The following is a 450,025-nucleotide window of genomic DNA, read 5'->3' as shown; positions in this document are numbered from 1 at the left end:
CTGGGCCTGGGCGCGGTCTGGGCGCTGGGGCTGTCGTCGTCGGCGGCGCAGCTGCAGGCCAATCCGGCCAGCCTGCCGCCCTCGATCCTCGCCATCACCGGGGTGATTCCCTTCAGCCAGACGCTGTTCCTTTGGCAATCCGGCGCCCTGCTGCTGGTGCTGCTGGTGGTCTCGGCGGTGATCGCCTATGTCACCGCGCCCGGACCGGACAGTGCGCGCGATGCCCGTGCCTGTGGCGTCGACGTCACCCCGGCGCCCAAGCCGGCCGCTACGCCGACCCGTCCAGGCGAATGGCTGGAATACAGCCCGATCCTGATCATCCTGCTGGTGCTCCTGGCCGCGGGCTGGCTGGTGCAGGAATTCGCCAGCAAGCCGGCCATCGAGGCCATTTCCGGGCTGAACACCTACAACCTGCTGTTCATCTCCCTGGGCGCCCTGCTGCACTGGCGGCCGCGGCATTTCCTCGACGCCGTGGCCCGCGCCGTGCCGGCCACCACCGGGGTGCTGATCCAGTTTCCGCTGTACGGCTCCATCGCCGCCATCCTGACCAAGGTCAATGGCGGCGATGGCCAGACCCTGGCGCACCATATCGCAGCATTTTTCACCCAGATCGCCACCCACGACACCTTCGCCCTGCTGATGGGCGTCTACTCGGCGCTGCTGGGGTTCTTCATCCCCTCAGGCGGGGGCAAGTGGATCATCGAGGCGCCCTATGTGATGCAGGTGGCCAACGATCTGCAGTATCACCTGGGCTGGGCCGTGCAGATCTACAACGCCGCCGAGGCATTGCCGAATCTGATCAATCCCTTCTACATGCTGCCGCTGCTGGGCGTGCTGGGGCTGAAGGCGCGCGACCTGGTCGGCTTTTCCTTCGTGCAGCTGCTGGTCCATGCACCCCTGGTGCTGGTGCTGCTATGGCTGTTGGGGGGAACGTTGGCCTATCTGCCGCCGGTACACCCGTAGCTCGGGTGGGGCGCAGACGGTAAAGCGGGAGGGGTGGAGCGGGAGCCGGCTGAATCTCAGCCGGCGATGGCCAGGCGGGTGCTGTCGATGATGGCCTGCAGGCGGCTCGGGTTGCTGTATTCGTCGCGGTAGATCCGGCGGGTGTGCTTGGCCACGCCATGCTCGTTGACGACGATGAAGGAAAAACCACGCTTGCTGGGCGCGTCGATGACGCAGCTCATCGGCGCGAAAGCGGCGCTGAGGGCATGCATGGCGTTCTGGGCTTGGGCTTGTATGTTCATGACTTCAGTTGTAAACCTCACGTGTGACGCTGCTATGACAAAGGTCTTGACCGATAGTGCCTAGACTTGCCAGTTATTGTTAGCAATAGGCGTGCCGGAATGTAACAAGGCCTTTTCCGACACGCCCTGCCCTCACTTGCCGGCAGCCTGCTGGCGACGCTTGGCTCGCCGCGACAGCATGTTCAGGCCCTCGATCAGCGCCGAGAAGGCCATGGCCGCGTAGATGTAGCCCTTGGGCACATGGGCGCCGAAACCTTCGGCGATCAGGGTCATGCCGATCATGATCAGGAAGCCCAGCGCCAGCATCACGACGGTGGGGTTGTCGTTGATGAACCTGGCCAGGGGGTCGGCCGCCAGCAACATGACGGTCACCGCCACCACCACCGCGATCACCATCACCGGCAGGTGCTCGGTCATGCCGACGGCGGTGATGATGCTGTCCACCGAGAACACCAGGTCCAGCAGGAGGATCTGCACGATGGCCGAACCGAAGGCGAGGGTCGCCGTCTCGCCGCCCTTGCTCAGGGCGCTGTCGGGCTCGGGATCGACGTTGTGATGGATCTCCTTGGTCGCCTTCCACAGCAGGAACAGGCCACCGGCGATGAGGATCAGGTCCTTCCAGGAAAAGCTCTTGCCGAACACCTCGATGATGGGCTCGGTGAGCTGGACGATCCAGGCCACGGTACCGAGCAGACCCAGGCGCAGGATCAGCGCCAGGCTGATGCCGATGCGGCGGCCCTTCTGCTGTTGGTGCGCGGGCAGCTTGTTGGTCAGGATGGAGATGAAGATGAGGTTGTCGATGCCCAGCACCACTTCCATCACGATCAAGGTGGCGAGAGCAGCCCAGACGGTCGGGTCGGCGGCGAGTTGTAGCAGATAGTCCATTGCGGCGCGGTTCCAGTGGGAAGAGAAAGGCCTGACAGGGTCAGGCCGCAGGTCTCACCATCAGAGCTTCGCATCTGTGAAATGCTCGTGAAGGCCTCTGCCGCAATTGTTTCAAACTGTCGCAGCGGTACGCCGCTGAACGAAGCGCGCCACATAGTCGTCGGCCGGCTGGCCGAGGATGTCCGCCGGGGTGCCCACCTGCACCAGCCGACCGTCACGCAGGATGGCGATGCGATTGCCCAGGCGCAGGGCCTCGTCCAGGTCATGGGTGATGAAGACGATGGTCTTGTGCAGGCGCTGTTGCAGCTCCAGCAGTTGCTCCTGCATCTCGGCGCGGATCAGTGGATCGAGGGCGGAAAAGGCCTCGTCCATCAGGATGATCTCGGTATCGGCCGCCAGGGCACGGGCCAGGCCGACCCGCTGGCGCATACCGCCGGAGAGCTGGTGCGGCCACTTGCGCTCGTAGCCGGCCAGACCCACCACCTCGAGCCAGTGCAGCGCCCGTTCGCGACAGACCGCCTTGGGCTCGCCCCGCACCTTGAGTCCGTAGGCGACGTTGTCCAGCACCCGTCGATGGGGCAGTAGGCCGAAGCTCTGGAACACCATGCTGATGCGCTGGCGGCGCAATTCGCGCAGCGCCGGCAGCGGCAGCTGTAGAATGTCCTGGCCATCGATGAGGATGCGCCCGCTGCTTGGATCGATCAGCCGGTTGAAGTGACGCACCAAGGTCGACTTGCCGGAACCGGAGAGGCCCATGATGACGAAGATCTCGCCTTCGGCGATTTCCAGGGACAGATCGTCCACCCCCACCACGCAACCCGTACGGGCGAGGATGTCGGCCTTGTCGTGTCGCTCGCGAAGCAGGGCCAGGGCTGCCTGCTCGCGTTTGCCGAAGATCTTGGAGACCCGCTCGACGACGATCTTCATCGCTCCACCTCGTGGCGCTGGCGGCCATAGGCCTGGGTGATGCGGTCGATGACCACGGCGAGAATGACGATGGCCAGACCCGCCTGCAGCCCCTTGCCCACGTCCAGGGTCTGGATACCCACCAGCACCTCTTCACCAAGACCGCGGGCGCCGATCATGGAGGCGATCACCACCATGGACAGCGCCATCATGGTGGTCTGGTTGATGCCGGCCATGATGCTTGGCAGCGCCAGCGGCAGCTGCACGCCGAACAGCTGCTGCCAGCGACTGGCGCCAAAGGCGTTGACCGCTTCCATGACCTCGCGATCGACCTGGCGGATGCCCAGGTCGGTGAGGCGGATCAGCGGCGGCGCGGCATAGATCACGGTGGCGAAGATCGCCGGCACCTTGCCCAGGCCGAACAGCATCAGCACCGGGATCAGGTACACGAAGCTGGGCATGGTCTGCATGATGTCCAATAGCGGCATCAGCACCAGCCGCAGACGGGCACTACGAGCGCAGAGGATGCCCAGGGGGATGCCAATGATCACCGCGATGGCGGTGGCGACCAGCACCAGGGCTAGGGTCTGCATCAGCTTGTCCCACAGCCCCAGGGCGCCGACCAGGAACAGCAGTCCGGTGATCAGCAGGGTCGGCAACACCCGCCGGGTGGCATGGGCGGCCAGAGCCGCGACGATCAGCAGCAGCGCCCACCAGGGGGTGCCGCGCAGCAGGCCTTCGAGCCAGACGATGGCCTGCAGCAGGGTGTCGGAGATGGTCCGGAAGACGTCGCCGTAGCGAGTCACCAGCCAGTCGACACCGCGATTGACGGCGTCGGCGAAGGAAAAGGTCAGACCTTCGGGAAACATCCTAGAGCGCCGCCTGGATCTTGCTGCGCGCCGCGGCGTCGGTCACCCAGGCCTGCCACAGTTCGGGATGGGCCTTGAGCAGCGCCTTGGCGGCAGCGGGGGCGTCCTGCTTGGCTTCGGCCTGCTCGGCCAGGGTGCGGTTGAGCAGCTCGATGGGCACATTGACCCGACTCAGCACGGCCACCAGCTCGGGGGCCCCGTCGTGGAAAGGCTTGGAGAGGCCGGCCTGCACCTGGATGCGCTTGGCTTCGCCGTCACGCGGCGTGAGCTGCACCATGTCGACCCGACCCAGCAGCGGCGTTGGCGACCAGTAGTAGGTGAGGATCGGCTGCTTGCGCCGGGTGGCGGAGACGATGGCCGCATCCAGCGCCGGTCCGGTGCCGGGGCGGAAGTTGGTGTACTTGTCGCTCAGGCCGTAGCTCTGCAGCATCTGGGTGTTCTCCAGTTCACAGGTCCAGCCGGCGGGGCAATTGTAGAAGCGGCCCTTGCCCGGTTCTTCCGGATCGCGAAACAACTCGGCGTACTGAGCCAGGTCGGCGATGCTCTTCAGCTTGGGTGCCTTGGCGCCCTCGCCTTCCACCAGATAGCGCGGCACATACCAGCCTTCGGTGGCGCCTTCGATGGGCGCGCCCACACCGACCACCTTGCCGGCCGCAGCGGCCTTGTTCCAGGCCTCGCTGCGACCGATCCACTCCTCGGCGAACACCTGGATGTCGTTGTTGCCCAGCGCCTGCTCCAGGGTGATGGAGTTACCAGGAATGCTGTCCACCTTGCAGTCATAGCCGTGCTGCAGGACGAAGCCCATCAATTCGGAGAGCAGCATGCCGCTCTCCCAGTTCACCCCGGCGAACTTCACCGGCTTGCTGGCGCACCAGCTGTCGGCCTGGGCGGTGCCGGCGGCGAGCAGGCCAAGGGAGAGGCCGGCGGCCAGGAGGGAACGGCGGGGGAAGGCTGTGGGCATGGGTGACTCCGTCTGCACTGGGAGGGCCAGGGCGGCAGAGCCGTTCCGCTGGCGATCCTACCTTGGTCAGCGCCGCGGGCTCAGGGTTCAGCCAGGGGCCCTGGCGCCGCCTGCGTGGGGTTAGCGGGCGCTGAAAAGCGCGACCCGGCCTACCTGGCGCAGCTCGATCCGGGCGAAGTGCCTACGCAACTCTCGCTCGAGATCCGCCAGGGTGTCGTGGGCGTTGCCGAAGATCCCCTTGCGGTTGTACAGGGCCATCAGCCGTTGGCCGAAGCGATTATGGCCCGCGGTATCGCCCAGGATGGTGGCGCCGAACAGCACGCCGCCAGGCGCCAGCACTGGCGCCAGCTGAGCGAACACTCGCCCCTTCTGCGCCAGGCTGCCGGGCAGGCAGTGCAAGAGGTAGTACAGGGCGATGGAATCGAAGGGGCCGACCGTCGGCTCCAGCGGTTCCAGCACGTCGTGGCGCAGGGTCCGGGCGGGCCGCCCGAAGCGCCCTTGCGCGGCGGCCAGACTGACCGGATTGAGATCCAGCAGGGTGACCTCGGTATCGGCCGGCAGCTCCGCCTTGGCCAGGTAGTAGCCGGTACCCACGCCCACCTCGAGATGGCGCCGACCGACCTGCCGACGAAAGAACGGCAGCAGCACCTCGGCGGTCGGGCAGCCCCAGGCATAGCGATTGGAGAGGCCCAGAACCCAGGCGTCGTAGAGGCGCAGGGTCAGCGGCGAATAGACGGCGGCGCCCGCCTGGCAAGCCTCGAAGTCCGCGCGGACGACCGCTGCGCTCGAACTTTGCGTGCGCTCGCCTCTTCTACCGGAGGTCACCCTCGCGGAGCCGATCATGCGTATCCATCACCTCAACTGCGGCTGCATGTGCCCCCTGGGCGGGGCGCTGTACGACGGCTTCAGCCATGGCCTTGCCGCCCACCTCGCCTGTCATTGCCTGCTGGTGGAAACCGACCGGGACGGCCTGGTGCTGGTGGATACCGGCTTTGGCGAAGCCGATCTCAGGGAACGCGGCCGGCGGCTCAGTCCGTTCTTCCGGCTGATGAATCGCATCCAGTACGATCCCGAACTCAGCGCCCTGGCGCAGCTGCGCCGCCTGGGTTTTCGTCCGGGCGACGTCCGCCATATCGTGCTGACCCATCTGGATTTCGACCATGCCGGCGGCCTGGACGACTTTCCCCAGGCCCAGGTCCATGTCCTGCAGCGGGAGTGGGATGCGCAGCGGCAGCGCCATGGCTTCATCGGTCGACGTCGCTACAGTCCGGCGCAATGGCAAGGCATTCGCCACTGGCATTTCCACGAACCCCAGGGCGAGGCCTGGCACGGCTTCGCCAGCGTGCGTGACCTGCCCGGCCTACCGCCGGAGATCCTGATGATCCCGCTGCCCGGCCATACCGCGGGTCATGCCGGTATCGCCATCCAGCACGACGGAGGCTGGTTGCTGCACGCCGGCGACGCCTATTTCTATCGCGACGAGATGCGCCAGCCCGAACGTCACTGCACGCCGGGCCTGAGGTTCTACCAGCGCCTGATGGAAGCCGACCGCGCCAGTCGCCTGGACAACCAGGCGCGTCTGCGCGAGCTCTCCCTGCGCCAGGACCTGGGGCTGACGCTGTTCTGCAGCCATGACCTGGTGGAGTTGCGGCGCTTGCAGGAAGGTACGGGAGCCGAGATGTCGTAGGTTGGGTCGAGCGCAGCGAAGCCCAACGCCACCAGGCCGAACCCCTCGTGTTGGGCTTCGACGATAAAGCCATCTCAACCCAACCTACGCGTGGCCCGCTGACGCGATGCACCGTAGGTTGGGTTGAGCGTAGCGAAGCCCAACGCCACCAGGCTGAATCCCTCGTGTTGGGCTTCGACGGTAAAGCCGTCTCAACCCAATCTAGGCAATCACCGGGTAGCCCTGCTCCACCGCCTCCCGGCGCCAATCCAGCAGGGGTAGATAGGTCGCTTCATCCACGGCCGTGACACCGTCGAGGGCAAGGATGTCGGCCAACGCAGGATCGGCGGCCAGGCTGTCGTTCAGGGCCGTGCGCAAGGCTTCCACCTCCGCATCCGAACGACTGGCGGCGGTGATGAAGGGCAAGGCCGGACTGCTGCGAGTACGTTGCAGCAGGCGCAGACCGGTTACCCGTTCGGGCTGGGCGCGTTGCAGATAGCCATAGGTCACGGCATCCACCGCGGCCACATCGGCGTGCCCTTGCTGCAACAGTGCCAGGCTGTTGGCGTGGCTTTCGCTGACGATCATCTCGCCGAAGAAGCGGGCACGCTCGGCCAGGGGCGCCACGGCGTGGCGCAGCAGATTCATGCCGGTATTGGAATCCAGGCCGTTGAGGGCGACACGCTTGCCGCGCAGATCCGCCAGACTGGTCGCGTCCAGCGTCTCGGGCACCAGGATGAAGGCGCAGTGCTCGGCCGCGTGGCAACCCTCGAAGCGATAACGCGGCGCCGCGACCAGGCGCACCTGGCCGCGCAGGCGGGTCGCCCAAGGATAGCCGCAGGTCTGGGCCAGCAGCAGCGCGGGATGCGTCCAGAGCGCCGGCAGGTCCTCGGGCGCGGGGTCGAGTGTCTTGTTCAGGCGCAGCGCCACCGCCTCGGCCAGTTGGCGATAGGCGTCGCGCACCTCGGCAGGCTCGACGTACATGGTGAGGGCGGCGACGGTCATGGGCGGCTCCAGCACGGAAAACCGCCATTATCCCCTAATCACTGCGCCTAGAGCGCCGCCTTTACCCGCTCGGCATTTTCCGCCGGCAGCCAGGATGTCCAGACCTCCGGATGCTCCTTGAGGAAACGCCTGGCCACGACCTGGGCGTCTTCGCGTTTCTCGGCCATGCCGGCGAGGATGCCGTTGAACTGGTCGAGGGGGAATTCGACCTTCTCGAACAGCTCCACCAGGGCCGGCGCCTTGTCGTGCAGGTCGCGGGAGACGCCGATGGTAATCTTGGCCGGCAGCGAGCGCGACGGCAGCGGATCAGGATTCTTCGGATCCGACAGGGTATCCCAGGCCTTCTGGCTGAACGGCGGTTCTTCCAGCTGGACCAGCTTGTAACGGCCCATCAGCGGGGTCGGCGACCAATAGTAGAAGAGCACCGGTTCGCCACGACGCATGGCGGTAGCGATGGCCGCGTCCAGCGCGGGACCGGTACCGGTGCGGAAGTTGGTGTAGCTGTCGGTCAGCTTGTAGGCCTTGAGCTTCTGGCTGTTGACGATCTCGCAGGTCCAGCCGGTCGGGCAGTTGAGGAAGCGACCCTTGCCGGGCTCTTCCGGATCGCGGAACAGCTCCTTGTAGCGCGGCAGATCGGCGACGCTCTTCAGGTCCGGCGCCTTGGCCTGGATGCCTCGCGCGGGATCACCCTTGACCAGGTATTCCGGTACCCACCAGCCCTCGGTGGCGCCCTTGACCGTCTCGCCGACGGCAAAGACCTTGCCGGCCTTCTCCGCCGCGCGCCAGGCCGGACTGCGCCCGGCCCACTGCTCGCCGGTGACCTGGATGTCGTTTTGCGCCAGGGCGTTTTCCAGGGTCACGGTGTTGCCCGGCACGCTGTCGGTCTGGCAGCCATAACCCTTCTCCACCAGCAGGCGCAGCACCTCGGTGGTGAACATGCCGCTCTCCCAGTTGGGGCTGGCGAACTTCACAGTCTGCGGATAGGGACAGCCGCCGTCGGCGGCAAAGGCCAGCGGGGTGATGGCAAGGCTGGCAAGGGTCAGGGCGAGACGCAGGCGCATGGGCTAACTCTCCGACGAGGACGTGGGCCTTTCGACCCCCGGCACTGCCATTCGTCTCCGCGGGCCAGGGCTATTTCACAGCGGACCGCCCTCGGCGGTCTTGCGCAGGCCGGCGATCACCGTCTCGCCGGTTTCCCGGGCCAGCTCGGCGTACCAGGCCCGGGTGGCCAGGGGCTCGTGACCGTGAGTGATCTCGCAGCGCTTGCGCGCCCGCTCGACGATGCCGGCGACCCGCTCCAGTCGCGCCTTCTCGTAGGCTTGCAGGGCCGCGAACGGATCGGTCTCGGCGTCCAGACTGCGTGCCAGCACCCAGGCATCCTCCATGGCCTGGCAACCGCCCTGACCCAGGTCCGGGGCCATGGCATGGGCGGAATCGCCCAGGAGCGCCACCCGGCCCTGTACCAGGGTCGGCAATGGCCGGGTATCGTGGATCTCCACGCGGGCCACACCCTGGGGATCCAGCCGCTCGATGAGGCGCTGCACCGGCGGCGCCCAGCCGGCGAAGTGCTTGGCCAGCTCCGCGCGGTAGCGGCCGCGGTCGTTGGGGGTGCCCTTGGGCAGGGGTACGTCGAAGAAGAAATAGAATTCGTCACCGCCCATGGGCATCAGGGAAACACGTTGGTGCGCCCCGACGAATTGCGCCCAGTCGTGGGCCTCGGCCAGCTCCGGCGCGATCCTCACCCGCCCGTTCCAGTTCACGTAGCCGCAATACTCACGGGTGATGGCCTGGCCCACCACCCGCTCCCGCAGGCGCGAGTGGGTGCCATCGGCGGCGATCAGCAGATCGGCCCGTTCGCGACGACCGTCGCCAAGGAGCACGGTCACCCCGGTCGCATCCTGCTCGAAGCCGTCGCAACCGACCCCCAGGGTCACCCGCTCGACGCCCACGGCTTCCAGCAGCAGTCGCTGCAGGTGGGCTCGGGCGATGGGGCGCGCTGGCCGGCCCACGGCCGCATAGAGAGGCAGCAAGCTGAACTGGGTAAGCAACCGTCCCTCGTGATCCCGATAGCTCATGGTCTGCATGTCGCCGCTGACCGCGGCGATGGCGGACCCGAGCCCCAGCTGCTCAAGTACCTTGACGCCATTGGGCCAGATGGAGAGGGCCGCGCCGATGGGGGCCAGATCCTGTGCCCGCTCGAACAGGCGGACCCGGTGCCCGGCCTGCTGCAACGCCAGGGCGGCGGTGAGACCGCCCATGCCGGCGCCGGCGATGATGATGTCGAGAGATGGCATGACAGGCCTCGTTTGGCGGTAACAGATACCTTGAACAAGCAATTTCCTGTCCAAGTGGTCAGGTATTGCCTTCCGGGCGTTGGCCGGACAGCGGAGGCTCGGAAACGCACCAGCCTGGTGCTCTGTGACCATTGGTCGCTTCGTTTGCAGGCAGACGGCCCTTCGTCGGCTCACATGACGCATTCCAGACCTCTTCTATACTCCTAAGGTAGTCGCCAGTCGCGTTGTACCCAGCGTTCGCCATCCATAGAGGCCCGCTTGCGGCGACCAGAGCGGGTGAGGAGCAGAATCATGATCAATCATGTCTGGGGCCTGCTGGCCCATCCCGATCGCGAGTGGCAACAGATCCGTCGCGAAGGGGAAACGGTCGGGCACTTCTTCGCCCATCATGTCGCCTTGCTGGCAGCCATTCCCGTCGTCGCTTCCTTGGTGGGTACCACCACCTTCGGCTGGCGCTTCGGCGGCGGTGAAGCCCATGTGCTGGACCTGCCCACGGCGGTGGTCCTGGCGGTCATCAGCTATGCGCTGATCATGGCGGCCGTCGTGGCCATGGGGCATGTGATCCACTGGCTGGCGCGGCGCTATCCGGATCGACCCAGTGCCAACCGCTGCATCCTGTTCGCCGGCTACGTGGCCACGCCCATGCTGCTGAGCGGCCTGGTGGGCTTCTATCCGCTGGTGTGGCTATGCGCCATCGCCGGGATCGTCGGCCTGGCCTATTCGGCCTACCTGCTCTATACCGGCATTCCCTCCTTCCTCAATATCGATCAGCGGGAGGGCTTCATCATGTCCGGTTCCACCCTGTCCATCGGGGTGCTGGTGCTGGAGGTGCTGATGGCCACCACGGTTCTGATGTGGGGCTATGGTCCCAAGCTGTTCGGCTGATCGAACGGCGTTTTGCAGTTGGCGAAAAGCCCGGATTGGTTACCGATCCGGGCTTTTTCTTGGCAAGCGGCTAGTGGCGGGAAAAGCCGTAGAGATCCATGGCCAGGATGCGATGGGCGATGCCGTCATGATGGACGCTGAAGATGCCCTCGGGATCGGCCGCGCCCAGGGCGACGAACAGCGGCAACAGGTGCTCGTCGGTGGGATGGGCCTGACGGGCCTGCGGTGCCTGACGTCGGTAATCGAGCAAGGCGTCCAGGTCCCGCTCGCGCAGGCGGGTCTGCATCCATTGCTGGAAGTCCCGCACATAGCCTGGGGACTCGACGCCCCCACGGCGGAAGTCACCGAGATTGTGGGTCAGGCTGCCCGAGCCGATCAGCAGGGTGTCCGCCGGTAGCACCCTCGCCAGCGCCTGGCCCAGGGCATGGTGGTAGTCCGGTCCGCGGGCAGCGCTCATCGACAGCGGTACCACGGGGATCCGAGCGTCGGGATAGAGATAGCGCAGCGGCACCCAGGCGCCATGATCCAGCCCCTGCTCGCCGGTTTCGGCCTCCCAGCCCTGGTCACGTAGCCCCTGCGCCAGCTGCTCGGCCAGGGGCCGGAGCGCCAGGCGCGGGATAGTCCAGCCGGTAGAGGGCCTCGGGAAAGCCATAGAAGTCATGGACGGTAGCCGGCCGCTTGGCGCTGCCGAACAGCGGAACCCGGGTATCGAAGTGCGCCGAGACCACAACGATGGCGGCCGGCGTCGGCAGCGACCGTCCCAGGGCGCGCCAGGCCGTTCCCGCCGCGCCGGCGTCGAGCGCCTCCATGGGCGAACCGTGAGAAACGAACAAGGTGGGAAGCGACATGGTGGCGACCTCTCGAGCAGGGGTTCAGGAACGCTTGCGGGCATCCCAGGAGAGCTGGCCTGCGCCCAGCAGCGCCAGGGCGGCGGCGGTTACGGCAAGAAAGACCGGATATTCCCAGCCGCCATGGGGATTGGAGAAGGACCAGCCATTGCCGAAATGGACCGTCGCGGCCGCGAACAGTTGGACGGCGGCGACTGCCGCGACCGGACGCACCCAGGCGCCCAGGATCAGGAGCACGCCCGCGCCCAGTTCGAAGAAGGTGACCGGATAGGCCAGCCAGCCGGGAAAGCCTACCGAGGCGAAGAAACCCGCGGTACCCGGCAGGGTGAACACCAGCAGCTTGGTCAGGCCGTGGGCCAGGAACATGGCGCCCAGGGCCAGGCGCAGCAACAGCGGGGCATAGGATGAAGTACGGTCGGTCATGCTGATTCTCGAACGGAGGAAAGATGACGCTATTGTCCTGTTTCCAGCACGCGAATAAAGGCGCACCCTGGGAATGAACTGTGCACGCTATGGAAACAATCCTTGGACACCCTGAGAGCCCTGCAGGCCTTTATCAAGATCGTCGAACTGGGCAGCCTGACCGCCGCGGCGGAGCGGCTGGAACTGTCACGCTCGGCGCTCACCAAGCACCTGGCGGCCCTGGAGCGACACTACGGCACCCGGCTGCTGCAACGCACCACTCGCACCCTGAGCCTGACCGAGGCCGGGCGTACGCTGCATGAAGGGCTGGTCCCGCTGCTGGGTGATCTGGAGGCCCTCGAACAGCGCCTGCAGGAAGGCCACGAGCGGCCTCAGGGGCGGCTGAGGGTCAGTGCGCCCCTCACCTTTGGCGTACGTCATCTGGCACCGCTGGTGAGCAGCTTCCTGCATGAGTACCCCGCGGTCGCCATCGACCTGGAGCTGAGCGATCGCCAGGTGCGCCTGGTCGAGGAAGGCTTCGATCTGGCCGTGCGCATCGGCGACCTCAGCGACTCCAGTCTGGTGGCGCAGCCCCTGGGCGCGGTCGAGCTGTTCATCTGCGCCGCACCCGCCTATCTGCAGCGCCATGGTCGCCCCGAGCACCCCGCCGCCTTGCGTGAGCATCGCTGCCTGCTCTACAGCTACGCCAGCGATGGCGATCTCTGGGAATTCCAGCGAGAGGGGGAGCGCCTGCAGGTCAAGGTCAGCGGGCCCCTGCGCGCTAACAATGGCAGCGTCCTCCACCAGGCGGCGCTGGACGGCCACGGCATCATTCGCCAGCCGGATTTCCTGGTGGGCGATGACCTGGCGGCGGGTCGCCTGGAGCGACTGTTCGCCCCCTGGCACACCCAGGCCATCGCCATCCACGCCCTCTATCCCCATCGGCGCCTGGTGCCGGCCAAGGTGCGACTGTTCATTGCCTGGCTGCAGCGACATCTGGTCACACCCGAGCACCTGAAAAGACTGCCGTAGGTCGCCGCCGAACGGTCGTTGGAGGGGGCTTCGCAACCTCACGGGGCTTGCCTAGAATCCGTGCCTGTCCCACCGGCCCTGCCGGTTCCTGCGATGGCTGTCGTCCATGTCGACCGAGAATCCTTGCCTCAGCTGTGGCGCCTGCTGCGCCCATTTCCGCGTGTCTTTCTATTGGGGCGAATGCCAGTCGGCAGGCGGCCTGGTGCCCGACTACCTGACCGTCGCGATCAGCCCGCACCTGGTGGCCATGCAGGGCACCGAGCAGAAGCCGGTACGCTGTGCGGCCCTGCTCGGCGAGGTGGGCTGCGGTACGCGCTGCACCGTCTATGAAAACCGTTCCAGCACCTGCCGCGAGTTCACCGCCGCCTGGGAGAACGGCGAAGCCAATCCGCACTGCGATGCCGCCCGTGCGGCCTATGGCCTGCCGCCCCTGACGCCACCGTTGCAGCCGCAGCTATCACCCGACCGCGTAGCTTAGGCACTGTACGAAAACTGCCTGCGCTCGGTGATGCTTCGTTGAAAACCTCTGGGTCGCCAGCCCGGTCGGAATGCTCATTTACCCCTTGTAAACTCCGCTTCCTCAAGGTTTTTCGCCTCGCCTCACCATCGCTCGGCGACTTTTCGTTCAGCGCCTAGAGGAAACCAAACGGCCATCGCCGCTGCCCAAAAAGGCGACGGTTGGGCTGTGAAGCGTGGAAAATGCAGTGCGGATCAGGTTTTCACGCCCCTGCCAGATCGAATACCCTATCGTTCTTTCGCCCGCTATGCGTATCCTGTAGCGCCGAACAACAAGGCTGCTTCAACCGGCCACGTAGAGGCTCACAAAGGCTCTACGCAAGGCAAAGCTGCCGCTATACTGCCTGGCCAATACTCACACATGGAGTTTTTACATGAATAAAGCTGAGCTGATCGACGCCATTGCCGCGTCTGCCGACCTGCCCAAGGCCACCGCTGCCAAAGCCCTGGACGCCTTCACCACTGCGGTGACCGACGCCCTGAAGCAAGGCGACAGCGTTAGCCTGGTCGGTTTCGGAACTTTCGCAGTAAAAGAGCGCGCTGCTCGCGAAGGCCGCAACCCGCAGACCGGTGCCACCATCAAGATCGCCGCTGCCAAGCTGCCCGGCTTCAAGCCCGGCAAAGGCCTCAAAGACGCCGTCAGCTAAGACTGCGTTGGTCGATTCTTGTCTTCCGGGCGCTTCAGAGCGCTTCGGAAGACAGTCCCCCGCTCCACCCGCTCTTCCCCGCCTCACCTCCCCCTTGCGCCCTAGTGGAAATCCCGACTTGACACCATGAGTTCGTCGAGCAAAGGACTCAGGTCGGTCAAGCGACCGGCGATCAGGTGCTGCACCCCCGCTTCCCGTTCCAGATGCCCTTCGACCTGTAGCAGTCGTGCCTGCAACAACGGTCGTCGCTGCTGTTCGCCCACCGCGCGCCAGACCACCACATTGAGCATGCCGTGCTCGTCTTCCAGGGTCACGAAGATCACCCCGCTGGCCGTGCCCGGTCGCTGTCGTCCGCGTACCAGTCCGGCCACCCGCACCAGGGCACCCGACCTGATCTCGTCCAGCTGGCGGAAATCCCGGCAGCGTCGTGCCTGGAGTTCGCCGCGTAACAGGATCAGCGGATGCGGTCCCAGGGTGGTGCCCAGCATGCGGTAGTCGGCATGCACGTCCTCCGCGACGCTGGGCACGGGCAAGGCCGGGCGTTCCTCCAGGGCATAGTCCGCCGACGCGAACAGCGGTAGCTGGCGCTCCACGCCGGCCATGGCCCAGCGTGCCTGATGACGATCACCGGCCAGCTCCGCCAGGGCGCCGGCCTCGGCCAGCTGTCCGCGCGCCCGGGCGTCCAGCTCGGCCCGGCGACAGAGGTCCTCGACGTCGCGAAAGGGCCGCGTACCCCGTGCCGCTACCAGGCGCTGGCCAGCCGCTTCCGCCAGCCCCTGCACCAGGCGCAGGCCCAGGCGGATCGCCGGCTGATGGCCGGCACTCGCCTCCAGCCGGCAATCCCAGTCGCTGGCCTGCACGGTCACCGCGCGCACCTCGATGCCGTGGCGCCGGGCGTCCTGCAACACCTGATCCGGACTGTAGAAACCCATCGGCCAGCTGTTGACCAGGGCACAGGCGAAGGCGGCCGGCTCGTGGCACTTGAGCCAGGAGCTGGCATAGGTCAGCAGGGCGAAGCTGGCGGCATGGGATTCGGGAAAGCCGTAGCTGCCGAAACCCTTGATCTGCTCGAAGAGGCGCGCGGCGAATTCCGGGCGATAGCCGCGCTCGACCATCTTGTCGTGCAGTCGCGTGCGGTGAGGCTCCAACCCGCCATGGCGCTTCCAGGCGGCCATGGAGCGGCGCAACTGATCGGCCTCGCCCGGGGTGTATTTGGCAGCGGTTATGGCGATCTGCATCACCTGTTCCTGGAACAGCGGCACCCCCAGGGTACGCTCCAGGGCTGGACGCAATTCGTCATGGGGATAGTCGGCCTCCTCTTCTCCGTTTCGGCGGCGCAGGTAGGGATGCACCATGTCGCCCTGGATGGGACCGGGACGGACGATGGCCACCTCGATCACCAGGTCGTAGAGGGTTTGCGGCCTGAGGCGCGGCAGCATGGCCATCTGGGCGCGGGATTCGATCTGGAACACCCCCACCGTATCGGCGCGGGAGATCATGGCGTAGGTGGGCGGGTCTTCCTGGGGCAGGCTGGCCAGAGTCCAGCGCTGGCCGCGCCAGCCGGCGACCAGGTCGAAGCAGCGGCGCAGGGCGCTGAGCATGCCCAGGGCGAGGATGTCGACCTTGAGCAGGCCCACGGCATCGAGGTCGTCCTTGTCCCACTGGATCAGGGTGCGTTCGGGCATGGCGGCGTTTTCCACCGGTACCAGCGTCGCCAGGGGCGCTGCGGAAATGACGAAGCCACCGGGATGCTGGGAAAGATGCCGGGGAAAGCCGATCAGTTGGCCGGCGAGGATGAGCACTCGCTGCAGCAGCGGGCTGTCCGGGTCGAAACCCGCTTCGCGCAGGCGCTGCGGACCGGGGATCTCGTCGGTCCAGCGCCCGGCGCACCCGGACAGGGCGTCGAGCTGGTCGCCCGGCAGGCCCAGGGCCTTGCCGACATCGCGCAGGGCGCCGGCGGCGTGATAGGTGCTGACCACCGCGGTGAGCGCGGCGCGCTCACGCCCATAGCGGCGAAAGACGTACTGGATGACCTCTTCGCGTCGCTCGTGCTCGAAATCGACGTCGATATCGGGCGGCTCGTCGCGCTCACGGGAGATGAAGCGCTCGAACAGCAGATTGCCGGTGAGCGGATTCAGCTCGGTGATGCCCAGTACATAGCAGACCACCGAGTTCGCCGCCGAGCCGCGGCCCTGGCAGAGGATGTGCTGGCGGCGGGCGTAGTCGACGATGTCGTGCACGGTGAGAAAGTAGTTCTCGTAGCCCTTTTCGGCTATCAGCGTCAGCTCTCGGGCCACCTGGTCGGTGACCCGTTCCGGCGCGCCCTCCGGCCAGCGCCAGGCCAGGCCGCGGCGGGTCAGCTCGGCCAGCCAGGAGCCGGCCGTCGCGCCGGCGGGTATCACCTCCTGGGGATAGCGATAGCGCAACTCGCCCAGATCGAAGCGGCAGCGGGCGGCGATCCTCAGGGTCTCGGCGCGCAGCGCCGCGGGATAGAGCCCCTCGAGTACCGTCAGCGGGCGCAGATGGCGCTCGCCGTTGGGATGCAGGCGATAGCCGGCTTCGGCGACCGGCAGGTGATGGCGGATGCCGGTGAGCACATCCTGCAGGGCCCGGCGCCCGCGGGTGTGCATGTGCACGTCGCCACAGGCCACGGCCGGCACGCCCAGTTGGGTGCCCAGGGCCTGCAACTGCAGGAGTCGGGCGGTATCGTCGGCGCCGCGCAGCAATTCGACGCCGAGCCAGAGGCGCTCGGCGAAGACCTGCTTGAGCCAGGCGCCCTCCTCGGTCACAGGTTCTTCTCCCGGCAACCAGATCGCCAGCAGCCCGGGCAGTGGCGGCTGCAGATCCGCACGAGCAAGCTGGTAGCGGCCCTTGGGCGCACGACGGCGCGCCCGGGTGATCAGGGCGCAGAGGGTCTCGTAACCCGGCAGATCCTCCACCAGCAGCACCAGGCGCAGGCCGTCGTCGAGGGTCAGCTCGCTGCCGACGATCAGCGGCAGCCCGACCTGGCGCGCCGCCTGCCAGGCGCGGACGATACCGCTCAGGGTGCCTTCATCGGTGATGGCCAGCGCCGCATAGCCCAGCGCCCTGGCCCGCTCGAACAACTCCAGGGCGCTGGAGGCACCGCGCTGGAAACTGAAATTCGACAGGCAGTGCAACTCGGCATAGCCGCTCATGCGAACCAGCCCTGGATCCACCAGGGTGTCTCCTCGCCATAGCGGCGAAAGGCCCAGGCCTGGCGTCCGTCGGCCACCTCGATGCGGTAGTAGTCGCGGCGCTGGTCGCCCCCGTCCCACCAGCCACTTTCGATGCGTTCAGGGCCCGCGAGGACGCGGCGTGGCTGGCCGTCGAGGGGGCGCGGTTCGCTCAGCAGCCAACCCGGACGCAGACCGGGCAGCGCGGTCTCCAGGTGTCGTTCCTGGCGCCAGACCAGGGCGCGCTCGGGACGGTGATCCGCCTGGATGCCGAGACCCAGCACCGCCTCTTCGCCCAGCCGGGCACGCAGGCGCTCGCGCAGCGCCTCCCAGCCCACGGCCTGGGCCGGGCGTTCGTCGAACAGGCCATGGCGTTCCGGCACGAAGAGCGGCAACTCCTCGCTTTCCAGGCGCAGCGCCAGCACCGACGCCACCACCTGCAGCTGTTCGAGACGACCACGGGCGAATTCGAACAGCAGGGCGGCATCGCGCTCGGGCGCCAGCAGGCCGATGGTCAGGGCAGTGGCCGGACCCTGGCGATGCTCCAGCCAGAGCAGGAAGCGCTGCACGCCACGGTCGCGACTGGCCAGCCAGGCGGCCAGGTCAGCGGTGAGGCGGCGCAGCGGGAACAGCAGGGCCTGGTGGGATTCCACCTCGAAATTGAGCTCCACCCGCGTCACGAAACGATCGGGGGGTCGATAGAACTCCAGCGCCAGGCTGCGGCTGCCACCCAGCAGATCCAGCTGCTGCAGGAGCTCCGGGGCGAAGCGGCGGGCCAGGGCGGCCCTGGGCAGGGCCTTGAGCTGCTCCAGGCGGCGGATGCCCATGCGTGCCAGTGCCTGGGCCTGCTGGGGGGCGAAACCGGCCCGTTCCACCGGGAGTCGATCGAGCAGACCTGGCAGCTCATCGGCGGAGGCGACCAGGCCGTCGGCGACATTGGTCAGCACTCGCGCCGCCACCGGATTGGGCGCCAGGGCCAGCCGATGGCGAAAACCCAGGCCCTGGAGCTCCTGGCGCAGGCGCCGTTCCAGCCGCGGCCACGGCCCCAGCAGCGGCAGGCTGGACTGCACCTCCAGCAGCAGTGCCCGGGGGTAGTGGCGGCTGACCTGGGAACTGAAGCCATACCCCCAGGCCGCCAGCAGCGTCTCGGCCGTCTCGATGAGCGCCGGATCGTGCTCCTGCTGCTCGAAGTCGCGGGTCAGCGCCTGGGCGGCGGCCAGGGTCAGGCCCGGGCGCAGTCCCAGCGCCCGGGCGGCCGGATTGACCGCCTGCAGCAGACGCCGGTGTGGTGGTCCGGAGAGCAGCACCAGCGGCTGCTCCGGCTGCGGATGACGGCGCAGCACGGCATCCAGCGCCAGCTGCGGAAAGAGGATGCAGGCCCAGCGCATGGCAAGCTCAAGCGCCGCCGGCCAGATCGAGCACGCCGGGTTGCCCGCCCCGACATTTGCGGATGTGCAGCCGTTCCAGGGGGGCCCGGAGTTCCAGGCGCAAGGCCGCTGGCGAGGGATTGTCCAGGGCCGCGGCCGGACGCAGGGCGAAGGCCAGGGTACGACCGCTCTCGGCGGCGACCTGCAACCGGCGCAACTGGCGATCATCGGCGCGCTCGGGCCAGCAGAGCACCGCGCCAAAGCAACCCGAACGCAGGCATTGCTCGGCGGCCCAGAGCACCTCGGCGCCCTGGGCGCGGATCACCACCAGGGAGTCCAGCGCCACGCCGGCCGCCTGCCAGGCCAGGGGATAGGGCAACAGCGGCGGCGCGATCAGGGCGATGCGCTCGGCGGCCTGACTCAGGCGGGCCAGGGTCGGCCAGAGCAGCCGCAACTCGCCATGGCCGGGGCCGGCGAGCAGCAATTCGGTGAGGGCCGCCTCGGGCCAGCCGGCGCCAGGCAGATGGGCATCCAGGGCAGCGACCCCGGTGGGCTGACCACTGCGCCGGGCTTCGGGACTGGTCTGCCCCTTCCACAGGCGCCGCTCCTCGAACAGCCGGGCCAGGCTGGCGCCGCCGCTCATGCCGCCAGACCTGCAGGGGTGTTGTCCATGGCCATCGCCTCTATCTGTATATGCATACAGTATTAGAGGCGATTCGCATCGGGGTCAAGTCGAACCGCTGTCTGGGTCGATGAAGGGGGCCACCCGGATCCAGATCACGTCGCCGACCAACGCCGCAGGCAACCGCCATTGTTCAAGGGCATGGCGGAGGCGATAAGGCTGTCAACTGACCTGTAGCGCCGGGCATCCGGCAACGCACTCGAGGGTGGGCCAGGAGGCGCTGGATGCCCGCAGGATGAGGAACACGAAGACGCTTGGCAGCCATCGGCACGGTCGCAGGGTCCTTGCGCCGACGTCGGTCGTCCAGCCACCGGATCCATCCCGGGTGCGCGCCGCCACTGGGAGCCGCGGCAGGCATCTTGTATCCTGCTGATGACACTTCGAGTGCCCGGAGGGCCTCATCATGCGTTCGCTGCTCTATGGCCTGCTGCTCGCCAGTGGCGTCGTGGCCGCTCAGGATGTCTACAAGTGCGTGGACGACCAGGGCCGGACGACCTATACCCAAGGCGCCTGCCCGACGAATAGTCAGATCACCACCATTCCGCTGCAGAGCCTGCCCGACAGCAACGGCTTCACGCCGCCGCCCAGGCCCGCCACGCCTCCGCCGGTCAGTGCGCCGCGCGAGGTCACCGTGGTACCCGCCCCCGCTTCCAGCCGCCAGCGTCCGGTCGACGACGTCACCGTGGTCGGCGGCTCTTCGTCCTCTTCCAGTTCGCGGCAGGAAACCGAGGTGCGCGGCTCCGGCATCATCTACCAGCCGGTGCCGGTCTACATCGACCGCCGGCCACGCAACGAGACCTGGCACATGGTGCCCCATCCCCAGGCCCAGCAACCCCAGCCGCCGGCGCCTCCACCGCCGCCGAACCGGGGCATCCCCATCGATCGCTAGCGCCAGTGTGGTGTTTCAGACGTTAACTGCACAATTTTAGCGGCGCTTTTTCGGCTTGAGTGGCGTTGCCACTCCTCGCCATAGCCCTGCTATGACTCGTCGCGGCGACTAGCCCAAGTCGGAGCGCCGAACCGTCAAAAAATCACTCGCCAATTCTTGCGCGAACGTCTGAAACACCACACTAGAGCTTGTGCAGGAAGTTGACGACGAACTTGCGCCCCTCGGTGCGGTTCTCGGCGTCCTGCTCGAAGTAGCTGTTGACGGTGACCAGGTTCTCCCGGGAAAAGGCGTAGGTGAAACCCGGGCCCCAGGCCCAGACCTTTTCCCGCCGCCCGCTGACGTCATGGCCGTCCACCTGGGTGTCGGTGATCTGCCGGAGCCAGTAGCCGCTCAGGCCGACGCTGAGCCGGTCGTTCAGCGCGTACTGGGTGGCGAAGTTGGCGTGCAGCGCCTGGCCGGCCTGGGTGTCGGACACCTCGCCAAAGCTGCGTAGCGGCTGGTCGTTCTTGCCATTCCACAGGTACCAGAAGCGCCCGGTGACCGACCACTGCGGCGTCAGCCAGTAGGTGGTGGCGTAGTAGGGATTGAAGGACCAGAAGTTGCTGCCCGGATTGATCGCCCGGTCGCGGTCGTAGCGACCGATGGGGGCGACGATCTCGGCCTCGATGCGCTGTGCCCAGCGCGGTCCGCCATCGGGGCGGGTGGTGGTGGGCAATTGCAGGAAGGCGCCCAGGGTCAGGTCCCCGACCCCTTCGCGGGCGCTCAGCGCCTGGCCGCCGAGTCCGTCATCGACATCGGCGTGGGCCAGCCAGGGCAGGATGGCGGTGAAGCCGGGCATGGCGCCATTGGCCAGGGGCTGGCCGACATAGATGATCTGGCTGACCGGGGCGAAGGTGGTCAGCTCCTGCTTGGGCAAGGGCAGCTTGCGGCCGTCCTGGTCGTTGAAGCGGCTGGTCTTGCCATAGATCAGGTACTCCTCCCAGTACCAGCCGGGGCCATCCGGCGCCGGCGCGCCGTCATAGAAGCTGGTGGAGCCGAGATTGAGACCGGGCAGATCGTAGGCCTGGGCCAGGGTGGAGGCGAGACTGGCCGCGGCCAGCAGACAGAATCCGAAACGTGTGCGCATGACGTCGTCCTGGAGTTGTTCTTGTTGTGGGAAAACGCGATCACCGCACCCGGGCAGGCGCGGCGATCCGGGTCAGACGTAACTGGCGGCGAGACCGCCATCCACCGGCAGGTTGACGCCGTTTATCCAGCGCGAGGCATCGCTGCAGAGGAAAGCAATGGCCGCAGCCACCTCGTCGGCCAGCGCCGGGCGTGGCATGCGCTGGCTGTCGCGGGCGACGCGCTCTTCGCCGAGCATGCTGACGAAGTCGCCGAGGATGGGGGTGAATACCGGCCCGGGCGCCACGCAATTCAGCCGCACGCCGAATTCGCGAAACCAGGTCTGGGACTGCACGAAGCTCCAGACGATGAGCGCTTCCTTGAAGTACTGGTAGCAGGTGGCCTGGTCCACCGGATGAGCTTCCAGCCAGGCCTGGGCCTGGACGAAGTCAACGATCTGCGCCAGCGCGCGATGCTGCTCCAGGCGCTGTGGCCATTCGGCGCCGAGGATGGAGGCGACGTTGACGATGGCGCCTCCCTGCCCCAGCCGCGCGACCAGTTGCTGGCTGAGCAGGCGCAGGCCGAGATAGTTGACTTGCGCCACTGCCTCCCGGGGCGCCGTGCCCGGCACCCCGGCGATATTGCACAGACCGTGCAGGCGCTCCGGCAGGCGGCTGACCAGGGCGGCGATGCTGTCGGGATCGCCCAGGTCGGCCTGGTGGAAGTCGTCCAGGCTGAGCTGGGGCTGGTTGCGGTCGACGCCTATCACATAGGCGCCCTGAAAGCGCGCCAGACGCGCCAGTTCGGCGCCGATGCCAGAGGCCACGCCAGTGACGACCAGGGTCTTGCCATACAGGGTCATGGGATTTTCCTCTTGTTGTTATTGGGGGTGAAACAGGGGCTTGGAGCCTGTTCAAAGGCTCGCGAGCTAGAGCCAGACAAGGCGAACATGGCTGAGGAAGCGGATCGGACCCGCGCTCGGGTTTACGAGTGGTAAATGAGCATTCCGATCGGACTGGCGACCCAGGTCGTGTTCAACGCGGTTTGGCCGACGCGCAGCAGCCTTTGAGCAGGCTCTCAGAAGGGATAGCGTGGCGGCTCGCTATGCTCGGTCACCCACTGCCACTGGCTGTAGTCGTCCCAGTTGCACAGGCCGCCGACACTGCCGCCATTGCCGGACTGGCCACGCCCGCCGAAGGGATTGACCACCTCGTCGTTCACCGTCTGGTCGTTGAGGTGCAGCATTCCGCACTCCAGGCGTTCACCCAGGGCGCGGGCGCGGGCCAGGGAGCCGGAGAGCACGCCGGCCGCCAGGCCGTAGGGGGTGCGATTGGCCAGGTCGACGGCCTCGGCCTCGCTGGCGAAGGTCACCACGCTGGCCACCGGACCAAAGATCTCTTCGTCGAAGGCGCGCATGCCGGGACGGACACCGCTCAGTACGGTCGGGGCATAGAACAGCCCTTCGTGCCGGCCGCCCTGCTCCAGCCGGGCACCGGCGGCGAGGCTGTCGGTGACGATACCCCGTACCCGTTGCAGCTGCCGGGCGTTGATCAGCGGACCCAGCTGGGTCGTGGGTTCCAGCGGATCACCCAGGCGCAGGGCGGCGGCGCGGGCGACCAGACGTTCGGTGAAGGCGGCGGCGAGGCGCTGGTGCACCAGGATCAGGCCGGTGGCCATGCAGATCTGGCCCTGGTGCAGGAAGCTGCCCCAGGCGGCGCAACCGACGGCGCGGTCGAGATCGGCGTCGTCGAGCACAATCAGCGGATTCTTGCCGCCCAGCTCCAGGGCCACCTTCTTCAGGTGGCGCCCGGCGCTTTCCGCCACCTGGCGCCCGGCCTGGGTCGAGCCGGTAAAGGCGATCATCCGCACCTGGGGATGGGCGCAGAGCGCCGCCCCGGCCTCGGCGCGACCGGGCAGCACCTGCAGCACGCCCTTGGGCAGGCCGATGGCCTCGAACAGCCGGGCGATCAGGATACCGCCGCTCACCGGCGTCTGGTGATCCGGCTTGAGCACCACGGCATTGCCGCAGGCCAGCGCCGGCGCCACGGCGCGCAAGGAGAGGATCAGGGGAAAATTGAAGGGCGAGATCACCCCCACCACGCCATGGGGCAGGCGGCGGGCATAGGACAGCGCCCCGCGCTCGCTGGGCAGGACCACGCCATGGGGCTGCAGCAACTGACCGGCGACCTGCTGCAGGATGACCCCGGCTTCGCGCAATTCCAGCTCGGCCTTGGGCAGGATGCCGCCGGTCTCCCGGGCGATCAGGGGGGCCAGTTCGGCGCGATTCATTTCCAGGTGCGCGGCGGCGGCCAGGAACAGCCCGGCCTTCTGCCGGGCGGTCCAGCCGGCCCAGGCCGGTTGCGCCTGGGCCGCCTTGGCGCAGGCCTGGTCGATGTCGGCGACACTGGCCAGGCCGGTGCGGTGCAGGGGCTGGCCGGTGGCGGGCTCGGTGACCTCCAGGAGGCCGCCCTGGGCGGCGATCCAGTCGCCATCAAAAATCCGCTCGCGCCAGGGTGCGCCGTCCAGGAACGGCGTGGATGGTCTGCTCATAGCCTTCTCCTTGTTGTTATCGGGCCGCGGTGGGCACAGGCAAGACAGCAAGGGCTGTGCCCAGGTTGGGCCGACATCGAAAAGAGCAACACAATCAATGGCTTGCTATCGCGCGCGAGCCTGTGCACCAGGCTCATCCGGCAAACGTCTTGCTCAAAAGATAAAGTTATGAGGTATAACCATTCTCTCGATTGCGCATTTGCGCAGTTCTTCCGGGAGTCCGCTGATGGCATTGTCCGAACGCCTGTCCCTCAACGCCTTACAGCAGGTCGCGCCGGGCCTGCACCGGGGCGACAGTGCCGCCTGGGATGGCAGCGCCAGCCCGACCCAGGCGGAACTGGCCGAGTGCCTGTTCTTCTCGCCCGGCGATGGCCGCATCTGGCTCAATGACCAGCGCATGCTGCTGGTGCACGCCTCATCCTTTGGTGCCCTGCGGCGCGAGTTGATCGGCGCCCTGGGTCAGGAGCGCGCCCGCGGTCTGCTGACCCGGGTGGGCTATCTTTCCGGGGTAAGGGACGCCGAACTGGTGCGCAAGCGCTGGCCCCAGGCCGACGCTGCGGCCATCTTCGCCGCCGGCACCCGCCTGCATGGCCTGGAAGGTCTGGTGCGGGTCGAGCCGCTGCATTTCGAATTCGATGTCGACCAGGGGCGTTATGGCGGCGAATTTCTCTGGCATCACTCGGCTGAATGCGACGAGCACCAGATCGCCCACGGTCAGGGCAGCGATCCGGCCTGCTGGATGGAGATCGGCTATGCGATCGGCTACGTCAGCAGCCTGTTCGGCCGCCTGGTGATCTTTCGCGAGGTGGAATGCCGTGCCATGGGCCACCACGTCTGCCGGGTCGAAGGCCGCAATGCCGAACGCTGGCCCGACGTGGCAGAAGACCTGCGCTATCTCAATGCCGCTGGCGACGGCGCTCCCGAGACAGCCGCCACGGAGCGCCAGCCCGCGCCCCTGCCCAACGCCGCCGACGGCCAGCAACCGCTGGTGGGCGCCTCGGCGGCCTTCAACAGCGCCTTCCAGGCCCTGCAGCGGGTCGCCCCGACCCCGGCCACGGTGCTGCTCACCGGTGAATCCGGGGTGGGCAAGGAATTGTTCGCCAGCCACCTGCACCGCCTCAGTCGCCGCGCCGACGGCCCCTTCGTCGCCCTCAACTGCGCGGCCATTCCCGAGAATCTCATCGAAGCCGAATTGTTCGGCGTGGAGCGCGGTGCCTACACCGGCGCCAACCAGTCCCGCGCTGGGCGCTTCGAGCGCGCCCAGGGCGGCACCCTGTTCCTCGACGAGATCGCCTGCCTGAGTCTGCCCGGCCAGGGCAAGCTGCTGCGCGCGCTCCAGGAGCGCGAGATCGAACGGGTCGGCGGCAGTCGTACCCTCAGGGTGGACGTCAGGGTGATCGCCGCCACCAATCTGGACCTGCGCGACGCGGTACGCCGCGGCGATTTCCGCGAAGATCTCTTCTATCGGCTCAACGTCTATCCCATCGGCATCCCGCCGTTGCGGGACCGCCGCGACGACGTGCCCCTGCTGGTGGATCTGTTCCTACGGCGCTTTTGCGCCGCCTATGAACGCCCGCCGGTGGGCCTGACCATGCGCGCCCTCAAGGCGCTGCTGCGCTACGACTTTCCCGGCAACGTGCGGGAATTGCAGAATCTGGTGGAGCGCGGAGTGATTGCCAGCGATCCGGGCGAACTCATCGACCTGCCCCACCTGTTTCGTGGCGAGCCGTTGCCGGCCGACCTCCTGGAACCAGCGCCGCAGACAGCCAGCTGGCTGGAGCGCCTAGGCGTGGACGGCCAACGCCCGCTGCACCTGAGACAGCTGGAAGCCGAGCTGCTCGACGAAGCCCTGGCGCGCAGCGAGGGGAACATGGCCGCCGCGTCGCGACTGCTGGGCCTGAGTCGTGCCCAGTTCGCCTATCGCCATCGCCGCGCACGTCAGGATCTGGACTAGAATGCCCCCTCGATACCCTCCTCTCGCCATCTCCGACGGAAGCCCTTCCCGCCGATGAGTTCCCCCGACGACGCCACGCCCCTGGACCCTGCCGCCACCCCCTGGCTGGACACCGCCGTAGGCTATGCCCTGCGCCGCGCCCAGATGAAGATGTTCCAGCACCTGGTGGACAGCCTGGCCGCCTACGACCTGCGCCCCGCACAGTTCACTGCCCTGGTGATCCTCGAGCAGGAACCCGGCCTGATGCAGGCCGACCTGGCCCGGCGCCTGGCCATCGAGCCGCCGCAACTGGTGCTGCTGCTGAACAAGCTGGAACGCCAGGGCCTGGCCGAGCGGGTGCGCGGCACCCAGGATCGTCGCGCCTACGCCCTGCACCTCACCGAGCAGGGCCGTGCCCTGGTCGGTGAACTCAAGGAACGCGCCGCCGCCAGCGACCGCGCCGCCAGCGCGCCGCTGGAAGATGCCGAGCGGGCCGAGCTGCTGCGCCTGCTGCGCAAGCTCAATGGGGAGTTGGGCTGAAGGGCCGTGGGCGGATAGCGGTGCTCCCTGTTGGGCTTCGCTGCGCTCAACCGCAACCTACGAAATCCAACCTACACCCAACCGCCCCCTCTCCTTTGGGGAGAGGGCCGGGGTGAGGGACACCGGCAGCGCCCGAGGCACCGCCCCGTTGGGCTTCGCTGCGCTCAGCCGCAACCTACGGAAGCCCAACTACACCCAACCTCCCCCTCTCGCTCATGGCGAGGGCCGGAGTGAGGGTCAACCTGACCCTAGGCGCCTCCGGTCCGCTCGCGGATAATGCGGCTCCCCGTCCGCTCAGGAGACATCCAGGTTGAATACCCCTCGTCCACGCCCGGAAGTTGCCGGCGTCGCCTCCGCCGACCGCGTCCTGACCGTGCTCACCGCCTTTCGCATCGGCGATTCGGCCCTGAGTCTCGCCGAGCTGACCACCCGCACCGGGCTGATCAAGAGCACCATCATGCGCCTGCTGGTCTCGCTGGAGACCTTTGGCCTGGTCACCCGCCTCGCCGACGGTCGCTACATGCTGGCCAGCGAAGTGGTACGACTGAACGCCATCTACCAGGACGCCCACGATGTGGAGCGCCACATCATGCCGCGCCTGCATCAGCTGACCGAAGAGAGCGGCGAGACCGCCTCCTTCTATGTGCGCCACGGCGCCTATCGCCTCTGCCAGTACCGGGTGAATTCGCCCCATAGCCTGCGGCTGCACCTGCAACCCGGCGACATGCGCCCCATGGACGAGGCGGCCAGTGCCCAGGCCCTGCAGACGCCCTATCTGGTGGCCAGGGCCGGCCTGACGCCCTTCTACTCCCGTGGCGCCACCGATCCCCATGCCGCGTCCCTGGCCTTGCCGATCTATGGCGCCCAGGAAGAGCTGCTCGGCGCCCTGGTCATCTCCGGTCCGGCCAACCGCCTTACCCAGGAACGCGCCCGCGCCCTGCACGGCATACTGAGCGCCATCGCCGACGAGCTGACTCGCAGCCTGGGCGGCAAGCCGCTCTACGGCTCGACCGTCATAAGTCGTACAGACTGACCGGATTGTCGCGCAGGATGGCGGTACGCACCCTTGCGTCGGGTGCCCAGTCGGCCAGCAGGTCGAAGATATGTCCGTCGTCCGGCTTGTTGCCGGCCGCCACCGTGGGGTGTGGCCAGTCGCTGCCCCACAGCAGTCGTTCGGGATGGCGCCGTACCAGCTCCCGCGCCACGGCGCCGACGTCGGCATAGTCCGGCGGACCACTGCGCGACCTGATGTAGGGCCCCGACAGCTTGACCCAGGTACGGCCACCGTCCAGCAGCCGTCCCAACACGGCGAAGGCCAGCGACTGCACGCCTTCCGGCTGGGGCACATGGCCGAGGTGGTCGATCACCAGTCGCGCCGGCAGACGTTGCAGGCGACTCTCCAGCTCCAGCAGCTGATTACCCGGAGCGACCACCTGGACGTTCCAGCCCAGCTCGTCGACCCGTGCGGCCAGGGGCTCCAGATCGGCCAGGTCGGTGCCGCCGTAGCTGAGGTTGAAGCGGATGCCGCGCACCCCGGCCTTGTGCAGGTCCTGCAACTCGGCCTCGGTGATGCTTCGGTCGATCACCGCCACGCCCCGGGCCTGGCCACCGCTACGCGCCAGACCGTCGAGCAGGCAGCCATTGTCGGTGCCATAGGTGGACGGCGTTACGATCACCATTCGCTGCAGCCCCAGCAGGGCCTGCAGCTGGTGATAATCCTCCAGGGAGGCATTGGGCGGGAGCAGCTTGGCGCCCGGCGCCGCTGGGTAGCGGTCGTCGTAGAGGTGCATGTGGCAGTCGACGCTGCCGGCCGGTGGCTTGAGCCGGGGCGCCGTCTGGATACTGGAAAAGGGGGTAGCGGCCTGGACGCCCAGGGCGTCGAACAGGCACAGGGCGGCACCCGTCTGGGCGCTCGCTTGCAGGAAGCGCCGACGATTGAAGGTCATGGAGGATTCCTCGAAGGGACGGCCGACCGAGCGGGCCGGCCGTGACCGGTGCTAGCCGGCGTTGGTCGCTACGCTCTGGGCTTCGGCCTTGGCGCGCATGGCCTTGCGACCCATGATCAGCACCAGCAGACCGCTGATGGCGCACAGGGTGGCCAGCGGCAGCACGGCCAGGGCATGGCTGTGGGTGGCGCCGTGGATGGCACCGTAGACGTTGACCATTACCCCGCCACCGATGAGGTTGGCCAGGGCACCGATGGCGGCCAGACCGGCTGCGGCGGTGGACGACGACAGCCAGCCCGAGGCGAGTGCCCAGAACGGCCCCTTCATCGAATAGGCACCGATCAGCACCAAGCTCAGCAGGATCACCGTGGACGCCAGCGACGAGGTGAACATGCCCGCCAGCAGGCCCACGGCGATCAACAGCATGGTGAGCGAGGTATGCCAGCGACGCTCGCCGGTGCGATCCGAGCTGCGGCCCCAGAGGACCATCGCCACGGAGGCCAGGCCATAGGGAATGGCATTGGTGAGGCCGACTTCCAGGTTGGACAGGCCAAAGGACTTGAGCAGTTGCGGCGCCCAGACGCTCATGGTGCTGCCGGCCGCTGAGGCGCCCGAGTAGATCAGCGCCATCACCCAGATATCCTTGTGCTTGAGCAGTTGCCACAGGGAGATATGGCCGATGCTGGTCTTGCGACCGCGCTCCTCGGCCAGCCTGAGCGTCAGCCAGTTGCGCTGCTCGTCGCTCAGCCATTTGGCCTGCTCCGGGCGGTCAGTGAGCACGAACAGGCAGGCGATGCCCAGCAGCACCGCCGGGATGCCTTCCAGGATGAACAGCCAGTGCCAGCCACGGATGCCCAGCCAGCCGTCCAGGCTCAGCAGCAAACCGGAGAGCGGCGAACCGAGGAAATTCGCCCCCGGTATCGCCACCATGAAAAGGGCGACCATGCGCGCCCGGTAGTTGGACGGCAGCCAGTAGGTGAGATACAGCAGCACCCCGGGAAAGAAGCCGGCTTCCGCGGCGCCCAGCAGGAAGCGCATCACGTACAGCGAATTGGCACCCTGGACGAAGGCGGTACCGGCCGAGATCAGCCCCCAGGTGATCATGATCCGGGCGATCCAGATCCGCGCGCCGAAGCGCTGCAGCGCCAGGTTGCTCGGCACCTCGACCAGGAAATAGGAAAAGAAGAACAGGCTGCTGGCGAAGCCGAAGATCGCCGGCGTCAGGCCGAGATCCTTGTTCATCTGCAGCGAGGCCATGCCGATGTTGCCGCGATCGATGATGGCGATGAGGTAGCAAACCATCAGGAATGGGAGGATGCGCCAGGCAACGCGGCGCATGGTCGCGCGTTCCAGTTCGCTGACCGGGGGCGTCGGGGTAGTCATGAGAGCTCTCCGTCTTATTGTTGTGGAGATAGCGTGGCAGGCAGCCTGGTGGGGCCGCCCCGTCGCCGCCGCGCTTAGGCGGCCGTCAGGTGGCGATTGACCACCGCGCGCGACTCCACCGTCTTGCCGTGCCAGCAATCGAGCACCTGCTGCACCGCTACCAGGCCGACCCGGTCCCGAGCCTCGGTGGTGTTGGCGCCGACGTGCGGCGTGGCCACCAGGTTGGCGAGCCCCCAGAGGTCGCTGTCCGCCGGCGGCGGTTCGGGATGGAAGGTATCCAGACCGGCGCCGCCGATCTGGCCTTCACGCAGCGCCGTTACCAGCGCCTGGGTATCGATCAGCTCGCCACGGGCGGTGTTGATCAGCAGGCTGCCGGGGCGCATGCGGGCGAACTGGGCGGCGCCGAACAGGTGGCGATTGGCCTCGGTCAGGGGGCAATGCAGGCTGATGACATCGCACTCGGCCAGCAGATTGTCGAAGCTCTCTTCACGCTGCACATGATCGCGCACGGGCAGGTTCTTGAGATAGGGATCATAGACCCGCACCTGCATCCGCAGCGGCGCCACCAGGTCCATCAGCACGCTGCCGATGGCGCCCAGCCCGACCAGACCCAGGGTCTTGCCGAACAGCTCGGTGCCATTGGCCTGGGCCTTGTCCCAGTGGCCGGCGTGCATCCGCGCATTCAGCCAGGGGGTCTGCCGCGCGACGCTGAACATCAGGGCGAAGGCGTGCTCGGCCACCGACTGGGCGTTGGCGCCCAGGGCGATGGTGACCGGAATGTTTCGATCGGCGGCCGCCTGCAGGTCGATGGTGTCGTAGCCCACGCCGTGCTTGGCGATGATCGCCAGCCTGGCTGACGCCTCGATCATGGGCCGGGTCAGCTTGCCCTGGCGGACGATGATGGCGTCAGGCTGCTCCTGGCGGATCAGGGCGAGCAGGTCGTCATGGGGCATGTAGGGCTCGGTCGGGATGACCTGAACGTCATGGGCGGCGGCCAGGGCCATGGCTTCGGAAGCCAGTGCCGGACCGGTGAGCAAGATCTTGCGGGTCATCGAAGTACCCCTTGTTGTTATGAACGGGCGCAGCGCCTAAGGCGAGCGATCTGCCTCAGAACCTAGCATAATGAAATGGCATTGCAAATTTTATATTTATGCCCCTAAAAAGACCCGATCAAAGGACTTGAAACCTTAAAAACGAAATGCAATTCTGAAAATAGCCAACCAATACGTGGCGGCATCCCACAATTCCCACAAGAGAAATGCCCATGACCATCGGCTTCAGAGTGCTCACTGCCCAACGCAAGGTCGCGGCCGACTGGGTCGCGCGTTACCGCGACATCCCGGTCGCCAACGTCAGCGACTCCATGCACCGCATGACCGCTGGCGGCTCTCGCCTGCGCCCCATGCATCGCCAGGGCGTGCTCGCCGGCCCCGCCCTGACCGTCAAGGCGCGTCCGGGCGACAACCTCATGCTGCACTACGCCCTGAACATCGCCGAACCGGGTGACGTGATCGTGGTGGATGCCGGCGGCGACCTGAGCAATGCCCTGATCGGCGAGATGATGGTGGCCTATGCGGTCAAGCGTGGGGTCGCCGGCATCGTCATCAATGGCGCCATCCGCGATGCCGCCAACATCGGCGCGAGTGACTTCCCGCTGTTCGCCGCCGGCATCTCCCATCGCGGTCCGTACAAGGACGGCCCCGGCGAGATAAACGTACCCATCGCCCTTGATGGCATGGTCATCGAGCCGGGCGATCTGATCATCGGCGATGACGACGGCCTGCTCTGCGTGCCCTACGATCATGTTGCCGAGGTCTATGACCGCGCCGCCGCCAAGCACGCCGCCGAAGAAAAGCAGATGCGGCAGATCGCCGAAGGTACCAACGACCGCAGCTGGGTCCTGGAATCGCTCAGGAAGAAGGGCTGCGCCCTGCCCTAGCAACCTCTTGCCGGCATGAAAAAGGCAGCCCTTGGCTGCCTTTTTCATGGAGATACCCTCTGCCAGGCCTCCCGGCAAATCAATCCGGTAATGACTCCGTACTTTCCGACCGCTGCCGGTAGATGCATCCCGCTGCCTTTCTCCAGTCTTCGCGTCTGGCGCAGGTGCAACCAACGGGACCTGTAAAGGAAAGAGGCGGCCGAGGCCGCCTCTTTCCTCCAGAACCTTTCGCCTCAGGTACGACCTACCCCTTCCAGGCCCGTCGCGCCCAGCGGCTTCACCGGTACCCGCCGACTCGGATCACCCAGCCAGAGCATCAGCACGACCCCCAGCGCCAAGACCGAGGCCACCACATAGAAGGGCCCGGAGAAACTCTGGGTGGCATCCTTGACCAGGCCGATGGCGAAGGGCCCGACGAAGCCACCCAGGTTGCCGATGGAGACGATCAGCGCCAGTCCCCCTGCCGCGGCCCGACCGGTCAGGAAGGTGGAGGGAATGGCCCAGAAGGTCGCCTGGAAGGACAGGATGCTCGCCACCGCCACGCTCAGGCAGGTCATGCGCAGCAGCGGATCGGCCGAGAGCGCGGCGCCCACCAGGCCCAGCGCGGCAAGCGCCAGGGCACCGGCCACATAGGGCAGCCGCTGGGCACTCTGGTTGGCCTGGCGCGCCCAGAGCGTCATGGCCACCGCGCCGAGCACATAGGGAATGGTCGCCACCAGGCCCACGGTGGTGTTCTGCATGCCCAGGCTCTTGATGATCTGCGGCATCCAGATGCCGATCCCCACGGAGCCGACGATGCCGCAGAAGTTGATGGCGGCCAGCATGAACACCCTCGAGTTGGTGAAGGCGTGGCGCAGCGTGGAACCGTGGGTGGCACCGATCTCGCGCTGCTCGCGGGCCAGGCGTTCGATCAGCCAGGTGCGCTCGCGGGTCGACAGCCAGCGCGCCTTGGCCGGCGTATCCACCAGCACGAACAGACAGAGAATACCGAGCAGCACCGCCGGCAGGGCCTCCGCCACCAGCAGGAATTGCCAGTTCCTCAGCCCCATGAAATCGTGCACGTCCAGCAGCATCCCCGACAGCGGCGAGCCGATGATGTTGGCGGTGGGAATGCCCAGCAGGAAGGCCGCCGTGGCCTTGGCGCGCCATTTGCCGGGAAACCAGTAGGTGAAATAGAGGTAGACCCCCGGGGTGAAACCGGCCTCGGCCACTCCCAGCAGGAAGCGCAGGATGCTGAAGCTGACCGGCCCGGTGGCGAAGGCCGTGGCCATGGAGATCAGGCCCCAGCTGATCATGATCCGCGCGATCCAGACCCGCGCGCCGAAGCGCTGCAACAGCAGGTTGCTCGGCACTTCGAACAGGAAGTAGCCGAAGAAGAACAGGCCCGCCGCCCAGCCGAACATCGTCGCGGTGAGGCCAAGGTCCTGGTTCATGCTGATGGCGGCGAAGCCGACATTGGTGCGGTCCAGGTAGCTGACCACATAGCAGGCGAAGATGAACGGCAGGATGCGCCACAGGGCGCGCCGCAGGAGCTGTTCGCCTTCGGCATCGGTCAGGGGCGGCTGCTCGCCCGGACGGGTCTGGCTCATGGGTAACCTCTCTTGTAGTTGTTGTGGGGTAAAGCGCGAGACGCCGCAGCGCCGGTCAGAGATGGGAAAACAGCGGCAGGCCGCGTACCGGAGCCTCCGCGCGCAGGATGCTGCCGGTCTCGGATTCGGTGATGAACAGGCTGCGTCCTTCGGGACCGCCAAAGGCCAGGTTGGTGTTGCTGATGCCGGCGCAGGATTTCAACCGGGCCAGCGGCTCGGCCACCGGCGAGAGCTGCCAGACCGAACCGAAACCGGTATGGGCGATGTAGAGATTGCTCTGCTCGTCCAGCGCCAGGCCGTCCGGTCCGCCCAGGCCGCCATGCAGCTGGGCGAAGACGCCGACCTTGCCGACCAGCGGGCCGTTGCCCAGCGGGATACGCCAGATCTGCTGCGCCCGGGTCACCGCCACCAGCAGGTGGTTGAGTCGCGGATCGAAGACGATGCCGTTGGGGCTGGGCACCGTCGCCAGCAGGCAGCTGAGCTGGCCATCGGCACCCAGTCGATAGACCCGGCCGCTGGCATCCTGCAGACCGGTCTGCCCCTGGTCGGTGAAATAGAGATCACCGGCAGGCGAGAACACCAGGTCGTTGACGCCCTTGAAGCCCTCCGAGCCGGCGCTACCCAGCAGCGTTTCCACCTCGCCGCGCAGCGGATCGAGCAGCAGGATGCCGCGCTTGTAGTCGGCGATGAAGATGCGTCCGTCGCGGTGGATCTTCAAGCCGTTGGGCCAGCCGTCGTATTCGCAGACCAGCTCCCACTCGCCCTGGGGATCGATGCGGAAGATGCGCCCATTAGGAATGTCGGTGACGTAGAGATTGCCCTGGCGATCGAAGGACGGTCCTTCCAGGAAGGAATCGATGGCGCGGCCCTGGCGGTTGGCATCGGCCCAGGCGGTACGCCGTGGCTGGCGATAACGTTCGGGCAGACGGGTGAAGACAGCAGTTTCCAGCGTCGGAGGCGCAGTGAAGAAGCTCATGCACAGAGACCTTTGGCGGCGACGTAGGCCGGCTAGCGGAGGGGGATTGCCCTTGTATTTATGAAACGCTATTTCAAAATAAAGCATGAATAGCCAAATGCAAGCCCTGGCAGCCTGTATTCCTTGCGGAAATTACAGAGTCATAATCTGAAATCAGAACGAAACCCTGGAAAGACCCGGTTGACGGGCCAGCACGCGGCCAGCTACCTGGAAAGCCAGGTCCGGTCAGCGGCTACTGGGAAGCAAGACAGGGATGCAGCGAGCGACTGGCGCCTGGTTCAGCGACAGACGAACAGGAAAACGCCCGACGCCCTCCCGGGCGCCAGGCGTCTCTGCAGCCGGGAGTGCGAGGATGGCAACGGGGTGCCGAAGCGGGCCACCAGGACCGGGATGGCCGGCATTGCACCGGGCACCCTGATCCCGGCGCTGCGCCTCACGCCCTGATCAACAGCGGCGCCGTTCCCTGATAGCAGGCGTCCAGCCGCTCGGCGCGATGGGTCAGGACGCTGCGCTGGTTGAGTGAGCCCTTGTCGGTGATCTCGCCGCGGTCGGCGGATGGCGGCTCCTCCTGCAGGGCGATCCATTCCAGGCGGCTGGCGTTGCCCGAGGCCTCGCGATTGAGGCGCTTGAGCCAGGCGGCGAACCAGTCCTGCACCGGGGCGCTGGCCAGCACCGTGACGGCATCGACGCCGTCGTCGAGCCCGGCCAGTTGCCGGCAGTCCGCCAGGCGCGGAAAGACCAGCAGTCCGAGACACTCGCGATCCGGCGCCGCCACCACCACGTCCTGCACCAGTGGCGTGCCCTCCAGTACCGCGCGATTGCGCAGGGGACCGACGCTGACGAAGACCCCGGACGAGAGCTTGAAGTCCTCGGCGATACGGCCGTCGAACATCAGGCCCAGTTGCGGATTGGCCGAATCGACCAGCTTGAGCGCATCGCCCGAGCAGTAGAAGCCTTCCTCGTCGAAGCAGGCGGCGGTCTGGGCGGTATCGCGCCAGTAGCCGGGCATGATGTGCGGGCCGCGGAAACGCCCTTCCAGCTTGCCGTCCACCGGCACCAGCTTGAGTTCGCACCCCGGCGCCGGCACCCCGACGTAGCCGGCCACTGACAGCGGTCCGGTGGTGAAGGTGCAACTGGGCGAGGCCTCGGTCATGCCCAGGCCGGCCATCATGCGGATGCGTTCGCCGCAATGGGCCTCGGCGATGCGATCCAGGCGATCCCAGACGCTTTGCGACAGCCCCGCCGCGGCAAAGAAGAACAGCCGCATGCGGGCGAAGAAGCGCTCGCGCAACTCGGCGTCGCGCTCCAGGGCATTAGCCAGCTCTTCCCAGCCGCGCGGGACCGTCAGGTAGGCGGTGGGCGACACCTCACGCAGATTGCGCAGGGTCTCGCCGAGGCCCTGGGGTGTCGGCTTGCCTTCGTCGAGATAGAAGGTGCCGCCGTTGTAGAGCACGATCCCCAGGTTGTGACTGCCACCAAAGGTGTGGTTCCAGGGCAACCAGTCCACCAGCACCGGCGGCTCTTCGCCGAACACCGGAAAGGTCTGCAACAGCATCTGCTGGTTGGCGCAGAGCATGCGCTGGGTGGTGGTCACCGCCTTGGGCAGCTTGGTGGAGCCGGAGGTGAAGAGAAACTTGGCGATGCTGTCCGGCCCGGTCGCGGCAAAGGCGCGCTCGGCGGCGGCCAGTTCACCGCGGGCGAGCAGCGCCGCGAAGGCCAGGCTGCTGCGACCCTGTACCTGACCGCGGGTCGCGATCACCGGGACGTCGGCGGGCAGCACGGCGTCCAGCGCCTTCTGGAAGGCCGGGCCATCGCTGACGAACACCAGCCCCGGCTGTAGCAGGCCGCAGACATGGCGCAGCTTGGCGTGGTCCTGGGACAGCAGCGCATAGCCGGGCGACACCGGGCAGAAGGGAATGCCGGCATAGAGCGCCGCCATGGCCAGTTGCAGGTGCTCCGGGTCGTTGCCGGAGAGAATCGCCAGCGGGCGCTCGGCACAGAGGCCGAATTCCAGCAGCGCGGCGGCCAGTTGGCGAACCCGGTGCAGCATCTCGCCATAGGAAAATTCGCGCCAGGCGCCGCCGGCCTCTCGCGCGGCGAAGAAGGTGCGGTCCGGTGCCACCGCGGCCCAGTGCAACAGCCGGTCCAGCAGTCGCGGCGGCGGCGGGGTCAGGGCTTCCTGGGAGGCCATGTAGAGCAGTCCACCCCGCTCCTCCACGGTGACGCCGGGTTGTCCCAGGGTCACCGGGCGATAGCGCAGCGGCTGATCGGCGGGCGCGCGGGTTTGCGTGACGTGACTCACCTTGAATTCTCCTCTGGGCTGGCGCCCGGAGGCGCCTCTTATTGTTATCGCGACAGGAGCTAGGTACGGCGGACGCTAGATGGGGTAGTGGCGTGGCCCCGTCTGCAGCGTCACCCAGCGCAACTGGGTGAAATGCTCGATGGAAGCCCGCGAGCCGAAGCTGCCGTAGCCGCTCGACTTGACGCCGCCGAAAGGCATCTGCGCCTCGTCGTGCACCGTCGGGCCGTTGATGTGGCAGATACCGCTCTCCACCCGTTGCGCCAGCGCCAGGGCACGGGCGGTGTCGCGGCTGAAGATGGCGGACGAGAGGCCGAATTCGGAATCGTTGGCCAGGCGCAGCAGGGCTTCGTCGCCCTCGGCGCGAATCACCACGGCAACCGGTCCGAAGGACTCCTCGGCATAGAGCTTCATCTCGGCGGTGACGCCATCCAGCAAAGTCGGTTGCAGGATGCTGCCGTCGAGTTCGCCACCACAGACCAGGCGAGCGCCCTTGCCCACAGCGTCGTCGATCAGCGCCTTGATGCGGGTACCGGCGCTGGCGTCGATCAGCGAGCCCAGCACCGAATCGGCTGCACTCGGATCACCGGCCTTGAGGGTGCGCACCTTGGCCGCCAGGCGCTCGACGAAGGCGTCGGCGATGCGGCTGTCCACCAGCAGGCGCTCGGTGGACATGCAGATCTGCCCCTGGTTGAAGTAGGCACCAAAGGCTGCAGCCGCCACGGCGGCGTCCAGGTCGGCATCCTCCAGCACCAGCAGCGGCGCCTTGCCGCCCAGTTCCAGTACCGCCGGCTTGAGGTGGCGCGCCGCCAGCTCGCCGACGATGCGACCCACGCGGGTGGAGCCGGTGAAGTTGACCCGCCGCACCGCCGGGTTGGCGATCAGCCGTTCGACGATGGCCGGGGCATCCTCCGGAGCATTGGTGACGACGTTGACCACACCGTCGCCCAGCCCGGCGTCCTGCAGCACCTGGCCGATCAGCCGGTGCACGCCAGGACTTTGTTCGGATGCCTTGAGCACCACGGTGTTGCCACAGGCGAGGGGCATGGCCAGGGCGCGGGTGCCCAGGATCACCGGCGCGTTCCAGGGCGCGATGCCCAGCACCACGCCGCAGGGCTGGCGCAGCGCCATGGCGAAGCTGCCGGGCACATCGGAAGGTATGACCTCGCCCTGGATCTGGGTGGTCATGGCCGCCGCCTCGCGCAGCATGTTGGCGGCCAGGTGGACGTTGAAACCGTACCAGTTGGCCATGGCCCCGGTCTCCCCGGCGAGGGCGACGAATTCGCTACTGCGCGCGGCCAGACCATCGGCTGCAGCCAGCAGGCGCCGGCGGCGCTCGCCCGGCGGCAACGCAGACCAGGCGGGAAAGGCGGCCTGGGCCGCGGCCACCGCGGCGTCGGCATCGTCCAGGGTGGCGGCGGCCACGGTGGAGACCACCGCGCCGGTCACCGGGTGGCAACGCTGATAGCTGCGACCGTCGCCGGCCGGACGGCTGGCGCCGCCGATGAGCAGGGATACCTCGACCATGACGCTACCTCTTGTTGTTGTGCGTGGGGGCGGTGGCGATCTAGCGCTTGTAGGTCTGCAGCCCAGGCTTGATGCTCTTGTCGTCGAGGAACTGCTTCATGCCCTGCTCGCGACCGCCTTCCGGATCCTGCAGGCGCGACTGGTCGAGCTTGGCATAGAGGTAGTCCTCGTTCTGCTCCCAGGTGAGTTCGCGGCAGCGCTTGAAGCCGACCTTGGCGGCACGCAGCACCACCGGATTCTTGTCCAGCAGCTCGCGGGCCAGGGCGGTGGTCACCTCGCGCAACTGGTCGCGCGGCACGCTCTGGTTGACCAGGCCCATGACTGCGGCCTCGGGACCGGTGAAGGTCTTGCCGGTCATCACATAGTAGAGGGCGGTGCGATGGCCCACGGTATCGGCCAGGGCCTTGCTCACCAGGTTGCCCGGAGGAATGCCCCAGTTGATCTCGGACAGGCCGAAGGTGGCCTCGTCGGCGGTGATGGCCAGGTCGCAGGCCACCAGCGGGCTGAAGCCGCCGCCAAAGCACCAGCCGTTGACCATGGCGATGGTCGGCTTGGCGTACATGCGCAGGAGCTTCCACTGCCACTGGGAGGCTTCGCGGCGAATCTTTTCCTGCAGGATCTCGGGGCCGGCGTCGGTCTCGCGGAAGTACTCCTTGAGGTCCATGCCCGCGGTCCAGGCATCGCCGGCACCGGTCAGCACCAGCACGCCGGCACTGGCGTCCTGCTCCAGGGTCTCCAGCACCTCGACCATCTCGCGGTTGAGGGTGGGACTCATGGCATTGCGTTTTTCGGGACGATTGAGCGTCACCCAGGCGATACCGTCCTCGATGTCCACTTTGACCGTCTGCCAGCGTCCGTCGTAACTGCCCATGGCGTGTGCCTCTTGTTGTCGGGTGGGTATGGAGCTGAAGCTACGCCAGGAAATTAGTTACGTCAATTAACTAATTTCCTGGCTATGAACGAGGCGGGTGAACGACAGGGGCGCCCGGGCAGATAGGATCCAATCGAGCGGCATAGGGTGCAACATCGGTAACGCCATTCGTCCTGAGACAGGCCTCGTACGGCGAATGCCGTTGACAGGAATGGTTAACCGTCATAACCATTGGATCCAATAGACAACAACAAGAGGTTCCGCTCATGTACCCGAAGAACGCCTGGTACGTCGCCTGTACCCCCGACGAAGTGCAGGACAAGCCCCTGGGTCGCCAGATCTGTGGCGAACCCCTGGTCTTCTATCGTGATGCCAATGGCCAGGTGGTGGCCCTGGAAGACTTCTGCCCGCACCGCGGTGCGCCGCTGTCCCTGGGCTTCGTCCGCGACGGCACCCTGGTCTGCGGCTATCACGGCCTGGAGATGGGTTGCGGTGGCAAGACCCTGGGCATGCCGGGGCAGCGGGTCGGCGTCTTTCCCGCGGTACGCCCCTATGCCGCCGTCGAGCGCCACGGCTTCATCTGGGTCTGGCCGGGCGACCAGGCCAAGGCCGATGCGGCGCTGATCCCCCACCTGGAATGGGCCGAGAGCCCCGACTGGGCCTATGGCGGCGGCCTCTATCACATCCAGTGCGACTACCGGCTGATGATCGACAACCTCATGGATCTCACCCACGAGACCTATGTCCACGCCTCCAGCATCGGCCAGAAGGAGATCGACGAGGCGCCGCCGGCCACCCGCGTCGCCGGTGACGAGGTCATCACCAGCCGGCACATGGAAAACATCTCCGCCCCGCCCTTCTGGCGCATGGCCCTGCGCGGCAATGGCCTGGCCGACGACGTCCCGGTGGATCGCTGGCAGATCTGCCGGTTCACCCCACCCAGCCACGTGATGATCGAGGTGGGCGTGGCCCATGCCGGCCATGGCGGCTACGACGCGCCGGCGGCGGTCAAGGCCGCCAGCGTGGTGGTGGACTTCATCACCCCCGAGACCGAGACCTCCATCTGGTACTTCTGGGGCATGGCGCGCAACTTCAAGCCGGACGATGCCGAGCTCACCGCCAGCATCCGCGAAGGCCAGGGCAAGATCTTCGGCGAAGACCTGGAGATGCTCGAACGCCAGCAGCAGAACCTGCTGCGCTATCCCGAGCGCGGCCTGCTCAAGCTCAACATCGATGCCGGCGGCGTGCAGTCGCGGCAGATCATCGACCGCCTGCTGGCCGCCGAACAGGCCGCCACCGGCATCCCGGTCCGGCAGATCGCCTAGGAGATCTCTCATGCTCGATCTGATCGTCACCGCCGTGCAGCGCGAGGCCCCTACCATCCTGGCCTTCGACCTGGCCCGCGCCGACGGCGGCCCCCTCCCCGGCTTCAGCGCCGGCGCCCATCTGGAGATCACCCTGGGCGATGGCCTGGTGCGCCACTACTCGCTCTGTACCGCACCGAAACCGGTACCGATCCGCTATCGCATCGCCGTGCTGCTCGTCCCCGACTCCCGCGGCGGCTCCCAGGCCATGCATCGACTGCAGGTGGGCGATCGCCTGCAGGCCAGCGAACCCCGCAATCTGTTCGCCCTGGTGCCGAGCGCGCGCCGCACCCAGCTGCTGGCCGGCGGCATCGGCATCACCCCGCTCCTGGCCATGGCCGAACAGCTCTATCAGCAGGGGGCGCGCTTCACCCTGAGGTACCTGGTACGCGACCGCGAACACGCGGCCTTCATCCCCTGGCTCAAGGCGCGGCCCTACGCCGAGCAGGTCAGGGTGCACTTCGACCAGCACGATCCGGCGCTGCGACCCAACTTCCAACACCTGCTCGGCCCGGCGGCACCGGACGACCACCTCTATGTCTGCGGGCCGGCCGGTTTCATGGCCGCGGTGGTGGACGCCGCCGCGGCCCAGGGCTGGCAACCCGGCCAGATCCATCGGGAATACTTCGCCGCCGATCCCGCCGCCCAGGGCGAGCAACGCCCCTTCGAGGTGGAGCTGGCGCGCAGCGGTCGCCGCGTGCGGATACCGGCCGAACGCAGCGTGGTCGAGGTTCTGGCGGACCTGGGTGTCGTCCTGCCGGTATCCTGTGGCCAGGGTCTTTGCGGCACCTGCCTAACCCCGGTGCTGGCCGGCGAGCCCGAGCACCGCGACCTCTTTCTCTCCGCGGCCGAACACGCCGCCAACGACCGCTTCACCCCCTGCTGCTCCCGCGCCAAGGGCGAGCGGCTGGTGCTGGATCTCTGACGACTCCGAGCCCACCCTACTGCCCCCTCTCCCCTCGGGAGAGGGCCGGGGTGAGGGTCCTCCCTTACACCAGCACCCTCATCGCCCCCGCCTCACCCTCTTCCCCACCAAACCAGCGTGCATACCCCAGCGTCGCCTGGGCGTGCTCGCGCATGATGCCCTCGGCCCTGGCGCCCTGGCCGCGCACCAGGGCGTCGAACACCGCATGGTGCTGCAGGTGGGCGAAGTTGAAGCGGCGGTATTCGCGCTCGAGATTCCCGGCATCCACCGCCAGGGCGCTCACCGAGGCGAAGGGCAGATGCTCGTGGCGCCCCAGGGCCAGGGCGATGGCCGAATTGCCGCTGGCCGCGACGATGGCCTGGTGAAAGGCCCGGTTGAGATCGTGGTAGTCCTCCAGGTCCTCCAGCAGCACATGGCCCTTGGCGAACAGCAGATCGCCGCGGCGCAGGCAGTCTTCCAGCGTGGCGCGCGTCGTCGCGTCCAGGCCACGTTCGGCGGCCTGGCGCGCGGCCAGGCCTTCCAGCACCCCGCGCACTTCCACGGCGCCCTCCAGATCGGCACCGGTCAGGGCCCGCACCTGATAGCCGCGGGCGCCGCTGCGCTCCAGCAGACCTTCCTCGGCCAGGGTGCGCAGGGCCAGGCGCACCGGCATGCGCGACACGGAGAAGCGCTCGGCGGTGGGGATCTCCGCCAGGCGTTCGCCCGCGCCCAGCTCGCCGGACAGGATCATCTGCCGCAGCGCGGCCAGCACCCGCTGTCCCGGCTTGCTCATGGCTGTACCTCTCCCTCTCTGATCTCGGCGAGCAGCCACTGACGAAAGGCCTGCAGTGACGGCAACCCCTCGTTGCGCGGCGGATAGACCAGGTAATAGCTGCGGCGACTGACCAGGGCCGGTCCACAGGCCAGCAACTCGCCCTGGACCAATTCGTCTTCCACCAGCACCCGCGGCACCAGGCCGATGCCGATGCCGGCGCGCACCGCCTGGATCAGGTGCGAGGTCAGCTCGAAACTCGGCCCCGGTCGCATGGCCCGGTGCGGCAATTCGTGATGCCGGAACCACTCGCCCCAGGCCCTGGGGATTGTTGGCCACCCCGAGCAGCAACTGACCGGCCAGGGTCGCGGGGCGCGCGTCCGGCAACTCGGCCAGGGTCGCCGGGCTGGCAATGACGACGAGCTGCTCGGCTTGCAGCGGATGGGCACGCAGCCCCGGCCAGTCGCCGCTGCCGACGCTGATGGCGGCGTCGATCTCGCTGGCGGCGAAGTCCACCGCCTGGATGCGTGAATGCAGGTGCACCAGCATCCCGGGGTGGGCGGTATAGAAGCTGCCCAGGCGCGGCAGCAGCCACTTGGAACCAAAGGTCGGCAGCACCGCCAGGCGCAGGGTGCCCTGCCCGGAGGCGAAGGCCATGGCCTGCAGGGTGGCGCTGCGGATCTGCCCGAGGGCCAGGCCCAGCTCGCGACTGTAGGCGCGGCCCACGTCGGTGAGCACGATCTGCCGGCCCTCGCGGCGAAACAGCGTCAGCCCCAGCAACTGTTCCAAGGCCTGCACCTGGCGGCCGACGGCGCTCTGGGTCAGCGACAGCTCCTCAGCCGCCCGGGTATAGCTCTCGTGGCGCGCCGCCGCCTCGAAGGCCAGCAGCAGCGACATGGAGGGCGTCAGGCGACGATGATTCATTCAGGATCTTCCGGCATAGGCGGCGGAATCTTCGGTTGTGGCTCCGCCGCGCTGTGGTGAGAATGCCCACTATAGCCAGAAAAGGTCGACGCCATTCCTTCGCTCGCTGAAGGAGACGGCCGTCCGCTGCCAGAGAGCCCGCCTGATGAACATGATCGCCCGCCTGCCGGCCCCGGCGCCCCTCGCCGCCGCCTACACCGACTTCCTCAGCGCCCTCGCCGCCAGCGGCTTCCAGGGCGAGATAGCACCGGACCATGCCAGCCGCACGGTCATGGCCACCGACAACTCCATCTACCAGCGCCTGCCCCAGGCGGCGGTGTTTCCCAAGGACAGCGCCGACGTCCAGCGCCTGGCCCGGCTGATGGGCGAGGCGCGTTTCCAGGGCGTGGTCCTGACCCCGCGCGGCGGCGGCACCGGCACCAACGGCCAGTCCCTTACCGACGGCATCGTGGTCGATCTCTCCCGCCACCTGAACAAGATCCTCGAGATCAACGTCGCGGAGGGCTGGGTGCGGGTCCAGGCCGGGGTGGTCAAGGACCAGCTCAACGCCGCGCTCCGGCCCCACGGCCTGTTTTTCGCCCCGGAACTGTCCACCTCCAACCGCGCCACCATCGGCGGCATGATCAACACCGACGCCAGTGGCCAGGGCAGCGTGACCTACGGCAAGACCCGCAACCACGTGCTGGAGCTGGACGCCTACCTGATCGGTGGCGAGCGCCTGGAAAGTCGCCCGGTGGACAGCGCCGAACTGGACGCCCTCTGCGCCCGCGACGATCGCACCGGCGCCGTCTACCGCAGCGCACGCGACATCGCCGAGAACCAGGCCGAACTGATCGAGGCGCGCTTCCCCAAGCTCAATCGCTGCCTGACCGGCTATGACCTGGCACACCTGATCGAGGCGGATGGCCGATTCAACCTCAACAGCGTGCTCTGTGGCGCCGAAGGCTCCCTGGCCTTCATCGCCGAAGCCAAGCTCAACGTCCTGCCGATTCCCAAGTACTCGGTGCTGGTCAACGTCCGCTACGCCAGCTTCATGGACGCCCTGCGCGACGCCCGCGCCCTGATCGAGCTCAAGCCGCTGTCCATCGAGACGGTGGATTCCAAGGTGCTCCTGCTGGCCATGCAGGACATCGTCTGGCACAGCGTGGCGGAGTATTTCCCCGAGGACGTCGCGCGTCCCACCCTGGGCATCAACCTGGTGGAATTCAGCGGCGACGATCCCGAAGAGGTGGACGCCCGCGTCCAGGGCTTCCTCGACCACCTGCGCCAGGACGGTACCGTCGAGCGCCTCGGCCACACCCTGGCCATCGGCCGCAACGCCGTGACCCGCGTCTACACCATGCGCAAGCGCGCCGTGGGCCTGCTGGGCAACGTCCAGGGCGAGATCCGTCCGCAGCCCTTCGTCGAGGACACCGCGGTCCCGCCCGAGCGCCTGGCCGACTTCATCGCCGAATTCCGCGCCCTGCTCGATGGCCACAACCTGCAATACGGCATGTTCGGCCATGTCGACGCCGGAGTGCTGCACGTGCGTCCGGCGCTGGATCTCAAGGACCCACGCCAGGCGGCGCTGGTGCGGCCGATCTCCGACCAGGTGGCCGCCTTGACGCAGAAATACGGCGGCCTGCTCTGGGGCGAACACGGCAAGGGCGTGCGCTCGGAATACGCGCCGGCCTTCTTCGGCGACCTCTACCCCGCGCTACAGGCGCTCAAGGGCGCCTTCGATCCGCACAACCAGCTCAATCCGGGCAAGATCGCCACCCCGCTCGCCAGTGGCGCCGAGTTGCTCAAGGTCGATGGCGTGACCCTGAGAGGCGAACTGGATCGCACCCTCGACGAGCGCGTCTGGCAGAGCTACGGCACTGCCATGCACTGCAACGGCAACGGCGCCTGCTACAACTACGATCCCGACGACGCCATGTGCCCGTCCTGGAAGGCCACCCGCCAGCGCATCCATTCGCCCAAGGGGCGGGCCGCCCTGATCCGTGAATGGCTGCGCCTGCAGGGCCAGGCCGGCATCGATGTCCTGGCCCCCGCCCCGCGTGGTGCCCTGAACTGGCTCAAGGCCCTGCCGCAACGCTGGCGCAATGGTCGCGAGGCCGAGGCGGACTTCTCCCACGAGGTCTATGACGCCATGGCCGGCTGCCTGGCGTGCAAGTCCTGCGCGGGCCAGTGCCCGATCAAGGTCAATGTGCCGGAATTTCGCTCGCGCTTTCTCGAACTCTATCACCGTCGCTATCTGCGGCCGCTGCGCGACTACCTGATCGGTTCGCTGGAATTCAGCCTGCCGCTGTTCGCCCGCGCCCCGAGTCTCTACAACGCCGTCATGGGCGCCACGCCGATCCAGCGACTGTTCGCCGAGCGCATCGGCATGGTCGACAGCCCCCTGCTCAGCCGTTTCGACCTGGTACCGGTCATGCATCAATGGCAGGTACAGATCGCCACCCCCGAGCGGCTGCTGGCCTTGAGCGATGAAGAACGCACCAGGACCATCGTGGTGGTGCAGGACGCCTTCACCCGCTATTTCGAGACGCCGCTCACCGCCGCCTTTCTCGAACTGGCTGCCCGCCTCGGCCAGCGAGTGTTCCTCGCGCCCTATCGCGCCAACGGCAAGCCGCTGCAAGTACAGGGTTTCCTCGGCGCCTTCGAACGCACGGCGCGACGTAACGCGGCGGGGCTCGCCAGCCTGGCCGGTTTCGGCGTCAAACTGGTGGGCCTGGATCCGGCCATGACTCTGGTCTATCGCCAGGAATACCCCAAGGTTTCTGGCATCGCCCGGATGCCCGAGGTGCTCCTGCCCCAGGAGTGGCTGCTGCAGGTGTTGCCGGGAGACAAGAAGGTGGTCGGCGACAAGGTCTACCGCCTGCTCGGCCATTGCACCGAGAAGACCAACGCCCCGGCCAGCGTCAGCCAGTGGCAGCAGGTGTTCGAACGCCTGGGCCTGGGCCTCAAGCCGGAAAGCACCGGATGCTGCGGCATGTCCGGCACCTACGGCCACGAGGCACGCAACCTGGCGACCTCCAAGGTGATCTACGACCAGTCCTGGGCCCGCGCCCTGGCGGTACCGGCGGAACAGGGCGAAGCCCTGGCCACCGGCTATTCCTGTCGCAGCCAGGTCAAGCGCATCGACGACCGCCGCCTGCGCCATCCGCTGGAAGCGGTGTTGGATGCGGTGCGGGGCTGACCGCCTCGTTGGACTTCGCTGTGCTCAACCCAGCCTACAAGGACGCGCTCATGCCGTAGGTTGGGTTGAGACAGCGCCATCGTCGAAGCCCAACAACAGCCATGGGGTGGAAAACCGCGCAGCGCTTTCCACGTATCCACACGCACGCTCGACCCGCCTGCTGGCAGATCGCTCGACCGGAGCGCCAGGAAAGAAAGGAAGACACCAGAAGACACGACCAGAAAAATCGCGCCCAAACGAAAAAGCGGCCACTAGGGCCGCTCTTCGATGGCTGCTGGCGTTCAGGACCAGGCAACCTTTAAATGGCGCAGCGGACGGGACTCGAACCCGCGACCCCCGGCGTGACAGGCCGGTATTCTAACCGACTGAACTACCGCTGCGCATTACCTCGAGTGGTGGGTGATGACGGGATCGAACCGCCGACCCTCTGCTTGTAAGGCAGATGCTCTCCCAGCTGAGCTAATCACCCGTTTGCTCTCGAAGTGGGGCGCATTCTACGGAGGGGTTCCCGACCTGGCAACCCCTTTTTGAAAAAAAATTTCCCAGCACTTCCAAAGGCTTAGCGCCACCCACCCGCGCAACCGGAGAAAGCGCGCATTCCCGACGACCACCGCGATCCGGGGTTGGCCTCCGGGGCGGGCGACGCGGATAATGCGCGCTTCGTTTTTGGGAGTGACACCATGTGGTTCCGTAATCTGCTCGTCTACCGTCTCACCCAGGAAGTCGCCTTCGAGACCGAAGCCCTCGAAGCCGCCCTCGCCGCCAAGCCGGCGCGCCCCTGTGCCAGCCAGGAGTTGTCCACCTATGGATTCGTCGCGCCCTTCGGCAAGGGCCCGGACCTGCCGCTGGCCCACGAAAGCCAGGGCTTCTTCCTGATCGCCGCGCGCAAGGAAGAACGCATCCTGCCCAGCAGCGTGGTCAAGGAAGCCGTGCAGGAAAAGGTCGACGAGATCGAAAACCAGCAGATGCGCAAGGTCTACAAGAAGGAGAAGGAGCAGATCAAGGACGAGATCGTCCAGGCCTTCCTGCCGCGCGCCTTCATCCGTCGCCAGACCACCTATGCCGCCATCGATCCCAAGCAGGGCTGGATCCTGGTCGACGCCTCCAGCGCCAAGCGTGCCGAGGACCTGCTCTCCACCCTGCGCGATGCGCTGGGCTCGCTGCCGGTCCGGCCGCTGGGCGTCAAGCAGGCGCCGATGGCCACCTTCACCGACTGGGTCAAGGCCGGTGACGCCACCCATGGCCTCTATATCCTCGACGAGTGCGAATTGCGCGATGCCGGCGAAGACGGCGGCGTGGTGCGCTGCAAGGGTCAGGATCTCACCAGCGAAGAGATCCAGAACCACCTGGGCGCCGGCAAGCTGGTCACCAAGCTGGCCCTGGCCTGGCAGGACAAGCTCGCCCTGCTGCTGGACGACAAGGTCACCATCAAGCGCCTGAAGTTCGAGGACCTGCTGCAGGACCAGGCCGAGCAGGACGGCGGCGAAGACGCCCTCGGCCAGCAGGACGCCAGCTTCGTGCTGATGATGATGACCCTGGCGGAATTCCTGCCGCAGCTGATCGAAGCCCTGGGTGGCGAAGAGTTGCCCCAGGGGCTCTAAGCGCACCTCAAGGCCGGCGCAGACCGGCCTTTTTTCTGCCCTCTTGAAAAGGAGTTTGCCATGCGTGCCCTGGCCGCCTTCAGCCGTTTCGTCGGCAATACCTTCGCCTTCTGGGTGCTGCTCGCCGCCCTGCTGGCGTTCTTCGCCCCCGCGGTGTTCAAGCCGCTGAGCGTGGCCATCGTGCCGCTGCTGGGGGTGATCATGTTCGGCATGGGCCTGACGCTCAAGGTCGAGGATTTCGCCGCTGTCGGCCGCCACCCCTGGCGGGTGCTGCTGGGCGTGGTAGCCCACTTCGTCATCATGCCGGGCGTGGCCTGGGCGCTCTGCCAGCTGTTCCACCTGCCACCGGAAATCGCCGTCGGCGTCATCCTGGTCGGCTGCTGCCCCAGCGGCACGGCGTCCAACGTCATGACCTGGCTGGCCAAGGGCGACCTGGCGCTGTCGGTCGCCATCGCCGCGGTGACCACCCTGCTTGCCCCCCTGCTGACCCCGGCGCTGATCTGGCTGCTGGCCTCCACCTGGCTGCCGATCTCCTTTGGCGGACTGTTCTGGTCGATCCTGCAGGTGGTGCTGCTGCCCATCGCCCTGGGCCTGGTCGCCCAGCGCCTGCTCGGCCAGCGCGTCGCCGCCCTGGTCGAGGTGCTGCCGCTGGCCTCGGTGGTGAGCATCGTGGTGATCGTCGCCGCAGTGGTGGCCGCCAGCCAGGCGCGCATCGCCGAATCCGGACTGCTGATCATGGCGGTGGTGATCCTGCACAACGGCTTCGGCTTCCTGCTCGGCTATCTCACCGGCAAGTTCTGCAAGCTGCCGGTCGCCCAGCGCAAGTCCCTGGCACTGGAAGTCGGCATGCAGAATTCCGGACTCGGCGCCGCCCTGGCCACGGCGCATTTCTCGCCGCTGGCCGCGGTCCCCAGTGCCCTGTTCAGCGTCTGGCACAACATCTCCGGCGCGCTACTGGCGACCCTCTTCCGCCGTTTCAAGGACGACGACGCCCGTCCCTGAGGCCTCGCGCCACACCTGCCGGACCAGCGCCTGGCAGGTGTCTTCGGTGAAGGGTTGCGGCCGGGCGATGCCATAGCCCTGGGCATAGTCGACCCCCAGGGTGGCCAGCGCCGCCACCACCGCTGCATTTTCGGCGAATTCGGCGATGGTCTTCTTGCCGGTGAGATGGCCGAGCTGGTTGATCGCTTCGACCATGGCGCTGTCCACGGCGTCCTCCAGCAGATGGCGGACGAAGCTGCCGTCGATCTTCAGGTAGTCCACCGGCAGGTGCTTGAGATAGGTGAAGGACGACATCCCGGCGCCGAAGTCGTCCAGGGAGAATCTCACCCCCAGGCCGCGCAACTCGTCCATGAACAGCCGCGCCGCATCCAGATTGGCCACGGCGCTGGTCTCGGTGATTTCGAAGCAGATCCGCGCCGGCGCGATCTGCCAGCGCTGCAGTTGCTGCCTGACGAAATCCGCCAACCCCGCCTCGCCCAGGGAATGCCCGGACAGATTGATGGCCAGGGTATCGAGCAGCCCGTCGGGCAGCTCAGCGAAACGGGCCAGCGCCGCGGCGATCACCCAGCGATCCAGGTCCGGCATCAGCCCATAGCGCTCGGCGGCCGGAATGAAGGCGCCCGGCGCGATCAGCCGCTCGCCCTCTTCCAGCCGCATCAGCACCTCCACGTGGCGATCCGCGGCGGTCTCCTCGCCCAGCCCCAGGATCGGCTGGACGTACAGGCGGAAGCTATCCTCGGCCAGCGCCCGGTGCAGTCGCTGCACCCAGGCCATCTCGCCATGGCGCTGGTCCAGCTCCACATCGCCCGGAGCGAAGACCTGGATGCGATTGCGCCCCTTGTCCTTGGCCGCGTAGCAGGCCAGGTCCGCCAGGCGCAGCGCCTCCTCGGGCGCCAGGGCCTGACCGCCGAGGTGCACCACGCCGATACTCAGACCGACCCGAAAGCCCTGCCCGGCCGCTTCGAATTGCAGGGTACCCACGCAGCAGCGCAGCCGCTCGGCGACCGCCTCGGCCTGGGCGGGCGTACGGTTTTCCAGCAGCACGCCGAATTCGTCGCCGCCCAGGCGCGCCAGGCAGTCGTCCTCGCCCAGCTGCCGGCCGAGCAATTCGCACAGCTGGCGCAGCAGGCGATCGCCATGGAAATGGCCGGAGGTATCGTTGACAATCTTGAACTGATCCAGATCGATGAACAGCAGCGAGGCACGGGCCAGGTCGTCGCACGCCAGCAGGCGCTCCAGCCGGGTCTCGAATTCGCGGCGATTGACCAACCCCGTCAGGGCATCGTGACTGGCCTGCCAGGCCAGATCATGCAGGAAGGCGCGCTCGCGGGTCTGGTCGTGCATGACCAGCACCACCCCGGTGCCGGATTCGTCCCGCGGCAGCGTGGTCACCGTCAGGGCCACGGGCACCCGGGTGCCGTCGACGCGCACCAGCTGGTGCGCCAGGGGCTCGTCGCCCACCAGCCAGTCCTGGCTGCGCAAGCGCTCGGCCAGCGGCCGGGTCGACACGGGTTGATCCTCGGTCTGGATGTCGAACAGGTGGGTGACGGGCGTGCCCGCGGCCAGCCCCGGCCGCGCCAGCAGGCGCTCCGCCGCCGGGTTGTGATAGAGCAGCCGCCCCTGGGCATTCAGCGCCAGCACCGCATCGCCAAGGGACGCCAGGATGACCTGGATATGTTCCTTTTCGGCCTGCAGCGCCTGTTCGGAGCGCCAGCGCTGCTGCACCAGGCTGTGCATGCGCCAGAGCGCCAGGAGCACCAGCAGGGCGCCGACCAGGACGTTGGCGATGAACAGGGCCTCGACCAACTGGCGCGAGGCCGTCCCGAGGCGTTCGGAGAAGGCCACCGTTTCCGGCATCATCCGGTCATGCAGATCCAGCAGCTGGCGTTTCAGCGGGATCAGCGCCGGTCCCGGTCCCTGCAGCTTGATCAACTCGAAGCCGGTGCGCGCCAGGGCCTGGAATTCGTCCATGTAGGGATCGGTGACCTGCCAGCGGGCGATGACCCCTTCGAAGGGTTCTATATGCCGCGCCAGGCGAAACAGCGTGATGAGGCCCGCGATGTCGTCGACGTCGTTGCCCGCCAGGCGCAGCAGGCGCGCCGCCTCGGCAGGATTGCCGTCGGTATCCAGCTCCTGCCGCGCCGCCCGGTCGAGATCGTTGACGCTGATGGACGTAAGGTAATCCTGATAGGACTCCGAGCGCCCCTCATCCAGATAGGCGCCAAGCGACAGCATGGCGTTGCCGAGGCTCTTGCTCCACAGGCTTTCCGCGGAAACGTAGGCACGCACCGTCGACAGCAATTGCAGGCTGACGATGGCGACCAGCGCCTGGCAGGACAGGATGATGACGAAGGGCCAGACGACCCGCAGCGTACGCAGCGCAGAGGAAGGCGACAGTGAAGACATACAGCGATCCGCAAAAGGAGACAGGCGAATTCTTGCCATTGAGCAGGCATGTCGGCCGTTTCGCGGAAAACTGTTGCCATGGAAAACTGCTGCGCTGGATTACCGGCGCCAAACAAGCGACATAGACGGACTCTGGCCGTGCTGCGGCCGGAGGCTGCCGACGAACGGTAGGCCGGAAGCCACGGCTAGTTGAAGGACGCCTCCAGCCGCGCCTTCACCTCGGGCCATTCGCGATCGGTGATGCTGTACATCATGGTGTCGTCGAGCCGGCCATCCGCCAGCCGGCGATGATGACGCAGCAGCCCTTCGCGAACCGCGCCCAGCTTCTCGATGGCCGCCTGGGCTCTGAGATTGGTCGCGGCAGTCTTGAGCTGCACGCGCACCAGCTGCCAGTGCTCGAAGGCATGGCGCAGCATCAGGTACTTGATGTTGCCGTTGAGCCCGCTGCCATGCTGCTCGCTGTCGAGCCAGGTCCAGCCGATCTCGGCGGCGGGGAGCGCTGGCAGGAAGTCGGCGAACCGGGTGGTGCCCACCAGCCGGTCGGCGATGCGCACGGCGAAGGGCAAGGCGCGCCCCTCGCGCTGCTCGGCCAGTGCCTGGCGATACCAGTCCGGACGCAGAGGACCGCTCAGGTAGTGCAGCGCTTCGCGATTGCGCTCGGCCAGGCTGACCAGCTCCAGCACGTCACCTTCCGCCAGGGGGTCCAGGCGCAGCGCACCACGTTGCAGGGAAATGGGCTGCGCTTGGAACATGACGGTCTCTCTCGCTTGAATCAGCCCGCAAACCTAACAGGGCCAGCCGTCCGGCTCAACCCACGGCGTCCCTCCACGTGCCGGAACTGACGTCTGGCGGCCCAAGGTGCGACACTTTGTCCGGGCGCGATGGGCGCCTGGAATGTCTGGAGTCGCCATGTCCCTGCCCAGCGGGCTGATCATCACCGTTACCCTCGGCTATCTGGCCCTGCTGTTCGCCATCGCCTTCTATGGCGATCGCCGGCCACCGCTCAGGCCGCGCCTGCGGGCCTGGGTCTACAGCCTGTCGCTGGCCGTCTACTGCACCAGCTGGACCTTCTTCGGCGCGGTCGGCCAGGCCGCCGATCAGCTCTGGTCCTTCCTGCCCATCTACCTGGGGCCCATCCTGTTCCTGCTGCTGGCGCCGCAACTGGTCAAGAAGATGGTGCTGATCAGCAAGAAGGAAAACATCACCTCCATCGCCGACTTCATCGCCTCCCGCTACGGCAAGTCCCAGACCCTGGCCATCGTCGTCGCGCTGATCTGCCTGGTCGGCGTCCTGCCCTACCTGGCGCTGCAGCTCAAGGGCATCGTCATCGGCGTCAACCTGCTGACCGGCATCAATGCCGAGTCCCTGAGCACCCGCGCCCAGGACACCGCGCTGTTCGTCTCCCTGGTGCTGGCGGTCTTCGCCATTCTCTTCGGCACCCGCAACCTGGACGTCACCGAGCACCACCGCGGCATGATGCTGGCGATCGCCTTCGAATCCCTGGTCAAGCTCGCCGCCTTCATCGCCGTCGGCCTCTGGGTCACCTATGGCCTGCACGACGGCTTCGCCGACCTGCTCGCCCGTTCGCAGCAGGCGCCGCAATTGCAGGAATACTGGCGCGAGACGCTGGACTGGCCGGGCCTGCTGATCCAGACCGGCGTGGCCTTCATCGCCGTGATGTGCCTGCCGCGCCAGTTCCATGTCACGGTGGTGGAGAACACCGATACCCGGGACGTCAACCTGGCGCGCTGGGTGTTTCCGCTCTACCTGGCGCTGGCCGCCCTGTTCGTCATCCCCATCGCCCTGGCCGGCCAGCTGCACCTGCCCGGCGGCGTGCTGCCCGACTCCTTCGTCATCAGCCTGCCGCTGGCCCAGGAGCGTCCCTGGCTGGCCTTGCTGGCCTTCCTCGGCGGCGCCTCGGCCGCCACCGGCATGGTGATCGTCGCCTGCGTCGCGCTCTCCACCATGATCTCCAACGATATCGTCCTGCCCTGGCTGCTTAAGCGCCGTGGCCAGGTCGAGAGTCCCCATGCGGTGTTCAGCCACTGGATGCTCACGGTGCGCCGCGCCAGCATCGTGGTCATCCTGGTCCTGGCCTATTGCAGCTATCGCCTGCTGGGCTCCAATGCCAGCCTGGCCACCATTGGCCAGATCGCCTTCGCCGCCATCGCCCAGCTAGGACCGGCTATGGTCGGGGCGCTGTTCTGGAAAGCCGCCAATCGCCGGGGTGTCTTTGCCGGCCTTACCGCCGGGGCACTGCTCTGGGGCTATCTGATGGTGCTGCCGGTGGTGGCCACCAGTCTGCAGTGGCCGTTGCACGCCTTTCCCGGCCTCGCCTGGTTCGAGCAACCCGCGGGGGAGCGGACGCTGCAACCGACCACGGTCGGCGCCCTGGTCTCCCTGGCCGGCAACTTCCTGCTGTTCGCCCTGGTGTCGCTGCTCTCGCGCACGCGGGTATCGGAATACTGGCAAGCCGGACGCTTCATCGCCCAGTACGCCCTGCCCCGACCGCGCAATCGCGCCCTGCTGGCGGTCAAGCTGGAGGACCTGCGGCTGCTCGCCGCCCGCTTCGTCGGCGACGAGCGCGCCCGCCTGAGCTTCAGTCGCTTCGCCGAGCAGAGCGGCCTGACCTATCACCCCGCGATGAACGCCAACAGCGAATGGATCGCCCAGACTGAGCGGCTGCTGGCCGGGGTGATCGGCGCCTCCTCGGCACGCGCCGTGGTCAAGGCCGCCATCGAAGGCCGCGACATGCAGGTCGACGACGTGGTGCGCATCGCCGACGAGGCCTCGGAGGTGCTGGAATTCAACCGGGCGCTGCTGCAGGGCGCCATCGAGAACATCTCCCAGGGCCTCAGCGTGGTCGACCAGTCGCTGCGCCTGGTGGCCTGGAACCAGCGCTACCTGGAGCTGTTCGACTATCCCGACGGCATGATCCAGGTCGGCCGACCCATCGCCGAGATCATCCGCTACAACGCCCTGCGCGGTCTCTGCGGACCGGGCGATCCCGACGAGCACGTGGCCCGGCGGGTGGAGCGGATGCGCCAGGGCATTCCCCATACCTCGGAACGCACCTTTCCCAATGGCCGGGTGATCGAGTTGATCGGCAGCCCCATGCCCGGACGCGGCTTCGTCATGAGCTTTACCGACATCACCGCCTTCCGCGAGGCCGAGCGCGCCCTGCGCGAAGCCAACGAGGGCCTGGAGCAGCGCGTCGAGGAACGTACCCGCGAACTGTCCCAGCTCAACCAGGCACTGGAGGAGGCCAAGGCTCATGCGGAAGCGGCCAACCAGTCCAAGAGCCGCTTCCTCACCGCGGTCAGCCACGACCTCATGCAGCCGCTGAGCGCCGCCCGCCTGTTCACCGCCGCCCTCGCCCACCAGGACGGCCTGGCCCAGGAAGCCCAGGAACTGGTGGGCAACATGGACAGCGCCCTGAGATCCAGCGAAGACCTGATCGCCGACCTGCTGGACATCTCGCGACTGGAGAACGGCCGCATCCTGGCCACGCCGGCACCCTTTTCCCTGGCCACCCTGTTCGAGGCCCTGGGCGTGGAATTCAAGGCCCTGGCGCAGAACCAGGGCACCAGCCTGCGCATCCGCAGCAGTCGGCTGGTGGTCAACAGCGACAGCAAGTTGCTGCGGCGGGTGCTACAGAATTTCCTCACCAATGCCCTGAGATATGCCCATGGCCGGGTGCTGCTCGGGGTACGTCGTCAGGGCCAGAGCGTGAGCCTGGAGGTCTGGGACAGCGGCCCCGGCATCCCGGCGGACAAGCTGGAGCTGATCTTCGAGGAATTCAAGCGACTGGACAGCCACCAGACTCGCGCGGAAAAGGGCCTGGGGCTGGGCCTGGCGATCGCCGATCGCCTTTGCCGGGTGCTGGGTCACGAACTCTCGGTGCGCTCCTGGCCGGGTCATGGCAGCGTCTTCAGCGTCAAGGTGCCCCTGGCACCCGCCCTGGCCATCCAGGCCGCAGCCGCCAGCGAAGCGGCCCAGCCCCTGGCCGGCGATCCGGTACTGTGCATCGACAACGAAGACAGCATCCTGCTTGGCTTGCGCAGCCTGCTGGGACGCTGGGGCTGCCAGGTCTGGACCGCACGCAGTCGCGAGGAATGCGCTGCCCTGCTCGCGCAGGGCGTGGTGCCGCGACTGCTCATCGTCGATTATCACCTGAGCGATGCCGACACCGGTCCGGATGTCGCCGAATGGATTCGCCAGGCCCTGGGCCAGGACATCCCCGGCATCGTCATCAGTGCCGACGGCCGCCCGGAATGCCTGGACCGGGTGCGTCGGGCGCGCCTGGATTTCCTGCCCAAGCCGGTCAAGCCAGCTTCGCTACGCGCCTTGCTCAGTCGGCAACTGGCCCTCTCCGGTTGAGGGAACATACGGACGGCATGTCACGACGCCGAACGGCCGTTCGTTCAGCGGCGATTAAGGTTGCTGGAGGCCAAAGAGACGGAACAATCCACAGCTTCTGTTGATAACTTTGTTGAAAACATGGTGGAAAAGAACCCGGAGCCTTGCTCTGCGGGCCCCCCAAACAAGTTGGTCATTTTTTAATCACTTTAATAAGTTCAACATAATCAACAACTTAATTCAAAAGCAGGATTTTCGGCAGGGAAAACTCCGGTCCAGACAGGGCTTGACAAGCGCTAGCACAACTTGTGCACAACTCTAGGTAAAAATGACCAACGGATACCCCGCAGCCATCGCACAATTGTCAAGTACTCGTGAAACGAATTTTTTCGAGCCTTCCGGGAGGCCGTATCGGAAGGCGGGCCGCAGGCTAGAGCCAACAGCTGCGGCCATACGCAGGCCAAAGGCTAGCCTTGTCCTCTGCCGGTCATCGGGTAGACTGCCTGCTTTTGCTCAGGGCTGTCGTGGCGACGCCCAACCTGTCAATCAGGCATGGACGCGCCAGCCCTACTGGAATAGCTCAGTCACATGAACGTCTTCATCGCGGGTCAACACGGCCAACTTTCTCAGGCGCTGCAACAACTGCTGGCCGCCAAGGCCCGGGTAACCGTCATCGGCCGGGCCCAGGTGGATTTCACCCAGCTGGAGGCGCTCCATGAACGCGTCCTGGCCGCAAAGCCCGACGTCATCATCAATGCCGCCGCCTACACCGCCGTGGACGCCGCCGAGAGCGATCCCCAGACCGCCGCCCTGATCAACGAGCGGGTGCCCGAGGTCTTCGCCCGGGCCGCCCAGCAGCTCGGCATTCCGATGGTCCACTACTCCACCGACTACGTTTTCGATGGCAGCAAGGAAGGCCGTTATCAGGAAGAGGATCCGACCTGCCCGCTCAATGTCTATGGTCGGACCAAGCTGGCCGGCGAGAACGCCGTGCGTGAACACGCCGAGCGCCATCTCATCCTGCGCACCAGCTGGGTCTATTCCTGGCAGGGCAACAACTTCCTGCGCACCATGGTGCGGCTGCTCAGCGAGCGCGACGAACTGAACATCGTCGACGACCAGATCGGTGCCCCCACCTGGACCCGCACCATCGCCGCCGCCACCGACCGGCTGCTCGCCCACGGCGACAGGGACGCACTCTGGGGCACCTATCACCTGACCGCCAACGGCACCACCTCCTGGTTCGGATTCGCCGAGCAGATCGCCCGGCGCCTGCGCGAGACCGGTCAGCTGAAGGCCCGCCTCAACCCCATCCCCAGCAGCTCCTATCCCACCCCGGCCCATCGGCCCATCAATTCCCGGCTGTCCACCGAAAAGCTGGCAGCGGTGCTGGGCGAGCCGCTACCCGACTGGCAAGCGGCTTTTGGCCAGTGCTGGAGCGAGCGCGAACTTCAGGTGAGCGGCTGAAACGGGCCGTCGGTCATACTTCTGGGATCTGCTCCAGAACTACCCCAGCCTCTCGAAGTCAATGGCACTGACCCCGCTCACGCCAGTCAGGTACGTCATGGACAACCCTTTCCAACTCATCGCCGCGGCTTTCGAGCATGACTTCCGGGTCAATTTCCGCATCGAGCGCCTTGACGGCAGCGTCAGCCTGACGCTGTCCGACGACAGCGGCGTAAAGGTCAAGCGGTTGATCAGCAAGCAGCAATTGCATGACCACACCCGCCTCGCGCGATTGATCGACAGCATCCGGCTGGGTATCGCCATCGACGAAGGTCATGGCGTCACGGCCTTGCTGGCCGGCGGCAGCGGCACCGTGAATCGTCTGACCGTGGCGAACTGAGCAGGAAGCAACACTATGCACACCATGGAAGGCATCAGCGACGGCCTGCTACAGGGCCCGGGCCCAGTCACCTTGCTCGATGGCCTGGAGCCGGCGGATCCGCTGCATACCCCACGCGCCTCGCTGTACCAGCTCACCTGCGCCCGTCTCGACGAGCAACTGGCGCCGCTCAAGGTCTGGCCGACCCTACCGGATCGTACCGGGCGCTTTTCCTTTACCTTGCTGGACCGTTGCGGACGCATCCTCTACCGCTCGCCGACCTTGCGTCAGGCGCTGTATCGGGAAGAGGAACTGCTCAATGGTGTGATCGCCAGTGCGCGGCTGGCTGCCGTGCAAGCCGGACAGGGCTTTCCGTCCTGGGGTGTAGTGGACGTCGCCTGCCCCATGTATGAGCTGCCTGCCACCCAACTGCCCTGTGCGGGATGCCGGCTGCTGAAGTGCAAGAGCTGAAAGGGCGTTGCGGGTAAAACGCTAACTGCTTGTTTGTCTTATTTAAATCTTCAACGTTCGAGACCAACGAATGCCAGGGCATTCGTACTGCAAGTCTCGCGCTGAAGCTTGCTGAGCCGAGTCGTTACTCGGAATATCTCAGCATGTTGGCGCCCGTGGCCCGCAGCACCGCCATGGATTGCGGCGCCAGCGCGCCGGCCCGCAGCGATACGTCCTTGCGAACCTCGTCGATTACCGTCTTCAACAGCTGGCTCTCGCCCAGTTGCCGGGCGCTGACCACCCGGTTCACCCGCGCGTCGTCACACTGCTGATCCTGCACCGTCAGCACAATACTGCCATCAGGGCGAGGCGCCGTGACCGAGCATTTATAAGTACTGAAAGCGGCAGTCAGTCTATCTATGGCGTTTTCCATTCTTCCCCCTCTTATTTGTCTAGAAGTGCATGGACGATCAAATACGACGCAACTGACAGTGATAGAAACAGCAAAGTTCTAGCGTTCTACTTGAATAAGACCAGCAATGGCGCTAGTGCCCGATTTTGTGAGCCAGCTCTTCTAATTGGCTTTTGCTGCGGAACTTTCAGAGGGGCAAAGTCGATAAGGTATGACCATTCGTCCCCCTTGCCGGTCGTTTGGGCTCCTGCCTCCCAGCCCTGCGAAGGCGCCTGGAGAGCGCCATCGACGCCCCGATCAGTGGAACCTTTGCTTCCGGCGCTCACTCGAAAGGGCTGAAACGGATACCCATCGCCTATCAGGAGCGCGCCATGAACGACAAAGCCCCACCCGTGATCAAAGACGAGCTTGCCGCTGACATCGATGAGCAGGCACACAAGCAGAACGCTGACCGGGTCCGTCGTCATCTGGGCGAAGCCGAGCAGGCACTGACCGACGAATTCCACACCCTGCTGGCAGATGCCGAGCAGCTGCTCAAGCACACCGCCAGCATGGCCGGTGAACAGGCGGATGAACTGCGTGCCAAGTTGAGTTCCAGCCTGGAACGCTCCCGCGATGTGCTCAAGATTAAGCAGGACGATCTCTATCGTCAGGGCGTCGCGGCCAAGGAAACCACCGAGGAATACGTGGTCGACAATCCCTTCAAGGCCCTCGGCATCGCTGCTGGTGTCGGCTTCCTGATTGGCCTGCTGGCCTCGCGCCGCTAAGCCTGGGGGACTGCCATGGACACCTCCTCTCCTCCACGGGAGCTGCCTGACGAGGCGCCCAAGCCATCGGTCAAGCGCCTCGCCGGCGCGGTGGTAGGACTGCTGCAGAGTCACCTGGAACTGCTGGGCATCGAGGTTCAGGAAGAGAAGGTCCGTACCTTCCAGCTGTTTCTGTTCACCGGCCTGAGCCTGATCTTCGGCTTGCTGGTACTGGTCGGCGTCTCGGCAGCCGTCATCATCGCCTTCTGGGATACCTACCGCATGGCCGCAACGCTGGGCCTGTGCGCCTTCTATGCCGTGGCGCTGGTGATCTGCATCCTGCGGGCCCTGAGCCTGGTCAAGGGTGCGGCGCCCTTCCATGCCACCCTGGAAGAACTCAACCGCAACCGGGAGCGCCTACTGCCATGAACCAGCCGCTTACCTCTGCCACCAGCCAGGCGAAGCGCAAGGAACTGGTCCGGCTGCGCATGGAGATGTATCGCCAGCAGCTGATCTACAACGCCCAGCCCCTGCACAATCCCATCAGTCTCATCGGTGACCTGGTGCGACCGAACCGGGACAAGGTGGCCAGTTCAGCGAAGAAGCCATTGATGCTGGGTGCCACGGTGTTCCTGTCGCTGTTCGGCAAACGCCTGGGCGCGGTGGGTCGACTGGCCCGCATCGGCCTGGCGCTTTACCCGATCGTCAACCGGTTGCAGAGTCGCCATCGCGAGCAGGCTGACCAGCCGCTGCCGCCGCCCCGCTAGCGGCGTTGTGAAGAATGGCTCCCGCGGGAGCCATTCCTTTATCTGGCACCCTTATCGCATGGCTAAGCTGAACGCTCCGCCTACGATAAGGATAGCCCTGTGTTTTCTGGCCAGCCCACTGCCTTCTTCCAACCCTTCATCGACACCGCGACCGGGCGCATCGCCGGCGTCGAAGCCCTGGGCCGTCTGCGTCAGGCCGATGGCCGCCACGCCTCCGTCGGCCCCCTGTTCGCCAATCCGGATACCCCGACCGCGGAACTGCTGCAACTTGACCGCACCCTCAGGGACGATGCGCTGCGGCGCTTCGCCGGCGCGCCGGATGACTGGTTTCTCAGCCTCAACCTCTCGCCCCGCTGGATCAGCCAGCTGGACGATGGCGTCGAGTTACCCAGTCTGGCGCAACTGCAGCGCTCCGGTATCGACCCGACCCGGATCGTCTACGAGATCACCGAGGCGGCCGGGGATCTGCCGAGCCTGACCCAGGCCGTCGTCCGCTACCGCGAACTCGGCATCCGCATCGCCATCGACGATTTCGGTTCCGGCTATTCGCAACTGGATCGGGTGCTGGATCTGCAGCCGGATATCCTCAAGCTGGACATGCGGCTATTCCAGGCCGCCGCGCGGGGTGGCCCGCGCGGCGACGCGGTCAAGGCGCTGGCGCAGATGGCCGAAAAGACCGGTTGCTGGCTGATCGCCGAGGGCGTCGAGACCGAGACCGAACTCGACTTCGCCCTGGAGTGCGGCGCCCGCTACGTCCAGGGCTTCCTCTTCGCCGAGGCCACCGCCGAACTGGGCGCTAGCGACAGCCATCAGCAACGCTTCGCCGCCCTGCGCAGCCGCTTCGTCGATGGCAAGCTGGCCCAGCAGACGCGGTTGCTGGAGCTGCGCCAGCAATTGACCGAGTTCGTCACCCGGCTCAGGCCCTGGGCTGAGCACGGCGGCCCCCTGAGCGCGCTGCCCGATCCCCAGGCCTTTCCCGGGCTGCTGCGCATTTACCAGTGCGACCGCACCGGCACCCAGATCACCCCGAATCTGGAGTGGAACGGCATGTTCTGGCGCGAGAATCGCCGCTACCTCAATCACAACTGGTCCTGGCGACCCTACTTCTATGCCCTGCTGGCCGAAGGCTGGAACGAGCGCCGCCTGGCGCTCTCGACGGTCTATCGCGATGCCACCACCAACCAGTACTGCCTGACCGCCAGCCAGTTCTTGGAAAGCGGTCAGCGCCTGCTGCTGATCGACCTGGATGCCAGTCAATTACCGGGCTTTGCCAAGTGAGCGGTGATGATCGTATGTTGCCGGGGTCAGAACGCAGAAGCGCCGCACGGCAACCGTCGGCGCTCCCCTTATCGGTGATAGCTCGAGGACGGCCTTGGACTGGCAGACACTTCTTATCCGCGAACGGCTGGGCAAACCCCTGCACAGCCCGGATGAACTGGGGCGCAGCCCCTTTCACAAGGACCACGACCGCATCATCTTTTCCGGCGCCTTCCGCCGGCTGGGGCGCAAGACCCAGGTTCACCCGGTCACCAGCAACGATCACATCCACACCCGCCTGACCCACAGCCTGGAAGTCAGCTGCGTCGGGCGCTCCCTGGGCATGCGCGTGGGCGAGAGCCTGAGAGGCGCCCTGCCCGACTGGTGCGACCCGAGCGATCTCGGCATGGTGGTGCAGTCGGCCTGCCTCGCCCATGACATCGGCAATCCGCCCTTCGGCCACTCCGGCGAAGACGCCATCCGCTACTGGTTCACCCAGGCCGCCGGCCGTGGCTGGCTGGACGACATGAGCGAGTCGGAGCGCCAAGACTTCCTGCACTTCGAGGGCAACGCCCAGGGTTTCCGGGTGCTGACCCAGCTCGAATACCACCAGTTCGACGGCGGCACCCGCCTGACCTACGCTACCCTCGGCACCTATCTCAAGTATCCCTGGACCTCGCGCTATGCCGCAGCGCCTGGGTACAAGAAGCACAAGTTCGGCTGCTACCAGAGCGAGCTGCCGCTGCTGGAACAGATCGCTGAGAAACTCGAACTGCCGCTGCTGGGCCCGGAGCGCTGGGCACGGCATCCGCTGGTCTACCTGATGGAGGCCGCGGACGACATCTGCTACGGGCTGATCGATCTGGAAGACGGCCTGGAGATGGAGCTGCTGGACTATGCCGAGGTCGAGGCGCTGCTGCTGGGCCTGGTCGGTGACGACCTGCCGGAAACCTATCGGCAACTCGGCCCCAAGGATTCGCGGCGGCGCAAGCTGGCCATCCTGCGCGGCAAGGCCATCGAACACCTGACCAACGCCACCGCCCGCGCCTTCGTCGAGCAGCAGGACGCCCTGCTCGCCGGCACCCTGGGCGACGATCTGGTCGAACACATGGCCGGCCCGGCCAAGCTCTGCGTGCAGCGCGCCAAGGCGCTGGCCCGGGAAAAGATCTTCCACGACAAGCGCAAGACGCTGCACGAGATCGGCGCCTACACCACCCTGGAAATCCTGCTCAACGCCTTCTGTGGCGCCGCCCTGGAGCAGCATCGCGGGCGCGAGCCGTCGTTCAAGAGCCGCCGCATCCTCGACCTGCTGGGCAACAGCGCGCCCGATCCTTCCTGGACCCTGCACCAGGCCTTCATGCGGGTGATCGATTTCATCGCCGGCATGACCGACAGCTACGCCACCGCCATGGCGGCCGAGATGACCGGGCGTTCGAACCCAGTCTAAGGAGCGCCACGATGGCCACCGCACCCCGCACGCGCAAGGGCCCTGGCAGTCGCTGGCTGGCCACCCAGGGCTGGAAGGCCTTCCCCTTCCAGCGCGAGGTGGCCAAGGCCATCGCCGCCGGGGAGTCCGGCCTGCTGCACGCCACCACCGGCTCGGGCAAGACCTACGCGGTCTGGCTAGCCGCCCTGGATGCCTTCGTCGCACCCAGGCCGATCACCGCCAAGGGCCTGCCCAGCAAGCGCAAACAGGCGCCACCGCCGCTCACCGTGCTCTGGCTGACGCCCATGCGCGCCCTGGCGGCAGACACCCTGCGCGCCCTGGAGCGGCCGGTGCTCGACGAAGAACTGGAGTGGACCATGGGCCTGCGCACCGGAGATACCGGCAGCAGCGAGCGCGCCCGGCAGAATCGCCGCCTGCCGACGGCCCTGGTGACCACGCCGGAGAGCCTGTCGCTGTTGCTGTCCCGGGAGGACGCCCGGGAAGCCCTGGGCCAGATTCGCCTGGTGGTCATCGATGAATGGCACGAATTGCTCGGCAACAAGCGCGGCACCCAGACGCAACTCGCCCTGGCCCGCCTGCGGCGCTGGAATCCCGGGCTGCAGACCTGGGGCCTGTCGGCCACCCTCGGCAATCAGGCCCATGCGCTGGACGTACTGCTGGCCGGTGCCCCAGGCCAGCTTGTCCAGGGTCGTCAGGACAAGCGCCTGCAGGTGGACACCCTGCTGCCCGAAGGCGGCGTCGAACGCTTCGCCTGGGCCGGGCACCTGGGCATGCGGCTGCTGCAGCAGGTGATCCGCGAACTGGAAGACAGCCCCACCACCCTGGTCTTCACCAACACCCGCGCCCAGACCGAACTCTGGTACCAGGCCCTGTTGCAGGCGCGCCCCGACTGGGCCGGCCTGATCGCCCTGCACCATGGCTCCATCGAGAAGCAGGCGCGCGAGTGGGTGGAGGCCGGTCTCAAGAATGGCCAGCTCAAGGCGGTGATCTGCACCTCCAGCCTCGACCTCGGGGTGGATTTCCTGCCGGTGGAGCGGGTGCTGCAGATCGGCTCGCCCAAGAGCATCGCCCGCCTGCTGCAACGCGCCGGCCGCAGTGGTCACGCCCCGGGCCGGGCCTCGCGGGCGACCCTGGTGCCCACCTACAGCCTCGACCTGCTGGATGCGGCGGCCACTCGCCGCGCGATCACCGCGGGCGAGATCGAGGCGCGCACCTCCCCGGTCAAGCCCCTGGACGTCCTGGTGCAGCATCTGGTGACCGTCGCCCTGGGCGGCGGCTTCGAACCGGACGACCTGCTACCGGAGATCCGCAGCGCCTGGGCCTATCGCCACCTCAGCGAAGGCGAATGGATCTGGGCGCTGGCCTTCGTTCGCAACGGGGGCGCCTCGCTGTCGGCCTATCCGGACTATCGCCGTGCCGAGCCCGATGCCGAGGGCATCTGGCGGGTGCCCGACAAGCAACTGGCCAAGCGGCATCGGCTGGGCATCGGCACCATCGTCAGCGAGACCAGCCTCAATGTGCAGTTCTGGTCCAAGGGCGGCGGTGGCAATCGCCTGGGCAACATCGAGGAAGGCTTCATCGCCCGGCTGCGACCCGGCGACCACTTTCTCTTCGCCGGTCGTACCCTGGAACTGGTACGGGTGGAAAATATGACGGTGTACGTGCGCCGTGCCAGCGGGCGCAAGGCCGCCATCCCGCGCTGGAGCGGCAGTCGCATGCCCCTCTCGGACACCCTCGCCCAGCACGTGCTGGCCCTGCTCGAAGAGGCGGAGGCCCAACGTTACGAAAGCCCGGAAATGCGCCTGCTGCAACCGTTGCTGGATGTACAGCGGCAGTGGTCGGCACTGCCCAGCGCCCATTACCTGCTCGCGGAAACCCTGGAATCCCGCGAAGGCTCCCACCTGTTCCTCTATCCCTTCGCCGGCCGCCATGCCCATCTGGGGCTGGCCAGCCTGCTGGCCTGGCGCCTGGCGCAGAGGCGACCCTGCACCTTTTCCATCGCCGTCAACGACTACGGCCTGGAACTGGTCTCGCCGGTCAGCCTGGACTGGCAGGAACTGCTTGATGCCAGCCTCTTCACCACCGACAACCTGGTCAACGATACCCTCGCCAGTCTCAACGCCGCCGAACTCGCCCAGCGTCGGTTTCGCGAGATCGCCCGCATCTCGGGGCTGATCTTTTCCGGCTATCCGGGGGCGCACAAGAGCAACCGCCAGCTGCAGGCCAGTAGTAGCCTCTTCTATCAGGTCTTTCGCCAATACGACCCGGACAACCTGCTGCTCGGCCAGGCCCAGGCCGAAGTCCTGCGCCAGGAACTCGATGCCGATCGCCTGCAGCAGACCCTGACGCGGACCGGTGCCCTGCCCCTGCGCCTGGTGAACCTGGACCACCCCTCGCCCTTCGCGCTGCCACTCATGGTCGAGCGGTTGCGCGAGAGTCTGAGTTCGGAAAAGCTGGCCGACCGCATCACCCGCCTGGTCGGCGATCTGGAACGCGAAGCCGGGCCGGACGAGCGAGCACGCGCCTTCGACCCCGAATCCCTGGTCCAACCCAGCCATGACAGCGATCTGACGCCCCGCCGTGGCGCTACTGCGCGGCGTCCTCGCGTACAGAAATCCGGTCGTCCTCGATAACGATCCGGCCCTGGCGGTAAAGATGGCCGATGGCCTTCTTGAAGTTGCCCTTGCTGACACCGAACAGCTGGTGGATCAGGGCTGGCGGACTGCTGTCGCTGAGCTCCAGCACCCCGCCGCGCGCCTTGGCCAGGGCGATGATCTGCTCGGCGAGATCGACGCCCGCCGCGGCTCCCTGGGCCTGCAGGGTCAGGCTGATCTTGCCGTCCGCTCGGATCTCGCGAATGAAGCCGCGCTCACGTTGTCCCAGGCGCAGCGGCTTGAAGGCCTCGTTGCGATGCACCAGGCCCCAGTGCTTGTTGTCGACGATCACCTTGTAGCCAAGGTCGGTCTGCTCGACGACCAGCAGCGGCACCGGCTGGCCGACCTTGTAGCGCGGCGGATCGCGATCCAGGTAGCGATCCAGGCGTGCGGTGGCGACGATCCGCCGGGTGCGGGCGTCCAGGTGCACGTGTACCACGCAATGGTCGCCCACCTGCAGCGGACGCTTCTCTTCCGAGTGCGGCAGCAGCAGATCCTTGGGCAGGCCCCAGTCGAGGAAGATCCCCACCCGGCCGACTTCCACCACACGCAGGCTGGCGAAGCCGCCGACCTGCACCTTCGGCTTCTCGGTGGTGGCGATCAGGCGGTCTTCGCTGTCCAGATAGAGGAAGACGTTGAGCCAGTCGCCTTCGGCGCAGGGTTCGTCCCGCGGCGCATAGCGACGCGGCAGCAGCACCTCGCCGTCGTTGCCGGCATCCAGGAACAGACCAATGGGGGTGTTGCGCAAAATCTGCAAGCTGTTGAAGCGACCCAGCAAGGCCATGAACGGAGACTCCTGTAGAAAGCGGTCCATTTTACCGCGATCATCAAGCCTGCTGCTTGATCGCTGGCCTGCCTCGTCGAAAAGGTCGCTCGGCGTCACGTGCAGCGTGAGATGGAGGCACGGCGGGGCTCGTGCGACGAACCTCGACCTGAGCCGACTCGAGCCCTGCATGGCTCGGTGCCATGAGTTGCCGAAGACGCATCCGTAGGGCCGGAGCATCATGTCATTAGTGGCTGCTTGCGGCTTGCAACCGTTGGCTGAAGGGCAGCCGCCCGCGCGCGCGAGGCACGCACCCACTGCTTCGGATCGAATCCAGTGACCGCCTGACTCAGGCGGTCAGGCAGTCAGCTGCGAGTGGAATCTCTATGAAGAGGCCAACCGTATCAGCCTCGACGCGCATCGCCGCCACGACCGTATTCAACAGGAACGGATTGGTAGCCTGCTCGTTGGTCACTATGCGCTGGGTCAGCTTGATCGCCTGGTGGGCGTGGTAAACCGCTATCAGTATCTCATCGAGGTTCAGGCGACGAAGCTCGACGCGGTATCCGGCGAGGCCATGGCCCAGTGCGCGTCCTGCGCTTTCCAGTCCGTTCTTCACAGTAGATCCTTGGACCCTTGCGGTCCGGGGTAATGATTCGAGCGAAATAATAGCACCTAGCCACCATTCAAATTGAGCAGGTCATCACCGTTTCGACACCACTGGCCTATGAGATCCGCCACGCCAGGCCAAACCCTCGCCCACAACGGCTTGGCATCGCTCAGGCCGCCCAGGTGCTGCCCTCCCGGTCACGGAATAGCTCTGCCTGGACGCCAACGGGTGACGTGTCGACGCTCAGGACCAGGGTACCGATCGGCAACGAGGCTCAAAGGAGCATGCAGGGGGTGCACAGGCTCCTGAAAAACCTGCAGAACCATGAGGTGCGCACGACCGCTTGCCAAACTCGACGTACTGCCCAGCGTCGCGCTCCCTGGCACCCTCCGGTCGGGAAACGATTCAGCACGGATCGCTGCCAGCAGTCGACTGGGCCAGGCCGAGTACAGCGCTCGGCGCTCCCTCCTCCAACAGTCGTTTACCTGCTCCAGCTACCGCTTCGACCATGGTCGCTAAAGTCAACATCGAGCTGCTCAAAGGTCTTGTTTTGCGCAAGCCAGTCTGAGACCATCCATCGCTGTCAGGTGAGGCTGTCTCTACAAAGCGGCTCACCTGTCGAGAACCTGGAGTACATCAGGGCCAGCTTTCGCGGCATGGGTTTCTCCTCGTTTCAAAACTGTCGTCCTTCGGACAACAACGTCATCTTATTCAAGGAGAAATCCATGTCTACTCGCCAAACTGGCACCGTCAAGTGGTTCAACGACGAGAAAGGCTTCGGCTTCATCACCCCCCAGAGCGGCCCGGACGTGTTCGTTCACTACCGTTCCATTCAGGGTAACGGCTTCAAGAGCCTGCAAGAAGGCCAGGCTGTTTCCTTCCTGGTCGTGCAAGGCCAGAAAGGCCTGCAGGCCGATGAGGTGCAGGTGATCTAATCACCCGCCTTCTCGAAAAAGCCCAACCCCCGGTTGGGCTTTTTTTTGCGCGGACGTTGGCACCTGCCAGCTTTCGCTATCGCCACTTAGGGATGAGGTGCGTTTCATGAAGACTCTCGCTGCCCTGCTCTGCCTGCTTCTGCTCGCCGGTTGCGCCGCCTTTCCCGGTGACGAACTCTCTTCCCAGCCATTCCGCGCGCCCCTGAACGCGCCACCACAGCGCCCCAATGTGCTGGTGGAATTCAATTTCTATCGTGGCACCGTCGAGGACGCCAAGGACGCGACGTCGATCGCCGTCGCCCGCGAAGGCCTGAAGCCCCGGCTGCGCGAGATCCTGGCAGGCTCCAGGCTGTTCGACCGCATCACCCTGGTGCCGGAACCCGGCAGACCCGATGACGCCCTGCTGCGCCTCAAGCTCTACAACAGCACCTCCTACGCCGCAGCCATCGCCAGTGGCCTGATCACCGGTGCCACCTTCTTTCTCGTCCCGGGTACCGCCAAGGACGACTATGTGCTGACCGCCGAATGGATCGCGCCGGGAAGCGGACCGTCCACCCGCGTGCGCAACGCCAGCTCGGTGCGCACCTGGATGGGGGTATGGTTTTTGCCCCTGGCCCCCAGCCATCAGGCCGGGGCCTCCATCGAGGAAACCTTCGCCCGCCAGGTCAACGATGCCCTGCGCCAGCTGCAGAACGCCGGCGTGTTCGCTGACCACTCCTCGCCCCAGGGGAACGGCGAAACGCCTGCACCGGTCACACCTTGACCGGCAATCACGTAGACGAGGATCCCATGGCCGAAGAAAAGCGCAAAGCCGACGAACGCGAACTGCCCAAGGACGAAAAGCCCCTGCGCACCGAGCACGCCAAGACCGACGACGGGCGCGATCCGCCTTCGCCAAATAGTCCGGACCGTACCAAGGACGCCACCGGCTACAACTGATCCCGCCCTTTCCAGCAACGACCGCCTCGGCGGTCGTTTCTTTATCCGCGCCCTGCCCCTTGGGTTGGCTCGTTCCTCCCTCCTTACTGCATAATGCCCACACTCCGACGTCTATCGGCCCCTTTTCTCTTCAACTAGGCCGATACCCTGCCAAGGTGTGTGTCCCGATGCGAAAGACCTTCCGATCTCTGGGCCTGCTGCTGAGCTGCTGCGCCCTGGGCTTTTCCCTGCCCGTCAGTGCCGATACCTCCTACCTGCCGCCGCGAATCGAAAAGGCGATGCAGACCAACAAGATTCCCGGCAGCGACCTGTCGCTGGTGATGCTGCCCCTCGATGGCCCGGGCGAGAACGACTACTACAATGCCGACGTCTCGGTGAATCCGGCTTCGACCATGAAGCTGATCACCACCTTTGCCGCCCTGGAACTGCTGGGCCCCACCTATCAGTGGAAGACCGAGTTCTATACCGACGGCACGCTCAAGGACGGCATCCTCAACGGCAACCTCTACCTCAAGGGTGGCGGCGATCCCAAGCTGAACATGGAGCGGCTATGGCTGCTCATGCGTGATCTGCGCGCCAATGGCGTGCTGGAAGTCACCGGTGACCTGGTGCTGGATCGCGGTCGCTTCGTGAAGCCCAATCTGCCGGCCTTCAACGACGATGGCGAAGACGAGAACAAGACCTTCCTGGTCGGTCCGGACTCGCTGCTGGTCAATCTCAAGTCGGTGCGCATGGTGGTCCGCTCGGCCGATGGCCGGGTCAGCGTCTCCATGGATCCGCCGCTGACCAACGTCAACATCGACAACCAGATGCGCGCCACCGGCAAGAGCGGTTGCCCGGCCTGGCCCGAGGTGCGCTTCAATCCGGTGCCCCAGGCCGATGGCAGTACCAGCCTCATCGTCAGCGGCCAGTTGCCGGACGGTTGCAACGCCCAGAGCTATCTGTCGCTGCTCGACCACCCGGCCTATACCGCCGGCGCGGTGCGGGCCATCTGGCAGGAACTGGGCGGCAGCATCAAGGGCCGTACCCGCGAGGGCAGCGTGCCGCGCAATGCCGAGCTGCTCGCCCGAGCCTTCTCGCCCGATGTGGTGGAGATCATTCGCGACATCAACAAGTACAGCAACAACACCATGGCCCAGCAGCTGTTCCTCTCCATAGGGGCGCAATTCCGCACCTCGGCGGATGCCGACGACAGCAAGGCGGCGCTGCGGGTCATCCGCTCGTGGCTGGCGCGCAAGGGCATCAATGCCAGTCACCTGATCATGGAGAACGGCTCCGGGCTGTCCCGGACCGAGCGAGTCAGTGCCCGGGAGATGGCGGAGATCCTGCGCGCCGCCTGGCAGAGTCCCTATGGCCCGGAGTTCATCTCTTCGCTACCGCTGGCCGGCATGGACGGCACCCTGCGCAAGCGCATGAAGAATTCGCCGCTGACCGGCCAGGCCCACATGAAGACCGGCACCCTGAACAACGTACGGGCCCTGGCGGGCTTCGTCCGGGACGCCAACGCGCGCAACTGGGTGGTGGTCGCCATCCTCAACAGCAGCCGCCCCTGGGGGGCTTCGTCGATCCTGGACGAGGTGGTGCTGGACCTCTATCAGCGCAGCCGCCAGGACGGCGCGGTCGCCAACTGACGCGCAAAACAAAACCGGCGTCTGCTCGCGCAGACGCCGGTTTTGTTTACCACACTCGGCAAGGCAGGCCGGAAAGCCGACGTTACCGCGCTGCACCGCATTGGGCAAGAACTTTGTCCTACGCACCCTTGTGGGGCATTTTCAGGCCTTGGCCAGGCTAGATCATGCCGAGCAAGAGCAGTACCAGCAGGACGACCAGGATGGCGCCCACGATACCGGACGGGCCATAGCCCCAGCTGCGCGAATGCGGGAATACCGGAAGTCCGCCGATGAGCAGGACCAGCAGCACCAGAACCAGGATGGTCGAGAGAGTCATCTGCCATTCTCCATGAAGGCCAGGGGTCGACCGTCGCCGTAACAGCTTGATACGAAGCAACGGGCCTATTCCATGGACCCGCGCCAGCGACGGAGAAATCCCCACGTCGTCAGGTAACCCTGCCTTCCACGCCGAGTCGGCGTTTTCACGCCCAAAAGAAAGCCCGGATCAGGGATCCGGGCTTGGTCTTGTCGCAGGTATCTGTCAGTGCGAGACGGCGCCGCTGGCACCCAGACCGGTCTGGGACCTCACGAACTGCGGGTAGAAGCGCGCACGCTCTTCTTCGGCAGCCGCCGACTTGTCGGTGATGGAGAAGAACCAGATACCGATGAAGGCCACCGCGATGGAGAACAGCGCCGGGTATTCATAGGGGTAGATCGGCTTGGCATGACCGAGGATGGTCACCCAGATGGTCGGGCCGAGTACCATCAGGGCTACTGCGGTGATCAAGCCGAGCCAGCCACCGATCATGGCGCCGCGAGTGGTCAGCCGCTTCCAGTACATCGAAAGCAGCAGGATGGGGAAGTTGCAGCTGGCGGCGATGGAGAACGCCAGGCCCACCATGAAGGCGATGTTCTGCTTCTCGAAGAGGATGCCGAGGGCGATGGCGACGACGCCCAGCGCCACGGTGGTCATCTTGGAGACGCGGATCTCGTCCTTCTCGTTGGCCTTGCCCTTCTTGATCACGCTGGCGTAGAGGTCATGGGAGACCGCCGAAGCACCGGCCAGGGTCAGACCGGCGACCACCGCCAGGATGGTGGCGAAGGCCACCGCCGAGATGAAGCCCAGGAAGATGCTGCCACCCACGGCGTTGGCCAGGTGCACCGCGGCCATGTTGTTGCCACCCAGCAGGGCGCCGGCGGCGTCCTTGAAGGCCGGGTTGGTGCTGACCAGCAGGATGGCGCCAAAGCCGATGATGAAGGTCAGGATGTAGAAGTAGCCGATGAAGCCGGTGGCGTAGAACACGCTCTTGCGCGCTTCCTTGGCGTCACTGACGGTGAAGAAGCGCATCAGGATGTGCGGCAGGCCGGCGGTGCCGAACATCAGCGCCAGACCCAGGGAGAAGGCCGAGATCGGATCCTTCACCAAGCCACCGGGGCTCATGATGGCTTCACCCTTGGGATGCACGGCGATGGCTTCGGCGAACAGGCGGTTAAAGTCGAAGCCGACGTGCTTCATCACCATGAAGGCCATGAAGCTGGCACCGGACAGCAGCAGCACGGCCTTGATGATCTGTACCCAGGTGGTGGCCAGCATGCCGCCGAAGAGGACGTAGAGCACCATGAGGATACCCACCAGCACCACGGCCAGGGTGTAGTCCAGGCCGAACAGCAGCTGGATCAGCTTGCCGGCACCGACCATCTGGGCGATCAGATAGAGGGCGACCACCACCAGCGAGCCGCAGGCGGACAGGGTCCGGATGTCCTTTTGCTTGAGGCGATAGGAGGCCACGTCGGCGAAGGTGTACTTGCCGAGGTTGCGCAGGCGCTCGGCGATCAGGAACAGGATGATCGGCCAGCCCACCAGGAAGCCGATGGAGTAGATCAGGCCGTCGTAGCCCGAGGTGAACACCAGCGCGGAAATACCCAGGAAGGAGGCGGCCGACATGTAGTCGCCGGCGATGGCCAGGCCGTTCTGGAACCCGGTGATGCGGCCACCGGCGGCGTAGTAGTCGGCGGCGGAGCGGTTACGCTTGGAAGCCCAGTAGGTGATGCCCAGGGTGGCGCCGACGAAGGCGACGAACATCAGGATGGCGGAGATGTTCAGCGGCTGGCGCTGGACCGCGCCGCTGATGGCATCGGCGGCCCAGAGCGAAGGCGACAGGGCCAGCAGCGCGGCGGCCAGGGAAAGACGTCTCATGGCTGCACCTCCCGGAGGATTTCCGCGTTGAGCCGATCGAATTCGCCATTGGCCCGGCGTACATAGATACCGGTCAGGACGAAGGCCGAAAGGATCAGACCGACGCCCAGGGGAATGCCCCAGGTCATGGCGGTCTCCGCATGGATACGGGTGCCGAGGACCTTGGGGGCGAAGGCGATCAGGAGGATGAAGGCGGAATAGAGTCCGAGCATGATGGCCGAAAGCGTCCAGGCGAATCGCCCGCGTTTCGCCACCAGTTCCTGGAAACGCGGACTGGCTTCAATCCGCCGGTAGGTGCTGTCATTCATTATTGTTGTTCCTTACAGCATGACGGGAGCGTCGAGCTCTACTCTAGGCCCGCCCGGTAAGGCTTCCAGACGACTTTAGTCGTACCCCTCCAGACCTCAGTAATCCCAGAGCCGACGCCAGCCCTGCAGCGGGTGGTGGCCCTCGCCATCGAGCACCGAAACGCTCGCCGTCATCCCGGCGCTGAGGTGGATATCCGCCGGTACGTCGAGCAGTTCTATGCGCACCGGAATGCGCTGTGCCAGGCGTACCCAGTTGAAGGTCGCCTCGACGTTGGCCAGCAACTGGGCATCGTTGGCCGCATTGCGATCGGTGATGCCGCTGCTGATGCTCGCCACCCGTCCCTGCAGCGGCGCTGCCTGGTTCATCAGGCGCACCCGTACCGCGGCGCCGGGATGGATATGGGGGATCTTGGTTTCCTCGAAATAGGCCATGACGTAGAAGGAACGGGTATCCACCAGCGCCATCACCGCCTGGCCGGTCTGCACAAAGTTGCCCTCGGCGAACCTGAGGTTGGTGATCCGCCCCTCCCGCGGCGCCAGCACCCGGCTGCGATCCAGGTTGATCTGGGCCAGGTTCACGTCGCTCAGGGCTTCCTGGTACTGGCTGCGGGCGACCGCCACGTTGACCTGGGCGGTCTCGCGATCCTCGGCGCTGATGGCACTGGAACCCAGCCGCTGGCGCCGCGCCGACTCGCTTTCGCGCAGGCGCAACTGCTGCTGGCGCGTCTCGGCCACCGCCTTGGCGTGGTCGAGATTGGCCTGATAGCGCTGCTGGTCGATCTGCAGGAGCAGGTCGCCGCGCTTCACCAGTTGGTTGTCCACCACCGCCAGGCGCGTCACCCAGCCCGACACGTCGGGCGCCACCACCACCACATCCGCCCGTACCCGCGCATCGCGGGTCCAGGGGGTGTAGAGATAGAAATGCCACAGCCAGGTACCGGCCAGGATGGCGAGCAGTACCACGCTCAGGGTAATCGCCACACGCAGGGTCTTGTGCATCGCCTTGGGGATCCTCTTGTCAGGGGGCTCAGGTGGCCAGGACAGCGACAAGGCCGGCCAGCCAGAGTACGAACAGCGCACAGCCGAACAGGGCGCTGTGCCACAGGTGGCGGCCGAGGCCGCTGCGCTGCAGCAGCCACAGCGACAGCGCCGTCAGCAGCAGCGCCAGCACGCCATAGACGAACAGCGGCCCCAGATAGACCCCGCCGATGGCCCATTCATGCAGATTCATCCGCGCCCTCCTCCACTACTGCCTCTAGACAACAGCTGCGCCAGGTCTGCTGGAGCTGGCCGATGGCGCCGCGCGCCAGGCGATGCGGTTCATCGTCGGGGGCCTGGCCCAGCGCCAGGCGCAGGCGCTCCGCCGCCGTATCCAGCGCGCCCGGCTGCAGGTCACCGAAGCCCACCGCCAGTTGCTCGGCGAAGCGCCCGAGAAAGGCATCCCGCGCCCGTGCCACTTCGCCCTGCGCACCTGCCAGGCAGGCACGCAGGTGCAGCAGCTCGTTGCCCAGGTCAAGCGCCAGCAGGCCCTGCTCCCAGCGGCCGCGCTCGCTGGCCGACAACTGCTCGATATGCCGCGCCAGCAGCAGCAGGCGATCCGCCATCCGCCCGCCGAACCAGGTCTCGGCATTGGCCAAGGGGACCGTGGTCAGCCGCTGCAGGTCGTAGGTGGTGGCCTCCAGGATCCGGCGACTGGTGCGCCGTGGCGTGCGCAGACTGATCAGGCGGAACATGAGCACGGCCGAACCGACGCCGATCAGCAGACTCTGCAGCTGGTTGAGCAAGGCGCCCATCTCCACCTGGCCGTGGTTGCTGGGCGAGACCAGCACCAGCAGATGGATGGCGAAGGCCGTCGCTGTCCCCACCACGCTCGGAGGCCCGGCCATCCCCAGGGCGGCAAAGAACAGCGGCACCCCCAGCACCAGGCACAGCAGCGGATAGCCGCTGATCTGCGGCAGCAGCACCTGGCTGATCAGGATGGCGACCGGCGCCGCATAGAGAATGCCCCGCAGGAAACCGAGGCCGATGGCGGCGGCGTTGTCGCGATTGGCGAACAGGCTGCAGATGACGCCGGCCATCAGCATAGCACCCGGTGCCGAGGGCCAAGCACTGGCCAGCCAGAACACCCCCACGGCCAGCAGCGCACAGGCGCTGCGCAGGCCATAGAGCAGCGCGGTCTGGACATCGCGATGGCGGGCCAGCGCCGAGGGCGCCACGGCGCTGAGCCGGGCCGTATGGACGCTGTCCAGGGCGCGACCGGCGAGCAGGATCTTGTCCAGCAGGATGGCGAAACGGGCCAGTAGGTAGCGCTGGTCGTTGTCGAGCTGCGGCGAGGTGCCGGCAGCCTCTCGCAGACGCTGCAGGAGGGCTTCCAAGGCCGGGGTCTGGGGGTCGGCCAGGGTCACCAGCAGTTCGTCGCGCCAGGGCTGCAGGACGGCCCTACGCGGCTCGTCCAGGCCACGCCACTGGCGCATGGCGCCTCGAGCGGTCCGCAACAGGCTGAGCAGGTCCCGCGACAGCAACCGCAACGCCCTGGCGCGCTGCCGGCCGCGCTGGCCTTCGAACCAGGCGTGATCGCGCTGGGCATCCACCGCCACCACCTGACCGAGCATGGCCAGCAGCCCCTGGGTGGCATCCTGAGCCTCGGCCAGTTCCGCCCGGGCGGCAGCCACGCCCTGCTCCCAGGTGCGGCGTGCCTGGACGGCCAGATTCTGCTCCACCCGTTGCGGCCAGAACAGCGCACTCACCGCCGAGGCCACGACGATACCCAGGCAGATCTCGGTACAGCGGGCCACCGCCTGGTCGAACACCGTCAGCGGATGGGCGATGGCGGGCAGGCCGATGATGGCGACCGTATAGCCGGCCAGCACGAAGCCATAGGCGACGTGATTGCGCAGCAGGGTCGAGGCCGCCGTGCACAGCGCCATCCAGCCGGCCAGCGCGAGAAGGAACAGCCAGGGCGTCTGGGCGAAGAAGCCCATCAGCACCACCGCCATGCAGGTGCCGACGAGGGTACCGAGCAGGCGGAACAATCCCTTGGCCAGCACCATGCCGGACAGCGGCTGGGAGACGATCATCACCGTCATGCAGGCCCAGACCGGTTGTTCGAGACTGAAGCGAAAGGCCAGCCAGAGCGCCAGTCCGGCGGCGAACAGGGTCTTGCCGGCAAAGAGGAGCGCCGTCGGCGTGGGAGCGAGAAAGACCGTCCAGGGTAGACGCACGTCGGCTCTTGGATTGCGGGAGATCCAGCATAGGCCGCGCGGCCCAGGCGAAGTTCCAGCGGTTATCCCGGACAAAAAAAAGGCGACCCGGGGTCGCCTGAAGTGCCTTGCGTGCTCGAGCGACGACGCTCCGTCGTCACCACTCCCTGCAGACTAGACGAGTTGCAGCCGCCGCTCTTGATCGAGATCAAGGTTTGCCGGGTTTTGTCCGGTCATGCCGAGCAAGCGGTCGATCAGGGCGCAATCGGATTCGCGCCGCACCTGGGCGAACAGGGCCGCTGCCTCGGGATAGCTGCGCGTCAGCATGCCGAGCCACTGCTTGAGGCGGCCCGGGGCATAGCGCGGCGCCAGCTTGCGTTGCGCCATGCTCCAGAAGCGCTGTACCCGCGGCAGGATCTCGACCCAGCTCTGCGGGACGGTTTCTTCTCCGCGTACGGCAGCGGCGATCTGCAGCGCCAGGTCCGGCCGCGAAACCAGACCACGCCCCAGCATGACCGAGGCCTGACCGCTGACGCTGCGACAGCGCCAGTAGTCGTCCAGGGTCCAGATCTCGCCATTGGCCAGCACTGGCACGGACACCCGGTCAGCCACCCGCGCCACCCACTCCCAGTGCGCCGGCGGACGATAGCCCTCGACCTTGGTCCGCGCATGGACCACCAGCTGCGCCGCGCCCCCCTCCGCCAGCGCCTCGGCGCAGGCCAGGGCGCTGTTCGGACTGTCGTAGCCCAGGCGCATCTTGGCGGTGACCGGAATGTGCGCCGGAACGGCCTGGCGCACGCTCTCGACGATCCGGTTGAGCAGCTCCGGCTCCTTGAGCAGCACCGCCCCGCCGCGGGACTTGTTGACGGTCTTGGCGGGGCAGCCGAAGTTCAGATCGATCACCGGGGCGCCCAGGGTGCAGGCGAAGGCCGCGTTATCGGCCAGGCAGGCCGGATCGGAGCCCAGCAGCTGCACCCGCATGGGCGTACCGGATGGCGTGCGCGCGCCCTCCTCCAGTTCCGGTGCCAGCTTGGCGAAGGCCGCCGCCGGCAGCAGGCGATCGCAGACGCGGATGAATTCGCTCACGCACCAGTCGAGTCCACCCACCTCGGTCAGCAGCTCGCGCAGGATGTCGTCGACGAGACCCTCCATGGGCGCCAGGGCGATCTCCATGGTCAGAGGTCCTCGCCGGGGAGCGCCCGGCCGTAACCGGCCAGGAATTCGGGTGGCATGCGCCTGGGCTTGCCGGAGGACAGCTCGATGCAGACGAAGGTCGTCCGGGCGCGCAGCAGGGTCACGCCATCGGCGGGGCGCTGCAGCTGGAATTGCCGGGTCATGCGCAGACGGCGGTCCCAATCCACTAGCCAGGTGCCCAGCACCAGCTCATCGTCTCGATAGCCGCTGCTGAGATAGTCGATCTCGTGGCGCACCACGGCCATGGCGCGATCCAGGCGCTGGAAGGTGGCCAGATCCAGGCCCAGGGCCGCCGAGTGCTGCCAGGCGCACTGTTCGAGCCAGCTGACGTAGACGGCGTTGTTGGCATGGCCCAGGCCGTCGATGTGCTCGGCGCCGATGCGCAGCGGCAGGAGATGGGGAGTCGGTCTGTCCCACTGCATGAAGAGACCCTCTCGCGGGCAAGGTCGAAAGACGGGAAGCCGGACCGGATACGAAACTGGTCAGGTCATCGGTCGCGGATACTGGCACGAATCCACGGACAATAAAAAAGGGCCTGCATCGCTGCAGGCCCTTCTTCATGTTTGGCGCACTCGGGAGGATTCGAACCTCCGACCGCTCGGTTCGTAGCCGAGTACTCTATCCAGCTGAGCTACGAGTGCGTTTCGGTGCGTTTAGCCAGAACACCGCTGGTACTGCTGAAGCCAGAGGCTTCGTCGATTTGGCGCACTCGGGAGGATTCGAACCTCCGACCGCTCGGTTCGTAGCCGAGTACTCTATCCAGCTGAGCTACGAGTGCGTTGAAGCTGCGTATTCTAGCTTCCGTTTCTGACGTGTCAAGCAAATTTGCTTGTTTATCAGGTACTTACCAATTGGTCAGTACAGCGGAGCCAGTTTGAAGCAAATGGCGGTGAGGGAGGGATTCGAACCCTCGACACCCTTTTGAGGTGTACTCCCTTAGCAGGGGAGCGCCTTCGGCCACTCGGCCACCTCACCGCAACGGGGCGAAACTATATCGAAGGTTTGCCCGTTTGCAAAGAGAAAAATTCAAAAAAAATCAGTGGTTTGGTTCTTGGTCCTTTTCCTTCTGGATGCGCTGGTAGATTTCCTCGCGATGAACCGCGACTTCCTTGGGCGCATTGACGCCGATGCGGACCTGGTTGCCCTTGACTCCCAGTACCGTCACGGTGACTTCATCACCCACCATCAGGGTCTCACCAACCCGACGAGTCAAAATAAGCATTCCATTCTCCTTAAGCTTTAACTCAGTCTGCACGTATGAACCGAAACGATCCCTGAATGGACCCTCTAGTCGCTATTGACCTCTGTCCATGCAAGTAAAGTTCCGTAGAACCCGCGTCGGATGAGGTCCCTGTGGCAGGGACCTCATCCGACCGGTCACTCGGCGCCGCGTGCGGGGGCGTCGAGCTCGAAGGCGGTATGCAGGGCACGGACGGCCAGTTCGAGGTATTTCTCCTCGATGACCACCGATACCTTGATCTCGGAGGTGGAGATCATCTGGATGTTGATGCTCTCCTTGGCGAGGGCTTCGAACATCTGGCTGGCCACGCCGGCATGGGATCTCATGCCCACGCCGACGATGGAGACCTTGGCGATCTTGATGTCGCCGACGGACTCCCGGGCACCGATCTCGACGCCGGTGCGCTTGAGGATCTCCAGGGCCGCCTGGTAGTCGTTGCGGTGCACGGTGAAGGTGAAGTCGGTGGTGTTATCGTGCGCGACGTTCTGCACGATCATGTCGACTTCGATGTTGGCCGCACTGATCGGGCCGAGGATCTTGAAGGCCACGCCGGGGGTATCCGGCACACCGCGAATGGTCAGCTTGGCTTCGTCACGGTTGAAGGCGATGCCGGAGATGATCGGCTGTTCCATGGATTCCTCTTCATCAAGGGTAATGAGGGTGCCCGGACCCTCCTGAAAGCTGTGCAGCACGCGCAGCGGCACGTTGTACTTGCCGGCGAACTCCACCGAACGGATCTGCAGCACCTTGGAGCCGAGGCTGGCCATTTCCAGCATTTCCTCGAAGGTGATCTTGTCCAGGCGCTGGGCCTGGGGCACCACGCGCGGATCGGTGGTGTAGACGCCGTCGACGTCGGTGTAGATCTGGCATTCGTCGGCCTTCAGCGCGGCCGCCAGGGCCACGCCGGTGGTGTCGGAGCCACCACGGCCCAGGGTGGTGATGTTGCCCTGCTCGTCGACGCCCTGGAAGCCGGCCACGACCACGACCTTGCGCGCCTTGAGGTCCGCGCGGATGCGGGCATCGTCGATCTGCTGGATGCGTGCCTTGGTGTGGGCGCTGTCGGTGAGGATGCGCACCTGGCTGCCCGTGTAGGACACCGCCTGGACGCCGCGCTTGAGCAGCGCCATGGCCAGCAGGCCGATGGTGACCTGCTCGCCGGTGGAGACCATGACATCCAGTTCGCGCGGATCGGGTTGCTCCATGATCTGCTTGGCGAGGCCGATCAGGCGATTGGTCTCGCCACTCATGGCCGACACCACCACCACGATCTGGTCGCCCGCCTCATGGAAGCGTTTCACCTTATCGGCGACCTGCTCGATACGCTCCACCGTACCCACCGAGGTACCGCCGAATTTCTGTACGATCAATGCCATTGCTTGCTGCCCGTCCGCAGAAAAATCTGATTCAAGTTGTTGAGGGAGGAAGCGGGCCGCCCTCCCCGGCGACCCGCAGCGCTCTTAGAGGCTTTCCTCGGCGTACTGGCCGGCACAGGCCAGGGCCGCTGCGAGCTGGCTGGCATCGGTGCCGCCGCCCTGGGCCATGTCCGGACGCCCGCCGCCCTTGCCACCGACCACGGCCGCGGCGCGCTTCATCAGCTCGCCGGCCTTGAGCCTGGCGGTCAGGTCGGCGGTGACGCCGGCCACCAGCACCACCTTGCCATCGGCTTCGCCACCCAGCAGGATCATGCCGCTGCCGAGCTTGTTCTTGAGCTGGTCGACCAGCGCCAGCAGCGCCTTGCCGTCGAGACCGTCGAGGCGGGCGGTGAGCACCTTGGCGCCCTTGACGTCCTGCGCCTGGTCCACCAAGTCACCGGCCGAGGCACTGGCGGCCTTGGCCTTGAGCTGCTCGATTTCCTTTTCCAGCTGACGATTGCGCTCGACCAGCGCGGCCAGCTTGTCCAGCACGTTGTCGCGACTGCCCTTGAGCAGGCTGGCGGCTTCGCGCAGCTGCTCCTCGGCGCCGTTGAGGTAGGCCAGGGCCGCGGTGCCGGTGATGGCCTCCACGCGGCGCACGCCGGAGGCCACGCCGCCTTCGCTGACCAGCTTGAGCAGGCCGATGTCGCCGGTCTGGGCGACGTGGGTGCCGCCGCACAGCTCGACGGAGAATTCACCGCCCATGCCGACCACGCGCACCACGTCGCCGTACTTCTCGCCGAACAGCGCCATGGCGCCGCGGGCCTTGGCTTCGTCGATGGCCATGACCTCGGTGGTCACCGCGCTGTTCTTGCGGATCTCTTCGTTGACGATGGTCTCGATGCGCTTGAGCTCCTCGGGCTTGATGGCCTCGAAGTGGCTGAAGTCGAATCTCAGCCGCTGGTCGTTGACCAGGGAGCCCTTCTGGTGGACGTGGTCGCCCAGCACCTGGCGCAGCGCGGCGTGCAGCAGGTGGGTACCGGAGTGGTTCAGGGCGATGCCCTGGCGGCGGCTGGCGTCGACCTGGGCCATGAGCGCGGTGCCGACGTTGAGGCTGCCCTTGGTCACCACGCCATGGTGCAGGAAGGCACCCTGGGTCTTGGTGGTGTCGCGCACGGCAAAGCCGACGCCGGCGCTTTCCAGGGTACCGGTATCACCGACCTGGCCACCGGATTCACCGTAGAACGGCGTCTGGTCGAGGATGACCACGCCCTCCTCGCCTTCGGCCAGGCTGTCCACCGGCTGACCGGCACGGTACAGGGCGACGATGGTGCCCGAGGCGCTGGTGGTGTCGTAGCCGAGGAAGCGGGTTTCGCCCTCGACCTTGACCAGGCTGTTGTAATCCACGCCAAAGGCGCTGGCGGAGCGGGCGCGCTCGCGCTGGGCCTCCATCTCGCGCTCGAAACCGGCCTCGTCGAGGTTGAGGTTGCGCTCGCGGGCGATGTCGTTGGTCAGGTCGACCGGGAAGCCGTAGGTGTCATAGAGCTTGAACACCAGGTCACCGGGGATGGTGTCGCCCTGCAGTTGCGCCAGATCCTGCTCGAGGATCTTCAGGCCCTGCTCCAGGGTCTTGGCGAACTGCTCTTCCTCGGTACGCAGCACGCGCTCGATGTGCGCCTGCTGCTGGACCAGCTCGGGATAGGCCTGGCCCATCTCGGCCACCAGGGCGGCGACGATCTTGTGGAAGAAGGTGCCCTTGGCGCCCAGCTTGTTGCCATGACGGCAAGCGCGGCGAATGATGCGACGCAGCACGTAGCCGCGGCCTTCATTGGACGGCAGCACGCCGTCGGCGATCAGGAAGCTGCAGGAGCGGATGTGGTCGGCCACCACCTTGAGCGACGGGGCGTCGTCATTGGCGCAGCCGATGGCTTCAGCCGAGGCCGCCAGCAATTGCTGGAACAGGTCGATCTCGTAGTTCGAATGCACGTGCTGCAGCACCGCGCTGACCCGCTCCAGGCCCATGCCGGTGTCGACGCTGGGCGCCGGCAGCGGATGCAGGACGCCATCGGCGGTGCGGTTGAACTGCATGAAGACGTTGTTCCAGATCTCGATGTAGCGATCGCCGTCTTCTTCCGGCGAGCCGGGCGGGCCGCCCCAGATCTCGGCACCGTGGTCGAAGAAGATCTCGGTGCAGGGACCGCAAGGACCGGTGTCGCCCATGGTCCAGAAGTTGTCGGAGGCATAGGGCGCGCCCTTGTTGTCGCCGATGCGCACCATCTGCGCCTCGGGCACTCCGACGTCCTTGGTCCAGATGTCGTAGGCCTCGTCATCGGTGGCATAGACGGTGACCCAGAGCTTTTCCCGGGGCAGACCCAGCCACTGGGGCGAGGTGAGGAACTCCCAGGCGAAGGTGATGGCGTCGCGCTTGAAGTAGTCGCCGAAGCTGAAGTTGCCCAGCATCTCGAAGAAGGTGTGGTGACGCGCCGTGTAGCCGACGTTCTCCAGGTCGTTGTGCTTGCCGCCCGCGCGCACGCACTTCTGGCTGGTGGCGGCGCGGGTGTAGCTGCGCTTTTCCATGCCGAGGAAGCAGTCCTTGAACTGGTTCATCCCGGCGTTGGTGAACAGCAGGGTCGGATCGTTCGCGGGGATCAGCGAACTGGAGGCGACCCGGGTGTGCCCCTTCTCTTCGAAGAAGCGGAGGAAGGCTTCACGGATTTCGGCGCTTTTCATATTCATTCCAGACAATGGGCTTTTCGACGCGCGTGACGGGCATCCGACTGGATCGCAGACGAGACGAACGGAGCGGGCGCCGCAGACGCGGCACGTGCGGAAAACGGACACGCATGTCTGGGAGTATATCGACGCCCGCGCCCCGGTGTCGCCCCGGTTGCGCAGGAAAAACGTCGTCGGAAGACTTAGCGGCGGCGGTAGGCGGAGAAAGCGGCGATGACCGCCTCGATATCGGCGGCGCTGACGTCCAGGTGGGTGACCAGCCGCAGGCGCGCCGCCGGACTGATGCGGATGCCGCGCTCGGCCAGGAAGGCATGCAGGGCGGGCGCCTCGTCGCCCATGGCGAGATAGACCATGTTGGTCTGCACCGGCTCCACCTGATAGCCGAGTTCGGCCAGGGCGGTGCCGAGTTGCGCCGCGTGGGCGTGATCCTCGGCCAGGCGCTCGACCTGGTGATCGAGGACATGCAGACCGGCGGCCGCGAGGATGCCGGCTTGGCGCATGCCACCGCCCACCACCTTGCGCCAGCGCCGCGCCTTGGCGATGAGCGCGGCATCGCCGCAGAGTACCGAACCCACCGGCGCGCCGAGGCCCTTGGACAGGCAGACCGACACCGAGTCGAAATGCTGGCTGATCTCGCGCACCGGTACGCCAAGTTTGACCGCGGCGTTGTAAAGCCGCGCGCCATCCAGGTGCAGGGCCAGGCCGTGCTCCCGGGTGAAGGCGCGTGCCGCCGCCAGATAGGCCAGCGGCAGGACCTTGCCGTGCATGGTGTTTTCCAGCGCCAGCAGCCGGGTGCGGGCGAAATGGAAGTCATCGGCCTTGATGTAGCTGCGCACCAGATCGAGGTCGAGACTGCCGTCGGCGGCCATCTCGATGGGCTGCGGCTGGATGGAGCCGAGCACCGCGGCGCCGCCGCCCTCGTACTTGTAGGTGTGGGCCTGCTGGCCGACCAGGTATTCGTCGCCCCGCTCGCAGTGCGCCAGCAGGCCGAGCAGGTTGCTCATGGTGCCGCTGGGCACGAAGAGTCCGGCTTCCAGACCGAGATCGCCTGCCAGACGTTGCTCCAGGCGGGTGACCGTGGGGTCTTCGCCGTAGACGTCATCGCCGAGTTCGGCGGCCAGCATGGCCTGGCGCATGGCCGGCGTGGGCTGGGTGACGGTATCGCTGCGCAGATCGATCAAGCGTTCGCTCCTTATGCCGGGACCACGATGAGTCCGGCCCGCAGGCCGACGGCGACCTTGGGATTGGGGAAGATGATGCGCGCCTCGGCCTCGTCGACGATCCAGCGCTCGCTGCCGTCTTCGGCCAGCAGCGAACCCTGGCGCAGCGGCGAGAAGTTGGCCACGTCGTCGGCCAGGTGCAACTGGAAGCGCGGACTGGACTTGTACACCTGGCGCGCCACGCGAAATCTCAGCAACGAGGAATCCGGTGGCGGCAGCTCGGCTTCGCGACCTTCGACCAGGGCTTCCAGCAGCAGGCGCAGGCGACTCAGGTCGAGTTCGCTGTTCTCGCCGAAGGGCCGTGCCTGGCCCAGCTCGAGGGTCAGGGCCTCGGCCTGGCATTCGGCGTAGGTGTAGGCGCTGAAGGTGATCCCCGGCTTGTCGTAGAGCAGCACGGCCTCGATGCCGGCCGCTTCGAGGCGCTGCAGCTCGGCTTCCGAATGCTCGCGCCCGGCGCTCCAGGGATAGAGGGCGAAGCGCGGCAGCGCCGAGGCGCGCAGCGCGGTGTGCAGGTCGTAGTGCAGGCGCGCCCGATCGGGCTTGCTGAAGAACTGCGCGGACAGGCGTTCCAGGTCGTTGGCGCGTTGCGCCTCGGAGCCTTCGGCCTGGGCATGGCGGCCGTTGAAGAGGCGATTCAGGTCCTGCTCGACATAGCGGGTGCCGCGGCGCATGGCGTCGGGATTGCCATACATGAACAGCAGGCGGCAGGCGGGGCGCAGGGCGCCGCTGGCGATGCCGCTGAGCAACGCGTCGAGCAGCTCCATGGGCGCCGTCTCGTTGCCATGGATGCCCGCGGAGAGCAGCAGGTCCATGCGGTTGTCGCGCGCCACCGGCGGGGTCACTTCCAGCACGCCTTCGGTCAGCCAGTGGAGACGGGTGCCGTCGGCAGTCAGTTGAATCTTCTCGGTCGGCTCGCGGCCGGCCAGGGTCAGGTCCAGCAGGCGGCCAAGCGCCAACCGATAACGTTCAGATGCAGCCATGCTCTACTCCGCTGAGCGACGTGTCGTCGGGCTAGATACTCAATGATCGTGGCCGCAATCGCAATCGGCGTCATGCACATGATTCTCATCGCCTTCGTCGGCGAAGGTCTCCAGGGCGATGGACAGGCCCAGGGCATTGAGGGCCTGGGGGCGCAGCACCAGGACCGGGGTCTGCTCCTCATCATCCTGGGAGTCGGCGAAGATGTTGAGACCGCCGGTGCCATCGGCTTCCAGCCAGAGGTCGCGACCGGCCAGGCGGATGGCCAGGCGCTGGACCTGCAGCGTCTGCTGCTCGTCGGCGGTGGGTTCGAGGATGAGATCGAGAAGGTTGCTCATGGGTGCTCCGGAGGTCAGGGCAATTGAAAGGGATAGACCGAGCCGAGGCCCAGCAACTGGGTCAACTCGTCCAGGGCGGTGCGGACTTCGCCCAGCAACTGGGGATCGGCGAGATCCCCAGGTGTCAGGCGGTCGCGGTAGTGGCGATCCACCCAGTCGAGCAGTTGGGCATGCAGCGCCGGGGTGAAGCGCACCCCCGGATTCACCGCGACCAGCTCGTCCGCGGTGAGCGCCACTCGCAGGCGCAAGCAGGCGGGACCGCCGCCGTTCTGCATGCTCTGCTTGAGATCGAAGACCTTGACCTCAGCCAGCGGGCCCGCGCTGCCGACCTGGGCCTGCAGATAGTCCCAGACCAGCGGATTCTGTCGGCACTCGTCGGGCACCACCAGCAATGCGCCCTGCCCCGGCCGATCCAGCAGCTGGCTGTTGAACAGATAGGAGCGCACGGCGTCACCGACGCTGATCTCGCTGCGACGCACGCAGAGGCGTTGCAACGTGGCACCGCGTCGGGCGAGCTTGGCTTGCAATTCGTCGAGCACGCGATCGCTGTCGAGGAAGGCATCCTCATGGTGGAACAGCACCTGGGCGTTGCCCACTGAGATGACGTCGTTGTGGAAGACGCCCTGGTCCACCACCGCCGGATTCTGCTGGGCGAACACCATGCCCTCCTCGCTCAGGCCATGCAGGCGGGCGATGGCCTGGGAGGCTTCGAGCGTCTGCCGGGCCGGATAGCGATGGGGCTCGGGATAACGCGGATCGAAGGCGCTGCGACCGAAGACGAAGAATTCCACGCCCGGGGCGCCGTGGTCGCGACTGAAGCGGGTGTGGTTGGCCGCGCCCTCGTCGCCGAACTGGGCCACCGAGGGCAGCGGCGCATGGTGCTGGAAATGCGCGGGATCGCGAAACATCGCCTGAAGGATGCGCGCCGTGGTGCTGGGTTCGAGGCTGCGGTGGAACTTGCAGGCCAGGTTGGCCGGGGTGAAATGCACCCGGCCGTCGCAGGTATCGGCGCTGGGGCTGACGGTGGCGGCGTTGGCCGTCCACATGGCCGAGGCGGAACTGGCGGACAGCAGCAGCGGCAAGGCTTCGCGCGCCGCGCCCTCCAGCACCTGGGCATCGCTGCCGGCGAACCCCAGGCGGCGCAGCGAGGCGATGTCGGGTCTTTCGTGGGGGGCCAGCACACCCTGCTCGAAACCCAGCTCCATCAGCGCCTGCATCTTGGCCAGGCCCTGGCGCGCGGCCTCGCGCGGATTCGAGCACTGCTGCTTGCTGGCCTGGGAGGCCACGTTGCCATAGGACAGGCCGGCATAGTTGTGGGTCGGACCGACCAGGCCGTCGAAATTGACCTCCCGAGCAGCAGGGGCGTGGTGACTCATAGCTGTAGTCCTGGAGGCAGTTGGCTAGGCAGGGTCAGGGCGTCGCTTTCCAGCGAGGCGACCGGGAAGGCGCAGTAGTCCGCGGCGTAGTAGGCGCTGGGTCGATGATTGCCCGAGGCGCCGACGCCGCCGAAGGGCGCCGCACTGGCCGCCCCGGTCAGGGGCCGATTCCAGTTGACGATGCCGGCGCGCACCCCCTGCCAGAAGCGGTCGTAGAGAGACGGATCGTCGGCCAGCAGGCCGGCCGCCAGGCCAAAGCGAGTGGCGTTGGCGAGCGTCAGAGCCTCGTCGAAGTCGCCATAGCGCTGGACCTGCAACAGCGGCCCGAAGACCTCTTCATCGGGCAGGTCGGCGATCCCCGATACCTCGATGATTCCCGGCGTGAGCAGCGCTCGATGGGGCTCCGGCTGCCGCAACTCCAGCAGTGCCCGGCCACCCTGGGCCAGGCGCTGGGCCTGGGTCTGCAGCAGGGCCTGGGCCGCGGCAAGAGAGATTACGGTGCCCATGAAGGGCGCCGGATCGGCGTCGAAACGACCGGTGCTGAGCCCGGCGCTGACGCTCACCAGACGCTCCAGCAGGGCATCGCCCCAGGCCCCCTGGGGTACGAGCAGGCGGCGGGCGCAGGTGCAGCGCTGCCCGGCGGAGAGGAAGGCGGACTGGACGATGGTCACCACGGCGGCGTCCAGATCGGCCACCGCCGCCACCACCAGCGGATTGTTGCCGCCCATCTCCAGGGCCAGCAGGCGCTGCGGGCGGTCCGCGTTGAGACGATGCAGCGCCGCACCGGTGGCGCTGGAACCGGTGAAGAGGATGCCGTCCAGGCCCGGATGCGCGGCCAGGGCCTCGCCGGTGGTCCGACCGCCCTGCACCAGATTGAGCACCCCAGCCGGCAGCCCGGCAGCGATCCAGCATTCCAGGGTCAGGGCGGCGAAACGCGGCGTCAGCTCGCTGGGCTTGAACACCACCGTGTTGCCAGCCAGCAGCGCCGGGACGATATGGCCATTGGGCAGATGGCCGGGAAAATTGTAGGGACCGAAGACCGCCAGGACGCCGTGCGGTCGATGGCGCGTGACGCTACGGGCGTCCGCCACGCTGGCCGAGCGCTCGCCACTACGGGCCGCTTCGGCCTGGGCCGAGATGGCCACCTTGGCGATCATGCTGCCGAGCTCGGTATCGGCCTCCCACAGCGGCTTGCCGGTTTCCTCGGCCAGGGCCCGGGTCAGCTCGGAGCGGCGTTGCTGCAGCGCCTGGGCGAAGACCTGCAGGATCTCCAGGCGCGCGGCCTGGCCGCGTCTCTCCCAGGCGGGAAAAGCCTGGCGCGCCGCGGCGATCGCCTGGTCGACGTCCGCTGCGTCCGCGGCGGCGCCCTGCCAGAGCGCGGTACCGGCGTAGGGGTCGAGCGAAGTGAAGGTCTCGCCGCGCCCGGGGCGCCACTGACCAGCGATGTAGAGGCTATCCATGAGCTCTCCTCAAGGCATCAGGCGCACGGCGCGCACCTGGGCGCCGGCCATCAGCCGCAGTTCGCGGGCGGTGGCCAGATCGACCACCAGGGTGCCGGAAGCCAGGCGCGCGCGGGCACTGGTGATGCGGCAGTCCTGGCATTTGCGGTTGTGGATCAGATAGACCTCGGCATCGTCGCCCGGTGTGCCGACCGCCAGTACCAGGCGCTGGCTGTCGCGGATGGCGCGCACCTTGGCGGTCTCGGCCTCGACGGTCGGACCCGCGTCGAAGATGTCGACATAGCCCTGGTAGTTGAAGCCCTCGGCCTCCAGCAGCCGGCGCGCGGCCTCGGTGTCCGGGTGTACCCGGCCGATCACCTGGCGCGCTTCGGGCGACAGGAAGCAGGTGTACAGCGGAAAGCGCGGCATCAGCTCGGCGATGAAGCCGCGATTGCCGATGCCGGTGAGATAGTCCGCCTGGGAGAATTCCATCTTGAAGAAGTGGCGGCCCAGGGCTTCCCAGAAGGGTGACCGACCCTGGTCGTCGGACATGCCGCGCAATTCGGCGATGATGCGCTCGGCGAACAGCTCGCGGAATTCGGCGATGAACAGGAAACGCGACTTGGACAGCAGGCGCCCGGCCGCGCCGCCGCGCCGATCCGCGCGCAAGAACAGCGAGCAGAGTTCGGAGCTGCCGGTCATGTCGTTGGCCAGGAACAGCGTGGGGATCTGCCGGTGGATGTCCAGCTCGCGCGAGGCGCTCACCGTCAGGCCGACCCGGTAGTTGTACCAGGGCTCACGCAGGCCCAGGGCGGCGGCGATCCCGGCGATGCCGATGACTTCGCCATCCTCTTCCAGGACGAACAGATAATCCGCATCGGCGGATTCGACCTGACGCAGAAAGCTGCGCTCGGCATTTTCCACCCGCTGCGCCAGGCGTTCTTCGCTGGCCGGCAGGGTGGTGAGACCGGCGCCGGCCGCCTGCGCCAGCTGCAGCAGCGCGGGCACATCGGCACGGGTGACGGGACGGACGATCATCGGACCTCCAAAGACGCTAGGGTCGGCTACAGCGCTACCAGACGAACCCGGTCGCCTTCGGCGATCTCCAGGGTGGCGATCTGCTCGGGGGAAAGGACGACGGACTCGCCAGGCGTCCAGCGCAGCGGCGTGGCCAGCGCCCGGAAGTTTTCAAGCCCGTCGTTGGCGACCAGGAACCAGGGCGCCTCGTCGCCGGCCGGGAGACCTTCGCTCACCGGCGCCAGGCGGCTCTCGGCGATGGAGCGGATGGCCGTGGTGCGGGCGTGCAGGGTCGGACCGCCATCGAAGATGTCGATGTAGTTGTCGGTCTCGAAGCCTTCACGACTGAGGATGTCGAAGGTGATCTGGGCACGGGGATGCACCTGGCCCATGGCCTCCTGCGCGCTGTCGGGCAGCAGGGGCACATAGAGCGGATAGGTCGGCATCAGTTCGGCCAGAAAGGTACGACTCTTCTGCCCGGACAGGCGCTCGGCGGCGGCGTAGTCCATGTCGAAGAAGTTACGCCCTACCCCGTTCCAGAACGGCGATTCGCCGTCGTCGTCCGCCAGCCCGACGATTTCCACCACCACCGTCTCGGCGAAGCGCGCCGGGTGGGCGGCCATGAACAGCAGGCGGGCGCGGGAATTGAGTTCGGCGTGGGGCGTGTCGAGCAGCGGACGCTGGACGTAGAAGCTGCTCAGCACGCTGTTGCCGGTCAGGTCGTGACAGAGCGACAGCACATGGACCTTGTTGTGGATCTTCAGCTCGCGCGAGGCATGGATGAAGGTCTCGTTGCGAAAGCTGTAGAAGGGCTCGGAGAATCCGGCCGAGGCGACGATGGCCGAACAGCCCAGCAACTCGCCGCTGCGGGTGTCTTCGAGCACGAAGAAATAGCTCTCCTCGCCATGAAAGCCCACCTCGGCCGCCAGCGATGACTCCGAGGTGCGGATCTTGTCGCGCAACCGCTCTGGGTTGTCGGGCAGCGAGGTGACGCCAACCGGGCTATCCGCGGCGAGCCGCTGGACCAGGGGCAGATCCGCCGCGCGCGCAGGGCGCATTACCAGCATGAGAACTCCTTGTGTACGGATCCATCCCTGGATGCCGGCGGTACGCGTCCCGCGTCCGGAGATTAGCCCTGGGTGAGTCGCGCCAGGGCGCGATCCAGGCGGGCCAGGCCTTCGTCGATATCGGTGTCGGAGATGATCAGGCTTGGCGCCATGCGCAGCACGTCCGGGCCGGCCTGCAGGATCATCAGGCCTTCCTCGTTGGCGGCGGTGACGATGTCCTTGGCACGCCCTTTCCAGCGGTCGTTGAGCACCGCGCCGATCAGCAGCCCCAGGCCGCGGATCTGTTCGAACAGGCCATAGCGGGCATTGAGCTGCTCCAGACCGGCGACAAAGCGCTGATGGCGCGCGGCGACCCCGGCCAGGGTTTCCGGGGTGGCGACGATCTCCAGCAGCGCGGCGCCCACGGCGCAGCCCAGCGGATTGCCGCCATAGGTGCTGCCGTGCACGCCGGCGCTGAAGTGCTGGGCGACCTTCTCGGTGGTCAGCATGGCTGCCAGCGGGAAGCCGCCACCGATGCTCTTGGCGGTGGTGAGGATGTCCGGCACCACGCCATAGTGCTGGTAGGCGTAGAGATGACCGCTGCGACCGACCCCGCTCTGCACCTCGTCGAAGATCAGCAGGGCGCCCTGGGCGTCGCACAGGCGACGCGCGCCTTCCAGGTAGGCCTGGTCGGCCGGCAGCACGCCGCCCTCGCCCTGGATGGGTTCGAGGATGACCGCGCAGGTCTTGTCCGAAACCACGGCTTCGAGGGCGGCCAGGTCGTTGTAGGGCACGTGGCGGATGCCCTCGATCTTGGGACCGAAGCCATCGGAATACTTGGGCTGCCCCCCGACGCTGACGGTGAACAGGGTCCGGCCATGGAAGCTGTTGGTGGCGGCGACGATCTCGTAGCGACTGCCGCCGCTGACGTCGTGACCATAGCGACGGGCCAGCTTGCAGGCCGCCTCGTTGGCTTCGGCGCCGGAGTTGGCGAAGAACACCCGGTCGGCGAAGGTATGGTCCACCAATTTGCGTGCCAGGCGCAGCGCAGGCTCGTTGGTGTAGATGTTGGATACATGCCAGAGCTTGCCGGCCTGCTCGGTCAGGGCCTTGATCAGCGCGGGATGGCCATGGCCCAGGGCACTGACGGCGATGCCGCCGGCGAAGTCGACGTATTCGCGATCGGCCTGATCCCAGACGCGGGAACCCTCTCCTCGCACCGGAATGAACGCGGCAGGGGCGTAGGTCGGGACCATCACCTCATCGAAGGCGGCGCGTTGCACATTGGGTTGAGAAGCGGACATCGGGATTTCTCCTGCCGATCACGGCGGTGACTGAGGGGGATTGTAGGACGACCTCCAGGCGCGGCATTGCGCCCAGGCGACAACTATTTACGGGCGAAAACGCAAACGGGCGTCCGACTCGCAGTCTAGCGATTCGGACACCCGCTCTGGAAGGGCGAGGACGTACCTTCGGGTACGCCCGGAAGATCAGTTGGGCGCGACGCGGCTGGTGCCGTTGACGGTCATGATGCGCACCCGCTCGCCGACGCGAAACATCTCGCCCTTGTTGACCGCCTGCACATAGGCGCGGGAGCCGCCGTCGTCTTCCTTCACGGTGATCTCGACACCGCTGGCCTTGGTGAAGCCTTCTTCGGTGGCCGCACCCAGCAGGCCGCCGGCTACCGCGCCGATGATGGCGGTGACGAAGCTGCCGCGCCCGCCGCCAATGGCGCTACCGCCAATGCCACCGACCACGGCACCGGCACCAGCGCCAACGGGCGACTTGGTGCCTTCGATGGTGACCGGACGCAGGGCGGTGATGGTACCGGTACGGACCGTCTGCACCTGCCGGGCCTCATCGCGCGAATAGACGTCGCCGGACTGATCGGAGGCGCAGCCGGCCAGCAGGGCGACGGCGGTCAGGGAAGCGGCGAGCTGAAGGACTCTGTTCATGGGGCAACTCCAGGGGCAGTTGAAAGACACTGGTCGTACCGGGCAGCGGTACGGGCGCAGATCGCTATTATCCTTGACCCAGGGCATCCGGGGAGGTTTCCGGCGACTGTAACCTCGGCACCTTGCGAACGCCTTAAGGTGCCAGGCGCTGGCGCTGCCATCCACCCTCTACGCGCTGGTAATCCAGCCGATCGTGGAGGCGGCTGGAGCGCCCCTGCCAGAATTCGATGCGCTGTGGCTTGAGGCGATAGCCACCCCAGAACGGCGGCCGGCTGGGATCACCGTCGGCGAAGCGCCGCTGCACCTCGGCCAGGCGCTGTTCCAGCTCGTGACGATCGGCAATCGCCTGGCTCTGCGGCGAGGCCCAGGCACCCAGGCGACTGCCCAGTGGACGGACCCGGTAGTAGGCATCGGATTCCTCGGCGGACACCTGCTCCACCCGGCCCTCGATCCGCACCTGGCGCTCCAGCGCCGGCCAGAAAAAGGTCATGGCCGCACGCGGCTGCGCGGCCATCTGCTGCCCCTTGGCGCTGTCGTAATTGGTATAGAAGACGAAGCCCTGGGCATCGACACCCTTGAGCAGCAGCACGCGGCAATGGGGCTGGCCTTCGTCATCGACGGTGGCCAGCCAGCAGGCATTGGCTTCGACAGGAGGCTGCTCGGTGCGCACCGCCTCTTCGAACCACTGCCCGAACAGGGCATAGGGATCGGCGGGCGCCTGGGCTTCGGTCAGGCCGTCGCGGGTGTAGTCGCGACGCATATCGGCGAGGGACGGTGACATGGAAGTCTCCTGCTAGGTCGGTATCGACCTAGCTTAACCAAGTCCCGCCCGGCTCGCCTGCTTCAGGACAAGCTTTGTCGCTAGCGCGCCGCCAGCGACTGCAGGCTGGCCAGCACGGTGGCGCGCGGCTGGATCAGTACTTCGACGCGGCGGTTGACGGCACGACCGGCGGCGGTGGTGTTGTCGGCGCGCGGATGAGCGGCGGCCAGACCGCGCACGATCAGGCGATTGCCGCTGTAGCCGCTGAGACGGAAGATCGCCGCCACGGCCTGGGCGCGTTGCAGGCTGATCTTGTCGTTGAGCGCGGCGGCGCCGGTGCTGTCGCTGAAGCCCAGCACGATGACGGCGCTGTCTTCATCCACGCTCACCGACTTGGCCGAGCGGGACAGTGGGCCGAGCATCACCGGCAGCAGCATCTCGGCGCGATCCGGGTTGAAAGAGCTGTCCACCGGCGTGATCAGTACCAGGGCGTCGTCGCGACGCTCGACCTTGACATTGCTGCCGGCCACGGCGACGCGCAGCTTCTGCTCGTGTTCATCCAGCCAGGCCTTGCTGACCTTGACCGGTACCGGCTTGAGCACTTCCGCCTTGGCCAGGGGCTTCACGTCTTCGCTGCCGAAGGGCCACCACCAGCGGCTGCTCTTCTCGCCTGCCGCAGCGACCTGTTCGGACTTGGCGGCGGGCGCCTTCGCCGCGACCTTGGCTTCGGCCTTGGGCTCGGCCGCCTTGGCTACCGGCTTGGCCGGCTCGGCCGCCTGGTCGCCACCACCGAACGGCCACCACCAGTGGCTGCCGCTGGCGGCGGTGCTGGCCTGGGCATTGCCCGGCTTGGCAGGCGCGGCGGCCTGGTCGCCAGTGCCCTGGAAGGAGCTGCAGGCGGATACGCCCATGCAGAGAATGAGGGTGGTGGATTTGATCAGCTTCATGCAAAGTTTCCCATCGGCGAGCCGGAGGACAGAGTGAATCAATGCCCCGGCCAGAGCCGGCGGCATGAGTGAACTTAAAGTAGTTTCGAGATTGTGGCCGCAAACCTACGCCGGGCAAAGCGGTGGAGTCACGAAATTTGCGTCCGTGCCGACCAGTGGCAGTGCCACGGGCAGCGAGCGAAGGAAAATCCAGGCGAACCGCCGCCAGGGCGCTGCTGAAGGGTTGGCGGCGAGCGGGGATTCTGTTCAAGGCATGGCTACCCGCAGGAGGCTAGCGCATGGAAGGACTCATCGATGTCGCGACCCTGGAGCGTCTGGCCGCCAGCGCCGCAGCCATTACCCGGGATTGTCGCTGTCTGCAGCGGGATCTGTCGGGATGGACGGCCTGGCCGGTGGGCTACCGGGAAACGGAGTTCGCGCAGATCGGCACCCTGGCGCGTCACGCACCCGAGGACGCCATCATCGCGGAGTACCACCCGGCGGGTACTCACTATTGGTCAGCTGACGCCCCCATCGCGCCGCGCTTCTATCCCTACAACCAGAGCACGGTATGGCGGTGTCTGGGCTGCGAGCGCCTCTACCTGCGGCATGACGACGATGGCGCCTACCACGTGGCGCCGCGCATTCGCCTGCTGCAGAGCGCGCTGATCATCGATGCGCCCCACGCCAATGACGGCCGCGAAGCCACGGCGACCTGACCTCTTTCGCCGTCCAGGGCCATTTTTCCACCCTGGCGGACGCTCTAGATCGCAGCGTTTGGAATCCCCTCGCGTTACCTGAGGCGCAAACCGGGAATTAAGCCCACAATAGGCGCCGCGTATCCCGCGTGCGGGTGTGCGCCCATCAACGGTAAAAAAACCTGGTCCCAGCAATACGATGGCAACTACAACTCGAACGGGCGTCGCTTGGTTTGTCGACGGTGCCTATGCACTGAGCGCCTGGAATGGTTCGGTCTATGGCGCGAAATTCGACTATCTCAAGCTACGGCTTTTCATTGAAGAGGATGCGGGCGAACCCATAGGCGACGCCTACTACTTCAACTGCGATAGCGACCCGCCCACCATCGCCCAGACCGGCTTCAACAAGTTTCTGAGCTCCGCGCCACCCAAGGGCGCCGGTCTCAGGGTCAAGCTCTACTGGCTGCAGAGCAAGGCTCATGAGTGGCCTGCCTCTGTGGGTGGCGGGCCGATACTGCATCCGGTAACCGGCGAGCAGTACACCACCAAGAGCCAGAAAGGCGTGGATGTCGGCCTGGCCTTCAACCTGATGCGCTCCCATGCCAAGCGCGGCTGGAAGAAGCTCTACCTAGTGGCGGGCGACGGCGATTTCCACGAGGTGGTGCAGTACCTGGTGGAAAACGAAGGGGTCGAGGTCACGGTGATCGGCGCGCACTTCTCCATCAGCGGCGAGATCGCGCCCTATGTCCGGGTGATCGAATTCAAGGACATCGAGGCGGCCATCGCCCGTTAGCCAACTGGGCTAGGGCTTGTCTGAAAAGTCGCCGAGCGAAGGTTAGGCAAGGCAAAAATCCGTGAAGAAGTGGACCGGGCTCGCGCTCGCGTTCACGAGGGGTAAATGAGCATTCCGGCCGGGTTGGCGATCCAGCGGATTTTTAACGCAGCATGGCTGAGCGCAGGCACTTTCCAGACAAAGCCTAGAGGCACTCCCCTACCGCGCGCGCCAGGGCCTGGGCGCGCGGATCCATCAGCACATAGGGGCCGAGGGTATTGGTGACGAAGCCAAAGGCCACCTCGCGCTCCGGATCGGCAAAGCCGGTCGAGCCACCCGCCCCCGGATGGCCGAAGGCCTGGGGACCGAGGCCGTAGGTGGCATTGGCCTGGTCAGGCTGATCGAGCATGAAGCCCAGGCCGAAGCGGGTCGGCGTGAGCAGGGTCCGGTCCTCGCCCTGGCTGTGCTCCACCAGGGCCTCGCTCAGGGTCTCCCATTCCAGCAGATCGCCGGCCAGCAGACCGGCATAGAAGCCCGCCAGGCTGCGCGCATGGCCGTGACCGTTGGCGGCCGGCTGCTGGAAGCGGCGCCACTCGGCCTTGTTGGTGCTGGTGAGCACTCCGGACGGATTGCCAAAGGCCAGGGTCGGCAGAGCCGCGGGGTCGCTCATGGTGGTCTTGAGCAGGCGCTGCGCGGCGGCATCGCCCAGCACGCCCTTGCCGCGCACGATATGGGCGACGCGCTCGTCTTCGCTGGCCGGCAGGCCGATGTGGAAATCCAGGTCCAGGCGCTCGGCGGTCCGGGCCACGATGGCCTCGCCCGGGCCACGGCCGTCGGCGCGACGGATCAGTTCGCCGAGCAGCCAGCCAAAGGTGATGGGGGCATAGCCATGGGCAGTGCCGGGCGTCCACCAGGGTGCCTCGGCGGCAACCGCAGCGGTCATGGTGTCCCAGTCGTACAGGGCGTCACCCGCCAGGCGTTCGCGCAAGGCGGAGACGCCGGAGCGGTGGCTGAGCAACTGTCGCAGGGTGATGTCGCCCTTGCCGCCGGCGGCGAATGCCGGCCAGCGTTCGGCGACAGGGGCATCGAGGGCCAGCTTGCCCTCCTCCACCAGCTGCAGCGCCGCCACCGCGGTGAAGGCCTTGGTGCAGGAGAACAGATTGAGCAGGGTATCGGTGTGCCAGGGGGTCTGACCGTCCCTGTCGGCCATGCCGCCCCAGAGATCCAGCACCGTTTCACCGCCGACCTGGACGCACAGCGCCGCTCCGCGGGTCTGGCTGGCCGCGAGCAACTCGGCGAAGGCTTCGCGGACGGATTCGAATCTCAGATCGTGATAGCCGTGGACGGTCATGGGTTTTCCTTACAGATGGTTCTTCGGTATCGCGGCCATGGCGGCGATAGATCGTAGGTTGGGTTGAGACGGTTCTATCGTCGCAGCCCAACATTGCCAGCCCCGAGCCAATGTTGGGCTGCGCTGCGCTCAACCCAACCTACAGCGGCCCGTAGGAGCGGCCGCATCGGCGTACCGCCATGGCCGCGAATTACTGGATCTCCCGCCGGAACGGCGGCAGCGCATTGAGGATGGCCTTGCCGTAACGCTGGGTCACCAGGCGGCGATCCAGTAGCGAGATGGTGCCGCTGTCCTGCTCGGTGCGCAGCAGCCGACCGCAGGCCTGGATCAGTCGCAGCGAGGCGTCGGGCACGGCGATCTCCATGAAGGGATTGCCGCCGCGCGCCTCGATCCACTCGGCCAGGGCGGCTTCCACCGGATCGTCCGGCACGGCGAAGGGAATCTTGGCGATGACCACGTGCTCGCAATAGGCGCCCGGCAGGTCGACCCCCTCGGCGAAGCTGGCCAGGCCGAACAGCACGCTGGCCTCGCCATCGTCGACGCGTTTCTTGTGCTTGTTCAGGGTCTCCTGCTTGGACAGGTTGCCCTGGATCAGCACCCGCTTGCGCCAGTCGCGCTCCAGGCCATCGAAGACGTCCTGCATCTGCCGCCGCGAGGAAAACAGCACCAGGGCACCACGCGCGCCTTCGAGCATGGCCGGCAACTCTCGAACGATGGCCGCGGTGTGCTCGGCCGCGTTGCGCGGATCGGCCTTGAGATCCGGCACCCGCAGCACCCCGGCCTCGGCATGGCGGAACGGACTGGGCACCACGGCGGTGGCCGCCGAGCGCGGCAGGCCGGATCTCATGCGAAAGCGGTCGAAGGTGCCCAGGGCGGTCAGGGTCGCCGAGGTCACCAGGGCGCCGTAGGCGACATTCCACAGGTGGCGGCGCAGCATTTCGGCGGCGAGGATGGGGCTGGCGTTGACCTCGATGTCGTACAGCGACCCCGCTTCGGCAAGGGTCATCCAGCGCGCCATGGGCGGGCTGTCTTCCGGGTCTTCGCAGGTAAAGGCCGTCCACAACTCCCAGTTGCCCTGGGATCGCGCCAGCAGACTGCCGAACAGCGGATACCACTCTTCGGCCTGGTAGCTGGCGAGGCCAATGCTGGATTCGCCATCCATGGCCTGCTTGAGCATCTCGGTCAGGCGGGTGAACAGGTCGGTGAGCTTGGCGAAGCCTTTCTTCAGCTCGATGCCCATTTCCCGCAGGTCTTCGGGGATCACCCCGCCGACGAATCTGTGCCGCGGTCGCTCGCGGCCTTCCATGTCCTCGCCCGCGCGAAAATCCGCCAGCGCCTCGCAGGCGGTGAACATGAATTGCTGCTGGGTGCGGATCTCCCGCGCCAGCTCCGGCACCTGCTCCACCAGCCGCCCGAGATCGCCGGGCAAGGGGTGCTGGGCAAGGAGCTTGGTGAGGTTCTTGGCGATCTGCTCGAGCCACTCGGCGGTGGATCTCAGCCGGGTGAAATGGGCGAAGTGGCCGATGGCCTTGTCCGGCAGGTGGTGGCCTTCGTCGAACACATAGAGGGTGTCGCGAGGGTCGGGCAGGATGGCGCCGCCGCCCAGGGCCAGGTCGGCCAGCACCAGGTCATGGTTGGTGACGATGACATCGACCTTGGTCATGCCTTCGCGCGCCCGGTAGAAGGCGCACTGCTGGAAATTCGGACAATGGCGATTGGTGCACTGGCTATGGTCGGTGGTGATGCGCGACCACTGGACGTCCTCGATGGCTTCCGGCCAGCTGTCGCGATCGCCGTCCCAGCGATTGCCGGCCAGGCGCTCGATCATCTTGCCGAACAGTTCGTTGGACGCCTCGTCCACATCGATCTTGAAGCCATCCTCGGCGAACAGCTGGGCGGTGGCATTTTGCGCCTGGCCCTCCTGCAGCAGCATGTCCAGCTTGGACAGGCACAGGTAGCGACCCCGCCCCTTGGCCAGGGCGAAGCTGAAGGACAGCCCGCTGTTGCGCAGGATGTCCGGCAGGTCCTTGTGCACGATCTGCTCCTGCAGCGCCACCGTCGCCGTGGCGATCACCAGGCGCTTGCCGGCCGCCTTGGCCACGGGAATGGCGGCCAGGGCATAGGCCACGGTCTTGCCGGTACCGGTACCTGCCTCCACCGCCACCACGGCGGGCTCGCCTTCGCGATGGCCCTCCTCGTCCTGGGCGATGCCACCCAGGCCCTTGGCGGTCTCTGCGATCATCAGCCGCTGGCCATAGCGTGGCTTGAGCGACTTGGCTTCGAGGAAACGCGTGTAGGCGCCCTGGATCTGGGTCTTGAGTTCGGTGCTGAGCATGCCTGGTTCCGGGCGATGGCAAAGCAGCGCCACGTCCGGCGGACGAGCGCTGTATGCATCTACAGTAATGGATCTTGGGCGCTATGATAACGCGCCTGTCGCCAGGATGCGCCCGACGTTGAGGTCGCCGGCCGTTCAGGCACCCGGCAGCTGCGGGGGCAGCCGATGAAAGGCGCCGAAGATCAGCAGGCTCAGACGATCAAGCCAGGGATGGCGGCGCAGGCGCAGGGCACGACGGCTGGCGAAGACTTCACCCAGGTGCAGGAGCAGCAGGGCCAGAGCGACCAGGGCGAGCAATTGGGGAAAGGGACGAGCGAGAGGCAGAGCGATAGCGGCGGCTGCGGCGAGCCAGAACAGCAGGAGGAGAACTTTGCCGGTAAGGGACAGGGTTTTCATGGATTCCAGCAGGAGGACGAGATGGATCGGACCATAACGCCTGGAGCCGGAGAAAGTAAAGGCGGCGGACCAGGGTCCGCCGCCGGTGCATCACTCGCGGTCGATCTGGATTTCGACGCGGCGGTTGGTGGCACGGCCTTCAGCGGTCTCGTTGGTGGCGATCGGCTGACGCTCGCCCATGCCCTTCACGGAGACGACGCTGGCTGCCGGCACACCGGCCTGGATCAGGTAGTTGCTGACCGACTTGGCGCGACGCTCGGACAGACGCTGGTTGTAGGCGTCGGTACCCTTGCTGTCGGTGTGGCCGGTGATCGACAGGCGGGTGCTGGCGGCTTCGCCACGCAGACGACCGGCGATACCGTCGAGCTGAGCACGATCCTGCGGACTGACTTCGGCGGAATCGAAGGCGAAGTGCAGATCACGGGCGGTGATCACTTCCTGCTTGGGCAGCGGTGCCGGTGCGGGAGCCGGTGCGGGCGCCGGAGCCGGGGCCGGAGCGGGCTCCATGCGGGCGACCTGCTCGTTGCCCTTGCCATGCACCCAGCAGTAGGCGCCGGCGGTGGTACCTATGCCCAGGGCCGCCATGCCGGCTACGTTACCGCTCTGGGTAGCGCCCGCCGCGCCGCCGACCAGGGCGCCTACGGCTGCGCAGACCGGCCAATCGGATTTCTGTACGCCGCCCGCACAACCAGCCAGCACGGTGCTTGCCAGGATGAGGGGTAAAGCTGTCCTTGCGATGCTCTTGCTCATGAAGGGTCTCCTATAGACCGGGTGCCGCGAGTTAGGCTCGTCTTTCGTTTTATGGCGCTGTCAGACTAATGGTGGCGTACACATCTTGACAACGCTGGTTGCTTAGTCAATCGCGATTTGATTAGGGTTCCCTTAATGGCAAACATATTCTCGTCCCGTACCCCGCAACAGGCTCTGGCAGGCCTGCTCGAACATCATCAGCCGGCTCGTCTGCTCTGCGTGGCGCGTGAGCCGCTACCGGCGCTCAAGGCCTATGCCGAGGCCCATCCCCACTGCCAGCTGGTGCAGGCCGCGGTCCCCCTGGGCGATCCGAGCCTACTGGCCGAACGCTACGATCTGGTGATCCTTGCCGATTGCCTGGAGCATCTGCCGCTGCGCCAGGGCCGCGAATTGCTCGGCGGCCTGCGCAACCTCAATACCTCGCGCCTGGCGGTGCTGGTGGACCTGACGGCCAGCGAATGGCAGCTGACGGATTTCTACGCCCTGGCCCTACAGGCCAGCGAGCGCTTCGCCCGCGACGGTCAGGTGGTCACCCTGTTCAGCTATGATCTGCACGACTACAAGCAGGTCCCGGACTGGCTCAACGCCCGGTTCTGGGCCAATCCGCAGAATTTCGGCAAGTACTGGTGGTGACATGCACTCCATGGCCCCCTGCCCCTGTGGCTCGGACCTCTCGCTCGGCGACTGTTGCGGAGCCTTTCATGCCGGCACGCCGGCGCCCGATGCCGAGCGCCTGATGCGCTCGCGCTACAGCGCCTATGTGCTGGGGCTGATCGACTATCTGGTGGCCACCACGGCGCCTGCGCAGCAGGGACAGCTGGACAGGGAAGCCCTGACGGCCTGGAGTCTGGGCAGTCGCTGGCAGGGTCTGCAGGTGCTGGAGCATCGCCCCGAGCCGGGCGATCCCGCCCATGCGCGGGTCAGCTTCGTGGCGCGCTGGGAGGATGGGCGCGGCGCCCATCGTCATGAAGAGCGCTCGGGTTTCGTCCAGCGTGAAGGACGCTGGTACTTTCTCGATCCAACCGCCAGGCCGCTGCCGGGTCGCAACGACGCCTGCCTGTGCGGCAGCGGCGCAAAGTTCAAGAAGTGCTGCGCCGGCTTCCTGTAACGCCGGCCGCGCTCACTCCCTGACCAGCGTCAGGTGATCGGTATCCGGCACCGCCACCGGTAGCGCCTCGGACGCCGGCCCCAGATCGCTGCCCACCGGCGCCAGGCTCAGGTGCGACAGATCGACCCGCGGCGGCGCCACCGGCGCGGCCTCATCCTGCAGATCGGCGCCTACCGGTGCCAGGCCGAAATCTGGTGCCTGGACATCGGCGAAGGCCGCCATCACGGCATCCCGGGGAGCGACCGACAGCGATCCGCGCTCGGTGGAAGACGCGGCGGTGGGCGCTTTGGCAGCTGGCTCCCGGGTCTCGACGGGCGCCGCAGCCGCCTCGATCGTCTCGGCCATGGGCGCCACCTCGACCAGCGCCCCGGCCTGGGCCAGGGTGGCGCGATAGCGCTCGGCGGTGGCGGCGTCGAGGCGATTCTTGATAATCATGCGGCGACCGGAGAAGAGCACGGCGATGCGCTGTTCATCCGCCTGAAACAGCCGCATCAGATTCTGTCGGGTCTGCTGCGCATCGGCGCCAGCGACCAGTTCGCCCTGGAAGGCGATTTCATAGAGCACGGCGGACATGACGACCTCCTCGGTCACGGCAAGAGCTGCAGGATGCAACGTCGCGCCGGAGGGGTCCAGTCCGCACGGTCGCCTGGCCCAGGCGTTTTTTTGTTAGCCTGTGCCGAAGCGGCCCCGACTTGTGCAGCAATCGGTGCTTGTTAAACTGCGCAGAAAACGGGAGTGCCGCATGCTTCGCCAGGCCTTGTTCATCACCCTGCTCGGCGTCCTGCTGAGCAGCCTTGGCGGTTGTACCTACATCGGGCGCAACTATGAGGAGCCCCAGGTCGAACTGACCGGCGTGGAGCTGATCCGCGCACGGCTGTGGAGCCAGGACTTCGTGCTGCACTTCCGCGTCCAGAATCCCAACGACAGCACCCTGCCCGTGCGCAACCTGGCCTACACGGTCTACCTGAACGATCTGCTGCTGTCCCAGGGGACCGCCAACCTGCATTCGTCGGTGCCGGCCAATGGTCAGCGCAGCTTTTCGGTACCGGTGCAGACCAACCTGTGGCGCTATGTGAAGGACGTCGGTCGCATGCTGGAAGACCCCAACCAGCCGATCAACTATCGCCTGCGCGGTCGCGTGAAGACCGGCTGGCTGTTCGGGCGCAGTGTCCATTTTTCTCGCCAGGGGCAGTTCGTGCCTGGCGCCTACATCCCGGAGTTATGAGATGAACCAACACGTCCACGGTCCCGATTGCAATCATGACCATGACCATCAGCATGATCACGGTCATGCGCATCATGTGCATGGCCCGCACTGCAACCATGGCCATGCCCAGGAACCGGTGCGCAATCCGCTGAAGGAAGTGGGTCGCAACGATCCCTGCCCCTGCGGCAGCGAGAAGAAATTCAAGAAGTGCCACGGCGCCTGAGCACTTCCCGGCGGGTCGGGCTGAGCGCAGCGAAGCCCAACACCCTGGGTTGACCCTGCCATGTTGGGCTTCGACGATAGCGCCGTCTCAGCCCAACCTACCCCTCCGCGACCCTGGCGCGTTACCAGGGCTGTCCGCCGCGTTGCGACTCCAGCCGCCGGATGAATTCCTCCAGCACCAGGGCGTAGAGATCGTCCTTGAGCACCAGGTCCTCGACCCCGCAATCGATGTTGGGATTGTCGTTGACCTCGATCACCGCCAGCTTGTCGCCCGCCTGCTTGAGATCCACGCCATAGAGACCGTCGCCGATCAGGTTGGCGGTGCGTACCGCCAGTTCGACCACGGCATGGGGCGCATCCTGCACCGCCAGGGTCCGGAAATCGCCGCTGACCTCGGTCGCGCTGGCGCTGTGGTCGTAGATCTGCCAGTGCCCCTTGGACATGAAGTACTGGCAGGCGAAGATCGGTTCCTGGTTGAGCACGCCGATACGCCAGTCGTATTCGGTGTAGAAGAATTCCTGGGCCAGGAGCAGCACCGAGCGCTCGAACAGCTCGGCGCTGGCCTTGCGCAGCTGCGCCGCGTCCTCGACCTTGATGACGCCACGGGAAAAGGAGCCATCGGGGATCTTCAGCACCAGCGGGAAGCCCAGGCGCTCGCCGAGGCCTTCGAGCTGGCCGGGGTTGTCCTTGTAGAGGATCTCGGTGGCGGGCATGTCCAGCTTGTGGGCGCGCAGGAGGTCGGCCAGGTAGACCTTGTTGGTGCATCTGAGGATCGAGCGTGGATCGTCCATCACCACCAGACCCTCGCTTTCGGCCTTCTTGGCGAAGCGATAGGTGTGGTGGTCGATGGCGGTGGTCTCGCGGATGAACAGGGCGTCGAATTCACCCAGCCGCGCGTAATCCTTCTTTTCGATCAGCTCCACGTCCAGCCCCAGGTGCTTGCCGACGCGCACGAAATTCTTCAGCGCCTTGGCATCTGACGGCGGAAAGGCTTCCTTGGGGTCATGCAGGATGGCCAGGTCGAAACGATATTTTTCGCGCCGCCCCGGCTTGAGCCAGACGCGGCGACTGAAACCGTCGAGGGCGTTGGCGAATTGATCTTCCTGCTGTTCGTGCAGCTTGTGGATGCTGCCCAGCTTGAGGCCGCCGATGTGCCAGCCAGCGCGATCGCGGCGGAATTCCACCAGCAGCAGCGGACAGGGAAAGGCCTCGAATACCTGGCGCGCCAGATCCTGCAGAGGCGCGATGTCGGTGTTGCCGAAATAGAGCGTGAGGGTGAAGCCGTCGGCGCTACCGTAGGGATGACCGGCCAGCGCCTTGGTCAGCAGCTTGTCCAGGTCCTCCAGCGCCAGGCCATAGAGCGACTTGCGCGCCAGTTCGCTGATGGTACGCACCGAGGGGATGACCTTGTGCCCCCGGGCTTCGGCGAGCAGCGAGCAGTAGTAGCCGTGGCCGAGGTACTTCTGGCTGCGGCAGAGGTTGATCACCTGCACGCGCTTGCCATTGTCCTGTTCGTTGGATTGCTCCAGGTATTCCTGGGCGGTGATGACGTCTTCGCTGGGATAGTAGGACGACCAGTCTTCCTTGCGTTCCACGACGATATACAGCTTGCTCACTGGACCTCCTGGTTGCGGGGCGTGGTCCCGGTGGAAACCCGGATGCCGCCGGACCACTCCAACTGTTGTAACGCGGGTGCTATTAACCGTTGCTTAACCATGCCAGGCTGCCCGCTCTGCTCCAGGAGAATCCTTCGCGATGAGTTTCATGCTCAGGCCCGCCGGGCTGGACGATCTGGCGGCACTGGTCGATCTGGAAGCCCGCTGCTTCAGCTATGACCGCCTTTCCCGGCGCAATTTCCACTACATGCTCACCCGTGCGAACGCGGTCCTGATCCTGGCGGAAAACGACCGCCAGGTGGCCGGTTACGCCCTGGTGCTGTTCCACCAGAACACTTCGCTCGCCCGGCTCTATTCCATCGCCGTCGATCCGGACGCGCGCGGTCATCGCCTGGGCCAGCGCCTGCTGGAGGCTGCCGAAGCCGAGGCGGTGGAGCGCGACTGCGCCTACCTGCGCCTGGAGGTCCGACCGGACAACGCCGCCGCCATCGCCCTCTATGAGCGCAACGGCTATCTGCCCTTCGCCACGGTGGAGGACTACTACGAAGACCACAGCCAGGCGCTGCGCTTCGAGAAGCGCATCCGCCAGCCGCGCGAGGGCCAGGCCCGACCGGTGCCCTTCTATCGTCAAACCACCGACTTCACCTGCGGCCCGGCCAGCCTGCTGATGGCCATGGGCGCGCTGCAGCCGGGCCGCCCGCTGGAGCGGCGCGAGGAGCTGCGACTGTGGCGCGAAGCCACCACCATCTACATGACCGCCGGTCATGGCGGCTGCGGACCTCATGGCCTGGCGCTGGCGGCGCTGCGCCGCGGCTTCAAGGTGACCCTGCAGGTCAATACGCGCGGCCCGCTGTTCCTCGACGGCGTGCGCAGCGAGGAGAAGAAGGAGGTCATGCGTCTGGTGCACGAGGACTTCAGCGCCGAGGTCAAGCAATCGCCCATCGAGCGGCTCTACCGTACCCGCCTGGACGTGGCCGCCTGGGTCGCCGAGGGTGCTTTTCCACTGGTGTTGATCAGCTCCTTCCGGCTGACCAAAGCCAAGGGACCTCATTGGGTGCTGGTCACCGACTGCGACGAGGACTTCGTCTACCTGCACGATCCCGATGTCGACCACAGCCAGCACCGTCGCGAACTGGACTGCCAGCACATTCCCGTGTCCCACGCCGAATTCGACAAGATGAGTCGCTTTGGTCGCGGCAAGCTGCGTGCGGCGGTAGTCCTGCGGGCAGGGTGAGGCGGGGTTGCACGGTGGCGCGAACAGGGCCAGGATCAGGGCCAAGAACAATGACGGGGCGGTCCATGAGTCAGGCCTTGCGCAAGAACAACCCTTCCTACGAGTTGATGGAGGACCTGAGCGGTCACTCGGTCATCTACCGGGAGCATGGCTTTCCCTGCCCGCTGGTGCGCTGGCATTTCCACAAGGAATACGAGCTGCACCTGATCGTGGCCAGTTCGGGGACCGCCTTCATTGGCGACTATATCGGCAACTTCTATCCGGGCAGCCTGTTCCTGACCGGTCCGCATCTGCCACACAACTGGATCAGCCGCGTCGCCGAGGGCGAGGTGGTGGCCAAGCGCGACATGCTGGTCAACTTCACCAACGAGACGGTGGATAACGCCACGGCGGTGTTTCCCGAACTCAGCGGCCTGGCACCGCTGCTGGAACGTGCCCGCTATGGCATCGAATTCCAGGATCCGCAATTGATCGCCCGCGCCGAGGTGTTGCTGCAGCAGATCTCCGAGAGCGGCGGTGCCACCCGCCTCGGCCATTTTCTGGTGTTGATGGAGGCGCTGGCCACGTCGGAGCGCTATCAGCTGCTGTCCGGCAGCGTCGAACCGGCCACGGCCAGCGAACAGGCGGTGGATCGCACCAACCGGGCGCTGAATTTCATCTTCGATCACTACCAGCGTGACTTCACCCAAGAAGAAGTGGCCGAGCACCTGGGCATGACGCCCACCTATTTTTCCCGCTTCTTCCGTCAGGCTACCGGTCGCACCTTCGTCGAATTCGTCAACAGCCTGCGCATCAGCAAGGCCTGCGAGATGCTCTCCCACAGCAGCATGCCGGTTACCGATATCTGCTTCGAGGCCGGCTTCAACAACATCTCCAACTTCAATCGACGCTTCCACCAGCTCAAAGGCATGACCCCGCGGCAATACCGTAGCCTGACGGTGCAGCGCCTGACTGAACAGAATGCCTGAGCGGCTTTCCTGGATCCGGTTTGTTGCCAGCTTGAGAGCCATTGAACAGACCTGGCGCAAAGTTCGGTTATGATCGAACTACCCATCCGTGCCGACCGAGGACAAAGCCATCATGAGCGAACCCTACACGCCCCCACGCGTCTGGACCCCCACCACCTCCGGCGGCAACTTCGCCAGCATCAACCGCCCCATCGCCGGGTCGACCCACGACAAGGCGCTGCCGGTCGGCGAGCATCCCTTCCAGCTGTATTCGCTGGGCACGCCCAACGGCATGAAGGTGACCATCCTGCTGGAAGAGTTGCTGGCGGCCGGACATGGCGACGCCGAATACGACGCCTGGCTGATCCGCATCAGCGAGGGCGAGCAATTTTCCAGCGGCTTCGTCGAGATCAATCCGAATTCCAAGATCCCGGCCCTGGTGGATCGCCGCGGCGCCGAGCCGCTGCGCGTCTTCGAGTCCGGTGCCATCCTGCTCTATCTCGCCGACAGCTTTGGCGCCTTCATCCCGCAGGATCACGCCGGACGCACCGAGACGCTGAACTGGCTGTTCTGGCAGATGGGCTCGGCGCCCTTCCTGGGCGGCGGCTTCGGGCATTTCTATGCCTATGCGCCGGAAAAGCTCGAATACCCCATCAACCGCTACGCCATGGAAGCCAAGCGCCAACTCGATGTACTCGACCGCCTGCTGGCCGAGCGCAGCTATGTCGCCGGCGAGGAATACGGCATCGCCGACATCGCCATCTGGAGCTGGTACGGCAGCCTGGTGCTGGGCCAACTGTACAACGCCGAGGAATTCCTCTCGGTGCAGGACTACACCCATGTGCAGCGCTGGGCCAAGGCCATCGCCGCGCGGCCGGCGGTGCAGCGCGGGCGGCGGGTCAATCGCACCTGGGGCGAGCCGGGCGAGCAACTGGCCGAACGGCATTCGGCCAGTGATCTGGACTGATCCAGAAAACGGGCGGCGGAAGCCTTCCGCCGCCATTCTCTCTAACGGCTCCAGTCCGCGGTGGCGGAGCCGAGGCGTGTCGCGGGGCGACGCCACTGCAGCTCGACCTCGCCCAGTCGGAGCGGTGCCCGCAAGCGCAATGCCGGGCCCCAGGCGGTAGGCTCCTGAGCGTCACCGTAGTCCCCCTCCGCGGGTCCTCGATACGCCGATCCGCCGTTCGCGCCTGGCCGCTCGGTCAGCAGCCAGGCGGTACGGGCCAGGGACAGCCGCGCCGTCAATGCCTGCCCCTCACCTTGACGCCGTGCCAGCCCGCGAAGGGCGGCGGCTGCCATGAGATAGCCGGTGGCCTGGTCGAGCGCCTGCACCGGCAAGGGTACCGGCTGCTCACCGCCCTGCCACTCACAGCCGGCTGCGGCGATACCACAAGACATCTGCACCAGGCTGTCGTAGCCCCGGCGTAACGCCCAGGGGCCGCTCCAGCCATAGGCGCAGAGCGAGACATCGATCAGCCCGGGATTCAGCGCACGTCGCCGTGCACCTCCATAACCCAGCCCTTCCAGCGCATCGGCGCGATAGCCGTGCACCAGGATGTCCGCCTCCGCCAGCAAGGCTTCGAACACCCGACGGTCGGCCGGCCGACGCAGGTCCAGTCGCGCGCAGCGCTTGCCCAGCGTCACCTCGGGTGCCTGGGCCGGTTCGTCCCAGCCGGGCGGATCGATCCGCAGCACCTCGGCGCCCAGCCCGGCCAGCAGACGGGTGGCGATCGGCCCGGCGAGGATGCGGGTCAGGTCGAGGACGCGGATGCCCTGCAATGGACGTCGTGGATCGGGGCGCCAGTCGCGCGCCGTGGCAACGGCTGTCCATTCCTGGGCGATCAGGGGTTCGGTGCGAACGGCCTGCCCCTGGGGATGCGCCTGCCACTCCGCCTGGGTACGCAGCCTTGCCGCGCAGCCGCCCGCCGCGACGATGGCCGCCTCCAGGGCTTCGCCAGACCCGTCGGCCATGACCTCGGCGACGGCGGCCTGGTTGTTGGCACAGCCCAGCACGGCGAGGGCGCGGTCCCGGTGATGAGGCGCATTGGCGTGCAGTCGCAGCCAGCCGTCGCGGGTGCGGTAGTCACCCGTGACGGGATCCCAGACGGCGGGCAATTCCCAGCCCAGGGGACGCAGGGACGTCTTGAACCAGGCCGCGGCCAGGTGCCGGTCCACCTGCACCGGCAAGGCGGGTGCGCCCTCGGCGAGCAGATCGGCGGCGGCCAGGCCGGCGACCCCGATCGCCGCCGTGGCCAGCTCGCTGACCGGAAAGCACGAGACCAGGCTGTCGTTGCCCTGGACCTGCAGATTTGCCGCCTGGGCAGCAGGTAGACCCAGGGCGGTGAGGAGTTCGCTCAGCAAGCACGGCAAGGCGTCAGGCGTACGGGATGGATGGTTCAAGGGCAGGTCCTCCGCGGCAGCAGGCAGTGCTCTCACAGTAGCCCTGCTGGTGCGCGCAGGACACCGGCGTTTGTCCACCTACCGTCCAGCCCGACACGGGGACAAATAGCCCTCTGCCTGGGTCTCCCCTTCATCAGCCTACCCACGCTATCGGGAGACCCCATGACCGAACGTCAGCTGCTCATCGCCGGTGCCAGCGGCATCATTGGCCAGGCCGTGCTGGAAGCCTTCGCCCAGGCCGGCTGGTCCATCACCACCATCGGCCGCTCGCAACAGGCGCCCAGTCGCTTTCCGCACCTGACCGCCGACCTGCTGGACCGGGACAGCCTGGCCGCGGCCAAGGCCGACCTCGCCGGCGTGACCCATCTCTTCTACAGCGCCCTCAAGCCCAACCCCGACCCGGGCGTCGAGGCGGACGAAAACGCCGCCATGCTGGAGAATCTGGTCGCCGCGGTACGGGATGCCGGCGCCCCCCTGGCCCGCATCACCTTCGTCCAGGGCGGCAAGATCTATGGCGCCCATCTGGGGGTGTACAAGACCCCAGCCCGCGAGGACGACAGCCGCCACTTCCCGCCCAACCTCTATTTCCGCCATGAAGACTTCGTACGCAGCCTCGAAGCCGACGGCATTCGCTGGACCGCCCTGCGCCCCGACATCGTCATCGGCCATTCGCTGGGCTCGGCCATGAACCTGGGCAACCTGATCGGCCTCTACGGCGCCCTGTGCAAGGCGACCGGCACCGCCATGCAATTCCCCGGAACGGAGCAGGCCTATCGCGGCGCCCTGGTCAACGTCACGGCCGCGCCGCTGCTGGGCGAAGCCGCGGTCTGGGCCGCCGAAGAGCAGCGCGATGGCGCCTTCAATCTCACCAACGGCGATGTCTTTCGCTGGAGTCACGTCTGGCCACAGCTGGCCGACTGGTTCGGGCTGGACGTGGGCGAGCCGCAACCCATCTCCCTGGCCCAGCGCCTGACCGCGCTGAAGCCGGTCTGGCAGGCGCTGGCGCAACGCGAAGGACTGGCCGAGGCCGATCCCGAGCGGATCGCGCCCGGGGCCTTCGGCGACTTCATCTTCCATGTCGAAAAGGACGCCATCTTCGATGTGACCAAGGCACGGCAGGCCGGCTTCGGGCAGATGATGCTGAGATCGGACGAGGTCCTGCTCGCGCACCTGGAGGACATGCGTCGGCGGCGACTGATTCCCTGAGACATCCCGCTTCGTCCCGGGTGCGGGAAAACGCCCGGGAATGCGTGCGGTCTCAACCCCATCATCTCGCCATTGGAGTCCTACCTTGTACGCCGACACCCTCACCTGGGGCCATGGCCCCCGCACCTTCGAAGTCTTTCTCGAGCCCACCTGTCCCTTTTCGGTCAAGGCCTTCAACAAGCTCGACGACCTGCTGGCCCAGGCCGGCCCCGAGCGGATCACCCTGAAGATCCGCCTGCAATCCCAGCCCTGGCACCTGTTCTCCGGCGTCGTGGTGCGCTGCGTGCTGGCCGCCGCCACCGTCGACGGCGGCAAGGAAAGCGCCAAGGTGGTGCTGGCAGCGGTGGCGGCCCATCGCGAGGAATTCGAGTTCAAGGATCACGCCACCGGACCCAATCGCGACGCCACACCCCAATGACATCATCGCGCGCCTGGAAGGCTACAGCGGCCTGGCCCTGGCCGACGCCTTCGCCAATCCGGACCTGCAGCACGCCATCAAGTGGCACTGCAAGTACGCCCGGCAGAACGGCATCCACGTCTCGCCGACCTTCATGATCGATGGCCTGGTGCAGCCCGACATCAGCAGCGGGGACTCGGTCGCGGACTGGCTCGCTCGGCTGGGTTGAGCAGGAGGGCTAAGGGCCGGGAGGCAGCGTAGCCCGGCTACTCGCGCTATGCTCGGCGGCTTCGTCCCGACCCAAGACAGACCCCTCATGGCTTTCCCTGCTGGAGCTGCATCCTGGAAGCCCTGAGCGTCTACCTGGGCCTGGCCGCCCTCGCCTTTGGCGCGGCCACCCTGCTGCCCCTGCAATCGGAAGCGGCCCTGGCCGGACTGCTGCTCACCGAGCGCTATGCGACGGCCCTTCTGCTGCTGGCCGCGACGCTGGGCAATGTCGCCGGCTCGACGCTGAACTGGTGGCTGGGCACCCATCTCGAACGCTTTCGCCAACGCCGCTGGTTTCCGCTGTCGCCGCAACGCCTTGCCCGTATCCAGGCGGCCTACCAGCGCTGGGGCTGGTGGTCGCTGCTGCTCAGCTGGACGCCCGTGATCGGCGATCCCCTGACCCTGGTGGCCGGGGTCATGCGCGAACCGCTGTGGCGCTTTCTAGTGGTGGTGACCCTGGCCAAGGCCACGCGCTACGCCGTGGTCTGGGGCCTTACCCAGGGCTGGCGCTGAGCCGGCTCGCCGGCCGGTCGCTAACCCGGCAGACGCCGGCGTCGCCACAACCAGCGCGTTTCCACGGCGGCGAGATCGGCAAGCGGAATCAGGTCGGCGGGAATACGACTGCAGTTCGACAGATTGAACACCTGGCGACCCGCGGCGCGCATCGCGGTCTGCATGACCTGCAGGCCGGGCAGGATGCGACTGTGCAGGTGCTCGTCGAGGCCGCAGGGCGACGCCGGCGAGCGGCCATCCTCGTAGAACCGCGGACGGTCGCTGTCGAGATCGACGCCGGCAAGATAGATCTCGGTGAATCCCAGGTGATAGGCCAGTTGCAGGGCGATAAAGGCCACGGTGCGGACATCGAAGATGCCGTAATCCAGGTTGCAGCTGAAGCCGATATCCCGGGCGCGACGACTGAACCAGGCGGGCAGCCGTTGCGCCTGTTCCTGCTCGGCGCCCAGGTGGTGCTCCAGGCGCGTGGCTGGCGCACGGTGCAGCGGATGTGCCTTGGCGGCCAGTTCCGCCGGCAGGGCCTGGATGGCTTCCGGCCAGAGCGCCAGCCGGGTAGCCCGCTCGAGTCCCTGCCGATAGAGCTCGGGTTGCTGCTGCGCGAAGCTGAGGTCGCTGCAGACGTAGAACAGAGGACTCAGGGGACTGCCCAGCAACTTGGCGATGGCGCCATTCATGGTGATGACCGGAATGTCCCGCCAGACCGGCAGGTTGAGCCTGCCCGCCGAAGGCCCCGACGCCATCAGCAGCACGGGGCCGCGGTAGGCATTGCGGCAGGCAGCGAAGGCGCCAGAAGCCGAACTGACCGGTTCGGCCGACCGAAACGAGAGGGGCGACAGGTACAAGGTGCGACTCCCTGGAGTGACGATGACCTGGTACGCCGACCCTAGCGGTCGGACGGACCGCGGGACGGCATCCAGCACTCCGTAACGCTGCAGCCCTGGATCCCATTGTGCGTGAACCTACCTCAGCTGGGTTTCTACCCCAGGTAAAAGTCCGTCGCCACCTTGTATCCGGATCCTTACAAAGTCTGACTTCCAGCCATTGCGCCGCTGTCCAGACAACTCCCAGGCTCTACTGCCAAGCCCTAGCCTGGGAGACCTCGCCGCTAGGAACCGCGGTAGGTGCTGAAGCCGTAGGGGCTGAGCAACAGCGGGATATGGTAGTGCTGCTCCGGCTGGGTGACGTCGAACACCACCGGGATTTCCGGGAAGAAGGCGCTGCGGCCCTGCTGGCGATAGTAGTCCCCGGTCTTGAAGACCACCCGGTATTCACCCTTCTCGAAGGTCTTTTCCTTGGGAAACAGCGCCGGCACCCGGCCCTGCTCGTTGGTGACCTCCTCCGCCAGCGGCTGCCAGCCCTGCCCTACCTGGCGCTCCAGGGTCACATGCACCCCCGCCGACGGCTTGCCGTCTTCCAGGTTGAGCACATGGACACTCAGGGGATTGGGCGCGGCGACCGCGAAGCCGGACAGGGCCAGGCCAGACAACAGCACGAACGTCTTCATGGAGATCTCCTTCAAGGATGAGAGGTGAGGTTGAGGTGTTCAGCGGCCGCCAGCGCACAGCGCTCGTCCGCCCCGCCACCGCCGGCACCGGCAATGCCCAGGGCGCCGACCAGCTGGTCGCCTTCATAGAGCGGGATGCCACCGCCCAGCAGCAGCAATTCGGGCAGGGTGACCAGATTGGCGGCGTCCGGGTTCTGCCGGGCACGCTCGGCCAGCGCCTGCGACGGGGTACGGGTGGACAGGGCGGTAAAGGCCTTGCGCCGCGCCGCCTCGGCGTTGTGCGGTCCGACGCGGGTATCGCGTTGCAGGAGGATCAGTTGACCGCTGCGGTCGAGCACCGCGAGCGCGGCGCTGCAGGGTGCAGCCTGCGCCAGGCGCTGCGCGGCAGCGAGGTCGAGATCGGGGTGCTGCGGCAGCGCCGCCTGCGCCTGGCCGAGCAAGGCAGCGCCCAGCAACGTGAAGGTGAGGGAGGAAAGGAAGCGCGACATGATTCGAGGTCCAGGAGATGACCCCGCCAACTTATCCTAATCGTTCGGTCAGGAACGGGTACTGCCGCGTGACAATTTTGTCAGGTTGATCAGCGCACCGCTGTTTGGGTGTCCGAGCGAAAACCCGTGCGCCTCCAGGCAGCCGCATCACCCCGACGGCCTGCGACCGGCGTTGCTGTACTGCTGGGGGCAGACCCAGCAGGCTGCCGGGTCGGGTGGCCAACGGCATGCTGTCCTGTCCCGCCGCGGCCCTGGATCAGTCACCGCACAAAACTGTCCGGCCACTATTGATCGATTAGATCATTCCATGATTTATTGTGATCAGAACAATCACAAAGCAGGCATGACCATGAAATTTCGCGGCATCGTTCCCGCCCTCGTCACCCCCTTCGACGCGCAACAGCGCGTCGATGAAACCGCTTTGCGCGGTCTGATCGAAAATCTGATCGGCGCCGGCATCCACGGCCTGTTCGTCCTGGGCACCAATGGCGAGTTCTTCGCCCTGTCCGAAGCCGAGAAGCTGCGTATCGCCGAGCTCACAGTAGACGCCGCGGGCGGCCGGGTCCCGGTCGTAGCCGGTACCGGTGCCTTCGCCACGCACGAAGTGATCGAACTGAACAAAAAGATGACGGATCGTGGCGTCGACGCCCTCTCGGTCATCACCCCCTACTTCAACGCCGTGAGCCAGAAGGAGCTGATCGCCCACTACGAGGCTATCGGCGATGCGTCCAGCCTGCCGCTGATGCTCTACAACATTCCGGCCAAGACCGGCATGTCCATCGGCATCGGCGCCGTCGCCACCCTGAGCCAGCATCCGCAGATCAAGGGCATCAAGGACAGCGCCGGCAACTTCGACGCCCTGGTGCAGATGATGAAGTATCGCAGCGATGACTTCGCCGTCTTCGCCGGTACCGATTCCCTCATCTACTGGAACCTGCTGGCCGGCGGCGATGGCGCGGTGGCAGCCACGGCCAACGCGGTACCTCAGGTCGTCATGACCATCTGGAACGCCTTCCAGGCCGGCGACCACGCCACCGCCCGTGCCGCCCAGGAAAAGCTGCGCCCGCTGCGCGATGCCTTCGCCCTGGGCACCATGCCGTCGGTACTGAAGAAGGCTGCCGACCTGCTCAACGTCCCGGTCGGCCCCTGCCGGGCCCCGGTCGCGCCGCTGGACGAAGCCACGGTGCACAAGCTCAAAGGCCTGCTGGCCATCTACCGCGACTGATCCGGAGCGCCCATGTCCCTCTATCATTTCCAGACCGTCAAACACCTGATCCATGGCGCCGGCGCCCTGGATCAGCTCGGCGACAAGCTCGCCCTCCTCGACGTCCCGCTGCGCCGCGTGGTGCTGGTCACCCAGAACGCCATGCATGGCCTGGGCGTGACCGAGCGCGTCAAGGCGCAACTGGCTGCCCGCGACATCGACGTGGCGGTGATCGACAACGTCGAGATCGAGCCGACCCTTGAGAACATCGAGCAGGTCTTTCGCGAGCAGGTCGCACCGCGCCAACCGGACGCCCTGCTGGCCATCGGCGGCGGCTCGGTGCTGGACGCCGCCAAGCTGTTCGCGGTCATGCTCACCAACGAGCAGTCGCTCAAATCCATGCTCGGCATCGACCAGGTGGCCCGCGCCGGGCTGCCCACCGTGCTGGTCCCGACTACTGCCGGCACCGGCTCGGAAGTGACGCCCAATGCCATCGTCACCCTGCCCGACGAAGAGCTGAAAGTGGGCGTGGTCAGCCGCCACCTGCTGCCCGCCCTGGTGCTACTCGATCCGCTGCTGACCCTGAGCCTGCCCAAGGCCATCACCGCGGCTACCGGGATGGACGCCTTCACCCACTCCCTGGAGTCCTTCATCTCCAACAAGGCTAATCCGGTCAGCGATACCTTCGCCCTGGAGTCCATGCGCCTGATCGCCGGCAGCATCGTCGAGGCCTATCAGCAGCCGGATTCGGTACGCGCCCGCAGCGACATGCTGCTCGGCTCCACCTATGGCGGCGTGGCCCTGACCGCCGCCGGCACGGCCGCTGTCCATGCGCTAGCCTATCCCTTGGGCGGCAAGTTCCACGTCACCCACGGCGTGGCCAATGCCATGCTGCTGCCCCATGTCATGGCCTTCAACCTGGACAGTTGCGCGCCGCGCCTGAAGCGCGCCGCCGTGGTCTGCGGCCTGGCCCGCGAGGAGGACAGCGACGAAGCCGCCGCGCACAAGCTGATCGAGCAGATCGCCGCCTGGACCGCCACCCTGGAAATTCCCCAGGACCTGGCCGCCTTTGGCGTGCGCGAGGCGCACCTGCCGGACATGGCCGTGGCGGCCTCCAAGGTCACCCGGCTGATGGTCAACAATCCCAAGCCGCTGAGCCTGGACGACATCCAGGCACTGTACCGGCGCCTGCTGCCATGACCCGCCTGCTGATCCTGGCCGACGACCTCAGCGGCGCCGCGGACTGCGCCCTGGGCTTTGCCAAGGCCCAGGCGACCCGGGTGCTGCTCGACGCCGAGGCCCTGGATGCCCAGGCGCCGGTGACAGCACTGGATCTGGACAGCCGTCGACTGGACACGCGTGCGGCCGCCGCGCGCCATGCCGCATTGCTCGGGCACCCGGCGTTGGCGGGCGCCGCGCTCTATAAGAAGATCGACTCCACCCTGCGTGGCAATGTCGCCGCCGAGGTGGCGGCCCTGGCCCCGCGCGGCCTGGCCCTGGTTGCGCCCGCCTACCCGGCACTGGGCCGCACGACCCAGGGTGGACTCCAGTACCTGGACGGCGTACCGGTCGACCAAACCGATGTCTGGCGCAACGAGGGCCTGACCGGCAGTGCCGATCTGGTCGCTCAACTGACCGATCACGGCATCAGCTGTGCCCGGCTCGACCTCGCCACCCTGCGTCAGCCGGTGGCCCTGGCCGTCGCCCTGCGCCGCGCGCTGGACAGTGGTCTGCCCGCGCTGGTCTGCGACGCCGAGCGCCAAACGGACCTTGAGGCGCTGGCCCGGGCTTCCGCGCCCCTGGCGCAGCAGCTGTTCTGGGTCGGCTCCGCGGGCCTGGCCGAGGCGCTGCCTGCAGCGCTGGGCCTGACCGGCCATACCGCGCTCCGCCCTCTGAGCGACGGCCCGATCCTCACGGTGGTGGGCAGCATGTCGCGGCACTCCCAGGCGCAGGCCGAGCGTCTGGTGGCGGGGAGCGGCCAACACTGGCAGCGGCTGGCCCCTGCCTGGCTGCTGGAGCCGCAGCGCGCCGCCGAGCGTACCGCGCTGGCCATGGCCCTCGCTCGGCAGCTCGCCCGCGGCGAAGACGTCCTGGTCAGTCTTGACCAACAGGCCCGGGATCCGCGCCAGGCCGTGGCCCTAAGCCAGGCCCTGGCCGAACTGCTGCAGCCCGCCCTGCAGGAGGCCGCCGCCCTCATGGCCACTGGCGGCGAAACCGCTCGCGCCCTGCTCGCCCAGGCCGGCATCACGGCGCTGGACCTGCACGGCGCCCTCGCACCGGGCGTGGCCCTGGCTAGCACCCGCTGGCGTGGTCGCGCCCTGCGGGTAGTGACCAAGGCCGGCGGCTTCGGCCAACCCGACACCCTCCTCGACGCCTGGCGCCACCTGCGCGCCAGCCTACCCGCACAGGCCGCCACGGCCTGCCTGCAGAAGGAAGCCCACCATGTCTGAACGTCCCGTCATCGGCATCACCATGGGTGACGCCACCGGCGTCGGTCCCGAGATCATCATGAAGTCCCTGGCCCACGCCTCGGTGTACGACAGTTGCCAGCCGCTGGTCATTGGCGACGCGGGTCGCCTGGAGGATGCCAATCGCATCGTCGGCGGTCGCCTGCAGATCAACGCCATCGAGCGCCCCGATCAGGCGCGCTTCCAACCCGGCGTGGTGGATTGCATCGACCTCGGGCTGATTCCCGCCGACCTGCCCTACGGCAAGCTGTCCGCGCTGGCCGGCGACGCCGCCTATCGCTACATCGAACGCACCGTGCAGCTCACCTCCGCCGGTGAACTCGATGCCATCTGCACCGCCCCGCTGAACAAGGAAGCCCTGCACGCGGGCGGCCATATCTTCCCGGGCCACACCGAGCTGCTGGCGCACCTCACCGGCACCGAGGAGGTGTCGATGATGCTGATGACGCCGATCCTCAAGGTCATCCACGTCACCACGCACATCGGCATCATCGATGCCATCGCGCGCATCGAACCGGGCTTGGTCAAGCGCACCATCGAGCGCGCCCACGCGACTCTGCAGCGGGCCGGCATCCAGGATCCCCTGATCGCCGTCTGCGGTATCAACCCGCATGCCGGCGAGAACGGCCTGTTCGGCTACGGGGAAGAAGAAACCAAGATCCAGCCGGCCATCGACGAACTGCGCACCCGCGGCTGGCGCGTGGAAGGCCCGCTGCCTGCGGACACCCTGTTCTTCCGCGCCGGTCGTGGCGATTTCGATTGCGTCGTGGCCATGTACCACGACCAGGGCCATGGCCCGGTCAAGGTCATGGGCCTGGAAGCCGGCGTCAACGTCACCGTCGGCCTGCCGGTGATCCGCACCTCGGTGGACCACGGCACCGCTTTCGACATCGCCGGCAAGGGCATCGCCGACGAGCGCAGCCTCATCGAGGCGCTGCGCCAGGCCACCGAACTCGCCAGCCGACACCGCGCCAGCCGGGCTGCGTGAGGAGCATGACCATGAAAGTTGTCTGCACCTCGCCGTCCTTCGCCAAGTACTCCCGGGAACCGCTAGAGTTGCTGGCCCGCCACGGCATCGATGTGGTGACCTTGCCCGCCGACATCGATACCGAGGGTTTCATCGCCGCGGCCGCCGACTGCCAGGCGGCCATCACCGCGTTCAATGTCTTCGACGCCGCCACCTTCGCGGCCCTGCCGCAGCTGCGCCTGGTGTGCAAGCACGGCGTCGGGGTCGACAACATCGACCTGGACGCGGCCCGCGCCAGCGGCGTGACCGTGTGCAACGTGCCCAACTCCAACCGCCACGCGGTGGCCGACTACACCTTCGCCCTGCTGCTGGCCTCGGCCCGCCAGGTCGCCCGCGCCGACCGTGAAACCCGCGCCGGCGAATGGCCACGGCTGTTCGGCGCGGATGTCCACGGCAAGACCCTGGGCATCGTCGGCCTGGGCAGCATCGGCAAGGAAGTCGCACGGCGCGCCAGTGGCTTCGCCATGCGCGTCATCGCCCATGACCCCTATCCCGATCAGGCCTTCGCCGACCGCGAACGCATCGAGTTTCACGACCTCGACGAACTCCTTGCCGAAGCCGATTTCGTCACCCTGCACATCGGCCTGTCCGACGCCACTCGCCACCTGCTGGACGCACGGCGACTCGGCCTGATGAAGCCGGGCGCCCATCTGATCAACGCCGCACGCGGCGGCATCGTCGATGAAGAGGCGCTCTACCAGGCGTTGCGCAACGGCCTCCTGGGCGGTGCGGCCCTGGACGTGTTCGAGGACGAGCCGGCCAGCCAGCACCCGCTGTACGAGCTGCCGACCGTGGTGGTGTCCCCGCACATCGCCGGCTACACCCCGGGTGCGCTGGACATCCTCAGCCTCACCTGCGCCCGCAACGTGGTCGCCGCCCTCACCGGCAACAGCGCTCTGGAGTCCGTCGTCGTCGCCCCCTGACCCCCTACCCCTTTCGGAACCTGATCATGGATAACAACAACAAGGCCACCAGGATTCGCTGGATCATCGCCGGACTGATGTGGACAGCGATCGCCATCAACTACATCGACCGGGTGGTGCTCTCCGCCGCCGCGCCCTTCATCAGCAAGGAATTCGCCCTCAACGCGACCGAGATGGGGCTGATCATGTCGGCCTTCTTCTGGTCGTACGCCCTGCTGCAGTTGCCCGCGGGCTGGCTGGCCGACCGCTTCGGTCAGAAGGCCACCCTGGGCGGCGCGGTGCTCTGGTGGTCGCTGGCGACTGCCCTGACCGGCCTTGCCACGGGCTTCAAGTCGCTGTTCGCCTTGCGCATCGGCCTGGGCATCGGCGAGGCGGCGGCCTACCCGAGCAACGCCGGCATCACCTCGCGCTGGTTTCCCGACAAGGAGCGCGCCACTGTCTCGGGCATCTTCGACAGCGGTTCCAAATTTGGCGGCGCGGTGGCCATGCCGCTGATCGTCGGCCTGATCGCGGTGTTCGGCTGGAAGTTGACGTTCGTCATCAGCGGCGCCCTCGGCATCCTCTGGGCCCTGGCCTGGTTCGCCTTCTACCGCAACGATCCAGAAGACCATCCGCGCATCAACGAGGCCGAGCTGCGCTACATCCGCGAAGGCCAGCGGCGCCGCGAAGGCAATGGCGAGAAGCCGGCCATGCGCTGGTACGAGCTCTTGCGCTACCGCAACGTCTGGGCCATGTGCCTGGGCTTCTTCTTCATCAACTACAACTCCTACTTCTTCATCACCTGGCTGCCCACCTACCTGGTCAAGGAAAAGGGCATGGACCTCATCTCCATGGGCTTCATGGCGGCGCTGCCGCTGCTGATCGCCATGGTGGTGGAAGTCTTCGCCGGCTGGCTGTCGGACCGCATCTACCGCAGTGGCCGCTATTCGCTGACCACGATCCGCAAGACCTTTCTGATCGTCGGTCTGCTGATGGCCTCCTGCATCGGCCTGGCCGCCTTCGCCGAATCGGCCTGGATCGCGATCGTGCTGCTGTGCATCGCCAAGTCCGGCACCACCGTGGCCGCCACCCAGGTGTGGGCCATGCCCGGAGACATCGCCCCGCGCGGCATGACCTCCATGCTGGCCGGCCTGCAGAACTCGGTTTCCAACATGGGCGGCGTGGTCGGCCCCATCGTCACCGGCTTCATCGTGGCCAGCACCGGTTCCTTCAACATCGCCCTGCTGTTCTCGGCGGCGCTGATCGTGGCAGCCATCCTCAACTACCTGTTCCTGCTCGGCCGGGTGGAACCCATCGTCACCGAGGATGACCCGGAGGCGGACCTGCTGGGCGCCGGCCAACCCAGCCACTGACGTTCCTCGCCCAGGGCGTCGGCGGCCTGCCGGCGCCCTGTGAAAAAGCTCGTACAACAACAACACGGAGCGATTTCCATGCAGACGTTCGACGTGCAAAGCACTGCCATCATCATCGGGATGGTAGTGGTCTACATCCTCTTCACCACCTGGCTCAGCATCCGCCTGCGCAGCCGCACCAGCGGCGAATTCATGGTGGCCGCGCGCAGCATGCCCGCCTTCGTGGTGGGTATCCTGATGATGTCGGAATTCATCGGGGCCAAGTCGACGGTGGGCACTGCCCAGGCGGCCTTCGAGAGCGGTTTCGCGGCCTCCTGGTCGGTGATCGCCGCGGCGATCGGCTTTCCGCTGTTCGGCCTGCTGATGGCGCGCAAGCTCTATGCGTCCGGTGAATTCACCATCTCCGGCTTCATCGCCCAGAAGTACGGCCTGTCCACCAAGCTGATGGTGTCGATCATCATGATCTACGCCCTCTTGCTGGTGAACGTGGGCAACTACGTCAGCGGCGCCGCGGCCATCGCCACCGTGCTCAAGATCAACCTGCCCACTGCGGCCTTCATCACCGCCATCGTCAGTACCCTGTACTACGCGTTCGGCGGGCTGAAGAGCGTGGCCTACGTCAGTGTCCTGCACACCGCGGTCAAGTACGTGGGCGTGTTCATCGTCTTGGGCGTGGCCCTGCACCTGACCGGCGGCTTCACCCCGGTCATGCAGAACATGCCGGAGCACTACTTCACCTGGGACGGCGCCATCGGCGGCAGCAAGATCTTCGCCTGGATCATCGGTACCGTCGGCGCAATCTTCTCCACCCAGTTCATCATCCAGGCGATTTCCTCGACCAAGGATGCCCGCGCCGCCCAACGCTCGACCTTCCACGCCTCGCTGCTGTGCATTCCCATCTCCCTGGCGCTGGGCTTCATCGGGGTCGCGTCCAAGTACCTGCATCCGGAGATGAGCAGCCTCTACGCCCTGCCCGTCTTCCTGCAGTCGATGCATCCGGTGCTGGCCGGCGTAGTGACCATTTCGCTGGTCGCCTCCATCTTCGTCAGTGTCAGCACCGTGGCCCTGGCCATCGCCTCGCTGGTGGTCCGCGACTTCTATGTGCCGCTGCGCAAGCCGACGCCCGAGCGTGAATTCAAGGCCACCCGGGTGATCTCCCTGATCATCGGCTTCGTGCCGCTGTTCTTCGTGTTCTTCGTGCCCGAGATCCTCAACCTGTCGTTCTTTACCCGGGCGCTGCGCCTGTCCATCGCGGTGATCGCCATGATCGCCATCTACCTGCCGCTGTTCGCCACCAACCGGGGCGCGACCCTCGGCCTGCTGGCCTCGACCATCACCACCAGCGTCTGGTATCTGCTGGGCAACCCCTATGGCATCGACAACATGTACGTTGCCCTGGCGACGCCCGCCATCGTCGTGGTCATCGAACGTCTCTTCCCCCAGTCCGCCGCCAAAGCCGCCCCTGCCGAGGTCCCCCATGTCCACCACTGAAATCGCCATCGCCGGCCGCCAGGACGCCTTCCTGCCGACGCCTTACCCGCAAAATCACGCCGCCAACCTGCTGGCCCAGCCTGACGGCACCCTGCTGTGCACCTGGTTCGCCGGCACCCAGGAGGGCAAGGCCGATATCTCGGTGCTGCTGAGCCGCCGCGATCCGGTCACAGGTACCTGGAGCGATCCCGTACAGCTGTCGGACGACCCGGCTCGCTCCGAGCAGAATCCCATCCTGTTCCAGGCGCCAAACGGCCCGCTGTGGCTGCTGTGGACGGCCCAGGTGGCCGGCAACCAGGACACCGCCATCGTCCGGCGCCGGCTATCCATGGACGGTGGTCACAGCTGGGGCGCCATCGAGACGCTGATCGACACCCCCGGGACCTTCGTGCGCCAGCCGCCGGTGGTGCTCGCCAACGGTGACTGGCTGCTGCCGATCTTCCACTGCATCGCCCGCCCCGGCGAGAAGTGGGTGGGCAGCCATGACACCAGCGCAGTGCTGGTGTCGAGCGATCAGGGCCGCAGCTGGAACGAGCACCCGGTACCCGAGAGCACCGGCTGCGTGCACATGAATATCCAGCGGCTGGGTGACGGCAGCCTGCTGGCGCTGTTCCGCAGTCGCTGGGCCGACTTCATCCACACCAGCCGCTCCCAGGATGGCGGTCGTAGCTGGAGCGCACCCACGCCGACGGCCCTGCCCAACAACAACTCCTCGATCCAGTTCGTTCGCCTCGCCAGCGGCGAATTGGTCGTGGCCTACAACCCCACCAGCGCCGCCGACTACAGCGAGCGCCGCGCCTCGCTCTACGACGAGATCGACGATGGTGACAGCCGTGTCGATCCGGTGGCGAAGGACGGCGAGCGCGCCGCTGTCTGGGGCGTGCCGCGCGGCCCGATGAGTCTGGCCGTGTCTACGGATGAGGGTCACAGCTGGCGGCGCCTGGACGTCGAGGCCGGCGATGGCTATTGCCTGACCAACAATTCCACCGAGAAGCTCAATCGCGAGTACTCCTACCCGAGCCTGGTGCAGGCGGCCGACGGGGATGTGCACCTGGCCTTCACCTACTTCCGCCAACGCATCAAGCACGTCCGGCTGCCGCTGGCCGCGCTGCGTTAGAGGAGACGGCGATGACGACTCAGCCTCATGCCCTGGTGACCGGCGTCAGCTCCGGCATCGGCGCGGCCATCGCCCAGCGCCTGCTCGCCGAAGGCTGGCGGGTGACCGGCCTCAGCCGCCGCCCGCCGGAACAGCCGCATCCGGCGCTGACCTGGATCGGCGTCGATCTGGCCGATGACCAGGCACTGGACGCCGTGCTGGCCGACAGCGGTCCGCTGGATGCCATCGTTCACGCGGCCGGCTTCATGCGTACCGCGCCCCTGGGCACCCTTGATCCGGCCGATGGCGCCGCCATGTGGCACCTGCACGTCGCCGTGGCCAGCCGGCTGGTGGATCGCCTGATCGAGCGCCTCGCCGCAGGCGGTCGTATCGTGCTGATCGGCAGCCGCACCATGCAGGGCGCCGCTGGACGCAGCCAGTACGCCGCCACCAAGGCGGCCCTGGTGGGTCTGGTGCGCTCCTGGGCGCTGGAGTTGGCCTCGCGTGGCATCACCGTGAACCTGGTGGCGCCTGGGGCAACCGAGACGCCCATGCTGCGTGATCCGGGTCGTGCCGGCACCCCGCCGCGGCTGCCCCCGCTGGGCCGCTACGTGCAGCCTGAAGAGATCGCGGGCCTGACCGCCTTCCTGCTCGGTCCGGATGCCGGCGCCCTCACCGGCCAGACGCTGACGGTCTGTGGTGGCGCGTCGCTGTGATGTGGGGGAAGCGTGACTGCGCTAGAGTAGCGCGGTCTCTCCCGATGGATTCCCCATGAAGGTCGCCAAACGTCGCCAGGCCATCCTCGAACTGGTCCTGGCTGGTCACACCAACGTCGAAACCCTCTGCCGGCATCTGGGGGTGTCGGAAGCCACGGTCCGCCGCGACCTCACCGCCCTCGCGGAAGAAGGCCAGATCCTGCGGACCTATGGCGGCGCGACCCACATCGGCACCCGTGAGCCCGAGCCATCCCTGGAGCAACGCAGCAACCAGTCCGGCCCGGAAAAGGCCCTGCTTGCCCGCGCCGCCCTCGCCCACATCAAGGATAACGACACCCTGGTGCTGGACGGCGGCACCACCACTGCCGCCCTGGCCAAGCTGCTCAATGAAAGACGCGGCCTGCACGTCATCACCAACAACCTGCTGGCGGTGCCGCTGCTGCGTGATCTGCCTGAAGGCCACGTCACCCTGCTCGGCGGCGACCTGCGCCCCGGCAGCATGTCCACCTTCGGCCCGGCGGCCTTCACCATGCTGGAGCGGCTGTCGGCCGACAAGGTCTTCCTCAGCGCGGACGGCGTGGTGGCCGGCCGCGGCCTGTGCGAGGCCAGTACCGAGCAGGCCTACCTCAAGGAGCTGATGATCCAGCAGGCCGCCGAGGTCTTCGTGCTCGCCGACTCGACCAAGCTGGGGCGTGATCGCCAGCAATACTGGACGCCGCTCAAGACGGATTGGACCCTGATCACCGATGCCACGGCGAGCGACGTCCTCACCCCCTTCAGGCAGCAGGGCCTGGTTCGCGTCGAAGTGGTGTCCTGAGCGACCTATCCCGGCGTCGCTAGCCGCTGGTGATTACCGATAGGCGCACCGCCTCATGCGAGCCGATGCGCCTTCTATCACTCCGCTGCCGCGACGATGGCGATCTCGACCAGCAATTCCGGCGCCGCCAGCCTGGATTCCACCGTGGCCCGCGCGGGTGCCTGCCCTTCCGGGGCCCAGGCGTCCCACACTTCGTTCATGCCGGCGAAATTGGCCTGGATGTCCGACAGCCACACCTGGGCGCTGAGGATGCGCGTCTTGTCCAGGCCGACCTTGGCCAGGTAGTCGTCGATCTTCTGCAGGACCTGCGCGGTCTGCCCCTTGATGTCCTGGGTGCGGTCGTTGGCGGTCTGGCCGCCGACGAAGGTGATGCCACCCTTGTACTGGACGACCCGGCTCATGCGCTGGTTGGTTTCGATACGGGTAATGGGTTGCATATAGGCTCCTTGGGTGGCCTGGGGGTTGAGGAATTTTTGTGAAAGCGATCGATGGCAAAGGCCGCAAAATCGATGGATGACGACTCGCCCAGCACCAGCTGCGCGACCCGCTGACCGGTGCCGAGGCTCATCTGGAAACCGCTGCCGCAGTAACCGAACGAGTAGGTCAGGCCACTGGCGCGACTGCTGTTCGAGATGACGGGTAGATCATCTTCGGTGAAGGCTTCGATACCGGACCAGGCGCGGTTGATGCCGAGGTGCCTGAGGTGCGGAAAGAGATCCGTCACGGTCTGGGCACTGGTCACCAGACGAGCGATATCGACTTCGCCATGGCGAGCGTCGAAGTCCAGAGCACCGATCAACTTGCCGCCAATGACCACTGTGCCGTTGTCGAATTGCTTGAAGGATAGGGCGCGGCCAGTGGCCCCGAGCACCTGACTGCAGAAGGGCGCCACCCGATGGGTCACCATCAGCATCAGCCCTTGTGGATAGGTAGGGACCGGTTCGCCCACCTCGGCAGCCAGCCGTCCCGCCCAGGCACCGGCCGTCACCACCAGCTGGTCCGCCTCGAACCGCCCTTGGCGCGTCTCGACCTGCCAACGCGTGCCTCGCTGGCTGATGGACAGCGCCGGCGTCTGCTCATGCAGCACCACACCCAGGCGCTCCGCTGCCTGCCGAACCGCAGTCACTACGCGGTAAGGCGTCGCGTAGCCATCGTCCGCCACCCATATACCCCCCACCACATGGGGCGCGACCGTTGGCAGGAGTTCGAAAACCTCCTGCCGATCGATGAGCACCTCATGAGTGAAGCCATGGGCCTGCAGTTCGGCGACTCGATCCCGACAGTCCTGCAGCTCTGCGTCGGTTTCGGCCAACTTGAGCTGGCCGCTGGCAACGAAACTGGCATCGGTTCCTAGCAGCTCCGGCAGGTTGTGCCAGAGCGCGCGCGACGCCAGCGCCAGTGGGATTTCCGCGAGATGCCGACCGAGCGTCCGCACCCCGCCGGCGTTCACCCCAGAGGCATGCCGTCCGGCGTAGTCGGCTTCGAGCACGATTACCCCCACGCCGCGCTGCGCGAGCTGCCAGGCCGTGCTCAACCCATGCAGCCCGGCGCCAATGACGATCACGCCTGCCGTCCTGTCAGCCACTGGCGAGTTCTCCCAGGGTGATGGGCTTGATCGGTGGCCGAATACGGTAATAGCCCACCTCGTCGGGCGTGAGCCCGCGTGACTTGGCGATGATCTCGGTGACGGTCAGTCCGCACATGCGCCCCTGACAGGGGCCCATGCCGCAGCGCCCGAAGGATTTCGCCTGGTTCGGACCACTGCAGCCCAGCTCGACGAAGCGGCGGACATCGCCTGCCGTGACCTCTTCGCATCGGCAGATGGTGACGTCGTCACGCGGGGGAATGCGGTTCTCCTCGCGGGGGCGATACAGGGCATCAAGGAAGGGACGGATACGCAGGTTGCGTTCCAGCTCCGCACGCAAGGGTGCGGCCTGGGCATCGCGCTGAGCCGGGGTGAGCTGGCCGAGGCTGCGCGCCAGCCCGAGCGCCGCGAGCTGCCCCTGCAAGGCCGCGGCCTGGGCGCCACCGATACCCGCGCCATCGCCGGCCACCGAGATGAAGGGCACATCGAGCGCGCCCCATTGGTCGGTTTCAGGTACGAAGCACAACTGCGCATCATCCCAGCGATGCTGGGCCCGGAGGGCCTGGGTGAACTGGATGTTCGGCACCACGCCCTGGTGCAGCAACACGGTGTTGGCTCGAACGCGCTGTGCCTGCCCATCGACGACGAAGCTGAGCGCCTGCGCCTGCCCTTCCCCTTCGACCTGCAGTTGCTCGGCACCGGTGTAGTGCGGGACCTCGCCTTTGCGTAAGGCGCGCAGCAGCGAGACGCCCTTGCGCAGGTAGGGCCAGGCCCTAAGGGCCGCCAGCAAATGGCCCCGGGCGCGCCAGTAGTCCTCACGGCGACTAGTGTCCACCAGGGCCGCGATGGGGATGCCCGCCCGCAGGTATTGCCAGCCGAGCAGGTAGAGCAGCGGCCCGCACCCGGCCAGCACCACCGGTCCCTGCGGACCGATGCCGGCGGTCTTGAGCAGGATCTGCGCGGCCCCAGCGGTCATCACTCCGGGCAGGGTCCAGCCGGGAATGGGAAAGGGCCGCTCCATAGCGCCGGTCGCCAGCAGTACAGCCCTGGCGGCGAATGAACGTACCCGTCCGTCCTTGAGATAATGCACCTGACGCTCGCGGGTGATCTGCCAGACGGACGCCCCCGTCTCGTGGCGCACGGTAGTGTTCTTCAATGCATCCGCCAAGCTGGCGCCGGCCGCATAGTCCGGCCCGAGCAGGGTGCGACGCGCGGGTGAGGCGCTGGCGATGCCGCGATAGATCTGCCCGCCCACCGCGGCCTGTTCATCCAGCAGCACGACGGAGAGCCCCAGATCCGCCAGGGTTCGCGCCCCGGCCATGCCGGCAGGACCCGCACCGATGACGACGACGTCTATAGGTTCGAGATTCATGGCTGCACCTCCATCACCACGGGCTCGACGGCGATGAAAGGCAGCTCCCGGGCGCCCTGCTGCGAACGGATGCGCATGCCGTCGGCCGCCTCGATCAGGCAACTCTGGCGACTCGGCACCCCATCGATCTCGACCAGGCATTCGAAGCACACGCCCATCATGCAATAGGGTGCACGGGCTTCACCGCCTACCGGTGAGGTGCGGAACCGACGTACGCCCGCCAGCAGCAAGGCGGCGGCAACCGTAAGACCGTTCGGCACCTGGAAGGCCTGGTCGTCGAAGGTCAGGGTGATGAGACGGCCGCCTTCGGCGTCCACGCGGCGAAACAAGGAATCAGTGGGCATGGGAAAACACCTCCCCCGTGAGAAAACGTTCGCCGGCGAATACCGCCAGCTCTTCCGGCTGTTCACCGCCGCGGACCCAGGGCGCGATTCGGGTCGCATGCGCTGCGGCCAGGGTCACGCCGCTGTGGCAGGTGACGACGAAGGCGCCGGGATGCGAGGCGGACTCTTGATAGATCGGATAGCCATCCGGGCTCATGACGCGCAGGGCGCCCCAGGCGCGCACCAGGCGCACGTCAGCCAGCAGCGGGAAGGTGTTGACGCCACGCTGGGCGATCCTGGCGAGCACGTCGGTGGTGGTGAGGTCGTTGAAGCCGACCTCCTCCATCGAGTCGCCGAGCTGCACGCTGCCCTCGTCGGTCTGGCGCACATTGATCGTCGGGTAGTCCAGGAAGGGGCGAACCCGCTCACTGACCAATACCTGCCCACGATTTGGCGCGACCGGGGCATGCAGTCCGACCTGCTCCCCCAGCGGCCGATTGCCCAGGCCCGCCGCCAGCACCAGGCGCGGCGCGGTGAAGCGCTGACCGGGGGTGACCACGGTGAATTCGCCAGGCGCGGAGTCGATCCGCTCGACCGGCATCCGCCCCAGTACCGTCGCCCCGTGGTGCTGCGCTCCCGCATGCAAAGCCCGCAGGAGCTTGAGCGGATTCACATGGCCATCCATGGGCGTGTAGCTCGCCCCGACGACCTTCGGACCGATACCGGGCAAGCGTGCCCGCAGATCCGCCTGATCCAGCATCTCGAAGGGGTAATCGCCCAGGCCCGCCTGCATACCTGCCAGCCGCGCCTGCCGCTCCGCCAGCTCCTGATCGGAAAAGCACATGTGAAAGCCGCCGGGCTGCTTCAGGCGGACATCGACGTCCGTCTCTGCCAGCAGATCCTCGGCCAGCCCAGCCCAAGCCAATGCCGAGGAACGCGTCCAGCGAGAATATTCGAGGCGATCAAAGCCCTTGCCCTGCACCCAGACCAGACCGAAGTTGCCCCGGGAAGCGCGGAAGGCGTCATCGCCCTGGTCGAGCACGAGCGTCCTGGTACCGGCCTTCGCCAGGCCATAGGCCACCGCCATGCCGACCAGTCCACCGCCAACCACGATGACCTCCGCCGAAGTGGGTACGCTGCTGTCGTTCATTGCTTCTCTCCGATCAGCACCCGATCCAGACCGACGAGCCGATCCAGCAGCAGCATCACCGCCAGGGTGCCCAGGATCAGCACCGTGGAGGCCGCCGTGATCAGGGGATCGATGGTCTGGGAAATCTGGTTGTACATGGCGACCGGTAGGGTCGTGGTGCCAGGCGTGGCGACGAAGACCGTCATGGTCAACTCGTCGAAACTCTGGATGAAGGCGAGCAGCCAACCACCGACCACGCCGGTGCGGATCCGCGGCAGGATCACCCGCCAGAAGGTCTGCAGCCGATTGGCGCCCAGGGATAGCGCCGCGTGTTCCGCGTCGCGTTCCAGGCCAATGGTGGACGCCAGCGTCAGGCGCAAGGCATAGGGCAGCACGACGATGACGTGGGTGATGCTTAGCGCCCACAGCGAGCCGCCTACCTGGGTGAGGGAAAAGAAGCGCAGGAAGGCGATCCCCAGCACCACCGAGGGAATCATCAGCGGCGACATCAGAAAGCCGGTGATCGCCCCGTGTCCGGGAAAGTCGTAGCGACTGATGGCCAGCGCCGCGGGGACCGCCAGCAGGGTGGCGACCGTCGCCGACACCAGGCCCAGCTTGAGCGACAGCCAGAAGGCGTCGACCATTTCCTGGTTGGCCCACAGCGCCTCAAACCAGCGCAGCGACAGGCCACCAGAGGGCAGCGAGATGAAGCCTTCGCCGGTAAAGGACACCGCCATCACCACCACCAGCGGCGCGACGATGAAGGCGATGAAGAGCGTATGAAAGGCAAGAGAGAAGAAACCGTTTCGGTACATGGCGATCACTCGAAGACGTGTTTGAAACGGCGCTCGGCCAACCGACTGCAGCCCACCACGATCACCAGGTTGGCGATCAGCAGCAGCACGGCGATGGCAGCGCCCAGCGGCCAGTTCAGCGAACCGAGGAACTCGTCGTAGGCGGCCGTGGCGACCACCTTGAGGCGACGTCCGCCGATGATCGCGGGGGTGGCGAAGGCCGAGGCCGCCAGAGCGAAGACGATGATCGAGCCCGAGAGGATTCCCGGCACGATCTGCGGCAGCACCACCCGCCTGAAGGTCGTCATCCGCGAGGCGCCCAGCGACAGGCCGGCCTGCTCCACCTGCAGATCGAGCTTTTGCAGGCTGGCCCAGACGGCGATCACCATGAAGGGCACCAGCACATGGGTCAGCGCCAGCACGACCCCGAACTGGGTGAACATCATGCGGATCGGAAAATCGATGATGCCCAGCGCCTGCAACGCCTGGTTGATCAGCCCGTTGTTGCCCAGCAGGATGGCCCACCCCAGGGTGCGCACGACGACCGAGATGAGCAGCGGACCGAGCACCACCAGCAGGAACAGCGACCGCCAGGGTGCGCGCATGCGGGCGATAATGAGGGTCTCCGGCACGCCGATCAGGACCGAGCAGACGGTGACGGCGAGCGCCATGCCGCCGGTGCGCAGGAAGATCTCGTGGAAATAATCGTCGCCGAACACCTCCAGGTAGTTGGCGAGCGAGTACACCGGGATCACGCCCTTCGTATCGCTGAACAGGTTCAACGACAGCATGGCCGTGAGCACCAGTGGGGCCGCCAGCAGGGTCAGGAACACGAGGAGCGCAGGCCCGGTCAGCAGCCAGGGGGCGCTGCCGACGCGCTCGGCATCATAGGTGGCCATGGGACACCTCCCGGCCGAGCAGCCGCAGGTCGTCGTCCAGCCAGGTCAGGCCCACCTGCTCCCCTTCCAGCGGCGGTGGCGCACCGAGGTTCGGTTGCGTCAGATTCACCGGCCCCAGGGGGCTCTCGACACCGATCAGCCAGAGGTTGCCCAGGAACACCCGCATGCGCACCGTGCCGCGCAAGCGCGCTTCGGCAGGATCGGTCAGGCGGATCTTTTCCGGACGCAGGTAGACGTTTACATCGCCGTCGAACTGATGCCCCTCATGAGGGACATGCAGCATCAGGCCATCGACCTTGACTTCGTAGCAGCGTGGCTTGCGGTTGTGGACGGCACCGGGGAAGGCATTGGTCTTGCCCAGGAAGCTCGAGGCGAAGGGCGACTGGGGTCGCTCGTAGGTCTCGAACGGCGAACCTATCTGCACGATGCGCCCGCCGTGCATCACCGCGATGCGATCGCTCATGGTCATCGCCTCCACCTGGTCGTGGGTGACCAGGATGGTGGTGATACCCAGGTCGCGCTGGATGGCGCGCAACTCGATGTGCATGTCCTCGCGCAACTTGGCGTCGAGGTTCGACATCGGCTCGTCCAGCAGCAACAGGTCCGGGCGGATCGCCAGCGCGCGGGCGATGGCCACCCGCTGACGCTGCCCGCCGGACAGGGCCTTGGGATAGCGCTCGCCCAGGCCCTGCAGCCGAACCATATCGAGCGCCGACTTCACTCGCTCCCCTCTGTCGCTACGCGACACGCCGCGCATCTCCAGGCCGAAGCTGACGTTCTCGGCCACGGTCATGTGGGGGAACAGGGCATAGCTCTGGAACACCATTCCCAGTCCGCGCTTCTCCGGGCGGACATGGGTGATGTCACGCCCGTCCAGCACGATGCGCCCGGCTGTGGGCTGCACGAAGCCGGCAACGCTCTGCAGCGTCGTGGTCTTGCCGCACCCCGAAGGGCCGAGCAAGGACAGAAATTCGCCTTTCTCTACCGCGAGGTCGAGCCCGGCGATGGCGGTGAAGTCACCATAGGTTTTGACGAGGCCGTCGAGGATCAGGAAAGCCATGGGCATGCCTCCGGCGCTCACGAGGGCGTGATCGCTGTTCGTCCAAGGGAGGTGGGAGCGACCGGTTTCTAGGGAAAAACCAGCCACTCGATCATTGAGCGAGTCGGAACCGGACGATGGCGAAATGGACTCACGGCTTGTTGCTGCAGCAGGTAGAGAAGTAACCCGAAGGCGCCCTCCTCTCCAGTTGCAATCCCGCTGTCACTTCATCGCCGTCTGGCCGATACGCCTTTTACCGCTCGATGGTCCTGTTCCAGCGCGTCGTCCACTCGGAACGCTTCTGGTTGATGGTGTCCCAATCGACCTTGAGCAGGCTGTCGACCTTTTCCTGTCCGTAGGGCATACGGTCAGCCAGTTCTGACGGCAGCTTCACCGTGCGATTCACCGGCGCGAAGCCGTTGCTTTCGGACTGAATCTTCTGGATTTCCGGCGACAGCACGTACTGAATGAATTGCTGGGAGAGTTCGGACTGCGCATTGGGCGTGACGGCGCAGGCGGCGACCTGGAGGGCTACGGCGCCCTCCTTCGGATAGATGAACTTGAGCGGAAAGCTGGTGTTCTGCAGCGCTACCGCACGGCCACTGCCGTACACCGCCATGAGCACATCACCGTTCTGCATCATCCCGTCCATCTCGCCCGGCGCACTCACCCAGGCCAGCACGTTTGGCGCGATCTTCTTCTCGAACACCGCGAAGCCCGGATCGATGTCTTTCTCGCCGCCGCCATTCAGCCGCGCCATCTCGATCAGCGAATGCAGGCCGTAGGTATTGGTGATCGGCGGCATGCCCAGCAGCTGCCGGTACTTCGGATCTTCAAGATCGGTCCAGGACGTCGGAGCCGCCCAACCGCGCTTCTTGAAGGCTTCTTCGTTGTAGCCGATCCCCGTGGCGACCATACCCACTGCCGTGGCCTCGGGACTCAGACGCGCCAGGGGATACAGGTCCTGATAGACAGGCGCATCCGTGAGCTTTTCGCAGAACCCTAGTTGCAGTGCCTGGTACATGGGGCCATCGTCCATCATGGCGACGTTGATCTGCTGCCGCCCTTTCTGCGCCTGCAACTTGGCCAGCGTTTCAGTCGAGTTGCCCGATACATACACGACCTTCACCCCATGCGCCTTTTCGAAGGCGGGAATGACGCGGGTCTTGTACATCTGCTCGGTTGAACCGCCGACGCCCGCGACATACAGCGTCGTTTCGGCGTGAGCGGGAAGCGTCATGCCGGTGCCGGCTGCGGCCAACAGCAGCGCGGACAGACCCTGACGCAAGGAGATGGATGAGGTACGGGCGAGATACGGACTGGTCACGGGCAATGCTCCCTTTTTTGCGTTGCGGCAGATCGAGAACGTCGTGAGGACACGACCGGAAGATCTAGGCATCCGCCTCCGAGGACATCGCGGTAACCGCCATTCGGAAACGCTTTCTTTTTATGGGGCCATTTGGCTTGTGACCGAGTATTGTCAGCCTAAACCCATAGGGTCAAATACGAAGGTACGGGTTAAGTATTCATATTTGATATGGAGAGCTCGGTTGAATCTCAGACAGATCGAGGCCTTTCGCAGCGTGATGCGTCTAGGCTCCATGACCGCGGCCGCCGAAGCCCTGCACACCTCGCAGCCCAACGTCAGCCGTCTGATCGCGCAGCTGGAGCTGAGTACCGGACTCAAATTGTTCGAGCGCGCCGGGGTAAGGCTAATACCCACAAAAGAAGGCAGCGCCTTCTTCCAGGAAGTGGAGCGGGCCTATGTGGGGCTGGATAGCCTGCGCCAATCGGCCAAGAACATCCGCAACCTTGGTACCGGCCGACTGCGTATCGCCGCTGTGCCGTCCACCGGACTCACGCTCATCCCACACGTTATCAAGGACTTCGTCGCGACCCGCCCAGAGTTGACCGTTTCCCTGCACATGAACGCCTCGCCCACCGTGGTGCAGTGGGTGCAGTCTCAATTTTGCGATCTAGGCGTAGTAGTCCAGCCCAGCGACGCCGGTCCTCTGGAAACGCTGCTCATCACCCGGCTCCGCGCCGTCTGCGTCCTGCCGCCAGGCCATCGCCTAGCGTCACGAGAGGTCATCAACGCTCAGGATCTCCACGGCGAGAACTTCGTCTCCCTCTGCCATGGCGACGGCACTCGCGAGCAGATGGACAGGGTCTTCGAACAGGCCGGTGTCGAACGCAAGCTCGCCGTGGAAGGCCAGTACAGCTCCATCACCTGCGAGATGGTCGCCGCCGGCATGGGCGCCGCCCTCATGAGCCCGAACGTCGCCCAAGACTTCTTGCACAAGGGCATCACCATCCACCGTTTCGAGCCTGAGCTGCTGTTTCCGGTCTACGTGGTTGCTCCCGCGGGGACAGGTCAAACGCCGCTGGCGACAGACTTTATTCAGGCATTACAAAAGCACTATGCAACGCACTATCCACACTGAGGGCTGATTTCAATACACCTCTACTCACCAGTGGGAGCATCTTGGTCGCCATCGTGAGTATCGCCAAGCGCACCAAGCTGCTTAACAAAACTCGTGTTGGTTTGCCATAAATAGTCAGCAGGATATGAGGCCATTCATTCGACTAGCTGCTGCTAATGACCTATTGCAGAGTTGGACGTCATAGACAGACCGAGGGAGGGACAGCTTTAAACCCCTTTCCCAACAGCTAGACGCTTGGTTCTGCGGCTGCACGCTCTTGCATGGGACAAAGGCCGATGGCCGCGGCACAAAAATAGTAGGCACAAAATCAAGTGTCCTTGAGTGGCTGACCCATACTGCAGTTGAGCTAGAGCGACCTAACGCTCGTGCTTCGAACATCGAAGTACGGCAAAGGCCCGCAATCCGCGCATAAGGATGCTCCAAAAGATGTTTGGCACCTGCCTCGCAGGCACTGGCCATCTCAATGACGGTCATAACCTTTGCACACACACGAGGAGACCACATGGCTATCAATGCAGAACTCAAAGCTGAAATCTTGCGCCGCCTGTATCACTCGCATCCGGAAGGCCTGGGTAACGAAATTCTCGACAACCATCACGGCGAAGAGGCCGTCATGGATGTCCTTCAGGACCTGCAAGAACATGGACTTATCCAGAAAGGCCATCTGTCGGTAGACACTCAAGGACAGCGTGCTCTAACGCCGCCCATAAAGCTGACGTCTGCGGGGGCGGATGTAGCAAAGGACATTGAGTGATCAGAAGGGCCCAACCCTATCGTGGGCCCTTCTCCATCAAGCGTGCTCATTCAGCAAGAACGTCTGATCGAAAATGACTGGCCGCCTGATCGCTGCACGGGCTCTGGGATACTTCCTAACCTGGCATCGACGGCAGTTAGGCTTCAGCAGAGAAAAGAAGGTATCAGCAGACGCAGCGACACCGCGCCTCGGAGGCTTTTCTGCACTTTACGGACCTTCAAGATTTAGCAGGACTCATGCGCCTGGTCGACTTAGCTACCAGCCGGCAGCCTCATCTCAGACCCGGATTCTGGTTGGCCCCATGCGTGACCGCCTGGATATGAACACAACCACTGATAGATCTTATCTCAGCGCAGAAACGAAAAAGGCCCAAGCCACTAAGTGCTTGAGCCTTCTCGTTAATTTGGTCGGGACGGAGTGATTCGAACACTCGACCCCTTGCACCCCATGCAAGTGCGCTACCAGGCTGCGCTACGCCCCGACTGTGTTCCTCTAGGGAACGGCGTGCATCTTACTGCAACGCTTTGATTAGTGGAAGCTTTTTTTCACTTCTTCAGTACGACGAGGACTTCTTCGAGTTCGCTGATCATCTGGCGGATGAGCTGGTGGTACTGCGAACCCTCGTCGCGGGTCTCGTCGCCCTGGGTGAGACGCTGCCGCGCCCCGCCAATGGTGAAGCCTTCGTTGTACAGCAGCGAGCGGATCTGGCGGATCATCAGCACGTCGTGGCGCTGGTAGTAGCGCCGGTTGCCGCGGCGCTTCACCGGGTTCAGCTGGGGAAATTCCTGTTCCCAGTAGCGCAGCACGTGCGGCTTGACCAGGCAGAGATCGCTCACCTCACCGATGGTGAAGTAGCGCTTGCCCGGTATAACCGGCAGTTCGTCGTTATGACTTGGTTCCAGCATAGGCCTCGACCCTGGCTTTGAGTTTCTGCCCGGGGCGGAAAGTCACCACACGGCGCGCCGTGATGGGTATCTCCTCCCCTGTCTTGGGATTGCGTCCGGGGCGCTGGCGCTTGTCGCGCAGGTCGAAGTTGCCGAAACCGGACAACTTGACCTGCTCGTTGCTTTCGAGCGCATGACGAATTTCTTCGAAGAACAGTTCGACCAATTCCTTGGCTTCACGTTTGTTCAGACCGAGCTCCTCAAACAGACGTTCGGCCATCTCAGCTTTCGTCAGGGCCCCCATGCGCTATTTCCTTAAGGTGGCGTTGAACCTTCTTTCCAGAGAAACGAGGATTTTCTGCGTCGTTTCGTTGACTTCTTCATCGGTTAATGTGCGCGATGGATGTTGCAAGGTCAAGCCGATGGCGACGCTTTTTCTATGTGGATCAATGCCTTTGCCTTGGTAGACGTCGAACAGACGCAGCTCCTTGAGGCCTTCTCCCGCGTTTTCGCGGATGTCAGCCAGGAGGTCGCCTGCGGCTACGGTTTCGTCCACCACCAACGCCAGGTCACGACGCACTTCCGGGAAGCGCGACAGCTCGCCAAAGCGCGGCAGGCTGCCGGTGGTCAGGGCATCCAGCGCAAGCTCGAAGAGGAACACCGGACGATTCACGTCCAGTTCGCGCGCCACTTCTGGATGCAGAGCGCCCAGGTAGCCGACTGGCTGCCCTGCCCGCTCGATCAGCGCGGTCTGGCCCGGGTGCAAGGCCGGATGCTCGCCTGCTACGAAGCGGAAGTCAGTGCCTGCGCCAGATTGAGCGAGCAGCGCCTCGACATCCGCCTTGACGTCGAAGAAGTCCACCGCCTCACGACCGGACGACCAGCTCTCCGGCAGACGCGAACCACAGACCGCGCCAGCCAGGACATTTTCCTGCACCAGGTTATCCAGCTGACCGACGAATCTCAGTCCCGACTCGAACAGCCGGACGCGGTCCTGCTGACGGTTGAGGTTGTACTGCACGGCCTTGACCAGACCCGGCCACAGCGACGAGCGCATGGCAGCCATGTCGGTGGAGATGGGATTGGCCAGCATTACCGGCTGGGCCTCAGGGGCGAACAGACGGAAGGTCTTTTCGTCGATGAAGCTGTAGGTGATGGCTTCCTGGTAACCGCGGGCCACCAGCAGACGACGCAGCTGGCTCAGCTCACCCTTGCTCTCGGGCAGGGGCTGCGGCGCCAGGCGCGCCTGGGGGAAACGGATCGGCAGCTGGTTGTAGCCGTACAGGCGCGCCAGTTCTTCGATCAGGTCCACTTCGATGCTGATATCGAACCGGTGGCTGGGCACGCCCACTTGCCACCGACCGGCTTCCAGCCGGGCCACGGCCAAGCCCAAGCCGCTGAGCAGACGCTCAACCTGAGCATCGTCCAGGGTCAGACCCAGGACGCGCTCGATGCGCTCGGCGCGCAGCAGGATCGGCTCGACCTGTGGCAGGTGCTCGGCACTGACCGCCTCGATGACCGGACCCGGTTCGCCGCCAACGATGTCGAGCAGCAGACGGGTCGCTCGCTCCATGGCCTTGCGCGCTAGCTCGAAGTCTACGCCCCGCTCGAAGCGGTGGGAGGAATCGGTGTGCAGGCCATAGGAACGGGCCTTGCCGGCCACGGCGATGGTGTCGAAGAAGGCGCTTTCCAGGAACAGGTCACGGGTCCCGGCGGCCACACCGCTGTGCTCGCCACCCATGACGCCGGCGATGGCCAGGGCGCGTTCGTGGTCGGCGATCACCAGGGTGTCGTTGCGCAGTTCGATGTCCTGGCCATCCAGTAGCACCAGGCGCTCGCCGACATCGGCCAGGCGCACGCGGATGCCGCCCTTGATCTGGTCCAGATCGAAGGCATGCATGGGCTGACCCAGTTCGAGCATCACGTAGTTGGTGACGTCGACGGCGGCGTCGATGCTGCGCACGCCGCTGCGGCGCAGGCGCTCGACCATCCAGTCCGGGGTCGGGCGGGACAGGTCGACGTTCTTGACCACGCGACCCAGGTAGCGCGGGCAAGCCTGGGGAGCCAGCACCTCGACCTCACGGGTCTCCTGGTGCGTAGGCGCTACGGCCTCGACCTGCAGCGGCTCCACTTGAGCGTTGTACAGGGCGCCCACTTCCCGCGCCAGACCGGCGATGGACAGGCAATCGCCACGGTTCGGGGTTAGGTCAACGTCGATGATGGCGTCGTCCAACTGCAGGTAGCTGCGGATGCTCTCGCCCACCGGCGCCGCGGCCGGCAGCTCCAGTAGACCGCTGTTGTCGTCGCTGATGTGCAGTTCGCTGGCCGAGCAGAGCATGCCGTGGGATTCCACGCCGCGCAGCTTGGCCTTCTTGATGGTGAAGTCGCCCGGCAGCGTGGCGCCGACGGTGGCGAAAGGCACCTTCAGGCCCGCGCGCGCATTGGGCGCACCGCAGACCACCTGGAAGGACTCCTGACCGTTGCTGACCTGGCAGACGTTGAGCTTGTCAGCATCGGGATGGCGCTCGACGGAGACCACCTCGCCGACGATGACACCCTGGAAGCGCCCGGCCGCCGCTTCGACGCCGTCCACTTCCAGGCCGGCCATGGACAGCCGGGCAACCAGATCCTCGTGCGTAGCCGCAGGGTTCACCCAGCTACGCAGCCATTGTTCACTGAATTTCATAGGACTCCCGTCTGGCAGCTAGCGGAATTGCGCCAGGAAGCGCAGATCGTTGTCGAAGAAGAGGCGCAGGTCGTTGACCCCGTAGCGCAGCATGGCCAGGCGCTCGGCGCCCATGCCGAAGGCGAAGCCCTGGTACTTCTCCGGATCGATACCGGCCATGCGCAGGACATTGGGGTGGACCATGCCGCAGCCCAGCACCTCGAGCCAGCGCGAGGCCGGTTCGCCATCGCGGCTCGGGCGGCGGATATCCACCTCGGCAGACGGTTCGGTGAAGGGGAAGTAGGAGGGACGGAAGCGGACTTCCAGCTCTTCTTCGAAGAACTCGCGCAGGAAGGTCACCAGGGTGCTCTTGAGATCGGCGAAGCTGACTTCCTCGTCGATCACCAGGCCTTCGACCTGATGGAACATCGGCGAGTGGGTCTGATCACTGTCGCAACGGTAAACCCGACCCGGGCAGATGATGCGGATCGGCGGCTGCTGGCTCTCCATGGTGCGGATCTGCACCGGCGAGGTGTGGGTGCGCAGCAGCATGTTGGCGTTGAAGTAGAAAGTGTCGTGCATCGCCCGCGCCGGGTGGTGGCCGGGGATGTTGAGCGCTTCGAAGTTATGGTAGTCGTCTTCGATCTCGGGACCGGTGGCGACGCCATAGCCGATGTTGGCAAACAGGCGTTCGATGCGCTCCAGGGTACGGGTGACCGGATGCAGGCCACCGGAGGCCTGACCACGTCCGGGCAGGGTCACGTCGATGCGTTCCGCAGCGAGGCGAGCGGCCAGGGCGGCCTGCTCTAGCGTCGCCTTGCGGCTGTTGATTGCGTCCTGGACACGTTCCTTGGCGGCGTTGATCAGCACGCCAGCCTGGGGACGCTCTTCCGCCGTGAGGTGGCCCAGGGTCTTCATGATCTGGGTCAGTTCACCCTTCTTGCCCAGGTAGTTGACCCGGAGCTGTTCCAGGGCATTGGTGTCTTCGGTGAGCCGCACGGCCTCCAGGGCTTGGGAGACCAGCGCATCCAGGTTTTCCATCTAGGGACTCCAGATACAAAATAGGGGAAGAGCTATGAGGCTCTTCCCCTATTGATAACGTTGCTTCGCGCCAGAGGCGCGAGATTGCCGGGGGGCTTAAGCCAGCGAAGCTTTAGCTTTCTCGACAATCGCAGCAAACGCCGCTTTTTCGTTCACGGCCAGATCGGCCAGTACCTTACGGTCGATCTCGATGGCCGCTTTCTTCAGGCCGGCGATCAGACGGCTGTAGGACAGACCGTTGATACGAGCACCAGCGTTGATACGAGCGATCCACAGAGCGCGGAACTGACGCTTCTTCTGACGGCGGTCACGGTAGGCGTATTGGCCTGCCTTGATTACCGCTTGCTTAGCGACGCGGAAGACGCGCGAACGGGCACCGTAGTAGCCTTTTGCGAGCTTCAGGATTTTCTTGTGACGGCGACGAGCGATAACGCCACGCTTAACACGAGCCATGAGTAAATTCCTTTAAATTCTTAACCAGGATTAACGAAGGCGCAGCATGCGCTCGACCTTTTGGACGTCGGATGCATGCATCAGCGACGTACCGCGCAGCTGACGCTTACGCTTGGTGGTCATCTTGGTCAGAATGTGGCTCTTGAAAGCGTGCTTGTGCTTGATGCCACCAGCAGTTTTCACGAAGCGCTTTGCAGCGCCGCTTTTGGTTTTCATCTTTGGCATGTTCGGATACTCCGCATTGAGTGATTACGCATAACAGCAAGGCCTGCCAGTGCCCTGGTAGTTACTTTTTCTTCTTGGGGGCGATGACCATGATGAGTTGGCGTCCTTCCATCTTAGGATGCTGCTCAACGGCGCCGTGTTCGACGAGGTCAGCTTCGACCCGCTTCAACAGCTCCATGCCCAGCTCCTGGTGGGCCATCTCCCGGCCGCGGAATCTCAACGAGACCTTGGCTTTGTCCCCCTCGGTTAGGAAACGTACCAGGTTGCGTAGTTTTACCTGGTAATCCCCTTCTTCCGTCCCTGGACGAAACTTGATTTCTTTGACCTGAGCCTGCTTCTGGTTCTTCTTCGCCGCCGCGACTTGCTTCTTCTTCTCGAAGACGTGCTTGCCGTAGTCCATGATCCGGCAGACCGGAGGTAGGGCGTCGGCGGTGATTTCCACCAGATCCAGCTTGGCGTCTTCAGCAGCCTGCAGGGCCTCCTGGATGGAGACGATGCCTACTTGCTGACCATCGGCGCCAATAAGGCGAACTTCCCGGGCGGTGATATTTTCGTTGATCGGTGCCCGGGGGGCGGCTCGCTTGTCTTGTCTCATGTCACGCTGCTTGATAGTGATTACTCCGAATCTTGCCGGCCACGCCGGGAAACCGCTTGCGTGAGCAGCTCGCGGAAACGTTCGACGGGCATGGAGCCCAGGTCAACGCCCTCACGGGTACGCACGGCAACGGATCGTGTCTCAACCTCCCGGTCTCCAATAACCAGGAGATAGGGAACCTTGAGCAAAGTATGCTCGCGGATTTTAAAGCCGATCTTCTCGTTTCTCAAGTCGGCTTTGGCTCGGAAGCCCTCAGCGTTCAATTCGCCGACGACCTGCTGGGCAAAATCGGCCTGTTTGTCGGTGATATTGAGCACCACCGCCTGGGTCGGGGCGAGCCACGCCGGGAACAGACCGGCATAGTGCTCGATGAGCATGCCGATGAAGCGCTCGAAGGAACCGAGGATGGCACGGTGCAGCATCACCGGACGCTGACGGCTGTTGTCCTCGGAGATGTAGCTGGCGTCGAGTCGCTCCGGCAGGTTCGGATCATACTGCAGGGTACCGCACTGCCAGTTACGGCCCAGGCAATCCTTGAGGGTGAATTCGATCTTCGGTCCGTAGAAGGCGCCCTCGCCCGGCTGGTATTCCCACTCCAGACCCGAGGCATCCAGCGCATCCGCCAGGGCCTTCTCGGCGCGATCCCACAGCTCTTCGGAACCGACGCGCTTGGCCGGGCGCGTGGAGAGCTTCATGATCACGTCAGTGAAGCCGAAGTCGGCATAGACCTGCAGGGTCAGCTTGATGAAATCGGCCGCCTCCTTCTCCACCTGTTCTTCGGTGCAGAAGATATGGGCATCGTCCTGGGTGAAGCCGCGCACGCGCATGATGCCGTGCAGGGCGCCGGACGGCTCGTTGCGGTGGCAGGCACCGAACTCGGCCAGGCGCAGCGGCAGGTCGCGGTAGGACTTCAGACCCTGGTTGAACACCTGCACGTGGCAGGGGCAATTCATGGGCTTCACCGCGAAGTCGCGGTTTTCCGACGCCGTGGTGAACATGTTCTCGGCGTAGTTGGACCAGTGACCCGAGCGCTCCCACAGGATGCGATCGACCACCTGGGGCGTCTTGATCTCCTGGTAGCCGTGCTCGCGCTGGACCTTGCGCATGTACTGCTCGAGCACCTGGTAGACGGTCCAGCCGTTGGCGTGCCAGAACACCATGCCGGGCGCTTCTTCCTGCAGGTGGAAGAGATCGAGTTGCTTGCCGATGCGGCGATGGTCGCGCTTCTCGGCTTCCTCGATGCGCTGGATGTAGGCCGCCAGCTGCTTCTTGTCCGCCCAGGCGGTGCCATAGATGCGCTGCAGCTGCTCGTTCTTGGCGTCGCCACGCCAGTAGGCGCCGGACAGCTTGGTCAGCTTGAACGCCTTGAGGAAGCGAGTGTTGGGGACGTGCGGGCCCCGGCACATGTCGACGTATTCTTCGTGGTAGTACAGGCCCATGGCCTGCTCCTCGGGCATGTCATCGATCAGGCGCAGCTTGTACTCCTCACCCCGGGCCTTGAACACCTCGATGACCTCGGCGCGCGGCGTCATCTTCTTGATGACGTCGTAATCCTTGTCGATCAGCTCGCGCATCCGCGTCTCGATGGCCGAGAGGTCATCCAGGGTAAAGGGACGCTCGAAGGAGATGTCGTAGTAGAAGCCTTCGTCGATCACCGGGCCAATGACCATCTTGGCGGTCGGGAACAGCTGCTTGACCGCATGACCCACCAGGTGGGCGCAGGAGTGGCGGATGATCTCCAGACCGTCCTCGTCCTTGGCGGTGATGATCTGCAGGTTCGCATCCTGCCCGATGAGATCGCTGGCATCGCGCAGTTGGCCGTCGACACGACCGGCGATGGTGGCCTTGGCAAGACCGGCACCGATGGACTGGGCGACTTCGGCTACGGTGACGGGCTTGTCGAATGGACGTTGGCTACCGTCGGGGAGAGTAATGACAGGCATGGCGCCTCCTCAACTCAGTGGTGACCCATACCAAGGGCCACATGGTGGGATTGGCCAGTAAGCAGCCGCACCGCTGGAAATCCCGCCGCACAGTGGCAGGGCCGCAAGGCATTCCGGGCGACGCGAAAGGATCACTGGAAAGTTTGGGACGGAAATCCTTTCAGAAACTGAGACCTAGCGCAACCTCGCAAGGGACTGCCGTCTCTCTAGCGGGCTGCGTCGGGATACTTCTTGAGGAACTGCTTTTGCATTTCCTGACAGTTTTCCATCAGCGCCTGGCGATCCGCCGGCGAGGTGTCCGCGGCGTTGGCCCGCGCCAGGCACTGGTCGATGGCCTGCTGCTCGTTGGCGCGGCTGACCGGCGTCGCATTGTGGCGATAGACGTAGATGATGGAGCCGAAGATCACGACCGCGAACAGGATCGACAGCAGGATCAATCCCAGGCAACCACCCTTGCCGATCTGCCGGCCTTCACCACCCTGCGTCATCACTCGCTCCTCGCGGTAACGGGGCCTGCTCGCGCCTGGCGAAGCAGCGAAGCCCCAAGAAAAATCGTTCGCCAGTCTACGTGAAAACCCAGGGCCTCACGACCGAGGCAAGCGGTCACACCCCTACTCGGGAGCCCTGCAGAAGACCGACGCGGACTTCCGGAAAGTTCTACCGTGCCAAACAAACTCAAGCCGGACTCGATCAAATATTTATCTTGATCAGGCATGGCAAGATCACCCGAATTCATCCACGCAAACTTGTTCAGCGGCTATTCAAGAAAAGCCCCGACCTTATTAATCCGGTGTTAAGCGATACGGCGGAGTATCGATTCCAGGCACTGCAGAACCTGGTTCTGGTACCTGAGCGATAGCCTTACTTCAATTGCATATCCGCTGGAGGCAGCAAATGAACGTCAAGAACACACTGGCAAAGAGCATGCTGGTCGTTGCCATCGTAGCCGCCTGCTCGTCTGTGGCCATCGCCGCGAACCAAGCCCCCTCGGCAAACGAGCTGGGCAGCTTCCAGGCCCTGTCCACCCAGGGGCAACGGGCCTTCACCGACATTTCCGCCGCACGCCTGGAACTCTTCCAGGGGCAAACCAAGCAAGCGGTGTCCCACGTCAAGGACGCCCAGCAGGCACTCAAACTTGCGCAGTCGGATAATACCGCATTGAAAAAAGCCGCAAGTGAATTGCAGGTCAAGGACAATCAGGGCAAGGCCGATACCAGTACTGCCGTAACGGCCTGGCTACCGATCTGGGGCGATACCGTGGTGCAGGACAGTTATATGGCCAGTCCGCAGAAAGTTAAGGCAGTGGCCGATGCCAATAACAAACTTAAACAGGGCGACGCCAAGGGTGCTGCAGAGACCTTGCGCCTGGCCGATGTTGATATCGATACGGCCATTGCCCTGGCACCGCTCAAGCAGACCATGACGGACGTCGACCAGGCGGCCAAGCAACTGGCCAGCGACAAGTTCTATGAGGCCAACCTGACGCTCAAGCAGGTTCAGGATGGCGTGCGCTATGCCTCGACGGCCTTGGACTTCACGGCGAACAAGCACGGCCTGCAGCCGGCAGGCTCCTTTACCGAGACCGTTACCCCAAGCAGCTGATGGCTTGAGACGCAAACAGGGCGATCGCAAGGTCGCCCGGTTAAACGACCCTATGCCCGGCAAGTCCGCTTCGATCACAGCGTGCAGAACGGGCAAACACGAAAAGGGCGACCGCTCGGATCGCCCTTTTCCATGACCTGTCACCGATGCAGATTTCGTTTGCCAGGCCCGACGGGACCCAAGCCCATACCCCTCAGGCAAAAGACCCTGGTGAGACCTGCTCACAGCCGCTGGCGCCCAAGCCCTCAAGATGCCCAGACAGAGGCTGTCGCTGCAGGAGAGGCCATCGGTTTGTGGCTGCACCCAAATCTGTCGGCGCGCTGAAGCTCCGCTCCACCCACGGATTCGCCCAGGTCTTCACCCACCCTCCCCGCAGGCAGAGCTACCAGGTACTGCGATACCTCGACGCCAGGCAGCTGCCACCCCGCTCTGATCAGGCATGGCCGTCCAGCTCTGCGCATACAACCTTGAATGCACGGTTTTGCGCACTCTTGCTTAATCATGCATGATCAGCTAAGACTGGTAGGAGGTGCGATCACCTCTACAGCCGCCTTATCTTGGAGCGCCGCCAATGCAACATGTGCAACTCGCCACCAGACAGCCTTCGGGAGCGATCGAGCAATGGGCAACTCGCGCAGGCTTTTTGATTGCGGGTTCTGCCATGGCCGCGTGGGCACCCCTGGTGCCCGTCGCCAAGGCCAGGATCGGCGCCGATGATTCGACGCTTGGCCTTCTGCTGCTTTGCCTGGGTCTGGGATCCATCGTCGCGATGCCCATCGTCGGCATCCTTGCCAGCCGCCTAGGATGCCGCGCGGTGATCGCGGCCAGCTCGGTGGCTCTGGCCCTGGTGCTGCCGCTGCTTGCCGTCGCCGATTCGATTTTCGGCATGGCCATAGCCCTGGCCCTGTTCGGAGCAAGCGTCGGCGCCCTGGACGTCGCGATCAACATCCAGGCCGTGATGGTCGAGAAGGACAGTGGTCGCAACATGATGTCCGGCTTCCACGGCCTGTTCAGTGTCGGCGGGATCGTCGGCGCCGGCGGCATGAGCGTCCTGCTGGGGGCTGGAATCCAACCGCTGACTGCGACCCTGGTGTTCAGCGCGCTGCTGATCGCTCTACTCGCGGCTTCAATCAAGGGTCTGCTGCCCTACGGCAATCATGACGCCGGGCATACCCCGCTGTTCACGCTGCCGCGCGGGATCGTCGCCTTCATCGGCCTGCTCTGTTTTCTGATCTTTCTCGGCGAAGGCGCGATCCTGGACTGGAGCGCCTTGTTCCTGATCGATGCGCATGACGTCGATCCGGCGCAGGCCGGCTTCGGCTACACGGTATTCGCGTTGGCGATGACCATTGGCCGCCTCACCGGCGACCGGATCGTGAAGGCACTGGGCAGCCTGAAGGTCGTCGTAGGCGGCGGTCTAGTCGCCGCGGCAGGCTTCCTGATGGCGGTTCTGGCACCTAGCCAGCCCCTTGCCTTCGCAGGCTTTCTGCTCGTGGGCCTTGGCGCTTCCAACATCGTCCCCGTGCTCTTCAGTGCCGCCGGAAGGCAGACCCGGATGCCTGCAAGCCACGCCATCGCAGCGATTACCACCATCGGCTACGCCGGCATTCTCATCGGTCCGGCCGCGATCGGCTTCGTCGCGCAGCATTGGAGCCTGAGTGCAGCGCTGCTGCTGGTGGGTGGCGGAATGGCGTTCGTCGCGCTCACGTGGCCGATGACCGCCCGCCAGCAAGCCGCCTAGCGCTTCGCCTTCCTGGGGGCGAAGACCCTGGCCCAGCGGCCTGCCGCTGGAATGACTCAGTTCATGAAGAATGCCGAGCAGCAGCGCCAGCGGCCTGCCATGAAGGCTTGGCGGCCATTCAAGGACGGCGGGCGACGGCGGAATGGCTGCGCCGCGCCATTGGTCATCGAATCCGGAATCGCCAGGACGGATCTGAAGCCCTGACCACTGGGCACTTTCCCAATCCATCCCCAAACGAAAAAAGGCGACCCTTTCGGATCGCCTTTTTTCTTACCCGCCAGCAGTGCGGGTTTTGTTTGGTAGGCACGATTGGATTCGAACCAACGACCCCCACCATGTCAAGGTGGTGCTCTAACCAACTGAGCTACGTGCCTGCTGTGGGTGCGCATTCTACAGCGCGGGACTTTAGCGTCAAGCCCTTTTTTCAGCTAAACGCCTGAAAACGTGAAATTTTTTTGAAAGCTAGGACACCCGCCGGGCCGGACGCCGCGGATAGAGCAGGATTGAAAGCCAGAGCGCGAGGGTTTCCACCGTTACCGCCAAGGCCAATCCCAGCCCTATCCCCCAGCCGATGGCTTCGGGGGTAAGCACTACCTGATAGCGATACTGCCGCAGGGTCTCGTCGCGCAGTTCGCTGTTGGGCGACACCAGGATGTGCCAGGCCCGCTGGTACCAGGGCCCCTGCAGCGCCTGCCATTCCTCGTTGAACAGCGCATTACGACGTATCAGGATGCCAAGGCTGTCGGCATCGCTGCGAAAGACCGGATCGTCACTGGCCTGATAGTGCGCCAGCAGACCCTCGAGACTGCCCTCGAAGTACTGCTGCGCGGTCTGCCTGAAGCCGCTCAGGGCCTGATCGGACTCCAGGCGATGGGCATCCACGCGCTGCTCGTAGTCGAGCATGAAGCCGGGAATCTGCACCCCTACCAGCAAGGCCAGGGTGAACAACAGCAGACGAATATAACTGCGCAGCATCGTGAAGTGGTTTCCTGTCTAGACGCGGCCCTGGGAGACGATCTCGCCATCCCACCAGAGATGCCATTCCCCCGGCTGGTGCAGGGTCCAGACCTCGTCGGAAGTCAGTGGCTCGGTGGCGATGATGGTGACGACGTCGTTGGGCGTGGTCTCGGCCTTGAAATCGATGTGGACTTCCGCATCGCGCAACTGGGCCGGACCGAAGGGGGCGCGGCGGGTGATATGGGCGAGCTTTGTTGTGCAGAAGCTGAACAGCCAGTCGCCGTCGCTGAGCAGGCAATTGAAGACGCCCTTCTTGCGAAAGCCATCGCAGGCGTTCACCAGCTGCGGCAACAGCATCTCGACCGGGACGGGTTCGGGAAAGCGCTCGCGGACCTGATCGAGCAGACTGCAAAAGGCCGTCTCGCTGTCGGTATCGCCCACCGGACGATAGAAACGCGGCTCGGGGTGGAAATCCTGCAGCTGGCCGTTATGGGCGAAGCTCCAGTAGCGACCGCCCAGTTCCCGCACGAAGGGGTGGGTATTGGCCAGATTGACCGACCCGACGTTGGCGTGGCGGATATGGCCGATCACCGTATGGCTCTTGATCGGGTAGCCCTGGACCAGCTTGGCCACCTCGGAATCGGCGCCTGGCAGGGCATCCTTGAACAGGTGCAGGCCCCTGCCCTCGTAGAAGGCCACGCCCCAGCCGTCCCGATGCGGACCGGTACGCCCACCGCGCTGCATGAGGCCCTGGAGACTGAAGACCAGATCCGTGGGCACGTTGGCACTCATGCCCAGCAATTCGCACATGTCCGTCCCTCCGGGGTGGCTGCCTGGTTCAACGGCGGCTGCAGCCGCTGCCCTTCGCCAGCATGCTGAAGGGGTCACGTCCTGGGCGCAAGCCTGGATTACAGACGGGGTTCGACGCGCTCGCTACGGCCCCGGGGTTCGCGGCGCTCGACCGGGGCTGCCGGGGCCCGTGGGGCCACCGGCGATTCCGGTTGCGGATCATCCGTCGGCGCTGCTGCAGCGACCGGTTCCGGACGCGGATGGGAGCGACGGTACAGCCAGCGACAGAGGACGAAAATCAGGTAGAGCACTATGCCGATGGTGCCGGCAGCCGCCAGGTTGGCCACGGCCGACCAGGCGCTGTTGCCCACCTTGAACACCAGATCCAGCACCGTCACGGCGATCGCCGGGGCATAGAGGCCATGCTCGGCATCCACCAGGGCCGGCGTCACCAGCAGCACGGCCACCACCAGCCGGATGGGTTCGCGCAGCCAGCGCCAGAGCCAGCCGGTGGCCTTGAAAGACACCACCAACAACAGCAGCGCGGCGATGGCGTAGACGGCCCAGGCGATCAGGTACTCTTGCTCGGTCATTGCGATCCATGGCGATAGCGGAAAGGAGAAGCCTATGATAGCGGTTTTGCCCCGCCCGCGTGCTCTTGCGCGGCGCCCAAGGAGCCCGCATGACCCAAGCCCCCACTGCCCGCCGCGCCCCCGGTGACGATCCCTACGTCTGGCTGGAGAGCCGCGACGCCCCCGAGGTGCTGGCGCACCTGGAAGCCGAGAACGCCTACCTGGAAGCCGAGCTGGCGCCCGAAGCCCCCCTGCGCGAACAGCTGTTCGAAGAGATCCGCGCGCGCATTCGCGAGACGGACCTGTCGCTGTCCGTCCCCCGCGGCGACTATCTCTATTATCAGCGCACCCAGGCCGGCGACGAATACGGCCGCAACTATCGCTGCCGTCGCCCGGCCAATGGCGACCTGACGCCGGATCCGGCGACCGAAGAGTTGCTGTTCGACGGCAACGCCATCGCCGACGGCGGCTTTCTCTCGGTCGGCCGCTTCACCATCAGCCCGGACCAGACTCGGCTCGCCTACAGCCTCGACCAGGTCGGCGACGAGACCTACCGGCTCTATGTGAAGGAACTGGCCACCGGCGAGGTGACCGAACTGCCCTTCGAGGAGTGCGACGGCAGCCTGACCTGGGCCAATGACAGCCGCACCCTGTTCTTTGGCGAGCGCGACGAATCCCATCGTCCGCACAAGCTCTATCGCTACCACCTGGGCGATGCCGAGCCGCAACTGGTCTTCCACGAGACCGACGGACGCTTCTTCCTCGGCTGCTATCGTTCGAGCTCCGAGCGCAAGCTGCTGCTGCTGTCGCACAGCAAGACCACCAGCGAAGCCTGGGTGCTGGACGCGGATCGGCCGGACGAGGCCTTTGTCTGCCTGGCGCCCCGCAAGGAAGGCCACGAGTATTTCCCCGACCATGGCGTCGATGGCTGGTACATCCGCAGCAACCAGGACGGCATCAACTTCGCGCTCTACCAGGCCGCCGAGGACAGCCCCACCCGTGCGCACTGGCAGCTGGTGGTGCCCCATGACCCGGACGTGATGCTGGAGGATGCCAGCCTCGGCGCCCAGGCGCTGGTGCTGAGCCTGCGTACCGCCGGCCTGCCGATCCTCGAGGTGCGACCCTACGGCCAGGCACCCTATCGCGTCGACCTGCCGGACGAGGTCTACAGCCTGGATGCCATGGACGTGCTGGAATTCGACAGTCCGGTCATGCGCCTGCGCTACGAGGCGCTCAATCGCCCCGCCGAAATCCGCGAACTGGACCTGGCCAGCGGTACCCAGCGAGTGCTCAAGCAGGTCCCGGTGGAAGGCCCGTTCGACGCCGATGCCTATGAAAGCCGCCGCCTGTGGGCCACCGCCGCCGATGGCACCCGTATCCCCATCAGCCTGGTCGGTCGTCGCGACCTGCCGCAGAGCGCCCCGCTGTACCTCTATGGCTACGGCGCCTACGGCCATAGCCTCGATCCCTGGTTCTCCCATGCCCGCCTGAGCCTTTTGGATCGCGGCGTGCGCTTCGCCATCGCCCATGTGCGCGGCGGCGGCGAGCTGGGTGAGGCCTGGTATCGCAGCGGCAAGCTGGAACACAAGCAGAACACCTTCGATGACTTCATCGCCTGCACCGAGCATCTGCTGGAACAGGGCCTGACGACCCCGCAACAGGTGGTCATCAGTGGGGGCAGCGCCGGCGGTCTGCTGATCGGCGCCGTGCTCAACCAGCGTCCGGACCTCTATGCCGCCGCCATCGCCGAGGTGCCCTTCGTCGACGTGCTCAACACCATGCTCAAGCCGGACCTGCCGCTGACCGTGACCGAGTACGACGAGTGGGGCGATCCGAGCGAGCCCGAGGTGCGCGCGCGCATCGCCAGCTACGCGCCCTACGAAAACGTGAAGGCCCAGGCCTATCCGGCCATCCTGGCGGTGGCCGGCTATCACGACACCCGGGTGCAGTACTGGGAAGCCGCCAAATGGGTGGCGCGGCTGCGCGAGCGGCGGACCGATCAGGCGCCCCTGCTCCTGCTCAAGACCGAATTCGACGCCGGCCATGGCGGCATGAGCGGGCGTTACCAGGCCTTGCGCGACGTGGCCCTGGAATACGCCTTCATCTTCCGGGTACTGGGCCTCACCGGCTAGGGAACGGCAGGGGCTCTGGGCAGGTCTTTTCCACAGCCAAAGGAGAATCTGCCATGCACCTAGATGCCCCCACTCCCACTCTCGCTCCTCCGCCTCGCGACGCCGCTGCCATCAAGGGCGTCGAACGCCTGGCCTCCGTGGCCGGCGGTGGCCTGCTGATCAGCCGCGGCCTGGCGCGTGGCGGTCTGCTCGGCCTGCTGACCGGCGCCACCGGTGCCTGGCTACTGAACCGCGGCCTGCGCGGTCACTGCTCGATCAAGCGCACCCTGACCAAGGTGCGTTTCGAGCGCGACGTCCGCCGTTCGCTGGCCTGGCATTCGGCGGCCTCCCAGACCCGCCGGGTCGTCATCGCCCGCCCCCGCGATGAGCTCTATCGCTTCTGGCGCGACTTCTCCAATCTGCCAATCTTCATGCGCCATATCGAACGCGTGGACGTGCTCAACGACCGCTATTCCCACTGGGTGGTCAAGGCGCCCATGGGGCGTTTCGAATGGGACGCCGAAGTCACCGACGACGAACCGGGCCGGCTGATCGGCTGGCGCTCGTGCGGTTACGCCGGCCTGAACAACCTGGGCTGGGTCAGCTTCGCCGATGTGCCCGGTGGCACCGAGGTGACCGCGGTCATGGCCTACGAGCCGCCAGCCGGGCGCCTCGGCCACCTGTTCGCCCGCCTGCTGCGCCGCGACCCCGGCACTCGCATCGCCCAGGACCTGGCCGAGCTGAAGGTGCTGCTGGAACGCGCCCATGCGGTTAGCGATCGCTATGGCGCCGTCGAGCGCACCTCGCACATGGAGTCGCCGCTGGGCTGACCTCCGGCTGTATCGCGGCGTCTCGTCCGGGACGCCGCTACCATCCTCCTGGCCATTCAGCCTCTAGCGACTTATCTCCCAACGACCCCTGAATCCGCTTTGCGACACCTCGGTGACAACCGGCGTGCGACCTCTTGCGACGCCTGGAAAACCAATGTTAGCTTTCGAACAACGGAGCTTTTAATGACAGCTCGATAACATTGCGGATCTGCACCTTGACCAAGCCGCTGTTCTTCCAAGCCCTCGAAGGCGCCTTCGCCGACCTTACGCCCACCGGCAAACGCGTCGCGGGCTACCTGTTGGCCAATCCGGAAAAGCTGCCCTTCGAGACCGCCGACAGCATCGCCCAGCGCACCAACACCACCGGCATTTCCGTAGGCCGGCTGCTGCGCTCGCTGGGCTATCGCAACCTCGACGACGTCAAGCAGAGCCTGAGAGACGAAGGCCTGGAAGCCTGGCGCATCACCGACCGCTTCAGTGCCTTTCGCCAGCAGAGTGGACGCAGCGACGCCCTGGACCGTTCTTTGGCCGCCGAGCTCGCCGCCATCGAGGACGTCTACCAGCAGGCCCGAGGCCCGGTGTTCGAACAGGTGGTGCAGCAGCTGACCGGCGCGGACGCCGTGTTCATCGCCGGTATCCAGACCACCCGCGGGGTGCTCGGCAGTTTTCACAGCCTGCTGGAATACATCCGGCCCAAGGCCTTCTACGTCGACGGCCTGTCGGGCACCTACGCCGATATCTTCAACAGCGGCTTCGCCCGGCCCTACCTGGTGGTGGCCGACTTTCGCGCCTACTCCAGCGTGACCCGCAAGCTCTGCGAGAGCGCTCGCGATGCCGGGCTGCCCATGGCGCTGATCACCGACTACCACTGCCCCTGGGCGCGGGACTATCCCGCCGACCTGCTGCAACTGCGCCTGGAAGTCGACCAGTTCTGGGACTCCCTGGCGCCGCTGGCCTGCCTGCTGAACCTGCTGGTGTCAGCGGTGGCGGATCGTTCGGGCGATGCCCTGGAACAGCGTCTGGCCAGCAACCGCGCCCTGCAGCAGCGCTTCGGGCAATTCGAATGAGCCCTGGCCCTCTTCTTCATCCCAAGGAAGCACCCCGTACCGTGAACCATCCAGAACTCGTCGAGATCGACGCCGACCACTACGGCGTCGCCATCCACCTGGTCTATGCGACCGCCGACAACCTGGCCGGCAAGGTGCTCTACCAGGACGCCCACTGCCTGCTGCACCGGGATGCCGCCGTCCGCCTGCAACGCGCCAGCGCGCTGGCGCAGCAAGCCGGTCTGCGCCTGCAGGTGCTGGATGCCTACCGCCCGCCCTATGCCCAGCAACTGCTATGGCGGGTGCTGCCGGACGCCCAGTACGTGAGCGATCCGGCGCAGGGGTCGCACCACAGCCGCGGCGTGGCCGTGGACGTGACCCTGCTCGACGAGGCCGGTGAACCGCTGGACATGGGTACCGGCTTCGACGACATGCGCGAGCTGTCGCACCTGTTCAATCCGGCGCTGCCCGCCGCCGCCCAGCGCAACCGCCTGCTGCTGCTGGGCATCATGCAGAGCGCCGGCTTCACCTTCATTCCCAGCGAGTGGTGGCACTTCGAACTGCCCGACGCCCGCCGCTATGCACTGATCGACTACCACCATCTCAGCCAGGAGGAGCTCGCCGCCCTGCTGAACTGATCCTGCCGGCGACCGGGTCATTCGAATCCGGCGCCGCGAGCCCTTCGCTCGACCGCCTTGCCCACTGCCGAAACACCCATAAACCCAAACAATCCGAGGTACCGGCATGTTCTCGTCTTCGCGCACCCACGTTTCATCGGCGTCCCGCGTGCTCGCCCTGGTTTCCCTGCTGGGCCTCGGCGCCTGGCAACCGGCCAGCGCCGCCACCGCGACCGACACCCTGGTCATCGGCAAGCCTGCGGATCTGCAGACCGTCGATCCGGGCGTGACCTTCGACAACAACGACTGGACCGTGACCTATCCGGCCTACCAGCGCCTGATGCGCTACAAGGTGGAAGACGGCAAGGGCAGCACCGACGTCGAGGGCGACCTGGCCATCGGCTGGACCGTCTCTCCGGACAACCTGGTGTGGACCTTCACCCTGAAGCCCGGCAACAGGTTCGACGATGGCAGCGAGGTCACGGCCGAGGCGGTCAAGTTCTCCGTCGAGCGCCTGATGAAGCTCAAGCAGGGCCCGTCCAGCATCTTCCCGGCGGACATGGCTGTGACCGTGGTGGATCCGCAGACGATCAGATTCATCCTGCAGAAGCCCTTCGCGCCCTTCCTCTTCGCCCTGGCCCACGACGGCGCCAGCGTGATCAACCCCAAGGTGGCCGGCACCCACGGCAAGGACGTGGACGCCTGGCTGGCCGGCCACACAGCCGGCTCCGGCGCCTATCGCCTGGCCGCCTGGCAGAAGGGCCAGTCGCTGACCCTGGAGCCCAACCCGCACTACGCCGGCCAGGCGCCCACGCTCAAGCAGGTGGTGATCCGCATCATCGCCGAGCCATCGGTACGGCGCCTGCAACTGGAACAGGGTGACCTGGACATCATCGAGGACCTGCCCGAAGACCAGGTCAAGGCCCTGGCGCAGAAGTCCGGCTTCGTCACCACCGCCTACCCCTCGCTGCGGGTGACCTACCTCTACCTCAACAACAGGCGCGCGCCCCTGAACGACGTCAACGCGCGCAAGGCCGTGGTCGACTCCCTCGACTACCAGGGCATTGTCGAAGGCATCGCCATGGGCAAGGCCAAGCTCATGAACGGTCCGATCCCGGACGGCATGTGGGGGCATGATCCGAGCCTGCCAATGCCCAGGCAGGATTTGGAAGCCGCCCAGACCGCCCTGGGCAAGGCGCCCAAGGTGCGGGAGCTGCAATTCCTCTACTCGGACAAGGATCCGGCCTGGGAGCCCATCGGCCTGACCCTGCAGGCAGGCCTGGGCACCCTTGGCGTCAACCTGAAGATGGAGAAGCTGGCCAACGCCACCTTCCGCGAACGCCTGGGCAAGGGCGACTTCGACGTCGCCATCGGCAACTGGAGTCCGGACTTCGCCGACCCCTACATGTTCATGAACTTCTGGTTCGACAGCACCAATGCGGGGCTGGCGGGCAACCGCGCCTTCTACAGCAATCCCAAGGTGGACCAGCTGCTGCGCGACGCCGCCAGCGTCAGTGACGTGGCCCAGCGCAAGGCGCTGTACCAGGAGGCCCAGAAGATCGTGGTGGGCGACGCCGCCTACGCCTACCTCTACCAGAAGGCCTACACAGTGCCGATGCGCGCCGCGGTCAAGGGGTACGTGTTCAACCCCATGCTCGAGCAGGTCTTCGATTTCGCTGCGATGTCCAAGTAAGGGCGACGGGTGCCGGCGCGCTCCGGCACCCGCCTCGCGAGGTATGCCATGGCCTTCTTCCACCTGCTGCGCAAGCAGCTGACCGATATCCTCATCGTGGTGATCGGGGTGTCCCTGATCACCTTCGTCATCTCCCACCTGATCCCGGGCGATCCGGCGCGGCTGATCGCCGGCGAGCGTGCCAGTGACGAGATCGTCGCCGGCATCCGTCAGCAGCTGGGCCTGGACCTGCCGCTCTACCAGCAATACTTCCGCTACATGGGGGACCTGCTACAGGGCGATCTGGGGCAGTCGATCCGCACCCATCGCCCGGTGCTGGAAGACCTCCGGCTGTTCTTCCCGGCCACCCTGGAGCTGGCCCTGGCGGCGCTGCTGCTGTCGATCCTCATCGGCGTGCCGCTGGGCGTGCTCTCGGCGGTCTACAACAACCGCTGGATCGACCACATCAGCCGTACCCTGGCGGTGGCCGGCATCTCCACCCCGGCCTTCTGGCTTGGCCTGGGGCTGATCGTGCTGTTCTACGGGCACCTCGGCTGGCTGCCGGGCGGCGGGCGCCTGGACCAGGGGCTGACGCCACCGCCCGCGGTGACCGGCTTCTATCTGATCGATACCCTGCTGGCGGGGGATCTCACCGGCTTCGTCAGCGCGGCCAGGCACCTGTTGCTGCCGGCGGTGACCCTGGCCTTCGTCAACCTGGGCGTCATCACCCGGCAGATCCGCGGCGCCATGCTCGAACAGCTGGGCGAGGACTATATCCGCACCGCCCGCGCCTACGGTCTGTCGCAGACCACCGTGGTGCTGCGCCACGCGCTGCCCAACGCACTGATTCCCTCCATCACGGTGATCGGCCTGGCCCTGGGCGACCTGCTCTATGGCGCGGTGCTCACCGAGACCGTGTTCGCCTGGCCAGGCATGGGCGCGTACGTGGTCAAGTCGATCCAGGCGCTGGATTTCCCGGCGGTCATGGGCTTCGCCATCGTGGTGTCCTTCATCTACGTCCTGCTCAACCGCTTCATCGACCTGCTCTACCGGCTGGTCGATCCCCGCATCGGCAAGGTGAACTAGCATGACGACCCTGACCGCCTCGCGCCCCAGCTGGCGCGAGCAGACCGCCTGGCTGGCCTGGCGCATCCGCCGCAATCCGCTGATGCTCACGGGGCTGGTGATCACCCTGCTGGTGCTGCTGTGCATGGCCGCCGCGCCCTGGCTGGCGCCCTATCAGCCCAACGCGCTGAAACTCACCGCCCGCCTGCAGGCACCCAGCGCCCTGCACTGGTTCGGCACCGACGAGGTGGGTCGCGACCTGCTCAGCCGGGTGATCTACGGCAGCCGCCAGTCGGTGGGCGTCGGCCTGTTCGTGGCCTTTGCCGCCTGCGCCATCGGCGGCCTGCTCGGCTGCCTGTCGGGCATCGTCGGCGGCGCCTTCGATCGCCTGATGATGCGCCTGATGGACATCATCCTCTCGGTGCCTTCGCTGGTGCTGATCATGGCCCTGGCCGCCGCCCTCGGGCCGAGCCTATTCAACGCCATGCTGGCCATCACCCTGGTGCGCATCCCCTTCTATGTGCGCCTGGCGCGCGGCCAGACCCTGAGCATCCGCCAGCTAGCCTACGTCCAGGCAGCCCGCACCTTCGGCGCCGGCAAATGGCACCTGGTGCACTGGCACGTGGCACGCAACGCCATGCCGCCGCTGCTGGTGCAATTCAGCCTGGACATCGGCAATGCAATCCTCATGGCATCGGCACTGGGCTTCATCGGCCTCGGCGCCCAGCCGCCCACCGCGGAATGGGGCGTGATGGTCGCCAGCGGCCGCAATTTCATCCTCGACCAGTGGTGGTACTCGACCTTCCCGGGCCTGGCGATCCTGGTGACCGCCATCGGTTTCAACCTGCTGGGCGATGGCATCCGCGATCTGCTCGATCCTCGTCAAAAGGGCAAATGACATGGGCCAGCCCGTTCTGCACATCGACCAGCTGAATCTGGAATTCCCCGGCTTTCGCAGCAGCGCCAAGGCGCTCAACGGCGTCAGCCTGAGCGTGGCCCCCGGCGAGATTGTCGGCGTGGTGGGCGAGTCCGGCTCGGGCAAGTCGGTGACCGCCATGCTCACCCTCGGCCTCCTGCCACCCGGCAGCTACCGGGTCACCGGCGGCAGCGTCAATCTGGTGGGCCACGACATGCTCGCCTTGAGCGAACGCCAGCTGATGGAAGTGCGCGGCCGCGAGGCAGCGATGATCTTCCAGGAGCCGATGACCGCGCTCAATCCGACGCGGCGCATCGGTCGCCAATTGCTGGACGTGATTCGCCGCCATACCGCGCTGGATGCCGCCCAGGCCCGCGCCAAGGCCATCGAGCTGCTCAAGGACATGCACATCGCCGATCCCGAGCAGATCCTCGAACGCTATCCCTTCGAGCTGTCTGGCGGCATGCGCCAGCGCATCATGATCGCGCTGGCCTTCTCCTGCGATCCGCAGCTACTGATCGCCGATGAGCCGACGACTGCGCTGGACGTCACGGTGCAGCGTCAGGTGCTGCTTCTGCTGCGCGAAAAGGCACGGGCTCGGGGCACCGCCATCCTGTTGATCACCCATGACATGGCCCTGGTCGCACAATTCTGCGATCGCGTCTATGTGATGTACGCCGGCGGCATCGTCGAACAAGGCGCTACCGCGGCGGTCATGCAGGCACCCCGGCATCCCTACACCCAGGGCCTGATGGCCTGCCTGCCGGAAAAGGCGGTGCCGGGCAGCGACCTGGCCAGCATCCCCGGACAGGTGCCCAACCTGGCCCAGCTGCCTGACGGCTGCAGCTTCAAGGATCGTTGCAGTCGGCGCCATGAGCGCTGCGAGACGCGCCCCGCGCTGCTGCCGACGGACACCCCCGATCACCTGAACGCCTGCTGGCTGCAGGCGGAGGACGCTCCGGCATGAACACCCTTTCTCCGCCTGCCGTACCGCTGATCGAGCTCAGCGGCGTCGAGGTTCGCTATCCAGTGGGCCGCGACTGGCTCGGGCGCACGAAGGGCCAGGCCCATGCCCTCAACGGCATCGACCTGCGGCTCTTTTCCGGCGAGACCCTGGGCGTGCTCGGCGAATCCGGCTGCGGCAAGAGCACCCTGGCCCAGGTCCTGATGGGGCTGGTGGACCCGGTAAGCGGCTCCCTTCAGGGCACGGCCCGTGGCGAGCGCAACATCCAGATCGTCTTCCAGGACCCGCAGTCCTCGCTGGATCCGCGCCTGCCGGTGTGGAAGCTGATCACCGAGCCGCTGGTGGTGCGGGGTCGCAGCTCCTCTGTCGAATTGCGTGCCCTGGCCGAGCGCCTGGCGGTGCAGGTCGGTATCCGTCCCGAATACCTGGATCGCTACCCGCACCAGTTCTCCGGCGGCCAGCGCCAGCGCATCGCCATCGCCCGGGCGCTGTCGTCGGATCCGGACGTCATCATTCTCGACGAGCCCACCTCGGCCCTGGACATCTCGGTGCAGGCCCAGATCCTCAACCTGCTGGCCCAGCTGCAACGCGAACGCGGCCTGACCTTCGTGCTGATCTCCCACAACGTCTCGGTGGTGCGCCACCTGGCCGACCGGGTGGCGGTAATGTACCTGGGGCAGATCGTCGAGCTGGGGGCGGCGGCGGAGGTGCTGGAGCAGCCCAGCCATCCCTATACCCGACTCCTGCTGGAAGCGGTGCCGCGGCTGGATCAGCCGCTCACGGGCAATGCCGCAGCGCAGCGCACCGAGTTGCCGGGCAACCAGGTGCTGCCGAGTGGCTGTTTCTTTCGGGATCGCTGTCCGCAGGCGGGCGCCGGTTGCGAGCGACCCCAGGCGCTACTGCCAGGTGAGTTGGCGGAGGTACGCTGCCATCGCGCAACGGGCCTGACCGCACTGCGGCGGACCAGCCCCGCGGCGGTCTGAAGCCGGGATCAGCCCGCGCGGAAGATCAGGTAGTCTTCCCAGTCGTCTTCGGCGACCTGGGTCTCGCTGAGCATGCGGCCGGACTGGGAGATGCCGGCCTTGTGCACCGCCTCGCGGTCGTCGCAGATCAGCGGGTGCCACTCCGGCAGATCCTTGCCTTCGGCCACCAGGCGATAGCCGCAGGTGGGCGGCAGCCAGGCGAACTGGTCGGCCTGGGCCGGGGTGAGCTGGATGCAGTCGGGGACGAAGCGGGTACGTTCGGCGTAGCGGCTGCACTGGCAGGTCTTGAGATCCAGCAGCTTGCAGGCGATGCGCGTGTAGTAGACGGCGCCGTCGTCCTCGTCTTCGAGTTTCTGCAGGCAGCACAGGCCACAGCCGTCGCACAGCGACTCCCATTCCTGGGCATCGAGCTGATCGAGGGTCTTGCGCTTCCAGAACGGCTGGGTGATGGCGGCCATGGCAGAGATCGTGGCAAGGAAAGGGGGCGCGCAGTCTAGTGCCGCACGCCGCGAGCGCCAAGCACCGTTCGCGCCCTTGTCGACTCCGCCCGACCGGATTACCGTGCCGGACTCCCCTTTCCTCCCGTGGTGAAGCCATGACCAGCAGCAGCCGTACGCCCCAGTATCCCGTCGATCCCCAGTTCGTCCAGCGCTGGTCGCCCCGCGCCTTCGACCCGGTCGCCATCGAGGAAGAAACCCTGCTCGGTTTCATCGAGGCCGCGCGCTGGGCGCCGTCGGCGTTCAACGCCCAGCCCTGGCGCTTCCTCTATGCACGACGCGACGACGCCCATTGGGCGCTGTTCCTGTCGCTGATCAGTGAATTCAACCGCGGCTGGGCGCAGCACGCCTCGGCGCTGGTGATCATCCTGTCGAAGACCACCCTGCTGCGCGCCAGCAGTGGCGAGGAAGTCCCTTTCCCCAGCCACAGCTTCGATGCCGGTGCGGCCTGGGCCTACCTGGCGCTGCAGGCGACCAATGCCGGCTGGCACGCCCACGGCATGGCGGGCATCGATCGCGAAGGCATCCAGCGTGAGCTGAAGGTGCCGGCGGCGTTCAAGGTCGAGTTGGCGGTGGCCATCGGCAAGCTGGGCGACAAGGCCAGCCTGCCGGAATCCCTGCAGGGGCGCGAGTTGCCCAGTCCGCGCCTGACCGTCGAGGAGCTGGCGGTGGCCGGCCCCTATACCTTCGACTGAGCAACCAGGTCGACGGCGCCGCGCAGGGCCTGCCCCTGTTGCAGGCGCTGGAGATTGTCGAGAAACAGCCGGACCGCCGCCGCCGGCGGCGTGGGCCCGGCGACATGGGCGGTGAGGTGCAGGTTGGGCGTCTGCCAGAAGGGATGCTCGGCCGGCAACGGCTCCTGACGGAACACGTCCAGCACCGCCCCGGCCAGTTGCCCGCTCTCCAACGCGGCGATCAGATCGGCGTCCACCACGCTGGTGCCGCGTCCGGCATTGATGAACAAGGCACCTGCCGGCAAGGCGGCGAAGAAGTCCGCATCGTAGAGATCCCGGGTGCTGCCGCTGTCCGGCAACAGATTGACCACGAAGTCCGCCTCCCGCGCCGCCTGGCGCAGTTCCGCGAGTGGTACCACCCGGGCAAAGCCAGGCAGGGTTCGCGTACTGCGGGCGACGCCGGTTAGGATCATGCCGAAGGGCGCGAACAGGCGGGCGATGTCCTGGCCGATGTCCCCTGCCCCAACCAGCAACAGGCGCCGCCCGGCCAGGGTGCCTGGCACCTGGGTATCCCAGCGTCCTTCCTGCTGATTGAGCTGCCGCGCAGCCACCTGACGCTCAAACTGCAGCAGATAGGTCAGGACGTATTCGCCAATGCTCTGGCCGAACAATCCTACCGCCCTGCTGAAGCGATAGTCGCAGGGCAGATCCGCCGCCAGCAGCGGTGCGTAGCCGGCCCAGGTCGATTGCAGCCAGAGCGGCCTGCCGCCCGCGCGCAACAGGGCCGCGGCGCGATCGGGCTGGCCGAGCCAGTAGCACGGCTGCTGCGCCAGGCGCACGGCCGCGGCCGGGTCCGCCGGTACCTGCAGGTCCAGCTCCGGCGCCCACTGGCGCCAGGCATCGACGTAACCGGCCGGCGCGTCTTCCAGCAGCAGGACGGCGGTCATAGCGGATCGTTGAGCCGCAGCAGCTCCTCGGGCAGGTGCTCGAGGTAGTCATCGCGCTCCAGCTCCGGCGGCGGCATCTGCAGGTGATAGCCCTGCTTGGCGATGTTCTCGAGGACCTTGGCGACGTCTTCCCGTGCCAGCTTGCGTTCCGGGGTCAGCACGAACTCGAAGGCCAACGCCGGGGGGCCAAAAGCCGTGAGCAGCCCCTCGGGGACAGGTTTCAGGCCCTTGAGCTTGTCGACATAGAGGTACATTTCCGGCTTGCGCGGGCTTCGGTAGATGGAGCAGAGCAGTTTCATGGGGTGTCTTCCAGGGGCGCCGGCGGGGTGCGTTGCGCCTGCAGGTGATCGAGAAGGGCCTGGCCGAAGCGCTCGCGACGCCAACCGCGCAGATTCGCCGGCAACTGGTAGTCGCCATCGGGCCAGCCGGTGAGCAGCAGGGCTTCGAGCACCTTCTTGCGCAGCATCAGTTCCGGCGCCATGCCCAGGGTCTCGGCATCCCGTTCGCCGATGGCGCGCAAGGCCTTGAGCAGCGGCGACGCCTCGTGGGGCAAGGGTTCGGCCTGCAGCGCCGGCCATTGGTCAGCCGGGGTGGCCGCGCCTTCGGCGATCAGCGCCAACAGGGTATCGCCGTCCTGGCGCACGGTGCGCGGGTGCATGTCGTCGATGCGCGCCAGGGCCTGCTTGTCGGTCGGCTGGGAACGCGCCAGCGGCCACAGCGAGCGTTCGCGCAGGACATGGTTGCGCGGCTGGTCGCGCTCGCGGGCCTTGACCTCGCGCCAGTGGCAGAGCACCCGCAGCACCGCCAATTGCTGGCGCGACAGGCGCCAGGCCAGCTTGACGTCGCGATAGGCTTCCCAGGGATCGCTGATGCGGCGCAGATTGGCCACCAGCTCGGCGCCATCCTCCAGCAGCCACGCACGCCGCTGGTCATCCAGGCGCGCGTCGAGATAGAGATAGACGTCGACCAGATAGGTCACGTCGGCCGCCGCGTAGCGCTCCTGCAGCGGCGTCAGGGGGCGTTGCAGCCAGTCGGAGCGGGTCTCGTCCTTGGGGATGTCGATCTTGAGCACTTCGGCGACCAGCCGCGAATAACCCATGGAATGGGCCAGCCCCAGATAGGCCGCCGCCAGCTGGGTGTCGTACAGCGGTTGCGGCAGGCTGCCGGTCAGGCGCAACAACACTTCCAGGTCTTCGCTGCAGGCGTGCAGCACCTTGACCACCGCCGGGTCCTCCAGCAGCGCGGCGAAGGCTGTCCAGTCGCCGATGCACAGGGGATCGACCAGGTAGGCCTGTTCGCCGTCGCCGATCTGGATCAGGCCGGCCTTGGGATAGAAGGTGTCGACCCGCATGAATTCGGTGTCGAGGGCGATGAAGGGCAGGGTCTGGCAGCGCGCGCAGAGGGCGGCCAGCGCCGCGTCGTCGCGGATCCAGTGAGGGGCAGAAGTCAAGGGCGCACTCCGAACAGATGAGCCGACAGTATAAGCCACCCGGGCCGGTTCTTCGGTGCCGCTTGACGCCCCTGTCACACACGGGGAACCGTGGCATTCAGCGGCTTTCCAGGCGGGTTCGTCGGATGAACGCCTGATGACCGACCCGAACCAAACGTGACCGAATAGTTTTTTTTGTATTCGCAAGCAGGGCCTGCTAAAAGCTGAGTGTGCGCAGGTACTCACTCGGACTTGGGAATCCGCGGAGGTAAGCGCTTCTCGCCTTTCAATGGAGCTGCAAGAGCATGAAAACAATAAAACTGACCCTACTTGCATTGGCCGTTTCGAGCGCTTCCGGCTATGCCCTGGCGAACGGTCTGGCTATCAACGAACAGAGTGTCAGCGGGATGGGTACCTCCTTCGCCGGACGATCTTCCTCCGCGCAGGACGCCTCCACCATCTATGGCAACCCCGCCGGCATGTCGCGCCTGGGTCGCGAGGTGTCCCTGGGTGGCGCCTACATCCACGCCAAGATCGACATCAAGGACGCCAGTGGTCGCTACGCCAACGGCCAGGCCGTGCAGGGCAGCAACGACGGCGACATGGTGCCCAACTCGGTGGTGCCCTTCGGCTACTTCGTGACGCCGGTGGATGACCGCCTGCACTTCGGCCTGGGTGTATATGTCCCCTATGCGCTGATCAGCAACTACGAGCACGCCTTCCAGGGTCGCTACCAGGGTCAGGCGAGCAAGGTGGAAGTCATCACCATCCAGCCCACCGTCAGCTACAAGATCACCGACAAGGTTTCCATCGGCTTCGGTCCGACCATCAACCGCATCGAAGGCAAGCTCAACAGCAACGTCAACTTCGGCAGCACCCAGGATGGCCAGGTCAAGATCGATGGCGACGACACCGCCTATGGCTTCAACGTCGGCCTGCTCGCGGACCTGACCGATGACCTGACCTTCGGCCTGACCTACCACTCCAAGGTCACCTACAAGCTCAAGGGCAACACCGAGGTCACGGGTGCCAACAGCCAGGCCAGTCCGATCACGAACGCCCTGGTCAGCCGGCTCAACGGCAAGTATGACGCCAGCCTCAACATCACCCTGCCGGAAAGCAGCGATGCCTCCTTCACCTACCGTCTGAACAACGACTGGACGATGTACGCCGGTGCCACCTGGACCCGCTGGAGTCGCCTTAAGTCGATCGACGTGGAGAACGAGGGCACCCCCACCCTGCCGGTGCTGGGTTCGCCCCTGGCGACCGTATCGGAAGAACTCAACTGGAAGGACACCTGGTCCTACGCCATCGGCGCGGCCTATCAGCTGAATCCCCAGTGGGTGCTGCGTGCCGGCATGGCCATCGATCCTTCCCCGGCCGACAACGGCGACCGCAACGTGCGCATCCCGGTGGGCGACCGCAAGACCTTCTCGGTGGGCGCAGGCTGGTCGCCGACCAAGGACATGACCATCGATGTGGCCTATGCCTACCTCTGGGAAGACGATGTGTCGATCAATCGTCCCGCCACCTCCACCAAGGCCGGCTACAGCGCCAAGTACGACAACAGCGCCCACGGTCTGGGTGCCCAGCTGACCTACCGCTTCTAAGCGTCAGGGTCCGCTACCGAAGCCGCCGCCAGGCGGCTTCGTGCTTTCCGGGACCAGGATCGCGCATCAGCTATCCGCGGCGGCGGACAGCCGCGATCCTGGTCTACGCCCTGAGCCCCCAGTAACCCTGCTCCTGCTCCGCGTACCAGCGCTGGAAGTCGTCCAGCGACAGGGCGCCGGCCACCAGTTGGCCCTGGATCTGGTCGCAGCCCAGATCGGTGAGGACCTGCAGGGCCTGGCGGGTCTCCACGCCTTCGGCCACCACCCGCAGCCCGCGCAACTGGCCGAGCTGGACCAGCAGCCTGATCACCTCCTGATCGCCGGGCAGCTGGCAGTGCTCGATGAATTGCCGATCGATCTTCAGCTCGTCGATGGGAAAGCTGCTCAGGCAGGCGAGCGAGGAATGCCCGGCGCCGAAATCGTCCAGCGACAATTCGAAGCCCATGGCCTTGAGCTGGCGCAGGCAGTCGAGCACCTGCACCGGATTGCTCATGGCCCGGGATTCGGTGATCTCCAGGCAGAAGCCGGCGGCCACGGCACCGGTCTCGTCCAGCAGCCGGCCGATGCGGGCGATGAAGGCCGGGTGCTCGAGGTCCAGCAGCGACAGATTGACGTTGAGCTTGAGGGCGCCCAGCTGCCGCTCGCGCTGCAGGCGCATGCAGCGATCCAGCACCCACAGGGTGATGTCGCAGATCTTGCGACTCTGCTCCGCGATGCCGACGAAGGCATCCGGCTTGAGCAGGCCCAGTTCCGGATGCTGCCAGCGGATCAGGACCTCGGCGCCTTCCACGCGGCCGTCGGGTAGCGCGATCTTGGGTTGCAGATAGAGGCGCAGCTGATCGTGGTCCACGGCCAGGTCCAGGGCGTCGAGCATGGCGATGCCCTGCTGCCGCTGACGTTCCTGGTCCGGATCGTGGAAGGCGAAGGGCAGCTGGCGCCGACGCGCATCCTGCAGCGCGGTCTCGGCGTTGGCCAGCAGGGCCTCGGCGCTGGCGCCATGTTCGGGGTAGCAGGCGATACCGAAGGTGATGCGCAGCGACACCCGCTGGTTGCCGCTGACGAAGGGTTTTTCCACCAGGTTGCGCAGCGACAGCAGCGCCGCCTCCGCCGAGGCGTCGTCGAACCAGGGCAGCAGCAGGACGAAGGTGTCGGCACCGATTCGCGCCACGCCATTCTCTTCCGGCGCCGCGACCCTCAACCGACGCGCCAGGTGGCGCAGGATCTTGTCGCCACCTTCCTGGCCGAGCAGTTCGTTGATGTTGCGGAAGTTGGCCACGTCCAGTAGCAGCACGGCGAAACGCCCGGCCGCGGCATGCTCGATGCGCTGGCGAATCTCCAGGACCAGCCGCACCTGGTTGGGCAGGCGGGTAAGCATGTCGCGAAACGCCAGTTGGCTGATGCGCCGCTCGCGCGCGGCCAGGGCGGCGCCCATCTGATTCATGGCACGGCCCAGCCGACCGACCGGATCGCGGCCTTCCTTGAGGCCCAGCTGATAGTCGCCATCGGCGATGCGTTCGGTGGCCTGACCCAGGCGGACCAGATAGCGATTGAGTGCGCCCGCCAAGATCCGGCTGACCAGAGCGCCCATCGCGAAGATGATCGCCCCTATGAGCAGCGAATCCAGCAGAGCCGACTGCTCCGCCGCTGCTATTCCTTCCATGAACATGTCCGCCCCTATGACGACTGCTTGCCCGTCCTGTCCTGGAATGGCCAGGAACAGGGAACGGAAACTGCCAAAGTTATCCTGGTATTCCGCGAAACGCGGTTGATGATCGGCAAACACCGCTGCGAGTTCCGGGGGTGCCTGATCGTAGAGCTGGCGATAGTCGCCGAAGTAGCCAACGCGGATTTCCTCCTCGTTGGCCGAATCCATGATGAAGCGAAAGCTCGCGCCTTCCTTGACGAAGGCATAGAGCGAGGCCAGTCCGGCCTTGCGGGCATAGCGATCCAGGGTGATCAGGGTTCGCTGGTAGCGATCGGGATCGGCCTTGGCCGGATCCTGCAATTGGGCGAGATAGTCCTCGCCGAGAATTTCCGGCAGCGCCAGGGCCGCGCTCATCAAGCGATAGTCGATGCTCTGGCTGCTGGCTTCGCGCGCCTGGTGGTAGCTGTGCAGCGTGAACAGCAGGGTGCCCAGGGCATCCACCAGGATGAACGCCAGAAAGAACTTGGCGAACAGGCTGCGTGGCTTGAGGCGGAGCCGCGACGCGGGGACGACTTCCCGGGGCGAGGCGGCGCTGTGAGGCGCATCGAGCATTGGGGCTCCTTGTCCAACTGACGACGACTCCCCCTGGACCCGCTCGTGCCGAGGCGGTTTCGCTGGGCGCTCAACCAGGCGCCTTCTTAACGGTTTAACCGACGTCGTTCAAGGACCGCGGTCGCAAAACCCCGGGTGTCTCACGCTTGGGCCGATTTTTCAGCCCAACGTCAGGGCCAGCGCGACCAGCACCCCGGTCTCGGTGAATTCCAGCAGGGCTCCGGCGGTATCGCCGGTGGTACCGCCGAGACGCTGGCGCAAGGCGCGGCGCACGAGCAGCGCGACCACTGCGGTCACCAGCAGTGCGGTCCAGCCCTGGGGCAGCAGGAGGATGGCTAGCGCACCCAGCAGCAGCACCCGGGTCAATGTCGTCCGCGGCAGGTGGCGACTGAGCACATCGCCCAGACCGCCAGGGCGTACATAGGGGGTGGTCAGCAACAGCCAGGGCAGCGCCAGGCGACCGGCCAAGGGCGCCAGCCACAGACAGCCCGGCGCGTGCGGCAGGAGCACCACCAGGGCGCTCCACTTGAGCAGCAGGGTCAGCAGCAGCGCCAGCACGCCCATGGGTCCGCAGGCTGGATCCTTCATGATGGCCAGGGTCCGCTCGCAGTCGCCATAGCCGCCGATCCAGGCATCCACGGTGTCGGCCAGGCCATCCAGATGCAGGCCGCCGGTGAGGATCACCCAGCCGGCCAGCACCAGGGCCGCCTGCAGGAAGACGCCGCCCGCGGCGCCCAGCCAGGCGATCAGACTGAGGAGCGCGCCCAGCAGCAGGCCGACCGCCGGATACCAGAGCACCGAGCGGCCGACGGCCTCGGCTGGCGGCATGCCGGGCAGCCGGACCGGCAGGCGGGTCAGAAACTGCACCGCGATCAGCAGGGGTAGCGGCATCAGCCTTCCTCCAGCGCCAGTGGCTGCAGGGTCGCGTAGGGCGCCTCGACCTGCAGCAGGTCCCTGGGTGGCAGGCCCCGCTGGCGGGCCAGCAGCAGGCGGATGACGCCGCCATGGGTGACGATCAGACTGCGCCGGCCCTGCAGCCGGGGCCGCCAGCGCGTCACCGCCCCCAGGACCCGTTCGGCGAAGGCCGCCACGGGCTCGCCCTCGGGCAGGGTATAGGCATAGGGATCGGCCCAGAACCGGCCCAGCGCTTCCGCCTGGTCCTGCATGAGCTCCGCGGCGCTACGACCTTCCCAGGCGCCGAAATCCAGTTCGCGCAGATCCGCTTCCAGCACCAGCTCGGCGCCCTGCTCCGCCGCCAGCCACTCGGCGAAGCGCGCGCAGCGCTGTTGCGGCGACGTCAGGATCAGCTCGAAAGGCGGCTGCGCGGCGACGGCGGCGCGCAACTGCGCCCAGCCCTGCTCCGCCAGCGGCGGATCGAGGCGTCCGCGAAAGCCTTCGGGGCCTTCGGTGACGCCATGGCGCAGCAGCCAGCAGTCAGTCATGGGCGCGGCTGGAGACACTGGCTTCGGCAAAGGTCGCCATCTCGCTGTGCAGGCGGCAAGATAGTTGCAGCAGCGGCACGGCCAGCGCCGCACCGCTGCCTTCGCCCAGGCGCAGGCCAAGATCGAGCAGCGGCTCGCCGCCCAGCGCCAGCAGCACAGCGGCATGGCCGGGCTCGGCGCCACAGTGGGCGAACAGCAGCCAGTCGCGGGTATCGGGTTGCAGGCGCTGGGCGCAGAGCGCCGCCACCGAGCAGATGAAGCCGTCGATCAGGGTCGGCAGGCCCTGCTGGGCACAGGCCAGATAGGCACCGGTCAGGGCGGCCAGCTCGAAACCCCCCAGGCGGCGCAGCAGCTCGTAGGGATCTTCCAGGGCGTCGCCATGACGCAGCAGAGCGCGCTGGATGACCGCCACCTTGCGCGCCACCCCGTCGGCGTCCAGGCCGGTACCGGGCCCGGCCAGGGCCAGCGGCGAGGTATCCAGCAGCACGCTGGCAATGGCGCTGGCGGCGGTGGTGTTGCCGATGCCCATCTCGCCGCCAATGAACAGATCGGCGCCACCGGCGCAGGCGCGCAGGACGGCGTCGCGTCCGGCCTGCAGCGCGGCCTGGCACTGGTCATGGGTCATGGCCGGGGTCAGGGTGAAGTTGGCGGTACCGCGCCCCAGGGGCAGGTCGATGATCCCGGGCAGGGCTTCCAGCGGCGTGACGGTACCCAGGTTGATGACTTCCAGGGCGGCGTCCAGTTGCCGGGCGAGCACGCTGATGGCCGCCCCGCCACGCACGAAGTTGCGCACCATCTCGGCGGTCACGGACTGCGGATAGGCCGAGACGCCCTCTTCCACCACCCCATGATCACCGGCGAAGACGGCGATGGCGGTACGCTGCAGCAGTGGCCGCGGCGTGCCCTGCAGGGCCGCCAGCTGGATGGCCAGCACTTCCAGATCGCCGAGCGAACCGCTCGGCTTAGTCAATACCGCCTGCCGCTGGCGCGCGGCTTCGGCGGCGGCGGTATCGGGTTGGCGGCAGGGTCCTTGCCACCAGGGCATGCTCATAGCGGGGTTCCTTTGAGGGTCAGGGGGAGACCGGCGACGGTCAGCACCACGCGCTCGCAGCGCGCGGCCAGGGCCTGGTGCAACTCGCCGGCGGCATCGACATAGCGGCGCGTCAACTCGCCCAGCGGGACGACGCCCAGACCGGTTTCGTTGCTGACGAAGATGAGGTGGCCGGGCAACTGCGGCACGACCTCGAGCAGCTCCGCGCAAGCCCTGTCGAGGCGCCGGGGATCGTCGAGCAAGAGCAGATTGGTCAGCCAGAGGGTCAGGCAGTCCACCAGCAGGCAGGCATCCGCCGCCGCCAGGGCCGCCAGGCGTTCGGCCAGCGCCAGGGGTTCTTCCACCAGCGCCCAGTGCGCCGGCCGGCGGGCGGCATGGCGTTCGATGCGCCGGGCCAGTTCGGCGTCGCTGCCGCCGGCGGTAGCGATATAGGTGACGGCAAGGCCGGACTCGGCGGCCAGGCGCTCGGCCAGGGCGCTCTTGCCGGAGCGAGCGCCACCGAGGATGAATTCGCGCATCTAGAGCTCGCAGAGGGCGCGCAGGCGCCCGGTGTCCAGGTGGTGTTCGACCAAATCGGCCAGGCGCTCCAGATCGCGCTCGCGCAGGGCGTGGTAGTCCAGCTGCTGTGGTTCGGCGAGACCCGCCCAACGCAGCAGGGCGACGCTGGCGGCGGGCGATTCGAACAGGCCGTGCAGGTAGGTGCCCAGCACCTGGCCGTCGGCGCTGAGGCTGCCATCCACGCGGCCATCGGCGAAGCGCAGCACCGGCCGCTCCAGGGCCGGGCCCTGGCTGACGCCGGCATGGATCTCGTAGCCGGCCACCTCGACGTCGCCGTCGCTCAGCCAGCCCCGTACGTTACGCAGCTGCTTTTCCGCCGCCAATTCGGTGGTCATGGCCAGGAGGCCCAGACCGGCGCTGTCGCCCGGCGCGCCTTCCAGCCCGAGGGGATCGGCGATCCGCTCGCCGAGCATCTGGAAGCCACCACAGATGCCCAGCACCCGCCCGCCGTATCTCAGGTGGCGGGTGATGGCCGCGTCCCAGCCCTGGGCGCGCAGGAAGGCCAGGTCGCTGCGCACGCTCTTGGAGCCGCCGAGGATGATCAGGTCGGCGGCGGGCAGCGCCTCGCCCTGGCGGACGAACAGCAGTTCCACCTGGGGATGCAGGCGCAGGGGATCGAAATCGGTGTGGTTGCTCAACCGCGGCATCACTGGCACCGCCACCCGCAGGCGCGGTCCCTGCTTGGCGATCTGGCCGGTGGCCAGGCGATCCTCGGCTTCCAGATGCAGGTCGTGCAGATAGGGCAGCACGCCGAGCACCGGTTTGCCGGTGCGGGCTTCGAGCCAGTCCAGCCCGGGTTGCAGCAGCGCCAGGTCACCGCGGAAGCGGTTGATGATGAAGCCGGCGACGCGCGCCTGTTCGCTGGGCTCGAGCAGGTCGAGGGTGCCGACCAGATGGGCGAAGACGCCACCCCGGTCGATGTCCGCCACCAGCAGCACTGGGCAATCCACCGCCTCGGCGAAGCCCATGTTGGCGATGTCGCCCTGGCGCAGGTTGATCTCGGCCGGCGAACCGGCGCCTTCCACCAGCACCACCCGATAGCCCGCCGCGAGGCGGGCATGGGAAGCCAGCACCGCCTCCCGGGCGATCGGCTTGTAGGCGTGATAGGCCTTGGCATCCATGCTGGTGACGGCGCGACCGTGGATGATCACCTGGGCCCCGACATCGGTATTGGGCTTGAGCAGCACCGGATTCATGTCGGTATGGGGTACCAGGCCACAGGCCTGGGCCTGGACCGCCTGGGCCCGGCCGATCTCGCCGCCATCGGCGGTCACGGCGCTGTTGAGCGCCATGTTCTGCGGCTTGAAGGGCACCACGGCCACGCCCTGGCGATAGAGCCAGCGGCACAGGGCGGCCACCAGGGTGCTCTTGCCGGCGTCGGAGGTGGTGCCCTGCACCATCAGCGTACTCATAGGGGACTCCGATAGCTGGCGAGGCCCTGGTCCAGGCGCTGCCAGCCGGACTCGTCACCGGGCAGGCCGAGTCTCAGGGCGCCAAGCGCGGGAAACAGACGGGTCAGGATGCCCTGCAGGGCCAGGTGTTCGTGCAGATCCGCGACATCCGCGCGCTGCAGCAATTGAAAGAGGGCGCAGCCACCGCTGGGCGTCAGGGCGTGCCGGACGAGCACCGCGGCCAGGCGTTCACCGGCCCCAAGCAGGGCCTCGCGCTGACGCTGCTGGGCCGGCTGATCGGCCAGCAGTTGCCGGGCGAGATGACGACCGGGGCCGTTCACCGTCCAGGGACCCAGTTGCTCGTCCAGTTGCGCCAGCAGGCTCGGCGCCGCCAGCACGAAGCCCAGGCGCATCCCGGCCAGCCCGAAGAACTTGCCAAAGGAGCGCAGCACGATCAGCCCGGGCAGATCGCTGAAGGGCGCAAGACTCGCCGCCGGGGTGGGATCCATGAAGGCCTCGTCCACCACCAGCCAGCCACCCCGACGTTCGAGTCGGGCGTGCCAGTCCAGCAGCCGGGCCGGCGACAGGCGCTCGCCCGTGGGATTGTTGGGATTGACCACCACCACGACGTCCAGCTGGTCGAGGTGGGTCGCGATCCGGCCTTCGTCCCACTCCAGCACCTCGTGCCCGGCGCGACGCCAGGCCAGGGCGTGTTCGGCATAACAGGGCGCCAGCACCGCGACCCGCGCGGGTACGCGCAGGGTCGGCAGCGCCTGGATGGCGGCCTGAGAGCCGGCCACCGGCAGCACCGCGCTGGCCCGGTAACAGGCACAGGCGGCCTCCACCAGGCCGTCATCGGGCTCCGGCAGCCGTGCCCAGGCGCTGGCCGGAATCTCCGGCAGCGGCCAGGGCCAGGGGGCCAGACCGGTGGACAGGTCCAGCCAGTCGCCCAGGGGAATGTCATAGGTGCGCGCCGCGCGCCGCAGTCGACCGCCGTGCTCAAGCAAGCAGCAGTCCTCCCAGGGCGATCAGCGCGGTCCACAACCAGGCGCCACGGCGCACCAGTTTCAGGGCGCGGGTGATGGCCAGGAAGGTCGGCGCCGGACCGCGGCCCAGCACCGGGCGCTCGTGCCATTCGCCGTGGTAGCGAGCCGGGCCGCCCAGGCTCACGCCTAGGGCGCCGGCACCGGCCGCCATCACCGTACCGGCGTTGGGGCTGTCCCACAGCGGTGCCTGGGTGCGCCAGCTTTCGATGGCGCTCCAGAAGCGACCGAGACCGACATAGGTCAGGGCCACCAGCCGCGCGGGAATGTAGTTGAGGACATCGTCCAGGCGCGCCGCGGCCCAGCCGAAGCGCTCCAGGCGCGGCGTGCGATAGCCCCACATGGCGTCCAGGGTATTGGCCAGGCGATAGAGCACCACGCCCGGGGCACCCAGCAGGGCGAACCAGAACAGCGCAGCGAAAACGGCATCGCTGCCATTCTCCAGCACCGATTCGGTGGCGGCGCGGGCCACGGCAATCTCGTCCAGTTCGCTGGTCTCGCGACTGACCAGGTAGCCGACCCGACGCCGTGCCTCGGGCAGATTGTTGCGTTGCAGGGCCCGCGCCACCGGCTCGGCGTGCTCGCCGAGGCTGCGCAGCCCCACGGCCAGATACAGCGCCAGGGGCTGGATGATCCAGGCCAGCCAGCCGAGCTGGCAGAGCAAGGCGGTGAGCAGCACCCAGGGCAGTACGGCGAGGCTCCAGGCCACCACGCCATGGCTGCGCCAGCCACGGCCACCGGGATTGAAGCGGGCTTCGAGGCTGTCGGCCAGGCGCCCGAACAGCACCAGGGGATGGGCGCGGCGGGGTTCGCCAAGCAGCAGGTCGAGCAGCATGCCGCCGACGACCGCGAAGGCCAGCATCATGGTTTCTGGCCCCAGCGATTCTCGAAGACCAGTTCCTCCAGTGGCCGCCCCTGGCGCCAGCCCTCCTCTTCCAGCATGGGGCGCGGATAGAAGGCTTCCACCGGTCCCAGGCAGAGAATGGCCGCCGGCTGGGAGCCTTCCGGCATCTCCAGCAGGCTGCGCACCGCTTCCGGCTCGAACAGCGACACCCAGCCCATGCCCAGGCCTTCGCAACGCGCCGCCAGCCAGAGATTCTGGATGGCGCAGGACAGCGAGGCCAGGTCCATCTCCGGCAGGGTACGGCGGCCGAAGACGTGGGCCTCGCGGCCGTCCATGAGCGCGGCCACCAGCACCTCGGCGCAATCGAGGATGCCCTGCACCTTGAGCTTCATGAAGTCGTCGCTGCGCTCGCCGAGGGCGTCGGCGGTGGCGCAGCGCTCTTCTTCCACCAACTCGTGCAGGCGCTGGCGCAAGGCCGGATCGCTGATGCGCAGGAAGCGCCAGGGCTGCATCAACCCGACGCTGGGCGCCTGGTGGGCGGCACCGAGCAGGCGGGCCAGTTGCTCGGGGGGCACCTCGCCACCGCAGAAGTGGCGCATGTCGCGGCGCTCGGCGATGGCTCGGTAGACGGCGGCTTGTTCGGCGGGGGTATAGGAGGTCGTGGTCACGGCTTGAGCATCGCGGCGGCCGCGGCGGGTGCCGACGGCATGTAGAAGTGAATATAGCTGGCGGTGAGGCGACCGTCGCGGTAGACCGCCTCGGCCACCGCCTTGCCGTTGGGGCACAGTCCGCGCGCCCAGGGCACCTCGGGTGACTCCAGGGCCGAGTGATGATAGGTGTGGCCACGCAGGGTGCCCTGCTCGAACGCCACCGACTGCAAGGCCAGGGCGGTGAGTCGCGCCTGCATCCGCGCGCTGCCCGGCAGCAGTCCGAGCAGGCTGGCGGATTCGCCGGCCTTGTCGGTCAGTTCGTCGAGCAGATAGAGCATGCCGCCGCACTCGGCGAGGATCGGCTTGCCGGCCGCGTGGTGGGCGCGGATGGCCGCGCGCATGCCCAGGTTGTTGGACAGCGTCTGCAGGTGCAGCTCGGGATAGCCGCCGGGCAGATAGAGGCTGTCCACCGCCGGCAGCGCCGTGTCGGTGAGCACGGAAAAGAACTGCAGCTCGGCGCCCAAGGCGCGCAGCAGATCGAGATTGGCCTGGTAGATGAAGGCCAGGGCTGCATCCCGGGCCACGCCGATCCGCACCCCGGCCAGCAGCGGCTCGACCACGCTCGGCTCGGGCGCGGCGAAGGCCACCGGCGGTGGCAATTCGAGGGTGGAACTGGCGCCCAGGGCATCGGCCGCCAGGTCGAGACGACGATCCAGGTCGGTGACCTCGTCGGCCTGGATCAGCCCCCCAGGTGACGACTGGGCAACTCGATGCCGGCATCGCGCGGCAGGCTGCCAAAGAAGGTCATGCCCGCCGGCAGGCTGCCGCGGATCAGCTGCGTCTGCCGCGGACTGCCACTGCGATTGGCCAGGACCCCGGCGAAGGGCAGGCCCGGCCGGTAGTGAGCCAGGCCATAGGCCAGGGCGCCAAAGGTCTGCGCCAGGCCGGCGGCGTCGATCACCCCCAGCACCGGTACGCCAAAGCGCTCGGCCAGGTCGGCCGCCGAGGGCTGGCCGTCGAACAGGCCCATGACGCCTTCGATAAGGATGAGATCGGCCTCCCCCGCCGCTTCCCACAGCAGGCGCCGGCTCTCGGCCTCGCCGATCATCCACAGATCGAGCTGGTAGACGGGGGCGCCGCTGGCGCGCGCGAGGATCATCGGATCGAGAAAGTCCGGACCGCACTTGAACACCCGCACCCGCCGCCCCTGGCGCGCGTGCAGCCGGGCCAGGGCGGCGGTGACGCTGGTCTTGCCCTGACCGGAGGCCGGAGCGGCGATCAGCAGCGCCGGGCAATGCCGCGTCTCGCCTACCATTCGATGCCCTGCTGGGCGCGGACGCCGGCCTGGAAGGCATGCTTGACCAGACTCATGTCGGTCACGGTATCGGCGGCCTCGACCAGCGCCGGCGGCGCACCGCGCCCGGTCACCACCACGTGCTGATGCGCCGGGCGCCCGGCCAGATCGACCAGCACCTGGTCGACGTCCAGATAGCCGTGCTTGAAAGCGATGTTGAGTTCGTCCAGCAGCACCAGGCCGATGGCCGGATCGCGCAGCAGCTCCACCGCCACCGCCCAGGCCGCCGCCGCCGACTGCAGGTCACGGGCACGGTCCTGGGTATCCCAGGTGAAGCCCTCGCCCATGACGTGGTAACGCACCTCGTCCGGGAAGCGCCTGAAGAAAAGTTGCTCGCCGGTGTCACGGCGGCCCTTGATGAATTGCACCACGCCCACCTTCATGCCGTGGCCGAGGGCGCGCGCCGCCATGCCGAAGGCCGAGCTACTCTTGCCCTTGCCGATGCCGGTGTGGACCAGCAGCAGACCGCGCTCGTCCTGGGCTTCGGCGATGCGGGCGTCGATCACCGCCTTCTTGCGCACCATGCGCGCGCGGTGGCGCTCGTCGCGCTCGGGGCTGGTCGAATCGGGGGTATCGGTCATGGGCGGTTCTCCGGGTGCGGGCGTGGCGGAGAAACGGGCAGAGACGCCGCCCGCGCAAGGCAGGTGGCGACGCCGCGCGACGCCCTCCGCATCGCCGAGATGAACGCAAGCGTGGCCGGTCTCCGGGCTGGTGAGCCGATGCCCTGGAGGCATCCGCTGCGCCCCTTCCCGGCCAGGGCCAGTGGGTATCGCGCAGCTACTGCTCAACTACCGTTGCGGGGGCAGCGCCGGCTCGACCGGCTTCCCTGTTTCACCCCGGCCAGGCGGGGCACCACGTGCAAGGGCGCAGGGTACGGACTACCCGGGAGAGCGTCAATCGATCGCACCGGCCGAACTCGGCGCCAGCCGACCGGGTCCACCCTAGATACCCCTCACCAGGAGCTACCGAATGAACGATGACACCCTCGCGGCCTGCATCAGGGCCTGTCTCGATTGCGCCGCCGCCTGTGAAACCTGTGCCAGCGCCTGCCTGGGCGAAGCCAATCTGGACATGATGCGCGACTGCGTCCGCCTGGACCGCGACTGCGCCGACGCCTGCCGCCTGGCCGCCACCTTCATGCAGCGCGATAGCGACCGCATCGCCGAAGCATGCGCCCTGTGCCTGGCCACCTGCCGCGCCTGCGCCGCCGAATGCGGCAAGCACAAGGCCGATCACTGCCAGGCCTGCGCCCGGGCCTGCGAAGCCTGCGCCGACGCTTGCGCGGCCATGGCGGCCTGAGCAGGTCCTTCCGCCACTGCGCGCTCCGGTCGCAGGCAAAACGGCCCGGCCGACCCACCGCTGGAGCGGTCGGCATTGGCATTACCCGTCGACGCCAGGGATAATGCCCGCCCTTTAATCGATATCCAGGCCTTCGCCATGACCGATACCAACCAAGATCCCCGTTTGAGCCGCATGAAGCGTCGCCTGCGCAAGAAGCAGTACCTGGGCGAATTCCAGGAGCTGGCCTTTGAAATCAAGGTGAGCTTCAAGAACGAACTCAGCGAAGACGACCTGGACACCTTCCTGGGCGACTTCATCGACTACGTCGAAGAGCGCAAGCTGGACTACATCGGCGGCTTCGACAATGCCTGGGTCGAAGGCACCATCATGGCCAACAAGCGCTACACCTCGCCCACCGCGGAAGACCGTACTGCCCTGCTGGACTGGCTCAAGGCCCGCGCCGAAGTCGGTGAAGCCAACGCCTCCGAGCTGCACGACGCCTGGCACCACGACGGCGAAGTCTAAGAGACTGTTCGAAGGCTGCTGCGCGTCGGCCAAACTGCGTTGAAAATGGCTTCGGAATGCTCATTTACCACTCGTAAACTCCGCTTCCTCAGCCATTTTCGCCTTGTTTGGCTCTAGCTCGCGAGCCTTGGAACAGCCTCTGACTAGCCTTCGCCGGATAGCTTGGCGCCCGTTGCGGTCGTAAAGGGGAATCCGTTGGAAACCAGGTCCTCATGACGACCCTCCTGCAAATCTCCGATACCCACTTCGGCACCGAGCAACCCGCCGTGGTCGCGGCTCTGGAAGCCCATGTCCGCGAACACGGCGCCGATGTCCTCATCCTCTCCGGGGACATCACCCAGCGCGCCCGGCGCGAACAATTCGCCGCCGCCAAGACCTTTGTCGAACGCCTGGAAAGCCATGGCATTCCACAAACCCTGGTCATCCCGGGCAATCACGACCTGCCACTGTACAATATCTTCGCGCGTTTCCTGACGCCCTATGGCAACTATCGCCGCCATTTCGGCCAGGATCTGGAGCCCAGTTTCGAAAACGACGAGCTGTTGCTGGTCGGGCTCAACACCACCGCCCCGCAACGCCACAAGGATGGCGCGGTCAGCAGCGAGCAGATCGAGCGCGTGGCCGAGCGTCTGCGCCGCGCCGGTCCTGGCAAGCTGCGCATTGTCATCGCCCACCAGCCCTTCGGCGCCCTCGAACTCAGTGACCTGAGCAATCTGCAACACAACGCCGATCACGCCCTGGCCACCTGGGCCGCCGCCGGACTGGATCTGGTGATGGGGGGGCATATCCACCTGCCCTATGTGCTGCCGCTGAGTCGCCAGTACCCCACCCTGCCCCGCGAGGTCTGGATCGTCCAGGCCGGCACTGCCCTCTCGTCTCGCGTGCGCGGCACCTCGCCCAACTCCTTCAATCGCCTGCTGGTCGGCGAAGGGGCGGAAAAGACCGTGGACGTGGAACGCTGGGACTTCCAGGGCGATCGTTTCGTCGTCGGCGAGCGCCACGAACTGCGCTGGCAGGCTGCTCAGGACGCCCTGGCGAAACGCTGAGGCGTCCGGCCGGGGGCGCCGATGCGCGCTCCTGCGCACTTCCAGCAATGGAAATTGATTCAAGCTGTTGAAACGGCTGGCAGGCCACAGGCGCCACGTAGTCTTAGGACTTTCGGCAAGAGTGGCCTCCCATGGAATCCCTGACGCAATCGCTGCTTGGCTTTATCGAAACCCACCAGGCCTGGGCGCCGCTGCTGGTCGGCCTGCTCGCCTTTGGCGAATCCCTGGTGCTGCTGGGCGTCTTCATTCCGGCCACGGCCCTGCTGCTGGTGGTCGGCGGCCTGGCCGGCTCCGGGGTGCTCGCGCCGGTGCCGCTGGTGCTGGCCGCCATCGTCGGCGCCATCCTCGGCGACATCTGCTCCTACATCATCGGCCGCTGGCTCGGTCCCAGTATCGTCCACCGCCCGCCCTTTCGGCGCTATCGCAAGCAGGTGGCCAGGACCCGGCTGTTCTTTCGCCGCTATGGCTTCTTCGCGGTATTCGGCGGACGCTTCCTGACCATGATCCGCAACACCGTGCCCCTGGTGGCCGGGATGATGGCGATGAACCAGCTGCGCTTCCAGTCGGCCAATGTGCTCTCGGCCATCGTCTGGGCGCCGCTGATGATGGGCCCGGGTTATCTGGCGGCCAAGGGCGCCAACCACTTCAGCTTCGCCGGCAACGAGTCGCTGTGGATCGGCGCGGCGATCGTCGCCGTGCTGGGCGCCGGCGCCGCGCTGTTCTTCAAGCAGCGGCTGAAACGCGCCTAGCGACGGGCGGCCAGCGCCTCGCGCAGACGCTGGCGATTCAGCGGTACCTCGCGCAGGCGCAAACCGGTCGCCGCCGCCACGGCATTGGCGATGGCCGGGGGGATGGCGGCGGTAGTGGCCTCCCCCGCCCCTACCGCCGGTTCTTCCGGGCGATCGATCAATTCCAGTTCCAGCTCGGGCAACTCGTTGAAGGTCAGCGGCGGATAGGCACCCCACTCCAGGCTGGTCACTCCCTGGTGATCGAAACGCACCGCCTGCTTGAGGGTCCGGGCGATGCCCTGGACCACGCAGCCTTCCAGCTGATTGCGCAGGCCGTCCGGATTGACGATCAGACCGCAGTCATGGGCCACCACCACCCGGGTGACCCGGATCCCCGTCGCCTCGCTCACCGCCACCTCGACCACAGCGGCCACATAGGCGTTTTCGTTTTCGTAGTGCAGGAAGGCCAGACCCTGCCCTTTCGCCAGGGCACCGTCCCAGACCTTTTCCTGCCTGGCGGGTAGCTGCCAACCGGCCTTGGCGGTGGCGACCTGCAGCACCGCCCGCGCGCGAGGGTCCTGCAGATAGCGCAGGCGGAATTCCAGCGGATCGACCCCGGCCGCCAGGGCCAGCTCGTCCATGAAGGACTCGTTGGCGAAGGTATTGCCGACCGCTCCCAGGGCGCGCAGGGCAGAGGGTCGCAGTGGCGAATCCCCGGCTTCCAGCCAGTGGGTCGCCACCTGGACGTTGAGCAGGTCGTAGTCCAGCGGCGCATTGCGATTGCCACCACCCCGCCCACCCTTGAGCGGCAGGTTGTAGGCCAGCTGCCCGGCGAGCAGGGCAGCCTTGCCGGTCTGGCCATTGGGTCGGGTCAGGTGGGTGGGCGTCCAGTTGGCGAAGCGCCAGGCCAGCAGATCGCCGGCCGCGCCCAGGCCACCGGCCAGGCGCAGCAGCATGGCCGGGCCCTTGGGATTCCAGCCGTGCTCGTCGGCGCGACTCCACTGCACCCGCACCGGACGGCCGCACAGCCTGGACAGCAGCGCCGCATCGGCCGCCGCGTCATCGGCGCCGTTATGGCCATAGCAACCCGAAGCCTGCTGATAGATGACATGGATACTGTCTTCCGGCAGCGCCAGCAGATCCGCCAGTGCCGCCCGGAGCGGGTAGACGCCCTGGGTACCGCTCCAGACCGTGGCGCCGTCGGCACGCACGTCCGCCACCGCGCAGGAGGGACCGATGGAGTCATGGTTTTGATAAGGCCAGCGATACTCGGCGTCCAGCCGCTGCGCGGCATTCTCCAATTCGCCTTCAACGTCACCGGCCTCCTGCTGGATGTCGGCCGGTCCGGCCTTGGCTTCCAGCCGGGCATAGAGTTCGCCCGGCAGCGGCAGGTCCGGCACCAGGCTCCAGTCCACCCGCAGCGCCGCCGCGCCCTGTCGCGCCAGCCAGGGCTGCTCGGCCACCACCGCGACGAAGGCGCCTTCGTACACCAGCTGCGCGCCAGCCGGCAGCGCGCTGGCATCGATACCACGAAGGCTCACCCCCGCCAACCGCGCCGAACCGGTGCAGGGTGGCCGTACCATGCAGCCGTGCAGCATGCCGGGCAGGCGCAGGTCATGGACATAGTCGAAGCTGCCGAACAGCTTGGCGGGGATGTCCTCGCGCGGCACCGAGGTGCCGACCAGGCGGTAATCCTTGACGGCGCGGGTACGCACGGCCTGATTGACCAGCCGCCCCAGGGGCCGTCCGCCCACCAGCTCGCCATAGCTGACAGAGCGCCCGGTGGGATCGCCGCGATAGACCACGCGACCCTCCACCGTGTCCACCACCGCCAGATCCAACCCCAGGCGCCGCGATCCCTCCAGAAACAGGAATTGCCGCGCACTGGCGGCGGCCTTGCGCAACTGGGCGCCACCCACCTGCAGACTCTTGCTGCCGGCGGTGATGCCCTGGTCCGGGGTCAGCCGGGTATCGCCCTGGATCAGCCGGGTAGCGGCAAAGGCCACGCAAAGCTCCTCGGCCACGATCTGCCGCAGCGCCGTGCCGACCCCGGTACCCAGTTCCACCTTGCCGCTGTAGACGGTGACCTGGCCCTGGGCATCCACCGCCAGCCAGGCATCCAGCTGGCGCTGATCGAGGGTCTTGGCCAGGTCCACCGGGTCAGCCGGTGCAGGCAGCACCTGGGCGGCGACCGGCCGCTGCAGGCTGAAGCCCAGCAGCAGCACTGCGCTGCCGCCGAGAAAGGCACGGCGTGACAGCGTCATGCCGGAGCCTGCCCGTCGCGCAGGAGCACCGCCGCCCGCTTGACCGCACGCAGGATGCGATAGTGAGTACCGCAGCCACAGAAGTTGGCCGCCAGCGCCTGGCGGATCTGCGCGTCGCTGGGATCGGGCACGCGTTCGAGCAGCGCACGGGCGGTCATCACCATGCCGGGGATGCAATAGCCGCACTGCGCCGCCTGTTCCTCGATAAAGGCCTGCTGCAACGCGTGCGGCGCCTCAGGCGTACCCAGGCCTTCCAGGGTCAGCAACTCGCGACCGGCAAAGGAGACTGCCGGCAGCAGGCAGGCACGCACCGGCTTGCCATCCGCCAGCACCGTACAGGCGCCACACTCGCCCAGGCCGCAGCCGAACTTCGGACCCTTGAAACCCAGTTCGTCACGCAAGGCCTCCAGCAAGGGCATGCGCGGATCGACGTCGAGTTGTCGCTGCTCGCCATTGACCTTCAATTTGATGGCCGCCACCGCTATTTCTCTCCTTCGCGCGCGGCCGCCACGTCCGCAGGACGGATGTCGGCGGCGTGGCCGCCAAAGCGGCGGCCGATGTAGGTGGCCAGATCGGCCAGTTGCTGATCGCTGAGCACGTCCCGATAGGCTGGCATGAAGGCATGCTCGGTCCGCCCCTGGCGATCGAGGCCGTCGAGCAGGACGCGTACGAGATTGGTCCCGGCCGGATCGCGCACCGCCGAATAGTTGCTAAAGGAGCGCGGATAGGGACCGGCCGGCCCCCTGTCGTCCGGGGCATGACAGCTGGCGCAGGCGGATTGCAGCAAGGCCGCGCTTTCCGCCTCGGCAGCGGTGAGCGGCCCGGTTTCCCCGGGCGGCTGCACCTCGGCCCGCGCCGGCACCGCTCCGGGCTGCGCCGGCAGGGTCCGCAGATAGGCGATCAGGGCGCCGAGGTCCGCGTCGTTCAGATGGCGGGTACCGCCGCTCACCACCTCGGCCATGGGCCCCGCCGCCACGGCTTCGCCGCGCTGATGCCCTTCGCGCAGATAGCTGGCCAGCTTGGCATCACTCCAGCCGCCAAGGCCGCGGGGATCCGCGGTGAGATTCCAGGCAGTCCAGCCTTGCTGGGTCGCGCCGGCATAGGCCCGGCCGCTGTCGAGACCCTGGCTCCAGGTCCGCGGCGTATGGCACTCCTGACAGTGTCCCACCGCCTCCGCCAGGTAGGCGCCCCGCCCCACCTGAGCGTCCGTCACGGCGGGCAGTGGGCCCTGACGGAAGTTCAGCCATTTCCAGCCACGGATCAGCGCGCGCTGATCGAAGGGAAAACGCAGCGCGTTGGCCGGCGGTGCATAGGGTACGGGGCGCTGGACCTGCAGATAGGCGAAGATGGCCGCGATGTCCTCGTCGCTCAAGCGGGTAAAGGCCGTATAGGGAAAGGCGGGATAGAGCTGCTCACCCTCGCGCCCGATGCCTTCATGCAAGGCCCGGCGAAAGTCCTCTGCCGTCCAGTCACCCAGCCCGTGCTCGCGATCCGGGGTGATGTTGCTCGAATAGAGACGCCCGAAAGGCGTTTCGAAGGCGGCGCCCCCGGCGAAAGGCGCGCCATCGGGACGGGTATGGCAGCCCTGGCAATTGCCCAGGCGGGTCAGATATTCGCCACGCGCCAGGTTCGCCTCGTCGGCGCGGGCTAGCGCGCTGGTGGACAGGAGCAGCATCCCCGCCAGCAGGGGCAGGGCCAGGGATCTCATCAGCTCTCCTCGTGAAGTCGAACCGGACTGGCCGATTCCGCCGTGGCTTTGCCGTCATCCTAATCGTAGCGGCAAGCCGCCGTGGCGCTCGGCCCCGGAGGTGAGATATAGGCGACAGTTTCGGCCCGCACCTTGACGGCGGCCTTTACATTCCCACTCCGATCCGGCTGCGTCCTGATGCGAGCCTGGAGCGCTGCCTGCCTCGGACCCTGATTACCGACACTCCGAACAGGAAGGAAACCACCCAAGATGCAAATTCCATAGGGGTGGTATTACTCAGCGCTTGGGCACGAAGCCATCGGGCTTGGCCGCCAGCCAGTCGACGAACTGGCGAATGCGCGCATCGCTGAGCAGCAATTCGCGGCTGTTGTATTCCAGCGCCAGGGTCTTTTCGTCGAAGGTCTGGTGGATATGGTTGTGGCAGGGTCGGCAGACCCAGAGGGTGGCGGTGATCCGGCTGATGCGGTCGAATCTCTTGCGCACGTAGGCCTTGTCGTGCAGCGAGCGAGGAATCAGATGATGGCGGGTGAGCGGCGCCGCCCGACCGCACAGCTCGCAGCGAGCCGGCTGGGGCGGCAGACGTATCGCCTGGGGCATGATGGGCTCCACACGGGCTGGATGCCCATTCGAGCCGCCCGGGCGGAACGGGGTTCAATAGCCGCCGGCGAGACTCGGCGTGACCAGCACCCGCTTGGCCTGCAGGTAGCTGTTCTGCCAGTAGGGCTTGGCCAGGCTGTCCAGGCGCACGGTACCGCCGGTACGTGGCGCATGGACGAAACGCCCTTCCCCGACATAGATGCCGGCATGGCTGACCTGACGACCACCGGCCGTGGCGAAGAAGATCAGATCACCGGGCTGCAGGGCGTTGCGCGCCACATTGGGCGAGCCGAGGGTGATCATCTCGCGCGTCGAGCGCGGCAGGGCCACGCCAGCCGCATCGCGATAGACGTAGCCGATCAGACCGCTGCAGTCGAATCCACCCGCCGGGGTGTTGCCGCCGTACCGATAGGGCGTGCCGACCAGGCCGATGGCCCGAAAGAGTACATCGTTGGCCGCCTGGGCCTGGCTTTCCAGCACGGGACGGGAGACGACCGGGGAGACCGGTGCGGGGGCCTGGGGCGGCCTGCCGGCACAGGCGGCCAGCAGTACAAGGGCGCAATACAATCCGAGGCGAGCCGCATGCGGCATTGGAGACATCCTTAGTTATCCATCGATCACCATCGGCCTGCCACGCAGCCTCGACGGGTCCTCGAAGCGCACCGGCGAAGATCGCGGCGATACGCCTCAGCGCAATACGCGCTTGCCTTCCAGGAAACTCACCTTCCAGTACTGGTCGTTCAGGCTGTCCACCCGCACCCCGCCGCTACGACGACTGGAGGAATGGATGAACTTGCCTTCGCCCATGTAGATACCGGTGTGACTGACCCGGCCACGGCCGTTGCTATTGAACAGCAACAGGTCGCCAGGTTCCAGGTCATTCTTGCTGACTACCGGTACTTCGAGATCGATGATCTCGCGGGTGGAACGCGGCAGGGTCATACCGGCGCGCTCACGAAAGACGTAATTGACGAAACCGCTGCAATCGAAACCGGCCAGGGTGCTGCCGCCGCGGCGATAGGGTGTCCCCACCAGCTGAGTGGCACGATTGAGGATCTGGTCCGCCAGACTCGGCAGCGCCTGGCGCGGGCCGACCTCGCGCTCCCAGTCGAGCTGATGCGGCGACTGGGTATGAGGGAAGACCGGACGTTGCTGAGCACCCTCGGCCTCCACGGGCGCGGAGCCATTGCCAGCGCCACCCAGGCCATGCAGCGAAGCGGTCTGGAACGTCCGGGAGGGAGTGGACGAATCCTGGGTAGCGATGGTGTCGGGACTTTGCGGCGCACTCGCACAGGCGGCGAGCAGACAGACAAAAGACAGGGGCACGAGGGGTGCGAGGCGTTTCCTTGGCATGGGCACGACCGTGTCGTTTTTTCAAAGTTTCGACACCTTGCCGACGTGGATCACAGATGGCAAGTTTTTTTAGCCTTCGATGTGACTCAAAAGCCGGGGAAGGACGTCTACGGCCCTTTTTTTGAGCTGAACGGTCGCCAGGCCGCTCAGCGACGAGCGGTCCGGGTTGATCTCGATGAGGTCGCCACCCTGCGCCAGGGTCTGTCCGATCGGCGCCTGGATATAGCCGAAGGCAGCCGTGGTGCCGACCGCGATCACCAGGTCGAATCCCTCCTCCACCGCCTCCTGCAGACGCTGCAACTCGGTGCCCGGCAAGGCTTCCTCGAACAGCACCACGGGTGGCCGCAGAATGCCGCCGCAAGAGGGACAACGCGGCGGCAACGGACCGGCCAGGTAATCCTGAGCCGCCTCGACGGCCTGCGCGCAACTCATGCAGGCGAGCGGCTCCAGTTGTCCGTGGATCTCGATCAGCCGCTCCGCTGGAAAACCCGACTGCCGATGAAAGCCGTCGATGTTCTGTGTCAGCACCCAACTGCCGGGATGTCGAACGCCGAAATCGGTGATCGCCTGGTGCGCCGCATTGGGCACGGCCGCGGCGCAGGCCCGGCCAAGTTGCGCCAGGTAGCGCCAGCAGAGCTCCGGACGCTGCCGGAGCATGCTGCCCGACAGCGCCGCCTCGATGGGGATGCCTTCCTCGGTGAGGCCGTTGTACAGCCCGCCCAGGCCGCGATAGGTTGGCAGTCCGGAGTCGGCGGAAAGCCCGGCCCCGGTGATGAACAGCACCCGCCCGGCCCGCGCGAGCAGACCCCGGGCGCGTGCCAGGGCGTCGGTCAATGATTCACCGTCAGGGCCAGCATCACCGACAGCTGGCAGAGCGGACGCCCGCTCTGTTCCTGCCAGAGGTTGAAGGCCTCCTGCATCTTCTGCCGGTCGCGCTTGGCGGTGGGCGCCTTGTCGAGGATGTTCTGCGCCTTGAGCGCCGTCACCACATCGTCGGTCGCCAGGAAGGTGTCCTTGCCGGCCATGCGCAGGAATCGCTGCGCCGACAGGCCACCCAGCTGGTTGCCACGCTTGGTCAGCAGCTCCCACAGGCCGACGATGTCCTCTGTCGGCCATTCGGCCAGCAACTGGCCGAAGCTGCCGTGGCTGTGCTGGAAGTCGAGCACCATCTGGGCGTTGATCGGCACGCTACGCAATTTGCCCAGGTGGCGGATCAGCCGCGCATCCTGCATCAGCCGCTCCAGGCGTTCGCCGCCCATGAGCACCACCTTCTCCGGATCGAAGCCGAAGAAGACCTCCTCGAAGGCCGGCCACTTGGCATCCACCAGGCTGTGCTTGAGTCCGGCGCGAAAGATGCGGCGGGTCAGCAGCGACAGATAGCGGTCATCGCCCACCGACCTCAGGGTCGCGGCGTCCACCGGTTGTGGCAGTCGCGCTTCCAGGGCCGCGCGCGAGCCACAGCGGTTGAGGGCGTATTCGAGCAGCCAGGCGTAGTCCCGCATCAGAGATTCATCACCTGGACGAAGCGCGGCGTCGCACTGTCATCGATCTTGAGACTGGCGAAGTCGAACAGCTCGCGATCGGCCAGCTGCGAGGGCACCACGTTCTGCAGGGCGCGGAACATGATCTCGGTGCGCCCCGGCGTCTTGCGCTCCCACTCCAGCAGCATCTCCTTGACCACCTTGCGCTGCAGGTTTTCCTGGGAGCCGCAGAGGTTGCAGGGAATGATGGGGAATTCGCGCAGGACGGCGTAGGCCTCGATGTCCTTCTCGTTGCAGTAGGCGAGCGGTCGGATCACCACATTGCGGCCGTCATCGGCGCGCAACTTGGGCGGCATGGCCTTGAGGGTGCCGCCATGGAACAAATTGAGGAAGAAGGTTTCTACCATGTCGTCGCGATGATGGCCGAGCGCCATCTTCGTCGCACCGATCTCGTCGGCGAAGGTATAGAGGATGCCCCGGCGCAGGCGCGAGCACAGCGAACAGGTGGTCTTGCCCTCGGGGATCTTTTCCTTCACCACGGAATAGGTATCACGTTCCAGAATGTGGTACTCGACCCCCAGTTCCTTCAGATACTGGGGTAAAACGTGTTCAGGAAAGCCCGGCTGCTTCTGGTCGAGGTTGACCGCCACGATCTCGAAGCGAATCGGCGCGACCTTCTGCAGATGGAGCAGCATGTCGAGCAGGGTGTAGCTGTCCTTGCCACCGGACAGGCAGACCATGACCTTGTCGCCGTCCTCGATCATGTTGTAGTCGGCGATGGCTTCGCCGGTAAGACGGCGCAGGCGTTTTTGCAGCTTGTTCTGGTTGACCGAAAGGGTGCCCATGGATGAATCCGCGAAAGGAAAAAACGAAAGGCCGGCATTTTACGCGCAAAGCTTCCGCCGCCCTACCCCGAACGTCAATCCGCGGCGACCGGCAGCCATGAGCGAAACCCAGGCGCTCATGACGGCGCTCCATCAGGAACTGCTCGGGGCCCAGACCAGCCTGTCGGAGTACGAGTTGCTGCAGGCCCTGCGCCGGGCGGGTTCTCCCCTCGTGCCCCCGCGCCCGGTGACCGACAACTACGAACTCTTCCGCCTGCATTTTCGCGTCTTCAACGCCCTCTACCAGCTGCGCGACCAGTTGCGTGCCGAGCAACGCGCCGAACTGGTCATCAGCGCCCTGCGTATCGAACTGCGGCCCTATCTGCGCGCCCGGCCCGGGCTGATCGTGGCCGATCCGCTGCGCGCCTATTACCTGGACCTCACCCAGCTGGAGACCACCACGCCGGAAGACGTGGCCAATCTGCTCAATCACTTCTGGGCGCTGGTCAACGGCGAGTCCGAACTGCTGGAAGCCCTGCGCCTGCTGGGCCTGGACCGTTCGGCGGACTACGGCCAGATCCGCCGCCGCTATCGCCAGCTCGCCAGTCGTCACCATCCGGATCGTGGCGGCAGCACCGGTCGGCTGCAGACCATCAACGCGGCCATGGATACGCTGAGGCGGCACTATGGCCACCAGCCGACCGCGGACGCTAGGGCGCAGGCACGAGCTTCGGCATAATCATCCGCCTCGCCAGAGGTTGCCCATGCCTGAACAACTCCACGCCCGGGTCGAAGACTGCTATCGGCAGTCCGAGGCCTTCTTCAAACGTCGCTTCCCACGCCCGGACGTCAGCCTGGCCCTGCGCGGCCAGCGCGCCGGCGTCGCCCATCTCACCGAGAACCGATTGAGATTCAACGGGCAGCTCTATCAGGAAAATCGCGCTCACTTTCTCGAACAAACCGTGGCCCACGAGGTGGCGCATCTGGTGGCGCACCAGCTGTTTGGCGGCAGCATCAGGCCGCATGGCGAGGAGTGGCAGCTGATCATGCGTGGCGTCTATGGCTTGCCACCGGATCGCTGCCACACCTACGAATTGCCGCAACGGGCCCGCACCCTGTACCTGTATCGCTGCAACTGTCCGGACGGTCGCTTCGAATTCACCGCCCAGCGTCATGCTCTGGTGCGCAAGGGACGACGCTATCTGTGCCGACGCTGCCGCGGCCCCCTGGATTTCACCCGGGAAGTCATCCGCGGCTGACCCTGCCCTGCCGGGCCCGACCCGGGTTCCGGCAGACAGCGAAGATCATCAGCCCTGGGCGAAGACTTCGTCGAACAGGTTGTGCATCGCCAGGAAGGCACGCTTGGCCACCACCGGGTGATATTGCTGCTTGCCCGGATTGTTGGCTTCGGGATCGGTGAAGGAATGCACCGCGCCGCCATAGCTCAGCAGTTGCCAATCCACCTGGGCGGCATCCATCTCCTGGCGGAAGCCGGTGAGTTGCTCGTCCGGCACCATCGGGTCGGCGGCGCCGTGCAGCACCAGCACCGGACCGGTGATACGGGCCGCATCGGCCGGGTTGGGCGTATCCAGATTGGCGTGGAAGGTCACCACGGCGCTCAGCCGGGCCCCGTCGCGCGCCAGTTCCAGCGCCGCGCAGCCGCCAAAACAGAAGCCGATGGCCGCGATCTGGTGGACGTCCACCGCCGCTGTCTCGGCCTGGGCAAGCAGCGCCGCATGAGCCGCCTGCATGCGCTGGCGCAACAGCGCGCGATCGCCGCGGATCGGCGTCATGGCCGCCAGGGCCTCGTCGGCGTTCTGCGGACGCACGTTGCGACCGTAGAAATCCACTACCAGGTAAGCCAGGCCGTCGGCCTCGGCCAGCGCCTTGGCCTGCTCGACGGCGCCATGGGACACCCCCATCCAGTTGGGCGCGAAGAGCACGCCTGGACGGGTCGGATTACTGCTGGTGGCGTACACCAGCTGGCTCTCGAACGGCTGACCATCGATTTCGTAGGCAACGGGTTTTACAGTGACATCGACCATGGGGTCCTCCAGAGGGTGGATAAGAAGAAGCCCGCCGAGGCGGGCTTCTATCTTCAAGCGGACAATTCCACCAGCAGTTTGTTTAACCGGCGGACATAGGCGGCGGGGTCCTTGAGGCTGTCGCCTGCAGCCAGCGCAGCCTGATCGAACAGGATGTGCGACAGGTCGGCGAAGCGGTCCTCGTCGGGCTCGCCATCGAGCTTCTCGATCAGCGGGTGCTGCGGATTGATCTCGAAGATCGGCTTGGAATCCGGCGCCTTCTGACCGCTGGCTTCCAGGATGCGGCGCATCTGCAAGCCAAGGTCCTGCTCGCCGATCGCCAGGATCGCCGGCGAATCGGTCAAGCGATGGGAAACGCGGACTTCGCTGACCTGGGCATCCAGGGCCTGCTTGAGGCGCTCCACCAGGCCTTCCTTGGTCTTGGCGACCTCTTCCTGGGCCTGCTTGTCTTCTTCGCTGTCCAGCTTGCCGAGATCCAGATCGCCGCGGGCGACATCGACGAAGTGCTTGCCGTCGAATTCGGTGAGATAGCTCATCAGCCACTCGTCGATGCGATCGGTCAGCAGCAGCACCTCGACACCCTTCTTGCGGAAGACTTCCAGGTGCGGGCTGTTCTTGATCTGGGCATGGCTCTCGCCAGTCAGGTAGTAGATCTTGTCCTGACCTTCCTTCATCCGGCCGATGTAGTCGGCCAGGGACACGTTCTGCGCATCGTCGCCATTGTGGGTCGAGGCGAAACGCAGCAGGCCGGCGATCTTCTCGCGGTTGGCGAAGTCTTCCGCCGGACCTTCCTTGAGCACCTGGCCGAAGTGGCCCCAGAACGACGGGTACTTCTCCGGCTCGCTCTTGGCCAGCTTCTCGAGCATGTCCAGCACGCGCTTGGTCAGTGCCGACTTCATGGAGTCGATCACCGGATCCTTCTGCAGGATCTCGCGGGACACGTTCAGCGACAGGTCGTTGGAGTCCACCACACCCTTGATGAATCTCAGGTACAGCGGCAGGAACTGGTCGGCCTGGTCCATGATGAAGACGCGCTGCACATAGAGCTTCAGGCCCTTGGGCGCTTCACGCTGGTAGAGATCGAAGGGCGCACGGGCCGGCACGTACAGCAGCGAGGTGTATTCGAGCTTGCCTTCGACCTTGTTGTGGCTCCAGGTCAGCGGATTCTCGAAGTCATGGCCGACGTGCTTGTAGAACTCCTGGTAGTCCTCGTCCTTGAGTTCGGTACGCGGACGGGTCCAGAGCGCGCTGGCACGGTTGACGGTTTCCCACTCGGCTGCGGTCGGCTGCTCGTCCTCGCCCCCCTGCTGCTCCTTGGGCAGCTCGATGGGCAGGCCGATGTGGTCGGAGTACTTCTTGACCACGTTGCGCAGGCGCCAGCCATCGGCGAATTCGGTTTCCTCGGGCTTAAGGTGTAGCACGATGCGGGTACCGCGCTCGGGCTTGTCGACGTTCGCGACCTCGAACTCCCCTTCCCCCTTCGACGACCAGTGCACGCCTTCGGCGGCGGGCTGGCCGGCACGGCGGGTGTAGACGTCGACCTGATCGGCGACGATGAAGGCCGAGTAGAAGCCCACGCCAAACTGACCGATGAGGTTGGAATCCTTCTTCTGGTCACCGCTGAGATTCTTCAGGAAATCGGCGGTACCGGACTTGGCGATGGTGCCGAGGTGGGCGATCACCTCTTCGCGGCTCATGCCGATGCCGTTGTCTTCGAGGGTGACCGTGCCGGCCTCCTTATCGAAGCTCAGGCGAATCTTCAGCGTATCCCCGCCTTCGAGCAGTTCGGGCTTGGACAAGGCCTCGAATCTGAGCTTGTCGGCCGCGTCGGAGGCGTTGGAAATCAATTCGCGCAGGAAGATTTCCTTGTTGGAATACAGCGAGTGAATCATCAGGTGAAGCAGCTGCTTCACTTCGGTCTGGAAGCCTAGGGTTTCCTTTTGAGTCTCCACACTCATGCTACGAACTCCGCTATCGATAGGTACGCACCAGATGCCTGGCGATGTCGCGGAGATGGGGGCGCCCGGTGACATTTCAACCTTGGCGCGCTCGGTTCGCGATGCAGGTAGGAATTTGCGCGATGCTTGGGCTAGACGCGGAACTTAACTTTTAACGGTGCGCTCGAACGGCTGTCGTGTAGTTCATAAGGAGAAAACACATGAAAAAGCCCTTCGCCATCGCCCTGCTCTTCACTGCCGCCTTCGGCCTCGCCGCCTGTGACAAGCCTTCCGAAAACAAGGCTCAGGATGCTGCCAAGACCGAACAGAAAGCCCAGGAAAACCTGAACAAAGCCGCTGAGCAGAGCAACAAGGCTGCTGAGCAGCGCAACGAAGCCGCCAACGAGGCTGCCAAGGAGCAATCCAAAGGCGAAGCCACCTCGGTCAGCCCGGCCACCGGTACCGCCAACGGCAATGCGCCGGCTACCCAGCCCAAGCCGTAAGCTGTCTGGATACGAAAAAAGCCCGCTTATGCGGGCTTTTTTGTGGACGGCTGATTCAGGAGCGCGAGGGATCCGGTTCGGCCTCGTCCTCTTGGACGCGTTCGCCAGGCCGCAGGCTTTCCAGCGCCAGGGCGGCAAGGCCCACCACCACGGCCGGCAACAGCCAGCCCAGACCCGAGTCGGCCAGCGGCAGCCACTGCACGGCTCCGCTCAGATAGGGCACCGTCAGGTGCGCAGCCTGCAGGCCATCGAGGATGCCAAAGGCCAGGGCCACCAGCAGCACCGGCCCGAGGATGCGCCCGGGCGCCGCCCAGCGGGCGGTGAAGAAGCTCATCACCACCAGCGCGATGCAGGGCGGATAGATGGCGGTCAGGATCGGTACCGAGATCTGGATCAGCTGGGTCAGGCCCAGGTTGGACACCAGCAGCGAGAACGCCGCCAGCAGGACCACCAGGCTGCGATAGCTGAACGGCAGGAATTCGCTGAAGAACTCCGCGCAGGCGCAGGTCAGGCCCACCGCCGTGACCAGGCAGGCCAGGGTGATCAGCACCGCAAGGAAGTCGCTGCCGACGCTGCCGAAGGTGTGCTGCACATAGGCATGCAGGACCTCGGCGCCATTGCTGGCATGGGGCACCAGCACCCCGCTGCCGGCGCCGAGCTGGAACAGACTCAGGTAGACCAGCACCAGCCCTGCCCCGGCAATCAGCCCGGCGATGATGGTGTAGCGCGTCAGCAGCTGCGGCGCTGTCACGCCACGGGCACGAATGGCGTTGACGATGACGATGCCGAATACCAGGGCGCCCAGGGTATCCATGGTCAGGTAGCCGTTGACGAAGCCCTGGGACAGCGCCCGCGAGGCGTAGTCCGGTGCCGCCGTGGCAGGACCGCCAGCCGGCCAGAACAGCGCTGCGCCGCCCAGCACCGCCAGCGCCAGGATCTTCAGCGGACCGAGAAAGCGCCCCACGGTATCGAGCAGGCGTCCCGGATAGAGCGAGACCACCAGCACCACCAGGAAATAGGCCAGGCTGTAGAGGAACAGCGGTATGGGTCCGTTGCCCAGCAGCGGCGCGACGCCGACCTCGAAGGACACCGTGGCGGTGCGCGGCGTGGCGAACAGCGGGCCCACCGACAGGTAGCAGACGATGGCCAGGGTGCGGGCGGCGGTCTGGCCGAGCGGTTTGCTCAGGGCGTCCATGCCGCCCCCGACGCGCGCCAGGGCGATCAGCGTCAGCACCGGCAGGCCGACGGCGGTCAGCAGAAAGCCCAGGGCGGCGCTCCAGACGTGCTCGCCCGCCTGCAGACCGACGATCGGGGGAAAGATGATGTTGCCCGCGCCGACGAACAACGCGAACGTCATGAATCCAAGGGCCAGGACATCCCGGCTTTGCAAAGCTTTCATGGAAGGCAGTACCAGCAATGAGGAAAACAAGGCAGCCCGCCCTCATGGGAGCAGGTCTTGGCAGGGCCACGGCGTGGCCGTTGGAGCGGAAGGTTGCCATCCTAACGAATTACCGGCGAAAAGGCAGCCGGCAGCTGATGAGGCGTCGCGGTCGCGCCCATGAAAAAGGCCGCCCGAAGGCGGCCTTTTCTGCCGTCAGTCAGGCTCAGGCCTTCTTGACTTCCCAACCGGTCAGTTCGGCCAGGGCCTTGCCGATGTCGGCCAGGGAACGCACGGTCTTCACACCGGCGTCCTGCAGGGCAGCGAACTTCTCGTCCGCAGTACCCTTGCCGCCGGAGATGATGGCGCCGGCGTGGCCCATGCGCTTGCCGGGCGGTGCGGTGACACCGGCGATGTAGGACACCACCGGCTTGGTCACGTTGGCCTTGATGTAGGCCGCGGCTTCTTCTTCAGCGCTGCCGCCGATCTCGCCGATCATCACGATGGCTTCGGTCTGCGGATCTTCCTGGAACAGCTTCAGGATATCGATGAAGTTCGAACCCGGGATGGGGTCGCCGCCGATGCCCACGCAGGTGGACTGGCCGAAGCCGGCGTCGGTGGTCTGCTTCACGGCTTCATAGGTCAGGGTGCCGGAACGCGACACGATACCGACCTTGCCCGGCAGGTGGATGTGACCGGGCATGATGCCGATCTTGCACTCGCCGGGGGTGATGACGCCGGGGCAGTTCGGGCCGATCAGGCGTACGCCCAGTTCGTCGCACTTCACCTTGGCATCCAGCATGTCGAGGGTAGGGATACCCTCGGTGATGCAGACGATCAGCTTGATGCCGCCCAGCGCCGCTTCCATGATGGAGTCTTTGCAGAAGGGAGCCGGCACATAGATCACCGAAGCGTCGGCGCCAGTGGCTTCGACGGCTTCACGCACGGTGTTGAACACCGGCAGACCCAGGTGGGTGGAGCCGCCCTTGCCGGGGGTCACGCCGCCGACCATCTGGGTGCCGTAGGCGATGGCCTGTTCGGAGTGGAAGGTACCCTGGCTACCGGTGAAGCCCTGGCAGATGACCTTGGTGTCTTTGTTGATCAGGACGCTCATTACTTACCCTCCGCGGCCTTGACGACCTGCTGGGCAGCGTCGGTCAGGCTGGTTGCCGCGATGATGTTCAGGCCGCTTTCGGCCAGGACCTTGGCACCGAGTTCGGCGTTGTTGCCTTCCAGGCGAACCACGACCGGCACCTTCACGCCAACTTCTTTCACCGCACCGATGATGCCTTCGGCGATCATGTCGCAGCGCACGATGCCGCCGAAGATGTTGACCAGAACGGCCTTCACGTTGCTGTCGGACAGGATGATCTTGAACGCCTCAGTCACGCGCTCTTTGGTCGCGCCACCGCCGACGTCCAGGAAGTTGGCCGGCTTGCCGCCGTGCAGGTTGACGATGTCCATGGTACCCATGGCCAGACCGGCACCGTTGACCATGCAGCCGATGCTGCCTTCCAGGGCCACGTAGTTCAGTTCCCACTTCTGCGCATGGGCTTCACGGGCGTCGTCCTGCGACGGGTCGTGGAAGGCGCGCAGCTTGGGCTGACGGTAGATGGCGTTGCTGTCGATGTTGATCTTGGCATCCAGGCAGTGCAGGTTGCCGTCCTTCTTGATCACCAGCGGGTTCACTTCCAGCAGCGCCAGGTCGTAGTCCTGGAACAGCTTGGCCAGACCGACGAAGATCTGGGTGAACTGCTTGATCTGGTCACCTTTCAGGCCCAGCTGGAAAGCCAGGTCGCGACCCTGGTAGGGCTGAGCGCCCACCAGCGGATCGATGGTGGCCTTCAGAATCTTTTCCGGAGTGTCGTGAGCGACCTTCTCGATGTCCACGCCACCTTCGGTGGACGCCATGAACACGATACGGCGGCTGGAACGATCGACCACGGCGCCCAGATAGAGCTCCTGATCGATGTCGGTGCAGGATTCGACCAGGATCTTGGTGACCGGCTGACCGTTGGCGTCGGTCTGGTAGGTCACCAGACGCTGGCCCAGCCACTTGGCGGCGAATTCCTTGGCTTCTTCCTTGCTCTTGACCAGCTTCACACCACCGGCCTTGCCACGGCCACCGGCATGTACCTGGGCCTTGACGACCCACTCGTCGCCGCCGATACGGCCGCAAGCCTCGTAGGCCTCCTGGGGGGTGTCGACAGCGTAGCCTTTGGAAACGGGCAGGCCGTATTCAGCGAACAGCTGCTTACCCTGATACTCGTGGAGATTCATGCTTGTCTACCGTCTTCGTTGGGTATTGCGCATTCGACGCTGTGCGTTCTCCGAGCCGTCCTCCGGACGGTCGCGGGCACCGCGCCACCTGTGACCCCTGCCCTAGTGGGGTGTCTAACACCCCACTAACAAGAGTCCGAGGTGCCTTCCTGCGGTGGAGCCCTGCGGCTCCACGGCGGTCGGCAACCCCGTGGTTCCGTAAATCCCTTACCGCTTCTTGCGATTCACTGCGTGGATCGCATGACCGTTCACCGCCAGGGCCGCTTCGTGCAGCGCCTCGGACAGCGTCGGGTGCGAGAACACCATCATGCCCAGGTCTTCGGCGCTGGAGCCGAATTCCATGGCGATGGCGCCTTGCTGCACCAGCTCCGCCGCGCTCGGGCCGACCACATGGACGCCCAGGACGCGATCGGTCTTGGCATCCGCCACGACCTTGACGAAGCCGGCGGTGTCGTTGGCCGCCAGGGCACGACCGCTGACCGCGAAGGGGAAGGTGCCGACATTGACTTCGACGCCTTCGGCCTTCAGGGCCTGCTCGGTCTTGCCGACCCACGCGATTTCCGGGTGGGTGTAGATCACCGAGGGGACCAGATCATAGTTCATCTGGGCCTTGTGACCGGCGATGCGCTCGGCAACCATCACGCCCTCTTCCGAGGCCTTGTGGGCCAGCATCAGACCGCGCACGCAGTCACCGATGGCAAACACGCCCGGCACGCTGGTAGCGCAATGGTCGTCGACGTAGATGTAGCCACGCTCGTCGCTTTCCACGCCGCTGTCGGATGCCAGCAGGTCGGTGGTGACCGGACGACGGCCCACGGCGACGATCAGACGATCGAAGGTGATCTGCTTTTCTTCACCGGCTTCGGTGTAGTTGACGGTGACTTCTTCGCCGTTGACCTGGGAGCCGGTCACGCGAGCACCCATGCGAATGTTCAGACCCTGCTTGGAGAGGATCTTGTAGGCTTCCTTGGATACCTGCTCATCGGCGGCGACCAGGAACTTGTCCAGGGCTTCCAGCACGGTGACTTCGGCACCCAGGCGGGCCCAGACCGAACCCAGTTCCAGGCCGATGACGCCGGCACCGATCACGCCCAGACGCTTGGGCACGCTCTGGAATTCCAGGGCGCCGGTGGAATCGACGATGACCTTCTGGTCCACCGGAGCCGGCGGGATGTCAATGGGACGCGAGCCGGACGCCAGGATGACGTTCTCGGCCTCGACCACCTGGACGTTGCCGTCCAGACCGGTGACTTCGACCTTCTTGCCGGACAGCAGCTTGCCGTTGCCTTCCAGCAGGGTCACGCCGTTCGCCTTGAACAGGGTGGCCACGCCGCCGGTGAGGTTCTTCACGATCTGGTCCTTGCGGCCGATCATGGTGGGCACGTCGATGGTGACGTTCGGCGCGTCGATGCCGTGGACCTTAAAGCCCTCGTGGGCCTCGTGGTACTTGTAGGAGCTGTCCAGCAGCGCCTTGGAGGGAATGCAACCCACGTTCAGGCAGGTGCCGCCCAGGGCGACCTTGCCTTCCTTGCCCTTGTAGCGCTCGACACAGGCCGTCTTCAGACCGAGCTGCGCGGCGCGGATGGCGGCCACGTAGCCACCAGGGCCTGCGCCGATCACCACTACGTCGAATTTGTCGCTCATACACTAATCCCCTTGGAGCAGCTTCAGGCAGGAAAACTTGAAGCGGTGCGTGGCCCCTGCCCCGCACCGCGAGAGCCGGATCAGATGTCCAGCAGCAGACGAGCCGGGTCTTCCAGCAGGTCCTTCATGGTGACCAGGAAGGTCACGGCTTCCTTGCCATCGATCAGGCGATGGTCGTAGGACAGCGCAAGATACATCATCGGCAGGATCACGACCTGGCCGTTCACCGCCATGGGGCGCTCCTGGATCTTGTGCATGCCCAGGATCGCGGTCTGCGGCGGGTTGACGATGGGGGTGGACAGCAGCGAACCGAAGACACCACCGTTGGAGATGGTGAAAGTACCGCCCTGCATGTCTTCCATGGTCAGCTTGCCGGCCTTGGCCTTCTTGCCGAAGTCGGCGATGGTGCCTTCCACTTCCGCCAGGCTCATGAACTCGGCGTTGCGCAGCACCGGAACCACCAGGCCGCGGTCGCTGGACACGGCCACGCCGATGTCCTGATAACCGTGGTAGACGATGTCGTTGCCGTCGATGGAGGCATTGACGCCCGGCTGGCGCTTGAGCGCCTCGGTGGCGGCTTTGACGAAGAAGGACATGAAGCCCAGGCGCACGCCATTGTGCTTCTTCTCGAACATGTCCTTGTACTTGGAGCGCAGGTCCATGATCGGCTTCATGTTGACCTCGTTGAAGGTCGTCAGCATGGCCATGCTGGACTGGGCTTCCACAAGGCGCTCGGCGACCTTGGCCCGCAGGCGGGTCATGGGGACGCGCTTCTCGGTGCGGTCGCCAGCGGCGGTCACCACCGGAGCGGCGGCGGCAGCGGGCTTGGCAGCCGGAGCGGCGGCGCCGGACTTCTTGGCCTCGACGGCGGCGACGGCGTCTTCCTTGGTGATGCGACCGCCCTTGCCGGTACCGACCAGGGTAGCCGGGTCGATGCCGTTCTCTTCGGCGATCTTGCGTGCGGCAGGAGCCAGGATCGGGTCCTCTTCACCACCGCCGGCCGGCGCGGCAGCCGGCGCGCTGGCAGCGGTCGGCTGGGCAGCCGGCGCGGCGGCAGCAGTGGCACCCTCTTCCACGCGAGCGATGACTTCTTCGCTCAGCACGGTGTCGCCTTCGTTCTTCAGGACTTCGGCCAGGACGCCATCGACAGGCGCCACGACTTCCAGCACGACCTTGTCGGTCTCGATGTCAACCAGCAGTTCGTCACGCTTGACCGCTTCGCCCGGCTTCTTGTGCCAAGTGGCGACGGTGCCGTCAGCGACCGATTCCGGGAAGGTAGGGGCTTTGATCTCGATAGCCATTCTATGAATTTCCTTAGTGATCTCTAGTAGTCGCGTGGCGAATCAAACGGAGAAAGCATCGTGCAGCAGTTTTTCCTGCTGCTCGGCGTGCATGGAGGCATAGCCGCAGGCCGGCGCGGCGGACGCATCGCGACCGGCGTATTCCAGACCCAGGCCTTGCTTGTAGGCGGACACGGCGCGACGCATGTGATGCTGGCTGCAGTACCAGGCACCCTGGTTCATCGGCTCTTCCTGGCACCAGACCACGCGCTCGAGGTTCGGGTAGCCCGCCAGTACCTCGGCCAGGTCGTCTTCCGGGAACGGATAGAGCTGTTCCAGACGCACGATGGCGATGTCCTGACGATTCTCGCTGCGGCGCTTCTCTAGCAGATCGTAGTAGACCTTGCCGCTGCACAGGACCAGGCGCTTCACCTGCTGGGCGTCGAGGGTATCCAGTTCGTTGATCACGGTCTGGAAGGAGCCATGGGCCAGGTCTTCCAGGGTCGAGATGGCCAGCTTGTGGCGCAGCAGCGACTTGGGCGTGAGCACCACCAGCGGCTTGCGCAGCGGGCGGATCACCTGGCGACGCAGCAGATGATAGATCTGCGCCGGGGTGGTCGGGACGCAGACCTGGATGTTCTGCTCGGCGCACAGTTGCAGGTAGCGCTCCAGGCGGGCCGACGAGTGCTCCGGACCCTGGCCTTCATAGCCATGGGGCAGCAGCATGGTCAGGCCGCAGAGACGACCCCACTTGATCTCGCCGCTGGTGATGAACTGGTCGATGACGACCTGGGCACCGTTGGCGAAGTCACCGAACTGGGCTTCCCAGACCACCAGCGCATTGGGCGTGGTGGTGGCGTAGCCGTATTCGAAGCCCAGCACCGCTTCCTCGGAGAGGAAGGAGTCGTAGATCTCGAACGACGGCTGGTCTTCGGCCAGGTGCTGCAGGGGCACGTAGGGGACAGCGTCCTTCTGGTTGTGCAGCACCGCGTGACGGTGCGAGAAGGTGCCACGCCCGACGTCCTGACCGGTGATGCGGATCGGATGGCCCTCGTGCAACAGGGTGGCGTAGGCCATGGTCTCGGCGAAGCCCCAGTTCAGGGGCAGGCCGCCAGCAGTCATCTTCTGGCGGTCTTCGAGGATCTTGCCGACCTGACGCTGGACCACGACGCCTTCCGGAACCTGCAGCAGCTTGTTGGCCAGGTCCTGCAGGGTCTTGAGGTCGAAGCCGGTGTCGTGCCGGGCGGTCCAGGCATGACCGAGGTAGGGTTTCCAGTCGACGAACAGGTCGCGATTGGGCTCCTTGACCAGGCTGGCCACGACGTGACGGCCCTCGTCGAGGGCGCCGCGATAGGCTTCGAACTGTGCCTGTACCTGCTCGGCAGTGACGACGCCGGCCTGGGTCAGGGCATCCGCATAGAGATCGCGGGTGGTACGCTGCTTGGCGATCTGCTGGTACATCAGTGGCTGGGTGCCGCTCGGCTCGTCGGCCTCGTTGTGGCCGCGACGGCGGTAGCACACCAGGTCGATGACGATGTCACGCTTGAACTGCATGCGGTAATCGACCGCCAGCTGGGTGACGAACAGCACCGCTTCGGGATCGTCGCCGTTCACATGGAAGATCGGCGCCTGGATCATCTTGGCGACGTCGGTGGCGTACTCGGTGGAACGCGCGTCTTCCTGGCGGTTGGTGGTGAAGCCGACCTGGTTGTTGATGACGAGGTGCAGGGTGCCGCCGGTCTTGTAGGCCCGGGTCTGCGACATCTGGAAGGTTTCCATGACCACGCCCTGGCCCGCGAAGGCCGCGTCGCCGTGGATGGCGACGGGTACGACCTTGTCGCCGGAGCGATCGCCGCGGCGATCCTGGCGGGCACGCACCGAACCTTCCACCACCGGAGAGACGATCTCCAGGTGCGAGGGGTTGAACGCCAGCGCCAGGTGGACTTCGCCGCCCTGGGTCATGACGTTGGAGGAGAAGCCCTGGTGGTACTTGACGTCACCGGAGCCCAGCTCGACCAGCTTCTTGCCTTCGAACTCGTCGAACAGGTCGCGCGGGTTCTTGCCCAGGGTGTTGACCAGCACGTTCAGGCGGCCACGGTGGGCCATGCCGATCACCAGCTCCTTGACGCCATAGGAACCGGAACGCTGGATGATCTCGTCGATCAGCGGAATCAGGCTCTCGCCACCTTCCAGGCCGAAACGCTTGGTGCCCGGGTACTTGGTGCCCAGGTACTTTTCCAGGCCCTCGGCGGCGGTCAGGCGCTCCAGCAGATGGGTGCGGACTTCAGGGGAATACTGCGGGCGGCCACGGACGCTTTCCAGGCGCTGCAGGAACCAGCGGCGCTCTTCGGAATCGACGATGTGCATGAACTCCGCACCGACCGTGCGGCAATATGTCTCTTGCAGCGCATCCCTGATTTCGCGGAGAGTTGCTTCCTCTTTGCCGATGAACAATTCACCGGTGCGGAAGGTGGTATCCAGATCGGCGTCGGTCAACCCATAGTGGTTGAGCAGCAGATCGGCAGGCGGCTGACGCTTCCACAGACCCAGGGGGTCGAGTTGGGCAGCCTGATGACCCTGCAGACGATACGCCTGGATCAGACGCAGGACTTCGACCTGCTTCTTCTCGTGTTCGGAACTGACGGTACCGGCCGAGACCGGTTGAGCTCGCCGCTGGTTCTTGCCCAACAGCACGAAATGGTCACGGATCGCGGAATGCGCGACGTCCGGCGAATTGCCAGTGACCGCGGGCAACTTCTGGAAGTAGGTGCGCCACTCTTCCGGCACAGCGTTGGCATCGTGCAGAAACAGCTCATAGAGCTCTTCCACATAGGCAGCGTTACTGCCGGACAGGTGAGCGCTGTCCCACAGTTGCTGCATCTGACTTTCGTGCATCTAGTTCACCCCTTCGGCAGAGATAGCATCAGCCGATGACCAGTCTCGACGCGAGACCTGGCCTCCCTACGGCTGCGCCAATGCCCGGATGCTGTTCCGGGTATCCCTGAATGGACATTGGTTGAATCAAGCTATCGAGGTCGCTAACGAACCCGCCCGGCACAACTGGCCGGGCGGGACGTGGATCAGGTACCGCTCTGCAGCAGCATCGCCCGCACATGGCCAATGGCCTTGGTCGGGTTCAGCCCCTTGGGACAGACCGCCACGCAGTTCATGATCGACCGGCAGCGGAACACGCTGAACGGATCGTCCATGGCCGCCAGACGCTCCTGGGTCTTGGTGTCACGGCTGTCGGCCAGGAAGCGATAGGCCTGCAGCAGCGCGGCGGGGCCGAGGAACTTGTCGGGGTTCCACCAGAAGGACGGGCAGGACGTCGAGCAGCAGGCACACAGGATGCACTCGTACAGACCATCGATCTTCTCGCGGTCTTCCGGGCTCTGCAGGCGCTCGATGGCCGGGGCCGGAGTCTCGTTCTGCAGGAACGGCTTCACCTTCTCGTACTGCTTGTAGAAGATGCTCATGTCGACGACCAGGTCACGGATGACCGGCAGGCCGGGCAGCGGGCGCACGACCAGCTTGTCGTTCTTGACCACGGCCGACAGCGGCGTGATGCACGCCAGGCCGTTCTTGCCGTTGATGTTCATGCCGTCGGAGCCGCACACGCCTTCGCGGCAGGAACGACGGTAGGAGAAGCCTTCATCCTGCTCTTTGATCAGAGCCAGGACGTCCAGCACCATGAGGTCCTTCCCACCGGTATCGACCTGGAACTCCTGCATGGACGGCAGGCCGTCCTGATCCGGGTTGTAACGATAAACGCTGACTTTCAACATGGTGGTCACCTTTAGTAAGTCCGAACCTTGGGTTCGAACATCGGTACGGTCTTGGGCGCGAAGTTGACTCCACGCTTACTGACCCGCTTTTCACCGGGGAAATAGAGGGTGTGGCACAGCCAGTTCTCGTCGTCACGCTCTTCGAAGTCTTCACGGGCGTGAGCACCACGGGACTCCTTGCGGTTCTCGGCGGCGATGGCGGTCGCTTCGGCCACTTCCAGCAGGTTCTGCAACTCGAGCGCCTCGATACGGGCGGTGTTGAAGCCCTGGCTCTTGTCGTTGATCTTGACCTTGGCGATACGCTCGCGCAGATCGGCCAGCTCGGCGATGCCCTTCTGCATGTACTCGCCGGTGCGGAACACCCCGAAGTAGTTCTGCATGCAGGTCTGCAGCTGCTTGCGCAGCGTGGCGACGTCGTCGCCAGTGGTCCGCTCGTTGACGCCGGACAGACGCTGCAGCGAGGCTTCCAGGTCGCTTTCCGAGGCACCGCGGTGCTCGATGCCGTCCTTGAGCGCCTTCTCCAGGTGCAGACCGGCCGCACGACCGAAGACCACCAGGTCCAGCAGCGAGTTGCCACCCAGACGGTTGGCGCCGTGCACGGACACGCAAGCCACTTCGCCCACGGCGAACAGGCCTTCGATGATCCTGTCGTTGCCATTGGCATCCTGAGTGATGGCCTGACCATGAATGTTGGTGGCGATGCCGCCCATCATATAGTGGCAGGTGGGGATCACGGGCACTGGTGCGACGACCGGGTCGACGTGGGCAAAGGTCTTGGATAGTTCGCAGATACCGGGCAGACGGCTGTGCAGCACGTCTTCACCCAGGTGGTCCAGCTTCAGCAGCACGTGGTCGCCATCCGGACCGCAACCGTTGCCGGCCAGCACTTCCTTGACCATGGAACGGGCGACCACGTCACGGCCGGCCAGGTCCTTGGCGTTGGGCGCATAGCGCTCCATGAAGCGCTCGCCGTGCTTGTTGATCAGATAGCCACCCTCACCGCGGCAACCCTCGGTGACCAGCACCCCGGCGCCGGCGATGCCGGTGGGGTGGAACTGCCACATCTCGATGTCCTGCACCGGCACACCGGCGCGCAGCGCCATGCCGACACCGTCACCGGTGTTGATCAGGGCGTTGGTGGTGGAGGCATAGATACGGCCCGCGCCGCCGGTGGCCAGCACGGTGGCCTTGGCCTTGACGTAGACGGTCTCGCCGGTCTCGATGCAGATGGCGATGACCCCGACGATGACGCCGTCCTGGTTCTTCACCAGATCCACGGCGTACCACTCGTTGAGGAACACCGTGTTGTTCTTCAGGTTGCCCTGATAGAGGGTGTGCAGCAGGGCGTGACCGGTACGGTCGGCCGCGGCGCAGGTCCGCGCGGCCTGGCCGCCCTTGCCGTAGTCCTTGGACTGGCCGCCGAAGGGACGCTGATAGATGCGGCCCTGCTCGGTGCGGGAGAACGGCAGACCCATGTGCTCGAGCTCGAAGACCGCTTCCGGGCCTACGGAGCACATGTACTCGATGGCGTCCTGGTCACCGATGTAGTCCGACCCCTTGACGGTGTCGTACATGTGCCAGCGCCAGTCATCGTTCGGGTCGGCCGAGGCGATGGCGCAGGTGATGCCGCCCTGGGCGGACACGGTGTGGGAACGGGTCGGAAAGACCTTGGTGATCACCGCGGTCTTGTGACCGGACTGGGCCAGCTGCAGCGCTGCGCGCATACCGGCGCCGCCGCCACCTACGATGATGGCATCAAACGAGATATGACGAATTGTGGACATAGATCAAACACCCCAGAAGATCTGCACGCCCCAGACGAAGAACGCGAACATCGCGAACCCGCATACCGCCTGGAAGAGGAAACGCACGGCGGTAGCGCCCTTGCCGATAGCCATGGTGGTCAGGTAGTCGGTGGAGATGGTCCACATACCAACCCAGGCATGAACGCAGACGGACACCAGCGCCAGCAGGCTGAAGATGCGCATCAGGGTGTGGGAGAACAGGCCGTGCCATTGCTCGAAGGTGAGCCCTGGATGAAGGATCAGGTAGCCGATGATAAAGAGGAAGTAGACCGCGAGGACGACTGCCGAGACCCGTTGAGCCATCCAGTCATAGAGACCGGAACGCGAAAGATTGGTGACGTTGGTTACCATACCCAAACCCCTGCCAGAATGATCAGAACTGCGGAAATGACCAGCACAAGCTGCGCACCCAGCTTGCCGCCCTGCAGGGTTTCGCCGGCGCCACCATCCATGATCAGGTGCCGAATGCCGGCGACCAGGTGGTAGAGCAATGCAGACAGCAGACCCCAGATCACGAGCTTGACCAGCGGATAGGCCAGAAAAGCTTTCACTTGGCCGAAGCCTTCCGGACTGCCCAGGGACAGGTGCAGGCCATAGAGCATGACTGCAATGCCGAGGAACAGGATGACGCCGGATATACGGTGAAGAATCGAGGTATAAGCTGTGATAGGTAGTTTGATGGTCCTGAGATCTAGGTTTACAGGTCGTTTGCTATTCACGGCTTCTTTCACACTGAGGGCCCAATTGCGGTCGGGCTAGTTATAGGAGATTCCACATCTGCTACACGCTTCCTGTTGGAAGCGTCTCGACCGCTCGGCATCAGCTCGCCGACCCGGTACGGTCGGGCGAGAATTATAGACAGTTAGCCTACTCATGACAAACGCGGATGCCCGATTCCGACGTCGCCAGCTGATATTCAGAAGCCTGCGTGTTAAGGTCTTTTCGCCGCACAATCCGCCCAGAAAGAGCCTTTAGGGTGATATTTTCGTAAATTGACTTTCAAATTTATCCCTCTATAGTGGGCGAGGCCCTGAGTGGAGGGTTTATTGATGATTTCAAAGCAAAATAAGGAGGCCTAATGGCTGACAAGAAAGCGCAGTTGATCATCTCGGGAGCGGATCCGGTTGACCTGCCCGTTATGTCCGGCACCCTTGGCCCGGACGTGATCGATGTTCGCAACCTCACCTCCACTGGTGTGTTCACCTTCGACCCGGGCTTCATGTCCACTGCCTCGTGCGAGTCCAAGATCACCTATATCGACGGTGACAAGGGCATCCTGCTGCACCGGGGCTACCCGATCGAGCAACTGGCGGAGAAATCCGACTACCTCGAGACCTGTTACCTGCTGCTCAAGGGTGAATTGCCGAACGCGCAAGAAAAGGCGCAGTTCGTTGATACCATCAAGAACCACACCATGGTTCACGAGCAACTGAAGAACTTCTTCAACGGCTTCCGCCGCGATGCGCACCCCATGGCGATCATGTGCGGTGTGGTCGGCGCCCTCTCGGCCTTCTATCACGACTCCCTGGACATCACCGATCCGCAGCACCGCGAGATTTCGGCGATGCGCCTGATCGCCAAGATGCCGACCCTGGCAGCCATGGTGCACAAGTACTCCATGGGTCAGCCGATGATGTATCCCCGCAACAACCTGGGATACGCGGAAAACTTCCTGCACATGATGTTCAACACCCCGTGCGAGGAAAAACCGATCAGCCCGGTGCTGGCCCGCGCCATGGATCGCATCTTCATCCTGCATGCCGATCACGAGCAGAACGCCTCCACCTCCACCGTCCGCCTGGCCGGTTCGTCGGGCGCCAACCCCTTCGCCTGTATCGCTGCCGGTATCGCCGCCCTCTGGGGCCCGGCGCACGGCGGTGCCAACGAAGCGGTATTGAAGATGCTGGACGAGATCGGCGATGTGGCCAACATCGACAAGTTCGTGGCCAAGGCCAAGGACAAGAACGATCCGTTCAAGCTGATGGGCTTCGGCCATCGCGTCTACAAGAACTTCGATCCGCGCGCCACGGTGATGAAGCAGACCTGCGACGAAGTCCTGGCCGAGCTCGGCATCAACGATCCGCAGCTGGAACTGGCCATGCGCCTCGAAGAACTAGCCCGCAAGGACCCCTACTTCGTCGAGCGCAACCTCTACCCGAACGTGGACTTCTACTCCGGCATCATCCTCAAGGCGATCGGCATCCCGACCAGCATGTTCACCGTGATCTTCGCCATGGCGCGGACCGTCGGCTGGATCTCGCACTGGCAGGAAATGCTGTCCGGTCCCTACAAGATCGGCCGGCCGCGCCAGCTGTACACCGGCGTTGCCCAACGCGACATCTCGGACGATCGCGGCTGATCGATCCGCCAGGAAGAACCCCGCTTCGGCGGGGTTTTTTTATGCCTGCAGGACCTGGATCGAAGTCGGACACTAGAAACGCCAGGCATGAAAAAGCCCGCACAAGGCGGGCTTTTTCGAGTCTGGATCAGGCAGCTTACTTGGCCTGAGCTTCGACTTCGGCTTCTACGCGACGGTTGACGGCGCGACCGGCTTCGGTGGCGTTGTCAGCAACCGGGCGGGATTCGCCGTAACCAACAGCGTTCACGCGGCCGCCCTGCACGCCGTACTGGTTAACCAGGACGTTACGCACGGCGTTGGCACGACGCTCGGACAGCTTCTGGTTGTAGGCGTCGGTGCCGACGGAGTCGGTGTGGCCTTCAACGGTGGTCGAGGTCTGCGGGTACTGCTGCATGAAATCAGCCAGGTTCTTGATGTCGGCGTAGCTGTTGGGCTTGACCACGGCCTTGTCGAAATCGAATTTCACGTCCAGCTCGACGCGAACGGTTTCGGCAGCAGCCGGGCAGCCGGTAGCGTCAACGGTGACGTTGGCCGGGGTGTTCGGGCACTTGTCGACGTTGTCGCAGACGCCGTCGTTGTCGGAATCGGTGCAGACGTCAGCAACGGGGGCCGGAGCCGGAGCCGGAGCGACTTCTTTCTTGGTGGAACCACCGAAGTTCAGACCAACACCTACAGCAGCGCTCCACTCGGTGTCGCCGTAGTCGATGTTGTAGTTAGCTTGCACGCCGGTACGGGCATACAGGTTCTCGGTGAAGTAGTACTTCAGGCCGGCACCTAGGTTGGCGTAGGTGGAGCGGTCACGACCACCTTCGTTGATGTCGCGGTTGCTGATGGACTGGTGAGCGAAGCCACCGGACACGTACGGACGCAGGCCGACGCCGGGCTGACCGAAGTGGTAGTAGGCATCCAGAGCGGCCAGGCTGCCCTTGATGTTCTTGTGACCCAGGTCGTGGTCGCCACGGGCGTTGTGGTACTCACCGTAGGACAACGCCAGCTCAACGTCATCGGTCAGGAAGTAGCCAACGGAACCGCCGTACAGGTCAGCGTTGGTCATGTTGCGCTGGCTGTCGGTGAACAGACGGCTGCCGAACAGCTCGGTCTCGACGGCGCCTTGACCTTGTGCCAGGGCGCTCAGCGAGGCGCTTGCCAGCAGGGAGCCGATAACGACGCCCAAGGTGCTCTTCAGTTTCATCCTTTGTATCCCCATTTTAGTGGTACTAATTCCGGCAATCTCCGGAGGCTTCGACAACAAGTTTTCGTGAAGTTCAAAAACTTACGGCTGACACATCCGGTCAGCCCTCAACTTCAGCTGCGAACTTGTCACGCAGTTTGTCGAGTGCCCGCTTGTACCGCATCTTGGTGGCACTGAGGCCCATGCGCATGATGTCGGCGATCTCCTGGAACTCCAGCTCTGCGACGAAGCGCAGCACCAGGATCTCCCGATCGACCTGACCCACATGGACCAGCCAGCGATCCATCCCTCCCTTCTCTTCCAGCTTCGGCGCCCGTTCCTCGGAGGCTTCCTCCATCGGATCCAGACTTAATGCCTCCACCAGCCGCCGCTTGCGGCGTTCCTTGCGGTACTGAGTGATGCACTCGTTGTAGGTGATGCTGTACAGCCAGGTCTTGAATTTCGATTTCCCCTCGAAATTCTTCAAACCGTAAAGCACCTTCAGCATGATCTCCTGGCAGACATCGTCTGCATCCCGGTCGTTCCCCAGGTAGCGGGCACAGACGTTGAACAGGGTGCGCTGATAACGGCGCATCAGTTCTTCGTAGGCTCGCGTCACGTGGAAGAGTTCACCATGCGCACGCTGGACCAGCTCTTCATCACTGAGCGTAGTCGGGTCGTAGGCATGAGGGGCAGGCTTGTTCAAGACGGAGTTGGCTACCAAAAAGTGGCGGGCATGATAGCCATCTCCGCGGCGCCTGTCAGCGGCTGCGCACCTGAGCCTCCAGCAATAGACGGTTCGGAACCGAAACGATATCGCCTTCCTCGGTCATGATGAGGGTCTTGGCGGTCCCGATTTCCTCGATCTCGCCTTCGACGTCCGCCAGGGTCACCCACTGGCCGACTTCGTAGAGATCGCGCACATAGATGCCGGCCAGAATCTGCGACACCAGCCCCCGGCTGCCCAGACCCAGGGCCAGGGCGGCGGCCAGGGCGAAGGCGGTGAGCACGATGGCGATGACCAGGTTCAGCAGCTCGGTCTTGATCTCCAGCTGACCGACCGCGACCGAAATCGAAATGATGATGACCAGGCCCTGGGCCAGGCGCCCAAGCCCCGCGGCGTAGTCCAGGCCGACACCCTCGGCGGCGCCGTGGACCAGGCCACTGACCAGTTGCGCCAGCAGCACGCCAACGATGAGCACCAGGGCCGCACCAAAGATCTTGGGCACATAGAGCGCCATGACGTCCAGGGTGGAGGACACGCGCTGCAGGCCCAGGGATTCGGCGGCCGACACCAGGAACACCAGCAGGACAAACCAGTAGACGATCCGGCCGATCAGGGTGGTGACCGGGATGCGGATGCCGATCTTGGCCAGTTGCTTGGTCACACCGGCACCGGCAAGGATGCGATCCAGGCCGAGCTTGGCGAGTACCTTCGACAGCACGGTGTCGAGAATCTTGGCGACGGCGAAGCCGGCGAGGATCACCACCAGGGCGCCGAAGACGTTGGGAATGAAACCGGCCACCTTGCTCCACAGGGTGGTCATGGCGGACAGCAGACTCTGGGTCCAGATATCGAATTCCATCTACTTCAGGATCTCCGGGGAAGATTCGCTACGCCGGGTGCGACGGGAGCGCGGCTTCAGATGAGGGGCACCGTTGCCCAGCGCCAGCAGCAGCACCGATACCCAGTGCCGCCCGATCAGATCGAACAGCGCACCCGCGCCCACCTGACGGTTGGCGGTCTTGAGCACCCGGTGCAAGCGCGCCTGGTCATCGCCCTCCTCGTCCTGAGCGTTGGCCGGGGTATTGAGGAGCGCCTTGAGGGACGCTTCGAAAGGATCGTGCATAAGCACCTCGCTGGTCGTTTCCTCTTGACGCAACGAGGTGGAGGCGGGGTCACAGCCAGCGCAGTCGGCGAAACAGCCAGACCTGGAAGATCGACACCGCCGCGATCAGCAGGCAGGCGGCCACGAAGCCGAAGGGAGACGACGAACCCGGCAGGCCGCCCATGTTCATCCCCAGCAGACCGGTGATGAAGCTGATGGGCAGGAAGAAGCCGGTGATGATGGCCAGCAGATAGAGGGTGCGATTGGTCTTTTCCGTGGTCGCCCGCTGTTCGGCGTCCTGCAGCAGCGCCACCCGCTCGCGCATCACCTCGAGCTCTTCCAGGTTGCGCACCAGGCTGTTGTGCAATTCGCTCCAGTAGCCCTGACTGGCCGCCTCGACGAACCAGGCGGGCTTGCCACGCGCCAGATCGCCATAGATGTCGCGCTGCGGGGCCAGGTAGCGGCGCAGCCCGGTCGCACGACGCCTGAGGGTGAGCACCTGGGCATGGTCGGGCAGGCTGTTCTCGTCCTGGTCGACCTGCTCTTCGAGACCATCGAGCTGGTCGGACAGACCGCGCACCAGGTCATCGACCCGGCTGGTCATGTAGCTGGCGAGATAGAGCACCAGTTCCTCGGCGCTCTGGGCGCCGATGCCCGCTTCCAGGTCTTCCTGGACCTCGGCGGCAGCCTTCATGGGCCTCATGCGCAGCGAGATCACCCGGCGCTTGTCGACGAATACCCGCAGCGACACCATGTCTTCGGGCACGGCGCCGGGATTGAGGTTCACCCCGCGCAGGAACAGCAGCAGGCTGTCGTCGGGCTGATTGACCAGCCGCGGGCGGGTCGCCTCTTCCAGCAGCAGGTCGCAGGCGAATTCGCTCAGGCCGCTGGATTGCCGGAGCCAGGCCTGGGCTTCGGGAACGCTGCGATCCCAGTGCAGCCAGAGCACTTCGCCGGGGCCCGGCTCGGCCTCGGCCAGCTCCCGGCGACTCAGGCGTCTTCCGCCGCCACGGCCATCGAGGAGATAGCCATAGATGAGGCCCTGTTCCACATCGCTGTCGTACTGCTGCATCTGGGATCTCGTGCAGGGATCGCGACCGCTTCCGGTCAAGCAATCCGGCAAAGGCGGCCCTGGGCAGGGCGCAGGCGCCACCTTCGTGGGGAATGAGGGAATTAATCCTGGAAAGGCTCACCCCGCCGTTGCCCGGCGGGGTGAGCCCCGGGATCAGGCGTTGCCTTCAGCCAGGAAGAACCAGGTGTCGAGCACGGAGTCGGGGTTGAGCGAGACGCTCTCGATGCCCTGCTCCATCAGCCACTTGGCCAGGTCTGGGTGATCCGAGGGACCCTGACCGCAGATGCCGATGTACTTGCCGGCCCGGTTGCAGGCGGCGATGGCATTGGCCAGCAGCTTCTTGACCGCCGGATTACGCTCGTCAAACAGGTGGGCGATGATGCCGGAGTCGCGATCCAGGCCCAGGGTGAGCTGGGTCAGGTCGTTGGAGCCGATGGAGAAGCCGTCGAAGTGCTCGAGGAACTCGTCCGCCAGCAAGGCGTTGGAGGGCAGCTCGCACATCATGATCACGCGCAGGTCGTTCTCGCCGCGCTTGAGGCCGTTCTCGCCGAGCAGCTCGACCACGCGCGCCGCCTCGTCCAGGGTGCGCACGAAGGGCACCATGAGCTCGACGTTGGTCAGACCCATCTCTTCACGCACCTTCTTCATGGCGCGACATTCCAGCTCGAAGCAGTCGCGGAAGTTCTCGCTGATGTAGCGGGAAGCGCCGCGGAAGCCCAGCATGGGGTTCTCTTCCTCGGGTTCGTAGAGCTTGCCGCCGATCAGGTTGGCGTACTCGTTGGACTTGAAGTCCGACAGGCGCACGATGACCTTTTTCGGCCAGAAGGCGGCGGCCAGGGTAGAGACCCCTTCCACCAGCTTCTCGACATAGAAGCCGACCGGATCCGAGTACCCGGCGATGCGCTTGTCGACGCTTTCCTTCACCTCGAAGGGCAGGCTGTCGTAGTTCAGCAGCGCCTTGGGGTGCACGCCGATCATGCGATTGATGATGAATTCGAGGCGCGCCAGACCCACGCCGGCGTTGGGCAGCTGGGCGAAATCGAAGGCACGGTCAGGGTTGCCGACGTTCATCATGATCTTGAACGGCAACTCGGGCATGGCATCCACCGAGCTCTTGCGGATGTCGAAGTCGAGCTCACCTTCGTAGATCAGGCCGGTATCGCCCTCGGCGCAGGAGACGGTGACGGTCTGGCCTTCCTTGAGCAGGCTGGTGGCATTGCCGCAGCCGACCACCGCCGGGATACCCAGCTCGCGGGCGATGATGGCGGCGTGGCAGGTACGACCGCCACGGTTGGTGACGATGGCACTGGCGCGCTTCATCACCGGCTCCCAGTCGGGATCGGTCATGTCGGAGACCAGGACATCGCCGGGCTGGACGCGGTCCATCTCGCTGACGTCGCGGATGATCTTGACCTTGCCGGCGCCGATGCGCTGGCCGATGGCACGGCCTTCCACCAGCACCTGGCCCTTGTCCTTGAGCAGGTAGCGTTCCATGACGGTGGCGCTGGCCCGGCTCTTCACCGTTTCAGGGCGGGCCTGGACGATGTAGAGCTTGCCGTCGTCGCCGTCCTTGGCCCATTCGATGTCCATCGGCCGCCCATAGTGGCGCTCGATGATCAGCGCCTGTTTGGACAGCTCGGTGACCTCGGCGTCGGTGATGGAGAAACGCGCGCGATCCGCGGGCTCGACATCGACGGTACGGACGGAGCGGCCGGCCTTGGCTTCTTCGCCATAGACCATCTTGATCGCCTTGCTGCCCAGGTTGCGCCTGAGGATGGCCGGGCGACCGGCTTCCAGGGTGGGCTTGTGTACATAGAATTCGTCCGGGTTCACCGCGCCCTGCACCACGGTCTCGCCGAGACCATAGGCGGCGGTGACGAAGACCGCATCGCGGAAACCGGATTCGGTATCCAGGGTGAAGAGCACGCCGGCGGCGCCGGTCTCGGAACGCACCATGCGCTGCACGCCGGCGGACAGGGCGACCAGCTTGTGATCGAAGCCCTGGTGGACGCGGTAGGCGATGGCGCGGTCATTGAAGAGGGAGGCGAAGACTTCCTTGGCCGCGCGAATGACGTTGTCGACGCCGCGGATGTTGAGGAAGGTTTCCTGCTGGCCGGCAAAGGAGGCATTCGGCAGGTCTTCGGCGGTCGCCGAGGAGCGCACGGCCACGGCGAGATTGGGGTTGCCGGCCGAGATCTCGGCGAAGGCCCGGCGAATCTCGGCATCCAGGCGCTCGGGGAAAGGTGCGTCCATGACCCACTGGCGGATCTGGGCGCCGGTCCTGGCCAGGGCGACGACGTCGTCGACATCCAGGGCATCGAGCGCGGCGTGGATACGCTCGTTCAGCCCACTCTGCTCAAGGAAATCGCGATAGGCCTGGGCCGTGGTGGCGAACCCGCCCGGCACGGAGACGCCCGCGTTGGCCAGGTTGGCGATCATCTCGCCGAGAGATGCGTTCTTGCCGCCCACGCGCTCGACGTCGTGCACGCCAAGCTGCTCCAGTGAAATTACATACTCGTCCAAGGTCTTCTCTCCATCTTGTGTCTTTGTGGGAAAGCAGTACGCCTCGGCGCCCGCCCCATGGACAGTGGACGGCGGTAGGTTACAGTGCAGCGATCCCTGCCCCGTACGCCACCAGGACGTCCCTCCATGCAACGAACCGCCTTTTTCATTTCCGACGGTACCGGCATCACGGCCGAAACCCTCGGTCAGAGCCTCCTGGCCCAGTTCGGGGACATCACCTTCAGAAAGATCACGCGCCCCTACGTGGATACGCTGGACAAGGCCAGGGCGATGGTACAGCAGATCAATGCCGCCGCCGTCCAGGACGGTGCGCGACCCATCATCTTCGATACCATCGTCAACCGTGACATCCGGGCCATTCTGGACCAGTCGAACGGGTTCATGATCGACATCTTCTCCACGTTTTTATCCCCGCTCGAACGGGAACTTTCCGCCGAATCTTCGTATTCGGTAGGGAAGTCACATTCGATCATGCACAATAGTCACTACATGGAGCGGATCGAGGCCGTCAATTTCGCACTCGAAAACGACGACGGCGCCCGCACGACCCACTATGCGCAGGCCGATCTGATCCTGGTGGGGGTCTCGCGCTGCGGCAAGACGCCGACCTGCCTTTACATGGCGCTGCAATACGGCATCCGCGCGGCGAACTATCCGCTGACCGAAGAGGACATGGAGCGCCTGCAGCTGCCCGCCTCGCTCAAGACCTACAAGGACAAGCTGTTCGGCCTGACCATCGACGCCGAGCGGCTGGCGGCGATCCGCCACGAGCGCCGGCCCAACAGTCGCTATGCGAGCTTCGCCCAGTGCGAATTCGAACTGCGCGAGGTGGAGAGTCTGTTCCGTCGCGAGAACATCTCCTTCATCAACACCACGCATTTTTCCGTGGAGGAGATCTCGGCGAAGATTCTGGTGGAGAAAGGCGTGGAAAGACGGTTTAAATAGCCGACCACCCTCCTCTTCAGCGCCTGCGTGGCGCGCCAGGCGACCGCCATGAACCTCGTCGATGCCCTGCTGTTCTTTCCGGTCGCCCTGCTCATCGCCCTGACCCCCGGCCCCAACAACTTCTGCTCGCTCGGCAACGGCATCCGCCATGGCGCGGTGACCGCGGGCTTGGCGGCCCTGGGTCGCGATGTGGCCTTCGTGATCTTCCTGGTGATCTCGGCGGTGGGCCTGGGCGCCATGCTGCTGGCTTCGGAGACGGCCTTCACCGTCATCAAGTGGATCGGCGCGCTCTACCTGCTCTACCTCGGCGTGAAGAGCTGGCGCAGCCGGGCCTTCGACGGGCTGGACCTGACCGAGACCGGCGCGGCGCAACCGCGGGCGCTGCACCGACTGATGCTGCAGGAATTCCTCATCGGCATCAGCAATCCCAAGGCGATCCTGCTGTTCGCCGCGGTCTTTCCGCAATTCATCGACCCCAGCCAGCCGACGACCCAGCAGTTCGTCTACCTGGGGGGCACCCATCTGTTCGCGGAAATGGTCGCGGCCTTCGTCTACGGCCTGTTCGGTCGGCAGATCCGCCGCTTCATCCGCGGCCCCCGCGGGGTCCGCCGCCTCAACCAGGCTACCGGGGCCTTCTTTGCCGGCGCCGGCGGTCTGCTGCTGACCGCCCACCGCTGATTCAGGACGACACCAGCCCGGACTGGGCGGCGCCCAGCTTGGCCAGGGCCGCCTCGATCGCCGACCAGGGCTGTTCCCTGGGCGCTACCGGCTTGTCCACGGCTGCCAGGCGAGCGGTCCGCACCAGAGCGTTGAATTCGGCTGTCAGAGCAGCGGCCCGGGCCGTGTCGGCATCCCCGGCAAAGACCGCGGGCGACAGCCAGAGGTGCTCCTGCAGGCGTTCGCCGACCTGGCGGGCGAAGTGCAGCCGCCGCTGCTGGCCGATCTGCCCGGCCTCGGTATCCTCGATCAGGCCCAGCGACAGCGTCTTGTAGGCCGGCAGCCGATCGAGCAGCCCCTGCTGGGCCTGGACCGAACGCGGCCAGTCGACATGCAGCCCCTCCACCGGTAGAGCGACAGCCAGTCCCAGATTGTCGATCAACTCCCCGTGACGCACGCCCAGCAGCTTCTTCAGCGGCTCGCGCTGCAGCAGGTTGTAGGCCCTTTCGAAGGCGGTACGCCAGGCCAGCGGCAGCTCCAGCGCCAGCAGCGGCTCGTCGAGCTGGATCCATTCCACGCCCTGGGCGGCCAACCGCGCGAAGATTTCGCCATAGACCGGCAGCAGCGACTCCAGCAGCTCGAGGCGGTCGAAGGCGGGATCCAGCGAGCGACCGAGCCACAGATAGCTCAGCGGCCCGAGGATTATCGGCTTGACGGCCAGACCGAGCGCCTGGGCCTCGGCGACCTCGTCGAACAGCTGCTCCCAGCCGATGGCAAAGGACTGGTCTGAGGTGAATACGGGAACCTGGCAGGTGCCGGCGAACCCGTGATCGTCCGCCGCCTCGATATGGGCGGCAGCGTCTACCAGATAGGAGTGCGCCAGCACCCGATCGCCCCAGCCAGAGTCGCCTGTCGCGAGCCACTCACAACCCGCAGCCTGCTGGGCACGCCACGCCTGCCGACGCTGCTGGCGTCCCTGGGCGATCAGGGCGGCACGGTCGCAATCGTCGCGAGACGCCAGGGACGCGTCACCCTGTTGCTCGCTCCGCACGGAACCCTGGGAATGAATCTTGACCATTACACACCTCCACCTGACAGGGTGGAGATTGTCTGCTCGCGCGACGCATGAAACAAACTCAGGTTTCTTGTGATGAACTCAAGTTTCTCTCATACACCTGGATCAGGGTTTGAAGCGCGCCATGCTGTAGACATCGGTGAACACCCCATCGCGCAGGGCATAGCGGCGCAGCAGACCTTCTTGTTCGAAACCGAGCTTGCGATAGAGCGCCAGGGCCGGCTCGTTGTCGCTGAAGACGGTCAGCTCGACCCGTTGCAGATTCATCCAGTTGTCGGCGAGGTCGAGCAGGGCCGTCAGCAGCTGGGTGCCGATGCCTTGCCCCTGGCAATCGCGGGCTACCCCCATGCCGAGGGCCCCGCAGTGCTGGCGGCGAATGCGCGGCTGCTGTTCGAGACTGGCGCTGCCCACGACCCGCCCCTGCTGCAGGGCGACCAGCGCCACCCGGCCCTCGCGCTCGGCACTCTGCCGTTGCCGCCATTGCTCGGCGGTCTGATAGGGCAATTGCAGCACCTGTCGCGCCACCGCCGGATCGCCATAGAGGGCGGCCAGGCCCTCGGCGTGACGATCGGCATAGCGTTCCAGGTGGACGAGCGAGCTGGACATGGACGGCACTCCTTCGCGGAAGTCCGCAGCTTCGCCCAGGTCCGGGGGATCGGACAAGGGCGAAGCGCAAGCTCGCTGACGGCGTCGCGGGATCAGAGGGTCCACTTCAGGCTGAGCATGACGTTGCGGGGATCGCCGTAGGTGCCGAAACCCGTGCCGCTGGGAATGCCCTGCCAGTACTTCTCGTCGAAGATGTTGTTGAAGTTGACGCGGCCATCCCAGTGGTCGTTAAAGCGGTAGCCCGCCATCAGGCCGACCACAGAGTAGCTGTCCTGCTTGGCCTCGCCGTTACCCACCCGCTTGAAGGTCTCGCTCTGTGCCAGCACATCGGCGCCGATGCGCCAGTTGCTCAGATTACCGGTCAACTGGTAGCTGGTGGCGGCCTTAAACAGATGCTTGGGCTGCTCCGGAGCGAAGCGGCGGTCTTCGTAGACCAGATCCTTGGTGTATTCGCTCAGCACCAGGGTATAGGCCGCAGAGGCCTGCCAGTTGGGCGCCAGTTGACCGGAGATCTCCGCATCGATGCCGCGGCTGCGCACTTCGCCGGCGGTGTCGTAGCAGGTACGGCTCTGCCGGGTGCACTCGATCGGCTGAGGGGACAGCTCATAGGCGCGGCCCTCCTGAATGGTCTCGAAGAGCGCCACGGAGGCATTCAGCGCACCGTCGAAATAGGCGCCCTTCAGGCCAATCTCGTAACTCTTGCCCGTCATGGGGGCGAGCACCGAGTTACCGCTGTTCTGCTGGCTCTGCGGTTTGAAGATATCGGTGTAGCTGGCGTAGACCGAATAGGTGTCGTTCAGGTCGTAGATGATGCCGGCATAGGGCGTGAATTCACGCGTGGCCTTGTAATCATCATCGCTGTAGAGATTGTCGAAGTCATACCAGCTGACGCGGCCACCGACGATGACGTGAAGCGGATCTATAGGGTTGAAGCGCGCCGCCGCGTAGATCGCCTCTTCGGTCGTGGTGTTCTTGCTGGCATAGGGCGTCAGGCTGTCCTTGGCTGGCTTGGGGATGCTGCTGGGGCGAAAGTTGTAGATGTCGATCGGTGTCGCGCCCGAGTAGCCGCCACGCTGATAGAACTTCTCCTGACGGCGACTGATCCCGGCCATCAGTTCGTGCTCGCGACCCAGCAACTGGAAGGGACCGCTGACCGAGGCATCGATGTTGAGCTGGTCGGAATCGGTACGGTAGGCACCGGAAGCGGTACCGAGATCGGCCACCGTGTTGTAGGCGTAGTTGTTGCTCGGCAGAGTGGTGACGTAGTTGGAATAGGTATCGGAATTGGCCCAGACCTGCTGCGCCGCCAGCTTGGCCTTCCAGCCGTTGTCGAAGGTGTGGGTGATGTCCGAGAACAGGGTGTAGTTGTCCTGATCCCAGTAGGCCCAGTCGCCGCTCAGGAAGGTGGAGCGCGATAGGTGCAGATCTTCGCCGTTAGGGCCGCTGGGCAGGCTGCCCCAGTCGGAGGTCTTGTCCTCGCGCTGCTTGGAGGCGCCAATGGTCCAGGTGGTGGCGTCGCTGAGATCCGCTTCGAGGACGCCATAGAAGGTCTGGCGCTTGCGCTCGCGCACGTCCTGGAAGCTGTGGCCGTCCTCGTAGGCGGCCACAGCGCGACCGCGCAGGGTGCCGGCTTCGTTGAGCTTGTTGGAGGCGTCGACCTCGGTACGGTAGCGGTCCCAGCTGCCGGCGCTGGTGGTGACGCTGACCTGGGGGAAGGCGGTCGGGCGCTTGCGAACCAGATTCAGGGTGGCCGAAGGATCGCCGGCGCCGGTCATCAGGCCGGTGGCGCCACGGACCACCTCGACGCGGTCGTAGATGGACAGATCGGCCGAGGACAGGGTGTCGAGGGTGAAGGTCCCGGCCGTGGTGGGCAGGCCGTCGTACATGATGTTGTCGATGCGGAAGCCGCGGGAGAGGAATTCCTGGCGGTCGCCACCGAACTTGTTCAGCGTCACGCCCGGGGCGTATCTGACCACATCGTTGAGATCGGTCATGCCCTGGTCTTCCATGCGCTGCCGGGTGATGACGCTCACCGACTGGGGCGTCTCCCGGATCGACAGCGGCAGGCCGGTGGAGGTGCTCATGGCGCCGGTGGTGTAGGAGCGCGTCCCTTCGGTGGTCGTCCGGCCCGTCAGGGAGCCATCGTCCGCGCTGATGGTAGTGGCTTCCAGCGCCACGCTGCCGGCCGCCGCCTGGGTGGCCACCGGGGCGACGGTCGCGACCGAGCCGCTGACCGAGGCCGCCAGGCCAGTGCCCGCCAGCAGGCGCTGCAGGGCGACATCCGGCTCCATCCGCCCCGCCAGTGCCGGCGCTCGCTTGCCCACCAGGGCAGCAGGATCGTAGTTCACCTGGAAGCCACTCGCGCGCGCGAAGCTCTGCAAGGCATCGGCCAGTGGCTGCGCCGGTTGCGACAGCGCCACGGGGGCGGCCTGGGCGAGCGTCGCCACGCCCAGGGAGACGGAAAGCGCGATGAGGCGAAGGGAAAAGAGCTGCATGTCGTTGGTCGTCCTCTAGGGAAACACCGACCCGTCCGTACCCCACGTAAGGACTCGCTGGAGGCTTTCCAGGGACCGGTATCCGTTGCCGTCTTGCGCGGCGGAACGCAGGCTATGCAACCTGGATGCATCTGTAAATGCAAATTAATATCATAAGCGAACGCAAATCAGATGTTTGCACGAAGGAAGCGCTCAAGGACGCGCCTCTGCAGGTGCCGGCCTTCCATCGCTCTGCCCGGACTATTTTCGAGGAAATGTTTCAAGGAAACAGGGACTGCCCTGCCTTGTTTGCGCGGCAGTGGGCAAAGCTGTTGCGCGAGCGGCGGTCTGTCGGTGGTGTGAAGGCGGACTTGGAAACAGAGCGCGGCGACTGGGGAAAGCTGCAGACGGCAGCGGGCCGGTTCAGACCAGCCGCCTGGAGCCACCCACTCCCTCATCGTGAAAGCGCTGGGCGATGGCGCAGATCTGCGGCTCGATGGCCAGGAAGGCGTCGAGCACCAGGGGATCGAAGGTGCTGCCGCGCATCTCGCGCATCATCTGCAGCGAATCCGCATGGCTGAACGGCTCCTTGTAACAGCGCCGACTGATCAGGGCGTCGTAGATATCGGCCACCGCCATGATCCGGCCGGCCAGCGGGATGCCGGTACCGGACAGTCCGTTGGGATAGCCGCTGCCATCCCACTTCTCGTGGTGGGTGCTGGCGATCTCGGCGGCCAGGGCGAGAAAGTTGTCATCCTCCAGATGGCTGGCCGTGCTGAGGATGATCTGCCGACCGAATTCGGCATGCCGCTGCATCACCTGCATCTCCTCCGGCGTCAGCCGGCCGGGCTTGAGCAGGATGGCATCCGGCACCCCGACCTTGCCGATGTCGTGCAGGGGCGCGGACAGGAACAGCAGCTTGATGTAGTCGGGCGTGAGTTGCTCCGGCGCGTGACCGGACTGCCGCAACTGCTCGGCAATGGCGCGAACGTAGTACTGGGTGCGCTTGATATGGGCACCGGTCTCGGGATCCCGGGTCTCGGCGACCGCCGCCATGGACTCGATGGTGACCTGCCGCGAGCGTTCCAGCTGCCGGCGCCAGCGCTCTTCGTGCTGGCGCGCCAGGATGATCCGGGTGATCAGCGCCAGCGCCGAGAGCATCGCCACCAGCAACAGGGGTGCGGCCAGCGGCAGGAAGACGTCATGGCGAACGAACAGCCAGGCGCCCAGCAGCTGCGGCAGGACGATCAAGGCGGCCGCCAACAGGGCGAAGCGACGCTGACTGCGATTGAAGAGAAAGCCAACGGCAAGCAGCAGGCCGCCTGTCAGGCAGAGCACCAGTTGCAGCACGCCGGCGAACTGGGGAATCCGTACCAGGGCATCGTCCAGCAGGTCCTGGGTCAGGGCGGCCTGCAGCCTGACGCCGGAAAAGATCTGGCCCAGCGCCGTCGTGTGCAGGTCGTTGAAGCCCGCGGCCGAGACGCCGACGAAGACGACCTTGCCCTTGAGGGTGGCCGGGGCCACCGCGCCGCTGAGCACCGCCAGGGCCGAGACTTCCGGATAGTGCTCGGCCCCGCTGTGCAGCCGCAGCAGCGCCTGGCCTTCGCGATCGAGTGGCAGCCGATGATCACCGAGTCGCAGGGTCGGCCCGGCAAGGCCGCTCTCCACCACGCCCTCGTTCAGCCCCAGGGCGCGTAGGGTGGCGGCCAGCGCCAGACTCGGATGGAGGATGCCCTGATGACTGAGCAGCAGGGGGACGCGCCGCAGGATGCCGTCGCTGTCACGCTGGCTGTTGATGAAGCCACTGAAGCGCGTCTGGCTGGCGATGGGGGCCACATTGTCCAGCGCGCCTCTGGCTTCGGGCAGCTGCAGGGCGTCGAGGGCGCCCGTGAAGCCGACCCCTGGCCGTAGCCCGCCGGAAACGGGCTGCTGCAGATCGAGAAAGAAGAAACGGGCACCGACGGCCCCCGTCTGGCCCATGACGTAGCCGAGATAACCGTCATTGTCCTGCAATTCCGCAGGCACCCCGGAAAAGCTCAGGTCCACACCGAAGTCGTCGCGGAAACTCTGCTGCAAGGCCTTGAGCGAGGTCCGATCCGGCTCGCTGAACAGGACATCCACGGCGATCGCCGCCGGCTCGGCCTCGGCGATCCGCGAGAGCAGCTGAGCGACCCGGTAGCGGGGCCAGGGCCACTGCCCGAGCGCGGCCAGACTCGCCTCGTCGATGCTGACCACCTGGACATCCGCGGCATCCTCGGTGCTGGCCGCAAGGCGGCTGAGCTGGTCGTAGGCGAGGCGGTCGAGGTACTGCAGCGGCGACAACTGCGCCAGGGCAGCGAGGCCGAAGGCCAGCGACAGCCCCAGGCTGACCAGGAACATCCAGGGCGCGCGCCGGCGCAGCAGGGTCGCAACGGAATTCATGCCCGCGATCCTAGAGAATCAGGACTTCGACACGCCGGTTGCGTGGCTCGGACTTGCCGGGACGGGTCGGTACCAGGGGCACGGTATCGCCGAAAAACTCGACATTGATGCGCAACTTGGGATCGAGCCGCTGCAGCAGACCGGCCACCTTGCGGGCACGCTGCCCCGAGAGGTCGAGGTTGTAGGAAGGCGCTCCCGAGCCATCCGCATGGCCGAATACCGAAATTTCCGTGGGGATGCGCTGCCGTGCCGTTTCCAGCACCTCGGGCAGGAGCGCCTTGGACTGCGGGGTGAGCTCCATGCTGTCGGAGAGGAAGTTGAGCATGTAGGTCTTCGGCGGCGACGGCTGAGCCGCCAGCACCTGTCGATGCTGCTGCTCGAAAAGAGGTTGGGCCACCGCCTGCACAGCGGTAGGCGCCTGCCCCGGTGCGCCCACCGTGACCTCGCCGAAGCCCTGGTCGATGGCCTGGCGCCCCGCCGGGCTGGTCACCGAAACGGCGCCGACATGGCCGTCTTCATCGGGCATCAGGATGACCCGTGTCTGCGGTGGCGGCGGGCTGGCACAGCCGCCCAGCAGCAGCGCGGACAACAGCACGCTGAGCAGCAGACGACCAGGGGATGCGACAGCGACCACCGCGTTCATTGGGCCTGGACCAGGAAACGGGTGCCACGCACGCCGATGGTCGCGGTCGGCGTTTCGATCTTGACCGTGTCGGGGGCGACCTTGCCGATCTTGCCGGACGAGTAGATGGCGGAGCCCTTGGTCAGGTACAGCGAGAAGCCATAGCGACTGCGCTTGGGTTCAAACAGATAGTCACGCAATTGCACATCGGCGTCGCTGCCCAAGGTGAGCAGGGTGCCGTCGAGGAAGACAATGGCTGCGGTGGCGTCCGGGCCGGCCTGCAGGCGATCGGCCACCTCCAGGGTGGTACCGGCCTGAGCGTCCAGGGTGGCGTTCTGGCGCAGTACCCTGACGCTGCCCGAGACGCTCTTGATCAGCGCCACATGCGCCTCTTCCGCGGCCGTGACCTGCGCGGATCCCAGCAATTGCAGCCCGAGCAGCGCCAATGCGAACAGTGTTGTCTTCATGCTTTCCTGGTCCCTGGATGGAAGGGCGTGGCCGCCGCGGGGCGACGGATTGCCGGCAGGACCTCGGATGGCACCTTGAAGCGGCCTGCTGCGCAGCGGTGAGGGCTCCAGACTCGTGAACCCAGTCACCTTCTACCAGATAAACAAGCCAAGCGGCACGCAAAGTAGTACGAATGGCACCTGGCCACTACCCATGCCATCACGACCCCGCGAGACGAACGGCACCGGCAGCGGTCTAGTGAGCAATCTTTCCCAGGTTACCTTTCATGCAGATCATTCTGGTCCGTCACGGCAAGCCCGATCTATCCAGCAAGGCCCGCTGCACCCCGAGGGAGATGAAGGACTGGGTCGCGCGCTACCAGAAGGCGCCGGTACCCGCAGGCCAGGAGCCCGCGGAGACGCGGCGGCTGGCGCAAGAGGCGGGTTACGTGGTGAGCAGTCCCCTGAGTCGCTGCGTGCGCTCGCTCGAGTACCTGATGGGACGCCTCGGCAGCCCGGTGGACGACCGCTATGCCGAAGCCCATCTGCCCTATCTGGAGCTGGATACACCGCGACTGCCGGTCAAGGCCTGGCGCCTGCTGTTCAGATCCGCCTGGTTCCTGGGCTTTGCTGCCCATACCGAATCCATCGGCAGTTCCTCGATCCGCGCCGGCCAGGCGGCCGATCACCTCATCGAACTGGCCGAACGCCACGGTTCGGTACTGCTGCTGGGGCATGGCATCATGAACGTGCTGATCGCCTGGCAGTTGCGCAAGCGCGGCTGGCGCGGGCCCCTGCACCTGCTGCTCAAGGACTACTGGAAGCCGAGCATCTATCGCAAGGAGCCGCGCTGAGATCGCTCAGCGGCTCGCCCTGGCACGAGCCTCTTCCAGTTCACGGCGCGCCTCGGCAAGCTTTCGGGTTCGCACCCGGATCTTGTCGGCGTCGCCCTTGGCCTGGGCGCTGCGCAGATCCCGTTCTCGCTCGGCCACATCGCGGCTCCGGGCCTGGATGACATCCAGCCGCTGCTGGCGCAGGCCGGCGTCGGTGCAGTGCGCCTGGACCGCGCCGAGTGCCCGCCGCAACCCCGCCAGCCGCCCTGCATCGCCTTGTGCCTGCGCCTGGGCGATCTGCCGTTCCAGCGTCAGGCGTTTCGCCGCGCAGCCTCCGTCGGCTGCGACAGCCAGGCCGGGCAGCAACAGGGTGGCCGCGAACAGCACTGCCCTGGTTCGGTCTTTCATCGGCATTCCTCCGGGCGTTGAAAGGCGAGAGCTTCCGGGTCGCTCCGCTCAACCGTCCAGCGACGGCCCGACCAGCGCGGCGAGCTGATCGTAGACGCCTGGCGCTGCCACCAGCAGGGGATTGCCATTGACCAGGCCGTCGTTGCGCAGGAAGGCGTTGTGGCGACCGCCGGCCTCCTGGATCAGGACCAGGCCCGCCAGGCAGTCCCAGCCATGGATCAGGGTCTCGTAATAGCCGATCAGCCGGCCGGCGGCGACATAGGCCGTCATCAGGGCACCCGAGCCATTGCGGAAGAATTGCCCACCCTCGGCGAGCAGACCGGTCACGAACGGCAGGAAGTGTTCCTTGCCCCGTCGGTGGGTGGTACCCAGCCCGGTCAGGCCCTGGCGGATCTCGGTGGCCGCATGGACGCGCAGCGGCTGGTCGTTGACGAAGGCGCCGTGCCCGCGCAGGCCATGGAAGAGTTCGGCGTGATTCGGATCCATGATTGCGCCGAGCAAGGGCTCGCCCGCGTGCATCAGGCCGATGGACACGCACCAGTTGTGCAGGCCGTTGAGAAAGGGCGCGGTGCCGTCGATGGGGTCTATGACCCAGAGGTAGGGTGCGGACAGGTCGGTGGCGCCGCCCTCCTCGCCCAGCAGGCCATCCTCTGGAAAGCGCTCGATCAGGCGTTGGCGGATGAGATCCTCCAGCGTCTTGTCGGCGATGCTCACCACGTCCTGCAGGTCGCTGCCCTTGTGGTCCACCTGCAGCGCACCGCGCCGGCGATAGAAATCGAGGCCGAGCTGCGCCGCTTCCCGGGCGATGTCCTGGACAGCGCGGTAGCGTTCGGCGATGGCGGGGGCGATAGCGGTCATGGGCGCTCCTGGAACGGGAAAAGGCGTCAGGGTGCCAGTTCCACCGGTGGAAAAGAATAGTCGCGATCCTGCCCGTCACCGCCGTTGCCACTGGCCCCGGTCAGACCGCGGCCGTGCACTGGCGAAATTCTGCCAATGTCGGCAAAGGTCCGACTAGAAACCCCTGGTCATGGCCGTGTCATCTCGGCGGCGCAGGCTGTCGGGTATTGGCACTCAGGACGGCGAAATGCAGCGACGGACCGCACCAAATCCGCCCGCCGCCGTCAGAACAGTTGAGTGCTCGTTGTACCGGGAGGACGCCATGACCGCACAAACTTCGCTATTCCACGGCAATGGTCAGCTGCAGCAGTTGCGGCGACTGATTCCCAGACAGCATTTCGAAGGTCTGGAACGCCACCTCGAGTTGCTGTCGCAAGAATTTCCGCTCTTCGACCATCCGCCGTTGAGCATCGACTGCGCCGTTGCCGAAACCCTGGAGAACCTTGGCATTCGTGCCTTCCAGTGGCAGGGCAGCTGCAACCTGCCGCAACGGATGGCCCTGGGCAGCGCCCTGATGGGCGAAGGATTCATGGCCCAGTCCAGCACGCCGGAATACACCCTCTACCTCAACGTGCGAGGCGAGAAGGTGCTGCTGCGGCAAGAGCCCGCAGGTGGCCAGACCCTGGTCAGCCTGGTGTCGGATTGCCCGCCGCTCTTCGCCTACCTGGCGGCCAAGCATCAAGAGGCGCTGCCTGTCGCCTGAGTGGCTCGACGTCGACCCGTCGAGGGCGTGACCCACGGGTCAAGCGGATAACGAACAGGGTCACAATTACGCATTAACGTCAGACTAACCAGGAACCAAATGGGCAGTGGAGTGGTAGATTCGCGCTTCGGATCTACCAGGAGACCCAAGGAATGGGAATTCGTATTCTGGCCAGCGTCATCGTAACCTTTGCCGCCTTCAATGGCGAAGCTGCTTCCCTCCCCGCGATACCCCCGCTCAAGCTGGCGGACCTCGTTCTGCAGGTTCCGACTTCAGCCACCAACAGCCTCCCCTCCAGCAGCGAGACCTCGTTTCGCGATACGCGTCAGCCGATCAACGCCGCGCGCTGGCTGAACGAACGTCAGACGCTGGTCCAGGAACAGCGCTGGGTCTTCTAGATCGCCACCCGATGATCTGACAACCGTCTGTCTTTTTGCTGCCATCCAGGGAATGAATCCGCTTTTCGCGGGTCCGTCTGGTTCTACGGGCAGCTCATTTGTCTGCCCATTTGACGTACCCGCGGAGCTGCCATGAAACGCTTATTCCCTCTTTTGCTGGCCGCCCTGTCGGCGTGCAGCTCGGCGCCAAGCTCTCCCCCGGCCGATCCGTCGCAATTCGGCGGCCGTACCCAGGAACAACTCCGGCAGAGTTTCGGCTCGCCGCAGCGAGTCGCGCAGCTCGATCGCCTGGTGGTCTACGAATATCGCAACCTGCGCGCCCCGGGCAGCGCGACGCCGGTCTATTCCTTTCTCATCGAAAACGAGCGGGTGATCGAATCCACCCCCGGAACCTTGCAGCTTTATCGCGAGGACGGCATCACCAAGGTCAAGGCGGAAAGTCTCTAGACAGAGCCGTTGGCCGGATCGCGCGTCCCGCGCAGCCTTGCGGGGATGTGCAAAAAAATACTGATTTTGGTGTCTTCCAGCATTTGTTTCCCAGGCGGCAACGGGCTGTAATCGGTCCGTGGCTTCCGCTGCAAAGGCCGTCACAGCCGGCCGCGTGGTGGGTTACAACAACAAGAAAAGCGTCTGCTGCCATTGCACAGGACGCGGAGTGCAAGATGAAAACAACACCAAAAGCGCTTTTATTGTCCGCTGTTACCCTCTCTGCAGGCCTGACCTTCTCGCTGGCCCTCCAGGCCGCCGAAACGGTCACCATCGCCACCGTCAACAACAGTGACATGATCCGCATGCAGCGGCTGTCCAAGACCTTCGAAGAACAGCACCCCGACATCAAGCTCAACTGGGTGGTGCTCGAGGAGAACGTGCTGCGGCAGCGGCTGACCACCGACATCGCCACCCAGGGCGGTCAGTTCGACGTCCTGACCATCGGCATGTACGAGACCGGCCTCTGGGGCGCCCAGAACTGGCTGGAGCCCATGAAGGACCTGCCCGCCAACTACGACCTGGACGACCTCTTCCCGTCGGTTCGCGAAGGCCTTTCGGTCAAGGGCACCCTCTATGCGCTGCCCTTCTACGCCGAAAGCTCCATCACCTATTACCGCAAGGACCTGTTCCAGCAGGCTGGCCTGACCATGCCCGCCCAGCCCACCTGGACGCAGATCGCCGAATTCGCCGGCAAGCTGCACCAGCCGGACAAGGACCAGTACGGTCTCTGCCTGAGAGGCAAGGCCGGCTGGGGCGAGAACATGGCCCTGGTCACCACCATGGCCAACGCCTTCGGCGCGCGCTGGTTCGACGAGAAGTGGCAGCCTGAATTCACCGGTCCGGAATGGACCGCGGCGGCCAACTACTACGTCACCAACATGAAGAAGTACGGCCCGCCCGGTGCCTCCAGCAACGGCTTCAACGAGAACCTGGCGCTGTTCAACAGCGGCAAGTGCGCCATCTGGGTCGATGCCAGCGTCGCCGGCTCCTTCACCATGGACAAGAGCCAGAGCAAGGTCGCCGACAGCGTCGGCTTCGCCGGCTCGCCGCGCGAGGTCACCGACAAGGGCTCCTCCTGGCTGTACGCCTGGTCCTTGGGTATCCCGACCTCCTCCAAGCACAAGGATGCCGCCAAGACCTTCGTGACCTGGGCCACCTCCAAGGACTACGCCAAGCTGGTCGCGGACAAGGACGGCATCGCCAACGTGCCGCCGGGCACCCGCAAGTCCACCTACAGCCAGGCCTACATGGACGCGGCGCCCTTCGCCAAGGTCTCGCTGGACATGCTGCAGCACGCCGACCCGGCCCATCCCTCGGCCAAGCCGGTGCCCTATGTGGGCATCCAGTACGTGACCATCCCCGAGTTCCAGGCCATCGGCACCTCGGTGGGCAAGCTGTTCGCCGCGGCCCTCACCGGGCAGATGTCGGTCGAGCAGGCCCTGCAGGCGGCGCAGCAGTCCACCGCCCGGGAAATGAAGCGCGCCGGCTATCCCAAGTAGCGCTGGAGCCCTGGGTCCGCGCCCCGCGGACCCAGGCCTAGCGGCTTTTCCTGCCTGATCCGTCGCTGGCGTCGCGAGACGCCAGCGCCTCGTCACGGCCCACTGCCTTGCGGAGCATCGCCATGCAGACCTCCACCCTCAAGACGCCCGCCGTCGAAACCCCTGCCGCTCCCGCCCGTCGTCAACGCCATCGTGCCGGTCCCGGCTGGTTCCTGATCAGTCCTTCGGTGGCTCTGCTGCTGGTGTGGATGCTGGTGCCCCTGGGCATGACCATCTGGTTCTCGCTGATCCGCTACAACCTGCTCTATCCGGGCGAGCACGCCTTCGTCGGCCTGGAGAACTTCGAATACTTCGTCACCGATGCCGGCTTCTGGCCCGGCATGAGCAACACCCTGCTGCTGGTGGGCAGCGTGCTGCTGATCAGCGTGGTCTTCGGCGTGCTGATCTCGGCGCTGCTGGAGGCCAGCGAGTTCCTTGGCCGCGGCATCGTCCGCGTCCTGCTGATCTCGCCGTTCTTCATCATGCCCACGGTCAGCGCCCTGATCTGGAAGAACCTGATCTTCCATCCGGTCTCCGGCATTCTCGCCGCGGTCTGGAAACTCTTCGGCGCCACCCCGGTGGACTGGCTGGCCACCCATCCGCTGCTGTCGATCATCCTGATCGTGTCCTGGCAGTGGCTGCCCTTCGCCATTCTCATCCTGATGACCGCCATGCAGTCGCTGGACCAGGAGCAGAAGGAAGCGGCCCGCCTGGATGGCGCCGGCCCGCTCGCCATCTTCTGGCACCTGACCCTGCCGCACCTGGCGCGGCCCATCGCCGTGGTGGTGATGATCGAGACGATCTTCCTGCTCTCGGTGTTCGCCGAGATCTACACCACCACCAGTGGCGGCCCGGGCTTCGCCTCCACCAACCTCGCCTACCTGATCTACAACCAGGCCCTGCTGCAGTTCGACGTCGGCCTGGCCTCCGCCGGTGGCCTGATCGCCGTGCTCATCGCCAACATCGCCGCCATCATCCTGGTGCGGATGCTCGGCAAGAACCTGACCCAACAGTGAGGACCCTGACATGCTGACGCTCAAGCAATCCCGGCGCCTGCAGAGCCTGCTGCTGGGCCTGCTCGCCTGGCTGGTGGCCCTGGTGCTGTTCTTCCCGATCTTCTGGATGGTGCTGACCAGCTTCAAGACCGAGATCGACGCCTTCGCCACGCCGCCGCAGTTCTTCTTCACGCCCACGCTGGAGAACTACCTGACCATCCAGGCGCGCAGCGACTACTTCCACTTCGCACTGAACTCGGTGGTGATCTCCTTCGGCGCCACCCTGCTCAGCCTGCTGCTGGCGCTGCCGGCGGCCTATTCCATGGCCTTCCACGAGACCAAGAACACCCAGCGCCTGCTGCTGTGGATGCTCTCCACCAAGATGCTGCCGGCCGTCGGCGTGCTGGTGCCCATCTACCTGCTGGCCAAGCAGTTCGAACTGCTCGACAGCCGGCTGCTGCTGATCGCCGTCTACACCCTGATCAACCTGCCGATCGTGGTCTGGATGGTCTACACCTATTTCAAGGACATCCCCAAGGACATCCTTGAGGCCGCGCGCCTGGATGGCGCCACCACCTACCAGGAAATCGTCCGGGTACTGCTGCCGATCGCCAAGGGCGGCATCGCCTCGACCATGCTGCTGTCGCTGATCCTCTGCTGGAACGAGGCCTTCTGGTCGCTGAACCTGACCTCGTCCAACGCCGCCCCGCTGACCGCGCTGATCGCTTCCTACTCCAGTCCGCAGGGACTGTTCTGGGCCAAGCTGTCGGCCGTCTCGACGCTGGCCTGCGCACCCATCCTGATCTTTGGCTGGATCAGCCAGAAACAACTCGTCCGCGGCCTGTCGTTCGGCGCGGTGAAATAAGAACAAGAGGACTCCTGTCATGGCCAATCTGAAAATCCGCAGCCTGCGCAAGGGCTTCGACTCGCTGGAAATCATCAAGGGCGTCGACCTCGATATCAACGACCGCGAATTCGTGGTCTTCGTCGGCCCGTCCGGGTGCGGCAAGTCCACCCTGCTGCGCCTCATCGCCGGCCTGGAAGAGGTCAGCAGCGGCACCCTGGAACTGGACGGCCGCGACATCACCGAGGTGTCGCCGGCCAAGCGTGACCTCGCCATGGTGTTCCAGACCTATGCCCTCTACCCGCACATGAGCGTGCGCAAGAATCTGTCCTTCGCCCTCGACCTGGCCAAGATCGACAAGCAGGAAGTGGAGCGCAAGGTCACCGATGCCGCCCGCATCCTCGAGCTGACACCGCTGCTGGAGCGCAAGCCGCGCCAGCTCTCCGGTGGCCAGCGCCAGCGGGTGGCCATCGGCCGCGCCATCGTCCGCCAGCCGAAGATCTTTCTGTTCGACGAACCCCTGTCCAACCTGGACGCCGCCCTGCGTGTGCAGATGCGCCTGGAACTGGCGCGTCTGCACCAGGAATTGCAGGCCACCATGATCTACGTGACCCACGACCAGGTGGAAGCCATGACCCTGGCGACCAAGGTGGTGGTGCTCAACGGCGGCCGCGTCGAGCAGGTCGGTTCGCCCCTGGAGCTCTATCACCATCCGGCCAACCTCTTCGTCGCCGGCTTCCTGGGCACGCCGAAGATGGCCTTCTTCAAGGGCAAGGTGGTGGCCACCGACGCCCAGGGCGTGGAGGTGGAGCTGGCAGCCGGTCCGCGCCTGCACCTGCCACGCCGTGGTGACGACCTCGCGATCGGCAGCCCGGTAACCCTGGGCATTCGCCCGGAACACCTGCGCCTGGCCGCCGACGGCCAGTTGCCGGTGATCAGCGATGTGGCCGAGCGCCTGGGCAGCGACACCTATTGCCACATGGTCACCGAGGCCGAGGAGCCGCTGACCGTGCGCGTGCCGGGTGACTGCGCCGTCGCCTACGGCGAACGCCAGCGCCTGGCCCTGGACGTCGACTTCTGCCACCTGTTCGACGAACAGGGCCGCGCCGTGGCGCCGCTGCTGCGCAACGCTGCCTGACCCCTCTCCCCCCTTCCGGCCCCGGCGCCCTGCGCGCGCCCGGGGCACCGCCTTGCAGGATCGCCATCGTGAAACTCAATCGCCAGCACCTCGAACAACTTCCCGACTACATCGCCAAGCCCGGCTACGCCGCCTGCCAGTTGCGCCAGGGCATCGTCCACATCGGCGTCGGCGGCTTCCACCGCGCGCACCAGGCCATCTACACCGAGGCCCTGCTGAATCAGGGGCGCGACCTGGACTGGAGCATCTGCGGCGTCGGCCTGCGCGCCGAAGACCGCGCCATGCGTGATGCCCTGGCCGGCCAGGATTACCTCTACACCCAGGTAGTGCTGGCCGACGAGCCGGACACCGAGGTGCGCGTCGTCGGCGCCATCAGCGGCATGCTGCTGGCCGAGGACGGCACCCAGACGCTGATCGACAAGCTGGCCCATCCCAGCACCCGCATCGTCTCCCTCACCATCACCGAGGGCGGCTACTGCATGGATGACAGCACCGGCGAATTCAACTTCAAGCTGCCGCTGATCCAGCATGACCTGCAGCATCCGGGCGATCCGCGCAGCGTCTTCGGCTTCCTGCTGGCGGCCCTGGCCAAGCGCCGCGCCGAGGGCACCGGGCCCTTCACCGTGATGTCCTGCGACAACCTTCCGCACAATGGCCAAGTCACCCGCAAGGCCCTGCTGGCCTATGCCGCCCTGGTGGACGAAGAGCTGCACGGCTGGATCGCCGAGCACGTCAGCTTCCCCAACGCCATGGTCGATCGCATCACCCCCATGACCAGCACCGCCCATCGCGAGGCGCTGCTGGCCGAACACGGGGTCGAGGACGCCTGGCCGGTGGTCTGCGAGCCCTTCCTGCAGTGGGTGCTGGAAGACAGGTTCGTCGCCGGCCGTCCGGCCTGGGAAGACGTCGGCGTCCAGTTCACCGATGACGTCACCCCCTATGAAGAGATGAAGATCAAGCTGCTCAACGGCAGCCACCTGGCGCTGACCTACCTGGGCTTCCTCAAGGGTTACCGCTTCGTCCACGAGACCATGGCCGATCCGCTGTTCGTGCGCTACATCCGCGCCTATATGGACGAGGACGTGACCCCGCAGCTGGCTCCGGTGCCCGGCATCGATCTCGACCAGTACAAGGACACCCTGATCGAACGCTTCTCCAATCGCGCCATCGCCGATCAGCTGGAGCGGGTCTGCTCCGATGGTTCGTCGAAGTTTCCCAAGTTCACCGTACCGACCATCAACCGCCTGATCGAAGACGACCAGGCCCTGGATCGCGCCGCGCTGGTGGTGGCCGCCTGGGCGGTCTACCTGCGTGGCGTGGACGAGACCGGGGCGACCTATCGCATCCCCGATCCGCGCGCCAACTACTGCGAGGAACTGGTGCAGGACCAGAAGAACGTCACCGAGCGCCTGCTGGGCGCCGAGGAAATCTTCGGTAAGCACATCCCGAAATCCGCGGCCTTCGTTGCCGCCTTCGAGCGGCAGCTGTACAACTTGCGTACCCATGGGGTCAGCGCCACCTTGCAGACCCTGCTCGGCGACTAGCCTTGGCAGAAAACTGCCTGGGCAGCGTCGATAGTTCATACAAGCCCTAACAACAACAAGGAGCGGCCAGGCATGAAGTTTCTCGGGATCGACTGCGGCACCCAGGGCACCAAGGCGGTGATCCTGGATGTCGAGCGCGGGGTGGTACTGGGCGAAGGCAGTGCGCCTCACCCCTTGACCGAGGCAGCCAACGGCCGCCGCGAGCAGAATCCGGCGGACTGGGTCCGGGCGCTGGTGGCGGCCACCCGCGCCGCCCTGGCGCAGGCCGGCAGCGATGGGCAGGACATCCTCGGCGTCGGCGTCTCGGGCCAGCAGCATGGTCTGGTACTGCTCGACGACAGCGGCAAGGTGCTGCGTCCGGCCAAGCTCTGGTGCGACACCGAATCCACCCCGGAAAACCAGCGTCTGCTGGAACACCTGGGCGGCGTGGAGGGCTCCATCGAGCGCCTGGGCCTGGCCATCGCGCCGGGCTACACCGTCTCCAAGCTGCTCTGGACCAAGGAGCAGCACCCGGAGGTGTTCGACCAGATCGCCCGGGTGCTGCTGCCCCACGATTACCTGAACTTCTGGCTGACCGGACGCGCCGTGGCCGAATACGGCGATGCCTCGGGCACCGGCTATTTCAATGTGCGCACCCGCCAGTACGACCTGGAACTGCTGCGCCACATCGACCCCAGCGGTCGCCTGGAGCGCGCGCTGCCGGAGTTGATCGAGGCCGATCAGCCGGTCGGGCGGCTGCGGCCGGAGGTCGCCAGCCAACTGGGCATCAACGCCCAGGCGCTGGTCTCCAGCGGCGGCGGCGACAACATGATGGGCGCCCTGGGCACCGGCAACAGCCGCGCCGGCCAGATCACCCTGAGCCTGGGCACCTCGGGCACCCTCTATGGCTATTCCGACGAACCCCGCATCAGCGAGCATCCCGCCGTGGCGGGCTTCTGCTCGTCCAACGGCGGCTGGCTGCCGCTGATCTGCACCATGAACCTGACCAATGCCAGCGGCCAGATCCGCGAGTTGCTCGGCCTGGATCTCGCCGAATTCACCCGTCTGGTGGCGGAGTCGCCCATCGGCGCGGAGGGAGTGCTGATGCTGCCCTTCCTCAATGGCGAACGGGTGCCGGCGCTGCCGACCGCCACCGCCAGCCTGCATGGCCTCACCGCCACCAACCTGACCCGCGCCAACCTGTGCCGGGCGGTGGTCGAGGGGGTGAGCTTCGCCTTGAGATACGGCTTCGACCTGCTACGCGACCTGGGCATGCCCGGCGACACCCTGAGACTCATCGGCGGCGGCGCCAGGAGCCCGGTGTGGCGCCAGCTGATCGCCGACCTGATGAACACCCCGGTGGTCTGCCCGGTCCACGGCGAAGCCGCGGCCCTGGGTGGCGCGCTGCAGGCCGCCTGGTGCTGGAGTCACGAACAGGGTCGCCCGGAGTCGCTGGACAGCCTCACCGAACGCTGCGTGCACCTGGACCCGGCCAGCCGCGCCGAACCGGATCCCGCGAAGGTCGCCGAGTATGAAGCGGCCTACCAGCGCTACCGGCAGCAGCTGCGTGAGAGCTACGGGATAGCCTAGCGGGCGGATGGGGTGGAAAACGCCAGGCGGTTTTCCACCCTACTAAATTTCGGCAACCAACCCATCGTAGGGTGGACAACGGCGCAGCCTTGTCCACCACCAGCCTGATGGCGCGTGGAAAACGCTACGCGGTTTTCCACCCTACCCGATAGGCTACGGATGTACCGCTTCTCAGGTCTTGCCAATCGGTACGAAGGGCGCATCCAGCAAGCGGGCGAGGTCCGCCGGTGCCAGGGCCACTTCCAGCCCCCGGCGTCCGGCGCTGACATGGATGCTCGGCAACTGCGCCGCGGACTTGTCGATGTAGGTACGCAGTCGCTTCCTCTGCCCCAGCGGACTGATGCCGCCCACCAGGTAACCGGTGCTGCGCTGGGCCTGGTCGGGCTTGGCCATCTCCAGCTTCTTGACGCCGGCCGCCTGGGCCAGGGCCTTGAGATCCAGGGTCCCGGCGACCGGCACGATGGCCACCAGCAACTCCTGCTTCTCGCTCGCCGCCAGCAGGGTCTTGAACACCGTCGCCGGCGCCAGACCGAGTTTCTCGGCGGCTTCCAGGCCGTAGGAGGCGGCCTTGGGATCATGGTGGTAGCTCAGCACCTCGTGGGGCACCTGGCTTTTCTTGAGCAGTTCTATCGCCGGGGTCATGCCAGCACTCCTTGGGGATCGGCCACCTCGGCCCGCCCGCGGCCCTGCGCCTTGGCCCGGTAGAGGGCGAAGTCGGCGGCCTGCAGCCAGTGGGCAACGTCATCGTAGGCCCGGTCGAACCCGGCGATGCCGCAGCTCATCCCGACGCGCACGTTCTGGCGATCGCCGGGGCCGCCCGCCTGCATCTCGTGCAAACGCTCCTGCAGCCGCCGAATCAGGTCCAGGGCTCGCTCGGGCGAGGTGTCGGGCAAGAGGATACCGAATTCATCGCCACCAAAACGACCGGCCAGGTCGCTGGTGCGGATGGTCCGGGCCAGCAGGCCGGAAAATTGCCGCAGCATCTCGTCACCGGCCTGGTGACCGAAGCGATCGTTGACCAGCTTGAAGTTGTCCAGATCGATCATCACCAGGCTGGCCGCGGCGCCGCTGCGCTTGCAGCGGGCGAATTCGCGCTGCAGCAGCTGATCCCAGTGGGTGCGGTTATGCAGACCGGTCATGCCGTCCTGCTTGCTGATCAGCTCCAGTTCCTGCTGGCGCCGTGACAGCTGCTGCGCCAGGCGAAAGCTCACCAGGCCCAGGGCCCAGGGATAGGCGACGATCATCGGCAGGCAGGCATAGATCTGCGCGGTGGAGGTCTCGAGGGCGACCGGATGGCGCAGCACCACGAGACCGACCAGGATGCCCGCCAGCTGCGCGAGCAGCCCCCGGCGCCAGAACGCCAGGCCGCCGGCGCCGAGCATGTTCATACCGGTCATGGCGAGCAGGGTCACGCTGGGCAGGAGATTGAAGCCCATGCTCGCCGCCCAGAAGCCGGCCGAGCCGCAATCCAGCAGCAGATTGCCCAGCTCGGCGCGATAGGGATCGCGCGCGCGGATGGCGCGCCAGTAGGCGAGCGGAGACCAGCACAGCGCATTGGCCAGCAGCAGGAGCCACAGGCCGATGGACACCGGCTGGGTGATCTGCACCGAGACGATGCAACTGAGGCTGAGCAACAGACCTATCGCACGGGGTAGCCAGAGCCGCCGGGCAAAACTGCGGCCACGCGTGAGCACATCTGGCATTGACGATCCCCACTGCGACGGACGATGAGAGGTCGCGCATTATCAGTGGATAAGGGCAAAACGCCAGCGACCCGCGACTTGAGCGTCGTTTTTCGAAAGTTGCGACGCGCCTCAACACTGCCAGAAGGAAACATCGGGTGACACGCACACCGGACGAACAGCCTTGAACCTCGGCCTGACCGGCCTCATCCAATGGTCAGGCCCGTCAAAAAGAGGAAGCCGCATGCAAGTCCAAGTCAACAGTGATCACAACATCGAAAGCAGTGCCGGTTTGCAGAATTGGGTGGCGTCCGTGGTGGAAGACCGCCTGGATCGCTTCGACGAACTCCTGACCCGCGTCGAGGTGCACCTCAACGACGAGAACGCCAGCAAATCGGGCGCTCAGGACAAGCGGTGCCAGATGGAGGCCCGGATCAAGGGGCACCAGCCGCTTTCGGTAACCCACAAGGCCGACTCCCTCGACCTGGCAGTGGAAGGCGCGGCGGACAAGCTGCTGCGAGCCATTACCCACCTGTCCGGCAAACTGGAGAAGAAGCGTCTTTCCAGCGGCGAACTCAATGACCCCCTGGCCCTGGAGGACTCCGAGGAATTCAAGGACTCCCTGCGGCAGGACGAATTTCTCGAAAGAGAGCAACTGGCTCACGATCACGAGTTGAAATAGGGCAACCTCTTGTTTCCGCGTTCAACCGAGGCCGCTCCCTGAGCGGCCTCGCTCTTTTCCATCCCGGCACAAGGATGCCTCATGCCCTCGCCCTTTCGCGTCGCCCTGATCGGTTACGGCTTCGTCGGCCAGACCTTCCATGGCCCCCTGCTGGGCTCGATTCCCGGACTCAGCCTGGAGCTGGTGGCCTCACGGGATGCCGCACGCGTGCAGGCCGACCTGCCCGGGGTACGCGTCACCGCGGACTACCTGGCCGCCGTGCAGGATCCGGCCATCGACCTGGTGGTGATCGCCTCGCCCAATCAGACCCATGCGCCCCTCGCCAGCGCTGCCCTGGCCGCCGGCAAGCACGTGGTGGTCGACAAGCCCTTTACCGTTACCCTGGCCGAAGCCCGGCAACTGGCTGGGGAAGCCGAACAGGCCGGCCGGTTGCTGTCGGTGTTCCAGAATCGCCGCTGGGACAGTGATTTCATCGGGCTGCAGGCGGTGCTCGCCAGTGGCGCCCTGGGCGAGCTGACCAGCCTGGAATCGCGCATCGAGCGCTTTCGTCCCGAGGTGCGCACGCGCTGGCGCGAAGCGGCGCTCCCCGGCAGTGGACTCTGGTTCGACCTCGGCCCCCACCTGCTGGATCAGGCGCTCTGCCTGTTCGGCCTGCCCGAGCGCCTACAGGCGCAGCTGGTGCGGCAACGCGCCGGCGCCCTCACCGACGACTGGTTCCAGGTGCAACTGGACTACGGTACCCGCCAGGTGACCCTGAGAGCGGGGATGCTGGCCGCTGGCGGTGTGCCGCGCTTTCTTGCCCAGGGTACCGCGGGCAGCTGGATCAAGCAGGGAGCGGATCGTCAGGAAGACGCGCTCAAGGCCGGCGTGCGCCCCGGTGGGCCCGACTGGGGCCAGGATCCGGATTCCGGCTGGCTCATCACGGGCGCTGGCGAACGCCAGGCGTTGCCGACGCCAGCGGGCGATCACCGCCGCTACTACCTCGCCCTGGTCGAGGCCCTCGCCGGGCGCGCCGCCAATCCCGTCCCTCCCGCCCAGGCCTGCGCGCTGATGGCCCTGCTGGAAATCGCCCAGCGCTCCTCGGCGGAAGGTCGGGCCCTGCTGCCCGAACTCACCGCCGCCGAACGCGCGTCCTACTGACCGGCCACCCACTGCGGACGCCGTCCCGCCAGGCGTTCGCCCAGCTGGCGCAAGGTGCGGGAGAGGCGTCGCTCGATCCATTCATAGCTCCCCCAGGCCAGCAGCAGGATCACCGGCAGACAGACCGCCAGGGTCTGGTAGGGGCTGAAGCCCCACTGCTGGTGCAGCCAGTAGTCGCCCAGCCAGAGCACGATGACGTGCACCAGATAGACCGAATAGGACCAGTCCCCCAGCGCCTGGCACAGGCGCGAGCCGGCGAACCAGGGTTCGAGGATCACGCAGGCGCCCACCAGGACCGCACTGGGCACGCCCCAGGTCAGCAGGCGCCAGGGATGGTCGGCCGGAAAGGCCACCAGGCAGGTCAGGGCCGCCAGGGCCGCCGCCAGCGCCAGCGGCCTGGGTCCGCGCAGGGCGCCACGGCGATGGAGCGCGGCCAGGCTCACGCCCAGCAGGAACTCGAAGATGATCGGATTGCGATAGAAGCTGCTGACAAAGGACTCGCGGGCCAGCACCAGGCTGACCAGGATCACCAGCAGGCTGACCACGCCGATGCGCCAGCGCTCGGCCACGCCAAAGGACAGGGCGAACAGCAGGTAGAACAGCATCTCGAAGTTGAGCGTCCAGCCCACCGGCAGGATCGGATAATGGCCGAAGCCCGCGGGATTCTCGCTGGGAATGAAGAACAGCGAGAGCAGCAATTCACGCGCGGCGACGCCATAGATGGGCATCACGTCGCTGGCCAGATAGAGGATCAGCGCCGTCACCGCGGTGTACAGCCAATAGGCCGGGACGATGCGGGCGATGCGGTGCCAGAGGAAGGTGCTGCGTTTGAGCGATCGGCCGGCGGTGGACAGGTGGATCACGAAGCCGCTGAGCACGAAGAAGATGTCGACCCCGACCTGTCCCCGGGTGGAGAGCAGATGGCCGCCGAGGCTGTCGGCGTGGAAGTCGAAGAACACCTGCATGAAGTGATGAAAGACCACCAGCCAGGCGGCCAGGGCCCTTAAAGCCTGCAGTGAAACCAGCATTGTAGAACCTTTCCCTCCTCGTCCCGCCAGGCACGACCCAGCGCCGCGCCGTCATTGTGGACGGCATGGGCGGGTCGGGTGTTGCCGGGAAAAGGCTGGATTGCGCCGGATCACAGGCTGAACGGCTCGATGCCCGACCCGTTCAGCGGCAGTTCAGGCGGCGGGCCTCATTGCAGACTGAATCGCCAGGCGCGATGGATCTTGGGATTGCGCGCGAAATCCGGGTCCAGGGTGCTGGCACTGATCTCCTCGACGCGATAGCGCTCGCCCAGACCTGCGTCCAGTTCGAACTTGCGGAAGTTGTTGGAGAAGTACAGCACGCCATTGCGACTCAGGTGGGCCATGGCCGAGTCGATCAGGGCGACGTGATCGCGCTGGACATCGAACACTCCCTCCAGCCGCTTGGAGTTGGAGAAGGTCGGCGGATCGACGAAGATCAGATCATATTCGCCACGATCGTTTTCCAGCCAGTGCAGCACATCGCCCTGCTCCAGGCGATGCCGCTCGGAGAAGCCGTTGAGGGCCAGGTTGCGCCGGGCCCAGTCCAGGTAGGTTCGCGACAGGTCGACGCTGGTGGTGCTGCGCGCCCCGCCTACCGCAGCCTGCACCGTAGCGGCGCCGGTATAGCAGAACAGGTTGAGGAAGCGCTTGCCCTGGGCTTCCTGGCGCAGCCGCAGGCGCAGAGGACGGTGATCGAGGAACAGACCGGTATCCAGGTAATCGGTGAGATTGACCAGCAGCTTGGCACCCGCCTCTTCCACCTGCAGGAATTCGCCCTGGGCGGCCTGGCGTTCGTACTGCTTGGTACCACTCTGCCGCTCGCGCCGCTTGACCACCACCCGCGACGGATCGATGTCCAGCGCCTGGGGAATGGCCGCCAGGGCATCGAGCAGACGCGCCTGGGCCTTGTCCGGATCGATGGAGCGTGGCGGCGCGTATTCCTGCACGTGCACCCGATCGCCATAGAGATCCACGGCCACCGCATACTCGGGCATGTCGGCGTCATAGAGGCGATAGCACTGCACGCCCTGGTTGCGCGCCCACTTGCCGAGCTGCTTGAGATTCTTCTGCAGGCGATTGGCGAACATCTGTCCGCCTTCGCTGAGCTTGGCCGGTTCCGCCGCCTGGTCGGTGGCCGAACGCTCGCCGTTGCGGCTGCCGGTGACGAACTGACGGGTCTCGACCTCGAACATCAGTAGCTTGCAGGGCAAGGCGCCGTTCCAGAAGGCGTATTGCTTGTGGCTGCGGATGCCCATGCGCTTGCCCAGCTCGGGCGCGCCGGTAAAGACCCCCGCGCGCCAGCCCAGGCAGGCCTGTCGCAGCCGCTCGCCGAGATTCTGATAGAGGTACAGCAGGCTGGCTTCATCGCCCAGGCGCTCGCCGTAGGGCGGGTTGCAGATCACCAGGCCGGTCTGGCCCTTGTCCGGACGCGGCTCGAAGTTGGCGACCTCGCCCTGGTAGACCTTGATCCACTCGGACAGCCCGGCCCGCTCGATGTTGTTGCGCGCCGGCTGGATCAGTCGCGGATCGGCTTCGTAGCCACGGATCCAGGTCGGTGCCTTGGCCAGACCGGCGGCGGCTCGCGCCTCAGCCTCCTGGTGCAGCTGCTGCCAGAGCGCGGGCACGTGGCCCAGCCAGGCGGAGAAGCCCCAGCGCTCGCGGCGCAGGTTGGGGGCGATGTCCGCCGCCATCAGGCCAGCCTCGACCAGAAAGGTACCCACCCCGCACATGGGGTCGGCCAGCGCGCCGCCGGCCGCGGCCAGGGCCGGCCAGCCGGCGCGGATCAGCACCGCGGCCGCGAGGTTTTCCTTGAGCGGCGCGGCGCCCTGCTGCAGGCGATAGCCACGCTGGTGCAGACTCTGCCCGGAAAGATCCAGCGAGAGGATGGCCTGGCCCCGCTCCAGGTGCAGGTGGACACGCAGGTCCGGGGCGATCTTGTCGACCGTGGGCCGCTGCCCGGTGCGCTCGCGCAGGCGATCGACGATGGCGTCCTTGACCTTGAGGGCACCGAAATGGGTGTTGTCGATGCCGGCGCCCTGGCCGCTGAAACCCACCGCCAGGGTACCGTCGGGGGCCAGGTGTTCTTCCCATTCCACACCGTGCACGCCCAGGTACAGCCCCTGGGGATCCTCCACCGGGAAACGGGCCAGCACCAGCAGCACCCGGTTGGCCAGACGCGACCAGAGGCACAGGCGGTAGGCGTCCGCGAGACTCGCCTCGCCGCGCACCGCCGCGGTCTGGCTGCGGGCTTCCTGCAGGCCGAGGCCCTGGGCCTCTTCCAGCAGCAGGGTCTCGAGCCCCTTGGGACAGGTGAGGATGAGTTGTTGCATCGCGGACATCATTGAATCCATAGGTTAGCGCAAGGAACTTTCTGCCTTTGGTCGGATTGACCGCCAAGGACAGCTCCTCGCGAGAAGGTTTGACTGCGTCTCAACAAGCCGCAGTGACGGCATTCCAGCGGCGGTTTATCGCCATTTCATTTCGATTTGATTACGGCTTATAGCTAAAAGGTCGTTCCCAGCCAGAGCCCCTTTGGTTAGTAATTGACCACCCGCAGCGCGAAGGTGCGGGGCGGATGCCGGGACGCCGGCTCTGGCATCCAGGCCTGCAACGGGCCATGGACAATCTGCAAGTCAACCTACGAGGGCACTACCCTATGAGAAGACTCAAGCGTGATCCAATGGAACGAGCTTTCCAGCGTGGTTATCAGCACGGCATCGTGGGCAAATCGCGGGACCTCTGCCCCTTCACCCAGGACGCCGTCCGGCAGGCCTGGCTCAATGGCTGGCGTGAGGGCCGTAGCGACCAATGGGACGGCTACGTAGGCACCGCCGGTCTTCAACGCATGAATCAACTTCAAGCCGTAGGCTAATTCGATTTCACTAGCGGAAGCCCTGGGCTTCCACAGCGTTCTGGTTTCTTTCCAGTCAGATCCTCTCCCGGGATCAGGGACCCGGTCCCACGGGGGCTCCCAGCGAGCCCCCTCCCCTCAGGGGCGCGCCGCGGCGATCGCATCCACGGCTTCCCGGATCAACGCCGGTCCGCGATAGATGAAGCCGCTGTAGAGCTGCACCAGGCTGGCGCCCGCCGCGATCTTTTCCGCCGCATCTTCCCCGGACAGGATCCCACCCGCAGCGATGATCGGCAGCCGGCCACCCAGCTCAGCGGCCAGCACCCGTATCACATGGGTGCTCTTCTCCCGCACTGGAGCACCCGACAGGCCACCGGCCTCGGCGGCATAGGGCAGATTCTCCACCCCTTCCCGGCCCAGCGTGGTGTTGGTGGCGATGATGGCGTCCATCCCGGCATCGCGGATCGCCTGGGCGGTCAGCACGATCTCTTCATCGGTCAGGTCCGGGGCGATCTTGATGGCGATGGGCACCCGCCGGCCATGACGCACCGCCAGGTCTTCCTGACGCTGGCGCAGGGCTTCCAGCAGGCTCTTGAGCGCATCGCCGAATTGCAGGCTGCGCAGGCCGGGCGTGTTGGGCGAACTCACGTTCACCGTGACGTAGCTGGCGTGGGCATAGACCCGCTCCAGACCGATCAGGTAGTCGTCCACCGCCCGTTCCACCGGGGTACTGGCGTTCTTGCCGATGTTGATTCCCAGCACGCCCTGGAAGCGGGCAGCCTTGACCCGTTCGATCAGGGCATCCACGCCCGCATTGTTGAAACCCATGCGGTTGATGATGGCGTCGGCCTGCTCCAGGCGGAACAGCCGCGGCTTGGGATTGCCCGGCTGCGGCCGTGGCGTCACGGTACCGATCTCGATGAAGCCGAAGCCCAGGCCGGCAAAGCCGTCGATGGCGGCGCCGTTCTTGTCGAGTCCGGCGGCCAGGCCCACCGGATTGGGAAACTCCAGACCCATGACCTGCACCGGCAGCCGGCCCGGCCGCCGACCGAGGCCCGTCAGGCCCAGACGACCCGCGGCGCCGATCAGGTCCAACGCCAGATCATGCGATCCTTCGGGAGACATTTTGAAAAGCAGAGGACGGAGCGCGTCGTACATGGCGGACTCACAGGCAATTCGGAAAGCGCGCATTATACAGGCTTGCCACCCGCCATACGTCGCTCGCCGCGGACCCGAACGGTCACTCGCACAAAAGATCCTACCTTTCAGGAATCATTTGACGATAACGCGGTCTGTCCCACGCTAGAATCGGTCGTGCAGTTCCTATCCGCCCCGGAGACCTCATGAGCAACAGTGCCAACCTCCTGGGCAGCCCCTGGTCTTCACTGGCCTTGCATCTGCATCCCTCGCTGGCCAGCCGCCGCATCCAGCGTTGTCTGGAACGCCTGGCCGATGCCTTCCTCCCCCTGCCCGCACCCAGCGCCAGTCTTTGGTGGGATGAAGGCCACCCGCTGCATCTGCTCCTTGGCCTGCCACGCGCCGCTCTGTCCGGTCCGACCCAGGAAATCAAGAGCCGCGCCCATGCCCTGCTCAGCCAGCTGGTGATCGCCGATACCCAGCAGGTTGCCGCCCTGGACCTGCGCGCCATCGAAGGCCTCTGCCAGCGGCTGGGCGACAGCGCCCCTGACTCGGCGGTGCAGCTGGAAGAACTGGCCGCCCTGCCTGCGGCTCGCGAGCAGGTCCGGATCATCGGTTATCGGGATTTCCAGGCGGCGCTCTATCGCACCCTGCCGAATCTCTCTGCGGAGCAGCCCTTGCGCCTGCGCCAGGCCAATTGGCGGGGTACGCGGCTGTTCCTGGAAAACGAGGCGGCCACCACCCTCGCCTTTGCCAGCATCATCGCCTACGCCCGCATCCGTGGTATCGCCGTGGAAGTGCCGGCGCAGATCCAGTGCCTGAGCCTGGATCAGACGGCCATCGACCGCCTGCAGGAGGCCTTCGCGGTCTATGCCCTGCCCAATGCGGTCTGGAATCATCCGGACTTCGTCCAGGTGCTGCTGGGGCTGAAGCTCGACTATGCCCGCCTGCCGCTGCCCGCGCCTGGTCAGGATCTGGAGTGGTTGTTGCTACCCAATGAAGTGGCGAGCACCCGGGTCCTCGCCGAGATTCTCGAACGCCTGGGTGCCGCCGAGGTGATCGGCTATCTGCAGGCGTTCTAGGCTAGCCTCTCAGCAGGCAGCCACCGCAGGCGCGTGACGCTGCCCCGCCGCCAGGAACACCTCGAAGGCCAGGCGCTGACCGGCCAGCATCGCCGAGTGTAGCCGCGCATCGCTGCCCGCCTCGTCCAGTCGCTGCAGGAATCCCGGCCAGGCACCCGTGGGCGGCACATGCCCCAGATAGGCCCGGGCGTCGCGCACCGCTTCATCCGGACTCTCGCCGGCATGACGATCCAGCAGTCGCGAGCCCAAGCGAGAACCCTCCAGCACATAGGCCACCCCCCAGCATTCGCCTTCGTCGAGCAGGCGCTCGAGGACGACGGGTTCGGGCCTGTCGGCGGCCAGACGCTGCAGATCCTCCATCAGCACCCCGCGGCGGCGACGTTCCGCCCAGTCGGGCAACAGGCGCTGGATGCCGGAACGCTCCAGCAACTCCTCGAGGCCGATCAGGGCCTGGGCATGGGCCTGGAGAAAGGCGGTGTAATGGGGTCGCGTCTGCAACGCATAGCGGCCAAAGGTGGCATCGACCTGCTGGTGCAGGGCACCGCCCTCGGCCCGCAACATTTCACGGATGGTGGACACGCAAATACCTCGTAGTGACCTCGGTCTTCAGAGCGGCGAAGGCTGGGGCTTCTCGCCGCGCAGGGCGGCCTGCAGCCGTGCGGCCAGATCCGCCTCGCGAAAGGGCTTGGGCACGATGAATGACTGTTCGGGGTCGAGTTCGCCCAGTTCGGCGTAGCCGGTGATGAAGACCACCGGCAACTGCGGCAACCGCTTGCGCACCTGGCGAGCCAGCTCGGCACCATTCATGCCGGGCATGGCGAAATCGGCCAGCAGCAGATCGATCTGCGGGTCGCGCTCCAGGGCGCTCAGGGCGGCGAAGCCGTTGCTGGCCTCCACCACCTGATAGCCGAGATCCGCCAGCAGCGCGGCGGTCACGTTGCGCACCGCATGATCATCGTCGACCAGCAGGATACGGCGCTCGGCGGCTTGCTCGTCACGACCCGGGGTCGGTAACCCGACCGGATCCACGGCATCTTCCGCCTCGGTACGCGGCAGATAGACCAGCACCGTGGTACCGCTGCCCATCTGCGTCTCGATGCGCACGCCACCGCCGGACTGCTTGGCGAAGCCGAACACCTGGGCCAGGCCCAGACCGGAGCCCTTGCCCACCTCCTTGGTGGTGAAGAAGGGCTCGAAGGCCTTGGCCAGCACCTCTTCGCTCATGCCGGTGCCGGAATCCTGCACCGCCAGCAGCACGTACTCGCCCGGCTCGGGTTCTTCCGGACGCTGGGGTGGCTCACTGATGGTCTGGTTGGAGGTGCTCAGCCGCAGGGTGCCGCCGACCGCCATGGCATCCCGGGCATTGATCGCCAGATTGAGGATGATGAGTTCGATCTGGGTCGGGTCGACTAGGGCGTGCCAGCAATCGGCGCGCAGGTGGGTCTCGATCCAGACGCTGCCACCCATGGTGCTGCGCAGCAGTTCGAGCATGCCTTCGACGGTTTCGTTGAGCTTGACCGGCTTGGGCGCCAGACGCTGACGGCGGGAGAAGGCCAGCAGCTGGGCGGTGAGCTTGGCGCCCCGCTCGCCCGCTTCGCGGATGTTCTGCACCCGCCCCTGGGTCTTGTCACTCGCTTCGAGGCGCGTCAGATCCCGCTCGAGGAAGCTGGCACTGCTGAGCACCACGGTGAGCAGGTTGTTGAAGTCATGGGCCACGCCGGCGGTGAGCTGCCCCACGGCCTCCAGGCGCTGCATCTGCTGCAGGGTGTCCTTCCACCCGCTCGCGCTCGTCGATCTGCTCGCGCAACTGTCGATTCGCCGCGGCGAGCTCCTCCATTGCCAGGACTTCGGAGGAGATGTCCCGTCCGGAGCAATAGGTCATGCCGGCATCCGGCACCGCCGTCCAGGAAATCCAGCGATAGCTGCCGTCGCGGTGGCGGATACGATTGACGAAGCGCTGACTGGTCGCACCGGTGGCCAGCTGCTTGAGTTCGTTGTCGGTGATGAAGCGCTCGTCGGGATGTACCAGCGCCAGCAGCGAGGAATCGAGCAGCTCCATCCGCGACCAGCCCAGATTTTCTTCCCAGGCCGGGTTGAGCGCCACCAGGGTACCGTCGGGCTTGCACACCAGCAGCAGATCGCGGGTGAGATCCCAGGTCCGATCGCGCTCACGGGTACGCTCCTCGACGCGCTCGCCGAGACTGACGTTGAGTCGTTCGAGTTTCTCCGCGGCGTCGCGCTGCTGGGTGATGTCGAGCATCACGCCGAGGAAGCGGGTGCAGACGCCGGCATCGAAGAAGGGTTGCCCGCGGGTCTCGACCCAGCGCTGGGCGCCATCGTCGAGGCGAATGCGGTATTCGCTGCGGTAGTCATCGTCGCGCTCGTCGGCGCCCGCCTGGCGGACCGTGTCGAGAAAGCGTTCGAGGCCATCGCTGCCGCACAGGCGAGCGAACACCCCGAGATCGACCACCGCATCGGCCGGCAGGCCGAACATGGCCTTGCAGCGCTCATCCCAGACCAGCGTACGGCTGGCCGGCAGGTACTCCCACATGCCCAGCCGGGAGGCGTCCATAGCCAGGCGGGACCTGACTTCCAGGCTGTGCAGGGCCTCTTCGGCGCGGCGCCGTTCGCGGCGCTCGTGCACCACCAGCAGTGCCCGCTCGACCGCCTTGGCCAAGAGCTCCATGCTCTGCTTGAGCACATAGTCGTTGGCGCCCAGGCGCATCATCTCCACCGCGTGCACTTCACCAAAGATGCCCGAGACGAAGATGAAGGGGGTTTCCGGCGTCAGCGCCCGCGCCACGCGCAGGGCCTCGGCACCGGAAAAGCCCGGCAGGATGATGTCGGAAAGGATGATGTCGTAGGTCTGCTGGCTCAGCGCCAGGGTCAGACCGGTACGTTCATAGACGATCTTGGATTGCAGCTCGAAGCCGTGCCTTTCCAGCTCGATCAGGATCAGCTCGGCATCGAGCTTGCTGTCCTCTACCAGCAGGATCTTGATCTGTTTCGAGAGAGGCATAAACGGACGTCGGCCTTGGATCTGTTCGCTCAGTGGAGCTGGGTCGCGCATATCTGCCGGTCGCGGGTGACTGGATAAGGATGCACTGATCTTCACTCGTTAGCGACCAGTGCGTCTGACGACGCGGCGCGATCCCGGCGGCGGCTCATTGAGCACGGCCCAGAATACGCCGAGATCGCTGATCGCGGCGACGAAATCGCGAAACTCGACCGGCTTGACCACATAGGCGTTCACGCCCAGCTCGTAGGCCTTCTCCAGGTCGGGCTCTTCCCGCGACGACGTCAGCATGACCACGGGGACGCTGCACAGCTCCGGGGTCTTGCGCACCAGCTCCAGCACCTCGAGGCCATCGACCTTGGGCAGCTTGAGATCCAGCAGCATCACGGCGGGATTGCCCGGTTCGCGCTCGGCATAGGGCTCGCGGCGCAGCAGGTAACTGACCGCCTCGGCGCCGTCGCGCAGGACCACGACATCGTTGGCCAGCTGGCTGCGCTCCAGAGCCACCAGGGTGAGCTCCAGATCGTGCGGATTGTCTTCGACCAGCACAATGGGTTTGAGCATGAACAGAACTACCTTTTGTGTACCGGGGACGGTCGTTGCTTGGGAAGGGCGAAATAGAAGGTAGCGCCCTCGCCGATGGCACCCTCGGCCCAGACCCGACCGTCATGACGCTCGATGATGCGTCTGACGCTGGCCAGACCGATGCCGACCCCTTCGAATTCATCGGCATGGTGCAGGCGCTGGAAGACGCCGAACAGCTTGCCCACGTAATCCATATTGAAACCCACACCGTTGTCCCGGACAAAGATGATGTCCTCGGAATCACTCGGCAAGGTGCCGATCTCGATCACCGCCGGTTCTTCGTAGCGACTGTATTTGATGGCATTGGCCAGCAGGTTGCGCAAGGCGAGATGGACGAAGGCGGCATCGGCGATGACGACAGGCAGGGGCCCGATGTGCCACTCCACCTGCCGCTCGGCATAGTCCGGGGCCATCTCTTCGCGAATGGCTTCCACCAGGGCGGTCAGATTGACGTCGGAATAGCGGATCGCCGCGCGCCCCATCTGCGAAAAGCTCAGCAGGTTGTCGACCAGGCTGCCGGCGAAGCGCGCCGACGACCCGATGTTTTCCAGGAAGCGCCGCCCCCGGTCCGACAGCTTGCCGCCTTCGATGTCGCCCAGCAGCTCGGCATAGCCGGCGATGTGGCGCAGCGGCGCACGCAGGTCGTGGGACACGCTGTAGGAGAAGGCCGCCAGTTCCTTGTTGCTGCGTTGCAGCTCCTCGGCCAGCTCGGCCATCTCCTCGGCCTTGCGCAGGACGATCCCGCGCACCGCATTGCGCAATTCGATGGCGCTTTCCAGCTCGAGCGGCGACCAGGGTAGCGACAGTCCGCGGACCGTCTCCTGCCAGAGCACGAAACTCTGCCGGGGCGACAGGCGTCCGTCGCTGCCTTCCTGCTTGGCTGGCCGCCCGGCCCAGTTGACCACCTGCACCAGCTCGCTGCGGAACCAGATCAGGTAATGGGAATGCAATTCGGAGATGGGTACGGCAAGCACCCCGGCCGCATACTGGGCCAGCTGCGGCAGCGCGGCGATGTCCTTGGCCAGGTTGTCGGTGACGTAGTGATCCTTGACGTTGACCGACAACCACTCGACCAGGCTATCCACCACGTCGCGCGGCGGCGCCTGACCGATCAGCTCGGTGCCGTCGGAGGAGATGATGGCAGCGCCCTGTGCCCGGGCGAAATCCAGATAGACCTGGGGCAATTCCAGCAGCCCCTGGCAGACGCTGTCGCGGTCGGCCATGGTCGAGAGCATCTGCACCATGGCTTGACGCAGCGCCAGCCGACGATCGGATTCCGCGTGGGTCTCGGCAGCATCGATCTGCAGCGACAGCACCCGACCGAACAGCTCGCAGGCGGTCCGCGTCTGGAAGGATACCCGCTGCGGCTGGCGGTCGTGACAGAGCACCAGACCCCAGAGGCGGCCGCCGACCACGATGGACACCGACATGGACGCCAGGGTGCCCATGTTTCTCATGTACTGCAGGTGCACCGGCGATACGCTGCGCAGCTGCGCGAAGCTGAGGTCGAGCGGCTGGCCGGTCAGCGGATTGGTCTGCGGCTGCAGCGGCGACGGCTGGTAGTAGGCATTGCCGATCACCCGGATGCGGTTGGCCAGGTACAGGCGGCGGGCCTGGGCCGGGATGTCCGAGGCGGGAAATCTCAGCCCCAGATAGCTGGGTACGCCGGGATCGCACTCCTCGGCCAGCACCTGTCCGTGACCTTCTTCGTCGAAGCGATAGATCATGGTGTGGTCGAAGCCGGAGATGCGCTTGGCTTCGCGCACCGCGAGCGTGGCGATGGCATCCACGGTTCCGGCCTGGTGCAGTTGCTCGATGAACACCCGCACCATGGGATAGAGGGTATTGAGGCCGAGCCGGCTGTCCACCGGCGCCTCGAATTCGACGATCAGCACCCCACCGAAGCGATGCATGAACAGCGCGAAGGTCTGCTGCTGCGGCCCCAGGGTGACGTCGCCCTGATAGATGGGATTCTGTTCTTCCTGGGTCAGGGCCCCGAGCATGGCCGGCAGATCGCGCTCCGGCAGCAATTCGCCAAGCGTGCGACCCAGTACCTCCTCCACGGCGACGCCAAGGTACTCGCGCACGTTGGCGCTGGCCTGGACGATGCGCAGATCCGGCTCTTCCACGGCGAACAGGAAGCCATGTTCCTGGATACTGCCGGGAATGTGGATCGGCTCATTGGCACAATCGGCCAGAGCGTCGGGCTGCGTCTTGGAAGGTGACTCGAGCGCCAAACCGGGAACCTCGTGTGATCGGGAAGAAGCGCAGGGAAAGCGGTGCGCCGAAACGGAAACAAAGGTCATCCAGACTATCAGACCCGGGGCGGGAGGCGAAGCGAAACGGCCTGCAGCCCGGACACCGGCAGCAAGGCCGACAGCACTCGAGGGACAACCTGGAATCTTCGCCACCGGCGTCCGGTCGGAACTGGTTTGACCCCAGGATCCTGCCCATGTCCCTGCGCCTCGCCCTCCCCCTGGCCGCCCTGCTGCTGAGTCCGCTCACCCAGGCGGCGCCCGTCTATGGCGAACGTCTCGAAGGCTTCGCCTACGACTACCCGGTCAAGACCTTCAGCTTCGACTCCCAGCGACAGCCTCTGGAAATGGCCTATCTCGACGTCGCGCCGAGCGGAACACCCAACGGGCGGACCCTGGTCCTGCTGCACGGCAAGAACTTCTGCGCCGGTACCTGGGCGCAAAGCATCCAGGTGCTGAGCGCTGCCGGCTATCGGATCGTGGCTCCGGACCAGATCGGCTTCTGCAAGTCGAGCAAACCGGCGCACTATCAATACAGCTTCCAGCAACTGGCCGCCAACACCCGCGCCCTGCTCGACCACCTGGGCATCGCCCGGGCGACCCTGATCGGCCATTCGACCGGCGGCATGCTGGCGACACGCTACGCCCTCCTCTATCCCGAGGCCACCGAGCAGCTGGTATTGGTCAATCCCATCGGCCTGGAAGACTGGAAGGCGCTGGGCGTGCCCTATCGCAGCGTCGACCAGTGGTATGCCCGGGAGCTCAAGACCTCGGCCGCCGCCATCCGCGACTATGAGCGCAGCACCTATTACGCCGGCCAATGGTCCCCCACCTACGATCGCTGGGTGGAAATGCTCGCGGGTCTCAACGAAGGACCGGGTAAGGAGCGGGTGGCGTGGAACTCCGCCCTGATCTACGACATGATCTACAGCCAGCCGGTGGTCTACGAATTCGACCGGCTGCACATGCCCACCCTGCTGCTGATCGGCCAGCGCGATACCACCGCCATCGGCAAGGATGCGGCGCCGGCCGCCCTCAAGGCGCAGCTGGGTCACTATCCCGAACTGGGCAAGGCGGCGGCCCGGCGCATTCCCCAGGCGACCCTGGTGGAATTCGACGACCTGGGCCATGCGCCGCAGATGCAGGCGCCGGAACGCTTCCACCAGGCGCTGCTGCAAGGGCTGAACGCCCTCCAGCCACCCTCGACCCAATCGAAACCCTGACCCTATTCCAGGAGTGAAAAAAAGGCGGCGCACCCGAGGGTACGCCGCCTTGGTCTTGGGCTGTCGGATCAGCGCACCCGCGAAATACCTTCGCGGGCGCGCTTCTGCCTCAGACGCTGCTGCTGGCCAGATCCGCCAGCTCACGAGTGGCGACGCTGTACATCGCATAGTCCTGACCGCTGGCATTGCGCAGATCCACCAGCAGACCACGCCAGCGCTCCACCGCCGCCCGATGCCGTTCCAGCCACAGCGAAAGCCGGGCCTCCGGATCGTTGGGTGCTCCGCTCAGATTGAGCATGGCGATGGTGATGGTGCGCTGCTGCAGATCCACCTCGTCGCGGAAGGCCTCGCGCGCCAGGGCCTGCCAGGCATTGGCGACCGGCAACTGGTTGAGCTGCTGCTGATACCAGGCCAGATCCAGCACATCACCCGCGGCGAACCAGGTGGCCGCCACCTCCAGCGGATCCTGGACGGTGACCTCCGCGGCCTGGATCACCGGCAACAAGGTATAGATGTGGTTGGTCCCGGCGACGACCCGTGCCAACAGTTCAGGCACGCCCGCCTCGGTATAGGCGCGGAAGCGCTCTTCCCAGTCCTGGCGCGGTTCGCCCTGCAGCAGCTCGTCCAGCCGTACGCCCAGCGCGGCGATGCGCGGCCCGAAGAAGGCCGCCACGGCGCCCGCGTCCAGGCCACTGCGATGGCTGCGCAGGAACCAGCGGGTTGCCCGCCGTCCCAGGCGCATCAGCTCGCTCATCAGGCGCAACTGCAATTCGGCCGGCACCTGGTGATCCAGGGCCTCCACCTGACGCCACCAGTGCGGCAGGTGCAGCACATCGCGCATCACCACATAGGCGCGGGCGACATCGGCCGCGCTCATGCCGGTGGATTCGCACAGGCGCTGCACGAAGGTGATGCCCATGTGGTTGATCAGGTCATTGGCGATCTGGTTGGCGACGATCTCGCGCTTGAGACGGTGGCGCGCCATCGCCTCGGGGAATTGCTCGGTCAGGCGTTGCGGGAAGGCGCCCTGCATGTCCCGGGCGAGATATTCGTCGTCCGGCATCGTGGACGCCAGCAACTGTTCCTTGAGGTCGATCTTGCTGTAGGAGATCAGCACCGACAGCTCGGAACGGGTCAACCCCTGCCCCTTGGCGGCGCGCTCGGCGAGCACCTCGTCGCTGGGCAGGAATTCCAGGGTGCGATCCAGCTTGCCGCGGCCTTCGAGATCCACGATCAGCCGCTGGTATTCGGCCAGGTGGGTCCGCGCGCGATATTCCGCCAGGGACAGGGCACCGGTCTGCATGTAGTTGTTGGCGACCACCAGCTCGCCGACCTCGTCGGTCATCTCGCCCATCAGCGTATTGCGCTGCTTGACGGTCATGTCGCCGGCGGAGACCACGTCGCCCAGCAGGATCTTGATGTTGACCTCGTGGTCGGAGCAGTCCACGCCGCCGGCGTTGTCGATGAAGTCAGTGTTGCAGGCGCCGCCGTGCAGGCCGAATTCCACCCGTGCCAGCTGGCTCATGCCCAGGTTGCCACCCTCGCCGATCACCTTGGCGCGCAGGTCGCAGCCGTCCACGCGCAGACCGTCGTTGGCCTTGTCGCCGATATCGGCGTGGGTTTCGAAGCTGGCCTTCACGTAGGTGCCGATGCCGCCGTTCCAGATCAGATCGACCGGCGCCTTGAGCAGGGCATTGATCAGCTCGTTGGGCGTCAGGTGATCGGCCTGCAGATCGAAGCGCGCCTTCATCTCGGGGCTGATGGCGATGCGCTTGGCGCTGCGCGGGAAGATGCCACCGCCCTGGGAGATCAGGCTGGCGTCATAGTCGGTCCAGCTCGAACGTGGCAGGTTGAACAGCCGCTCGCGCTCGACATAGCTGCGCTCGGCGTCCGGATTGGGATCGATGAAGATGTGCAGGTGGTTGAAGGCCGCCACCAGCTCCAGGCTGCGCGAACGCAGCAGACCGTTGCCGAAGACGTCGCCGGCCATGTCGCCGATGCCCACCACGGTGACCGGATCGGTCTGCACATCGATGCCGCGCTCACGGAAGTGGCGCTGCACGCTGACCCAGGCGCCCCGCGAGGTGATGCCCATCTTCTTGTGGTCATAGCCCGCCGAGCCACCGGAGGCGAAGGCATCGTCGAGCCAGAAACCGTAGTCCTGGGCGATGCCATTGGCGATGTCGGAGAAGGTCGCGGTGCCCTTGTCGGCCGCCACCACCAGGTAGGGATCGTCGCCGTCGTAGCGCACCACCGCAGCCGGCGGGACAACCTCGCCATCCTTGAGGTTGTCGGTGATGTCCAGCAGGCCGCTGATGAAGATGCGGTAGCAGGCGATGGCCTCGGCCTGGATGTCGTCACGGGAGCCACCGGTGGGCAGACGCCGCGGCACGAAGCCGCCCTTGGCACCCACGGGGACGATCACCGAGTTCTTGACCTGCTGCGCCTTGACCAGGCCCAGCACCTCGGTGCGGTAGTCTTCCTCGCGATCCGACCAGCGCAGGCCGCCGCGGGCGACGTTGCCGAATCTCAGGTGCACCCCTTCCACGCGCGGGCTGTAGACGAAGATCTCGTAGCGCGGCACCGGGCGCGGCAGCTCGGGAATGGCCTTGGGATCGAGCTTGAAGCTGAAGTAGGCCTTGGGCTTGCCCGCGGCGTCGGTCTGGAACACGTTGGTTCTCAGGGTCGCCTTGATCAGGTCCAGGTAGCGCCGCAGGATGCGGTCTTCGTTGAGCACCGCGACGTCGTCAAGGGCGCTGAGGATGGCCTGCTCCAGACGCTGCTGCTTGTCGTCCAGGTCCTCGCTGGTCATGCGCCGCGCCAGGTAGAACTTCATGCGGAACAGCCGCACCAGCTCCCGGGCGATGTCGACGTGGGCATTGAGGGTGGCGGCGATATAGCCGATGTCGAAGCCGATGCGGATCTGCTTGAGATAGCGCGCATAGGCCCGCAGCACCGCGACGTCCCGCCAGGGCAGGCCGGCGGTCAGTACCAGGCGGTTGAAGCTGTCGTTTTCCGCCTGGCCGTCCACCACCTGGACGAAGGCGTCCTGGAAGGTGTCGTTGAGTTGCTGCAGATCCAGCTCCAGGCCGGCCACGGTGGTGAAGGCGAAATCGTGGATCCAGTAGCGGCGGCCATTGCGATGGCGCAGCTCATAGGGGAATTCGCCCAGCACGCGCAGGCCGAGATTTTCCAGGATCGGCAGGACGTCCGACAGCGCCAGGGGCGTATCGGCGTGGTAGAGCTTGCAGTGCAGGATGTTGTCGCCGGTCTGGGTCAGCGGCTGGTAGAAGCCCATGGCCAGGCGGCGATCATCCTTCAGGGCCAGCAGGTGACGCATGTCCACCACGGCCAGGTGCGGTGCGAAGCGCTCGCGGTAGCCGGCCGGGAAGCCCAACGGATAGTCGGCCAGGATGGAGGTACCCTGGGCCTCGCCGAAGCTGTCCACCATCAGGCTGGCGAAGTCGTCCTTCCAGCTGCGGCAGGCCTGCACCATCTCCTGCTCCAGGCGCGCCGGATCGACGTCCTGCGGCTGCAGCGGATCGACGCGCAGGATGAACTGCACCCGTGCCAGCACGGACTCGGAGAAGAAGGTCCAGAATTCGCAATCGGTGCCGTGCAGGCGATCCATGAGGATCTGCTGCATGCGCTGGCGCACTTCGGTGGAGTAGATGTCGCGCGGCACATAGGCCAGGCAATAGAAGAACTGGCCATAGGGATCGCGGCGCAGGAAGACGCGGACCTTGCTGCGCTCCTGGATCTGCACGATGGCCATGGCAGTGCTGAAGAGATCGTCCACCGGGGTCTGGAACAGATCGTCCCGCGGCAGGCCTTCGAGGACCTGGGCCAGCTCCTTGCCGAGGTGGGCGCTGCTATCGAAGTCGGCGCGGCGACGCACCTCGTCGACCTTGCGGCGGATATAGGGAATCTCCCGCACGCTGTCGTTGTAGACGCTGGAGGTATAGAGGCCCATGAAGCGGTGCTCGCGCACCACCCGGCCGCTGGCATCCACCTCGCGCAGGGAAACGAAATCGGGATAGGCCGGGCGATGCACCCGGCTCGGGTCGGCCGCCTTGGCGAAGGACAGCAGCACCGGCTCGCGCAGATAGCGCAGCGGATCACCGGACAGCGTGATCTCGGCGGTCTCGGGCCGGCCACGCAAACGGCGCGACAGCCCCAGCAGGGACTCGGGGCACATAGCGCTGAATCGCCGTCTCGCCATCGCCTTCGACGGTGAACTCCTCGTAGCCGAGGAAGGTGAATCTGTCGTTGCGCAGCCAGTCGAGGAAGGCCTTCACCTCGGCCAGTTCACCCTCCTCCACACCGGCCGGACGCCGATCCAGCCAGGTCAGCAGATCGGCGACCTTGGCCTTCATGGCCGCGAAGTCACCGACGGTCAGCCGGACCTCGCCGAGGATCTCCTGCAGCGCCGCCTCCAGGGTGCGCAATTCGGTGGTGGCCGCGCAACGGTCGATCTCGAGGAACATCAGGGCCTCGCGGGTGACCCCTTCGCCCTGCTGGCCCTTGGGCAGCAGCTCGAGCAGGCGACCCTGGGCATCCCGGCGCACGCTGAGGACACTGTTCTGCAAGGTATGGACGCTGTAGCCCTGGCGATTGAGCTCCATCCGTACCGAATCCACCAGGAAGGGGGAGTCGGCGTGCAACACCTCGACCACGGTGTGGCTCGATTGCCAGCCGTGTCGCTCGTAATCCGGATTGAAGACCTGTACCCGCGGCTCCGCCGGATCGAAGACGTCCAGCAAGCGCCAGGCCGACAGCACGCAGCCGACCAGATCGGACAGCCGACGCTGGGTGAGTTCTTCCAGCGGGACGATGCCGAAGAACTGGGCGGTGAAGCGATCCAGTTGTTCGAGGGTATCCCCTTCGACATGGGCCGCGAGGGCATTCTTGAGTTGTTGTTGGAAATCCGCTTGGCTGGCAGCGGTGAAAAACGCCATAACCGTACTCCGTCCTGAAGGTGCTGTGGGCTTCGCTCCGCAGAGGACAGGCCTCTCCCGGAGCGAGTTCCACAAGGGACGAGGCCGGACTGCACCAAAAAAGTGCAAGGATGCAGTGCTGCTAGAGTAGCCGGCAAAGCCGCCTGCGCACGTACGTCAGGGCGACAACAAGATTCAGCTGCGGAACGGATCTCAATAGTGTGGCGGCGGGGCTTCGTCCGGCATGCCGCCACCGCCCGCGCTCTGCAACTCCACCTGGCGTTCGGCCAGCATGCGGATCTGTGCCGCGCAGCGATCCAGGGTCCGCTGCTGCTCGACGATGATGTCGTTGAGGGTCTGGATGGTGTCGTCCTGGAAAGCCTGGCGCATCTCCAGGTCGGCGATACGTTCTTCGAGGGTCATGCCGGTACCTCCTGTTCGAGCTGCACCCGCCAGCGCTCGGCGGCAGCGTGGCCGGCCTCGGCGCCATAGGGCTCGCGTGGCGAGTGCCCCCATACCGGGCCGGGCCAGGCCGGATCACCTTCCTGCCGCAGCAGGACATGCAGGTGCAATTGCCGGACAACGTTACCCAGGGCGCCGATGTTCAATTTGCAGTCAGGGTGAGCGTTACGCAACACCTGGGCAACAAGTGTCACCTCTCGCCACAGTTGTGCCTGGCCCTGGGGTGACAGGTCGAGGACCTCGGTAACACCTTCGCGGCGGGGCACCAGCACCAGCCAGTCATAGCGGCGATCGTTCAGCAGCAATACCTGGCACAGCGTCAAGGACGTCACTTCCAGGGAATCGCCGGCCAGTCGTGGATCTATTTGGAACATCTCATCTCCTGCTAACACCAGTCAGCACTAAAAGTGTGCACGGCTTGGGCAACGTGAAGCCTTTGGTGTCACAAAGGTGCAATCAACCCTCCCGAAACTGCCCGTCACCCGGGGAGTAGCCTTGCGATAGACAGGCGTGCTCGACGTTTGAGGATTTGTGCACGCTTTTTGCTATCACGATCCGGGTACGACGATCGGACGGGAACTCTTAAAGCGCTTTCTTAAGAGTCACGGTTAATCCGCTCATCACATGCAAAATTTTGATGAAGCCTATCGCCCCTCCGAGAGAGGTGCTATATGTGCCGCCATTAGAACAAACAGCCACGGCTGACACGATGGCTGACTTTCAACCCAAAGGAGCATTTCTGATGCAAGCGATGAAGTGGAGCATTCTCGCCCTGGCAGTAGCCGCAGGGACCACTCAACTGGCTTTCGCCGACCAGCAGTCCGAATCCAAGGGCTTTGTCGAAGATAGCAAGCTGAACCTGTTGAACCGCAACTACTATTTCAACCGGGATCGTGATGGCGGCTCGAACGACCGTCGCGACTGGAGCCATGGCTTCCTGCTTAACTACGCGTCGGGCTTCACTCAGGGCACCGTAGGCGTCGGTGTGGATGCCTTCGGCTACCTCGGCATCAAGCTCGATGGCGGCAAGGGTTATGCCGGCACCGGCAACCTGCCGATCGGCAACGATGGCCGCCCGAACGACGAGTACTCCACCGCTGGCGCCGCAGTCAAACTGCGCATCTCCAACACCGTGCTGAAGTACGGCAACCTGCAGCCGACCTCGCCCGTGTTCGCCGTGGGTGGCAGCCGCCTGTTCCCGCAGACCGCTACCGGCTTCATGCTGACCAGCGAAGAAATCCAGAACCTGTTCCTGGAAGCGGGCCACTTCACCGCCGGTCGCGACAACATCAACACCTACCACGACGGCAACCTGGGTGCTGAGTACGCGGGCGTAACCAGCAAGTCGGGCGACTACGTGGGCGGCAAGTACAAGCTGAACGATCAGCTGAGTGCTTCGTTGTACTACGGCAAACTCCAGGACATCTGGAATCAGTACTACGGCAACCTGAACTACGTTCAGCCGCTGTCTTCGAACCAGTCCCTGACCTTCGACGCCAACTACTACTACACTGAAGACACCGGTAGCGCCGACGCAGGCAAGATCAGCAACAACACCTTCTCGCTGGCTGCTGCCTATAGCATCGATGCCCATACCTTTACTCTGGCCTTCCAGAAAGTGAATGGTGACACTCCGTTCGACTATGTGGGTGCAGGCGGCAAAGGCGGCGCCCTGGGTAGCGGTGGCGACAGCATCTTCCTGGCCAACTCCATCCAGTTCTCCGACTTCAACGCCCCGGGCGAGAAGTCCTGGCAGGCGCGCTACGATCTGAACATGGCCACCCTGGGCGTACCCGGCCTGAGCTTCATGACCCGTTATGTGCGTGGCACTGGCATCGATGCACCCAACGCCAATACTGCCTACGCCAACCTCTACCAAGACGGCGATAAAGAACACGAGACCAACCTTGAAGCCAAGTACGTTCTGCAGAGCGGCCCGGCCAAGGATCTGTCCTTCCGTATTCGCCAGACCTGGCACCGTGGCGACGCGAGCACCGGTACTGGCGGTAGCGGTAACGTCAACGAGTTCCGCCTGATCACCGAGTACCCGCTGAGCATCCTGTAAGGGACAGCGTACCTCGTACGATCCAGCAGCCCGGCATTCGCCGGGCTGTTCTTTTCCGGCCTCCGGTCGGCGCCGCCCGCGTCCCTGTACGCCCTGCCCCACCCCGCCGTACAATGCCGGTCCCGTCTCGATGCCGACAGACCGCCTAGCCATGCGTACCAGCCAGTTCCTGCTGTCCACCCTCAAAGAAACCCCTTCCGATGCCGTGGTGATCAGCCACCAGCTGCTGCTCCGTGCCGGCATGATCCGCAAGCTGGCCTCCGGTCTCTATACCTGGCTGCCGCTGGGCCTGCGCGTGCTGCGCAAGGTGGAAGCCGTGGTGCGTGAGGAAATGAACGCCACCGGCGCCCTGGAGGTGCTGATGCCGGCGATCCAGCCCGCCGAGCTGTGGCAGGAATCCGGCCGCTGGGAGCAGTACGGCCCCGAGCTGCTGCGCCTGAAGGACCGCCATCAGCGTGACTTCTGCGTGGGCCCGACCCACGAGGAAGTCATCACCGACCTGATGCGCAACGAGTTGAACAGCTACAAGCAGCTGCCGATCAACCTGTACCAGATCCAGACCAAGTTCCGTGACGAGATCCGCCCGCGCTTCGGCCTGATGCGCGGCCGCGAATTCGTGATGAAGGATGCCTATTCCTTCCACCTGAACCAGGCGTCGCTGCAGCAAACCTACGACGCCATGTACCAGGCGTACTGCAACGTCTTCAGCCGCCTGGGTCTGAATTTCCGTCCGGTGCAGGCCGACAACGGTTCCATCGGTGGCAGCGGTTCCCACGAATTCCATGTACTGGCCGGCTCCGGTGAAGACGACATCGTCTTCAGCGACAGCTCCGACTACGCCGCCAACATCGAGAAGGCCGAGGCCCTACCGCGGGAAACCGCGCGTGGCGCCGCCAGCGAAGAGTTGCGTCTGGTCGATACCCCCGACACCAAGACCATCGCCGATCTGGTGGAGAAATTCGGTCTGGCCATCGAGAAGACGGTGAAGACCCTGGTCGTGCGTGGCGCCGAGGAAGGCAAGCTGATCGCCCTGGTGGTCCGTGGCGATCACGAACTGAACGAGATCAAGGCGGCCAACCTGCCGGAAGTCGCCAGCCCCCTGGTGTTCGCCACCGAGCCCGAGATCCGCGCGGCCATCGGTGCCAGCCCTGGCTCCCTGGGCCCGATGAATCTGTCGATCCCCTGCATCGTCGATCGCTCGGTCGCCCTGATGAGCGACTTCGGCATCGGCGCCAACCAGGAAGACAAGCACTACTTCGGCGTCAACTGGGAACGCGATCTGCCGCTGCCCCAGGTCGCCGACCTGCGCAACGTGGTGGCCGGCGATCCGAGCCCCGATGGCCAGGGTACCCTGGTGATCAAGCGCGGCATCGAAGTGGGCCATATCTTCCAGCTGGGCACCAAGTACAGCGAGGCGATGAAGCTGTCGGTCCTGGGCGAGGAAGGCAAGCCTACCCTTCTCACCATGGGCTGCTACGGCATCGGCGTGTCCCGCGTGGTCGCCGCTGCCATCGAGCAGAACCATGACGAGCGCGGCATCCGCTGGCCGGCTGCCCTGGCACCGTTCAACGTCGCCCTGGTGCCGATGAAGTACGAGAACGCCGCGGTGAAGGAAGCGACCGATCGCCTCTATGGCGAACTGAAGGCCGCCGGCTTCGACGTGCTGCTGGACGACCGTGACAAGAAGACCAGCCCTGGCGTGAAGTTCGCCGACATGGAGCTGATCGGCATCCCTCATCGCCTGGTGGTGGGTGAGCGCGGCCTCAATGAAGGCCTGGTCGAATACAAGGGCCGTACCGACAGCGATAGCCACAACATCGCCCTGGCCGAGATCGTCGATTTCCTCAAGGCCCGCTGAGGGCTACCGTTCCAGGTCAGGCGTCCGTGCGCCTGACCTGGAAGTCGGTGAAGCCTTCACAGCCCACCTCCTCCAGCACCACCCCGGTCACCTGGGCCGCTGCCGGTCCCTGCCAGAGCCAGCGCTCCATATGGGCGAGGGCCTCGACCGAACCTTCCAGGTGGCACTCCACCCGGCCATCCGCCAGATTCCGCACCCAGCCGCTGACGCCCAGTCGCTGCGCCGCCTGCCGCGTGCTCTCGCGATAGTAGACGCCCTGTACGCGCCCACTGATCAGGCCACGACGCGCCGATCCGTCCCTCATCGCGGGGCACCCCTTTCTTCCAGCGCCGGCGCGACCCTGAGCCACTGGGCCACGCTCCCGGCCAGCAGCTCATGACGTTGTGCCTGCAGCCGCGCGAAAGCCGCCTGCAGCTGCGGATACCAGTCACCGGGAAAGCGTTCGGCGGGCGGCCAGCAATCCGGCGCAGGCGGCGCCCAGGGCGCGCGATCCAGCAGATCCAACAGCGCATAGCCATGCAGGTCACGGCAGAGCACCCAGTGGCCGCTGTCGTTCTGGCATACCAGACGCTCCTGTTGCAGGAAGGCCAGCACCGCATGCCATTCATGCTCCGGCAGCTTCCAGCCGGCCTGGTGCAGCCGCCCCAGGTGCAGGCTGGAGCCGCTCTGCTGGCGCTCCAGAAAGGCCCGCAGCACGGCGAGCAGGATGAAGAAGGCCGGCAGCGGCGCGCGGCGCCAGTGGTGGGTGGTGGACAGGCTGCAGACCACCTCCGCGCCCAGCAGCACGATCAGCCAGCAGACATAGATCCAGACCAGGAACAGCGGCACCGTGGCGAAGGCGCCATAGATCAGCTGGTAGCCGGGGAAATAGAAGACATAGAGACCGAACAGGCTCTTGGCCGCCTCGAACAGGACCCCGGTCAGGGCCCCGCCGATCAGCGCGTGGCGCAGCGGCACCCGGGTATTGGGGACGGCGGCATACATCAGGGTGAAGGCGGCGATGCTGAACAGCAACGGCGTGACCTTGAGCAGCGCCTGGGCACCGGACATGCCATAGGAGCCGAACACCAGGGCCACCGAGGCCAGGTAGGTGCTCATGGCGAAGCCGGCGCCCAGCAGCAGGGGCCCCAGGCTGAGCACCGCCCAGTAGAGCAGGAAGCTGGAGACCCCGCGCCGCGGAATGCGCACGCGCCAGATGTCGTTGAAGGTCTTTTCCACCGTCACCAGCATGAAGAAGGACGTCACGGCCAGCAGGGCCACGCCCAGCCAGGTCAGGTGGCGGGCCTGCTCGATGAAGTTGCGCAGGTACTCTTCCAGGGTCGCCCCGGTGGAGGGCACGAAGTTGCGGAAGATGAAGGCCTGGATCTGCACCTCGGTGCCCTGGAAGGCGGGTATCGCCGAGAGCATGGCGAAGGTCACGGTCATCACCGGGACCACGGCGAACAGGGTGGTGTAGGTCAGGGCCGCGGCGTTGTTGGGCGCCCGGTCCTCGATGAAGCGGTCGGCGAGGTAGCGAACGAAGGACAGCAGTTCACGCAAGCGGGCCGGCATTGGCGGTTCCTCGAAAGGCACGGTCAAGGGCTGGCGCGGCAGTCCTCGCCAACCCGCTACAATGGCCATCTTACCTTCTATGGATCAGCCTATGAGTGAAATCGTCCTCTATCACAATCCGCGCTGCTCGAAATCGCGAGCGGCGCTGGAGTTGCTGCAAAGCCGCGAGCTAGCTGTATCCGTGGTGCCCTACCTGGAGACGCCGCCGGATGCAGCCGCCTTGCGCGAGCTGCTCGCCAAGCTGGGCCTGGGCGCGCGCCAGTTGCTGCGCACCGGGGAGGAGGCCTATCGCGAATTGGGCCTCGCCGATCCGGCGCTGGACGAAGACGCGCTGATCGCGGCCATGGCCACCCATCCCAAACTGATCGAAAGACCCATCGCCGTATGCGGCGAACGCGCCGTCATCGGTCGTCCCCCCGAGCGTGTCCTGGAGATCCTGCAATGACCCCCGAAGCCTACGTCCTGGTGCTCTACTACAGCCGCCATGGTGCCACCGCCGAGATGGCTCGCCAGGTCGCCCGCGGGGTCGAGATGGCCGGCATGGCCGCGCGCCTGCGCACGGTGCCGGCGGTGTCCGCCGAGTGCGCCGCCGTCGCCCCGGCGGTGCCCGAGCAGGGTGCGGTCTATGCCACCCTCGATGATCTGCGCGATTGCGCGGCCCTCGCCCTGGGCAGCCCGACGCGCTACGGCAACATGGCCGCCGCCATGAAGTATTTTCTGGATGGAACCAACAGCCTCTGGCTGACCGGCGCCCTGGTGGACAAGCCCGCCGGGGTCTTCACCTCCACCGCCAGTCTGCATGGCGGCCAGGAGAGCACGCTGCTGTCCATGGCGCTGCCGCTCCTGCACCACGGCATGCTCATCACCGGCCTGCCCTACAGCGAGAGCGCCCTGCTGGAAACCAAGGGTGGCGGCACGCCCTATGGCCCGAGTCATTTCGCCGGGGCGGATGGCAAGCGCGCGCTGGACGAACAGGAGACGGCACTGTGCCGGGCCCTGGGCAAGCGCCTGGCGACCCTGGCGGGTCGCTTGCAGAAGAAGTAGTCGCCGGCGCGGCTACCAGCTCATGATTTCCTTGACGAAGGGAATGGTGAGCTTGCGTCGCGCCTGCAGCGAGGCCTGATCCAGGCGTTCGAGCATGTCGAACAGGGCATCCATGCTGCGGGTGTTGCGCGAGAGGATGAAGCGGCCGACCTCGTCGGTCAGGTGCAGGCCGCGGCGGGAGGCCCGCAGCTGCAGGGCGCGCAGCTTGTCTTCGTCGGACAGCGGACGTAACTGGAAGACCAGCGCCAGGGTTAGTCGCGACTTGAGATCGGCCAGTTGCACCGGCAATTGCCGCGGCGAAGCGGTACTGGAGATCAGCAACCGCTTGCCGGCATCGCGCAGGCGATTGAACAGGTGGAAGAGCGCCTCCTCCCAGCGCCGCTGGCCGGCCAGGGCATCGAGATCGTCGAGGCAGACCAGTTCGCACTGCTCGAGGTTGTCGAACAATTCGACGCCGTAGTCGGCCAGTTCACCCATGGGCAGGTAGATGGCGCGCTCGCCCAGTTCCTCCAGGCGGTGACAGGCGGCCTGCATCAGATGGCTGCGACCGGCGCCAGCGCCACCCCAGAGATAGATCAGACTTTCCGTCCAGCCGGCATCCGCATCGCAGAGACGCTCGACATAGCCGAGCGCCGCGGCATTGGCGCCAGGGTAGTAATTGACGAAGGTGGCGTCGTCACGCAGACGAATGCCCAGGGGCAGCTGTAAAGGCATCATGCCAGCTCGAACGGCTCTTGGCAGTTTCGCGAGGGCGCCAAGTCTAACCAAATCCCCGGTCCCTCGCAGCAGCCGCTTCAGTCTTGGGCGCTGGTCCTCATGGCCAGCGGAAATACAGGGTGGTACGCGCTGGCTGAGCGGATGGGGCCGGCTGGGCCGTAGGCGCGCTCGGCGTGGCCGTGGCGTCGACGGGTACCCCCTGAGTCGCCGGTGCCGGAGTGGCAGGGGCGGCCGGCGCCGAGGCGGGCTGCAGTCCGGCGAGACCGAGTTGCGCCTGCAACTGGTCCGGATTGGCGGTGAGGTCGTAGGTCAGCTGGGTCCCCTCGACCTTGACCAGGCGGCTCGACAGGGGCTCCAGGACTTTCTGCAGCTGGGCATAGCGCTCGAAATTGGAATTGTCGGCCACCAGCGTCAGCGGCTGGGTGGTGCCCGGACGGGAAACGAATTTCTTCGACAGGCGCGCGGCTACGTCCTGCAGTACCGCGGCAGCCAGGGCGTCCTGATCGGCCGCCTGGCTGCTGCCCTGCTCCGCGGCGCCGTTGTTCCACAGGCGCCACTGGGCCTGCCAGCCGTTGCCCTGGGGCTTGGCATGCACGGCTAGCAGGGCATTGGCGCCGTAGCGCTCGGAGGCCTGGCGCAGGGCGGTCGGGTCGTTGGCGTCGATGTTGGCGGCAGTGCCGGCCAGTTGCTCGTTGAGATCGGCCAACGGCAGGCGGATCGGCAGGCCGGCGCGCTGGGCGCCACGCTGGACGCCGGTGCTGGCGGGCTGGCCATCACCCACCAGGGCCGCCCCGCTGTCGGCGTCGTTGAGCCACCAGATCATCACCACCGGACGATTGGCGCCCCACACCGAGAGCCCCGCCTGGCCCAGGGCACGCTCGGTAGCGGCCGGGTCGAAGTTGGCCACCAGCACCTCCGGCGGGCCGGCGTCATAGCTGTACTGGCTGATAAGGGATTCGGGCGCCGCCAGGGCACTGGCGAGACCCGGGGTCTGGCCGGCCTGGGGATTACCGGTCAGGCGTCCGGCCAGCACCTGCAGAGCGCGCTTGAGGGCGGCATTGCGCTCGTCCGGTTGTTGCGAGGTCACCGGCTCGCGGACCTGGTAAAGGTTGTCCACCACCTCGGCGCGGGCGAGCGGACTCAGGACCAGCAGCGAAGCGAGCAACGGAAGGACGAGACGGCGCATGGCGATTCCATAGAAAGGGCAAGGGGCATACCTTAAAAGCCGCCCGATCCGCGAGCAAGGGCACTGGGTCGCGGGCTGCGCAGAAGGTAGCCGCAGAGACTGCCCGCCCGGCGAACGGATGGGCGACCAGGCTCAGACCACGGCGAGCTGGCCGGGTGCCATCGCCACCCGGACCGGAGGCCGCGGCGGGCCGCGTGCTTTGGCACGGCTTCTGGTAAAATCGCCCGCCTCATTGCCGGCTGGCGCCAGCCGGCTCGTTTCGCCATTAGCCAAAGGCCAGGATTCATGAGCAAACAACCCCAGCTGAGCTACAAGGACGCCGGTGTAGACATCGACGCCGGTGAGGCTCTGGTAGAACGCATCAAGGGCGTCGCCAAGCGCACCGCCCGCCCGGAAGTCATGGGCGGCCTGGGGGGCTTCGGTGCCCTGTGCGAGATCCCGGCAGGCTATCGCCAGCCGGTACTGGTCTCCGGCACCGACGGCGTCGGCACCAAGCTGCGCCTGGCCATGAACCTGGCCAAGCACGACAGCATCGGCATCGACCTGGTCGCCATGTGCGTCAACGACCTGGTGGTCTGCGGCGCCGAACCGCTGTTCTTCCTCGATTACTACGCCACCGGCAAGCTCAATGTCGACGTCGCCGCCCAGGTGGTGACCGGCATCGGCACCGGTTGCGAACAGGCGGGCTGCTCCCTGGTGGGTGGCGAGACCGCCGAGATGCCCGGCATGTACGAGGGCGAAGACTACGACCTGGCCGGCTTCTGCGTCGGCGTGGTGGAAAAGTCCGAGATCATCGACGGTTCCAAGGTGGCCACCGGTGACGCCCTGATCGCCCTGCCCTCCTCCGGGCCGCACTCCAACGGCTATTCGCTGATCCGCAAGATCATCGAGGTGGCCGGCGCCGACATCGAGAACATCCAGCTCGACGGCCAGCCGCTGACCGAACTGCTGATGGCGCCCACCCGCATCTATGTGAAGCCGCTGCTCAAGCTGATCAAGGACACCGGCGCGGTCAAGGCCATGGCCCACATCACCGGTGGCGGTCTGCTGGACAACATCCCGCGCGTGCTGCCCGAGGGCGCCCAGGCGGTGCTCGACGTGGCCAGCTGGCAGCGTCCGGCGGTGTTCGACTGGCTGCAGCAGCAGGGCAACGTCGACGAGACCGAGATGCACCGCGTGCTGAACTGCGGCGTGGGCATGGTCATCTGCGTGGCCCAGGATCAGGTCGAAGGCGCCCTGCAGGTGCTGGGTGCCGAGGGCGAGCAGCCCTGGGTCATCGGCCGTATCGAACAGGCCGCCGAGGGCGCCGACCAGGTCGTGCTGAACAATCTGAAACAGCACGGATGAGTTCTGCCGACTGCGCCGTGGTGGTGCTCATCTCCGGCCACGGCAGCAACCTGCAAGCCCTGATCGACGCCGCTACACCACCGGTGCGGATCGCCGCGGTGATCGCCAACCGCGCCGAGGCCTATGGCCTGGAGCGGGCCCGCCAGACGGGGATCGCCACCCGGGTCATCGACCATCGCGACCACGGCGATCGCGACAGCTTCGATGCGGCCCTGGCGGCCGCCATCGATGCCCAGGGCGCTGATCTGGTTGTCCTGGCCGGCTTCATGCGCATCCTCACGCCAGCCTTCGTGCGGCGCTACCAGGGTCGCCTGCTCAATATCCATCCCTCGCTGCTGCCACTGTACAAGGGCCTGCACACCCACCAGCGCGCCCTTGACGCCGGCGATGCCTGGCACGGCTGCAGCGTGCACTTCGTCACCGAAGAACTGGATGGCGGTCCGGTCGTCCTGCAGTCGCGGGTGCCAGTGCGGGCCGAAGACACGGCGGAGAGCCTCGCGACACGGGTACACGCCGCCGAGCACCTCCTTTATCCTGTGGCCGTGCGGTTGTTCGCCGAAGGTCGTCTGCGGCTGGGTACCCTGGGTGCCGAGCTCGATGGCGAGGCATTGCCGCCTACCGGGGCCACGTTGCCGTCACTGACGGCCGCGGCCTCCCTTTCTTGATCCAAGGAGAAACTGATGCGACGTCTGTTGTTCCTATTGGCCACCCTCTGCAGCGCCTCGGCCTTCGCCTTCGACCTGCAGCCGTTCACGGCCAGCTACACCGCCGACTGGAAGCAGATGCCGGTCAGCGGCTCGGCCGAACGCTCGCTGGAGAAAGAAACCGATGGTCGCTGGGAGCTGAAGTTCGAAGCCTCCATGCTGGTCGCCGGCCTCAACGAATCCAGCACCTTCCGCCGCGAAGGCGAAGCCTTCCTGCCGGACACCTACCAGTACAAGCGCAGCGGGCTGGGCAAGAGCCGCGAGAGCGAACTGACCTTCGACTGGGCCGCCAAGAAGGTCACCGGCAAGGACAAGGACGATCCGGTCAGCCTGCCACTGGATCGTGGTCTGCTGGACAAGTCGACCTACCAGCTCAAGCTGCAGCAGGACGTGGCCGACGGCAAGAAGAGCATGAGCTACCAGATCGTCGACGGTGACAGCATCGACACCTACGACTTCCGCGTCATCGGTCCGGAGCGGATCCGCACCCCGCTGGGTCTGTTCGATGCCATTAAGGTAGAGCGCGTGCGTGATCCCACCAAGAGCAGCCGCAAGACCGAACTGTGGTTCGCCAAGGATTGGGACTATCTGCTGGTACGTCTCTACCAGCAGGAGAGCGACGGCAAGGAATACCAGACCAGCCTCAAGGAAGGCTCGGTCAACGGGCGCACGGTGAAAGGCGCCAACTGATCCTGGCGGCAAGCGGAACGCCCTCTTCGGAGGGCGTTTTCTTTCGTACGCCCAAGCAGGCGTGACAGCTGCCGCTCGCGGCAGGCGAGTAAGTACCCAGCAGCGCTTCTCGGGCAATGTCCATCTGCGCCTATCGCGGCCATGGGCCGCTCCTACACCCTTGCGGATCCCGTAGGAGCGGTCCATGGCCACAGGACGACAATCGCGGGCGCGACAGATTGTCGCAGAAGTTGTAACGACTTGTTGCCGAGATACGCCTTGGTCCTGAAGCGAAACGCTCTAGTATGGGTTTTCAAGCCCTGCCGTAGTGCGGGCTCGACCAAGGAGATACAGCATGACCATTACCGTAACTGAACGTGACGAAGACCATATGTCCCGCGAAGCCCGTGGCCTGGGCATGCATCTGTGGGACGTGAAACAGGAAGGGGAATTGGTCGGCGTCTACCAGAGCGAAGCCGATGCCCTGCAGTACAAGGAGCAGATCGAACACGAAGGCGCGTCGCACGCCGAGTGAGTCGAAAGACCTTTTTACCGACTGCCTGAAAAAGGCCCGTCTCTTGGAGGCGGGCCTTTTTCGTTCCAGGGTGGAACGAGGAGTTGGGGTAGGCTGGGTTGAGCGGGTAAAGCCCAACATCATCTGGCTCAACATTGTGCTCGGCACCCCTCACCCCAGCCTTCTCCCAGGGGGAGAGGGGTAGTCCGGCGCGGGTGTTGGGCCTCACCGGGCTCGACCCAACCAACAGCGTCGCAGGTTGGGTTGAGACAGCCCCAACGTCGAAGCCCAACAAGCCCAACCTTGGGTCAGCGCAGCAACTCGTCGGCGAAGACCTTGTCCAGGGTGATGGGCAGATCCCGGACCCGCTTGCCGGTGGCGTGGAAGATGGCGTTGGCAATGGCTGCCGCCACCCCGACGATACCGATCTCGCCGATGCCCTTGGCGCCCAGCGGATTGACGATCTCGTCGTGCTCCTCGACGAAGATCACGTCCAGCTGCTGGATGTCGGCCTGCACCGGGAAGTGGTATTCGGCGAGGCTGTGGTTCATCCAGCGGCCTTCGTGGGTGTCCATCATCCCCTCTTCCTGCAGGCCCATGCCGATGCCCCAGACGATCCCACCGGCCACCTGGTTCTCGCCGGTTTTGAGATTGAGGATGCGACCGGCGGCCACCGCGGTGACCACGCGACTGACCTGGACGCTGCCGAAGTCTTCATCGACCTTGACCTCGACGAACACCGCCGAGTGGGTACCGGTGGCGTAGTTGTCGCGCTCTTCCGCTGGCTCGGCGCTGGCCAGGGTTTCCATGGACGGCGACCCCGAAGCCTTGAGGATGGCGGTGAAGTCGACACGCCGGGCCGGATCGGTCTTGAGGCTGATGCCGCCATCGGCGAACACCACCTGCTCCAGCTCCGCCTTGGCCAGCGGCGAATCATCCATTTCCTTGGCCGCATCCAGCAGTTGCTGACGCAGCTGATCGCAGGCCAGTTTCACGGCGGTGCCCACCGAGGACACGGTAAAGGAACCGCCCTCGAGGGGTGCCTTGGGCAGGGTGGAATCACCGAGCTTGAAGGTCACCTTGTCCAGCGGCAGACCGAGGTTCTCGGCGGCGATCTGGGTCATCACCGTATAGGTGCCGGTGCCGATGTCGGCCGTGGCACTGGCCACCACCAGGCTGCCGTCGATGTTCATCACCGCCTTGGCGGTGGCGGGTTGCTGCATGGCTTCCCAGACCCCGGTGGCCATGCCCCAGCCCACCAGCTGGTTGCCGTCGCGCATGGAGCGCGGCGCCATGCTGCGCCGTTCCCAGCCGAAACGCTCGGCCGCCTGGCGATAGCATTCCAGCAATTCCTTGCTGGAATAGGGCTTGCCCTTGGCCGGATCCGTATCGGTGAAGTTGCGAATGCGCAATTCCAGCGGATCGATGTCGGCGGCATAGGCCAGTTCGTCCATGGCGCTTTCCAGCGCATAGACGCCCAGCACCGCGCCGGGGGCGCGCATGTCCAGCGGGGTGTAGACGTCCAGCGCGGCCAGTTGATAGGCCAGCTTGATGTTGGGGCAGGCATAGAGCGATGCCGACCAGACCAGCACCATCTCGGTGAAGTCTTCGAACCGCGAGGTGATGCCGAGGGCGCTATGGTCGATGGCCTGCAGCTTGCCGTCGCTGTCGCAAGCCAGCTTGATCTGCTGATAGGTCTCGGGACGATAGCCGAAGGTAAACATCTGCTGGCGGGTCAGGGTGACCCGCACCGAGCGCTTGAGCTGCAGCGCGGCCATGGTCGCCAGCACCAGCTGGTACTGCGGACGCAGGCCGGAACCGAAGGCGCCACCGACAAAGGGCGAGATGACCTTCACGTCGCCCTCGCCCAGCCCGAAGATGCTGCTGACGAACTGGGCGCTGTTCTGCACGCCCTGGGTCTTGTCGTGCACCGTCAGCTTGCCATCCTTGTGGTAGATGACGGTGGACGCGTGCATCTCCATGGGGTTATGGAATTCCGCCGCGGAGTGGTATTCGGCTTCGATGCGGGTAGGCGCCGCGGCCCAGGCTGCTGGGGCATTGCCCCGATTCTCCGGCAACTCCATGGGCGCTTCGTGGGCCTGGTCGCGAGCCTGGGCCAGGTCGGTGGCGTGCTCCTCTTCGCTGTAGTGGGCGCGGATCAGTGAGGCGGCGTGACGCGCGGCCTCGAAGGTCTCGGCCACCACCAAGGCGATGGGCTGGCCACTGTAGAGGATGCGGTCGTTGTACAGCGGCCGAAAAGGCTTGCCGTCAGCCGCATCCATGTCGGTATAGCTCTCGTCGTAGCTGGCCATCTTGGGTCGATTGAGATGGCTGAGCACCTCGATCACGCCCGGCTGGGCCAGGGCTTCGCTGACGTCCAGGCCGAGCAGGCGACCCTTGGTGATGGTGGCGTTGACCACGAAACCAAAGGCCAGATCCGGCACGCTGAATTCGCCGGCATAGAGCGCCTGGCCGGTGACCTTGAGCGGACCATCGACGCGGGGAACGGCTTTTTGCAGATGGACGACGGTCATTGCAGGGTACCTCCGGCGGCTTCGGTAAGGGCACGCACGATGGCGCGCCGGGCCAGTTCGATCTTGAAGCTGTTATGGGCAAAACCCTGGGCGCCCTGCAGCAGGCGATCGGCCAGCTGACCGAAGGCCGCCTTGTCCGCCACCTGGCCGACCAGCGCCTGCTCGGCCTCCGGCAGCCGCCAGGGCTTGTGGGCTACGCCGCCCAGGGCGACACGGACCTGCCTGATACGCTCGCCATCCAGTTCCAGCGCTGCCGCCACCGAGACCAGGGCGAAGGCATAGGAGGCGCGGTCGCGGATCTTCAGGTAGGCGCTGTGGGCAGCCAGGCTTTCGGCTGGCAGGGTCACGGCGGTGATGAGTTCGTCGGCGGCGAGGTTGGTATCGCGCTCGGGGGTATCGCCGGGCAGCCGATGGAAGTCGGCGAAGTCAATGACCCGCTCGCCGTTCGGACCGCTCACCTCGACCCGGGCTTCCAGCGCAGCCAGGGCCACGCACATGTCCGAAGGATGGGTGGCGATGCACTGCTCGCTGTGGCCGAGGATGGCGTGGATGCGATTCTGTCCTTCACGGGCGCCGCAGCCGGAGCCGGGCTCGCGCTTGTTGCAAGGAGTGCCCACGTCATAGAAGTAGTAGCAGCGGGTACGCTGCAGCAGGTTGCCGCCGGTGGAGGCCATGTTGCGCAGTTGCGGGGAAGCGCCGGCAAGGATGGCCTTGGCCAGCAGCGGATAGCGACGCTGCACCTCGGGGTGGTAGGCCACCTCGGCGTTCTTGACCAGGGCGCCGATGCGCAGGCCGCCTTCGGAGGTGGTCTCGACCTCGCGCAAGGGCAGGCCGTTGACGTCAATCAGTTGCTCGGGGCGCTCGACGTTTTCCTTCATCAGGTCCAGCAGGTTGGTGCCGCCGGCGATGAAATGGGTCTGGGGGCCATGCTGGCGGATGGCATCGGGCACGGCGTTGGGCTTGGCATAACCGAAGCGGTTCATTCGCGGCCCTCCCCTTGCTGGCAATCCGGACGCGCCCGCTCGATGGCGGCGCGGATGTTGCGATAGGCGCCGCAGCGGCAGAGGTTGCCGCTCATCTGCTCGGCTACCTCGGCCTCGCTGTGGGCGTGGCCTTCCTTGAGCATGCCGATGGCCGAACAGATCTGGCCAGGCGTGCAATAGCCGCACTGGAAGGCGTCTTCGGCCACGAAGGCGGCCTGCATGGGGTGCAGCTGGTCGCCCTGGGCCAGGCCCTCGACGGTGGTGACCTCGGCGCCATCCTGCATGACCGCCAGGGCCAGACAGCTGTTGATACGGGTGCCATTGACCAGGACGGTACAGGCGCCGCACTGACCATGGTCGCAACCCTTCTTGGTGCCGGTCAGGTCGAGGTGGTCGCGCAAGAGATCGAGCAGCGTGGTCCAGGGCTCCACGGCCAGTTGCAGCTGCTTGCCGTTGAGAGTCAGGGCGATGGTATGGGACTCGGGTTCGGCCAGGGGCTGGACCTGGCGCGCGGGGGTGGCGTTCATGGCGGACCTCACGGTTAAAGCCGCGGGGTGCAGATTGCCCCCGTGGTCGGAATAGGCGGTAGCAGCGAAGGGCCACCTCAGGTAAGGGACTGTCCCCGACCAGAACCGGTTCAGCACCCCTGCCCAACGGTATTCAACGTAACGTTGAAAGCCGCTCAGCGAAATGGTGAGAGTGCCGATCCAGAGCCTCTCTCCAGGGACAGGACACATTCGGTATGGCGCCTGTTCGTGCCAGCAGCCCAGTGGCCTGAACCCCACTGCCACCGGGGTAGTCATCAGAACTCCCGTGATGTGCCCCTAACGATGAGAATCCAACCATGGCTTCCGACTCCGATGCACGCTGGCGCCTGTCGCGACGGCAGTTTCTCGGCACCTCCGCGGTGCTGGTGGCGACCAGCGCCATTCCCGGCTACACCTTCGCCCAGGCCAGTGGCGGCGCGCCCCTGACGCCCCAGGCCATCGCCGCGCGGCTGCCGCAATTGCTGCCGCTGACCCTGCAGATCAATGGCGAGGCGCGCAGGCTCAAGGTCGACAGCCGCACCACCCTGCTCGATGCCCTGCGCGAGAACCTGCACCTCACGGGCACCAAGAAGGGGCTGCGACCATGGCCAGTGCGGCGCCTGCACGGTGCTGGTGAACGGCCAGCGCATCAACAGCTGCCTGAGCCTGGCGGCCATGCACGAAGGCGACACCATCACCACCATCGAAGGCCTGGGCAACGCCGAGCGCCTGCATCCCATGCAGGCGGCCTTCCTGGCCAAGGACGGTTTCCAGTGCGGCTATTGCACCCCAGGGCAGATCTGCTCGGCGGTGGCCCTGCTGGACGAGGTCAAGGCTGGCATGCCCAGTCACGTCTCCGCGAGTCTCGACGGGCCGATGCGGCTGAGCGAGGAAGAGATCCGCGAGCGCATGAGCGGCAACCTCTGCCGCTGCAGCGCCTATCCCAACATCGTCGCGGCCATCCAGATGGCGGGGGGCCAGGCATGAGAGTCTTCGACTATCGACGCGTGCAGACCGAAGCCGATGCCAGCCGCCAGGGCGTCCAGGCGGGCAGTCGCTTCATCGCCGGGGGCACCAATCTGCTGGACCTGATGAAGCTGGAGATCGAAACGCCCAGCCAGGTGCTGGACATCAATCGCCTGCAGCTGGACCAGATCAGCGCCACCCAGGAGGGCGGCCTGCGCATCGGTACCCTGGTCCGCAATTCCACCCTGGCCGCCGATGCCCGGGTACGGGAGCGCTATCCGGTGCTCTCCCGCGCGCTACTGGCCGGCGCCTCGGCGCAACTGCGCAACAAGGCCACCACCGGCGGCAACCTCCTGCAGCGCACCCGTTGCTCCTACTTCTACAACACCGCCATGCCCTGCAACAAACGCCAACCCGGCAGCGGTTGCGCGGCCCTGAGCGGCTTCAATCGGATGAACGCGGTGATCGGCGCCAGCGACCAGTGCATCGCCGTGCATCCCTCCGACATGGCAGTGGCCATGCGGGTGCTGGACGCCACGGTGGAAACCCGGGAAGCCACTGGCCGCACCCGGCGCATTCCTATCGCCGACTTCCATCGCCTGCCCGGTGACACCCCGCAGATCGAGACGGTGCTGCAACCCGGCGAACTCATCACCGCCGTGACCCTGCCACCGCCACCGCCCGGCATCCAGGTCTATCGCAAGGTGCGTGATCGTGCCTCCTATGCCTTCGCCCTGGTGTCCATGGCCGCCATCGTCGAACTGGACGGCACGCGTATCCGCAGCGGTCGCGCGGCGTTCGGCGGCCTGGCGCACAAGCCCTGGCGGGTGGCGGCGGCCGACCGGGCCTTTGCCGGCCAGGCCGTGGACAGCGATCTGGCGGCCGTGGGCGATGCCCTGCTCGCCGGAGCCCGTGGCTATGGCCACAACGATTTCAAACTCGAGCTGACCCGTCGCATCCTGCGCGCCGGGGTGGCCTACGCTCGCCAACAGGCCTGAGGACAGCAGCATGGAAATGAATGAACCCGCTGGCCGCAACCTGATCGATGAGAATCGCGGCGGCCTGATCGGCAAGCCCATCGATCGCGTCGACGGCCTGCTCAAGGTCACCGGCCAGGCGCCCTACAGCTTCGAATTCCGCAACGACCGCGTCGCCTATGGCTTCATCGTCGGCGCCACCATTGCCAAGGGCCGCATCCGGCGCCTGGACACCTCGGCTGCGGAAAGCGCGCCGGGGGTGCTCAGCGTGCTGACCTATCGCAATGCGCCGCGCCAGGCCGCCCGCGAGCCGGACAACAGCGGCCGCTTCACCCGGCCCAAGCCCTACCTAGACAGCGACCAGGTGCGCTATTTCGGCGAACCCGTGGCCTTCGTGGTGGCCGAGACCTTCGAGGAGGCGCGCCTGGCGGCGGCCCTGGTGGAGATCGACTACGCGGCCGAGCCGGGCGTCTTCGACCTGGCCGCCAACCTCGGCCAGGCGGTCAAGCCGCCGGATGCCGATCAGCCCACCGACACCGCCTCCGGCGATGTGGATGCCGCCTTTGCCCGGGCGCCGATCAAGCTCGACGAGCGCTATACCACGCCCTACCACATCCACGCGCAGATGGAGCCCCACGCCAGCCTCGCCCAGTGGGACGGCGACCGGGTGACGATCTATTGCTCCACCCAATTCGTCGAGCAGGCGCAGAGTTGCGTGGCCAATACCCTGCAGCTGCCCAAGGACAAGGTGCGGATCGTGGCGCGCTATATCGGTGGCGGCTTTGGCGGCAAGTTGCCGATCTATGCCGACGCCCTGATCGGCGCCATGGCCGCCCGCGCCATCGGTCGGCCGGTCAAGGTCACCCTCACCCGCCAGCAGATGTTCCAGATCACCGATCACCGCTCGGCCACCGTGCAGCGCATCCGCCTGGGCGCCGACCGCGATGGCCGTATCCAGGCGATGGCCCACGAGGGCTGGTCCCATTCCGCTCGCGGCCTGACCTACTACGAACCCACTGGTCTGTCCTCGCGCACCCTCTATGCCGGCGATGACCGCCTGGTGGCGCACCGCATGGTCGAGCTGGATCTGCCCGAGTCCGGCTCCTGCCGGGCGCCCGGCGAAGCCGTGGGGATGCTCGCCAGCGAAAGCGCCATGGACGAACTGGCGGTCATGCTCGCTCTCGATCCCATCGAGCTGCGCATCCGCAATGAACCCAGCCGGGACCCGGAAAAGCATATCCCCTTCTCCTCCCGCAAGCTGGTGGAGTGCATGCAGGACGGGGCCCGCCGCTTCGGCTGGAACCGGCGCAATGCCAAGCCCGGCCAGGTGCGTGACGGCGACTGGCTGATCGGCATGGGCATGGCCGCGGCCAGTCGCGCCAACATGCTCAGGCCGTCCCAGGCCGGGGTACGCCTGGAGGCCGATGGCACGGCCACGGTAAAGACCTCGATGACCGACATCGGCACCGGGACCTACACCATCCTGGCGCAGATCGCCGGCGAGTCGCTCGGCTTGCCGGTGGAGCGGGTCAAGGTGCTGCTGGGCGACAGCGACGATCCGGCCGGGGCCGGCTCCGGCGGCTCCTTCGGGGCGGCCAGTTCCGGTTCCTCGGTCTATGTCGCCTGCGAGAATCTGCGCCTGAAGGCGGCGCAAGCGGCGGGCATCGACCCGGCCAGCGCCCGCTTCGTCGGCGGTCGGCTGATCGCCGACAACGGCAGTCGCGACCTCGCCGAACTGGCGCGCGAGCACGATCTCCAGGCCATCGGCGAGATCAAGCCGGGGCAGACGCTCAAGGACTATTCCCAGCAGGGCTACGGAGCCTTCTTCGCCGAGGTGGGGGTGCACGCCCTCACCGGCGAGATCCGCCTGCGGCGCATGCTCGGGGTGTTCGCCGCGGGGCGCATCCTCAACGAGAAGACCGCCCATTCGCAGATGCTCGGCGGGATGATCTGGGGGGTGGGCAGCGCCCTGCACGAAGACGGAGTGATCGATACCCGCCACGGCCACTTCGTCAATCATGACCTGGCCGACTACCACTACCCCTGCCACCTGGACATCCCGGCCATCGAAGCCCATTTCCTGCCGGAAGTGGACGACAAGGCCAATCCGCTGAAGATCAAGGGCGTCGGCGAGCTGGGCATCTGTGGCGCCGGGGCCGCCCTCGCCAACGCCGTCTACAACGCCTGCGGGGTGCGCATCCGCGACTATCCGCTGACGGTGGACAAGGTGCTGGCCGGGCTCAAGACGGCCTAGCCGCAGGCGGCGCGGTTCAGCGCGCCGCCTTGCCGCCCGCCCGTGTCGCCAGCAGCACCCCGCCGATGGCGATGACCATGGCCACCCAGGCCAGGGGTGGCAGCGTTTCACCCAACAGCAGCCAGGCGCTCAGGGCGGCGCCCGGTGGGACGCAGAAGAACAGCGCACTGACCCGGGCCGCCTCGCCGGCGCGGATCATCCACACCAGCAGGCTGATGGCCAGGAGCGAGTTGGCCAGCACCAGATAGGCCAGAGCGCCGATGAAAGCCGGCGCCCAGTGCACCGGGCTGTGCTCGAACAGCAGCGCCAGGGGCGCACAACACGCCAGGCCGACGCTGTACTGCACCAGGTTGTTGGTGACCGGGTGCTGGGCCACGCCCAGGCGCTTTTCGTAGAGCACCGCGCTGGTCATGCCCAGCAAGGCGCCCACCGCCAGGCAGATGCCGAAGAGGGACTCCACGGCGACGCTGGCGCGCGCCAGGATCACCCCGATGGCGCCGAGCAGTCCCAGCGCCAGCCCCAGCCACTGCAGCGGCGCCACCCGCTCGCCCACCAGCAGGGGGGCGCCCAGGGCCACCAGGATCGGCTGCAGCGAGGCGACCATGGCCACCACGTTGGCCGAGGCACCCATCACCAGGGCGCCATAGCTCATGCCGAAATAGACGCCCTGGATCAGAAACCCCACCACCGCCAGATTCGCCCATTCCCGTCGGCTGCGCGGCAGGGGCGGGCGCAGGACCAGGAAGGCGATCAGCAGCACGCTGAAGGCCAGCGCATAGCGCATCGCCAGCAGGGTGAAGGGGGGCGCATAGGCCAGGCCCACCTTGGACACGGCGAAACCGGCGGACCACAGGGCCAGGAACACCAGGGGGATGAGGCGCAGCAACCAGGGATTTAGCGAAGTGGACGACATCGGACGCTCAGGGCCAGGCGAGTCAGCGGGACGCGGCTCGCGAGCGGGAAGGATAGCTGACGACCAGCAGACCGCTGAGCACCAGGGCCGCACCGGCGAGAAATCCCGGACCCGGGGTTTCACCCAGTAGCCAGATCCCCATCAGCACCCCGAACAGCGGCGTCAGCAGGGTCAGCACGCCCAGGGGGGCGGCGCGATAGCGACTGAGCAGCACGAACCAGCCCAGCAGGCTGATGCCGGCGACGATGAACACCTGGAAGGCCAGACTCGACCAGGCCAGGGAATCCAGCGCGGCCAGGTCCAGCCGCTTGCCGAGCGGCAGGGCCAGCGCCAGCAGCACCACTCCGGTCACCCCGAGTTGATAGAACAGCGTGCGCAGCGGCGGCGCCTCGGCTAGGGCGCTGCGGCGGATCAGCACCGTGGTGGCGCCCCAGGCGGCGCCGCCGGCCAGGCCGATCAGATCGCCCTGCCAGCTGGTGCCGCCGCTCGGCTTGCCGACCAGGAAGGCGCAGACCACGCCACTGGCCGCCAGCACCATGCCCAGCCACTGGCGCCCCGACAGCCGCTCGCCCGGCACCAGCCAGTGCAGGCCGCAGGCGGCGAACAGCGGCGCCGTGTAGATGAATACCACCATGTGCGCGGCGCTGGTGTATTTCAGGCCCACCGCCATGCAGAGGAACTCCAGGGCGAACAGCGACCCGGCGAGCAGGCCGGGAATCAGCGTCTGGTCGCGGCCCAGGCAGCGGATGCCGCGCCAGCGCGCCAGGCCATAGAGCAGCCCGGCCGCCAGCAGCGAACGCCAGCCGATCTGCAGCAAGGGGTCCACCTGCTCGGCGATGGCCTTGATCGCCGTCTGCTGCAGGCCCCAGACCAGGCAGAGCACCAGCATGACCAGCACGGCGGGGAGATCGAGCTCCTTGCGCATGGGCATCGTTCCAGGAAAAAAGTGAGCCTGCAGGATGACGGTGGCTGAACAGGTCGGACAAACGATGTTTAATGGGCGTCAGGCTCAGGAAAACTAAGGCTGCCATGACCATCGCCCTCCCCCTCAATGCCCTGCGTGCCTTCGCGGCGGCTGCCCGGCATCAGCATTTCGCCAGGGCGGCGGCCGAGCTGCACGTCACCGCCGGGGCCATCAGTCGGCAGATCCGCCTTCTAGAGGAGGAACTGGGGCAGACCCTGTTCGAGCGCCTGCCCCAGGGCGTGCGGCTCACCGCCCAGGGGCGCGCCCTGGCCGCTGAGATCGCGCCGCACCTGGATGGCCTGACCCGCGCCGTCGCCCGGGCACGGATCAAGAGCAGCGTCCTGACCGTCAGCGCACCGCCCACCTTCGGCCAGGAATGGCTGTTGCCGCGGCTGGAAGACTTCCAGCGCCAGCATCCGGATATCGAGGTCTTTCTCGACGCCTCGTCCGCCATCGTGCCACTGGGCACCGAGGGCGGCGCCCAGGCGGCGATCCGCTATGGCCGGGGCGACTGGCAGGACGGCGAGACCCGCCTGCTGCTGCGCGAATGGATCTTTCCGGTGTGCAGCCCGGCGCTGATCCCGGCGCCGCTGGCTGAGCCCGCCGCCTTACTGGACTATCCGCTGCTGCATGCCGAATGGCCTGGCGGCTGGCGTTCGGGACGCCCCAGCAGCCGGTCCAACGCTTGGCAGGACTGGTTCGCCAGCCAGCAGGTGCCCCTGGGCGACAGTCTGCGCGGTCCGCGCTATTCACTGAGCGGCATGGCCCTGCAACAGGCGGCGGCCGGCAAGGGCGTGGCGCTCGGCGGCTGCGTGCTGGCCCAGCGCCTGCTGGCCAGCGGCGCGCTGGTCCGCCCGCTGCCGGATCGGTTCAACCAGCTGTCGGCCCAGGCCTACTTCCTGGTGTTGCCCAAGGGCCCGGTGGAAGCGCCGGTACAGCGCTGGATCGACTGGCTGCTGGTGCAGATCCGCCAATTCCGCGAGACCCAGGGCGAGCTGCAGGAGACCGGCGGCGCCTGGTGAGGACTGTCCTTTTACGGCAGTCTAGGCGGCCTGCCCCTGCAACAGTCAGCCTGCATGATCACCTGTCGCCTGTTCGCCCTGCTCGCCCTACTGCTCTCGACCACCGCCCTGGCCGCCGAACAGGTCCCGGCCGCCTGCGATCGCCAGGGCAGCGAGGCGCAGCTGGCGGTCTGCGCCGCCGAGGATCTGGCCGCGGCGGAAGCCCGGCTGGCCGACGTCTACGGTCGCCGGCTGGCGGGTCTCTCCGCTGCGCAACGACCCGCCTTCGAACGTCTGCAACAACTCTGGCAGGACGACCGCGCACCCCGCTGCGCCACCGCGACGCGTGGTTTCCAGGGCGCCATGCAGCAGCTGCAGTATCTGAGTTGTCTGAAGTCGGTGACCCTGCTGCGGCTGGACGATCTGCAACGGCAGCTACCGCAGCGCGACTGACGCTTCGTCGCCACCGCTGCTGTCCGGCGCCGGAAGTCACTATCATGGCGCCCCGCTGTTGGAGTTCGAGATGTACGAGCGTTACCTGCCCCTGCTGGTCCCGGCCGGACTGCTGCTTCTGGGGGCGTTGTGGTGGTGGCAGCGCCGGCGCCAGGCCGCCTTTCCCTACCGCCAGGTCGAAGCCCTCTTCACCCCCGCCGAACAGGCCTTTCTCGCGGTACTCGACGAAGCCGTGGGCGACGACTACCGGGTGTTCGGCAAGGTGCGCATCGCCGATGTGGTCCAGACCCTGCCGCTGCGCGACCGCCGCCGCTATCTGATCGCGCAGAACCGCATCAACTGCAAGCACTTCGACTTCGCCATCTGCCGGCGTGACGACCTCGCCGTGCATGCCGTGGTCGAACTCAACGACAGGTCGCACCTGCAGCGCCATCGCCAGCAGCGTGATCGCTTCGTCCGCGCGGTGTGCGAGGCCGCCCAGTTGCGGCTGGTGGAGATTCCGGCGGCGGCGCGCTATTCCGCCACTGCCGTGCGTGACGCCGTGTTCGGCGGGCGCCGTCCGCGCACTCGGGTAGCGGCCCCTAGCCAGGCGCTGACGCCGGAATGCCCGGAGTGCCAGGCGCCCATGGTCCGCCGTCGCGCACGCAGCGGTCGCCACCAGGGGCGGGAATTCTGGGCCTGCTCGAACTACCCGGATTGCCGCGCCCTGCTCGACATCGACGACTGACCAAGGGGCCCCTGCGATGCGCTATCCCACTACTCCGGACGGACGCTACTTCGTAGTCAGGGGCCGGCTCTGGCGGTGCACCGATCCCAGCCTGCCCGCCGACCGCCGCGACATGCTGACCCATGAGCTCATGGATGCGCGCCGCCAGGTGGGCGTAACCAAGCGTCAGGGTGACGAGGCCGCCCTGCGCAGGGCACGCGCCGCGGTGGACGCCGCCAAGCACGCCCTGGGGGAGCGCGGACCAGTATGGTGGACCGACGGCGCGCCCGACTACAACCGGCGGATGGCCAGGAACACCCCCTATGCCGACTGGTACCGGCAGCTGGACGCAGAGGCTTCCTGACCCGATCCGCGCGGCGTAAGGTGAACGGCTGAATTCTCTTGCGAGCACCGCTCTTGCGTATCCGTCCCGCCTTCGTCACCGATCTTGCCGCCATCTGCCGGCTGGCCGAACAGCTCGCCGAGCAGCATCACCGGCAGGCCCCGGCGACCTTCGCCAAGCCTTCCGGCGGCTGGCGCGACCAGGACTACTGGGCTGCCCAGCTGGAGCCGGAAGACGGGATGCTGTTTGTCGCTGACGCCAGCGACGAACTGGTCGGCTTCGTCACCGCTCGACTGTCCGATACCCGCTCGATTTCCTTTCTGCAGCCGCTGATCCTCTGCCGGATCGGCACCCTGGTGGTGTCTGCCAGCCACAGACGGCTGGGCTTGGGTGCGCGGCTGCTGGACGCCGTGGAAGCCTGGGCCCGGGACAACGATGTCGACGAATTGCGCCTGGAGGTGATGGAGTTCAACGAGGACGCCCAGGCCTTCTATGCCCGCCAGGATTTCCAGGGGCAATCGCGGATTCTGGCCAAGGCGTTGCGTTAGGGTTGGCTGCTGCGCGATCGCGGCCATGAGTGCGATGGACCAGCACCCTCACCCCAGCCCTCTCCCAGGGGGAGAGGGGGTTAGCGGAGCGGTCGGCGGCCACCGCGCAGGACCCTGTAGGTTGGGCTGAGCGCAGCGAAGCCCAACACCGCCGGATCGAAGCCCCGCCATGAGCCTTCGACGGGGACCCTACACACTCTCCCGACTAACCAACTCGAATCCCAGATCCACGCAGCGCCGTAGCGTGGAAAACGGCGTAGCCTTTTCCACGGGGAGCCCGCCACAAGGACTTGCCTCGCACCCGCCCTTCCCAGGAGGGGGAGCGGGCGCTTGGAGCGGATGCTCGTTTTCGATGGCTCAGGCGATAAGAAAGCTGCTCCCAATGGAGACATCGACACCTAATGCGAGTAACTGTCCTATCGCGGCCATGGGCCGCTCCTACAGGAGAGATCGGTACCTGTAGGAGCGGCCCATGGCCGCGATGATCCGACGCGAGCGACTAGCCCTACACACTCTCCCGACTCACCAACTCGAATCCGAGGTCCACGCAGGTCGGTTGGCTGCGGCCGTCGAGCAGTCCCAGCAACAGGGTTGCGGCCTGGCGCCCTACCGCGGCGCGGGGGGTCTGGATGGAGGTCAGCCGGGGCACGGTATGCGCCGAGCCGGGCAGGTCGTTAAAGCCCAGCACCGAGATCCGTTCGGGGATGGCGATGCCCAGCCGCTGCGCTTCGAACAGCGCGCCCTGGGCCAGGTCGTCGTTGCAGAAGAACAGGCCGTCGACATCCGGCCGGCGGGCCAGCAGCTCGCGGAACTGCCGGGCGCCCAGCCCCACGGACGACGGCTGCGGATCCAGCACATCCAGACTCGGGTCATAGCAGCCCGCCGCGCGCAGCACCTCGCGAAAGCCCTCGCCCCGGGCCAGCGCACGCGGGTCGAGCTGGGCAGCGACATAACCCAGGCACTTGCGCCCGGCCGCCAGCAGATGCCGCGCCGCGGCGGCGCCGGCGGCGTGCTGGGAAAAGCCGACGCTGGGCACCGCCCCCGCCGGATCCAGCTCCATCATGTGCACCCGCGGCACCCCGCTGGCAGCCAGCAGCTGGCGTGCGGCGTCGGTACGGTCGAAGCCGGTCAGCAGCAGTCCCCGGGGCTGATAGGCCAGGTAGTTGCGGATCAGCTTCTCCTCTTCCACGGGGTCGTAGTGGTAGTTGCCGATCAGCACTTCCAGGCCACGAGGGCGCAGGACCTCGTGAATGGCTTCCAGCGGCTCGATGAACAGATGGTTGGACAGCGAGGGGACCAGCACCACCACCGAATGCCCCTGGGCCGAGGCCAGGGCACGGGCGGCCGGATTGGTGACATAGCCAAGACGCGCGGCAGCTTCCTGCACGCGGGTGACCAGCTCGGGCGCCACGCTGGCGACACCGCGCAGGGCACGCGAGGCCGTGATGGGGGAAACACCGGCTTCCAGCGCCACCTCGGTAAGGGTGGGCCGACCGGAACTACGAGAACCCGTTCGATTCATTGTTATGGTTTCAGGCTTGTCAGAGACGGAGAACGCGCCTAAGGTAGCGCTGTCTCAGCAGACACTACAAGCCTGGCGTGGCCTTCTGGACCGCGTCGGCATTCGGCCCAACAAGATCGACAAGAACTGGAAGCCGCTGCCTTTTCGCTTTTCGGGGTAGCGCTGTCTCCAGACCGGAGGTGACGATGAACACTCCCATACCCGCGCTGGTGGTCATGGGCGTCTCAGGCTGCGGCAAGAGCAGCGTCGGCGCGGCCATTGCCGAGCAGGACGGTGGCCGCCTGATCGAAGGCGACGCCTTCCACCCCGCCGCCAACATCGCCAAGATGAGCGCCGGCATCCCCCTCGATGATGGGGATCGCGCCGGCTGGCTGACCCGCCTCGGTGAAGAACTGGCCGCTGCAGTGGCCGCGGGCGAACGCCCGGTGCTCACCTGTTCCGCGCTCAAGCGCCGCTATCGCGACCAGCTGCGCCAGGCCGTGCCCGGTCTCGGCTTCGTCTTTCTCGAACTGACCCGCGAGGCCGCCGCCCAGCGCGTCGCCAATCGTCCGGGCCACTTCATGCCCGCGAGTCTGATCGACAGCCAGTTCGCCGCCCTCGAAGCACCCTACGGTGAACCGGCTACGCTGGTAGTGGACGCAGGCGACACCCTGCCCGCCATCGGCACCCAGGTGTCGGCCTGGTGGAACACCGCGGCGCGCCTGGCCCAGCCGGCCTGACGAGACAGCGCTACCCATTCCAACCCTTGGAGTCTGTTCAAAGTCTCGCGAGCTAGAGCCAAACAAGGCGAAAATGCCTGAGGAAGCGGAGTTTACGAGTGGTAAATGAGCATTCCGAAGGCCTTTTCAACGCAGTTTGGCCGACGCGCAGCAGACTTTGAATAGGCTCTTACAACGCCCACAACAACAATAGGAGAGGCGCCATGTTCGGCATGGACCACAACAGTTTCCTTCTGCTCGACGCCCTGGTCACCATCATCGGCCTGGTGCTGCTGATCACCAAGTTCAAGGTCCATCCCTTCATCGCCCTGACCATCGCCTCGGGCTTTCTCGGCCTGACCTCCGGCATGCCGGTGGAAAAGGTCATGAAGTCCTTCCAGGATGGTTTCGGCGGCGTGCTCGGCTTCGTCGGCATCCTGCTCGGCCTGGGCACCATGCTCGGCAAGCTGATGGCCGATTCCGGCGGCGCCGACCAGATCGCCCAGACGCTGATCCGCGCCTTCGGCATCAAGCGCGTGCACTGGGCGATGATGTTCGCCGCCTTCCTGGTGGGTATCCCGCTGTTCTTCGAGATCGGCTTCGTGCTGCTGGCACCCCTGGTGTTCATCGTCGCCCGCCGCACCGGGCTGTCGCTGGTCAAGCTGGGCATCCCGCTGCTGGCCGGCCTGTCCGCCGTGCATGGCCTGGTGCCGCCGCACCCGGGTCCGCTGCTGGCGGTCGGGGTGTTCGGTGCCGACATCGGCAAGACCATCTTCTATGGCCTGCTGGTCGGCCTGCCCACCGCCATGATCGCCGGTCCCATCTTCGGTGCCTGGATCTCCAAGCGCATCCCCGGTTCGGCCAACCCCGAACTGGTCGCCCAGATCGCCCAAGAGACCGACAACCGCAACCTGCCGGGCTTCGGCATCACCGTCTTCACCGTGCTGCTGCCGGTGATCCTGATGCTGCTCAAGGCCTTTGCCGACATCTTCTTCGCCGCCGACAACCACTTCCGCATCTGGATGGACTTCATCGGCCACCCCATCACCGCCCTGCTCGCCGCCCTGCTGCTGAGCTTCTACAGCTTCGGCACCGCCTGCGGCTTCTCTCGCGAGAAGATCGTCAAGCTGCTCGACCAGAGCCTGGCGCCAGTGGCGGCCATCGTCCTGATCGTCGGCGCCGGCGGTGGCTTCAAGCAGATGCTGGTGGCCAGCGGCGTGGGTGAGGTGATCGGCAACCTAGCGGTGCAGACGCAGATCTCGCCGATCCTGCTGACCTGGCTGGTGGCGGCGGTGATCCGCGTGGCGACCGGTTCCGCCACCGTGGCGACCATCACCGGCGCCGGTATCGTCGCCCCCGTGGTGGCGCTGATCCCCGGGGTGAACAAGGAATTGCTGGTACTGGCCGCCGGTGCCGGTTCGGTGATCCTCTCCCACGTCAACGACGCCGGCTTCTGGCTGGTGAAGCAGTACTTCAACATGACCGTGGCCGAGACCTTCAAGACCTGGTCGATGATGGAAACCATCCTCTCGGTGGTGGCCCTGGCCTTCATCATGCTGCTGTCGCTGTTCGTCTAACCTCCGCTACACCGGGACGGCCCCGGGCCGTCCCGCCTCCACCACGAAGCTCGCCCGGGTACCGCGCCTGGCATCCGGGCGAGTTCGATCACTGATGGTGCGCAGATCCACCTGCAACCGCTCCCGCGTCAACTCCAGGGCCAGATAGCCGCGCTCCCGGCTGTCGAAGAAGCGCACCTGGGGATTCTCCGGCAACAGCGCCTGGAAACGGCGGTAGTCCGGTCCGTCCGAGGTGATGGAGGTGCCGACGAATTCGCTCGCCACCACCGGGCTCCGCTCGTCCTCCGGCTCGCGGTGCAGGTCCGTCACCCAGAAGGAATGAATGTCCCCGCCCAGGGTCACCGGATTGGCCAGGCGGCTGTCGGCCATTGCCACGAGCAGGCGCTCGCGCGTGGCCGGATAGCCGTCCCAGCCATCGGTCCAGCGCGCCGGATCGCCCTCCGGCAGGCGTTGCCGCAGCGGTGCCAGCAGGAGATCCTGGGCGATCAGATTCCAGCGGGTGGCATTGTGGCGAAAGCCATCCAGCAGCCAGCGCTCCTGCGCCTGTCCGAGCATGCTGCGCGCCGCGTCGCGCAGGCCCGGGCAATCCGGTGCGACCAGCTGGCCACCGCGGGTCCTGGCCGTCACGCAGGCCGGTTCGCTGCGGTATTGCCGACCGTCGAGCAGATGGATCTCCGCCAGGTCACCGAAGCGCCAACGGTCATAGAGGCGCAGCGCCGTGCCCTGGGTCCTCCACCCGCGCAGCGGCGCATGTTCGCGAAAGGCCTGGTAGGCGGCCTGCCGCCGCGCGGCGAAGGCGGCCAGATTGACCCTGGGGTCCGCCGCCCAGGGACCGGAATAGTCGTTCTGCACCTCATGGTCGTCCCAGGTCATGAGACTGGTGACATTGGCGTGCAGGTACTGCAGATCGGGATCGGTGCGGTACAGCGCATGGCGCCGGCGGTAACTGGCCAGGTCCCGGGCTTCCGGCAGGCCATGCCGACGCACCGTCGGCAGCAGCAGGGGCACGTTGGCCTCGTAGATATAGTCGCCGAGGAACAGCGCCAGATCCGCCTGTTCGTCGGCCATGTGCCGATAGGCACTGAAGAAGCCCTTCTCGTAATGGGAGCAGGAAGCGGCCACCAGCTTCAGGCGCTGCGGAGCGCTGGCTGACGGCGGTAGCGTGGTGGCGCGCCCGATACGACTCTGATGGCCCAGCGCGGTGAAACGGTACCAGTAGGGCCGTCCCGGCAGCAGACCGGTCAGGGTGATGGGCAGGCAGAAAGCAGACTGTGGCTGCGCCTGGATCACTCCGCGCCGCACCACGTGGCGCAGCCCTGGATCCAGGGCCACTTCCCACCGAGCCTCGACCGGACCGTGCAGACCGCCCAGGCCGTCTTCGGCCAGGGGATCCGGTGCCAGGCGGGTCCAGATGACGAAGCCGTCGGTGGCAGGCTCACCACTGGCGACGCCCAGGGTGAAGGGATCCGGCTGCGGCGTGCGAGCGCTGCAACCGGCGAACCAGGGTGCGCTCAGACCCAAACCGAGCAGGCCCAGCGCTTGCCGTCTAGAGGTACTCATCCAGGCCTCCGGGAAAAGAGGCCAGGGTGGCTCAGGCAGGTGACAACCGCATGTCGGCGGCTCAGGCCAGCGGCAATTCCTCGAGGATCATGACCTGCGGCGCGTCGACGAGCAGGCCGTCGAGATCGCTCAGCAGCCGCTTGAAGTGAGGGGTTTGCTCGTGCTCGGCCAGGGCTTCGCGGCTGGCCCAGCGCTCGACGAAGACATAGCGGCCTGCATGGCTCGGATCGCGGTGCGGGGTATAGAAGTGACAGGCGGCTTCGGCACGGGACGGCGCGACGATGGCGCGCAGGGCGTTTTCGACAGCCTCGGCCTGGCCGGGCTTGGCCTGCAGTATGGCGACGACACGGATTTCACTGGTCATGCAAAAAACTCCGGAAGGGGTGCTTCGGCCTGGCGCCTGGACACCCCGAATACTACCGGGGTCGAGAGTCGGCCCCGGTCATGGTGGATCACTGCTTGGCTTTGACGATCTTGTCGATCACCGCATTGCTGCGCTTGATCAGCACATAGTCGGAACCGATCTTGACCCACTGGCTGTCTTCGCCCGGCTGCTCCAGACCGTGCTTCTTGAAATCCTTGATCACGTACTCGTCACGGATGTACTTGCGCGGCGCCCGGCCACCCTCTTCGAGTTCAAAGGTAGGATGATCAGGGTCGTGGGTGACCGCCTCATCGCTCTGATTGGCGTCCTTCTTGTTGACCTTGTTCTGGTACTGCGAGCTGGTGGGCTCCGAAGCGGCCTTGTCGGCGGCCGGCTTGGTCGGGGTCATGGATTCGGGCGCGGCCTGGACGTGCAGGGCTCCGGTCAGGACGACGGCGCCCAGCGCCAGGGAGAGCAGCGATTGCTTGATCATGGGGGGTGTTTCTCCTCTGCGTTCGAGGTTTTGACCCCGGGGCCGCAGAAAAAGCTCCACGAATACCTACGGTCGCGCCGCTGGCCTTACAACCGTTCGTCCTGCTCGGCCTTCACCAGGGTCAGCACCCGCGGCAACTGGCGCGAGCGCTCGGTGGAAAAGGCGTCCAGCGAGCAACTCAGCCGATAGGCCTGCTGACTGAGTCGCGAGGCTTCCTGGCGCAGGGTGAGGAAGTTGAGGAAATAGCGCTGGTGCTGGCGCTTGGCCTGGCTGCCACGTTCGAGCAGGCGCCGGGCTTCCGCCATGGCCACGATGTGGCTGTCAGTCACGTCCTTCATGCAACGGCTTCCTCGTGGCGATGACAATTATCGAACCTGTTTCTTCTCGACTTTAGCAGCCCGTCCGAACAGGGTGGTGAATCCTTTGACTTTTTATCGCCAAGCCAGGGCTGGCGCGCCTTGCGGCACCTCAGGCAGAGTAGCCCACCCCCTTGCCCTGAGGTGCAGCCCCTTGGAACGCTGGAAGCTTCTCGCCGGCCTGGTGAGCTTCACCTTTTTCATGGAAAACCTGGACGCCACGGTGATCGCCACGGCGCTACCGCAGATGGCCCTGTCCTTCGGCCACGATCCGGTGGACCTCAACCTGGGCATCAGCGCCTATCTGCTGGCGATTGCCGTGGGCATCCCGGTGAGTGGCTGGATCGCCGAGCGCTTCGGTCCCCGCCCGGTCTTCACCCTGGCCATCGGCGTCTTCACCCTGGCCTCGCTGCTCTGCGGCATGGCCCTGTCCCTCGAACACTTCATCGCCGCGCGCATTCTCCAGGGGCTCGGCGGCGCCCTGATGGTGCCCGTGGGGCGTCTGGTGGTGCTGCAGGTCACCGAGAAGCACGAACTGGTGCGCGCCATCGCCCTCATCACCTGGCCGGGCCTGGTGGCCCCCGTGCTCGGCCCGCCCCTGGGAGGTCTGATCACCACCTATGCCGACTGGCGCTGGATCTTCTACCTCAACCTGCCGCTGGGCTTGATCGCCCTGCTGCTGGCCTGGCGCCTGGTGCTCGCCGACCTGCCGACCCAGCGCCATCCGCTGGACTGGCGCGGCTTCCTGTTGCTGGGCGGCGCCTGCGTGGCCTTCATGTGGGGCGTGGAGCGCCTCGGCCAGAACCATGGCAGCCTGGGCGCCAACCTGGCCTGGATGGGCATAGGGCTGATCCTCGGCACCAAGGCGGTGCGTCACATGACCCGGATCGAACGCCCGCTGATCGATTTTGGCACACTGCGCATCCCCACCTACCGCGCGGCCATCCTCGGTGGCGGCCTGTTCCGCGTCACCATCGCCACGGCGCCCTTTCTGCTGCCCCTGCTGTTCCAGCTGGCCTTTGGCCTGGACGCCTTCCAGGCCGGCCTGCTGCTCCTGGCGCTGTTCGCCGGCAACCTGGCGGCCAAGCCCTTCACCACCGCCACCATGCGCCGCTTCGGATTGCGCACCATCCTGACCGTCAATGGCCTGCTCAGCGCGTTCAGCCTGCTGGCCTGTGGCCTGCTCACCCCGGACTGGCCCCTGCCGGCGATCCTGCTCCTGCTGTTCTTCAGCGGGGTGTTCCGCTCGCTGCAGTTCACCGCCAGCAATGCCCTGGCCTTCGCCGACATCCCCAAGTCGCGGCTGAGCCATGCCTCCACCCTGTTCAGCACCAATTTCCAGCTGGCCATGGGCCTGGGCGTGGCCATCGCCGCCCTGCTGCTACGCGCCTCGATGGAGTGGCACGGCCACCTCGACCCGCAACTGGCGGACTTTCGGCTAGCCTTTTGCATAGTGGCCGTGCTCGGCATCCTGAGCACCCTGGATGCCTTCCGCCTGGCCCGCAACGCAGGCGATTCGGTCAGCGGCCATACCTCTGGAAGTTGACCAGGCGGACAGGGCTCCAGGCGATGTCGATTGGGGGTTAGGGCTTAGCGTCTTACCCGTGTTTACCGACCTGTTATGATGCGCGCCTTTTTCCGATCAGACCGGCGCGCACGAGGCATCCCATGCTGGAAAGACTCTTCCAACTCAAGGCCCACAACACCTCTGTCCGCACCGAACTGCTGGCCGGGGTCACCACCTTCCTGGCCATGGCCTACATCCTGTTCGTCAACCCGAGCATCCTCGGCGCCACCGGCATGGACAAGGGCGCGATCTTCGTCGCCACCTGCCTGGCCGCCGCCATCGGCTCGGCGCTCATGGGGCTCATTGCCAACTACCCCATCGCCCTCGCCCCGGGCATGGGCCTCAACGCCTTCTTCACCTACACCGTGGTCCTGCACCTGGGCCATACCTGGCAGGTGGCCCTGGGCGCGGTGTTCCTTTCGGCGCTGATGTTCTTCCTGCTGTCGATCTTTCGCATCCGCGAATGGATCATCAACAGCATCCCGCTCCCGCTGCGCTCGGGCATCGCCGCCGGCATCGGCCTATTCCTGGCGCTGATCGCCCTGCAGACCGCCGGCATCGTGGTGGGTAATCCGGCGACCCTGGTGGGCCTGGGCGACCTGTCCAAACCGGGTCCGCTGCTGGCCATCCTCGGCTTCTTCCTGATCGTCGTGCTCGAGGCGCGCAAGGTCACCGGCGCGGTGCTGATCGGCATCCTGGTGGTCACCGTGATCGCCATCGCCCTGGGCGTCAGCGCCTTCGGCGGCCTGGTCTCCATGCCGCCGTCGCTGGCACCGACCTTCCTGCAGCTGGACATCCGGGGGGCCCTGGACGTCGGCCTGATCAGCGTCATCTTCGCCTTCCTGTTCGTCGACCTGTTCGACAATTCCGGCACCCTGATCGGCGTGGCCAAGCGCGCCGGCCTGATGGGCAAGGACGGCCATCTGCCGAAGATGGGCCGCGCCCTGATCGCCGACAGCTCCGCCGCCATGTTCGGCTCGCTGCTGGGCACCTCCACCACCACCAGCTACATCGAATCCGCCGCGGGCGTTTCCGCGGGGGGGCGTACCGGCCTCACCGCCGTGGTGGTCGCGGTGCTGTTCCTGCTGGCGCTGTTCTTCGCCCCTCTGGCCGGTAGCGTGCCAGCCTTCGCCACCGCCCCGGCGCTGTTCTTCATCGCCGTGCTGATGACCTCGGGCCTGGCCGAGATCGAGTGGGACGACCTGACCACCGCCGCCCCGGTGCTGGTCACCGCCCTGGCCATGCCGCTGACCTATTCCATCGCCAACGGCATCGCCTTCGGCTTTATCACCTGGACGGTCATCAAGCTGCTGTCCGGCCGTACCCGCGAGCTGAATTCGGCGCTGATCGTGCTGTCGATCCTGTTCGTCATCAAGCTGGGCTGGTTCAACGCCTGACCCCTCCCCTCGGGGCTCCGGCCCCGAGGTCTCCCCCGCCTCACCCTGCTCCGGATCTACCATGTCCCAACCTTCCTTCGTTCCCGCCGACTACCAGGCTCAACTCGACGCCAAGGCCGACCGCCTGCGCCAACTGCTGGCGCCTTTCCAGGCGCCCGAGCCGGAGGTCTTCGCCTCGCCGCTGCAGCACTACCGGCTGCGCGCCGAATTCCGCTTGTGGCGGGAGAACGAGGAACGCCACTACGCCATGTTCGCCCCGGGCGACAAGCACACGCCGATCCTCATCGAAGCCTTCCCCATCGCCAGCCAGCGCATCAACGACCTGATGCCGCGCCTCAAGGCCGGCTGGCAGGCGGACGTGGCGCTGTCGTTCAAGCTGTTCCAGGTGGAATTCCTCACCACCCTGAGTGGCGACGCCCTGATCACCCTGGCCTACCACCGTCCGCTGGACGCCGCCTGGCAAGCCGCCGCCGAGCGCCTGGCCGCCGACCTGGGCGTCAGTCTGATCGGTCGCTCCCGCGGCCAGCGCCTGGTGATCGGGCGTGACCACGTGCTCGAAGAACTGGACGTGGCCGGGACGACCTACCGTTATCTGCAACCCGAGGGCGGCTTCACCCAGCCCAATGGCACCGTTAATCAGAAGATGCTGAGCTGGGCCCACAGCGCCCTGGGCGAGCGCGAAGACGATCTTCTCGAGCTCTATTGCGGCAACGGCAACTTCACCCTGCCGCTGGCCAGCCGGGTCCGTAAGGTACTGGCCACCGAGGTGAGCAAGACCTCGGTCAACGCCGCCCTGCACAATCTGGCCAGCAATGGCGTGGACAACGTCACCCTGGTGCGTCTCTCCGCCGAAGAGCTGACCCAGGCGCTCAACGAGGTCCGTCCCTTCCGCCGCCTGGCCGGCGTGGATCTCAAGAGCTACCAGTTCGGCACCGTCTTCGTCGACCCGCCGCGCGCCGGCATGGACCCCGACACCTGCGAGCTGACCCGTCGCTTCGAGCGCATCCTCTATATTTCCTGCAATCCGGAGACCCTGGCCGAGAACATCGCCCAGTTGCAGGACACCCACCGCATCTCCTGCTGCGCCCTGTTCGACCAGTTCCCCTGGACGCACCATATGGAGAGCGGAGTGTTGCTGGAGCGGCGTTGAGGCTTTTGCCGTAGGTTGGGTTGAGACGGATCCACCGTCGAAGCCCAACAGGCCCGGGCTGCGTTGGGCTTCGCCATGCTCAGCCCAACCTACAAGAGCACACCATGACGCCCCTTCTCCCTTGGGAGAGAGAGACCAAGCCGTAGGTTGGGTTGAGACAGCTCCATCGTCGAAGCCCAACAGGCCCGGGCTGCGTTGGGCTTCGCCATGCTCAGCCCAACCTACAAGAGCCCGCCATGACGCCCTCTGCGCCGGGGAGAGGGCTGGGGTGAGGGTCGCCCTACTCGTGGAAGTCCGCCACCGTCTCGCGACGGCCATAGAGGAAGGCGTCCGCCACATGGCGCAGTGGGGCCACGTCCACCTCGGAGCGGTTCTGGGCGACCAGCTCGGCGAAGCGGGCATAGAGCCCGGCGTACTCCCGGTCGGGGCCCTGGTGGCTTAGCTGGCCGTCCAGATAGAGCTCGCTGCCGCCCTTGCTCAGGGTCAGGCGACCCGCATCGGTGTCGACATGGATGTCCCAGGTCTGGGGCCCGGTCTGCAGGAAGTCGAAGTCGGCGGCGATGGGCACCCCGGCGCTGTCGACGAAGGCCAGTTGCGCGGCCACCGGGGTCTGGCAGTTGCCTGGCACCTGCAGGGTCGCCTCCTTGAGAAAGAACGGCCGTGGCAGGATGGCGGTGACGATGGACAGGGCATTGATGCCCGGATCGAAGACGCCCATGCCGCCCGGCTCCCAGATCCAGGCCTGACCCGGATGCCAGACGCGCACGTCTTCCTTCCACTCGATCCGCACCGCCTGGATACGCTTGCCTTCCAGCCATTCGCGGGCTGGCTGCACGCCCTGGGCATAGCGGGAATGCCAGGTGGCGAACAGCGAAAGACCAGCCGCCTCGGCCTGACGCGTTAGGGCTTCCACTTCACTCAGGGTCGCCCCCGGGGGTTTTTCCAGCATCACGTGCTTGCCCGCCGCCAGGGCCTCGCGGGCCTGTTCGTAACGTACCGCCGCAGGGGCGCAGAGCGACACGGCGTCGATCGCCGGGCCGTCTTCGAGCAGGGCACTCAGGCTGGGATAGTGGGCGACGCCGTCGAGCTGGGCGTTACGGCTGGCCACGGCGACCAGCTCGTATTCGGGATTGGCGGCGAGCGCCGGCAGGTGCTGGTCACGGGCGATCTTGCCCAAACCGACGATGGCTATTCTTATCATGATCGTCCTCGGTAGACGGTAGGAGTCCGCCGCCTAGGATCGGGCAATCATCACACCAAAGCAACAGCTTCGCGGTCGGTCTGCAGGCTCTCGCGCAACTCCAGCCAGCTGCGCAGATTGGCCCCCTCGCGGCCCTTGCGCCACATCAGCCAGGTGGTGGCCTGGGCGAAGCGCGCCTGGATCGGATGACGCTGCACCCGCTCGCGGCCGGGCAGGCTGTCGAGCATGGATTCCGGCATCAGCGCCACCCCGCCGGTGATTACGCAGGCCAGCATGCTGTGGTAGGACTCGATCTCCATCACCGGTCCGCTGGGCACCCCCGCTGCGGCGTACCAGGTGTCCAGGTAGCGTCTGTAGGAGCAGCCGGCACGAAAGCCGAACACCGGGCGCCCCGCCACGTCGGCCGGCGAACGCACCGGACCGAGTTCCAGCCCGGTGATCAGCACCAGCCGCTCTTCGAACCAGGGCTGGCCTTCCAGCGCCGTGTCGGGCGCCGGGCCGTCCACCAGGGCGGCGTCCAGGCGACCGGCCAGCAAGCCTTCCACCAGTTCGCCGCTGGGGCCGCTGTGCACCTGCAGATTCACCTTGGGATAGCGCTGGTGATAGCGCGCCAGCAGCCCCGGCAGGTGGATGGCCGCGGTGCTGAACATGGAACCCAGGACGAAGGTGCCGGCTGGCTCGCCGCCCTGCACCGCGCTGCGCGCCTCGTCGGCCAGGGCGAACAGGCGATGGGCGTAGTCCAGCATTCGGTGGCCGGCGGCGGTCAGGTGCAACCGCTGGCGTTCGCGCAGGAACAGCTCCACCCCCAGCTTGTCCTCCAGCTGGCGCAGGCGCGTGGAGAGATTGGACGGCACCCGATTGAGCCGCTCGGCGGCCTTCACCAGGGAACCTTCCTCGGCCACCGCCTGGAAGATGCGTAGCTCGGCGAACTCCATGGATCACCACCTTTCTGTTTAGATGAACATCTATTTCTCTATTATTCGTTTTTATTGATCAACTTCAAGGCCTAGGCTGTACTCATCCGCTCGCTACTGGAGTCCTGCGATGACCGCCACTACCCGCCTGCTGGCCTGCCTGCTGGCCCTGGCCACCGCCATGGGCATCGGCCGCTTCGCCCTTACCCCCGCCCTGCCCCATTTGATCGCCGAGGGTCAGATCGACCTCACCGGCGCCAGCCTGCTGGCCGCGGCCAACTACCTGGGCTATCTGCTCGGCGCCCTGGACGCCCTCTTCGCCCGTCGGACCCATGCGCGCCTGGTCGGGGGACTCTGGCTCTGCGCCGGCCTGACCCTGGCCTCCCTGCTGGCCGATGGCCTGGCCGCCCAGGCGCTACTGCGCTTCGGCACCGGCCTGGCCAGCGCCTGGGTACTGGTGATGGTGACCGGCCTGAGCCAGCCCCTGGCTGCCGAAGCCGGACGGCCACGGCTCGGCGCCCTGGTCTTTACCGGGCCCGGAGTAGGCATTCTCATCAGTGGTCTGATGGCTCTGGTCAGCAATCGCCTGGGTGGCGATTCCAACCAGCTATGGCTGAGCTACGGCCTGCTCGCCAGTGTCGCCACCCTGGCCCTGCTGCCCCTGCTGCCGCGGCGTGGTCCCGCCACCCCGCTGCCTGTCACCACCGCGGCGCCGGCCAAGCGCTCCCCGGCCTTCAACCGGTTGATCCTGGCCTATGGCCTGGTGGGTGTCGGCTATATCCTGCCGGCGACCTTCCTCTCGCAGATGGCCGCCAGCCGCTTCCACGGCCAGTGGCAGGCCGACCTCTTCTGGCCCGGCTATGGCCTCGCGGCAGCGCTGGGCGTGGTGCTGGTCAGCCTGAGACGCCCGGGCACTGATACCCGCCGCTGGCTGATCGCCACCCTCTGGCTGCAGGCCGCGGGTGTGCTGCTCTGCCTCCTGCCGGGCAGCCTGGCGCTGTTCCTCGGCGTGCTGCTCTGTGGCGGTCCCTTCCTCGCCTGCATGCAGCTGGTGATGCAGTACGGTCGCGAGCTGGCACCGGCCACACCGCAACGTAATGCCGGGGTGCTGACCGCCAGCTTCGCCAGCGGCCAACTCGTCGGTCCGCTGCTCGGCGCAGCCAGCAGTCATTTTGCCGGCGACCTGCAACCGGCCCTGGTGATCGCCGCGCTGGGCCTGCTGTTCGCTGGTCTGCACCTGCGCCGCGCCAAGGCCTCGCTGCAGCGCTGCGTTGCCTGAATCGTTTCCGCTGCGGCCTTTCGTCACAGAAGTAAAACTGGGTGGTTCCTTGTTTTGAAATGTTTCGCCGTTCCTGAGTACAGTGGCCGCTGCGCCTCATAGAGGAGGCGCCTCAGGCGCTCGCCACCCACCCTACAAGGAACACAACACTCATGATGAAGGCCTCCGATCTGGTCGTTCGCTGCTTGGAAAACGAGGGTGTCGAATACATCTTCGGCATTCCCGGCGAAGAGAACCTGGACCTGCTGGAATCCCTGCGGCGCTCCTCGCAGATCAAGCTGATCCTGACTCGCCACGAGCAGTCCGCCGGCTTCATGGCCGCCACCTACGGCCGCTTCACCGGCAAGACCGGTGTCTGCCTTTCCACCCTCGGTCCAGGCGCCACCAACCTGGTCACCGCCGGCGCCTACGCCTACCTGGGCGGCATGCCGATGCTGATGCTGACCGGCCAGAAGCCGATCAAGAAATCCAAGCAGGGGCGTTTCCAGATTCTCGACGTGTGCCGCATGATGGCGCCGCTCACCAAGTACACCCACCAGTTCGCCTCCGCCGACAACATCCCGTCGCGCATCCGCGAGGCCTTCCGCCTCGCCGAGGAAGAAAAGCCCGGTTCCGTGCACCTGGAACTGCCGGAAGACATCGCCGACGAGCACACCGAGAGCCTGCCGGTATCGCCGAGCCTGAGTCGTCGTCCGGTCGCCGAGGCCAAGGCCATCGCCGCCGCCGTCTCCAAGCTGGAGAACGCCCGCAGCCCGGTGCTGGTGCTGGGCGCCGGCACCAACCGCAAGATGACCGCGCGGGTGCTGCGGCAGCTGATCGAGAAGACCGGCATCCCCTTCGTCACCACCCAGCTCGGCAAGGGCGTGGTCGACGAGCGCCATCCGCGCTTCCTGGGCAACGCCGCCCTCTCCGCCGGTGACTTCGTGCACCGCGCCCTGGAGTCCGCCGACCTCATCGTCAACATCGGCCACGACGTGATCGAGAAGCCCCCGTTCTTCATGACTCGTGGCGGCACCGAGGTCATCCACATCAACTTCCGCTCCGCCGAAGTCGACCCGGTGTACTTCCCCCAGGTCGAGGTGGTCGGCGACATCGCCAACGCCATCTGGGAGATCAAGGAGCGCATCGAGGTCCAGCCCACCTGGGACTTCGACCGCCTGCTGCACATCCGCGAAGCCAACGAGGCCCATGTCGCCGAAGGCGCCACCGATGACCGCTTCCCGGTCTATCCGCAGCGCCTGGTGGCCGATCTGCGCAACGTGCTGCCGTCCGACGGCATCGTCGCCCTGGACAACGGCATCTACAAGATCTGGTTCGCCCGCAACTACAAGGCTTACATGCCCAACACGGTGCTGCTGGACAACGCCCTGGCCACCATGGGCGCCGGCCTGCCGTCGGCCATGGCCGCGCGCCTGGTCCATCCCAACACCCCCATCGTGGCGGTGTGCGGCGACGGCGGCTTCATGATGAACAGCCAGGAGCTGGAAACCGCGGTGCGCCTGAAGATGAACCTCGTGGTCATCATCCTGCGCGACGACGGCTACGGCATGATCCGCTGGAAGCAGGCGCAGATGGGCTTCGAGGACTTCGGCCTGGACTACGGCAACCCGGACTTCGTCCGCTACGCCGAAAGCTACGGCGCCCACGGCCATCGCGTGGAAAGCGCGGCCGCCTTCGCCCCGCTGGTGCGGCACTGCCTGGACACCCCCGGCGTCCACGTCATCGACTGCCCGGTGGACTACTCCGAGAACGACCGCATCCTGCATCAGGACATCAAGGAACGCAGCGCGGCGGTCTGATCGGCCAGCCCGGCGATCCCGTTGACGCCCCGGCCTCCAGGCCGGGGCGTCTTTCATTGCGGCCGAAGAAAGCCGCAGCCCTCTCCAGCACTCGATCCATCACTAGTATCGTCAAACTAATAGACAGGAAACCCTTATAAAAACAAACAGATACGACATGGGATCACTTGAGAAAATGCCGAATATCCAGGTAATCACGCAGCCTATCGACCAGATTCGAATATTGCGGCGATTCGAGTTCTATTAACCAGGCCTTAAGAATCGCGGTCATGAATGCATCCGCCCTTGAGCCCTCGCCGTCCCCTGCCCTTCCCTGGACGCGGTGACGGATCGAGAGCCAACGGCCCGACGATTCCTTGGGGCCAATCCGTGGTTACCCGCACAAGCTGCCAAGCGCCCCTTCGCACCGACCGGTCCCGCCGGCCGGCTGACGAATCGAGAGGCTGCCGTAACCGCGAAGCACGAGGCGCGAGGTCTCCAGGCCCGCACCTTCCAACGCTCCGCTATCCAGGTAGTCCACATGCAGCAAGTTGGCTGGAATCCACTAAGCAATATAAGCGTCAGGGCCAAGCTGGGCCTTGGCTTCGCCCTGCTCATCGGCATGATCCTGCTGGTGGCCTACACCGGCTGGTCGGCCACCGATACCCTGCGCGATCGCAGCGAGCGCATGAACGATATCGCCGGCTACAGCACCCTGGCCCGCGACATGCGCATCGAGCGGCTGGTGTATTTCACCAAGGCCGATGACGCCCAGGCGGCCAAGTGGCTCGCCGCCCTGGACAAGACCGAAGGCCAGTTGCACGCCATCGTTCCGCACTTCAACTCGCCGGCGAACAAGGCCTTGCTCGACGAGGCCGGGGCCGCGCTCAAACGCTATCGCGACTTCTACAACCAGACGATCACCGCCACCCGCGAGCGGGAATCCATCCGCAAGATCGCCAGCAGCGCGGCAGAGGCAGCCAATGCCCAGTTGCTGACACTGGCCGAAGAGGCGAACGGCGAGACCGGTCGTCCTGCCGATCGCCAGCAGCTGGCGGCGCTCTTCATCGGTGTGCAGCGGATGAGAGTCGATTTCCGTGGCTACGCCACCGCACCCGGCAAGGACAACGAGCAGACGGCGCGCACCTCCGTCAATGCCGCCCTCACCCAGGCCAAGGCACTCGGCGCCACGGCATTGCCGACCGAGACCGTGCAAAAGCTCGTCGGTGAAATCTCCGGCTACCAGCAGCGCCTCGACCAACTGGTGGCCGCGCAGGCGCAGGTGGATCAGGCGCAGGGCGGTATCACCACGACCATCACCACCCTGCTCGGCATCGCCGACAAGCTCACCGGCATCCAGCAGGAATTCCGCACGGCCGACGTGGCCGGTGCCCGTCAGCTGCTGTTGATCTGGCTGGCCGTCGCCATCGTCCTGGGCCTGGCCTGTGCCTGGCTGATCACCCGTTCCATCGTCAAGCCCTTGCAGGACACCGTGGCCTTGGCCGAGCAGGTCGCCAACGGTGATTTCACCCATCAGCAACAGGTCACCCGCAAGGATGAACTGGGCGCCCTGCAGACCAGCATGCAAGGCATGACCGGCAACCTGCGACGCCTGATCGGCGAGGTACGCGACGGTGTGGTCCAGGTGGCCAGTGCCGCCGAGCAGCTGTCGGCGGTCACCGAACAGACCAGCGCTGGCGTGCAATCGCAAAAGGTCGAGACCGACCAGATCGCCACCGCCATGCAGGAGATGACCGCCGCCACCCACGAGGTGGCGCGCAACGCCGGGAACGCGGCCAAGTCCGCGCTGGAAGCCAGTCGCCAGGCCCTGCAGGGCGAGCAATCGGTGAGCAAGGCGGTCGACCAGATCGAGGTGCTGGCCCGGGAAATGGAATCGACCAAGGCGGCCATGACCACCCTGCGCGGCCATGCCGACAGCATCGGCGGCGTGCTCGACGTGATCAAGGCGGTTTCCGAGCAGACCAACCTGCTGGCGCTCAATGCCGCCATCGAAGCCGCCCGCGCCGGCGAGGCGGGACGCGGCTTCGCCGTGGTCGCCGACGAGGTCCGCGGCCTGGCCCAGCGCACCCGCTCCTCGACGGACGAGATCGCTCAGCTCATCACCGGTCTGCACCAGAGCACCGACCGCATGGGCACGGTGCTCGACCACAATGTGCAATTGACCGAGAGCAGCGTCGGCCTGTCGCGCGAGGCGGGCGAGATGCTCAAGCGCATCACCCGCTCGGTGAAGGACATCGAGTCGATGAACGAACAGATCGCCTGCGCCGCCGAGCAGCAGAGTTCGGCTGGCGAAGAGATCAGTCGCAATGTCACCAACGTCCGCGACATCTCCGACCAGACCGCCGCCGCCAGCGAAGAGACGGCTTCCTCGAGCATGGAACTGGCCCGCATCGGCGTACGCCTGCAGGAGATGACGGCGCGCTTCAAGGTGTGAGTCGGGCGCCTGCCCTCACCCCGACCCTCTCCCCCAGGGAGAGGGGGCGCACCCGGTAGGCCCCGGCGTAGGGTGGAAAACGGCCCAGCCTTTTCCACCATCACGCATCAACTTCCCCTACTCCAGGCTGGCCTCTTCCAGCAGCCACCGCTCGAAAAGTGCCAGCGCCGGATCCATGGCCTCCGCGGGACGGGTCACCAGCACATAGCGCTCACGCAATTCCGGCATGACCGGCCAGGGCGCCAGGAGGCGGCCCGTGGCCAGGTCTTCCTCGATGTAGCGCTGGGGCACCAGGGCCATGCCGAAACCGGCCTTGGCGGCCTCGATCAACAGCGAATAGCGATCATAGGTGGGGCCAGCCGTCGGGGCGCCCAGGGATAGCCCTGCAAGTGCGGCATAGCGGGTCCAGCTGTGCGGGCTCTCCCGCTTGTGCAACAGCGGCAGGCTGCCGGGAGGCTGGTCAGCCAGACGGGGATGGCAGACCGCCACCAGTTGCGCCTCGAACAGCCGTTGCACCCTCAGGCTCTGCCAGCTCGGATGCTCGTAGTTGATCGCCGCATGCAGGCCGCTGTCTTCCAGGGCAAAGGGCTGCGTCCGCTCGCGGAGGTTGACCTCGATGTCCGGATGGCGCTCGCGGAAGCGCGCCAGCAGGGGAATCAGCCAGCGACCGGCCAGGGTCGGGATAACGCCGATTTCCAGTGCCGTGGCACCGCAGGCCTGGGCGATCAGTTGCTGGGTATGGCGCTCGATGTCGGCCAAGGCCGTGCGCATATGAGCGGCATAGCCGGCGCCGGCGGCGGAAAGCTCGACGCGATTACCGACCCGATTGAACAACCGGACGCCCAGAGCCGCCTCCAGCTTGGCGATCTGCCGGCTGATGGCACCCTCGCTCAGTGCCAGCTCCTGCGCGGCCTTGGCGAAGCTGAAATGGCGGGCGGCCGCTTCCAGGGCCACCAGCGCCGTGGTGCTCGGCAAGCGTCTAGTCATCAGCGGTCATCCTTGGCAGCAGGACGGCACAGGATGACGCCTGGGCAAGCTGCCTTGCAAAAAAATCGGTAACGCTCGCCGCCGGCGTCTCCTAGCATGAGCGGATCTCAAGACCAAGGAAGCGAGCCATGCTGACGAGGACGTCCACCTTGAGCAGGACCGACCGGGTTCTGCTGGGCCTGGGCCTGGTGATTCCTGTCTGGTTGGCGATCGGTGTAGCACTGACCGCCCTGGCCTATCCCGGCTATAGCCATATGGACCATGCCTTGAGTCGGCTGGGTGCAGTCGATGCGCCCACCCAGGGCTTTTCCGCCTGGATCAACAACGTTCCGCTCGGTGTGCTCTTCGTGCTGGTCGGCCTGGGGCTGGTCCGTCGTTTTCGCGGATCGCGCCTGGCCTGCCTGAGCGCGGCCCTGATCCTGCTGCATGGCCTGGCAAGCTGCGCCACCGGGCTTTTTCCGTGCGACCAGGGCTGCGCCCCGGTGCAGCCGTCGCGCTCGCAAGCGCTGCACAACCTGGCGGGCCTGGTGATGTTCCTGTCGCTGACCCTCGCCAGCGCACTCTGGGGCTGGCTCGGCAGGCGCCTGCTGGCCTCGCCGGGGTTTGCCTTCTTCTCGATCTTCTGTACCGGGCTGGCGCTGGTCACCGCGGGCCTGATGGCCGGAGCGGTCACCGACGGCCAGGGCTTCGGCCTGTACCAGCGCCTCAACTATGCCGCAGGCGTCTGCTGGCTCGCCGCCCTCACCTGGCAGGCCAGGCGTAGACCCACCCACCGAGCCTGAGCGACCAGCCTCCCGGGCGGGGCCGCTGCCGTCAGCGCCCCCCGCCGTCGCTGACAAGGTAGGTGGCCCGGTCGGTCCCTCGCGGCAGCTGGTCCGCGGTCCGGGTGATCAGGCCTATATCCTTGGCGGCGTCGTAGCCCAGGCGCCGTCTGTTGCTCTCGGAGGACAGCAGGGTCGTGAGCTCCTCCGGGGTCAGCTTGAGACAGCCCTTGTAGATCTCGCGGAACTTGAGGTTCTCACGCTCGACGTCCTCGAACGCCTGCTTGGCCTGGTCCGGCTTCATGTAGCCGTTGACGGCGATGGCCGCCGCGGCCGGATGCAGGAGAAAGCTGGAAAGTGGCGCGGCATAACGATCTTCGGCCGCACAGTAGATCAGGGTGGCGGATGAATCCGTCGCGGCGGCGTCGATGGTATTGATGTGCAGCGGATAGTGGCGGATGAACTCGTAGGCGACATAGCCCGCCTCCATGCTGCCTCCAGGGCTGTTGAGGTAGAGATTGACGTTCTTGGTGGCCGGATACTTGAGGGCGATGTCGCTCAGGGCAGCCAGCAGGGAGCTGACCGAGCGATCGTTGATACCGCTGTTGAAGTACACCGACGCGGTGTCGGCACTGGCACCGCCTTCTCCGCGGATGACGGTCATCTCGGCGGAGGCCTCCGTCAGGCAGCCTGCGGTCAGCAAGGCCAAGGCCCCGGCGGACATTCGCTTCGCAACGTTCGAACGTCTCATCCCTGCTCGCTCCCAGGTCGGCAACCAGCCAAAGACCTGAAACGCTAGAGCGTGAGACTTAAGATCGGCTTAAGGCAGGGCGACCTGTCCTGATCGCCGCGCACTCAGTCCTTTTTCAGCAGCCCGGCCAGCCCGGCGAAGGGGTTATGGGTGGCCTGGGCCACCTTGGGCGAGCTGAGGGAGCTGTCGCTGAAGTACTGCTGATCGGTGTAGCGGCTGTGCTCGTTGTCGTGGCAGTACAGGCAGAGCAATTCCCAGTTGGAGCCGTCCTGGGGATTGTTGTCGTGGTTGTGGTCACGATGGTGCACGGTCAGTTCGCTCAGGCGCTTGCCGGCGAACTCGCGGGCGCAGCGACCGCAGACGTGGGGATACATCTTCAACGCCTTGTCACGATAGCCGCGTTCGCGCTCGCGCTGGGTCTCGGCGAGGATTCGATCCAGCTTCGAGGTATCGGTAGCCATGCTGCACCTGGGTAGTCGGGTAGAAAGGCGCAGTATAGCCCGGGCCCGGCCTGGCCGGTGAACGCCCCTCACGGGCTCCGACTGCCGAGGCCCCCCGCCTGCCGGGAAGGCAGCGAAGAGCTGAAATCGTCCTTCGCTGCGGCCTGCCTTCGCCTCAGAGGCGCATCCCCACTGCCAGCCGGTTGAAGGCATTCATCAGCGCCACCGCGAAGGTCAGGTCGGCGATCTCCGCGTCGCTGAACTGGGCCCTGAGCGGTTCGTAGACCGCGTCGGGGGCGCCCTTCTCGGCGACAGCGGTCAGGGTCTCGGCCCACTCCAGGGCAGCGCGCTCGCGGGCATCGAAGAGGTTGCTGATGCGCCAGCCGGCCAGACGATCCAGCTTGGCCTGGCTGACGCCCTGCTCGCGCAGGGTTTCGGCGTGCTTGCCCAGGCAGAAGGCGCAGCCATTGATCTGGGAGATGCGCAGATAGATCAGCTCCACCAGCTCCAGGCCCAGCGAACTCTGCGCCAGGGCCTGGCCCGTGGCGATCAGGCCCTGGTAGGCGGCGGGCGAGAGGGTGGAAAACGGCAGTCGTAGTTGGCTCATGGCTTACTCCAGGGTAGTGGTCAGAGGGTTGGCGAGCGGGCGGAAGGGCAGCTCGCGGGAAAGTTGCTCGCGGGCGGCCGCCAGGGTGTCGGCCACGTCGGCCGGGGTGCCGACCAGGCCTTCCAGATAGATGAAGTGCAGGTCGAACAGCCCGAGCGTGCCCAGGGCATGGCGCAGGTAGGCGGTGAGGAAGTCCGGCTGCCGCGCATGGGGGCCGCGGTGATGACCACCCGAGCCGACCAGCAGGTAGACCGGCCGGTCGGCCAGCAGCCCATGCTTGCCCGCGGCGGTGGACGCGAAGGTGCGACCGATGCGCAGCACATAGTCGAGCCACAGCTTGAGCGCCGCGGGCAGGGTGAAGTTGTGCAGCGGCGTATTGATCAGCAGCAGGTCGCTTGCCTCCAGTTCGCCAATGAGGGCTTCGGACAGGGTGAATGCCGGTGCCTGCGGTGGCGTGCGCCGGGTCAGGGCCTCGGCATAGTCGGCGCTCAGCGGCAGCAGCGGCATGGCGGCCAGATCCCGCTCCAGTATCGCCAGGCCAGGCCAGCTCGGCCTCAGCGCGGCCAGGAGTTCACCGGCCAGCCGATAGCCCTGGGAGGTGGCAGGACGTGGGCTGGCGTTGACATGGAGGACTGTCTTCATGGCGTCACCTCCGCCGTCAGCCGCTCGGCGAAATGCAGGCCGCGGGCGAGCAGGCCCTGGCGGAAATAGAAGCGCTGGGCCAGTGGCATGTGCAGACCGGTATCCAGGATCAGGTGGGAGCAGCCGCGATCCAGGGCTTCGCTGCGGACCGCCGCCAGCAACCGTCCACCCAGGCCGTCGCGCTGACGGGCCGGCTGCACCACCAGATCATCGACATAGAGGAAGCGGCCGTAGAGCAGATTCTCCAGCTCGCGATAACCGGCCAGGCCGACCACCTCGCCCTCCTCCAGGGCGGCCAGCAGCCGGTAGCCCTGGGCCGCCTGGCGCTGGAGCTGCGCCTGGTAACGTTCGGCGTCGTCCAGGTGCGGGCGCAGTATCCGCATCAGCGTCAGGCTGGCCAGGCACAGCGGATGATCGGGTGGCAAGGGCTGGAAGGTCAGGGGCATGACGGCTGTCTCCTGGAAAGATGACCCCACTCTAGACAACCGATGGCCTAGGCTATAGAGCCAAGAAAGACACAAACGACCAGGCCATGACCCTCATTGCTGCCCTCGACAGTCGCCTCGCCCTGCCGCTCTACCGACAGCTCTATCAGCGCTTTCGCCAGGCGCTGGACGAAGGGCGCCTGCGACCCGGTGACCGGGTGCCCGCGGTGCGCGCCCTGGCAGCGGAGCTGAACGTGGCCCGGGGGACGGTGGAGATGGCCTACCAGCAGCTGATCGCCGAAGGCTTTCTGCTGCCGCGCGGTCCGGCCGGGACCATCGTCTCGCCCCAGTGGAGTCGCCCGACCGCCCCGCCACCGGCCGTACCCTCCTCACCGGACGCCGCGGCGATCCATGCCGGTGGCGCGCCGCTGCCGCTGCAGCTGGGCCTGCCGGCGCTGGACGCCTTTCCGCGCAAAGGCTGGACGCGCCTGGCCGCGCGGCAGTTGCGCAGTCAGGGCCTGGAAGGACTGGTCTATCCCGATGCCCGGGGTCACGCCGGCTTACGCGCCGCCATCGCCACCTACCTGGGCCTGTCCCGCGGGATCGCCTGTCGTCCGGAGCAGGTGTTCGTCTGCGCGGGCTATCGCGCCTGCCTGGACCTGGTCGTCCAGACGCTGCTGGCACCCGGCGACGCCTGCTGGTTCGAGGAGCCCGGCTATTTCATCGCCCGCCAGGCGCTGCAGGGCGCCGGCTTGGCACTGGTGCCGGTGCCCGTGGACGAGGCGGGACTGGACGTCGCCGCCGGTCTCGCCCGGGCGCCGGCCGCCCGGTGCGCCCTGGTCACCCCCAGTCACCAGAGTCCGCTGGGCGTCGCCCTCGCCCTGCCTCGGCGGCTGGCGCTGCTGGATTGGGCGATGCGGCAGAACACCTGGATCATCGAGGACGACTACGACAGCGAATACCGCTACCAGGGCAAGCCGCTGCCCGCGCTCAAGAGCCTGGATGACGGCGGGCGGGTCCTCTACACCGGGACCTTCAGCAAGGTGCTGTTTCCCGGTCTGCGCCTCGCCTACCTGGTGGTGCCGCCCGCGCAGGTCGCTGCCTTCGGCCACAGCGCCGACCGGCTGCACAACCACGCGCCCCTGCTGCTGCAGGCCACGGTGGCGAGCTTTCTGGAAGAAGGGCATTTCGCCCGCCACCTCAACCGTATGCGCAGTCTCTACCGCCAGCGCCGCCAGTGGCTGGCCGAGGCGCTGGCGAACAGCCTGGGCGACGCGGTGCGGATCGACCTGCAGGCTGGCGGGCTGCACCTGCTGGCGCGCCTGCCGCAGGGCGATGATCGCCGCTGGGCGGATGCCGCCCGGGCCGACGGCCTGGGAGTTCAGGCCCTGTCGCGCTGGTATCTGGAAGCGCCCCAGGCCCATGGGCTGCTGATGGGGTTCACCAATGTCGCCAGCGCGGCGGAGGCCGGCGAACTGGCTCGCCGGCTGGCCCGCCTGGAACGCTGACGGCACGTTCTTCGCCCCTGTCCTTCGCGGTGGGCCGTCCTCCAGTGCCGCTCCGAATCGCGAAAATGTTTATTGCGTCACACAAAACTTTTTCAGGGGCGGCCGCTCAAAGCCCAGGCTCGGAGGCTCTAGCCTGCCGTTCTCGCGCAGGATACCGGCCTTTTTCAGCCTGCATTCCGGCTTGGCGCGGCGACTGGAGTCATCCGCGGTATCGGCACTATCAGGAGCCACGCGTCCCCACCGTCGACGCAGGACACGGATTAGTCGCGTTTCCCTCCGCTAGCTCGCTGTACCCCAAACGTTGCCCCCTGGGCGTGAGTCGACAACCTGGCGCGTGAGGCCTTCCCATGCTGCAACAGCTGACCATCGCGAACAAACTCAGACTCGGCTTCGGTGCCATTCTGGTCATCATCCTGGCGCTGATCCTGGCGGCCTGGCAGGGCTTCAATCAGGTCAACCAGGCTGTCCGGCAGAACATCCACTCCTACCACGTCCTGCAGGATTCGGATGCGGCCCTGCTGGCGCTGGTCAACATGGAAACCGGCATGCGCGGTTTCGCCCTGACCGGCAAGGAGGAATTTCTCGATCCCCTGAACAAGGGCGAGCAGCAGTTCGCCGAGCAGTTGCAGGAGCTCACCCAACTCACCCGCGACAACCCGGAGCAGCAGGCCGCCCTGGCACAGCTGGGCCAGGCCAAGCAGCAATGGAACAATGAGTCCGTGCAGCAGATCCTGGCAATGCGCCGGCAGGTCAATGCCGGTACCCAGCCACTGGATGCCCTGACCGCGCGCATCGCGACCGCCCAGGACAAGGGCAGGATGGATGGCATGCGCGAGTTGCTGGCACAGCTCAAGACCCGCGAGAATCGCCTGCTGGACGACCGCACCCAGTCGATGGACGACGCCAAGCAGCAGGCGATGGCGATCCTGATCAGTGGCGGCCTGCTCGCTACCCTGCTGGCGCTGGGCATCGCCTGGTCGCTGACGCGCACCATCGTGGGCCGGCTGGCCCAGACCGTCGCCGTCGCCCGCACCATCGCCGCCGGCCAGCTGGATTCGCCGATTCCCGCTGGCGGGCGCGACGAACTGGGCCAGTTGCTGACCGCCTTCGCCCAGATGCAGGACAAGCTGCGCGGCATGATCCAGGGGATCAAGCAGGGCACCGATCACCTGGTCGCCGCGTCCCACAGCATCTCGGCCAATTCCCAGCAGCTGTCCGCCGCCGCCCAGGAACAGTCCAGCGCCGCCTCCAGCATGGCGGCTACCGTGGAAGAGCTGACCGTCAGCATCAACCATGTCTCGGACAATGCCGGGGAGGCCCATGACCTCTCCAGCCAGTCGGGCCGGCTGGCCCAGGATGGCGGCCAGACCATCCAGGCCTCGGTGGACAGCATGAGATCCATCGCCGGTACCGTGCAGTCCTCGGCCACCCGCATCGGCGAACTGGGCGAGCATTCCGAGCGGGTGTCCTCCATCGTCAGCGTGATCAAGGGCATCGCCGACCAGACCAACCTGCTGGCGCTGAATGCCGCCATCGAGGCGGCGCGGGCCGGCGAACAGGGCCGCGGCTTCGCCGTGGTGGCCGACGAGGTGCGCCAGCTGGCACAACGCACCACCAATTCCACCCAGGAGATCGCCGCCATGATCGAGAAGATCCAGGCGGCGACCCAGGCGGCCATGAGCGACATGGAGGTGGGCGTCCGCCAGGTCAATGGCGGGGTCGACCTGGCCAACCGGGCGGGCGAGGCGGTGGTCAGCATCAACACCGCCTCGGACAAGGTGGTGCGGGTGGTCAACCAGATCTCCCTGGCCCTGCGCGAGCAGACCGCCGCCAGCCACGACGTCGCCCGTACCGTGGAGCGTCTGGCGCAGATGGCCCAGCAGAACAGCGAAGCCATCGGCGAAACGGTGCAGACCGCGGTGTCCCTGGACGCCCTGGCCAACGACCTGAATCGCCAGATCAGCCAGTTCCGCTGCTAGCGCCAGGCCTCCCCGCGGCCCGTCTCCCGCGATCCCGGCACCTGGCCGGGATCGACTTGCCGAAACACCTCGCAACATTCATCCAGCGCAACGGTCACAAAGGCGTCTCCCTCAAGGCCTGCGCCCTGCATGAAAACCCCGCGTCCCGTCGATCGTCTCCCCTGCCTCAACCAGCTGCGCAATCTGAAAATGGCCCGCTCCGCCCACGCCTATGTGCGTGGCAGCACGGTGCAGTTCTACGAGTGGCTGCACAGCCAGCCCGGCCGCAACCTGCCCAATGGGCCGGCGGTATGGATCTGCGGCGACTGCCATGCCGGCAACCTGGGCCCTACCGGCGACCTGCACGGTTCCACCGACGTCAACATCCGCGACCTGGACCAGACCGTGGTCGGCAATCCGGCCCATGACCTGGTGCGCCTGGCGCTGTCGCTGGCCACAGCAGCGCGCGGCTCCGACCTGCCGGGGGTGACCACGGCGCGGATGCTCGAAGAGATGATGCGCGGCTACGAGATAGCCTTCGAGGACGATCTCGAACGCGAGGTGCCGCGGCCGGCCCAGGTCAAGGCCGGGATGCGCAGCGCGGTGCAACGCACCTGGAAGCACCTGGCCCGCGAACGCATGGAAAACACCCGGCCCAAGTTGCCGCTGGGCAAGCACTTCTGGCAGCTGAGCAAGGCCGAGCGCCAGGCCATCGCCGAGCTGTGCGAGACACCGGGCATCCATGCCCTGGTGACCTCGCTCAAGGGCCGCAGCCACGAGAGCCGCGTCGAACTGCTCGACAGCGCCTACTGGGTCAAGGGCTGCAGCTCCCTGGGCCTGCGCCGCTACGCCGTGCTACTGGGCGTGGACGACGGCGACGACCAGGACTACTGCCTGATCGACGTCAAGCAGGCGGTGGCCGCCGCCGCGCCGCGCGTGGCCCATGCCACCATGCCCCGCGACAACGGCAAGCGGGTGGTGGAGGGTGCACGCCAGCTCTCCCCGGCCCTGGGCAATCGCATGCTGGCGGTGCGCCTGCTGGATCACTCCTTCTTCATCCGCGAATTGCTGCCCCAGGATCTCAAGCTGGAACTGGACGAGCTCAGCGCCCGCGAAGCCATGAGCGCCGCGGCCTACCTGGCCCGGGTGGTCGGCCGCGCCCACGCCCGGCAGATGGACCTGGCCACCCGCGTGGAGTGGATGAGCGATCTGCAGCGCAATCGCACCCGCACCCTGGATGCGCCCTCCTGGCTGTGGAGCAGCGTGGTGCAACTGGTGGGCGCCCACGAGATGGGCTACCTGGCCCACTGCCGCGCCTATGCCCTGGAGCATGCGCAGGACTGAGGCCGCCGTGAAACCGGCCCGGGGCTAGCCGCCTCGGGCCGCGCTTCTCGCTCCCGCCTCTTCCCCACCGGCCTGCCCGGCCCAATCCGGAAGCGGCAGGCGGTGCCCACCTGGCCCTCGGCCACCCGCCCGCTTCGTCGATCCGCTCGATCACGCATTGTGCGACCTCCAGCCTTTAACTAAAATGAGACGCTTTATCATTTAAGACCGGCGCTCGCGCCAAGGATCTTCCATGTGCCCCGCCCTGTCCTCCGGCTCGCCCACCGTCGTCCTCGATCGGCTCTATCGCGATCATCACGGCTGGCTCAGCGGCTGGCTGCGCGGGCGGCTGGGCAACGCGCCGGATGCGGCGGACATCGCCCAGGACACCTATCTGCGCATCCTCAGCTCCGGACGGCTGCCGCTGCGTGAGGACTCGCGGCGCTATCTGGTGCAGGTGGCCAAGGGGCTGGTGATCGATCTCTGGCGACGCCAGGAGGTGGAGCGCGCCTATCGCGAAGCCATCGCCCAGCTTCCTGAGGCGCAGGTGCCTTCGCCAGAGACGCACTGGCTGATCGTCGACGCCCTGCTGCGCATCGATGCCATGCTCGACGGCCTGCCCGGCCCGGTACGGGAAGCCTTCCTGCTGGCGCAATTCCAGCGGCTCACCCTGGCCGAGATCGCCGTGCGACTGGATCTGGCGGTGATCACCGTACGTCGCTACATCCAGCGCGCCCTGGTGGCCTGCCTGGTGGCCGGCGAGGCATGAGCCAACCCGCGCCGCACCTGCTCGAAGAGGCCGCCGAATGGCTGCTTGCGCTGAACTTCGACGATGCCGACGAGGCGCAGCGCCAGGCCTTCGAGTGCTGGCGAGCGCAGAGCGAGGCCCATCGCGCGGCCTGGGCACGGGCCGAGCGGGTCATGGGTACCTTCGCCAGCGTTCCGCTGGATCTCGGTCAGCAGGCGCTACGCCGCGCAGGTGACCGGGCCCTCAGCCGGCGGCGCACCCTGCGCCTGCTCAGCGCCCTGCTGGTGGGGGGCCCTGGCGGTTGGCTGGCCCTGCGCACCCTGCCACTGGATACGCTGGGCGCCGAGCTGACGACCGCCATCGGCGAGCGGCGCTCCCTGCTGCTCGCCGATGGCAGCCAATTGGTGCTGAACAGCGACTCCGCCCTGGACGTACGCTTCGACGAAGGCACCCGCCGCCTGCACCTGCGACGAGGCGAGGTGCTGGTGACCACCCATGCCGATCCGGTCGTGCCGCGCCGACCCTTCGTGATCGACCTGGCACAAGGCGAGATCGAGGCCCTGGGCACCCGCTTCAGCGTGCGGTTGGAAGAGGGGTTGTGCCACGTGGCGGTCTTCGCCCATGGCGTGGAGGTGCGTCCGCAACGGGGCACTGCCGTGCGCCTGGCCGCGGGGCAACAGGCCTGGTTCGACGCCCATGGCGTGCAACGCCGCGCCCCGGTGGACGAGGATGCCAGCCTCTGGACCCGGGGCATGCTGGTGGCCCACGACCGGCCCCTGGCCGAGGTGCTGGCCGAAGTGGGCCGCTATCGCCCGGGCCTGCTGCGCTGCGACCCGGCCGTCGCCGGGCTGCGGGTGTCCGGCGCCCTGTCGCTGGACGACACCGACCAGGCGCTGCTGGCCCTGGAGCGCACCCTGCCGATCCGCATCAGCCGCCGCAGCCGCTACTGGGTCACGGTCGGCGCCCCCTGAGCCCCCACGCCGTCGCGAAAAAAACCTTGCGCGCCCTGAGCACTTTCCCGCGCTCGTCCGGGATAGCTGCAGACACCCTCATGGGGAGCGGTGGCAGCCCGCGCCTGGTGCGCTTTAGAGGACGGCAACACGACATGGCAAAGATCCACCGGCAGCAACCCGGCACCCGACGCTTCACTCCGCTGATCCTGGCCGTCGCCCTGCAGGGCGTGCCCCTGACCGGTGCCGGACTGGCCCTGCTGCCCCTGCCGGCCCTGGCGGCTGCGGAGGGGCGCGACTACCGGATTCCCGCGGGCCCGCTGAACGCGGTGCTGGCGCGCTTCGCCGCCACGGCCGGCATCCAGCTGGTATTCGATCCGGCGCCGCTGGCCGGTCGCAGCAGTCCGGGGCTGCAGGGCCGCTATACCCTCGACCAGGGCTTCGAGCAGCTGCTGCGTGCCAGCGGCTATCGCTGGAGCGAACGCGGTGCCGGTATCTACGCCCTGGAAGGTGGCAGCGCCGAGGCCGCCCTCGCCATGCCCGAGACCGTCATCCAGGCCAGTGCCGCAGGCGGCGGCGCCGATGTCGGCTACCGGCGCCCTGTCAGCACCAGCACTACGCGACTGGGCTTGAGCGAACGCCAGACGCCCCAGGCGATCACCACCCTGACCCGCGACCAGGTCGAGGACTTCCGCCTGCAGAGCATCAAGGAAGCCCTGCGCGCCGCCCCGTCGGTGACCGTCGAGCAAATCGAGACCGATCGTACCCAGTTCACCTCGCGCGGCTTCGACATCAACAGCTTCCAGTACGACGGCATGGGCATGCCCTTCGTCAGCACCACGCTGGTGGGCGACCAGGACCTGGCGGAATACGAGCAGGTGGACGTCCTGCACGGGGCCAATGGCCTGATGAGCGGCACCGGCAACCCCTCGGCCGCGGTCAATTTCGTCCGCAAGCGGCCCACCGCCGAATTCCAGGCCAGGCTCGGCGCCAGCGTCGGTTCCTGGGACAACCGCCGGGTGGACGCCGATGTCTCCGGTCCTCTGACCGAAACCGGCAACGTGCGCGGACGCTTCATCTACGCCCACGACAAGGGCAATTCCTGGCTGGATCGCTATGGCCATGAAAAGAACATAGCGGCCGGTCTGGTGGCCTTCGACCTCAGCGACGCCGACACCCTGACCCTGGGTTTCTCCCAGCACAACAGCGACGCCGACGGCAGCTCCTGGGGCAACCTGCCGCTGGCCGACGCGAACGGCGATCCGCTGCACTACGGCCGTCGCAGTTCCAGCATCGGCCAGGACTGGACCTACTGGAATCTGGATACCCAGCGTGTCTTCGGTGAATTCACCCACGACTTCGGCAACGGCTGGCAGGGTACCCTCACCGCGACCGGCGTCACCGAGCGGCAGAACGCCGACATGTACTACATCTTCGGTGTCAGCGGCGACGACGCCACCGCCTTCGGCGACCACTCCGCCAGCAAGGCGCACCAGCTGATCGGCGAGGCCAGGCTGTCCGGTCCCTTCGAACTGTTCGGTCGTGACCACGAACTCACCCTGGGCGCCAGCTACGGCCGGACCCACCAGAAGTTGCGGGAAAAGATCGTCGCCGAGGACGGCTACTATCCCATCACCCTCTCCGGCTCCCTGGCCGGCGTCCCCGAGCCGGCGCTGCAATACACCGACGACAGCGGCCATACCCAGGACTTCACCGACCGCCAGAAGAGCCTCTTCGCCGGCGCCCGCTTCAACCTGATCGACGACCTGCACTGGATCGTCGGTGCGCGGATGCTCAGCGCCGATGCCAGCGGCCTGAGCTACGGCGATGCCTACTACACCCGCGCCCATGGCGAGGTCACCCCCTACACCGGGCTGGTCTACGACCTGAGTCCGCAGTGGAGCCTCTATGCCAGCTGGACCAGGATCTTCAGCCCGCAACACAGTTTCGGCCTGGATGGCCGGCTGCTCGATCCCCTGGAGGGCAAGAGCCTGGAAGCCGGGGTCAAGGGCAGCCTGTTCGACGATCGCCTGAGCCTGACCGCCGCGGTGTTCAAGACCGCGCAGCGCAACGTGGCCGCCACCTCGGTGTTTTCCGGTTCGCGCTACCTCTACGACACCACCGACTACCGCAGCCATGGCCTGGAACTGCAGGTCTCCGGCGAGGCGCTGCCTGGCCTGGACCTGCTGGCCGGCTACACCTATGTCCGCATCGACGACGCGGACGGCGAGCGGGCGCGCAAGTTCGTGCCCAGCCACAGCCTGCGAGGCCTGGCGACCTATCGCCTGCCAGGCCTGCCCCAGGCCAAGGTCGGCGCGCGGCTGAGATGGCAGAGCGGCATCGAGAACGACAACAACGACCGCATCCACCAGAACGCCTATGCGCTGGTGGATGTGCTGGGCAGCTACGACTTCGACGAGCACTGGAGCACCCAGCTCAACGTCAACAACCTCACCGACCGCAAATACCTGCTGTCGCTGTACAACAACGCCACCAGTGGCAACTACGGTGCGCCGCGCAACGCGACGCTGTCGGTCAGCTACAACTTCTGAGCCTGGGCAGGCGGGCGCCGAGACCTCTGTCCCGTCGCCCGCCATCGCCCGGCGATCCTTTGCGCCGTGCCGCGGTCCGAGTCTGCACGCTCCCAGCCAAGGTTTCCGCCCGCCATGCCCTCCTCCCCCCGTCCCGGTTTCGTTTCCGTCCGCGGTGCCCGCGAGCACAACCTCAAGAACGTCGACGTGGACATCCCCCGTGATGCCCTGGTGGTCTTTACCGGGGTGTCCGGCTCGGGCAAGTCGTCGCTGGCTTTCGGTACCCTCTATGCCGAGGCCCAGCGGCGCTATTTCGAATCGGTGGCGCCCTATGCGCGGCGGCTGATCGATCAGGTCGGGGTGCCCCAGGTGGAAGCCATCGAGGGCCTGCCGCCGGCGGTGGCCCTGCAGCAGCAGCGCGGCCAGCCCAACAGTCGCTCGTCCATGGGCAGCGTGACCGGGCTGTCCAGCCTGGTGCGGATGCTCTATTCCCGCGCCGGGCGCTATCCGGCCGACCAGCCGATGCTCTATGCCGAGGACTTCTCGCCCAACACGCCCCAGGGCGCCTGTCCCGAGTGCCACGGCCTGGGCCGGGTCTACGAGGTGACGGAAGCCTCCATGGTGCCGGACCCCTCACTGACCATCCGCCAGCGCGCCATCGCCGCCTGGCCCACCGCCTGGGGCGGGCAGAATCTGCGCGATATCCTGGTGACCCTGGGCTATGACGTCGACCTCCCCTGGCGCGACCTGCCGCAAAAGCAGCGTGACTGGATCCTCTTCACCGAGGAGCAGCCTACGGTGCCGGTCTATGCCGGCCTCACCCCCGAGCAGACCCGCGCCGCGCTCAAGCGCAAGGCAGAGCCCAGTTACCAGGGCACCTACACCGGAGCGCGGCGCCATGTGCTGCACACCTTCGCCAACTCCCAGAGCGCCAAGATGAAGCAGCGCGCGGCACGCTTCATGATCGGCCAGACCTGCCCGCTGTGCCACGGCAAGCGACTGACCCGGGCGGCGCTCTCGGTGACCTTCGCCGGACTGGACATCGGCGAGCTGTCACGCCTGCCGCTGGACGACCTCACCGGGCTGCTGCGCCGGGTCGCGGCCGGTGATTTCGACGAAGCCGCGGATACCCGCGTGCTGGACGCCAAAGCCGGCAAACAGGACCGCGCCCGGCGCAAGGCCGCCGGCGGTAGCGATCACGCCAGTGCCCCGGACGTGCGCCTGACCCCCGATCTTTCCCCGGAGAAACGCCTGGCCGCCCAGCGCATGGCCAGCGAGTTGCTGGAACGGCTGCAGACCCTGACTCGCCTCGGCCTCGGTTACCTGGCGCTGGAGCGCAGCACCACCACCCTCTCCTCCGGTGAATTGCAGCGCCTGCGCCTGGCGACCCAGCTGGTGTCCCAGCTGTTCGGTGTGGTCTATGTGCTGGACGAACCTTCCGCCGGTCTGCATCCGGCCGATGGCGAGTCGCTGCTGGAAGCCCTCGACGGCCTCAAGGCCCAGGGCAACTCGCTGTTCGTGGTGGAGCACGACCTGGCCACCATGAAGCGCGCCGACTGGCTGGTGGATGTCGGTCCCGCGGCCGGCGAAGGCGGTGGTCGGGTACTCTACAGCGGCCCGCCCGCGGGTCTGGCCGAGGTCGAGGAATCGGTGACGGCGCGCTATCTGTTCGCCGCGCCGCAACGCGAGACCCGGCCGCCCCGCGAACCCCAGGGTTGGCTGCGGCTGGCCGGGGTCACCCGCAACAATCTGCAGGGGCTGGACGCCGCCTTTCCGCTGGGCTGCCTGACGGCGGTGACCGGCGTCTCCGGTTCGGGCAAGTCCAGCCTGGTCAGCCAGGCGCTGCTGGAACTGGTGGGCGCCGAGCTGGGCCAGCGTGCCGTCGAAGACGGCGACGAAGCCCCGGAACTGGACGGCGATGCCCTGCCCGCCACCACCGGCCAGGTGGTCGATGGCCTCGGCGGCATCCGCCGGCTGGTACCGGTGGACCAGAAGCCCATCGGCCGCACCCCACGCTCCAACCTGGCCACCTACACCGGCCTGTTCGACGGGGTGCGCAAGCTCTTCGCCGCCACCCCCGAGGCGCAGGAAAGAGGCTTCGACGCCGGACGCTTCTCCTTCAACGTCGCCAAGGGCCGCTGCCCGACCTGCGAGGGCGAAGGCTTCGTCAGCGTCGAGCTCCTGTTCATGCCCAGCGTCTACGCCGCCTGCCCCACCTGTCAGGGCGCGCGCTACAACCCCGAGACCCTGGAGGTGCGCTGGCAGGGCAAGACCATCGCCGAGGTCCTGCATCTGACGGTGGACGAGGCCCTGGCCTTCTTCGCCGATGAAGTCCCGGTGGCGCGCGCGCTGCGGGTGCTGTCCGACATCGGCCTGGGCTATCTGCGCCTGGGCCAGCCGGCCACCGAACTCTCCGGCGGCGAGGCCCAGCGCATCAAGCTGGCCACCGAACTGCAGCGCACCAGCCGTGGCACCACCCTCTATGTGCTGGACGAACCCACCACCGGGCTCCATCCGGCCGACGTGGAGCGCCTGATGCGCCAGTTGCACGGCCTGGTCGACGAAGGCAACACGGTGGTGCTGGTGGAGCACAACCTGCAGGTGGTGGCCGGCAGCGACTGGCTGATCGACATCGGTCCCGGCGCCGGCACGGCAGGCGGGCGCATCGTCGCCAGCGGCACTCCCCGCGCGGTGGCGGAGGATCCCGCCAGCCCCACGGCGCCCTATCTGCGGCCCTTGTTCGACTAGCTTGCCAGCGGTGCCGTGCTGCGTCGGCAGGCCGCCAGCACCAGCAGCGTCAGCGTCGCCGCCAGGGCACCGAACTGGAAGGTGGCGGCGGAGCCGAGGAAGTGCCAAAGCGCGCCGGCGATGCTGCTGGCCAGCAGCAGGGCGATGCCGCTGACCAGGTTGAACAGGCCGAAGGCGGTGCCGCGCAATTCGGCCGGGGCGGTGCGGGCGACCATGGCGGCGAGCAGGCCCTGGGTCATGCCCATGTGCAGGCCCCAGAGCAGGACGCCCAGTGCCAGACCGGTCCAGCCGCTGCCGAAGGCCAGGGCCAGGTCGGCCAGGATCAGCAGCACCAGGCCCCAGGCCAGCAGCGTGCGATGGCTGACCCGGTCGGACAGCGCCCCCAGCGGATAGGCCGACAGCGAGAACACCAGCTGCATGCCCACCATCACCAGCGGCACCAGCGCCAGGGGCACCCCCACCTGCTCGGCCTTGAGCACCAGGAAGGCCTCGCTGAAGCGCGCCAGGGTGAAGACGCCGCCGAGCAGCGCCACCTGCCAGAAGGCCGCCGGTAGCTTGCGTAGCTGACTGCGGGTGAGCGGATTGGTGCGTGCCTGGACGATGGCCGGCTTGGGCTCGTCCAGCCCGAAAACCAGCAGGGCCACGGCGATGAAGGCCGGGATCACCGCCACCCAGAACACCGCGCGAAAATCGTTGGCCCAGAGCAGCATCAGCCCCACCGCCAGCAGCGGCCCGAGAAAGGCGCCGAAGGTGTCCAGCGACTGGCGCACGCCATAGGCGGCGCCGCGGATCTCCGGCGGCGTGACGTCGGCCACCAGGGCGTCGCGCGGCGCCCCGCGGATGCCCTTGCCGATGCGATCCATGAAGCGCGCGCCGAACACCAGGCCGGCACCGCTGGCCACGGCGAACAGCGGCTTGCTCAGGGCGCCCAGGCCATAGCCCAGCACCGCCAGGCCCTTGCGCTTGCCCAGGTAGTCGCTGATGACGCCGGAAAAGATCTTGGTGATGAGCGCGGTCGCCTCGGCCACCCCTTCGAGGATGCCGATATAGAGCACGCTCAGGCCCAGGCCGGTGGCCAGGAACAGCGGCAGCAGGCTGTGGATCATCTCCGAAGAGATATCCATGAACAGGCTCACCCCACCCAGAATCCAGACCCCGCGGGGTATCCGTCGCCAGCTCGCCGTCATCGTCACGCCCCTGTCCCCCTCGATCCTGTCCATCCCCGCCTGGCGGCAGGCAAACCGGTCGAAACTAGCATGACGATTGCCTGAGTCTCTACGGAGGAGACATCCCTCGTTACACTGGACGCTGCTCCTTCCATCGAGGCCACCCCATGAAAACCCTGCTGGTCATCGGCATCGGCGCCGGCGATCCCGACTACCTCACCCTCCAGGCCGTCGCCGCCCTCAATCGCGCCAGTACCTTCTTCCTGTTCGACAAGGGCACGGAAAAGGACAGCCTGATCCACCTACGCGAAACCATCTGCGCCCGCCACATCCGCCAGGCGGACTATCGCTTCGTCACCGCGCCCATCCCCGAGCGCCGCCGCGAAGGCGACTATCGCCAGGCGGTGGACGACCTCAACGCCGCCAAGCAGGCGCTGATGGTGGAGATGATCGAGCACGAGCTGGCGGACGACGAATGCGGCGCCTTCCTGGTCTGGGGCGATCCGGCGCTGTACGACAGCACCCTGCGCATCCTGGCGGCGATCAGGCGCGCAGGCCGGCTCGACTTCGACTACGAGGTGATCCCCGGCATCTCCAGCGTCCAGGCGCTGGCCGCGCGCCACCGGGTGCCGCTCAATCGCATCGGCCAGGCCCTGGAGATCACCCCCGGCCGGCGCCTGGAGCGCTTCCCCGCGCACCTGGACAGCCTGGTGGTGATGCTCGATTCCCACGAGGCCTATCGCCGCCTGGACGAGCCCAGCCTGCATATCTACTGGGGTGCCTACGTCGGTACGGCGGACGAGATCCTCATCGCCGGTCCGCTGCAGGAGGTAGCCGAGGAGATCCACCGGGTGCGCAGCGCCGCGCGCGAAGAACACGGCTGGATCATGGACACCTATCTGCTCTGTCGCGGCCCTGCGGACGCCTGAGCGCTATCCAGCCATCGGTCCAGATGGAGGGTCTGCCAGGGCAAGGCCGTCTCCCGCGCGACGACCCGGAAGCCCTGGTCCAGCCAGAAGGCTGCGGCCCCGGGCAGGAAGGGATGGGTGTGCAGATAGAGGCGCTGCACGGCGTCGCGCTTCGCCTGGACCAGCAGCGCCGCGAACAGCCGCCGCGCCAGGCCCTGGCGCCGCTGCCGGGCCGCCACATACAGCCGGACCACCTCCACCACCCGCTCGCCGGGATAGGCCAACTGGGCAAAGCGCCGGTCGTAGGGCCGGTAGCCGATGCTGCCGAGGGGCTCTCCGGCGGCGCCCCGGGCGATCAGCAGGCAGCCGCGCCCCGCACCATAGTGATCGGCGAAGCGCTGTAGATCCTGGGGTACGACCGTCGCCCCGCCCCGGCTACCGAACAGCTCGTGATAGCTCGCCAGCAAAAAGCTCAGCGTCTCGTCATCCGCCATGGTGAGCCGTTCGAGGGTGATGGGTGGCGCTTCGCTCATGTTCCTGTTCGTCTCTCTGGGAGCGGCAGGGGCGCGACATTTCGGCGCAGGGCCGCGCCGGCCGGGCTGTGCGCCGCCCGTGACGATGATACAGTCCCTCGCCATGAAAACCGTCCGTTCACCGCGCGCCTCGCTCGCCTGGATGCTGCTCGCCTGCATCCTGCTGAACGGACTCGTCTGCGCCCTGGGCCACGGTCAGATGCTGGCGCGCTGGACCCTGCCGGTGCAGCCGCCCCTCACCCAGGCACACGAGCACCATCACGGTCTGCACGCCCAGACCTCCCAGGGTGACATGGCCGGCATGCATGCGGGCCTGCCGGGCGGCAGCGTGACCACCCTTTCCCCTACGGGTGATTGCGTCTTCGCCGCCACCCTGTTCCTCGCCACTCTGGCCGCCGTCGTGCTGCAGTGGCTGCTGCGTCCCGGCGATCCTCATCGTCCTCGCTACCAGAGCGCCCTGCCGCCGCCACCGCGCGCACGGCGCTCCACGCTCCATCCCCAGGCCCCCTGACACCCCGGCGACGAAAGACGGCTGTCCTCCTTTTTCGTAATCCCGCGCGTGGCCCCTCGCCGGCTGCGCGTCGCTCCGTGGTGAACGCTATGACTTCGCACCCCTCCGCTCCGGCCGCCAAGACGCCGGGGCCGCTGCTGCAGCTGCTGGCGCGGCTGCATTTTCTCATCGGTCTGTTCGTCGGTCCCTTCCTGCTGGTAGCCGCCGCCAGCGGCCTGATCTATGCCCTCACGCCGCAACTCGAGGCGCACCTCTATGCCGAGGCCCTGCACACCCCCGGCCGCGGCAAGCCCCTGCCGCTGTCCGAGCAGGTCCATATCGCCCAGGCCGCGGCAGGCACCACCCTGACCCTGGGCGCGGTGCGCCCGGCCCCTGCCGAGGGCGATACCACCCGGGTGATGTTCAACGATCCGTCGCTGGGCGAGTCGACCCATCGAGCGCTGTTCATCGACCCGGTCACCGGCGCCATCCGCGGCGACCTGGCGGTCTATGGCACCAGCGGCATCCTGCCGCTGCGTACCACCATCGACCAGATCCACCGCAGCCTGCTGCTGGGCGAGCCCGGTCGTCTCTACAGCGAACTGGCCGCCTCCTGGCTGTGGGTCGCGGCCCTCGGCGGCCTGACCCTGTGGCTGGTGCGCCGCCGCCAGCGCCGTCCGGCGCGGGGCCTGCGCGGCCTGCACGCCAGTACCGGCGTCTGGCTGCTGGGTGGCCTGCTGTTCCTCTCCGCCACCGGCCTGACCTGGTCGCGCTTCGCTGGCGACAACATCGGCGTGCTGCGCGCCCACTATGGCTGGTCCACGCCGGGCGTGAAGACCGCCCTGGGCACTGCACCCACGCCGGCCATGGCCCATGACGAGCACGCCGATCACCATGGCGCCATGCACATGGCCATGGCGTCACCGCTGGATCCGGCCACCTTCGACCGAGTGCTGGCCAGCGCCCGTGCCGCCGGTATCGACGCTGGCAAGCTGGAGATCCGTCCGGGGCGCAGCGCCGACAAGGCCTGGACGGTCAGCGAGATCGACCGCCGCTGGCCGACCCAGGTGGATGCCGTCGCCGTCGACCCGACCAGCTTCAAGGTGGTCGATCAGGTGCGCTTCGCCCAGTACTCGCTGCCGGCCAAGCTGACCCGCTGGGGCATCGATGCCCACATGGGCGTGCTGTTCGGCCTGGCCAACCAGCTGGTGCTGGCGGCCATCGCCCTCGGCCTGCTGGTGATGACCATCTGGGGCTACCTGCTCTGGTGGCGCCGCCGGCCCAGCCGCGATCCGGCGCAACCCGGCCTGATCACCCTCTGGCGCCAGCTGTCGCCGCTGCCGCGTCTGCTGGTGCCGGCGACGGCCCTGCTGCTAGGTCTGTGCCTGCCGGTGCTGGGCGGCAGCCTGCTGCTGTTCCTGCTGCTGGACACCCTGCTCGGCCTGCGCGGCCCGGCGCTGCGCACGGAGGCCGGTTCGGCTTGAGGCTGGAAGGGGTGGTTGTCGGGCTTCGCCCTGACCTAGTCGTAGCGTGGAAAACCGCGCAGCGTTTTTCACCTGTGCCCACCCCGGACGCGTGGACAAGGCTGCGCCGTTGTCCACCCTACCCGCACGTAGCCACGCGGCCATACCAAACCACCCCCTCTCCCCTTGGGAGAGGGCTGGGGTGAGGGCCCGCCCAACATCTATCGCCACTCCAGGAACCGCCCCCAGACCATCCATCGGTACACCCTATCCGACGCTGGCGCACCCCAGCGAGACGCTTATAGTTATCGCAATCCCCATCCCTCGAGGATCCGCCCATGCCCCGTCTGTTGCACGTGATAGGTTCGCCCCGCCAGGATCGCTCCGCCTCGCTGGAAGTCGCCACCGCCTTCATCCAGGCCTGGCAAGGCAAACATCCCGGCGCCGAGGTGGATACCCTCGATGCCTGGCATTGCGACCTGCCGGAATTCGACGGTCCCATCCTCGACGCCAAGTACGCCGGCATCCAGGGTGAGCCCCTCAGCGCCGAGCAGGAGCACGCCTGGACAGTGGCCAAGGCGCTGGCACAACGCTTCAAGGCCGCGGATGTGCTGGTGTTCGGCGTGCCCTGCTGGAATTTCGGCATTCCCTACAAGCTCAAGCAGCTGTTCGACGTGGTCAGCCAGAAGGACCTGCTGTTCACCTTCGACGAGCGCGGCCTCAATGGCCTGCTCGGCGGTCGCCAGGCACTGGTGATCGCCGCCCGCGGTGCGGCCCTGGATCGCCAGGAGCATCAGGAAGCCTATCTGCGCACCTGGTGCGAGATGGTCGGCATCGATCGGATGCATACCGTGGTGGTGGAAAAGACCCTGTTCGGTGCCGAGGTCGACCAGGCTTCGCGGGACCAGGCCAAGCAGGCTGCCGTGGCGCTGGTGGGCAAGCTCTAATCTCTACCTAGAGGGGCTACCCTCACCCCAACCCTCTCCCAGGGGGAGAGGGGGCAGTCTCGTAGGTTGGGTTGAGCGCAGCGAAGCCCGACACCCGCTGCCAACCCACGACAACCCTTACCCTACCCTTTCCCAGAGGGAGAGGGGGCAGTCTCGTAGGTTGGGTTGAGCGCAGCGAAGCCCAACACCCGCTGCCAACCCACGACCACCCTTTCCCAGCGGGAGAGGGGCAGTCTCGTAGGTTGGGTTGAGCGGAGCGAAGGCCAACACCCATCCCCACTCCACGCCCCTCAACGGTGCCGGGTCGTCGAACTCAACTTGTACCTGTCACCCGGATGCAGCAGCCGCACATAGCTGACCAGGTGTTCGTCCGACCAGGTACGACGGATCATCGACAGGCAGGCCGCGCCTTCGGCGATGTCCAGCCAGAGCGCGGTCTGGGCGGTGGCCAGCACCGCCTCGACGATGTGCTCCACGTCGCTGATCGGACAGCTGGCCACCAGTACCTCGTTGGGGGTCTGACGGCTGAAGTCGCTCTCCAGGTAGTGGGGTACCCAGCGCGGATTGACGTAGCGGTCTTCCAGCTGGATGGGCAGGCCGTTCTCGCGATGCACCAGGATGCTGTGGAACACCTGGCTGCCGATCCGCAGCCCCAGGCGCAAGGCCACCTCGTCGTCGGCGGCGATGGCTTCGCTGCGCAGCACCTCGTTGGAATACGCATGCCCCCGGGCGCGTACCTCGGCGGCGATGTTCATCACCTCGTGCAGCGAGGATTCGGCCTTGCGCTCGATGACGAAGGTGCCGAGCCCCGCCTGGCGCATCAGGTAGCCCTGCTGCACCAGGCGGGTGATGGCCTTGTTGGCGGTCATGCGGCTGACGGCGAAATCCCGCGCCAGCTGCTCCTCGGTAGGAATCTGGTGATGCACCGGGTAGGCACCACCCTGGATGCGTTCGAGCAGGAAGTCCTCGATCACCTTGTAGCGCGGGGGTGTCGTGCTGCTCACGCGAACTCCAGGCCGGAAAATGGGAAGCCGATGATAACGCGCGGTCCGGCGTTCTGGCTGCCGGACCGCGTCCGTCTCAGAGACTGGGCAGCAGCCGCGGCGTGACCAGCGCGTTCAGGCAGCCGCTGGCCAGCAGTGCGCTGGCGGCCTCGATGTCGGGGGCGAAGAAGCGGTCTTCCTGGTAGTAGGGCACCTGCTCGCGCAGCAGGCTGCGCGCCCTTTCCAGTCGTTCCGAACTCTTCAGGCCGTGACGGAAATCCAGGCCCTGGCAGGCGCCCAGCCACTCGATGGCGAGGATGCCGCGCACGTTCTCGGCCATGGCCCACAGTCGCTTGCCGGCGTTGGGCGCCATGGATACGTGGTCTTCCTGGTTGGCCGAGGTGGGCAGGCTGTCGACGCTGGCCGGATGGGCCAGCGCCTTGTTGTCGCTGGCCAGGGCCGCGGCGGTGACCTGGGCGATCATGAAGCCGGAATTGACCCCGCCGTTCTCCACCAGGAAGGGCGGCAGCTGGGACATGTGCCGGTCCATCATCAGCGAGGTGCGCCGCTCCGACAGGGCACCGATCTCGGCCAGCGCCAGGGCCAGGTTGTCGGCGGCCATGGCCACCGGCTCGGCGTGGAAGTTGCCGCCGGAGATGACGTCGCCCTCCTCAGCGAATACCAGCGGGTTGTCGGATACCGCGTTGGCTTCGACCTCCAGGACCTCGGCGGCCTGGCGCAACTGGGTCAGGCAGGCACCCATCACCTGGGGCTGGCAGCGCAGCGAATAGGGATCCTGGACCTTGTCGCAGTTGGCATGTGAGCGGGAGACCTCGCTGCTGTCAGTGAGCAGCTCGCGATAGGCCGCAGCCACGTCGATCTGGCCGCGCTGGCCCCGCGCGGCATGGATGCGCGCATCGAAGGGCGCCCGGGAGCCGAGCATGGCCTCGACGCTCAGGCCGCCGCAGACCGTGGCCGCGGCGAACAGGTCTTCGCCTTCGAACAGCCCGCGCAAGGCATAGGCGGTGGACACCTGGGTGCCATTGAGCAGCGCCAGGCCCTCCTTGGCGGCCAGGGTTATGGGTTCGAGACCCGCCACCGCCAGCGCCTCGCGGGCCGGCAGCCACTGGCCCCGGTAGCGCGCCTTGCTCTCGCCGATCAGCACCAGCGACAGGTGCGCCAGCGGCGCCAGGTCCCCCGAGGCGCCCACCGAGCCCTTGAGCGGAATGTGCGGATAGACCTCGGCATTGATCAGGCCGATCAGGGCCTCGATGACCTGGCGGCGGATGGCGGAAAAGCCACGGGCCAGGCTGTTGACCTTGAGCAGCATGATCAGCCGCACCAGGTCGTCGTCCAGCGCCTCGCCCACCCCGGCGGCATGGGACAGGACCAGGGAGCGCTGCAGCTTTTCCAGGTCCGCCGGCGCGATCCGCGTCGAGGCCAGCAGCCCGAAACCGGTGTTGATGCCATAGGCGGTCCGGCCTTCGGCCAGGATGTTCTCCACGCAGGCCACGCTGGCATCGATGGCCGGGTAGGCCGCCGGATCCAGCTCGACGCGCAGTGGCTGCTGATAGGCCTGGCGCAGCTGGGCCAGGTCGAGAGTGCCGGGTTTGAGGGTCAGGGTGTGCATCGATCAGACTCCTTTGCCAATCATGGGCAGCTTCAGGCCCTGCTCGCGGGCGCAGTCGATGGCGATGTCATAGCCGGCGTCGGCGTGGCGCATCACCCCGGTGGCCGGGTCGTTGTGCAGGACCCGGGCGATACGGGCCGCGGCGGCGTCGGTGCCGTCGCAGACGATGACCATGCCGGAATGCTGGGAGAAGCCCATCCCTACCCCGCCACCGTGGTGCAGCGAGACCCAGGTGGCGCCACTGGCGGTATTGAGCAGGGCATTGAGCAGGGGCCAGTCGGAGACGGCATCGGAGCCGTCCTGCATGGCCTCGGTCTCGCGGTTGGGGCTGGCCACCGAGCCGGAGTCCAGGTGGTCGCGACCGATGACGATGGGCGCCTTGAGTTCGCCGCTGCGCACCATCTCGTTGAAGGCGAGGCCCAGCTTGGCCCGCTGGCCCAGGCCGACCCAGCAGATGCGTGCCGGCAAGCCCTGGAAGGCGATGCGCTCGCCGGCCATGTCCAGCCAGCGGTGCAGGTGGGCATCGTCGGGGATCAGCTCCTTGACCTTGGCGTCGGTGCGCTGGATATCTTCGGGGTCGCCCGACAGCGCGGCCCAACGGAAGGGGCCGATGCCGCGGCAGAACAGCGGGCGGATATAGGCCGGGACGAAGCCCGGGAAGGCGAAGGCATCGGCGACACCGGCTTCCTGGGCCATCTGACGGATGTTGTTGCCGTAGTCGAAGGTCGGGACGCCGCTCTTCTGGAAGTCGAGCATGGCCTGGACGTGCACGGCCATGGACTGCTTGGCAGCCTGGACCACGCCAGCCGGATCGGTGGCTGCGTGATCCCGGTATTCGGCCCAGGTCCAGCCGATCGGCAGATAGCCGTTGAGGGGGTCGTGGGCGCTGGTCTGGTCGGTGACCATATCCGGGCGCACGCCGCGGCGGACCAGTTCGGGCAGGATCTCGGCGGCGTTGCCCAGCAGGGCGACGGAGACCGCGGCACCGGCGGCGGTGTACCGGGCGATGCGCGCCAGGGCGTCGTCCAGGTCGCTGGCCTGTTCGTCCACATAGCGGGTCTTGAGGCGGAAGTCGATACGGCTCTGCTGGCACTCGATGTTCAGCGAACAGGCGCCGGCCAGGGTCGCGGCCAGGGGCTGGGCACCGCCCATGCCGCCGAGACCGGCGGTCAGCACCCAGCGGCCGCGCAGGTCACCCTGGTAGTGCTGACGCCCGGCCTCGACAAAGGTCTCGTAGGTACCCTGGACGATGCCCTGGCTACCGATGTAGATCCAGCTGCCGGCGGTCATCTGGCCGTACATGGCCAGGCCCTTGGCATCCAGTTCGTTGAAGTGCTCCCAACTGGCCCAGTGCGGTACCAGGTTGGAGTTGGCGATCAGCACCCGCGGGGCGTCGGCGTGGGTCTTGAATACCCCGACCGGCTTGCCCGACTGCACCAGCAGGGTCTCGTCGTCGCCCAGTTCCTTGAGGGTGGCGACGATGCGGTCGTAGCTTTCCCAATCGCGCGCCGCCCGGCCGATGCCGCCGTAGACCACCAGCTCCTCGGGATTTTCCGCGACCGCGGGATCGAGATTGTTCATCAGCATGCGCAGCGGCGCCTCGGTCAGCCAGCTCCTGGCATTGAGCTGGGTGCCGCGGGGGGCGCGGATCTCACCTTCACGAAAGCGGGTCATGGGGATCTTCCTCTCTTGTTGTTCGCGACAGGCCCTGGAGGTCCAGTGCCAGGGTATGGATCAGCCGCGCCGCGACCCGGGCCGTGCGGCCGTCCTGGTCGAGCGCGGGATTGAGTTCGGCCACGTCGGCCAGGCGCAACTTGCCGCTGGCCTTGAGCCGGCGGATCAGGGGTTCCAGCAGCGCGAGGCTCACGCCATGAGCGGCAGGCGCGCTGACCCCGGGCGCCTCGCCCGCGGGCAGTACGTCCAGGTCGAAGGTGAGATAGAGGGCGTCGCACCCGGCGGCGAAGGCGTCCAGCTCGGCGCCGATCCGCTCCAGGCTGCCTTCGCGGATTTCATGGTCTTCGCGGATCAGCACGTCCAGCTCGGCGGCACGCCTGAGCAGCGTGCGGGTATTGGCCGCCAGGCTCAGGCCCAGGCAGGCATAGCGAAAGGGCCAGTCGTGGTGGGCACAGTGAGCGGCGATCTGGGCGAAGGGCGTACCGGAGGTAGCTCCCCGAGTCGGATCGCGCAGATCCAGGTGGGCGTCGAAATTGACGATGCCAATGCGCGGCGTGGGCAGGGTCTTGGCCAGGTGCAGCGCCAGGCCCGACCAACTGGCCCAGGCCACCTCGTGACCGCCTCCCAGCACCAGCGGCAGGTGACCGGCATCCAGCAAGAGGCACACGCCCTCGGCCAGGCGCTGCTGGGCGCCTTCCAGATCACCGTCGGCGCAGCGGATATCACCGGCGTCATAAGCCGGACCCTGACGTTGCCAGGCGACATTGGCCAGGGCGCGCCGCAGCGCGACGGGCCCCTCGGCAGCGCCGGTGCGACCCTGATTGCGCCGCACCCCCTCGTCACAGGCGAAACCCAGCAGCGCCATACCCGGCGCACTGCCCGCGGCCAGCGGCTGGATGCACTGGTGCCAGCGCAGGGCGTCGGCTTCAGGATCGGTCCGGCCGGTCCAGAGTTCCAGGGTCTGGCGATCAGCGAACATGCTGCACCTCCCCGGCGAAGATGCGCTGCCGCAAGCGCCCCGGACGCACCTCATAGGCCAGCTCCGCCGGCTGATCGACGTCCCACAGGCAGAGATCCGCCGGGGCACCCACCTGGATACGACCCAGCTCCGGGCGCCCCAGGGCCTGGGCGGCGTGGGCGGTCATGCCGGCCAGGGCCTCGCGGGGCGTGAGGCGAAACAGGGTGCAGCCCAGGTGCGCGATCAGGGTGGGCAGATAGAGCGGCGAGGTGCCGGGATTGGCGTCACTGGCCAGCGCCATGGGCACCCCGTGGCGACGCAGCAGTTCGACCGGCGGATGTTGAGTCTCGCCCAGCATCAGGAAGGCGCCAGGCAGCAGCACGGCGACGGTACCGGCGGCGGCCAGGGCGCGTACCCCGGCTTCGTCGAGATACTCAACATGGTCCGCCGACAAGGCTCCCAGCCGTGCGGCCAGGGCGCTGCCGCCCAGGTTGGACAGCTGCTCGGCATGGGCCTTGATAGGCAGACCGTGCGCCCGTGCCGCCTGGAAGACCCGCTCGCACTGGGCCGGCGAAAAGGCGATCCCCTCGCAGAAGACGTCCACCGCATCGGCCAGCCCTTCGGCCACCGCGGCCGGAATCATCGCCTGGCAGACCAGCTCGACGTAGCCGTCGGCATCGCCCTGGAATTCCGGCGGCAGGGCATGGGCGCCCAGCAGCGTGGTGATCACCCGGACCGGTAGCGCCTCACCCAACCGGCGCGCGACGCGCAGCAGCTTGAGTTCGTCCGCCACCGTCAGGCCGTAGCCGGACTTGATCTCGACGGTGGTGACACCCTCCTCGGCCAGGGCCTGCAAGCGCGGCAAGCTCAAGGCGAAGAGTTCCGCCTCGCTGGCCGCCCGGGTGGCGTGCACGGTACCCAGAATGCCGCCGCCCGCGCGGGCGATCTCGGCGTAGCTGGCGCCTTCCAGACGCTGCTCGAATTCCCCGGCGCGCTGGCCGGCATGGACCAGGTGGGTATGGCAATCCACCAGGCCGGGCGTCAGTACCCCGCCCTCCCCGGCCAGCTCGGCCCCCTCGCCCAGCGCGGGGTCGAAGTCGGTTTCCGGCCAGAGCCCGACGATGCGGCCAGCGTCCACCCGCACGGCCATGGGCGTGGGCCGGGTCTGGAGGCCATCGAACAGGGTGACGTGGCGCCAGAGCAGCGGTTGGGTAGCGACGGACATGGTGACCTCCCCGGTTAATGTATATACATTTAATCCAGAGCCGATCAATCGTCAAGCCGTGGAGCTGCTCCTCAGCTATGATGCTGGAAGAACGACGATAGCGAGACAACGGAAGCTCAGTTGCGGGGAAAGACGACACTCATTTTGTATAGACAATAAGGAATCTGCGGAGACGTAGGAGCGAGTCGCCTGTTGCTACAACCCAAAGGCTGACCGCACCTATGGCGCTATCTTGAAGGTCGCCACTATCAGAGCTGCGTCTACAAGCGGGCGCGACAGCCGATCGCGATCTTGCCAGGGCTGGTAGAGCTGAACGCCTGCTCGGACAACCCCCTCTCCCCTCGGAAGAGGGTTGGGGTGAGGGCGCCCTCGTCACGAAGTCCCAGTGGAAAAGGCTGCGCCGTTTTCCACGCTACGGCGCTGTAGGTAGGCGCTTCATAGACAGAGCTGAACACCTGCTCGGACGACCCCCTCTCCCCTCGGGAGAGGGTTGGGGTGAGGGCGCCCTCGTCACGAAGTCCCAGCGGAAAAGGCTGCGCCGTTTTCCACGCTACGGCGCTGTAGGTAGGTGTTCCATAGCTGGAATTCCTGCCAAGCCAAACACGCTACAGCGGTGTCACCGTCACCTCGACCACCGGATCGTGGTCGCCGCCGCCGAGGATCACCCCGCGCAGCGGCGAGACGTCGGTGAAGTCGCGGCCCCAGGCCAGGGTGATGTGTTCCAGGTCCGGCAGGACGTCGTTGGTGGGATCGAAGTCGACCCAGCCCAACCGCGGGCAATGCACGCTGACCCAGGCGTGGGAAGCATCGGCGCCGATCAGCCGCGGCTTGCCGGGTGGCGGACGGGTCAGCAGGTAGCCACTGACATAGCGCGCCACCAGCCCCAGGGCGCGCAGGCAGGCCAGCATCAGGTGGGCGAAGTCCTGGCAGACGCCATGGCGGTGCTCCAGCACCTCGCGCAGCGGCGTCGCCACCTGGGTGGCGGTGGAGTCGAAGCGGAATTCGCGGTGGATCTTTTCCATCAGCGCGCTACAGCCCGACAATAGGGGCCGACCCGGTGGAAAACAGTCCTCGGCGAAACGGGCGAAGATGCCGTCCAGCGGCACTGCCGGGGATTCGAAGCGGAAGTGATGGACGTCCAGCGACACCCGGGCGGCGGGATAGCGTAGGCCGTCACGGACCCCCTCCCAGGCGGGCGAATCCGCCAGCCTGAGATCGGCGCGGGAATCCACCTCCACCTCCAGCTCGGTACCGACATAGAGTTCGTCGTGGGGCCGCTCGAAGGACAATCGCGTCAGCGGATTGCCGAAGGCGTCCCAGGCGTCCTGGCGCTGGGTCGGCTGCGGCAGGATCACCAATTGCCGGGACAGGCAGCGCTGCCAGCCACAGTCGCGCGGCAACAGATGCAGCAACTGCTGCGACAGCGACACCGGCGCCGCGTAGCGATAATGGGTGTCGTGCTGGATGCGATAGCGGACCCGATTCATCACATGGATACCGTGCGCTGACTGACGGCGTCGACATGGGCGAAGCAGCGATAGATGACCCGTTCGGACAGCTGGCTGCTGGCCTCGGCGATCTGTCGCAGCAGGCGCGCCACGCCTTGCTGCACCTCGACCCGACCGGCATCGCCGAACAGGGTGCTCTCCAGGGTCGCGAGGTCGAAGCGGCGCAGGCGATCGAAGGCGTCGTGCAGTGCCGGATCGCGGGGCAGGCCGTAGTAACGTTCCAGGTGCTCCACGGCGTTGATCAGCGCATGCAGCTGGAAGCGGATCGAATAGGGGTTGTGCTCGTGCAGCATGAGCAGGTCCAGCACCGGGATCAGCTGGGGCGCCGCCTGGTAGCGCGAACGATAGGTGATGATGCTGTTGCCCAACTCCAGCAGCCATTCCAGGCCGGCCGCGTCCCAGGTGGCCCCGCCTTCGAGAAAGTGCGCCAGGCTGCCGGCGAGGAATTGCACCCGCTCGATGCGCCGGCCGATCATCAGGAAGCGCCAGCTCTCGTCGTGGGTCATGTCGTCGAAGGTGAAGCCGGCCACCGCCGCCAGCGCCATCACCAGGCGGTTGAGACTCTGCAGCGCCTCACCCGGCTCGCTGCCGACCTGGCCCAGGCCATGGGCCTCGCGCTCCACCTCGCGAATGGCGCGCCAGTTCTCCGGCGACAGCCGTCCACGCACCTGGGCCGCGGCCCAGTGCAGCCGCTGCAGATTGGCGCCCAGGCCGCTGGGAAAGTCACCCGGCCCCAAGGCCGCACGCAGTTGCTCCGCCAGCCGGTCGCCCGCCGGCAGCAATTCCAGGGCCGTGGCCAGATCGATGGCCGACTGCACCGCCGGCCCGCCGTCGTCGGCGTCGAGGTAGCGACTCAGGACGATTCGCAGCAGGCGCGCGGCATCTTCGCAGCGCTCGCTGTAGCGACCGTACCAGAACAGATTCTCGGCCGTGCGCGAGGGCAGGAAGGGGTCCTTGCGCACCAGGTCGCGCACCCCCAGCACCCGCGCCCCGGGCACCTCGGCGGCGCCGCGGCTGCCGCCCAGCACCCAGGTGTCCTTGCTCGACCCGCCGCGCTGCATGGACACCACCGCGGCGCCCTCGTGGGCGACCCGGGTCAGGCCGCCGGGCATCACCCAGTAGCCGTCTTCGCTGGCCACCGCATAGACGCGCATGCCGATGGCGCGCGACTGCAGACTGCCGCCCTGCCAGACCGGCGCCTGGGACAGCCGGATGCGCTCCTGGGCCACATAGGCATGGGGCGTGGCCAGGATGCGCGCGCGCAATTCGGCCAGTCCCTCGGCATCCAGCGCCTTGCCGAACACCGGCTCGAAGCCCTGGGCCGGATAGGCCGGCTTGATCACCAGCTCCGCCAGCCGCGCCAGGGCCGCTTCCCGCACCGGCGTCTCGCCGCACCACCAGGTGGCGACGGAGGGCAGCGCCAGGGTCTCGCCCAGCAGCGCCTGGCAGACGCCGGGCAGAAAGCCCAGCAGACCGGGCGACTCCAGCAGGCCGCTGCCCAGGGCATTGGCCATGATGACGTTGCCCTGGCGCACCGCTTCCAGCAGGCCGGGTACGCCCAGCGCCGAATCGGTACGCAATTCCAGCGGATCGCAGAAGTCGTCGTCCAGCCGGCGGAACACCGCGTGGACGCGCCTCAGCCCGCTCAGGGTCTTCAGGTAGAGGCAGGCGTCGCGCACCGTGAGGTCCTGGCCTTCCACCAGCGGAAAGCCCAGTTGCCGGGCCTGGTAGAGGTGCTCGAAGTAGGTCTCGTTGTAGCGTCCCGGCGTCAGCAGCACCGCCAGCGGTGCCTCCTCGCCGGTGTCCAGGCCGGTGCTCAGGGTACGCTGCAGGGCCTGGAAGTAGCCATTGAGTGGCTGGACCTGCAGATCGCGGTGCAACTCGGGAAAGGCCCGCGCCACGATGTGGCGGTTCTCCAGGGCATAGCCGGCGCCGGAGGGCGCCTGGGTGCGATCGGCCAGCACCCACCAGCGGCCATCGGGCGCGCGCGCCAGATCCACCGCATAGACGTGCAGCCAGGTATCGCCCGGCGGGCGCAACCCCTGGCAGGCCCAGAGAAAGTTGTTGTGACCGAACACCAGCTCCGGCGGCAGCAGCCGCTCGTGCAGCAGGCGCTGCTCGCCATAGAGATCGCCCAGTACCCGGTTCAGCAGGCGGGCCCGCTGCGCCACGCCCGCCGCCAGGGGTGCCCACTCCTCAGCCGAGATCAGTTGCGGCAGCAGGTCCAGCGCCCAGGGCCGGTCGCTGCCCTTGGGATCGGCATAGACGTTGTAGGTCACGCCGTTTTCCTGGATCTGCCGGGCGATCAACGCCTGGCGCTGATCGAGCTGCGCGGGTCGCAGTCCGGCCAGATGGCCGTAGAAGCGGCGCCAGGGCGGCCGCACGCCACCCCGCGGACTCCAGAGTTCGTGGTAGCTGCCGGTCATGTCACTGGCATTGCGGGAAGCGTTCGGGGGCATGGTCGGAAGACGGCTGACAGGGTACGCGAGCAGGTTCGGAGAGGTCGCCTCGACGGGCACGCCAGAACGTACGCGCCGGTCGCGACCGGTAACCTAGGGTAGTGATGTGCGTCGGGATGCGCCACCGCTAACGCTGGCCGCCGCTGCCTGTGGCGCGCCACCCGGTGCGGGAGCCGATCCCAGAGCCCTCGCCGGCCGTCCCAGGCGACGAACAACCCGGAACTCCAGGGTCGAGCCGCTCTACTAATCCGCTAGCAAGACGCCGGCGCTCCGCCGGCGTCCGACGCGGCCGCTCTCGCCAGGTATCAGCCCCATGCGCAATTTTCTCGGAAGCTACAGCTCGAATCGTCAGCAGCGCAATGCCCTGCGCGCCCTGCCCGTCCAGCGCAAGGTCGCCAACTGCACCTGCGGCCAGTCCATCTTCTTTCCTAACAGCGAGTGCCTGGCCTGCGGCAACGCCTTGGGCTACGCCCCGGACCAGGGCACGCCGACGGCGCTGCTGCCAGGCGAAGGCGGCCTCTGGCAACTGCCCGAGGCGACCAGCGCACTCTATCGCCGCTGCGCCAACCTGGACATGCCCGCCGCCTGCAACTGGCTGGTACCGGCCGACTCGGGAGAAAACTTCTGCGTGGCCTGCCAGCTCAATCACACCATCCCGGACCTGTCCTTCGAGGGCAACGGCGAGCGCTGGCGCAAGCTGGAGCTGGCCAAGCGGCAACTGGTCGCCCAGTTGCTGGGCCTGGGGCTGCAGGTGATCCCCCAGACCGTGGATGCCGAGCACGGACTCGCCTTCGACTTCCTCGCCCCCGATGCCACCGGCACCCCCACCACCGGGCACGCCAATGGCCTCATCACCCTGAACATCCTCGAAGCGGACGATGCCCACCGGGAAAAGGTCCGTGCCGACATGCACGAACCCTATCGCACCCTGCTCGGGCACTTCCGCCACGAGGTCGGGCACTACTACTTCGATCGCCTGGTCGCCGGCACCGATTGGGAAGCCCCCTTCCGCGCCCTGTTCGGTGACGAACGCGCCGACTATGGCCAGGCCCTCCAGCGCCACTACGAGCAGGGCGCACCGACAGGCTGGGAAAGCCAGTACGTCAGCGCCTACGCCACCATGCATCCCTGGGAGGACTGGGCGGAGACCTGGGCGCACTACCTGCACATGATGGACACCCTGGCCACCGCCGCCAGCCTGGGCATGAACGCCGGCAGCCTGCACCTGGACTTCCAGCCTTTCACCCGCGAGGCGCTGTACGAGGCCGAGGATCGCAGCGACGACGAATTCCTCGGTTTCGCCAATGCCTGGATCGAATTGGCGGCCATGCTCAACGAGCTGTCCCGCAGCATGGGCCAGCCGGACTTCTATCCCTTCGCCCTGCCCGCCCCGGTGATCGCCAAGCTGCACTTCATCCACAAGGTCATCCACTCGGCCCAGCCCAGCGTGCTGGAACAGGGCCTGGCCGCGGACGACACCACGGCGGGTGCCACCCTGGGCGCTACCCTCTGACCGGGGTCCTGCTCAACCGAGCAGGACGATGCCCCAGACCACGGCGATGATGATCATGGCCACGAACTGCGCAGCGCTGCCCAGATCCTTGGCGTTCTTCGACAGTTCGTGCCAGTCCAGGGAAATGCGGTCCACCACCGCCTCGATGGCGGCGTTGAACAGTTCGACCACCAGCGACAGCAGGCAGACCGCCACCAGCAGCGCCCGCTCGCCGCGACTGACGTCCAGCCAGAAGGCCAGGGGCACCAGCACCACATTGAGCATCACCAGCGAACGAAAGGCCGCTTCCTGGCGAAAGGCCGTGCGCAGGCCGGCCAGGGAATAGCCGGTGGCGTTGATGACACGGCGCAGACCGGTCTTGCCTTTGTAGGGAGAGATCACCGAAAGCTCCATCCAGCAGGGGCGAACCGCCGATCCGGGTGGACGGCAGCTGCCAGAAAGTGAAAGTCGACGGTCGCGCCCGGCGCGGGCGCCGACAGCGCCGGGGTCAGCTGGAGGTGCTCTCCAGTTGCTGCAGCAGCAGCGCCGCCTGGGTGCGGGTGCGGACGCCGAGCTTGCGGAAGATGGCCGTGGCATGGGCCTTGACCGTGGCCTCGGAAACATTGAGCTCGAAGGCAATCTGCTTGTTGAGCAGGCCTTCGCAGAGCATGGTCAGCACCCGGAATTGCTGTGGGGTGAGACTGGCGAGTCCGGCGCTGGCGGCCTTGGCTTCCTCGCTCAGGGCGGCGGCGCCTTCCACCTGGGGCGGCCACCAGGTATCGCCATCCAGCACCTGACTGACCGCCTGCTGCAGGGTGCTCAGATCGCTGGACTTGGGAATGAAGCCACTGGCGCCGAATTCCCGGGCACGCTGCACCACCGCCGGTTCTTCCTGAGCCGAGATCATCACCACCGGCACCTGGGGGAACTGACCCCGCAGGAGGACCAGGCCGGAAAAGCCATAGGCGCCGGGCATGTTGAGATCGAGCAGGACCAGATCCCAGTCGGTGCGCTCGGTCAGGCAGGCCTGGAGCTCGGCGATGTCGGCCACCTCGGTGAGCCGTGCCTGGGCGCCCAGGCCCAGGGTCAGGGCCTGCTGCAGCGCGCTGCGAAACAGCGGATGATCGTCGGCGATCAGTATCTGGTAGGCAGCCGCCATGGTGTAGCTTTCCTTGTTGTCGTGAGCGCCCACGTCGACCAGTTAGCTGGCGCGCGGGCTGCACGCAAGCATGCCGAACGGCGCGGACGGGGGCAAGGCCGGGCGGACCGCCGACGGTAGGCAAGGCCCTGCGGTTTGCGGCACAGTTGCCGTTTTGCCCAAGAGACGTCCCATGCCCAGCGCCGTCCTGCGTGCCGATCTGCTCATGCTGCTCACCGCCCTCATCTGGGGCAGCGCCTTCGTCGCCCAGACCGGCGGCATGGAGCACATCGGCCCCTTTCTCTATACCGGCCTGAGATTCGCCCTGGGCGCCCTCACCCTGCTGCCGCTGCTGTTGTTCCTGCGCCGCCGCGGCCGCCAGCAGCGCCTGACCCGCGACACCTTCAAGGGCGGCCTGCTGATGGGCCTGGTGCTGACCCTGGGCATCAACCTGCAGCAGGTCGGCCTGCTGTTCACCAGCGTGACCAATTCCGGCTTCATCACCGGTCTCTATGTCATCGTGGTGCCGCTGCTGGGGCTGCTGCTCGGCCAGCGCAGCCACCTGGGCACCTGGATCGGCGCCAGCCTGGCGGTGGTCGGCATGGGGCTGCTGAGCATCGGCGACAACTTCCACGTGGCCTCGGGCGATCTGCTGCAACTGGCCGGCGCCCTGGCCTGGGGGATTCATGTCCTGCTGGTGGGTCACTATTCCAGTCGCCACGACGCCACGGTGCTGTCGATCCTGCAATTCGGCGTCTGCGCCGTGCTCAGCCTGGCGCTGGCGCTGGCCTTCGAGCCGATCCAGTCGACCGGGATCGTCCTGGCCCTGCCCGAGCTGCTCTATGGCGGCGTGATCGCCGCCGGCATCGGCTACACCCTGCAGGTATTCGCCCAGCGCGGCGCCATCGCCTCCCATGCGGCGGTGATCTTTTCCCTGGAGGCGGTGTTCGCCGCCTTCTTCGGTGCCTGGCTGCTGGGCGAGGCCCTCAGCGGGCGCGGCTACCTGGGTTGCGGCCTGATGTTCGCCGGCATGCTCGCGGCCCAGCTCTGGCCGCGCCAGGCGCCGGTGGAGATCAAGCCGGTCAACTAACCCCGCAGGGCCTTGAGTTGCAGGCTGGCCGGGCTGTCCGCCGCCAGCGGCAGGTGATGCTTGGCATCCAGGTAGCGTTCGCTGAAGACATCCAGATAGGCCTCCAGCAATCGACCGGCCGGTGCCTCGCCGGCCAGCTCCAGGCACAGGGCGGCGACCTCGGCGGTGCACAGGTGCTCGCCCCGGGTGGAGCGCCGCAGGCGATAGCGCGACAGGGCATTGGGCTGGAAGCTCAGCACTGGCAGGCGGTCCAGATAGGGACTCTTGCGAAACATCTTGCGCGCCTCGGTCCAGGTGGCATCCAGCAGCACGAACAGCGGACGCTGACCGGGTGCCAGCGGCAGGCTCTCGACCACCCGCTCGGGCGCGGCGTACTCGCCGGGAAACACCAGCAGCGGTTGCCATTCCGGCTGCGCGAGCAGTGCCGGCAGCGCTGGATCCACCGCCGTGCGACTCCAGCCGAAGGCATGGGTATCGGCCACCACGTCGGCGATCAGCCAACCGGTGTTGCTCGGCTTAAGCGGCTCGACGTCGTGCATCAGCAGGCACATGCCGGCGTGGGTCTGGCGCAGGGGACGCAGGTTGCAGAGGCAGTGGCTGGGTGCCAGGCGGCAATTCGGGCAGCGCGCCATGCGCGAGCCACGGGCGATGAAGGGCTTGATGCTGCGCGCCAGGCGCTCCTGGCGCAGACGGGCCACGGCATGCAGAGGGGTGTCACTGATCGTGGTCATGCCGGGCTCGCGGGCAAAAGCGCAGTTTACCAGAGCGATCGGGATGCCCGTGGCGGCCAGGCAGGTTACCCTGCGCAGACGCCTTGCGAACCCCCGCCCGCGACCACGGTCGAAACGGGCTCCTCTACGCTGGAGAACACGATGCCTCGTTTTGCTTTGCTCGCCCTGACCCTCGCCCTGCCCTTCACCGTCCAGGCGGCCGAGTCGCTCAAGGACCACGAGCTCAATCAGATGCTGCGCAAGGTCGCCACCGAGAGCAGCCAGGGCACGCCCCGCGCCATCAACGAAGACATCCTCGACCGCGGCTACACCGTGCAGGGCAAGCAGCTGATCAACAACCTCAGCGTCCGCCCGGCCCATGCCGCCCGCATGCGCGAGAATCCGGCCACGGTGCGGGTGCAGCTCGCCGAGAGCGTCTGCCAGAACAACGGCTATCGCCAGTTGCTGGCCCGCGGCGCCACCCTGGTCTATGACTTCACCGAATACCAGACCAACAAGCCGGTCATGGTCGAGCGCTTCCAGGCGGCCGACTGCGGCCTGGGCAAGTAAGCGGAGACCGCGGCCATGACCGAGGACAGCGACGACAGCTACCTGGCCCGCCACGTGGAGCCCAGCGCCGCCGACCTCGGTCAGCGCATCGACGAATTGCTGGAGCACGCCCTGCCGGGCGGCAGCCCCAACCTGGGCCTCTATCGCGAAATGCTGGTGACGGTGGTGCGCATGGCGCAGACCAATCCGGCACGCTGGGACGCCAAGATCATGCTGCAGACCCTCAAGGAGCTGGAGCAGGCCTTCCGCACCCTGGAGCGCTTCCGCCGGCGGCGCAAGGTCACGGTGTTCGGCTCGGCGCGGACCCGCATCGATCATGGCCTCTATGCCCTCGCCCGCGAACTGGGGAGCGCCCTGGCCCGTCGCGACATGATGGTCATCACCGGCGGCGGCGCCGGCATCATGGGCGCGGCCCACGAGGGCGCCGGGCCCGAGGCCAGCCTGGGCTTCAACATCACCCTGCCCTTCGAACAGCGGGCCAATCCGACCATCGAGGGCACGGATCACCTGCTGTCCTTCCACTTCTTCTATGTACGCAAGCTGTTCTTTCTCAAGGAGGCGGATGCCCTGGTGCTCTGCCCCGGCGGCTTCGGCACCCTGGACGAGACCTTCGAGGTGCTCACCCTCATCCAGACCGGCAAGAGTCCGCTGGTACCGCTGGTGTTGCTCGACACCCCCGATGGCCACTTCTGGGACGACACCCTGGCCTATCTGCAGCGCAATCTGCTGGAGGAAGGCTACATCCTGCCCGCCGATCTCAAGCTGGTCAGGCTGGTACGTTCACCGGAAGCCGCTGCCGCCGAGATCGAGCACTTCTACGGCAACTACCACTCCACCCGCCGACGTGATGGCCTGTTCCATATCCGCCTCAAGCACGCCATTACACCGGCCTGCCTTGAACACCTGGCCACGGCTTTCGGCGACCTCTGCCGTACCCCGGGCTTTACCCAACTGGCCCCGGGCGAAGGCCAACCCGACGAAGCGGAATTCGCCCACCTGACGCGCCTCGCCTTCGACTTCCACGGCCGCCACTATGGCCGCCTGCGCGAACTGGTGGACGAGCTCAATCGGCCGGAGCATTGGGCATCCACCTAGGTTGGCGCACCAGACCCCGGCTGCCCTTGTAGGTCGTGTTGAGCGCAGCGACGCCCAACGCTCCCCGTCACCGGACCTGATGTTGGGCTTCGACGATGGGCTGTCTCAACCCAACCTACGCTGGCTGCTCTCAGGTTGGGTTGAGCGCAGCGAAGCCCGACGTTCCCCGGCACCGGACCTGATGTTGGGCTTCGACGATGGGGCCGTCTCAACCCAACCTACCCCAGCTGCTCTCGTAGGTTGGGTTGAGCGCAGCGAAGCCCAACGTTTTCCGGCACCGGACCTGATGTTGGGCTTCGACGATGGGGCCGTCTCAACCCAACCTACCCCAGCTGCTTTCGTAGGTTGGGTTGAGCGCAGCGAAGCCCGACGTTCCCCGGCACTGGACCTGATGTTGGGCTTCGACGAGGGGGCCGTCTCAACCCAACCTACCCCAGCTGCTCTCGTAGGTTGGGTTGAGCGCAGCGAAGCCCAACAGCACAAGCCACAAGCCACAAGCCACTACCGCCGGCTCAGCACCCGGTTGATCCCGTCCATGGCATAGCCCCGGTAGGCCAGGAAACGCCCCTGCTTGGCGCGCTCCTTGGCGTCGGCCGGTGGCGTGCCGAACTTCCGGCGCCATACCTCTTCCAGCTGCGCCTGCCAGTCCACATCCGCTTCGCGCAGGGCCATCTCCACCTGCTCTCTTTTCAGGCCACGCTGGCCCAGTTCCTCGCGGATGCGCATGGGCCCGTAACCGGAACGGGCACGGCTGGCGATGTAGCTCTCCAGATAGCGGCTTTCGTCGAGCAGGCCATCCTCGGCCAGGCGATCCAGCACCGGACCGAGCAGCTCCTCCTCGGCCCCGCGCCGACGCAGCTTGCGCGACAGCTCTTCACGGCCATGCTCGCGACGCGCCAGCAGATCCATGGCGGCGAAACGGATGGCAGCGGTGGTATCCAGCGGATTGCCCAAGGGTGATCCTCCTCATGCGAAAACCCCCGCACGGGGCGGGGGTCGTCTGGAGCACTGGCAGGCGATCAAAGATCGACGTCAGCGCCTTCTTCAACAGCCACTTCGGCCTTCTGATTGGTCGGCTGGCTCAGCAGCTTCTCGCGGATCGCCTTGTCGACGGCGCCCTTGATCTCGGGATTGTCTTCGAGGAACTTGGCAGCGTTACCCTTGCCCTGGCCGATCTTGCTGCCCTGGTAGCTGTACCAGGCACCCGACTTCTCGATCAGACCCAGCTGCACGCCCAGATCGATGATCTCGCCGTTCAGGTAGATACCCTTGCCATAGAGGATCTGGAACTCGGCCTGGCGGAACGGCGGTGCCACCTTGTTCTTGACCACCTTGACGCGGGTTTCGCTGCCGATCACCTCGTCGCCTTCCTTCACCGCGCCGATGCGACGGATGTCCAGACGGACCGACGAATAGAACTTCAGGGCGTTACCGCCGGTGGTGGTCTCGGGGTTGCCGAACATCACGCCGATCTTCATGCGGATCTGGTTGATGAAGATGACCAGGCAGTTGGCGTTCTTGATGTTGCCGGTGATCTTGCGCAGCGCCTGGGACATCAGGCGCGCCTGCAGACCCACGTGCATGTCACCCATCTCGCCTTCGATCTCGGCCTTCGGCACCAGGGCGGCCACGGAGTCGACGATGATGACGTCGACCGCATTGGAGCGCACCAGCATGTCGGTGATTTCCAAGGCCTGCTCGCCGGTATCCGGCTGGGACACCAGCAGGTCGTCGACATTGACGCCCAGCTTGCCGGCGTAGTCCGGATCCAGCGCGTGCTCGGCGTCGACGAAGGCGCAGGTGGCGCCCTGCTTCTGAGCCTGGGCGATGACCGACAGGGTCAGGGTGGTCTTGCCCGAAGACTCGGGACCGTAGATTTCGACGATCCGGCCCTTGGGCAGACCACCGATGCCGAGGGCGATGTCCAGGCCCAGGGAACCGGTGGAGATCGCCGGAATGGCCTGGCGCTCGTGATCGCCCATGCGCATCACGGTGCCCTTGCCGAATTGCTTTTCAATCTGTCCCAAGGCCGCGGCCAGGGCACGCTTTTTGTTGTCGTCCATTAGATTCCTCTCGGAGAAAGAAGGGCCAGACGGCCGTGGATACCTGTATAAGTGAACAGTATTAAACCATAGTCGCCCTCCGGTTGCTACACCTGAGGGCCTTTTTCCTTGGCCAGAAAGGTCAATAAAACCTGCAGCGCGCGGACCTGGGTCTGCTGGCGAACGGCAGCGCGATCGCCGGCAAAGACCTGCCGTTCGGTGTGCAACTTTTCGCCGTCGCGCCAGGCCAGCCAGACGGTACCGACCGGCTTGCCCGGCACCGCGCCACCCGGCCCGGCGATACCGCTCACCGCGACCGCGAAGCGCGCACCGGCGCGCTGCTGCGCACCCAGCGCCATGGCCGTGACCACCTCTTCGCTGACCGCGCCGACCTGATCGAACAGGACCTCGGGCACGTCCAGCTGCAGGGTCTTCTGGCGATTGGAATAGGTGACGAAGCCGGCCTCGAACCAGGCCGAACTGCCGGCAACGCGGGTGATCGCCTCGGCGATGCCGCCACCGGTGCAGGATTCGGCGGTGGTGACCTGGGCGCCAGCGGCCTGTAGTGCCTCACCCAGCTGCCGGGCGAGACTGTCGAGGGAGTCCATCGAGACCTTCCTGTGCAAAGGGGAACATAAAAGGTGACCGCGGCAAGCGCCTGCCTGCGGCGACCACTGGTCGGCCTGCACCTTAGACCGGCTTGCCGGCCCGCGTGGGAAAAGATTTACTGAAACCGGTTTCAGGCACCTACAAAATCCTAACAGCGGTACGCCATGAACGATGTCTTTCTCCCCGGTCCGCGCGCCACCCGTGCGACCATCGCCGAAGTGGCCACTGCCGCCGGCGTGTCCAAGGCCAGCGTGTCCCGCTATATCAGTGGCGATCGCCGCCTGCTGTCCGACTCCCTGGCCGCGCGCATCGAGCAGGCCGTGGTCGCCCTCGACTTCCAGCCCAACCAGATGGCCCGTGGCCTCAAGCGCGGTCGCAGCCGCCTGATCGGCATGCTGGTGGCCGATCTGCTCAATCCCTATTCCACCGCGGTGATGCATGGCGTGGAAACCGCCTGCCGCCAGCAGGGCTATTCGCTGCTGATCTGCAACACCGACCAGGACGCTCGCCAGGAGCGCCAGCAACTGGCCGCGCTGCAGTCCTACAGCATCGAAGGCCTGATCGTGAACACCTTTGGCCAGCACGCCGCCGACCTGCACCACCTGGGCAGTCGCCTGCCGCTGGTGCTGCTGGATCGCGAACTGCCGGGCGTCGAGGCCGATCTGGTCGGCCTCGACAACCACCAGGCCATCGCCGACGGCGTGGCCCACCTGCAGCGTCAGGGGTATCGCGACCTGCTGCTGGTCAGCGAACCCCTGGACGGCACCAGCTCCCGCCGCGAGCGGCTGACGGCCTTCGACGCGGCCCTGGCCGAATACCCCGGCGGTCGTGGCGGGCATTGCGCCCAGGCCGACGATGCCCTGGCGCTGCAGCGGGCGCTGGCCACCTTTCTCGCCAGCCCCGGGCCCGGTCCCAAGGCGCTGCTCACCGCCAATGGCGTGGCGACCCTGGCGACGACCCTGGCGCTGCAGGCCCTGGGCGAGCCCCTGTTCGAGCGCCTCGGCCTGCTGGCCCTCGACGACCTCGACTGGTTTCCCTTGGTGGGTGGCGGCATCAGCGCCCTCGCCCAGCCGACCCATGCCCTGGGCATAGCCGCCTTCGAGCGGTTGCAGCGGCGTATTGACGGGGATCGCAGCGCACCGGTGCAGCAGACCTTCGGCGCGGAACTGCGCATCCGTCAGTCGACTCGCGTCCGAACCTAGCGGCACCTTTCGCCCTTTTGCTCGTCTTTTGTTGAAACCGGTTTCAGGAGAACAACAATGCCACTGGAGATCGCCATCACCACCTCGGCCTTTGGCGCCGACGGGGTCCGTACCCAGGGTCAGGCCGCCTGGCTCGACCTGATCGCCGCCGCGGGCGCCACCCATGTGGAAATCCGCGCCGAACTCTTCACCGATGCGCCCGATTTCGCCGCCCTGGGCGCCGCCATCCAGGCGGCTGGTCTGGGCTGTGTCTACTCGGTCCCCCTCGAACTCTGGCCCGAAGCCGGCGCGGCCCTCTCGCCGCGTCTGCCCTCGGCCCTCGCCGAGGCCCGCCTGCTGGGCGCCGATACGCTCAAGGTGTCGCTCGGGCACTACCGTACGGCGATCGATCTGGCGCCGCTCGCCAGCCTGCTGACCGGCGACGGTCCGCAGCTGCTGGTGGAAAACGACCAGACCGCCCAGGGCGGGCGGGTCGAGCCGCTGCGCGCCTTCATCCAGGCGGTCCGGGCAATCCAGCTGCCGGTAGGTCTGACCTTCGACGTCGGCAACTGGCGCTGGCAGGACGAAGATCCCTTGCAGGCCGCTCGCCTGCTCGGCCCCGACGTCCGCTACCTGCATTGCAAGGCCGTGCGCCGGCGGGCCGGTGGCCTGCACGCCGTGCCGCCGGAAGCCGCCGACCTGCTGGCCTGGCAAGGCCTGCTGGCGCACTTCCCCAGCGCCCTGCGCCGCGCCATCGAATTTCCGCTGATGGGAACGGATCTGCTGGCCGAGACCCGCCGCCAGGTAGCGGCGCTGCGCACCCTGGATGGGCAGGCCCGGGAGGAGCGCCGCCATGGCTGACATCGACATCCTCGCCTTTGGCGAAACCATGACCATGTTCGTCGCCGAGACGCCGGGCGAGCTGGCCACGGTTGGCCAGTTCGGCAAACGCATCGCCGGCGCCGACAACAACGTGGCCATCGGCCTGAGTCGCCTGGGTTTCAAGGTCGCCTGGCTGTCGCGAGTGGGCGATGACTCCTTTGGCCGCTTCGTGCGCGCCAGTCTCGAAGCCGAAGGGCTGGACTGCCACCGGCTCACCGTCGATCCCCGGCACCCTACCGGCTTCCAGCTCAAGTCTCGCGCCACCGATGGCAGCGATCCGGTGGTCGAGTACTTCCGCCGCGGTTCGGCGGCCAGCCACCTCAACATCGAGGAAGACTTCGACCCCAGTCTCCTGCAGGCCCGTCATCTGCACGCCACCGGTATTCCACCCGCGCTGTCGTCCAGCGCCCGCGCCTTCAGCCGCCATCTACTGGAAGCCATGCGCGACGCCGGCCGCAGCATCTCCTTCGATCCCAATCTGCGACCTTCGCTGTGGGACAGCGAAGACCGGATGCGCCGCGAGCTCAATGACCTCGCCGCCCTGGCCGACTGGGTGCTGCCCGGCCTGGCCGAGGGTCGCCTGCTGACCGGCTACGACACCCCGGCGGACATCGCCGCCTTCTACCTCGACCGCGGCGCCAAGGCCGTGGCCATCAAGCTCGGCCCCGAGGGCGGCTACTGGCGCACGCCCGAGGCCGAGGGCGAGATCCCCGGCGTACCGGTGGCCGAGGTGGTCGACACCGTCGGTGCCGGCGATGGCTTCGCCACCGGCTTCGTCAGCGCCCTGCTCGACGGCCTCGATGTCGCCGCGGCCGTCGCCCGTGGCAACTGGATCGGCGCCCGCGCCGTACAGGTGGTCGGCGACATGGAAGGATTGCCCTACCGCCACGAACTCCCCTGATCGACGCCAACCCCCTGACAAGAACAATCAAGCAGGTGACCCCATGAACGCTTCTTCTCTCGCTCCACGCCGCTGGTGGTATCTGATGCCGGTGGTCTTCATCACCTACAGCCTGGCCTATCTCGACCGGGCCAACTACGGCTTCGCCGCCGCCTCCGGCATGGCCGACGACCTGGGCATCACCCCGGCGATGTCTTCGCTGCTCGGTGCGCTGTTCTTTCTCGGCTACTTCTTCTTCCAGGTGCCCGGCGCCATCTACGCCGAGAAGCGCAGCGTCAAGCGGCTGATCTTCTGGAGCCTGATCGCCTGGGGTGGCCTGGCCACCCTCACCGGCTTGGTGCCCAACGTCACCCTGCTCATCGCCATCCGCTTCCTGCTCGGAGTAGTCGAGGCGGCGGTGATGCCGGCGATGCTGGTCTATCTCTGCCACTGGTTCACCAAGCGCGAGCGTTCGCGGGCCAACACCTTCCTGATCCTTGGCAATCCGGTGACCATCCTCTGGATGTCGGTGGTCTCGGGCTATCTGATCCACGCCCTGGACTGGCGCTGGATGTTCATCATCGAAGGTCTGCCGGCGGTGATCTGGGCCTTTATCTGGTGGCGTCTGGCCGCCGAGCGACCCAAGGATGCCAAGTGGCTCGCCGCTGACGAAAAGGCGCGCCTGGAGGAGGCGCTGAAGGCCGAGCAACAGGGCATGAAGCCGGTCAAGAACTACGCCGAAGCCTTCCGCTCGCCCAAGGTCATCCTGCTGTCGCTGCAGTACTTCTGCTGGAGCATCGGCGTCTATGGCTTCGTCATCTGGCTGCCGTCGATCCTGCGCCAGGGCGCCCACCTGGACATCGTCCAGGCCGGCTGGCTGTCTTCGCTGCCCTACCTGGCTGCCGTACTGGCCATGCTCGGGGTGTCCTGGGCCTCGGACCGCATGCAGAATCGCAAGCTGTTCGTCTGGCCGCCACTGTTGATCGCCGCCCTGGCCTTCCTCGGCTCCTTTGCCCTCGGCACCCAGCACTTCTGGTGGTCCTATGCCCTGCTGGTGGTCGCCGGTGCCTGCATGTACGCGCCCTACGGCCCCTTCTTCGCCATCGTTCCGGAGATCCTGCCCGGCAACGTCGCCGGCGGCGCCATGGCACTGATCAACAGCATGGGCGCCCTGGGCTCCTTTGCCGGTTCCTACCTGGTGGGCTATCTCAATGGCGTGACCGGCGGTCCCGGTGCGTCCTTCGGCTTCATGGGCGGCGCCCTGCTGGTGGCCGTGGTCCTGACCCTGCTGTTGCGCCAGGAACCGGTCACCCGCGCCGCGGCGCTCAAGACCGCCACCAGTCACTAGAGGAAACGCTGTCCATGAAAAAGAAGGTGATCCACTACAAGGCCCTGTCGCCGGCGCTGACCGCGCGACTGGAAGAAGCCTTCGACCTGGAATACGTCGATGTCAAGGCGCCGGGCGGCGAAGCCCGGCTGCGCGAACGCCTGCCCGAGGCCCAGGGCCTGCTCGGTTCCAGTTTCAAGCTGACGCCCGAATTGCTGGACCTGGCCCCCCGGCTGGAGGCCATCGCCAGCGTCTCGGTCGGCTTCGACAGCTATGACCTGTCCTATCTGGAACAGCGCGGCATCCTGCTCTGCAACACCCCGGATGTGCTCACCGAAAGCGTCGCCGATGCCGCCTTCGCCCTGCTGCTCGCCACCGCGCGGCGCATCGTCGAACTGGCGGACTGGGTCCGCGCCGGCCAGTGGCAGGCCAGTCTGGGCGAGGCGCATTTCGGTTGCGACGTCCATGGCAAGACCCTGGGCCTGGTGGGCATGGGCCGCATCGGCCAGGCCATCGCCCGCCGCGCCTACCTAGGCTTTGGCATGCAGGTCAACTACACCGCCCACGCCGCCAAGCCCGAGGTGGACGAGCGCTTCGGCGCCCGCTTCCTGCCGCTGCCCGAGCTGCTGGCGGAGTGCGACTTCCTCTGCGTCACCGTGCCCCTGAGCGACGAGACCCATCACCTGCTGGGCGCCGCCGAACTGGCCCGGTTGCCGGCCCATGCCATCCTGATCAATGTCTCGCGTGGCCCGGTCATCGACGAAGCCGCCCTGATCGCCGCCTTGCAGGAAGGCCGGCTGCGGGGCGCCGGACTGGACGTCTTCGATCGCGAACCCGTGGCGCCGGATTCGCCCCTGTTGCAGCTGCCCAACGTGGTGCCGACACCACACCTGGGCTCGGCGACCCGCGAGACGCGCGAGGCCATGGCCCGCTGCGCGGTGGACAACCTGCTGGCCGCCCTGGGCGGTCGGCGTCCGGCGAATCTGGTCAATCCGCAGGTCTGGACACGGCGTGAGTGAGCCTTGGGCGTCGTTTGTGGTCAGACAAGTATCATCCCAACGGAGAATGCCCCATGACCGCCTTCGACGATCCCCAAGCCTTCGTCAACCGTGTACGCGAGCAGGCCGCCGATGCCGAGCGCAGCGGCGACATCCCGCGTCTGCTGCAACTGGTCAATGAACTGGCGACCGCCTTCGAACGCCAGGCGCGCAGCACGGCGGCGGACAACGCCGGCGTGGTACGCGCCGTCGAGGAATTCGAGCGGCACGAGGGCACCTGATCCGGCCTGCCGGTCGTGAACCCTTTCGGTAACGTCAAGGACCAGCGCCCCGAGGTCTAGCGCCAGTGCCCATTGCCACCCACACCCTGCTCGGCCGGCTGCTCAAGCTGGCCCCGCGGGACGCCCCGGCGCCCCTGCGCTATCTGGGCGCTACCCTGCTGATCGCCATCGCGGCCGGAATCCGGCTGAGCCTGGGCATCGATAGCCTGCCCTATCTGCTGTTCATTCCCTTCATCATGGCCGGGGCCTTCTGGTTCGGCCTGGGTCCCGGCATCTTCGCCACCCTGTTGTCGGTGCTGCTGGCCGAGACCCTCTTCGTCAAGGCGCCGGCCTATTTCGCGCTATTTTCCGAGCGCTGGGTGTCCCACGCGCTGTTCGTGCTGGTCAACGTCATCATGGCGCTGGTCTGCGCCGCCCAGCGCCGCAGCCTCGAGTCCCTCTATCGCTTCGCCGGCAATCTCGGCGAAGAGGTGACCCTGCGTACCCGTCAGCGCGACCTGATCTGGCAGGCCAGCCCCGACCTGCTCTGCACGGCGAGCCTGGAAGGCCAGTTGCTGGACCTCAATCCCGCCTGGACCAGCACCCTGGGCTGGAGCGTCGAGCAGTTGCACCACGAGCCCTTCATGGCCTTCGTGCACGTCGAGGATCGCGCCCGCACCGAGGCAGCGCTGGAGCGCCTCAAGCTCGGTGAACCGGTATTCGGCTTCGAAAATCGCTATCGGCATCGCGCAGGTGGCTATCGCTGGCTGTCATGGAACGCGGTGCTGCAGGACGGCCTCATCTACGCCGCCGTGCGTGAGGTCACGGCCATCCGCGAGCAACAGGAAGCCCTGCGCCAGACCGAGGAACAGCTGCGCCAGAGCCAGAAGATGGAAGCCGTAGGTCAGCTGACCGGGGGCATCGCCCATGACTTCAACAATCTGCTGACTGGCGTGATCGGCAGCCTGGACATGCTCAGTCTGAGACTCGAACAGGGTCGTTTCACCGATCTCGAACGCTATGCCAGTGGCGCCAAGGGGGCCGCCGAGCGCGCGGCGGCCCTGACCCACCGCCTGCTCGCCTTTTCCCGTCGCCAGGCGCTGGACCCCTCGGCTACCCAGACCAATACGCTGGTGCTGGGCATGGAAGAACTCATCCGCCGCTCGGTCGGCCCCCAGGTCGAGATCCATATCGAACTGGCCGAGACGCTGAATCTCACCCTCTGCGATCCCCACCAGCTGGAGAACGCCCTGCTCAACCTGTGCATCAACGCCAGGGATGCCATGCCCGAAGGCGGAATGTTGCGCATCGTCACCGCCAATCGCCGGCTCAACGAGGCCCAGGCCGCGGCGCTGGAGTTGCCGGCTGGCGACTACGTGACCCTGGCGGTGCTCGACACCGGCGCCGGGATGCCCCCCGCAGTGCTGGCACGGGCCTTCGATCCCTTCTTCACCACCAAGCCGGTGGGCATGGGCACCGGCCTCGGCCTGTCGATGATCTATGGCTTCGCCAAGCAGTCCGGCGGCGTCGCCCACATCGCCTCGGCACCCGGCCGGGGCACTACGGTGACACTCTATCTGCCGCGCCTGGTGGAATCCTCCGCGTCGTCGGTGGAGACGCCACAGGCTCCGTCGTCGCGCTACCCGGATGGCATGACGGTCCTGGTGGTGGACGACGAACCCCTGGTGCGCATGCTGGTGGACGAAGCCCTGCGCGAACATCGCATCCATACCCTGGAAGCGACCGATGCCGCCGCTGCGCTGCAGGTACTGGAATCAGATACGCCACTGGATCTGCTGATCGCCGATGTCGGCCTGCCGGGCGGCCTGAGTGGCTGCCAGCTCGCCGCCCTGGCCCGGGAACGCCGTCCGGGCCTGATGACGCTGCTGATCACCGGCTATGCCGAGGCCGACCTGCCTGGGGAGTCCTTGCCTGCTCCGGACGTCGGGGTACTGGCCAAGCCCTTCACCCTGGAAAGGCTGATGGCGCGCATCGACCAGCTGCTGGCTGCCCGCGAACGGGGGCCGCAGGCCTGATACCGCTGCCCTGAGCCGAGCGGGGCCGACAAACGCCGCCAGTTGGTGGACAATACGCGGCTATCCACAGGCAACCGGATCGAAACACCCGCATGAGCGATCTCTCCGCGCACACGCCCATGATGCAGCAGTATCTCAGGATCAAGCATCAGCACCCCGAACAGCTGCTGTTCTATCGCATGGGCGATTTCTACGAGCTGTTCTATGACGACGCCCGGCGTGCCGCCAAGTTGCTCGACATCACCCTGACCGCCCGCGGCGCCTCGGCCGGCAAGTCCATCCCCATGGCCGGCATTCCCTTCCATTCCGCCGAAGGCTACCTGGCCAAGCTGGTCAAGCTCGGCGAATCCGTGGTGATCTGCGAGCAGATCGGCGACCCCGCCACCAGCAAGGGCCCGGTGGAACGCCAGGTGGTGCGCATCATCACCCCCGGCACCGTCAGTGACGAAGCGCTGCTGGACGAGCGCCGCGACAACCTGCTGACCGCCGTGCTGGGCGACGAGCGCCTGTTCGGCCTGGCCGTGCTGGACATCGCCAGCGGCCGCTTCACCGTGCAGGAACTGGCCGGCTGGGAGACCTTGCTGGCCGAGCTGGATCGTCTCAACCCCGCGGAACTGCTGATCCCCGACGACTGGCCCGCCGGCCTGCCCGCCGAGAAGCGTCGCGGCGTACGCCGCCGGGCGCCCTGGGACTTCGACTGCGACTCGGCGCTCAAGAGTCTCTGCCAGCAATTCGGTACCGGCGACCTCAAGGGCTTCGGCTGCGACAAGCTGGGCCTGGCCATCGGCGCCGCCGGCTGCCTGCTTACCTATGCCAAGGAGACCCAGCGCACCGCCCTGCCGCACCTGCGCAGCCTCAGGCACGAGCGCCTGGACGACACCGTCATCCTCGACGGGGCCAGCCGCCGCAACCTGGAGCTGGACGTCAACCTGGCCGGCGGCCGCGACAACACCCTGCAGTCGGTGGTGGACCGCTGCCAGACCGCCATGGGCAGTCGTCTGCTGACCCGCTGGCTGAATCGCCCGCTGCGCAATCGCGCCATCATCGAGGCCCGCCAGGACGCCATCACCTGCCTGCTGGAGGGCTATCGCTTCGAGACGCTGCAGCCGCAGCTCAAGGATATCGGCGACCTGGAACGCATCCTCGCCCGTATCGGCCTGCGCAACGCCCGCCCGCGCGACCTCGCGCGCCTGAGAGACGCCCTGGCCGCGCTGCCGGCGCTGCAGGACGGGCTGACGCAGATGATCGCCCCGCACCTGCTCGACCTGGCCAGGAGCATCCAGACCTATCCGGAACTGGCCACCACCCTGGCCCGCGCCATCATCGACAATCCGCCGGCGGTGATCCGCGACGGCGGCGTCATCAAGCGCGGCTACGACAGCGAGCTGGACGAGCTGCAGACCCTGAGCGAGAACGCCGGCCAGTTCCTCATGGACCTGGAGGCCCGGGAAAAGGCCCGCACCGGCCTGCAAGGGCTCAAGGTCGGCTACAACCGCGTCCACGGCTATTTCATCGAGATCCCCAGCCGCCAGGCCGAGTCGGCACCGGCCGACTATATCCGCCGCCAGACCCTCAAGGGCGCCGAGCGCTTCATCACCCCGGAGCTCAAGGCCTTCGAAGACAAGGCGCTGTCGGCCCAGAGTCGCGCCCTGGCGCGGGAAAAGGCCCTCTACGAAGCGCTGCTGGAAGAACTGATCGGTCACCTGGCGCCGCTGCAGGACAGCGCCGCGGCCCTGGCCGAGCTGGACGTCCTGGCCAATTTCGCCGAGCGCGCCCTCAACCTGGACCTGAACAAGCCGCGCTTCGTCGCGGAGCCCTGCCTGAAGATCGGCCAGGGACGTCATCCGGTGGTGGAGCAGGTGCTGGAAACGCCCTTCGTCGCCAACGACGTTACCCTCGACAACGACACCCGCATGCTGGTGATCACCGGTCCGAACATGGGCGGCAAGTCCACCTACATGCGCCAGACCGCGCTGATCGTGCTGCTGGCCCATGTCGGCAGCTTCGTCCCGGCGGCGAGTTGCGAATTGTCGCTGGTGGATCGCATCTTCACCCGCATCGGCTCCAGCGACGACCTGGCCGGTGGCCGCTCCACCTTCATGGTGGAGATGAGCGAGACCGCCAATATCCTGCACAACGCCAGCGAACACAGCCTGGTGCTGATGGACGAGGTCGGCCGCGGCACCAGTACCTTCGACGGCCTGTCCCTGGCCTGGGCCGCCGCCGAGCAACTGGCGCGCCTGCGCGCCTGGACGCTGTTCGCCACCCACTACTTCGAGCTGACCGTGCTACCGGAAGGCCAGCCAAGCGTGGCCAACGTCCACCTCAACGCCACCGAGCACAACGACCGCATCGTCTTCCTGCACCATGTGCTGCCCGGCCCGGCCAGCCAGAGCTACGGCCTGGCCGTGGCCCAACTGGCTGGGGTGCCGGAGGATGTCATCCTGCGCGCACGCGAACACCTCGCCCGCCTGGAGGCGGCCAGTTTCAACGGTGAGGTGGGTGTACCACTGCCGGTGAGCGCGCCGGCCAAGGGCCGCCCCTTGCAGGCCGATCTGTTCGCCAGCGCTAGCCATCCTCTTATCGAGGAACTGGAACGCCTGCAGCCGGACGACATCACACCCAGACGGGCCCTGGAGCTTATCTACGAATGGAAAAAGCGTATCTGAGTTAACGGATACGAGGGTTCCGGCAATGCTGCTAGAATCCGCCGCCTTAGCCTGAGGAGAACGAGCAGATGACCTTCGTCGTCACTGACAACTGCATCAAATGCAAATATACCGACTGCGTGGAAGTCTGCCCGGTGGACTGCTTCTACGAGGGTCCCAACTTCCTGGTGATTCACCCGGACGAGTGCATCGATTGCGCCCTGTGCGAACCCGAGTGCCCGGCCCAGGCGATCTTCTCGGAAGACGAGGTACCGGCCGGCCAGGAAGCCTTCATCGAACTCAACAGTGAGCTGGCCAACATCTGGCCGAACATCACCGAGAAGAAGGAAGCCCTGCCCGACGCGGCCGAATGGGATGGCAAGACCGGCAAGCTCGCCCAGCTCGAACGCTAGGCCGCGCCTGGAAAATCCAGGCCATAAAAAAAGGGGGCGGATCGCTCCGCCCCCTTCGTCCCTGTCCCTGTAATCCTGTCACCGTCCTGGTGAACCTCGTCCTGAGGTGTTCCCGATCCGCTTCCTGCCGATCCGTGTCGTCCCAGACACAGCGCCGATAGTACGCTTCTCCCGAAGGCTGGCAATCTGCCACAATCCGTCACGGCGAACTCGCTCAACACCCCCTTCGAAACAAGAAAACTTTACACATCAAGCACTTGGCTCTTAGTCGGGTTGCTCAAGCGGTGCTTTCCGGCAGCCTGAAGCGATGCATGCTTACGCCGACTGTAAGCCGTGGCTTACAACAACACGCAGAAAAAAGCCCGGATAAATCCGGGCTCCGTTTGGCTGACATTCAGCTAGGCATGTTCAGAACAGCGAGTCACTGGACAGGCCATTGCGCTCGAAGATCTCGCGCAACCGCTTCAGCGCCTCGACCTGGATCTGCCGGACCCGCTCGCGGGTGAGCCCTATCTCCTGCCCGACCTCTTCCAGGGTGCAGGCTTCATGACCACGCAGGCCGAAGCGACGCACGACCACCTCGCGCTGCTTTTCCGGCAGCTCCAGCAGCCACTGGTCGATGCTCTGGTTGAGATCCGAATCCTGCAGCAATTCGCAGGGATCGGTGGGGCGGTCGTCGGTCAGGGTATCGAGCAGGGTCTTGTCGGAATCGGGGCCGAGGACCATGTCCACCGAGCTGATCCGCTCGTTGAGGCCCATCACCCGCTTGACGTCTGCCACCGGCTTTTCCAGCAGGGCCGCGATTTCCTCGGGTGAAGGCTCGTGGTCGAGCTTCTGGGTCAGTTCGCGCGCAGCGCGCAGGTGCAGGTTGAGTTCCTTGACCACATGGATCGGCAGGCGAATGGTGCGGGTCTGATTCATGATCGCCCGCTCGATGGTCTGCCGGATCCACCAGGTGGCATAGGTGGAGAATCTGAAACCTCGCTCGGGATCGAATTTCTCCACGGCGCGAATCAGGCCGAGATTGCCCTCCTCGATCAGATCGAGCAGCGACAGCCCGCGGTTGATATAGCGCCGGGCGATCTTCACCACCAGGCGCAGGTTGCTTTCGATCATGCGCTTGCGACCGGCGGGATCGCCGCGCTGGGCAAGACGGGCGAAATGCACTTCCTCCGCCGGTGACAGCAGCGGCGAAAAGCCGATTTCGTTGAGATAGAGCTGAGTGGCGTCGAGCGCTCGGCCGTAGTCGGCCAGCTTCGCCCCCCGCAAGACCTGGTTGCCGCGCCCGGAGAGCGCCTTAGTCATGGCTGAATCGGCGGATTCCTCACCGAAGGGATTGGAATCTAGAAGCAGGACATCATCGCCGAGGTCGTACCCGGTTTCTTGTTTGTTCTGGATCATCTTGAGTAACCCTTGCTCGTCTGCGCTTCGAGCCAGGGCGTATCGATACGTTGCCGATGCGCCATGACTCGCCCCCAAAAAGCTGCGGGATCGAGTCGGCGCCTAGCGAATCAGCGATTGGGCAAAAACTGCAAGGGATCCACCGGCTTGCCCTGACGGCGAATCTCGAAATGGAGCTTGACCCGATCAGTCCCGGTCGAACCCATCTCGGCAATCGTCTGCCCTATCTTGACACGCTCACCTTCCCGAACCAGCAACCTACGATTGTGACCGTAGGCACTGACGTAGGTTTCGCTGTGTTTGACGATAACCAGTTCACCATAACCGCGTAGACCATTTCCCGCATAGACCACAGTGCCGTCGGCAGCGGCCATCACGGGCTGACCTTCCTGCCCGGCGATGTCTATTCCCTTGTTTAGGCTGCTGCTGGCCGAGAAGCGGCTGATCAGCGTACCTTTCGTCGGCCAGGCCCAACCGGATGCGGATTGGGGGACGTCACGGGTCGGCGTCTGCGCGGGCGTCACCGGCGTCGGCGGGGGCGCGGCGGGCAGATTGGGGGTTACCACCGGGGTGGCGGCAGTGGGACTGGAGGTGACGGGTGGCGGGATGGGCACCGGTGTCGCCACCGGAGTGCCGGGCGCCGGACCGGAAGCTACCGTGGCCGGTCGGCGGATGATGCGACTGGAACCACTGGCGCTGGAACCGCTGCCGAAACGGATGACCTGGCCGACATGGATGACATAGGGCGCCCCGAGGCCGTTCTGGGCCGCCAGGGCACGCCATTCCCAGCCGTTGCGCGAGGCGATGGAGAACAGGGTGTCACCGCGCTTGACGCGATACTGCCCGGAAGTGACCTGGGGTACGCTGCTGCGGCCATCGCCGCGGTCGACCACCGGCGCTCGCGAACCGTTGCTCGAACAGCCCGCCAGCAGCAGGGCCACGAGCACCCCCGCCAGCCAGCCTGAACGCCCTCGTCCTGGAAATCCTTGCGCTCGGGCCTTCACCCGTTCCTCCCGCAGAGTCTGATCATCTACCGTCCGGCCATCCCGCCGGCCTCAAGCGGCCGCAGCCGCCAGGCAGCCTTGGAGCGCGGTACCGGGGTAACGTTCCCTGTCGCTCACTGGGCCAGGGGTCCATTGAGCAGCGGCACGAAACGGACGGCATTGAGTTCGTGGCGGACGAAGCCTTCGTCTTCGCGCACGATCAGCAGGAGCTTCTGCTCCTCGTCGACGCCTACCGGGATCACCAGGCGACCGCCTGGTGCCAGCTGGTCGAGCAGCGCCTGGGGCACTTCCCGCGCCGCGGCAGTGACGATGATGCCGTTGTAGGGCGCCAGCGCCGGCCAGCCTTCCCAGCCATCGCCCCAGCGAAACACCACGTTGCGCAGATTGAGTTCGAGCAGGCGCTCCTTGGCTCGGTCCTGCAGCGACTGGATGCGCTCCACGGAAAACACCCGCTCCACGGTCTGCGCGAGGATGGCGGTCTGGTAGCCGGAGCCGGTGCCGATCTCCATGACCTTGTCCAGCGGACCGCCGGCGAGCAGCAGCTCGGTCATGCGCGCCACCATGAACGGCTGGGAGATGGTCTGGTTGTGGCCGATGGGCAGCGCCGTGTCTTCGTAGGCGCGATGGGCCAGGGCCTCGTCGACGAACAGGTGACGCGGCGTACGGCGGATCACCTCCAGCACCTGGGCGTTGGACAGCCCCTCTTCGTAGAGGCGCTGGATGAGGCGCTCCCGGGTGCGCTGGGAGGTCATGCCGATGCCGTGTCTTTGCATATGCTCTTGCCCCTGAGTCATGCCAGCAGCTCCGTCAGTGCCTGCAGGCCGGCGAAGCCCTCGCGGAAGGTGCGATCGAACTGCAGCGGCGTGACCGAGACATAGCCTTCCAGCACGGCATGGAAGTCGGTGCCCGGTCCGCCATCCACCGCATCGCCGGAAACCGAGATCCAGTAGCCCGCCTTGCCACGCGGATTGACCTCGCGTACCGGCGGCTTGGCCTGGGCGCGGTGACCCAGGCGGGTCAGCTGCAGCCCCTTGATCTGCGCAAGCGGTAGATCCGGGATGTTGACGTTGAGGACGGTGCGCGGCGGCAGATCGAAGCGCTCGTGCAGGGCCACGATGCGGGCGGCGATCTCGGCCGCGACCGCCATGTTGTCGGCACTGCGCGACACCAGCGAGAAGGCCAGCGCCGGGCGGTTGAGGAAACGCCCTTCCATGGCCGCGGCCACGGTACCGGAATAGAGGACGTCGTCGCCGAGATTGGCGCCCAGGTTGATCCCGGCCACCACCATGTCCGGCGTCTCTTCCAGCAGGCCATTGAGGCCAAGGTGAACGCAATCGGTAGGCGTGCCGTTGACGCCCAGGAAGCCATTGGGCAGGCGCTGCGGATGCAGGGGGCGGTCCAGCGTCAGGGCACTGCTCACGCCGCTCATGTCATAGAGCGGCGCGACTACCTGGCACTCGTAGTCCGCACGGGCGGAGAGCGCGGCATGCAGCGCGGCGATACCGGGGGCCAGCACCCCATCGTCGTTGGCGATCAGAAGTCGCATGGATGTTCCGTCTGCCCTGCCTCGCCAAGCGTTACCAGCTCGCGAACCACTGCGGTGGCAAAACAGCCGGCCGGCAGGACGAATTCGAGTTGCAGAATGTCAGGAGCGGGATAATGCCACGTCAGGCCGCCGATGGGGAGGCGCAGGATGCGCCGTTCATGCGAGAGGCCGGCACCGGCCAGCCAGGCGGGCAGCTCTCCGGCGGCCTTGGCCACCTCCTGTTCCAGGGCCGCGGCCGGACCCTGCACCGGGGATTCACCGGCGCCCCACAGCGGCCCGGTGGGGTGCAGATCGAGCGCCGCCAGGCGCGGATCCGCCAGATCGGCGGCGGTCGCCGGAAAGTGGCTGCGGCTGTCGGTGAAGGCCAGCAGATCGCCCTCCTGCGCTTGATTCCAGGAGCCGTCGGCGATGCGACCGGCCAGCACCTGATTGAACAGCCAGCTGCGCGCGGCGGACAGGCTCCGCGAACGCCGGTTGCGCTGTTCGGGCAGCCGTTGCTCGCGGGCACACGCCTGGGCGTCAGCCAGATTGCCGCCCTGGTAGCCGAAGCGCTGCGGGCCGAAATAGTTGGGTACGCCACCGATGGCGATGGCCTGCAGCCGCGCCTCCAGCACCGCGGCATCGGCCTGGAGCCCGGTCAGGCGCAGGCGGAAGCCATTGGCGGCATGGGCGCCCCGCTGCAGCTTGCGCCGGTGCCGACCCTGCTGGAGGATCACCAGCGTCTCGTCGCAGGCGGCTGCCAGGTCCGGATCGGCCTTGCCGGGCAGGTGCAGGCTGAACCACTGGCGGGTCAAGGCCTGGCGATCCTTGAGACCGGCGTAGCTGATCGCCCGCTGCGGCACCCCGGCGGCACGCGCCAGGCGGCGTACGGCCTCCTCGGTGTTGAGGCCGCGCTTCTCGACCCATAGCCAGAGGTGCTCGCCATCACCGCTGAGCGGGATGTCCAGCACCTCGTCCACCTGAAAGTCCTCGGCATTGGCCTTGAGGATCGCCTGGCCGCAGGGCTCGCCATGGGCACGCGGCCCGAGCAGCTGGTCTTCGGTCATAGTGGCAGCAGCAGGGCCACGGCGTGCACGGCGATGCCCTCTTCGCGCCCGACGAAACCCAGGCGCTCGGTGGTGGTGGCCTTGACGTTGACCTGGCCCAGCTCGACCTGCAGGTCCTCGGCGATGGCCTGGCGCATGGCCTCGATGTGCGGTGCCATCTTGGGCGCCTGGGCGGCGATGGTGCCGTCGACGTTGCCGACCTTCCAGCCCTGTTCACGGACCAGCCCAACCACATGGCGCAGGAGCACCCGGCTGTCGGCGCCCTTGAAGCGCGGATCGGTATCGGGGAAATGCTTGCCGATGTCGCCCAGGGCGGCCGCACCCAGCAGGGCATCGGCCAGGGCGTGCAACAGCACGTCGCCGTCGGAGTGGGCGACCAGGCCAAGGTGGTGGGGAATACGAATGCCACCGAGGGTAATGAAATCGCCCTCGCCAAAGGCGTGAACGTCGAAACCGTGACCTATGCGCATGAAGAGAGACGCCCTGGAAAATGACAGGGCGTCGATTCTACCGGCTGTGGACAGGCGCCGTCGCCCTTACGGGCTCGACAGGGCCGCCGCGTGATGCCGCAGGTGGTCGTCGATGAAGCTGGCGACGAAGAAATAGCTGTGGTCATAGCCTGGCTGCAGACGCAGTTCCAGCGGATGACCCGCGGCTTCCGCCGCCCGCTGCAGGGCCTGGGGCTTGAGCTGTTCGGCGAGGAAGCTGTCCTGCTCGCCCTGGTCGACCAGCAGCGGCAGGCGCTCCTCGGCCTTGGCCAGCAGCGCGCAGGCATCCCACTCCGCCCAGCTGCTGCGGTCGTCACCCAGGTAGTTGGAGAACGCCTTGTGCCCCCAGGGACAATCCAGCGGATTGACGATGGGCGAAAAGGCCGACACGGAACGGTAGCGCCCCGGATGGCGCAGGGCGCAGATCAGGGCCCCATGGCCCCCCATGGAATGACCGCTGACGCCGCGGCGATCCGAGACCGGGAAGTTGGCCTCGATCAGCCCCGGCAGCTCCTCCACCACGTAGTCGTGCATGCGGTAGTGCTTGGCCCAAGGCTGCTGGGTGGCATTGATGTAGAAGCCGGCGCCCAGGCCGAAGTCCCAGGCCTTCTCGGGATCGTCCGGTACGCCTTCGCCGCGCGGGCTGGTGTCCGGTGCCACCAGCACCAGGCCCAGTTCGGCCGCCAGGCGCTGGGCGCCGGCCTTCTGCATGAAGTTCTCGTCGGTACAGGTCAGCCCCGACAGCCAGTAGAGCACCGGCAGATCGCTGCGGGCCTCCGCCTGGGGTGGCAGGTAGACGGCGAAGGTCATGTCGCAGTCGAGACTGCGCGCGCGATGGCGATAGCGCTTGTGCCAGCCGCCGAAACTCTTGTTGCTGGAGAGCAGTTCGAGACTCATGGTCATCTCCCGGACAGGAGGGCGCCCAGGGGCGCCCTCCTGGTGATCAGTAATGGACGACGGTGCGGATGCTCTTGCCTTCGTGCATCAGCTCGAAGGCCTCGTTGATCTGCTCCAGGCCCATGGTGTGGGTGATGAAGGTGTCCAGCGGGATCTCGCCGCTCTGCGCCTTGCGCACATAGCCGGGCAGCTCGCTGCGGCCCTTGACGCCGCCGAAGGCGCTGCCGCGCCAGACGCGACCGGTCACCAGCTGGAAGGGCCGGGTGCTGATCTCCTGGCCGGCACCGGCCACGCCGATGATCACCGACTCGCCCCAGCCCTTGTGGCAGCACTCCAGGGCCGCACGCATCAGGTTGACGTTGCCGACGCACTCGAAGCTGTAGTCGACGCCGCCGTCGGTCAGCTCGACGATGACCTCCTGAATCGGCTTCTGGTGATCCTTGGGATTGACGAAGTCGGTGGCGCCCAGTTCGCGGGCGATGTCGAACTTGGAGGGGTTGATGTCGATGGCGATGATGCGGCTGGCCTTGGCCATCTTGGCGCCGATGATGGCCGCCAGACCGATGCCACCCAGGCCGAAGACCGCAACGGTGGCGCCCTCTTCCACCTTGGCGGTGTTGAGCACGGCGCCGATGCCGGTGGTGACGCCACAACCCAGCAGGCAGACCTTTTCCAGGGGGGCCTCGGCGGGGATCTTCGCAACCGAAACCTCCGGCAGCACCGTGTACTCGGAGAAGGTCGAGCAGCCCATGTAGTGGTAGATCGGCTCGCCGTTGTAGGAGAAGCGGGTGGTACCGTCGGGCATCAGGCCCTTGCCCTGGGTCGCGCGCACCGAGCTGCAGAGGTTGGTCTTGCCGGATTTGCAGAATTTGCACTGGCCGCATTCGGCGGTGTACAGCGGGATGACGTGATCGCCCACGGCGACCGAGGTCACGCCCTCACCCACCGCTTCGACGATGCCGCCGCCTTCGTGCCCGAGGATGCAGGGAAAGACCCCCTCGGAGTCCTGGCCGGACAGGGTGTAGGCGTCGGTGTGGCAGACGCCGGTGGCGACGATGCGGATCAGCACCTCGCCGGCCTTGGGCGGCTCGACGTCCACTTCCACGATCTTCAGGGGCTCATTGGGCGCGAAGGCTACGGCGGCGCGGGACTTGATCATGCTCGACTCCAGTAGGACGAAAAAACGAGGTGATCAGTTTAGACGCCAGAAATCCTGGAACAATCGGGCATACTGGAATTCATTTTTGCCACAGGGAAACAATCATGGGTTGGGAGGGCATCGACGAGTTCGTCGCGGTGGCGAACACCCTGCACTTCGGCCAGGCCGCCGATCGCCTGGGCACCTCCACGTCTCACGTCAGCCGTCAGGTGGCACGGCTGGAGGAGCGCCTGCAGGCGCGCCTGCTCTATCGCAGCACCCGCAGCGTCGCCCTCACCGAAGCCGGCCACACCTTTCTGCAGCACTGCCGCCGTCTGCAGGAGGCGCGCGACGAAGCCCTGCGCGAGGTCAGCGATCTCTCCAGCCAGCCCAAGGGGCTGATCCGCATGACCTGCGCCGTGACCTATGGCGAGCGCTTCGTCGTACCCCTGGTCAACGATTTCCTCGCCCGCCATGCCGAGGTGAGTCTGGAGCTGGACCTGACCAACCGCACCGTCGACCTGCTGCACGAGGGCTACGACCTGGCCATCCGCCTGGGCCGCCTGGCCGACTCGCGCCTGGTGGCGACGCGCCTGGCGCCGCGGGAGCTCTATCTGTGCGCCGCGCCGAGCTATCTGGAACGCTTCGGCGCGCCCCATACCCTGTCCGAGCTGAGTCGCCATCGTTGCCTGGTGGGTACCAGCGATATCTGGAGCTTTCGCGAAAACGAGCGCGAGGTGCTGCACCGGGTCCAGGGTTCCTGGCGCTGCAACAGCGGCCAGGCGGTGCTCGACGCCGCCCTGCGCGGCTTCGGCCTGTGCCAGCTGCCGGATTACTACGTGCAGCCGCATCTGGCCCGCGGCGAGCTGCGCGCCCTGCTGGACAATCGTCAGCCGCCCAATAGCGCGGTCTGGGCGCTCTATCCGCAGCGGCGCTTTCTCTCGCCGAAGATTCGCCTGCTGGTGGAGCACCTCAAGCAGGGCCTGGGCACCCCGCGCCCAGGGGCTCGCCACCCGGCAGGTTGAGCGCAGCGAGCGCGTCCTTTCAGCGATGGGCCGCTGCGGGCCTGGATCCTAGGCCTCGGCGAAGACGACCTGCAGCCGCTGCAGGTCTTCGGGGGTGGTGACCTTGATGTTGTCCGCCCGGCCCTCGACCAGACGCGGCGCATGGCCGGCCCACTCCATGGCCGAGGCCTCGTCGGTGATGGCGGCGCCCGCGGCCAGGCCGGCGCTCAGGGCGTCACGCAGGGCACCGAGGCGAAACATCTGTGGCGTATAGGCCAGCCAGACCTGGCTGCGATCCACGGTTTCGCTCACCCGGCCATCGCGGCCGACGCGCTTGAGGGTATCCCGTGCCGGCACGCCCAGGAGGCCACCTACCGGGTCCTGGGCCAGTTCGGCCAGCAGCCGGTCCAGATCCTCGCGACGGAGATTGGGTCGCGCGGCATCGTGCACCAGCACCCAGTCGCCGTCGGTGGCGCCCTGCTCGCTCAGCAGCAGCAGGCCACCGAGCACCGAGTCGGCGCGCTCGCGACCGCCCGGTGCGCGCAGGATGCGAGCATCGCGGGCGCAGGCCAGCGTGGGCCACCAGGGATCTTCCGGCGCCAGGCTCACCGCCAGGCCACGCAGGCGCGGGTGGTCGAGAAAACAGTCGAGGGTGCGCTCCAGCAGGCTGCGGCCGCACAGATCGAGGTATTGCTTGGGTCGGTCGGCACGCATCCGCGTACCCACGCCCGCGGCGGGGATGACCGCCCAGAAGGAAGGCAGGAGGGACATTATTTGGATTGCAGGAAGAGGGTTTCGCCTTGTTTGACCATGCCGAGTTCGTGGCGGGCACGCTCCTCGACGGTCTCCATGCCTTTCTTGAGCTCGACGACCTCGGCTTCGAGGATCTCGTTGCGCTCCAGCAGGCGCTTGTTCTCACCATTCTGGTCGGCGATCTGCTGCTTGAGTTCGCGCACCTGGGCGAAGCTGCCGTCACCGACCCACAGGCGATACTGAAGACCGCCGAGCAGCAGGAGCAGGAAGGGGAACAGCCAGTAGGGACTTCGCATGGGAGATAACGGATTCGCGGACGGCGGATGCCGCAAAGGCGGCGGCAAAGACGAAAACAGGATAGAAGCCCAGCTCTACGCTTGTAAACTGGGCATCTATCCTGTGGTCCGTCGGACGTGGCGGGAGGCGCTGACGCGAGTCAGCGCCTCCCCGGTCGCACAGCCCTTAGCTGCGGAACTCGGCACGGCCGCGGTAAGGCGCCTTGGCACCCAGCTGCTCTTCGATGCGCAGCAGCTGGTTGTACTTGGAGACGCGATCGGAGCGGCACAGCGAACCGGTCTTGATCTGACCAGCGGCGGTGCCCACGGCCAGGTCGGCGATGGTGGAGTCTTCGGTCTCGCCGCTGCGGTGGGAGATCACCGCGGTGTAGCCGGCGGCCTTGGCCATCTGGATGGCTTCCAGGGTCTCGGTCAGGGAGCCGATCTGGTTGAACTTGATCAGGATCGAGTTACCGATGCCCTTCTCGATGCCTTCCTTGAGGATCTTGGTGTTGGTGACGAACAGGTCGTCGCCCACCAGCTGCACCTTGCTGCCGATCTTGTCGGTCAGGGCCTTCCAGCCCGCCCAGTCGGACTCGTCCATGCCGTCTTCGATGGAGATGATCGGGAATTGCTCGGTCAGCCCGGCCAGGTAGTCGGCGAAACCGTTGGCGTCGAAGGCCTTGCCTTCGCCGGACAGGTCGTACTGGCCGTCCTTGTAGAATTCGCTGGAGGCGCAGTCCAGGGCCAGGGTCACGTCGGTGCCCAGCGCGTAGCCGGCGTTCTTCACCGCTTCGGCGATGGCGGCCAGGGCGTCGGCGTTGGAAGCCAGGTTCGGCGCGAAGCCGCCTTCGTCACCCACGGAAGTGCTCAGACCACGGGCCTTGAGCACGGCCTTGAGGTGATGGAAGATCTCGGCACCCACGCGCAGAGCGTCGGCAAAGCTCTTGGCGCCGACCGGCTGGACCATGAATTCCTGGATGTCGACGTTGTTATCGGCATGCTCGCCGCCGTTGATGATGTTCATCATCGGCACCGGCATGGAGTACTGACCGGGGGTGCCGTTCAGGTTGGCGATGTGGGCGTAGAGCGGCAGGTCCTGGTCTTCGGCAGCGGCCTTGGCGGCCGCCAGGGACACGGCCAGGATGGCGTTGGCGCCCAGCTTGGCCTTGTTGTCGGTACCGTCCAGCTCGATCATGGCGTGGTCCAGGGCCTTCTGGTCGCTCGGATCCTTGCCCAGCAGCAGGTCGCGGATCGGGCCGTTGATGTTGCCCACGGCCTTCAGTACACCCTTGCCCAGGTAGCGGCTCTTGTCGCCGTCGCGCAGCTCCAGTGCCTCGCGCGAACCGGTGGACGCGCCGGACGGCGCGGTGGCGCGACCGACGATACCATTGTCCAGGATCACGTCCGCTTCAACGGTGGGGTTGCCGCGGGAATCCAGGACTTCACGTCCCTTGATGTCGACGATGTTAGCCATTTTTGTATCGATCTCCATGTTACCGGTCATTGACGGATCAGCCTTCGGCTGCGCCTGGGCCTTTTGGTTCAGCCGCCGCTTAGGCAGTTTCGATCGGCGTGAACGACTTCACCAGCTCGTCCAGCGCCTTGAGCTGGGCCAGGAAGGGCTCCAGCTTCTCCAGGCGCAGGGCACAAGGGCCGTCGCACTTGGCATGTTCGGGATCCGGATGGGCTTCGAGGAACAGACCGGCCAGGCCCTGGCTCATGCCGGCCTTGGCCAGGTCGGTGACCTGGGCGCGGCGGCCGCCGGCGGAATCGGCGCGACCGCCCGGCATCTGCAGGGCGTGGGTCACGTCGAAGAACACCGGATAGCCGAAGCTCTTCATGATGCCGAAGCCGAGCATGTCGACCACCAGGTTGTTGTAGCCGAAGGAGGAGCCCCGCTCGCAGAGGATCAGCTGGTCGTTGCCGGCTTCTTCGCACTTGGCGAGGATGTGCTTCATCTCCTGGGGCGCGAGGAACTGCGCCTTCTTGATGTTGATCACGGCGTCGGTCTTGGCCATGGCCACCACCAGGTCGGTCTGCCGCGAGAGAAAGGCCGGCAGCTGGATGATGTCGCACACCGCCGCCACCGGAGCCGCCTGGTAGGGCTCGTGGACGTCGGTGATCACCGGCATGCCGAAGGTGGCCTTGAGCTCTTCGAAGATGCGCAGCCCGGCTTCCATGCCCGGACCGCGATAGCTGGTCACCGAGGAGCGGTTGGCCTTGTCGAAGCTGGCCTTGAAGACATAGGGGATGCCCAGCTTCTCGGTCACCTTGACGTATTGCTCGCACACCTGCATGGCCAGGTCACGGGATTCCAGCACGTTCATGCCGCCGAACAGCACGAAGGGCTTGTCGTTGGCGATCTCGATGTTGCCGACGCGGACGATCTTCTGCACGGTCATGCTCAATCCTTCTTGGCGTAACGCAGGGCGGCGTTGACGAAGCCGCTGAACAGCGGATGGCCGTCACGCGGGGTGGAGGTGAACTCCGGGTGGAACTGGCAGGCGACGAACCAGGGATGGTCCGGGGCTTCCACCACTTCCACCAGGGCGCCGTCGCCCGAGCGACCGGAGATCTTCAGGCCGGCGGCCTGGATCTGCGGCAGCAGGTTGTTGTTGACCTCGTAGCGGTGACGATGGCGCTCGACGATGACGTCCTGGCCGTAGCAGTCGTGCACCAGGGTGCCTTCGCTCAGCTGGCACTCCTGGGCGCCCAGGCGCATGGTGCCACCCAGGTCGGAGCCTTCGGTGCGGATCTCGGTGGCGCCGGTGGAATCCTGCCACTCGGTGATCAGGCCAACCACCGGGTGCCCGCTGGCCTTGTCGAATTCGGTGGAGTTGGCGTCTTTCCAGCCCAGCACGTTACGGGCGAATTCGATCACCGCCACCTGCATGCCCAGGCAGATGCCCAGGTAGGGAATCTTGTTCTCGCGGGCGTACTGCACGGTGGCGATCTTGCCTTCCACGCCGCGCAGGCCGAAGCCGCCGGGCACCAGGATGGCGTCCACGCCCTTGAGCAGGTGGGTTCCCTGCTGCTCGATGTGCTCGGAGTCGATATAGCGCAGGTTGACCTTGGTGCGGCTCTGGATGCCGGCGTGGGTCATGGCCTCGATCAGCGACTTGTAGGCGTCGAGCAGTTCCATGTACTTGCCGACCATGGCGATGGTGACTTCCTGCGCGGGGTTGAGCTTGGCGTCCACCACGCGATCCCACTCGGACAGATCAGCCGGCTTGCATTCCAGGCCAAAGCGCTCGACGACGAACTCGTCCAGGCCCTGGGCATGCAGCACGGAGGGAATGCGGTAGATGGTGTCGACGTCTTCCAGGGAGATGACCGCGCGCTCTTCGACGTTGGTGAAGAGCGCGATCTTGCGGCGGGAGGAGCTGTCGACGGTGTGGTCGGAACGGCAGATCAGCACATCGGGCTGCAGGCCGATGGAGCGCAGTTCCTTGACCGAATGCTGGGTCGGCTTGGTCTTGGTCTCACCGGCGGTGGCGATGTAGGGCACCAGGGTCAGGTGCATCAGCATGGCGCGGCGCGCCCCGATCTCCACCCGCAGCTGGCGGATGGCCTCGAGGAAGGGCTGCGACTCGATGTCGCCGACGGTACCGCCGATCTCCACCAGGGCCACGTCGGCATCGCCGGCGCCCTTGATGATGCGTCGCTTGATCTCGTCGGTGATGTGCGGGATCACCTGCACGGTGGCGCCCAGGTAGTCGCCGCGGCGCTCCTTGCGCAGCACGTCCATGTAGATGCGACCGGTGGTGAAGTTGTTGTTCTGGGTCACGGTGGTGCGGATGAACCGCTCGTAGTGACCCAGGTCCAGGTCGGTCTCGGCGCCGTCATGGGTGACGAACACCTCGCCGTGCTGGAAGGGACTCATGGTGCCGGGATCCACGTTGATGTAGGGATCCAGCTTGAGCATGGTGACCTTCAGCCCTCTCGCTTCCAGAATGGCGCCCAGGGAGGCCGAGGCGATGCCTTTCCCCAAAGAAGAAACAACACCGCCCGTGACGAAAATAAAGCGCGTCATGAAAATTCCTAGAATCTGCGTTGAGGCGGAGAGCCGCCGATGAAAGCGAGAGCGGTCGGCCTGGCGCCGGACCAATGCACACCGTCCACTCGGGGCGAGCGGAAAATGCGGTATAAGACGGGAGCGTAGTCTAGCCTAAAGGTCATCCCAGCTCAAACCCACCCATGCCGTCTGCGGGCTGCCACTCAAGCCGCCCTCCCCCTGGCAGAGCACTCAGGCCGGGCAGATTGGCCACGGCCAGCAGTTCGTCGCCTCGCCAGAGCAGCGGCAAACGGCCGCGCAGAAAAGGCGGGACCTCCCGCTCGTTGAGCAGGCGCTTGAGATCGCGACTGCCGCGACCGGCCACGACCAGCCGCTCGCCACCCTGGCGATAGCCGATCCGCCAGCCGGCTTCGGCGCCCTGCCCAGTAAAGATCAGGCGGCCATTGCCCCTCAGCTCCAGGGTGCTGGCCTGAGCGGCGACCGCCTGGGGAGACGGCATGACCTGCCAGGCGTCCGGCACCCACCAGATCCGTCCCGCCCCACGGCGCAGACTGCCGCCTTCGAGGCGCCAGACGGGATCGCTGGCCGCGCCCGCCTCGCGCACCGCCTGCCAGCCGGCCCAATGGACGCTGTCGGGCTGGCGCGTCAGCGCATCCAGCCAGGCGCGCAGGGCATTGCGCTGGCGGGCCTCGCTCAGGCTCTGCAAGGGCGCCAGGGCCAGACTGGGCAAGGGAATCCAGGGGAAAGGCTGTGCGCCGAGCCGCGCTTGCTGCAGATCCAGGCTGGCCAGTTCGCCGAGCAGTTCGTCGGCTTCGGCCAGGTGACGGGCACTGCGCGCCATGACCTGATCGACCCCTGGCCAGCGCTGGCGCAGCCGTGGCAGCACCTCGTGCCTCAGGTAATTGCGATCCAGTCCGGTATCGGCATTGCTGGGATCTTCGATCCAGTCCAGCCCTTCGGCTTCGGCATAGGCCAGCAGGGCGGCGCGGGGCTCGTCCAGCAGCGGGCGCCAGAGGCGACCGGACGCTAGCGATCGGGTCTCCGGCATGCCGGCCAGGCCCTTCGCACCCGCGCCGCGTACCAGCCGCTGCAACAGGGTCTCCAGCTGATCGTCGCGATGCTGGCCCAGCATTAGGCAGCCATCCTCCGGCAGCACCCGGGCGAAGGCTGCATAGCGCGCTTCGCGGGCGGCTCGCTCGAGACTGGCGGCGCCATCGGTGCGGACGCGCAGGACAGCGAGCGGAATGGCCAGCCCTTGGCAGACCCGGTTGCAATGCGCGACCCAGGCATCCGCCGCGGCCTGCAGGCCGTGGTGCACATGCACCGCCTGCAGGTCAACCAGCAGACCGCGCGCGCGCAGTCGCGCGCAGAGGTGCAGGAGAACGGTGGAGTCGAGTCCGCCGGAGAAGCCCACCCGCCAGTGACGGGTAGGCGGCTGCCGCTCCAGGCGGGCGTGCAGCCGGCCCAGCAGACTCATGGCCGCGCTATCAGGAAATGCCGTAGCTCATCAGGCGCTTGTAACGACGGTCCAGCAGCGCCGGCAGGTCGTAGCCCTTGAGTTCATCCAGCTGCTCCAGCAGTGCGCTGCGCAGGCTGTTGGCCATGGCCTGGGGATCGCGGTGGGCACCGCCCAGGGGCTCGTCGATCACCTGGTCGACGATGTTCAGGCTCTTCAACCGCTCGGCGGTGATGCCCATGGCCTCGGCGGCATCGGGGGCCTTCTCGGCGGTCTTCCACAGAATGGAGGCGCAACCTTCCGGCGAGATCACCGAGTAGGTGGAGTGCTGCAGCATGTTGAGCTGGTCGCAGACGCCGATGGCCAGGGCGCCACCGGAACCACCCTCGCCGATCACCGTGGCGATGATGGGGGTCTTCAGGCGCGCCATGACCCGCAGGTTCCAGGCGATGGCCTCGCTCTGACCGCGCTCTTCGGCATCGATGCCCGGGTAGGCGCCGGGGGTGTCGATGAAGGTCAGGATCGGCATCTTGAAGCGCTCGGCCATTTCCATCAGGCGGCAGGCCTTGCGATAGCCTTCCGGACGCGGCATGCCGAAGTTGCGGCGGACCTTCTCGCGCACTTCGCGGCCCTTCTGGTGACCGATGATCATTACCGGACGACCTTCCAGGCGGGCGATGCCACCGACGATGGCCGGATCGTCGGCGAAGTGGCGGTCACCGTGCAGCTCTTCGAAATCGCTGAACAGGTAGCTGATGTAGTCGAGGGTGTAGGGACGCAGCGGATGCCGGGCCAGACGGGCCACCTGCCAGCTGGACAGGTCGCTGAAGATGCTCTTGGTGAGCGCCTGACTCTTCTCCTGCAACCGGGCGATCTCGTCACTGATGTTCAGCGCATTGTCGTTACCGACCAGTCGAAGTTCCTCGATCTTGGCCTGGAGATCGGCGATGGGCTGTTCGAAATCGAGATAGTTCGGGTTCATGGGCATCCGTTATTACAATCTAGAGCCAGGGGCCGGGGCGCCTACCTTAAGGGATCGGACGGGACAGGTCGAGACTCCTGCCACGTCACCGGCACCCGCCGCTGGCGAGGGTTGGGACGGAGCGCACGAGGCGCTCGGACTTAACGATAGTTCAGAAAGACGTTCTCCCTGCCGAACTGGTCACGCAGGGTTTGAATCAGGCCATCGGCCGGGTCGATCCGGTAGTTCTCGCCGAACTGCAGCAGCGCCCGCGCGGTGGGGCCCTGGTAGTCGATGGTGACCGGACAGGCGCCCCGATGGCGACCGCACAACTCGCCCAGCCAGCGCAGCCGATCGCCGGCCAGCGCCTCGCTGCGCACGGCGATCCTGAGGCTTTCCGCCAGGGCGGTGCGGGCTTCCTCCAGCCCCAGCACCCGCTTGGCGCGCAGGCGCAGGCCACCGGAGAAGTCGTCCTGGCTGACCTCGCCCTCGACGATCACCAGGGCATCGGTCTGCAACAGCGCCTGGGCGGCATTGAAGGCTTCGGCGAACAGCGAGGCTTCGATGCGCCCGGAGCGATCGTCCAGGGTGACGAAGCCCATCTTGTCGCCGCGCTTGTTCTTCATCACCCGCAGGTTGACGATCAGCCCGGCCACGGTCTGGGTTTCGCGCGAGGGCTTGAGGTCGACGATGCGCTGACGCGCCAGCCGCCGGACCTCGCCTTCGTACTCCTCGATGGGGTGACCGGTCAGGTACAGCCCCAGGGTTTCCTTTTCCCCGCGCAGGCGCTCCTTGAGATTGAGCTCGCGGGCGCGGCGGTGGTTGGCATAGACGTCGGCCTCGGGTTCGGCGAAGACGCCACCGAAGAGATCCACGTGACCGCTGTTGTGACTGCGGGCGGTCTGCTCGGCCGAGGCGATGGCCTCTTCCATAGCGGCCAGCAGCACGGCGCGATTCTGGTCGATGGTCGCCTGATAGGCCTTGAGTTCATCGTGGTAATGCGGCCCCAGGCGGTCCAGGGCACCGGAGCGGATCAGGGCTTCCAGGGTGCGCTTGTTGATGCGCTTGAGATCCACCCGCGCGCAGAAGTCGAAGAGATCCTTGAAGGGCCCCTCGGCACGCGCCTCGACGATGGCCTCCACCGGGCCCTCGCCCACGCCCTTGATGGCGCCCAGGCCGTAGACGATGCGCCCGCCTTCGTTCACGGTGAACTTGAACTCGGAAATGTTCACGTCCGGCGTGTCGATGCGCAGCTTCATGTGGCGGCATTCCTCGATGAGGATCACCACCTTGTCGGTGTTGTGCATGTCCGCCGACAGCACCGCGGCCATGAAGGGCGCCGGATAGTGGGTCTTCAACCAGGCGGTCTGGTAGGAAACCAGGCCGTAGGCGGCCGAGTGCGACTTGTTGAAGCCGTAACCAGCGAACTTCTCCACCAGGTCGAAGATGTTGCCCGCCAGCTCGCCATCGATGCCGTTATTGGCGCAGCCCTCGATGAAGCCGCCGCGCTGCTTGGCCATCTCCTCGGGCTTCTTCTTGCCCATGGCCCGGCGCAGCATGTCCGCCTGGCCCAGGGTGTAGCCACCCATGACCTGGGCGATCTGCATCACCTGTTCCTGGTAGAGGATGATGCCGTAGGTGGGCGCCAGCACCGGCTGCAGGCCGTCGTACTGGTAGTCCGGATGCGGATAGGCCAGCTCGGCGCGGCCGTGCTTGCGGTTGATGAAGTCGTCCACCATGCCCGACTGCAGCGGACCGGGGCGGAACAGCGCCACCAGGGCGATGAGGTCTTCCAGGCAGTCCGGCTTGAGCTTCTTGATCAGCTCCTTCATGCCGCGGGATTCCAGCTGGAAGACGGCGGTGGTCTCGGCCTTCTGCAGCAGGGCGTAGGTCGGCTTGTCGTCCAGCGGGATGAAGTCGATATTGAGCGGCTCGCGCCCCTCCTCCACTTCCGTGCGGTTGATGGTCTCCAGCGCCCACTTGATGATGGTCAGGGTACGCAGACCGAGGAAGTCGAACTTGACCAGGCCGGCCTGCTCGACGTCGTCCTTGTCGAACTGGGTCACCAGGCCGTTGCCGTCCTCGTCGCAGGCGATGGGCGAGAAGTCGGTCAGCTTGGTCGGCGCGATCACCACGCCCCCGGCGTGCTTGCCGGTGCCGCGGGTGATGCCCTCGAGCTTGAGGGCCATGTCCCAGATTTCCTTGGCGTCCTCGTCGGTCGCCAGGAAGTCGCGCAGCACCTCTTCCTGCTCGAAGGCCTTCTGCAGGGTCATGCCCACTTCGAAGGGGATCATCTTCGACAGGCGATCGGCCAGGCCATAGGACTTGCCCTGCACCCGCGCCACGTCGCGCACCACCGCCTTGGCCGCCATGGTGCCGAAGGTGATGATCTGGCTCACCGCCTCGCGGCCGTACAGGTCGGCCACGTACTCGATCACCCGGTCGCGACCGTCCATGCAGAAGTCGACGTCGAAGTCGGGCATGGAGATCCGTTCGGGGTTGAGGAAGCGCTCGAACAGCAGGTCGTAGGCCAGCGGATCGAGGTCGGTGATCTTCAGCACATAGGCCACCAGGGAGCCGGCACCCGAGCCCCGGCCGGGGCCGACCGGCACGCCGTTGTTCTTCGCCCACTTGATGAAGTCCATCACGATGAGGAAGTAACCGGGGAAGCCCATCTGGATGATGATGTCGAGCTCGAAGTTGAGTCGGTCGACATACTCCTGGCGCTTCTCTTCGTAGTTCGGCGTGGTCTCGCGCGGCCAGAGCACGGCCAGGCGCTCTTCAAGGCCCTCGAAGGACACATGGCGCAGGTAGTCGTTGATGGTCATCCCGTTGGGAATCGGGAAGTTGGGCAGGAAGTACTTGCCCAGCTGGATCTCGATGTTGCAGCGCTTGGCGATCTCGACGGTGTTTTCCAGCGCCTCCGGCAGGTCGCTGAACAGCTCGGCCATCTCGGCCGCCGACTTCAGGTACTGCTGGTCGCTGTACTTGCGCTCGCGACGGGGATCGTCCAGCGGGCGGCCCTCGCCGATGCAGACGCGGGTCTCGTGGGCCTCGAAGTCCTCCGCCTTGAGAAAGCGCACGTCGTTGGTCGCCACCAGGGCGCCACCACAGCGATCGGCCAGGGCCACGGCGGCATGCAGGTGTTCTTCGTCGCCGACCCTTTCGGTGCGTTGCACCTCCAGATAGAAGCGCTCCTGGAAGACCTGCTGCCATTCCGCGAACAGTTGATCGGCCAGGGCCAGGTCGCCTTCGAGCAGCGCCAGGCCGATCTCACCCTCCTTGGAACCGGACAGGGCGATCAGGCCTTCGCTGGCTTCCTTGACCCAGTCGCGCTGGATGACGATCTGGCCATCCTGCTGACCTTCCTGGAAACCCCGCGACAGGAGCTCCGTAAGGTTGCGATAGCCCTTGGCATTCATGACCAGCAGCGTCATGCGGCTCAAGGGAGCGTCCCCGTCGCGACCGGCCAGCCAGATATCGGCGCCGGCGATGGGCTTGATCCCGGCGCCCATGGCGGCCTTGTAGAACTTGACCAGGGAACAGAGGTTACCCTGGTCGGTCACCGCCACCGCCGGCATCCCGGCCGCTTCGGCGGCCTTGACCAGCCCCTTCACCCGCACGATCCCGTCGACCAGGGAGTATTCCGTGTGTAGACGCAGGTGGACGAAGGATGCGGACATGGCAGAGACCCCTTGATGCATGAGGCGCGAGATTGTACTGGATTGTCGACCCGGGGTCAGACCGCCGCGACGGCCGTCAGTAGGTCGCGATGATCTGGGTGGACGCCTGGGTCTCGAGGGCGTGCCAGGCGTCACGCACCGGCGCGAAGGAGCGTCGGTGGATCGGTGTGGGCCCCAGGCGCCTGAGCGCGTCCAGGTGCTCGGCGGTGGGATAGCCCTTGTGCCCGGCCAGGCCATAGCCCGGATAGAGGGCATCCAGCACCTGCATCTCGCGATCGCGGGTCACCTTGGCCAGGATGGAGGCCGCGGCGATCGCCGGGACCTGGCTGTCGCCCTTCACCACCGGTGAACTGGGCACCGCCAGCTTGGGACAACGATTGCCATCGATCAGGGCCAGCCGCGGCTGCACCTGCAGGCCTTCCACCGCCCGCTGCATGGCCAGCATGGTGGCGTGCAGGATGTTCAGCTTGTCGATCTCGGCGACTTCGGCACGGGCCACGCACCAGGCCAGGGCCTTTTCCTGGATCTCGTCGAACAGGGCTTCGCGGCGCGCCAGCGACAGCTTCTTCGAATCGTTCAGCCCGAGGATGGGTTTGCCCGGATCGAGGATCACCGCGGCCGTGACCACGGCGCCGCACAGCGGACCGCGGCCGACTTCATCCACCCCGGCGACCAGTGCCTCGACCAGGTTGAAATCCAGGCCCAGTTGCATCAGCTGCGCGACCGCAGGAGATCCAGCACGGCAGCCGCCGCCTGCACCGAGGCATCGCGCCTCAGGCTGTGATGGATGGCCGCGAAGCTGTCGGTCTGCTGCTCAGGCCGCTCCAGCAACGGCAGCAGTTCGGCCACCAGCCGCTCCGGTGTCGCCTCGTGCTGGATCAGCTCGGGCACCAGCTTGCGCCCGGCCAGCAGGTTCGGCAGCGAAATGTAGGGACTCTTCACCAGCTGCTTGAGAATCAGATAGGTCAGGGGCGCCACCCGATAGGCCACCACCATGGGTCGCTTGAACAGCAGCGTCTCCAGGGTGGCGGTGCCCGAGGCGATCAGCACGCCATCACAGGCGGCCAGCACCTCATGGGAACGGCCATCGGTCAGCAGCAGCGGCAAGGGCGGCCGCCCTTCCAGCAGCTGCTCCACCTGCGCCCGCCGCGCGGCATTGGCACAGGGCAACACGAAGCGCATGTCGGGACGCACGGCCAGCAACTGAGCGGCAGCGTCAAGGAACAGCGCCCCCAGACGCCCTACTTCGCCACCGCGACTGCCGGGCAGCAGGGCGACGACCTGGCCGTCTTGCGGCAGACCCAGGGCCTGGCGGGCCGCCAGGCGGTCGTTGTCCAGCGCGATGGTGTCGGCCAGCGGATGGCCGACGAAGCGCACCGGCACCTGCTGCTCTTCGTAGAAGCGCGCCTCGAAGGGGAACAGGGTCAGCATCAGGTCGCAGCCATCGCGGATCTTCAATACGCGCTTCTGCCGCCAGGCCCAGACCGAGGGGCTGACGTAATGCACGGCGGGAATGCCCGCGCGATGCAGCTGGGCTTCGATCTCGAGGACGAAATCCGGGGCGTCGATACCGATGAAGACATCGGGACGGGCGTCGAGCAGCTGAGCGATCAGCGCCTTGCGCCGCCCAAGGAGTTCCCGCAGGCGGCCGAGTACCTCGACCAGCCCCATGACCGCCAGGCGTTCCATGGGAAACGCGGACACCAGGTCCTCGGCTTCCATCCGCGGACCACCCACCCCCATGAAGGAAATATTCGGGTGTTGCTCACGCAGCGCCTGCATCAGGCCGGCGCCCAGCAGATCACCCGACGCCTCCCCTGCCACCAGCGCCACGCGCAGCGGGCGCTGGGCGAACTCAGCGGGTGATGCCACGCGTCGCACTCAGGATGGAATCGCGGAACACCGCCACCTCGGGAAATTGCTGAGCCACAGGTTCCAGCTCGCGCAGGGCGTCATCGACGGTCAGCCCCTGGCGGTAGACCACCTTGTAGGCGCGGCGCAATTCCTTGATGGCTTCGGCCGAGAAGCCCCGCCGCCGCATGCCTTCGAAGTTCATGCTACGGGCTTCGGCCGGATTGCCGAACACCGTGACATAGGCCGGTACATCCTTGCCGATGGCCGTGCCCATGCCGGAAAAGCTGTGGGCGCCGATGCGGCAGAACTGATGCACCAGGGTATAGCCGGACAGGATCGCCCAGTCATCGACATGCACGTGCCCGGCAAGGGCCGTGTTGTTGACCAGGATGCAGTGATTGCCGATCACGCTGTCATGCCCGATGTGCACATAGGCCATCAGCAGATTGTGATCGCCAATGGTCGTCTCTTCCCGATCCTGCACGGTACCGCGGTGGATGGTGACCCCTTCGCGGATGGTGTTGTGATCGCCGATCCGCAGCCGGGTCGGTTCGCCCTGATACTTGAGATCAGGGGTGTCCTCGCCGATGGACGAGAACTGGAAGATACGATTGTGACGCCCGATCACGGTCGGCCCCTTGAGGATGACGTGAGGACCGACGACGGTCCCCTCGCCAAGCTCGACATCGGGCCCGATGATCGACCAGGGGCCGACCTGGACATCGGCAGCGAGCCGTGCCTGGGGGTCGACGATAGCCCTGGGGTCAATCAACGTCATAGCTTGCGTTCCGCACAGATGATTTCAGCAGAGCAGACCGGCTTGTCGTCCACACTGGCGTGGCATTCGAATTTCCAGATGCCGCGCTTGGTGCTGATGAAGCGAGCGTCGAGCATCAGTTGGTCACCCGGCGTCACCGGCTGGCGAAAACGCAGCTTATCCGATCCGACGAAGTAGTACAGGGTGCCATCGGCCGGCGATGAATTCATCATCTTGAAGCCGAGTACACCGGCGGCCTGCGCCATGGCCTCGACGATCAGCACGCCCGGCATGATCGGGTGCTGGGGAAAATGGCCGGTGAAGAACGGTTCGTTGATGCTGACGTTCTTGTAGGCACGAATGCGCTTGGCTTCGATATCCAGCTCCAGCACGCGATCCACCAACAGAAAGGGATAGCGATGCGGGAGATATTCACGGATCTCGTTGATGTCCATCATGGTCGGGGAAGGCCTGTTAAGAAAGGGGGAACATCCGATGCAGAATCAAGCATCAGAAGCAGCGTCATCCCGCGAGGTCACGGTAGCAACGATTTTTTCCAGATGTTGCAGACGGCGGGCCATGTCGTCGAGGTGACGAATCCGCGCGGCGCTCTTCTTCCACTCACCGGCCGGCTGCATGGCCGTACCGGAGGAATAGGCGCCGGGCTCGGTAATCGAGCGGGTCACCATGGTCATACCGGTGACGAACACGTGGTCGCACACCTCGATATGACCGACCATGCCCACGCCGCCGGCGATGGTGCAGTGCTTGCCGATCTTGGTACTGCCAGAGATGCCGACGCAGGCGGCCATGGCGGTGTGCTCACCGACCTGGACGTTGTGCGCGATCATGATCTGGTTGTCGAGCTTGACGCCATTGCTGATGACCGTGTTCGCCAAAGCGCCGCGGTCGATGGTGGTATTGGCACCGATCTCGACGTCGTCGCCGATCAGCACGCCACCCAGCTGGGCGATCTTCTGCCACTGGCCACGCTCGTTGGCGAAGCCGAAGCCCTCGGCGCCGATCACGGCCCCGGATTGCACGACGGCGCGCGCGCCGATGGTCACGTCGTGATAGAGCGTGACCCGCGGCGCCAGCCAGCTATCAGCGCCGATGACGCTGCGCGCACCCACCACGCAGTGAGCGCCGAGACTGACGCCAGCGCCGATGCATGCCTGCGCCTCGATCACCACATAGGGGCCAATGGCCGCGGTCGGATCGACCTCAGCATCCGCCGCGACCAGCGCGGTCGGATGGATACCGGCGGCGCTGCGCGGCTTGCGATCAAACAGGTGGGAAAGCCGCGCATAGGCCAGGTAGGGATTCGCCAGGATCAGGGCATCGCCGGCATAGCCGTCGGCGTCCTTTTCCGTCAGCAGCACGGCCCCGGCCTGGGTATCGGCCAGGTAACGGCGGTATTGCGGATTGGCGAGAAAACTCAACTGGTCGGGGCCGGCCTCGGGCAGGGTAGCCAGACCGGTGACCCGGCGCTCGGACGAACCGCGTAATTCCACGGTCAACTGGCGGCTTTCCAGCCACTGCGCCAGTTCGCCCAGCGTAAAGGTGCTATGACTCATCAACGACCCGCGTTCATGCGCTCGATGACCTGGCGCGTGATGTCGTATTGCGGCTTCACGTCAACCACGGCGCCACGCTCGAGCACCAGATCGTAATCACCCTTCTTCAGCACCTCTTCCACGGCCTTGTCCAGGCGCGGCTTGAGCAGCTTGAGCATGTCGCGATCCGAGGCGGCCTTGGCGTCGTTGAGTTCCTTGGACTGGAACTGGAAGTCACGGGCCTTCTGGCGGAAGTCGTTCTCCAGGCGGGTGCGCTCGGCCTGGGCCATCTTGTCACCACCCTTGTTGAGCTTGTCCTGGATGTCCTTGGCGGAGCCTTCCAGACCCTTGAGCTTGTTCAGCTGGGGACCGAACTTCTTCTCGGAATCCACGGCGTACTTCTTGGCGGCATCGGATTCCAGCAGGGCCATCTGGTAGTTCAGGACGGCGATCTTGGTATCGGCGAAAACCGGAGCGGCGACGAGAACGGCAGCGAACAGAGCGTAGCGAGTGTACTTGTGCACAGTTGACTCCTGCGTAAAGCGCAAAGGTGTTGCCTGGGTCAGAACGTCTGACCCAGCGAGAACTGGAAGACCTGCGGATCGGAGTTGGCCGGCTTCTTGACCGGAACGCCCAGACTGAAGCTCAGCGGCCCCAGGGCGGTAACCCAGGTCACGCCGACGCCGACGGAACTGGCCATGTTGGAGAAGCTGACGTCGCCACAGTTTTCTGTCGACTTCAGGTAGCACTTGGTGCTGAACGTATTACCCACGTCCCAGAACAGTACTGTCCGCAGCGACTTCTGATCCTTCACGAAAGGCAGTGGGAAGAGGTATTCCACACCACCAGTGATAAGCACGTTACCGCCGAAGGACTCGGACTTGTCGCGATCGCGGTATCCTTGGCCCTGAGCACCGTACTTCGTGCCCTTGGTTGGATCACTGGGATCTACAAGTGCTGGCGGAGTAGTACGCGGACCCAAACTGCTGTCTTCAAACCCCCTCACTGAGTTGAAGCCACCGGCGTAGTAGTTCTCGTAGAACGGCAGGCCGTCGGTGCTGCCATAGCCGTCACCGTATCCCAACTCGGTATGGAAGCGTAGAGCAGTAGAGTCGGTCAGCGGAGTGAATAGCTGGCCTCGATAGTCGAGCTTGTAGAAGCTCAGGTCGCTGCCCGGAATGGTGATCTGGCCGGTCAGGCTCTGGGAGGCACCCCGGGTCGGCAGCACACCACGGTTCAGCGTCGAACTCGACCAGCCGATGCTGGCCTTGAAGTTGGTGAAGTTGTCTCCTTCGCGCTCGACGAAATCGTAGATCTCGTCGGCACTGTAGGTACCGGGATTGATCTCGTCGTTCTGCACGCTCAGACCATAGGTCAGGCGCGAGGTCTCGCTGATCGGATAGCCCAGGGTGACACCGGTCCCCAGGCTGTTGATCGAATAGTAGGAGACGTCACTGTCGTACAGTTTGCTGTAGTCGGTGCTGCGATAGAAGATGTTGTAGCCCAGGCTCACGCCGTCCGGCGTGAAGTAGGGATCGGTGAAGCTGAAGTTGTAGCGACTCTGGTACTGGGAACGGGTCAGACCGATGCTGACCTGGTTGCCGGTGCCCAGGAAGTTGTTCTGGCTGATGGAACCACCCAGGATCAGACCGGCGCTCTGGGCGAAGCCGATGCTAGCGGTGATGGAGCCCGACGGCTGCTCTTCGACGTTGTAGTTGACGTCGACCATGTCGTCGGTACCCGGTACCTGGGGCGTCTCGACCTTGACTTCCTTGAAGTAGCCCAGCCGCTCGAGGCGGGTCTTGGACTGGTCGATGAGATAGGTGGAAGCCCAACCGCCTTCCATCTGACGCATCTCGCGACGCAGCACCTCGTCCTCGGTCTTGGTGTTGCCGCGGAAGTTGATGCGATTGACGTAGGCACGCTTGCCCGGATCGACCACATAGGTCAGGGACACGCTGTGGTCGTCGTCATGGGGCTCGGGCAGACCGTTGACGTTGGCGAAGGTATAGCCTTCGTTGCCCAGTCGGCGGGTGATCAGATCCGAGGTGCTGGTCATCACCTTGCGCGAGAAGACCTGGCCCGGCTGGACCAGCATCAGTTTGCGCAGCTCTTCCTCCGGCACCTTGAGGTCGCCGGACAGCTTGACTTCACGAACGGTGTACTTCTGGCCTTCGTTGACGTTGACCGTGATGTAGACGTGCTTCTTGTCGGGCGTGATGGACACCTGGGTCGAGGTGATGTCCATGTTGATGTAGCCACGGTCCAGGTAATAGGAGCGCAGGCGCTCGAGGTCACCTGACAACTTTTCCCGGGAGTACTTGTCATCGTTACGGAAGAACGACAACCAGTTGCTCGGCTTGAGCTCGAACAGCGAGGTCAGGTCGTCCTCGGCGAAGACCGTGTTGCCCACCACGTTGACGTGGGAGATGGTCGCGACCTCGCCCTCGTTGATGTTGATCTTCAGCTGCACCCGGTTACGGGGCTGGGGCACCACCTCGGCATCGATGCTGGCGGAATAACGGCCCTGGGCAACGTACTGGCGCAGCAATTCGTTGCGCACGCCTTCCAGCGTCGCACGCTGGAAGATCTCGCCTTCGGCGAGACCGGCCTGCTTGAGACCCTTCATCAGGTCGTCGCTGGAGATCGCCTTGTTGCCTTCCAGGGTGATGCTGGAAATGGAGGGACGCTCGACCAGGTTCACGACCAGGACGTTACCGTCACGACCCAGCTGGATGTCCTGGAAGAATCCGGTACGGAAGAGCGAGCGCGAGGCTTCGGCCAACTTGTTGTCGTCGACGGACTCGCCGACGTTGAGCGGCAGGGCACCGAAGACGCTGCCGGACGATACTCGTTGCAGTCCGTTGACGCGGATATCGGAGATGGTGAAGGACTCGGCGTGTACCTCGCCGATCATCAGCGCGGCTATTACCGCAGGTAGCAGCAGGCGTTTCATGAGTCCCTTTTATTCCAACTGGCAAATAAAGAATCTGCCGCACTGGGCGGCAGATTCGGCAATCAGCAGAGTGTCAGAGGCGACCGAGGTCATTGACCAATGCCAGCAGCATCACACCCACGACGAGGCTAATACCGATCTGCATGCCCCATGTCTGTACACGCTCGGACAAGGGCCGCCCGCGAATCCACTCGACGAAGTAGAAGACCAGATGACCACCGTCGAGCACAGGGATAGGCAACAGATTCAGAACCCCCAGGCTTATGCTCAGGTACGCCAGAAAATTGAGGAAATCCCCCAGGCCTGACTGAGCTGAAGCGCCCGCCACTTTAGCAATGGTTATCGGCCCGCTCAAGTTTTTTACCGACAGCTCTCCCAAGAGCATCTTCTTCAGGGAAACCAGCGTCAGCACGCTCATCTGCCAGGTTCGGCCGATACCTTCGCCTACGGCGGCCACGGGTTCATAGCTGATTTCGCGAACCATTTCCGCTGGCCACTTGACCGGCGCCACACCCGCACCGAGGTAACCGGTCTCGCTGGAATCGATGCGCCGCGCGCCCAGCCGCAGGGTCAGGTCCCGTTGCTGGCCCCCGCGCTCATAGGTCAGCCTGACCTGCTGACCGGGGTGCGCGCGCACCCAGTCCACGGCCTGCTGCCAGTCGCCGATGGAAGTATCGTTCAGGGCGATCAGACGGTCCCCCGCCTGCAGGCCGGCCGCTTTCGCCGGGCCGGCCGGATCCAGCTCGGCGAAGACCGCCGGAATCTGTGGTCGCCAGGGCTTCAGGCCCAGGGCCTGGATCGGATCCGGATCTTCCGCACCGCGCAACCAGGCATCGAGCTGGATGACGGTGTTCTGCTCGGCGGTGGTACCCGGCACCCGATAGCTCAGGCGCAGCGGACCGCTTTCACCCAGGCGATCGACCAGCCGCAGATTGACCGCAGACCAGCTGTCTACCGCCGCATCATCGACCGCGGTCAACTCCGCGCCGGCGGGAATACCAGAGCTGGCAGCCGGAGTATCGGGCGTGATCGCCCCCACGACCGGGCGCGGCTGCTGGGAGCCAAGCATGGCCAGCAGCCAGAAGAACAGGATGGCGAGCAGGAAATTGGCGATCGGTCCGGCAGCGACGATGGCGATACGCTGGCGGACCGTCTTGCGATTGAAGGCCGCATGCTGCTCTTCGGGCGCCACCGGCGCTTCGCGCTCGTCCAGCATCTTCACATAGCCGCCCAGCGGGATCGCGGCCACCACGAATTCGGTGCCGTGACGGTCGTGCCAGCGCAACAGCGGCTTGCCGAAACCTACGGAAAAGCGCAGGACCTTGACGCCGCAACGGCGCGCCGTCCAGAAATGGCCATACTCGTGGATGGTCACCAGCACGCCCAGGGCGATCAGGGTTCCCATAATCGTATAAAGGATGGACATTGGCTGCCTCCGCTACCTCAGTGTGCAGATTCTGCGGACTCGCAGGTCAGGTGTCGAGGCGCGGGATCAGCGTCTCGACAGCCACTCCCGAGCCAGCTGCCGAGCGGTATTGTCGGCCGCGAAGACCGCAGCGAGATCAGTGGCCGCACCGGGCTCGACACCCTTGAGGACCGACTCGATCAGCAAGGGGATCTCGGTGAAGCCCAGCCGCCCTTCGAGAAAGGCTTCGACGGCGACCTCGTTGGCCGCGTTGAGTGTCGCCGGCATGCAACCACCCGCCTGAGCCGCCTCTCGCGCCAGGCGCAGACAGGGAAAGCGCTCTTCATCGGGCCGCTCGAAGTCGAGGCGGCCGATCTCGAACAGATCCAGCGCCGAAACACCGGAGTCGATCCGTTCGGGCCAGGCCAGGGCATGGGCGATCGGGGTGCGCATGTCGGGATTGCCCAGCTGGGCCAGCACCGAACCATCCACGTAGTCCACCAGCGAATGGATCACGCTCTGGGGATGGATGACCACCTCGACCTGCTCCGGCGTCGCCTCGAACAGCCAGCAGGCCTCGATCAGCTCCAGCCCCTTGTTCATCAGGGTGGCCGAATCCACCGAAATCTTGCGCCCCATCGACCACTTGGGATGGGCGCAGGCCTGGTCCGGCGTCACGCCGATCAGCTCTTCGGCCAGTGTCTCACGGAACGGGCCGCCCGAAGCCGTGAGCAGGATTCGGCGCACACCCTTGCGAGCCAACCCCGGCGTCGCCGGATCGGCCAGGCACTGGAAAATCGCATTGTGCTCGCTGTCGATGGGCAACAGGGTCGCGCCACTGGCCTGCACCGCCTCGATGAAGAGCGCGCCGCTCATGACCAGGGCTTCCTTGTTGGCCAGCAGGACGCGCTTGCCGGCCTTGACCGCGGCCAGCGTCGGCTTCAGACCTGCCGCGCCGACGATCGCCGCCATGACCGTATCGACCTCCGGGTGAGCGGCGATGGCCTCCAGGCCAGCCTCCCCCACCAGGATCTCGGGACACCGTTCGACGCCTTGCAGCAGACCGGCCAACTGCTCGACGGAGGCCTGGTCCGGGACGGCTGCATAGACCGGCTGGAAACGCCGGCAAAGGTCAGCCAGCTCCTGCAGCCGACGATGTCCGCTGAGGGCGAAGATACGATAGCGATCAGGATGCCGGGCCACGACATCCAGGGTGCTGGCACCGATGGAGCCAGTCGCACCCAGCACGCAAAGCTGCTGGAGGCTCACTGAACACCCCAGCCAGCCCACCAGAGCAGCAGAGCGAACAGCGGAACGGCAGCGGTGAGGCTGTCGATGCGATCCAGCACGCCCCCGTGGCCCGGCAGCAGCTGACTGCTGTCCTTGAGTCCGGCCTGGCGCTTGAACATGCTCTCGGCGAGATCGCCGACCACGGAGATCAGCACCACGCAGGCGGCGCCGATGAGCGCCTGCAAGAGATCACCCAGACCCCAGCCACGGACCAGGCCGAGCACCAGGGTCGCCACCAGCGCGGCGGCCAGGCCGCCGTAGAGGCCTTCCCAGCTCTTGCCCGGACTCACGGCCGGCGCCAGCTTGCGCTTGCCGAAGGCCCGCCCGGAGAAATAGGCGAAGATGTCGGCCAGCCACACCAGCATCATCACTTCGAGAATCAGCAGATTGCCACCCGGTGCCGCCTTGAGCAGCATCAGCCCCTGCCAGGCCGGAACCAGCACCACCAGACCGATCAGCAGACGCCGCCAGGAAGCCTGCCAGGCCCGGGCGCTGTCGGGATAGGTAAGCACCAGCACGGTCGCATAGAGCCACCAGGCCAGGCTGATGAACAGCAGACCATGGGCACCGCCGGGCAACCACCAGCAGAGCAGCAGCGCCAGCGCGACCACGGCGGCATAGGCGCAACGCAGCGGCTGGGTTTCCAGACCCGCCAAGCGCGCCCACTCCCAGGCACCCAGGACCACGACCGCACCGATGAACAGGGCGAAGGTCGCCCCTTCCAGCCAGAAAAATCCGGCCAGGGCGATGGGCAGGAGCACCATCGCCGTGATAACTCGCTGCTTCAGCATTAGGCGCGTAGCTCCGCTTCCACCTGTTCGCAGGTCCGACCGAACCGCCGCTGGCGGGTGGCGAAGTCGGCCAGCGCGGCATGCATGGCCTCGTGCTTGAAGTCCGGCCAGAACAGGTCGGAGAAATACAGCTCGGCATAGGCGATCTGCCAGAGCAGGAAGTTGCTCACCCGCCGCTCGCCGCCGGTGCGGATGCACAGATCGGGCAGTGGCAGGTCGGCCGTCGCCAGACGGCCTTGCAACAGCTCGGGGGTAATCTCACCCGGCTGCAGCGTGCCTTGCTGGACCTGCAGCGCCAGCTGCTGGGCGGCCTGGGTGATGTCCCACTGCCCCCCGTAGTTCGCGGCGATCTGCAGCACGAACCGGGTGTGATGGGCAGTGAGTGCCTCGACTTCCGCCATGGCCGCCTGCAGTTCCGGATGGAACAGCGAGCGATCACCGATGATGCGCAGCCGGATGCCGTTCTGGTGCAGCTTCTTGGCCTCCCGCCGCAGGGCGGACAGGAAAAGCTCCATCAGGGCACCGACCTCGTCGGCCGGACGCCGCCAGTTCTCGCTGGAGAAGGCGAACAGGGTCAGCACCTCGACGCCCGCATCGCCGCACACCTCGATGACCGCGCGCACGGCGTCCACTCCGGCCTTGTGACCGGCGACGCCCGGCAGCAACCGACGGCGCGCCCAGCGATTGTTCCCATCCATGATGATCGCCACGTGACGCGGCACCACCTTGCCTGGCTTGCTCATGCCCATGTTACATCCCAACCGTTGTCAAACAGCCATCAAGTCGGCTTCCTTGGCCTCCAGAGCCTTGTCCACCTCGGCGACGAATTTATCAGTCAGCTTCTGGACTTCATCCTGAGCGCGACGATCCTCGTCTTCACTGATTTCCTTTTCCTTGAGCAGGTCCTTGAGCTGAGCCAGGGCATCGCGGCGGATGTTGCGCACGGAAACGCGCGCCTGCTCGGCCTCGGAACGCGCCTGCTTGGTGAAGCCCTTGCGGGTCTCCTCGGTCAGCGCCGGCATCGGCACGCGAATGGTGGTGCCGGCAGTGGCGGGATTGAGGCCCAGGTCGGAGGTCATGATGGCCTTCTCGACCGCCTGGATCATGCCCTTGTCGAACACGCTCAGGGCCAGGGTCCGCGAATCCTCGACGGTGACATTGGCCACCTGGCGCAGCGGGGTGTCGCTGCCGTAGTAGGACACCATGACGCTATCCAGGATGCTCGGATGAGCGCGTCCAGTACGGATCTTGGCAAAGGCGTGGCCCAGGGCTTCCAGGGTCTTGGTCATGCGCACCTGCGCATCCTTCTTGATCTCGTTGATCATGCTGCTCCCTCCTCGATCAGGGTGCCCTCACCTCCGCCCACCACGATATTGAGCAGGGCGCCGGGCTTGTTCATGTTGAAAACCCGCAAGGGCATGTTGTGATCACGGCAGAGACAGATGGCCGTGAGATCCATGACACCCAGCTTGCGGTCGAGCACCTCGTCGTAGGTCAGACGCTCGAATTTTTCGGCGTTGGGATCCTTGAAGGGATCTGCCGTGTATACACCATCCACCTTGGTGGCCTTGAGCACCAGATCGGCTTCGACCTCGATGGCGCGCAGGCAGGCGGCGGAATCGGTGGTAAAGAACGGATTGCCGGTACCGGCGGAGAAGATGACGACTTCGCCGTCCTTCAACTGACGCAGGGCCTTGCGGCGGTCGTACTGGTCGGTCACGCCGACCATGGAGATGGCGGACATCACCGTGGCGGGAATGTTGGAACGCTCGAGAGCGTCGCGCATGGCCAGGGCATTCATCACGGTAGCCAGCATGCCCATGTGGTCGCCGGTCACCCGGTCCATACCCACGGCGGACAGCGCCGCACCGCGGAACAGGTTGCCACCACCGATCACCAGACCGACCTGGACACCAATGCCCACCAGTTGGCCGATCTCCAACGACATGCGATCCAGCACCTTCGGATCGATCCCGAAGTCTTCACTTCCCATCAGGGCTTCGCCACTGAGCTTCAGCAGAATACGCTTGTAACGGGGTTGGCGACCACTCATCTGCTGTGCCATTCACTCTCTCCTGTGGCGATGAACATGTGCGGGGGATTTTGATCCTGCGATAGGAAAGCGCAACCGCAGTTGCGTTCACTCCAATCGGCAAAAAACTCCTTGGAAGACCAGAAATCAGACCTGCCTTCCAATTTGACAAAGAGGCCGCGCGCTCGAAGCGGGCGGCCTCCTGGTCAACGGCGGATGCCGGTCTTACTGCTTGCTGGCAGCCAGCTGGGCAGCGACTTCGGCAGCGAAGTCGACTTCAGCCTTCTCGATGCCTTCGCCTACTTCGTAACGCACGAAGGAAACGATTTCGGCGCCGGCCTTCTTGGCCAGTTCACCGACCTTGACTTCCGGATCCTTGATGAAGGGCTGCTCAACCAGGCTGGCTTCGGCCAGGAACTTGTTGATACGACCCTTGACCATGTTCTCCACGATGTTTTCCGGCTTGCCGGCGATCTTGTCGGCATTCAGCGCCAGGAAAATTTCCTTTTCCTTGGCGACGGCTTCTTCGGAAACCTGGGAGGGATTCAGGAACTGAGGATTGCTCGCCGCGACGTGCATGGCGATTTCCTTGGCCAGTTCGGCGGTGCCACCCTGCAGGGTAACGACCACACCGATGCGGTGACCGTGGAGGTAGGCGCCAACGACATCGCCTTCGACACGGGTCAGGCGACGGATGTTGACGTTCTCGCCGCACTTGGCGACCAGAGCCTCACGGGCACTTTCCTGAGCGGCGATCAGCGGAGCGGCATCGCTCATCTTTTCGGCGAAGGCCTTGTCCAGGCTGGCGGCGACAAAGCCCTTGAAGTCGTCCTGCAGAGCCAGGAAATCGGTCTGGGAATTGACTTCGATGATGACGGCAGCCTTGTGGTCGTCAGCGACCTTGACCGCGATGGAACCTTCGGCAGCCACGTTACCGGCTTTCTTGGCAGCCTTGATGGCGCCAGCGGCACGCATGTCGTCGATGGCTTTCTCGATGTCGCCACCGGCAGCGGTCAGGGCCTTCTTGCAATCCATCATGCCTTGGCCGGTGCGCTCGCGCAGTTCTTTGACCAGGGCTGCAGTGATTTCTGCCATGTTTGAAATCCTCTTGAATCGGTTTCGAGGTCACTCCGCACGCAGGCGGAGCCAATGAAACGCCAGTAGGCAAAAAGGGGGCTAGGCCCCCTTCTCGCACGTCGAACCGCTCGACCCTAGGGTCGAAATGCTCAGCCCTCGACGGCTTCGGCAGCGGGTTCTTCGACGAATTGCTCGTTGGCACCGCCGTTGCTGCCACCACGGATCACGGCATCGGCAACGCTGCTCAGGTACAGAGTAACGGCGCGGAAGGCGTCATCGTTGCCGGGGATGATGTAGTCAACACCTTCCGGGCTGCTGTTGGTATCGACGACGCCGATGACCGGGATGCCCAGCTTGTTGGCTTCGGTGATGGCGATGCGCTCGTGGTCAACGTCGATCACGAACAGGGCATCCGGCAGACCGCCCATGTCCTTGATACCACCCAGGCTGCGCTCGAGCTTCTCGAGGTCGCGGGTACGCATCAGGGCTTCTTTCTTGGTCAGCTTGTCGAAAGTACCGTCCTGGGACTGGATTTCCAGATCACGCAGACGCTTGATCGAGGCACGGATGGTCTTGTAGTTGGTCAGCATGCCGCCCAACCAGCGATGATCGACGAAGGGCTGACCGCAACGCGCGGCTTCTTCGCGAACGATCTTGCCGGCAGCGCGCTTGGTGCCGACGAACAGGATCTTGTTCTTGCCGGACGCCAGGCGCTCAACGAAGGTCAGGGCCTCGTTGAACATCGGCAGGGTCTTTTCGAGGTTGATGATGTGGATCTTGTTACGCGCGCCGAAGATGTACTTGCCCATCTTCGGGTTCCAGTAACGGGTTTGGTGGCCGAAATGCACGCCGGCTTTCAGCATGTCACGCATGGAGACTTGAGACATTTAGATGTTCCTCGTAGTCGGGTTGGGCCTCCACGCATCCCAATGACCAACTTCCCATCGGGAAGCACCCAGGTCATCGTGTCGATGCGTGTGTGGGGTTAGGAGCGCTGAAGGGCATAGCCCCGAAAAAGCGCGCGACTTTATATCACGCCTTGTCGGATACCACCAGCGGCGATTGCCGCATGCCGGAGGTCCGGGGTACCGCCGGCAGCCACAGTGCGGGCGCCGGCTCTGATAGAATAGCGGATCGAAAGCTAACACCCGGCGTGATACCTAGAGATTTCCGATGACCGTCATCCTCAAGACCCCTGAAGACATCGCCAAGATGCGCATCGCCGGCCAGCTGGCCGCCGAAGTGCTCGAAATGCTGGACGAACACGTGCGTCCCGGCATCACCACCGAAGAACTGGATCGGCTGGCCCACGACTACATCGTCAACGTGCAGCAGGCCATCCCCGCCCCGCTGAACTACAAGGGTTACCCCAAATCCATCTGCACCTCGCTGAACCACGTGGTCTGCCACGGCATTCCCAATGACAAGCCGCTCAAGAGCGGCGACATCATGAACGTTGACATCACCGTCATCAAAGACGGCTACCACGGCGACACCAGCAAGATGTACCTGGTGGGCGACGTGCCCGAGTGGGCCGACCGGCTCTGCCAGGTCACCCAGGAATGCCTCTACAAGGGCATCGACCTGGTGCGCCCCGGGGCGCGGCTGGGCGATATCGGCGAGGTCATCCAGAAGCATGCCGAGAAGAACGGCTTCTCGGTGGTTCGCGAATACTGCGGCCACGGCATCGGCAAGGGCTTCCACGAGGAGCCGCAGGTGGTGCACTACGGCCGGGCCGGCACGGGCCTCGAACTGCAGGCCGGGATGATCTTCACCATCGAACCGATGATCAACCAAGGCCGCTACGAGACCCGCCTGCTGGGCGACGGCTGGACCGCCATCACCAAGGACCGCAAGTTGTCCGCGCAGTGGGAACACACGGTGCTGGTCACCGAAGAGGGTTACGAGATCCTGACCCTGCGCAAGGACGAAACCTTTCCCCGCGTTTCTGCGTGAGTGAGCGCCCATGCCCCAGGTCGATTCGGAGTTGTTCGACGCCGGTCAGTTCCAGGCTGAGCTTTCGCTGAAAGCCAGTCCTCTCGCGGCCTTCAAGAAATTCATCCGGGCCGCGAACGCCACTCTCGATGCCCGCTTCATGGCGGGCCGCAGCGTACGCCGGCTGGTCGAGGATCGCGCCTGGTTCATCGACCAGATGCTGATCGCCGCCTGGAATCGCTTCAGTTGGCCGGGGGATGGCATCGCCCTGCTCGCGGTGGGCGGCTATGGCCGCGGTGAACTGCATCCGCACTCGGACATCGACCTGCTGATCCTGCTGGCCGAGGAGGAACAGGAACGCTTCCGCGAATCCATCGAGGGCTTCCTGACCCTGCTGTGGGACGTGGGCCTGGCCGTGGGGCAGAGCGTCAGATCCCTGCGCGAATGCACCACCGAGGCCCTGGCCGACCTGACGGTGATCACCAACCTGATGGAAAGCCGTACCCTCGCCGGCCCCGAGCACCTGCGCCAGGCAATGCTGGCGGCCACGAGTGTCGAGCACCTCTGGCCAGGACGCGCCTTCTATCTGGCCAAGCGCGCCGAGCAGAGTGCGCGGCATGCCAAGTACAACGACACCGAATACAACCTCGAACCCAACGTGAAGGGTTCGCCTGGCGGCCTGCGCGACATCCAGACGCTGCTGTGGATCGCCCGGCGGCAGTTCGGCACCCTCAATCTGCAGGCCCTGGTAGGCCAGGGCTTCCTGACCGAAAGCGAATGCAGCCTGCTGATCTCGGCGCAGGAATACCTGTGGAAGGTCCGCTATGCCCTGCACATGCTGGCCGGGCGCGCCGAGGATCGGCTGCTGTTCGACCACCAGCGGCGCATCGCCAGCCTGCTCGGCTACGAGGACAACGACGCCAAGCTGGCGGTAGAACGCTTCATGCAGAAGTACTACCGGGTGGTGATGGACGTGTCCCAGCTCAGCGATGTGGTCATGCAGCACTTCGAGGAAGTGAATCTGCGCGACGAGCAGGTGCCGGTGGCGGTGACTCCGCTCAACAACAGATTCCAGATCCGCAACGGTTATCTGGAGGTGGTGCACCCCCAGGTATTCCTGCGCACCCCCTTCGCGCTGATGGAGCTGTTCGTGCTGCTGGCGCAGAATCCCGCGATCAAGGGACCCAGTGCCGGCACCATCCGCCTGCTGCGCGACAGCCGTCACCTCATCGACGACGCCTTTCGCCAGGACATCCGCAATACCAGCCTCTTCATCGAACTGCTCAAGAGCGAATCCGGCATCCATCGCAACCTGCGACGGATGAATCGCTACGGGCTGCTGGGGCTCTACCTGCCCGAATTCGGCCAGATCGTCGGCCAGATGCAGCATGACCTCTTCCACATCTATACGGTGGACGCCCATACACTCAATCTCATCAAGCATCTGCGCAAGATGAGCTATGACGTACTCGCCGAGAAGTATCCGCTGGCGACGCGGGTGATCCACAAGCTGCCCAAGCCGGAGCTGATCTACGTCGCCGGCCTCTACCACGACATCGCCAAGGGCCGGGGTGGCGATCACTCGGAACTGGGTGCGGCAGACGTCGAAGCCTTCGGTCGCCGTCACCAGCTGCCGGAGTGGGACACCCGCCTGGTCAGCTGGCTGGTGCGCAATCACCTGGTGATGTCCACCACCGCCCAGCGCAAGGATCTTTCCGACCCCCAGGTGATCCACGATTTCGCCCTGACGGTCGGCGACCACACCCACCTGGACTATCTGTACGTCCTCACCGTGGCCGACATCACCGCGACCAATCCGTCGCTGTGGAATTCCTGGCGCGCGACCCTGCTGCGCCAGCTCTACACCGAGACCAAGCGCGCCCTGCGTCGCGGCCTGGAGAATCCGGTCAATCGCGAAGAACAGATCCGCAGCACCCAGCAATCGGCGCTGGACACCCTGATGCGGCGCGGCATCGATGCCGATGACGCCGAGCAGCTCTGGTCGCAGCTGGGCGACACCTATTTCCTGCGGCATACCGCGCTGGACGTCGCCTGGCACACCGAGGCCATCCTCGGCCATGGCGATACCGCCGAGCCGCTGGTGCTGATCCGCGAGACCACCCAGCGCGATTCCGAAGGCGGCACCCAGATCTTCATCTATGCCGCGGACCAGCACGATTTCTTCGCGGTGACCGTGGCGGTGATGGACCAGCTCAACCTGAACATTCAGGACGCGCGCATCATCACCTCCAGCAGCCAGTTCACCCTGGACACCTACATCGTGCTGGATACCGATGGCGGCTCGATCGGCAACAATCCCGCGCGCATCGCCCAGATCCGCGGCGGCCTGATCGAGGCGCTCAAGCATCCCGAGGAATACCCGAGCATCATCAACCGGCGCGTGACCCGCCAGCTCAAGCATTTCGCCTTCTCGCCCCAGGTGAACATCTACACCGACACCACGCGCTCGGCGAGCCTGATCGAACTGACGGCCCCGGATCGGCCCGGACTGCTGGCGCGGGTGGGGCGGATCTTCCTCGACTTCGACCTGTCCGTGCTCAACGCCAAGATCGCCACCCTCGGCGAACGCGTGGAAGACGTCTTCTATGTCACCGACGCCGAGGGTCGTCCGCTGGCGGATCCCGGCCTCTGCAGCGCCCTGCAGCAGGCCCTGATCAAACAGCTGCGCGAGCCTGACAGCCAGGCGCCACTCAGCCGCATCAGCATCTAGTCTCGAACGAAGGACCACCCGACGATGAACCCCACCCTCGACCTGCTGCAGCCCTATCCGTTCGAGAAGCTGCGCGCCCTCCTCGCTGGCGTGACCCCGCCGGCGTCGCTCAAGCCGATTCCATTGTCGATCGGCGAGCCCAAGCACCCGTCACCCGCCTTCGTCGCCGAGGCCCTGACCGCCAACCTGGATCAGCTGGCGGTCTACCCGACCACCCTTGGCATCGCCGAGTTGCGCGAGGCCATCGCCAGCTGGGCCGGCCAGCGCTTCGGCGTACCCGCGGGCTGGCTGGACCCGGCGCGTCACGTGCTGCCGGTGACCGGTACCCGGGAGGCGCTGTTCTCCTTTACCCAGGCGGTGGTGGATCGCAGCCAGGCGGGCCTGGTGCTGAGTCCCAACCCCTTCTATCAGATCTACGAAGGCGCGGCCCTGCTCGCCGGCGCCGAGCCCCACTACCTGCCGTGCCTGGCGGACAAGGGCTTCAATCCCGATTTCGACAGCGTGCCGGACGAGGTCTGGCAGCGCTGCCAGCTGCTGTTCCTGTGCTCGCCCGGCAATCCCACCGGTGCCCTGCTGCCGGTGGCGACGCTGAAAAAGCTCATCGCCCTGGCCGATCGATACGACTTCGTGATCGCCGCCGACGAGTGCTACAGCGAACTCTATTTCGACGAAGCCAGCCCGCCACCCGGCCTGCTCACCGCCTGCGCCGAACTGGGCCGCAGCGACTTCGCCCGCTGCGTGGTCTTCCACAGCCTGTCCAAGCGCTCCAACCTGCCGGGCATGAGATCGGGCTTCGTCGCGGGCGATGCCGCCATTCTCAAGCGCTTCCTGCTCTATCGCACCTACCACGGCTGCGCCATGCCGGTGCAGGTGCAGAAGGCCAGTGCCGTGGCCTGGCGCGACGAGGCCCATGTGCGCGAGAACCGCGAGCTCTATCGGCAGAAGTTCGCCGCCGTGCTGGATATCCTGCAGGGCAGCCTGGAGGTGTCGCTGCCGGATGGCGGCTTCTATCTCTGGGCCAGGACACCGGGCGATGACGAAGCCTTCGCCCGCGACCTGTTCGCCCGCGAACACGTGACCGTGGTGCCAGGCTCCTACCTGTCGCGCGAAGTGGCGGGCGTCAATCCGGGCGCCGGTCGGATCCGCATGGCGCTGGTCGCGCCCCTGGCCGAATGCGTGGAAGCGGCGGAGCGCATCCGCCGCTTCTGCCAGGGCTAGCGATTGCCCTGATCGCGCATCAGCGCGGTCTCCTGGATGTCCAGCTCGCGGAGGAACTCGCTGACCACCAGGTCATCAATCACCCCGGCGATTCGCAGCCGGTAGAGTTCGCGGCGCTGGGCGCGGATGGCGAGCAGGCGCAGCTCGCCATCCAGGGTATCCCGCAGGCGCGCGAGGGAACGGGCATCCTCGCTGTCGTCGGCGGAACTCAGCTCGTCACGGAATTCGGCGATGATGCCGGCCTTGATCTCGGCCTGCAGCGCCGCCCGCGCCGGCTCGTCGGCATCGTTCGATGCCACGTCTTCCAGCGCTGCGATGGCAGCCCGGGCGGCGTTGATCCGCACCTCGCAACGCTCCCGCTGTAACAGGTCGTTGGACTGCTCCGGCAAGCGCGCCAGCAGCAGCGGAATACCGATGCTCGCCACCACCAGTGACAGCAGGATCACGCCCGCGGCGATGAACACCAGGATGTCGCGCAGGGGAAAGGGCGTGCCATCCGGGAGCATAAGCGGCAGCGACAGCACACCGGCCAGGGTCACGGCGCCGCGCACCCCGCTGAGCGAGGCGATGGCGGCGATCAGGCGTGGATCGCCCGCAAGGGTGATGGGGCCGCTGCCAGGCTGGCTCAGGTGCCAATAGCCTAGGATGACCCCGAAGCGAATGGCCATGATCACCCCGTAGGCACCCAGCACATAGAGCGTCAGCCAGCCCGCGGCCGGCCAGAGCGCCTGGGAGGCCGGCAGCGCGGCCGCCAGGATGTCGGGCAGCTGCAGACCCAGGATCAGGAACACCAGGCCGTTGAAGGCGAACTCCACCAGCCCCCAGACGCTGTGATTGAGCAGGCGGGTAGCGGTCTGGCGGGGCAGCATGTCGACCCGGCTCTGCATCATCCCGGCGGCCACGGCGGACAGGATGCCGGAAACGCCCAGTCGCTCCGCCAGCACATAGGCGGCGAAAGGCAGCAGGAGCATGAAGACGACATGGGGCGCGGCGTCGCTCCAGCCGCGTTTCACCACCATCCAGGCGCGCGCCCGGCCGACCAGCCAGCTCAGCACCCCGCCGACCAGCACGCCGCCCACCGCGACGATGACGAATTCCAGACTGGCCTGGCTCAGCGAAAAGACGCCGGTGAGGGCCGCCGCCACGGCGAACTTGAAGGTCACCAGACCCGAGGCGTCGTTGAGCAGGGCCCTCGCCCTGGATCACGTGCAGCAGGGCGCTGGGCAGCCGGCCGCGGACGATGCTGGAGACCGCCACGGCATCGGTGGGCGACAGTACCGCCGCCAGGGCGAAGGCCACCGCCCAGGGCAGGTGCAACATCCAGTGCAGGAACCAGCCGGCGCCCAGCACCGTGAGGAATACCAGGCCGAAGGCCAGGACGAAGATCGGTCGGCGCAGACGCCAGAACTCCCGCTTGGGCATGCGCCAGCCATCGGAGAACAGCAGTGCCGGGATGAACAGCAGCAGGAAGAGTTCGGGGTCCAGGGCGACATGCAACCCCAGGGTGGGCCAGGCGAGCAAGGCGCCGACCACCACCTGGATCAGGGGCAGCGGGATGGGAATGAGATGGGCGCTGAGACGGGTGGCACCCACCATCAGCAAGAGAATCAGAGCGGTATAGAGAATCTGCACGGTGGTCTCGTGGTCAGGGCACCGGTCGCGGTACCAGATACAGGAGATGCATCCCGCGGGACTGGGGACACGTCGACCTCGAGTTGTTGGGACTGATGTCCCCGGATTTGGTTTTACCCAAACTTTACCCGCGTCGATCTAGGCGACTCGCCGCCCTTGCGGTCTGATAGACATACCCGGTTTCATTTCCCCGGGTTGCAGGAGAATGATCATGCTACGTCGCATCACTCAAGTCGTGGTGCTTGCCGGTTGCCTCGCCATCGCCGGTCAGGCGTCCGCCCACGGTCGTGGCCCCGGTCCGGCCTTTCTCGGGGCCGTAGTGGGCGCCGTGGTTGGCGGAGCCATCGTCTCCCATTCCTACGCCCGCGAGCCGGTCTATGTCGAAGGGCCACCACCGCCGCCCCCGCCGCGCGTGGTCTATTACGAACCGGCACCGGTATACGAATATCGTGTGGTGGAACCGCGCCCCGTGTACTACGGCCCGCCGCCCGGCGCCTACTACTACGGCCCGCCCCCGCGCTGGTAGAGGCTCATGAAAAAACCCGCCGAGAGGCGGGTTTTTTCATGGCTGAACGCCCTAGATCACCTGCCGCCGACGCAGGACGTCGAGGATCTGCTGGACGCCCTCCTCCACCGACAGCTGCTCGGTGTCGATTACCAGATCCGCGTCTTCCGGGGCATCGTAGGCGAAGGAAAGACCCGGGATGTTGTCACCACCGGCCGCATAGAGTCCCTGGGGATCGCGCTCGGCACAAGCCTTGGGCGAGGCCTTGACATGCACGGTCAGCAGACGCTCGGCGCCGATCAGCGCCTGGGCCTGGGCCCGACCCTCGGCATCGGGTGCAACGAAGGCAGCCAGGGCGATCAGGCCGGCCTCGTTGAACTGACGGGCCACCTGGGCGGCGCGCAGCCAGTTCTCGCGACGACCGGCGCGATCCTGCGGCAGCCCCTTGTTCAGGTCGTGGCGCAGATTCTGGCCGTCCAGCACGAAGACCGCACGACCGGCATCGAACAGCCGACGCTCCAGCGCATAGGCCAGGGTGGTCTTGCCGGCACCGGAAAGACCGGTAAAGAGCACCGTGGTGGGCTGCTGACCGAAACGCGCCGCCCGCTCGCTGGTGGCGACGTGCAACTGATGCGCGCCCTGGCCGTGACCGCTAGCGCCCACCGGCTCGGCGATGATCATGCCGGCACCCACGGTGCCATTGGTCAGGCGATCGATGACGATGAAGGCACCGGTGGTGCGGTTGACGCCATAGCCGTCGAGGGCGATGGCGGCATCCAGGGCCACCTTGACCCGGCCGATCTCGTTGAGCCTGAGTTCGCTGGCAGCGCCGTGCTCCAGGGTGTTGACGTCCACCGTGTGCACGATGCTCGGCAGCGAACCCGGCACATAGCTGGTGGCGCGCTTGATGTCGTACTTCTTGCCCGGGCGCAGGGGCTCCTCGGCCATCCACACCAGCATGGCCTCGAAGCTGTCGGTCACCTGGGGACGATTGTCGGCATGCACCAGGACATCGCCGCGGGAGATGTCGATCTCGTCTTCCATGGTCAGGGTCACCGCCTGGCCAGGGCCCGCCTGCTCCAGCTCACCCTCGTAGGTGACGATGGACTTGACCCGGCTGCCCTTGCCCGACGGCAGGACCACGACGGCATCGCCCTTGGTGACCACGCCCGAGGCCAGGGTCCCGGCGAAGCCACGGAAATTGAGGTTGGGACGATTGACGTACTGCACCGGGAAGCGCAGGTCGTCGAGGTTGCGATCCGCAGCGATCTCGACGGTTTCGAGGATCTCCATCAGGGACTTGCCGCCGTACCAGGGCGTCTGCTCGCTGCGATTGACCACGTTGTCGCCCTTGAGCGCCGACATGGGCACGAAATGGATGTCCCTGGCGTTCAGGTCGATACGCTGGGCGAAGGCCAGGTAGTCGTCCTTGATGCGCTCGAACACCGCCTCGTCGAAGCCTAGCAGGTCCATCTTGTTGATGGCGACCACGATGTGCTTGATGCCCAGCAGCGAAGCGATGTAGCTGTGCCGACGGGTCTGGGTCTGGATGCCGTAGCGGGCGTCGACCAGGATGATCGCCAGGTCGCAGGTGGAGGCCCCGGTGGCCATGTTGCGGGTGTACTGCTCATGGCCGGGGGTATCGGCGATGATGAATTTGCGCTTGGCGGTGGAGAAGTAGCGATAGGCCACATCGATGGTGATGCCCTGCTCGCGCTCGGCCTGCAGGCCGTCCACCAGCAGTGCCAGATCGACCTCTTCGCCGGTGGTGCCCACCTTCTTGGAATCACGGGTGATGGCTTCCAGGTGATCCTCGTAGATCATCTTGGAGTCGTGCAGCAGGCGCCCGATCAGGGTGCTCTTGCCGTCATCGACATTGCCGCAGGTGAGAAAGCGCAGCAGCTCCTTGCGTTCGTGCTGCGCGAGGTAGGCCAGGATGTCCTGGCCGATCAGATCGGATTGGTGCGACATCTTAGAAATACCCCTGACGTTTCTTCTCTTCCATGGATCCGGCGCCATCGTGGTCGATGACTCGGCCCTGGCGTTCGGAGGTGCGGGTGAGCAGCATCTCCTGGATGATGTCCGTCAGCGTCGTCGCCTGGGATTCCACCGCGCCGGTCAGGGGGTAGCAGCCCAGGGTACGGAAGCGCACCTGGCGCTTGTGGATACGTGCCTTCTCCTCGGGCGAGAGGTGTTCGAGGATACGGTCGTCGTCGATCATGAGCAGGGTACCGTTCTTCTCGATCACCTCGCGCTCGGCGGCGAAGTACAGCGGCACGATCGGGATGCCTTCGAGATAGATGTACTGCCAGATGTCCAGCTCGGTCCAGTTGGACAGCGGAAAGACGCGGATCGACTCGCCCTTGTTGGTCTTGCCGTTGTAGATGTTCCACAGCTCGGGACGCTGATTCTTGGGATCCCAGCGGTGCTTGCTGTCGCGGAAGGAGTAGACGCGCTCCTTGGCCCGGGACTTCTCCTCGTCGCGGCGCGCGCCGCCGAATGCCGCGTCGAAGCCGTACTTGTCCAGCGCCTGCTTGAGGCCCTGGGTCTTCATGATGTCGGTGTGCTTGGCGCTGCCATGGGTGAAGGGGTTGATGCCCTGGGCGACCCCTTCCGGATTCTTGTGCACCAGCAGATCGAGCCCCATGTCGGCGACCATGCGATCGCGGAATTCGTACATGGCCTGGAATTTCCAGCCGGTGTCCACGTGGAGTACCGGGAACGGCAGCTTGCCGGGAAAGAAGGCCTTGCGGGCCAGGTGCAGCATCACGGCCGAATCCTTGCCGATGGAATACAGCATGACCGGATTGTCGAACTCGGCGGCCACTTCACGGATGATGTGGATGCTTTCCGCCTCAAGCTGTTTGAGGTGCGTCTGTTTGTCGAGCATGGCTACTCACGATTGCAGAAAGGTGGCCTAGAAGATGTCCGTTGCGGCATCCAGTCGACTGGACACACCGGACAGAGCGGGCCGTGGACGAACCTCAACCTTACCATAGGCAACGGTTATGGCCCGCCAGGCCATCTAGATCCAGAAGTTATATGCTTATGACGCTCAGGCGGGATTGTCGCAGTCAATGAAACGATGCTCGATGCCCAGTTGCGCGGCCAGAAAATCGCCCAGCGCCTGCACCCCATAGCGCTCGGTGGCATGGTGGCCGGCGGCGAAGAAACTCACCCCGTTCTCACGGGCACTGTGCACCGTCTGCTCGGACACCTCACCGGTGAGATAGGCATCCACCCCTGCGGCAATGGCCTGATCGAGGTAGCCCTGGGCACCGCCGGTGCACCAGGCCAGGCGCCGGATCGACCGCCCGCCGTCGACCACCAGCGGCTCGCGCTGCAGCACATGCGCCACCTGCCGAGCGAAGTCCGCGGCGGACCGTGGCTGCGGCAATTCGCCTTGCCAGATCAGCCCCTTGGCATCACTCGGCAGCGGCCGGATATCCTGCAGGCCCAGGCGGCGACCCAGCTGGACGTTGTTGCCCACCTCGGGATGGACGTCCAGCGGCAGGTGGTAGGCCAGCAGGCTGATGTCGTGGCTCAGCAGCGTCTTGATCCGCCGGTGCTTCATGCCGATAAGGCGGGCGTCCTCGTTTTTCCAGAAATAGCCATGGTGCACCAGGATGGCATCGGCCCCGGCCGCCACGGCGGCGTCCAGCAGCTGCTGGGAGGCGGTGACGCCACTGACCAGCAGGCGCACCTGCTCGCGGCCCTGGACCTGCAGGCCGTTGGGGCAATAATCCTGGATACGGGCCGACTCCAGGTAGCGGTCGGCGGTCTCCACCAATTGATCAAGGGACAGGGTCACGGACGGCTTACCTCCTCGCTGGCGGCGCCACAGCGTGTCTTCGGGTGGCGCCGCTCCTTATAATGCCCGCCAGCTTATCCGGCGCACCCCGGGTGGACAAATTCAAGGATGTGATCGATGTACAAGGCTTTGCGTTATCTCGGCTGGCCCGTGCTGTGCGGTCTGCTCGTTGCGGCCCTGATCATGCAGCGCTATCCGCAATGGCTCGGCCTGCCCGCCCAGCCGCCGCTGTTCGAGGCGGCCCAGGCGCCCGCGAATTCGCGTCAGCAGGGACCGGTCTCCTACGCCGACGCGGCGAGCCGCGCCGCGCCCGCGGTGGTATCGCTGCGTTCGACCAAGGCGGCCAAGCCGGGCAAGGCCGGCGATACGGCCAGTGACCGCAAGGGCGCGACCAAACCGGTGGAAGAACTCAGCCTGGGCTCGGCCGTGCTGATGAGCCATGACGGGTATCTGCTGACCAACAACCACGTGACCCTCGACGCCGAATCCATCGTGGTGGCGCTCGCCGACGGTCGCCAGACCCTGGCCAAGCTGATCGGCAACGATCCGGCCACCGACCTTGCCGTACTCAAGATCGACCTGCCCAACCTGCCGGCCATCTCGGTGGGCGATTCGACCGCCATCCGCATCGGTGACGTGGTGCTGGCCATCGGCAATCCCTTCGGCGTCGGCCAGACCGTGACCATGGGCATCATCAGCGCCACCGGCCGCAACCAGCTGGGTCTCAATACCTACGAGGACTTCATCCAGACCGATGCGGCGATCAACCTGGGCAATTCGGGCGGGGCGCTGGTGGATGCCAACGGCAATCTGATCGGCATCAACACCGCCATCCTCTCCGGCGGCTCCCAGGGCATCGGCTTCGCCATCCCGATCAAGCTGGCCATGGAGGTCATGCGCTCGATCATCCAGCATGGCCAGGTCATCCGCGGCTGGCTGGGGGTGGCGGTGGAAGTGATCACGCCAGAGCTGGTCAAGACCTACGGGCTGAAGGTCGACCAGGGCATCGTGGTGACCGATATCGACCCGGAAGGACCGGCGCACAAGGGCGGCCTGCGCGCCGGCGACGTGCTGGTCAAGCTGGCGGGCCAACCGATCAGGGACGGCCGGCTGGCGATGAACCAGATCGCCCGCAAGCAACCTGGCGACAGCATCCCCATCGAGGTGCTGCGCCAGGACAAGACCGTGCAGGTCAAGGTGATCGTCGGGCTGCGCCCCCTGATGGAGAAGGCGCGCTAGGCTCCGTACGTAAAGCGCCTAGGCTCGGCGACTTTTCGAACAGAGCCTGGCCATGAGCGGCCCTTAGAGGGTGTCGAGGGCCGTGATCAATGCCTGATTCTGCGCGGGCGTACCGATGGTGATGCGCAGGAAGTCGGCGATGCGTTCGGGGCGGCTGAAGTGGCGCACGATGACGCCGTGCTCGCGCAAGCCCGCGGCCAGCACCGCGCCGCCCTTCTGCACATGACGGGCGAAGATGAAGTTGGCGGCCGAGGGCAGGACCTCGAAGCCGCGCGCCAGCAACTCGCCCACCAGTGCTTCGCGACTCTCGATCACCTGCCGGCAGGTCTCGTCGAAATAGGCGCGGTCCTCGAAGGCAGCGGTCGCGCCGGCCAGCGCCAGGCGATCCAGCGGATAGGAGTTGAAGCTGTTCTTGATCCGCTCCAGGGCCTCCATCAGCGGCGCCTGACCCATGGCCAGGCCTACCCGCAGACCGGCCAGGGAGCGGGACTTGGACAGCGTCTGGGTCACCACCAGATTGGCATGGCGCTCGATCAGGGCGACCGCCGACTCCGCCCCGAAGTCGACATAGGCTTCGTCCACCACCACCACCGAGGTCGGATTGCCGGCGACGATGCGCTCGATGGCGTCCAGCGCCAGGGCGCTGCCGGTCGGCGCATTGGGGTTGGGGAAGATGATGCCGCCATTGGGGCGCAGATAGTCCTCGGGGACGATCTGGAAATCCTCGTCCAACGCCGGGGTCTCGAAGGCGATGTCGTAGAGGCCGCAATAGACCGGATAGAAGCTGTAGCTGATGTCCGGGAACAGCACGGGTCGGCCATGGCCGAACAGGCCCAGGAAGATGTGCGCCAGCACCTCGTCCGAGCCATTGCCGACAAACACCTGGTCGCTCTGGATGCCGTAGTAGCGGGCGACGGCATCCTTCAGCGCCTGGCCGTTGGGATCGGGATAGAGACGCAGGTCATCGGTAGCCGCGGCGCGGATGGCGTCCAGCGCCCGCGGCGACGGACCATAGGGGTTCTCGTTGGTATTGAGCTTGACCAGGTTGGTCAGCTTGGGCTGCTCACCCGGCACATAGGGCACCAGATTCTTGACGAAGGGACTCCAGAGTTCGCTCATGCCTGCTCTTCCTGAATACGGTATTCGGCGCTGCGGGCGTGGGCGGTCAGGGACTCGCCGCGCGCCAGGACCGAGGCGACCCGGCCCAGCGTGGAAGCGCCAGCGGCCGAGCAGTGGATGATCGAGGAACGCTTCTGGAAGTCGTAGACGCCCAGCGGCGAGGAGAAGCGCGCGGTGCCCGAGGTCGGCAGCACATGGTTGGGACCGGCGCAGTAGTCCCCCAGGGCCTCGGCGGTGTAGCGACCCATGAAGATGGCGCCGGCATGGCGAATGCTGGGTAGCCACTGCTCCGGCTCGGCGACGGAAAGCTCCAGGTGTTCGGGGGCGATGCGATTGACCACTTCGATGGCCTGGGCCATGTCGGTGACCTGGATCAGGGCACCCCGCCCTTCCAGGGAGGCACGGATGATGTCGGCGCGCTCCATTTCGGGCAGCAGGCGGGCGATGCTGGCCGCCACGGCGTCGAGGAAGGCGGCGTCCGGACTGACCAGGATGGCCTGGGCGTCCTCGTCGTGCTCGGCCTGGGAGAACAGGTCCATGGCGATCCAGTCGGGATCGGTCTGGCCGTCGCAGACCACCAGGATCTCGGAGGGGCCGGCGATCATGTCGATGCCGACCTTGCCGAACACGTGGCGCTTGGCGGTGGCGACATAGATGTTGCCGGGGCCGACGATCTTGTCAACCGGAGGCACGCTTTCGGTGCCATAGGCCAGGGCGGCCACCGCCTGGGCGCCGCCAATGGTGAAGACGCGATCGACACCGGCCAGGGCCGCAGCGGCCAGCACCAGTTCGTTGACCTCGCCGCGGGGCGTCGGCACCACCATGACCACCTCGCGCACGCCGGCGACCTTGGCCGGGATGGCGTTCATCAGCACCGAGGACGGATAGGAGGCCTTGCCCCCCGGCACATAGAGACCGGCACGATCCAGCGGGGTGACCTGCTGGCCGAGCACGGTGCCATCGGCCTCCTGATACTGCCAGGAATCCTGGCGCTGCTTTTCGTGATAACGACGGACGCGCTCGGCGGCGGCTTCCAGCGCGGTGCGCTGCTCCGGCGTGATCCGAGTCAGGGCTTCTTCCAAGCGCGCGCGCGGCAGGATGAGATCGCTCATGGACGTCGTTTCGACGCCGTCGAAGCGCCGGGTGTATTCCAGCAGGGCCTGATCACCCTGATGACGGACGTCGGCGATGATCGCCAGGACCCGCTGGTTGATGTCGGCGTCGGACACCCCTTCCCAGCTCAGCAGATGATCCAGATGCTCGGCGAAATCCGGAGCGGCGGCGGCGAGTCGGCGGATGGCGAGCGGAGCGGTCATGGCGGATCCTCTTCAGGAGAGCGAAAGGGGCGCCCGAGAGTAACAGCCGGCTCCGTGTGGGCGCCCGACAATTTGGCTATGGCACGGATAGGCGAAGCTGGAAGGATGGAAGCAGTCTTGGCCGGCATTCAGCTACCGGCCAGGACTTAGAATCTGTTCAAAGTCTCGCGAGCTAGAGACAAACAAGGGAAAAATGGCTGAGAAAGCGGAGTTTACGAGTGGTAAACGAGCATTCCGACGGGGCTGGCCCTCCAGGCCGTTCTTAACGCAGTTTGGCCGACGCGCAGCAGGCTTTGAACAGGTTCTCAGGCACCGCGCGCCTCTACGGCGTGGCGCAGGGTCTCGATGAGCGCCTGGATTCGACCGTGCTGCATCTTCATCGAGGCCTTGTTGACGATCAGGCGCGAGCTGATGTGGGCGATCAGCTCCTGGGGTTCGAGACCATTGGCCTTGAGGGTATTGCCGGTGTCGACCACGTCGATGATCTTGTCGGCCAGTCCCACCAGCGGTGCCAGCTCCATGGAGCCGTACAGCTTGATGATGTCGACCTGGCGGCCCTGCTCGGCATAGTAGCGCTTGGCGACATTGACGAACTTGGTCGCCACCCGCAGCCGGCCACGCGGCGCCGGAGCGCCCACGGCACCCGCGGTCATCAGCTTGCAGCGGGCGATACGCAGGTCCAGCGGCTCATAGAGGCCATCGCCGCCGTACTCCATCAGCACGTCCTTGCCGGCCACGCCCAGGTCCGCAGCGCCGTGCTCCACATAGGTGGGCACGTCGGTGGCGCGAACGATGAGCAGGCGCACATCGTCCTGGGTGGTCGGGATGATGAGCTTGCGGCTCTTGTCCGGATTCTCGGTCGGGGCGATCCCCGCCGCCGCCAGCAGCGGCAGGGTGTCGTCGAGGATACGGCCCTTGGACAGGGCGATGGTCAGCATCGGAGGTCCTTACTTGGGCGTACGACGGATCTTGGCACCGAGCAGCTGGAATTTCTCCTCGATGCATTCGTAGCCGCGGTCGATGTGGTAGATGCGATCGATCAGGGTATCGCCTTCGGCCACCAGGGCGGCGATGACCAGGCTCGCCGAGGCGCGCAGGTCGGTCGCCATGACCGGGGCGGCCTTGAGGCTGGGCACGCCGGTGACGATGGCGGCATTGCCCTCGATGGCGATGTTGGCGCCCATGCGCACCATCTCGTGAACGTGCATGAAGCGGTTCTCGAAGATGGTCTCGACCACGGTACCGGTGCCTTCGGCGACGGCGTTCATGGAGATGAACTGGGCCTGCATGTCGGTGGGGAACGCCGGGTAGGGCGCCGTGCGGATGTTGACCGCGCGGGGGCGATTGCCCTTCATGTCCAGCTCGATCCAGTTGCTGCCGGTCGAGATGTGGGCACCGGCCTCCTCCAGCTTGGCCAGCACGGCCTCGAGGATGGTCGGATCGGTGTCCTTGAGCTTGACGCGGCCACGGGTGGCGGCGGCGGCGACCAGGTAGCTGCCGGTCTCGATGCGGTCGGGCAGGACCGAATAGGTGGCGCCGCCCAGGCGCTCGACGCCTTCCACGGTGATGGTGTCGGTACCGGCGCCCTGGATGTTGGCGCCCATGGCGATCAGGCAGTTGGCCAGGTCGACGACCTCGGGCTCGCGAGCGGCGTTCTGGATCACGCTGCGACCCTTGGCTAGGGTGGCGGCCATCAGCACGTTCTCGGTACCGGTCACGCTGACGGTGTCGAAATAGTAGTGGGCACCGCGCAGGCCGCCGGCCGGCGCCTTGGCCTTGATGTAGCCGCCTTCGACGGTGATCTTGGCACCCATGGCCTCCAGGCCGCGCAGGTGCAGATCGACCGGACGCGAGCCGATGGCGCAGCCACCGGGCAGGGCGACTTCCGCTTCGCCGAAGCGTGCGACCATCGGGCCCAGCACCAGGATCGAGGCGCGCATGGTCTTGACCAGTTCATAGGGCGCGACCAGGGTCTTGATGCTGGACGCATCGACCTCGACATTGAGCTTTTCACCGATCACCGGCTGGACGCCCATGCGGCCGAACAGCTCGATCATGGTGGTGATGTCGTGCAGGTGCGGCAGGTTGGCGATGGTCACCGGGGTATCGGCGAGCAGGGTCGCGGCGAGGATCGGCAGGGCGGAGTTCTTGGCCCCGGAAATGCGAATTTCACCGTTCAGGCAGTTGCCGCCGGTAATGATCAGTTTGTCCATAGCGAGTTCTCGGCGCTGCGAATCAGGCGCGTTCGGCCCAGGCAGCACGGGTGAAGAATTTCATGGTGACAGCATGGATGCTGCCATCGGCGATCTGCGGCTGGAGATGGGAGTAGACCTGCTGCTGACGCTTGACCGGGCTGAGTGCCTGGAGCTCGTCGCTGATCAGGTAGAGCTGGAAGTTGCAGCCCTCGCCTTCCACTTCGACCTGGGTATCGGCCAGTTTTGCCTCAAGGAGGCTTTTGACTTCTTGGGCCTGCATGGCGGCACCTCGGCAATCTAGTACAGCCGGCGATCATACAAAAAAACCAGCTGTACGGCGACTGCGATGACCGTTACCCGTGAGCGTCGTCCGCCAGGGGTAACAGCTCCAGGGCATCCGAGACCTCGGCGATCTGCCGCAACTCGGAGGGCAGCCTGGCGATAGCCAGCGAGCAGCCCGCGGCCTGGGCATCGCGCAACCAGGCCAGCAACAGCGCCAGCCCGGCGCTGTTGGAGTGCTCAACGCCAGCGCAGTCCAGCACCAGCGGACCGCTGCCCTGGGCGATCAGGGTTCGACCTTGCTCGCGCAGGACCGGCACACTGGCGTGATCGAGTACGCCCGACAGCTGCAGCTGGGCGCCCTCGCGGGTGATGGCGGCGCGACTCACGAACCGACCTTGGCCTTCTGGGCCTCGGGAGAATCCTTGGCCTTGGCCACGGTGCCCGCCCAGTTGTTGATGGTCTTGTCCAGGTCGTTGCCGTTTTCCTGCATCGCCTGGGCGAACTGGTCGCGGAACAGCTTGCCGAGGTTCAGACCATTGATGATGACGTTGCGCACCTTCCAGTCATTGCCCTGCTTGACCATGCTGTACTGCACCGGGTAGACGGCGCCGTTGTTACCCTTGACCTCCATGCCCACGCTGGTGCGATCGGGACCGTCGGACGGACCTTCGGGCAGTACCCGGATACCCTGGTTGTTGTATTCCAGCAGCGCGTTGCCATAGAACTGCATCAGGCTGCGCTTGAAGTTTTCCTGGAAGCGCGTCATCTGCTCGGGCGAGGCGCTGCGGCTATAGCGCACGGTCATGATGCTGCGCGAGATGCCTTCGGCATCCACCACCGGGCCGAGGATGTTGTTGAGCGACTCGTAGAAGGCTTCCGGACTGCTGCGATACTTGTCGCGATTGGCCTCGAGATCGCTGAGCAGCGTGCTGGTGGTCTGCTGGATCACGTCGTGGGCCGAGGGTGCCGCCTGGGACACCAGGGGCAGCAGGGCCAGGATCGCGATCACTCCGTGACGAAGTAGCTTGAGCATGGAGAAGCCTCTCATCATTTATTGGCGGAAGAGTCTTTATTGACCGAATTGAGCAGGAATTTGCCGATCAGGTCTTCGAGAACCAGCGAGGATTGTGTATCTCGAATGGTCGAGCCTTCCTTGAGCACCTGTTCGTCCCCGCCCACGCTGATGCCGATGTATTTCTCGCCGAGCAGGCCGGCGGTCAGGATCGAGGCGATGGAGTCGGTCGGCAGGTTGTCCACCTGCTTGTCGATCTGCATGGTGACCCGGCCGCGGTAGCTGTTGCGGTCGAGATCGATGGCGGTGACCTTGCCGATGGTCACGCCCGACATGGTCACCCGCGATCTCACGGTGAGACCGGCGATGTTGTCGAAGTAGGCATAGACCTTGTAGGTATCGTGATGGTCGCTCATCGTCAGACCGCTTACCCGCAGCGCCAGCAGCAGCAATGCGAGCACGCCGGCCAGCAGGAAGAGTCCGACACCGATTTCCTGGGTGCGGGTTTGCATCAGAGATCTCCAAACATCAGGGCGGTAAGAATGAAGTCGAGGCCGAGCACGGCAAGCGACGCATAGACGACGGTACGGGTGGTGGCGCGACCGATGCCTTCGGAGGTCGGCTCGCAGTCATACCCCTGGAAGACGGCGACCCAGGTCACCACGAAGGCGAACACCAGGCTCTTGATCACGCCATTGAGCACGTCGCTGAGCATCACGCTGTTCTGCATGGTGGCCCAGAAGGAGCCGTCGTAGACGCCGAGCCAGTCGATGGCGACCATGGCCGCGCCCCAGATACCCACCACATTGAACATGGCGGCCAGCAAGGGCATGGAAATGAAGCCGGCCCAGAAACGCGGCGCGACGATGTACTTGAGCGGATCCACGCCGATCATTTCCAGGCTGGACAGCTGCTCGGTGGATTTCATGTTGCCGATCTCGGCGGTCAGGGCGGAACCGGCCCGACCGGCGAACAGCAGCGCCGTCACCACCGGCCCCAGTTCGCGCAGCAGGGTCAGGGCGACCATCTGCCCCACGGCCTGCTCGGAGCCGTACTTGACCAGGATGTTGTAGCCCTGCAGGGCAATCACCATGCCGATGAAGAAGCCCGACACCACGATGATGGGCAGCGACATCACGCCCACCGAATAGAGTTGCTTGCCCAGCAGCTGCAGGCCGCTGCCCACGCCACCGCGACCGAACACCGCCAGGAGCAGGACGATGACGGAGCGGCCAATGGCCGCCACGACGTCCAGCCCGGCCTTGCCCAGCCGACGAATCCGCTCCACGGCGGAGACCTTACGCATCAGTGTTTCCCCAGCAAGGCATCGCGCAGATCAGGCGCGGCGTAGTGGAAGGGTACGGGGCCATCGGGGATGCCCTGCATGAACTGGCGAACCCGCGGATCGGGCGATTCGCGCAGCTCCTTCGGCGTGCCCTGCCCCAGCACCTTGGTATCGCCAACCACATAGAGGTAGTCGGCGATGCTGGCCGTCTCGGCCAGGTCGTGGGAGACCACGATGCTGGTCAGTCCGAGCGCCTGGTTGAGCAGGCGGATCAGCCGTACCAGCACGCCCATGGCAATGGGGTCCTGGCCAACGAAGGGCTCGTCGTACATGAGGATCTGCGGATCCAGAGCGATGGCCCGCGCCAGGGCGACCCGGCGCTTCATGCCGCCGGACAGCTCGTCCGGCATCAGCTCGACGGCACCGCGCAGGCCCACCGCCTGCAGCTTGAGCAGGACGATGTCGCGGATCATCTCTTCGGGCAGCTTGGTGTGCACCCGCAGTGGAAAGGCCACGTTCTCGAACACATCGAGATCGGTGAACAGCGCGCCGCTCTGGAACAGCACACCCATCTGCCGGCGCATGTCGAACAGCTCACCCCGGGACAGCTGCGGCAGATTGGCGCCATTGACCCAGATCTCGCCACTGCTTGGCCGCAACTGGGCGGCGATGAGGCGCAACAGGGTGGTCTTGCCACTGCCGGACGGTCCCATGATCCCGGTGACCTTGCCCCGCGGGATGCGGATATCGACCCGGTCGTAGATGAGACGCGTGCCGCGCTTGAAGGAAACGCCCTTTAGCTCCACGGCGTACGGGCTATCGACGGTCATCGAGACTCCTAAGGTTCAACTCTGTGCAGGGAGACGCCGCTCCGCCGCTTCAGGGCACGCGGCTCTCGCGTTCGGCGGCCCCGGCAAAAGGGCGGCACTATAGCATTCGTTGCCGATGAGACGCCTGAACTGCGGGCGACGTTGCTGAGTGTCGCGGCTTTGCGCATATAATTTCCGATTGTCCCGTCACCTGCCTTCTGACCCATGCCCGACTCAATAGATTTCATCGCTTCCGCCAAGCGCACCATAGATGTAGAGCGAGCGGCAGTGGCCGCCCTGGGCGAACGCATCGACGAAAGCTTTGCCGCCGCCTGTCGCCGCCTGCTCGCCTGCCGCGGGCGGATCGTGGTCCTGGGCATGGGCAAGTCCGGGCATGTCGGCAACAAGATCGCCGCGACCCTGGCCAGCACCGGCAGTCCGGCCTTCTTCGTGCACCCGGCCGAAGCCAGCCATGGCGACATGGGCATGATCACCCGCGATGACGTCATCATCGCCATCTCCCAGTCGGGCACCTCCAGCGAGATCCTGACCCTGCTGCCACTGATCAAGCGCCTCGGCGTCCCGCTGATCAGCTTCGCCGGCAATCCCGCCTCGCCGCTGGCCAAGGCCGCGGACGTCAATCTGGATACCAGCGTCGCCACCGAGGCCTGCCCGCTCAATCTGGCACCCACCTCCTCCACCACCGTCGCCCTGGTGCTGGGCGACGCCCTGGCCATCGCCCTGCTCGAGGCCCGCGGCTTCACCGCCGAGGACTTCGCCTTTTCCCACCCGGGCGGCGCCCTGGGTCGGCGCCTGCTGCTCAAGGTGGAAAACGTCATGCATGCCGGCGTCGACCTGCCGCAGGTCAGCGAAGACACCCTGGTGTCCGATGCCCTGCTGGAGATGTCGCGCAAGGGACTGGGCATGACCAGCGTGCTCGGCACCGATGGTCGTCTGGCCGGCATCTTCACCGACGGCGATCTGCGTCGCGCCCTGGATCGCGGCATCGACGTGCGCACCACGGCGATCGCAACCGTGATGACCCGTGGCGGTCGAACCGCCAGGGCGCAGATGCTCGCCGCCGAGGCGCTGAAGATCATGGAGGAGCACAAGATCAACGCGCTGGTGGTGATCGATGACGAGCGCCGGCCGATCGGCGCCCTCAACATGGGTGACCTGCTACGCGCCGGGGTGCTGTAGGCCGGGTTATACTGCCCGACTAATACGCCGCAATCTCGTGTTCAACCCGCCGCCCCTGGTGCGGCCCACCACAGGTACCCTCATGTTTCGCAGCTTGCGCCGCCCCGTGCTGTTGGTCCTGATCGCCGCCGCGCTCATCGCGATCGGCTACTGGAACATCCTGCCGCAGCGCTTCGTCGATGCTCCGGCCTCGTCGACCCCGCAAGACAGCGCCATCGACGGCTATGCCCTCAATACCCGGACGATCCAGTATCGCCTGGACGGCAAGATCCAGTACGAACTCAAGGCCGAGCGCAGCGAACACGTCAAGGCGACCGACGTCACCCTGGTGACCCGGCCCGACATGCTGGCCTTTCGCGGTACCGACTATCCCTGGCACATTCGCAGTGCCCGCGCCGAGGTCGCCCCCGGTGGCAGTCAGGCGGAGCTGATCGATGACGTGCGCGTCGAGCGTACCGATGAAAAAGGCCGCCCGGTGGTGTTGACCACCACCCGCATGACCGTCTTTCCTGACAAACAATATGCGCAAACCGAGCAAGCCGTTAGAATCGAGGCCGCCAATGGGGTGACCACGGCCAATGGCATGAAAGCGTATCTAGAAGACGGCAGAATGCTCCTGCTGTCCAACGTAAGAGGCCAGCATGAGGTTCGTTAAAACCCTCCCCTTCCTGTTCACCCTCGGCGCCACCTTTGGCAGTGCCGCGGCTTGGGCCCTGCCGACCGATCGCACCCAGCCGATCCGCGTGCAGGCCGATAGCGCCGAGCTCGACGACAAGCAGGGCGTGGCCGTGTACCGCGGAGACGTGGTCATCACCCAGGGCAGCATGAAGATCACCGGCAACACGGTGACCTTGACCCAGGACAACCAGGGCAACATCAAGGTCGCCACCGCAGTGGGCAAACCGGCCTACTACGAGCAGAAGCCCTCGGCAGACAAGGACATCGTCAAGGCCTATGGTCTGACGATCCAGTATTTCGCCCAGGAAAATCGCATCATCCTGATCGATCAGGCCAAGGTGGTCCAACAGGGCAACACCTTCGAAGGTGAGAAGATCGTCTACGACACCCAGCGCCAGATCGTCAACGCCGGGCGCGCCAATGGCAGCAAGGTCACCACGCCACGGCCGCGCATCGACATGGTCATCCAGCCCAAGGATCAGCAGCAGTCGGGGCAGGGACAATGACGGTCACGCTCAAAGCCCAGCATCTGGCCAAGAGCTACAAGGGTCGTCAGGTCGTTCGCGACGTCAGCGTCAGCATCGACAGCGGTCAGATCGTCGGCCTGCTAGGTCCGAACGGCGCCGGCAAGACCACCTGTTTCTACATGATCGTCGGCCTGGTCAAGGCCGATCAGGGTCGCGTGCTGATCGACGATCAGGATGTCACCGCCCTGCCCATGCATGGCCGGGCCCGCGCCGGGATCGGCTACCTGCCGCAGGAAGCCTCGATCTTTCGCAAGCTGACCGTGGCCGACAACATCCTCGGCATCCTGGAAACCCGCAAGGACCTGGACAAGGCCGGTCGCCTGCGCGAGCTGGAAAGCCTGCTGCAGGAATTCCACATCACCCATATCCGCGACAATCGCGGCATGAGCCTGTCGGGTGGCGAAAGACGCCGCGTCGAGATCGCTCGCGCCCTCGCCACCGCACCCAAGTTCATCCTGCTGGACGAACCCTTCGCCGGTGTGGACCCCATCTCGGTGGGCGACATCAAGCAGATCATTCGCCACCTCAAGGCCAAGGGCATCGGTGTGCTCATCACCGACCACAATGTCCGGGAAACCCTGACCATCTGCGAAACGGCCTATATCGTCAACGACGGCCAGCTCATCGCCGAGGGTACCGCCGAGGAAGTCCTCGCCAACGACCTGGTCAAGGAAGTCTATCTGGGCCACGAATTCCGCCTCTAGGCAAACCCGGGGAAACAAGGCATATAATTTGCTAACGCTCGCAGGGTTCGCGAGGTTCGGTGGCGCTGTTCGCGTCGGTAGACAAGGTGTATTTCCGCAGCCATGAAACCATCGCTAGTCCTCAAGATGGGCCAGCAGCTGACGATGACGCCGCAGCTGCAACAAGCCATACGTCTGCTTCAGCTCTCGACGCTCGACTTGCAGCAGGAAATCCAGGAAGCCCTGGAGTCCAACCCGATGCTGGAACGCCAGGAAGAAGGTGAAGACTTCGACCAGAGCGAAGCCTCGAGCGAAGGCGATGAGAGCTCAGGCTCGGGCAACATGGAAACCACCTTCAAGGAAACTTCGGTCGCCACCAACGAGATGGCCGACGAATCCGAGTGGAGCGAGCGCATCCCCAGCGACAGCGAGCTGCCGGTCGATACCGCCTGGGAAGACATCTACCAGACCAGTGCCAGCAGCCTGCCCAGCAATGACGACGACGAGTGGGACTTCACCACTCGCACCTCGGCGGGCGAGAGCCTGCAGACCCACCTGCTCTGGCAGCTCAACCTGGCACCCATGTCGGATCTCGATCGCCTGATCGCCGTAGCGATCATCGACGGCATCGATACCGACGGCTATCTGCAGGAAAGCCTCGAAGACATCCATGCTTCGCTGGATCCCGAGCTGGAAGTCGATCTCGATGAAGTCGAGGTGGTCCTCAGACGCGTCCAGCAATTCGAGCCGGCCGGTGTCGCCGCTCGCAACCTGCGCGAATGCCTGCTGATCCAGCTGGCCCAGCTACCGGCCAACCTCCCCCTCCTCGGCGAGGCCAGGCGCCTGGTCAGCGACTACCTCGATCTGCTCGGCAGCCGCGACTATGCGCAGCTGATGCGGCGCATGAAGATCAAGGAAGACGAGCTCAAGCCCGTCATCGAACTGATCCAGACCCTGCATCCGCGTCCCGGCTCGCAGATCGAATCCGGCGAAGCCGAATACGTGGTGCCGGACGTCATCGTCCGCAAGCACAACGAGCGCTGGCTGGTGGAGCTCAATCAGGAAGCCGTGCCGCGCCTGCGGGTCAATCCCCAGTACGCCGGCTTCGTCAAGCGTGCCGACAGCAGCGCCGACAACACCTACATGCGCAACCAGCTGCAGGAAGCGCGCTGGTTCATCAAGAGCCTGCAGAGCCGCAACGAGACCCTGATGAAGGTGGCGACTCAGATCGTCGAGCACCAGCGCGGTTTTCTCGAATACGGCGAAGAGGCCATGAAGCCGCTGGTCCTGCATGACATCGCCGAGGCGGTGGGCATGCACGAGTCGACCATCTCCCGGGTGACCACCCAGAAGTTCATGCACACCCCGCGTGGCATCTACGAACTCAAGTATTTCTTCTCCAGCCACGTCAGCACCGCCGAGGGGGGCGAATGCTCCTCCACCGCGATCCGCGCGATCATCAAGAAATTGGTGGCGGCGGAAAACGCGAAAAAGCCGTTGAGTGACAGCAAGATCGCTGGTTTACTGGAATCGCAAGGTATACAAGTCGCTCGTCGCACGGTGGCTAAGTATCGGGAATCCCTGGGTATCGCTCCGTCCAGCGAACGCAAGCGTCTCATCTGACGCGTCCTGATGTGTGACCGTGCTTCGTTCGACCCGTGTCATGTCGGCGAGCAGCTTCGCCGATCGCAGCCCGGCAATAAGGAGAAGCGGTATGCAAGTCAACATCAGTGGCCATCAGCTTGAAGTGACAGAAGCCCTGCGTGACTACATCGGCGAGAAACTCGCCCGCCTCGAACGGCACTTCGACCGTATCACCAACGTCCAGGTCATCCTGGAAGTGGACAAGCTCAAGCAGAAAGCCGAAGCCACCCTGCACGTCGCCGGCGCCGCGGTGGTTGCCAATGCCGAGCACGACGACATGTATGCCGCCATCGATCTCCTGGCCGACAAGCTCGACCGCCAACTGATTAAACACAAGGAAAAATCGATCGAACGCCAGCAGGGCGTCGGCGTCCGCTGAGGTTTCGATCGCCGCTTTATGATCAGACTCGAAAACATCCTGACCCCCGGCCGCACCCAGACGGATGCGCCGGGTGGCAGCAAAGCCGCTGTACTGGAACGCATCGCCGAACTGGCCGCGCAGGAACTGCCCGGCCACGACGCGGCGCACATCCATGAATGCCTGATGGCGCGCGAGCGCCTGGGCTCGACCGGTTTCGGTAACGGCATTGCCATTCCCCACTGCCGCCTGGCGGGTCTGCAACAACCGCTGTGCGTGCTCTTCCACCTGCAGCAACCGGTCGACTTCGACTCCCTGGACGGTGCGCCGGTAGATCTGGTGTTCGTCCTGCTGGTGCCGGAAGCCGCCACCGAGCAGCACCTCACGCTGCTGCGCCAGATCGCCGGCATCCTCGATCGCGCCGACATCCGCGAGCGGCTGCGCAAGGCCAGGGACAGTCAGGCGCTCTATCAGATCGTCGTCGAGGCCCAGAGCGGACACTGACATGCACCTCATCATCGTGAGCGGACGTTCCGGGTCGGGCAAGAGTACGGCGCTCAACGTGCTTGAGGACAATGGCTTCTATTGCATCGACAACCTGCCGGCCAGCCTGCTGCCCGATCTGGCCCAGCATGCGCTGACCGACATGGAGCGCCCCCAGCCCAAGGTCGCCCTGTCCATCGATGCGCGCAACCTGCCCAGTCAGTTGCAACGCTTTCCCGAATTGCTCGAACAGGTGCGCAGTCGCAACATCCGCTGCGACGTCCTCTACCTGGATGCCGATGACCAGGCGCTGCTCAAGCGCTTTTCCGAGACGCGCCGCCGGCATCCGCTGTCGAACCAGGAAAGGTCCCTGGCCGAGGCCATTCACGACGAACAGGTGCTGCTGTCGCCCATCGCCGACCTGTCCGACCTGAAGATCGACACCACCCACCTGAATCTCTATCAGCTGCGCGACATCCTCAAGTTGCGCCTGCTGAACGCGCCGGAGCCCGGTACCGCCTACCTGGTGGAATCCTTTGGCTTCAAGCGCGGGCTGCCGGTGGACGCGGACATGGTGTTCGATGTGCGCTTCCTGCCAAATCCCTACTGGAAACCGGACCTGCGCGACTTTTCCGGACTGGATGCGCCGGTACGCGACTATCTCGAGCAACAGCCCGAGGTAGAGACCCTGTACAATGACATCCGCGATTACCTGGTGAAGTGGCTGCCGCGTTTTGCCGCCAACAACAGGTCCTATGTGACCGTGGCCATTGGTTGTACCGGTGGTCATCACCGTTCGGTCTATCTGGCCGATCGCCTGGGTCGCGAACTCAAAGACCTGCTCAAGAACGTCCAGATTCGTCACCGCGATCTCTGACGCCCGTTTTGTTTCGACAAGGACAGACTCAATGCCTGCCCAACAGATCACCATCATCAACAAGCTGGGCCTGCACGCGCGTGCGGCTGCCAAGTTCGTCGGCGTGGCCGGCCGCTATCCTGCCAGCATTCGCGTCGGTCGCAGTGGCGAGCCGCCCGTGGATGGCAAGAGCATCATGGCGGTCATGATGCTGGCCGCTGGCAAGGGCACGGTGCTGCAACTGGAAACCGAGGGTGAACAGAGCGACGAGGCCATGCGTGCCCTGGTCGAGCTGATCAACAACTACTTCGACGAAGGTGAGTGATCGGCCCTGCTCCAGCATCGCCCAATAAAAAAGCCGCCCGAAGGCGGCTTTTTTATTGGGCGTCGACTCAGGCGTTCAGCGCCGCTTCGTAGCGACGGGTCACTTCCGGCCAGTTGATGACGTTGAAGAAGGCGCCGATGTACTCGGGACGGCGGTTCTGGTAGCGCAGGTAGTAGGCGTGCTCCCAGACGTCCAGGCCGAGGATCGGGGTGTTGCCGGTCATCAGCGGGCTGTCCTGGTTGCCGGTGCTCTCGACCACCAGCTTCTTCTCGGGGGTGACGCTCAGCCAGGCCCAGCCACTGCCGAAGCGGGTCAGGGCAGCCTTGGTGAAGGCTTCCTTGAAGGCATCGAAGCCGCCCAGCTGGGACTCGATGGCTTCGGCCAGGGCGCCTTCGGGCTTGCCACCGGCGTTGGGGGCCATCACGGTCCAGAACAGGCTGTGGTTGGCATGGCCGCCACCGTTGTTCTGCACGGCGCCGCGCTTGTCCTGGGGCAGCTTGTCCAGCTGGCGAACCACGTCTTCGGCCGACAGGTTGGCGAACTCGGTGCCTTCCAGCGCCGCGTTCAGGTTGTTGATGTAGGTCTGGTGATGCTTGGTATGGTGGATTTCCATGGTCTGGGCATCGACGTGCGGTTCCAGCGCGTCGTAGGCGTAGGGCAGCTGAGGCAGAGTATGCGGCATGCGGATTGTCTCCATGGTGGCTTTGGTATGGACCCATCGCCCTTGGGCGATGGGGTGTACGGCTGGTGCGCCACGGCGCACCGTCTGAAGCCTGGGCCGTCCGGTCACGGAATTCGACCGCACGGCTATGTCCTAGTGCATTGCTAGGATACTAACGAGTAACGGGGTGGGCTGTCTCCCGTTCGACAGGATTTTCCTTTCCACGACGTCTGCGGCGACCTGCAACTAGCTGCCCGCCAGGGTCATGCCATCGATCAACACCGAGCCGGTGCGCAGACTGCCGCGGCGTTCCACGTCGCTGCCCACGGCCAGGACCTGGCGGAACATGTCGCCCAGCCGTCCGGCGATGGTGACCTCCTGGACCGGAAACTGGATCTCGCCATTCTCGATCCAGAAGCCGCCCGCGCCACGGGAATAGTCACCGGTGACCAGGTTGGTGCCCTGCCCCATCATTTCCGTGACCAGAAAGCCGGTGCCCATCTGCCGGATCAGTTCGGCCTGATCCGCCGTGCCGTGGCTGACATGGAGGTTGTGCACACCGCCGGCATTGGCCGTGCTCTGCATGCCCAGCTTGCGCGCGGAGTAGCTGCCGAGCACATAGGACACCAGGCGACCGTTCTCGACGAAGGGCTTGGCGTAGGTGGCCAGCCCCTCGCCGTCGAAGGCGGCACTGCCCAGGGCGCGCGGCAGGTGCGGCCGCTCATCCATGGTCAGCCACTCGGGAAACACCTGCTGGCCCAGGGCGCCTTCGAGGAAGGACGACTTGCGATAGAGGTTGCCGCCGGAGATGGCGGCGAGAAAGGTGCCAAACAGACCGGCCGCCATTTCCGGGGAAAACAGCACCGGGACCTTGGCGGTGGGCACCGGCCGCGCGCCCAGGCGACTCACGGCACGCTCGGCGGCGCGGCGGCCGATTTCCTCGGCACTCATCAACTCGCTGCCGATCCGGTTGACGTCGTAGTAGTAGTCGCGCTGCATGGCCTCGCCACTGCCGGCGATCATCACGCAGCTCAGGCTGTGGCGGGTGCTGGCATAGCCGCCGACGAAACCGTGGCTGTTGCCGTACACCCGGCAGCCCTGGTGGGTGTTGAGGGTGGTGCCGTCGGCGTTGCCGATGCGACTGTCGGCGGCATAGGCCGCCGCTTCACAGGCCAGGGCCTGCTCGATGGCCTGCTCGGGGGTGATGTCCCAGGGATGATAGAGGTCGAGATCGGGCAGCTCGCCGCGCGCCATCAGCTCGGCGTCGGCCAAGCCCGCGCAGGGATCCTCGGAGGTGTGCTTGGCGATGGCCAGGGCCGCGGCCACGGTTTCGCGGATCGCCTCGGGACCGGTGGCGGAGGTGCTGGCCGAGCCTTTGCGCTGACCGGCATAGAGGGTGATACCGAAGCCCTGGTCGCGATTGAATTCGACCGTTTCCACCTCGCCCTTGCGCACCGAGGTGGACAGACCCTGGTCGACCGAGACGGCCACTTCACCGGCACTGGCGCCCTGGCGCCGGGCCTCGGCCAGGATGGCCTCGACCTGTTCGCGCAATTCGGGGAGCGCGGCGGGACCCACGGCGGCGTTGCGATTCATGACGTTCTCCTTACGGACGGCGCCGGCCAGGCCGGACAACCGTGCGGCAACTCGTTATGATGGCGCCCATTCTTAGCTGGACCCCATAGTTCATGGTTGATTCTTACGACGACGACGCGCCGCTGGGCGAAAAGAGCAAGACACAGGTCAAGCGCGAGCTGCATGCGCTGCAGGATCTGGGCGAACGCCTGGCCGGCCTGCCGGCCGAGCAGCTGGACCGCCTGCCGCTGACCGATCCGCTGCGCAAGGCCCTGGCCGACGCGCCCAAGCACAAGACGCACATCGCGCGCAAAAGGCATATCCAGTACCTGGGCAAACTGATGCGCGACCAGGACCTGGAAGCCATCCTGGCGCTGGCCGACCAGATGGACACCTCGACGCGGCAGTACAACGAGCGCTTCCATGCCCTGGAGCGCTGGCGCGACCGCCTGATCGCCGAGGGCGACCAGGCGCTGGAAGCCTTCGTGGCGCTGTATCCGGAAACCGATCGCCAGCATTTGCGCGGCCTGGTGCGGCATGCCCAGCACGAGGCCGCGCACAACAAGCCGCCCGCGGCGGCGCGCAAGGTGTTCAAGTACATCCGCACCCTCGACGAGAGCCAGCGCGGTCTGCGCTAGGTCTCTGTCCGCGATGGCCACGGCCGGCGCCCGCATCAGGCGCCGGTGCCGCCCACGGTGATGGCATCGATCTTCAGGGTCGGCTGACCCACGCCCACCGGCAGTGACTGGCCGTCCTTGCCGCAGGTCCCTACCCCCGCATCCAGCGCCAGGTCGTTGCCGACCATGGACACCCGGTTCATGACCTCGGGGCCGTTGCCGATCAGGGTGGCGCCCTTCACCGGGCGACCGAGCTTGCCGTTCTCGATCAGATAGGCCTCGTTGGTGGTGAAGACGAACTTGCCGCTGGTGATGTCCACCTGACCGCCGCCCAGGCTGGCGCAATAGATGCCCTTCTCCACCGAGGCGATGATCTCGGCCGGATCGCTCTGGCCGGCCAGCATGTAGGTGTTGGTCATGCGCGGCATGGGCAGGTGCGCATAGGATTCGCGGCGACCGTTGCCGGTGGGCGCCACGCCCATCAGCCGGGCGTTGAGCTTGTCCTGCATGTAGCCCTTGAGGATGCCGTTCTCGATCAGCACGTTATAGCCGCTGGGGGTGCCCTCGTCGTCGATGGACAGGGATCCGCGACGATCCGGCAGGGTACCGTCGTCGACGATGGTGCACAGCGAGGACGCCACCTGGCGACCGAGCTGGCCGCTGTAGTTGGAGCTGCCCTTGCGGTTGAAGTCGCCTTCCAGGCCATGGCCGACCGCCTCGTGCAGCAGCACGCCGGACCAGCCGGCGCCCAGGACCACCGGCAGGGTGCCCGCCGGGGCCGCGGTGGCTTCGAGGTTGACCAGCGCCTGGCGCACCGCTTCGCGGGCATAGCCCAGGGCGCGGTCGTCACGCTGGAAATAGCGGTAGTCGCAGCGACCGCCGCCGCCGCTGTTGCCGCGCTCGCGGCGGCCGTTCTGCTCGACGATGACACTGACGCCCAGGCGTACCAGCGGGCGTACGTCGGCCGCCAGGGTGCCGTCGACCGCGGCCACCAGGGTGCGCTCCCAGACCCCGGCCAGGCTGATGGTGACCTGCTGGATACGCGGGTCCAGGGCGCGGGTCGCCTCGTCCAGCTGCTTCAGGAAGCTGACCTTGGTGGCGCGATCCAGCACCTCGAGGGGATTGTCCTGGCCATAGAGCCGCTGCGCCGGCTCCACCGCGCGAAACGCCTGGACCTGGCCCTCGGCGCCGCTGCGGGAAATGGAACGCGCGGCCTGGGCGGCCAGATCCAGGGCCTCGCCGGTAATGGCGTTGCTGTAGGCGAAACCGGTCTTCTCGCCGGACAGCGCCCGCACCCCGACGCCCTGGTCGAGGTGGAAACCGCCTTCCTTGACGATGCCATCCTCCAGCAGCCAGGACTCGGAGACGATGCTTTGGAAATACAGGTCGGCGGCGTCGATGCCGGGCCCGGCCAGACGCTGCAGCACGGGTTGCAGATCGTCCACCGCGAGTCCGCCGGGGCCCAGCAGGGCCGAGCCGACGCTATTCAGGTAATCACTCATGGAAACTCCAAACGACGCCAACAGGGGCGCCGGAACGATGAAAGGGTCGCGAGGTGACCTCTAGCCTACTCGCGGAAGTGACTGATCCCTGATGCAAAAGACCAATGGGCGCCATTGCCGTTCGGCTCCTAGTGGCCAGCCAGGCGCGCCGGCGCGAAGCGGCGGTGCTGGATGACGGGCATTCGCTGGCGCAATCGGCCCTGGCGCTCGGCATCGCGCTCGATGAGCAGCACGGCCTCGCCACTGGCCTGGACGGCAAGCACCTCGCCCCAGGGATCCACGGCCATGGCGTGGCCCCACGTCGTGCGGCCATTGGCATGGACACCGCCCTGGGCGGCGCCCAGCAGGTAGCTCTGGGTCTCCACCGCCCGGGCGCGCAGCAATAGCTCCCAATGGGCCTGGCCAGTGGGCACGGTAAAGGCCGAGGGGGCGCTGATCAGCTCCGCACCGGCGGCGCGCAGGGCGCCGTAGAGTTCGGGAAAGCGCAGGTCGTAGCAGACGGTCAGGCCCAGGCGGCCGACCGGGGTATCCACCACCGTGAGGGTCTCACCGGCGGCATAGTGATCGGATTCGCGATAGCTGCCCTGGCTGTCGCTGACGTCGGCATCGAAGAGATGCAGCTTGTCATAGCGGGCGACGCGGCGACCCTGGTCGTCGAACAGCAGCGAACAGGCACAGGGCTTGCCCTCGGTCGCGCCGTCGGGCAGCAGCGGCAGGGTACCGGCGAGCAACCAGAGCCCCAGCTCGCGCGCCCGACCGGAGAGCCAGGGCAGGATCTCGCCCTGCCCCAGCGCCTCGGCCCGCGCCAGTTCGGCAGGGGCTGGATGGCCGATGGCGACGAAGTTTTCCGGCAGCACCGCCAGGCGCGCGCCCGCTCCGGCAGCGCGTTCGAGCAGTCGCTCGGCGGCGCGCAGATTGGCCGCCACCGCGGGACCGCTGACCATCTGCAGGATGGCTATGGACATGCAGGCACTCCAGAAGGGAGCGTCCATCCTAAGCAGCGGCGCGGCCGCAGGGCAATGCTCAATCGCGCTTGCCCGTGGTCATGGTCGGATTCTGCCAGGGGCCTTCGATATGGTAGTTGATGCTGGCCATGCGCGTGATGCGATCGCCGATCAGCCGATCGACGATGAACAGCGCGCCACCGATGGCCGGCGCCCCAGCGATCAGCGCGGCCAGCGGCAGGGAGTTGCTGACCGGCAGCCCCACCTTGAGGTTGGCATCGACCCGGTTGCTGGCCATGTCCAGCAGGCCTTGCAGACTCATCTCGGCACCCGGCCCGCTGAGGCTGATGGGCTTGCGGGTGCGGAAGGCACCCTGCTGGGCGTCGAGCACCCCGGTGATGCTGTCGTAACTCAGGCCCTTGCCGAACAGATCGGAGAAATCCAGCCGCAGGCGGCGGCGGATGGATTCGAAATTGAGCAGACCGAAGATGCGCAGCGCCGAGGCCGTGCCTTCCACCTGGCGCAACTGGCCGTCATTGAAGCGGGCATCGAGGCTGCCATTGAGCCGGGCCAGGGCGACATAGGCTGGCGAGCCGGGCCAGTCGACCCGGGCATCCAGGCGGAAATCGCGACTGGTGACGCTGGAGGCGAAATTCCAGCCCAGCAGGATATCGGCGATGTTGCCGCCGGCGAGGCGGCCCTGGTAGTAGCTGTGGGTTGCACCTGGCGCGCCTTCCCAGCGGAGCGCGCCCTGTACCTTGAGGCCCCGCAGGTCGAGATCCAGGGCGTTGAAGTTGGCGCCCGAGGGCGAAGGCCTGAGCTGCAGGCGCTGGGCACCCACCAGACGGCCACCCAGCTCCAGGCGATCGATGACCAGATTCAGCGCCGGCAGGCTGCGCGGATCGACGTCGGCCAGCGGATCGGGGCGCGGCGCCTCGCTTTCCACCGAGGGATCCGCCGGCGTCTGGGGAATGCGTAGGTGCTGCAGGTTGATGTCGATCGGCTGGCCGGTCTGGCGCGGGATGCGCACCTGGCCGGCGATGGTCTGGCTGGCCAGGCCGAGTTGCCAGGCAGAGCCCTGGGGTTCATAGGTGAGCCGCAGGTTGTCGATCTGTTGCCCGAACGCCAGGAAGCGCCCGAAGTTGAGATCGCCCCGCCCGAGGCTGGAGACGTCCAGGGTATTGCCACCGCCCGGCCCTGCACTGCCGCCGCTCCCCGCCCTGCCATAGCGCTGGTAGATGTCCTGCCAGGCGGCCAGATCGAATTCCGCCAATTGCCCGCGCAGGTCGTAGCCGGCGGCGGTGGGCAGATTGGCGGTGCCGCCGCCCAGCACGATCTCGCCGCGGCCCTTGGCGATGGCCTTGGGGTCGAGCAGCAGCACGGCATCGGCGAGGCCCTTGTAGGTCGCCTCGACCCGCCGCTCGCCCTCGTTGAGTGCCAGGCTGAAGAAGCCGTCACGCGCCTCGTCGGCGTGTTTGCCGAAGGGCGCCGGCAGATCGACGGTCACCCCGCGCAGATCCGAGGTGACCGCCAGTTCGCTGTGCTCGGCCAGGATCAGGCCGAGGCGATAGCCGAGCAGGCCACGCGCCGGGATGGGCCGACCTTCGCTGCCCAGCCAGCGCGCCAGCTGGTCGACGTCGACCCGGCCGTCCACCACCAGCCGGGTGCGCGGATCGTCGGGTTTACCCTCGGCCAGCGCCTGACCGCGAATGGGCTGATCGAAGACCCGCGCCTGGATGTCGGGGGCACTGAGGCCGCTGCGGGTGTCGTAGCGGAAGGTGCCGCGCAGCTCGGTGAGGGTCAGCGGGGGATCGGCCAGCTCCAGGCGCGCCTTGTCCGGTGTCAGCTCGACCACCACCACCGGTGGCTGCCCCTTGGCCAGGGGGATGTCCAGATTCAGGCTGCTGTTGGCGAGCGCGCCCTCGCCCTTCCAGCCGGCAAAGACCTTGGCGGTCGGCAGCGGCGTTTCCTGAAGGATCTTCAGGCCATCGCGTACGCTGCTGTCGAGTAGCGCGCTGAGCCGCAGGTGGGGTGCGCTGCCATCGTGCAGCAGCGGAATGCGCGCCTCGACGTCCCTGACCCGGGTGTCGAGGATGCGGCCTTCGGGGAACTGCACCTTGACCCCGTCGCTTTCGATGAAGACATCGCCGCGCGCCTCGCGCAGGGCGGGCCAGCCGGGCTGGTAGGCCAACTGGGCGTCGTGCACCCGGAAGAACAGACTCATGGTGCGCGAGTGCGCCGGCGAGCCGTGGCGCAGCGAACCCTGGTACTGGTAGATGCCCTCGTCGATGCGGCCGCCGACGATGGCGGTGGTCAGCCACTGGGCCAGCTCCGGGCTGAAATCCGTGGCCGGCAGCTTGGTCGGCAGGTACTTGCGGGTGTAGCTGGCGTCGCCATCCTTGAGGCCGACGCGCAGGTCCATGTAGCTGTCCACTTCGGGATGCAGGCCGAGCTGGATATGCATGTCGCCACTGGCGGCGCCTTCCGGCCCGGTGACCTGCATCAGGGCGCTGCCCAGGGTGAAGCGCTGGTCGTCGAGACTCCAGGTCAGCCGCGCCCTGGCGGTGCGATAGCGCCAGGGCTCGGGAAAGAGGTCGCTCAGGTGCAGCATGAAGTCGGTGGTATCCAGGCGCAATTCGCCACCGCCCAGGCTGCCGCTCAGGCTGCCGGTGACGCCCTCGGCGGCCGGGGCGCCGTGATAGGCGGCAAAGCCCACCCGTTCCAGGTTGGCCGCATAGGTCAGGCGCTCGCGCAGCGGCTTCTGCGGATAGAAGTCGGCGTTGAGGTTGCGCAACTGGCCATGGGGCGCCAGGGCCTGGAGCGCCTGGGCGACCGGCGCCGGCAGGGGCGCCAGGTCCCGCGCCAGCCTGGCGGCCTGCCTGAGATCCAGCTGGTCGCCGCGCACCTGCAGGTGCTGGGCGGTGCTGTCATAGCCCAGGCCATAGCGGGCCTCCAGCGGCTTGCCGTCGAGCTGGGCCTTGAGCGCCAGGGCTCCACGGTACTGGCTGGCGTCACCGGCCTGCTGGTCGGCGTCCAGGGTCAGGCCCTGCAGGCGCACCGGAGGATGATCGGCATAGGCGAGCGTCAATTCATCCGCCTTCAGGCGCAGGTGCGAGCGCTCTAGTCGACCTTCGGCCCAGGCGAACCAGAGCTCGCCTTCCGCCTGGGCACGCCGCAGTTGCCACTGCCGGGTCAGGGCCGCCGGCACCCAGCGGGACCAATCGCTGGCGGGCAGGCTGAGATAGCCTTCGACGGTACTGGCACGCCAGTCTTCGGGACGCGGCATGGCGGTGAAGTGCGCCGCTACCGTGCCACCGTCGGGCAGCCGGAAACGGGTCGCCAGTTCCAGGGCGCCGCTGAGCTGCCGGGACAGACTGGCCTCGGCATACCTCAGGGTCACCGGCGAACCCTGCTGGGGAATCAGGCTGAGCTGGCTGTCCAGCAGACTGGCATGGCCCAGACGTGCCAGGCCATCGAGCAGCGGACCCGGATCGAAGGGCTTGGCATCCGGCGCTCGCGGCGGCAGGCCGCGCAATTGCCAATGCCCCTGGGCGTCTTCCTGCAGGACCAGATGGACGCCATCGACCTGCACGGACTTGAGCCGCAGCTGACGATGCCAGAGGCTGCCGAAGACATCCGGCACCACCTGGAGATGATCCAGCTGCACCATGCCCTCGCCGCGACCCAGGGACAGATCGCGCAGGATCAGCACCGGATTCCAGCGGGCCCAGCGTCCTTCGAGCCGGCCCAGGCGCACCGGCTCGCCGAGCACCGCCGCAGCGCGTGACTCGACTTCATCGCGGTATTCGCCGACCCAGGGCATGAGCAACCGCCCCAGGCCGAGGTAGAGCGTCAACAGGACGAGCACCAGCAGCGCCAGACCCAGCGCGCCGCGTTTGAGCAGGGACATCAAGACCCGGACCTAGAGCAGCACGACATCGTACTGCTCCTGGGAATACATGGTCTCGACCTGGAATTTGACGGTGCGGCCGATGAAGGCCTCGAGATCGGCGACGTTGCCCGATTCCTCGTCCAGCAGCCGATCCACCACCTTCTGGTTGGCCAGCACCAGGTAGGAATTGGCCTGGTAGGCCCGCGCCTCGCGCAGGATCTCGCGGAAGATCTCGTAGCAGATCGTCTCGGCGGTGCGCAGGATGCCGCGCCCCTGGCAGTTGGCGCAGGGCTCGCAGAGCACCTGGGACAGGCTCTCGCGGGTGCGCTTGCGGGTCATCTGCAAGAGGCCCAGTTCGGTGATGCCGATGATGTTGGTCTTGGCATGGTCGCGTTCGAGCTGCTTTTCCAGGGTACGGATCACCTGGCGCTGGTGCTCTTCGTCTTCCATGTCGATGAAGTCGATGATGATGATGCCGCCGAGATTGCGCAGCCGCAGCTGGCGGGCGATGGCGGTGGCCGCCTCCAGATTGGTCTTGAAGATGGTCTCTTCCAGATTGCGATGGCCGACGAAGGCGCCGGTGTTGACGTCGATGGTGGTCATGGCCTCGGTGGGGTCGATCACCAGATAGCCACCGGACTTGAGCAGCACCTTACGCTCCAGGGCCTTCTGGATCTCGTCTTCCACGCCATAGAGGTCGAAGATCGGCCGCTCGCCCGGATAGTGCTCCAGCCGCGTCGCCACCTCGGGCATCAGCTCCTCGACGAACTGGCCGATGCGCTGGAAATTCTCGCGACTGTCGACGCGGATCTTTTCCGTGCGCGGCCCGACCAGATCGCGCAGGGCGCGCAAGGCCAGGGTCAGGTCTTCGTAGATGGGCACCGGCGTCGGTCCCTGGAGGTTTCCGGAGATCTGCTGCCAGAGCCGCCGCAGGTAGCGGATGTCGGCGAGGATGTCTTCTTCGCGCGCCGCCTCGGCGGCGGTGCGCAGGATGAAGCCGCCCTCGTGCTCGATGCCCTCGCTCTCCACGCAGCGCGCCATGATCGCCTTGAGGCGCTCGCGCTCGGCTTCGTCCTCGATCTTCAGCGAGATGCCGACGTGGGAGGTGCGCGGCATGTAGACCAGGTAGCGCGAGGGGATCGACAGGTGGGTAGTGAGGCGGGCGCCCTTGGTGCCTATGGGATCCTTGGTGACCTGCACCACCAGCGTCTGGCCCTCGCGTACCAGGGCGTTGATGCTTTCCACCGCCGCACCTTCGCGCTGGGAGATCTCGGCGGCGTGGATGAAGGCCGCACGCACCAGGCCGATGTCGATGAAGGCCGCCTGCATGCCCGGCAGCACCCGCACCACCCGCCCGCGATAGATGTTGCCGACGATGCCGCGTCTCAGGGTGCGCTCTACGTGCACCTCCTGCAGCACACCGTTTTCCACGACGGCGACACGGGACTCCATGGGAGTGATGTTGATGAGGATCTCTTCGCTCATGGAGGACTCTTGGACGACGTGGAAGGGCAGAAAGGGGACCGTGGCGCCTGGCGCCTCAGGACGGGGTATTCGGCCGTCAGACAGACCGCCAACAAGGGATGGCGAAAGCGCTCAGCAGTTCCGCCGTCTCGCACAGCGGCAGCCCTACCACGGCGCTGTAACTACCCACCAGGCCGCGCACGAAGACCGCGCCGGCGCCCTGGATGGCGTAGCTGCCGGCCTTGTCGCCCGGCTCGCCGGTGTCCCAGTAGCGTTCGGCCTCGCCGGCCGCCAGGGGGCGGAATTCCACCTCGGCGGACACCACGCGACTCAGGCAGCGCTCGCCATCGGCGACGGCGACGCCGGTCACCACCCGGTGCCGACGTCCGCTGAGCGCGGCGAGCATGGCCAGGGCGTCGGCGCGATCCCGGGGTTTGCCGAGCAGCTGGTCATCGAGCACCACGCAGGTATCGGCGCCCAGCACGCAGCCAGCGGAGGCACCGGCCAGCACCTGCCAGCCCATGGCCGCCTTGGCCCGCGCCAGGCGTTCGACATAGGCGTCCGCCGCCTCCCCCGAATGCGGGGTTTCGTCCACCGTTGCGGCGACCTTCTGAAAGGCCACGCCGATCTGTTCGAGCAGTTCGGCGCGGCGGGGCGAAGCGGAGGCGAGGTAGAGCTGGGACATCGACAACAACCAGACGGCGGGGGGATGACGGGAGAATGCCAGCCTGTTGCAGGTGAAACCAGCCTAGGCTTTGTCTGACAAGTGCTGCGCTCGATCATGCGGCGGTAAAAATCAACTCGGAAGGCTCATCTACCCTTCGTGAGCTCGTGCGCGAGCCCGGTCCGCTTCCTCGCTGCCTTGATTCGCTAGCGCTCATCCTTCGGGCCAGCCTTCGGCCGTCACTCGTTGGTCGTCGCGCCTTGCCTGACCTTCGCTCGGCGACTTTTCAGACGAGCCTCAGTTGACGCCGAATCTGAGGCGCAGTCCGCGCAGCAGCAGATAGATCCACGGCCAGAGCAGCGCGCTGACCAGCGAGGGGGTGAGAAACACCAGGGTCGGTGGCCGGCTGCCGGCCAGGGCATTGAGCCACAGCGCCAGCAACTGGGCGATGCCGTAGACCACCAGCAGCACGAAACTCTGCTGCCAGATGGGAAAGGCCCGCAGCCGCTGCGCCAGGGAGCGCACGAGAAAGACCACCAGGCTCAGTACCAGGGCGGTCTGGCCCAGCAGGTTGCCGTAGAGGACGTCTTCGGCGATGCCCATCGTCCAGGCGGTGAACAGGCCGACGCGGTGCGGCAGGGTCAGGGTCCAGAACGTCAGCAACATGGCCAGCCACAGCGGCCGGCCGATCTCCATGAACTCGGGCATGGGCACGACGGACAGCAGCAACCCGACCAACAGGGTGAGCCAGATCACCCACCCGTTGTGGCCGATGCGCAGCGCCATCAACGATCACCCTCGTCCGGCAGTTCCGGTGCGGGTTGCTGGGTCCGGCGCTGCGGTTGGGTGGCGTTAGCTGCCGGGTGGCCGGGCGTGGCGGTCGCGCCCGACGCCGGTGGCTTGGCCGGCGTCGCCGGATGAGCCGCGTTGCCACTCGCATTCGCGGGCGGCTTGGTCGGCGTGGCGGGATGGGCCGAGCTGCTGCCCTGGCCCGCGGGCGGCTTGACCGGCGTCGCGCTGCGACTGCCGGTGCCGGTGCCGGTAGCGGGCGCCGGCGTGGCGTTGGCGGCCGCCGGCTGCGCAGCCGAGGCGCCGGCCGGCGGCGGATTCGCCGGCGCCGCCGGGCGCTGGGCCGCATGGCGATCGGCGGCTTCCTGGGCCTCGGCGGCATCGTTGGCGCGCTGCTCCGGCGTGCGGGTATCGCTGAACACCAGCAGCATGTAGCGGCTGCGATTGAGCTTGGCGGTGGGAATGGCGCGCACCACGGCGAAGGGTTGCCCCGAGTCGTGGATCACCTTGGACACGGTGGCCACCGGATAGCCCGCCGGAAAGCGCTGGCCCAGGCCGGAACTCACCAGCAGGTCGCCTTCCTTGATGTCGGCGGTGTCGGCCACATAGCGCAGTTCCAGCCGCTCGGGATTGCCGGTACCGACGGCGATGGCGCGCAGGCCGTTGCGATTGACCTGCACCGGAATGCTGTGGGTCACGTCGGTGAGCAGCAGCACCCGCGCCGAATAGGGCATCACCTCCACCACCTGGCCCATCAGGCCGCTGGCGTCGAGCACCGGCTGGCCGACGAAGACGCCGTCCTTCGCGCCCTTGTCGATGATGATGCGGTGGGTGTAGGGATTGGGGTCGACGCCGATCAGTTCGCCGACCAGCACCTTGTCGTCCACCAGGGCGGCGGAATTGAGTAGCTCGCGCAGGCGCACGTTCTGTTCGGTGAGGGCGGCGAGTTTCTGCAGGCGGCGCTGCAGCAGCAGTTGCTCAGCCTTGAGCCGCTCGTTTTCCGCCATCAGTTCGGTGCGGCTGGAAAACTGGTCGCTGACGCCTTCCCAGGCGCGCAGGGGGAAACCCGCCACCTCATAGAGGGGCGAAAGGACCAGTGCCAGTTCGCTGCGTACCGGTTTCAGGTAGTCGAAGCGCGCGTCGGTGACCATGACACCCACCGAAAGGGCGGCCAGGATCAGCAGACGAATGCCCAGCGCCGGGCTTTTGCTGAAAATCGGCTTGATGGTGAGTTCCTCGCAGAACGCGCCCCGCTCCGGCCGCCAGGAGCAGCCGGAGCGGGGCCTGTAGCCTGGAACTGCCTTATTCGGTGGACAGCAGGTCCATGGCGTGGCGATCCATCATGTCCAGCGCCTTGCCGCCGCCACGGGCCACGCAGGTCAGCGGGTCTTCGGCGACGATCACCGGCAGCCCGGTTTCCAGCGACAGCAGCTTGTCCAGGTCGCGCAGCAGGGCGCCACCACCGGTCAGCACCAGGCCACGCTCGGCGATGTCGGAGGCCAGCTCCGGCGGCGACTGCTCCAGGCAGCTCTTGACCGCCTGGACGATGGTCGCCAGGGATTCCTGCATGGCTTCGAGCACCTCGGTGGAATTGAGGGTGAAGCTGCGCGGTACGCCTTCGGCCAGGTTGCGGCCCCGGACGTCGATCTCGCGGACCTCGCCGCCCGGATAGGCGGTACCGATTTCCTGCTTGATGCGTTCGGCGGTGGATTCGCCGATCAGGCTGCCGTAGTTGCGGCGCACGTAGGTGACGATGGCTTCGTCGAAGCGATCGCCGCCGACGCGGACGGATTCGGCATAGACCACGCCGTTCAGCGAGATCAGGGCGATCTCGGTGGTGCCGCCGCCGATGTCGACGACCATGGAGCCATGGGCTTCCTCGACCGGCAGACCGGCGCCGATGGCCGCGGCCATCGGCTCCTCGATCAGGAACACCTCACGGGCACCCGCGCCCAGCGCGGATTCGCGAATGGCGCGGCGCTCGACCTGGGTCGACTTGCAGGGCACGCAGATCAGCACCCGCGGACTGGGCTGCAGGAAGCTGTTCTCGTGCACCTTGTTGATAAAGTATTGCAACATCTTTTCGCAGACGCTGAAGTCGGCGATGACGCCGTCCTTCATCGGGCGGATGGCGGCAATGTTGCCCGGCGTCCGACCAAGCATGCGCTTGGCGTCGGTACCGACGGCGACGACGCTCTTCTGGTTGCCATGGGTACGGATGGCGACGACCGACGGCTCGTTGAGCACGATGCCACGCTCGCGGACATAAATCAGGGTGTTGGCGGTTCCCAGGTCGATCGACAGATCGCTGGAGAACATGCCACGCAATTTCTTGAACATGAGGTGACCCTAGGCGGTGACAAGCAGGCACGCGACAGGACAAACGTGCGGGTAAAAAAGTGCGGCAGACTCTAACAATCGCAGGGATTTAGGGCAAGGCGCCGATATGCTAGATTGAGAGCTTTTCCGGGCCGTTAAGCCCCTGTTCAACGCGGCGCCCGACCTGCCCAGCCCGTCTCCAGCATACGCGGCCGCCAACCGGGTCACGCCGCCTTCCTGCTTGGAGAAGCCGATGGCGCTCGAACGCACCGACGTCGAAAAGATCGCTCACCTGGCCCGTCTGGGTCTCGATGAAGCGGATCTCGCCGCTACCACCGCCACCCTCAACGACATCCTCGGCCTCGTCGACCAGATGCAGGCCGTGGATACCACGGGTATCGCCCCCCTCGCCCACCCGCTGGAGGCCACCCAGCGCCTGCGACCCGACCAGGCCACTGAAGGCGACCGGCGCGAGGCCTACCAAGCCATCGCCCCGGCCGTGGAAGCCGGCCTGTACCTGGTTCCCAAGGTGATCGAGTGAGACACGACATGCATCAGCTGACCCTGACCGAAATCGCCGCCGCCCTGGCCGCCAAGGATTTTTCCGCCGAGGAACTGACCCGCGGCCTGCTGCAGCGGATCGAGCAGCTCGACCCCCGGCTCAACAGCTTCATCACCGTGACCACCGACCAGGCGCTGGCCCAGGCGCGGGCTGCCGACGCCCGGCGCGCCGCCGGCGAAAACGGCGCCCTGCTCGGTGCGCCGCTCGCCCACAAGGACCTGTTCTGCACCCAGGGGGTGCTGACCAGCTGCGGTTCGAAGATCCTCACCGGCTTCAAGGCGCCCTATGACGCCACCGTGGTGGAGCGGCTGGCCGCGGCTGGCGCCGTCTCCCTCGGCAAGCTGAACATGGACGAATTCGCCATGGGTTCGGCCAACGAATCCAGCCACTACGGCCCGGTGAAGAATCCCTGGGACGTCACCCGGGTGCCGGGTGGCTCTTCCGGCGGCTCCGCCGCGGCCGTGGCCGCGCGCCTGCTGCCGGCCGCCACCGGCACCGACACCGGCGGCTCGATTCGCCAGCCGGCGGCCCTGACCAACCTCACCGGCATCAAGCCCACCTACGGCCGCGTCTCGCGCTGGGGCATGATCGCCTACGCCTCCAGCCTCGATCAGGGCGGCCCGCTGGCGCGCACTGCCGAGGATTGCGCCCTGCTGCTGCAGGCCATGGCCGGTTTCGACCCCAAGGACTCCACCAGCGTCGACCAGCCAGTGGACGACTATCAGGCTGCCCTGCAGCAGCCGCTGAGCGGCCTGCGCATCGGTCTGCCGCGGGAATACTTCGGCGCCGGCCTGGACGCCCGCATCGGCGAGAAGGTGCTGGCCGTGGTCGAGGCGCTCAAGCAGCTCGGCGCCACCGTCAAGGACATCTCCCTGCCCACCCTGCAGCACGCGATTCCGGCCTATTACGTCATCGCCCCGGCCGAGGCCAGCTCCAACCTGTCGCGCTTCGACGGCGTGCGCTTCGGCTATCGCTGCGAGAATCCGGTCAATCTGGAAGATCTCTACAAGAGATCCCGTGGCGAAGGCTTCGGCGCCGAGGTGAAGCGCCGCATCATGGTCGGCACCTATGCCCTGTCGGCCGGCTACTACGACGCCTACTACCTCAAGGCCCAGCGCATCCGCCGGCTGATCAAGAACGACTTCGTCGCGGCCTTCGCCGAGGTCGACGTCATCCTCGGCCCGACCACGCCGAACCTGGCCTGGAAACTCGGCGAGAAGAGCGACGACCCGGTCTCCGCCTACCTCGAGGACCTCTACACCATCGCCGCCAACCTCGCCGGCATTCCGGGCCTGTCGATGCCGGCCGGCTTCGTCGACGGCCTGCCGGTGGGCGTGCAACTGCTCGGCAACTATTTCCAGGAAGGCCGTCTGCTCAACGTCGCCCACCAGTACCAGCAGGTCAGCGACTGGCATCGCCAGGCGCCGAGCGGCTTCTGAGGAAGGATAGAGACATGCAATGGGAAACCGTGATCGGGCTTGAGATCCACGCTCAGCTCAGCACCCAATCGAAGATTTTCTCCGGCAGCGCCACCAGCTTCGGCGCCGAGCCCAATGCCCACGCCAGCCTGGTCGACCTCGGCATGCCCGGCACCCTGCCGGTGCTCAACGCCGAGGCCGTGCGCATGGCCTGCAAGTTCGGCCTGGCCATCGATGCCGAGATCGCCGAGCGCAACGTCTTCGCGCGCAAGAACTACTTCTACCCGGACCTGCCCAAGGGCTACCAGACCAGCCAGATGGATCATCCCATCGTCGGCAAGGGGCACCTGGACATCACCCTGGAAGACGGCACCGTCAAGCGCATCGGCATCACCCGCGCGCACCTGGAAGAAGACGCCGGCAAGAGCCTGCACGAAGACTTCCACGGCATGAGCGGCATCGATCTGAACCGCGCCGGCACGCCGCTGCTGGAGATCGTCTCCGAGCCGGACATCCGCAGCGCCAAGGAAGCCGTGGCCTACGTCAAGGCCATCCATGCCCTGGTGCGCTACCTGGGCATCTGCGACGGCAACATGGCCGAGGGTTCGCTGCGTTGCGACTGCAACGTCTCGGTGCGCCCCAAGGGCCAGGAGGCCTTCGGCACCCGCGCCGAGATCAAGAACGTCAACTCCTTCCGCTTCATCGAGAAGGCCATCAACCACGAGGTCCAGCGCCAGATCGAGCTCCTCGAGGACGGTGGCAAGGTCGTGCAGGAAACCCGCCTGTACGATCCCAACAAGGACGAGACCCGCTCCATGCGGAGCAAGGAAGAAGCCAACGACTACCGCTACTTCCCCTGCCCCGACCTCTTGCCGGTGGTGATCGAGCCGGCCTTCCTGGCCGAGGTGCGCAGTCAGCTGCCCGAGCTGCCGACCGAGAAGCGCGATCGCTTCAAGAGCGAGTACGGGCTGTCGGTCTATGACGCCAGCGTGTTGTCCGCCAGCCGCGAACTGGCCGACTACTTCGAGGAAGTCCAGCGGGTGAGCGGCGATGCCAAGCTGGCGGCCAACTGGGTGATGGGTGAATTGTCGAGCCTGCTCAACAAGCAGGACCTGGACATCGCCCAGGCGCCGGTGAGCGCGGCCCAGCTGGGCGGCCTGATCCTGCGCATCAAGGACGACACCATCTCCGGCAAGATCGCCAAGATGGTGTTCGAGGCACTGGCCGCCGGCGAAGGCGCGAGCGCCGATGCCATCATCGAAGCGAAGGGCCTCAAGCAGGTCACCGACAGCGGTGCCATCGAGGCCATGCTGGACGAGGTCCTGGCCGCCAACGCCGCCCAGGTCGAGCAATATCGCGCCAGCGACGAAGCCAAGCGCGGCAAGATGTTCGGCTTCTTCGTCGGTCAGGCGATGAAGGCTTCCAAGGGCAAGGCCAACCCCGGCCAGGTCAACCAGCTGCTCAAGCAGAAACTGGAAGGCTGACGGCAGTCGCACGGGGTTACGGACCGGGGCTGACAGCCCCGGTCCTGGTGTGGTGTTGCAGACGTTCGCGCAAGAATTAGCGAGTGATTTTTTGACGGTTCGGCGCCGCGACGCGTCATAGCAGAGCTGTGGCGGGGAGCGGCAACGCCGCCGGGACGGTCCACCGCCGCGGCCGAAAAAGCGCCGCCAAAATTGTGTAGATGGCTTCTGAATCACCACACTCATCCCTTAAGCTGCTGCCGGTCGTTTTGCCAGGAGGCATCGAGATGCATCGGATCCACCGTGCCGGACTGCTGTCGCTGGTCCTGCTGTTCGCCGGTTGCGCCAGTCAGGAAAGCTTCCCGCCCACGCTGTCCTCCAGCGCTGTCCATGACTATCAGGACACCGGCATGGCGTCCTTCTACTCCAAGTGGCACGCCGGTCGCCGCACCGCCAGCGGCGAAAAATACGACCCTGGCGCCCTGACCGCCGCCCACCGCACCCTGCCCTTCGGCACCCGCGTCCAGGTCACCAACCTGGCCAACGGCCGCAGTGTGGTGGTCCGCATCAACGATCGCGGCCCGACGGTTCGTCGACGCCTGATCGACCTGTCGCGCAGCGCGGCCGATCGGCTCGACATGGTGGCCGACGGCACCTCCCGGGTCAGCATCCGCAGCCTGGACTGATACGGGCGCTAGCCCTGACAGGCCGGGGCATAGGCCCACAGTAGCCGGGACGGTGTCGCAGCGAGCTGTCGGGCGATGGACGCATAGCGCGGGTCGAGCAGACTGGCCGACCAGTACAGGTTTCTGGCGCCCTGGGGCTGCCAGGGACCCGCATAGCCGGGCAGCCCGGCCTGGGCACGCTGCACATCGAAGCGTACCGTCGTATTGCGGAACTCCTCGTGGCTGCGCTGACCCTGCGCATAAGGCAGCAACCAGTCGAGCGCCCTGGCCAGGGTCTGGCCTTCAGCGCCAGGCAAGTGCAACCAGTCCTCGCCGCGACCCTGGGCTACCGCCGCCGCCAGTACCAGGGGTTCGAGGTCGTAGACGACATAGTGCAGGGCATCGCGCTCACCGAAGTCCAGCACCTCGCCATCGGGCTTGAGATTGACCGACAGCTGCGCCACGAAGGCCGCCCGCGCCCGGGCGAACAGCGCCGGATCGTCCAGCGCACCGGCGGCCAGGGTCGCCAGCTTGATCCTGTGACTCTGCCAGTTGTTGCTCCAGACCCCGTGGGCATTCCCCCGATGCGCCTCCATCTGCTGCAGATAACCCTCGGCCAGGGTCTTGATGAAGGCGCGGGAACGCCGGGCCGTTGCTGCGGGAAGGTCCGCCGCGGTCAGCTGATAGGCAACGATGAGGCTGCTCAGGTTGGTTTCGTCGATGGGCTGGAAGCTGGGCCGATACCCTGGCAGCCAGGCATCGAGATAGCTGCCCAGGCGCGCCAGGGCCACGGCATCGCGACTGTCCCGCCAAGCCAGCGCCAGATCGAGCATGTAGCCGAAATCCCGTACCGCCGCGGCGGACTGGTCGTGGATGCCGGTATGCGGCAGGGTCCCTGCGGTATGGATGACCGGCAGCGCCCGGGGCCCGGCCGCTGGAGGATGACTGACCGCCTGCGCCAGCGCCGCGGCCGAGGGCGGTCTTGCCGCCAGGCAGGTCGTGTGTCCGGGGGATGCAGCCAGGGCGAGATACAGCAGGGCGGCGCTCATGGCGGGGATCTCCAAGCGAAGCGTTGCTCAGGAAAGGGCTGGAGCGCCACCCTGCCCGGCTTCGCGCTCAGGCGCGCTGGCCTGCTCAGCCTCGCACCCGGTCCTTAGCGATAGCTTAAGCCGGTCGCCTCCCGCCGCGTGCTACCAAGGTCTGCCAACCCCGGCGAGCGGGCAAAAAAAAGCCCGCGACCAAGCGACTGGCCGCGGGTTGTGCAACGGGAGGAGAGATGCCGGAGCACCTCCCGGGTAGCGGACCTTACTGCGGACCGAGCTTGTCCATCAGCGCGGCCAGTTGCTCGTATTCGTCCCGCTTGAGATCGGTCAGAGGGGTCCGCACGGGACCGGCGTCGTAGCCGGCGATCTTGGCGCCCGCCTTGACGATGCTGACGGCATAGCCGGCGCAACGGTTGCGGATTTCCAGGTACGGCAGGAAGAAGTCGTCGATCAGCTTGCCAACCGCCTCGTGATCGTCACGGGCGATGGCTTCGTAGAATTGCACGGCGGTCTTGGGAACGAAGTTGAACACGGCCGAGGAATAGACCGGCACGCCCAGCGCCTTGTAGGCGGCGGCATAGACTTCGGCGGTGGGCAGGCCGCCCAGGTAGCTGAAGCGATCGCCCAGGCGACGGCGGATGGCGACCATCAGCTCGATGTCACCCAGGCCATCCTTGTAGCCGATCAGGTTCGGGCAGCGCTCGGCCAGTTGCTCCAGGTGATGGGGCTGCAGGCGGCAGACGTTGCGGTTGTAGACCACCACGCCGATCTTGACCGATTTGCAGACGGCTTCGACATGGGCGGCCACGCCGTCCTGGCTGGCTTCGGTCAGGTAGTGCGGCAGCAGCAGCAGACCCTTGGCACCCAGGCGCTCGGCTTCCTGGGCATAGGCGATGGCCTGGCGGGTGGAGCCACCGACACCGGCGAGGATCGGCACGCTGCCCTGGCAGGTGTCCACCGCGGTCTTGATGATGCCGCTGTATTCGCTGGCTTCCAGCGAGAAGAATTCACCGGTGCCGCCGGCGGCGAACAGCGCGGTCGCGCCATAGGGGGCCAGCCACTCCAGGCGCTTGGCATAGGTGTCGGGGCGGAAGTCGCCGTTGGCATCGAAGTCGGTCAGCGGGAAGGACAGCAGACCTGAAGAGAGGACGTGTTTGAGTTCTTGTGGAGTCATCTTGAGTGCCTCGGCAAAGGTTGGACTGAGGTGCGGCAGGTCCGCTACCTGTTGTAAGTCATCGTACAACCTCTTTTATGGAAGGGGCAAGCCCCAACCAGAAAAATGCTCCTTAAGATGCTCCCACCCTGTTTCAGAGCTCTTCCGCCTGACGCTCCATTTCTTCGTGGGCGCGTCTCAGACGCTCGCGACTGTTGCTCAGGTGCAGCCGCATGGCGGCGCGAGCCGCTTCCAGGTTGCCGTCTTCGATGGCCTGGAGGATGGCTTCGTGCTCCGCATCCAGACGGCGCTGGTAGAGCTGCTGGTCATCGTGGGCGAGATAGGCGGAATTGAGGCGGGTCCGGGGAATCAGCACCGTGCCCAGGTAGCTCATGATGTCGCTGAAATAGCGATTGCCGGTCGAGCTGGCGATCAGCAGGTGCAGCTCCAGGTCGGCGCTTACCGCGCGATCAGGCTCTTCGACGCCGGTGCGCATGGCTTCCAGCAATGCCCACATGGCCTGCAGTTGCTCGGCCGAGCGACGCTGGGCGGCCAGGCCCGCGGCCTCGACTTCCAGGCTGATGCGCAACTCGAGCATCGCCAGCACGTCCTTGAGGGTGGTGATGGTGGCCGGATCGATCGGCAACGGCGACTCGGGGCGCCGCTCCAGCACGAAGGTGCCGATGCCGTGGCGAGTCTCCACATAGCCACCGGCCTGCAGTCGGGAAATGGCCTCGCGCACCACGGTGCGGCTCACGCCCTGGGCCTGCATGATGGCCGACTCGGTGGGAAGCTTGTCGCCGGGCTGGAACTGGCCGTCGCCGATCTGCTGAATCAGCACCCCGACGACCTCTTCTGCCAGGCTACGGGGTCTTTTTCGGGGGCGGGATACGGTGGGTGCTGACATGGATTCTCGTACCGATTGAAGGGACTCTGGAATCATAGCACCCCCCTCTTCCCAAACGCCCGATTTAGACCGCTTAGTCCATATCAGGATGCCTCGCCAACCGCTCTAGGACGCAGCTCTTGACCCTCCAGCAGCAGGTGGCGACGGTGGTAGGCGCGCAGACTCGGACGATGGCCGACGCTGACCAGGGTCAGGCCGGGGTTTTCCGTCAGCAGGCGTTCATAGAGCGCGCGCTCGTCCGCTTCGCTCAGCGCCGAGCTGGCTTCGTCGAGAAACAGCCAGTCGGGGGCATAGAGCAGCGCCCGGGCCAGGGCGACGCGCTGCTGCTCGCCCGGCGACAGGGTACGTTCCCAATGACGGCTTTCGTCGAGGTGCTCCACCAGCTGGTCCAGGCGACAGTGCCGTAGGACTTCGGTCAGGCGCTCGTCGGTATAGGCTTCCACGGGTTGCGGATAGGCCAGGGCTTCGCGCAGGGTGCCAATGGGCAGATAGGGCTGCTGCGGCAGGAACAGCTGGCGACCCGGCGGTACGGCGATACCGCCCTGCCCTTGCCGCCAGAGTCCGGCGAGGGCGCGCAACAGGGTGCTCTTGCCACTGCCCGAGGCACCTTCGATCAGCAGGTGTTCGCCACGGGCGATGCGCAGATCGGTGGGATGCAGCAGCAACCGGCCGGCGGCCCCCAGGGAGAGCCCTTCCAGGATCAGGTCGCTGTCACTGGCATGAGGCACCAGGATATCGGTCTCCTGGCTGAATTCGGCCATGGTCTCGCGGAAGGTCAGCAGACGGTCGGAGACGGCGCGCCAGCCGGCCAGGCTGACATAGGCGTCGACGAACCAGCTGAGACTCTCCTGGACATTGCCGAAGGCCGAGTTGATCTGCATCAGGTCGCCCAGCTGGATCTTGCCGGAGAAGTAGCGCGGCGCCGCCAGCACGAAGCCGGCGATGATCGCGATCTGGCTGTAGCCGGCGGTGAAGAAGGTCAGCCGCTTGGTGTAGTTCATCACCAGATGGTAGTTGCCCCAGACATAGCCGAAGCGATCCAGCAGGCGCCGGTGCTCGTTGGCTTCGCCGCGGAACAGCGCCACGCTCTCGGCCTTCTCGCGGACGCGGATCAGGCCGAAGCGCAGGTCGGCTTCATAGCGTTGCTGCTGGTTGTAGAGACCGATCAGCCGCCGGCCGATCAGATGGGTCAGCCAGGTACCGACGGCGGCGTAGATCAGCGCCGCCCAGAACATATAGGCCGGGATGGTGATGCCGAACAGGGTGATGTCGCCGGAGATGCCGAACAGGATGACGCCGAAGGACACCAGGCTGACCACGGTACGGATGAAGCCCAGCCCCAGGCTCAGGGTGGTGTCGGCGAAGTCGCGGATGTCTTCGGTGAGGCGCTGGTCGGGGTTGTCGGCGCCGCCTTCGCGTTCCAGCTGGTAGTAGTTGCGATCGGACAGCCAGAGGCCGAAGTGCTTTTCGGTCAGCCAGCGCCGCCAGTTGATGGTCAGCGCCTGGGTCAGATAGAGCCGGTACACGGCCAGCAGGATGGCGGTGGCGGCCAGTCCGCAGAAATACAGCATCAGCCGGATGAAGGCGGCCAGATCGCGATTCTGCAGGGCATCGTAGAAATAGCGGTACCAGGTGTTCAGGGCCACCGAAAGGCCGACCCCGGCCAGGGACAGGGCGATGACCACGGACAGCAGGAGCCAGGCCTTGCCTTTCTCCTCGCTGCGCCAGTAGGGGGTGATCAGGGCCCAGACGCGGGCCAGGAAATGCCCACGGGAAGCCCCGTAGACGGAGGGCACGGGTACGGCGGATTCGGACATGCTCGGACTCTCAAGGACTGCTCAACGAGACGCCTGCACAGCCTATGCCGGAAAGCCTGAACGAATTCTGACTGAAACAATGTAACAGTTTGTCGCCCACGGCGATCGTGGGCGATGGCAAGAAGGAAGAGCCTGTTCAAAGTCGCGCGAGCTAGAGCCAAACAAGGCCTGGGCGGCCCCGCGAAAACACCTGAGGAAGCGGATCGGACCCGCGCTCGGGTTTACGAGCGGTAAATGAGCACTCCGAAGGTCTTTCCAACGCCGGTTGGCCGATGCGCAGCCGACTTTGAACAGGTTCTCAGCGACGTACCGGACGCTTCTGCAGCTTGCGCTGCAGGGTACGGCGGTGCATGCCCAGGGCGCGCGCGGTCGCCGAGATGTTGCCTTCGTGCTCGGACAGCACCCGCTGAATGTGTTCCCACTGCAGGCGGTCCACCGACATGGGATTGTCCGGCACCAGGGTGTCGAGATCGGCGTGCTGGGCGAGCAGGCCAGCCAGGACGTCGTCGGCATCGGCCGGCTTGCACAGGTAGTTGGTGGCGCCGCGCTTGATGGCTTCCACCGCGGTGGCGATGCTGGAATAGCCGGTTAGGATCACCACGCGCATCTCCGGGTGCAGCTCCAGCAGCTGGGGCAGCAGCACCAGCCCCGAGTCGCCTTCCATCTTCAGGTCGAGCACGGCGTAGTCCGGCAGGTCTTCCTTGGCCAGTTGCAGGCCTTCCTCGGCGCTGTCGGCGATGGACACGCGCAGACCGCGGCGGTCCATGGCGCGGGCCATCACCCGGGTAAAGGTGGGATCGTCGTCGACCAGCAGGATATGGGGCTGGTCGTCGAAACCGCTGTTGAGGTCGTCAGTCATAGAATTCTCCAGGCATTCACGCCAGGGCGTAGTGCCGCGGCAGGCGCAATTCGGTCAGGGTGCCGCCTTCTTCGTGATTGTAGAGCTTCACCGTGCCGCCGGCGCGGGTGACGCTGGCCTGGCTGAGAAACAGGCCCAGGCCGAAGCCCTTGCCCTTGGTGGTAAAGAAGGGCTTGCCGAGCTGCTCGGCGATGGCCAGGGGCACCCCGGCACCATGGTCGCGAATCGACAGGCACAGTTCGCGGGCGTCCCAGTGCAGACGGATGGCCAGGTTTTCCGGGCAGGCGTCGGCGGCGTTGTTGAGTAGATTCAGCAGTGCCTGGGTAAGTTCGACCGGCGGCGTCAGGCGCGGCGGCGTGCCCAGACTGACCACCTCGAAGCTGTAGGTGGCTTCCGGTCGCATCAGGTGCCAGCGATCCATGGTCGCCTCCAGCCACTCCACGGCGGTCTGCTCCTGCACCGTCTGGCGGCGGTCCGCTTCGGCGGCGCGTACCAGTTGCTGCAGGGTCTGCTTGCACTGCCCGACCTGGGCCTGCAACAGCGCCAGGTCTTCGCTCAGGGTCGGCTGGCCGGCGTACTCCTGCTGCAGCTCCTTGAGCAGCACGCTCATGGTGGACAGCGGCGTACTCAACTCGTGGGCGGCGCCGGCGGCCTGAGTGGCCACGGCCAGCAGTTGCTGATCGCGCATGGCCTGCTCGCGGCGCTGGGCCTGCAGGCTTTCCTGCTCGCGCAGGGCGGTGGCCATGCGCGCGACGAACAGGGTGATGACGGCGGCGGACAGGGCGAAGCTCAGCCACATCCCGTAGCTGAGCACCGCGCCGTCATTGGCCACCAGCAGATGCAGCGGCTCGTAGGACAGCAGCATCAGCGAGAAGACCGCCAGGGTCAGGGCCGCCAGTACCAGGGTATAGAGCCAGGGCAGCGTGGCCGCGGCGATGGTCAGGGGCACCAGGTAATAGGAGGCGAAGGGGTTGGTCGGACCGCCGGCGAAATACAGCAGGGCGCTGTGGATGGCCAGGTCGCAACCCAGGTGCGCCGCGTACTCCTGCTCGGTGACCGGCCAGGGGCGGGTCAGCCGCAGGGCGGCGAACAGGCAGAGCACCGCCGAGACGCCCAGGGTGATGGCCAGGGCCGTCCAGGGCAGCTGGACGATGCCCGACAGCCGGGCGATACCCACCGAGCCGGCCTGGGCGGCCAGTACCAGCACGCGGATAAGGACCAGGCGCCCGAGATTCTGGCGATTGGCGGACAACCATTGAACGGGCAAGGAGAACATGCGAGGTTCCAGGCGCAAGAAACGATCGAGACGGCAGCCCCGAGGGACCTGCCGGTCAGAGCAGACTTGGCATTATAGCGATGGGTATCCGCCGCAGCCGCCGACGCGGCAAAGCGACGCACCATCCGCCGGGTCCGCGGTCACACCGCTTTCGTACTGCCACTCAGGAGAACACCATGACCCCTTCCCTACGTCCACTCGCGCTGGGCGCCGCCCTGTTCAGTACCCTGCTCGCCACTGGCGTCCAGGCCGACGAAGCGCGCTACAACCAGATCAGCCTGAGAGCCGAGGTCAGTCGTGAGGTGCCGCGCGACCGCATGCAGGTCATGCTCTATACCGAAAGCCAGGGGCAGGATCCGGCGGCCCTGGCCAGCGACACCACCAAGACCCTCAACGCCGCGCTGGAACAGGCGCGCAAGGTCGCCGGCGTGGACGTTGCCCTGGGCAATCGCAACACCTACCCGGTCTACGAAGACCAGGGCCGCGCCATCAATGCCTGGCGCGAGCGCGGCGAACTGCGCCTGGAAAGCGCCGATTTCGCCGCCCTGTCCAAGCTGACCGGCGAGTTGCTGGGCAACCTGAAGATGGGCAACCTGCAGTTCACCATCGCCGATGGCACCCGCAAGCAGCAGGAGGATGCCCTGTTCAAGGACGCCGTGGCCGCCTTCAAGGCGCGCGCCCAACTGGCCACCGAAGCCCTGGGTGGCTCGGGCTATCGCATCGTCAACCTGGACCTCGGCACCAGTGGCGTACCCCAGCCGCTGCCGATGCTGCGCATGTCGGCGATGAAGGCCGCCAGCGATGCCGTGACCCCGGACGTCGCCCCCGGCACCACCACCGTCGAAGTGACCGCGGGCGGTACCATCGAAGTACAGATGCCCTGATCTAGTGCAGAAAAGTAACAACGCTGTTTCGGTGCGCACTTTTGGTGCGCACCGCCTTCCTGCCGCGATACCTCGTCTTACATCTTTGCGACATCTGTTTCCTGTTTGGGTCGCTCAGGGTCAATAGCTCGCCTGAGCTATGGACATGGGCATAAGCTGTGCATGTGGGCTCATCTGTCCACAAGACATCGGCATTCTGTTTCGCAACGCCACATCGTGTTGCGCCGTCCCCGACATGAGGTCTCCATGCACAAGAACGTACTCGCTGCCCTCTTCGCTTCCGGTCTGCTGGCCGGCGCACCCCTGGCCCAGGCAACCAACTTGGTGTTCTGCTCCGAAGGTAGCCCGGCCGGTTTCGATCCGGCGCAATACACCACCGGCACCGACTTCGATGCGTCGGCGGAAACCATCTTCAACAAGCTGACCCAGTTCGAGCGCGGCGGTACCCAGGTCAAGCCAGGTCTGGCGGAGAGCTGGGACATCAGCGAAAACGGCAAGGTGTACACCTTCCACCTGCGCAAGGGCGTGAAATTCCACACCACGGAGTACTTCAAGCCGACCCGCGACTTCGATGCCGATGACGTCCTCTTCACCTTCCAGCGCATGCTGGACAAGGACAATCCGTTCCGTAAGGCCTACCCCACCGAATTCCCCTACTTCACCGACATGGGCCTCGACCAGAACATCGCCAAGGTGGAAAAGGTCGACGACTACACGGTGCGCATGACCCTCAACGAAGTGGATGCGGCGTTCCTGCAGAACCTGGCAATGCCCTTCCCGTCGATCCAGTCGGCCGAATACGCCGACAAGCTGCTCAAGGCCGGCAAGGCTGCCGAGATCAACCAGAAGCCGATCGGCACCGGTCCCTTCGTCTTCAGCCGCTACCAGAAGGATGCGGTGATCCGCTACAAGGCCAACCCGGACTACTGGGACAAGGTCGATGGGCCCAAGGTGGACAACCTGATCTTCTCCATCAACACCGATCCTTCGGTACGGATGCAGAAGCTCAAGGCCGGCGAGTGCCAGATCACCGTCTATCCGCGTCCGGCGGACCTGGACGGGCTGAAGAAGGACCCGAATCTCAAGCTGCCGTCGCAGCCGGGCTTCAACCTGGGCTACATCTCCTACAATGTCGAACATGGCGATCTGGCAAAGCTCAAGGTGCGCCAGGCGATGGACATGGCCGTCAACAAGGAGGCCATCATCAACGCCGTCTACCAGGGCGCCGGCCAGGTGGCGGTCAACGCCATGCCGCCGACCCAGTGGTCCTATGACAAGTCCATCAAGGACGCGCCCTACGATCCGGAAAAGGCCAAGGCCCTGCTCAAGGAAGCCGGCTTCAAGGAAGGCACCGAACTCACCCTCTGGGCCATGCCGGTGCAGCGTCCCTACAACCCCAATGCGCGCCTGATGGCAGAGATGCTGCAGCAGGACTGGGCCAAGATCGGCGTCAAGACCAAGATCGTCAGCTACGAATGGGGCGAGTACATCAAGCGCTCCAAAAGCGGCGAGCAGGACATCATGCTGATCGGCTGGAGCGGCGACAACGGTGACCCGGACAACTGGCTGGCGACCCTCTTCGGCTGCAAGGCCATTGGCGGCAACAACTTCTCCCGCTGGTGCTACCAGCCGTTCGAGGACCTGGTAGTCAAGGCCAAGCGCGTGACCGACCAGGGCGAGCGCACCAAGCTCTACGAACAGGCCCAGCAGGTGCTCAAGCAGCAGGTGCCCATGACGCCCATCGCGCATTCCACGGTCTACATGCCGATGCGCAAGGAAGTCCAGGACTACAAGATCAGCCCCTTCGGGTTGAACGAGTTCTACGGCGTCAGCGTCAGCAAGTGAAGCCTCTTGGCCAGGACCGGGAGCCAGACTCCCGGTCCTGGCCGTTCATTTGACTGATGGAGTGAGACCCATGCGCCTTCCCTACGCCTACTCGTTGCTGGCGGCGAGCCTGCTCGCCTGTGCTCCGCTCGCCCAGGCGGCGAGCAATCTCGTCTATTGCTCGGAAGCCAGCCCGGCCGGTTTCGATCCGGCGCAATACACCTCGGGCACCGAATTCGACGCCTCCGCGGAAACCGTCTTCAACCGCCTGGTGCAGTTCCAGCGTGGCGGTACCACCCTGGAGCCGGGCCTGGCGACCCAATGGGACGTGAGCGCGGATGGCAAGACCTATACCTTCCACCTGCGCCAGGGCGTGAAATTCCATACCACCGACTACTTCAAGCCCACCCGCGACTTCACTGCCGACGACGTGGTTTTCACCTTCCAGCGCATGCTCGACAAGGAGCAGCCGTTCCGTAAGGCCTACCCAACGGAATTCCCCTACTTCACCGACATGGGCCTGGACCAGAACATCGCCAAGGTGGCCAAGGTCGACGACCACACCGTGGTCTTCACTCTGAACAAGGTCGATGCCGCCTTCGCCGCCGACCTGGCCATGAGCTTCGCCTCCATCCAGTCGGCGGAGTACGCCGCGCAGCTGCTCAAGGAGGGCAAGCCGGAGCTGCTCAACCAGCAGCCCATCGGCACCGGCCCCTTCGTCTTCGGCCGCTACCAGAAGGATGCGGTGATCCGCTTCAAGGGCAATCCGGACTACTGGAAGCCCGAGGACGTCAAGCTCGACAACCTGATCTTCGCCATCACCCCCGACGCCGCCACCCGCCTGCAGAAGCTCAAGGCCAACGAGTGCCAGGTCAGCGGCTATGCGCGCCCGGCGGACCTGGTGGAGATGAAGCAGGATGCCAACCTCAAGGTCCTGCAGCAGCCGGGCTTCAACGTCGGCTTCCTCGCCTACAACGTCCAGCACCCGCCGCTGGACAAGCCCGAGGTGCGGCGTGCCCTGGACATGGCCATCAACAAGCAGGCCATCGTCGACACCGTGTTCCAGGGCGCCGGCCAGGTCGCGCAGAACGTGATCCCGCCGAATCAGTGGTCCTACGACACCGCCATCAAGGGCGCGCCCTATGATCCGACCAAGGCCCGCGCGCTGCTCAAGCAGGCGGGGATCAAGGACGGCACCGAGATCGCCCTCTGGGCCATGACGGTGCAGCGTGCTTCCAACCCGAATGCTCGCCAGTCGGCGCAGATGATCCAGCAGGACTGGGCCAAGGTCGGCATCAAGGCCAAGATCGTCAGCTACGAATGGGGCGAGTACATCAAGCGCGCCAAGGCTGGCGAACACGATGTGCTGACCTATGGCTGGACCGGCGACAACGGCGATCCGGACAACTGGCTGGGCGTGCTCTACGGCTGCAGCGCCATCGGCGGCAGCAACTATGCGCGCTGGTGCGACAAGGACTACGACGCCCTCATCCAGAAAGCCAAGACCAGCAACGATCGCGCCGAACGCACCCGTCTCTACGAGCAGGCGCAGCAGCTCATTCGCCAGCAGATGCCGGTGAGCCCCATGGCCCACTCGGTGGTGTCCCAGCCCATGCGCAAAGAGGTGCAGGGCTTCAAGATCAATCCCTTTGGCGTCACCGGTTTCTATGGCGTAAGCCTCGACCGCTGATTCTGTCCGGCCCGCCTCGCGGGCCTTCACGAGGAGCCTTCCGTGTCCAAACCGCTATTCTCGCTGTCTCTCGCCGCCCTCCTCTGCCTGACGGCCAATGCCGCCCTGGCCCGGCCCCTGGTGGTCTGCACCGAGGCCAATCCGGAAGGCTTCGATCCGGGTCGCTACACCTCCGGCTATACCTTCAATGCCTCGGCCACGCCGCTGTACAACCGCCTGGTGGAATTCAAGCAGGGCACCGCCGAGCTGGAGCCGGGCCTGGCCGAAAGCTGGGAGGTCTCCCCCGATGGCCTGCAGTACACCTTCGCCCTGCGCCAGGGGGTGAAATTCCACACCACCGACTACTTCAAGCCGACGCGAGATTTCAACGCCGACGACGTGGTGTTCAGCTTCGAGCGCATGCTCGACAAGAACAATCCCTGGTACAACCTCTCCCCCAGCGGCTATCCCTATGCGGCGGCCATGGAGATGGGCACCCTGATCAAGTCCATCGACAAGGTGGACGCAAGCCACGTGCGCTTCACCCTCAACCAGCCCGAGGCGCCCTTCCTCGCCGACCTGGCGATGGCCTTCGGTTCGATCCTGTCCAAGGAATACGCCGACAGCCTGCTGGCCAGCAAGAAGACCGACGACATCAACCAGAAGCCCATCGGCACCGGTCCCTTCGTCTTCCAGCGCTATGCCAAGGATTCCAACACCCGCTACAAGGTCAATCCGGACTACTTCGGCAAGAAGCCGCAGATGGATGGCCTGGTGCTGGCAGTGACCCTGGATCCCAATGTGCGCATCCAGCGGGTGCGCAACAACGAGTGCCAGATCGGCCTGACGGTGAAACCGCAGGACGTGCCGATGCTCAAGCAGGACAAGAGCCTCAAGCTGGCCCAGGTGGAAAGCCAGACCACCTCCTTCTTGGCGATGAACACCAAGCACAAGGCGCTGAGCGACGTGCGCGTACGCCAGGCCATTGCCATGGCCTTCGATCAGCAGAACTACCTGAAGACGGTGTTCGGCGAAGGCGGCGCCAAGGCGGCGATCAATCCCTATCCCTCTTCGCTGCTCGGCTATGCCAAGGACATCAAGCCCTGGCCCCATGACCTGGAAAAGGCCAAGGCGCTGCTCAAGGAAGCCGGCTACGCCGATGGCTTCACCCTCAAGTACTACATCAGCACCGGCAGTGGCCCGGGCGGCAGTCCGGCGCTGGTGGCCCAGTTGATCCAGGGCGACCTGGCCAAGATCGGCATCAAGGCCGAGATCACCCAGTTCGAGTGGGGCGAGTTCGTCAAGCGCACCAAGGCCGGCGAGCATGACCTGATGATGATGAGCTGGACCGGCGACAACGGCGATCCGGACAACTTCCTCACCACCAACCTGAGCTGCGCTGCGACTGAAAGTGGCGAGAACCGTGCTTTCTGGTGCGACAAGGCCTTCAACGACGCCATCGAGCAGGCCAAGCGCATCAACGACCCGGCCCAGCGTACCGCGCTCTACGAGCAGGCCCAGCAGATCTTCCACCAGCAGATGCCCTGGATTCCGCTGGCGCACCCGCTGTTCACCGATGTCCTGCAACCCAAGGTGCAGGGCTATGTGCAGAGTCCGCTGGGGGTCTACGACTTCTCCACGGTGACCCTCGACTGATCGGCCTCTGATGCCGTAAGCGACCGGGCCCGGGCGGCCCGTCCCCTCGACCTTTCCCGCCTCGCGCCGTGTTTCGGCGCGACGGGTTCGGTCGTGCCGGAAAACGCCCAGATAACAGAAAAAACGACCGCTTTGGAGCACACCCGATGACCAACGTCCACCATGGAGGCCTCGCCCTCTCCCTGCTCACCCTGGCCCTGACCGCCCACGCCCAGTCGCCGGCGCCGGAAGATCCCAGCTACGCCAACGAGGTCCAGACCCTGCCCAATGTGCAGAAGCCGGTGAAGGGCCAGGAAGGCGCCAAGGGCTTTTTCGCCGACGACAGCCTGACCCTGACCACGCGCAACTTCTTCGCCCGCGAGACCAGCTCCGATCCGATCTTCAGCTACAGCAAGAACGGCACCCGGGTGCGCACCCACTCGCGCAATACCTGGGTCCAGGCCACGGCGCTCAAGTACAGCTCCGGCTACACCCAGGGTCCAGTGGGCTTCGGCATCGACGTGGCCGGCTATCAGGCCACCAACCTGGAGCGGGGCAAGGGCCAGATCGGTGGCGGCGGCAATCGCACCCTGGCCAACGCCGAGGGCGAGGGCCATGCCGAGTGGTCCAAGCTGGGCATCGCCGATGCGCGCTTCCGCGTCTCCAACACCGAGCTCAAGATCGGTCGTTTCATGCTCGACACCCCGGTGATCAGCTACAACGACAACCGGCCCTTCCCGTCCGGTTTCGACGGTTTCGCCCTGACCAGCGATGAATGGGACAACCTCTCGCTGCAAGGTGGCAGCTTCACCCGCGTCAGTCCGCGGACCGGTGCCGGCGACGAGAAGTGGACCACCGAGTACGGTACCCGCGAGGTCACCGCCGACCGCCTGAGCTTTCTCGGCGGCAACTACAAGCTGCCCCAGGGCTGGGAGGTCAGCGTCTATGGCGCCAACTTCGAAGACGTCTGGAATCAGTACTTCCTGAGCATCACCCAGGCCGGCGGCACTCTCGACACCTTCGCCTGGAAGGCGGTGGCCAACGCCTATCGCACCGTCGACGCTGGCAGCGCCAAGGCTGGCGACATCGACAACACCGCCTGGAGCCTGGCGTTCACCGGCAGCCACCAGGCCCACAGCCTGACCCTGGCCTACCAGCAGATCGACGGCAACGAGTACTTCGACTACGCCCACGAGACCGCCGCCATCTACCTGGCCAACTCCCTGGTCTCGGACTACAACGGCCCCAACGAGAAGTCGCTGCAGATCCGCTACGAGACCGACTGGAGCTACTTCGGCGTGCCCGGCCTGAGCACCGGCGTCTGGTACGCCAAGGGCTGGGACATCGACGGCACCCACTACGATGCCGGCGCCGGCAAGTACGCCAACTATGCCGAGGTCCTGCAGCAGGATGGCGAGAAGCACCACGAGATCGGCCTGGTCACCACCTACAAGGTGCAGCAGGGCGCGCTCAAGGACAGTCGCTTCCGCCTGCTGCTGACCGATCACCGCGCCAGCCAGAACCAGGTCGACGGCAACGTCAAGGAATTGCGCCTGGTCTCCACCCTGCCGTTCAACCTGCTGTAATGGCAGGCCCCGGCGGCTTCCACGCAGTGTCCGGCATCTGGCCGGGATCGCGCCGCGAACACCGGCGAAGCCCTGGCCGTGTCGAGGATATCGACACCCGTGGCAACGTGGTAGTCTGCCGGGTTTGGAGCGTTGGCCCAGAGCGCTCTTCGAACCTATTCGTAGGACCGAACGAGGCTGCCTCGCGCAGGTGTCGTTCGTTGCGGACCAGGATGGTCTCTTCAGGGATGAATCCAGACCCACAAGGTCTGAGAGTCAGATCAAAAGCTCATTAGCTTTTGAGCGGGCTCTCACTTAAAAACGCGGCCGGGCATGTACTCGCGCCGTCTTGATCAGCCTCAAGAGGAGATACCCCCTCCGATGCTCGCCTTCATCGCCCGTCGCTTCGGGCTGCTGATACCGACGTTCTTTGGCGTCACCCTGCTGACCTTCGCCCTGATCCGCCTCATTCCCGGCGATCCGGTGGAAGTCATGATGGGCGAACGCCGCGTCGATCCGCAGATGCACGCCGAAGCCATGCACCGCCTGGGCCTCGACAAGCCCCTGTACCAGCAGTATTTCGACTACATCGGCAACCTTGCCCAGGGCAACCTCGGCGAATCCCTGCGCAGTCGCGTTGGGGTCTGGGATGAATTCCTGACCCTGTTCCCGGCCACCCTGGAACTCTCGGTGGCGGCCATGCTGTTCGCCACCGTCTTCGGCGTGCTGGCCGGCATCATCGCCGCCCTCAGGCGCGGCACCACGGTGGACCACGGGGTGATGGGCGTGGCCCTGACCGGCTATTCGATGCCGATCTTCTGGTGGGGCCTGCTGCTGATCATGCTGTTCTCCGTGCAGCTCGGCTGGACCCCGGTTTCCGGCCGCCTGGACCTGCTCTACGACATCCCGCCGCGCACCGGCTTCATGCTCATCGACACCCTGCTCTCCGACGAGCCCGGCGCCTTCGTCGATGCCCTCAAGCACCTGATCCTGCCGGCCATCGTGGTGGGCACCATTCCCCTGGCGGTGATCGCCCGCATGACCCGCTCGGCCATGCTCGAGGTCCTGCGCGAGGACTATGTGCGCACCGCCCGCGCCAAGGGCCTGTCGCCGGGGCGGGTGGTCTTCGTCCACGCCCTGCGCAACGCCCTGATCCCGGTGCTGACGGTGCTCGGCCTGCAGGTCGGCAGCCTGCTCTCCGGCGCGGTGCTCACCGAGACCATCTTTTCCTGGCCCGGCATCGGCAAGTGGCTGATCGAGGCCATCGGCGCCCGGGACTATCCGGTGGTGCAGAACGGCATCCTGCTGATCGCCACCCTGGTCATCCTGGTCAATTTCGTCGTGGACATTCTCTACGGCCTGGTCAATCCGCGCATCCGCCACCAGCGTTGATGCGCCCATACGGACAGAGCCTATGACAACGGTAAACACCCCGGCCGCTCAAGACCCGAGCGCCCTCTACCCTTCTCCCTTCAAGGAGTTCTGGCACGCCTTCGCTCGCAACAAGGGCGCTCTTGGCGGGCTGATCTTCATGGTCATCGTGGTGTTCTGCGCGCTCTTCGCGCCCTGGGTCGCGCCCCATGCGCCCAGCGAGCAGTTCCGCGACTTCATGCTCACCCCGCCGCTGTGGCTGGACGGTGGCAACAGCCAGTTCCCGCTGGGTACCGACGAGCTGGGACGTGACCTGCTCAGCCGGCTGATCCACGGTGCCCGGCTGTCGCTGCTGATAGGCCTGGCCTCGGTGGTCTTCTCGCTGATCCCCGGCATCCTGCTCGGGCTGGTCGCCGGTTTCTCGCCCAACCGCGCCGGTCCGGTGATCATGCGCCTGATGGACATCATGCTGGCGCTGCCCTCGCTGCTGCTGGCCGTGGCCATCGTCGCCATCCTCGGCCCAGGCCTGATCAACACCGTGGTGGCCATCGCCATCGTCTCGCTGCCCTCCTATGTCCGCCTGACCCGCGCCGCGGTAATGGGCGAACTGCACCGCGACTATGTCACCGCCTCGCGGCTGGCCGGCGCCGGTACCCTGCGGCTGATGTTCGTCAGCGTGCTGCCCAACTGCATGGCGCCGCTGATCGTCCAGGCCACCCTGAGCTTTTCCTCGGCCATCCTCGATGCCGCCGCCCTGGGCTTCCTCGGCCTCGGCGTGCAGCCGCCCACTCCCGAGTGGGGCACCATGCTGGCCTCGGCCCGCGACTACATCGAGCGCGCCTGGTGGGTGGTGACCCTGCCGGGTCTCGCCATCCTCTTCACCGTGCTGGCCATCAACCTGATGGGCGACGGCCTGCGCGATGCCCTCGATCCGCGTCTGAAGGTGCAGTCATGAGCCTCCTCGAAATCCAGAACCTCTCGGTGCGCTTCGGCGGCGCCGACGCCCCGCCGGTGGTGGAAGGCCTCGATCTCACGGTGGATCAGGGCGAAATCGTCGCCATCGTCGGCGAATCCGGCTCCGGCAAGTCGGTGACCATGATGGCCGTGATGGGCCTGGTCGATCATCCCGGCCGCATCACCGCCGACCGCCTGGCCTTCGACGGCCAGGACCTGCTCAGCCTCAAGGGCCGCCGCCGGCGCCACCTGATCGGCAAGGAGCTGTCGATGGTCTTCCAGGACCCGATGACGGCGCTCAACCCCAGCTACACCGTGGGCTTCCAGCTGGAAGAGGTGATCCGCCAGCACCTGGGCCTGAAGGGTCGCGCCGCTCGCCAGCGCGCCCTGGAATTGCTGGAAAAGGTCGAGATCCCGGCCGCGGCCAGTCGCCTGGGCGCCTATCCGCACCAGCTGTCCGGGGGCATGAGCCAGCGCGTCGCCATCGCCATGGCCATCGCCGCCGAGCCGCGCCTGCTGATCGCCGACGAGCCCACCACCGCGCTGGACGTGACCATCCAGGCGCAGATCATGGAGCTTCTGGTCAATCTGCAGCGCGACGAGGGCATGGGCCTGATCCTCATCACCCACGACCTCGCCGTGGTGGCCGAGACCGCCCAGCGCGTGGTGGTGATGTATGCCGGCCAGGCGGTGGAGAAAGGCGTGGTGCCGACCCTGTTCGACGCCCCTGCGCATCCCTACACCGAAGCCCTGCTGGCGGCCATTCCCGAGCACAGCCAGACGGACCGCCTGCACACCCTGCCCGGCATCGTCCCCGGTCGCTACGACCGGCCCGCCGGTTGCCTGCTGAGCCCGCGCTGCCCCTATGTGCAGCCGCGTTGCCAGGAGCGTCCGGCGCTGGAGCCCTACGACCGTGGCGCGGTGCGCTGCTTCTTCCCGCGCAACGTCGCCCCGGGCGAGGCGCCTGCGGTGCTGCCCGAACATCAACGTCCCAGCCAGTTGCCGGAGGATCGCCATGGCGCCGTCTGAAGCCACCGTCCTCGCCCGCTCCACCACCCCGGAGCAGGCGCCCGAGCACCTCGTGCTCGAAGCCAAGGGCCTGACCCAGCACTATCAAATCTCCCGCGGCCTGTTCAAGGACAACGCCACGGTCAAGGCGCTCAACGGTGTCTCCTTCGACCTCCAGGCCGGGCGCACCCTGGCCGTGGTGGGCGAGTCCGGCTGCGGCAAGTCGACCCTGGCCCGCGCCCTGACGCTGATCGAGCAGCCCACCGCCGGCAGCCTGGTCATCGGCGGCCAGGACGTGGCCAAGGCCGACGCCGCCCGCCGCAAGGAACTGCGCCGCGAGGTGCAGATGGTGTTCCAGAATCCCTATGCCTCACTCAATCCGCGGCGCAAGATCGGCGACCAGCTCGCCGAGCCGCTGCAGATCAACACCAGCCTCTCCCGCACCGAAAGGCGCGAGAAGGTGCAGGCGATGATGCAGCAGGTGGGCCTGCGGCCCGAGCACTACCAGCGCTATCCACACATGTTCTCCGGTGGCCAGCGCCAGCGCATCGCCGTGGCCCGCGCCATGATGCTGCAGCCCAAGGTGCTGGTGGCGGACGAGCCGACCTCGGCGCTGGACGTGTCCATCCAGGCGCAGGTGCTCAACCTGTTCATGGATCTGCAGCAGCAGTACCGGACTGCCTATGTGTTCATCTCCCACAACCTCTCGGTGGTGCGCCACATCGCCGACGAGGTGATGGTGATGTACCTCGGCTGCATCGTCGAAAAGACCAGCCGTGACCTGCTGTTCGAGCGGCCCCTGCATCCCTATACCCAGATGCTGCTGTCGGCCACCCCGAGTCTGCACCCGGATCCGAGCAAGCCGCGCATCCGCATCCAGGGCGAGCTGCCCAACCCGCTGGATCCGCCACCCGGTTGCGTCTTCCATCGCCGTTGCCCCTATGCGACGGAAAAGTGCAAGACCGAGGTCCCGGCGCTGCGCAATGTGGAAGCCCGCCAGGTGGCCTGCCACTATGCGGAGAACTTTCTCTAGGACGTTGAGGCTGTTGGGCTTCGCTGGCGCTCAACCCAACCTACGCAGGCCCTGTAGGTTGGGTCGAGACGGCTCCATCGTCGAAGCCCAACGTTCCGGACTTGGCATTGGGCTGTTGGGCTTCGCTGGCGCTCAACCCAACCTACGCAAGCCCTGTAGGTTGGGTTGAGACGGCTGTATCGTCGAAGCCCAACATCTTTGGCCTGGCGCGGTAATGTTGGGCTTCGCTGGCGCTCAACCCAACCTACGGAAGTCCTGTAGGTTGGGTTGAGACGGCCCCATCGTCGAAGCCCGACACACCCCTGCCCCGCTACAGGCTGCCTCCCCATGCACATCCGCCCCTTTCAATCCGCCGACACCGAGGCCGTGGTCAGCCTCTGGCAGGCCTGCGGCCTGATTCGCCCCTGGAACGATCCCTACCGCGACATCCAGCGCAAGCGCGTCGAGCAACCCGAGTTGTTCCTGGTGGGCGAAGTGGACGGTACCCTCATGGCCAGCGCCATGGTCGGCACCGACGGCCATCGCGGCTGGCTCTATTACCTCGCAGTGGCCCCGGAGCATCAGCGCCGCGGCCATGCGCGGCGTCTGGTGGAGACCGCCGAACAACTGCTCACCGAACGCGGCTGTCCCAAGTTGCAGCTGATGGTACGGCGGGATAACGCGGCGATCATCGGCTTCTATGCGGCCTTGGGTTATGTGGAGGCCGAGGTCGTCACCCTGGGCAAACGGCTGATCGCCGACGACTAGAGTCGAAGGAGGCAAAGCCCTGTCCGCTGCCGATACTCAATGCCCAGTGGAAAACGCTTCGCGGTTTTCCACCCTACGGACTGACAGCTGACTGTAGGGTGGGTAACGGCGCAGCCTTACCCACGCGGGACCTTGCTTCCCGGTGAAAACGCCATGCAATTCGCCGCGCTACGACTGGTCTTGTAGGTTGGGTCGAGACGGCTCCATCGTCGAAGCCCAACCTTACCCGGCACCCGCCTGTGCCCTAGCGGGGCAGCAATCCCGCCAGCGGCCCCGGATGCTTGCGGACCTCGGCGTAGGGCACCAGGGTGCCGCCGGGTTCGTCGCAGTTGCGGGCGGCGCGGAAAAAGGTCGGGCCGAGATAGAGGCCCTTGGGCGTCAGGTACCAGGGCGCGAATTGCCAGACGTCGGCGCTGCGATAGTCGCAGCCATCGCCGTCGGCGGGCGCCTGCATCAGCGGCGGATAGAGGCGGGTGAACAGCCGGACCACCCAGGGCGCCAGGGTCCGTTGCCGATAGTCCGCCAGGGCCTGGGAATAGCGATCCTCCGGCTGCGGACGGAGCGGCTGGCCGTGGCCCAGCCAGAGAAAGTCTTCCAGCGCCAACTCCTGGCCGGTCTGGAGATCCAGGGTCAGGGGCGCGCTGCCGAAATCCGGGTGGGCCGCGCCGCTGCAGCTGTACTGGCTGAACAGATTGACGCTGAGCACCCGCTCGCTGAGCAGTTGCGGGGTCACCTGCAGGCGGTGCTCGCCGTCAGGGCCGATGCAGCTCAGATGGGCATCGACCTCCGCCCAGAGTCGTTCGCGCAGCACGGCATTGGCCGCCTCGCTGGCGCCCTCCACGGTGAACAGCCGCATGCCCGAGACCGGCTCGCGCCACCAGCGCAGGCCACGACCCATGAAGGTCTGGCGCTCGCCCTGTTCCAGCGTGAGTCCCTGCAGGCGGCGATATTCATAGGGATCGTCCTGGCGCAGGGTCTGCCGGTAGCGATCGGTAGCGGCCGGCGGCCCCAGCTGCAACGGCGCCAGGGCGAGCGGCAGGGTCTTGCCGGCACCGCTCCAGGTGCCGGTCCAGGAGCCGTCCTGGCCGCGCGTCAGCGCCCAGCTGGCCTTGGGGCCGTCCTGCCAGGGCGCACCCTCCTCCAGCTTCAGCCGGTCGCCCGGTTGCGCCGGACCGCTCAGGCGCAGGTCGCGACGATAGCGGTCGTAGAAATAGCGGCCATAGCTTTCGTCGTTGGCGGTGGGATCGACCTCCACCACCACCCGGGCCTGGCCCAGGGTGCCTTCCAGCAGCAGCTTTTCGGCATGGGCGACGCCGGTAATCAGCAGCAGGGCCAAGCCCAGTCCGGACAGGCGAGATTTCATCAGGGCTCCAGCAGCCAGCATAGCGGTGATGGGCCCAGGGTAGAACAACAGCGCCAGGCTGTCGCGCAGGCCGGCGGACGACAGCCGTCTCGCCATGGGAGAATGGCGTTTTGTCGACCCTCGGACGCCCATGGACCTCCCTGCCCTGCTCACCCGCCTGCACGCGATCCGCGAGGCCAACGCCTGGCGGCGCTATCACAACCCCAAGAATCTGGCGATGGCCGCCAGCGTCGAGATGGCCGAGCTGGTGGAGATCTTCCAGTGGAAGAGCGATGCCGAAGCCCGCACCTTGAGCGCCACCGAGCGCGAGCACGCCGGCCAGGAAATCGCCGACGTGCTGCTCTATCTGCTGCAACTGGGCAGCGAGCTGGAGCTGGACGTGGAGCAGGCGGTACTGGCCAAGCTGGCCGACAACGAGAGGCGCTTCCTGCCGTGAGCGATACCTTCTTCGACGACCGCGCCACCCGTTTCGCGGCCAACATCTATGGCGGCACCAAGGGCGCCATCCGCCTGGCCGTGCTGCAGGCGGACCTGACCGAAATGCTGCCGCACCGCCCGCTGCGGGTGCTGGACATCGGTGCCGGGCTCGGCCACATGAGTCTCTGGCTGGCGCAGCAGGGCCATGCCGTGACCCTGGCCGAACCCTCGGCGCCCATGCTGGCCGGGGCCCGGGAGGCCTTCGCCGCCGCTGGACTCGACGCCGACTGGCTGGCGCTGCCCTGGCAGGAATTGCCCGCTTTCGCCGAGCCCTTCGACCTGGTGCTCTGCCACGCGGTGCTGGAATGGCTGGAAACGCCCCCGGCG

At 66.1% G+C, this 450,025-nt stretch carries 411 protein-coding genes, 7 tRNA genes, 9 pseudogenes and 1 riboswitch (2 of these 428 cut by a window edge); of the genes and pseudogenes, 174 read left to right on the top strand and 253 right to left on the bottom strand.

The features are described 5' to 3' along the window. Positions 1-963 (top strand): annotated as a pseudogene (locus tag QE393_RS05455) (short-chain fatty acid transporter) (it extends 460 nt beyond the left edge of the window). 56 nt (positions 964-1,019) lie between these two features. Here QE393_RS05455 and QE393_RS05450 read toward each other — a convergent pair. From QE393_RS05450 to QE393_RS05425, 6 genes are all read right to left on the bottom strand, one after another. Continuing rightward, positions 1,020-1,244: a hypothetical protein gene (locus QE393_RS05450; RefSeq protein ID WP_007159037.1), complete on the bottom strand. Its 225-nt coding sequence runs from the start codon at positions 1,242-1,244 to the stop codon at positions 1,020-1,022. A gap of 132 nt (positions 1,245-1,376) precedes the next feature. After that, positions 1,377-2,129 (bottom strand): TerC family protein, encoded by a 753-nt coding sequence (locus tag QE393_RS05445; RefSeq protein ID WP_007159038.1) that lies wholly within the window; start codon positions 2,127-2,129, stop codon positions 1,377-1,379. 111 nt (positions 2,130-2,240) lie between these two features. Next, the gene (locus tag QE393_RS05440; RefSeq protein ID WP_310042449.1) at positions 2,241-3,056 is read right to left on the bottom strand and encodes a betaine/proline/choline family ABC transporter ATP-binding protein; all 816 of its coding nucleotides are present in this window, start codon (positions 3,054-3,056) and stop codon (positions 2,241-2,243) included. Then, entirely contained in the window at positions 3,053-3,904 is an 852-nt protein-coding gene (locus QE393_RS05435; RefSeq protein WP_133859486.1) for a proline/glycine betaine ABC transporter permease, read from the bottom strand. Before QE393_RS05435 ends, QE393_RS05440 begins: the two co-directional genes overlap by 4 nt. A gap of 1 nt (position 3,905) precedes the next feature. After that, complete coding sequence (locus tag QE393_RS05430; RefSeq protein ID WP_273809363.1) at positions 3,906-4,865, bottom strand: ABC transporter substrate-binding protein; 960 nt, start codon at positions 4,863-4,865, stop codon at positions 3,906-3,908. Positions 4,866-4,985: 120 nt separating this feature from the next. Next, positions 4,986-5,708 carry a class I SAM-dependent methyltransferase gene (locus tag QE393_RS05425; protein ID WP_310042448.1) on the bottom strand — a complete coding sequence of 241 codons (723 nt, stop codon included), beginning with the start codon at positions 5,706-5,708 and terminating at the stop codon, positions 4,986-4,988. Here QE393_RS05425 and QE393_RS05420 point away from each other — a divergent pair. Continuing rightward, positions 5,707-6,552 carry an MBL fold metallo-hydrolase gene (locus QE393_RS05420; protein WP_310042446.1) on the top strand — a complete coding sequence of 282 codons (846 nt, stop codon included), beginning with the start codon at positions 5,707-5,709 and terminating at the stop codon, positions 6,550-6,552. The genes QE393_RS05425 and QE393_RS05420 overlap by 2 nt on opposite strands. Before the next feature lie 201 nt (positions 6,553-6,753). Here QE393_RS05420 and QE393_RS05415 read toward each other — a convergent pair whose 3' ends face one another. The 3 genes from QE393_RS05415 to hpxO all read right to left on the bottom strand — a co-directional run bounded on the left by QE393_RS05415 (position 6,754) and on the right by hpxO (position 9,830). Beyond that, positions 6,754-7,536 (bottom strand): phosphate/phosphite/phosphonate ABC transporter substrate-binding protein, encoded by a 783-nt coding sequence (locus tag QE393_RS05415; RefSeq protein WP_273809358.1) that lies wholly within the window; start codon positions 7,534-7,536, stop codon positions 6,754-6,756. A gap of 47 nt (positions 7,537-7,583) precedes the next feature. Next, positions 7,584-8,597 (bottom strand): ABC transporter substrate-binding protein, encoded by a 1,014-nt coding sequence (locus tag QE393_RS05410; protein WP_273809357.1) that lies wholly within the window; start codon positions 8,595-8,597, stop codon positions 7,584-7,586. Between the two features lie 75 nt (positions 8,598-8,672). Further along, positions 8,673-9,830, bottom strand: a complete 1,158-nt coding sequence (gene hpxO, locus QE393_RS05405) for an FAD-dependent urate hydroxylase HpxO (RefSeq protein WP_273809355.1) — start codon at positions 9,828-9,830, stop codon at positions 8,673-8,675. A gap of 291 nt (positions 9,831-10,121) precedes the next feature. On the opposite strand from hpxO, the gene QE393_RS05400 reads away from it, so the two are divergent. Then, positions 10,122-10,715, top strand: coding sequence for a Yip1 family protein (locus QE393_RS05400; protein WP_310042441.1), 594 nt, complete (start codon positions 10,122-10,124; stop codon positions 10,713-10,715). Positions 10,716-10,785: 70 nt separating this feature from the next. Here QE393_RS05400 and QE393_RS05395 read toward each other — a convergent pair. Together QE393_RS05395 and QE393_RS05385 are read right to left on the bottom strand one after the other, a co-directional pair. Then, positions 10,786-11,563, bottom strand: a pseudogene (locus tag QE393_RS05395) (DODA-type extradiol aromatic ring-opening family dioxygenase). Between the two features lie 24 nt (positions 11,564-11,587). Beyond that, entirely contained in the window at positions 11,588-11,986 is a 399-nt protein-coding gene (locus QE393_RS05385) for a DoxX family protein (RefSeq protein WP_007159049.1), read from the bottom strand. 102 nt (positions 11,987-12,088) lie between these two features. Between QE393_RS05385 and QE393_RS05380 the strand changes: the two genes are divergently transcribed. The 3 genes from QE393_RS05380 (at position 12,089) to QE393_RS05370 (ending at position 14,160) form a co-directional block, all read left to right on the top strand. Next, on the top strand, positions 12,089-12,997 hold the full coding sequence (locus tag QE393_RS05380) for a LysR family transcriptional regulator (RefSeq protein ID WP_273809347.1): 909 nt from the start codon (positions 12,089-12,091) through the stop codon (positions 12,995-12,997). 106 nt (positions 12,998-13,103) lie between these two features. After that, complete coding sequence (locus QE393_RS05375) at positions 13,104-13,475, top strand: YkgJ family cysteine cluster protein (RefSeq protein WP_273809346.1); 372 nt, start codon at positions 13,104-13,106, stop codon at positions 13,473-13,475. Between the two features lie 412 nt (positions 13,476-13,887). After that, entirely contained in the window at positions 13,888-14,160 is a 273-nt protein-coding gene (locus tag QE393_RS05370) for an HU family DNA-binding protein (protein WP_007159052.1), read from the top strand. A gap of 101 nt (positions 14,161-14,261) precedes the next feature. Here QE393_RS05370 and QE393_RS05365 read toward each other — a convergent pair whose 3' ends face one another. Genes QE393_RS05365 through imuA form a run of 3 tightly spaced genes read right to left on the bottom strand, consistent with a single transcriptional unit; the run spans position 14,262 to position 19,364 of the window. After that, entirely contained in the window at positions 14,262-17,336 is a 3,075-nt protein-coding gene (locus QE393_RS05365) for an error-prone DNA polymerase (RefSeq protein WP_273809649.1), read from the bottom strand. Further along, positions 17,333-18,742, bottom strand: coding sequence for a DNA polymerase Y family protein (locus tag QE393_RS05360; protein ID WP_273809338.1), 1,410 nt, complete (start codon positions 18,740-18,742; stop codon positions 17,333-17,335). Before QE393_RS05360 ends, QE393_RS05365 begins: the two co-directional genes overlap by 4 nt. Positions 18,743-18,749: 7 nt before the next feature. Continuing rightward, positions 18,750-19,364 carry a translesion DNA synthesis-associated protein ImuA gene (imuA, locus tag QE393_RS05355; protein WP_263258725.1) on the bottom strand — a complete coding sequence of 205 codons (615 nt, stop codon included), beginning with the start codon at positions 19,362-19,364 and terminating at the stop codon, positions 18,750-18,752. 442 nt (positions 19,365-19,806) lie between these two features. Here imuA and QE393_RS05350 point away from each other — a divergent pair, with 442 nt between their 5' ends. Continuing rightward, complete coding sequence (locus QE393_RS05350; RefSeq protein ID WP_273809336.1) at positions 19,807-20,292, top strand: DUF4124 domain-containing protein; 486 nt, start codon at positions 19,807-19,809, stop codon at positions 20,290-20,292. Between the two features lie 181 nt (positions 20,293-20,473). On the opposite strand, the gene QE393_RS05345 is transcribed toward QE393_RS05350, so the two are convergent. The 3 genes from QE393_RS05345 to QE393_RS05335 form a co-directional block, all read right to left on the bottom strand. Further along, positions 20,474-21,418 (bottom strand): transporter, encoded by a 945-nt coding sequence (locus QE393_RS05345; protein WP_273809335.1) that lies wholly within the window; start codon positions 21,416-21,418, stop codon positions 20,474-20,476. A 72-nt stretch (positions 21,419-21,490) separates the two neighbouring features. Beyond that, positions 21,491-22,258, bottom strand: a complete 768-nt coding sequence (locus QE393_RS05340; protein WP_273809334.1) for a coniferyl-alcohol dehydrogenase — start codon at positions 22,256-22,258, stop codon at positions 21,491-21,493. 215 nt (positions 22,259-22,473) lie between these two features. Further along, positions 22,474-23,946, bottom strand: coding sequence for a benzaldehyde dehydrogenase (locus tag QE393_RS05335; protein WP_273809332.1), 1,473 nt, complete (start codon positions 23,944-23,946; stop codon positions 22,474-22,476). Positions 23,947-24,172: 226 nt separating this feature from the next. On the opposite strand from QE393_RS05335, the gene QE393_RS05330 reads away from it, so the two are divergent. The 3 genes from QE393_RS05330 to QE393_RS05320 all read left to right on the top strand — a co-directional run bounded on the left by QE393_RS05330 (position 24,173) and on the right by QE393_RS05320 (position 27,452). Beyond that, entirely contained in the window at positions 24,173-25,900 is a 1,728-nt protein-coding gene (locus tag QE393_RS05330) for a sigma-54-dependent Fis family transcriptional regulator (RefSeq protein WP_273809330.1), read from the top strand. 54 nt (positions 25,901-25,954) lie between these two features. Continuing rightward, positions 25,955-26,419 carry a MarR family winged helix-turn-helix transcriptional regulator gene (locus QE393_RS05325; protein WP_187978910.1) on the top strand — a complete coding sequence of 155 codons (465 nt, stop codon included), beginning with the start codon at positions 25,955-25,957 and terminating at the stop codon, positions 26,417-26,419. Between the two features lie 310 nt (positions 26,420-26,729). Further along, positions 26,730-27,452, top strand: a complete 723-nt coding sequence (locus tag QE393_RS05320) for an IclR family transcriptional regulator (RefSeq protein ID WP_273809328.1) — start codon at positions 26,730-26,732, stop codon at positions 27,450-27,452. On the opposite strand, the gene QE393_RS05315 is transcribed toward QE393_RS05320, so the two are convergent. From QE393_RS05315 to QE393_RS05305, 3 genes are all read right to left on the bottom strand, one after another. Beyond that, the gene (locus QE393_RS05315; RefSeq protein WP_273809327.1) at positions 27,433-28,365 is read right to left on the bottom strand and encodes an amidohydrolase family protein; all 933 of its coding nucleotides are present in this window, start codon (positions 28,363-28,365) and stop codon (positions 27,433-27,435) included. The genes QE393_RS05320 and QE393_RS05315 overlap by 20 nt on opposite strands. 51 nt (positions 28,366-28,416) lie before the next feature. After that, positions 28,417-29,748: an MFS transporter gene (locus QE393_RS05310; protein ID WP_273809326.1), complete on the bottom strand. Its 1,332-nt coding sequence runs from the start codon at positions 29,746-29,748 to the stop codon at positions 28,417-28,419. Between the two features lie 74 nt (positions 29,749-29,822). Further along, positions 29,823-30,800, bottom strand: coding sequence for a hydroxyacid dehydrogenase (locus QE393_RS05305; protein ID WP_273809325.1), 978 nt, complete (start codon positions 30,798-30,800; stop codon positions 29,823-29,825). Between the two features lie 212 nt (positions 30,801-31,012). Here QE393_RS05305 and QE393_RS05300 point away from each other — a divergent pair, with 212 nt between their 5' ends. Then, positions 31,013-31,687 carry an RraA family protein gene (locus QE393_RS05300; RefSeq protein WP_273809323.1) on the top strand — a complete coding sequence of 225 codons (675 nt, stop codon included), beginning with the start codon at positions 31,013-31,015 and terminating at the stop codon, positions 31,685-31,687. Between the two features lie 233 nt (positions 31,688-31,920). Here QE393_RS05300 and QE393_RS05295 read toward each other — a convergent pair whose 3' ends face one another. The 5 genes from QE393_RS05295 to QE393_RS05275 form a co-directional block, all read right to left on the bottom strand. Further along, complete coding sequence (locus QE393_RS05295; RefSeq protein ID WP_273809321.1) at positions 31,921-33,276, bottom strand: MFS transporter; 1,356 nt, start codon at positions 33,274-33,276, stop codon at positions 31,921-31,923. 55 nt (positions 33,277-33,331) lie between these two features. Next, complete coding sequence (locus QE393_RS05290; RefSeq protein WP_273809319.1) at positions 33,332-34,252, bottom strand: SMP-30/gluconolactonase/LRE family protein; 921 nt, start codon at positions 34,250-34,252, stop codon at positions 33,332-33,334. A gap of 433 nt (positions 34,253-34,685) precedes the next feature. After that, positions 34,686-36,554, bottom strand: a complete 1,869-nt coding sequence (locus tag QE393_RS05285; RefSeq protein ID WP_273809317.1) for a feruloyl-CoA synthase — start codon at positions 36,552-36,554, stop codon at positions 34,686-34,688. A 75-nt stretch (positions 36,555-36,629) separates the two neighbouring features. Continuing rightward, positions 36,630-38,078, bottom strand: a complete 1,449-nt coding sequence (locus tag QE393_RS05280; protein ID WP_273809315.1) for an aldehyde dehydrogenase — start codon at positions 38,076-38,078, stop codon at positions 36,630-36,632. 40 nt (positions 38,079-38,118) lie between these two features. Continuing rightward, a complete protein-coding gene (locus QE393_RS05275) occupies positions 38,119-38,949 on the bottom strand; it encodes a p-hydroxycinnamoyl CoA hydratase/lyase (RefSeq protein ID WP_273809314.1) in 831 nt (276 codons plus the stop codon). A 266-nt stretch (positions 38,950-39,215) separates the two neighbouring features. On the opposite strand from QE393_RS05275, the gene QE393_RS05270 reads away from it, so the two are divergent. Then, on the top strand, positions 39,216-40,274 hold the full coding sequence (locus tag QE393_RS05270) for an aromatic ring-hydroxylating dioxygenase subunit alpha (RefSeq protein WP_273809311.1): 1,059 nt from the start codon (positions 39,216-39,218) through the stop codon (positions 40,272-40,274). A 10-nt stretch (positions 40,275-40,284) separates the two neighbouring features. Then, positions 40,285-41,238 carry a PDR/VanB family oxidoreductase gene (locus QE393_RS05265; RefSeq protein ID WP_310042424.1) on the top strand — a complete coding sequence of 318 codons (954 nt, stop codon included), beginning with the start codon at positions 40,285-40,287 and terminating at the stop codon, positions 41,236-41,238. Positions 41,239-41,302: 64 nt separating this feature from the next. Here QE393_RS05265 and QE393_RS05260 read toward each other — a convergent pair whose 3' ends face one another. Together QE393_RS05260 and QE393_RS05255 are read right to left on the bottom strand one after the other, a co-directional pair. After that, the gene (locus QE393_RS05260; protein WP_310042422.1) at positions 41,303-42,010 is read right to left on the bottom strand and encodes a GntR family transcriptional regulator; all 708 of its coding nucleotides are present in this window, start codon (positions 42,008-42,010) and stop codon (positions 41,303-41,305) included. After that, positions 42,007-42,913: pseudogene (locus QE393_RS05255) on the bottom strand (LysR substrate-binding domain-containing protein). The gene QE393_RS05260 and the pseudogene QE393_RS05255 overlap by 4 nt, the downstream one beginning before the upstream one ends. A 151-nt stretch (positions 42,914-43,064) precedes the next feature. Here QE393_RS05255 and QE393_RS05250 point away from each other — a divergent pair. Further along, the gene (locus tag QE393_RS05250) at positions 43,065-46,094 is read left to right on the top strand and encodes an FAD-binding and (Fe-S)-binding domain-containing protein (RefSeq protein WP_310045613.1); all 3,030 of its coding nucleotides are present in this window, start codon (positions 43,065-43,067) and stop codon (positions 46,092-46,094) included. Positions 46,095-46,397: 303 nt separating this feature from the next. Here QE393_RS05250 and QE393_RS05245 read toward each other — a convergent pair. Both QE393_RS05245 and QE393_RS05240 read right to left on the bottom strand, forming a co-directional pair. Beyond that, a tRNA-Asp gene (locus tag QE393_RS05245) sits at positions 46,398-46,474 on the bottom strand. Between the two features lie 13 nt (positions 46,475-46,487). Further along, positions 46,488-46,563 (bottom strand) — tRNA-Val (locus tag QE393_RS05240). 211 nt (positions 46,564-46,774) lie between these two features. On the opposite strand from QE393_RS05240, the gene rdgC reads away from it, so the two are divergent. Both rdgC and QE393_RS05230 read left to right on the top strand, forming a co-directional pair. Continuing rightward, complete coding sequence (gene rdgC, locus QE393_RS05235; RefSeq protein WP_310042419.1) at positions 46,775-47,695, top strand: recombination-associated protein RdgC; 921 nt, start codon at positions 46,775-46,777, stop codon at positions 47,693-47,695. Positions 47,696-47,755: 60 nt separating this feature from the next. Beyond that, positions 47,756-48,697 carry a bile acid:sodium symporter family protein gene (locus QE393_RS05230; RefSeq protein WP_310042416.1) on the top strand — a complete coding sequence of 314 codons (942 nt, stop codon included), beginning with the start codon at positions 47,756-47,758 and terminating at the stop codon, positions 48,695-48,697. On the opposite strand, the gene QE393_RS05225 is transcribed toward QE393_RS05230, so the two are convergent. Then, positions 48,647-51,103, bottom strand: a complete 2,457-nt coding sequence (locus QE393_RS05225; protein WP_310042412.1) for an EAL domain-containing protein — start codon at positions 51,101-51,103, stop codon at positions 48,647-48,649. The two genes, QE393_RS05230 and QE393_RS05225, sit on opposite strands and share 51 nt — an antisense overlap. A 185-nt stretch (positions 51,104-51,288) precedes the next feature. Next, positions 51,289-51,855 carry a GNAT family protein gene (locus tag QE393_RS05220; RefSeq protein WP_310042410.1) on the bottom strand — a complete coding sequence of 189 codons (567 nt, stop codon included), beginning with the start codon at positions 51,853-51,855 and terminating at the stop codon, positions 51,289-51,291. 157 nt (positions 51,856-52,012) lie between these two features. Between QE393_RS05220 and QE393_RS05215 the strand changes: the two genes are divergently transcribed. The 4 genes from QE393_RS05215 (at position 52,013) to QE393_RS05200 (ending at position 57,758) form a co-directional block, all read left to right on the top strand. Beyond that, entirely contained in the window at positions 52,013-55,483 is a 3,471-nt protein-coding gene (locus QE393_RS05215) for a PAS domain-containing hybrid sensor histidine kinase/response regulator (protein WP_310042408.1), read from the top strand. A 567-nt stretch (positions 55,484-56,050) separates the two neighbouring features. After that, positions 56,051-56,929, top strand: coding sequence for a dTDP-4-dehydrorhamnose reductase (gene rfbD, locus QE393_RS05210; protein ID WP_310042407.1), 879 nt, complete (start codon positions 56,051-56,053; stop codon positions 56,927-56,929). 97 nt (positions 56,930-57,026) lie between these two features. After that, positions 57,027-57,308, top strand: coding sequence for a DUF3509 domain-containing protein (locus QE393_RS05205; RefSeq protein WP_064306571.1), 282 nt, complete (start codon positions 57,027-57,029; stop codon positions 57,306-57,308). Between the two features lie 15 nt (positions 57,309-57,323). Further along, positions 57,324-57,758 (top strand): hypothetical protein, encoded by a 435-nt coding sequence (locus tag QE393_RS05200; protein ID WP_310042405.1) that lies wholly within the window; start codon positions 57,324-57,326, stop codon positions 57,756-57,758. 124 nt (positions 57,759-57,882) lie between these two features. Here the strand turns inward: QE393_RS05200 and QE393_RS05195 are convergent, their stop codons facing one another. Then, a complete protein-coding gene (locus QE393_RS05195) occupies positions 57,883-58,170 on the bottom strand; it encodes a DUF3509 domain-containing protein (RefSeq protein WP_007159080.1) in 288 nt (95 codons plus the stop codon). 350 nt (positions 58,171-58,520) lie between these two features. Between QE393_RS05195 and QE393_RS05190 the strand changes: the two genes are divergently transcribed. The 6 genes from QE393_RS05190 to QE393_RS05165 all read left to right on the top strand — a co-directional run bounded on the left by QE393_RS05190 (position 58,521) and on the right by QE393_RS05165 (position 64,999). Then, on the top strand, positions 58,521-58,916 hold the full coding sequence (locus QE393_RS05190; RefSeq protein WP_310042404.1) for a DUF883 family protein: 396 nt from the start codon (positions 58,521-58,523) through the stop codon (positions 58,914-58,916). A 15-nt stretch (positions 58,917-58,931) separates the two neighbouring features. Further along, complete coding sequence (locus tag QE393_RS05185) at positions 58,932-59,324, top strand: phage holin family protein (protein ID WP_133859534.1); 393 nt, start codon at positions 58,932-58,934, stop codon at positions 59,322-59,324. Continuing rightward, on the top strand, positions 59,321-59,662 hold the full coding sequence (locus QE393_RS05180; protein ID WP_310042403.1) for a hypothetical protein: 342 nt from the start codon (positions 59,321-59,323) through the stop codon (positions 59,660-59,662). Before QE393_RS05185 ends, QE393_RS05180 begins: the two co-directional genes overlap by 4 nt. Before the next feature lie 99 nt (positions 59,663-59,761). Then, complete coding sequence (locus tag QE393_RS05175) at positions 59,762-60,940, top strand: EAL domain-containing protein (protein WP_310042402.1); 1,179 nt, start codon at positions 59,762-59,764, stop codon at positions 60,938-60,940. Between the two features lie 94 nt (positions 60,941-61,034). Continuing rightward, positions 61,035-62,366: a deoxyguanosinetriphosphate triphosphohydrolase gene (locus tag QE393_RS05170; protein WP_273809288.1), complete on the top strand. Its 1,332-nt coding sequence runs from the start codon at positions 61,035-61,037 to the stop codon at positions 62,364-62,366. 11 nt (positions 62,367-62,377) lie between these two features. After that, a complete protein-coding gene (locus tag QE393_RS05165; RefSeq protein ID WP_310042401.1) occupies positions 62,378-64,999 on the top strand; it encodes a ligase-associated DNA damage response DEXH box helicase in 2,622 nt (873 codons plus the stop codon). Here the strand turns inward: QE393_RS05165 and QE393_RS05160 are convergent. Continuing rightward, on the bottom strand, positions 64,953-65,804 hold the full coding sequence (locus QE393_RS05160) for a S1 RNA-binding domain-containing protein (protein WP_273809286.1): 852 nt from the start codon (positions 65,802-65,804) through the stop codon (positions 64,953-64,955). The two genes, QE393_RS05165 and QE393_RS05160, sit on opposite strands and share 47 nt — an antisense overlap. 328 nt (positions 65,805-66,132) lie before the next feature. Then, entirely contained in the window at positions 66,133-66,402 is a 270-nt protein-coding gene (locus QE393_RS05155) for a hypothetical protein (protein WP_273809285.1), read from the bottom strand. Between the two features lie 716 nt (positions 66,403-67,118). On the opposite strand from QE393_RS05155, the gene QE393_RS05150 reads away from it, so the two are divergent. The 4 genes from QE393_RS05150 (at position 67,119) to dacB (ending at position 69,898) form a co-directional block, all read left to right on the top strand. After that, the gene (locus tag QE393_RS05150; protein ID WP_007159089.1) at positions 67,119-67,328 is read left to right on the top strand and encodes a cold-shock protein; all 210 of its coding nucleotides are present in this window, start codon (positions 67,119-67,121) and stop codon (positions 67,326-67,328) included. Positions 67,329-67,434: 106 nt separating this feature from the next. Beyond that, positions 67,435-68,091 carry a hypothetical protein gene (locus tag QE393_RS05145; RefSeq protein ID WP_310042400.1) on the top strand — a complete coding sequence of 219 codons (657 nt, stop codon included), beginning with the start codon at positions 67,435-67,437 and terminating at the stop codon, positions 68,089-68,091. 26 nt (positions 68,092-68,117) lie between these two features. Then, the gene (locus QE393_RS05140) at positions 68,118-68,267 is read left to right on the top strand and encodes a hypothetical protein (protein WP_017639713.1); all 150 of its coding nucleotides are present in this window, start codon (positions 68,118-68,120) and stop codon (positions 68,265-68,267) included. A 167-nt stretch (positions 68,268-68,434) separates the two neighbouring features. Next, entirely contained in the window at positions 68,435-69,898 is a 1,464-nt protein-coding gene (gene dacB, locus QE393_RS05135) for a D-alanyl-D-alanine carboxypeptidase/D-alanyl-D-alanine-endopeptidase (protein ID WP_310042398.1), read from the top strand. Positions 69,899-70,055: 157 nt separating this feature from the next. Here the strand turns inward: dacB and QE393_RS05130 are convergent, their stop codons facing one another. The 25 genes from QE393_RS05130 to QE393_RS05010 all read right to left on the bottom strand — a co-directional run bounded on the left by QE393_RS05130 (position 70,056) and on the right by QE393_RS05010 (position 93,177). Beyond that, positions 70,056-70,214 carry a DUF3309 family protein gene (locus QE393_RS05130; RefSeq protein ID WP_007159093.1) on the bottom strand — a complete coding sequence of 53 codons (159 nt, stop codon included), beginning with the start codon at positions 70,212-70,214 and terminating at the stop codon, positions 70,056-70,058. A 204-nt stretch (positions 70,215-70,418) separates the two neighbouring features. Further along, the gene (locus tag QE393_RS05125; RefSeq protein WP_310042395.1) at positions 70,419-72,074 is read right to left on the bottom strand and encodes a cation acetate symporter; all 1,656 of its coding nucleotides are present in this window, start codon (positions 72,072-72,074) and stop codon (positions 70,419-70,421) included. Continuing rightward, positions 72,071-72,382 carry a DUF485 domain-containing protein gene (locus QE393_RS05120; protein ID WP_133859542.1) on the bottom strand — a complete coding sequence of 104 codons (312 nt, stop codon included), beginning with the start codon at positions 72,380-72,382 and terminating at the stop codon, positions 72,071-72,073. The genes QE393_RS05125 and QE393_RS05120 overlap by 4 nt, the downstream gene beginning before the upstream one ends. Before the next feature lie 96 nt (positions 72,383-72,478). Beyond that, positions 72,479-73,381, bottom strand: coding sequence for an HlyD family secretion protein (locus QE393_RS05115; RefSeq protein ID WP_310042393.1), 903 nt, complete (start codon positions 73,379-73,381; stop codon positions 72,479-72,481). A gap of 28 nt (positions 73,382-73,409) precedes the next feature. Further along, positions 73,410-73,613 (bottom strand): DUF1656 domain-containing protein, encoded by a 204-nt coding sequence (locus QE393_RS05110; protein ID WP_042135685.1) that lies wholly within the window; start codon positions 73,611-73,613, stop codon positions 73,410-73,412. Next, on the bottom strand, positions 73,600-75,603 hold the full coding sequence (locus tag QE393_RS05105) for an FUSC family protein (protein ID WP_310042391.1): 2,004 nt from the start codon (positions 75,601-75,603) through the stop codon (positions 73,600-73,602). The genes QE393_RS05110 and QE393_RS05105 overlap by 14 nt, the downstream gene beginning before the upstream one ends. Positions 75,604-75,756: 153 nt before the next feature. Continuing rightward, positions 75,757-76,755, bottom strand: a complete 999-nt coding sequence (locus QE393_RS05100) for a tRNA-dihydrouridine synthase (RefSeq protein ID WP_310042387.1) — start codon at positions 76,753-76,755, stop codon at positions 75,757-75,759. Between the two features lie 2 nt (positions 76,756-76,757). Then, positions 76,758-77,198: a thioesterase family protein gene (locus tag QE393_RS05095; RefSeq protein ID WP_310042385.1), complete on the bottom strand. Its 441-nt coding sequence runs from the start codon at positions 77,196-77,198 to the stop codon at positions 76,758-76,760. 142 nt (positions 77,199-77,340) lie between these two features. Then, positions 77,341-77,417 (bottom strand) — tRNA-Arg (locus QE393_RS05090). Positions 77,418-77,477: 60 nt separating this feature from the next. Beyond that, a tRNA-Arg gene (locus QE393_RS05085) sits at positions 77,478-77,554 on the bottom strand. 106 nt (positions 77,555-77,660) lie between these two features. Beyond that, positions 77,661-77,751, bottom strand: a tRNA-Ser gene (locus QE393_RS05080). Between the two features lie 61 nt (positions 77,752-77,812). Further along, a complete protein-coding gene (gene csrA, locus QE393_RS05075; RefSeq protein ID WP_007159101.1) occupies positions 77,813-77,998 on the bottom strand; it encodes a carbon storage regulator CsrA in 186 nt (61 codons plus the stop codon). A gap of 155 nt (positions 77,999-78,153) precedes the next feature. Then, positions 78,154-79,389, bottom strand: a complete 1,236-nt coding sequence (locus QE393_RS05070) for an aspartate kinase (RefSeq protein WP_273809275.1) — start codon at positions 79,387-79,389, stop codon at positions 78,154-78,156. A gap of 84 nt (positions 79,390-79,473) precedes the next feature. Beyond that, a complete protein-coding gene (alaS, locus tag QE393_RS05065; RefSeq protein ID WP_310042381.1) occupies positions 79,474-82,098 on the bottom strand; it encodes an alanine--tRNA ligase in 2,625 nt (874 codons plus the stop codon). A 185-nt stretch (positions 82,099-82,283) separates the two neighbouring features. After that, entirely contained in the window at positions 82,284-83,282 is a 999-nt protein-coding gene (ltaE, locus tag QE393_RS05060; RefSeq protein ID WP_310042379.1) for a low-specificity L-threonine aldolase, read from the bottom strand. Between the two features lie 11 nt (positions 83,283-83,293). Further along, on the bottom strand, positions 83,294-84,301 hold the full coding sequence (gene astE, locus QE393_RS05055; protein ID WP_133859551.1) for a succinylglutamate desuccinylase: 1,008 nt from the start codon (positions 84,299-84,301) through the stop codon (positions 83,294-83,296). Between the two features lie 39 nt (positions 84,302-84,340). Next, positions 84,341-84,637: a GTPase gene (locus QE393_RS05050; RefSeq protein WP_310042376.1), complete on the bottom strand. Its 297-nt coding sequence runs from the start codon at positions 84,635-84,637 to the stop codon at positions 84,341-84,343. A gap of 14 nt (positions 84,638-84,651) precedes the next feature. Then, complete coding sequence (astB, locus tag QE393_RS05045; RefSeq protein ID WP_310042373.1) at positions 84,652-86,013, bottom strand: N-succinylarginine dihydrolase; 1,362 nt, start codon at positions 86,011-86,013, stop codon at positions 84,652-84,654. Beyond that, positions 86,010-87,473 (bottom strand): succinylglutamate-semialdehyde dehydrogenase, encoded by a 1,464-nt coding sequence (astD, locus tag QE393_RS05040; protein WP_310042371.1) that lies wholly within the window; start codon positions 87,471-87,473, stop codon positions 86,010-86,012. Before astD ends, astB begins: the two co-directional genes overlap by 4 nt. A gap of 9 nt (positions 87,474-87,482) precedes the next feature. Then, positions 87,483-88,490 (bottom strand): arginine N-succinyltransferase, encoded by a 1,008-nt coding sequence (astA, locus tag QE393_RS05035; RefSeq protein ID WP_183630626.1) that lies wholly within the window; start codon positions 88,488-88,490, stop codon positions 87,483-87,485. A gap of 26 nt (positions 88,491-88,516) precedes the next feature. Then, a complete protein-coding gene (gene aruF, locus QE393_RS05030; RefSeq protein WP_273809265.1) occupies positions 88,517-89,536 on the bottom strand; it encodes an arginine/ornithine succinyltransferase subunit alpha in 1,020 nt (339 codons plus the stop codon). Between the two features lie 62 nt (positions 89,537-89,598). Further along, on the bottom strand, positions 89,599-90,819 hold the full coding sequence (locus QE393_RS05025; RefSeq protein WP_310042367.1) for an aspartate aminotransferase family protein: 1,221 nt from the start codon (positions 90,817-90,819) through the stop codon (positions 89,599-89,601). Between the two features lie 186 nt (positions 90,820-91,005). Then, entirely contained in the window at positions 91,006-91,470 is a 465-nt protein-coding gene (locus QE393_RS05020) for a hypothetical protein (RefSeq protein ID WP_133859558.1), read from the bottom strand. A gap of 133 nt (positions 91,471-91,603) precedes the next feature. Further along, positions 91,604-92,251, bottom strand: a complete 648-nt coding sequence (gene pdxH / locus QE393_RS05015; RefSeq protein WP_273809261.1) for a pyridoxamine 5'-phosphate oxidase — start codon at positions 92,249-92,251, stop codon at positions 91,604-91,606. Between the two features lie 80 nt (positions 92,252-92,331). Beyond that, positions 92,332-93,177 carry an OmpA family protein gene (locus QE393_RS05010; protein ID WP_310042366.1) on the bottom strand — a complete coding sequence of 282 codons (846 nt, stop codon included), beginning with the start codon at positions 93,175-93,177 and terminating at the stop codon, positions 92,332-92,334. A gap of 278 nt (positions 93,178-93,455) precedes the next feature. Between QE393_RS05010 and QE393_RS05005 the strand changes: the two genes are divergently transcribed. Further along, complete coding sequence (locus QE393_RS05005; RefSeq protein ID WP_273809259.1) at positions 93,456-93,875, top strand: hypothetical protein; 420 nt, start codon at positions 93,456-93,458, stop codon at positions 93,873-93,875. Positions 93,876-94,053: 178 nt separating this feature from the next. Continuing rightward, positions 94,054-94,647 carry an NYN domain-containing protein gene (locus QE393_RS05000; protein ID WP_133859562.1) on the top strand — a complete coding sequence of 198 codons (594 nt, stop codon included), beginning with the start codon at positions 94,054-94,056 and terminating at the stop codon, positions 94,645-94,647. 184 nt (positions 94,648-94,831) lie between these two features. Here QE393_RS05000 and QE393_RS04995 read toward each other — a convergent pair whose 3' ends face one another. The 4 genes from QE393_RS04995 to QE393_RS04980 form a co-directional block, all read right to left on the bottom strand. Continuing rightward, positions 94,832-95,977, bottom strand: a complete 1,146-nt coding sequence (locus QE393_RS04995; protein WP_273809256.1) for a serine hydrolase domain-containing protein — start codon at positions 95,975-95,977, stop codon at positions 94,832-94,834. A gap of 190 nt (positions 95,978-96,167) precedes the next feature. Continuing rightward, positions 96,168-98,312 (bottom strand): ATP-dependent DNA helicase DinG, encoded by a 2,145-nt coding sequence (gene dinG / locus QE393_RS04990; RefSeq protein WP_273809255.1) that lies wholly within the window; start codon positions 98,310-98,312, stop codon positions 96,168-96,170. 135 nt (positions 98,313-98,447) lie between these two features. Further along, positions 98,448-98,708, bottom strand: a complete 261-nt coding sequence (locus tag QE393_RS04985) for a DUF1145 domain-containing protein (RefSeq protein ID WP_183630645.1) — start codon at positions 98,706-98,708, stop codon at positions 98,448-98,450. 90 nt (positions 98,709-98,798) lie between these two features. Further along, positions 98,799-99,458, bottom strand: a complete 660-nt coding sequence (locus QE393_RS04980) for an OmpA family protein (protein ID WP_064306594.1) — start codon at positions 99,456-99,458, stop codon at positions 98,799-98,801. A 135-nt stretch (positions 99,459-99,593) separates the two neighbouring features. Here QE393_RS04980 and QE393_RS04975 point away from each other — a divergent pair, with 135 nt between their 5' ends. After that, positions 99,594-100,091 carry a DUF6231 family protein gene (locus QE393_RS04975; protein ID WP_273809249.1) on the top strand — a complete coding sequence of 166 codons (498 nt, stop codon included), beginning with the start codon at positions 99,594-99,596 and terminating at the stop codon, positions 100,089-100,091. A 1-nt stretch (position 100,092) separates the two neighbouring features. Further along, positions 100,093-100,566: a YchJ family protein gene (locus QE393_RS04970; protein WP_273809247.1), complete on the top strand. Its 474-nt coding sequence runs from the start codon at positions 100,093-100,095 to the stop codon at positions 100,564-100,566. A 12-nt stretch (positions 100,567-100,578) separates the two neighbouring features. On the opposite strand, the gene QE393_RS04965 is transcribed toward QE393_RS04970, so the two are convergent. Continuing rightward, positions 100,579-101,139, bottom strand: coding sequence for a hypothetical protein (locus QE393_RS04965; RefSeq protein ID WP_273809245.1), 561 nt, complete (start codon positions 101,137-101,139; stop codon positions 100,579-100,581). Positions 101,140-101,308: 169 nt separating this feature from the next. Between QE393_RS04965 and QE393_RS04960 the strand changes: the two genes are divergently transcribed. Then, on the top strand, positions 101,309-101,791 hold the full coding sequence (locus QE393_RS04960; RefSeq protein WP_183630654.1) for an LEA type 2 family protein: 483 nt from the start codon (positions 101,309-101,311) through the stop codon (positions 101,789-101,791). A gap of 1 nt (position 101,792) precedes the next feature. Then, positions 101,793-101,996 carry an SEC-C metal-binding domain-containing protein gene (locus tag QE393_RS04955; RefSeq protein ID WP_273809244.1) on the top strand — a complete coding sequence of 68 codons (204 nt, stop codon included), beginning with the start codon at positions 101,793-101,795 and terminating at the stop codon, positions 101,994-101,996. A gap of 121 nt (positions 101,997-102,117) precedes the next feature. Here QE393_RS04955 and QE393_RS04950 read toward each other — a convergent pair whose 3' ends face one another. Continuing rightward, the gene (locus QE393_RS04950) at positions 102,118-103,611 is read right to left on the bottom strand and encodes a RimK family protein (RefSeq protein WP_064306599.1); all 1,494 of its coding nucleotides are present in this window, start codon (positions 103,609-103,611) and stop codon (positions 102,118-102,120) included. Positions 103,612-103,750: 139 nt separating this feature from the next. On the opposite strand from QE393_RS04950, the gene QE393_RS04945 reads away from it, so the two are divergent. The 3 genes from QE393_RS04945 (at position 103,751) to yghU (ending at position 106,759) form a co-directional block, all read left to right on the top strand. Continuing rightward, on the top strand, positions 103,751-104,845 hold the full coding sequence (locus tag QE393_RS04945) for a GNAT family N-acetyltransferase/peptidase C39 family protein (RefSeq protein ID WP_068385453.1): 1,095 nt from the start codon (positions 103,751-103,753) through the stop codon (positions 104,843-104,845). A 65-nt stretch (positions 104,846-104,910) separates the two neighbouring features. Further along, the gene (locus tag QE393_RS04940) at positions 104,911-105,813 is read left to right on the top strand and encodes an AraC family transcriptional regulator (RefSeq protein WP_017638820.1); all 903 of its coding nucleotides are present in this window, start codon (positions 104,911-104,913) and stop codon (positions 105,811-105,813) included. A 112-nt stretch (positions 105,814-105,925) separates the two neighbouring features. Continuing rightward, positions 105,926-106,759 (top strand): glutathione-dependent disulfide-bond oxidoreductase, encoded by an 834-nt coding sequence (gene yghU / locus QE393_RS04935; RefSeq protein ID WP_310042353.1) that lies wholly within the window; start codon positions 105,926-105,928, stop codon positions 106,757-106,759. 41 nt (positions 106,760-106,800) lie between these two features. On the opposite strand, the gene QE393_RS04930 is transcribed toward yghU, so the two are convergent. Continuing rightward, positions 106,801-108,192, bottom strand: coding sequence for a CoA transferase (locus QE393_RS04930; protein ID WP_310042352.1), 1,392 nt, complete (start codon positions 108,190-108,192; stop codon positions 106,801-106,803). Positions 108,193-108,354: 162 nt separating this feature from the next. Here QE393_RS04930 and QE393_RS04925 point away from each other — a divergent pair, with 162 nt between their 5' ends. From QE393_RS04925 to QE393_RS04915, 3 genes and pseudogenes are all read left to right on the top strand, one after another. After that, positions 108,355-109,398: an SDR family oxidoreductase gene (locus tag QE393_RS04925; protein WP_310042350.1), complete on the top strand. Its 1,044-nt coding sequence runs from the start codon at positions 108,355-108,357 to the stop codon at positions 109,396-109,398. Positions 109,399-109,483: 85 nt separating this feature from the next. Beyond that, positions 109,484-110,024 (top strand): annotated as a pseudogene (locus tag QE393_RS04920) (DsbA family protein). Positions 110,025-110,137: 113 nt separating this feature from the next. Further along, complete coding sequence (locus QE393_RS04915) at positions 110,138-110,575, top strand: YqaA family protein (RefSeq protein ID WP_273809647.1); 438 nt, start codon at positions 110,138-110,140, stop codon at positions 110,573-110,575. A gap of 20 nt (positions 110,576-110,595) precedes the next feature. On the opposite strand, the gene QE393_RS04910 is transcribed toward QE393_RS04915, so the two are convergent. The 3 genes from QE393_RS04910 to QE393_RS04900 form a co-directional block, all read right to left on the bottom strand. Then, positions 110,596-111,417: a lipopolysaccharide biosynthesis protein gene (locus QE393_RS04910; RefSeq protein ID WP_273809233.1), complete on the bottom strand. Its 822-nt coding sequence runs from the start codon at positions 111,415-111,417 to the stop codon at positions 110,596-110,598. Positions 111,418-111,680: 263 nt separating this feature from the next. Continuing rightward, positions 111,681-112,079 (bottom strand): hydroxyisourate hydrolase, encoded by a 399-nt coding sequence (gene uraH, locus QE393_RS04905; RefSeq protein ID WP_027602718.1) that lies wholly within the window; start codon positions 112,077-112,079, stop codon positions 111,681-111,683. An 11-nt stretch (positions 112,080-112,090) separates the two neighbouring features. Further along, the gene (locus QE393_RS04900) at positions 112,091-112,567 is read right to left on the bottom strand and encodes a heme-binding protein (protein WP_273809229.1); all 477 of its coding nucleotides are present in this window, start codon (positions 112,565-112,567) and stop codon (positions 112,091-112,093) included. 349 nt (positions 112,568-112,916) lie between these two features. On the opposite strand from QE393_RS04900, the gene dapA reads away from it, so the two are divergent. From dapA to QE393_RS04850, 10 genes are all read left to right on the top strand, one after another. Next, complete coding sequence (dapA, locus tag QE393_RS04895; protein WP_310045612.1) at positions 112,917-113,792, top strand: 4-hydroxy-tetrahydrodipicolinate synthase; 876 nt, start codon at positions 112,917-112,919, stop codon at positions 113,790-113,792. A gap of 12 nt (positions 113,793-113,804) precedes the next feature. After that, entirely contained in the window at positions 113,805-114,971 is a 1,167-nt protein-coding gene (locus QE393_RS04890) for an iron-containing alcohol dehydrogenase (protein ID WP_310042345.1), read from the top strand. Beyond that, the gene (locus QE393_RS04885) at positions 114,968-116,221 is read left to right on the top strand and encodes a four-carbon acid sugar kinase family protein (RefSeq protein WP_273809223.1); all 1,254 of its coding nucleotides are present in this window, start codon (positions 114,968-114,970) and stop codon (positions 116,219-116,221) included. The genes QE393_RS04890 and QE393_RS04885 overlap by 4 nt, the downstream gene beginning before the upstream one ends. Then, positions 116,214-117,227, top strand: coding sequence for a 4-hydroxythreonine-4-phosphate dehydrogenase PdxA (gene pdxA / locus QE393_RS04880; protein WP_273809221.1), 1,014 nt, complete (start codon positions 116,214-116,216; stop codon positions 117,225-117,227). The genes QE393_RS04885 and pdxA overlap by 8 nt, the downstream gene beginning before the upstream one ends. An 11-nt stretch (positions 117,228-117,238) precedes the next feature. Beyond that, positions 117,239-118,189 carry a phosphoglycerate dehydrogenase gene (locus QE393_RS04875; protein WP_273809219.1) on the top strand — a complete coding sequence of 317 codons (951 nt, stop codon included), beginning with the start codon at positions 117,239-117,241 and terminating at the stop codon, positions 118,187-118,189. Positions 118,190-118,215: 26 nt separating this feature from the next. Continuing rightward, positions 118,216-119,541, top strand: coding sequence for an MFS transporter (locus tag QE393_RS04870; protein WP_273809217.1), 1,326 nt, complete (start codon positions 118,216-118,218; stop codon positions 119,539-119,541). A gap of 78 nt (positions 119,542-119,619) precedes the next feature. Further along, positions 119,620-121,032 carry a sodium:solute symporter family protein gene (locus QE393_RS04865; RefSeq protein WP_273809216.1) on the top strand — a complete coding sequence of 471 codons (1,413 nt, stop codon included), beginning with the start codon at positions 119,620-119,622 and terminating at the stop codon, positions 121,030-121,032. Then, entirely contained in the window at positions 121,019-122,149 is a 1,131-nt protein-coding gene (locus QE393_RS04860; RefSeq protein WP_273809207.1) for an exo-alpha-sialidase, read from the top strand. The genes QE393_RS04865 and QE393_RS04860 overlap by 14 nt, the downstream gene beginning before the upstream one ends. An 11-nt stretch (positions 122,150-122,160) precedes the next feature. Further along, positions 122,161-122,844: an SDR family NAD(P)-dependent oxidoreductase gene (locus QE393_RS04855; protein ID WP_273809206.1), complete on the top strand. Its 684-nt coding sequence runs from the start codon at positions 122,161-122,163 to the stop codon at positions 122,842-122,844. Between the two features lie 55 nt (positions 122,845-122,899). Beyond that, positions 122,900-123,661, top strand: a complete 762-nt coding sequence (locus QE393_RS04850) for a DeoR/GlpR family DNA-binding transcription regulator (RefSeq protein ID WP_273809205.1) — start codon at positions 122,900-122,902, stop codon at positions 123,659-123,661. Between the two features lie 77 nt (positions 123,662-123,738). On the opposite strand, the gene QE393_RS04845 is transcribed toward QE393_RS04850, so the two are convergent. The 9 genes from QE393_RS04845 to QE393_RS04805 form a co-directional block, all read right to left on the bottom strand. After that, positions 123,739-124,098, bottom strand: coding sequence for a RidA family protein (locus QE393_RS04845; RefSeq protein ID WP_027596893.1), 360 nt, complete (start codon positions 124,096-124,098; stop codon positions 123,739-123,741). Further along, on the bottom strand, positions 124,059-125,225 hold the full coding sequence (locus QE393_RS04840; protein WP_273809204.1) for an FAD-binding oxidoreductase: 1,167 nt from the start codon (positions 125,223-125,225) through the stop codon (positions 124,059-124,061). The genes QE393_RS04845 and QE393_RS04840 overlap by 40 nt, the downstream gene beginning before the upstream one ends. Positions 125,226-125,238: 13 nt before the next feature. Further along, positions 125,239-126,618 (bottom strand): NAD(P)/FAD-dependent oxidoreductase, encoded by a 1,380-nt coding sequence (locus QE393_RS04835; RefSeq protein WP_310042338.1) that lies wholly within the window; start codon positions 126,616-126,618, stop codon positions 125,239-125,241. Next, entirely contained in the window at positions 126,615-126,962 is a 348-nt protein-coding gene (locus QE393_RS04830; protein ID WP_273809202.1) for a (2Fe-2S)-binding protein, read from the bottom strand. Before QE393_RS04830 ends, QE393_RS04835 begins: the two co-directional genes overlap by 4 nt. Further along, on the bottom strand, positions 126,952-128,091 hold the full coding sequence (locus QE393_RS04825) for an FAD-binding oxidoreductase (protein ID WP_273809201.1): 1,140 nt from the start codon (positions 128,089-128,091) through the stop codon (positions 126,952-126,954). The genes QE393_RS04830 and QE393_RS04825 overlap by 11 nt, the downstream gene beginning before the upstream one ends. Next, the gene (locus QE393_RS04820) at positions 128,088-128,885 is read right to left on the bottom strand and encodes an ABC transporter permease (protein ID WP_273809199.1); all 798 of its coding nucleotides are present in this window, start codon (positions 128,883-128,885) and stop codon (positions 128,088-128,090) included. The genes QE393_RS04825 and QE393_RS04820 overlap by 4 nt, the downstream gene beginning before the upstream one ends. A 5-nt stretch (positions 128,886-128,890) precedes the next feature. Continuing rightward, complete coding sequence (locus QE393_RS04815) at positions 128,891-129,763, bottom strand: ABC transporter permease (protein ID WP_108581394.1); 873 nt, start codon at positions 129,761-129,763, stop codon at positions 128,891-128,893. Further along, complete coding sequence (locus tag QE393_RS04810; RefSeq protein ID WP_273809198.1) at positions 129,750-130,823, bottom strand: ABC transporter ATP-binding protein; 1,074 nt, start codon at positions 130,821-130,823, stop codon at positions 129,750-129,752. Before QE393_RS04810 ends, QE393_RS04815 begins: the two co-directional genes overlap by 14 nt. Before the next feature lie 232 nt (positions 130,824-131,055). Next, entirely contained in the window at positions 131,056-132,129 is a 1,074-nt protein-coding gene (locus QE393_RS04805; RefSeq protein ID WP_273809196.1) for an ABC transporter substrate-binding protein, read from the bottom strand. 223 nt (positions 132,130-132,352) lie between these two features. On the opposite strand from QE393_RS04805, the gene QE393_RS04800 reads away from it, so the two are divergent. Both QE393_RS04800 and QE393_RS04795 read left to right on the top strand, forming a co-directional pair. Next, positions 132,353-133,246 (top strand): LysR substrate-binding domain-containing protein, encoded by an 894-nt coding sequence (locus QE393_RS04800; protein ID WP_273809195.1) that lies wholly within the window; start codon positions 132,353-132,355, stop codon positions 133,244-133,246. A gap of 502 nt (positions 133,247-133,748) precedes the next feature. After that, positions 133,749-134,000, top strand: a complete 252-nt coding sequence (locus QE393_RS04795) for a hypothetical protein (protein WP_273809194.1) — start codon at positions 133,749-133,751, stop codon at positions 133,998-134,000. 404 nt (positions 134,001-134,404) lie between these two features. Here the strand turns inward: QE393_RS04795 and QE393_RS04790 are convergent. The 10 genes from QE393_RS04790 to QE393_RS04745 all read right to left on the bottom strand — a co-directional run bounded on the left by QE393_RS04790 (position 134,405) and on the right by QE393_RS04745 (position 142,294). Then, positions 134,405-134,481: transfer RNA gene (locus QE393_RS04790), tRNA-Pro, on the bottom strand. Positions 134,482-134,545: 64 nt separating this feature from the next. After that, the gene (locus QE393_RS04785) at positions 134,546-134,905 is read right to left on the bottom strand and encodes a MerR family transcriptional regulator (protein WP_007159195.1); all 360 of its coding nucleotides are present in this window, start codon (positions 134,903-134,905) and stop codon (positions 134,546-134,548) included. Next, entirely contained in the window at positions 134,886-135,188 is a 303-nt protein-coding gene (gene ihfA, locus QE393_RS04780) for an integration host factor subunit alpha (protein ID WP_007159196.1), read from the bottom strand. Before ihfA ends, QE393_RS04785 begins: the two co-directional genes overlap by 20 nt. A gap of 3 nt (positions 135,189-135,191) precedes the next feature. Continuing rightward, the gene (gene pheT / locus QE393_RS04775; RefSeq protein ID WP_310042334.1) at positions 135,192-137,570 is read right to left on the bottom strand and encodes a phenylalanine--tRNA ligase subunit beta; all 2,379 of its coding nucleotides are present in this window, start codon (positions 137,568-137,570) and stop codon (positions 135,192-135,194) included. 18 nt (positions 137,571-137,588) lie between these two features. Continuing rightward, positions 137,589-138,590 (bottom strand): phenylalanine--tRNA ligase subunit alpha, encoded by a 1,002-nt coding sequence (pheS, locus tag QE393_RS04770; protein ID WP_310042333.1) that lies wholly within the window; start codon positions 138,588-138,590, stop codon positions 137,589-137,591. 96 nt (positions 138,591-138,686) lie between these two features. Continuing rightward, on the bottom strand, positions 138,687-139,043 hold the full coding sequence (rplT, locus tag QE393_RS04765) for a 50S ribosomal protein L20 (RefSeq protein ID WP_007159199.1): 357 nt from the start codon (positions 139,041-139,043) through the stop codon (positions 138,687-138,689). Between the two features lie 30 nt (positions 139,044-139,073). Beyond that, the gene (gene rpmI, locus QE393_RS04760; RefSeq protein WP_007159200.1) at positions 139,074-139,268 is read right to left on the bottom strand and encodes a 50S ribosomal protein L35; all 195 of its coding nucleotides are present in this window, start codon (positions 139,266-139,268) and stop codon (positions 139,074-139,076) included. Between the two features lie 61 nt (positions 139,269-139,329). Beyond that, a complete protein-coding gene (infC, locus tag QE393_RS04755; protein ID WP_158891979.1) occupies positions 139,330-139,863 on the bottom strand; it encodes a translation initiation factor IF-3 in 534 nt (177 codons plus the stop codon). A 20-nt stretch (positions 139,864-139,883) separates the two neighbouring features. Continuing rightward, entirely contained in the window at positions 139,884-141,806 is a 1,923-nt protein-coding gene (gene thrS / locus QE393_RS04750; protein ID WP_273809189.1) for a threonine--tRNA ligase, read from the bottom strand. Between the two features lie 206 nt (positions 141,807-142,012). Then, positions 142,013-142,294: a hypothetical protein gene (locus QE393_RS04745; RefSeq protein ID WP_133859623.1), complete on the bottom strand. Its 282-nt coding sequence runs from the start codon at positions 142,292-142,294 to the stop codon at positions 142,013-142,015. Positions 142,295-142,700: 406 nt separating this feature from the next. Between QE393_RS04745 and QE393_RS04740 the strand changes: the two genes are divergently transcribed. Together QE393_RS04740 and QE393_RS04735 are read left to right on the top strand one after the other, a co-directional pair. Further along, a complete protein-coding gene (locus QE393_RS04740; RefSeq protein WP_310042331.1) occupies positions 142,701-143,408 on the top strand; it encodes a YfdX family protein in 708 nt (235 codons plus the stop codon). A gap of 571 nt (positions 143,409-143,979) precedes the next feature. After that, positions 143,980-145,149, top strand: coding sequence for an MFS transporter (locus tag QE393_RS04735; protein ID WP_310042330.1), 1,170 nt, complete (start codon positions 143,980-143,982; stop codon positions 145,147-145,149). 297 nt (positions 145,150-145,446) lie between these two features. On the opposite strand, the gene QE393_RS04730 is transcribed toward QE393_RS04735, so the two are convergent. The 4 genes from QE393_RS04730 to QE393_RS04715 all read right to left on the bottom strand — a co-directional run bounded on the left by QE393_RS04730 (position 145,447) and on the right by QE393_RS04715 (position 147,488). Next, positions 145,447-145,523, bottom strand: a tRNA-Val gene (locus QE393_RS04730). Positions 145,524-145,611: 88 nt separating this feature from the next. Continuing rightward, on the bottom strand, positions 145,612-146,124 hold the full coding sequence (locus QE393_RS04725) for a DUF2937 family protein (protein WP_263258971.1): 513 nt from the start codon (positions 146,122-146,124) through the stop codon (positions 145,612-145,614). 18 nt (positions 146,125-146,142) lie between these two features. Then, positions 146,143-146,916 (bottom strand): class II glutamine amidotransferase, encoded by a 774-nt coding sequence (locus tag QE393_RS04720; protein WP_027596905.1) that lies wholly within the window; start codon positions 146,914-146,916, stop codon positions 146,143-146,145. Positions 146,917-147,014: 98 nt separating this feature from the next. Continuing rightward, positions 147,015-147,488, bottom strand: coding sequence for an MFS transporter (locus tag QE393_RS04715; protein ID WP_310042327.1), 474 nt, complete (start codon positions 147,486-147,488; stop codon positions 147,015-147,017). Between the two features lie 89 nt (positions 147,489-147,577). Here QE393_RS04715 and QE393_RS04710 point away from each other — a divergent pair, with 89 nt between their 5' ends. The 9 genes from QE393_RS04710 (at position 147,578) to QE393_RS04670 (ending at position 157,671) form a co-directional block, all read left to right on the top strand. Further along, positions 147,578-149,599: a S9 family peptidase gene (locus QE393_RS04710; protein WP_310042326.1), complete on the top strand. Its 2,022-nt coding sequence runs from the start codon at positions 147,578-147,580 to the stop codon at positions 149,597-149,599. A gap of 53 nt (positions 149,600-149,652) precedes the next feature. Continuing rightward, positions 149,653-150,408, top strand: a complete 756-nt coding sequence (locus tag QE393_RS04705; protein WP_310042324.1) for an SRPBCC family protein — start codon at positions 149,653-149,655, stop codon at positions 150,406-150,408. A 215-nt stretch (positions 150,409-150,623) separates the two neighbouring features. Further along, the gene (locus QE393_RS04700) at positions 150,624-151,475 is read left to right on the top strand and encodes a MurR/RpiR family transcriptional regulator (RefSeq protein ID WP_310042323.1); all 852 of its coding nucleotides are present in this window, start codon (positions 150,624-150,626) and stop codon (positions 151,473-151,475) included. Between the two features lie 41 nt (positions 151,476-151,516). Further along, complete coding sequence (gene ddpX, locus QE393_RS04695) at positions 151,517-152,092, top strand: D-alanyl-D-alanine dipeptidase (RefSeq protein ID WP_310042322.1); 576 nt, start codon at positions 151,517-151,519, stop codon at positions 152,090-152,092. Positions 152,093-152,198: 106 nt separating this feature from the next. Then, positions 152,199-153,764, top strand: coding sequence for an ABC transporter substrate-binding protein (locus QE393_RS04690; protein ID WP_310042320.1), 1,566 nt, complete (start codon positions 152,199-152,201; stop codon positions 153,762-153,764). A 48-nt stretch (positions 153,765-153,812) separates the two neighbouring features. Next, positions 153,813-154,829, top strand: coding sequence for an ABC transporter permease (locus QE393_RS04685; RefSeq protein WP_273809173.1), 1,017 nt, complete (start codon positions 153,813-153,815; stop codon positions 154,827-154,829). A gap of 1 nt (position 154,830) precedes the next feature. Further along, a complete protein-coding gene (gene ddpC / locus QE393_RS04680) occupies positions 154,831-155,706 on the top strand; it encodes a D,D-dipeptide ABC transporter permease (protein ID WP_310042319.1) in 876 nt (291 codons plus the stop codon). A gap of 1 nt (position 155,707) precedes the next feature. Then, positions 155,708-156,691, top strand: coding sequence for an ABC transporter ATP-binding protein (locus QE393_RS04675; protein WP_310042317.1), 984 nt, complete (start codon positions 155,708-155,710; stop codon positions 156,689-156,691). After that, on the top strand, positions 156,688-157,671 hold the full coding sequence (locus QE393_RS04670) for an oligopeptide/dipeptide ABC transporter ATP-binding protein (RefSeq protein ID WP_310042315.1): 984 nt from the start codon (positions 156,688-156,690) through the stop codon (positions 157,669-157,671). The genes QE393_RS04675 and QE393_RS04670 overlap by 4 nt, the downstream gene beginning before the upstream one ends. An 8-nt stretch (positions 157,672-157,679) precedes the next feature. Here QE393_RS04670 and QE393_RS04665 read toward each other — a convergent pair whose 3' ends face one another. After that, positions 157,680-158,129 (bottom strand): YcgN family cysteine cluster protein, encoded by a 450-nt coding sequence (locus tag QE393_RS04665; protein WP_058762427.1) that lies wholly within the window; start codon positions 158,127-158,129, stop codon positions 157,680-157,682. A gap of 137 nt (positions 158,130-158,266) precedes the next feature. Here QE393_RS04665 and QE393_RS04660 point away from each other — a divergent pair, with 137 nt between their 5' ends. After that, the gene (locus QE393_RS04660) at positions 158,267-158,863 is read left to right on the top strand and encodes a nitroreductase family protein (protein ID WP_310042313.1); all 597 of its coding nucleotides are present in this window, start codon (positions 158,267-158,269) and stop codon (positions 158,861-158,863) included. Here the strand turns inward: QE393_RS04660 and QE393_RS04655 are convergent. The 3 genes from QE393_RS04655 to rnd are packed head-to-tail and all read right to left on the bottom strand — an operon-like array spanning position 158,848 to position 161,239. Then, on the bottom strand, positions 158,848-159,789 hold the full coding sequence (locus QE393_RS04655; protein ID WP_310042312.1) for a D-2-hydroxyacid dehydrogenase: 942 nt from the start codon (positions 159,787-159,789) through the stop codon (positions 158,848-158,850). The genes QE393_RS04660 and QE393_RS04655 overlap by 16 nt on opposite strands. Then, positions 159,786-160,088 carry a YcgL domain-containing protein gene (locus QE393_RS04650; protein WP_273809156.1) on the bottom strand — a complete coding sequence of 101 codons (303 nt, stop codon included), beginning with the start codon at positions 160,086-160,088 and terminating at the stop codon, positions 159,786-159,788. The genes QE393_RS04655 and QE393_RS04650 overlap by 4 nt, the downstream gene beginning before the upstream one ends. Further along, positions 160,085-161,239, bottom strand: a complete 1,155-nt coding sequence (gene rnd, locus QE393_RS04645) for a ribonuclease D (protein WP_310042311.1) — start codon at positions 161,237-161,239, stop codon at positions 160,085-160,087. Before rnd ends, QE393_RS04650 begins: the two co-directional genes overlap by 4 nt. A 284-nt stretch (positions 161,240-161,523) precedes the next feature. On the opposite strand from rnd, the gene QE393_RS04640 reads away from it, so the two are divergent. Continuing rightward, positions 161,524-162,828 (top strand): outer membrane protein transport protein, encoded by a 1,305-nt coding sequence (locus QE393_RS04640; RefSeq protein WP_310042310.1) that lies wholly within the window; start codon positions 161,524-161,526, stop codon positions 162,826-162,828. 103 nt (positions 162,829-162,931) lie between these two features. Here the strand turns inward: QE393_RS04640 and QE393_RS04635 are convergent, their stop codons facing one another. The 11 genes and pseudogenes from QE393_RS04635 to cobO form a co-directional block, all read right to left on the bottom strand. Continuing rightward, positions 162,932-165,085 (bottom strand): EAL domain-containing protein, encoded by a 2,154-nt coding sequence (locus QE393_RS04635; protein WP_310042309.1) that lies wholly within the window; start codon positions 165,083-165,085, stop codon positions 162,932-162,934. A gap of 159 nt (positions 165,086-165,244) precedes the next feature. Next, positions 165,245-165,976: an adenosylcobinamide-GDP ribazoletransferase gene (locus tag QE393_RS04630; protein ID WP_310042308.1), complete on the bottom strand. Its 732-nt coding sequence runs from the start codon at positions 165,974-165,976 to the stop codon at positions 165,245-165,247. Further along, on the bottom strand, positions 165,976-166,527 hold the full coding sequence (locus QE393_RS04625) for a histidine phosphatase family protein (RefSeq protein ID WP_273809147.1): 552 nt from the start codon (positions 166,525-166,527) through the stop codon (positions 165,976-165,978). The genes QE393_RS04630 and QE393_RS04625 overlap by 1 nt, the downstream gene beginning before the upstream one ends. Further along, entirely contained in the window at positions 166,520-167,578 is a 1,059-nt protein-coding gene (gene cobT / locus QE393_RS04620) for a nicotinate-nucleotide--dimethylbenzimidazole phosphoribosyltransferase (protein ID WP_273809144.1), read from the bottom strand. The genes QE393_RS04625 and cobT overlap by 8 nt, the downstream gene beginning before the upstream one ends. After that, complete coding sequence (gene cobU / locus QE393_RS04615) at positions 167,575-168,096, bottom strand: bifunctional adenosylcobinamide kinase/adenosylcobinamide-phosphate guanylyltransferase (RefSeq protein ID WP_273809143.1); 522 nt, start codon at positions 168,094-168,096, stop codon at positions 167,575-167,577. The genes cobT and cobU overlap by 4 nt, the downstream gene beginning before the upstream one ends. Next, complete coding sequence (locus QE393_RS04610; protein WP_310042306.1) at positions 168,097-169,548, bottom strand: cobyric acid synthase; 1,452 nt, start codon at positions 169,546-169,548, stop codon at positions 168,097-168,099. Then, the gene (cobD, locus tag QE393_RS04605; RefSeq protein ID WP_310042304.1) at positions 169,545-170,534 is read right to left on the bottom strand and encodes a threonine-phosphate decarboxylase CobD; all 990 of its coding nucleotides are present in this window, start codon (positions 170,532-170,534) and stop codon (positions 169,545-169,547) included. The genes QE393_RS04610 and cobD overlap by 4 nt, the downstream gene beginning before the upstream one ends. Beyond that, the gene (gene cbiB / locus QE393_RS04600) at positions 170,527-171,435 is read right to left on the bottom strand and encodes an adenosylcobinamide-phosphate synthase CbiB (RefSeq protein WP_310042303.1); all 909 of its coding nucleotides are present in this window, start codon (positions 171,433-171,435) and stop codon (positions 170,527-170,529) included. Before cbiB ends, cobD begins: the two co-directional genes overlap by 8 nt. Next, complete coding sequence (bluB, locus tag QE393_RS04595; protein WP_310042301.1) at positions 171,432-172,082, bottom strand: 5,6-dimethylbenzimidazole synthase; 651 nt, start codon at positions 172,080-172,082, stop codon at positions 171,432-171,434. Before bluB ends, cbiB begins: the two co-directional genes overlap by 4 nt. Continuing rightward, positions 172,079-173,379: pseudogene (locus QE393_RS04590) on the bottom strand (cobyrinate a,c-diamide synthase). Before QE393_RS04590 ends, bluB begins: the two are co-directional and overlap by 4 nt. Continuing rightward, a complete protein-coding gene (gene cobO, locus QE393_RS04585) occupies positions 173,373-173,999 on the bottom strand; it encodes a cob(I)yrinic acid a,c-diamide adenosyltransferase (RefSeq protein ID WP_310042299.1) in 627 nt (208 codons plus the stop codon). Before cobO ends, QE393_RS04590 begins: the two are co-directional and overlap by 7 nt. Positions 174,000-174,094: 95 nt before the next feature. Continuing rightward, positions 174,095-174,290: riboswitch (cobalamin riboswitch) on the bottom strand. Between the two features lie 97 nt (positions 174,291-174,387). On the opposite strand from cobO, the gene QE393_RS04580 reads away from it, so the two are divergent. From QE393_RS04580 to QE393_RS04565, 4 genes are all read left to right on the top strand, one after another. Next, the gene (locus tag QE393_RS04580) at positions 174,388-174,717 is read left to right on the top strand and encodes a four-helix bundle copper-binding protein (protein WP_273809134.1); all 330 of its coding nucleotides are present in this window, start codon (positions 174,388-174,390) and stop codon (positions 174,715-174,717) included. A gap of 138 nt (positions 174,718-174,855) precedes the next feature. Next, positions 174,856-175,224 carry a YggL family protein gene (locus QE393_RS04575; RefSeq protein WP_007159230.1) on the top strand — a complete coding sequence of 123 codons (369 nt, stop codon included), beginning with the start codon at positions 174,856-174,858 and terminating at the stop codon, positions 175,222-175,224. Positions 175,225-175,436: 212 nt separating this feature from the next. Then, a complete protein-coding gene (locus tag QE393_RS04570) occupies positions 175,437-176,270 on the top strand; it encodes a metallophosphoesterase (protein WP_273809132.1) in 834 nt (277 codons plus the stop codon). A 131-nt stretch (positions 176,271-176,401) separates the two neighbouring features. After that, on the top strand, positions 176,402-177,019 hold the full coding sequence (locus tag QE393_RS04565) for a DedA family protein (protein WP_273809131.1): 618 nt from the start codon (positions 176,402-176,404) through the stop codon (positions 177,017-177,019). On the opposite strand, the gene QE393_RS04560 is transcribed toward QE393_RS04565, so the two are convergent. The 9 genes from QE393_RS04560 to ttcA form a co-directional block, all read right to left on the bottom strand. After that, on the bottom strand, positions 177,016-179,262 hold the full coding sequence (locus QE393_RS04560) for a molybdopterin cofactor-binding domain-containing protein (protein WP_273809130.1): 2,247 nt from the start codon (positions 179,260-179,262) through the stop codon (positions 177,016-177,018). The two genes, QE393_RS04565 and QE393_RS04560, sit on opposite strands and share 4 nt — an antisense overlap. Then, positions 179,259-179,741 (bottom strand): 2Fe-2S iron-sulfur cluster-binding protein, encoded by a 483-nt coding sequence (locus QE393_RS04555; RefSeq protein WP_310042294.1) that lies wholly within the window; start codon positions 179,739-179,741, stop codon positions 179,259-179,261. The genes QE393_RS04560 and QE393_RS04555 overlap by 4 nt, the downstream gene beginning before the upstream one ends. Positions 179,742-179,743: 2 nt before the next feature. Then, positions 179,744-180,970 carry a cytochrome c gene (locus QE393_RS04550; protein ID WP_310042292.1) on the bottom strand — a complete coding sequence of 409 codons (1,227 nt, stop codon included), beginning with the start codon at positions 180,968-180,970 and terminating at the stop codon, positions 179,744-179,746. Between the two features lie 276 nt (positions 180,971-181,246). After that, entirely contained in the window at positions 181,247-181,567 is a 321-nt protein-coding gene (locus QE393_RS04545; RefSeq protein ID WP_273809127.1) for a hypothetical protein, read from the bottom strand. A gap of 54 nt (positions 181,568-181,621) precedes the next feature. After that, positions 181,622-182,158, bottom strand: coding sequence for a C40 family peptidase (locus QE393_RS04540; RefSeq protein WP_310042291.1), 537 nt, complete (start codon positions 182,156-182,158; stop codon positions 181,622-181,624). Between the two features lie 96 nt (positions 182,159-182,254). Beyond that, positions 182,255-182,893 carry a C40 family peptidase gene (locus tag QE393_RS04535; protein WP_405046231.1) on the bottom strand — a complete coding sequence of 213 codons (639 nt, stop codon included), beginning with the start codon at positions 182,891-182,893 and terminating at the stop codon, positions 182,255-182,257. 96 nt (positions 182,894-182,989) lie between these two features. Further along, complete coding sequence (locus QE393_RS04530) at positions 182,990-183,754, bottom strand: NAD-dependent protein deacylase (RefSeq protein WP_310042287.1); 765 nt, start codon at positions 183,752-183,754, stop codon at positions 182,990-182,992. Then, complete coding sequence (locus QE393_RS04525) at positions 183,751-184,422, bottom strand: DNA-3-methyladenine glycosylase I (protein ID WP_273809123.1); 672 nt, start codon at positions 184,420-184,422, stop codon at positions 183,751-183,753. Before QE393_RS04525 ends, QE393_RS04530 begins: the two co-directional genes overlap by 4 nt. Further along, complete coding sequence (ttcA, locus tag QE393_RS04520; RefSeq protein WP_273809122.1) at positions 184,422-185,246, bottom strand: tRNA 2-thiocytidine(32) synthetase TtcA; 825 nt, start codon at positions 185,244-185,246, stop codon at positions 184,422-184,424. The genes QE393_RS04525 and ttcA overlap by 1 nt, the downstream gene beginning before the upstream one ends. Positions 185,247-185,343: 97 nt before the next feature. Here ttcA and QE393_RS04515 point away from each other — a divergent pair, with 97 nt between their 5' ends. Together QE393_RS04515 and QE393_RS04510 are read left to right on the top strand one after the other, a co-directional pair. Further along, positions 185,344-185,964 carry a DNA-J related domain-containing protein gene (locus tag QE393_RS04515; RefSeq protein WP_310042285.1) on the top strand — a complete coding sequence of 207 codons (621 nt, stop codon included), beginning with the start codon at positions 185,344-185,346 and terminating at the stop codon, positions 185,962-185,964. After that, positions 185,912-186,484, top strand: coding sequence for a SprT family zinc-dependent metalloprotease (locus QE393_RS04510; protein WP_273809120.1), 573 nt, complete (start codon positions 185,912-185,914; stop codon positions 186,482-186,484). The genes QE393_RS04515 and QE393_RS04510 overlap by 53 nt, the downstream gene beginning before the upstream one ends. A 48-nt stretch (positions 186,485-186,532) precedes the next feature. Here the strand turns inward: QE393_RS04510 and QE393_RS04505 are convergent, their stop codons facing one another. Continuing rightward, complete coding sequence (locus QE393_RS04505) at positions 186,533-187,270, bottom strand: dienelactone hydrolase family protein (RefSeq protein ID WP_310042283.1); 738 nt, start codon at positions 187,268-187,270, stop codon at positions 186,533-186,535. 53 nt (positions 187,271-187,323) lie between these two features. Continuing rightward, positions 187,324-189,228 carry a molecular chaperone HtpG gene (htpG, locus tag QE393_RS04500; RefSeq protein WP_273809118.1) on the bottom strand — a complete coding sequence of 635 codons (1,905 nt, stop codon included), beginning with the start codon at positions 189,226-189,228 and terminating at the stop codon, positions 187,324-187,326. A gap of 200 nt (positions 189,229-189,428) precedes the next feature. On the opposite strand from htpG, the gene QE393_RS04495 reads away from it, so the two are divergent. Continuing rightward, complete coding sequence (locus tag QE393_RS04495; protein WP_007159246.1) at positions 189,429-189,710, top strand: hypothetical protein; 282 nt, start codon at positions 189,429-189,431, stop codon at positions 189,708-189,710. A gap of 55 nt (positions 189,711-189,765) precedes the next feature. On the opposite strand, the gene brnQ is transcribed toward QE393_RS04495, so the two are convergent. The 10 genes from brnQ to sdhC all read right to left on the bottom strand — a co-directional run bounded on the left by brnQ (position 189,766) and on the right by sdhC (position 202,613). Further along, on the bottom strand, positions 189,766-191,109 hold the full coding sequence (gene brnQ / locus QE393_RS04490; protein WP_273809117.1) for a branched-chain amino acid transport system II carrier protein: 1,344 nt from the start codon (positions 191,107-191,109) through the stop codon (positions 189,766-189,768). Positions 191,110-191,314: 205 nt separating this feature from the next. Beyond that, complete coding sequence (gene sucD, locus QE393_RS04485) at positions 191,315-192,202, bottom strand: succinate--CoA ligase subunit alpha (RefSeq protein ID WP_133859671.1); 888 nt, start codon at positions 192,200-192,202, stop codon at positions 191,315-191,317. Beyond that, complete coding sequence (sucC, locus tag QE393_RS04480; protein ID WP_064306646.1) at positions 192,202-193,368, bottom strand: ADP-forming succinate--CoA ligase subunit beta; 1,167 nt, start codon at positions 193,366-193,368, stop codon at positions 192,202-192,204. Before sucC ends, sucD begins: the two co-directional genes overlap by 1 nt. Positions 193,369-193,575: 207 nt before the next feature. Beyond that, positions 193,576-195,012, bottom strand: coding sequence for a dihydrolipoyl dehydrogenase (gene lpdA / locus QE393_RS04475; RefSeq protein WP_133859672.1), 1,437 nt, complete (start codon positions 195,010-195,012; stop codon positions 193,576-193,578). 80 nt (positions 195,013-195,092) lie between these two features. After that, the gene (gene odhB / locus QE393_RS04470; protein WP_273809116.1) at positions 195,093-196,313 is read right to left on the bottom strand and encodes a 2-oxoglutarate dehydrogenase complex dihydrolipoyllysine-residue succinyltransferase; all 1,221 of its coding nucleotides are present in this window, start codon (positions 196,311-196,313) and stop codon (positions 195,093-195,095) included. Positions 196,314-196,355: 42 nt separating this feature from the next. Beyond that, entirely contained in the window at positions 196,356-199,187 is a 2,832-nt protein-coding gene (locus QE393_RS04465) for a 2-oxoglutarate dehydrogenase E1 component (RefSeq protein WP_273809115.1), read from the bottom strand. A 185-nt stretch (positions 199,188-199,372) separates the two neighbouring features. Beyond that, on the bottom strand, positions 199,373-200,077 hold the full coding sequence (locus tag QE393_RS04460; RefSeq protein ID WP_007159253.1) for a succinate dehydrogenase iron-sulfur subunit: 705 nt from the start codon (positions 200,075-200,077) through the stop codon (positions 199,373-199,375). A gap of 11 nt (positions 200,078-200,088) precedes the next feature. Further along, positions 200,089-201,861, bottom strand: coding sequence for a succinate dehydrogenase flavoprotein subunit (sdhA, locus tag QE393_RS04455; RefSeq protein WP_133859675.1), 1,773 nt, complete (start codon positions 201,859-201,861; stop codon positions 200,089-200,091). A gap of 3 nt (positions 201,862-201,864) precedes the next feature. Further along, positions 201,865-202,233: a succinate dehydrogenase, hydrophobic membrane anchor protein gene (gene sdhD / locus QE393_RS04450; RefSeq protein ID WP_133859676.1), complete on the bottom strand. Its 369-nt coding sequence runs from the start codon at positions 202,231-202,233 to the stop codon at positions 201,865-201,867. Then, positions 202,227-202,613 (bottom strand): succinate dehydrogenase, cytochrome b556 subunit, encoded by a 387-nt coding sequence (gene sdhC / locus QE393_RS04445; RefSeq protein ID WP_026083585.1) that lies wholly within the window; start codon positions 202,611-202,613, stop codon positions 202,227-202,229. Before sdhC ends, sdhD begins: the two co-directional genes overlap by 7 nt. A gap of 347 nt (positions 202,614-202,960) precedes the next feature. Here sdhC and gltA point away from each other — a divergent pair, with 347 nt between their 5' ends. After that, the gene (gltA, locus tag QE393_RS04440) at positions 202,961-204,241 is read left to right on the top strand and encodes a citrate synthase (RefSeq protein WP_017638893.1); all 1,281 of its coding nucleotides are present in this window, start codon (positions 202,961-202,963) and stop codon (positions 204,239-204,241) included. A 136-nt stretch (positions 204,242-204,377) separates the two neighbouring features. Here the strand turns inward: gltA and QE393_RS04435 are convergent, their stop codons facing one another. The 6 genes from QE393_RS04435 to ppsA form a co-directional block, all read right to left on the bottom strand. Further along, positions 204,378-205,433 (bottom strand): OmpA family protein, encoded by a 1,056-nt coding sequence (locus tag QE393_RS04435; RefSeq protein ID WP_187978798.1) that lies wholly within the window; start codon positions 205,431-205,433, stop codon positions 204,378-204,380. Positions 205,434-205,533: 100 nt separating this feature from the next. Continuing rightward, positions 205,534-206,118, bottom strand: a complete 585-nt coding sequence (gene sigX, locus QE393_RS04430) for an RNA polymerase sigma factor SigX (RefSeq protein ID WP_273809114.1) — start codon at positions 206,116-206,118, stop codon at positions 205,534-205,536. 55 nt (positions 206,119-206,173) lie between these two features. Further along, positions 206,174-206,998, bottom strand: coding sequence for a mechanosensitive ion channel family protein (locus QE393_RS04425; RefSeq protein ID WP_310042281.1), 825 nt, complete (start codon positions 206,996-206,998; stop codon positions 206,174-206,176). Continuing rightward, positions 206,999-207,262, bottom strand: coding sequence for a CrfX protein (locus QE393_RS04420; RefSeq protein ID WP_133859679.1), 264 nt, complete (start codon positions 207,260-207,262; stop codon positions 206,999-207,001). 49 nt (positions 207,263-207,311) lie between these two features. Next, the gene (locus QE393_RS04415; protein WP_133859680.1) at positions 207,312-208,313 is read right to left on the bottom strand and encodes a zinc transporter ZntB; all 1,002 of its coding nucleotides are present in this window, start codon (positions 208,311-208,313) and stop codon (positions 207,312-207,314) included. Between the two features lie 153 nt (positions 208,314-208,466). Continuing rightward, entirely contained in the window at positions 208,467-210,836 is a 2,370-nt protein-coding gene (ppsA, locus tag QE393_RS04410; protein WP_310042280.1) for a phosphoenolpyruvate synthase, read from the bottom strand. Between the two features lie 126 nt (positions 210,837-210,962). On the opposite strand from ppsA, the gene QE393_RS04405 reads away from it, so the two are divergent. Both QE393_RS04405 and QE393_RS04400 read left to right on the top strand, forming a co-directional pair. Beyond that, on the top strand, positions 210,963-211,781 hold the full coding sequence (locus tag QE393_RS04405; RefSeq protein ID WP_133859682.1) for a pyruvate, water dikinase regulatory protein: 819 nt from the start codon (positions 210,963-210,965) through the stop codon (positions 211,779-211,781). Positions 211,782-211,829: 48 nt separating this feature from the next. After that, complete coding sequence (locus tag QE393_RS04400; protein ID WP_273809112.1) at positions 211,830-212,459, top strand: LysE family translocator; 630 nt, start codon at positions 211,830-211,832, stop codon at positions 212,457-212,459. A gap of 1 nt (position 212,460) precedes the next feature. Here the strand turns inward: QE393_RS04400 and QE393_RS04395 are convergent, their stop codons facing one another. The 3 genes from QE393_RS04395 to QE393_RS04385 all read right to left on the bottom strand — a co-directional run bounded on the left by QE393_RS04395 (position 212,461) and on the right by QE393_RS04385 (position 216,467). Beyond that, positions 212,461-213,516 (bottom strand): hypothetical protein, encoded by a 1,056-nt coding sequence (locus QE393_RS04395; protein ID WP_310042279.1) that lies wholly within the window; start codon positions 213,514-213,516, stop codon positions 212,461-212,463. Positions 213,517-213,618: 102 nt separating this feature from the next. Next, positions 213,619-214,119, bottom strand: coding sequence for a GNAT family N-acetyltransferase (locus QE393_RS04390; RefSeq protein ID WP_273809110.1), 501 nt, complete (start codon positions 214,117-214,119; stop codon positions 213,619-213,621). Positions 214,120-214,211: 92 nt separating this feature from the next. After that, positions 214,212-216,467 (bottom strand): TonB-dependent siderophore receptor, encoded by a 2,256-nt coding sequence (locus QE393_RS04385; RefSeq protein WP_405046277.1) that lies wholly within the window; start codon positions 216,465-216,467, stop codon positions 214,212-214,214. On the opposite strand from QE393_RS04385, the gene QE393_RS22440 reads away from it, so the two are divergent. Next, positions 216,387-216,770 carry a hypothetical protein gene (locus QE393_RS22440; protein ID WP_405046276.1) on the top strand — a complete coding sequence of 128 codons (384 nt, stop codon included), beginning with the start codon at positions 216,387-216,389 and terminating at the stop codon, positions 216,768-216,770. The two genes, QE393_RS04385 and QE393_RS22440, sit on opposite strands and share 81 nt — an antisense overlap. Before the next feature lie 246 nt (positions 216,771-217,016). On the opposite strand, the gene QE393_RS04380 is transcribed toward QE393_RS22440, so the two are convergent. Genes QE393_RS04380 through QE393_RS04370 form a run of 3 tightly spaced genes read right to left on the bottom strand, consistent with a single transcriptional unit; the run spans position 217,017 to position 220,103 of the window. After that, positions 217,017-219,014, bottom strand: coding sequence for a CHASE2 domain-containing protein (locus tag QE393_RS04380; protein WP_310042275.1), 1,998 nt, complete (start codon positions 219,012-219,014; stop codon positions 217,017-217,019). A gap of 10 nt (positions 219,015-219,024) precedes the next feature. Beyond that, positions 219,025-219,657, bottom strand: coding sequence for an OmpA family protein (locus QE393_RS04375; protein ID WP_310042273.1), 633 nt, complete (start codon positions 219,655-219,657; stop codon positions 219,025-219,027). Continuing rightward, positions 219,654-220,103 carry a FecR family protein gene (locus tag QE393_RS04370; protein WP_310042271.1) on the bottom strand — a complete coding sequence of 150 codons (450 nt, stop codon included), beginning with the start codon at positions 220,101-220,103 and terminating at the stop codon, positions 219,654-219,656. Before QE393_RS04370 ends, QE393_RS04375 begins: the two co-directional genes overlap by 4 nt. 266 nt (positions 220,104-220,369) lie before the next feature. Between QE393_RS04370 and QE393_RS04365 the strand changes: the two genes are divergently transcribed. After that, complete coding sequence (locus QE393_RS04365) at positions 220,370-220,936, top strand: histidine phosphatase family protein (RefSeq protein WP_310042269.1); 567 nt, start codon at positions 220,370-220,372, stop codon at positions 220,934-220,936. Between the two features lie 6 nt (positions 220,937-220,942). On the opposite strand, the gene QE393_RS04360 is transcribed toward QE393_RS04365, so the two are convergent. Then, on the bottom strand, positions 220,943-221,323 hold the full coding sequence (locus tag QE393_RS04360) for a DUF1090 domain-containing protein (RefSeq protein WP_310042268.1): 381 nt from the start codon (positions 221,321-221,323) through the stop codon (positions 220,943-220,945). A 48-nt stretch (positions 221,324-221,371) separates the two neighbouring features. Next, on the bottom strand, positions 221,372-222,181 hold the full coding sequence (locus tag QE393_RS04355) for an inositol monophosphatase (RefSeq protein WP_310042266.1): 810 nt from the start codon (positions 222,179-222,181) through the stop codon (positions 221,372-221,374). Between the two features lie 301 nt (positions 222,182-222,482). Between QE393_RS04355 and QE393_RS04350 the strand changes: the two genes are divergently transcribed. The 9 genes from QE393_RS04350 (at position 222,483) to xylB (ending at position 231,438) form a co-directional block, all read left to right on the top strand. Next, the gene (locus QE393_RS04350) at positions 222,483-222,923 is read left to right on the top strand and encodes a hypothetical protein (RefSeq protein ID WP_273809102.1); all 441 of its coding nucleotides are present in this window, start codon (positions 222,483-222,485) and stop codon (positions 222,921-222,923) included. Positions 222,924-223,075: 152 nt separating this feature from the next. Next, positions 223,076-223,321, top strand: coding sequence for a hypothetical protein (locus tag QE393_RS04345; protein ID WP_273809101.1), 246 nt, complete (start codon positions 223,076-223,078; stop codon positions 223,319-223,321). A 132-nt stretch (positions 223,322-223,453) separates the two neighbouring features. Beyond that, positions 223,454-223,768, top strand: coding sequence for a hypothetical protein (locus tag QE393_RS04340; RefSeq protein ID WP_273809100.1), 315 nt, complete (start codon positions 223,454-223,456; stop codon positions 223,766-223,768). 215 nt (positions 223,769-223,983) lie between these two features. Further along, the gene (locus QE393_RS04335) at positions 223,984-225,309 is read left to right on the top strand and encodes a sugar ABC transporter substrate-binding protein (RefSeq protein WP_068385265.1); all 1,326 of its coding nucleotides are present in this window, start codon (positions 223,984-223,986) and stop codon (positions 225,307-225,309) included. A gap of 122 nt (positions 225,310-225,431) precedes the next feature. Further along, positions 225,432-226,364 (top strand): carbohydrate ABC transporter permease, encoded by a 933-nt coding sequence (locus QE393_RS04330; RefSeq protein ID WP_273809099.1) that lies wholly within the window; start codon positions 225,432-225,434, stop codon positions 226,362-226,364. Between the two features lie 10 nt (positions 226,365-226,374). Further along, positions 226,375-227,208 carry a carbohydrate ABC transporter permease gene (locus QE393_RS04325; RefSeq protein ID WP_133859697.1) on the top strand — a complete coding sequence of 278 codons (834 nt, stop codon included), beginning with the start codon at positions 226,375-226,377 and terminating at the stop codon, positions 227,206-227,208. Positions 227,209-227,227: 19 nt separating this feature from the next. Next, positions 227,228-228,325 (top strand): ABC transporter ATP-binding protein, encoded by a 1,098-nt coding sequence (locus tag QE393_RS04320; protein ID WP_273809098.1) that lies wholly within the window; start codon positions 227,228-227,230, stop codon positions 228,323-228,325. Between the two features lie 68 nt (positions 228,326-228,393). Continuing rightward, on the top strand, positions 228,394-229,869 hold the full coding sequence (locus QE393_RS04315; RefSeq protein WP_310042262.1) for a mannitol dehydrogenase family protein: 1,476 nt from the start codon (positions 228,394-228,396) through the stop codon (positions 229,867-229,869). Between the two features lie 72 nt (positions 229,870-229,941). Next, positions 229,942-231,438 (top strand): xylulokinase, encoded by a 1,497-nt coding sequence (gene xylB, locus QE393_RS04310; RefSeq protein ID WP_310042258.1) that lies wholly within the window; start codon positions 229,942-229,944, stop codon positions 231,436-231,438. A gap of 171 nt (positions 231,439-231,609) precedes the next feature. On the opposite strand, the gene ybaK is transcribed toward xylB, so the two are convergent. Together ybaK and QE393_RS04300 are read right to left on the bottom strand one after the other, a co-directional pair. Then, a complete protein-coding gene (ybaK, locus tag QE393_RS04305) occupies positions 231,610-232,080 on the bottom strand; it encodes a Cys-tRNA(Pro) deacylase (RefSeq protein WP_273809095.1) in 471 nt (156 codons plus the stop codon). Beyond that, positions 232,077-233,141: a diguanylate cyclase gene (locus QE393_RS04300; protein ID WP_273809094.1), complete on the bottom strand. Its 1,065-nt coding sequence runs from the start codon at positions 233,139-233,141 to the stop codon at positions 232,077-232,079. The genes ybaK and QE393_RS04300 overlap by 4 nt, the downstream gene beginning before the upstream one ends. Before the next feature lie 223 nt (positions 233,142-233,364). On the opposite strand from QE393_RS04300, the gene QE393_RS04295 reads away from it, so the two are divergent. Then, a complete protein-coding gene (locus QE393_RS04295) occupies positions 233,365-233,802 on the top strand; it encodes an HPF/RaiA family ribosome-associated protein (protein ID WP_273809093.1) in 438 nt (145 codons plus the stop codon). An 81-nt stretch (positions 233,803-233,883) separates the two neighbouring features. After that, the gene (locus tag QE393_RS04290) at positions 233,884-234,942 is read left to right on the top strand and encodes an oxidoreductase (protein ID WP_273809092.1); all 1,059 of its coding nucleotides are present in this window, start codon (positions 233,884-233,886) and stop codon (positions 234,940-234,942) included. Here the strand turns inward: QE393_RS04290 and QE393_RS04285 are convergent. Together QE393_RS04285 and rlmKL are read right to left on the bottom strand one after the other, a co-directional pair. Then, positions 234,936-235,970 carry an acyltransferase gene (locus tag QE393_RS04285; RefSeq protein WP_273809091.1) on the bottom strand — a complete coding sequence of 345 codons (1,035 nt, stop codon included), beginning with the start codon at positions 235,968-235,970 and terminating at the stop codon, positions 234,936-234,938. The two genes, QE393_RS04290 and QE393_RS04285, sit on opposite strands and share 7 nt — an antisense overlap. 167 nt (positions 235,971-236,137) lie before the next feature. Beyond that, positions 236,138-238,309 carry a bifunctional 23S rRNA (guanine(2069)-N(7))-methyltransferase RlmK/23S rRNA (guanine(2445)-N(2))-methyltransferase RlmL gene (rlmKL, locus tag QE393_RS04280; protein ID WP_273809090.1) on the bottom strand — a complete coding sequence of 724 codons (2,172 nt, stop codon included), beginning with the start codon at positions 238,307-238,309 and terminating at the stop codon, positions 236,138-236,140. A 317-nt stretch (positions 238,310-238,626) separates the two neighbouring features. Between rlmKL and rmf the strand changes: the two genes are divergently transcribed. Next, positions 238,627-238,842 (top strand): ribosome modulation factor, encoded by a 216-nt coding sequence (rmf, locus tag QE393_RS04275; protein ID WP_007159291.1) that lies wholly within the window; start codon positions 238,627-238,629, stop codon positions 238,840-238,842. Positions 238,843-238,959: 117 nt separating this feature from the next. Here the strand turns inward: rmf and QE393_RS04270 are convergent, their stop codons facing one another. Continuing rightward, positions 238,960-239,979: a quinone-dependent dihydroorotate dehydrogenase gene (locus QE393_RS04270; protein WP_273809089.1), complete on the bottom strand. Its 1,020-nt coding sequence runs from the start codon at positions 239,977-239,979 to the stop codon at positions 238,960-238,962. A gap of 185 nt (positions 239,980-240,164) precedes the next feature. Here QE393_RS04270 and QE393_RS04265 point away from each other — a divergent pair, with 185 nt between their 5' ends. After that, positions 240,165-241,040, top strand: coding sequence for a hypothetical protein (locus QE393_RS04265; protein WP_273809088.1), 876 nt, complete (start codon positions 240,165-240,167; stop codon positions 241,038-241,040). 9 nt (positions 241,041-241,049) lie between these two features. Here the strand turns inward: QE393_RS04265 and QE393_RS04260 are convergent, their stop codons facing one another. The 4 genes and pseudogenes from QE393_RS04260 to QE393_RS04245 form a co-directional block, all read right to left on the bottom strand. After that, positions 241,050-241,619, bottom strand: a complete 570-nt coding sequence (locus QE393_RS04260) for a biliverdin-producing heme oxygenase (RefSeq protein ID WP_273809087.1) — start codon at positions 241,617-241,619, stop codon at positions 241,050-241,052. Between the two features lie 27 nt (positions 241,620-241,646). After that, positions 241,647-244,059 (bottom strand): annotated as a pseudogene (locus QE393_RS04255) (response regulator). Between the two features lie 99 nt (positions 244,060-244,158). Continuing rightward, positions 244,159-244,620, bottom strand: a complete 462-nt coding sequence (locus QE393_RS04250) for a response regulator (protein ID WP_273809085.1) — start codon at positions 244,618-244,620, stop codon at positions 244,159-244,161. A gap of 8 nt (positions 244,621-244,628) precedes the next feature. Further along, a complete protein-coding gene (locus tag QE393_RS04245) occupies positions 244,629-246,878 on the bottom strand; it encodes an ATP-binding protein (RefSeq protein WP_273809084.1) in 2,250 nt (749 codons plus the stop codon). A 215-nt stretch (positions 246,879-247,093) separates the two neighbouring features. On the opposite strand from QE393_RS04245, the gene QE393_RS04240 reads away from it, so the two are divergent. Next, positions 247,094-248,119, top strand: a complete 1,026-nt coding sequence (locus QE393_RS04240; RefSeq protein WP_273809083.1) for an alpha/beta fold hydrolase — start codon at positions 247,094-247,096, stop codon at positions 248,117-248,119. A 109-nt stretch (positions 248,120-248,228) separates the two neighbouring features. On the opposite strand, the pseudogene QE393_RS04235 reads toward QE393_RS04240, so the two are convergent. From QE393_RS04235 to QE393_RS04225, 3 genes and pseudogenes are all read right to left on the bottom strand, one after another. Continuing rightward, positions 248,229-253,077, bottom strand: a pseudogene (locus QE393_RS04235) (NAD-glutamate dehydrogenase). 192 nt (positions 253,078-253,269) lie between these two features. Further along, complete coding sequence (locus QE393_RS04230; protein ID WP_273809081.1) at positions 253,270-253,479, bottom strand: SlyX family protein; 210 nt, start codon at positions 253,477-253,479, stop codon at positions 253,270-253,272. Continuing rightward, on the bottom strand, positions 253,476-253,892 hold the full coding sequence (locus QE393_RS04225) for an HIT family protein (protein WP_310042253.1): 417 nt from the start codon (positions 253,890-253,892) through the stop codon (positions 253,476-253,478). The genes QE393_RS04230 and QE393_RS04225 overlap by 4 nt, the downstream gene beginning before the upstream one ends. Before the next feature lie 368 nt (positions 253,893-254,260). Between QE393_RS04225 and QE393_RS04220 the strand changes: the two genes are divergently transcribed. After that, positions 254,261-255,583 (top strand): OprD family porin, encoded by a 1,323-nt coding sequence (locus QE393_RS04220; RefSeq protein WP_273809079.1) that lies wholly within the window; start codon positions 254,261-254,263, stop codon positions 255,581-255,583. A 151-nt stretch (positions 255,584-255,734) separates the two neighbouring features. Then, complete coding sequence (locus QE393_RS04215; protein ID WP_273809078.1) at positions 255,735-257,441, top strand: proline--tRNA ligase; 1,707 nt, start codon at positions 255,735-255,737, stop codon at positions 257,439-257,441. 16 nt (positions 257,442-257,457) lie between these two features. Here QE393_RS04215 and QE393_RS04210 read toward each other — a convergent pair whose 3' ends face one another. Together QE393_RS04210 and QE393_RS04205 are read right to left on the bottom strand one after the other, a co-directional pair. Further along, positions 257,458-257,745 (bottom strand): acylphosphatase, encoded by a 288-nt coding sequence (locus QE393_RS04210; RefSeq protein WP_273809077.1) that lies wholly within the window; start codon positions 257,743-257,745, stop codon positions 257,458-257,460. Then, on the bottom strand, positions 257,742-258,992 hold the full coding sequence (locus QE393_RS04205) for a YihY family inner membrane protein (RefSeq protein ID WP_273809076.1): 1,251 nt from the start codon (positions 258,990-258,992) through the stop codon (positions 257,742-257,744). Before QE393_RS04205 ends, QE393_RS04210 begins: the two co-directional genes overlap by 4 nt. Before the next feature lie 91 nt (positions 258,993-259,083). Here QE393_RS04205 and arsC point away from each other — a divergent pair, with 91 nt between their 5' ends. Further along, positions 259,084-259,437, top strand: coding sequence for an arsenate reductase (glutaredoxin) (gene arsC, locus QE393_RS04200; RefSeq protein WP_273809075.1), 354 nt, complete (start codon positions 259,084-259,086; stop codon positions 259,435-259,437). Next, positions 259,434-260,036 carry an NAD(P)H:quinone oxidoreductase gene (gene wrbA, locus QE393_RS04195; RefSeq protein WP_273809074.1) on the top strand — a complete coding sequence of 201 codons (603 nt, stop codon included), beginning with the start codon at positions 259,434-259,436 and terminating at the stop codon, positions 260,034-260,036. The genes arsC and wrbA overlap by 4 nt, the downstream gene beginning before the upstream one ends. A 12-nt stretch (positions 260,037-260,048) precedes the next feature. Here the strand turns inward: wrbA and hda are convergent, their stop codons facing one another. Both hda and QE393_RS04185 read right to left on the bottom strand, forming a co-directional pair. After that, entirely contained in the window at positions 260,049-260,753 is a 705-nt protein-coding gene (hda, locus tag QE393_RS04190) for a DnaA regulatory inactivator Hda (RefSeq protein ID WP_273809073.1), read from the bottom strand. A gap of 97 nt (positions 260,754-260,850) precedes the next feature. Next, entirely contained in the window at positions 260,851-261,939 is a 1,089-nt protein-coding gene (locus QE393_RS04185) for a DUF2066 domain-containing protein (protein WP_273809072.1), read from the bottom strand. A 285-nt stretch (positions 261,940-262,224) separates the two neighbouring features. On the opposite strand from QE393_RS04185, the gene purM reads away from it, so the two are divergent. The 4 genes from purM to QE393_RS04165 all read left to right on the top strand — a co-directional run bounded on the left by purM (position 262,225) and on the right by QE393_RS04165 (position 265,194). Further along, on the top strand, positions 262,225-263,286 hold the full coding sequence (purM, locus tag QE393_RS04180) for a phosphoribosylformylglycinamidine cyclo-ligase (protein WP_273809071.1): 1,062 nt from the start codon (positions 262,225-262,227) through the stop codon (positions 263,284-263,286). Then, positions 263,283-263,951, top strand: a complete 669-nt coding sequence (gene purN, locus QE393_RS04175; protein WP_310042249.1) for a phosphoribosylglycinamide formyltransferase — start codon at positions 263,283-263,285, stop codon at positions 263,949-263,951. Before purM ends, purN begins: the two co-directional genes overlap by 4 nt. 15 nt (positions 263,952-263,966) lie before the next feature. Beyond that, positions 263,967-264,680 carry a DUF3108 domain-containing protein gene (locus tag QE393_RS04170; protein WP_273809069.1) on the top strand — a complete coding sequence of 238 codons (714 nt, stop codon included), beginning with the start codon at positions 263,967-263,969 and terminating at the stop codon, positions 264,678-264,680. A 334-nt stretch (positions 264,681-265,014) separates the two neighbouring features. Further along, entirely contained in the window at positions 265,015-265,194 is a 180-nt protein-coding gene (locus QE393_RS04165) for a hypothetical protein (RefSeq protein ID WP_273809068.1), read from the top strand. A gap of 287 nt (positions 265,195-265,481) precedes the next feature. Here the strand turns inward: QE393_RS04165 and QE393_RS04160 are convergent, their stop codons facing one another. From QE393_RS04160 to QE393_RS04150, 3 genes are read right to left on the bottom strand one after another with little or no spacing between them, the layout of a single operon-like run. Next, complete coding sequence (locus QE393_RS04160) at positions 265,482-267,707, bottom strand: xanthine dehydrogenase family protein molybdopterin-binding subunit (RefSeq protein ID WP_310042248.1); 2,226 nt, start codon at positions 267,705-267,707, stop codon at positions 265,482-265,484. Beyond that, the gene (locus tag QE393_RS04155; protein ID WP_273809066.1) at positions 267,704-268,690 is read right to left on the bottom strand and encodes a xanthine dehydrogenase family protein subunit M; all 987 of its coding nucleotides are present in this window, start codon (positions 268,688-268,690) and stop codon (positions 267,704-267,706) included. Before QE393_RS04155 ends, QE393_RS04160 begins: the two co-directional genes overlap by 4 nt. Then, complete coding sequence (locus QE393_RS04150; protein ID WP_133859726.1) at positions 268,687-269,217, bottom strand: (2Fe-2S)-binding protein; 531 nt, start codon at positions 269,215-269,217, stop codon at positions 268,687-268,689. The genes QE393_RS04155 and QE393_RS04150 overlap by 4 nt, the downstream gene beginning before the upstream one ends. Before the next feature lie 317 nt (positions 269,218-269,534). Here QE393_RS04150 and paoA point away from each other — a divergent pair. The 3 genes and pseudogenes from paoA to QE393_RS04135 all read left to right on the top strand — a co-directional run bounded on the left by paoA (position 269,535) and on the right by QE393_RS04135 (position 273,414). Then, a pseudogene (gene paoA, locus QE393_RS04145) lies at positions 269,535-270,204 on the top strand (aldehyde dehydrogenase iron-sulfur subunit PaoA). Continuing rightward, positions 270,201-271,181, top strand: coding sequence for a xanthine dehydrogenase family protein subunit M (locus QE393_RS04140; RefSeq protein ID WP_310042245.1), 981 nt, complete (start codon positions 270,201-270,203; stop codon positions 271,179-271,181). The pseudogene paoA and the gene QE393_RS04140 overlap by 4 nt, the downstream one beginning before the upstream one ends. A gap of 10 nt (positions 271,182-271,191) precedes the next feature. Further along, positions 271,192-273,414, top strand: a complete 2,223-nt coding sequence (locus QE393_RS04135; RefSeq protein WP_273809062.1) for a xanthine dehydrogenase family protein molybdopterin-binding subunit — start codon at positions 271,192-271,194, stop codon at positions 273,412-273,414. A 16-nt stretch (positions 273,415-273,430) separates the two neighbouring features. Here the strand turns inward: QE393_RS04135 and QE393_RS04130 are convergent, their stop codons facing one another. Together QE393_RS04130 and QE393_RS04125 are read right to left on the bottom strand one after the other, a co-directional pair. After that, positions 273,431-274,327: a DMT family transporter gene (locus QE393_RS04130; protein WP_273809061.1), complete on the bottom strand. Its 897-nt coding sequence runs from the start codon at positions 274,325-274,327 to the stop codon at positions 273,431-273,433. 22 nt (positions 274,328-274,349) lie between these two features. Beyond that, entirely contained in the window at positions 274,350-275,252 is a 903-nt protein-coding gene (locus QE393_RS04125; protein WP_273809060.1) for a DMT family transporter, read from the bottom strand. Between the two features lie 104 nt (positions 275,253-275,356). Here QE393_RS04125 and QE393_RS04120 point away from each other — a divergent pair, with 104 nt between their 5' ends. The 5 genes from QE393_RS04120 to QE393_RS04100 all read left to right on the top strand — a co-directional run bounded on the left by QE393_RS04120 (position 275,357) and on the right by QE393_RS04100 (position 278,342). Beyond that, entirely contained in the window at positions 275,357-276,313 is a 957-nt protein-coding gene (locus tag QE393_RS04120; RefSeq protein WP_310042242.1) for a LysR substrate-binding domain-containing protein, read from the top strand. Positions 276,314-276,367: 54 nt separating this feature from the next. Continuing rightward, the gene (locus QE393_RS04115; protein ID WP_310042241.1) at positions 276,368-276,745 is read left to right on the top strand and encodes a lysozyme inhibitor LprI family protein; all 378 of its coding nucleotides are present in this window, start codon (positions 276,368-276,370) and stop codon (positions 276,743-276,745) included. 70 nt (positions 276,746-276,815) lie between these two features. Then, positions 276,816-277,472 (top strand): DUF2726 domain-containing protein, encoded by a 657-nt coding sequence (locus QE393_RS04110; protein ID WP_273809057.1) that lies wholly within the window; start codon positions 276,816-276,818, stop codon positions 277,470-277,472. 16 nt (positions 277,473-277,488) lie between these two features. Beyond that, positions 277,489-277,815, top strand: coding sequence for a hypothetical protein (locus QE393_RS04105; protein WP_273809056.1), 327 nt, complete (start codon positions 277,489-277,491; stop codon positions 277,813-277,815). A gap of 53 nt (positions 277,816-277,868) precedes the next feature. After that, complete coding sequence (locus QE393_RS04100) at positions 277,869-278,342, top strand: GNAT family N-acetyltransferase (protein WP_310042238.1); 474 nt, start codon at positions 277,869-277,871, stop codon at positions 278,340-278,342. Positions 278,343-278,847: 505 nt separating this feature from the next. On the opposite strand, the gene QE393_RS04095 is transcribed toward QE393_RS04100, so the two are convergent. Further along, positions 278,848-279,864 (bottom strand): LacI family DNA-binding transcriptional regulator, encoded by a 1,017-nt coding sequence (locus tag QE393_RS04095; protein WP_273809054.1) that lies wholly within the window; start codon positions 279,862-279,864, stop codon positions 278,848-278,850. Between the two features lie 185 nt (positions 279,865-280,049). Here QE393_RS04095 and QE393_RS04090 point away from each other — a divergent pair, with 185 nt between their 5' ends. Then, the gene (locus QE393_RS04090; protein ID WP_273809053.1) at positions 280,050-280,583 is read left to right on the top strand and encodes a gluconokinase; all 534 of its coding nucleotides are present in this window, start codon (positions 280,050-280,052) and stop codon (positions 280,581-280,583) included. 203 nt (positions 280,584-280,786) lie between these two features. After that, positions 280,787-282,139, top strand: coding sequence for a GntP family permease (locus QE393_RS04085; RefSeq protein ID WP_273809052.1), 1,353 nt, complete (start codon positions 280,787-280,789; stop codon positions 282,137-282,139). 6 nt (positions 282,140-282,145) lie between these two features. Here QE393_RS04085 and QE393_RS04080 read toward each other — a convergent pair whose 3' ends face one another. The 4 genes from QE393_RS04080 to QE393_RS04065 form a co-directional block, all read right to left on the bottom strand. Continuing rightward, complete coding sequence (locus QE393_RS04080; protein ID WP_310042236.1) at positions 282,146-283,699, bottom strand: alkaline phosphatase D family protein; 1,554 nt, start codon at positions 283,697-283,699, stop codon at positions 282,146-282,148. A 61-nt stretch (positions 283,700-283,760) separates the two neighbouring features. Then, entirely contained in the window at positions 283,761-284,063 is a 303-nt protein-coding gene (locus QE393_RS04075; RefSeq protein WP_310042235.1) for a putative quinol monooxygenase, read from the bottom strand. Positions 284,064-284,151: 88 nt separating this feature from the next. After that, a complete protein-coding gene (locus QE393_RS04070; protein ID WP_273809049.1) occupies positions 284,152-284,556 on the bottom strand; it encodes an RcnB family protein in 405 nt (134 codons plus the stop codon). An 86-nt stretch (positions 284,557-284,642) separates the two neighbouring features. Beyond that, positions 284,643-284,894 (bottom strand): hypothetical protein, encoded by a 252-nt coding sequence (locus tag QE393_RS04065; RefSeq protein ID WP_273809048.1) that lies wholly within the window; start codon positions 284,892-284,894, stop codon positions 284,643-284,645. Between the two features lie 172 nt (positions 284,895-285,066). Between QE393_RS04065 and QE393_RS04060 the strand changes: the two genes are divergently transcribed. The 3 genes from QE393_RS04060 to trmA all read left to right on the top strand — a co-directional run bounded on the left by QE393_RS04060 (position 285,067) and on the right by trmA (position 289,026). Then, the gene (locus QE393_RS04060; protein WP_310042232.1) at positions 285,067-286,458 is read left to right on the top strand and encodes an MFS transporter; all 1,392 of its coding nucleotides are present in this window, start codon (positions 285,067-285,069) and stop codon (positions 286,456-286,458) included. 122 nt (positions 286,459-286,580) lie between these two features. Continuing rightward, on the top strand, positions 286,581-287,876 hold the full coding sequence (locus tag QE393_RS04055; RefSeq protein ID WP_027602630.1) for an NCS2 family permease: 1,296 nt from the start codon (positions 286,581-286,583) through the stop codon (positions 287,874-287,876). Between the two features lie 61 nt (positions 287,877-287,937). Next, positions 287,938-289,026, top strand: coding sequence for a tRNA (uridine(54)-C5)-methyltransferase TrmA (trmA, locus tag QE393_RS04050; RefSeq protein ID WP_310042230.1), 1,089 nt, complete (start codon positions 287,938-287,940; stop codon positions 289,024-289,026). Between the two features lie 280 nt (positions 289,027-289,306). Here trmA and QE393_RS04045 read toward each other — a convergent pair whose 3' ends face one another. Together QE393_RS04045 and QE393_RS04040 are read right to left on the bottom strand one after the other, a co-directional pair. Then, a complete protein-coding gene (locus tag QE393_RS04045; RefSeq protein WP_273809045.1) occupies positions 289,307-290,227 on the bottom strand; it encodes a Gfo/Idh/MocA family protein in 921 nt (306 codons plus the stop codon). Positions 290,228-290,277: 50 nt separating this feature from the next. Beyond that, positions 290,278-291,162, bottom strand: a complete 885-nt coding sequence (locus QE393_RS04040; RefSeq protein ID WP_273809044.1) for a putrescine utilization regulator PtrR — start codon at positions 291,160-291,162, stop codon at positions 290,278-290,280. A gap of 109 nt (positions 291,163-291,271) precedes the next feature. Here QE393_RS04040 and QE393_RS04035 point away from each other — a divergent pair, with 109 nt between their 5' ends. The 3 genes from QE393_RS04035 to QE393_RS04025 all read left to right on the top strand — a co-directional run bounded on the left by QE393_RS04035 (position 291,272) and on the right by QE393_RS04025 (position 296,653). Beyond that, on the top strand, positions 291,272-292,420 hold the full coding sequence (locus QE393_RS04035) for a YbfB/YjiJ family MFS transporter (RefSeq protein ID WP_273809043.1): 1,149 nt from the start codon (positions 291,272-291,274) through the stop codon (positions 292,418-292,420). 152 nt (positions 292,421-292,572) lie between these two features. Continuing rightward, positions 292,573-294,219 (top strand): acetolactate synthase large subunit, encoded by a 1,647-nt coding sequence (locus QE393_RS04030; protein ID WP_310042227.1) that lies wholly within the window; start codon positions 292,573-292,575, stop codon positions 294,217-294,219. Positions 294,220-294,739: 520 nt separating this feature from the next. Beyond that, the gene (locus QE393_RS04025; RefSeq protein WP_273863217.1) at positions 294,740-296,653 is read left to right on the top strand and encodes a methyl-accepting chemotaxis protein; all 1,914 of its coding nucleotides are present in this window, start codon (positions 294,740-294,742) and stop codon (positions 296,651-296,653) included. 117 nt (positions 296,654-296,770) lie between these two features. Here the strand turns inward: QE393_RS04025 and QE393_RS04020 are convergent, their stop codons facing one another. Continuing rightward, complete coding sequence (locus QE393_RS04020; RefSeq protein ID WP_273808863.1) at positions 296,771-297,640, bottom strand: LysR substrate-binding domain-containing protein; 870 nt, start codon at positions 297,638-297,640, stop codon at positions 296,771-296,773. A 128-nt stretch (positions 297,641-297,768) separates the two neighbouring features. On the opposite strand from QE393_RS04020, the gene QE393_RS04015 reads away from it, so the two are divergent. Continuing rightward, positions 297,769-298,422 carry a DUF998 domain-containing protein gene (locus QE393_RS04015; protein ID WP_405046229.1) on the top strand — a complete coding sequence of 218 codons (654 nt, stop codon included), beginning with the start codon at positions 297,769-297,771 and terminating at the stop codon, positions 298,420-298,422. Between the two features lie 31 nt (positions 298,423-298,453). Here QE393_RS04015 and QE393_RS04010 read toward each other — a convergent pair whose 3' ends face one another. From QE393_RS04010 to QE393_RS03990, 5 genes are all read right to left on the bottom strand, one after another. Next, positions 298,454-299,065, bottom strand: a complete 612-nt coding sequence (locus tag QE393_RS04010; protein ID WP_273808862.1) for an ATP-dependent Clp protease proteolytic subunit — start codon at positions 299,063-299,065, stop codon at positions 298,454-298,456. Between the two features lie 191 nt (positions 299,066-299,256). Beyond that, positions 299,257-299,613: a YajD family HNH nuclease gene (locus QE393_RS04005; RefSeq protein WP_183630973.1), complete on the bottom strand. Its 357-nt coding sequence runs from the start codon at positions 299,611-299,613 to the stop codon at positions 299,257-299,259. A 154-nt stretch (positions 299,614-299,767) separates the two neighbouring features. Further along, positions 299,768-300,199, bottom strand: coding sequence for a carboxymuconolactone decarboxylase family protein (locus QE393_RS04000; RefSeq protein WP_208694488.1), 432 nt, complete (start codon positions 300,197-300,199; stop codon positions 299,768-299,770). Positions 300,200-300,202: 3 nt separating this feature from the next. After that, entirely contained in the window at positions 300,203-300,841 is a 639-nt protein-coding gene (locus QE393_RS03995; RefSeq protein ID WP_310042222.1) for an NAD(P)H-dependent oxidoreductase, read from the bottom strand. Further along, the gene (locus QE393_RS03990) at positions 300,838-301,287 is read right to left on the bottom strand and encodes a GNAT family N-acetyltransferase (protein ID WP_273808860.1); all 450 of its coding nucleotides are present in this window, start codon (positions 301,285-301,287) and stop codon (positions 300,838-300,840) included. The genes QE393_RS03995 and QE393_RS03990 overlap by 4 nt, the downstream gene beginning before the upstream one ends. 86 nt (positions 301,288-301,373) lie before the next feature. On the opposite strand from QE393_RS03990, the gene QE393_RS03985 reads away from it, so the two are divergent. The 7 genes from QE393_RS03985 to QE393_RS03955 all read left to right on the top strand — a co-directional run bounded on the left by QE393_RS03985 (position 301,374) and on the right by QE393_RS03955 (position 313,032). After that, the gene (locus QE393_RS03985) at positions 301,374-302,774 is read left to right on the top strand and encodes a PLP-dependent aminotransferase family protein (protein WP_310042220.1); all 1,401 of its coding nucleotides are present in this window, start codon (positions 301,374-301,376) and stop codon (positions 302,772-302,774) included. 347 nt (positions 302,775-303,121) lie between these two features. Then, positions 303,122-304,753: a methyl-accepting chemotaxis protein gene (locus tag QE393_RS03980; protein WP_310042219.1), complete on the top strand. Its 1,632-nt coding sequence runs from the start codon at positions 303,122-303,124 to the stop codon at positions 304,751-304,753. 129 nt (positions 304,754-304,882) lie between these two features. Further along, complete coding sequence (locus tag QE393_RS03975) at positions 304,883-306,076, top strand: DUF2252 family protein (RefSeq protein ID WP_310042217.1); 1,194 nt, start codon at positions 304,883-304,885, stop codon at positions 306,074-306,076. A gap of 232 nt (positions 306,077-306,308) precedes the next feature. Then, positions 306,309-306,824: a sigma-70 family RNA polymerase sigma factor gene (locus QE393_RS03970; RefSeq protein ID WP_273808856.1), complete on the top strand. Its 516-nt coding sequence runs from the start codon at positions 306,309-306,311 to the stop codon at positions 306,822-306,824. Then, entirely contained in the window at positions 306,821-307,774 is a 954-nt protein-coding gene (locus QE393_RS03965; protein WP_310042215.1) for a FecR domain-containing protein, read from the top strand. The genes QE393_RS03970 and QE393_RS03965 overlap by 4 nt, the downstream gene beginning before the upstream one ends. A 134-nt stretch (positions 307,775-307,908) precedes the next feature. After that, entirely contained in the window at positions 307,909-310,305 is a 2,397-nt protein-coding gene (locus QE393_RS03960) for a TonB-dependent siderophore receptor (RefSeq protein ID WP_310042213.1), read from the top strand. Positions 310,306-310,419: 114 nt separating this feature from the next. Next, positions 310,420-313,032 carry an excinuclease ABC subunit UvrA gene (locus tag QE393_RS03955; RefSeq protein WP_310042211.1) on the top strand — a complete coding sequence of 871 codons (2,613 nt, stop codon included), beginning with the start codon at positions 310,420-310,422 and terminating at the stop codon, positions 313,030-313,032. On the opposite strand, the gene QE393_RS03950 is transcribed toward QE393_RS03955, so the two are convergent. After that, positions 313,029-314,219 carry an MFS transporter gene (locus QE393_RS03950; RefSeq protein ID WP_405046228.1) on the bottom strand — a complete coding sequence of 397 codons (1,191 nt, stop codon included), beginning with the start codon at positions 314,217-314,219 and terminating at the stop codon, positions 313,029-313,031. The two genes, QE393_RS03955 and QE393_RS03950, sit on opposite strands and share 4 nt — an antisense overlap. A 146-nt stretch (positions 314,220-314,365) precedes the next feature. On the opposite strand from QE393_RS03950, the gene cobF reads away from it, so the two are divergent. Next, positions 314,366-315,127: a precorrin-6A synthase (deacetylating) gene (gene cobF / locus QE393_RS03945; RefSeq protein WP_310042207.1), complete on the top strand. Its 762-nt coding sequence runs from the start codon at positions 314,366-314,368 to the stop codon at positions 315,125-315,127. Here cobF and QE393_RS03940 read toward each other — a convergent pair. Continuing rightward, the gene (locus QE393_RS03940; protein ID WP_310042206.1) at positions 315,094-315,639 is read right to left on the bottom strand and encodes a GNAT family N-acetyltransferase; all 546 of its coding nucleotides are present in this window, start codon (positions 315,637-315,639) and stop codon (positions 315,094-315,096) included. The two genes, cobF and QE393_RS03940, sit on opposite strands and share 34 nt — an antisense overlap. Before the next feature lie 103 nt (positions 315,640-315,742). Here QE393_RS03940 and QE393_RS03935 point away from each other — a divergent pair, with 103 nt between their 5' ends. The 3 genes from QE393_RS03935 (at position 315,743) to QE393_RS03925 (ending at position 318,539) form a co-directional block, all read left to right on the top strand. Further along, positions 315,743-316,150 carry a hypothetical protein gene (locus QE393_RS03935; RefSeq protein ID WP_310042205.1) on the top strand — a complete coding sequence of 136 codons (408 nt, stop codon included), beginning with the start codon at positions 315,743-315,745 and terminating at the stop codon, positions 316,148-316,150. Between the two features lie 89 nt (positions 316,151-316,239). Beyond that, on the top strand, positions 316,240-317,613 hold the full coding sequence (locus tag QE393_RS03930; protein ID WP_310042203.1) for a PepSY-associated TM helix domain-containing protein: 1,374 nt from the start codon (positions 316,240-316,242) through the stop codon (positions 317,611-317,613). Positions 317,614-317,930: 317 nt separating this feature from the next. Beyond that, positions 317,931-318,539: an FMN-dependent NADH-azoreductase gene (locus QE393_RS03925; RefSeq protein WP_273808847.1), complete on the top strand. Its 609-nt coding sequence runs from the start codon at positions 317,931-317,933 to the stop codon at positions 318,537-318,539. 290 nt (positions 318,540-318,829) lie between these two features. Here QE393_RS03925 and hutC read toward each other — a convergent pair whose 3' ends face one another. The 7 genes from hutC to QE393_RS03890 form a co-directional block, all read right to left on the bottom strand. Next, complete coding sequence (hutC, locus tag QE393_RS03920; protein ID WP_273808846.1) at positions 318,830-319,543, bottom strand: histidine utilization repressor; 714 nt, start codon at positions 319,541-319,543, stop codon at positions 318,830-318,832. Between the two features lie 76 nt (positions 319,544-319,619). Further along, a complete protein-coding gene (hutH, locus tag QE393_RS03915) occupies positions 319,620-321,152 on the bottom strand; it encodes a histidine ammonia-lyase (RefSeq protein WP_273808845.1) in 1,533 nt (510 codons plus the stop codon). Positions 321,153-321,155: 3 nt separating this feature from the next. Beyond that, entirely contained in the window at positions 321,156-322,826 is a 1,671-nt protein-coding gene (hutU, locus tag QE393_RS03910) for a urocanate hydratase (protein WP_310042199.1), read from the bottom strand. Continuing rightward, on the bottom strand, positions 322,810-323,805 hold the full coding sequence (hutG, locus tag QE393_RS03905) for a formimidoylglutamase (RefSeq protein ID WP_310042197.1): 996 nt from the start codon (positions 323,803-323,805) through the stop codon (positions 322,810-322,812). The genes hutU and hutG overlap by 17 nt, the downstream gene beginning before the upstream one ends. Further along, positions 323,795-325,009: an imidazolonepropionase gene (gene hutI, locus QE393_RS03900; RefSeq protein ID WP_310042195.1), complete on the bottom strand. Its 1,215-nt coding sequence runs from the start codon at positions 325,007-325,009 to the stop codon at positions 323,795-323,797. The genes hutG and hutI overlap by 11 nt, the downstream gene beginning before the upstream one ends. Before the next feature lie 605 nt (positions 325,010-325,614). Continuing rightward, positions 325,615-326,496, bottom strand: coding sequence for a transglutaminase family protein (locus QE393_RS03895; RefSeq protein ID WP_310042194.1), 882 nt, complete (start codon positions 326,494-326,496; stop codon positions 325,615-325,617). Further along, complete coding sequence (locus QE393_RS03890; RefSeq protein ID WP_310042192.1) at positions 326,496-328,976, bottom strand: circularly permuted type 2 ATP-grasp protein; 2,481 nt, start codon at positions 328,974-328,976, stop codon at positions 326,496-326,498. The genes QE393_RS03895 and QE393_RS03890 overlap by 1 nt, the downstream gene beginning before the upstream one ends. A gap of 313 nt (positions 328,977-329,289) precedes the next feature. On the opposite strand from QE393_RS03890, the gene QE393_RS03885 reads away from it, so the two are divergent. Next, positions 329,290-330,489, top strand: coding sequence for a putative zinc-binding peptidase (locus QE393_RS03885; protein WP_310042190.1), 1,200 nt, complete (start codon positions 329,290-329,292; stop codon positions 330,487-330,489). A gap of 12 nt (positions 330,490-330,501) precedes the next feature. Here QE393_RS03885 and QE393_RS03880 read toward each other — a convergent pair whose 3' ends face one another. Both QE393_RS03880 and erdR read right to left on the bottom strand, forming a co-directional pair. Then, on the bottom strand, positions 330,502-330,882 hold the full coding sequence (locus tag QE393_RS03880; protein ID WP_178083871.1) for a diacylglycerol kinase: 381 nt from the start codon (positions 330,880-330,882) through the stop codon (positions 330,502-330,504). A 94-nt stretch (positions 330,883-330,976) separates the two neighbouring features. Continuing rightward, the gene (gene erdR, locus QE393_RS03875) at positions 330,977-331,627 is read right to left on the bottom strand and encodes a response regulator transcription factor ErdR (protein WP_310042187.1); all 651 of its coding nucleotides are present in this window, start codon (positions 331,625-331,627) and stop codon (positions 330,977-330,979) included. Positions 331,628-331,799: 172 nt separating this feature from the next. On the opposite strand from erdR, the gene QE393_RS03870 reads away from it, so the two are divergent. Then, positions 331,800-332,696 (top strand): DMT family transporter, encoded by an 897-nt coding sequence (locus QE393_RS03870; RefSeq protein ID WP_310042185.1) that lies wholly within the window; start codon positions 331,800-331,802, stop codon positions 332,694-332,696. On the opposite strand, the gene QE393_RS03865 is transcribed toward QE393_RS03870, so the two are convergent. Next, positions 332,693-333,427: a tRNA-uridine aminocarboxypropyltransferase gene (locus QE393_RS03865; protein WP_310042182.1), complete on the bottom strand. Its 735-nt coding sequence runs from the start codon at positions 333,425-333,427 to the stop codon at positions 332,693-332,695. The genes QE393_RS03870 and QE393_RS03865 overlap by 4 nt on opposite strands. 141 nt (positions 333,428-333,568) lie before the next feature. On the opposite strand from QE393_RS03865, the gene QE393_RS03860 reads away from it, so the two are divergent. Then, on the top strand, positions 333,569-333,976 hold the full coding sequence (locus tag QE393_RS03860) for a quorum-sensing-regulated virulence factor family protein (protein WP_027597050.1): 408 nt from the start codon (positions 333,569-333,571) through the stop codon (positions 333,974-333,976). Positions 333,977-333,991: 15 nt separating this feature from the next. Further along, a complete protein-coding gene (locus tag QE393_RS03855; RefSeq protein WP_273808835.1) occupies positions 333,992-335,071 on the top strand; it encodes a TIGR00730 family Rossman fold protein in 1,080 nt (359 codons plus the stop codon). A gap of 501 nt (positions 335,072-335,572) precedes the next feature. Here QE393_RS03855 and recX read toward each other — a convergent pair. The 3 genes from recX to QE393_RS03840 form a co-directional block, all read right to left on the bottom strand. Continuing rightward, positions 335,573-336,025, bottom strand: coding sequence for a recombination regulator RecX (gene recX, locus QE393_RS03850; RefSeq protein WP_158895966.1), 453 nt, complete (start codon positions 336,023-336,025; stop codon positions 335,573-335,575). Between the two features lie 65 nt (positions 336,026-336,090). Beyond that, on the bottom strand, positions 336,091-337,134 hold the full coding sequence (gene recA / locus QE393_RS03845) for a recombinase RecA (protein WP_273808834.1): 1,044 nt from the start codon (positions 337,132-337,134) through the stop codon (positions 336,091-336,093). An 86-nt stretch (positions 337,135-337,220) separates the two neighbouring features. Continuing rightward, a complete protein-coding gene (locus QE393_RS03840; RefSeq protein WP_273808833.1) occupies positions 337,221-337,721 on the bottom strand; it encodes a CinA family protein in 501 nt (166 codons plus the stop codon). Positions 337,722-337,886: 165 nt separating this feature from the next. Here QE393_RS03840 and QE393_RS03835 point away from each other — a divergent pair, with 165 nt between their 5' ends. From QE393_RS03835 to fdxA, 9 genes are all read left to right on the top strand, one after another. Then, complete coding sequence (locus QE393_RS03835; RefSeq protein WP_273808832.1) at positions 337,887-338,924, top strand: LacI family DNA-binding transcriptional regulator; 1,038 nt, start codon at positions 337,887-337,889, stop codon at positions 338,922-338,924. 57 nt (positions 338,925-338,981) lie between these two features. Continuing rightward, on the top strand, positions 338,982-339,764 hold the full coding sequence (locus QE393_RS03830; RefSeq protein ID WP_273808831.1) for a sugar phosphate isomerase/epimerase: 783 nt from the start codon (positions 338,982-338,984) through the stop codon (positions 339,762-339,764). Continuing rightward, positions 339,757-340,686, top strand: coding sequence for a sugar kinase (locus QE393_RS03825; protein ID WP_273808830.1), 930 nt, complete (start codon positions 339,757-339,759; stop codon positions 340,684-340,686). The genes QE393_RS03830 and QE393_RS03825 overlap by 8 nt, the downstream gene beginning before the upstream one ends. 43 nt (positions 340,687-340,729) lie before the next feature. Then, positions 340,730-342,013 carry an MFS transporter gene (locus QE393_RS03820; protein WP_273808829.1) on the top strand — a complete coding sequence of 428 codons (1,284 nt, stop codon included), beginning with the start codon at positions 340,730-340,732 and terminating at the stop codon, positions 342,011-342,013. Positions 342,014-342,027: 14 nt separating this feature from the next. Beyond that, positions 342,028-343,011 (top strand): NAD(P)-dependent oxidoreductase, encoded by a 984-nt coding sequence (locus QE393_RS03815; RefSeq protein ID WP_273808828.1) that lies wholly within the window; start codon positions 342,028-342,030, stop codon positions 343,009-343,011. A 53-nt stretch (positions 343,012-343,064) separates the two neighbouring features. Beyond that, the gene (locus QE393_RS03810; protein WP_158895980.1) at positions 343,065-343,271 is read left to right on the top strand and encodes a hypothetical protein; all 207 of its coding nucleotides are present in this window, start codon (positions 343,065-343,067) and stop codon (positions 343,269-343,271) included. Between the two features lie 65 nt (positions 343,272-343,336). After that, positions 343,337-345,286, top strand: coding sequence for an ATP-binding protein (locus QE393_RS03805; RefSeq protein ID WP_310042177.1), 1,950 nt, complete (start codon positions 343,337-343,339; stop codon positions 345,284-345,286). Between the two features lie 92 nt (positions 345,287-345,378). After that, complete coding sequence (mutS, locus tag QE393_RS03800) at positions 345,379-347,955, top strand: DNA mismatch repair protein MutS (RefSeq protein ID WP_310042175.1); 2,577 nt, start codon at positions 345,379-345,381, stop codon at positions 347,953-347,955. A gap of 68 nt (positions 347,956-348,023) precedes the next feature. Then, positions 348,024-348,347: a ferredoxin FdxA gene (gene fdxA / locus QE393_RS03795; RefSeq protein ID WP_059314069.1), complete on the top strand. Its 324-nt coding sequence runs from the start codon at positions 348,024-348,026 to the stop codon at positions 348,345-348,347. A 408-nt stretch (positions 348,348-348,755) separates the two neighbouring features. Here fdxA and rpoS read toward each other — a convergent pair whose 3' ends face one another. From rpoS to QE393_RS03755, 8 genes are all read right to left on the bottom strand, one after another. Further along, the gene (gene rpoS / locus QE393_RS03790; RefSeq protein WP_273808751.1) at positions 348,756-349,748 is read right to left on the bottom strand and encodes an RNA polymerase sigma factor RpoS; all 993 of its coding nucleotides are present in this window, start codon (positions 349,746-349,748) and stop codon (positions 348,756-348,758) included. 110 nt (positions 349,749-349,858) lie between these two features. Beyond that, entirely contained in the window at positions 349,859-350,695 is an 837-nt protein-coding gene (locus QE393_RS03785) for a peptidoglycan DD-metalloendopeptidase family protein (RefSeq protein WP_261793975.1), read from the bottom strand. Between the two features lie 170 nt (positions 350,696-350,865). Then, positions 350,866-351,504 (bottom strand): protein-L-isoaspartate(D-aspartate) O-methyltransferase, encoded by a 639-nt coding sequence (locus QE393_RS03780; RefSeq protein ID WP_273808874.1) that lies wholly within the window; start codon positions 351,502-351,504, stop codon positions 350,866-350,868. 38 nt (positions 351,505-351,542) lie between these two features. Further along, positions 351,543-352,298, bottom strand: a complete 756-nt coding sequence (surE, locus tag QE393_RS03775) for a 5'/3'-nucleotidase SurE (RefSeq protein WP_133859800.1) — start codon at positions 352,296-352,298, stop codon at positions 351,543-351,545. Further along, positions 352,286-353,344, bottom strand: coding sequence for a tRNA pseudouridine(13) synthase TruD (gene truD, locus QE393_RS03770; RefSeq protein ID WP_310042173.1), 1,059 nt, complete (start codon positions 353,342-353,344; stop codon positions 352,286-352,288). The genes surE and truD overlap by 13 nt, the downstream gene beginning before the upstream one ends. Next, positions 353,341-353,814 (bottom strand): 2-C-methyl-D-erythritol 2,4-cyclodiphosphate synthase, encoded by a 474-nt coding sequence (ispF, locus tag QE393_RS03765; protein WP_273808749.1) that lies wholly within the window; start codon positions 353,812-353,814, stop codon positions 353,341-353,343. The genes truD and ispF overlap by 4 nt, the downstream gene beginning before the upstream one ends. 66 nt (positions 353,815-353,880) lie before the next feature. Further along, positions 353,881-354,735, bottom strand: a complete 855-nt coding sequence (fghA, locus tag QE393_RS03760; RefSeq protein ID WP_273808748.1) for an S-formylglutathione hydrolase — start codon at positions 354,733-354,735, stop codon at positions 353,881-353,883. Positions 354,736-354,775: 40 nt separating this feature from the next. Further along, entirely contained in the window at positions 354,776-355,888 is a 1,113-nt protein-coding gene (locus QE393_RS03755) for an S-(hydroxymethyl)glutathione dehydrogenase/class III alcohol dehydrogenase (protein ID WP_017639036.1), read from the bottom strand. A gap of 104 nt (positions 355,889-355,992) precedes the next feature. Here QE393_RS03755 and QE393_RS03750 point away from each other — a divergent pair, with 104 nt between their 5' ends. Continuing rightward, on the top strand, positions 355,993-356,892 hold the full coding sequence (locus QE393_RS03750; RefSeq protein WP_405046227.1) for a LysR family transcriptional regulator: 900 nt from the start codon (positions 355,993-355,995) through the stop codon (positions 356,890-356,892). A gap of 48 nt (positions 356,893-356,940) precedes the next feature. Here QE393_RS03750 and ispD read toward each other — a convergent pair whose 3' ends face one another. The 23 genes from ispD to rpsB all read right to left on the bottom strand — a co-directional run bounded on the left by ispD (position 356,941) and on the right by rpsB (position 382,622). After that, positions 356,941-357,642, bottom strand: coding sequence for a 2-C-methyl-D-erythritol 4-phosphate cytidylyltransferase (gene ispD / locus QE393_RS03745; protein ID WP_310042169.1), 702 nt, complete (start codon positions 357,640-357,642; stop codon positions 356,941-356,943). Continuing rightward, positions 357,642-357,920 (bottom strand): septum formation initiator family protein, encoded by a 279-nt coding sequence (locus QE393_RS03740; RefSeq protein ID WP_007159473.1) that lies wholly within the window; start codon positions 357,918-357,920, stop codon positions 357,642-357,644. The genes ispD and QE393_RS03740 overlap by 1 nt, the downstream gene beginning before the upstream one ends. 166 nt (positions 357,921-358,086) lie before the next feature. Beyond that, on the bottom strand, positions 358,087-359,376 hold the full coding sequence (eno, locus tag QE393_RS03735; protein WP_273808746.1) for a phosphopyruvate hydratase: 1,290 nt from the start codon (positions 359,374-359,376) through the stop codon (positions 358,087-358,089). 79 nt (positions 359,377-359,455) lie between these two features. Further along, positions 359,456-360,304, bottom strand: a complete 849-nt coding sequence (gene kdsA, locus QE393_RS03730) for a 3-deoxy-8-phosphooctulonate synthase (protein ID WP_183631039.1) — start codon at positions 360,302-360,304, stop codon at positions 359,456-359,458. 2 nt (positions 360,305-360,306) lie between these two features. Then, complete coding sequence (locus QE393_RS03725) at positions 360,307-361,935, bottom strand: CTP synthase (RefSeq protein WP_273808745.1); 1,629 nt, start codon at positions 361,933-361,935, stop codon at positions 360,307-360,309. Between the two features lie 142 nt (positions 361,936-362,077). Further along, positions 362,078-363,394, bottom strand: a complete 1,317-nt coding sequence (tilS, locus tag QE393_RS03720) for a tRNA lysidine(34) synthetase TilS (protein ID WP_310042167.1) — start codon at positions 363,392-363,394, stop codon at positions 362,078-362,080. Positions 363,395-363,404: 10 nt separating this feature from the next. Next, on the bottom strand, positions 363,405-364,355 hold the full coding sequence (locus QE393_RS03715; protein ID WP_273808743.1) for an acetyl-CoA carboxylase carboxyltransferase subunit alpha: 951 nt from the start codon (positions 364,353-364,355) through the stop codon (positions 363,405-363,407). Between the two features lie 140 nt (positions 364,356-364,495). Further along, on the bottom strand, positions 364,496-368,017 hold the full coding sequence (dnaE, locus tag QE393_RS03710; RefSeq protein WP_273808742.1) for a DNA polymerase III subunit alpha: 3,522 nt from the start codon (positions 368,015-368,017) through the stop codon (positions 364,496-364,498). A gap of 76 nt (positions 368,018-368,093) precedes the next feature. Further along, positions 368,094-368,729 (bottom strand): ribonuclease HII, encoded by a 636-nt coding sequence (gene rnhB, locus QE393_RS03705; protein ID WP_273808741.1) that lies wholly within the window; start codon positions 368,727-368,729, stop codon positions 368,094-368,096. Next, positions 368,729-369,856, bottom strand: coding sequence for a lipid-A-disaccharide synthase (gene lpxB / locus QE393_RS03700; RefSeq protein WP_273808872.1), 1,128 nt, complete (start codon positions 369,854-369,856; stop codon positions 368,729-368,731). The genes rnhB and lpxB overlap by 1 nt, the downstream gene beginning before the upstream one ends. Before the next feature lie 16 nt (positions 369,857-369,872). Beyond that, the gene (gene lpxA, locus QE393_RS03695; RefSeq protein ID WP_273808740.1) at positions 369,873-370,649 is read right to left on the bottom strand and encodes an acyl-ACP--UDP-N-acetylglucosamine O-acyltransferase; all 777 of its coding nucleotides are present in this window, start codon (positions 370,647-370,649) and stop codon (positions 369,873-369,875) included. Further along, positions 370,646-371,086 carry a 3-hydroxyacyl-ACP dehydratase FabZ gene (gene fabZ / locus QE393_RS03690; RefSeq protein WP_007159483.1) on the bottom strand — a complete coding sequence of 147 codons (441 nt, stop codon included), beginning with the start codon at positions 371,084-371,086 and terminating at the stop codon, positions 370,646-370,648. The genes lpxA and fabZ overlap by 4 nt, the downstream gene beginning before the upstream one ends. 45 nt (positions 371,087-371,131) lie before the next feature. Continuing rightward, positions 371,132-372,205: a UDP-3-O-(3-hydroxymyristoyl)glucosamine N-acyltransferase gene (gene lpxD / locus QE393_RS03685; protein ID WP_405046226.1), complete on the bottom strand. Its 1,074-nt coding sequence runs from the start codon at positions 372,203-372,205 to the stop codon at positions 371,132-371,134. Continuing rightward, positions 372,205-372,708 carry an OmpH family outer membrane protein gene (locus QE393_RS03680; protein ID WP_273808738.1) on the bottom strand — a complete coding sequence of 168 codons (504 nt, stop codon included), beginning with the start codon at positions 372,706-372,708 and terminating at the stop codon, positions 372,205-372,207. The genes lpxD and QE393_RS03680 overlap by 1 nt, the downstream gene beginning before the upstream one ends. A gap of 38 nt (positions 372,709-372,746) precedes the next feature. Further along, entirely contained in the window at positions 372,747-375,140 is a 2,394-nt protein-coding gene (gene bamA, locus QE393_RS03675) for an outer membrane protein assembly factor BamA (protein ID WP_310042161.1), read from the bottom strand. A 73-nt stretch (positions 375,141-375,213) separates the two neighbouring features. Continuing rightward, positions 375,214-376,566, bottom strand: a complete 1,353-nt coding sequence (gene rseP / locus QE393_RS03670; RefSeq protein WP_310042159.1) for an RIP metalloprotease RseP — start codon at positions 376,564-376,566, stop codon at positions 375,214-375,216. A gap of 66 nt (positions 376,567-376,632) precedes the next feature. Then, entirely contained in the window at positions 376,633-377,814 is a 1,182-nt protein-coding gene (gene ispC, locus QE393_RS03665; protein WP_310042157.1) for a 1-deoxy-D-xylulose-5-phosphate reductoisomerase, read from the bottom strand. After that, entirely contained in the window at positions 377,811-378,626 is an 816-nt protein-coding gene (locus tag QE393_RS03660; protein ID WP_310042156.1) for a phosphatidate cytidylyltransferase, read from the bottom strand. Before QE393_RS03660 ends, ispC begins: the two co-directional genes overlap by 4 nt. Further along, entirely contained in the window at positions 378,626-379,375 is a 750-nt protein-coding gene (gene uppS, locus QE393_RS03655; RefSeq protein WP_183631063.1) for a polyprenyl diphosphate synthase, read from the bottom strand. Before uppS ends, QE393_RS03660 begins: the two co-directional genes overlap by 1 nt. A gap of 18 nt (positions 379,376-379,393) precedes the next feature. Beyond that, on the bottom strand, positions 379,394-379,951 hold the full coding sequence (gene frr, locus QE393_RS03650) for a ribosome recycling factor (RefSeq protein ID WP_310042154.1): 558 nt from the start codon (positions 379,949-379,951) through the stop codon (positions 379,394-379,396). Further along, the gene (gene pyrH / locus QE393_RS03645; protein ID WP_017639054.1) at positions 379,948-380,691 is read right to left on the bottom strand and encodes a UMP kinase; all 744 of its coding nucleotides are present in this window, start codon (positions 380,689-380,691) and stop codon (positions 379,948-379,950) included. The genes frr and pyrH overlap by 4 nt, the downstream gene beginning before the upstream one ends. Positions 380,692-380,883: 192 nt before the next feature. Further along, positions 380,884-381,753 (bottom strand): translation elongation factor Ts, encoded by an 870-nt coding sequence (gene tsf / locus QE393_RS03640; RefSeq protein WP_187978696.1) that lies wholly within the window; start codon positions 381,751-381,753, stop codon positions 380,884-380,886. A gap of 131 nt (positions 381,754-381,884) precedes the next feature. After that, entirely contained in the window at positions 381,885-382,622 is a 738-nt protein-coding gene (rpsB, locus tag QE393_RS03635) for a 30S ribosomal protein S2 (protein WP_310042153.1), read from the bottom strand. A gap of 286 nt (positions 382,623-382,908) precedes the next feature. On the opposite strand from rpsB, the gene map reads away from it, so the two are divergent. The 3 genes from map to dapC are packed head-to-tail and all read left to right on the top strand — an operon-like array spanning position 382,909 to position 387,619. After that, positions 382,909-383,691 carry a type I methionyl aminopeptidase gene (map, locus tag QE393_RS03630; RefSeq protein ID WP_133859822.1) on the top strand — a complete coding sequence of 261 codons (783 nt, stop codon included), beginning with the start codon at positions 382,909-382,911 and terminating at the stop codon, positions 383,689-383,691. Positions 383,692-383,701: 10 nt separating this feature from the next. Continuing rightward, positions 383,702-386,401 carry a [protein-PII] uridylyltransferase gene (locus QE393_RS03625; protein ID WP_310042152.1) on the top strand — a complete coding sequence of 900 codons (2,700 nt, stop codon included), beginning with the start codon at positions 383,702-383,704 and terminating at the stop codon, positions 386,399-386,401. A gap of 24 nt (positions 386,402-386,425) precedes the next feature. Next, positions 386,426-387,619, top strand: a complete 1,194-nt coding sequence (gene dapC, locus QE393_RS03620; protein ID WP_310042151.1) for a succinyldiaminopimelate transaminase — start codon at positions 386,426-386,428, stop codon at positions 387,617-387,619. Here dapC and QE393_RS03615 read toward each other — a convergent pair. Further along, positions 387,616-389,251, bottom strand: a pseudogene (locus QE393_RS03615) (Na+/H+ antiporter). The gene dapC and the pseudogene QE393_RS03615 sit on opposite strands and share 4 nt — an antisense overlap. A 211-nt stretch (positions 389,252-389,462) precedes the next feature. Here QE393_RS03615 and QE393_RS03610 point away from each other — a divergent pair. Next, positions 389,463-389,777 carry a hypothetical protein gene (locus QE393_RS03610; protein ID WP_007159499.1) on the top strand — a complete coding sequence of 105 codons (315 nt, stop codon included), beginning with the start codon at positions 389,463-389,465 and terminating at the stop codon, positions 389,775-389,777. A gap of 51 nt (positions 389,778-389,828) precedes the next feature. Here QE393_RS03610 and cysN read toward each other — a convergent pair whose 3' ends face one another. From cysN to QE393_RS03595, 3 genes are all read right to left on the bottom strand, one after another. Next, positions 389,829-391,727: a sulfate adenylyltransferase subunit CysN gene (cysN, locus tag QE393_RS03605; RefSeq protein WP_310042149.1), complete on the bottom strand. Its 1,899-nt coding sequence runs from the start codon at positions 391,725-391,727 to the stop codon at positions 389,829-389,831. 1 nt (position 391,728) lies between these two features. Next, on the bottom strand, positions 391,729-392,646 hold the full coding sequence (cysD, locus tag QE393_RS03600) for a sulfate adenylyltransferase subunit CysD (protein ID WP_007159501.1): 918 nt from the start codon (positions 392,644-392,646) through the stop codon (positions 391,729-391,731). A gap of 165 nt (positions 392,647-392,811) precedes the next feature. Continuing rightward, positions 392,812-393,567: a Nif3-like dinuclear metal center hexameric protein gene (locus QE393_RS03595; protein ID WP_310042147.1), complete on the bottom strand. Its 756-nt coding sequence runs from the start codon at positions 393,565-393,567 to the stop codon at positions 392,812-392,814. A 117-nt stretch (positions 393,568-393,684) separates the two neighbouring features. Between QE393_RS03595 and QE393_RS03590 the strand changes: the two genes are divergently transcribed. Next, positions 393,685-394,806: a trypsin-like peptidase domain-containing protein gene (locus QE393_RS03590; protein ID WP_310042146.1), complete on the top strand. Its 1,122-nt coding sequence runs from the start codon at positions 393,685-393,687 to the stop codon at positions 394,804-394,806. Positions 394,807-394,869: 63 nt separating this feature from the next. Here the strand turns inward: QE393_RS03590 and hisC are convergent, their stop codons facing one another. The 10 genes from hisC to QE393_RS03540 all read right to left on the bottom strand — a co-directional run bounded on the left by hisC (position 394,870) and on the right by QE393_RS03540 (position 402,845). After that, positions 394,870-395,925, bottom strand: a complete 1,056-nt coding sequence (hisC, locus tag QE393_RS03585; protein ID WP_310042144.1) for a histidinol-phosphate transaminase — start codon at positions 395,923-395,925, stop codon at positions 394,870-394,872. Further along, positions 395,922-397,241, bottom strand: a complete 1,320-nt coding sequence (gene hisD, locus QE393_RS03580; protein ID WP_310042141.1) for a histidinol dehydrogenase — start codon at positions 397,239-397,241, stop codon at positions 395,922-395,924. The genes hisC and hisD overlap by 4 nt, the downstream gene beginning before the upstream one ends. Positions 397,242-397,546: 305 nt before the next feature. Continuing rightward, entirely contained in the window at positions 397,547-398,179 is a 633-nt protein-coding gene (gene hisG, locus QE393_RS03575; protein WP_007159506.1) for an ATP phosphoribosyltransferase, read from the bottom strand. A gap of 9 nt (positions 398,180-398,188) precedes the next feature. Then, on the bottom strand, positions 398,189-399,454 hold the full coding sequence (gene murA / locus QE393_RS03570; protein ID WP_273808724.1) for a UDP-N-acetylglucosamine 1-carboxyvinyltransferase: 1,266 nt from the start codon (positions 399,452-399,454) through the stop codon (positions 398,189-398,191). 22 nt (positions 399,455-399,476) lie between these two features. Continuing rightward, positions 399,477-399,716, bottom strand: a complete 240-nt coding sequence (locus QE393_RS03565; protein WP_007159508.1) for a BolA family protein — start codon at positions 399,714-399,716, stop codon at positions 399,477-399,479. Positions 399,717-399,789: 73 nt separating this feature from the next. Next, positions 399,790-400,104 (bottom strand): STAS domain-containing protein, encoded by a 315-nt coding sequence (locus tag QE393_RS03560; RefSeq protein ID WP_310042138.1) that lies wholly within the window; start codon positions 400,102-400,104, stop codon positions 399,790-399,792. Continuing rightward, entirely contained in the window at positions 400,101-400,751 is a 651-nt protein-coding gene (locus tag QE393_RS03555; RefSeq protein WP_187978686.1) for a phospholipid-binding protein MlaC, read from the bottom strand. Before QE393_RS03555 ends, QE393_RS03560 begins: the two co-directional genes overlap by 4 nt. Before the next feature lie 14 nt (positions 400,752-400,765). Continuing rightward, positions 400,766-401,242 carry an outer membrane lipid asymmetry maintenance protein MlaD gene (gene mlaD, locus QE393_RS03550; protein ID WP_007159511.1) on the bottom strand — a complete coding sequence of 159 codons (477 nt, stop codon included), beginning with the start codon at positions 401,240-401,242 and terminating at the stop codon, positions 400,766-400,768. After that, complete coding sequence (gene mlaE, locus QE393_RS03545) at positions 401,242-402,036, bottom strand: lipid asymmetry maintenance ABC transporter permease subunit MlaE (protein WP_059314028.1); 795 nt, start codon at positions 402,034-402,036, stop codon at positions 401,242-401,244. The genes mlaD and mlaE overlap by 1 nt, the downstream gene beginning before the upstream one ends. Continuing rightward, positions 402,036-402,845: an ATP-binding cassette domain-containing protein gene (locus QE393_RS03540; protein WP_187978685.1), complete on the bottom strand. Its 810-nt coding sequence runs from the start codon at positions 402,843-402,845 to the stop codon at positions 402,036-402,038. The genes mlaE and QE393_RS03540 overlap by 1 nt, the downstream gene beginning before the upstream one ends. Positions 402,846-403,049: 204 nt before the next feature. Here QE393_RS03540 and QE393_RS03535 point away from each other — a divergent pair, with 204 nt between their 5' ends. The 9 genes from QE393_RS03535 (at position 403,050) to QE393_RS03495 (ending at position 409,578) form a co-directional block, all read left to right on the top strand. Next, a complete protein-coding gene (locus QE393_RS03535; RefSeq protein ID WP_310042133.1) occupies positions 403,050-404,024 on the top strand; it encodes a KpsF/GutQ family sugar-phosphate isomerase in 975 nt (324 codons plus the stop codon). 82 nt (positions 404,025-404,106) lie between these two features. Then, positions 404,107-404,679, top strand: coding sequence for an LPS export ABC transporter periplasmic protein LptC (gene lptC / locus QE393_RS03530; protein ID WP_007159515.1), 573 nt, complete (start codon positions 404,107-404,109; stop codon positions 404,677-404,679). Then, positions 404,666-405,208, top strand: a complete 543-nt coding sequence (lptA, locus tag QE393_RS03525) for a lipopolysaccharide transport periplasmic protein LptA (RefSeq protein ID WP_007159516.1) — start codon at positions 404,666-404,668, stop codon at positions 405,206-405,208. The genes lptC and lptA overlap by 14 nt, the downstream gene beginning before the upstream one ends. After that, the gene (gene lptB / locus QE393_RS03520) at positions 405,205-405,933 is read left to right on the top strand and encodes an LPS export ABC transporter ATP-binding protein (protein ID WP_017640054.1); all 729 of its coding nucleotides are present in this window, start codon (positions 405,205-405,207) and stop codon (positions 405,931-405,933) included. Before lptA ends, lptB begins: the two co-directional genes overlap by 4 nt. A gap of 102 nt (positions 405,934-406,035) precedes the next feature. Next, the gene (locus QE393_RS03515; RefSeq protein ID WP_273808721.1) at positions 406,036-407,535 is read left to right on the top strand and encodes an RNA polymerase factor sigma-54; all 1,500 of its coding nucleotides are present in this window, start codon (positions 406,036-406,038) and stop codon (positions 407,533-407,535) included. Between the two features lie 91 nt (positions 407,536-407,626). Further along, on the top strand, positions 407,627-407,935 hold the full coding sequence (gene hpf / locus QE393_RS03510) for a ribosome hibernation-promoting factor, HPF/YfiA family (protein WP_007159519.1): 309 nt from the start codon (positions 407,627-407,629) through the stop codon (positions 407,933-407,935). An 18-nt stretch (positions 407,936-407,953) separates the two neighbouring features. Next, on the top strand, positions 407,954-408,418 hold the full coding sequence (ptsN, locus tag QE393_RS03505) for a PTS IIA-like nitrogen regulatory protein PtsN (protein ID WP_273808720.1): 465 nt from the start codon (positions 407,954-407,956) through the stop codon (positions 408,416-408,418). Between the two features lies 1 nt (position 408,419). After that, positions 408,420-409,274: an RNase adapter RapZ gene (rapZ, locus tag QE393_RS03500; protein WP_133859841.1), complete on the top strand. Its 855-nt coding sequence runs from the start codon at positions 408,420-408,422 to the stop codon at positions 409,272-409,274. Positions 409,275-409,305: 31 nt separating this feature from the next. Continuing rightward, complete coding sequence (locus QE393_RS03495) at positions 409,306-409,578, top strand: HPr family phosphocarrier protein (RefSeq protein WP_133859842.1); 273 nt, start codon at positions 409,306-409,308, stop codon at positions 409,576-409,578. A gap of 67 nt (positions 409,579-409,645) precedes the next feature. Here the strand turns inward: QE393_RS03495 and QE393_RS03490 are convergent, their stop codons facing one another. Continuing rightward, complete coding sequence (locus QE393_RS03490; protein ID WP_133859843.1) at positions 409,646-410,260, bottom strand: superoxide dismutase; 615 nt, start codon at positions 410,258-410,260, stop codon at positions 409,646-409,648. Positions 410,261-410,485: 225 nt separating this feature from the next. After that, on the bottom strand, positions 410,486-411,835 hold the full coding sequence (gene pmbA / locus QE393_RS03485; RefSeq protein ID WP_310042131.1) for a metalloprotease PmbA: 1,350 nt from the start codon (positions 411,833-411,835) through the stop codon (positions 410,486-410,488). Between the two features lie 92 nt (positions 411,836-411,927). Between pmbA and yjgA the strand changes: the two genes are divergently transcribed. Continuing rightward, complete coding sequence (gene yjgA / locus QE393_RS03480; RefSeq protein WP_273808718.1) at positions 411,928-412,452, top strand: ribosome biogenesis factor YjgA; 525 nt, start codon at positions 411,928-411,930, stop codon at positions 412,450-412,452. A gap of 35 nt (positions 412,453-412,487) precedes the next feature. Here yjgA and tldD read toward each other — a convergent pair whose 3' ends face one another. From tldD to mreB, 8 genes are all read right to left on the bottom strand, one after another. Further along, positions 412,488-413,933, bottom strand: coding sequence for a metalloprotease TldD (gene tldD, locus QE393_RS03475; protein ID WP_273808717.1), 1,446 nt, complete (start codon positions 413,931-413,933; stop codon positions 412,488-412,490). 128 nt (positions 413,934-414,061) lie between these two features. Then, complete coding sequence (locus tag QE393_RS03470) at positions 414,062-414,898, bottom strand: carbon-nitrogen hydrolase family protein (protein WP_273808716.1); 837 nt, start codon at positions 414,896-414,898, stop codon at positions 414,062-414,064. Positions 414,899-414,956: 58 nt separating this feature from the next. After that, positions 414,957-418,787, bottom strand: coding sequence for a YhdP family protein (locus QE393_RS03465; protein ID WP_310042128.1), 3,831 nt, complete (start codon positions 418,785-418,787; stop codon positions 414,957-414,959). Positions 418,788-418,799: 12 nt separating this feature from the next. Then, the gene (gene rng, locus QE393_RS03460; RefSeq protein WP_273808714.1) at positions 418,800-420,254 is read right to left on the bottom strand and encodes a ribonuclease G; all 1,455 of its coding nucleotides are present in this window, start codon (positions 420,252-420,254) and stop codon (positions 418,800-418,802) included. A 76-nt stretch (positions 420,255-420,330) separates the two neighbouring features. Further along, positions 420,331-420,918 (bottom strand): nucleoside triphosphate pyrophosphatase, encoded by a 588-nt coding sequence (locus QE393_RS03455; protein WP_273808713.1) that lies wholly within the window; start codon positions 420,916-420,918, stop codon positions 420,331-420,333. 276 nt (positions 420,919-421,194) lie between these two features. Continuing rightward, positions 421,195-421,683 carry a rod shape-determining protein MreD gene (mreD, locus tag QE393_RS03450; protein WP_133859851.1) on the bottom strand — a complete coding sequence of 163 codons (489 nt, stop codon included), beginning with the start codon at positions 421,681-421,683 and terminating at the stop codon, positions 421,195-421,197. After that, positions 421,683-422,864, bottom strand: a complete 1,182-nt coding sequence (gene mreC / locus QE393_RS03445) for a rod shape-determining protein MreC (RefSeq protein ID WP_405046275.1) — start codon at positions 422,862-422,864, stop codon at positions 421,683-421,685. Before mreC ends, mreD begins: the two co-directional genes overlap by 1 nt. A 124-nt stretch (positions 422,865-422,988) precedes the next feature. Continuing rightward, complete coding sequence (gene mreB / locus QE393_RS03440) at positions 422,989-424,026, bottom strand: rod shape-determining protein MreB (protein WP_133859853.1); 1,038 nt, start codon at positions 424,024-424,026, stop codon at positions 422,989-422,991. Between the two features lie 232 nt (positions 424,027-424,258). On the opposite strand from mreB, the gene gatC reads away from it, so the two are divergent. From gatC to QE393_RS03420, 4 genes are all read left to right on the top strand, one after another. After that, positions 424,259-424,546, top strand: coding sequence for an Asp-tRNA(Asn)/Glu-tRNA(Gln) amidotransferase subunit GatC (gene gatC, locus QE393_RS03435; RefSeq protein WP_133859854.1), 288 nt, complete (start codon positions 424,259-424,261; stop codon positions 424,544-424,546). An 8-nt stretch (positions 424,547-424,554) separates the two neighbouring features. Continuing rightward, entirely contained in the window at positions 424,555-426,006 is a 1,452-nt protein-coding gene (gatA, locus tag QE393_RS03430) for an Asp-tRNA(Asn)/Glu-tRNA(Gln) amidotransferase subunit GatA (protein ID WP_273808712.1), read from the top strand. 14 nt (positions 426,007-426,020) lie between these two features. After that, positions 426,021-427,469, top strand: a complete 1,449-nt coding sequence (gene gatB, locus QE393_RS03425; protein WP_273808711.1) for an Asp-tRNA(Asn)/Glu-tRNA(Gln) amidotransferase subunit GatB — start codon at positions 426,021-426,023, stop codon at positions 427,467-427,469. 266 nt (positions 427,470-427,735) lie between these two features. After that, the gene (locus QE393_RS03420) at positions 427,736-428,134 is read left to right on the top strand and encodes a septal ring lytic transglycosylase RlpA family protein (protein ID WP_273808710.1); all 399 of its coding nucleotides are present in this window, start codon (positions 427,736-427,738) and stop codon (positions 428,132-428,134) included. 8 nt (positions 428,135-428,142) lie between these two features. Here QE393_RS03420 and QE393_RS03415 read toward each other — a convergent pair whose 3' ends face one another. The 6 genes from QE393_RS03415 to QE393_RS03390 form a co-directional block, all read right to left on the bottom strand. After that, positions 428,143-429,162 carry an alginate lyase family protein gene (locus QE393_RS03415; protein ID WP_273808709.1) on the bottom strand — a complete coding sequence of 340 codons (1,020 nt, stop codon included), beginning with the start codon at positions 429,160-429,162 and terminating at the stop codon, positions 428,143-428,145. Positions 429,163-429,418: 256 nt separating this feature from the next. Further along, positions 429,419-430,330: a 5-dehydro-4-deoxyglucarate dehydratase gene (gene kdgD, locus QE393_RS03410; RefSeq protein ID WP_273808708.1), complete on the bottom strand. Its 912-nt coding sequence runs from the start codon at positions 430,328-430,330 to the stop codon at positions 429,419-429,421. A gap of 133 nt (positions 430,331-430,463) precedes the next feature. Then, entirely contained in the window at positions 430,464-431,216 is a 753-nt protein-coding gene (locus tag QE393_RS03405; protein ID WP_273808707.1) for a FadR/GntR family transcriptional regulator, read from the bottom strand. 83 nt (positions 431,217-431,299) lie between these two features. Next, positions 431,300-433,033, bottom strand: a complete 1,734-nt coding sequence (locus QE393_RS03400) for an ABC transporter ATP-binding protein/permease (protein WP_310042121.1) — start codon at positions 433,031-433,033, stop codon at positions 431,300-431,302. A 298-nt stretch (positions 433,034-433,331) separates the two neighbouring features. Next, entirely contained in the window at positions 433,332-433,892 is a 561-nt protein-coding gene (locus QE393_RS03395; RefSeq protein WP_007159542.1) for a response regulator transcription factor, read from the bottom strand. A 16-nt stretch (positions 433,893-433,908) separates the two neighbouring features. Beyond that, positions 433,909-435,168 (bottom strand): ATP-binding protein, encoded by a 1,260-nt coding sequence (locus QE393_RS03390; RefSeq protein ID WP_183631112.1) that lies wholly within the window; start codon positions 435,166-435,168, stop codon positions 433,909-433,911. 176 nt (positions 435,169-435,344) lie between these two features. Between QE393_RS03390 and QE393_RS03385 the strand changes: the two genes are divergently transcribed. From QE393_RS03385 to QE393_RS03340, 10 genes are all read left to right on the top strand, one after another. After that, the gene (locus QE393_RS03385) at positions 435,345-436,052 is read left to right on the top strand and encodes an SIMPL domain-containing protein (RefSeq protein WP_310042118.1); all 708 of its coding nucleotides are present in this window, start codon (positions 435,345-435,347) and stop codon (positions 436,050-436,052) included. A 246-nt stretch (positions 436,053-436,298) separates the two neighbouring features. Continuing rightward, on the top strand, positions 436,299-437,897 hold the full coding sequence (locus QE393_RS03380; protein WP_310042117.1) for an ABC transporter substrate-binding protein: 1,599 nt from the start codon (positions 436,299-436,301) through the stop codon (positions 437,895-437,897). Positions 437,898-437,967: 70 nt separating this feature from the next. Then, positions 437,968-439,566, top strand: coding sequence for an ABC transporter substrate-binding protein (locus tag QE393_RS03375; RefSeq protein ID WP_273808703.1), 1,599 nt, complete (start codon positions 437,968-437,970; stop codon positions 439,564-439,566). 42 nt (positions 439,567-439,608) lie between these two features. Next, entirely contained in the window at positions 439,609-441,201 is a 1,593-nt protein-coding gene (locus tag QE393_RS03370) for an ABC transporter substrate-binding protein (protein WP_310042116.1), read from the top strand. 146 nt (positions 441,202-441,347) lie between these two features. Continuing rightward, positions 441,348-442,766 carry an OprD family outer membrane porin gene (locus QE393_RS03365; RefSeq protein WP_310042114.1) on the top strand — a complete coding sequence of 473 codons (1,419 nt, stop codon included), beginning with the start codon at positions 441,348-441,350 and terminating at the stop codon, positions 442,764-442,766. A gap of 360 nt (positions 442,767-443,126) precedes the next feature. Further along, entirely contained in the window at positions 443,127-444,137 is a 1,011-nt protein-coding gene (locus QE393_RS03360; protein ID WP_133859866.1) for an ABC transporter permease subunit, read from the top strand. 22 nt (positions 444,138-444,159) lie between these two features. Then, on the top strand, positions 444,160-445,071 hold the full coding sequence (locus QE393_RS03355; RefSeq protein WP_027602553.1) for an ABC transporter permease subunit: 912 nt from the start codon (positions 444,160-444,162) through the stop codon (positions 445,069-445,071). Continuing rightward, entirely contained in the window at positions 445,068-446,099 is a 1,032-nt protein-coding gene (locus tag QE393_RS03350; protein ID WP_310042111.1) for an ABC transporter ATP-binding protein, read from the top strand. Before QE393_RS03355 ends, QE393_RS03350 begins: the two co-directional genes overlap by 4 nt. Further along, a complete protein-coding gene (locus tag QE393_RS03345) occupies positions 446,086-447,111 on the top strand; it encodes a peptide ABC transporter ATP-binding protein (RefSeq protein WP_308707696.1) in 1,026 nt (341 codons plus the stop codon). Before QE393_RS03350 ends, QE393_RS03345 begins: the two co-directional genes overlap by 14 nt. Positions 447,112-447,438: 327 nt before the next feature. After that, a complete protein-coding gene (locus QE393_RS03340) occupies positions 447,439-447,858 on the top strand; it encodes a GNAT family acetyltransferase (RefSeq protein ID WP_310042107.1) in 420 nt (139 codons plus the stop codon). Positions 447,859-448,102: 244 nt separating this feature from the next. Here the strand turns inward: QE393_RS03340 and QE393_RS03335 are convergent, their stop codons facing one another. Next, entirely contained in the window at positions 448,103-449,221 is a 1,119-nt protein-coding gene (locus tag QE393_RS03335; RefSeq protein ID WP_310042105.1) for a hypothetical protein, read from the bottom strand. A gap of 130 nt (positions 449,222-449,351) precedes the next feature. Between QE393_RS03335 and QE393_RS03330 the strand changes: the two genes are divergently transcribed. Both QE393_RS03330 and QE393_RS03325 read left to right on the top strand, forming a co-directional pair. Further along, positions 449,352-449,657, top strand: coding sequence for a nucleotide pyrophosphohydrolase (locus tag QE393_RS03330; protein ID WP_273808694.1), 306 nt, complete (start codon positions 449,352-449,354; stop codon positions 449,655-449,657). Further along, on the top strand, positions 449,654-450,025 hold the 5' end (the start) of the coding sequence (locus tag QE393_RS03325; RefSeq protein WP_310042102.1) for a methyltransferase domain-containing protein. 384 nt of this gene lie beyond the right edge of the window; the window shows 372 of its 756 coding nt (coding positions 1-372); it begins with the start codon at positions 449,654-449,656; its stop codon lies off the right edge, out of view. The genes QE393_RS03330 and QE393_RS03325 overlap by 4 nt, the downstream gene beginning before the upstream one ends.

The sequence above is a fragment of the Pseudomonas sp. SORGH_AS_0211 genome (genome assembly GCF_031453455.1).
GTDB classification, from domain to species: Bacteria; Pseudomonadota; Gammaproteobacteria; order Pseudomonadales; family Pseudomonadaceae; genus Chryseomonas; species Chryseomonas aestiva.
The sequence above is the reverse complement of the archived record's forward strand: the minus strand, read 5'-3'. Positions and strand labels throughout refer to the sequence as shown.

What these genes read in the sequence shown, in the direction of transcription:
- QE393_RS05130 (WP_007159093.1), bottom strand. Translation starts at nt 70,214, where the DNA reads ATGACTCTCTCGACCATCCTGGTTCTGGTGCTGCTGGTCCTGCTCATC.
- QE393_RS05050 (WP_310042376.1), bottom strand. Translation starts at nt 84,637, where the DNA reads ATGAGCAACCTTCTCGATCTCATCCTCGAACCCACCGCCGACGAGCAG.
- QE393_RS05140 (WP_017639713.1), top strand. Translation starts at nt 68,118, where the DNA reads ATGGCCGAAGAAAAGCGCAAAGCCGACGAACGCGAACTGCCCAAGGAC.
- QE393_RS04505 (WP_310042283.1), bottom strand. Translation starts at nt 187,270, where the DNA reads ATGGTCGATGTCACTGTAAAACCCGTTGCCTACGAAATCGATGGTCAG.
- QE393_RS04900 (WP_273809229.1), bottom strand. Translation starts at nt 112,567, where the DNA reads ATGTCGCGCTTCCTTTCCTCCCTCACCTTCACGTTGCTGGGCGCTGCC.
- cbiB (WP_310042303.1), bottom strand. Translation starts at nt 171,435, where the DNA reads ATGATGCTGGCCTTCGCGGTCGTCGGCGGCATGCTGCTCGACCTGCTG.
- QE393_RS04465 (WP_273809115.1), bottom strand. Translation starts at nt 199,187, where the DNA reads ATGCACGAAAGTCAGATGCAGCAACTGTGGGACAGCGCTCACCTGTCC.
- trmA (WP_310042230.1), top strand. Translation starts at nt 287,938, where the DNA reads ATGTCCCAACCTTCCTTCGTTCCCGCCGACTACCAGGCTCAACTCGAC.
- QE393_RS04635 (WP_310042309.1), bottom strand. Translation starts at nt 165,085, where the DNA reads ATGCTCGATGCGCCTCACAGCGCCGCCTCGCCCCGGGAAGTCGTCCCC.
- erdR (WP_310042187.1), bottom strand. Translation starts at nt 331,627, where the DNA reads ATGGCGGCTGCCTACCAGATACTGATCGCCGACGATCATCCGCTGTTT.
- QE393_RS04080 (WP_310042236.1), bottom strand. Translation starts at nt 283,699, where the DNA reads ATGAGTACCTCTAGACGGCAAGCGCTGGGCCTGCTCGGTTTGGGTCTG.
- QE393_RS03535 (WP_310042133.1), top strand. Translation starts at nt 403,050, where the DNA reads ATGCCCGACTCAATAGATTTCATCGCTTCCGCCAAGCGCACCATAGAT.
- QE393_RS04095 (WP_273809054.1), bottom strand. Translation starts at nt 279,864, where the DNA reads ATGAATCGAACGGGTTCTCGTAGTTCCGGTCGGCCCACCCTTACCGAG.
- QE393_RS05445 (WP_007159038.1), bottom strand. Translation starts at nt 2,129, where the DNA reads ATGGACTATCTGCTACAACTCGCCGCCGACCCGACCGTCTGGGCTGCT.
- QE393_RS05335 (WP_273809332.1), bottom strand. Translation starts at nt 23,946, where the DNA reads ATGAGCAGACCATCCACGCCGTTCCTGGACGGCGCACCCTGGCGCGAG.
- uppS (WP_183631063.1), bottom strand. Translation starts at nt 379,375, where the DNA reads ATGGGCATGAGCAAGCCAGGCAAGGTGGTGCCGCGTCACGTGGCGATC.
- QE393_RS04685 (WP_273809173.1), top strand. Translation starts at nt 153,813, where the DNA reads ATGGCCTTCTTCCACCTGCTGCGCAAGCAGCTGACCGATATCCTCATC.
- QE393_RS04105 (WP_273809056.1), top strand. Translation starts at nt 277,489, where the DNA reads ATGCGCTATCCCACTACTCCGGACGGACGCTACTTCGTAGTCAGGGGC.
- yjgA (WP_273808718.1), top strand. Translation starts at nt 411,928, where the DNA reads ATGGTTGATTCTTACGACGACGACGCGCCGCTGGGCGAAAAGAGCAAG.
- QE393_RS04575 (WP_007159230.1), top strand. Translation starts at nt 174,856, where the DNA reads ATGACCGATACCAACCAAGATCCCCGTTTGAGCCGCATGAAGCGTCGC.
- QE393_RS05325 (WP_187978910.1), top strand. Translation starts at nt 25,955, where the DNA reads ATGAGTTCCCCCGACGACGCCACGCCCCTGGACCCTGCCGCCACCCCC.
- QE393_RS04995 (WP_273809256.1), bottom strand. Translation starts at nt 95,977, where the DNA reads ATGACCGTCCACGGCTATCACGATCTGAGATTCGAATCCGTCCGCGAA.
- murA (WP_273808724.1), bottom strand. Translation starts at nt 399,454, where the DNA reads ATGGACAAACTGATCATTACCGGCGGCAACTGCCTGAACGGTGAAATT.
- QE393_RS04825 (WP_273809201.1), bottom strand. Translation starts at nt 128,091, where the DNA reads ATGAACGACAGCAGCGTACCCACTTCGGCGGAGGTCATCGTGGTTGGC.
- QE393_RS05095 (WP_310042385.1), bottom strand. Translation starts at nt 77,198, where the DNA reads ATGCAGTGGGACAGACCGACTCCCCATCTCCTGCCGCTGCGCATCGGC.
- fghA (WP_273808748.1), bottom strand. Translation starts at nt 354,735, where the DNA reads ATGACCATGAGTCTCGAACTGCTCTCCAGCAACAAGAGTTTCGGCGGC.
- QE393_RS03950 (WP_405046228.1), bottom strand. Translation starts at nt 314,219, where the DNA reads ATGACGGCGAGCTGGCGACGGATACCCCGCGGGGTCTGGATTCTGGGT.
- rfbD (WP_310042407.1), top strand. Translation starts at nt 56,051, where the DNA reads ATGAACGTCTTCATCGCGGGTCAACACGGCCAACTTTCTCAGGCGCTG.
- QE393_RS04040 (WP_273809044.1), bottom strand. Translation starts at nt 291,162, where the DNA reads ATGGAGTTCGCCGAGCTACGCATCTTCCAGGCGGTGGCCGAGGAAGGT.
- QE393_RS05165 (WP_310042401.1), top strand. Translation starts at nt 62,378, where the DNA reads ATGGCCACCGCACCCCGCACGCGCAAGGGCCCTGGCAGTCGCTGGCTG.
- QE393_RS04290 (WP_273809092.1), top strand. Translation starts at nt 233,884, where the DNA reads ATGCCCTCGCCCTTTCGCGTCGCCCTGATCGGTTACGGCTTCGTCGGC.
- QE393_RS03355 (WP_027602553.1), top strand. Translation starts at nt 444,160, where the DNA reads ATGACAACGGTAAACACCCCGGCCGCTCAAGACCCGAGCGCCCTCTAC.
- QE393_RS04545 (WP_273809127.1), bottom strand. Translation starts at nt 181,567, where the DNA reads ATGCCCCAGGCGATACGTCTGCCGCCCCAGCCGGCTCGCTGCGAGCTG.
- QE393_RS04580 (WP_273809134.1), top strand. Translation starts at nt 174,388, where the DNA reads ATGAACGATGACACCCTCGCGGCCTGCATCAGGGCCTGTCTCGATTGC.
- QE393_RS04335 (WP_068385265.1), top strand. Translation starts at nt 223,984, where the DNA reads ATGAAAACAACACCAAAAGCGCTTTTATTGTCCGCTGTTACCCTCTCT.
- QE393_RS05425 (WP_310042448.1), bottom strand. Translation starts at nt 5,708, where the DNA reads ATGATCGGCTCCGCGAGGGTGACCTCCGGTAGAAGAGGCGAGCGCACG.
- QE393_RS04370 (WP_310042271.1), bottom strand. Translation starts at nt 220,103, where the DNA reads ATGAAGACAACACTGTTCGCATTGGCGCTGCTCGGGCTGCAATTGCTG.
- QE393_RS04135 (WP_273809062.1), top strand. Translation starts at nt 271,192, where the DNA reads ATGGAAATGAATGAACCCGCTGGCCGCAACCTGATCGATGAGAATCGC.
- QE393_RS03465 (WP_310042128.1), bottom strand. Translation starts at nt 418,787, where the DNA reads ATGTCCCTGCTCAAACGCGGCGCGCTGGGTCTGGCGCTGCTGGTGCTC.
- QE393_RS04120 (WP_310042242.1), top strand. Translation starts at nt 275,357, where the DNA reads ATGACCATCGCCCTCCCCCTCAATGCCCTGCGTGCCTTCGCGGCGGCT.
- pyrH (WP_017639054.1), bottom strand. Translation starts at nt 380,691, where the DNA reads ATGGCACAGCAGATGAGTGGTCGCCAACCCCGTTACAAGCGTATTCTG.
- QE393_RS04165 (WP_273809068.1), top strand. Translation starts at nt 265,015, where the DNA reads ATGACCATTACCGTAACTGAACGTGACGAAGACCATATGTCCCGCGAA.
- QE393_RS03930 (WP_310042203.1), top strand. Translation starts at nt 316,240, where the DNA reads ATGACTTCGCACCCCTCCGCTCCGGCCGCCAAGACGCCGGGGCCGCTG.
- frr (WP_310042154.1), bottom strand. Translation starts at nt 379,951, where the DNA reads ATGATCAACGAGATCAAGAAGGATGCGCAGGTGCGCATGACCAAGACC.
- QE393_RS04670 (WP_310042315.1), top strand. Translation starts at nt 156,688, where the DNA reads ATGAACACCCTTTCTCCGCCTGCCGTACCGCTGATCGAGCTCAGCGGC.
- QE393_RS04390 (WP_273809110.1), bottom strand. Translation starts at nt 214,119, where the DNA reads ATGTCCAGCTCGCTCGTCCACCTGGAACGCTATGCCGATCGTCACGCC.
- QE393_RS03660 (WP_310042156.1), bottom strand. Translation starts at nt 378,626, where the DNA reads ATGCTGAAGCAGCGAGTTATCACGGCGATGGTGCTCCTGCCCATCGCC.
- QE393_RS04510 (WP_273809120.1), top strand. Translation starts at nt 185,912, where the DNA reads ATGGCCACCAGCCGACCGCGGACGCTAGGGCGCAGGCACGAGCTTCGG.
- QE393_RS04070 (WP_273809049.1), bottom strand. Translation starts at nt 284,556, where the DNA reads ATGATCAAGCAATCGCTGCTCTCCCTGGCGCTGGGCGCCGTCGTCCTG.
- QE393_RS04815 (WP_108581394.1), bottom strand. Translation starts at nt 129,763, where the DNA reads ATGGCCACCTATGATGCCGAGCGCGTCGGCAGCGCCCCCTGGCTGCTG.
- QE393_RS03935 (WP_310042205.1), top strand. Translation starts at nt 315,743, where the DNA reads ATGAAAACCGTCCGTTCACCGCGCGCCTCGCTCGCCTGGATGCTGCTC.
- QE393_RS04035 (WP_273809043.1), top strand. Translation starts at nt 291,272, where the DNA reads ATGACCGCCACTACCCGCCTGCTGGCCTGCCTGCTGGCCCTGGCCACC.
- QE393_RS04860 (WP_273809207.1), top strand. Translation starts at nt 121,019, where the DNA reads ATGTCCACCACTGAAATCGCCATCGCCGGCCGCCAGGACGCCTTCCTG.
- QE393_RS04925 (WP_310042350.1), top strand. Translation starts at nt 108,355, where the DNA reads ATGACCGAACGTCAGCTGCTCATCGCCGGTGCCAGCGGCATCATTGGC.
- rapZ (WP_133859841.1), top strand. Translation starts at nt 408,420, where the DNA reads ATGCACCTCATCATCGTGAGCGGACGTTCCGGGTCGGGCAAGAGTACG.
- QE393_RS04325 (WP_133859697.1), top strand. Translation starts at nt 226,375, where the DNA reads ATGCTGACGCTCAAGCAATCCCGGCGCCTGCAGAGCCTGCTGCTGGGC.
- QE393_RS03780 (WP_273808874.1), bottom strand. Translation starts at nt 351,504, where the DNA reads ATGACCTCCCAGCGCACCCGGGAGCGCCTCATCCAGCGCCTCTACGAA.
- cobT (WP_273809144.1), bottom strand. Translation starts at nt 167,578, where the DNA reads ATGAGCATGCCCTGGTGGCAAGGACCCTGCCGCCAACCCGATACCGCC.
- tsf (WP_187978696.1), bottom strand. Translation starts at nt 381,753, where the DNA reads ATGGCAGAAATCACTGCAGCCCTGGTCAAAGAACTGCGCGAGCGCACC.
- QE393_RS04565 (WP_273809131.1), top strand. Translation starts at nt 176,402, where the DNA reads ATGGAATCCCTGACGCAATCGCTGCTTGGCTTTATCGAAACCCACCAG.
- QE393_RS05370 (WP_007159052.1), top strand. Translation starts at nt 13,888, where the DNA reads ATGAATAAAGCTGAGCTGATCGACGCCATTGCCGCGTCTGCCGACCTG.
- rpmI (WP_007159200.1), bottom strand. Translation starts at nt 139,268, where the DNA reads ATGCCAAAGATGAAAACCAAAAGCGGCGCTGCAAAGCGCTTCGTGAAA.
- QE393_RS04045 (WP_273809045.1), bottom strand. Translation starts at nt 290,227, where the DNA reads ATGATAAGAATAGCCATCGTCGGTTTGGGCAAGATCGCCCGTGACCAG.
- QE393_RS05200 (WP_310042405.1), top strand. Translation starts at nt 57,324, where the DNA reads ATGCACACCATGGAAGGCATCAGCGACGGCCTGCTACAGGGCCCGGGC.
- QE393_RS03925 (WP_273808847.1), top strand. Translation starts at nt 317,931, where the DNA reads ATGCCCCGTCTGTTGCACGTGATAGGTTCGCCCCGCCAGGATCGCTCC.
- thrS (WP_273809189.1), bottom strand. Translation starts at nt 141,806, where the DNA reads ATGCCTGTCATTACTCTCCCCGACGGTAGCCAACGTCCATTCGACAAG.
- mlaE (WP_059314028.1), bottom strand. Translation starts at nt 402,036, where the DNA reads ATGCGTAAGGTCTCCGCCGTGGAGCGGATTCGTCGGCTGGGCAAGGCC.
- QE393_RS04380 (WP_310042275.1), bottom strand. Translation starts at nt 219,014, where the DNA reads ATGAATTCCGTTGCGACCCTGCTGCGCCGGCGCGCGCCCTGGATGTTC.
- ispF (WP_273808749.1), bottom strand. Translation starts at nt 353,814, where the DNA reads ATGCGCATAGGTCACGGTTTCGACGTTCACGCCTTTGGCGAGGGCGAT.
- QE393_RS04865 (WP_273809216.1), top strand. Translation starts at nt 119,620, where the DNA reads ATGCAGACGTTCGACGTGCAAAGCACTGCCATCATCATCGGGATGGTA.
- QE393_RS04075 (WP_310042235.1), bottom strand. Translation starts at nt 284,063, where the DNA reads ATGACCAGTGAAATCCGTGTCGTCGCCATACTGCAGGCCAAGCCCGGC.
- QE393_RS05250 (WP_310045613.1), top strand. Translation starts at nt 43,065, where the DNA reads ATGATCGCCCGCCTGCCGGCCCCGGCGCCCCTCGCCGCCGCCTACACC.
- QE393_RS03490 (WP_133859843.1), bottom strand. Translation starts at nt 410,260, where the DNA reads ATGCCGCATACTCTGCCTCAGCTGCCCTACGCCTACGACGCGCTGGAA.
- ttcA (WP_273809122.1), bottom strand. Translation starts at nt 185,246, where the DNA reads ATGGGCACCCTTTCGGTCAACCAGAACAAGCTGCAAAAACGCCTGCGC.
- QE393_RS04365 (WP_310042269.1), top strand. Translation starts at nt 220,370, where the DNA reads ATGCAGATCATTCTGGTCCGTCACGGCAAGCCCGATCTATCCAGCAAG.
- QE393_RS05265 (WP_310042424.1), top strand. Translation starts at nt 40,285, where the DNA reads ATGCTCGATCTGATCGTCACCGCCGTGCAGCGCGAGGCCCCTACCATC.
- lptC (WP_007159515.1), top strand. Translation starts at nt 404,107, where the DNA reads ATGTTTCGCAGCTTGCGCCGCCCCGTGCTGTTGGTCCTGATCGCCGCC.
- QE393_RS04185 (WP_273809072.1), bottom strand. Translation starts at nt 261,939, where the DNA reads ATGCGCCGTCTCGTCCTTCCGTTGCTCGCTTCGCTGCTGGTCCTGAGT.
- QE393_RS05020 (WP_133859558.1), bottom strand. Translation starts at nt 91,470, where the DNA reads ATGAACAGAGTCCTTCAGCTCGCCGCTTCCCTGACCGCCGTCGCCCTG.
- QE393_RS04570 (WP_273809132.1), top strand. Translation starts at nt 175,437, where the DNA reads ATGACGACCCTCCTGCAAATCTCCGATACCCACTTCGGCACCGAGCAA.
- QE393_RS05010 (WP_310042366.1), bottom strand. Translation starts at nt 93,177, where the DNA reads ATGAAGCTGATCAAATCCACCACCCTCATTCTCTGCATGGGCGTATCC.
- QE393_RS05005 (WP_273809259.1), top strand. Translation starts at nt 93,456, where the DNA reads ATGGAAGGACTCATCGATGTCGCGACCCTGGAGCGTCTGGCCGCCAGC.
- QE393_RS04850 (WP_273809205.1), top strand. Translation starts at nt 122,900, where the DNA reads ATGAAGGTCGCCAAACGTCGCCAGGCCATCCTCGAACTGGTCCTGGCT.
- QE393_RS04055 (WP_027602630.1), top strand. Translation starts at nt 286,581, where the DNA reads ATGCTGGAAAGACTCTTCCAACTCAAGGCCCACAACACCTCTGTCCGC.
- QE393_RS04960 (WP_183630654.1), top strand. Translation starts at nt 101,309, where the DNA reads ATGCTTCGCCAGGCCTTGTTCATCACCCTGCTCGGCGTCCTGCTGAGC.
- rplT (WP_007159199.1), bottom strand. Translation starts at nt 139,043, where the DNA reads ATGGCTCGTGTTAAGCGTGGCGTTATCGCTCGTCGCCGTCACAAGAAA.
- uraH (WP_027602718.1), bottom strand. Translation starts at nt 112,079, where the DNA reads ATGAAGACGTTCGTGCTGTTGTCTGGCCTGGCCCTGTCCGGCTTCGCG.
- QE393_RS04820 (WP_273809199.1), bottom strand. Translation starts at nt 128,885, where the DNA reads ATGTACCGAAACGGTTTCTTCTCTCTTGCCTTTCATACGCTCTTCATC.
- QE393_RS04870 (WP_273809217.1), top strand. Translation starts at nt 118,216, where the DNA reads ATGGATAACAACAACAAGGCCACCAGGATTCGCTGGATCATCGCCGGA.
- rpsB (WP_310042153.1), bottom strand. Translation starts at nt 382,622, where the DNA reads ATGTCTCAAGTCTCCATGCGTGACATGCTGAAAGCCGGCGTGCATTTC.
- rnhB (WP_273808741.1), bottom strand. Translation starts at nt 368,729, where the DNA reads ATGCAACTGGGCCTGGATTTCAACCTGGTCGAGGCACTGGTCGCCGGG.
- QE393_RS04125 (WP_273809060.1), bottom strand. Translation starts at nt 275,252, where the DNA reads ATGCGCAAGGAGCTCGATCTCCCCGCCGTGCTGGTCATGCTGGTGCTC.
- kdsA (WP_183631039.1), bottom strand. Translation starts at nt 360,304, where the DNA reads ATGACCGTGCAGAAGATCGTCCGCGTCGGCAACATCGAGATCGCCAAC.
- QE393_RS03960 (WP_310042213.1), top strand. Translation starts at nt 307,909, where the DNA reads ATGGCAAAGATCCACCGGCAGCAACCCGGCACCCGACGCTTCACTCCG.
- QE393_RS03810 (WP_158895980.1), top strand. Translation starts at nt 343,065, where the DNA reads ATGACCGCCTTCGACGATCCCCAAGCCTTCGTCAACCGTGTACGCGAG.
- QE393_RS05145 (WP_310042400.1), top strand. Translation starts at nt 67,435, where the DNA reads ATGAAGACTCTCGCTGCCCTGCTCTGCCTGCTTCTGCTCGCCGGTTGC.
- cobF (WP_310042207.1), top strand. Translation starts at nt 314,366, where the DNA reads ATGAAAACCCTGCTGGTCATCGGCATCGGCGCCGGCGATCCCGACTAC.
- cysN (WP_310042149.1), bottom strand. Translation starts at nt 391,727, where the DNA reads ATGTCGCACCAATCCGATCTGATCGGCCAGGACATCCTGGCCTACCTC.
- QE393_RS03975 (WP_310042217.1), top strand. Translation starts at nt 304,883, where the DNA reads ATGAAAACCCCGCGTCCCGTCGATCGTCTCCCCTGCCTCAACCAGCTG.
- QE393_RS04170 (WP_273809069.1), top strand. Translation starts at nt 263,967, where the DNA reads ATGCGACGTCTGTTGTTCCTATTGGCCACCCTCTGCAGCGCCTCGGCC.
- QE393_RS05180 (WP_310042403.1), top strand. Translation starts at nt 59,321, where the DNA reads ATGAACCAGCCGCTTACCTCTGCCACCAGCCAGGCGAAGCGCAAGGAA.
- QE393_RS05440 (WP_310042449.1), bottom strand. Translation starts at nt 3,056, where the DNA reads ATGAAGATCGTCGTCGAGCGGGTCTCCAAGATCTTCGGCAAACGCGAG.
- QE393_RS05300 (WP_273809323.1), top strand. Translation starts at nt 31,013, where the DNA reads ATGACCATCGGCTTCAGAGTGCTCACTGCCCAACGCAAGGTCGCGGCC.
- QE393_RS04425 (WP_310042281.1), bottom strand. Translation starts at nt 206,998, where the DNA reads ATGGAATTCGATATCTGGACCCAGAGTCTGCTGTCCGCCATGACCACC.
- QE393_RS04965 (WP_273809245.1), bottom strand. Translation starts at nt 101,139, where the DNA reads ATGTCCGCCGTGCTCTATGAAATCGCCTTCCAGGGCGAACTGGTCGCT.
- tilS (WP_310042167.1), bottom strand. Translation starts at nt 363,394, where the DNA reads ATGAGTCTGCTGGGCCGGCTGCACGCCCGCCTGGAGCGGCAGCCGCCT.
- QE393_RS04885 (WP_273809223.1), top strand. Translation starts at nt 114,968, where the DNA reads ATGACCCGCCTGCTGATCCTGGCCGACGACCTCAGCGGCGCCGCGGAC.
- QE393_RS05435 (WP_133859486.1), bottom strand. Translation starts at nt 3,904, where the DNA reads ATGTTTCCCGAAGGTCTGACCTTTTCCTTCGCCGACGCCGTCAATCGC.
- QE393_RS03740 (WP_007159473.1), bottom strand. Translation starts at nt 357,920, where the DNA reads ATGCGAAGTCCCTACTGGCTGTTCCCCTTCCTGCTCCTGCTGCTCGGC.
- QE393_RS04630 (WP_310042308.1), bottom strand. Translation starts at nt 165,976, where the DNA reads ATGCCGCTACCCCTGCTGATCGCGGTGCAGTTTCTGACCCGCCTGCCG.
- QE393_RS03540 (WP_187978685.1), bottom strand. Translation starts at nt 402,845, where the DNA reads ATGACCGTCGATAGCCCGTACGCCGTGGAGCTAAAGGGCGTTTCCTTC.
- QE393_RS05340 (WP_273809334.1), bottom strand. Translation starts at nt 22,258, where the DNA reads ATGACCCTGTATGGCAAGACCCTGGTCGTCACTGGCGTGGCCTCTGGC.
- QE393_RS04320 (WP_273809098.1), top strand. Translation starts at nt 227,228, where the DNA reads ATGGCCAATCTGAAAATCCGCAGCCTGCGCAAGGGCTTCGACTCGCTG.
- pheS (WP_310042333.1), bottom strand. Translation starts at nt 138,590, where the DNA reads ATGGAAAACCTGGATGCGCTGGTCTCCCAAGCCCTGGAGGCCGTGCGG.
- QE393_RS05110 (WP_042135685.1), bottom strand. Translation starts at nt 73,613, where the DNA reads ATGAATCTGCATGAATGGGCCATCGGCGGGGTCTATCTGGGGCCGCTG.
- lpdA (WP_133859672.1), bottom strand. Translation starts at nt 195,012, where the DNA reads ATGAGCGACAAATTCGACGTAGTGGTGATCGGCGCAGGCCCTGGTGGC.
- QE393_RS03340 (WP_310042107.1), top strand. Translation starts at nt 447,439, where the DNA reads ATGCACATCCGCCCCTTTCAATCCGCCGACACCGAGGCCGTGGTCAGC.
- QE393_RS04655 (WP_310042312.1), bottom strand. Translation starts at nt 159,789, where the DNA reads ATGACCGCCGTCCTGCTGCTGGAAGACGCGCCGGCCGGTTACGTCGAT.
- QE393_RS05375 (WP_273809346.1), top strand. Translation starts at nt 13,104, where the DNA reads ATGTCGACCGAGAATCCTTGCCTCAGCTGTGGCGCCTGCTGCGCCCAT.
- cobU (WP_273809143.1), bottom strand. Translation starts at nt 168,096, where the DNA reads ATGCGCGAATTCATCCTCGGTGGCGCTCGCTCCGGCAAGAGCGCCCTG.
- pmbA (WP_310042131.1), bottom strand. Translation starts at nt 411,835, where the DNA reads ATGAATCGCAACGCCGCCGTGGGTCCCGCCGCGCTCCCCGAATTGCGC.
- QE393_RS05275 (WP_273809314.1), bottom strand. Translation starts at nt 38,949, where the DNA reads ATGGGCAGTTACGACGGACGCTGGCAGACGGTCAAAGTGGACATCGAG.
- QE393_RS03375 (WP_273808703.1), top strand. Translation starts at nt 437,968, where the DNA reads ATGCGCCTTCCCTACGCCTACTCGTTGCTGGCGGCGAGCCTGCTCGCC.
- QE393_RS04855 (WP_273809206.1), top strand. Translation starts at nt 122,161, where the DNA reads ATGACGACTCAGCCTCATGCCCTGGTGACCGGCGTCAGCTCCGGCATC.
- QE393_RS04795 (WP_273809194.1), top strand. Translation starts at nt 133,749, where the DNA reads ATGGCTATCAATGCAGAACTCAAAGCTGAAATCTTGCGCCGCCTGTAT.
- QE393_RS03420 (WP_273808710.1), top strand. Translation starts at nt 427,736, where the DNA reads ATGCATCGGATCCACCGTGCCGGACTGCTGTCGCTGGTCCTGCTGTTC.
- dapA (WP_310045612.1), top strand. Translation starts at nt 112,917, where the DNA reads ATGAAATTTCGCGGCATCGTTCCCGCCCTCGTCACCCCCTTCGACGCG.
- QE393_RS04330 (WP_273809099.1), top strand. Translation starts at nt 225,432, where the DNA reads ATGCAGACCTCCACCCTCAAGACGCCCGCCGTCGAAACCCCTGCCGCT.
- astA (WP_183630626.1), bottom strand. Translation starts at nt 88,490, where the DNA reads ATGATCGTCCGTCCCGTCACCCGTGCCGATGTGCCCGCGCTGCTGCAG.
- QE393_RS04210 (WP_273809077.1), bottom strand. Translation starts at nt 257,745, where the DNA reads ATGAGGGACGGATCGGCGCGTCGTGGCCTGATCAGTGGGCGCGTACAG.
- QE393_RS04085 (WP_273809052.1), top strand. Translation starts at nt 280,787, where the DNA reads ATGTTCGGCATGGACCACAACAGTTTCCTTCTGCTCGACGCCCTGGTC.
- QE393_RS05315 (WP_273809327.1), bottom strand. Translation starts at nt 28,365, where the DNA reads ATGACCTTCAATCGTCGGCGCTTCCTGCAAGCGAGCGCCCAGACGGGT.
- QE393_RS04550 (WP_310042292.1), bottom strand. Translation starts at nt 180,970, where the DNA reads ATGAGATCCCTGGCCCTGCCCCTGCTGGCGGGGATGCTGCTCCTGTCC.
- tldD (WP_273808717.1), bottom strand. Translation starts at nt 413,933, where the DNA reads ATGAGTGATTACCTGAATAGCGTCGGCTCGGCCCTGCTGGGCCCCGGC.
- gatB (WP_273808711.1), top strand. Translation starts at nt 426,021, where the DNA reads ATGCAATGGGAAACCGTGATCGGGCTTGAGATCCACGCTCAGCTCAGC.
- QE393_RS05195 (WP_007159080.1), bottom strand. Translation starts at nt 58,170, where the DNA reads ATGGAAAACGCCATAGATAGACTGACTGCCGCTTTCAGTACTTATAAA.
- QE393_RS03840 (WP_273808833.1), bottom strand. Translation starts at nt 337,721, where the DNA reads ATGGACTCCCTCGACAGTCTCGCCCGGCAGCTGGGTGAGGCACTACAG.
- bamA (WP_310042161.1), bottom strand. Translation starts at nt 375,140, where the DNA reads ATGAAACGCCTGCTGCTACCTGCGGTAATAGCCGCGCTGATGATCGGC.
- QE393_RS05125 (WP_310042395.1), bottom strand. Translation starts at nt 72,074, where the DNA reads ATGAGACGTCTTTCCCTGGCCGCCGCGCTGCTGGCCCTGTCGCCTTCG.
- map (WP_133859822.1), top strand. Translation starts at nt 382,909, where the DNA reads ATGACCGTCATCCTCAAGACCCCTGAAGACATCGCCAAGATGCGCATC.
- pdxH (WP_273809261.1), bottom strand. Translation starts at nt 92,251, where the DNA reads ATGTCACCGTCCCTCGCCGATATGCGTCGCGACTACACCCGCGACGGC.
- QE393_RS03385 (WP_310042118.1), top strand. Translation starts at nt 435,345, where the DNA reads ATGACCCCTTCCCTACGTCCACTCGCGCTGGGCGCCGCCCTGTTCAGT.
- QE393_RS05345 (WP_273809335.1), bottom strand. Translation starts at nt 21,418, where the DNA reads ATGCGCACACGTTTCGGATTCTGTCTGCTGGCCGCGGCCAGTCTCGCC.
- QE393_RS04975 (WP_273809249.1), top strand. Translation starts at nt 99,594, where the DNA reads ATGGCAAACATATTCTCGTCCCGTACCCCGCAACAGGCTCTGGCAGGC.
- QE393_RS03455 (WP_273808713.1), bottom strand. Translation starts at nt 420,918, where the DNA reads ATGTCCCAGCTCTACCTCGCCTCCGCTTCGCCCCGCCGCGCCGAACTG.
- QE393_RS04160 (WP_310042248.1), bottom strand. Translation starts at nt 267,707, where the DNA reads ATGACCGTCGTCCATCTGCAAAAAGCCGTTCCCCGCGTCGATGGTCCG.
- fabZ (WP_007159483.1), bottom strand. Translation starts at nt 371,086, where the DNA reads ATGATGGACATCAACGAGATCCGTGAATATCTCCCGCATCGCTATCCC.
- QE393_RS03970 (WP_273808856.1), top strand. Translation starts at nt 306,309, where the DNA reads ATGTGCCCCGCCCTGTCCTCCGGCTCGCCCACCGTCGTCCTCGATCGG.
- QE393_RS05295 (WP_273809321.1), bottom strand. Translation starts at nt 33,276, where the DNA reads ATGAGCCAGACCCGTCCGGGCGAGCAGCCGCCCCTGACCGATGCCGAA.
- mutS (WP_310042175.1), top strand. Translation starts at nt 345,379, where the DNA reads ATGAGCGATCTCTCCGCGCACACGCCCATGATGCAGCAGTATCTCAGG.
- QE393_RS04155 (WP_273809066.1), bottom strand. Translation starts at nt 268,690, where the DNA reads ATGAACCGCTTCGGTTATGCCAAGCCCAACGCCGTGCCCGATGCCATC.
- purM (WP_273809071.1), top strand. Translation starts at nt 262,225, where the DNA reads ATGAGCAAACAACCCCAGCTGAGCTACAAGGACGCCGGTGTAGACATC.
- QE393_RS05330 (WP_273809330.1), top strand. Translation starts at nt 24,173, where the DNA reads ATGGCATTGTCCGAACGCCTGTCCCTCAACGCCTTACAGCAGGTCGCG.
- lpxA (WP_273808740.1), bottom strand. Translation starts at nt 370,649, where the DNA reads ATGACGTTGATTGACCCCAGGGCTATCGTCGACCCCCAGGCACGGCTC.
- QE393_RS03980 (WP_310042219.1), top strand. Translation starts at nt 303,122, where the DNA reads ATGCTGCAACAGCTGACCATCGCGAACAAACTCAGACTCGGCTTCGGT.
- ptsN (WP_273808720.1), top strand. Translation starts at nt 407,954, where the DNA reads ATGATCAGACTCGAAAACATCCTGACCCCCGGCCGCACCCAGACGGAT.
- htpG (WP_273809118.1), bottom strand. Translation starts at nt 189,228, where the DNA reads ATGAGTGTGGAGACTCAAAAGGAAACCCTAGGCTTCCAGACCGAAGTG.
- ispD (WP_310042169.1), bottom strand. Translation starts at nt 357,642, where the DNA reads ATGTCCCTCCTGCCTTCCTTCTGGGCGGTCATCCCCGCCGCGGGCGTG.
- QE393_RS04405 (WP_133859682.1), top strand. Translation starts at nt 210,963, where the DNA reads ATGCAACGAACCGCCTTTTTCATTTCCGACGGTACCGGCATCACGGCC.
- purN (WP_310042249.1), top strand. Translation starts at nt 263,283, where the DNA reads ATGAGTTCTGCCGACTGCGCCGTGGTGGTGCTCATCTCCGGCCACGGC.
- QE393_RS03865 (WP_310042182.1), bottom strand. Translation starts at nt 333,427, where the DNA reads ATGACCACGATCAGTGACACCCCTCTGCATGCCGTGGCCCGTCTGCGC.
- QE393_RS04705 (WP_310042324.1), top strand. Translation starts at nt 149,653, where the DNA reads ATGCACCTAGATGCCCCCACTCCCACTCTCGCTCCTCCGCCTCGCGAC.
- QE393_RS05225 (WP_310042412.1), bottom strand. Translation starts at nt 51,103, where the DNA reads ATGTCTTCACTGTCGCCTTCCTCTGCGCTGCGTACGCTGCGGGTCGTC.
- QE393_RS04265 (WP_273809088.1), top strand. Translation starts at nt 240,165, where the DNA reads ATGAGCAACAGTGCCAACCTCCTGGGCAGCCCCTGGTCTTCACTGGCC.
- QE393_RS03625 (WP_310042152.1), top strand. Translation starts at nt 383,702, where the DNA reads ATGCCCCAGGTCGATTCGGAGTTGTTCGACGCCGGTCAGTTCCAGGCT.
- QE393_RS03470 (WP_273808716.1), bottom strand. Translation starts at nt 414,898, where the DNA reads ATGTCCATAGCCATCCTGCAGATGGTCAGCGGTCCCGCGGTGGCGGCC.
- QE393_RS03405 (WP_273808707.1), bottom strand. Translation starts at nt 431,216, where the DNA reads ATGTCAGCACCCACCGTATCCCGCCCCCGAAAAAGACCCCGTAGCCTG.
- QE393_RS04140 (WP_310042245.1), top strand. Translation starts at nt 270,201, where the DNA reads ATGAGAGTCTTCGACTATCGACGCGTGCAGACCGAAGCCGATGCCAGC.
- rmf (WP_007159291.1), top strand. Translation starts at nt 238,627, where the DNA reads ATGAGAAGACTCAAGCGTGATCCAATGGAACGAGCTTTCCAGCGTGGT.
- QE393_RS04150 (WP_133859726.1), bottom strand. Translation starts at nt 269,217, where the DNA reads ATGAACGCCACCCCCGCGCGCCAGGTCCAGCCCCTGGCCGAACCCGAG.
- QE393_RS03815 (WP_273808828.1), top strand. Translation starts at nt 342,028, where the DNA reads ATGAAAAAGAAGGTGATCCACTACAAGGCCCTGTCGCCGGCGCTGACC.
- QE393_RS04940 (WP_017638820.1), top strand. Translation starts at nt 104,911, where the DNA reads ATGAGTCAGGCCTTGCGCAAGAACAACCCTTCCTACGAGTTGATGGAG.
- imuA (WP_263258725.1), bottom strand. Translation starts at nt 19,364, where the DNA reads ATGAGCGGCGGCGCCAGCCTGGCCCGGCTGTTCGAGGAGCGGCGCCTG.
- QE393_RS04020 (WP_273808863.1), bottom strand. Translation starts at nt 297,640, where the DNA reads ATGACTAGACGCTTGCCGAGCACCACGGCGCTGGTGGCCCTGGAAGCG.
- QE393_RS04005 (WP_183630973.1), bottom strand. Translation starts at nt 299,613, where the DNA reads ATGGCTACCGATACCTCGAAGCTGGATCGAATCCTCGCCGAGACCCAG.
- QE393_RS04650 (WP_273809156.1), bottom strand. Translation starts at nt 160,088, where the DNA reads ATGAAACTGCTCTGCTCCATCTACCGAAGCCCGCGCAAGCCGGAAATG.
- QE393_RS04355 (WP_310042266.1), bottom strand. Translation starts at nt 222,181, where the DNA reads ATGACCGCTATCGCCCCCGCCATCGCCGAACGCTACCGCGCTGTCCAG.
- sdhA (WP_133859675.1), bottom strand. Translation starts at nt 201,861, where the DNA reads ATGTCCACAATTCGTCATATCTCGTTTGATGCCATCATCGTAGGTGGC.
- QE393_RS03820 (WP_273808829.1), top strand. Translation starts at nt 340,730, where the DNA reads ATGAACGCTTCTTCTCTCGCTCCACGCCGCTGGTGGTATCTGATGCCG.
- cysD (WP_007159501.1), bottom strand. Translation starts at nt 392,646, where the DNA reads ATGCTCGACAAACAGACGCACCTCAAACAGCTTGAGGCGGAAAGCATC.
- QE393_RS03345 (WP_308707696.1), top strand. Translation starts at nt 446,086, where the DNA reads ATGGCGCCGTCTGAAGCCACCGTCCTCGCCCGCTCCACCACCCCGGAG.
- QE393_RS04830 (WP_273809202.1), bottom strand. Translation starts at nt 126,962, where the DNA reads ATGCCCACTGATTCCTTGTTTCGCCGCGTGGACGCCGAAGGCGGCCGT.
- kdgD (WP_273808708.1), bottom strand. Translation starts at nt 430,330, where the DNA reads ATGACTCCACAAGAACTCAAACACGTCCTCTCTTCAGGTCTGCTGTCC.
- QE393_RS05270 (WP_273809311.1), top strand. Translation starts at nt 39,216, where the DNA reads ATGTACCCGAAGAACGCCTGGTACGTCGCCTGTACCCCCGACGAAGTG.
- QE393_RS04735 (WP_310042330.1), top strand. Translation starts at nt 143,980, where the DNA reads ATGCAACATGTGCAACTCGCCACCAGACAGCCTTCGGGAGCGATCGAG.
- QE393_RS03955 (WP_310042211.1), top strand. Translation starts at nt 310,420, where the DNA reads ATGCCCTCCTCCCCCCGTCCCGGTTTCGTTTCCGTCCGCGGTGCCCGC.
- QE393_RS04515 (WP_310042285.1), top strand. Translation starts at nt 185,344, where the DNA reads ATGAGCGAAACCCAGGCGCTCATGACGGCGCTCCATCAGGAACTGCTC.
- astE (WP_133859551.1), bottom strand. Translation starts at nt 84,301, where the DNA reads ATGGCTGCATCTGAACGTTATCGGTTGGCGCTTGGCCGCCTGCTGGAC.
- QE393_RS05415 (WP_273809358.1), bottom strand. Translation starts at nt 7,536, where the DNA reads ATGACCGTCGCCGCCCTCACCATGTACGTCGAGCCTGCCGAGGTGCGC.
- QE393_RS05220 (WP_310042410.1), bottom strand. Translation starts at nt 51,855, where the DNA reads ATGTTCCAAGCGCAGCCCATTTCCCTGCAACGTGGTGCGCTGCGCCTG.
- QE393_RS04690 (WP_310042320.1), top strand. Translation starts at nt 152,199, where the DNA reads ATGTTCTCGTCTTCGCGCACCCACGTTTCATCGGCGTCCCGCGTGCTC.
- mlaD (WP_007159511.1), bottom strand. Translation starts at nt 401,242, where the DNA reads ATGCAAACCCGCACCCAGGAAATCGGTGTCGGACTCTTCCTGCTGGCC.
- hutI (WP_310042195.1), bottom strand. Translation starts at nt 325,009, where the DNA reads ATGTCCGTCGCTACCCAACCGCTGCTCTGGCGCCACGTCACCCTGTTC.
- QE393_RS04985 (WP_183630645.1), bottom strand. Translation starts at nt 98,708, where the DNA reads ATGAAAACCCTGTCCCTTACCGGCAAAGTTCTCCTCCTGCTGTTCTGG.
- hutU (WP_310042199.1), bottom strand. Translation starts at nt 322,826, where the DNA reads ATGACCCGCTTTCGTGAAGGTGAGATCCGCGCCCCCCGCGGCACCCAG.
- astB (WP_310042373.1), bottom strand. Translation starts at nt 86,013, where the DNA reads ATGAGTCACCACGCCCCTGCTGCTCGGGAGGTCAATTTCGACGGCCTG.
- recA (WP_273808834.1), bottom strand. Translation starts at nt 337,134, where the DNA reads ATGGACGACAACAAAAAGCGTGCCCTGGCCGCGGCCTTGGGACAGATT.
- QE393_RS04360 (WP_310042268.1), bottom strand. Translation starts at nt 221,323, where the DNA reads ATGAAAGACCGAACCAGGGCAGTGCTGTTCGCGGCCACCCTGTTGCTG.
- QE393_RS05000 (WP_133859562.1), top strand. Translation starts at nt 94,054, where the DNA reads ATGGCAACTACAACTCGAACGGGCGTCGCTTGGTTTGTCGACGGTGCC.
- QE393_RS03870 (WP_310042185.1), top strand. Translation starts at nt 331,800, where the DNA reads ATGCCCAGCGCCGTCCTGCGTGCCGATCTGCTCATGCTGCTCACCGCC.
- aruF (WP_273809265.1), bottom strand. Translation starts at nt 89,536, where the DNA reads ATGCTGGTAATGCGCCCTGCGCGCGCGGCGGATCTGCCCCTGGTCCAG.
- QE393_RS03555 (WP_187978686.1), bottom strand. Translation starts at nt 400,751, where the DNA reads ATGCTCAAGCTACTTCGTCACGGAGTGATCGCGATCCTGGCCCTGCTG.
- QE393_RS04220 (WP_273809079.1), top strand. Translation starts at nt 254,261, where the DNA reads ATGCAAGCGATGAAGTGGAGCATTCTCGCCCTGGCAGTAGCCGCAGGG.
- QE393_RS04560 (WP_273809130.1), bottom strand. Translation starts at nt 179,262, where the DNA reads ATGACGCTGTCACGCCGTGCCTTTCTCGGCGGCAGCGCAGTGCTGCTG.
- QE393_RS04205 (WP_273809076.1), bottom strand. Translation starts at nt 258,992, where the DNA reads ATGCCGGCCCGCTTGCGTGAACTGCTGTCCTTCGTTCGCTACCTCGCC.
- QE393_RS04375 (WP_310042273.1), bottom strand. Translation starts at nt 219,657, where the DNA reads ATGAACGCGGTGGTCGCTGTCGCATCCCCTGGTCGTCTGCTGCTCAGC.
- cobO (WP_310042299.1), bottom strand. Translation starts at nt 173,999, where the DNA reads ATGACCGATACCCCCGATTCGACCAGCCCCGAGCGCGACGAGCGCCAC.
- QE393_RS04400 (WP_273809112.1), top strand. Translation starts at nt 211,830, where the DNA reads ATGAACCTCGTCGATGCCCTGCTGTTCTTTCCGGTCGCCCTGCTCATC.
- rpoS (WP_273808751.1), bottom strand. Translation starts at nt 349,748, where the DNA reads ATGATCCAGAACAAACAAGAAACCGGGTACGACCTCGGCGATGATGTC.
- fdxA (WP_059314069.1), top strand. Translation starts at nt 348,024, where the DNA reads ATGACCTTCGTCGTCACTGACAACTGCATCAAATGCAAATATACCGAC.
- QE393_RS05350 (WP_273809336.1), top strand. Translation starts at nt 19,807, where the DNA reads ATGCGTTCGCTGCTCTATGGCCTGCTGCTCGCCAGTGGCGTCGTGGCC.
- QE393_RS03830 (WP_273808831.1), top strand. Translation starts at nt 338,982, where the DNA reads ATGCCACTGGAGATCGCCATCACCACCTCGGCCTTTGGCGCCGACGGG.
- QE393_RS03715 (WP_273808743.1), bottom strand. Translation starts at nt 364,355, where the DNA reads ATGAACCCGAACTATCTCGATTTCGAACAGCCCATCGCCGATCTCCAG.
- csrA (WP_007159101.1), bottom strand. Translation starts at nt 77,998, where the DNA reads ATGCTTATTTTGACTCGTCGGGTTGGTGAGACCCTGATGGTGGGTGAT.
- QE393_RS04270 (WP_273809089.1), bottom strand. Translation starts at nt 239,979, where the DNA reads ATGTACGACGCGCTCCGTCCTCTGCTTTTCAAAATGTCTCCCGAAGGA.
- QE393_RS03965 (WP_310042215.1), top strand. Translation starts at nt 306,821, where the DNA reads ATGAGCCAACCCGCGCCGCACCTGCTCGAAGAGGCCGCCGAATGGCTG.
- sdhD (WP_133859676.1), bottom strand. Translation starts at nt 202,233, where the DNA reads ATGGTAACCAACGTCACCAATCTTTCGCGTTCCGGTCTCTATGACTGG.
- rlmKL (WP_273809090.1), bottom strand. Translation starts at nt 238,309, where the DNA reads ATGTCCGCGATGCAACAACTCATCCTCACCTGTCCCAAGGGGCTCGAG.
- QE393_RS04285 (WP_273809091.1), bottom strand. Translation starts at nt 235,970, where the DNA reads ATGCTGGTTTCACTGCAGGCTTTAAGGGCCCTGGCCGCCTGGCTGGTG.
- QE393_RS03590 (WP_310042146.1), top strand. Translation starts at nt 393,685, where the DNA reads ATGTACAAGGCTTTGCGTTATCTCGGCTGGCCCGTGCTGTGCGGTCTG.
- hisC (WP_310042144.1), bottom strand. Translation starts at nt 395,925, where the DNA reads ATGAGCGAACTCTGGAGTCCCTTCGTCAAGAATCTGGTGCCCTATGTG.
- QE393_RS03940 (WP_310042206.1), bottom strand. Translation starts at nt 315,639, where the DNA reads ATGAGCGAAGCGCCACCCATCACCCTCGAACGGCTCACCATGGCGGAT.
- QE393_RS04785 (WP_007159195.1), bottom strand. Translation starts at nt 134,905, where the DNA reads ATGCTGGAACCAAGTCATAACGACGAACTGCCGGTTATACCGGGCAAG.
- hpxO (WP_273809355.1), bottom strand. Translation starts at nt 9,830, where the DNA reads ATGCCATCTCTCGACATCATCATCGCCGGCGCCGGCATGGGCGGTCTC.
- rdgC (WP_310042419.1), top strand. Translation starts at nt 46,775, where the DNA reads ATGTGGTTCCGTAATCTGCTCGTCTACCGTCTCACCCAGGAAGTCGCC.
- QE393_RS04225 (WP_310042253.1), bottom strand. Translation starts at nt 253,892, where the DNA reads ATGTTCCAAATAGATCCACGACTGGCCGGCGATTCCCTGGAAGTGACG.
- odhB (WP_273809116.1), bottom strand. Translation starts at nt 196,313, where the DNA reads ATGGCTATCGAGATCAAAGCCCCTACCTTCCCGGAATCGGTCGCTGAC.
- sucD (WP_133859671.1), bottom strand. Translation starts at nt 192,202, where the DNA reads ATGAGCGTCCTGATCAACAAAGACACCAAGGTCATCTGCCAGGGCTTC.
- gatC (WP_133859854.1), top strand. Translation starts at nt 424,259, where the DNA reads ATGGCGCTCGAACGCACCGACGTCGAAAAGATCGCTCACCTGGCCCGT.
- QE393_RS04540 (WP_310042291.1), bottom strand. Translation starts at nt 182,158, where the DNA reads ATGCCGCATGCGGCTCGCCTCGGATTGTATTGCGCCCTTGTACTGCTG.
- QE393_RS03755 (WP_017639036.1), bottom strand. Translation starts at nt 355,888, where the DNA reads ATGATCAAGTCCCGCGCCGCCGTAGCCTTCGCGCCCAATGAGCCCCTG.
- QE393_RS03515 (WP_273808721.1), top strand. Translation starts at nt 406,036, where the DNA reads ATGAAACCATCGCTAGTCCTCAAGATGGGCCAGCAGCTGACGATGACG.
- QE393_RS04250 (WP_273809085.1), bottom strand. Translation starts at nt 244,620, where the DNA reads ATGCTCAAACCCATTGTGCTGGTCGAAGACAATCCGCACGATCTGGAG.
- QE393_RS03985 (WP_310042220.1), top strand. Translation starts at nt 301,374, where the DNA reads ATGACCCTCATTGCTGCCCTCGACAGTCGCCTCGCCCTGCCGCTCTAC.
- QE393_RS04980 (WP_064306594.1), bottom strand. Translation starts at nt 99,458, where the DNA reads ATGAGCAAGAGCATCGCAAGGACAGCTTTACCCCTCATCCTGGCAAGC.
- QE393_RS05160 (WP_273809286.1), bottom strand. Translation starts at nt 65,804, where the DNA reads ATGGCCTTGCTGGGTCGCTTCAACAGCTTGCAGATTTTGCGCAACACC.
- dacB (WP_310042398.1), top strand. Translation starts at nt 68,435, where the DNA reads ATGCGAAAGACCTTCCGATCTCTGGGCCTGCTGCTGAGCTGCTGCGCC.
- QE393_RS04395 (WP_310042279.1), bottom strand. Translation starts at nt 213,516, where the DNA reads ATGGTCAAGATTCATTCCCAGGGTTCCGTGCGGAGCGAGCAACAGGGT.
- QE393_RS05290 (WP_273809319.1), bottom strand. Translation starts at nt 34,252, where the DNA reads ATGAGCTTCTTCACTGCGCCTCCGACGCTGGAAACTGCTGTCTTCACC.
- hisD (WP_310042141.1), bottom strand. Translation starts at nt 397,241, where the DNA reads ATGACCGCTCCGCTCGCCATCCGCCGACTCGCCGCCGCCGCTCCGGAT.
- lptB (WP_017640054.1), top strand. Translation starts at nt 405,205, where the DNA reads ATGACGGTCACGCTCAAAGCCCAGCATCTGGCCAAGAGCTACAAGGGT.
- QE393_RS04640 (WP_310042310.1), top strand. Translation starts at nt 161,524, where the DNA reads ATGAAAACAATAAAACTGACCCTACTTGCATTGGCCGTTTCGAGCGCT.
- mreB (WP_133859853.1), bottom strand. Translation starts at nt 424,026, where the DNA reads ATGTTCAAGAAATTGCGTGGCATGTTCTCCAGCGATCTGTCGATCGAC.
- QE393_RS05025 (WP_310042367.1), bottom strand. Translation starts at nt 90,819, where the DNA reads ATGTCCGCTTCTCAACCCAATGTGCAACGCGCCGCCTTCGATGAGGTG.
- QE393_RS05280 (WP_273809315.1), bottom strand. Translation starts at nt 38,078, where the DNA reads ATGGTCGAGGTATCCCTGCTCATCGGCGGCGCCAGCCGTCCGGCCGGC.
- QE393_RS04745 (WP_133859623.1), bottom strand. Translation starts at nt 142,294, where the DNA reads ATGACGCAGGGTGGTGAAGGCCGGCAGATCGGCAAGGGTGGTTGCCTG.
- QE393_RS03395 (WP_007159542.1), bottom strand. Translation starts at nt 433,892, where the DNA reads ATGACTGACGACCTCAACAGCGGTTTCGACGACCAGCCCCATATCCTG.
- QE393_RS04000 (WP_208694488.1), bottom strand. Translation starts at nt 300,199, where the DNA reads ATGAGCCAACTACGACTGCCGTTTTCCACCCTCTCGCCCGCCGCCTAC.
- QE393_RS03415 (WP_273808709.1), bottom strand. Translation starts at nt 429,162, where the DNA reads ATGAGCGCCGCCCTGCTGTATCTCGCCCTGGCTGCATCCCCCGGACAC.
- QE393_RS03565 (WP_007159508.1), bottom strand. Translation starts at nt 399,716, where the DNA reads ATGCAGGCCCAAGAAGTCAAAAGCCTCCTTGAGGCAAAACTGGCCGAT.
- QE393_RS04025 (WP_273863217.1), top strand. Translation starts at nt 294,740, where the DNA reads ATGCAGCAAGTTGGCTGGAATCCACTAAGCAATATAAGCGTCAGGGCC.
- surE (WP_133859800.1), bottom strand. Translation starts at nt 352,298, where the DNA reads ATGCGACTTCTGATCGCCAACGACGATGGGGTGCTGGCCCCCGGTATC.
- QE393_RS04665 (WP_058762427.1), bottom strand. Translation starts at nt 158,129, where the DNA reads ATGGCCGCCATCACCCAGCCGTTCTGGAAGCGCAAGACCCTCGATCAG.
- dinG (WP_273809255.1), bottom strand. Translation starts at nt 98,312, where the DNA reads ATGCTCAGCACCGAACTCAAGACCCAGATCCAGGGCGCCTACACGCGT.
- QE393_RS04725 (WP_263258971.1), bottom strand. Translation starts at nt 146,124, where the DNA reads ATGCTGCGCAGTTATATTCGTCTGCTGTTGTTCACCCTGGCCTTGCTG.
- QE393_RS03880 (WP_178083871.1), bottom strand. Translation starts at nt 330,882, where the DNA reads ATGGAGCTTTCGGTGATCTCTCCCTACAAAGGCAAGACCGGTCTGCGC.
- ihfA (WP_007159196.1), bottom strand. Translation starts at nt 135,188, where the DNA reads ATGGGGGCCCTGACGAAAGCTGAGATGGCCGAACGTCTGTTTGAGGAG.
- QE393_RS05150 (WP_007159089.1), top strand. Translation starts at nt 67,119, where the DNA reads ATGTCTACTCGCCAAACTGGCACCGTCAAGTGGTTCAACGACGAGAAA.
- QE393_RS04720 (WP_027596905.1), bottom strand. Translation starts at nt 146,916, where the DNA reads ATGTGCGAATTGCTGGGCATGAGTGCCAACGTGCCCACGGATCTGGTC.
- QE393_RS03365 (WP_310042114.1), top strand. Translation starts at nt 441,348, where the DNA reads ATGACCAACGTCCACCATGGAGGCCTCGCCCTCTCCCTGCTCACCCTG.
- QE393_RS04740 (WP_310042331.1), top strand. Translation starts at nt 142,701, where the DNA reads ATGAACGTCAAGAACACACTGGCAAAGAGCATGCTGGTCGTTGCCATC.
- QE393_RS04215 (WP_273809078.1), top strand. Translation starts at nt 255,735, where the DNA reads ATGCGTACCAGCCAGTTCCTGCTGTCCACCCTCAAAGAAACCCCTTCC.
- QE393_RS04495 (WP_007159246.1), top strand. Translation starts at nt 189,429, where the DNA reads ATGAAAAAGCCCTTCGCCATCGCCCTGCTCTTCACTGCCGCCTTCGGC.
- rng (WP_273808714.1), bottom strand. Translation starts at nt 420,254, where the DNA reads ATGAGCGAAGAGATCCTCATCAACATCACTCCCATGGAGTCCCGTGTC.
- QE393_RS05310 (WP_273809326.1), bottom strand. Translation starts at nt 29,748, where the DNA reads ATGACTACCCCGACGCCCCCGGTCAGCGAACTGGAACGCGCGACCATG.
- wrbA (WP_273809074.1), top strand. Translation starts at nt 259,434, where the DNA reads ATGACCCCCGAAGCCTACGTCCTGGTGCTCTACTACAGCCGCCATGGT.
- QE393_RS04420 (WP_133859679.1), bottom strand. Translation starts at nt 207,262, where the DNA reads ATGCACGATCCTTTCGAAGCGTCCCTCAAGGCGCTCCTCAATACCCCG.
- arsC (WP_273809075.1), top strand. Translation starts at nt 259,084, where the DNA reads ATGAGTGAAATCGTCCTCTATCACAATCCGCGCTGCTCGAAATCGCGA.
- astD (WP_310042371.1), bottom strand. Translation starts at nt 87,473, where the DNA reads ATGGATAGCCTCTACATCGCTGGTCAGTGGCGCCCCGGGCGCGGCGAG.
- QE393_RS03995 (WP_310042222.1), bottom strand. Translation starts at nt 300,841, where the DNA reads ATGAAGACAGTCCTCCATGTCAACGCCAGCCCACGTCCTGCCACCTCC.
- QE393_RS04955 (WP_273809244.1), top strand. Translation starts at nt 101,793, where the DNA reads ATGAACCAACACGTCCACGGTCCCGATTGCAATCATGACCATGACCAT.
- hisG (WP_007159506.1), bottom strand. Translation starts at nt 398,179, where the DNA reads ATGCTGACCATCGCCCTGTCCAAGGGCCGTATCCTCGACGACACCCTG.
- lpxD (WP_405046226.1), bottom strand. Translation starts at nt 372,205, where the DNA reads ATGAGTCATAGCACCTTTACGCTGGGCGAACTGGCGCAGTGGCTGGAA.
- yghU (WP_310042353.1), top strand. Translation starts at nt 105,926, where the DNA reads ATGAGCGAACCCTACACGCCCCCACGCGTCTGGACCCCCACCACCTCC.
- QE393_RS04435 (WP_187978798.1), bottom strand. Translation starts at nt 205,433, where the DNA reads ATGAAACTGAAGAGCACCTTGGGCGTCGTTATCGGCTCCCTGCTGGCA.
- QE393_RS05450 (WP_007159037.1), bottom strand. Translation starts at nt 1,244, where the DNA reads ATGAACATACAAGCCCAAGCCCAGAACGCCATGCATGCCCTCAGCGCC.
- gatA (WP_273808712.1), top strand. Translation starts at nt 424,555, where the DNA reads ATGCATCAGCTGACCCTGACCGAAATCGCCGCCGCCCTGGCCGCCAAG.
- QE393_RS03885 (WP_310042190.1), top strand. Translation starts at nt 329,290, where the DNA reads ATGCGCAATTTTCTCGGAAGCTACAGCTCGAATCGTCAGCAGCGCAAT.
- QE393_RS04300 (WP_273809094.1), bottom strand. Translation starts at nt 233,141, where the DNA reads ATGCCAGATGTGCTCACGCGTGGCCGCAGTTTTGCCCGGCGGCTCTGG.
- QE393_RS05215 (WP_310042408.1), top strand. Translation starts at nt 52,013, where the DNA reads ATGTCCCTGCCCAGCGGGCTGATCATCACCGTTACCCTCGGCTATCTG.
- QE393_RS05190 (WP_310042404.1), top strand. Translation starts at nt 58,521, where the DNA reads ATGAACGACAAAGCCCCACCCGTGATCAAAGACGAGCTTGCCGCTGAC.
- QE393_RS05305 (WP_273809325.1), bottom strand. Translation starts at nt 30,800, where the DNA reads ATGACCCGCAAGATCTTGCTCACCGGTCCGGCACTGGCTTCCGAAGCC.
- QE393_RS04010 (WP_273808862.1), bottom strand. Translation starts at nt 299,065, where the DNA reads ATGACCGTCATCCGCGGAGAAGGCGGTGCCAGTGCCGACACCGCGTCG.
- QE393_RS03350 (WP_310042111.1), top strand. Translation starts at nt 445,068, where the DNA reads ATGAGCCTCCTCGAAATCCAGAACCTCTCGGTGCGCTTCGGCGGCGCC.
- QE393_RS03335 (WP_310042105.1), bottom strand. Translation starts at nt 449,221, where the DNA reads ATGAAATCTCGCCTGTCCGGACTGGGCTTGGCCCTGCTGCTGATTACC.
- pheT (WP_310042334.1), bottom strand. Translation starts at nt 137,570, where the DNA reads ATGAAATTCAGTGAACAATGGCTGCGTAGCTGGGTGAACCCTGCGGCT.
- QE393_RS04345 (WP_273809101.1), top strand. Translation starts at nt 223,076, where the DNA reads ATGGGAATTCGTATTCTGGCCAGCGTCATCGTAACCTTTGCCGCCTTC.
- QE393_RS04115 (WP_310042241.1), top strand. Translation starts at nt 276,368, where the DNA reads ATGATCACCTGTCGCCTGTTCGCCCTGCTCGCCCTACTGCTCTCGACC.
- hpf (WP_007159519.1), top strand. Translation starts at nt 407,627, where the DNA reads ATGCAAGTCAACATCAGTGGCCATCAGCTTGAAGTGACAGAAGCCCTG.
- gltA (WP_017638893.1), top strand. Translation starts at nt 202,961, where the DNA reads ATGGCTGACAAGAAAGCGCAGTTGATCATCTCGGGAGCGGATCCGGTT.
- QE393_RS05385 (WP_007159049.1), bottom strand. Translation starts at nt 11,986, where the DNA reads ATGACCGACCGTACTTCATCCTATGCCCCGCTGTTGCTGCGCCTGGCC.
- QE393_RS03835 (WP_273808832.1), top strand. Translation starts at nt 337,887, where the DNA reads ATGAACGATGTCTTTCTCCCCGGTCCGCGCGCCACCCGTGCGACCATC.
- QE393_RS05420 (WP_310042446.1), top strand. Translation starts at nt 5,707, where the DNA reads ATGCGTATCCATCACCTCAACTGCGGCTGCATGTGCCCCCTGGGCGGG.
- ddpC (WP_310042319.1), top strand. Translation starts at nt 154,831, where the DNA reads ATGACGACCCTGACCGCCTCGCGCCCCAGCTGGCGCGAGCAGACCGCC.
- dnaE (WP_273808742.1), bottom strand. Translation starts at nt 368,017, where the DNA reads ATGTCCGCATCCTTCGTCCACCTGCGTCTACACACGGAATACTCCCTG.
- QE393_RS04230 (WP_273809081.1), bottom strand. Translation starts at nt 253,479, where the DNA reads ATGACCCTCGAAGAACGTATCGCCGACCTGGAGATGCGCCAGGCTTTC.
- QE393_RS03330 (WP_273808694.1), top strand. Translation starts at nt 449,352, where the DNA reads ATGGACCTCCCTGCCCTGCTCACCCGCCTGCACGCGATCCGCGAGGCC.
- xylB (WP_310042258.1), top strand. Translation starts at nt 229,942, where the DNA reads ATGAAGTTTCTCGGGATCGACTGCGGCACCCAGGGCACCAAGGCGGTG.
- QE393_RS04970 (WP_273809247.1), top strand. Translation starts at nt 100,093, where the DNA reads ATGCACTCCATGGCCCCCTGCCCCTGTGGCTCGGACCTCTCGCTCGGC.
- sucC (WP_064306646.1), bottom strand. Translation starts at nt 193,368, where the DNA reads ATGAATCTCCACGAGTATCAGGGTAAGCAGCTGTTCGCTGAATACGGC.
- QE393_RS04835 (WP_310042338.1), bottom strand. Translation starts at nt 126,618, where the DNA reads ATGAATCTCGAACCTATAGACGTCGTCGTCATCGGTGCGGGTCCTGCC.
- dapC (WP_310042151.1), top strand. Translation starts at nt 386,426, where the DNA reads ATGAACCCCACCCTCGACCTGCTGCAGCCCTATCCGTTCGAGAAGCTG.
- QE393_RS04130 (WP_273809061.1), bottom strand. Translation starts at nt 274,327, where the DNA reads ATGTCGTCCACTTCGCTAAATCCCTGGTTGCTGCGCCTCATCCCCCTG.
- QE393_RS05430 (WP_273809363.1), bottom strand. Translation starts at nt 4,865, where the DNA reads ATGCCCACAGCCTTCCCCCGCCGTTCCCTCCTGGCCGCCGGCCTCTCC.
- QE393_RS04110 (WP_273809057.1), top strand. Translation starts at nt 276,816, where the DNA reads ATGTACGAGCGTTACCTGCCCCTGCTGGTCCCGGCCGGACTGCTGCTT.
- QE393_RS05205 (WP_064306571.1), top strand. Translation starts at nt 57,027, where the DNA reads ATGGACAACCCTTTCCAACTCATCGCCGCGGCTTTCGAGCATGACTTC.
- truD (WP_310042173.1), bottom strand. Translation starts at nt 353,344, where the DNA reads ATGACCGAAGACCAGCTGCTCGGGCCGCGTGCCCATGGCGAGCCCTGC.
- QE393_RS04715 (WP_310042327.1), bottom strand. Translation starts at nt 147,488, where the DNA reads ATGACCGAGCAAGAGTACCTGATCGCCTGGGCCGTCTACGCCATCGCC.
- QE393_RS05400 (WP_310042441.1), top strand. Translation starts at nt 10,122, where the DNA reads ATGATCAATCATGTCTGGGGCCTGCTGGCCCATCCCGATCGCGAGTGG.
- QE393_RS03855 (WP_273808835.1), top strand. Translation starts at nt 333,992, where the DNA reads ATGACCGAGGACAGCGACGACAGCTACCTGGCCCGCCACGTGGAGCCC.
- ybaK (WP_273809095.1), bottom strand. Translation starts at nt 232,080, where the DNA reads ATGACCCCGGCGATAGAACTGCTCAAGAAAAGCCAGGTGCCCCACGAG.
- QE393_RS04015 (WP_405046229.1), top strand. Translation starts at nt 297,769, where the DNA reads ATGCTGACGAGGACGTCCACCTTGAGCAGGACCGACCGGGTTCTGCTG.
- QE393_RS03895 (WP_310042194.1), bottom strand. Translation starts at nt 326,496, where the DNA reads ATGAATCGGGTCCGCTATCGCATCCAGCACGACACCCATTATCGCTAC.
- QE393_RS04890 (WP_310042345.1), top strand. Translation starts at nt 113,805, where the DNA reads ATGTCCCTCTATCATTTCCAGACCGTCAAACACCTGATCCATGGCGCC.
- QE393_RS03890 (WP_310042192.1), bottom strand. Translation starts at nt 328,976, where the DNA reads ATGCCCCCGAACGCTTCCCGCAATGCCAGTGACATGACCGGCAGCTAC.
- QE393_RS03750 (WP_405046227.1), top strand. Translation starts at nt 355,993, where the DNA reads ATGGGTTGGGAGGGCATCGACGAGTTCGTCGCGGTGGCGAACACCCTG.
- QE393_RS04065 (WP_273809048.1), bottom strand. Translation starts at nt 284,894, where the DNA reads ATGAAGGACGTGACTGACAGCCACATCGTGGCCATGGCGGAAGCCCGG.
- QE393_RS05410 (WP_273809357.1), bottom strand. Translation starts at nt 8,597, where the DNA reads ATGCGCCTGCGTCTCGCCCTGACCCTTGCCAGCCTTGCCATCACCCCG.
- hutH (WP_273808845.1), bottom strand. Translation starts at nt 321,152, where the DNA reads ATGCACACCCTGACCCTCAAACCCGGCACTCTCGACCTGGCCCAGCTG.
- QE393_RS04240 (WP_273809083.1), top strand. Translation starts at nt 247,094, where the DNA reads ATGTCCCTGCGCCTCGCCCTCCCCCTGGCCGCCCTGCTGCTGAGTCCG.
- infC (WP_158891979.1), bottom strand. Translation starts at nt 139,863, where the DNA reads ATGAGACAAGACAAGCGAGCCGCCCCCCGGGCACCGATCAACGAAAAT.
- QE393_RS04030 (WP_310042227.1), top strand. Translation starts at nt 292,573, where the DNA reads ATGATGAAGGCCTCCGATCTGGTCGTTCGCTGCTTGGAAAACGAGGGT.
- QE393_RS04460 (WP_007159253.1), bottom strand. Translation starts at nt 200,077, where the DNA reads ATGTTGAAAGTCAGCGTTTATCGTTACAACCCGGATCAGGACGGCCTG.
- QE393_RS05365 (WP_273809649.1), bottom strand. Translation starts at nt 17,336, where the DNA reads ATGAGCGGCTATGCCGAGTTGCACTGCCTGTCGAATTTCAGTTTCCAG.
- QE393_RS03400 (WP_310042121.1), bottom strand. Translation starts at nt 433,033, where the DNA reads ATGTCCGAATCCGCCGTACCCGTGCCCTCCGTCTACGGGGCTTCCCGT.
- QE393_RS05070 (WP_273809275.1), bottom strand. Translation starts at nt 79,389, where the DNA reads ATGGCATTGATCGTACAGAAATTCGGCGGTACCTCGGTGGGTACGGTG.
- QE393_RS04675 (WP_310042317.1), top strand. Translation starts at nt 155,708, where the DNA reads ATGGGCCAGCCCGTTCTGCACATCGACCAGCTGAATCTGGAATTCCCC.
- QE393_RS04810 (WP_273809198.1), bottom strand. Translation starts at nt 130,823, where the DNA reads ATGGCTTTCCTGATCCTCGACGGCCTCGTCAAAACCTATGGTGACTTC.
- QE393_RS05115 (WP_310042393.1), bottom strand. Translation starts at nt 73,381, where the DNA reads ATGCACAAGACCCTGCGTGTGGCGATTACCCTGAGCGTGGTACTGCTC.
- QE393_RS04295 (WP_273809093.1), top strand. Translation starts at nt 233,365, where the DNA reads ATGCAAGTCCAAGTCAACAGTGATCACAACATCGAAAGCAGTGCCGGT.
- QE393_RS05100 (WP_310042387.1), bottom strand. Translation starts at nt 76,755, where the DNA reads ATGGAGATCGCCCTGGCGCCCATGGAGGGTCTCGTCGACGACATCCTG.
- QE393_RS05260 (WP_310042422.1), bottom strand. Translation starts at nt 42,010, where the DNA reads ATGAGCAAGCCGGGACAGCGGGTGCTGGCCGCGCTGCGGCAGATGATC.
- eno (WP_273808746.1), bottom strand. Translation starts at nt 359,376, where the DNA reads ATGGCTAACATCGTCGACATCAAGGGACGTGAAGTCCTGGATTCCCGC.
- hutG (WP_310042197.1), bottom strand. Translation starts at nt 323,805, where the DNA reads ATGTTCGCTGATCGCCAGACCCTGGAACTCTGGACCGGCCGGACCGAT.
- QE393_RS03860 (WP_027597050.1), top strand. Translation starts at nt 333,569, where the DNA reads ATGCCTCGTTTTGCTTTGCTCGCCCTGACCCTCGCCCTGCCCTTCACC.
- QE393_RS04845 (WP_027596893.1), bottom strand. Translation starts at nt 124,098, where the DNA reads ATGCAACCCATTACCCGTATCGAAACCAACCAGCGCATGAGCCGGGTC.
- brnQ (WP_273809117.1), bottom strand. Translation starts at nt 191,109, where the DNA reads ATGAAAGCTTTGCAAAGCCGGGATGTCCTGGCCCTTGGATTCATGACG.
- QE393_RS03990 (WP_273808860.1), bottom strand. Translation starts at nt 301,287, where the DNA reads ATGCCCCTGACCTTCCAGCCCTTGCCACCCGATCATCCGCTGTGCCTG.
- hda (WP_273809073.1), bottom strand. Translation starts at nt 260,753, where the DNA reads ATGATGCCTTTACAGCTGCCCCTGGGCATTCGTCTGCGTGACGACGCC.
- QE393_RS04610 (WP_310042306.1), bottom strand. Translation starts at nt 169,548, where the DNA reads ATGAGTACGCTGATGGTGCAGGGCACCACCTCCGACGCCGGCAAGAGC.
- QE393_RS04710 (WP_310042326.1), top strand. Translation starts at nt 147,578, where the DNA reads ATGACCCAAGCCCCCACTGCCCGCCGCGCCCCCGGTGACGATCCCTAC.
- rseP (WP_310042159.1), bottom strand. Translation starts at nt 376,566, where the DNA reads ATGTCCATCCTTTATACGATTATGGGAACCCTGATCGCCCTGGGCGTG.
- QE393_RS04875 (WP_273809219.1), top strand. Translation starts at nt 117,239, where the DNA reads ATGAAAGTTGTCTGCACCTCGCCGTCCTTCGCCAAGTACTCCCGGGAA.
- QE393_RS05120 (WP_133859542.1), bottom strand. Translation starts at nt 72,382, where the DNA reads ATGAATGACAGCACCTACCGGCGGATTGAAGCCAGTCCGCGTTTCCAG.
- pdxA (WP_273809221.1), top strand. Translation starts at nt 116,214, where the DNA reads ATGTCTGAACGTCCCGTCATCGGCATCACCATGGGTGACGCCACCGGC.
- QE393_RS03390 (WP_183631112.1), bottom strand. Translation starts at nt 435,168, where the DNA reads ATGTTCTCCTTGCCCGTTCAATGGTTGTCCGCCAATCGCCAGAATCTC.
- QE393_RS04350 (WP_273809102.1), top strand. Translation starts at nt 222,483, where the DNA reads ATGACCGCACAAACTTCGCTATTCCACGGCAATGGTCAGCTGCAGCAG.
- QE393_RS03380 (WP_310042117.1), top strand. Translation starts at nt 436,299, where the DNA reads ATGCACAAGAACGTACTCGCTGCCCTCTTCGCTTCCGGTCTGCTGGCC.
- QE393_RS04090 (WP_273809053.1), top strand. Translation starts at nt 280,050, where the DNA reads ATGAACACTCCCATACCCGCGCTGGTGGTCATGGGCGTCTCAGGCTGC.
- QE393_RS05360 (WP_273809338.1), bottom strand. Translation starts at nt 18,742, where the DNA reads ATGCGCTGGGCCTGCATCCTCTTTCCGCAGCTGGCGCTGGATGCCGTG.
- lptA (WP_007159516.1), top strand. Translation starts at nt 404,666, where the DNA reads ATGAGGTTCGTTAAAACCCTCCCCTTCCTGTTCACCCTCGGCGCCACC.
- QE393_RS05230 (WP_310042416.1), top strand. Translation starts at nt 47,756, where the DNA reads ATGCGTGCCCTGGCCGCCTTCAGCCGTTTCGTCGGCAATACCTTCGCC.
- QE393_RS03825 (WP_273808830.1), top strand. Translation starts at nt 339,757, where the DNA reads ATGGCTGACATCGACATCCTCGCCTTTGGCGAAACCATGACCATGTTC.
- QE393_RS03360 (WP_133859866.1), top strand. Translation starts at nt 443,127, where the DNA reads ATGCTCGCCTTCATCGCCCGTCGCTTCGGGCTGCTGATACCGACGTTC.
- QE393_RS03610 (WP_007159499.1), top strand. Translation starts at nt 389,463, where the DNA reads ATGCTACGTCGCATCACTCAAGTCGTGGTGCTTGCCGGTTGCCTCGCC.
- mreD (WP_133859851.1), bottom strand. Translation starts at nt 421,683, where the DNA reads ATGGCGCTGCGCATCGGCCACAACGGGTGGGTGATCTGGCTCACCCTG.
- alaS (WP_310042381.1), bottom strand. Translation starts at nt 82,098, where the DNA reads ATGAAAAGCGCCGAAATCCGTGAAGCCTTCCTCCGCTTCTTCGAAGAG.
- QE393_RS04340 (WP_273809100.1), top strand. Translation starts at nt 223,454, where the DNA reads ATGAAACGCTTATTCCCTCTTTTGCTGGCCGCCCTGTCGGCGTGCAGC.
- QE393_RS04415 (WP_133859680.1), bottom strand. Translation starts at nt 208,313, where the DNA reads ATGCAGCAGTACGACAGCGATGTGGAACAGGGCCTCATCTATGGCTAT.
- QE393_RS04525 (WP_273809123.1), bottom strand. Translation starts at nt 184,422, where the DNA reads ATGCGGGACTACGCCTGGCTGCTCGAATACGCCCTCAACCGCTGTGGC.
- QE393_RS04625 (WP_273809147.1), bottom strand. Translation starts at nt 166,527, where the DNA reads ATGACTGACTGCTGGCTGCTGCGCCATGGCGTCACCGAAGGCCCCGAA.
- QE393_RS04660 (WP_310042313.1), top strand. Translation starts at nt 158,267, where the DNA reads ATGACCAGCAGCAGCCGTACGCCCCAGTATCCCGTCGATCCCCAGTTC.
- QE393_RS03495 (WP_133859842.1), top strand. Translation starts at nt 409,306, where the DNA reads ATGCCTGCCCAACAGATCACCATCATCAACAAGCTGGGCCTGCACGCG.
- QE393_RS05185 (WP_133859534.1), top strand. Translation starts at nt 58,932, where the DNA reads ATGGACACCTCCTCTCCTCCACGGGAGCTGCCTGACGAGGCGCCCAAG.
- QE393_RS03725 (WP_273808745.1), bottom strand. Translation starts at nt 361,935, where the DNA reads ATGACGCGCTTTATTTTCGTCACGGGCGGTGTTGTTTCTTCTTTGGGG.
- QE393_RS04945 (WP_068385453.1), top strand. Translation starts at nt 103,751, where the DNA reads ATGAGTTTCATGCTCAGGCCCGCCGGGCTGGACGATCTGGCGGCACTG.